286 protein-coding genes, 1 tRNA gene, 15 pseudogenes and 1 riboswitch are annotated in these 334912 nt (G+C 50.1%); of the genes and pseudogenes, 195 read left to right on the forward strand and 107 right to left on the reverse strand.

Going from position 1 to position 334912, the window contains the following annotated elements; genetic code table 11:
- Positions 1-307 precede the first annotated feature (307 nt).
- The 8 genes from AC0LWT_RS16065 to dnaA all read right to left on the reverse strand — a co-directional run bounded on the left by AC0LWT_RS16065 (position 308) and on the right by dnaA (position 10282).
- Complete coding sequence (locus tag AC0LWT_RS16065) at positions 308-1375, reverse strand: HD-GYP domain-containing protein (protein WP_474682280.1); 1068 nt, start codon at positions 1373-1375, stop codon at positions 308-310.
- A gap of 84 nt (positions 1376-1459) precedes the next feature.
- Positions 1460-3940 (reverse strand): DNA gyrase subunit A, encoded by a 2481-nt coding sequence (gene gyrA, locus AC0LWT_RS16070; protein WP_474682281.1) that lies wholly within the window; start codon positions 3938-3940, stop codon positions 1460-1462.
- Positions 3941-3992: 52 nt separating this feature from the next.
- Positions 3993-5909 carry a DNA topoisomerase (ATP-hydrolyzing) subunit B gene (gene gyrB, locus AC0LWT_RS16075; RefSeq protein WP_474682282.1) on the reverse strand — a complete coding sequence of 639 codons (1917 nt, stop codon included), beginning with the start codon at positions 5907-5909 and terminating at the stop codon, positions 3993-3995.
- A 36-nt stretch (positions 5910-5945) separates the two neighbouring features.
- Positions 5946-6194 carry an extracellular matrix regulator RemB gene (gene remB, locus AC0LWT_RS16080; RefSeq protein WP_474682283.1) on the reverse strand — a complete coding sequence of 83 codons (249 nt, stop codon included), beginning with the start codon at positions 6192-6194 and terminating at the stop codon, positions 5946-5948.
- Positions 6195-6199: 5 nt separating this feature from the next.
- The gene (gene recF, locus AC0LWT_RS16085) at positions 6200-7318 is read right to left on the reverse strand and encodes a DNA replication/repair protein RecF (protein WP_474682284.1); all 1119 of its coding nucleotides are present in this window, start codon (positions 7316-7318) and stop codon (positions 6200-6202) included.
- Between the two features lie 28 nt (positions 7319-7346).
- Positions 7347-7562 carry a S4 domain-containing protein YaaA gene (gene yaaA, locus AC0LWT_RS16090; RefSeq protein ID WP_474682285.1) on the reverse strand — a complete coding sequence of 72 codons (216 nt, stop codon included), beginning with the start codon at positions 7560-7562 and terminating at the stop codon, positions 7347-7349.
- Between the two features lie 12 nt (positions 7563-7574).
- Positions 7575-8717, reverse strand: coding sequence for a DNA polymerase III subunit beta (dnaN, locus tag AC0LWT_RS16095; protein WP_474682286.1), 1143 nt, complete (start codon positions 8715-8717; stop codon positions 7575-7577).
- A 197-nt stretch (positions 8718-8914) separates the two neighbouring features.
- A complete protein-coding gene (gene dnaA, locus AC0LWT_RS16100; protein ID WP_474682287.1) occupies positions 8915-10282 on the reverse strand; it encodes a chromosomal replication initiator protein DnaA in 1368 nt (455 codons plus the stop codon).
- Between the two features lie 626 nt (positions 10283-10908).
- Between dnaA and rpmH the strand changes: the two genes are divergently transcribed.
- The 12 genes from rpmH to AC0LWT_RS16160 all read left to right on the forward strand — a co-directional run bounded on the left by rpmH (position 10909) and on the right by AC0LWT_RS16160 (position 21708).
- Positions 10909-11043 carry a 50S ribosomal protein L34 gene (gene rpmH, locus AC0LWT_RS16105; protein ID WP_163947939.1) on the forward strand — a complete coding sequence of 45 codons (135 nt, stop codon included), beginning with the start codon at positions 10909-10911 and terminating at the stop codon, positions 11041-11043.
- Between the two features lie 139 nt (positions 11044-11182).
- The gene (rnpA, locus tag AC0LWT_RS16110; protein ID WP_474682288.1) at positions 11183-11542 is read left to right on the forward strand and encodes a ribonuclease P protein component; all 360 of its coding nucleotides are present in this window, start codon (positions 11183-11185) and stop codon (positions 11540-11542) included.
- 71 nt (positions 11543-11613) lie between these two features.
- Positions 11614-12369, forward strand: coding sequence for a membrane protein insertase YidC (gene yidC / locus AC0LWT_RS16115; protein ID WP_474682289.1), 756 nt, complete (start codon positions 11614-11616; stop codon positions 12367-12369).
- On the forward strand, positions 12366-12983 hold the full coding sequence (gene jag, locus AC0LWT_RS16120) for an RNA-binding cell elongation regulator Jag/EloR (protein WP_474682290.1): 618 nt from the start codon (positions 12366-12368) through the stop codon (positions 12981-12983). The genes yidC and jag overlap by 4 nt, the downstream gene beginning before the upstream one ends.
- Positions 12984-13057: 74 nt before the next feature.
- On the forward strand, positions 13058-14434 hold the full coding sequence (mnmE, locus tag AC0LWT_RS16125; protein ID WP_474682547.1) for a tRNA uridine-5-carboxymethylaminomethyl(34) synthesis GTPase MnmE: 1377 nt from the start codon (positions 13058-13060) through the stop codon (positions 14432-14434).
- Between the two features lie 56 nt (positions 14435-14490).
- Complete coding sequence (gene mnmG, locus AC0LWT_RS16130; protein ID WP_474682291.1) at positions 14491-16380, forward strand: tRNA uridine-5-carboxymethylaminomethyl(34) synthesis enzyme MnmG; 1890 nt, start codon at positions 14491-14493, stop codon at positions 16378-16380.
- Positions 16381-16383: 3 nt separating this feature from the next.
- Entirely contained in the window at positions 16384-17112 is a 729-nt protein-coding gene (rsmG, locus tag AC0LWT_RS16135) for a 16S rRNA (guanine(527)-N(7))-methyltransferase RsmG (protein WP_474682292.1), read from the forward strand.
- A 170-nt stretch (positions 17113-17282) separates the two neighbouring features.
- Entirely contained in the window at positions 17283-18098 is an 816-nt protein-coding gene (gene noc, locus AC0LWT_RS16140; RefSeq protein WP_474682293.1) for a nucleoid occlusion protein, read from the forward strand.
- Positions 18099-18328: 230 nt separating this feature from the next.
- Positions 18329-19087, forward strand: coding sequence for a ParA family protein (locus tag AC0LWT_RS16145; protein WP_474682294.1), 759 nt, complete (start codon positions 18329-18331; stop codon positions 19085-19087).
- Entirely contained in the window at positions 19084-19956 is an 873-nt protein-coding gene (locus AC0LWT_RS16150; RefSeq protein WP_474682295.1) for a ParB/RepB/Spo0J family partition protein, read from the forward strand. Before AC0LWT_RS16145 ends, AC0LWT_RS16150 begins: the two co-directional genes overlap by 4 nt.
- Positions 19957-20038: 82 nt before the next feature.
- Entirely contained in the window at positions 20039-21196 is a 1158-nt protein-coding gene (locus tag AC0LWT_RS16155) for an aminotransferase class V-fold PLP-dependent enzyme (RefSeq protein ID WP_474682296.1), read from the forward strand.
- Positions 21197-21216: 20 nt separating this feature from the next.
- Positions 21217-21708 (forward strand): DUF4446 family protein, encoded by a 492-nt coding sequence (locus AC0LWT_RS16160; protein WP_474682297.1) that lies wholly within the window; start codon positions 21217-21219, stop codon positions 21706-21708.
- On the opposite strand, the gene yyaC is transcribed toward AC0LWT_RS16160, so the two are convergent.
- Entirely contained in the window at positions 21683-22303 is a 621-nt protein-coding gene (yyaC, locus tag AC0LWT_RS16165; protein ID WP_474682298.1) for a spore protease YyaC, read from the reverse strand. The two genes, AC0LWT_RS16160 and yyaC, sit on opposite strands and share 26 nt — an antisense overlap.
- 98 nt (positions 22304-22401) lie before the next feature.
- Here yyaC and AC0LWT_RS16170 point away from each other — a divergent pair, with 98 nt between their 5' ends.
- The 4 genes from AC0LWT_RS16170 (at position 22402) to AC0LWT_RS16185 (ending at position 23926) form a co-directional block, all read left to right on the forward strand.
- A complete protein-coding gene (locus AC0LWT_RS16170; protein WP_474682548.1) occupies positions 22402-22638 on the forward strand; it encodes a putative Se/S carrier protein in 237 nt (78 codons plus the stop codon).
- 18 nt (positions 22639-22656) lie between these two features.
- Entirely contained in the window at positions 22657-23529 is an 873-nt protein-coding gene (locus AC0LWT_RS16175; protein WP_474682299.1) for a mechanosensitive ion channel family protein, read from the forward strand.
- A 2-nt stretch (positions 23530-23531) separates the two neighbouring features.
- Positions 23532-23756: a DUF951 domain-containing protein gene (locus AC0LWT_RS16180; protein WP_474682300.1), complete on the forward strand. Its 225-nt coding sequence runs from the start codon at positions 23532-23534 to the stop codon at positions 23754-23756.
- An 82-nt stretch (positions 23757-23838) separates the two neighbouring features.
- Positions 23839-23926, forward strand: a tRNA-Ser gene (locus AC0LWT_RS16185).
- Positions 23927-24304: 378 nt separating this feature from the next.
- Here AC0LWT_RS16185 and AC0LWT_RS16190 read toward each other — a convergent pair.
- The gene (locus AC0LWT_RS16190) at positions 24305-26020 is read right to left on the reverse strand and encodes a methyl-accepting chemotaxis protein (protein WP_474682301.1); all 1716 of its coding nucleotides are present in this window, start codon (positions 26018-26020) and stop codon (positions 24305-24307) included.
- A gap of 353 nt (positions 26021-26373) precedes the next feature.
- On the opposite strand from AC0LWT_RS16190, the gene AC0LWT_RS16195 reads away from it, so the two are divergent.
- On the forward strand, positions 26374-26793 hold the full coding sequence (locus AC0LWT_RS16195; protein WP_474682302.1) for a hypothetical protein: 420 nt from the start codon (positions 26374-26376) through the stop codon (positions 26791-26793).
- Between the two features lie 48 nt (positions 26794-26841).
- On the opposite strand, the gene AC0LWT_RS16200 is transcribed toward AC0LWT_RS16195, so the two are convergent.
- Both AC0LWT_RS16200 and AC0LWT_RS16205 read right to left on the reverse strand, forming a co-directional pair.
- Positions 26842-27105 (reverse strand): hypothetical protein, encoded by a 264-nt coding sequence (locus tag AC0LWT_RS16200; RefSeq protein WP_474682303.1) that lies wholly within the window; start codon positions 27103-27105, stop codon positions 26842-26844.
- Positions 27106-27133: 28 nt separating this feature from the next.
- Positions 27134-27322: a YjzC family protein gene (locus AC0LWT_RS16205; protein WP_474682304.1), complete on the reverse strand. Its 189-nt coding sequence runs from the start codon at positions 27320-27322 to the stop codon at positions 27134-27136.
- Positions 27323-27550: 228 nt separating this feature from the next.
- On the opposite strand from AC0LWT_RS16205, the gene rpsF reads away from it, so the two are divergent.
- Genes rpsF through rpsR form a run of 3 tightly spaced genes read left to right on the forward strand, consistent with a single transcriptional unit; the run spans position 27551 to position 28668 of the window.
- Positions 27551-27838 (forward strand): 30S ribosomal protein S6, encoded by a 288-nt coding sequence (gene rpsF / locus AC0LWT_RS16210; protein ID WP_474682305.1) that lies wholly within the window; start codon positions 27551-27553, stop codon positions 27836-27838.
- Between the two features lie 35 nt (positions 27839-27873).
- Positions 27874-28362: a single-stranded DNA-binding protein gene (ssb, locus tag AC0LWT_RS16215; protein ID WP_474682306.1), complete on the forward strand. Its 489-nt coding sequence runs from the start codon at positions 27874-27876 to the stop codon at positions 28360-28362.
- A gap of 21 nt (positions 28363-28383) precedes the next feature.
- Positions 28384-28668 carry a 30S ribosomal protein S18 gene (rpsR, locus tag AC0LWT_RS16220; RefSeq protein ID WP_188176009.1) on the forward strand — a complete coding sequence of 95 codons (285 nt, stop codon included), beginning with the start codon at positions 28384-28386 and terminating at the stop codon, positions 28666-28668.
- A gap of 117 nt (positions 28669-28785) precedes the next feature.
- On the opposite strand, the gene AC0LWT_RS16225 is transcribed toward rpsR, so the two are convergent.
- Together AC0LWT_RS16225 and AC0LWT_RS16230 are read right to left on the reverse strand one after the other, a co-directional pair.
- Positions 28786-29628, reverse strand: coding sequence for an aldo/keto reductase (locus AC0LWT_RS16225; protein ID WP_474682307.1), 843 nt, complete (start codon positions 29626-29628; stop codon positions 28786-28788).
- A 20-nt stretch (positions 29629-29648) separates the two neighbouring features.
- On the reverse strand, positions 29649-30878 hold the full coding sequence (locus AC0LWT_RS16230) for an MFS transporter (RefSeq protein WP_474682308.1): 1230 nt from the start codon (positions 30876-30878) through the stop codon (positions 29649-29651).
- Positions 30879-31016: 138 nt separating this feature from the next.
- On the opposite strand from AC0LWT_RS16230, the gene AC0LWT_RS16235 reads away from it, so the two are divergent.
- The 9 genes from AC0LWT_RS16235 to AC0LWT_RS16275 all read left to right on the forward strand — a co-directional run bounded on the left by AC0LWT_RS16235 (position 31017) and on the right by AC0LWT_RS16275 (position 41060).
- Positions 31017-31379 carry a winged helix-turn-helix transcriptional regulator gene (locus AC0LWT_RS16235; protein WP_474682309.1) on the forward strand — a complete coding sequence of 121 codons (363 nt, stop codon included), beginning with the start codon at positions 31017-31019 and terminating at the stop codon, positions 31377-31379.
- 358 nt (positions 31380-31737) lie between these two features.
- Positions 31738-33531 carry a sensor histidine kinase gene (locus tag AC0LWT_RS16240; protein WP_474682310.1) on the forward strand — a complete coding sequence of 598 codons (1794 nt, stop codon included), beginning with the start codon at positions 31738-31740 and terminating at the stop codon, positions 33529-33531.
- On the forward strand, positions 33509-34672 hold the full coding sequence (locus tag AC0LWT_RS16245) for a response regulator (RefSeq protein WP_474682311.1): 1164 nt from the start codon (positions 33509-33511) through the stop codon (positions 34670-34672). Before AC0LWT_RS16240 ends, AC0LWT_RS16245 begins: the two co-directional genes overlap by 23 nt.
- Complete coding sequence (locus AC0LWT_RS16250) at positions 34669-35970, forward strand: ABC transporter substrate-binding protein (RefSeq protein WP_474682312.1); 1302 nt, start codon at positions 34669-34671, stop codon at positions 35968-35970. Before AC0LWT_RS16245 ends, AC0LWT_RS16250 begins: the two co-directional genes overlap by 4 nt.
- Before the next feature lie 214 nt (positions 35971-36184).
- Positions 36185-37510, forward strand: a complete 1326-nt coding sequence (locus AC0LWT_RS16255) for an ABC transporter substrate-binding protein (RefSeq protein WP_474682313.1) — start codon at positions 36185-36187, stop codon at positions 37508-37510.
- 86 nt (positions 37511-37596) lie between these two features.
- A complete protein-coding gene (locus AC0LWT_RS16260; RefSeq protein WP_474682314.1) occupies positions 37597-38481 on the forward strand; it encodes a carbohydrate ABC transporter permease in 885 nt (294 codons plus the stop codon).
- Positions 38481-39317, forward strand: coding sequence for a carbohydrate ABC transporter permease (locus AC0LWT_RS16265; protein WP_474682315.1), 837 nt, complete (start codon positions 38481-38483; stop codon positions 39315-39317). Before AC0LWT_RS16260 ends, AC0LWT_RS16265 begins: the two co-directional genes overlap by 1 nt.
- 247 nt (positions 39318-39564) lie before the next feature.
- Complete coding sequence (locus AC0LWT_RS16270) at positions 39565-39903, forward strand: cupin domain-containing protein (protein ID WP_474682316.1); 339 nt, start codon at positions 39565-39567, stop codon at positions 39901-39903.
- Positions 39904-40187: 284 nt separating this feature from the next.
- On the forward strand, positions 40188-41060 hold the full coding sequence (locus AC0LWT_RS16275; protein WP_474682317.1) for a TIGR02452 family protein: 873 nt from the start codon (positions 40188-40190) through the stop codon (positions 41058-41060).
- A 910-nt stretch (positions 41061-41970) separates the two neighbouring features.
- Here AC0LWT_RS16275 and AC0LWT_RS16280 read toward each other — a convergent pair.
- A pseudogene (locus AC0LWT_RS16280) lies at positions 41971-42953 on the reverse strand (FecCD family ABC transporter permease).
- Between the two features lie 141 nt (positions 42954-43094).
- Positions 43095-43529, reverse strand: coding sequence for a MarR family winged helix-turn-helix transcriptional regulator (locus tag AC0LWT_RS16285; protein WP_474682318.1), 435 nt, complete (start codon positions 43527-43529; stop codon positions 43095-43097).
- Positions 43530-43650: 121 nt separating this feature from the next.
- Between AC0LWT_RS16285 and AC0LWT_RS16290 the strand changes: the two genes are divergently transcribed.
- The 8 genes and pseudogenes from AC0LWT_RS16290 to AC0LWT_RS16325 all read left to right on the forward strand — a co-directional run bounded on the left by AC0LWT_RS16290 (position 43651) and on the right by AC0LWT_RS16325 (position 51875).
- Positions 43651-44238, forward strand: coding sequence for an NAD(P)H-dependent oxidoreductase (locus AC0LWT_RS16290; RefSeq protein ID WP_474682319.1), 588 nt, complete (start codon positions 43651-43653; stop codon positions 44236-44238).
- A 278-nt stretch (positions 44239-44516) separates the two neighbouring features.
- Positions 44517-44597 (forward strand): annotated as a pseudogene (locus tag AC0LWT_RS16295) (MazG-like family protein); the annotation flags it as partial.
- 6 nt (positions 44598-44603) lie between these two features.
- Positions 44604-45518: a DUF2232 domain-containing protein gene (locus AC0LWT_RS16300; protein ID WP_474682320.1), complete on the forward strand. Its 915-nt coding sequence runs from the start codon at positions 44604-44606 to the stop codon at positions 45516-45518.
- A gap of 18 nt (positions 45519-45536) precedes the next feature.
- A complete protein-coding gene (locus AC0LWT_RS16305; RefSeq protein ID WP_474682321.1) occupies positions 45537-47498 on the forward strand; it encodes a DHH family phosphoesterase in 1962 nt (653 codons plus the stop codon).
- Positions 47495-47941, forward strand: coding sequence for a 50S ribosomal protein L9 (rplI, locus tag AC0LWT_RS16310; protein WP_474682322.1), 447 nt, complete (start codon positions 47495-47497; stop codon positions 47939-47941). Before AC0LWT_RS16305 ends, rplI begins: the two co-directional genes overlap by 4 nt.
- A gap of 50 nt (positions 47942-47991) precedes the next feature.
- A complete protein-coding gene (dnaB, locus tag AC0LWT_RS16315) occupies positions 47992-49359 on the forward strand; it encodes a replicative DNA helicase (protein ID WP_474682323.1) in 1368 nt (455 codons plus the stop codon).
- Between the two features lie 469 nt (positions 49360-49828).
- Positions 49829-51115 carry an adenylosuccinate synthase gene (locus AC0LWT_RS16320; protein ID WP_474682324.1) on the forward strand — a complete coding sequence of 429 codons (1287 nt, stop codon included), beginning with the start codon at positions 49829-49831 and terminating at the stop codon, positions 51113-51115.
- A gap of 130 nt (positions 51116-51245) precedes the next feature.
- Positions 51246-51875 (forward strand): hypothetical protein, encoded by a 630-nt coding sequence (locus AC0LWT_RS16325; protein ID WP_474682325.1) that lies wholly within the window; start codon positions 51246-51248, stop codon positions 51873-51875.
- On the opposite strand, the gene AC0LWT_RS16330 is transcribed toward AC0LWT_RS16325, so the two are convergent.
- Together AC0LWT_RS16330 and AC0LWT_RS16335 are read right to left on the reverse strand one after the other, a co-directional pair.
- Positions 51862-52140 (reverse strand): hypothetical protein, encoded by a 279-nt coding sequence (locus AC0LWT_RS16330; RefSeq protein WP_474682326.1) that lies wholly within the window; start codon positions 52138-52140, stop codon positions 51862-51864. The two genes, AC0LWT_RS16325 and AC0LWT_RS16330, sit on opposite strands and share 14 nt — an antisense overlap.
- A 176-nt stretch (positions 52141-52316) precedes the next feature.
- Positions 52317-52667 (reverse strand): hypothetical protein, encoded by a 351-nt coding sequence (locus AC0LWT_RS16335; protein ID WP_474682327.1) that lies wholly within the window; start codon positions 52665-52667, stop codon positions 52317-52319.
- 833 nt (positions 52668-53500) lie between these two features.
- Between AC0LWT_RS16335 and AC0LWT_RS16340 the strand changes: the two genes are divergently transcribed.
- The 6 genes from AC0LWT_RS16340 to AC0LWT_RS16365 all read left to right on the forward strand — a co-directional run bounded on the left by AC0LWT_RS16340 (position 53501) and on the right by AC0LWT_RS16365 (position 60692).
- A complete protein-coding gene (locus AC0LWT_RS16340) occupies positions 53501-55042 on the forward strand; it encodes a peptidoglycan DD-metalloendopeptidase family protein (protein WP_474682328.1) in 1542 nt (513 codons plus the stop codon).
- A gap of 131 nt (positions 55043-55173) precedes the next feature.
- On the forward strand, positions 55174-55893 hold the full coding sequence (gene yycF, locus AC0LWT_RS16345) for a response regulator YycF (protein ID WP_474682329.1): 720 nt from the start codon (positions 55174-55176) through the stop codon (positions 55891-55893).
- Positions 55894-55970: 77 nt separating this feature from the next.
- Positions 55971-57725: an ATP-binding protein gene (locus tag AC0LWT_RS16350; RefSeq protein ID WP_474682549.1), complete on the forward strand. Its 1755-nt coding sequence runs from the start codon at positions 55971-55973 to the stop codon at positions 57723-57725.
- Positions 57722-59008 (forward strand): YycH family regulatory protein, encoded by a 1287-nt coding sequence (locus AC0LWT_RS16355; protein WP_474682330.1) that lies wholly within the window; start codon positions 57722-57724, stop codon positions 59006-59008. The genes AC0LWT_RS16350 and AC0LWT_RS16355 overlap by 4 nt, the downstream gene beginning before the upstream one ends.
- A 36-nt stretch (positions 59009-59044) precedes the next feature.
- Complete coding sequence (gene yycI, locus AC0LWT_RS16360) at positions 59045-59860, forward strand: two-component system regulatory protein YycI (RefSeq protein ID WP_474682331.1); 816 nt, start codon at positions 59045-59047, stop codon at positions 59858-59860.
- A gap of 34 nt (positions 59861-59894) precedes the next feature.
- On the forward strand, positions 59895-60692 hold the full coding sequence (locus AC0LWT_RS16365; RefSeq protein WP_474682332.1) for an MBL fold metallo-hydrolase: 798 nt from the start codon (positions 59895-59897) through the stop codon (positions 60690-60692).
- Here the strand turns inward: AC0LWT_RS16365 and AC0LWT_RS16370 are convergent.
- On the reverse strand, positions 60661-60876 hold the full coding sequence (locus AC0LWT_RS16370; RefSeq protein ID WP_474682333.1) for a hypothetical protein: 216 nt from the start codon (positions 60874-60876) through the stop codon (positions 60661-60663). The two genes, AC0LWT_RS16365 and AC0LWT_RS16370, sit on opposite strands and share 32 nt — an antisense overlap.
- Positions 60877-61019: 143 nt before the next feature.
- Here AC0LWT_RS16370 and AC0LWT_RS16375 point away from each other — a divergent pair, with 143 nt between their 5' ends.
- The 8 genes from AC0LWT_RS16375 to AC0LWT_RS16410 all read left to right on the forward strand — a co-directional run bounded on the left by AC0LWT_RS16375 (position 61020) and on the right by AC0LWT_RS16410 (position 67194).
- A complete protein-coding gene (locus tag AC0LWT_RS16375) occupies positions 61020-62234 on the forward strand; it encodes a S1C family serine protease (RefSeq protein ID WP_474682334.1) in 1215 nt (404 codons plus the stop codon).
- Between the two features lie 300 nt (positions 62235-62534).
- Positions 62535-62702 carry a CxxH/CxxC protein gene (locus AC0LWT_RS16380; protein ID WP_474682335.1) on the forward strand — a complete coding sequence of 56 codons (168 nt, stop codon included), beginning with the start codon at positions 62535-62537 and terminating at the stop codon, positions 62700-62702.
- A 120-nt stretch (positions 62703-62822) separates the two neighbouring features.
- Positions 62823-63302 carry a 23S rRNA (pseudouridine(1915)-N(3))-methyltransferase RlmH gene (gene rlmH, locus AC0LWT_RS16385; RefSeq protein WP_474682336.1) on the forward strand — a complete coding sequence of 160 codons (480 nt, stop codon included), beginning with the start codon at positions 62823-62825 and terminating at the stop codon, positions 63300-63302.
- A gap of 475 nt (positions 63303-63777) precedes the next feature.
- The gene (locus tag AC0LWT_RS16390) at positions 63778-64164 is read left to right on the forward strand and encodes a hypothetical protein (RefSeq protein WP_474682337.1); all 387 of its coding nucleotides are present in this window, start codon (positions 63778-63780) and stop codon (positions 64162-64164) included.
- A 15-nt stretch (positions 64165-64179) separates the two neighbouring features.
- Complete coding sequence (locus AC0LWT_RS16395) at positions 64180-65361, forward strand: DUF6575 domain-containing protein (RefSeq protein WP_474682338.1); 1182 nt, start codon at positions 64180-64182, stop codon at positions 65359-65361.
- Between the two features lie 128 nt (positions 65362-65489).
- Positions 65490-66317 (forward strand): hypothetical protein, encoded by an 828-nt coding sequence (locus AC0LWT_RS16400; protein ID WP_474682339.1) that lies wholly within the window; start codon positions 65490-65492, stop codon positions 66315-66317.
- Between the two features lie 263 nt (positions 66318-66580).
- Positions 66581-66799 (forward strand): hypothetical protein, encoded by a 219-nt coding sequence (locus AC0LWT_RS16405; protein WP_474682340.1) that lies wholly within the window; start codon positions 66581-66583, stop codon positions 66797-66799.
- Positions 66800-66963: 164 nt separating this feature from the next.
- Entirely contained in the window at positions 66964-67194 is a 231-nt protein-coding gene (locus tag AC0LWT_RS16410) for a hypothetical protein (RefSeq protein WP_474682341.1), read from the forward strand.
- 104 nt (positions 67195-67298) lie between these two features.
- Here the strand turns inward: AC0LWT_RS16410 and AC0LWT_RS16415 are convergent, their stop codons facing one another.
- The 3 genes from AC0LWT_RS16415 to AC0LWT_RS16425 form a co-directional block, all read right to left on the reverse strand.
- Positions 67299-67943: a hypothetical protein gene (locus AC0LWT_RS16415; RefSeq protein WP_474682342.1), complete on the reverse strand. Its 645-nt coding sequence runs from the start codon at positions 67941-67943 to the stop codon at positions 67299-67301.
- Between the two features lie 576 nt (positions 67944-68519).
- Positions 68520-69236 carry a hypothetical protein gene (locus AC0LWT_RS16420; protein WP_474682343.1) on the reverse strand — a complete coding sequence of 239 codons (717 nt, stop codon included), beginning with the start codon at positions 69234-69236 and terminating at the stop codon, positions 68520-68522.
- Between the two features lie 17 nt (positions 69237-69253).
- Positions 69254-69838 carry an SH3 domain-containing protein gene (locus AC0LWT_RS16425; protein WP_474682344.1) on the reverse strand — a complete coding sequence of 195 codons (585 nt, stop codon included), beginning with the start codon at positions 69836-69838 and terminating at the stop codon, positions 69254-69256.
- A gap of 679 nt (positions 69839-70517) precedes the next feature.
- On the opposite strand from AC0LWT_RS16425, the gene AC0LWT_RS16430 reads away from it, so the two are divergent.
- From AC0LWT_RS16430 to AC0LWT_RS16445, 4 genes are all read left to right on the forward strand, one after another.
- Positions 70518-71117, forward strand: coding sequence for a matrixin family metalloprotease (locus tag AC0LWT_RS16430; protein ID WP_474682345.1), 600 nt, complete (start codon positions 70518-70520; stop codon positions 71115-71117).
- 24 nt (positions 71118-71141) lie between these two features.
- On the forward strand, positions 71142-71750 hold the full coding sequence (locus AC0LWT_RS16435; RefSeq protein WP_474682346.1) for a hypothetical protein: 609 nt from the start codon (positions 71142-71144) through the stop codon (positions 71748-71750).
- Between the two features lie 653 nt (positions 71751-72403).
- On the forward strand, positions 72404-73006 hold the full coding sequence (locus AC0LWT_RS16440; protein ID WP_474682347.1) for a class I SAM-dependent methyltransferase: 603 nt from the start codon (positions 72404-72406) through the stop codon (positions 73004-73006).
- 327 nt (positions 73007-73333) lie between these two features.
- Positions 73334-73927, forward strand: a complete 594-nt coding sequence (locus AC0LWT_RS16445; protein WP_474682348.1) for an imm11 family protein — start codon at positions 73334-73336, stop codon at positions 73925-73927.
- Between the two features lie 189 nt (positions 73928-74116).
- On the opposite strand, the gene AC0LWT_RS16450 is transcribed toward AC0LWT_RS16445, so the two are convergent.
- Complete coding sequence (locus tag AC0LWT_RS16450; protein ID WP_474682349.1) at positions 74117-74290, reverse strand: Arc family DNA-binding protein; 174 nt, start codon at positions 74288-74290, stop codon at positions 74117-74119.
- A gap of 149 nt (positions 74291-74439) precedes the next feature.
- On the opposite strand from AC0LWT_RS16450, the gene AC0LWT_RS16455 reads away from it, so the two are divergent.
- The 3 genes and pseudogenes from AC0LWT_RS16455 to AC0LWT_RS16465 form a co-directional block, all read left to right on the forward strand.
- The gene (locus AC0LWT_RS16455) at positions 74440-74697 is read left to right on the forward strand and encodes a hypothetical protein (protein WP_474682350.1); all 258 of its coding nucleotides are present in this window, start codon (positions 74440-74442) and stop codon (positions 74695-74697) included.
- A gap of 469 nt (positions 74698-75166) precedes the next feature.
- Positions 75167-75469 carry a hypothetical protein gene (locus AC0LWT_RS16460; protein WP_474682351.1) on the forward strand — a complete coding sequence of 101 codons (303 nt, stop codon included), beginning with the start codon at positions 75167-75169 and terminating at the stop codon, positions 75467-75469.
- A 51-nt stretch (positions 75470-75520) separates the two neighbouring features.
- Positions 75521-75676: pseudogene (locus AC0LWT_RS16465) on the forward strand (IS66 family transposase); the annotation flags it as partial.
- A gap of 331 nt (positions 75677-76007) precedes the next feature.
- Here the strand turns inward: AC0LWT_RS16465 and AC0LWT_RS16470 are convergent.
- Positions 76008-76340: a winged helix-turn-helix transcriptional regulator gene (locus tag AC0LWT_RS16470; protein ID WP_474682352.1), complete on the reverse strand. Its 333-nt coding sequence runs from the start codon at positions 76338-76340 to the stop codon at positions 76008-76010.
- Between the two features lie 146 nt (positions 76341-76486).
- Here AC0LWT_RS16470 and AC0LWT_RS16475 point away from each other — a divergent pair.
- From AC0LWT_RS16475 to AC0LWT_RS16490, 4 genes and pseudogenes are all read left to right on the forward strand, one after another.
- Positions 76487-76899 (forward strand): annotated as a pseudogene (locus AC0LWT_RS16475) (NADPH-dependent FMN reductase).
- 95 nt (positions 76900-76994) lie between these two features.
- Positions 76995-77954: a DsbA family oxidoreductase gene (locus tag AC0LWT_RS16480; protein ID WP_474682353.1), complete on the forward strand. Its 960-nt coding sequence runs from the start codon at positions 76995-76997 to the stop codon at positions 77952-77954.
- 168 nt (positions 77955-78122) lie between these two features.
- Complete coding sequence (locus AC0LWT_RS16485) at positions 78123-78548, forward strand: MarR family winged helix-turn-helix transcriptional regulator (RefSeq protein WP_474682354.1); 426 nt, start codon at positions 78123-78125, stop codon at positions 78546-78548.
- A gap of 47 nt (positions 78549-78595) precedes the next feature.
- Positions 78596-78934, forward strand: a complete 339-nt coding sequence (locus tag AC0LWT_RS16490) for a DoxX family protein (protein WP_474682355.1) — start codon at positions 78596-78598, stop codon at positions 78932-78934.
- A gap of 577 nt (positions 78935-79511) precedes the next feature.
- On the opposite strand, the gene AC0LWT_RS16495 is transcribed toward AC0LWT_RS16490, so the two are convergent.
- Positions 79512-79754 (reverse strand): hypothetical protein, encoded by a 243-nt coding sequence (locus tag AC0LWT_RS16495; RefSeq protein ID WP_474682356.1) that lies wholly within the window; start codon positions 79752-79754, stop codon positions 79512-79514.
- Positions 79755-80030: 276 nt separating this feature from the next.
- On the opposite strand from AC0LWT_RS16495, the gene AC0LWT_RS16500 reads away from it, so the two are divergent.
- From AC0LWT_RS16500 to AC0LWT_RS38970, 6 genes and pseudogenes are all read left to right on the forward strand, one after another.
- Positions 80031-83027: a sulfotransferase gene (locus AC0LWT_RS16500; protein WP_474682357.1), complete on the forward strand. Its 2997-nt coding sequence runs from the start codon at positions 80031-80033 to the stop codon at positions 83025-83027.
- A complete protein-coding gene (locus AC0LWT_RS16505; RefSeq protein WP_474682358.1) occupies positions 83024-84094 on the forward strand; it encodes a glycosyltransferase in 1071 nt (356 codons plus the stop codon). The genes AC0LWT_RS16500 and AC0LWT_RS16505 overlap by 4 nt, the downstream gene beginning before the upstream one ends.
- Before the next feature lie 42 nt (positions 84095-84136).
- The gene (locus AC0LWT_RS16510; protein ID WP_474682359.1) at positions 84137-85978 is read left to right on the forward strand and encodes an acyltransferase family protein; all 1842 of its coding nucleotides are present in this window, start codon (positions 84137-84139) and stop codon (positions 85976-85978) included.
- 25 nt (positions 85979-86003) lie between these two features.
- The gene (locus AC0LWT_RS16515) at positions 86004-87797 is read left to right on the forward strand and encodes an ATP-binding cassette domain-containing protein (RefSeq protein ID WP_474682360.1); all 1794 of its coding nucleotides are present in this window, start codon (positions 86004-86006) and stop codon (positions 87795-87797) included.
- A gap of 77 nt (positions 87798-87874) precedes the next feature.
- Entirely contained in the window at positions 87875-88978 is a 1104-nt protein-coding gene (locus AC0LWT_RS16520; protein ID WP_474682361.1) for a hypothetical protein, read from the forward strand.
- A 12-nt stretch (positions 88979-88990) separates the two neighbouring features.
- A pseudogene (locus tag AC0LWT_RS38970) lies at positions 88991-89150 on the forward strand (hypothetical protein); the annotation flags it as partial.
- On the opposite strand, the gene AC0LWT_RS16525 reads toward AC0LWT_RS38970, so the two are convergent.
- Positions 89121-89687, reverse strand: a complete 567-nt coding sequence (locus AC0LWT_RS16525; RefSeq protein ID WP_474682362.1) for a DUF4062 domain-containing protein — start codon at positions 89685-89687, stop codon at positions 89121-89123. The pseudogene AC0LWT_RS38970 and the gene AC0LWT_RS16525 sit on opposite strands and share 30 nt — an antisense overlap.
- 486 nt (positions 89688-90173) lie before the next feature.
- On the opposite strand from AC0LWT_RS16525, the pseudogene AC0LWT_RS16530 reads away from it, so the two are divergent.
- Positions 90174-90353 (forward strand): annotated as a pseudogene (locus tag AC0LWT_RS16530) (DNA-3-methyladenine glycosylase); the annotation flags it as partial.
- 415 nt (positions 90354-90768) lie between these two features.
- Here AC0LWT_RS16530 and AC0LWT_RS16535 read toward each other — a convergent pair.
- Positions 90769-91374, reverse strand: coding sequence for a TetR/AcrR family transcriptional regulator (locus tag AC0LWT_RS16535; protein ID WP_474682363.1), 606 nt, complete (start codon positions 91372-91374; stop codon positions 90769-90771).
- 195 nt (positions 91375-91569) lie between these two features.
- Between AC0LWT_RS16535 and AC0LWT_RS16540 the strand changes: the two genes are divergently transcribed.
- The 8 genes and pseudogenes from AC0LWT_RS16540 (at position 91570) to AC0LWT_RS16575 (ending at position 98371) form a co-directional block, all read left to right on the forward strand.
- On the forward strand, positions 91570-92349 hold the full coding sequence (locus AC0LWT_RS16540; protein ID WP_474682364.1) for a nuclear transport factor 2 family protein: 780 nt from the start codon (positions 91570-91572) through the stop codon (positions 92347-92349).
- A 408-nt stretch (positions 92350-92757) separates the two neighbouring features.
- Positions 92758-93087 (forward strand): ArsR/SmtB family transcription factor, encoded by a 330-nt coding sequence (locus AC0LWT_RS16545; RefSeq protein ID WP_474682365.1) that lies wholly within the window; start codon positions 92758-92760, stop codon positions 93085-93087.
- On the forward strand, positions 93084-93506 hold the full coding sequence (locus AC0LWT_RS16550) for an SRPBCC family protein (protein WP_474682366.1): 423 nt from the start codon (positions 93084-93086) through the stop codon (positions 93504-93506). Before AC0LWT_RS16545 ends, AC0LWT_RS16550 begins: the two co-directional genes overlap by 4 nt.
- Before the next feature lie 57 nt (positions 93507-93563).
- Positions 93564-94028: a phage tail protein gene (locus tag AC0LWT_RS16555; protein WP_474682367.1), complete on the forward strand. Its 465-nt coding sequence runs from the start codon at positions 93564-93566 to the stop codon at positions 94026-94028.
- A 275-nt stretch (positions 94029-94303) separates the two neighbouring features.
- Positions 94304-95239, forward strand: coding sequence for a LytTR family transcriptional regulator DNA-binding domain-containing protein (locus AC0LWT_RS16560; protein ID WP_474682368.1), 936 nt, complete (start codon positions 94304-94306; stop codon positions 95237-95239).
- 138 nt (positions 95240-95377) lie between these two features.
- Positions 95378-96223, forward strand: coding sequence for an ABC transporter ATP-binding protein (locus AC0LWT_RS16565; protein ID WP_474682369.1), 846 nt, complete (start codon positions 95378-95380; stop codon positions 96221-96223).
- Positions 96220-96936: an ABC transporter permease gene (locus AC0LWT_RS16570; protein WP_474682370.1), complete on the forward strand. Its 717-nt coding sequence runs from the start codon at positions 96220-96222 to the stop codon at positions 96934-96936. Before AC0LWT_RS16565 ends, AC0LWT_RS16570 begins: the two co-directional genes overlap by 4 nt.
- 78 nt (positions 96937-97014) lie before the next feature.
- Positions 97015-98371, forward strand: a pseudogene (locus AC0LWT_RS16575) (preprotein translocase subunit SecA).
- A gap of 172 nt (positions 98372-98543) precedes the next feature.
- On the opposite strand, the gene AC0LWT_RS16580 reads toward AC0LWT_RS16575, so the two are convergent.
- Positions 98544-99740, reverse strand: a complete 1197-nt coding sequence (locus tag AC0LWT_RS16580) for an MFS transporter (protein WP_474682371.1) — start codon at positions 99738-99740, stop codon at positions 98544-98546.
- Between the two features lie 158 nt (positions 99741-99898).
- Between AC0LWT_RS16580 and AC0LWT_RS16585 the strand changes: the two genes are divergently transcribed.
- The 11 genes from AC0LWT_RS16585 (at position 99899) to AC0LWT_RS16635 (ending at position 117850) form a co-directional block, all read left to right on the forward strand.
- Complete coding sequence (locus tag AC0LWT_RS16585) at positions 99899-100246, forward strand: winged helix-turn-helix transcriptional regulator (protein ID WP_474682372.1); 348 nt, start codon at positions 99899-99901, stop codon at positions 100244-100246.
- A gap of 610 nt (positions 100247-100856) precedes the next feature.
- Positions 100857-103373 (forward strand): winged helix-turn-helix domain-containing protein, encoded by a 2517-nt coding sequence (locus AC0LWT_RS16590; RefSeq protein WP_474682373.1) that lies wholly within the window; start codon positions 100857-100859, stop codon positions 103371-103373.
- Positions 103374-103795: 422 nt separating this feature from the next.
- Positions 103796-108070 (forward strand): S-layer homology domain-containing protein, encoded by a 4275-nt coding sequence (locus AC0LWT_RS16595; RefSeq protein ID WP_474682374.1) that lies wholly within the window; start codon positions 103796-103798, stop codon positions 108068-108070.
- 494 nt (positions 108071-108564) lie between these two features.
- Positions 108565-108993: a VOC family protein gene (locus tag AC0LWT_RS16600; protein WP_474682375.1), complete on the forward strand. Its 429-nt coding sequence runs from the start codon at positions 108565-108567 to the stop codon at positions 108991-108993.
- Positions 108994-109005: 12 nt separating this feature from the next.
- Complete coding sequence (locus tag AC0LWT_RS16605; RefSeq protein ID WP_474682376.1) at positions 109006-109785, forward strand: DNA alkylation repair protein; 780 nt, start codon at positions 109006-109008, stop codon at positions 109783-109785.
- 43 nt (positions 109786-109828) lie between these two features.
- A complete protein-coding gene (locus tag AC0LWT_RS16610) occupies positions 109829-110413 on the forward strand; it encodes a TetR/AcrR family transcriptional regulator (protein ID WP_474682377.1) in 585 nt (194 codons plus the stop codon).
- A gap of 350 nt (positions 110414-110763) precedes the next feature.
- A complete protein-coding gene (locus AC0LWT_RS16615) occupies positions 110764-111990 on the forward strand; it encodes a sensor histidine kinase (protein ID WP_474682378.1) in 1227 nt (408 codons plus the stop codon).
- A 5-nt stretch (positions 111991-111995) separates the two neighbouring features.
- Positions 111996-115031, forward strand: a complete 3036-nt coding sequence (locus tag AC0LWT_RS16620) for a winged helix-turn-helix domain-containing protein (RefSeq protein WP_474682379.1) — start codon at positions 111996-111998, stop codon at positions 115029-115031.
- A 236-nt stretch (positions 115032-115267) separates the two neighbouring features.
- Complete coding sequence (locus tag AC0LWT_RS16625; protein ID WP_474682380.1) at positions 115268-116287, forward strand: DJ-1/PfpI family protein; 1020 nt, start codon at positions 115268-115270, stop codon at positions 116285-116287.
- Between the two features lie 112 nt (positions 116288-116399).
- Complete coding sequence (locus tag AC0LWT_RS16630; protein WP_474682381.1) at positions 116400-117044, forward strand: NAD(P)-dependent oxidoreductase; 645 nt, start codon at positions 116400-116402, stop codon at positions 117042-117044.
- Positions 117041-117850: an SDR family NAD(P)-dependent oxidoreductase gene (locus tag AC0LWT_RS16635; protein ID WP_474682382.1), complete on the forward strand. Its 810-nt coding sequence runs from the start codon at positions 117041-117043 to the stop codon at positions 117848-117850. The genes AC0LWT_RS16630 and AC0LWT_RS16635 overlap by 4 nt, the downstream gene beginning before the upstream one ends.
- Positions 117851-117872: 22 nt before the next feature.
- Here AC0LWT_RS16635 and AC0LWT_RS16640 read toward each other — a convergent pair whose 3' ends face one another.
- Complete coding sequence (locus AC0LWT_RS16640; RefSeq protein ID WP_474682383.1) at positions 117873-117989, reverse strand: NAD(P)H-binding protein; 117 nt, start codon at positions 117987-117989, stop codon at positions 117873-117875.
- 72 nt (positions 117990-118061) lie between these two features.
- Complete coding sequence (locus AC0LWT_RS16645) at positions 118062-118652, reverse strand: DUF2306 domain-containing protein (RefSeq protein ID WP_474682384.1); 591 nt, start codon at positions 118650-118652, stop codon at positions 118062-118064.
- A 78-nt stretch (positions 118653-118730) separates the two neighbouring features.
- On the opposite strand from AC0LWT_RS16645, the gene AC0LWT_RS16650 reads away from it, so the two are divergent.
- Together AC0LWT_RS16650 and AC0LWT_RS16655 are read left to right on the forward strand one after the other, a co-directional pair.
- A complete protein-coding gene (locus tag AC0LWT_RS16650) occupies positions 118731-119324 on the forward strand; it encodes a TetR/AcrR family transcriptional regulator (RefSeq protein ID WP_474682385.1) in 594 nt (197 codons plus the stop codon).
- 191 nt (positions 119325-119515) lie between these two features.
- Entirely contained in the window at positions 119516-120157 is a 642-nt protein-coding gene (locus tag AC0LWT_RS16655; RefSeq protein ID WP_474682386.1) for a DJ-1/PfpI family protein, read from the forward strand.
- Positions 120158-120550: 393 nt separating this feature from the next.
- On the opposite strand, the gene AC0LWT_RS16660 is transcribed toward AC0LWT_RS16655, so the two are convergent.
- Positions 120551-121903, reverse strand: coding sequence for an MATE family efflux transporter (locus tag AC0LWT_RS16660; RefSeq protein WP_474682550.1), 1353 nt, complete (start codon positions 121901-121903; stop codon positions 120551-120553).
- A gap of 139 nt (positions 121904-122042) precedes the next feature.
- On the opposite strand from AC0LWT_RS16660, the gene AC0LWT_RS16665 reads away from it, so the two are divergent.
- The 3 genes from AC0LWT_RS16665 to AC0LWT_RS16675 all read left to right on the forward strand — a co-directional run bounded on the left by AC0LWT_RS16665 (position 122043) and on the right by AC0LWT_RS16675 (position 125663).
- Positions 122043-122723: a TetR/AcrR family transcriptional regulator gene (locus tag AC0LWT_RS16665; protein WP_474682387.1), complete on the forward strand. Its 681-nt coding sequence runs from the start codon at positions 122043-122045 to the stop codon at positions 122721-122723.
- A 325-nt stretch (positions 122724-123048) separates the two neighbouring features.
- Positions 123049-123507: a MarR family winged helix-turn-helix transcriptional regulator gene (locus AC0LWT_RS16670; protein WP_474682388.1), complete on the forward strand. Its 459-nt coding sequence runs from the start codon at positions 123049-123051 to the stop codon at positions 123505-123507.
- A gap of 311 nt (positions 123508-123818) precedes the next feature.
- The gene (locus AC0LWT_RS16675; RefSeq protein WP_474682389.1) at positions 123819-125663 is read left to right on the forward strand and encodes a stalk domain-containing protein; all 1845 of its coding nucleotides are present in this window, start codon (positions 123819-123821) and stop codon (positions 125661-125663) included.
- 260 nt (positions 125664-125923) lie between these two features.
- On the opposite strand, the pseudogene AC0LWT_RS16680 reads toward AC0LWT_RS16675, so the two are convergent.
- Together AC0LWT_RS16680 and AC0LWT_RS16685 are read right to left on the reverse strand one after the other, a co-directional pair.
- A pseudogene (locus AC0LWT_RS16680) lies at positions 125924-126141 on the reverse strand (zinc-binding alcohol dehydrogenase family protein); the annotation flags it as partial.
- A 68-nt stretch (positions 126142-126209) separates the two neighbouring features.
- A complete protein-coding gene (locus tag AC0LWT_RS16685) occupies positions 126210-126599 on the reverse strand; it encodes a hypothetical protein (RefSeq protein WP_474682390.1) in 390 nt (129 codons plus the stop codon).
- A 237-nt stretch (positions 126600-126836) separates the two neighbouring features.
- Between AC0LWT_RS16685 and AC0LWT_RS16690 the strand changes: the two genes are divergently transcribed.
- From AC0LWT_RS16690 to AC0LWT_RS16700, 3 genes and pseudogenes are all read left to right on the forward strand, one after another.
- Positions 126837-128687, forward strand: a complete 1851-nt coding sequence (locus AC0LWT_RS16690; protein WP_474682391.1) for a winged helix-turn-helix domain-containing protein — start codon at positions 126837-126839, stop codon at positions 128685-128687.
- A gap of 18 nt (positions 128688-128705) precedes the next feature.
- Positions 128706-129080, forward strand: a pseudogene (locus tag AC0LWT_RS16695) (tetratricopeptide repeat protein); the annotation flags it as partial.
- Between the two features lie 30 nt (positions 129081-129110).
- On the forward strand, positions 129111-129380 hold the full coding sequence (locus tag AC0LWT_RS16700; protein ID WP_474682551.1) for a response regulator transcription factor: 270 nt from the start codon (positions 129111-129113) through the stop codon (positions 129378-129380).
- A 113-nt stretch (positions 129381-129493) separates the two neighbouring features.
- On the opposite strand, the gene AC0LWT_RS16705 is transcribed toward AC0LWT_RS16700, so the two are convergent.
- Together AC0LWT_RS16705 and AC0LWT_RS16710 are read right to left on the reverse strand one after the other, a co-directional pair.
- A complete protein-coding gene (locus AC0LWT_RS16705; RefSeq protein WP_474682392.1) occupies positions 129494-130918 on the reverse strand; it encodes an MDR family MFS transporter in 1425 nt (474 codons plus the stop codon).
- A gap of 75 nt (positions 130919-130993) precedes the next feature.
- Positions 130994-131233: a hypothetical protein gene (locus AC0LWT_RS16710; RefSeq protein ID WP_474682393.1), complete on the reverse strand. Its 240-nt coding sequence runs from the start codon at positions 131231-131233 to the stop codon at positions 130994-130996.
- A 421-nt stretch (positions 131234-131654) separates the two neighbouring features.
- Here AC0LWT_RS16710 and AC0LWT_RS16715 point away from each other — a divergent pair.
- Positions 131655-131849: pseudogene (locus tag AC0LWT_RS16715) on the forward strand (YciI family protein); the annotation flags it as partial.
- A gap of 394 nt (positions 131850-132243) precedes the next feature.
- Here AC0LWT_RS16715 and nrdD read toward each other — a convergent pair.
- Both nrdD and AC0LWT_RS16725 read right to left on the reverse strand, forming a co-directional pair.
- Positions 132244-134178, reverse strand: coding sequence for an anaerobic ribonucleoside-triphosphate reductase (nrdD, locus tag AC0LWT_RS16720; protein WP_474682394.1), 1935 nt, complete (start codon positions 134176-134178; stop codon positions 132244-132246).
- A gap of 14 nt (positions 134179-134192) precedes the next feature.
- Entirely contained in the window at positions 134193-134870 is a 678-nt protein-coding gene (locus AC0LWT_RS16725; RefSeq protein ID WP_474682395.1) for a 4Fe-4S cluster-binding domain-containing protein, read from the reverse strand.
- Between the two features lie 288 nt (positions 134871-135158).
- Here AC0LWT_RS16725 and AC0LWT_RS16730 point away from each other — a divergent pair, with 288 nt between their 5' ends.
- Positions 135159-135845 (forward strand): ArsR/SmtB family transcription factor, encoded by a 687-nt coding sequence (locus AC0LWT_RS16730; protein ID WP_474682396.1) that lies wholly within the window; start codon positions 135159-135161, stop codon positions 135843-135845.
- Positions 135826-137124 (forward strand): MFS transporter, encoded by a 1299-nt coding sequence (locus AC0LWT_RS16735; protein ID WP_474682397.1) that lies wholly within the window; start codon positions 135826-135828, stop codon positions 137122-137124. Before AC0LWT_RS16730 ends, AC0LWT_RS16735 begins: the two co-directional genes overlap by 20 nt.
- Positions 137125-137250: 126 nt before the next feature.
- Here AC0LWT_RS16735 and AC0LWT_RS16740 read toward each other — a convergent pair whose 3' ends face one another.
- Positions 137251-137811, reverse strand: coding sequence for a hypothetical protein (locus AC0LWT_RS16740; protein WP_474682398.1), 561 nt, complete (start codon positions 137809-137811; stop codon positions 137251-137253).
- A 226-nt stretch (positions 137812-138037) separates the two neighbouring features.
- On the opposite strand from AC0LWT_RS16740, the gene AC0LWT_RS16745 reads away from it, so the two are divergent.
- Both AC0LWT_RS16745 and AC0LWT_RS16750 read left to right on the forward strand, forming a co-directional pair.
- The gene (locus tag AC0LWT_RS16745; protein WP_474682399.1) at positions 138038-140209 is read left to right on the forward strand and encodes a GAF domain-containing sensor histidine kinase; all 2172 of its coding nucleotides are present in this window, start codon (positions 138038-138040) and stop codon (positions 140207-140209) included.
- Positions 140210-140222: 13 nt separating this feature from the next.
- Positions 140223-140867 (forward strand): response regulator transcription factor, encoded by a 645-nt coding sequence (locus AC0LWT_RS16750; protein ID WP_474682400.1) that lies wholly within the window; start codon positions 140223-140225, stop codon positions 140865-140867.
- Between the two features lie 46 nt (positions 140868-140913).
- Here the strand turns inward: AC0LWT_RS16750 and AC0LWT_RS16755 are convergent, their stop codons facing one another.
- Positions 140914-141780, reverse strand: a complete 867-nt coding sequence (locus AC0LWT_RS16755) for an SDR family NAD(P)-dependent oxidoreductase (protein ID WP_474682401.1) — start codon at positions 141778-141780, stop codon at positions 140914-140916.
- A gap of 176 nt (positions 141781-141956) precedes the next feature.
- On the opposite strand from AC0LWT_RS16755, the gene AC0LWT_RS16760 reads away from it, so the two are divergent.
- The 3 genes from AC0LWT_RS16760 to AC0LWT_RS16770 all read left to right on the forward strand — a co-directional run bounded on the left by AC0LWT_RS16760 (position 141957) and on the right by AC0LWT_RS16770 (position 144495).
- Positions 141957-142472 (forward strand): MerR family transcriptional regulator, encoded by a 516-nt coding sequence (locus AC0LWT_RS16760; protein ID WP_474682402.1) that lies wholly within the window; start codon positions 141957-141959, stop codon positions 142470-142472.
- Positions 142473-142677: 205 nt separating this feature from the next.
- Positions 142678-143010 (forward strand): BlaI/MecI/CopY family transcriptional regulator, encoded by a 333-nt coding sequence (locus AC0LWT_RS16765; protein ID WP_474682552.1) that lies wholly within the window; start codon positions 142678-142680, stop codon positions 143008-143010.
- Between the two features lie 72 nt (positions 143011-143082).
- Positions 143083-144495: a M56 family metallopeptidase gene (locus AC0LWT_RS16770; protein ID WP_474682403.1), complete on the forward strand. Its 1413-nt coding sequence runs from the start codon at positions 143083-143085 to the stop codon at positions 144493-144495.
- Positions 144496-144577: 82 nt separating this feature from the next.
- On the opposite strand, the gene AC0LWT_RS16775 is transcribed toward AC0LWT_RS16770, so the two are convergent.
- Positions 144578-145459 (reverse strand): SDR family oxidoreductase, encoded by an 882-nt coding sequence (locus AC0LWT_RS16775; RefSeq protein ID WP_474682404.1) that lies wholly within the window; start codon positions 145457-145459, stop codon positions 144578-144580.
- A 102-nt stretch (positions 145460-145561) separates the two neighbouring features.
- Between AC0LWT_RS16775 and AC0LWT_RS16780 the strand changes: the two genes are divergently transcribed.
- Positions 145562-145936, forward strand: a complete 375-nt coding sequence (locus tag AC0LWT_RS16780; protein ID WP_474682405.1) for a MerR family transcriptional regulator — start codon at positions 145562-145564, stop codon at positions 145934-145936.
- A gap of 2 nt (positions 145937-145938) precedes the next feature.
- Positions 145939-146361 (forward strand): VOC family protein, encoded by a 423-nt coding sequence (locus tag AC0LWT_RS16785; protein ID WP_474682406.1) that lies wholly within the window; start codon positions 145939-145941, stop codon positions 146359-146361.
- A gap of 103 nt (positions 146362-146464) precedes the next feature.
- On the opposite strand, the gene AC0LWT_RS16790 is transcribed toward AC0LWT_RS16785, so the two are convergent.
- Positions 146465-147199, reverse strand: coding sequence for a TetR/AcrR family transcriptional regulator (locus tag AC0LWT_RS16790; RefSeq protein WP_474682407.1), 735 nt, complete (start codon positions 147197-147199; stop codon positions 146465-146467).
- Positions 147200-147326: 127 nt separating this feature from the next.
- On the opposite strand from AC0LWT_RS16790, the gene AC0LWT_RS16795 reads away from it, so the two are divergent.
- Positions 147327-148778 (forward strand): serine hydrolase domain-containing protein, encoded by a 1452-nt coding sequence (locus AC0LWT_RS16795; protein WP_474682408.1) that lies wholly within the window; start codon positions 147327-147329, stop codon positions 148776-148778.
- Positions 148779-148858: 80 nt separating this feature from the next.
- On the opposite strand, the gene AC0LWT_RS16800 is transcribed toward AC0LWT_RS16795, so the two are convergent.
- The gene (locus tag AC0LWT_RS16800; protein WP_474682409.1) at positions 148859-149254 is read right to left on the reverse strand and encodes a hypothetical protein; all 396 of its coding nucleotides are present in this window, start codon (positions 149252-149254) and stop codon (positions 148859-148861) included.
- Positions 149255-149304: 50 nt separating this feature from the next.
- Here AC0LWT_RS16800 and AC0LWT_RS16805 point away from each other — a divergent pair, with 50 nt between their 5' ends.
- Genes AC0LWT_RS16805 through AC0LWT_RS16815 form a run of 3 tightly spaced genes read left to right on the forward strand, consistent with a single transcriptional unit; the run spans position 149305 to position 150189 of the window.
- A complete protein-coding gene (locus AC0LWT_RS16805; RefSeq protein ID WP_474682410.1) occupies positions 149305-149496 on the forward strand; it encodes a hypothetical protein in 192 nt (63 codons plus the stop codon).
- Between the two features lie 46 nt (positions 149497-149542).
- Positions 149543-149791, forward strand: a complete 249-nt coding sequence (locus AC0LWT_RS16810) for a hypothetical protein (RefSeq protein WP_474682411.1) — start codon at positions 149543-149545, stop codon at positions 149789-149791.
- Positions 149788-150189: an aspartyl protease family protein gene (locus tag AC0LWT_RS16815; protein WP_474682412.1), complete on the forward strand. Its 402-nt coding sequence runs from the start codon at positions 149788-149790 to the stop codon at positions 150187-150189. Before AC0LWT_RS16810 ends, AC0LWT_RS16815 begins: the two co-directional genes overlap by 4 nt.
- Positions 150190-150328: 139 nt before the next feature.
- Here the strand turns inward: AC0LWT_RS16815 and AC0LWT_RS16820 are convergent, their stop codons facing one another.
- Positions 150329-151156 (reverse strand): peptidoglycan-binding domain-containing protein, encoded by an 828-nt coding sequence (locus tag AC0LWT_RS16820; RefSeq protein ID WP_474682413.1) that lies wholly within the window; start codon positions 151154-151156, stop codon positions 150329-150331.
- A 333-nt stretch (positions 151157-151489) separates the two neighbouring features.
- Between AC0LWT_RS16820 and AC0LWT_RS16825 the strand changes: the two genes are divergently transcribed.
- The 5 genes from AC0LWT_RS16825 (at position 151490) to AC0LWT_RS16845 (ending at position 156348) form a co-directional block, all read left to right on the forward strand.
- Positions 151490-152059 carry a cysteine hydrolase family protein gene (locus AC0LWT_RS16825; protein WP_474682414.1) on the forward strand — a complete coding sequence of 190 codons (570 nt, stop codon included), beginning with the start codon at positions 151490-151492 and terminating at the stop codon, positions 152057-152059.
- Positions 152060-152282: 223 nt separating this feature from the next.
- Positions 152283-153842: a malate:quinone oxidoreductase gene (locus AC0LWT_RS16830; protein WP_474682415.1), complete on the forward strand. Its 1560-nt coding sequence runs from the start codon at positions 152283-152285 to the stop codon at positions 153840-153842.
- Positions 153843-154018: 176 nt separating this feature from the next.
- Positions 154019-154492, forward strand: a complete 474-nt coding sequence (locus tag AC0LWT_RS16835; protein WP_474682416.1) for a MarR family transcriptional regulator — start codon at positions 154019-154021, stop codon at positions 154490-154492.
- Positions 154493-154648: 156 nt separating this feature from the next.
- Positions 154649-155890, forward strand: a complete 1242-nt coding sequence (locus AC0LWT_RS16840) for an MFS transporter (RefSeq protein WP_474682417.1) — start codon at positions 154649-154651, stop codon at positions 155888-155890.
- Between the two features lie 116 nt (positions 155891-156006).
- On the forward strand, positions 156007-156348 hold the full coding sequence (locus AC0LWT_RS16845; RefSeq protein ID WP_474682553.1) for a zinc ribbon domain-containing protein YjdM: 342 nt from the start codon (positions 156007-156009) through the stop codon (positions 156346-156348).
- Positions 156349-156486: 138 nt separating this feature from the next.
- On the opposite strand, the gene AC0LWT_RS16850 is transcribed toward AC0LWT_RS16845, so the two are convergent.
- From AC0LWT_RS16850 to AC0LWT_RS16875, 6 genes and pseudogenes are all read right to left on the reverse strand, one after another.
- Positions 156487-157689, reverse strand: coding sequence for an MFS transporter (locus AC0LWT_RS16850; RefSeq protein WP_474682418.1), 1203 nt, complete (start codon positions 157687-157689; stop codon positions 156487-156489).
- Between the two features lie 178 nt (positions 157690-157867).
- On the reverse strand, positions 157868-159805 hold the full coding sequence (locus AC0LWT_RS16855) for an ABC transporter permease (RefSeq protein ID WP_474682419.1): 1938 nt from the start codon (positions 159803-159805) through the stop codon (positions 157868-157870).
- A pseudogene (locus AC0LWT_RS16860) lies at positions 159759-160557 on the reverse strand (ABC transporter ATP-binding protein). The gene AC0LWT_RS16855 and the pseudogene AC0LWT_RS16860 overlap by 47 nt, the downstream one beginning before the upstream one ends.
- Positions 160558-160656: 99 nt before the next feature.
- Positions 160657-161661, reverse strand: coding sequence for a sensor histidine kinase (locus AC0LWT_RS16865; RefSeq protein ID WP_474682420.1), 1005 nt, complete (start codon positions 161659-161661; stop codon positions 160657-160659).
- The gene (locus AC0LWT_RS16870) at positions 161658-162350 is read right to left on the reverse strand and encodes a response regulator transcription factor (RefSeq protein ID WP_474682421.1); all 693 of its coding nucleotides are present in this window, start codon (positions 162348-162350) and stop codon (positions 161658-161660) included. The genes AC0LWT_RS16865 and AC0LWT_RS16870 overlap by 4 nt, the downstream gene beginning before the upstream one ends.
- A gap of 85 nt (positions 162351-162435) precedes the next feature.
- Positions 162436-163185, reverse strand: a complete 750-nt coding sequence (locus AC0LWT_RS16875) for an SDR family oxidoreductase (RefSeq protein ID WP_474682422.1) — start codon at positions 163183-163185, stop codon at positions 162436-162438.
- Between the two features lie 182 nt (positions 163186-163367).
- On the opposite strand from AC0LWT_RS16875, the gene AC0LWT_RS16880 reads away from it, so the two are divergent.
- On the forward strand, positions 163368-164192 hold the full coding sequence (locus tag AC0LWT_RS16880; protein ID WP_474682423.1) for a helix-turn-helix transcriptional regulator: 825 nt from the start codon (positions 163368-163370) through the stop codon (positions 164190-164192).
- Positions 164193-164881: 689 nt separating this feature from the next.
- Here AC0LWT_RS16880 and AC0LWT_RS16885 read toward each other — a convergent pair.
- Positions 164882-165619 carry an NADPH-dependent oxidoreductase gene (locus AC0LWT_RS16885; RefSeq protein WP_474682424.1) on the reverse strand — a complete coding sequence of 246 codons (738 nt, stop codon included), beginning with the start codon at positions 165617-165619 and terminating at the stop codon, positions 164882-164884.
- 100 nt (positions 165620-165719) lie between these two features.
- The gene (locus AC0LWT_RS16890; protein ID WP_474682425.1) at positions 165720-166178 is read right to left on the reverse strand and encodes a MarR family winged helix-turn-helix transcriptional regulator; all 459 of its coding nucleotides are present in this window, start codon (positions 166176-166178) and stop codon (positions 165720-165722) included.
- 426 nt (positions 166179-166604) lie between these two features.
- Here AC0LWT_RS16890 and AC0LWT_RS16895 point away from each other — a divergent pair, with 426 nt between their 5' ends.
- The 4 genes from AC0LWT_RS16895 to AC0LWT_RS16910 are packed head-to-tail and all read left to right on the forward strand — an operon-like array spanning position 166605 to position 170340.
- Positions 166605-167756 carry an SPFH domain-containing protein gene (locus AC0LWT_RS16895; protein WP_474682426.1) on the forward strand — a complete coding sequence of 384 codons (1152 nt, stop codon included), beginning with the start codon at positions 166605-166607 and terminating at the stop codon, positions 167754-167756.
- A 7-nt stretch (positions 167757-167763) separates the two neighbouring features.
- The gene (locus AC0LWT_RS16900) at positions 167764-168537 is read left to right on the forward strand and encodes a hypothetical protein (protein WP_474682427.1); all 774 of its coding nucleotides are present in this window, start codon (positions 167764-167766) and stop codon (positions 168535-168537) included.
- Between the two features lie 9 nt (positions 168538-168546).
- Entirely contained in the window at positions 168547-169173 is a 627-nt protein-coding gene (locus AC0LWT_RS16905) for a hypothetical protein (protein WP_474682428.1), read from the forward strand.
- A 15-nt stretch (positions 169174-169188) separates the two neighbouring features.
- Entirely contained in the window at positions 169189-170340 is a 1152-nt protein-coding gene (locus tag AC0LWT_RS16910; protein WP_474682429.1) for a hypothetical protein, read from the forward strand.
- 101 nt (positions 170341-170441) lie between these two features.
- On the opposite strand, the gene AC0LWT_RS16915 is transcribed toward AC0LWT_RS16910, so the two are convergent.
- On the reverse strand, positions 170442-171491 hold the full coding sequence (locus AC0LWT_RS16915) for an LLM class flavin-dependent oxidoreductase (protein WP_474682554.1): 1050 nt from the start codon (positions 171489-171491) through the stop codon (positions 170442-170444).
- A 279-nt stretch (positions 171492-171770) separates the two neighbouring features.
- Positions 171771-172091: a hypothetical protein gene (locus AC0LWT_RS16920; RefSeq protein ID WP_474682430.1), complete on the reverse strand. Its 321-nt coding sequence runs from the start codon at positions 172089-172091 to the stop codon at positions 171771-171773.
- A gap of 395 nt (positions 172092-172486) precedes the next feature.
- On the opposite strand from AC0LWT_RS16920, the gene AC0LWT_RS16925 reads away from it, so the two are divergent.
- The 9 genes from AC0LWT_RS16925 to AC0LWT_RS16965 all read left to right on the forward strand — a co-directional run bounded on the left by AC0LWT_RS16925 (position 172487) and on the right by AC0LWT_RS16965 (position 188233).
- Positions 172487-175276: an endo-beta-N-acetylglucosaminidase gene (locus tag AC0LWT_RS16925; RefSeq protein ID WP_474682431.1), complete on the forward strand. Its 2790-nt coding sequence runs from the start codon at positions 172487-172489 to the stop codon at positions 175274-175276.
- 134 nt (positions 175277-175410) lie between these two features.
- Positions 175411-177195: a sensor histidine kinase gene (locus AC0LWT_RS16930; protein WP_474682432.1), complete on the forward strand. Its 1785-nt coding sequence runs from the start codon at positions 175411-175413 to the stop codon at positions 177193-177195.
- Complete coding sequence (locus AC0LWT_RS16935; protein WP_474682433.1) at positions 177188-178708, forward strand: response regulator; 1521 nt, start codon at positions 177188-177190, stop codon at positions 178706-178708. The genes AC0LWT_RS16930 and AC0LWT_RS16935 overlap by 8 nt, the downstream gene beginning before the upstream one ends.
- 121 nt (positions 178709-178829) lie before the next feature.
- A complete protein-coding gene (locus tag AC0LWT_RS16940) occupies positions 178830-180350 on the forward strand; it encodes an ABC transporter substrate-binding protein (protein ID WP_474682434.1) in 1521 nt (506 codons plus the stop codon).
- A 112-nt stretch (positions 180351-180462) separates the two neighbouring features.
- Entirely contained in the window at positions 180463-181395 is a 933-nt protein-coding gene (locus AC0LWT_RS16945; protein ID WP_474682555.1) for an ABC transporter permease, read from the forward strand.
- A 29-nt stretch (positions 181396-181424) separates the two neighbouring features.
- Entirely contained in the window at positions 181425-182342 is a 918-nt protein-coding gene (locus tag AC0LWT_RS16950) for a carbohydrate ABC transporter permease (protein WP_474682435.1), read from the forward strand.
- Positions 182343-182376: 34 nt separating this feature from the next.
- Complete coding sequence (locus AC0LWT_RS16955) at positions 182377-185547, forward strand: alpha-mannosidase (protein WP_474682436.1); 3171 nt, start codon at positions 182377-182379, stop codon at positions 185545-185547.
- A 25-nt stretch (positions 185548-185572) separates the two neighbouring features.
- A complete protein-coding gene (locus tag AC0LWT_RS16960; RefSeq protein ID WP_474682437.1) occupies positions 185573-186892 on the forward strand; it encodes a glycoside hydrolase family 125 protein in 1320 nt (439 codons plus the stop codon).
- A gap of 582 nt (positions 186893-187474) precedes the next feature.
- Positions 187475-188233 carry a cyclase family protein gene (locus tag AC0LWT_RS16965; protein WP_474682556.1) on the forward strand — a complete coding sequence of 253 codons (759 nt, stop codon included), beginning with the start codon at positions 187475-187477 and terminating at the stop codon, positions 188231-188233.
- A 170-nt stretch (positions 188234-188403) separates the two neighbouring features.
- Here the strand turns inward: AC0LWT_RS16965 and AC0LWT_RS16970 are convergent, their stop codons facing one another.
- From AC0LWT_RS16970 to AC0LWT_RS16980, 3 genes are all read right to left on the reverse strand, one after another.
- On the reverse strand, positions 188404-189114 hold the full coding sequence (locus AC0LWT_RS16970) for a gamma-glutamyl-gamma-aminobutyrate hydrolase family protein (RefSeq protein WP_474682438.1): 711 nt from the start codon (positions 189112-189114) through the stop codon (positions 188404-188406).
- 185 nt (positions 189115-189299) lie between these two features.
- A complete protein-coding gene (locus AC0LWT_RS16975) occupies positions 189300-189704 on the reverse strand; it encodes a hypothetical protein (protein ID WP_474682439.1) in 405 nt (134 codons plus the stop codon).
- 22 nt (positions 189705-189726) lie between these two features.
- On the reverse strand, positions 189727-190266 hold the full coding sequence (locus tag AC0LWT_RS16980) for an NAD(P)H-dependent oxidoreductase (protein ID WP_474682440.1): 540 nt from the start codon (positions 190264-190266) through the stop codon (positions 189727-189729).
- A gap of 988 nt (positions 190267-191254) precedes the next feature.
- On the opposite strand from AC0LWT_RS16980, the gene AC0LWT_RS16985 reads away from it, so the two are divergent.
- The 10 genes from AC0LWT_RS16985 to AC0LWT_RS17030 all read left to right on the forward strand — a co-directional run bounded on the left by AC0LWT_RS16985 (position 191255) and on the right by AC0LWT_RS17030 (position 199508).
- Positions 191255-192295: an HD-GYP domain-containing protein gene (locus AC0LWT_RS16985; RefSeq protein WP_474682441.1), complete on the forward strand. Its 1041-nt coding sequence runs from the start codon at positions 191255-191257 to the stop codon at positions 192293-192295.
- Between the two features lie 20 nt (positions 192296-192315).
- Positions 192316-193641: an ATP-binding response regulator gene (locus tag AC0LWT_RS16990; protein WP_474682442.1), complete on the forward strand. Its 1326-nt coding sequence runs from the start codon at positions 192316-192318 to the stop codon at positions 193639-193641.
- A 23-nt stretch (positions 193642-193664) separates the two neighbouring features.
- A complete protein-coding gene (locus AC0LWT_RS16995) occupies positions 193665-194051 on the forward strand; it encodes a response regulator (protein ID WP_474682443.1) in 387 nt (128 codons plus the stop codon).
- Between the two features lie 108 nt (positions 194052-194159).
- Entirely contained in the window at positions 194160-194792 is a 633-nt protein-coding gene (locus AC0LWT_RS17000; RefSeq protein ID WP_474682444.1) for a hypothetical protein, read from the forward strand.
- 124 nt (positions 194793-194916) lie between these two features.
- Positions 194917-195360 (forward strand): MarR family winged helix-turn-helix transcriptional regulator, encoded by a 444-nt coding sequence (locus AC0LWT_RS17005; protein ID WP_474682445.1) that lies wholly within the window; start codon positions 194917-194919, stop codon positions 195358-195360.
- Between the two features lie 90 nt (positions 195361-195450).
- A complete protein-coding gene (locus AC0LWT_RS17010; protein WP_474682446.1) occupies positions 195451-196407 on the forward strand; it encodes a ring-cleaving dioxygenase in 957 nt (318 codons plus the stop codon).
- Positions 196404-197015 (forward strand): alpha/beta hydrolase, encoded by a 612-nt coding sequence (locus tag AC0LWT_RS17015; RefSeq protein WP_474682447.1) that lies wholly within the window; start codon positions 196404-196406, stop codon positions 197013-197015. Before AC0LWT_RS17010 ends, AC0LWT_RS17015 begins: the two co-directional genes overlap by 4 nt.
- Positions 197016-197135: 120 nt before the next feature.
- Positions 197136-198902 (forward strand): methyl-accepting chemotaxis protein, encoded by a 1767-nt coding sequence (locus AC0LWT_RS17020; RefSeq protein WP_474682448.1) that lies wholly within the window; start codon positions 197136-197138, stop codon positions 198900-198902.
- A gap of 116 nt (positions 198903-199018) precedes the next feature.
- Positions 199019-199171: a hypothetical protein gene (locus AC0LWT_RS17025; RefSeq protein WP_474682449.1), complete on the forward strand. Its 153-nt coding sequence runs from the start codon at positions 199019-199021 to the stop codon at positions 199169-199171.
- 7 nt (positions 199172-199178) lie between these two features.
- On the forward strand, positions 199179-199508 hold the full coding sequence (locus tag AC0LWT_RS17030) for a DUF6385 domain-containing protein (protein ID WP_474682450.1): 330 nt from the start codon (positions 199179-199181) through the stop codon (positions 199506-199508).
- A gap of 46 nt (positions 199509-199554) precedes the next feature.
- Here AC0LWT_RS17030 and AC0LWT_RS17035 read toward each other — a convergent pair whose 3' ends face one another.
- The 4 genes from AC0LWT_RS17035 to AC0LWT_RS17050 form a co-directional block, all read right to left on the reverse strand.
- Complete coding sequence (locus tag AC0LWT_RS17035; protein WP_474682451.1) at positions 199555-201420, reverse strand: glycosyltransferase; 1866 nt, start codon at positions 201418-201420, stop codon at positions 199555-199557.
- A 2-nt stretch (positions 201421-201422) separates the two neighbouring features.
- On the reverse strand, positions 201423-203291 hold the full coding sequence (locus tag AC0LWT_RS17040) for a tetratricopeptide repeat-containing glycosyltransferase family 2 protein (RefSeq protein ID WP_474682452.1): 1869 nt from the start codon (positions 203289-203291) through the stop codon (positions 201423-201425).
- Entirely contained in the window at positions 203284-204822 is a 1539-nt protein-coding gene (locus AC0LWT_RS17045; protein ID WP_474682453.1) for a tetratricopeptide repeat protein, read from the reverse strand. The genes AC0LWT_RS17040 and AC0LWT_RS17045 overlap by 8 nt, the downstream gene beginning before the upstream one ends.
- 81 nt (positions 204823-204903) lie before the next feature.
- The gene (locus AC0LWT_RS17050; protein ID WP_474682454.1) at positions 204904-206322 is read right to left on the reverse strand and encodes a DUF6385 domain-containing protein; all 1419 of its coding nucleotides are present in this window, start codon (positions 206320-206322) and stop codon (positions 204904-204906) included.
- Positions 206323-206578: 256 nt separating this feature from the next.
- Here AC0LWT_RS17050 and AC0LWT_RS17055 point away from each other — a divergent pair, with 256 nt between their 5' ends.
- The 5 genes from AC0LWT_RS17055 (at position 206579) to AC0LWT_RS17075 (ending at position 214217) form a co-directional block, all read left to right on the forward strand.
- A complete protein-coding gene (locus AC0LWT_RS17055) occupies positions 206579-208831 on the forward strand; it encodes a helix-turn-helix domain-containing protein (protein WP_474682455.1) in 2253 nt (750 codons plus the stop codon).
- 257 nt (positions 208832-209088) lie between these two features.
- Positions 209089-210669, forward strand: a complete 1581-nt coding sequence (locus AC0LWT_RS17060; RefSeq protein ID WP_474682456.1) for a glycoside hydrolase family 43 protein — start codon at positions 209089-209091, stop codon at positions 210667-210669.
- Positions 210670-210882: 213 nt separating this feature from the next.
- Positions 210883-211785 (forward strand): ABC transporter permease, encoded by a 903-nt coding sequence (locus AC0LWT_RS17065; RefSeq protein WP_474682557.1) that lies wholly within the window; start codon positions 210883-210885, stop codon positions 211783-211785.
- Positions 211786-211804: 19 nt separating this feature from the next.
- Positions 211805-212683 carry a carbohydrate ABC transporter permease gene (locus AC0LWT_RS17070; protein WP_474682457.1) on the forward strand — a complete coding sequence of 293 codons (879 nt, stop codon included), beginning with the start codon at positions 211805-211807 and terminating at the stop codon, positions 212681-212683.
- Between the two features lie 31 nt (positions 212684-212714).
- The gene (locus AC0LWT_RS17075; protein WP_474682458.1) at positions 212715-214217 is read left to right on the forward strand and encodes an extracellular solute-binding protein; all 1503 of its coding nucleotides are present in this window, start codon (positions 212715-212717) and stop codon (positions 214215-214217) included.
- A gap of 1152 nt (positions 214218-215369) precedes the next feature.
- On the opposite strand, the gene AC0LWT_RS17080 is transcribed toward AC0LWT_RS17075, so the two are convergent.
- Entirely contained in the window at positions 215370-218579 is a 3210-nt protein-coding gene (locus AC0LWT_RS17080) for an alpha-mannosidase (RefSeq protein ID WP_474682459.1), read from the reverse strand.
- Positions 218580-219117: 538 nt separating this feature from the next.
- Here AC0LWT_RS17080 and AC0LWT_RS17085 point away from each other — a divergent pair.
- From AC0LWT_RS17085 to AC0LWT_RS17105, 5 genes and pseudogenes are all read left to right on the forward strand, one after another.
- Positions 219118-219213 (forward strand): annotated as a pseudogene (locus tag AC0LWT_RS17085) (FAD-binding protein); the annotation flags it as partial.
- A 218-nt stretch (positions 219214-219431) separates the two neighbouring features.
- Complete coding sequence (gene desA, locus AC0LWT_RS17090; protein ID WP_474682460.1) at positions 219432-220442, forward strand: Delta(5) desaturase DesA; 1011 nt, start codon at positions 219432-219434, stop codon at positions 220440-220442.
- A 228-nt stretch (positions 220443-220670) separates the two neighbouring features.
- Complete coding sequence (locus AC0LWT_RS17095; protein ID WP_474682461.1) at positions 220671-223727, forward strand: ATP-binding protein; 3057 nt, start codon at positions 220671-220673, stop codon at positions 223725-223727.
- Positions 223702-224784 (forward strand): response regulator, encoded by a 1083-nt coding sequence (locus AC0LWT_RS17100; protein ID WP_474682462.1) that lies wholly within the window; start codon positions 223702-223704, stop codon positions 224782-224784. Before AC0LWT_RS17095 ends, AC0LWT_RS17100 begins: the two co-directional genes overlap by 26 nt.
- A 164-nt stretch (positions 224785-224948) precedes the next feature.
- Positions 224949-229280 carry an S-layer homology domain-containing protein gene (locus AC0LWT_RS17105; RefSeq protein WP_474682463.1) on the forward strand — a complete coding sequence of 1444 codons (4332 nt, stop codon included), beginning with the start codon at positions 224949-224951 and terminating at the stop codon, positions 229278-229280.
- A gap of 20 nt (positions 229281-229300) precedes the next feature.
- Here the strand turns inward: AC0LWT_RS17105 and AC0LWT_RS17110 are convergent, their stop codons facing one another.
- Together AC0LWT_RS17110 and AC0LWT_RS17115 are read right to left on the reverse strand one after the other, a co-directional pair.
- On the reverse strand, positions 229301-231064 hold the full coding sequence (locus AC0LWT_RS17110; RefSeq protein WP_474682464.1) for a glycosyltransferase 87 family protein: 1764 nt from the start codon (positions 231062-231064) through the stop codon (positions 229301-229303).
- A 189-nt stretch (positions 231065-231253) separates the two neighbouring features.
- Positions 231254-231634, reverse strand: coding sequence for a DoxX family protein (locus AC0LWT_RS17115; RefSeq protein WP_474682465.1), 381 nt, complete (start codon positions 231632-231634; stop codon positions 231254-231256).
- Between the two features lie 175 nt (positions 231635-231809).
- On the opposite strand from AC0LWT_RS17115, the gene catR reads away from it, so the two are divergent.
- On the forward strand, positions 231810-232124 hold the full coding sequence (catR, locus tag AC0LWT_RS17120) for a catDE operon transcriptional regulator CatR (protein WP_474682466.1): 315 nt from the start codon (positions 231810-231812) through the stop codon (positions 232122-232124).
- An 845-nt stretch (positions 232125-232969) separates the two neighbouring features.
- Here the strand turns inward: catR and AC0LWT_RS17125 are convergent.
- Positions 232970-233245 (reverse strand): annotated as a pseudogene (locus AC0LWT_RS17125) (LysR family transcriptional regulator); the annotation flags it as partial.
- A gap of 214 nt (positions 233246-233459) precedes the next feature.
- On the opposite strand from AC0LWT_RS17125, the gene AC0LWT_RS17130 reads away from it, so the two are divergent.
- Positions 233460-234452: an amidohydrolase family protein gene (locus AC0LWT_RS17130; protein ID WP_474682467.1), complete on the forward strand. Its 993-nt coding sequence runs from the start codon at positions 233460-233462 to the stop codon at positions 234450-234452.
- A gap of 372 nt (positions 234453-234824) precedes the next feature.
- Here the strand turns inward: AC0LWT_RS17130 and AC0LWT_RS17135 are convergent, their stop codons facing one another.
- From AC0LWT_RS17135 to AC0LWT_RS17155, 5 genes are all read right to left on the reverse strand, one after another.
- The gene (locus tag AC0LWT_RS17135) at positions 234825-235736 is read right to left on the reverse strand and encodes an N-acetylmuramoyl-L-alanine amidase family protein (protein WP_474682468.1); all 912 of its coding nucleotides are present in this window, start codon (positions 235734-235736) and stop codon (positions 234825-234827) included.
- Between the two features lie 776 nt (positions 235737-236512).
- The gene (locus tag AC0LWT_RS17140) at positions 236513-237403 is read right to left on the reverse strand and encodes a class I SAM-dependent methyltransferase (protein WP_474682558.1); all 891 of its coding nucleotides are present in this window, start codon (positions 237401-237403) and stop codon (positions 236513-236515) included.
- A gap of 57 nt (positions 237404-237460) precedes the next feature.
- A complete protein-coding gene (locus AC0LWT_RS17145) occupies positions 237461-238894 on the reverse strand; it encodes an MDR family MFS transporter (protein ID WP_474682469.1) in 1434 nt (477 codons plus the stop codon).
- Entirely contained in the window at positions 238891-239808 is a 918-nt protein-coding gene (locus AC0LWT_RS17150) for an NAD(P)/FAD-dependent oxidoreductase (RefSeq protein ID WP_474682470.1), read from the reverse strand. Before AC0LWT_RS17150 ends, AC0LWT_RS17145 begins: the two co-directional genes overlap by 4 nt.
- 57 nt (positions 239809-239865) lie before the next feature.
- Entirely contained in the window at positions 239866-240351 is a 486-nt protein-coding gene (locus tag AC0LWT_RS17155; protein ID WP_474682471.1) for an RrF2 family transcriptional regulator, read from the reverse strand.
- 237 nt (positions 240352-240588) lie between these two features.
- Between AC0LWT_RS17155 and AC0LWT_RS17160 the strand changes: the two are divergent.
- The 8 genes and pseudogenes from AC0LWT_RS17160 to AC0LWT_RS17195 all read left to right on the forward strand — a co-directional run bounded on the left by AC0LWT_RS17160 (position 240589) and on the right by AC0LWT_RS17195 (position 247536).
- Positions 240589-241393, forward strand: a pseudogene (locus tag AC0LWT_RS17160) (ABC transporter substrate-binding protein).
- Positions 241394-241718: 325 nt separating this feature from the next.
- Complete coding sequence (locus AC0LWT_RS17165; RefSeq protein ID WP_474682472.1) at positions 241719-242411, forward strand: YceI family protein; 693 nt, start codon at positions 241719-241721, stop codon at positions 242409-242411.
- Positions 242412-242600: 189 nt separating this feature from the next.
- Positions 242601-243092, forward strand: coding sequence for a hypothetical protein (locus tag AC0LWT_RS17170; RefSeq protein WP_474682473.1), 492 nt, complete (start codon positions 242601-242603; stop codon positions 243090-243092).
- Positions 243093-243297: 205 nt separating this feature from the next.
- Positions 243298-243963, forward strand: a complete 666-nt coding sequence (locus tag AC0LWT_RS17175) for a Crp/Fnr family transcriptional regulator (protein WP_474682474.1) — start codon at positions 243298-243300, stop codon at positions 243961-243963.
- Between the two features lie 26 nt (positions 243964-243989).
- Positions 243990-244829: an ABC transporter ATP-binding protein gene (locus AC0LWT_RS17180; RefSeq protein ID WP_474682475.1), complete on the forward strand. Its 840-nt coding sequence runs from the start codon at positions 243990-243992 to the stop codon at positions 244827-244829.
- Position 244830: 1 nt separating this feature from the next.
- A complete protein-coding gene (locus AC0LWT_RS17185) occupies positions 244831-245517 on the forward strand; it encodes an ABC transporter permease (protein WP_474682476.1) in 687 nt (228 codons plus the stop codon).
- Positions 245518-245539: 22 nt separating this feature from the next.
- Positions 245540-246580, forward strand: a complete 1041-nt coding sequence (locus AC0LWT_RS17190; protein WP_474682477.1) for an ABC transporter substrate-binding protein — start codon at positions 245540-245542, stop codon at positions 246578-246580.
- A 35-nt stretch (positions 246581-246615) separates the two neighbouring features.
- Positions 246616-247536, forward strand: coding sequence for an MBL fold metallo-hydrolase (locus AC0LWT_RS17195; protein WP_474682478.1), 921 nt, complete (start codon positions 246616-246618; stop codon positions 247534-247536).
- A gap of 132 nt (positions 247537-247668) precedes the next feature.
- On the opposite strand, the gene AC0LWT_RS17200 is transcribed toward AC0LWT_RS17195, so the two are convergent.
- Positions 247669-248055 (reverse strand): hypothetical protein, encoded by a 387-nt coding sequence (locus AC0LWT_RS17200; protein WP_474682479.1) that lies wholly within the window; start codon positions 248053-248055, stop codon positions 247669-247671.
- A 93-nt stretch (positions 248056-248148) separates the two neighbouring features.
- On the opposite strand from AC0LWT_RS17200, the gene AC0LWT_RS17205 reads away from it, so the two are divergent.
- Both AC0LWT_RS17205 and AC0LWT_RS17210 read left to right on the forward strand, forming a co-directional pair.
- Entirely contained in the window at positions 248149-248748 is a 600-nt protein-coding gene (locus tag AC0LWT_RS17205; RefSeq protein ID WP_474682480.1) for a hypothetical protein, read from the forward strand.
- Complete coding sequence (locus AC0LWT_RS17210) at positions 248735-248998, forward strand: hypothetical protein (protein WP_474682481.1); 264 nt, start codon at positions 248735-248737, stop codon at positions 248996-248998. Before AC0LWT_RS17205 ends, AC0LWT_RS17210 begins: the two co-directional genes overlap by 14 nt.
- 153 nt (positions 248999-249151) lie before the next feature.
- Here AC0LWT_RS17210 and AC0LWT_RS17215 read toward each other — a convergent pair whose 3' ends face one another.
- The 3 genes from AC0LWT_RS17215 to AC0LWT_RS17225 all read right to left on the reverse strand — a co-directional run bounded on the left by AC0LWT_RS17215 (position 249152) and on the right by AC0LWT_RS17225 (position 251755).
- Complete coding sequence (locus AC0LWT_RS17215; RefSeq protein WP_474682482.1) at positions 249152-250357, reverse strand: MFS transporter; 1206 nt, start codon at positions 250355-250357, stop codon at positions 249152-249154.
- 86 nt (positions 250358-250443) lie between these two features.
- Positions 250444-251043, reverse strand: a complete 600-nt coding sequence (locus AC0LWT_RS17220) for a TetR/AcrR family transcriptional regulator (RefSeq protein ID WP_474682483.1) — start codon at positions 251041-251043, stop codon at positions 250444-250446.
- A gap of 190 nt (positions 251044-251233) precedes the next feature.
- Positions 251234-251755 (reverse strand): C40 family peptidase, encoded by a 522-nt coding sequence (locus AC0LWT_RS17225; protein ID WP_474682484.1) that lies wholly within the window; start codon positions 251753-251755, stop codon positions 251234-251236.
- Between the two features lie 337 nt (positions 251756-252092).
- Between AC0LWT_RS17225 and AC0LWT_RS17230 the strand changes: the two genes are divergently transcribed.
- Positions 252093-254267: an ABC transporter transmembrane domain-containing protein gene (locus AC0LWT_RS17230; RefSeq protein WP_474682485.1), complete on the forward strand. Its 2175-nt coding sequence runs from the start codon at positions 252093-252095 to the stop codon at positions 254265-254267.
- Between the two features lie 15 nt (positions 254268-254282).
- Here the strand turns inward: AC0LWT_RS17230 and AC0LWT_RS17235 are convergent, their stop codons facing one another.
- The 5 genes from AC0LWT_RS17235 to AC0LWT_RS17255 all read right to left on the reverse strand — a co-directional run bounded on the left by AC0LWT_RS17235 (position 254283) and on the right by AC0LWT_RS17255 (position 259958).
- Positions 254283-255854: a tetratricopeptide repeat protein gene (locus AC0LWT_RS17235; protein ID WP_474682486.1), complete on the reverse strand. Its 1572-nt coding sequence runs from the start codon at positions 255852-255854 to the stop codon at positions 254283-254285.
- The gene (locus AC0LWT_RS17240) at positions 255854-256786 is read right to left on the reverse strand and encodes a hypothetical protein (RefSeq protein ID WP_474682487.1); all 933 of its coding nucleotides are present in this window, start codon (positions 256784-256786) and stop codon (positions 255854-255856) included. Before AC0LWT_RS17240 ends, AC0LWT_RS17235 begins: the two co-directional genes overlap by 1 nt.
- A 118-nt stretch (positions 256787-256904) precedes the next feature.
- Entirely contained in the window at positions 256905-257864 is a 960-nt protein-coding gene (locus tag AC0LWT_RS17245) for an SDR family NAD(P)-dependent oxidoreductase (protein ID WP_474682488.1), read from the reverse strand.
- A 62-nt stretch (positions 257865-257926) separates the two neighbouring features.
- Positions 257927-258445: a TetR/AcrR family transcriptional regulator gene (locus tag AC0LWT_RS17250; protein ID WP_474682489.1), complete on the reverse strand. Its 519-nt coding sequence runs from the start codon at positions 258443-258445 to the stop codon at positions 257927-257929.
- A 184-nt stretch (positions 258446-258629) separates the two neighbouring features.
- Positions 258630-259958, reverse strand: coding sequence for an aminotransferase-like domain-containing protein (locus AC0LWT_RS17255; protein WP_474682490.1), 1329 nt, complete (start codon positions 259956-259958; stop codon positions 258630-258632).
- A gap of 148 nt (positions 259959-260106) precedes the next feature.
- On the opposite strand from AC0LWT_RS17255, the gene AC0LWT_RS17260 reads away from it, so the two are divergent.
- From AC0LWT_RS17260 to AC0LWT_RS17285, 6 genes are all read left to right on the forward strand, one after another.
- The gene (locus tag AC0LWT_RS17260) at positions 260107-261060 is read left to right on the forward strand and encodes a DMT family transporter (RefSeq protein ID WP_474682491.1); all 954 of its coding nucleotides are present in this window, start codon (positions 260107-260109) and stop codon (positions 261058-261060) included.
- 931 nt (positions 261061-261991) lie between these two features.
- On the forward strand, positions 261992-262192 hold the full coding sequence (locus AC0LWT_RS17265; protein WP_054817005.1) for a cold-shock protein: 201 nt from the start codon (positions 261992-261994) through the stop codon (positions 262190-262192).
- A 64-nt stretch (positions 262193-262256) separates the two neighbouring features.
- On the forward strand, positions 262257-262490 hold the full coding sequence (locus AC0LWT_RS17270; protein WP_474682492.1) for a cold-shock protein: 234 nt from the start codon (positions 262257-262259) through the stop codon (positions 262488-262490).
- A 108-nt stretch (positions 262491-262598) separates the two neighbouring features.
- A complete protein-coding gene (locus AC0LWT_RS17275) occupies positions 262599-264059 on the forward strand; it encodes a M23 family metallopeptidase (RefSeq protein ID WP_474682493.1) in 1461 nt (486 codons plus the stop codon).
- Positions 264060-264286: 227 nt separating this feature from the next.
- Positions 264287-264784, forward strand: a complete 498-nt coding sequence (locus tag AC0LWT_RS17280; protein ID WP_474682494.1) for a hypothetical protein — start codon at positions 264287-264289, stop codon at positions 264782-264784.
- A 132-nt stretch (positions 264785-264916) separates the two neighbouring features.
- The gene (locus AC0LWT_RS17285; protein WP_474682495.1) at positions 264917-265129 is read left to right on the forward strand and encodes a hypothetical protein; all 213 of its coding nucleotides are present in this window, start codon (positions 264917-264919) and stop codon (positions 265127-265129) included.
- Here AC0LWT_RS17285 and AC0LWT_RS17290 read toward each other — a convergent pair.
- From AC0LWT_RS17290 to AC0LWT_RS17300, 3 genes are read right to left on the reverse strand one after another with little or no spacing between them, the layout of a single operon-like run.
- Positions 265090-266895, reverse strand: a complete 1806-nt coding sequence (locus AC0LWT_RS17290) for an ABC transporter ATP-binding protein (RefSeq protein ID WP_474682496.1) — start codon at positions 266893-266895, stop codon at positions 265090-265092. The genes AC0LWT_RS17285 and AC0LWT_RS17290 overlap by 40 nt on opposite strands.
- Positions 266888-268657, reverse strand: a complete 1770-nt coding sequence (locus tag AC0LWT_RS17295) for an ABC transporter ATP-binding protein (protein ID WP_474682497.1) — start codon at positions 268655-268657, stop codon at positions 266888-266890. The genes AC0LWT_RS17290 and AC0LWT_RS17295 overlap by 8 nt, the downstream gene beginning before the upstream one ends.
- Positions 268658-268695: 38 nt before the next feature.
- Positions 268696-269124 carry a MarR family winged helix-turn-helix transcriptional regulator gene (locus AC0LWT_RS17300; protein ID WP_474682498.1) on the reverse strand — a complete coding sequence of 143 codons (429 nt, stop codon included), beginning with the start codon at positions 269122-269124 and terminating at the stop codon, positions 268696-268698.
- A gap of 176 nt (positions 269125-269300) precedes the next feature.
- On the opposite strand from AC0LWT_RS17300, the gene AC0LWT_RS17305 reads away from it, so the two are divergent.
- Positions 269301-271613 carry a helicase C-terminal domain-containing protein gene (locus AC0LWT_RS17305; RefSeq protein WP_474682499.1) on the forward strand — a complete coding sequence of 771 codons (2313 nt, stop codon included), beginning with the start codon at positions 269301-269303 and terminating at the stop codon, positions 271611-271613.
- Between the two features lie 7 nt (positions 271614-271620).
- Here AC0LWT_RS17305 and AC0LWT_RS17310 read toward each other — a convergent pair whose 3' ends face one another.
- The 7 genes from AC0LWT_RS17310 to AC0LWT_RS17340 form a co-directional block, all read right to left on the reverse strand.
- Entirely contained in the window at positions 271621-271992 is a 372-nt protein-coding gene (locus AC0LWT_RS17310; protein WP_474682500.1) for a VOC family protein, read from the reverse strand.
- Between the two features lie 690 nt (positions 271993-272682).
- Positions 272683-273576, reverse strand: coding sequence for a carbohydrate ABC transporter permease (locus AC0LWT_RS17315; RefSeq protein WP_474682501.1), 894 nt, complete (start codon positions 273574-273576; stop codon positions 272683-272685).
- Positions 273577-273601: 25 nt separating this feature from the next.
- Entirely contained in the window at positions 273602-274459 is an 858-nt protein-coding gene (locus tag AC0LWT_RS17320) for an ABC transporter permease (RefSeq protein ID WP_474682559.1), read from the reverse strand.
- A 136-nt stretch (positions 274460-274595) separates the two neighbouring features.
- Positions 274596-276239: an ABC transporter substrate-binding protein gene (locus tag AC0LWT_RS17325; protein ID WP_474682560.1), complete on the reverse strand. Its 1644-nt coding sequence runs from the start codon at positions 276237-276239 to the stop codon at positions 274596-274598.
- A 722-nt stretch (positions 276240-276961) separates the two neighbouring features.
- A complete protein-coding gene (locus AC0LWT_RS17330; RefSeq protein WP_474682502.1) occupies positions 276962-279256 on the reverse strand; it encodes a helix-turn-helix domain-containing protein in 2295 nt (764 codons plus the stop codon).
- A 296-nt stretch (positions 279257-279552) separates the two neighbouring features.
- Complete coding sequence (locus AC0LWT_RS17335; protein WP_474682503.1) at positions 279553-280716, reverse strand: iron-containing alcohol dehydrogenase; 1164 nt, start codon at positions 280714-280716, stop codon at positions 279553-279555.
- 192 nt (positions 280717-280908) lie between these two features.
- On the reverse strand, positions 280909-281703 hold the full coding sequence (locus AC0LWT_RS17340; RefSeq protein WP_474682504.1) for a PaaX family transcriptional regulator C-terminal domain-containing protein: 795 nt from the start codon (positions 281701-281703) through the stop codon (positions 280909-280911).
- A 169-nt stretch (positions 281704-281872) separates the two neighbouring features.
- On the opposite strand from AC0LWT_RS17340, the gene AC0LWT_RS17345 reads away from it, so the two are divergent.
- Both AC0LWT_RS17345 and AC0LWT_RS17350 read left to right on the forward strand, forming a co-directional pair.
- Positions 281873-282820, forward strand: a complete 948-nt coding sequence (locus AC0LWT_RS17345) for a YbhB/YbcL family Raf kinase inhibitor-like protein (RefSeq protein ID WP_474682505.1) — start codon at positions 281873-281875, stop codon at positions 282818-282820.
- Positions 282821-283009: 189 nt separating this feature from the next.
- Positions 283010-283164, forward strand: a riboswitch (FMN riboswitch).
- 184 nt (positions 283165-283348) lie between these two features.
- Positions 283349-284293 carry a DMT family transporter gene (locus tag AC0LWT_RS17350; protein ID WP_474682506.1) on the forward strand — a complete coding sequence of 315 codons (945 nt, stop codon included), beginning with the start codon at positions 283349-283351 and terminating at the stop codon, positions 284291-284293.
- Positions 284294-284392: 99 nt separating this feature from the next.
- Here AC0LWT_RS17350 and AC0LWT_RS17355 read toward each other — a convergent pair whose 3' ends face one another.
- Together AC0LWT_RS17355 and AC0LWT_RS17360 are read right to left on the reverse strand one after the other, a co-directional pair.
- Positions 284393-284929, reverse strand: a complete 537-nt coding sequence (locus AC0LWT_RS17355) for an MOSC domain-containing protein (protein WP_474682507.1) — start codon at positions 284927-284929, stop codon at positions 284393-284395.
- A 1-nt stretch (position 284930) separates the two neighbouring features.
- Positions 284931-285398 carry a MarR family winged helix-turn-helix transcriptional regulator gene (locus AC0LWT_RS17360; protein WP_474682508.1) on the reverse strand — a complete coding sequence of 156 codons (468 nt, stop codon included), beginning with the start codon at positions 285396-285398 and terminating at the stop codon, positions 284931-284933.
- Positions 285399-285786: 388 nt separating this feature from the next.
- Between AC0LWT_RS17360 and AC0LWT_RS17365 the strand changes: the two genes are divergently transcribed.
- Positions 285787-287007, forward strand: coding sequence for a hypothetical protein (locus tag AC0LWT_RS17365; RefSeq protein WP_474682561.1), 1221 nt, complete (start codon positions 285787-285789; stop codon positions 287005-287007).
- A 29-nt stretch (positions 287008-287036) separates the two neighbouring features.
- Here AC0LWT_RS17365 and AC0LWT_RS17370 read toward each other — a convergent pair whose 3' ends face one another.
- Together AC0LWT_RS17370 and AC0LWT_RS17375 are read right to left on the reverse strand one after the other, a co-directional pair.
- Positions 287037-287546: a dihydrofolate reductase family protein gene (locus AC0LWT_RS17370; protein ID WP_474682509.1), complete on the reverse strand. Its 510-nt coding sequence runs from the start codon at positions 287544-287546 to the stop codon at positions 287037-287039.
- A gap of 17 nt (positions 287547-287563) precedes the next feature.
- A complete protein-coding gene (locus AC0LWT_RS17375; protein ID WP_474682510.1) occupies positions 287564-288436 on the reverse strand; it encodes an alpha/beta fold hydrolase in 873 nt (290 codons plus the stop codon).
- Positions 288437-288574: 138 nt separating this feature from the next.
- Between AC0LWT_RS17375 and AC0LWT_RS17380 the strand changes: the two genes are divergently transcribed.
- Positions 288575-288937, forward strand: a complete 363-nt coding sequence (locus AC0LWT_RS17380) for a winged helix-turn-helix transcriptional regulator (protein ID WP_474682511.1) — start codon at positions 288575-288577, stop codon at positions 288935-288937.
- Between the two features lie 255 nt (positions 288938-289192).
- Here the strand turns inward: AC0LWT_RS17380 and AC0LWT_RS17385 are convergent, their stop codons facing one another.
- The 4 genes from AC0LWT_RS17385 to AC0LWT_RS17400 are packed head-to-tail and all read right to left on the reverse strand — an operon-like array spanning position 289193 to position 292968.
- Positions 289193-290005 (reverse strand): ABC transporter ATP-binding protein, encoded by an 813-nt coding sequence (locus AC0LWT_RS17385; protein WP_474682512.1) that lies wholly within the window; start codon positions 290003-290005, stop codon positions 289193-289195.
- Positions 290005-291036 carry a FecCD family ABC transporter permease gene (locus AC0LWT_RS17390; RefSeq protein ID WP_474682513.1) on the reverse strand — a complete coding sequence of 344 codons (1032 nt, stop codon included), beginning with the start codon at positions 291034-291036 and terminating at the stop codon, positions 290005-290007. The genes AC0LWT_RS17385 and AC0LWT_RS17390 overlap by 1 nt, the downstream gene beginning before the upstream one ends.
- Positions 291033-292073, reverse strand: coding sequence for a FecCD family ABC transporter permease (locus AC0LWT_RS17395; protein WP_474682514.1), 1041 nt, complete (start codon positions 292071-292073; stop codon positions 291033-291035). The genes AC0LWT_RS17390 and AC0LWT_RS17395 overlap by 4 nt, the downstream gene beginning before the upstream one ends.
- On the reverse strand, positions 292066-292968 hold the full coding sequence (locus tag AC0LWT_RS17400) for an iron-siderophore ABC transporter substrate-binding protein (protein ID WP_474682515.1): 903 nt from the start codon (positions 292966-292968) through the stop codon (positions 292066-292068). Before AC0LWT_RS17400 ends, AC0LWT_RS17395 begins: the two co-directional genes overlap by 8 nt.
- Here AC0LWT_RS17400 and AC0LWT_RS17405 point away from each other — a divergent pair.
- The 3 genes and pseudogenes from AC0LWT_RS17405 (at position 292961) to AC0LWT_RS17410 (ending at position 294215) form a co-directional block, all read left to right on the forward strand.
- Positions 292961-293386 (forward strand): hypothetical protein, encoded by a 426-nt coding sequence (locus AC0LWT_RS17405; protein ID WP_474682516.1) that lies wholly within the window; start codon positions 292961-292963, stop codon positions 293384-293386. The two genes, AC0LWT_RS17400 and AC0LWT_RS17405, sit on opposite strands and share 8 nt — an antisense overlap.
- Before the next feature lie 372 nt (positions 293387-293758).
- Positions 293759-293851, forward strand: a pseudogene (locus tag AC0LWT_RS38975) (PH domain-containing protein); the annotation flags it as partial.
- A gap of 85 nt (positions 293852-293936) precedes the next feature.
- Entirely contained in the window at positions 293937-294215 is a 279-nt protein-coding gene (locus tag AC0LWT_RS17410) for a PH domain-containing protein (protein WP_474682517.1), read from the forward strand.
- 73 nt (positions 294216-294288) lie between these two features.
- On the opposite strand, the gene AC0LWT_RS17415 is transcribed toward AC0LWT_RS17410, so the two are convergent.
- Positions 294289-294645 carry a CopG family antitoxin gene (locus tag AC0LWT_RS17415; protein ID WP_474682518.1) on the reverse strand — a complete coding sequence of 119 codons (357 nt, stop codon included), beginning with the start codon at positions 294643-294645 and terminating at the stop codon, positions 294289-294291.
- 2 nt (positions 294646-294647) lie between these two features.
- Entirely contained in the window at positions 294648-294914 is a 267-nt protein-coding gene (locus AC0LWT_RS17420) for a BrnT family toxin (protein ID WP_474682519.1), read from the reverse strand.
- Positions 294915-295360: 446 nt separating this feature from the next.
- On the opposite strand from AC0LWT_RS17420, the gene AC0LWT_RS17425 reads away from it, so the two are divergent.
- Entirely contained in the window at positions 295361-296836 is a 1476-nt protein-coding gene (locus AC0LWT_RS17425) for a protein adenylyltransferase SelO (protein ID WP_474682520.1), read from the forward strand.
- A gap of 73 nt (positions 296837-296909) precedes the next feature.
- Here the strand turns inward: AC0LWT_RS17425 and AC0LWT_RS17430 are convergent, their stop codons facing one another.
- Positions 296910-297467, reverse strand: coding sequence for a PadR family transcriptional regulator (locus tag AC0LWT_RS17430; RefSeq protein ID WP_474682521.1), 558 nt, complete (start codon positions 297465-297467; stop codon positions 296910-296912).
- A 318-nt stretch (positions 297468-297785) separates the two neighbouring features.
- Here AC0LWT_RS17430 and AC0LWT_RS17435 point away from each other — a divergent pair, with 318 nt between their 5' ends.
- Positions 297786-299243: a SulP family inorganic anion transporter gene (locus tag AC0LWT_RS17435; RefSeq protein ID WP_474682522.1), complete on the forward strand. Its 1458-nt coding sequence runs from the start codon at positions 297786-297788 to the stop codon at positions 299241-299243.
- A 58-nt stretch (positions 299244-299301) separates the two neighbouring features.
- Here AC0LWT_RS17435 and AC0LWT_RS17440 read toward each other — a convergent pair whose 3' ends face one another.
- A complete protein-coding gene (locus AC0LWT_RS17440) occupies positions 299302-301005 on the reverse strand; it encodes a hypothetical protein (protein ID WP_474682523.1) in 1704 nt (567 codons plus the stop codon).
- A 251-nt stretch (positions 301006-301256) separates the two neighbouring features.
- Between AC0LWT_RS17440 and AC0LWT_RS17445 the strand changes: the two genes are divergently transcribed.
- From AC0LWT_RS17445 to AC0LWT_RS17460, 4 genes are all read left to right on the forward strand, one after another.
- Positions 301257-301790, forward strand: coding sequence for a GbsR/MarR family transcriptional regulator (locus AC0LWT_RS17445; protein ID WP_474682524.1), 534 nt, complete (start codon positions 301257-301259; stop codon positions 301788-301790).
- A 155-nt stretch (positions 301791-301945) separates the two neighbouring features.
- A complete protein-coding gene (locus AC0LWT_RS17450) occupies positions 301946-303733 on the forward strand; it encodes an ABC transporter ATP-binding protein (RefSeq protein ID WP_474682525.1) in 1788 nt (595 codons plus the stop codon).
- Positions 303734-303859: 126 nt separating this feature from the next.
- A complete protein-coding gene (locus tag AC0LWT_RS17455) occupies positions 303860-305470 on the forward strand; it encodes an ATP-binding protein (RefSeq protein ID WP_474682526.1) in 1611 nt (536 codons plus the stop codon).
- 253 nt (positions 305471-305723) lie between these two features.
- A complete protein-coding gene (locus tag AC0LWT_RS17460) occupies positions 305724-309914 on the forward strand; it encodes a LamG-like jellyroll fold domain-containing protein (RefSeq protein ID WP_474682527.1) in 4191 nt (1396 codons plus the stop codon).
- Positions 309915-310895: 981 nt separating this feature from the next.
- Here the strand turns inward: AC0LWT_RS17460 and AC0LWT_RS17465 are convergent.
- Positions 310896-311381, reverse strand: coding sequence for a hypothetical protein (locus AC0LWT_RS17465; protein WP_474682528.1), 486 nt, complete (start codon positions 311379-311381; stop codon positions 310896-310898).
- A 267-nt stretch (positions 311382-311648) separates the two neighbouring features.
- On the opposite strand from AC0LWT_RS17465, the gene AC0LWT_RS17470 reads away from it, so the two are divergent.
- Entirely contained in the window at positions 311649-312326 is a 678-nt protein-coding gene (locus AC0LWT_RS17470; RefSeq protein ID WP_474682529.1) for a response regulator transcription factor, read from the forward strand.
- 23 nt (positions 312327-312349) lie between these two features.
- Complete coding sequence (locus AC0LWT_RS17475; RefSeq protein ID WP_474682562.1) at positions 312350-313396, forward strand: sensor histidine kinase; 1047 nt, start codon at positions 312350-312352, stop codon at positions 313394-313396.
- Positions 313397-313816: 420 nt separating this feature from the next.
- On the opposite strand, the gene AC0LWT_RS17480 is transcribed toward AC0LWT_RS17475, so the two are convergent.
- Positions 313817-314716, reverse strand: a complete 900-nt coding sequence (locus tag AC0LWT_RS17480) for a helix-turn-helix domain-containing protein (protein WP_474682530.1) — start codon at positions 314714-314716, stop codon at positions 313817-313819.
- Between the two features lie 305 nt (positions 314717-315021).
- Here AC0LWT_RS17480 and AC0LWT_RS17485 point away from each other — a divergent pair, with 305 nt between their 5' ends.
- The 3 genes from AC0LWT_RS17485 to AC0LWT_RS17495 are packed head-to-tail and all read left to right on the forward strand — an operon-like array spanning position 315022 to position 318009.
- Complete coding sequence (locus tag AC0LWT_RS17485) at positions 315022-316053, forward strand: FecCD family ABC transporter permease (RefSeq protein WP_474682531.1); 1032 nt, start codon at positions 315022-315024, stop codon at positions 316051-316053.
- A gap of 4 nt (positions 316054-316057) precedes the next feature.
- Entirely contained in the window at positions 316058-317089 is a 1032-nt protein-coding gene (locus tag AC0LWT_RS17490) for a FecCD family ABC transporter permease (RefSeq protein WP_474682532.1), read from the forward strand.
- Positions 317090-317115: 26 nt separating this feature from the next.
- Positions 317116-318009, forward strand: a complete 894-nt coding sequence (locus tag AC0LWT_RS17495; RefSeq protein WP_474682533.1) for an ABC transporter ATP-binding protein — start codon at positions 317116-317118, stop codon at positions 318007-318009.
- A 177-nt stretch (positions 318010-318186) separates the two neighbouring features.
- On the opposite strand, the gene AC0LWT_RS17500 is transcribed toward AC0LWT_RS17495, so the two are convergent.
- The 3 genes from AC0LWT_RS17500 to AC0LWT_RS17510 form a co-directional block, all read right to left on the reverse strand.
- The gene (locus AC0LWT_RS17500) at positions 318187-318537 is read right to left on the reverse strand and encodes a DUF2500 domain-containing protein (RefSeq protein ID WP_474682534.1); all 351 of its coding nucleotides are present in this window, start codon (positions 318535-318537) and stop codon (positions 318187-318189) included.
- A 35-nt stretch (positions 318538-318572) separates the two neighbouring features.
- Positions 318573-319010 (reverse strand): GNAT family N-acetyltransferase, encoded by a 438-nt coding sequence (locus AC0LWT_RS17505; RefSeq protein ID WP_474682535.1) that lies wholly within the window; start codon positions 319008-319010, stop codon positions 318573-318575.
- 1097 nt (positions 319011-320107) lie between these two features.
- Positions 320108-321187 (reverse strand): M42 family metallopeptidase, encoded by a 1080-nt coding sequence (locus AC0LWT_RS17510; protein WP_474682536.1) that lies wholly within the window; start codon positions 321185-321187, stop codon positions 320108-320110.
- A 263-nt stretch (positions 321188-321450) separates the two neighbouring features.
- Here AC0LWT_RS17510 and AC0LWT_RS17515 point away from each other — a divergent pair, with 263 nt between their 5' ends.
- Together AC0LWT_RS17515 and AC0LWT_RS17520 are read left to right on the forward strand one after the other, a co-directional pair.
- Entirely contained in the window at positions 321451-322161 is a 711-nt protein-coding gene (locus tag AC0LWT_RS17515) for an MBL fold metallo-hydrolase (RefSeq protein ID WP_474682537.1), read from the forward strand.
- Positions 322162-322191: 30 nt separating this feature from the next.
- Complete coding sequence (locus AC0LWT_RS17520; RefSeq protein ID WP_474682538.1) at positions 322192-322758, forward strand: TetR/AcrR family transcriptional regulator; 567 nt, start codon at positions 322192-322194, stop codon at positions 322756-322758.
- A gap of 151 nt (positions 322759-322909) precedes the next feature.
- Here the strand turns inward: AC0LWT_RS17520 and AC0LWT_RS17525 are convergent, their stop codons facing one another.
- Positions 322910-323896 (reverse strand): cation diffusion facilitator family transporter, encoded by a 987-nt coding sequence (locus AC0LWT_RS17525; protein WP_474682539.1) that lies wholly within the window; start codon positions 323894-323896, stop codon positions 322910-322912.
- Between the two features lie 396 nt (positions 323897-324292).
- Between AC0LWT_RS17525 and AC0LWT_RS17530 the strand changes: the two genes are divergently transcribed.
- The 4 genes from AC0LWT_RS17530 (at position 324293) to AC0LWT_RS17545 (ending at position 328811) form a co-directional block, all read left to right on the forward strand.
- Positions 324293-324859, forward strand: coding sequence for a glycerol-3-phosphate responsive antiterminator (locus AC0LWT_RS17530; protein ID WP_474682540.1), 567 nt, complete (start codon positions 324293-324295; stop codon positions 324857-324859).
- A 65-nt stretch (positions 324860-324924) separates the two neighbouring features.
- Positions 324925-326418, forward strand: coding sequence for a glycerol kinase GlpK (gene glpK, locus AC0LWT_RS17535; RefSeq protein WP_474682541.1), 1494 nt, complete (start codon positions 324925-324927; stop codon positions 326416-326418).
- A 133-nt stretch (positions 326419-326551) separates the two neighbouring features.
- Complete coding sequence (locus tag AC0LWT_RS17540; protein WP_474682542.1) at positions 326552-328258, forward strand: glycerol-3-phosphate dehydrogenase/oxidase; 1707 nt, start codon at positions 326552-326554, stop codon at positions 328256-328258.
- 232 nt (positions 328259-328490) lie between these two features.
- The gene (locus AC0LWT_RS17545; RefSeq protein ID WP_474682543.1) at positions 328491-328811 is read left to right on the forward strand and encodes a hypothetical protein; all 321 of its coding nucleotides are present in this window, start codon (positions 328491-328493) and stop codon (positions 328809-328811) included.
- A gap of 349 nt (positions 328812-329160) precedes the next feature.
- Here AC0LWT_RS17545 and AC0LWT_RS17550 read toward each other — a convergent pair whose 3' ends face one another.
- Positions 329161-332571, reverse strand: a complete 3411-nt coding sequence (locus AC0LWT_RS17550; RefSeq protein WP_474682544.1) for an S-layer homology domain-containing protein — start codon at positions 332569-332571, stop codon at positions 329161-329163.
- A gap of 254 nt (positions 332572-332825) precedes the next feature.
- On the opposite strand from AC0LWT_RS17550, the gene AC0LWT_RS17555 reads away from it, so the two are divergent.
- Both AC0LWT_RS17555 and aguB read left to right on the forward strand, forming a co-directional pair.
- Positions 332826-333860 (forward strand): agmatine deiminase family protein, encoded by a 1035-nt coding sequence (locus tag AC0LWT_RS17555; RefSeq protein WP_474682545.1) that lies wholly within the window; start codon positions 332826-332828, stop codon positions 333858-333860.
- Between the two features lie 27 nt (positions 333861-333887).
- The gene (gene aguB / locus AC0LWT_RS17560) at positions 333888-334763 is read left to right on the forward strand and encodes an N-carbamoylputrescine amidase (RefSeq protein ID WP_474682546.1); all 876 of its coding nucleotides are present in this window, start codon (positions 333888-333890) and stop codon (positions 334761-334763) included.
- The last annotated feature ends 149 nt before the right edge of the window (positions 334764-334912 follow it).

Here is a 334912-nt window from a genome sequence, read left to right on the forward strand (position 1 = left end):
TGACGAGATTTTGCAATCTCTTGTTTTGGTTGATTGCTCAACCTTGCTTCTTCACTCGTTGTTCAGTTTTCAAAGAACAATTTCTTTCGTTCGCATCGCCGTCTTTCGAAGGCGACCTAATCAATATATCACATTCGCCTACTTGATTGCAAGTACTTTTTTTAAATTCTTTTTTTGCAATCTCGCGGTCTTAAAAGCGACAAGGAGTAATATATCAAAGATAGATTGCGAATGCAAGCTTTTTTTGAAAAATTGTTTTCTAATTGAAAAAAGCCCTATCAGCGATAAGGCTCTCACATCTATTATTTTATATTGCACCGAGTACGTCCTGAATAAACAGACTTCTTTCCGTAGCCAGGTTGACGATGGTGCCATTGATGTTCACCCATGGCCGGGTCGGATGGGCACGATCGGAAAACACGATTTCGCCCACACGATTGTCACTGAGCTTTACAAGCGTTCCGTTGCTAATTTGAGTGGACTTATTGATGAACACTTGAACAAGCGTCGGATCTACTTTGCCGAACGATTCAGTAAACAGCTGCTCCAAAACCAAATAGGGAGACAAGGCGATTTTGTAGAAGCGATCGTTTGTCATAGCGTGAAAAATGTCTGCGATAGCGACTATTTTGGCATAGATGTGAATTTTGTCGCCTTTGACGCCTAAGGGGTAGCCTGACCCGTCTTCACGTTCGTGGTGCTGAAGTGCGCTAAGCTTTACGCCCTCGTTGATGGCCGTCATATTTTTGAGCACATTATAGCCGATCAGCGTATGCTGCTTGATTTCGTCCATTTCGGAACGGCTCAAGGCTTGTCTTTTTTCTAAAATGGAATAATCGATTTTCGCGTTGCCGATATCGTGCAAAAGTCCGGCAAGGGCGACTTGCATCAATTCTTTTTGAGGTAAGCCGTGCCATTTGGCTAATGAGTACGAGGTTAAGCTGACCATAATGCTTTTATGGTACAAGTAGTCCTGAAGGTTGGGGGTTTTGGGCGCAAAAGTCAGCACCTTATAGGCATCGATATGTTGAATCAGAGCTTCCAGCCTTGTGCGGATATCAAGAATGGGAATCGTCTGCCCCCCGCTGACAAGATGAAATACGCGCCGCAGCAAAGCTAACATATTTCGATATTCGATAAAAAAAGGATGGGCGGTTGAACTTTCAACCGGTTTACCCTCTTCCGCAACCGGCTCTGGCTCGGCGCCCGCCTGAGGCTCGATCCACACCGATTGTATAAGGAACGCTTTTAAAATCTCTATGTCTTTCTCCGTAAGCACCTTACCTTTGTAAAAAAGGGTGTTGCCCAGCTTCGTTACAACGTTATCGCCAAGTTTTTCTCCATCTTTTAATTGAGTAACGGCTACTGTCGGCACAATATTCACTCACCTTACTAAAGTTGATCTACTTGATATTGTAAAGTAAAAGGGATGGGTTTGTAAGCCCCCATCCCAATAAAATTATTGTTGAGTTTCCGACGAATCGTTGTTATCTTCTTCGTCTTCATCGTTTTGTTCCTCATTTTTTTGAACGCGGGCAAGCGTTCCGACCTCATCGTCCTCGCGAATGTTGATCAAACGGACGCCCTGCGTGTAGCGGCCCATGATTGAAATGCCGGACATACTTGTCCGGATTACGGTGCCGGACGCGGTAATGATCATGAGGTCTTCATCGTCCTGAACGACTTTGAGCCCAACCACAGGGCCGTTTTTCTCCGTTACGTTCAAGGTTTTGATTCCTTTTCCGCCGCGTGTCTGAATTCGGTATTCGGCAACAGGCGTTCGCTTGCCGAACCCTTTGGAAGTTACGATTAAGACGCTGTTATTCTCATGGACGACGTCCATATCAATAACGGCATCGTCTTCATCCAAGTGAATGCCTTTCACGCCCGTAGCGGATCTGCCCATCGAACGAACGTCCTGCTCAGGGAAGTGAATGGACATGCCGAGTTTGGTCCCCATTATGATGCCCTGATTGCCGTCAGTCAATTTCACGCCAATCAAATCGTCGTCTTCGCGCAGGTTGATGGCGATTAGGCCGCCTTTGCGAATATTGGAGTAGTCGTTTATCGGCGTTTTCTTCACAATACCTTGCTTGGTTGCAAAGAAGATGTATTGATCCGTCTCAAAGCCTTCAACCGGGATTACGGCGTTGATCGTTTCGCCTTGCTCGATTTGAATCAAGTTGATGATCGGCGTTCCCCGCGCAGTTCTGCTGAGATCCGGGATCTCGTATGCTTTTAAACGATACACTTTGCCTTTGTCCGTGAAGAACATGAGGTAGTGGTGTGTATTTGTCACGAACAAATGTTCTACAAAATCATCGTCTTTGGTATCCATGCCGACGACTCCGCGGCCCCCGCGCTTCTGGCTGCGGTAGGTAGATACAGGCAGACGCTTGATGTAGCCGGTATGCGTAATCGTAATGACGACATCTTCACGGGGGATGAGGTCTTCATCTTCGATGCTTTCCTCGCCGATTGTAATTTCAGAACGACGATCGTCCGCATATTTATCTTTGATTTCATTCAATTCTTCGCTAATGATCGCAAGAATAAGCTGCTCATCTGCAAGAATAGCCTTGTACTCGGCGATCTTCTTCATGAGCTCGGCGTACTCCGCTTCGATCTTCTCACGCTCCAAGCCGGTCAAGCGCTGCAAGCGCATATCGAGAATGGCTTGAGCCTGTTCGTAGCTCAGATTGAACGTGTTGATCAGGCCTTCTCTTGCTTCTTCCGCCGTCTGAGACGCGCGAATCAACGCGATAACCTGATCCAGATGGTCAAGCGCAATCCGCAAACCTTCGAGAATATGAGCGCGCGCTTCCGCTTTTCTCAAATCATACTCGGTTCTGCGGCGAATCACTTCCTGCTGATGTTTGAGGTAGTAGTGAAGCATCTCGCGCAAATTCAGAACGCGAGGCTGACCATCCACCAACGCCAGCATAATAATACCGAAGTTGGACTGCATCGCCGTCTGCTTAAACAAATTGTTAAGCACAACGCTTGGATTCACGTCACGCCGGAGTTCGATGACAATCCGCATCCCGTTGCGATCGGATTCGTCGCGCAAATCGGTAATGCCGTCGATTTTTTTCTCGCGGACGAGCTCGGCGATTTTTTCAATCAATCTGGCTTTGTTCACCTGATACGGCAGCTCGTTCACGATAATTCTGGCCTTGTTGTTGTTCTCCTCGATCAGCGTTTTGGCGCGCATAGTTACAGAGCCGCGGCCTGTGGAGTACGCTTGCCTGATGCCTTCGCGGCCAAGAATATATCCGCCCGTAGGGAAGTCCGGCCCTTTGATTGCCGACATCAGCTCAAGCGGGCTGACGCTTGGATTGTCGATCATCATCTGAATGCCTTCGATAACCTCGCGCAGGTTGTGCGGCGGTATGTTCGTAGCCATACCGACGGCAATACCCGAGCTTCCGTTAACGAGCAAATTTGGAAAACGGGAAGGCAGAACCGCAGGCTCGCTCTCCTCGCCGTCATAGTTAGGCACAAAGTCGATCGTCTCTTTGTTGATGTCGCGGAGCAGTTCCATCGCGATTTTGGATAGACGCGCCTCCGTATAACGCATCGCCGCGGCAAAGTCTCCGTCAATGGAACCGAAGTTGCCGTGGCCGTCTACCAGCATGTAGCGAAGGGAGAAATCCTGGGCCATCCGCACCATCGTCTCGTACACAGCCGAATCCCCGTGAGGATGATATTTACCGATGACTTCGCCGACGATTCTGGCCGATTTTTTATAAGGCTTGTCGGGGGACATCCCCAGCTCGGACATCGCAAACAGGATACGGCGATGAACCGGCTTCAAACCGTCCCTGACGTCCGGCAGCGCGCGGCTGACAATAATGCTCATCGCATAATCCAGGAAGGATGTGCGCATTTCCGTACCGATATCGATTTCTTTGACTTGCGAATGTAATTCTTCGCTCATGAATGTTCCTCCTGAAAGCTTACATCATATGCAACGCCTAAGACGTCGAAAATTAGAAATCCAAGTTTTTTACGTATTTCGCATGCTCTTCGATAAAATCTCTTCGCGGCTCTACGTTGTCGCCCATCAGCGCATCGAAAATCGCATCCGCCTCAATCGCGTCGTCGATCGTCACCTGCAGCAGCGTGCGGCTTTCCGGGTCCATAGTCGTTTCCCACAGCTGCTCCGGATTCATTTCGCCCAAACCTTTGTAACGCTGTACGTTCACTTTCACGCTGTCGCCGAATTCCTGCATAATGGCTTCACGCTGCTTGTCGTTATAGGCATACCGCACCGTCTTGTTGCGTTCCAGCTTGTAAAGCGGTGGTTGGGCAATGTAAACATAGCCGTATTCGATCAATTTTTTCATGTATCTGTAAAAGAAGGTAAGGAGCAGTGTCCGAATGTGAGCGCCGTCGACATCGGCATCGGTCATAATAATGATTTTGTGGTAACGGGCTTTCGTAATTTCAAAATCATCGCTGATGCCCGTCCCGAATGCCGTAATCATCGCGCGAATTTCGGTATTGGACAAAATGCGGTCCAACCGCGCTTTTTCCACGTTCAAAATTTTTCCGCGCAGCGGAAGAATAGCCTGGAAGTGGCGGTCCCGCCCTTGCTTAGCCGAACCTCCCGCGGAGTCGCCTTCCACGATGTAAATTTCGCTGATGGAAGCATCCTTGGATGAGCAGTCGGCGAGTTTACCCGGGAGCGAACTGACTTCCAGGGCGCTTTTACGGCGTGTAAGCTCTCTGGCTTTACGCGCGGCTTCCCGGGCTCTGGCCGCCTGGATGCCTTTTTCCACAATTTTTTTGGCGACGGCAGGGTTCTCATCCATAAATTCCTGCAATTTCTCGGCAAACAAAGACTCGACAATACCGCGAACCTCGCTGTTTCCGAGCTTGGTCTTCGTCTGTCCTTCGAATTGCGGCTCCGGAATTTTCACGGAGATGATCGCTGCCAAACCTTCGCGCACATCGTCGCCGGAAAGATTGGAATCGCTCTCTTTGATGGAGTTGCTCTTGCGCGCATACTCATTCAAAATCCGGGTTAACGCGCTTTTAAAGCCGGATTCGTGAGTTCCGCCTTCGTGCGTGTTGATATTATTCGCAAACGAGTAAATATTCTCCGTATAGCTGTCGTTATACTGCAGCGCGATCTCGATCGAAATATTATCCTTCGCCCCTTCGACATAGATCGGCGTCTGGTTGACGGCCTCGCGGTTGCGGTTCAAATACTCGACAAAGGAGATAATGCCGCCCTCGTACATGAAAGTGTTGGTTGTGTCCGTACGCTCATCCAGAAGGTTGATTTCGATCCCTTTGTTCAAAAATGCAAGCTCGCGAATTCTCGATTGGAGAATGTCGTAATCGTATTCGGTCGTTTCCTTGAAAATTTCCGGGTCCGGCTGAAACGTAACCGTAGTTCCGGTTTCTTCCGTTTCGCCGACGATTTTAACATCGTATTGCGGCGTGCCGCGGCGGTACTCCTGCTGGTGAATTTTACCTTTAAGCTTAACCTGGACGATCAGTGATTCGGACAGCGCATTGACGACAGAGATACCTACTCCGTGCAGACCGCCTGACACTTTATATCCCGAATCCTCCCCGCCGAATTTACCGCCGGCGTGAAGAACGGTGAGCACGACTTCAAGCGTCGGTCTTTTCAGCTTGGCATTCTCGCCGACCGGAATTCCCCGCCCGTTATCGATAACGGTGATGCTGTTGTTTTTGTGAACGATGACGTCGATCTTCGTACAAAATCCGGCCAAAGCCTCGTCGATACTGTTATCGACAACCTCCCACACGAGATGATGAAGACCGCGGGAGCTGGTTGACCCGATATACATACCAGGCCGTTTGCGAACCGCCTCTAAGCCTTCCAGTACCTGAATCTGATTTTCATCATACGTATTTTGATTCACAGACATGTTATGCTTCACCTGCTTTTTTATAGTCAAAACCGGTTAGTTCGTTAACAACTGATGAGCTCGTTTCTTAAGAGTGGTGGATGAAATGGGAGAATAATAAACTTTGTTCTTCGTAACGACGAGCGATTTGCATTCTTCCTCGCCGATGTGCTCTATGTGTTTATTTTTGCTCGCCTGCTGAATAAACTGCTTCGATATTTTGGAAGACTTCTCGATTGAGATGTCAAAAATAGCTATCAGTTCGGAAGCTCTAATAATCTTCTCGCCACCCAGATGAATAAACAAACTTATCAGCTCCTGCCGCTTACATTTCCTTTCAAAACATGGAACACGGAAGCATGGTCCAGCTTATCCATATGAACGCTATCCAGACCTGTCGTCGTAATAAAGGTTTGCACTTTTTGTTGAAACGTCCGGATCAATTGGGTTTGCCTGTATTCATCCAGCTCGGAGAGCACATCGTCGAGCAGCAGCAGCGGATATTCGCCTACTTCCTCGTGAATGAGCTCAATCTCAGCCAGTTTAAGCGATAGCGCCGTCGTCCGCTGCTGCCCCTGGGAACCGTATGTCTGCGCTTCTTTGCCGTTGATGAAGAAAAGAAGATCGTCGCGATGAGGACCGACAAGGGTTACGCCTCTGCGGAATTCCTGTTCTTTGACCTGTGTTAACTTTATCATAAATTGTTCTAATAAAACAGTTTCATCTTCAAACTCGTGCATTTCGAACGATGGGGAATAGCGAATTCGCAGCTCCTCATTGTTGTCGGTAATTCCCCTGTGAATCGTTTCCGCCCATTGCTGCAGCTTCTTAATAAAGTTTTGACGCTTTTTCATAATTTTAACACCATACTGCGCTAATTGTTCGTTCCAGACGTCCAGCATGGCATCGGGGGCGCCTTTGGAAGGGCCTGTTTGCTTTAAATAATTGTTCCGCTGCAGCAGTATTTTTTGATATTGCGACAAATCGTACAAATAGGAGGGCTGAACCTGGCCGATCTCCATATCCAAAAAGCGCCTTCTGACGCCGGGCGTCCCCTTGACGATTTCCAGATCTTCCGGGGCGAACATGACGACATTCAGGGCTCCGATAAAATTGCTCAACTTTTTTTGTTCGAGCCCGTTGATCCTCGCTTTTTTACCTTTGCCCGAAATCGCGAGATCCAGCGTGCAATTCCCGTAGCGCTTGGTGATCTCGGCGTGCAAATGGGTATGATCCTGATTCCAGCCGATCAGTTCTTTGTCCTGATGGGTGCGGTGCGATTTGGTCATCGCAAGGACATAGATCGATTCAAGCAGATTCGTTTTACCCTGTGCGTTGGGGCCGACAAAGATATTGACGTTGCTGTCGGTCGTCAGTTCGACCTGTTCGTAATTCCGGTAGTGACTCACATGCAGCTTGGTTAAAAACATGGCACATCCTCCTGGGTGCTCGGCGCTGTCAGGAGCTTACCACTTCAAATTGTCCGAAGCCCTCTACAAACACCGTATCATGCGGTACCAGCTTGCGTCCTCTGCGGTTTTCAGCCTGCCCGTTCACTTCGATTTTCGTCTCCTGCACAAAAAATTTGGCTTGTCCACCTGTGGATATGCAGTCGGCCAGCTTTAAAAATTGCCCGAGCGTGATGTACTCGGTGCGAATCCCGATTTGTTTCATCCTGCATCTCCTTTAGTTGGTAGTACGGTAAGGCAGAATCAGTTGAAGAATATTCGATCCGTCTTCCGGCTTGATGATAATTGGCTGCATAGCGCCGGTAAATCCGATGTGGATAAACTCCGAGTCGAGCACTTTCAGCGCGTCCAGCATGTATTTGGAGTTAAACGAGATGCGCAGCAGCTCTCCGGTAATCCGCTGCAAATTAATTTGCTCGGTAACTTTGCCCAGCTCGGAGGAAGTCGATGAAATTTCGATCGTTTCGTCCTCGCGCATGATCATTTTCACAATATTCGATTTGTCTTCTCTGGAAAGCAGGTAGGCGCGGTCGATCGCTTCCGCAAGCCCTTTGGTCGGAACGACCATTTCCGTTTGAAAAGACTGGGGAATGAGCTTGGAAGTATCAGGATAAGTACCGTCCAAAATACGGGAATAAAAAAGAATCGAATGAATTTTGAATAAAACCTGATTGTCCGAAATAACAATATCGATAAGAGAGTTTTGATCAGGCAAAATTTTGCTTAATTCAACCAACGTTCTTCCGGAAATAACAATATTTTGAAGGTTTTGCGCCGTTTCATTGTCGATCGTTACTTCTCTGCTGGCCAATCGATGGCGGTCGCAGGCAATAAACTTCAGCTTGTCGCCGGTAATGCTCCACAATACGCCTGTAAGAATCGGCGTCGACTCGTTGGTGGATACGGCAAAAGAAGTTTGCTTGATCATCGTTTTCAACAGATCGCTTGGCAGGCGGATCATTTTGTTTTCTTCGATTTGCGGCAGCAGCGGATACTCTTCAGGATCCAGTCCCATTATCTGAATTTCGGAAGAGCCGGAGCGGATTGTCGTTTGGAAATGGTGGCCGACTTCGATTTCTATAATTTGCGAAGGCAGCTTGCGAATAATTTCCACGAAAAATTTGGCCGGCAGCACAACGCTCCCCGATCGGAACAGCTCGATAATTTTCATCGTGCCGTTCTCGGTAGGGGTAAAGCTTTGAATCGAAATGTCGGTATCGCTTGCGGTTAAGGTGACTCCGCTTGAATTGGCATCTATTTTGATTCCCGTAAGGATCGGAATGGTCGTTCTGCTTGAAATCGCCTTGGAAACGTGACCAATGGATTCGATCAATTGATCTTTGAGTATCGTTAATTTCATAAGTTCACTCCTGCGGTTCTTTTTTTCGATGCGAAGCATATTTATACATAATAACATTTTTTAAATATTTTTAGTAATAGCAGTAGGGCGCCTGAGTATGTGGATATGTGGATCAATCGTTCAAAAATCAAGCCTATCCACATGTGAATAGATTGTGCATAGGCTTAAGGCTATTGTTTATGATTTCGGAAAACTTGTTAGGAAGACGGATTTTTAATCTTCTCGGTCAAATTGTGAATGATTTTATATAATTCCTGATCGGCTTTCAGCGATTCGGTTATTTTCTCGTGCGCGTGGATGACTGTCGTATGGTCGCGGCCGCCGAAATTTTCGCCGATTTTCGGCAAAGAGAAGTCCGTCAGCTCCCTGGCCAAGTACATGGCGACCTGCCGCGGGAAGGCAACGGCCTTGGTCCGCTTCCGCGCTTTGAAATCCTCCAGCTTTAATCCGTAAAATTCGCCGACCCGCTGCTGAATGTCCTGAATCGTGATGACCTTAGGCCGGCTGGACGGAATAATATCCTTCAACGCTTCGGCCGCCAAATGAACGCTGATATCCTGATTGATCAAAGACGAATAGGCAACTACCCGAATCAATGCGCCTTCAAGCTCGCGAATGTTCGTATCGATCTGGTTGGCTATGTAATTCATGGCCTCGTTGGGAATTTCGAGATTTTCGGCTTTCGCTTTTTTGCGCAAAATAGCGATCCGCGTCTCCAGATCCGGCGGCTGAATGTCGGTGATCAGCCCCCATTCGAAGCGCGAGCGCAGCCGGTCCTCCAGCGTAGGAATTTCCTTGGGCGGACGGTCGCTGGAAATAATAATTTGTTTGCCTTCTTCGTGAAGGGCGTTGAATGTATGGAAAAATTCCTCCTGCGTTCCTTCTTTGCCGGCGAGGAATTGAATATCGTCAATGAGCAGCACGTCGATAGATCTGTATTTATTGCGGAAATCTTCCCCGCGGTTGTGAAGAATGACCGTATTGATGAATTCGTTCGTGAACTTCTCTGATGAAATATAAAGCACGCGCGCCTTCGGATTATGCTCCAATACATAGTGGCCGATCGCATGCATCAAATGCGTCTTGCCAAGTCCGACTCCCCCGTATAAAAAGAGGGGATTGTAAGCTTTGGCCGGCGCTTCGGCTACAGCGAGCGACGCCGCATGGGCGAAACGGTTCCCGGATCCGATGACGAACGTATCGAACGTATATCTGGCGTTCATCATATTCGTAAAAGTTTCTTCCTGCGAAGTGATCGCCGGGCCCTTGGGAGGTATGACAGTGGCGGCCGCTGCGGGCTGCGCTTTTTGCTCATCGGTTTCGATGACGAACTTGACTTCAACGCGCTTGCCGGTGAAATCGTAGATGGTCCCCTCAATCAGCTTGGTGTAGCGGCTTTCCAACCACTCTCTGGCAAAATTGTTGGGCGCGCAAACAACAACCGAAGCGTCATTGAACACGGTTGCTTTGGTTGATTTCAGCCAAGTGTCGAAACTTGGTTTACTCAGTTTTGTTTGTATAATAGACAAAACTTGCTGCCATAAATCGTTAGTATGGCCTTCCACAGTAATTCACTCCTTCTAAATTCAAACGTGGCATAAGGCCAGCAAGAGGAAATGGTGTCAGAAAAGGATAGGATTTGTCGTTTTATCCACAGTACTAAGAATCGGTTAAAATGACTTATTCTTTAAGAGGGAAAATTGTTCACAATTTTATCCACAGGTTGTTGATAAATCGGAGGGTAACTGGAGTATATCCACAACAGAAACATAACTATCTTATCAAAAGATGACCTGTTAATCAACGGATTGTTTGATATTATCCACAATTTCAAGAAGTTGTGCATAGCTTTTGTTCACAACACAAGATATTGTTGATACCTTGTTAATTTTCGACAAGCTTTGCTTTTTCCGCCCGGCAAATTATGCACAGGTTGTACTTTGGCGAAAAATTTTCGGAAACGGGAAGTCCGGCGGGAGCCCGCTGTGCCAGGAGTCTGTCCGATGAACCACGTAGAAGGTATATATGACGGTATTTATGCAGCCTGAGCGGCATATACAGTCATGTTCAGTGGGTATGCACAAAAGTAGCTCCGTCGGACAGACTCCCAGTTGACTTTTCCTGCTGAAAATGGTTTAATGGTTAGAGAAATTTTGTAGGATGGGATATCCTCATCAAGGAGGTGCTATAGATGGGTCCAACGTTTAACCCTAATACGAGAAAGCGCAAGAAAAACCATGGCTTCCGTAAAAGAATGAGCACGAAGAACGGCCGTAAAGTGCTGAGCGCTCGTCGTCTAAAAGGAAGAAAAGTTCTTAGCGCGTAAAGAGAGGCTCCGAAAGGGGCTTTTTTTTATGCTTGCAAAAAACGAACTGTTTTAATTTGCTTTTTTTCGTTAAGGCTATATGAATAGTGATTTGCAGATGCATAAACTTGGATGCTACCTGTCTGGAGTGTACTTATTTGTGGAAAAAAAATATAGATTGGCCAAAAGAGAAGACTTCGGCAAAGTGTACCGCTACGGGAAGTCGATGGCTAACCATCAGTTTGTTCTATATTATTTGGCGCAGCCGAAGCTGGAGGAGTTTCGCCTTGGCGTATCGGTCAGCAAAAAAGTGGGCAATGCGGTCGTCCGCAACCGTTTGCGCAGAATGATCAAGGAAATCGTAAGATTGAGAAAAGAGAGCATGGTGCCTCATTACGACTATGTTTTGATTGCCCGGAAGCCTGCGGCGGAGATGGATTATCACGAGATGGAGAAGAGTATCGCGCACGTAATCCGCAAAGCTTTTTCCAATAAAAGAAATGAGCCTGTAAAAAAGTAGTGTTTTATTTCCTTGCGGATGAAAGTTGTGGTATAGTTTAACTTGGAAAAGATATATAGGAGGATCTCATTTTGACTCGTCGAATCTATTTGCTTGCCGCAATGGCAGCTATGCTCGTTTTGCTTGCCGGTTGCGCGCCACATACTGCTGCTACAGCACCGATCGATCCTGCTACAGCCGGATTCTTTACCAAGTATTTCGTATATCCTTTATCTGAAACGCTTGACTGGTTCGCCGATCATTTATGGGGTCAATACGGTCTGTCCATCCTGGTTGTAACGATTATTATCCGACTTATTATTTTGCCGTTGACGCTTAAGCAATATAAAAGCTCCAAGCGGATGCAAGATTTGCAGCCTGAGATGAAAAAGCTGAAGGAAAAGTACAAGGACGACGCGAAAAAGCAGCAGGAAGAAACCATGAAGCTGTTCCAGCAAAATGGCGTGAATCCTTTGGCCGGATGCTTCCCGATCATTGTGCAAATGCCGATTCTGATAGCGCTGTATCAAGCGATTATGAGAAATGACCATATCCGTGAACATACCTTCTTATGGTTGAATTTGGGTTCGCCGGATCATCTGTATATACTTCCGTTAATTGCCGCGGCAACTACGTTCGTGCAGCAAAAATTTATGTCCTCGCAAATGAACCAGCAGATGAAAAGCTTGCTGTTTATTTTCCCGGTCATGATTTTCGTCATGTCGATGAACTTTGCGGCTGCGCTGCCGCTTTACTGGATATACGGCAACATCTTCACGATTGTTCAGTCTTACTTTATTTACGGTTCTCCTGGATCTCAAAAAAATAAGGGTGGCCTGTCCAAATGAAAAAAATCGTGGTGACTGGAAAAACCATCGAAGATGCGGTGAAAGCCGGACTCCGTCAATGGAATGTATCTGAAGATCGTGTGAATATTCATGTTTTGGAGCAGCCCTCAAAAGGGCTGTTCGGTTTCATTGGTTCGAAAGAAGGTAAAGTCGAGCTGGAATTGATCCCGGATGCGCTTGAAGAAGCGACCCTTTTTTTACAGGATATTTTCAAGACGATGCAAATTTCCATCACCATAGATCAGCAAAAAGATCGAGAAGGCACCATCTTGAATATGAGCGGACCTGAATTAGGTATATTGATCGGTAAAAGAGGGCAAACTTTGGACGCGCTGCAATATTTGATTAATATTGTGGCGAATCGCTATTCGACTTCGCACATTCGGATTGTTCTGGATGCGGAAAATTTCCGCGAGAGACGGAAGAAGACGCTGGAAGATCTGGCGGTCAGACTGGCTGGCCGCGTGTTGAAATCGAAGAAAGAAGTCATACTGGAGCCGATGAATGCGCAGGAACGCAAAATTATTCATTCCGAACTTCAAGATCATCCGTCCGTGAAAACTTACAGTAAAGGCGAAGAACCGAACCGAAGAGTGGTTATCGCCCTAAAATAACGATCATTGCAATGACTTGGTTCATGTCATTGCTTTTTCTTTAATTAAGAGGAATTCTTCCGAGGTGTATGATGATGTTGAAAGATACGATTGCCGCTATTTCTACTCCGCTTGGGGAAGGCGGTATTTCGGTGATTCGCGTAAGCGGCGAAGATGCTGTCCCGTTCGTGGAAAAGGTCTTTCGTTCGAAGACGAAATTGTCGGAAGCGCAAACCCATACGGTTCATTACGGTCATATCGTAGAGCCGGGCACAGCGGAGAAATTGGAGGAAGTTCTCGTTACGCTTATGAGAGCTCCCAGGTCGTTTACGATGGAAGATGTGGTCGAGGTTAACTGTCATGGCGGAATTGTCGCCGTGAAAAAAGTGCTCGACTTGCTGCTGCAGCAAGGAATACGGCTTGCCGAGCCGGGAGAGTTCACGAAGCGCGCTTTTCTGAACGGTCGTATAGATTTAACGCAGGCGGAAGCAGTGATCGATTTGATTCGCGCCAAGTCGGACCGGGCGTTCAAAGTTGCTTTGAAGCAAGTGGAAGGCAATTTGTCCAAGCAAATTAAGCTGCTGCGGCACCAGCTTGTTGAACTGATGGCGCATGTAGAAGTAAACATCGACTATCCGGAGCATGACGTCGAGGAAATGACGAATGCTTTTATCAAAACTAAATGTACGCTGGTCATGAGCGAGATTGAGAAGCTGCTTCATACCGCACAGCAGGGCAAAATTCTGCGTGAGGGTATTGAAACAGCTATTGTCGGTAGGCCGAATGTTGGAAAATCGTCGCTGCTTAACGAGCTGGCTCAGGAGAACCGGGCGATCGTTACGGACATTCCGGGTACGACGAGAGATGTGATCGAGGAATTTGTGAATGTGGGCGGTATTCCGCTGAAGCTTCTGGATACGGCGGGGATCCGCGAAACTACCGATATTGTGGAGCAAATCGGGGTGGAGCGTTCCAAGACCGCGCTCGCAGAGGCGGATCTTATTTTGCTGGTGCTGAACAGCAGCGAAGATTTGCAGGTGGATGAGCTGGCGCTTATGAAACAACTGGCGGAAAAACAGACGATTGTCATTTTGAATAAAATCGATCTGCCGAGAAAGATTGACTTGGATCAGGTTTATGCCTATTTCCCGGCAGAACGAGTGGTGGAGCTTTCGCTGTTCGAGAACCGGGGAATCGAAGACTTGGAAAAAGCGATTGCCGCCATTTTCTTTGAAGGGAAGCTGGAAGCAGGCGATTTGACATATGTCAGCAACATTCGGCATATTGCGCTGTTGAAACAGGCGAAAAGTTCCTTGCAGGATGCGCTTGACGCTAACGAGCAGTACGTGCCGATCGATATGATTCAAATCGATATTCGCGCGTCTTGGGAACAGTTAGGCGAAATTATCGGCGATTCGGTCGGGGAATCTTTGATCGATCAGATTTTTACGCAGTTTTGTTTGGGAAAATAATAAAATCAGGCTATTTTCATAATTCGTTTTCACAAAAGAGGGAGGGACATAACCCCATGGGATATCATGCTGGTGATTATGAAGTTATTGTGATCGGAGCCGGACACGCCGGCTGCGAAGCCGCGCTTGCTTCCGCTCGAATGGGCTGCAATACGCTGCTGCTTACGATTAATTTGGATATGGTTGCTTTTATGCCCTGCAACCCATCCATTGGTGGTCCTGCAAAGGGCCACGTTGTTCGGGAGATTGATGCGCTCGGCGGAGAAATGGGCAGAAACATCGATAAAACCTACATTCAAATGAGAATGTTGAATACGGGCAAAGGACCGGCTGTTCATGCGCTCCGCGCTCAAGCCGATAAGTTTTTGTACCAGCATAAGATGAAAGAAACGATCGAGGCGACGGACAACTTGACGCTGCGTCAAGGTATGGCCGAAGAACTTATCGTTGAAGACGGCGTGTGCAAAGGGGTTATTACAAAAACCGGCGCGGAATATTACGCCAAGGCGGTAGTTCTTACAACCGGAACTTATCTGCGGGGGAAAGTGATCATTGGGGAGTTGATGTATGAGAGCGGCCCTAACAACCAGCAGCCTTCTGTAAAACTGTCCGAGTCGCTGCGCGAGCTGGGCTTTGACTTGGTGCGCTTCAAAACGGGAACTCCGCCGCGCGTTCACAAAGATTCCATCGATTTTGATAAAACCGAAATTCAGCCGGGCGACGCGGAGCCGAAATTTTTCTCCTATGAAACGAAGGAGGGGGCAGGTGAGCAGATTCCTTGCTGGTTGACGTATACTTCGGAAGACACTCATAAAATCATTAACGATAACCTTCACCGCGCGCCAATGTTCTCCGGTGCGATCGAAGGAACCGGCCCGCGCTATTGCCCTTCGATTGAGGATAAAATAGTTCGCTTTAGCGATAAGCCGAAGCATCAAATTTTCTTGGAGCCGGAAGGCAGAAATACATCCGAGTATTATGTGCAAGGCCTTTCTACCAGCATGCCGGAGGATGTTCAGCTTGGCATTCTGCGCTCGATCCCCGGGCTTGAGAAAGTCGAAATGATGAGAACGGGCTACGCGATCGAGTATGATGCGGTAGTTCCTACACAACTGAAGCCGTCTTTGGAAACGAAGCTTGTGAGCGGTTTGTTTACGGCAGGTCAAATTAACGGGACTTCCGGATATGAAGAGGCGGCGGGCCAGGGAATCATGGCTGGCATTAACGCAGCGCGTAAAGTGCAGGAGAAGGATGCCGTTATTCTCGACCGTTCGGAAGGTTACATCGGCGTATTGATCGATGATTTGGTGACGAAAGGAACAAGCGAGCCTTACCGTCTGCTGACTTCCCGGGCTGAATACCGTCTGCTGCTTCGCCATGACAATGCTGACTTGCGTCTGACTCCAATCGGCCATGAGATCGGGCTGATCTCGGACGAACGCTACACAGCCTTTTTGCATAAAAAAGACTTGGTGGAGCAAGAAATCGGGCGTTTGAAAACGTCGAAGGTAAGGCCCGAATCCCATGTTCAAGCGATTTTGGAAAGCCTGAACAGCGTAGTTTTGAATAACGCGGTTGACGTGATTTCCTTGCTTCGCCGGCCTGAAGTGGAGTACCGTCACATTGAGCAGATGTCGCCGTCGCCGCTAGAACTTTCGGATGAAATGAAGGAGCAAGTGGAAATCCAGGTGAAATACGCAGGCTACATCGAGAAGCAGTTGGCCCAAGTAGATCGTCTGCGCAAAATGGAGAAGAAGAAAATCCCGGACGACATCGAATACAGTGAAATTCATGGCATCGCTACGGAAGCGAAGCAAAAGCTGGCGAAAATACGTCCGGTATCGATTGGTCAGGCATCGCGTATTTCCGGAGTTACACCTGCGGATATTTCCATTCTGCTTGTTTATTTGGAACACTATAACAAAGTCGTTGCTGCAAGAGGATAATCGATGGACGCTATTCAACAAAACTTTATTCGATTTTTAGAAGAGCATAACGTTGCTTTGACTTTCGCGCAGTTGGATCAGTTTGAGCTGTACTACAAAACGCTTGTCGAGTGGAATGAAAAGATGAACTTAACTGCAATTACGGAGAGAGAGCAAGTATATATGAAGCATTTTTACGATTCTCTCTCTCTTTCTTTTTATTTTCCTGTTGGACAAGTTTCCACGATTGCCGATATTGGCTCGGGGGCCGGGTTTCCGAGTATTCCTTTGAAAATAGCTTTTCCACATCTGCAAGTTACTATCGTAGACTCACTGAATAAGCGGATTACTTTTTTGCGGGAACTCGTTACGCTATTAGGACTTGAGCATGCGGAGTGCGTTCACGGCAGGGCGGAGGATGTTGCCAGACTTGCTCCTTATCGCGATCATTTTGATCTTGTGACGGCTCGTGCGGTTGCCAGATTGAGCGTACTGAATGAGTTTTGTCTTCCTTTTGTGAAAAAAGGCGGATCTTTTATAGCAATGAAAGGTTCCGATGTGGAAGAGGAATTTTCCGAAGCGAAATATAGTTTGTCAGAGTTAAAAGGCAAGCTAATCAAGGTTGATCGAATGGAGCTTCCGATAGAGCAATCTGTCCGCCATTTCGTGCAAATCGAGAAAATAGGCGCAACGCCAGCCAAATATCCCCGAAAAGCGGGAGTGCCTTTGAAAAGTCCGCTCGTTAAGGGTTAATATGATGTTCCACGTGAAACATTATTGAAACGTTCATAATTTGATTGGCAGGAACTTCATCATTTGTGGAGAATTAGTAAGTATATGAGATTTCTCGTCAACCTACGTCAGTTTAGCACTACTGCTGCTGGCAGTCATATTACGGGGAAGAGTTGGTGGTAAGTTTTCCTATGAAAGAACAAATATCAAAACTATTTGGCCTTGCGGATCGAACGAATACAGATGAGGTAAAGAATATACCTGTCAATAACATCACGCCTAGCCCGTATCAGCCGAGGACGGTTTTTGATGATGATCGTATAGACGAACTATGTCAAACAATCCGCACGCACGGTGTGATTCAGCCTATTGTTGTCAGGGTAAAAAATAATACGTTCGAACTGATCGCCGGTGAACGGCGCCTCCGTGCTGTGAAAAAGCTGGGTATGGATACAATCCCGGCAATCGTTCGGGATTTCAATGATTCCCAGGCAGCTTCAATTGCTTTAATTGAAAACCTTCAAAGGGAAGGTCTTACCGCCATTGAGGAAGCTGCTGCTTACCAGCAATTAATAGAAATGCATGACTTGACACAAGAGAGTCTCGCACAGCGTCTTGGTAAAAGCCAGTCCACGATTGCAAACAAAATTCGGCTGCTCCATTTAAGCGAACCTGTAAAAGCAGCTTTAATGGAACGGAAAATATCCGAACGTCATGCACGCGCTCTGCTGTCTCTTGATCAGGAAGAAATGCAGGTCAAAGTTCTTGAGGAAATTATTGCTAAAGAGCTGAATGTAAAGCAGACTGAAGCAAAAATTAACTTTCTGAAAGAAGCTGCGAAACTGAAGAAGTCTCGGCGGGTATCTTTTACGAAAGATGTACGGCTGGCCTTAAATACAATTCGTCAATCCGTAGAAATGGTAACGAGTTCCGGCCTCAACATTAATACATCTGAAAAAGATCATGAAGACCATTACGAAATTATAATTAAAATTCCTAAACGATAACGGGAAATTGTGGTGCTTAACTAAACGGCGCAAGCCGTTTTTTTGTTTCTTTTAAAAGATTTTGCCCTATGACTGCGCAGAGTTGGCGTTGCTTTTGCCGAATCTGTTATAATTAATTTTACCCGTTAAATTTTGCTTCATATTGATAAGGTATAAGTTCGGAAGATATGGTAAGATAGAAGTATTCTGTATTTGGCATCTGGAACATAAGCGATAGAGGTGAACAGGTTTTGTCTAAAATAATTGCAATAACGAACCAGAAGGGCGGGGTCGGCAAGACTACGACTTCCGTGAACCTGGGAGCCTCTCTGGCCTCATTGGGCAAGAGAGTGCTGTTGGTTGATATTGATCCGCAGGGAAATACAACAAGTGGAATTGGCATCAATAAAGCGGATGTCGTTAATTGTATATACGATGTGCTTATCAATGATGTTCATCCCAAAGACGCGACGGCTGATACGAATATTGAAAATCTCAAAATCATTCCGGCAACGATTCAGCTTGCGGGTGCGGAAATTGAGCTTGTTCCTACGATCTCCAGAGAAGTAAGGCTTAAGAAGTCTCTCCAACTTGTTAAGCATATGTATGACTACATTCTTATTGATTGTCCTCCTTCGTTAGGTTTGTTAACGATCAATTCCTTAACAGCCGCGGATTCAGTCATTATCCCAATTCAATGTGAATATTATGCGCTTGAGGGTCTTAGCCAGCTTTTGAATACGGTTCGTTTGGTCCAAAAGCATCTGAATACCGGTTTGCAAATAGAAGGCGTTCTATTAACTATGTTTGACGCAAGAACGAATCTTGGCATTCAAGTTATTGAGGAAGTAAAGAAGTATTTTCAGCAAAAAGTGTACCAAACTATTATTCCAAGAAATGTTCGCTTAAGTGAGGCGCCGAGTCACGGGCAATCGATTATCACTTATGATCCTCGTTCCAAAGGAGCGGAAGTATATTTGGAGCTAGCGAAGGAAGTGATCTCTGTATGAGCAAAGGCTTAGGTAAGGGATTAGGTAAAGGTTTGGATGCATTGCTGCCATCATTGCATATCGATGACAACGATAAGGTCATTCAAATTCCTCTCTCCCAACTTCGAGCGAATCCATATCAACCCAGAAAAAATTTCAATGAAGATGGCATAAAGGAATTAGCGGACTCTATTAAAGAACACGGTGTTATCCAACCGATTATCGTTCGTAAGGTTTTAAAAGGTTTTGAGATTATAGCCGGTGAGAGGCGCTATAGAGCTTCACAGATGTGCGGGCTGCCGACCATCCCGGCGGTAGAACGAACTTTTTCCGACCAGCAGGTCATGGAAATTGCGTTGATTGAAAATGTCCAGCGTGAGGATTTGAACGCTTTGGAGATCGCCACTGCGTATCAAGGCATCATTGATCAATTCAATCTTACTCAAGAAGAGCTCTCTGCTAAGGTAGGCAAAAGCCGGTCTCATATTGCAAACTTTTTGCGGCTGCTTCAACTGCCGGAATCAGTCAAACAATATGTTTCACGTGGAACATTATCGATGGGGCATGCAAGAGCGATTGTAGGCGTCAAAGATGACAAGGTGAAAAAAGAACTGGCGGAAACGACAATCAACAAACAGTGGAGCGTTCGTGATTTAGAAGAAGCAATCAAAATGCTCGAAGAACAAGCAGGTCAAGAAAAAGAAAAGAACAAGCAGAAGGTCAAACAAAGAGACCCATACATTCATCAGGCTGAAGACCAGCTTCGCGATTTATACCGGACAACGGTGAAAATCAAGCACCAGCAAGATAAAGGGAAAATCGAGCTTCTGTATTATTCGAAAGATGATCTGAATCGTCTTTTGGAACTGCTTCAAGGCAAAATCTCTTAAAATTAGATAGCATGCCGATGGTTTTCTTTCAAGCAGAAAGAACAAACTAAAGGTATGCTATTATTTGTGAGGTGATTGAAAGATGAAGGAAGTCATCTATTTTGATCAAGCAGCTTCTTCGTGGCCCAAGCCGCCGGCCGTATTAGAAGCGATGACGACATGTATGCACGAGTTCGCGGCAAATCCCGGAAGAGGCAGTCATCGAATGGCTGTGCAGGCAAGCAGGGTTTTGTTTGAAACACGGAGAAATTTGGCGAGGTTGTTCGGCATCAAAAATCCGAATGATATTTCATTTGCCTTGAATACGACTCATGCATTGAATCAGGCGATTAATGGTTTTGTACGCGCAGGGGATCATGTAATCTGCACCAGCATCGAACATAATTCCGTTAGAAGACCGCTTGAACATTTGAAGGAAAAGCTCGGAATTGAACTTACATATTTAAAAAACGATGAAGCAGGGGATTTGCGGCTGGAGCATTTGGAGAATGCGTTCCAATCAAACACTTCGCTTGTAGTCGTCAATCATAGCTCAAATCTGCTCGGCTCGATTATGCCTATTGCAGAGATCGGAGAGATGTGCCGGAAGAGAGGAGTCAGGACGCTCGTAGACGCCGCTCAGAGCGCTGGAGTGCTCCCTATTCATGTGGAGAATATGGGAATCGACATGTTGGCTTTTCCGGGCCATAAAGGGCTTCTGGGGCCCCAGGGAACAGGGGGGTTATACATCCATCCCGAATTGGATATTGAGCCTCTCATGTATGGGGGGACAGGCAGTCAATCGGAATCCATCGGCCAGCCAACGGTTAGACCCGACCGCTATGAAGCAGGTACGCAAAATACGGTCGGAATTGCGGGGCTGAATGAAGGCGTCAAATTTGTACTCTCGGAAACGGTAGAAAAGATACACGAAAAAGAGTGGCGGCAGACTCAGAAATTGATGGAGGGGCTGATGGGAATTAAAGGAGTAACGATTCTGGGACCTGCAATGGGGCAAAATAAAACAGGAATCGTATCCTTTAATGTTCAAGGGGCGGACTCCTCCGAAGTTGCTTTTATACTGGATCAATCATTTCAAATTGCGGTTCGGGCAGGTTATCATTGTTCGCCGTTAGCGCATGAAGCAGCAGGAACATTAGCAACAGGAGCAGTACGGGCGAGTATCGGGTATTTTACAAAGGACGAGGAAGTGGAAGCACTTATCGACGCTGTAAAAGAGATCGGCTCGCAGTACGCATAAGCAGAAAGAGGGATATTTTCGTGGGAGATTTGTTTGGAATTCAAGGTGGACTGTTTTTTGTCATTATCGCCGCATTGCTCATTATTTTATTCGTACTCTTGATCGTATTATGGACGAAATTGTCCGCGCTTAGAAAACAATATCTGCTCATGATGAACGGTTCGAAGGCGGAAAATATGGAAGACCTGCTGGTCGAGCTGCAACATAAATTGAACGATCAAAAGGCCGAATCGACAACGACTTCAGCCAAAGTTGAAGCTATTCTGGAAACATTGAAAACCATGAAATCGAAAGTAGGCATTCATCGGTACAACGCTTTTGCGGAAGGCGGAAGCGATATGAGCTTTACGATCGCCATTTTGAACGAATATCAGGACGGCGTCATCATCACAGGTATTCATAGCCGGGAGCAAACTTATTTGTATGCCAAACCGCTGCAGAGAGGGCAATCCGCCTATACGTTAAGCCCTGAGGAAAAAGAGGCCATTAGTCAAACTTTAAAACAGCAGTAGGAGAAGGCGTGTAAGGCTGAACGCGGCGCAGAGCGGCAGAAAGAGCATCGCCAATGACATTTGCCATATTCATGACCAGGCTAAGGCGTGTGTTCTGCAGCACGAAATATTCCATAAAGCCGCCGACATTAACGATACCGGTAACATGAATATCGCCGACCGGAGGCAGGTCCTTGTTGACTCCTGCGCCCGGTTTAAGCGGTCCGTCAGCAACCTGAATGCATCCGACGCTGGATACTTGCCCGAGGCATGCATCGACTGCTACGATGAAAGGGTTCTGAAACTGTTTGTGAATCCGCTCGACGGTTTCGGACAAATTCATTGCATGCACAGGTTCGTCAATAGTGCCAAATAGATGGAGAGGACGGAGCCCTCTTTTGCTCAGATGGGAACCGACGAGCGGCCCCAAGCAGTCGCCGGTGGAACGGTCCGTTCCGACACAAATAATAACGATAGGCTGATAGGCCGGCAAACCGCTGAAAATCGTTTGAAAATGTTTGGAAAGAAGGGCAGGGGTATCGGCGTCGGTATGCTGGATTTTTATAGGTTCTAGCGCTTTATCTTTTGAACCTTCAAAGCCAAATTGAAACTTCATAGGATCCCTCCAAGTCTTGGACTTATTTTTACTAGTATATGGAGAGATAGTCTAATTTATACGTAGGTAAAGGGGGAATATCCTTGGATGCATCGGTTATGCTGCTTGCCTTTGATTCTACGCAGCAAGCGCTCAGGGCGGAGATGCTGCTAGAGTATGCCGAGATAGAGATAGATATACGGCCGACGCCGAAGGAGGTAACGGCAGGTTGTGCGTTATCTATTGAATTTCCGGGCGAATCTTTGCCGCGAGTCAAAGAAATCATAGTTTCGGAAAAGGTAGAAATACGGGGGATTTATTTTAAAAAGAACGATAAATATGTTACCATGGAATGAAGCTGGGAGGGGCAATAAATGACCTTAACGTCAGGATTCATTCAATGGTTGAGGGATATGGTCAGCAAACCCGAATGGATCGAGAATGCATTTTGGATCGTTGTCAAAATTGTGCTGATCTACATCGCAGCGAGAATCGTCGTCAAAATCGCGGATAAAGCGATCTCGCATATGATGAAGGCGCGGGAGAAATCTCCGCTGAAATTTGACCTCAGAAGGACGACCACAATCGGCAAGCTCATACACAATTTAATTTCCTATACGATTAATTTCATAGCTTTGCTCTTGATACTAGGGCAAGTAGGAGTGAATTTGGGGCCTTTGCTGGCCGGGGCCGGCGTCCTGGGTCTTGCTATCGGGTTCGGCGCGCAAAGTTTGGTGAAGGATGTTATAACGGGATTTTTTATTATTTTTGAAGATCAATTCGGGGTGGGGGATGTTATCCAGATCGACCAGTTCAAAGGAACTGTAGAGGAGATCGGCATCAGAGTCACCCGGCTCAAAAGCTGGACCGGCGAGGTTCATATCATTCCGAACGGGAATATTAAGCAAGTCACGAACTTTTCCATGTACAATTCGTTAGCTGTCGTCGATGTGGCCATTTCCTATGAATCGGATATCGACAGGGCAGTTGAGATTTTGAAAGAAACGGTCCAAAAGATCCATCAACAATCGGAAGATATTGTGAAAGAACCGGAAGTGCTGGGCGTACAAATGATCGCTAATACGGAATTGAAATTGCGTATCATTGCCGAATGCAGGCCGAATACGCATCCGGTAGTAGCCCGATTGATGAATGCGGAAATCAAAAAGCAGCTGGATGCCAATGGAATCGAGATCCCGTATCCGAAGATGGTTACGTATTTAAGATCGGAGAAGGCGGCGGAATAACTATGGAAAAAAAGCAATATCAGCTCGGAGACATCGTGCAGATGAAAAAGCCGCATCCGTGCGGCACGAATGAGATGGAGATTATCCGCATGGGGATGGATATCCGCATTAAATGCGTAGGCTGCAAGCACAGCGTCCTGGTGCCAAGAACGAAGTTCGAAAGCAAGCTGAAAAAGGTGCTGCGATCTGCGGCGGAAGGCGAGACGAAGGACGATTCAAGCAGCTGATAAATTTGTGAAATTTGATTTGAAAAAAGTACTTGCGAGAGCGTGATTTTTTTGTTACAATAAATCCTGTTCTCGCTTTTGTGGAAAGGTACCCAAGAGGCCCAAGGGGGCTGACTCGAAATCAGCTAGGCGTCGCGAGGCGTGCGTGGGTTCGAATCCCACTCTTTCCGTACTGTAAAAAGCTAGGTGTATGAAAGTTTACACCTTCGTTAAACCTTCTACGCAAATCATGCGTAGAAGGTTTTTTTGTTGACGGAGGAGGGAGGGGGATTTTAGGAAGCAATGAACGGCTCTAGCCCGGGAATTAGGCCGTTTTAGAGCTTGATCGACATAACTAGCCATCAACGATCATAAGGCGCTAATTTCGGGCCTTATGTCCATACAATTGCCCTTGGTGTCAGGGACGCTGATATAAGGAAACAGGCTGTCGAGAATTTCTCGACAGCCTGAGATTATTACGTCAATCTATTCCTTTTCAGCACCTTGAGTGCGACCCCTTGACGTTGGAATAATTCGAGCGACTTCCAAATCATGGGGTCAACTAATCGTTAAGCCGTTTTCAGCTTGAATTTACCAATGAGCGTATGTAATTCTTCCGACATTTGAGAGAGCGAGGATGCAGATGCGCTGATTTCTTCCACGGAAGCTAATTGTTCTTGCATAACTGCGGATATGTTTTGCATTTCGGATGACGAAGTTTTCGTTATGCCTGATATGAAGTCTATAGAATGCACCATTTGTTCCGTACTGGCGGACATTTGCTGAGAAGCCGCCGAAACCTCCTGAATCTGTATGGAAACTTCGCCCGTGGAGCTTTGAATTTGCTCAAATGATTTTCCAGCCTCGTTTACTACGTTAATTCCAGTCGCCACTTCTTGCGTACTTACTTCCATGGACTCAGTTGTTTGAATGATTTCTTCTTGGATGGCGGCCACTAACTGAACGATATGCTCCGTAGAATGAGAGGATTGCTCAGCCAGTTTACGCACTTCACTTGCGACAACAGCAAATCCACGTCCATGCTCTCCGGCTCTTGCGGCCTCAATCGCAGCGTTCAAAGCGAGCAAATTGATTTGTGTCGCGATGCCTTTGATTACTCCAACGATTTGTTCAATCTCTTGCGAACGTGTCCCTAGCCCCTTCACGACATTTGAAAGTCCATTGACTGTACGGTTAATCAAGCCCATCTGATGGACGGCTGTTTGGATTGCCTGATCGCCTTCTACTGTCAGTTGAAAAGCTCGAGTTGTAACAGTTGTTACATTTTCTGAGTTAATTGCAATTTGCTGCGCCCCGATAGACATCTGTTTAACTGATATGGCGCTTTCATCCACACTCCGCGCCTGTTTTTCGGAACCGGCAGCCACTTCTTTTACCGAGAAAGCAACCTGCTCGAAAGCTTTGCCGATTTGTTCGGAGTTGGCGGACAATTCCTCGGCGGCAGCGGACACCTCTTCCGCTTTAAAGCTGACTTGGTGAATCAAGGTACGCAGATTTCCTACCATCTGATTAAAAGCGGCAGCCAAATCGCCAATTTCGTCCCGATTTTTCACTCGAATCTCGTCTGTAGTCAAATCGCCTTCCGCTATGCGTTTGGCATCCCTCACAATGGCCAGTATAGGTCTGGAAATCATTCTGCCAAAAACATATGCGATAGTCATTCCCAAAATGATCGCGATTATGCTTACAATCAGGATGGTCTGTTTTCCTGTTGTATAAGCTTGTACAGTTTCGTTCATCGATTTGTCTGACCCGTTCGCATTAAAGTCAATATCTTGTTTTAAAGCATTCAGCATTTGTTGATAGCTGTCAGCCATCTTTAGAGCAAGAGCGCTTGCTTTTTCGTTATCGTTAGCTCTTCCGAGTTTCCAGAGTTCAGGGAGATCGGCAAAGTACATATTTTTATTTTTTAGGTAGCTGTCATAGAAGGCTTGTTCTTCCGGCCCTGATATCATACCACCCGAGGTATAACTTTCTTCGTCTTTCTTTAAGTTATTCATTGACTGGTTGATTTGCTCTTGAATTTGTTCCATTTTCTTACCGTCTGTTTCCACTACCAGCCGCACTGACAGACGATCAATATTTATCAAATTAGCTTGCATGTCGGCAATGGTCTTAACTGATGGCATCCAGCCTGTTTGAACGTATTTCGCTTTGTTTCCCATAGTTGTCATATTGACAATACTTATGGTACCAATAATACACATCAGGATAAGAACCAGTAAAAACCCGCTAAACATTTTTTTACCGATTGTAAATTTCATTAATTATCTTCCTCTCCGAGTTTTTATTCGCCAAATAAATTCGATAAAAAATATGTACATTCCTACAAAATTCGACAAATAATAATTGGGTATAATTCCCAATTTGATAGATATGACGGTACCTGGCGATAATCCCAATATTTCCGCGGTGCAATCCGCAGCCCGATAAGGTCGTAAGAAAGACATACATAGGTTCCACGTGAAACAGAGCAGAAAATGTGACCCGAAATCTGATAGGCGACTCTATAAGGCGTGGGGTGGTTTCGGCAGGCTTCTGTTATTATCCACTTGGAATAAAATGGGCCGCAGATAAGCAAAATAGGGGCATGATCGGTTTAAGGAGGATTGGGAATATGAGGATAGTACTATTCGTCGCATTAGCGGTGCTGCTTGCGGCATCAGGATGTTCGAAAAAGGGAGGGGGAGGCACGCCCAGCCCAGGCGTTACGCCGACCGGCCAGCCTTCCGCGAGCGCTCCCGCTGCCACAGGCGGCACAGCGACAGCAACTCCAAGCGCCGGCGGGGGCACGGCTGCCGGCGGCCAGAACGAGGCGCCGCCACCGGGCATTACGAGAAAACAGTTTGACGCTATCAGCTTAACCAGCATCTATGATGATTTGGCTAAAACGGCGGGCTCCGGCGGCAAACTTGTCAAAGAGGAGAACGACAAGAAAACGTATGAGTTCGCCATAACGGACGAGCCAGGTCATTACGCTCAGGTCATTTACGGCAGCGACGGCAAAATATCCGAGAAAAAAGTATATAAGAAGTAAAATGAAACGCCACCATCCTGCTGTCGCTGCAAGGTAGTGGCGTTTTCGTTAATATTTGCTTTTACGGCGGTAGCCGGTGGCAAGGCGGTCGATGACGTAGCCTATAACTCCCCATGAGACGATCGTAAGCGCGTAGATCAAGAGCATTCCGGCCACGGATATGTCATAAATATTCGAAACGACAGGGGCGAACCACGCCGGTATGCTCAAGGCATAAAAAATCATGTAGACGCTATCGTAGTCATGGAACAAATAATGAACCAGACATAAGGCGGCACCGATGAAAGTAAAAAGCCAGGTATAGAATCTCATGGCGCTATTCTCCTTGCTTATCGCGAGTTTATTGCTTCATATCTTTGCGTTTCCATTTTCGGTTGTGATTGCTTGTCTCGGGAAAAGGATCGCCTTTTTTTAAGGTAACGATTTTCGGATTATTCACGCCCATGTGAAAAGCATTTTCGCCAATTTCGATGTATTGCCCGTCGTTTGGCGCATGGTCTCCCGGGTTGTAATGTGTCCATTCACCCATTGTGCTCACCTCTCTTTTCATATGTCACTCGCACTTAGATTACCCTTGGGAGGTAAAATCATGTGCATTCTGAACTGCCAGCTTCATCCTGAATGAAAAGCTTGTAATAAGTTGGCGAATTTGCTATAGTATTTAGGTGCGAGTTTTGAATAAGAATTCTCGCTCCTTGCTCCAATGAGCTTTTACAGCCGGATTTGGAGCCGCTTAGTCCAAAAGGAGGTGACATACATGCGCAAATATGAAGTGATGTACATCATTCGTACAGACATTGAACAAGAACAAGTTCAAGCTACTGTAGAGAAGTTCCAAGGCATCATCACCAACGGTGGTGGCGAAATTACCAAGCATGACCTGATGGGTAAACGCCGTCTTGCGTATGAGATCAACAAGTTCCGTGACGGGCACTACGTGCTTGTACATTTCAACGCAGAACCTGCAGTTGTAGCGGAACTCGATCGCGTATTTAAGATTACGGACGAAATTATTCGTCACTTAATCGTTAACGACGTAGCCTAAGTTTATGCCAGTATTTTCGTCAGGGGGGATTGACCATGTTGAATCGTGTCATTCTAATCGGCAGGTTGACCAGAGATCCGGAGCTTCGCTATACTCCAGCCGGAGTAGCCGTTACCCAATTTACACTGGCTGTAGACCGCCCTTTCACGAATTCGCAGACGAGAGAGCGGGAAGCCGACTTTATCAATATCGTGACGTGGAGGCAGTTGGCCGAGACGTGCGCGAATTATTTGCGTAAAGGACGCCTTGCAGCAGTGGAGGGCCGTATTCAGATTCGCAACTACGACAACAACGAGGGCAAGAAAGTGTACGTAACCGAGGTTGTTGCCGATAACGTGCGGTTTCTGGAATCCAGCAACGCTGGCGGCGGCAATCGTGAAGAGGGTGCAGCAGGTCCGAATGCAGGCTTTAGTGGCGGCGGCGGTGGTGGCAGCAACCGGTACGGTGGGTCGCGCGAACAGCAGGATCCTTTTATCGATGACGGAAAGCCGATCGACATTTCCGATGATGATTTGCCATTCTAAAGTAGAAAGGACTGAAGACGAATGAGTTTCAAAAGAAACGATGGCGGTGAAGACCGCGGCGATCGCAAATTTGCTCCTCGCGGCAAAGGCGGTAAAGGCAAACGCCGTAAAGTTTGTTACTTCACAGTTAACAAAATCAAGCACATTGACTATAAAGATATCGAGACTCTCAAAAAGTTCATCTCCGAGCGTGGAAAAATTCTTCCTCGCCGTGTAACCGGTACTTCCGCGAAGTATCAACGCGCTTTGACGATCGCGATCAAACGTGCTCGTACAATCGCTTTGCTTCCTTACACAACGGAATAAGCTTACGACAAAAACAGCCGGGAAACCGGCTGTTTTTTTGTACAATGAGGCAGGCTGTGGAGAACGTTCTCCGCAGCCTGTTTTTTGTTCAAGGAATAGCGCCTTTTGGTCGGTTGACTAAAAATCAAAGTTGTCCGGGTCCGGACCCACCCGTGCATTTTGATTCAATCCATCGATGCGGTCCATATCTGCCTGGGCTAACTCGAAATCGAAAACAGCGGAATTTTCGATAATACGATGCTCTTTTGTAGATTTCGGTATGGTTATAACACCATGCTGCAAGTCCCAACGCAAAATGATTTGAGCAACCGATTTTTCATACTTTGCGGCGATCTCCATTAGCACCGGATTGTTTAACAGCCCGCCTTGCATCAGTGGAGACCAAGCCTCCAACTGAATACCTTGCTCCTTGCTGTAGCGGAGCAGCTCCTTTTGAGTCAAAAGAGGGTGATACTCAACCTGGTTCACCGCCGGTTTAATTTCGGCGCCGCTCATCAGGTCTTCAAGGTGATGGATTTGAAAATTGCTTACACCTATGGCTCTGACGCGTCCTTTCCGATACAGGTCCTCCAAGGCTCCCCATGCTTCTTTATATTTGCCTTTTACAGGCCAATGAATAAGGAATAGGTCGAGATAAGCCAAACCAAGCTTCTCCAAACTTGCTTCATAAGCTGCCAAGGTCGATTCGTACCCCAAATCGGCGTTCCATACTTTTGAAGTTACGAAGAGGCTATCTCTGGGGATATTTGTCTCTTGTAAGGCTGCGCGGATTCCTTCCCCGACGCTTCTTTCATTCTCGTAAATGGCGGCGGTATCGATACTGCGATAACCATGCTTGACGGCGGAAGTTACGGCTTGTACCAGTGCGGGCCCTTCGTCGACTTTAAACACGCCAAGGCCGAGCCAGGGCATTTTTACACCGTTGTATAACGTTACTGTATCCTCTAAATGTTTCGCCATAATAAGGAAGCCTCCTGTTCTTAACATGATTTCATTGAGCCGCTTTCGATTGATTGTCCGGGTGTTTCGCTCATGCTTTTCTTTTCCAAAACTCTGGCCCAGCCTGTAAGGAATACGGCTCCCAAAACCATCAATGCTCCTACCCACGTTGTGTGAATCAGTCCCATCGTATCCGTAACTTCACCGCCCAAGAAGGCCCCGATTGCAATACCCGCGTTGAAAGCGGCAATATTGACGGCAGAGGCCACATCTTTCGCCTTCGGCGCAAACCGTTCCGCCAGCAATACCACGTATATTTGCAGACCGGGTACATTCATAAATGCGAACATGCCCATCATGAAAATGGTGATTAAACCGGCAATTTTGAACGGCGCAGTAAACGCCAACAGGAAAAGCACAACGGACTGTATAACAAACATATAAAACAAAGCAGTTACAGGCTTGCTGTTGGCAGCCTTGCCTCCGATTACATTGCCGATGGCAATGGCTATTCCGTACAGAAAAAGGATGATGGCCGCCGTTTTTTCGCTAAAACCGGATACGTCGTGAAGTAGAGGGGATAAATAAGTAAAGACGACAAACGTACCACCATAACCGAGAGCAGTAATGGAGAAAGCGAGCAGCAATCGTCCGTTAGTGACAAGTTTGAGCTGGTCGCGAAGCGGCGTTTGCGTGCCTTTGCGCAAATTGGCAGAAATAAGAACCATGTTGGCTATGAAAGCCAGGATGCCGACTGCAGCAATGGCGATAAAAGCAGCCCGCCAACCCATTTGCTGGCCGATCAAGGTCCCCAAAGGCACTCCGGTAACCGTCGCAACTGTAAGACCGGAGAACATAGTAGATATAGCGCTGGCTCTGCGGTCTTCCGGCACGAGATCGGCTGCGATGGTGGAACCAATCGACATGAATACACCGTGCGCCAACGCCGAGATAACGCGCGCAGCCAGCAGTACAACGATTCCATTCGCAGCCGCGGCAAGGGCATTGCCGGCGATGAAAACAACCATAATCCACAACAGCAATGATTTGCGCGGGACGCCGGCGGTCAAAGACGTTAAAACGGGTGCCCCAAAAGTTACTCCCAAAGCATATAAAGTAACGGTTAACCCGCTTGTTGTAATAGATATGTTCAGGTCCTCAGCAATAAGAGGCAGCAGCCCTACACTGATAAACTCGGTTGTACCAATCGCAAAAGCGCTAACGGCTAACGCCAACAGTGCCAAGGTGCTCCGCTTTTCCTCTAGTACCATTCCTTCCACTCCTACTGGTATTGTAAAATCCGGCCGGTAAATGTTATTATCAATGATTAGGATGAAAATGAATAGTACGTACTTTAAAGTAATATAGGTACCTACAAGTACCTGTAGAACAATTGGAGGCAAAAATCAGTGACAAATAAAAAATTCAACATATCAGTAGAAGCAACACTGGAAGTGATTGGCGGAAAATGGAAATGCGTTATTCTATGCCATTTAACTCACGGAAAAAAAAGGACGAGCGATTTGAAACGACTTATGCCCGCGATCACTCAAAAAATGCTGACACAGCAATTGAGAGAACTGGAGGAGGACGGTATCGTGAATCGAATTAGCTACAATCAGGTCCCTCCAAAAGTGGAATATGAGCTCAGCGAATACGGGTGGGGCTTGAAACCGATATTGGATTCTTTATGCGCTTGGGGAGAACAGCATATTATTAAAGAGTACGGAGATAAGTTTACTGTCTTGGAAGATAACGTGTTAAACCACTAGCCAGCGGACATAGCTGCAAAGATAAGGGCAATATGATTTAAGGCGATCTCATCAAGAAAATCGATTGCCATGCCAAATTCTTCTCTCTTAGGCATCGCCAAATCTCTTTATAGAGATATACTTCCAATAGATTCACATCCTCTATCTGCTTATCCCCGTATGATCAATTTACGACCTTTTTTCTATCAATTAGAGACGTTTTTCTTGAGGGTCATACTCTTTTATAATTATGAGATTGAATGGAACATTGGTGTTGAGTAGCATCTCGGTCACGAGGTGCTTTCTTGGCTTTGGAATCAATCGACAATAACATTTCCCCTCGCAATCATTTACAATAACAAGAGAAGGAGGGGGCATAATGAAAATGAAGAGTATACACAGCCGCCTATTATTATTGCTTGTGGCATTTATCATTGTCCCCTACTTTATTTCAGTCATTCTAATTTATTGGCAAACCAAAGCGAATGTCGAAAAGTTGGAATTGAATAACAGCAGGGTGCAATTGCAAAAAACGAGCGAAGATTTGATGAATTATGTTCAAGATATGGTCGATCTACCTTTAATTTTATATAGGAATCCCGATTTGTTCCGAGTGTTTGAAAGAGGTTTCGAGGATTCGATTTATTCCAATCAGTTTGAAATTGACAAGGGCATGAAGACGTTCTACCTGATGCGCAAAGAAATCCGTCAGGTGCGCGTGTATATCGCCAAGGGTGGAGATTCCTTTACGGTATACGATGCCATGGTAAGCGTTCGTAAGCAGATGCCGGAGATCATCGAAAAGCCTTTCATTCAAGCACTTTTAAATTCGAAGAACACTTATTTGATTGAACGGCCTCATCAAATCGAAAATTATAATCGAGTCCCCAATATACCGCAATCGGACAAAACCATGGTGCTTACCTTTCATCATAAGATCGTGGATGTGTTGGATAATCGCTTCCTTGGTCTGGTCACGGTGGATATCGATTTGGAACAGATTTCCCGAATTTGCAATCGCTTTATTCGAGAAGGAAATGAGTCCATAATGCTTACGGATGCGGAAGGTAATGTTGTTTACTCCTCCAACTCTGAGTGGATAGGGAAACCGCTTGCTTCTATTCAGAATTTAGAAGATGGTAAAAAGACAGGCGACATTCAATTCTCGGAAAAGCTCTCGGGGATATTGGATGGATGGAGCTTGGTCAAGACTTCGACCAGCGACTATTTGTTCAGCGGAGTTCGAAAAACCGCCTATATCAACATTGTTGTGGGTATTGGCGTCGTCATTCTCGGCTTACTCATGATCAATATCATTTCGTACAAGGTGACACGTCCGATAACGCTGCTTAGCCGCAAAGTACGGAAAATAGAAGGCGAGCATCTGCATATTCAATTTGATGATACGAGAGAAGATGAGATCGGACATCTGGAGAAGCATATTAAGGATATGATGAGCCGAATCAATCTTCATATCGAACGGGAATATCGCTTGGAACTTGAGAATAGAACGAATCAATTTCGTGCGCTCAAATCCCAAATCAATCCTCATTTTTTGAATAATGCCTTGCAGTCCGTTGGAGCGGTTGCTGTTCGTTCCGGCTCTCCGGAAGTGTACAAGCTTATCACCTCTTTGTCAAAAATGATGAGATACACGATCCGTCCGGATAATTGGGCAACCATACGCAGTGAAGTTGATTATGTAAATGCGTATTTAAATCTTCAGAAGGAACGCTTCCGTACAACGTTTAATTGCAACATCGATATAGAGGAGTCGGTCATGGATGTTTCGGTTCCTGCTATGATCCTGCAGCCATTGGTGGAAAACTATTTTAAGCATTGCTTTGAGGAAGGTTGGCACGAAACAACACTCGGCATCCGCGGCAGAGCGGACGGAGATCAAATGGTCATTGAGGTCGAGAACGATGGTCCCGGCTTATCAGTGGATGGGCTGGAAGCGCTTAGATGCAAAATTGTTCATTCGGACTATGAAAGCCGATCTTCCCATGATCATATCGGTTTGAAAAACATACATGAACGGCTAGTTCTCAATTACGGATTTGATGCAGGTCTCGAAATATATTCGGAGGGCGCCCGCGGCTTTAAAGTACGTTTGGTCATTCCCCGAAAAACCAAGGAGGAAGAAGAAATTGAACATCTTGCTCGTGGATGATGAAGCTAACGTTCGGGACATTATTCGCTATTTCGGGAGATGGGAAGAGCTCGGTATTAGGGATATAAGCGAAGCTGCTAACGGAGAAGAAGCAAAAGCATTAATCGCTCAACTGCCGCCAGAGATTTTAATTACCGACATTAAAATGCCGAAGGTTGACGGCATCAAGTTGTTGGAATGGTTGACTGAAATCGAATATTTGGGGAAAGTCATTATTCTCACTGGTCATGATGACTATGTTTACATGCGGAAAGCGATCCATTATGGCACATACGATTATCTAATGAAACCGGTTGAACCCGAAGCACTCAACACTGTTCTGGCGGGTGCGATCCAGGCTTGGAAAAACGAAAGTGAGATACGGGGTGACAAAGCGTCAGGGATCTACGATGAGGTAAAAAGAGAACGCTTAAACCGTAATTTTACCTCTGCATGCGAAGGCCAGCCTTTTGACCGGGACGAACTTGAGGCCAGCATTCCACAAGCGGAAGCTTATGATTTGACCTTATTGTATTTTTACCAGGCCCATCACCCGGACCGTTACATTAAGCTTCTATCGGATAATTTGATGGAACGCGGGTGGGGCAACGTCTTCTCCGTTCCGTCTGATCGCCATATCAGCGTAATGATTAGCACAAGAGGAAAACTCCAAGAAATCGAAAAATTAATAACGAATCTCTTTGACATTCCTGTACGTCTTGCCAGCGGATATGGGTTTAGTCAGCTGGAGGACTTGGCCTATTCGTTTGAAGAGGCAAAAAGAGCTTTTCAGTTCAATGATTTTAGAACGATACATCAGCTAAGCGAATCTGACGACAGCAGAAGAATGCAGGATATGATCGCTTATGTGAACAATCATTTCACCGAGGAAGTAGGACTTGACGTTCTGGCCCGGCGCTTTTTTCTTAGCCGCGAGCACATTTCCCGTCGGTTCAAGCAAGAAAGGGGAATGACTCTTTCTGATTATCTGATCCATTTAAGAGTGGAACAGGCGAAAAAATGGCTTTGCGAGACGGATGAGAACATGTTCTCCATTTCTACCAAGCTGGGTTATCAAGATCAAAAATACTTCTCGAAACTATTTAAGCGCATGGTAGGAGTAACTCCGATGGAGTATCGGAAGGGAGGATATAAGGCATGATCCGAAAGGGGCATGTTGTAATGTTATTGTTGGTAACCTTGCTATCCATTATGCTTACTTCTTGCATTAGTAGGAAAGATCCCTATGAAGATATTGAAGGAAGCAAATTACAAACATCCGGGAGAGATAAAGACATTGAACTCGAGATATTGAACCCCAAAGTGGAAATATCCTCTCAGTTGGAGCAAATGGTAAAAGAATTCATGAAGGAAAATCCGCATGTTCGAATGAAATTGCGAACGGTTGGAGGAGGGTCGGATGATCGAGCTGACCTGCGAGCCAGTTTTGCAGCCGGCAAAGGCCCTGACATTTTTGCTAACGGAGGTTATAGCGAGGCAAGGCTTTATAGAGCATATTTGGAGGATTTATCCGACCAACCCTGGGTTCAGAGTGCTAAGGCAGGCACATTGATGCCAATAACGATAGATGGTAAAATTTTCGGCATGCCCTTTAACATCGAAGGATACGGGTTCATATACAACAAGGGTTTATTTGCAAAAGCAGGGATCGAGAGATTGCCGAAGACCCTGTCCGAATTAACGGAAACGGTAAAAAAACTAAATTCAGCCGGGATCAAGCCGTTTGCTAATGCTTATGCGGAGAGATGGGTATTGGGTGTTCACCTGCTTAATATTGCATTCGCTCATCAGAAAGATCCTGATGCTTTTATTCAATCGCTGTATCAGAGTTCGCAAAGTATTGAGGGGAATCCGGTATTCCTCGATTTAATAAAACTGTTGGACTTAACTATTAAATATGGAGACGATAAACCACTGACAATCGACTACAATACGCAAATAACTGAATTCGCACAGGGGAAAGCTGCGATGATCCAACAGGGGAACTGGATTCAACCGATATTGGATCAAATCACGCCCGAGATGAATGTCGGCATCCTTCCCATCCCGATTAATGATGATCCGGGTAATGACGTTCTTGCAATTTCTGTTCCGAATTATTGGGTCATTAACAAGCAAAGTTCCAACGAAAAGAAAGAAGCGGCTAAAAGATTTTTAAACTGGATGGTCTCATCCGATACCGGAAAATATTACTTTGCCAAGCTTAAATTTATCCCGGCATTCGAAAATATCCCTTCCAATAACTTAGGACCACTGGCGGATGATATTCTTACTTATATGGGTAAAAATAGAACGTTAACATGGAATTGGTTTAAGTATCCGGCCGGCACTCAGGATGAATTCGGAGTTGCCATGCAAGCTTATGTCGGCAAGCAGCTGACTAAGGATCAATTGTTGCAAGAATTTCAAAAATCCTGGGTGAAGGCGATGAGGAAATAATCAAAAGTGCTCTGACCGTAGCATTCGGTCAGAGTTTTTTTATCAAGTTACGACTATTTTTCCGATCAATCCACGACGTTTTCTGAAATTAGGTCCCCTCCTATAATGAAGAAGCAGGGGATGTGAGCGCTCTCAACTCAAAGTGAAAGCATTTACACGCCGTTGCTGGCGCCAGAATTAGTCAAGTACAACAAACAACTTGGAGGGGTTTAGATTGAGAAAAACGTTAGTGTCTAGTCTTGCGGTATTACTTGCTGTCACGCTTGCGGCTTGCGGAGGAACAAAAACCAATCATTCTGCAACTGATTCACCGGCCGCGACGAAGAACAATACCACATCCGATTCAAAAGAAGAAAAAGTGACGGTCATCATGACGAACGGCAAGGGTGAAATCGCTTCTCAATGGGAGCAAGCGGCGAAAGACTTCATGGCAGCGAATCCGAACATAACTGTCAAAGCTTACTCGCAAGCAGTAGGTGACTCGCTCAGTGTGTTGGATAAACTGACGACGTCAGGCGAAGTCGTAACGATCGCTATGATGGGGCCTGACCAATTACTGGGCAAACACAAGGACTTTGGCATCGATCTGACGAACGAGAAATGGAGCGGGGAAACAAGCTATGGAATTAAAGACGAAAGTGGAAAAGTGGTTGGCTTTCCGTTCGCTATCGAAGGATTCGGTCTCGTCTATAACAAGAAAGTTGTTGAGAAAGCAGTAGGCGGTTCTTTCGATCCGTTCTCCATCAACACGCGGGACAAATTGAAGGACCTGTTGGATAAGATTAAAGCTTCCGGGGTCAAATACCCGGTAGCTTATCAAACGGAAGCCTGGTCTGTCGGTAATCACTACAGCTCCCAATTCCTGAACCAGGCAGCCGATCCGAACTCCGTCGTAGCACAATTGAAAGAGGGGAAGCTGGATCTGGCAAGCAATGCGGTTTGGAACGGTTATTACGACACGATGGATTTATTGATATCGAAAGAGTACAACAAATACGGAGATCGCCCTTTGGACAAGGTCTATGATGACTCGCATTTATCGGTAGGGAAAGGCGAGGCAGCCATCCTGTTCAATGGAAACTGGGCATTCGATTCGTTGAAGGCAACTGCCGGAGATTCTTTTGGATTCCTGCCGGTTCCAGTCGACAACAATCCTGACAATCCGTTAAACAATAAAATCCAAGCCGGCCCGACTCAAAGCCTGGTCATCAATAAAAAAGCGACTCCGGCCCAGCAGGAAGCGGCCAAAAAGTTTCTGAACTGGATCGTATACGATAAAGCAGGGCAAGACTTCGTGGTAAACAAATCTCAGATTATTTCCGCCTTCAAGAACAACCCGAATAAGGTGACCAATCCGCTTGGCTCGGCAATTGCGGATGCAATCAGACAAGGCAAAACATTGTCGTTCACCAACAACTATATCAACGGGGATGACTACTCCAAACTTATTGGACCGGAAGTTCAAAAGTATATCGTCAAAAAAGAAAGCCGCGCAGATCTTGTTAAGTTTATTCAAAACTACTACACAAGCAAGAAATAATCGAACACTTGAATGTTGATCAAATGGGTGAGGATCACGCTCACCCATTTGATCGTTAATTACATTTTGGGATGTGAAGAGAGCTTATGATGAAAGAAAAAAGTGCAATCAAACGATTCGGCAACCAGATATTTTTCACAGGCCCCACGATGATTGCGTTTTCCATTGCGTTATTGATTCCATTCGCTTATGGATTTTACCTCACCTTGATGCACATGGCGACTCCGGTAAGTCCTATGCAGTTTTCCGGAATCGATAATTACGTATTAGCCTTCAAAGATTCCCGGTTCTGGGCATCGCTGTGGCTCACTCTTAAGTTCGTAGCGGCAACGATCGTTTTTGTCAATGTGGCTGGGTTTGCTCTTGCCTATCTGGTTACTTCCGGAGTAAGAGGCCAAAATTTCTTTAGAACTTCGATCTTCACGCCGAACCTGATCGGAGGGTTGGTATTAGGGTACATCTGGAAATTCATCTTTGTTCAGTCGTTACCTATTATTGGGGAAAAATGGGGTATCGGGTTATTGCATTCAGGCTGGCTAGGCGATGAACATTTGGCTTTCTGGGCATTGGTTATTGTAACCATCTGGCAATCGGCCGGATACATGATGATAATTTTTATTGCAGGGTTAATCAGCGTACCGAAAGATATTATTGAAGCGTCCACGATAGATGGCGCTAATGCTTGGCAGCGATTAGTGAAAATGACTTTGCCGATGATGGTCCCTTCCTTCGTTGTTACTGTATTCCTGACATTGAAAAGCGCCTTTATGGTTTACGATATCAACTTCTCTTTAACGGAAGGCGGGCCTTTCAACAGCACGATGATGGTTTCCATGCAGGTCGTGCAAAAAGCGTTTATGGAAACTAATTACGGAGTTGGACAAGCGGAAGCGATTATTCTCTTTGTTGTTGTAACCGTTGTGACAGGGTTGCAGGTTTATTTCAGCAAGAAAATGGAGGTTGAGGCATAATGAACACTCGCAGAATCACTTCCATAACCTTGACTTATTTATTTCTGATCATAGCGTTTGTAGCCTTTGTTTTCCCCTTTTTTCTCGTTATCGTGAATTCGTTCAAAAATAATGGAGAGATTCTGGAAAATCCTTTTTCCTTACCGAATAGCTTGAATTTTGCTCATTTTGGCGAAGTCATCGAGAAAATGAATTTCCTGGTCTCATTTAAAAACACTTTATGGATTACAGCAGCAAGCGTTATTTTTATATTAATATTTTCAGCGATGGCGGCTTATTACATGGTGAGAAATGCTTCTAAATTCAATCAAACTTTGTTTGCGATAATGGTTGCTTCTATGATCATTCCGTTCCAATCCATCATGATTCCGCTGATGTATATCTATGGGGCCAAATTGAAGCTGATCCAAATGGCGCCGACAACCTTATTGATCATTTTGTACATCGGATTTGGTAGCGCGTTATCGGTATTCATTTATCATGGATTTATGAAGTCGATTCCCCTCGAATTGGAAGAAGCTTCATTCATCGACGGCTGCTCCCGCAGAAAAACGTTCTTCAAAGTCGTCCTGCCCATGCTCGCTCCGACTTCCATGACCATTGCCATATTGAATGTTTTATGGATCTGGAATGATTATTTGCTGCCGTCTCTCATTTTAACGGATGAAGAGCATTTTACGATGCCAGTCAAAATGAAGGTCTTTAACGGAACTTACATGAACAACTGGGAACTTCTGATTCCCGCAGTCCTGCTCACTATCTTGCCCATTCTGATTGCTTATTTGTTCGGACAACGGTATATCATCAAGGGAGTTATGCAAGGAGCGATCAAATAATATGATACATCCAACAAAGGTCGAAAAAGCAACTCGATCGAACAAGGAAGGGAAAGGACAGGAACCAATCAGGATACCAATCTAAAGCAGGTACAATGTCTGGCTATCAGCATAGATAGCATTACGTTTTATAAATGGTCGTTCAATCCGGTGATCGACAAGGCGCCTTGACTTTTATACTCTGCAGACGATGGAAGACGGTCACGGTATAGTCGGAGTTTTAATTTGATAAAAGGGAGCGATTGGAATGAAAGTAAACAAAGCCAATGCGGACCACTACATCTGGGGAGAAGCTTGCGATGGATGGTTCCTGGAGCAGGGTGCGGAACGCACCATTATTCAGGAGCGGATGCCGGCAGGAACAAGCGAAAAGAAGCATGTGCATCACAAGGCTAAACAATTCTTTTTCATGCTCAGTGGCGAAGCGGTGATGTGGATAGATGGGCAGGAGATAAAGCTGCAGAAGCATGACGGCTGCACGATAAACCCCGGTACGCCGCATCAAATCCGAAATGATTCACATGTGGATAACGAATTTATTGTGATATCCACACCTTCAACCAAAGGCGATCGTATGGAACTGTAGAGGTTTCTGGTTTCATCTCCAGAAGTTCCTATAAGGGTTGACTAAACCGGGCGTGGAATGCAGCAAGATAAATAGCTCTCTTAAAAGCTCGAGAAATCGGGCTTTTTTCGTTTCCACGTATTGACAGGGAAATTGAATGATATATAATAACGATTAGATATTAACAAAAAGATAATAACACATTGGAGATAACAGGTTGTAAGGATGACAGGCATCGTCCCTCAAAGCTTTATCGCTTTAACCCTAGTTGGGAGAACAATTAACTAAGTGAGGGTGGATTGAACATGGAAAAATTATACCGGACAGACAATAATAGAGAAATTAGATCGCAAATCGCCAAAGCAACGTTAGACATATTAGATAAAGGCTTCTATCTTGACGCAGATGAGAACAAAATCTCAATCAAACAAGAAGTAGAGGCAGCCATTCGAAACTCGAAGCTATATTCGCCTGACGGATTGCAGGAAATTAGGCAAGGGGCGGCATTAAGAATAGAACATGAACGGAGAGCACTTCCAAAGATCGAAGTGACGGATGAATCCACTTTAGCCGCCGCGAAGAGACTCGTGCAGATGGAAGGAATGCAAAACACGTTGTGTCTTAATTTTGCTTCCGCGAAGAACCCTGGCGGGGGGTTCCTCGGAGGTAGTCAAGCTCAGGAAGAAAGTCTGGCGCGATCCTCCGCATTGTACCCCTGCATCTCACAAATGGATGAGATGTACAGCTATAACCGGAATCTGAAAACGTGTCTCTATTCGGATTATATGGTTTATTCCCCTAATGTTCCCGTATTCCGAAACGACGATGGAAAACTGCTGAGTAGCCCTTATCTTGTTTCTATGATTACAGCACCGGCAGTTAATGCTGGAGTTGTGCGGGAGCGGGAACCGCAGCAAGTGAAAATGATCGAACCCATCATGCTGGAGAGAATACGGTATATCCTTTCTGTGGCGGCCAACCATAGAGAGAAAGCACTAATCCTAGGAGCTTTCGGATGCGGCGTTTTTAAAAATAACCCTAGCGATGTTGCCGGAATGTTTAAGCATGTACTGGTCGATGAAGGTTATGGGACATTATTTGATCATATTGTTTTTGCGGTTTTGGATAAGTCCAATGAAAAGAGAACCTTTAACCTATTCAAGAGAGAGATTTTATGAATTTGATTCGTAATAATTTGATTCTTGGAACAATCGGGGGTTGTTCCAGATCGGTTGCCGCAGCGATAGGTCACGTACTTCAGCTTGCTCCTGCAGTTGAACAATTGCGCGATTAACGCCGGAACGCCGCATCAAATCCGAAATGATTCACATGTGGATAACGAATTTATTGTTATATCCACACCTTTAACCAAAGGCGATCGTATGGAACTGTAGAGGTTTTCGTTTTGAAAACACGATCTTTTCGGAGGTGGGGGATATGACAGTTGTCAAAATCGATGTAAGACTTAGTTCCTAAACGAGCCGCTGGAAGAATTCCCAGACGTTGGAACAGGACATCGGAGAAGCGATTACATATATTGGAGAAGCGCATCTCTATAAACGTATAGAAAACTTGCAGAATCAGATTGTTGATAGAGCAACGGGTAGAGGAACTGGAGAGGGCGCACCCCAACCGCACCTCCTTTGCACGGGTTGGGGAGCTGAAGCGGGGGCGCAAGGCAGACTAATAGGGGAAAACCTGCGAAAGTGCAGGTTTTTTCCCTGGAAATGGTTCATTTTGATGAAAAGCCTGCGATAGTGCAGGAATTTTTGATGATAATGAACCTGAGCTCATGTTCGTGGCGAAAAGCCTGTACAATTGCAGGAATTTTTCGTTGCTAGCACATTAACGAGCAAAAAGATGTATTTTTGCAGGTTTTTTCGAGCAACCAGGCAGATTGTGCGACTAAGTCTGGTGCGTGGGTTTCTGGGCAGGCTTCGGAGAACGTTCCGCAGCCTGCTTTTGCAAAGAATAGCGCGTTTTTTTGGTCGCGATTGACTGCAAATCAAAGTGTCGGGCCCGGACGCCGCCCGTGTCCATATCGCTAAGCCGCACCATGCGCTGATATCCCGGAGCGCGGTGCGGCTTTTATGCCGTGCGCCGCTTTCGTTCCCTGCGCAGCAGGTAGATGAAGTAAGGGGTGCCGATGATCGCGGTCATGATGCCTACGGGAACTTCCTGCGGGATGATGATTATCCGGCCGAGACAATCGCCCAGCAGCATGAGATCCGCCCCGATCGCCGCGGCGAGCGGAAGGAGCCATTGATTGCGGCTTCCGACGAGGCTCCGTGCCATATGCGGAGCGAGGAGGCCGACGAACCCGATGGCTCCGACCGCCGACACGGAGACGCCGGCCAGCGTCACCGCGAGCAAGATCAGCCCAAAGCGCTCGCGCACTATTCGCAAGCCGAGAGAGGCGCCGATCTCGTCGCCGAGTTGGAACACGTTCAGCTTGGCGAAGTTTCCCCAAGCAAGAGCAAGCAGTACCGCCGCAGCCGGCAGAAGGTACTGCACCTGACCCCACCCGCGGCTCCACAAGCTGCCCGACAGCCACAGCAGCGCCATGTTGACGTTGGTCGGATTCGTCACGATCAAATATTGCGTGCCCGCCTGAAACAGAGCGCCGATGGCAACGCCGTCAGGGCAAGGGCGGACGCCGACAGCGACAGCCTGCGGCTCAATGCCAGCAGCGCGAAGAAGGTGGCGACAGCCCCGGCAAACGCGGCAAGCGGAAGCACGTACACGGGCGACTTCGGGAACAGGAAGATGACGGCCGCCGCAGCGAATCCGGCTCCCTTCGTAATGCCGATAACATCGGGGCTGGCCAGCGGATTGCGGATCAGGCTTTGCAGGATGGCCCCGGCCACGGCGAGTCCGAAGCCTGCCAAAATGCCGACGATCACCCTGGGCAGTCGAATCTCGTGAACGATGAAATAGGACGGGCTGGAGCTGTCCAGCAGGCCGCTTCCCACATCGCGCAATGGTACGGGGACAGCTCCGACGCTGATGGAGATCAGGGCCAGACCGAGCATCGCCAGGCAAGCCAGGAGGAGGATGACAGCTTTTTTCACTTCCTGGCACCCCCTTGCCGGCGGGACAAATAAATAAAGAACGGCGCGCCAATCGCCGATGTCACAATGCCTACGGGCGATCATGGCGGTTGCAGTCCTTTCTTCAGCCGTAAAGCCCGGTCTCTTCATGCGGCGCAGTGATTACTTGCTATGAAACACTTTGGCATGCAGCACATCCAGAGCACGCTCGATTTCGTTCAGCTCTTCTTCGGAATAATCCTTAATCCGCTGCCAAAAACGGGCTTCTATCCGTTGAAAAGCTTGGCCCATCAGGGCCTCGCCTTCTTCGGAAAGGCGGATATATTGCTTGCGCCGGTCTTCGGCATCGGCAAATTTTTCGCACAGATGCTTTTCGCTCAATTTTTTCAGCTCGCGGCTCGTATTCGGCATGGACATTTGCATGCAATCGCTGATTTGACTGAGCGTAACGGGCTGGCTGACCGCTATATATTCGAGAATACTATACTGAACGGGGGTAATGGCGTCGGATTTAACATCTTTTGTCATCTCATATGTCACTTGATGAACGGCTGTCGTAAAAGCTACGAATTTATGAAAAAAAGCTTTTTGGTCCACAGGGATCACCTCTTACTTGACACGATAACAAAATAATTATCAAAAAACAATTATCATTTGACAACTAAAAAACAAGTATGCTACGATTTACTTATCAAATGATAACTAAAGAGGTGGTTCGATGAAAACGCTCGTTATTTATACGCATCCTAATCATCAAAGCCTGAACTATGCATTTTTGCAAAAAGTCATTCAGGGGAGCAGCGAGAATCCTAATATAGAAGAAGTAAAAGTGCTGGATTTATATGAGGAGGGATTTAACCCGGTGCTTGTTTTCAACGAGCACAAACGCAGAAGGGATATGCACGCCGACCCCAATCTGGCCAAGTACCGGGAACAAATCATTTGGGCCGACAAAATTGTATTTGTGTATCCGATCTGGTGGGGGCGGCCTCCCGCGATGCTGCTCGGGTACATCGATCAAATGTTCGCTTCGGGCTTCGCCTACAAAGAGAAGGGCGGGCTTTTGCCGGAGGGGCTTTTGAAAGGGAAGTCGGTCGTGTGCATTTCCACGATGCAAGGGCCCGCCCATTATCCGTTGTTCTGGTTAAATAACGCTCACAAAGTATTAATGAAGAAGGCTCTGTTTCAATACGTGGGTATGAAGAACGTGAAGTTTTTCGAGTTTGGAAGTATGGAAAGTCCGAAAGGAAAGCATGCTGAGAAATTAAATAAAATTTATCGCTATTTCAAGGCGGTAGCCAGATAAAAGAAGCCTGCGAATGTTCTCCGCGCGGTTTTGACAAAACCGCCATTGATGCGAATCGTTTGCCCGGTCATCGACCGGGCTTTTCCGTCGTTGACTGCGGCTCATAGTCCGCTTTTTAGTTAGAAATTCATCAGCCGGGGGCGAATGTGGTAGGATATGAAGGAGAAGAATGTTCCGAGGGGAGAGAGCTCCGACCCGCTGTGACCGGATGGTCCGGGGGATTTTCTGTACTTGCCGCAATTTGTGATATAATGGAGTACATCATAGAAAAAATGTAAAAGCATCGGCAAGAGGGTCACCAGCTTGAAGATTGGTATGGGGACATCTCATCCTTGGAAGAACATTTACGTAAGAGGTGATCCCGGTTGGGAAAGCGAAGTTGGCAGGGTCTGCTATGGAGTGCGGTAACAGTCCTGTTCCTGTTGTCATTAATGACTCCTTTTATTATTTTTACGATTAGTTTTCTTATGATTCCCGTCGTGATGCTGTACGTGAAATTAAGCACCAGGCAGTTCGTTCTCGCGTATGCGGCAAGTTTGCTCGTCGTGTATTTGCTATCCGGCTGGCATGGGCTGTTTCTCATATCGGTATCCCTGTTCTTCCTGCCGCCGGTCCTAGTCATGGGCAGCTTGTACAAGCGCAAAGCGGCGGCGCGAACGGTGCTGACGGCGGGGACGGTCACGCTGCTGGCCGAAGGGCTTTTGAGCCTGGTCATCACTTACGCCTTCGGGATGAATCCCATTGCCAAGTTCAAGCAAATGATGGCCGAATATGTGACTACCATGCCGCCGGCTTTCCGGGGAATGCTCCCCAAAGACCAGGATTGGTACGTCAATCTGATGGTTCAGGTGATCCCGCTTGATTTGATTTTGTTTGCTTTGTTTTATGCATTTTTGACGCACGGTTTGAGCCGGCTGCTGCTGAACAAAACGGGAGAGGCGATTCCGGGGCTGCGCCCGCTGCGGGAGAGAATGCTGCCGAGATCGTTCGTATGGATCTACCTGCTTGCTTTTGTGATGGATTTGTTCGTGAGTCCGACTTCGAACTCGCTTATCGCCACGTTGCTGATGAATTTGCTGCCGCTTCTCGTGCTGGCGTTCGCCCTGCAGGCGCTGGGTTTTTTATTTTTCATCGCGCACGTAAAAAAATGGAGGTTTTTCACGCCGATCGCGGTCATTGTGCTGGTTTGTTTCATGTCTCCGCTTTTATTTGTATATAGCTTATTAGGGGTATTTGATGTTGCGTTTCCAATCCGAGAACAGTTTAAGAAAAATTTATAGGATTAGGAGATAGGACGAATGCCGAAATTCCTTTTAAAGCGGTGGCATGGTCTTCACATCGTATGGATTTTCGTTCTGCTGCTGGTGCTGACTACGATCGTATTTGCGTATCAGTGGATGCTGGGCGTCGTTTCGTTCATCGTCTGCGGCGTGCTGGCTTACTTTACGCTGCAAGCGGAAACGGCGTTTCGCAGAGACTTGAACGCTTATGTCGGAACGATTACGTACCGGGTGAAGAAAGCCGGCAACGAAGTCATGGGCGGCCTTCCGATAGGCGTCATTTTATATAATGAAGACAAGCGCATCGAATGGCACAATTCTTTTGTGGCGAAAATGCTGGACCAGGAATCCGTTATCGGAGAGTCGATATTCGAGCTGTTCCCGGATTTGAAGAACAGGAAGGACAAAAGCGACAGGATCGAACTGACGGTAGGGAAGAACGTTTATCAAGTGCTGATTCGTCCGGAGGAGCGGCTGCTCTTTTGGCGCGAAATTACCGAACATGCCAACCTTGTCAAAAAATACGAGGACGAGAAAATCGCCATCGGGATCGTCATGCTGGACAATCTGGATGAAGCGACGCAAGGCATGGACGACCAGACGCGAAGCATCATGCTTGCCAAGGTCACCGGCGAAATTACGGAATGGGCGCAAAAAAGCAGCCTGTATCTGCGTCGTACCGCCTCCGACCGTTTTCTGATTCTTATGGATCAAAGAGGGCTGCGCAATCTGGAGCAGACGCGTTTTGAGATTTTGGACGATGTTCGGGATTTGACTATCGAGAACAAGCTGCCGCTTACGCTGAGCATGGGGATTGCCTCCGGCGCGGAGCACTTGATCGAACTCGGCCAAATGGCGCAGATGAGCCTGGACATGTCGCTCGGCCGCGGCGGAGATCAGGTTACGGTCAAAATGGGACAGCGCCTGTCCTTCTACGGTGGCCGGACGAACGCCGTCGAGAAGCGGACCCGCGTGCGGGCTAGGGTCATTTCCCATGCGCTTCGCGATTTGATGAAAGAAAGCGATAAAGTGATTATTATGGGGCACCGCTTTCCCGACATGGATTCGATCGGCGCGGCCGTAGGGGTGCTCAAGGCGGTTCAGGTTATCGGCAAGGAAGGCTATATCGTGCTGGAAGGCAACAATCCGTCGATCCAACGGCTGATGGAAACGATCTCCGCGGACGAGCGTCTGAACCGCTGGTTCATTACGCCGGAGCAGGCGATGCAGATCACGACGCATCGCACGCTGGCCGTAGTGGTGGACACGCACAAGGCATCGATGGTTGCCGAGCCGAAGCTGCTGCAGCTGACCCACAGGGTCGTGGTCGTCGATCACCACCGCCGCAGCGAGGAGTTCATTCAAGATGCGACGCTCGTGTATATGGAGCCGTACGCTTCCTCCACCTGCGAGCTGGTGACGGAGCTGCTGCAATACATTCACGACAAACTGACGATGGAAGTGCTTGAGGCTACCGTACTGCTGGCGGGGATCGTCGTCGATACGAAAAGCTTCAGCCTGCGCACCGGGGCGAGAACGTTCGAGGCGGCTTCGTATTTGCGCCGGAATGGAGCCGATTCCGGCCTGATTCAACAGCTGCTCAAGGAAGACCTCGATTCGTACATCGATAAAGCGGAGATCATCAAGCATACGGAAATTATTTACGAGCATATCGCTTTGGCGATCGCCGAGCCCAAACGTAAATATTCTCAGTTGATGATTGCGCAGGTTGCTGATACATTGTTGAATATGACGAATATTATGGCTTCCTTCGTTATCAGCGAGCGGCCGGACGGTCTCATCGGCATCAGCGCGCGGTCGCTGGGCCAGATGAACGTCCAGGTCGTGATGGAGCGGCTCGGCGGGGGCGGGCATTTGACGAATGCCGCGACCCAGATCGAGTGCACCTTGGAGGAAGCGACGAAACGGCTCAAGCAAGTACTTCATGATATGGAAGAAGAGGAGGGACTTTTCGAATGAAGGTCGTATTGTTGAAAGACGTGAAAGGTCAAGGAAAAAAAGGTGAGATCAAGGAAGTTTCGGAAGGATACGCAAATAACTTCTTGATTGCCCAAGGATTGGCGGCGCCGGCTACGCAAGGCGCGGTCAAGCAGCTGGACAATCAGAAAAAAGCGGAGCAGCGCCGCAAGGATCAGGAAAAAGCGGACGCGCAGGAGCTTGGCGCGAAGCTGGACGAAATGACGGTGCAAATCAAGGCGAAAGCCGGCGAGGGCGGACGCCTGTTCGGCGCGATTACAAGCAAGCAAATCGCAGAGGCGCTCGAAAAGCATAAAATCGCCATCGACAAGCGCAAAATCGTGCTTGACGATCCGATTCGGACACTGGGCGTTACGAAAGTTCCCGTAAAGCTGCACAGCGAAGTAACCGCTACGCTGAGCGTACAGGTAACGGAAGAGCAGTAAGCGGTCAAGCAGCACCTGAGAGCGTTAAACCATAAGGAGATGTGAGTGCCATGAGCATGGGCGGGGAAAATATGTTTATGGATCGTGTGCCTCCACAAAATATAGAAGCCGAGCAGGCCGTGCTCGGCGCTATTTTGCTTAACGGCGATGCGCTGATTACCGCCATGGAGCGGGTAACGAGCGACGATTTCTACCGCGGCGCGCATCAGCGGATTTTTGAGGCGATCGTCGAGATCGCCGAGGATCAGGAGCCCGTCGACCTGATCACGCTGACTGCGCGGCTGCAGGACAAGCAGCAGCTCGAAGAAGTCGGCGGCGTGACGTACCTCTCCGAGCTCGCGAATGCGGTGCCGACGGCGGCGAACGTCGACTACTACGCGGCCATCGTCGAGGAGAAGTCGATGCTTCGCCGCCTCATCCGCGCGGCCACCCAGATCGTCTCGAACGGCTACGCCAATTCGGAGGACGTGGGGGCCCTGCTCAGCGAGGCGGAGGCGCGCATCCTCGAGATCTCGCAGCGCCGCACTTCCAGCGGCTTCGTCTCGATTCGCGACGTGCTCATGGAAGTGTTCGAGCGAGTCGAGCATCTCTACTCGAACAAGGGCGGATCCACGGGAATCCCTTCGGGCTTCGTGGATCTGGACAAAATGACGTCCGGCTTCCAGCGCTCGGACCTCATTATCCTGGCCGCCCGGCCTTCGGTCGGTAAAACCGCGTTCGCGCTGAACGTCGCGCAGAACGTCGGCGTCCGGGCGAAGGAAACCGTCGCCATCTTCTCGCTGGAGATGGGCGCGGCCCAGCTCGTGCAGCGGATGATCTGCGCGGAGGCCAACGTCGACGCGAACCGCATGCGCACGGGCTTTCTCGAAGGCGACGACTGGGAGAAGCTGACGATGGCGATCGGTTCGCTGTCGGAAGCGAACATTTTCATCGACGATACGCCGTCGATCACCGTCGCCGATATCCGCGCGAAGTGCCGCCGCCTGCAGCAGGAGAAGGGGCTCGGGATGATCCTGATCGACTACCTGCAGCTCATTGCCGGCCGCGGCAAGGGCGACAACCGTCAGCAGGAAGTTTCCGAGATCTCCCGTACGCTAAAGCAGATCGCGCGTGAGCTGAACGTGCCGGTCATCGCGCTCTCGCAGCTCAGCCGGGGCGTCGAGCAGCGGCAGGACAAGCGCCCGATGATGTCCGACCTTCGGGAATCGGGCTCCATCGAGCAGGACGCCGATATCGTAGCGTTCCTGTACCGGGACGATTACTATGACAAGGAATCCGAGAAGAAAAACATCATCGAAATCATCATCGCCAAGCAGCGTAACGGTCCTGTCGGAACGGTGGAGCTGGCGTTTCTCAAGCAATTTAATAAATTCGTAAATATGGATCGGACTCATCAAGAGGTGGCGGCCGGACATTAATTATTTTTGCCGCAGCATAGAGGTTAACTTCATAGATTTTGCAAATATCCGAACAATTATACAGGGCCCTGTGTAATTGTTCGTTTTTCATTGACTTTGCTTAGGGGGACTGCTACACTTAAGACGTTGAAAAAACCTTTATCGTCAATCTGCGGAAATCGGGCAGGCATTGGCTGGAGGTCTTTTCCGACTTTTCGGGGTTCCCCCCATACACATCAGGAATGTTCAAGGTCCCACTTCGTTGTGTGGGGTTATTGACATGCCGGGAGACAGGTTCCTCGAAGAGGCAGCCCGCGTTGTCTGCGCGGATCGGACGAAGTCGCGGTCTTGCGTGGGAGAATGCTGCATCGCCAGGCGGAAAGTTGCAATGGCGCTTTAGCGCTTTAATGAAGTCCAACTTTCCTGCGGGGCACAAAAAGCCTTAGCGGCTCATTATGGGTGACTTGTCACCGTACGGAGGTAAGTGCATATGTCAACGGTTGTTGTTGTCGGTACACAATGGGGAGATGAAGGTAAAGGGAAGATCACGGATTTTTTGGCGGAGTCGGCAGAGGTTGTTGCCCGTTATCAAGGCGGTAACAACGCAGGCCATACGATCCTGATCGGCGGCAAGAAGTATAAGCTGACCATGATTCCTTCCGGTATTTTTTACCAAAATAAAGCTTGTGTGATCGGCAACGGAATGGTTATTAATCCCGCCGCGCTTATTGAAGAAATCAATTATATTCACGATAACGGCTTTACTACGACAAATCTCAAAATCAGTGACCGCGCGCATGTCATTATGCCGTATCATATTGTTCTGGACGGTTTGGAAGAAGACCGCAAAGGCGACAGTAAAATCGGAACGACCCGCAAAGGGATCGGTCCTTGCTATATGGATAAAGCAGCCCGCAACGGCATCCGCATCGCCGACCTGATGGACGCGGAGGAGTTCGAGACGAAGCTTCGCCGCATTGTGGCCGAGAAGAACGTGCTCATCGAGCAGGTGTACGGCTCCAAAGGTCTGGATGTGGAACCGATTCTTAAAGAATACTTGGAATACGCCGAATTTATTCGCAAATATGTGACGGATACTTCGGTCGTATTGAACGAATATATCGATCAAGGCCGCCGAGTGCTGTTCGAAGGCGCGCAAGGCGTTATGCTGGATATCGACCAGGGCACTTACCCGTACGTGACTTCGTCCAATCCGACGGCAGGCGGCGTCTGCATCGGCTCGGGCGTAGGCCCGACGAAGATTCACAACATTATCGGCGTTGCCAAAGCGTATACGACCCGTGTCGGCGACGGTCCGTTTCCGACGGAATTGAACAACGAGATCGGGGACTGGATTCGTGAAAAAGGCTTTGAGTACGGAACGGTCACAGGCCGTCCGCGCCGCGTCGGCTGGTTCGACAGCGTTGTCGTGCGCCACGCAAGACGCGTGAGCGGCATCACGGGCTTGTCCTTGAACTCGATCGACGTGCTGACAGGGCTGGAAACGGTCAAGATTTGCACAGGCTACATGTACCGCGGCCAGTTGATCGAGCATTATCCGTCGAGCCTCAAGGCGATTTCGGAGTGCGAGGCTGTGTACGAGGAGCTTCCGGGCTGGACGGAAGATGTTTCGAATGCCCGTTCGCTAAGCGACCTGCCTGAAAATGCAAGACATTACGTAGAGCGCGTGTCCCAGTTGACCGGCATTCCGATCGCGATTTTCTCGGTTGGCCGTAACCGTGAGCAAACGAATCTGGTTCGCCCGATTTACTCCTAAAAACGCAAGCAAAATCCTCCCGGCCGTTTTTTCGGCTTGGAGGATTTCTTTTTTGAATGGGACTTAATGGAACGGAAACCGTCAATACTGAAAGGAGGTAATGAAAACGCGGCAGAGGTGAAGCAACGGCATGAAAATGTTGAAATGGCTTAGCAAACTGGTGATCGGCACGGTGCTGATTTCATCGATATCGATTTTTACGACGTGGTATATAGTGAACTTGTATGTAGAGGAAGTATTCCGGCAGTTGCAAATCCCCGCTTTGGGCAAAAAGGTGTCGCTATCGGACTTCGCCTCCAAATTGGCGGGAGACCTGAATTTGGGGAAGCCGAAGGACGGGGGGAGCGTCTCCCTTCCGCAGCCTGGTCCGAGCCCGTCCGCCGGCGGCGGCGCGACGCCTGGAACTGGTCAGCCGGATGCCGCCGCAAGCGGGAAGGGCGTACAGGGCGGCTCGAGCGCCAAGGACGACTCCGTAGCGGTCATGGGCCGTGGGCAAAGCGAGTCGGACTCGCTTAAAAAGGACCTCGTCCTGTCCACGGAAGAGTTCGCCAAGAAAAAGGAACAGATGTCCGGCGAAGACAAAATGAAGCTGTTCTCCCTCGTCATCGCCAAGCTCCCGCAGCCCGAGGTTCAGCGATTGTCCGGCATGCTGGAGGAAGGCATCACGGCTGAGGAGATGAAGGAGATCGACCGGATGCTCAAAACTTATTTGAACGACGACGAGTACAAGCAGCTTATGGCGATTATCAATAAGTACTAGGGGCTCCGTACAGCATGCCGCCGTGCTTGACGATGGTGTCTTCGGCTTGGCGGTAGCGGGATTTTTCGACGCTCACTTCCAGGGTATAAACGTGCGGGGACGGGTAAGCTTCCAGACTCTGTACCAAAGAGTTCGCCTGATACTCGACCTTGAGCGCGTGGCCATGGTCGAAGTTCAGATGCAGCACATCCTGGCGTCTGAGTTCGTCAACCGCATGTTCGAGGCTTTCCACGCTGTGAAATGTAGCGGTTAAATTTTTTTCCATAATGGACCCTCCTGAGCGCTTTCCGTGTGGAAAGCTTTTTTTGTCTAGCAACTGCCAAAGCGTAGCTTCTTGCTCGTTGATACGCCGGCAACGGAACATTCCCTGCAAAAACTCCACTACGCCGAGGACGTCACTCCATAGAATGAAAATAATTAAGGTCTGCTGCGTTCTCGAATTCATCGGCTCAGACTCATGTTCATCAAAAGTTCCTGCACAATCGCAGACCTTTCGCCAAAACCAACTAGATTCATGAAAAAGCCTGCACTTTCCAGGCTGCCCAGAAACCCACGATGCCAGAGTGGGCCATACAATCTGTCTGGTTGCGCGAAGAAAACCTGCAAAAGTACAGTTTTTGCTCGGTCGATACGCGGGAGACGCAAAATTCCTGCAAAAGTGCAGGCTTTTTGCCGTGAACATGGATTCAAGTTCAATTTCATCGAAAATTCCTGCACAATCGCAGGCTTTTCGCCGAAATGAACCACTTTTGCGAAAAAAGCCTGCACTTTTGCAGGTTTTCTCCCTGCCAAGCCACATCGTGCCCCCACCTCAGCTCCGCAACCCGTGCAGGAGAGGGAGAGACGTAGGGTGGAGAAGAGCGGCTATGCTCGTCGTCATGCAGCGCAACACCCTGCGTGCGGTGCGGCTTGCCAAGGCCGCTTCGTGAAAGGTTGCGCGCCCAAGTTAGCGCCTCTCCGGTCGCACGAACAAAGTGTCTGGACTTTCTCAATATCCTTATGCATGGTTTTCGATGAAAATGGCACGTTTCAGGTAAAAGCCTGCGATAGTACAGGAGTTATTGGTCATGGTGGGTTAGAGCCTGAATTCCAGTTGTAAATGCATAGATTTGCAGGAGTAATCGGAAACAAGCCCATTGCTTTCGATCATCCGGTTGGAAATATTGCCCAAACGACAACAATTTTTTTGCCCTTTGCAGAGCGCTAACACCATTCTGATCAGTGAATACACCTGCCTCCGAACGCAGTCGTTCATCATTGAACGACTATGATCAAGGTTTATTTCATTTTCCGGGAAATAATGTTCGCCGCAAGCGGCTCAAACTTGCAACCGCAATGCGCCAAAGCGCAGCTTGGAGCACGCTCTGAGTGAAGTTTTTGCGGTATGGTCACACGGCTAACCAGGCCCCCGAACAGCGCATAAAACGAGCCTTTGCGGCATGATTTCCCGGCCGTTTGCACGTCTCGACACGCATCTACGGGACGGATGTCGAGGTACGTGTTGAAATAGGCGGATAAAGTGTGGTAAATTTAACAAAAGGAAAGCACATCTTCATTGGATATTATGTCTAATCAAAGTTAATTTATGTATCTGCGGATGCAAAACCGTCTAAAGGGAGAAGATCATGACAGGTTTCAGGGGTATGCGCTTTGTCAAGGATCTCATCGAGAGATTCAAGGCTAAGCGAGAGAGCTTGACCGGAAATGAATCAGACAGACAGCAGGAAGACACGACGACGACAACTACGACGCTGGCGGTAATGAAGCGGCATAAATGGCCTTTTGTTCTTGGAGCGGGCACCATTGCTTTGGCAGGGGCAATCACAATTGTGGGACATCAATACGTACAGGCGGGCATGGTCGAGGTTTACCATGTTAAGCTGGACGGCGAAGAAATAGGAGTAGTAAGCAACAGCAAGCTTATTGATGATTATAAGAAGAACAGACCTGAGGAAGTACAGCAAAATTTTCCGAACGTACACGTTGTGTTAGATACGAGTGGGATCGTCCCGGAGCCTGAAAGTGCTTTCAGGGAAAAAACGGATGATGCCGGCGTTATCGCCAAATTGAACGAGCTTTTGATCCCGCAGCCGACGGGCGTCGAGCTGAAGGTGGATGACAAGACGGTCGCGATTGTGAAGGACCAGCAGACGGCCGATCAAATTTTGGAGCGGGTAAAAGCGCCTTTTGCCCCGAAAGCCAAAGATTCCGCGAAAGTGGCCGTGTTGTCCGCCAGTGCGGGCGAGGATATCACAACGGCGCCTTCGGAGCTTGAGAAGGTTGAATTTATTCAAAATGTCCAGCTCGCGGAAATTTCGATCGATCCGAAAGACCTGGCGAACCCGGACGATGTCGTCAAAAAACTGCAAACTGGCGATATGCAGCCTACGCAGTACACGGTCGTCGAAGGCGATTGCGTCGGGTGCATCGCCAAAAAATTCGGCATTACGAAGCAATTCATTTATGAGAAGAATCCATGGATTCACGACGATAAAATCAAGATCGGCGACAAGCTGGATCTGACGGTGCTGCAGCCTACGCTGTCGGTAAAAACGACGGAGAAAATCGTGCAGAACCAGGAAATTCAATACGATACGGAATACGTCAAGGACGATTCGATGCGCGCCGAAGTGACGGTGCCGATCTCGCCCGGCAAAAACGGGCTGAAGAAAGTGACGATTCAGGTCACGAAGGTGGACGGCAAGCTGCGGGAAGAGAAGCTGGTTGACGAAGAAATCATCGACAAGCCTGTGACGGCCAAAGTGCGCAAGGGGACGAAAGTTATTCAAGGCGAAGGGTCCGGCAAGTTCGCGTGGCCTGTCTTGTCGCCAAGCATCTCAAGCACGTTCGGCATGCGCTGGGGCAAATTACATAAAGGAATCGACATTACCGGCAACAAGAGCATTATGGCTGCGGATAACGGAAAGGTCGTTGAAACCGGCTATAAATCGGATTACGGCAATTATGTCATCATTAATCATTTGAATGGCTACGAGACGTTATACGGGCACATGAGCAAGGTTACCACCACGGAAGGAACGATTGTGGAGAAGGGCGACAAGATTGGCATCATGGGCAGCACAGGCGATTCTACAGGCGTGCATTTGCATTTCGAAATTCACAAAAGCGGCGAGCTGCAAAATCCATTGAAATATTTGAATCGCTAATAGATCAAGAGACGAGGTCAAACCGATTGAAACGGAGGCCTTGTCTCTTTTTGCATGAAGATATGGTAAAATGAATGAAAGCAGGCAAGACATGGGCTTGGGCTGATTTTCAAGAGTAGGCGGTGGTACGTTTGTTTGGCAAAATTCTCGTTGTAGATGACGAACAACCGATTGCAGATATTTTAAAATTCAATTTGGAAAAAGAGGGCTATCAGGTCATCTGCGCTTATGATGGCGGGAGCGCCGTGGAGCTGGCATTTTCGGAAAAGCCCGATCTTATTTTGCTCGATCTGATGCTGCCGGTGAAAGACGGCATGGATGTATGCCGGGAGGTCCGCACAAGGCTGAATACGCCTATCATTATGCTGACGGCCAAGGATACCGAGCTCGATAAAGTGCTTGGCCTGGAGATGGGGGCGGACGATTATGTGACGAAGCCTTTCGGCACGCGCGAGCTGCTGGCCCGGGTGAAGGCGCATCTGCGGCGGCAGACGAAAGCGCAAGCGGCTCCTCCGGAACTGGATACGCAGCGCAACGGGATGAAGATTCACGGGCTTTTTATCGACAACGACATGTATATGGTCTATAAGGATGGGGCTCCCCTGGATTTGACGCACCGGGAGTTTGAGCTTATTCAATATTTGGCGAAAAATTCGGGCAAAGTGATGACGCGCGAGCATTTGCTGCAGGCGGTCTGGGGCTTTGAATATTTCGGCGATGTGCGGACCGTCGATGTGACGATCAGACGTTTGCGCGAGAAGCTGGAGACGGACCCAAGCAGGCCGGAGTACATTATGACCCGCAGAGGGCTTGGATATATGATGCGGAGTCCGAAAGCCGGTGGCTTCTGAGCATGAAAGGCATCCGCTTCTTTCAATCGATTCAAATGAAGCTGATTATTATTTACGTCCTGCTGATTCTTATTGCGATGCAGCTGATCGGCGTGTATTTTTACAAGACGGTGGAGACGTATTTCAAAAATGATTTTCTGGCCTCCCGCAATAGTCAGGTCACTCTGTTGTCCGGCTTTGTGGGGCCTTATTTGTCAGGGGATCAGGAAAGCAAGGATGCGGAAGGCAAAAAAACGTACACGGATTTGAACGAATTCGTAAGCAATCTGTTCACGATCAGCAATGCGGAGATTCAAATTATTGACGCCAACGGTCAAGTCGTCGGTACGACGGTGCCGAGCCATTTGAAGCAAAAGAACACGCAGCCTGAGGTGATAAGGGCGCTTCAAGGGATCAAGGACAACCAGCGGATTTTTACCGATGAGGACGGCGTCCGCAAGGTCGTCATTGCCAAGCCCGTGGGCAGCGGGGTGCGGGTTCTGGGCGCGGTGTATATTATCGCTTCGATGGAAGAGGTATACAAGACGATCAGCTCGATCAACCGCATCCTCATTTCGGGAACTTTCATCGCGCTGGGCCTAACGGCTTTTCTCGGGGTTATACTGTCTAGTACGATCACGAATCCGATCAAGGAGATTACGAGGCAGGCTACGGCTGTCGCGGAAGGCAATTTCGATCAGCAGGTTCTCGTGCATGGCCATGATGAAATCGGCCAACTGGGGCATACGTTCAATTTCATGATGGACCGGCTCAAGGAAGCGCTATCCCTCAATGAAGAGGAGAAGGAGAAGCTGGCGTCCATTTTGACCAATATGAATGACGGCGTCATCGCGACGGACGATCTGGGCCGGATCATCGTCCTGAACCGCAGGGCGAAGCAGATTTTGCAGGTAGAGGAAGAAGCGACTCTCGGCAAGGAGATTTCCGATATTTTACACATCCCGATGGATACGATCAATGCATTTATCCGGGGCGAAGTGAATACGACGCTGCTCAATATCGAGCTTCCGGACGATGAGGAGCAGTTGTCTGTACGGATTACGTTTACTCCTATTCACCGCAGGGGCGAGAAGCTGAACGGAATCATCGCCGTGCTGCAGGATGTCACCGACCAGGAGAAGCTGGAGCAGGCCAGACGAGAGTTCGTCGCGAACGTCTCGCACGAGCTGCGCACGCCGCTGACGACGATCAAGAGCTACCTGGAAGCGCTGGATGACGGAGCGATCGAAGAGCCTCAGCTGGCTTCGCGTTTTATTAGCGTAACCCGCAGCGAAACGGAGCGGATGATCCGGCTGGTGACGGATTTGCTGCATTTATCCAGGCTAGATTCCAAGCAATCGATGATGAGCAAAGAGCCGACGATGGTGTCGGAGATGCTGGACGAGGTCGCCGACCGGTTCTCCTTTCAACTGCGCCAGCGCAAAATCCGCATCGCTATTCAGGTGGAGCCGGATGTTACCGGCCTGCTGCTGGACCGCGACAAGATTGACCAGGTGCTCGACAATCTGATGTCGAACGCGATCAAATATACGGGAGATGAAGGCGCGATTCGCTTAAGCGCAAGGCGGGCGAGTAAAGACGTGCTGGAAATTACGATTCAGGATACCGGGATCGGCATTCCGAAAAAGGATCTGGCCCGCATTTTCGAGCGGTTTTACCGCGTGGATAAAGCGAGGTCGCGCAATATGGGCGGCACCGGATTAGGGCTGTCGATTGCCCGGGAAATAATCAAAGCGCACGGAGGAACGATCAATCTCGAATCGGAGCTTGGACAAGGAACCAAAGTCGTGTTCACACTGCCGATTCAGCCGGAGGAGGGTGAAGCGGTATGATGGAAAGGGCAAAGTCGATCGTGCTCGTCGTGCTGATCGGGCTTAGCTTGTATCAAAGCTTTCTGCTTGCCTCTTACAATCCGCCGAAGATCGAGCCGATTCAGCAGAGCGATTACGTGCAAACGGAGACGCTCGGCAAGCAGGCGGAGCTTCAGGATATGCTGTTTCCGGACCAAATTATCGTTCACATGGGCAATCAGCAGCATTCAGTGCTATTTCCGAACAGCTATTACTATACGAAGCTGCTGGACAATATCAAGCAGCGGAGATTCAACGGATTCCGCAAAACAACGATGTACTTGGCGAACATCAATTGGGAGGACGTGCGTTCCAAGCAGCAGGGCGTCGAGATCCGTTTTAGAGACGGCATGCCCTTCAGTGTGCTGCAAACGATGCTTCGCATAGAGGGCGAAGTACCCGCCGAGAATGATTTGATCACGAAGATTTGGATTTTTTCCAAAGGCGCTAACGAGGAAGTGCGGGCTTTTTTCTTCACCGATTCCCCGAGTGTGGGATACGAGGTGGTCAGTGCCGATTTTACGAGCAAGGATATCGAAAATTTCACGGCTTACGGCGATCAGACGAACTTGTACAAAACGACCAACGGCGATTATTATCTCCCGGTCAAATCTTTGCGGGTGCCGAGCTACACGATGAATTACAGCCTGCTGACCGCGGAACAGCTGAAGCAAAGCTTCTTCGTCGACCCGGGCATTTCGCGGAACCTCAAGGAGCGGGACGGCTCGGAGATTTACACGGACAGCAAGCGGGGCTTCCAAATCAACCGCGATAAGCGCTGGATTACGTATTCGGACCCGATAGCTCCGGTGGAAAGCAAAAGCACGGTGCGCGAAGAGTTGCTCTCCGGCATCAAATTCGTCAACCAGCATATCGGCTGGGACGGCAAATATGTCGTGGCCCGCACGCCGCAGCTGCAGCCTTTTGACAACCAGACGTTTCTGTTTCGAGAGTATTACGAGGCTTTTCCCATCATTACAAGCAAGCAGGAAGGCTTCGGCCTGATGAAACTTCAGGTGCAAAAAGGGGTCGTATCCGGCTTCGAACGATCGATGATTGTGCCCGATCTGAAAACGGCTCAGCGCCGGGATGCGGAGCTGATCGCGGGAGACGCTTTGGAGGCCAAGCTTCAGTATTATCAACGCCGGACGAGCATCGTCTCTATTTTCCCGGCCTATCGGCCGACGGTTTTGGAAAAGACGCTCACGATTTCGCCGGTTTGGGTGCTTGAGCTGCGTGACGGGACGTACGATTTTATCGAATAGAAAGAACGGCGACGACAAGGGAAGGCAGGTGGAGCCATGGAATGGAGCCGGGCCAAAACCATATTGATACTCACTTTTTTGACGCTGAATATGATTCTCGGCTTCCAGCTGTGGGCAACCAATATTTACAAGCAGATTGAGACGGCCTCCGACGCCTCGGGAACGGTGGAAGAGCTGAACCGGGTGCTGCGCAGCAAAAATATTCGCCTGACGGAAAATCTTCCGACAGACGTTCCGCAGATCAGGGTCATCACGGTGAAATTCGATGAGAATATGAAGCCGAACGAGAAAAAGCCGGTCAAAACGCCTTTGACCAGAGCCAACATCCTCGGCAAAGGAATCACCAAGGAAGTTCAGGCGAGCTTAGGGATTCCGCATTTTGAGATGTACCAGCTCGATTCGGTCACGAGCAAGAACGGCGTGTACAGCTTCAATCAGACCTACGGGCAGCTGCCGATGTTCGACGTGAATGTGAAGCTGAACGAAGAAAATGGAGAAATTACCAGTTACCAACAAGCGTACGTTGAAGTAGAATCAGGGGTAGAACAAAAAGAGCAGAAGCTGATCTCGGCGCTGCAGGCCGTGCGCAGCCTGGTCGAGAACTATTTGAGCGAAGGCTCGATCATTACGGAAGTCCGGCTCGGCTACCACAGCCAGCCCTACAATTCGCAGACTCAGCCGATGTTCCCGCATTGGCGGGTGACGATCGATAATGGCGATATTTATTACTTGCAGGCGTTTAACGGCGCCGTAGAGCCTCCGCAAAAAGGCGCGGAAACGATGCCGTTCGGCCCGCAGGACGCGTCCGGCGGCAAGGATAGCAAGCAAGCCGGGGATAAGTCCGGGGAATAATTTTAACAAAGAGGTAATATAGAGGAGCAGAATCATGGGAGTAAGGTTTACGGTGCTGTCGAGCGGTTCGACGGGCAATGCGACGGTGGTGGATAACGGGGAAACCAAGCTGCTGATCGACGTAGGGTTCAGCGCCAAGAAGATGGAGCAGCTGATGAAAGAACGCGATTTGGCCGCGGGCGCAATCGATGCGATTCTCGTAACCCACGAGCATTCGGATCATATCAAAGGCTTGGGCGCGCTGGCCCGCAAATACGACCTGCCTATCTATGCCAACGAGAAAACTTGGGAAGAGCTGGACCGCCAAATCGGCGAAATCGCGGAAAACAACAAGCGGGTTATGGAGACGGGCGCCATGCTGGACTTTGGGACGCTGAAAGTGGAATCGTTCGGTATTTCCCACGATGCGGCCGAGCCGGTGGGCTACTGCTTCCATGAGGGCGAGCAGAAGCTGAGCGTGGTCACGGATTTGGGCTACATGAGCTCCAAGGTGAAGGAAAAGATTACGGATTCGGACGCGATGGTGCTGGAAACGAATCATGACGTGGAAATGCTGCGCATGGGCCACTATCCATGGAGCATCAAGCGGCGGATTCTTGGCGACAAAGGGCATTTATCCAACGAAGCCGCAGGGGAAGCGCTCTGTGACGTCATGTCGGGCAAAACCAAATCCGTATACATGGCGCACCTCAGCCGCGATCATAACTTAATGGATTTAGCCAGGCTGACGGTGAATAACATATTACAAGAGCGGGCTCCGGAGTCGCAGCTGCGGCTGATGGATACATATTTTGACCGGCCTACGAAATGGGAGTCCCTGGATTCGGAGTAGGCGCGAGCGCGGCGTCGAGCTCTATGGTTTTTTGCTGCAGTTCCTGCGCGGTAATGATGCCTTTGTCGATCAACACCTGAATAAGGGAGGAGAGCACGAGCGATTGGTGGTAATGGCTTTCCTTGAGATCAGCCAGCTTGCCGATCCAATTGATTTCATCTAAATGGGAATGAATTCGGTTCATGGGGCATTCTCCTTTTTCAGCTACTTTTTTCCCTAGCATTTGATTGAAAGATTTGATTTACTAATATTGTAGGCAGCATTTGATCGAAACATTCCTGTTTTTTGTAAAAAAGAGCATCGCCGTCAGCGGGGAGGGATCCGGTAATGAGTTTGTTTGATGATGATTTTTTTTCGACCAAAACCAAAAGGGAGCGCATCTCAAGGCCCAGGGGGTCGAATGTTTTTGCCGGGTTGACGGATCGAAAGCTGAATATCGTTCTCTTGGCCGGGCTGGGCGGTGCGCTGTTGATGCTTGTGGTGCTGTGGCTTGGAGGCTTTACTAGAGGCGAACAGGCGAGTCCGGCTGTGGCCGTCCCTGCGGCTGCGCAGGTAGAAACTCAACCTCAGGCGGTTAAGACCGAACCGGCGGTTGCGGCGATGGAAAAGGTGAAACCGGCTGTCGTCAGCGTAATCAGCATGAAGAAGGAAGACAAGGGTAGTACGGAAAGCGGTGTAGGGATCGGCTCGGGGGTTATTTTTGGACGGAACGGCGACAAGGTTCGCATTGTAACGAATCATCACGTCGTAGATAACGGCACGCAGTTCGAAATCGTCAACTCTCAGGGAGAGCACCGTAAAGCGACGCTGGTCGGCAAAGATCGAATCACCGATTTGGCTGTTCTGGAAGCGGATGGAAAGGATATCAAAGTCATTGCCGAATTCGGTGACTCTGATAAACTGCAGGCGGGAGAAACGGCGATTGCCGTCGGCAATCCGTTAGGGCTCGGTTTCTCGCCGACGGTGACGCAGGGCATTATTTCTTCCCCCAAACGGACGATTCCGGTATCGCTTTCGCGTGAAGGCGATTACGATTGGGAGATGGATGTCATCCAGACGGATGCGGCGATCAACCAGGGGAACAGCGGCGGCCCGCTCGTGAATATGGAAGGCAAAGTGATCGGCATCAACAGCATGAAGATCGCGGATATGGGTGTGGAAGGGCTCGGCTTCGCGATTCCGATCAACGCGGCGAAGCCGGTGCTGGACAGCTTGATTACCGAGCATAAGGTGAAGCGTCCGCTGCTGGGGGTTTCCACACAGGAGCTGCAGTCTTTTAGCGGAACGGATGTATTAAAGCTGCCGGCAGAGGTGAAAACTGGAGTTATCGTCTTCGAAGTGTCCGGACCTGCGAAGGATGCCGGGCTCAAAGCGCAGGATGTCATTGTGCAGCTGGACGACCGCAAAATTGACAGCACGATCACACTGCGCAAATATTTATATGGCGAGAAACACATTGGCGATAAAATCAACGTCACCTTTTACCGCGGCGGCAAGAAGCAGAACGTGACCCTCACGCTGGCTGAAGCGGGCGACAAATAGCAGGGAGCGGGCGCTGTCCGTGATGGGTAAAAGCAGTCGAAATTTCTGCGCGATTGCTGCAGGCTCCTGTGGTCGACTGACTGCTGTCATGCAGCACAACACCGAGCGCTGGGGGCTGCGCGCGGTTTCCTTGCGGGCCGGTTCGACAGCAACTGCACGAAATAAGAAGTTTGTCCGATAAAGAGAGTGGAAGACTAAAACAATCAGAATGACGGAGTCCCACGCAGAAGCCATCGTTGGCAGAAATGCGACGAAAGGCAGCTCCGCCCGACAGATTTCGAGGATGAAAGAGGTACTTGCATGTATGTAGTTTGTAAAGATCATTTGGAAATCGCGATCGATCAATTCGTGGATGAGTATGAAGAAGCGCCGGACATCGTCGACCTGCAGAAAACGCAATTCGCCAAGTGGGAGGCCCCGGAGCATTGCGAGCATTGCAAGGAAAAAGCGCGGTTTCTGGTTGTATGAGGAGGGCGAAAGCCCTCCTTTTTTCCATGATTGGCGCGGGAAGGCGGCCCCGGTTCCTGAGGGAACTGGAAATCCATTCAAAACCACGATTATGAAATACTATACGAGGGAGGAACGGCCATGCATATACAAGTACTTGCCGTAGGGAAGTTGAAAGAACGCTATCTCACGGACGGGATCGCGGAATACGTGAAGCGCCTTGGCCCTTATGCCAAGGTGCAGCTGGTGGAGGTGCCTGACGAGAAGGCACCGGAGAATATGAGCCCTGCTGAGGAACAGCAGGTGCGGGTGAAAGAGGGCGAGCGGCTGCTGGCCAAGCTCGGCCCGGATGTGTACGTCGTGGCGCTGGCCATCGACGGCGAGATGTGGACGAGCGAGCAGCTGGCAAGCTCGCTCGATAAGCTAGCCACCTACGGGCGCAGCCAGGTGGCCTTCGTCATCGGCGGCTCCCTCGGCCTCTCGGACGAGGTGATCCGCCGGGCGGACATGCGGCTATCCTTCGGCCGCATGACGCTCCCGCACCAGCTGATGCGGCTGGTGCTGGTGGAGCAGATTTATCGCGCCATGCGGATAAATCGGGGGGAGCCGTATCATAAATGACGGCGAAAAATGTTGTTTTTAATCAGCGTGATGAATGTCACCACAAGTCGGTGACCATTAACACCTCCCGGCGAAGGTCATAGGCGTCCTGCCGTGTGTTGATGGTTCGCATCTGTGTTCCTCCTAAACGAATTTGTTACTCCTTGATGTGAGCTAGATTTCAAAAGCCAGCTTACTTTGACTTCTTGGGAAGGTATTGCGGCATAACCCAAACGTTTGTACTTTCGAAGCTGTTAATGCCGTTTCTGTCGAAGGTTTTTTTGGAGTTTTGAAGAATTAGCTGATCTGCTGTTAGTTTATTACGGCTATTCGTTTATACGTCACTATGTCTACTTGGTAGTTTGATTTTAGAATTAGTTACAAAATACTGACATATTATAAAATAGTACCAATATACTATATTTATAATGTTTCCCATGGTAAAATATTGAAATGTTTCATGTTTAATATTTTACCCATCTGGAGGATACTGTTAATGTGGCCGGAACATTTCCCTGAAGGCTATCCAATTAATGCTGAAGAGAAGTCAGCAGAAGTTTTTCGTTTGGTTGACAATAATCCCCCTTTGGAAAGCGATTTTATCTCCTTATCTCAGCAAGGACGTAAAATAAGGGGCGACTTATGCCAGGCATGCGGGTTATCTATCTTTGAATTATATGACGATGCTGTCCAACAGAATGAAGTGCTGGCGGGTTCTATCTACTTTCAACGCAATAACCTTCCAAAGAAAAGAATAGCCGTCGGAAAAACTAATCCAGAGTATGGAAGGGTTAGAAATACACCAGTAGAGGAAAGAACATCGCACTTAACATATTGGATTTTTAAAGATAAAGACGTTACAAACCATTTTAGCGTAATCTAACAAGGGGGGAGCCATATGGAATCCTTCATTACACCTATTGGAGTTATGAATGTTATTGAATATTTTTTGTTTTATGATAGACCGTACATTTTTTTATGTGCTGATAAGACGAACTTGAAATATGTTGTTCACCTTGTGGATGATGATGAATTCAGTGAAAAATGGTTTCTTATACCCTCAACTGATTTACGAGTTGAGTTTGTACGAACTGGAAAAATTTCATTGAGAGATTCTTTATTATTAGCAGAGCAGGGGTGGATTTGGGAGATTACAACCCCGTTTGATGAATCAAAAGGTACAGCAGTAATACGTTATTGTCATGAGTTGGGTGAGAATGATTTACCAGCAAAGGACGTTGTATTGAGTCTTCCAGAAAGGCGTTTACCTGTCCTAGAGTTGGATGCAGCCAGAGATGCCGAACAAACCTTCAGGGATGTCTTTTTACTTTACTTAAATGATGGCCATCACTCTCAAACGCTTCCGGCGAATGACCTAGGTCTGATATTACTCCGCTCTCAAGGAGTATTAGAGACATTGGCTCATAAGGATGCTGCAACAAGAGGAAGAATCCCAGCATCTACAAAAGAAGAAGTTACCATGTACTATGCCGGTAATTTTGCAGCTTCTGTAGGGATAAGGTTGGAGGCAAAGCATAGTGGTTTAATTCCTACCTCAGTACATGATGCATTGAATATATTAATGGACTTAATAGAAGCGGGTGCTAAGAAAGAAGACCTGCTGGCTATACTAAAGAAGCTGCAAAGTAGAGCTATTGCAAGGTATCGTTTTTTTCTACAGGCGCTTGAGCAAGCGAATATTTCGTTCAAAGCAGAGTGGGGATCACCATTCAGAGAGAAAAGGATAGCAAGTTTGTCAGTTCAAGATATTCGTTCTGCTATATGCATTATGAATTTAGAGGGGGAGGATGCTGTTCAAAAATTGGAGTTGATGGGGGAGCTTCGCTTAATAGGTGTCAGTAAGAAGCGTTCCAGTTTTGAATTTGTATCAATTGAAGGGGAGACTTACAAAGGCACTTTATCTGATGATCTGTTAGATCATGTGGCCAGAGGCGTTTTCTTTAAAGTTCCCGCATATAATGTTCTTGCTGAGATTGAGGAAACCATTGAAATAAACCCAGCAACGAGTGAAGAAAAGATATTCTATTCGCTTTTAAATATAAAAGAAATAAAAAACTAGATTCTTTAAATGATGATCTAGTTTTTTTGGTTGTAGCTCTAAATCATGCCGTTACAGACAGCACGGATAACCGTACCATAAGTGACGGCGAAAAATTTGAGTGAGTATGAACCTAAGGGGTGTTGAAAATGCTTATAGTAAATAAGGGTACTAGTATTGGTTGGAGTGCAGAAGATCTAGAAGCTGATGATAGTGTGCTGGGGTTGTTTCTTGTAAGTGTCTTGGATTGTATACTTAGCCCTCTACAAGGGGATGTATACAGGTTACGTCCAAATTATCAAGGCCTGGTAAAAGAGGCAAGAACAGCAATGGTACACGATATTCATGGATTAGCAATTCTTAATGATATGATTCAGTTCACCTTTGAAAACCTTGGGGAATTACCTCATAAAGATTTCTTGTACGTTATGGAACTGATAGAAAAATACTTCACAAATCTCCGCTCTATATATGACTTCATGTCCAAGGTATTGAGGCTTGCAGTTGAAGAAGGACGGATAGGACAAATCCCCTTTGATTCGCTTAATGATTTAATAACGTACGCTGAAACGAATCCAAGGGCAGAAAGCTACTTCCCCGAAGATTTAATCAGTCTACTGAAGAACATTAAATCGGAGTTTCATTTAGTGAGAGAGATTCGAGACTTTATAATCCATAATGGAAAACAAATTTCATTGCTTTCTGATGACAGGGGATACAAACTAGGGCCATTTGATAGCAATGGTACTCTTGCCGATTATACCTCAGGAGGAGAAAGAAACCATGAAGAGCTCATGCCATATCTTGCCGAACGGACGAATCGTATGATTGAATTTGGCGAAATAGTTGGTATAATTATAAACCGCGAGTTTAGAAGGTTGCATGGTGATTTTCCATTATTCCTTTGTGCACTGGAAGGGGTTTGTATACCTTCTTTTGTAAAGTTTCTAGGTTTAAATAAGTCAAACAAAGATTGAGTATCACTCAAAAAATAAGCGTAATTTTTTGACTTAATAGAGGGCTTTTCCGGACAAAGGAAAAGCCCTTTTGTCATATGTCGATGGAAGCGACTCCGGCTAATGACCTATCCGCACCAACCAATGCTTGTGCTCTGCTGAAGCAGGTGATCGGGCGATTAGGTTGATTGGGGGAATAATGCCAGAAGTGACGGCGAAATTTTCATATCTACCACCCAAATTGTGGTAACATTACCGTATACATATTGAAAGGGGAAGATTAAATGTCTATCGCTTCACAGATTGTTGATGATATTCGCGACCATGTGCGGAATTATGAAATAAACAGAAGCCAAGCAGAAGATAAAGAAAACCTTGTGAACGGCTTTAGGAACGCACCACAAACAAAATCAGTTAAATACCAGCTACGGGATGCGCAAGAATACCTGACCATATACGAAACAAATGCGGCGAATAGTAGACAGGAAGCAATGAAATTATAGGAAATATAAAGAGCACTTTGATAGTGACGAACTAAGGGAAGCAGAAGAATTGATTGAAAAATTATAATCGTAGGCGTCGGGCTAACCCCCCGGCGCTTTTTTGCGTCACAAAATGAATTAGCCCCGCGACATAAGGCGTATCATATCGAAGGGGTTGACCCATATTGAATACGCATAAAGAAAACCTCAAATCGGTACTTGAACAGGGAGCTTTTGACTTTGGACGGGAAACCGATCTTGACGGCATCGGCTGCACGGTTCTGTATAAGGCGAAATTCGGCTTCCACGAAGAGATGTATTTTTGCAATTACAACGACGTTGATATGAAACTGAATTCGAACGTATGTTTGTTAATAGTTTACCAAGCGTGTGTTCGTATTTCAAGGATGGCCTGAGCTAACTTGAGAGCCATATAAATAAATTCGAGGAAGCATGCCCTCATACACGCTCCAGCAAGCCAAATCAAGGGAGGACGTCTATCACAGGCGTTCTCCTTTCATCATGCATGATCTTCCAGTGCCTCCTTCGCTTCCATCTGCGCATATGCCTCACCCAAGCCAATCGACTCATAATAAGCTCGTGTCACATCGTCCATAAGCCTCACAGCTGCCTCGCGCTGTTCCTCCGGGATAAACTCCAATAAGCATGCGATGATAGCTTTCTCTCTTGCTGCCTCATGTACCTTGATCTCCTCTAGGCCGTAGAGCGTGTGACCACCTGTACCGCCATTGAAAAGCTTGTGCTTCATCTCGATAGCTCTGATGGCTGTGACTGGACTGATCACTTCCATCATGTTCAGTGTCTTGAAGCCTTTTTGAATCACTTCGTCCAACAGCTCCAGGTCGTGCTTGATCTGCTTTGTGCTGACCTGCTCCATAGCTTCCATCATGATCTGCTTGGCCTTCGCCCGATCTTCAGCACGGTTGTCCTTGGTCTGCTCGCCGCCCTTCCGGGATGCATCCTCCAGAGCCTTTCTCAATGAATCCGCATCGTTCTTCGGGTTCAGCAGCTCCATCGTGAGGTCATTGACCACCGCTTCTCTACGCTGCTTCATATAAGTGTACATGGTGGGTAGGCTGATTGAGAAACCATTCTTGCTACACCACTCCACCAATTCCTTTGCAGGTGTACCGTCATCAATCATCTTGTCCAGAAGTGGTTATTCCATTTCGCCAGTGCCGCTACCTTGCTGGGCGTGAATTTACTCGTTCCGTCTTTGAGTCGTTCTTGTTTTCTTCTCATCATGTTCACCCCGTATCGTTAAGCTGTATAAACGTAATATTACGATACTAATACAGATTAGAGGTGTCTGAACTTTAACAGCCATTGCTTCATACGGGGAGTGTGAATGATGAGTTGCTTTCTATGTGCTTGTTCCCATAAAAAGAAAGCTCACCCTATTGGTTAAGGTGAGCATTACCTTTATCCATACTGAGCAGACGGACCAACTCTTAACGTACGATTTTTTCCGTTTCGCGAGGTGACCCCTGAACGTCAAGCAACTGTACCACAGATTCATCAACCCTCAAAATGCTATCCATGAAGATATCCAGCTTGCCTGACTTTATGGCACCGCCGCGATCCACGCAAGTGAAAGTATAGTTATTATTGTTTTAATGATAATTAGGAAGGTATAACGAAAAAATATAAGCCCGAATGATCCTTAACGAAGGAAAAACCGGGCTTTATATGTGAAAAATGTTTTAATGTTGGATAAAGTTTAATTACCCTTTTTAGTTGTTTCAGGTGCAACTGGTGCTGGAATTACTTTCGGTGAGATTTTTGATGTGTCAAAAACCTCGTCATTGTCACTCTCAATACTATATTCTTCTGTACTAACCAATTTCTCACTTCCATCAACTACTTGATATGATTCTTTCTTTTTTGGGAATGAATTTTTAGAATCTGTATAGACTTTCACTATATTAGTTTCATTCGTGTCCTTATTTACTTGCTTTTTAACAATTGCCTGTTCTTTAGTTTTTACACTTTCATCAAAAGTCCATGATTGTTGATCGAGTTCTTTTTTTATTTCATCCAACAAAGAGGCCTTTAATAATTCCTTATTTTCTTCAGCAATATCCTTTGGTAATGTCCAAGTATATGCTTCCTGTTTTCCATCAATCTTAGGGCCAACAACTGTTACCCTTTCCCCAGCCTTGTCCACAATGGTTTTCTTTATTAAAGAACCATCAGCCCCATATTCGATCGAAACTTCTCTCAATCCTTTAACATCTCTGTAATGATCCGTTTTACTAGATTTTGAAGTTGTTTTAATGTGTTCAACACCGCTTACCTTTAATGTATCAAGTGCTTTAGAAGCAATCTCATTAGCACTTGCTTCAACTTGTGTATTTCCACCAAAAAATCCGATATAAATTGCGCCTAATACGCAAACCGAAGCTATACTTGAAACAATTATATATTTTTTGTTCAATTTAGTGTCCTCCTTTATTAATAAGCATATGCATTCAAATGCCAACCATTCATGTGTACTTGAGGAAGACCATAATAACCCCAACCACGCACTACCCATGCATTAGGATTAGTATCTTCTGCAAATATCACATCCTGGTTTATCGAATAGACATCAGATCCATTTGGGACTATTGTTGAAGAAGGATCAACAAGGCTAGGGTTATAACCACCATAATCGCTTGGTGTTCCACCAGTTTTGCTTACTTTAGCAACATTGATTACTCTTAAGTACTCAACACTACCTTCTTTTCTAACTATCCAACCAGTCACAAGACTAGAATATGACCCTACACTTGAATCTGGATAATACACTTTTTCCATTCTAAATGAAACACCATTATAAGTAGTATCTACTTTACAACTACCATTGGAACTGTACTGGCAAGTCTCGACTACATCTGCCCCCTTATAAATGGATGCTATTTTGGTATAGTATGGACTAGGGCCAGTACGTACACTCAAACTATCTGCAGTTACGTCATAGACGTATATTTTAGCAAAGGCACTTGATACTGGTAGAGCAAGCAATAAAACAAATAAACAAATAAGAATCTTTTTCATACAAACCCTCCCAAAATTCACTAATTATCATTAGATATTTAATGTTATAGGTGAGACTAGAAAATGAAAGTCTTATCTATATTTAATTCTCCAGTCACAGGTAGAGAATATGTGGCTGGTTACTCTGGTCTTAATGTATTTAATTACTCAATTTACCACAACCCATCCTTATAATAAAATACTTAACAAGTACATTGAACCATAGTAGGATAAAAATGTAAATAATTTTTTTCCAAAAATTCACAACATAATTTGACACGATTTCATTAACTCTAGATTACACACCATTAGTGTGGTGAAAATCGGCTGTTTTTATATCCATTTTCCCTTAACGTTGTAAATCCGCGTAACAAATACAGGCCCTCATCTTAATAAAAAGGTGAGGGCTGTTTGAAATTAGCAGATCAATTCAATATACTGCCATTAAAATATCCAACATTAAGTTTTACTGAAGAATATTTCGCAAAATTACCATCACTAGTGTGTCCCCCTTGAAAATTTACCACTGAATACCACAAGCCCCAATACTACTCCATTGTCTTCTAAAAACGATACATTTGCACCAACTTCGGTATCTCTTGGAACTTGAAAAGCCCTACCTAATTTTGTATGTACATAGACTTTATGGCATGGTAGAATAATCCATGTGTTGAAAAAATTATATATGGAGGAGTATATTATGAAAGTAAAAAAAGGGAAGTATATTGCTACTATTACGACTTTATTAGGATTAACCCTGGCCTTTACACTTCCGGCAACAGCATTCGGGAAGTCTTATACAGGTGGTAGGTCCAGCGGAACTTTTAATGTTTACTATGATTCATCAGTATCTTCGTATGGCTACCAGACACATTTAGATTCTGGAAAGAATCAATGGAGTTCAACAAGTTCGAAAGTGAAAATAACTTATGTAAATAATACTTCTGGAAATCCAGATAAGGCCTACGTTGGACAATACCCGGCCGACCCAAACGTCGGTGGTTATGCACGACATTACAAAAGCATTTGGGCCGGTATTGCATTAGCAACTGAGAATGAAAGCTGGATTTATTCAACAGTCACCCTTGCTCAAGATAACATTACTAGCCATAATTTAACGTATAATGAGGTAGTTGCCGTAGCTTGCCACGAATTTGGTCATGCACTTGCACAGGGTCATTCCGATAGTGACACAACTAACTCTGTTATGAGTAGCACTTTAGAGATAGGTAGTGGCAGCAACATTTATAGCCCAACTTCATATGATGTGTCTAGTATCCGAGCAAAGTGGGGAAATTAAATAATTTAAGGAGAGATGAGACTTATGAAAATAAATTTTTTCAATAAAAAAAGCCTTGTTCTTACAAGTTGCCTTGCAGTTATTGTGGCAGTTTCCGCCACATGGTATGTAAAATATAATTCAGTAATCGGAACTGTTTCAATGGATGCTAGCTATATTAAAGAATACAATACTTCTCAGGAACTCCAAAAAGATTCAGATGCTGTGGTAATAGCTAAGGCGATCGTAAAAGGAACACCTGATAGGAATGTCGTGAAAAAATTCTCCGATGGTGAATTGGAGTATACTTACACAATAACAGATTTTAATATTGAAAAAGTTTTATCAGGATCACTCACAACTGGTTCTACAATCTCAGTTCTCGAGCCGTATGGTTACTACCAAACCGCTCTTGGAAAACAAAAGGTTACACTAGATGGATATCAAGAAGTGAAAGATGGTTCAAAGTATTTGTTATTCTTGAAAAAAAATAGCCAAGGACAATACACAATTTTAAACAATAACTTAGGAAAGCATAACATTGATAATACGGACAAAAATGATGATATTACTGATGCTAAAGATACTAAAAGAAATCAAGCAAAGAATAATATTAAGAAGCAAGTTCTAGATGAAGTAAAGAATTTAAAATAACCACTTTGTACCCTTAATTGGGCCCCGCCAACATTCGTTAATTATCTAAACTTGTATTTAGAAACCTCTTGATTGACAAGGGGTTGTACAGCGAAGACATGTAAACAACGTATTCGACTTGACAATGAGCCTCGCGGTATCGGATTCTAAACACGAGCGCCGATGCCCTTGGTGCACGGTTTACCTAGGGTGAAGCTAATAAAAAATAGCCAATCAAATCCGTTCTACAAGAGGGTGGATTTGATTGGCTATTTAAATGTAATGATACAATTGGGGGAAGCTGCCTTGAAAGACTCTGTTAGGCACCTTAGAAACAGTCTCGTATCGAGCTTGTACCTTGACCCGAAGTTCTTGGGGAATAATTGCTTTATGCTACCCATCTGCAATGATCGGAGCGGGATTTGTACCCTTACGTTTTTTTTGTAGACCAGTCTTGTTGCTTGTTAAAGCGTATCGGGCTATGGTGTTGCAAATGATAAATAACGTATTCGATATGGAAAAAGTTTAGCCCTTGGATAGGGTATTAAAAGGTTGGCAATTATGCGCCGCGGCGGATTTGTCGCCGATAGACACGTTAAACTGAACCGTATCATAAGTAACGGCAAGTCTTATTGTGCTCAACCTTTTTATTAAGACAGATTGGAGAGGTGAACATGGGAAATACGGATAAGTTTGAAATGATCGCTAATATTTACGACACTCCTGAAAGAATCCAAATCGCCAAGGTATCATCAGATGCCATTCGTGAATATTTAGTTGACGCTAAAAGTAAGAATGCTATCGATTTTGGGTGCGGAACCGGTCTTGTCGGCATGAACTTGTTAAACGACTTTCATTCCATGCTTTTTCTGGATACATCACCAAACATGATTAATCAAATCAAGCAAAAAATTTCGGATTTCAATATTCGGAATGCAAATACATTATGCTTTGATTTTGAAAAGGAAGGCTTATCGGATTTACGTGTCAACTATATTTTTATGGCTCAGGTTCTACTTCATATTGATGATTATGAATTCGTTTTATCAAGATTATTTGATGTTCTCAATGAAGGAGGACATTTGCTCATCGTAGATTTTAATAAAAATGAAAATATCGTGTCAGATATCGTTCATAACGGATTTCATCAAGATGAGCTATCCGACATGATGACGAAAATTGGGTATAAGAATATTCAATCCAAAACTTTTTATTACGGAAGTAAAATATTCATGGGACAAGACGCATCGATGTTTATTCTTGATGCTCAAAAGTAACTTGCCGTTACAGACAGCGCGGTGAAACGTATCATAAGTGACGGCAACGGTTTTAGAGAGAGTGCTCGATGTCAGGTACGTCGATCTCATTTCAGATTGGAGTCGATAAGCCTAAAATGGACATATGGACTTATTGCTACCTATTCAATTTAACTTAATAATCTATTAAGGAATAATTTGAATTTCTTTTTCTAATTCTAAACTTTTTAAAAGGAGGACGCCTAGTGCTAAACAAGAAGTTAGTTGTCTCGATCACAGGATTGTCTTGTCTTTACTTATCGGAAGCGGGACCGGAGTTTATGCCGGTACAGAGGGGAGATCAAAGTGATGAAATATCTTCTGCTTCGCCATGAATATCCAGACAGCGGCTATGTCGATGGCGACGTGGTATTTACTCCTTCGATGGAGACTTACTACCAAGTAGGAACACCTTTCAATGTGGAAGGCCGAGTCGTTTCGGTGACGATGGATAAAGCAGTTCGGAAGTTGGAGGCGGACTTCTTCTTAACGACCTCTGGAGCCTTTTTTGCATCGGAAGAATTGGCAACATTGCTGAAGCTTTATCAGAGTGATTTGCAGACGATTCCGGCAGATACACGCTACTTTAGCGGCAGAAATACTGAGAAAACGTACTGTCTCGTGCATGCGGAACGACGCCTGCCCTGCTTTGACTATCAGCTTTCGGAATACGCCGGCAAGGCATTGGTTCTGCAGCGGCTAGATCGAGGTGTGAGCCCCGACAGCTTTATGGTCAAAGGAGTTCAATCCGTAGTCATTGATGAGAGGTGCGCTGCGGAAGCCAATTTCTTCTTTCTTAAGAACGTTGTTCTGATTGACCCGGTAGTGTCGGAGACGCTTGCAAATGCTATGTGGGGTCACAACTTGAACGTAAGGCTGGATGCTCTCGTCGTATCGGCTTGAATATCGGTCTTTTATGTCCAGAAGGTAAGAAAATACTATTGCTCGAAGGCACCCATAAGAAAACAGGGTGTCCTTTTTTATATTGGGGGTTATAATCTAGCTGTTCTAGCGTGGAGCTTGGGTGCAAGTGTTTCCGAAGTTCGTCGAACCGATGTAAAAACTATAGTTTAGGATTCAATGAGGTTGATATTACTTTTCAATTTGAATAATCCCATTCTCACGTTCAAATTCATCGATGTGTTGCTCGATGAGATATTCAATTTGCATGGCAATGGAACGTTTGTTTTTATCCGCAATAATTTTGATTTTCTCAAAATTTTCTTCTTCTAATCGCAAGGTAAAGACCCGTTTATTTGTGGCCATAGAAACCAATACCCCTTCAAAGTGATGTCAATATTATACCAATATGAATGGGATGGATATACGCTCACATTGACATCTGAGTGACGTCACCTTACAATGATTAATATCAAGCATTCACTTTGATGTCACTTTTGAAGGGAAGTGTTGAGTTGATAAAGAGTCTTAGAACTTATTTGCGTGATTTTATTGCTATGAGAACAGAAGAAATTGGGAATAACGTTCTGAAGCAAGATGAGGGATATCAAGAATTATCTAAAGAACTTCAATCCTTATTGAAAGAGATTTTTAAGTATGTTCCAATAGACCAACACCCAATACTATTTTCTTATGAAGAGAAAGAACAAGCTCAATTGGCACTAGTCATTGAAATTATGTACAGGCAAGGATTGATAGATGGAGTAGCTTAAATCGAAGACTGTCAGTAGTGATGGAAAATGAGGATAAATTCTAAACACACATAAGAAGATTCTTGAAGGTTATTCGAAGAGGATATCGGTATCATATAAAAACCAAGCCGCGGCGGATTTTTCGCCGATAGACCCGTTGAGCTGACCCTTTTTTGATCAGTTCTGCTTGCGCTCCCAGCGAAAAACTTGTGGTAGGACCGTCTTTTACTCTCCGCAACATTTAACAAAGAAATTAAGTTCTGCAGTACCTGCACAGTTCCAATAAAGTCGTCATCTTTGTGGGTCAATTTTCAGCTTTGGCATAGACTTAGTCCAGAAATGACAGCTGAATCCGCCGATGGCTTGCTTCATCTCACGGGAAGAGAAGATTAACAAAAAATACCCCTTTGTAGGTATAGAAACAAGTGGACAATGGATTTATGATGATGCATGAATCTTAAATGTGACTTAGAGAGGGTGCGTTATAGGTATGATGATTAATTTACGCAATCAGGACGGTAATGTGAAAGAATGTAAAGTCGGATTTTCATGGACTACATTCTTTTTTTCGTTTTTTCCGGCAATTTTTAGAGGTGACTGGAAATGGGCGATTATTCAATTCATTGTAGCATGTTGCACTTTTGGTGTTTCCAGTTTGGTCTTTTGCTTTATTTATAACAAACTGTATATCACTGACTTATTGAAAAAAGGGTATAAGCCTTCTGATGAGAATTCAGGGAAGGTACTTGAAGCGAAGGGGATCATTGAAAATTACCGTACTTTAACAACATAACTTCAAGGTTTCAGACGTTAACCAGCCGGTGCTGGACGCTTACTATGCAAGGATACGCTGACCGCGTTCCTGAAGGACGGGCGGCTAGAGATCGATAACAATCGTAGTGAACAGTCGATCAGGCTATTTGCAATCGGGCGCAAAAATTGGTGGTTTGCGAATCCCCCACGGGGAGCAGCGGCAAGCGCGACTATTTACAGCGTAATCAGCTTGCAGATCTGAAGGTGACGCAAGCATTGGAGCCTAATAGGCCGTTGTCATCGTCACTACCAGACTCTTGCCATCTCACGTAACCTCCATCCATCATACACTCGCTCCCATCTGACTGCTAGGTGGGGGCTATTTTTTCAAGCACGGATACAACGTTAGCAAGGGACCCTTTTTTGATCAGTTCTGCTTGCGCTCCCAGCGAAAAACTTGTGGTAGGACCGTCTGAAGAAAAACGGTTTGTCTTCGATATTGGGAACATATGTGATGAATAGCTGTTCCCACGCGCAATACAAATTGCGGTCAGCTATTCGTAAACGAAATCGGTATCCTACTCCGTAACTATAATATTCTTCTGTCCCCAGGCAACAACAGATTCAATTAAAGGTACTAGCTCTTTCCCAGAAGTAGTGAGTGAGTATTCGACACGGGGAGGAACCTCGTTGTATTGTTCCCTATGAATGATCCCGTAATCACAGAGATCTTTTAGACAGTTGGTTAACGTCGTTCCTGTGATACCATGAAGACGTCTTTTTAATTCGTTGTATCTGATGCAGTCATTTTCGCTCAAAATCGCCAATATCGGTAAATTCCATTTTCCTCCGATCACCGAAAAGGCGAAGGTAGCTGGGCACAGCTGATCAAGTTTAAAATCGTATTTCATGATGATTCTCCTAATAGTATTTTTTTGATACTTAGTAAGAAAAATGATCGTACTTGTTCAAATTTATCTAAGTATTATAATAATACCATGTACAGGACATTAACAAATGTCTCTTATAAAAAATTTTTTTAGGGGAGTTGTTGGACGTGACGAAAATTGGAATTATTACAGGAAGTACAAGGCAAGGTAGAGTAAGTTTGCAAGTTGCTGAGTGGGTCAAGACAATTGCTGATCAAAGATCTTCGTTACTCCAGAATACAATCGTGGCATCACTTCTGCCTTGAAGAATGCAATCGATTATCTGAGTCAGGAGTTTCGCAATAAAGCTGCCGGTATTGTCAGCTACGGTTCAGCTGGAGGAACCACCGCAGCTCAGCAGCTTCGCCTGATCTTGTCTGTACCACAAGTCGCAACAGTAGCTACGCAACCTGCTCTTAACCTGTTCACTGATTTTGAAGAAATGAGAACCTTTAAACCTGGCCCACATCACAAGGGCACAATTGAAACTATGTTAGATCAAGTTGTTTCCTGGTCCAGTGCGCTTAAAACATTGCGATAACATGTAGTCTGTCTTGAGTCCGATGGATAGATCAAACCGTTAAGCAAGTGAAGCCATCCATCGGTAAAAATAAACTTCTGAAAGTGATGCAAATTATGAACAATCAAAATATGATGTGTGATCTTGAAACGGGTGTCTGTGGTGTTGTCGATGAAGATCCAATCCAAAAATTCGATCTGGATCAGCAAATTAAAAAAATAACGTTGTATTACGTAACAGATCCGATCTGTTCTCATTGTTGGGCACTCGAACCCGTATTAAATCGATTCACTCAGCAGTATGGCCAGTATTTCAATGTAAGTATTATTATGGGGGGATTATTGGCTAGCTGGCATGGGTTCGGGGATTCTTCAAACGGGATTCAAAAACCTTCTGATGTTGAACACCATTGGAAGGAAGTGGGCCAACACTCACGTATGCCAATCGACGGAACATTGTGGCGTACGAATCCAATAAGCTCTTCTTATCCGCCATCCAGAGTATATAAAGCCATTCAGAACAAGCATAAAGGGAAAGAGAATGGATTTTTGCGGAAAGCAAGAGAGGCTGTTTTTGCTTTTAATCAGAATATTGCTGAAGAGCAGGTACTCATTGAAATCGTCAACCAAATTGGGCTAGATGGAAAACAGGTTTTTGTAGAATCGGAACTCGAAGAGGCACAAGATTTGCTAGAACAAGACTTTGATTTAGTAGCTAGACTCGGTGTAAGAGGATTCCCAACCATCATTATGGTCGATGAAGAAGGTAAAGGGATCAAGATTGTCGGAGCGCGGACATTGGATACCTACGTGGACGCGCTTGAACAAATCATAAATCATCGAGTTAAACCTACAAAGGTACGACCTCTCGCGAAATTGATGGAGGAAAGCCATCTTTTGTTTTCTAAGGAAATTGAAGTGATATACGGAGTCGAGTCCAGTGAGGTTGAAAAATTTATCGCTTCAGAGCTTCGTGAAGATTCATATCATATCGAGCACATTTTAGGCGAATTGTACGTTGTAGCTCAAAAGAATAGGGATGTAAGTGACCTACCCGCAAACGGCTCTCAAGCTTAAATGCTTTGTAAGGCATCAGATAAAGTGCTTTTGTAAGTTAGGAGCGAATGCCGCGGCAGTTGCTCCTTTCTAAAATTTAGGAATGGTCAAATGGACCAACTTGACTTATTGAGTAATATCAGATAATTTATATGCTATGGCATATACTTTTATAAATGGGTGAAAATTATGGAATTGTACAATATAACGGGGTTTTTGATTCATCGTACGGATGTTAAAATGACCAATTACTTTACAAAGCAATTAAAGCCCTATGAGATGACGCCAGAGCAATGGGGTATTATCAGTGTTCTAGATGGAGATAGACCAACAACTCAAAAAGAGCTTGCAGAAGCAATCGACCGAGATCAGAGCACGGTTGTTCGAATGATCCACTCGCTCGAGAAGAAGGGGATCGTCAAACGGATTGTAAATGATACAGATAAACGATCTCATAACTTATACCTGAGCAATAAAGGAATAAAACTTAAATCAGAACTCCTGCCGATTGTCATCGAAGCACACAAGCACGTGACAAGGTACTTAAGTGACGATGAAATTCAGGAATTGAAAACTATACTTGAAAAACTGTATGCGAGTGTTAAGGAATTGTGAGATGTATGCTATAGCATGTAAAATACTACGAGAAATGAGGAATTATCTTGGTTATTATCATTTTGCAAGTTATTGTCGGCTTATTTTTTATGTTTACTGGGAGTAAAATTATTTCCGGTAAAATGGCAGATGAGTTCAACCGTTTCGGCATGCCTCCCATCTTTAATTTTTTAACAGGGTTTATTGAGATCACGTCCGCAATCGGTTTATTTGTAGGCATTTGGTTTCCAATAGCGGCTGTTATTGCAGGATTTTTACTAGCGGCTACAATGTTTGTCGCAACCTTTATTCTTCTCGTTATTGCTAAGGATCCTTTTCCAAAGGCAATACCGGCTATCGTACTTTGCCTGTTGTCTGTGGTCGTCAGTATGAATCATTTGATTTAGTCTGCAAGCTAGTGATGATAAAAATATTTCTAGCCGTACGTACATCAAATATCAGATGAAGGAGCTTCATCATGGGCCAAATATTTCACTATCTTCATGTTTTAAGTGCTGTACTCATGGGTTTCTAACTCGTGCTATCGTTTTTAGTGTTCAAGATCTCAGCTCAACCAGATGTGCAGGGTCAGAAAAAGCTCTTGCTGCTCAACCTTATTCCTAACCCGAAGTGAGCTGTTACGACAGCTCACTTTTGCATTTTTCGCCGATAGACCCGTTAAGCTGAGCCGTATCATAAATAGGGCGAATTTTTACGGTGACTAGAAAGTTGCCGGTTTAGAGCTCTATGAATAGCAGCTGCTACTCAAAAATTAGGAACTGGTCATTGGTGTGGCCGAAGAGAGCCGTTGCGAGTTCACTTAACTAGCCAAGCGTGATTCTGCAAATATGAAACAATGCGAATACGCCTATGAATTGATACGTCTTACACCAAGAAGAGAGTATCCCCAAAGTCATCAAAGATGACCGAGGGATACCTCTTTTTGCATTTACACAGTCCATGAACGATTGTTTAAGGGTTTGTTTAATCTAGCAGTGATATTGTGAAATGGCGAAGCAGAGCTTCTCCAGCTTTGATCTTGTTGGTTGCGTAAGCACCATTCAGATCACTGAAATTGCATTTCGTTATGTCTTTCGCCTCGCCGTTAAGGTTCACGATACGGGACAACATGATAGCCATTTCTTCACGTGTGGCGGGAATCATTATCGGTAAAGGGGATGGGAATTTGATCCCAATGGTAAATGCAACACGTGCAGCTTTACCCATGAACCATTCCTCAAGCCAATCAAGGTTACAATTGGTCTCCATTTCTTACGACAAAAGTCACGTAATTATCCTATTTTTCGACATGAATAAGTCACGGGTTAGAGGAGATTAAGGAATAATGTCGAAACAAGATATTAATAATTGTAAGCAATTTGGCTAATTCTTGATTATAATTGAACATTGGTTTTCGATACATTCACGTGGTATGGTTGCGGTTTGGGTGCGTATCGCCATGCATGGTTCATAATCAGGTATACATCTAGAAGAGGTGCAGCAATGTCAGCTAGACCAGTGGCAGTAATCGTCATAGGAATGCATCGAAGCGGAACATCGTTGTTGGCTCACACTATCAGATCACTGGGCGTTTATTTGGGAGATGAACATCAGATGGTTTCTCCCAGGGAGGACAATCCCGAAGGCTTCTGGGAACACGCCGAGATCGTAGCTGTTCATGATGAGCTGCTGAACCATTTCTCTTCATCATGGGACACCACGAGGCCGTTGCCTGAAAATTGGTGGTTGACTGAAGCGGGGAGGGCAAGTCGGGAGAGATTGATTCATATTGTCTCCAGAGACTTCACTCATTCTCCGTTGTGGGGATTCAAGGACCCTCGAACGTCCTTGCTGCTCCCATTGTGGCAATCCGTGTTCGAAGAACTGAATATAGACACTCGCTATATTCTTAGCCTGCGCAACCCGTTGAACGTAGCCGCTTCTCTGTATAAGAGAGATCAATTCCTTCATGACAAGTCTTTCGCAATATGGAATGTGTACGTCCTCTCCTGCCTCTATTACACGAGCCATGAGCGGCGAGTCGTAATTGACTACGACAAATTGATCGAACAGCCTGTCGAGACCTGCCGGAGAATCAGCGATTTTCTAAACGTTCCCTACACCGCTATGGACCAAGCGAGAGTCAGCGGGTTGTCGAAGCCAGCCTTGCGTCATAGCAGCTATTCCATACAGGATGTATGGGAGGATCGATCCATCCCAGTTATGGTACGACAAACGTATCAAACGGGATTGATCGTCGAGAGAGATCCTCATGAGCTGCATAAAGATGAACTGCGCGAAAGTGTACGAAATGCTTACGACCAGCTGGTACAAACCGGTCGGCTCTTGAGCCACGAAAAATCCTATCGAGTCCGGATCTATTGGGCTGGTGCCGACGGGCAGTTCAAGGAAGATAAATCGACCTACATTTCGGTTAACGCGACAGGGCGGAAAAGTTTTCATACTGTCGAGTTTCGTGAATCGCTGGGGTCGGTATTGCGGATCGACTTTTTTGCAGAGCCTGCATATGTCAAGTTATTCGAGATTTCCCTTATCCACGAAGGACAAGAGGCTGATCTTCTTCGCAATCATGCCAAAGAGTACGTACACTTTCTTGCCTTCACACGGGCCAATGAAGGAGAGAATTGCGTCTCCGGTATCGTTACGGGCAACAATCCGCAGCTGCTGATTCGGGATTTGCCTCCATATGGCGGGACAATATCCTTGCGCCTGGAGCTAAGCTGTTCGTTCGGAATAGAAGCTGAGGTCGTTCAGGAGCTCCAGCTTCAGCAACCTGCGGAAGTTGCGCTGTCCGCCGCGCTTCGTGATGCCAGCCTTCGAATTGAACGGCTGCTGACCGCGAATGCCGAGAAGGAGAAAACGCTCGAATTGGCCGCAGCGCAGATCGAGCAGCAGATTGATACGCTGGAGCTTCTATGCGAGGAAAGCAGGAGGCGCGAGGAGAAGCTCGCCGCTCTAAGCCGGGAGCTGCAAGAGGAGCGAGCCGAAGCGATCCGTCTAAACGCCGAGATCGAGAGAAGAGATCAGCAGGCGAAGAACGATCAAGCCTTATTCATTCGGCAGAAGAATTTGGAGATTGATAAATACCGGAGGGAAGTGGCCTTATATTCGGGATCGTTGTCCTGGAAGGTAACTTTGCCGCTCCGAATTGCGAGAGAGATTGAGCGCAGAGCCAAAAAGCTGCTCAAAGGATGGGCCAAGGGTTTGCTGAAGGGATATACGATTCGAAAGAACCGATATTCTCGTCGCACCGGCTTGGCCGGTAGGCTCCCTTATAAGCAATATGCGCTGATCTTCTCCCACACGAACTATTTGGAATCTATGGGCGGTACCGAGAAATACATTAATGAGCAAGCCTCATACCTGGCTCAAAATAACGTAGGAATCATTCAGATCTATCCAGGCCAAAGCTATTCCTTGTTGAATACAAAGGAAGATACATACTATGGAGTGATCGTGAGCGATCAATTCAGAGGTTTCTATTCGGTTAAAGAGATTACGGACTGGCTCTCCCGTATTCATAAGCGTCTTAGCGAAATTTATACCCATCATCTGTTGAACTGGCAGATCCGTGATTATACGACGCTGCTGAGGAACGTGGAAGAGACGGGACTTCTTCCCCATACGTTTTTCATGCATGATTTCTTCGCGGTCTGTTCCAGCTATCACATGATTTACCAGCCCAGGATTAGCCAGAGCATCAAGGAAGTGAAAGGAAAACATTCCTGCATTGCCGATGTCGTGGCCGCCTCGGGGGCAGACGCTGCCATCTGTCAGAGCTGTACGCACGGCATAATGCTTGAAGAGTGGCGTAAAGCCCTTCGGCCCGTGCTTCTTCAAGTCGATCGAATTGTAGTTCCTTCCAATTTTACCAAGGAGGCAGCGACTGCCGTCTATCCGGATTTTGCAGATAAAATGCTGGTCAGGGGACATCTGATCTTCGACAAGCAAATGATCGTCTACAAGGCGAAGCCTGAACATCGGAGAATCAGACTCGCTTACCTAGGGTATAAAATGGACAATAAAGGATGGCAGATATGGGAGCGCCTGTATAAAGATGAAGCACTCGGCCGCCTTTATGAATTTCATCATATAGGCTCTCAAGAGAGGTATGCGGATCAAGTGGCGGCACATCGCTATTCTTTCCTTCGAGAAGGGAGAATGGGAGCATCCAATCTGCTGATTGCGGAGGACATCGACCTCGTACTGCTATGGTCGATTGTTCCTGAGAGTTACTCCTACACGCTCCAAGAGTCAATTGCGGCAGGCGTTCCTGTCCTTACCTCGCCTCTGAGCGGCAATATCGCTGCGACTATTGATGCACATCCGGAGCTCGGCAAGGTGTTGAGCGGCGAGCATGAGCTTAAAGCATTTTTGTTCGATTCCGAGCACGTAAGAGCCTATGTGTCTGGGGATCGAGCGCGTTACATGTTGGAATGCAACCATCTGCCTGCTGGTGAAAGAGAGGCTCGTCCATGATCGTTACTACATCCATTTGCGCCAATTACTTGCCGAAAGCGATGGTGCTGGCGAAGTCACTGAAGGAAACCAATCCGAATGCGCAATTCATCGTATGCTTGCTGGAACGGGATATCCATCCTGCAGCGCGAAGCTGTGAGCATTTCGATGATGTTGTTCTTGCGAAGGACCTCGGTTTCGAGCAATTCGACAAGTTTATCTTTAAGCATTCAATCGTTGAAGCCTCAACGGCGGTCAAGGGACAGCTCTTCCGATATCTGTTCCGGGACTATGCTGCAGAAGACCACTTCGTCTATCTGGATCCGGATATTAAGGTCTATGGTGAACTGACAGAGTTGGTGGAGGCAATGAACCACCATCCGATCGTACTGACGCCGCATCTTTGCCATCCTGAGGACATCATGGATGCGGTGATGGACAATGAATTAAGCGCTCTGCAGCATGGCGTATTCAATCTTGGCTTCCTTGCGCTCTCCAGATCCGAAGAGGCTATGCGCTTCGCCGATTGGTGGGCAAGCCGGCTGGCGATGTTCTGTTATGACGATATCCCGAGAGGCATCTTCACCGATCAGAAGTGGATCGATCTGGCGCCCTGCTACTTCGATGTCCATATTCTGAAGCACCCTGGTTACAACGTCGCCCCGTGGAATCTATCCAAACGCAAGCTAACAGCGGACGATGGCCCTTGGGTAAACGGCCAGCCTTTGCGTTTTTTCCACTATTCCGGTTTCGATTCAGGCGCAAACGAAGGGATGATTAACAAGTATGTACCCGATCGCAGCAATGTGGTATACGCGTTGCGCGACGAGTACGTTCGGGAGCTGGAGCAGGCCGATCAGGCACATCTGGGCCGCGCCAAGTGGTCGTACGATTATTATACAAGCGACGAGCGGATCGAACGCGATGCCCGCTTCATCTATCGGGATACGCCGGAAATCCCCTACCGGGTGGACAACCCCTTTGCGCTCAGCAATGAATACTTCAAAAGATACATCAGCGTGGAGCAGATTGCCGGCAACGTGATCAGGCAAGGGAAGAAGCTGTTGAAACGTCTAATGAACCGTTAACTCGCAAGCGAAGCGGATATTTTATATTAGGGGAAAAATGATATGACAAGAGCAAGATGGATCTATGCGGACGTTCTTGGGGTCGCGGCGATGATCGGCGTGGTGCTCATCCACTTAACCGCTTCAGTCATCGACATTAGGAGCGAGGTTGGCGACATTCGCTTCTGGTGGATGGCCCATGTCATAAACGCCGCCTTCCGATGGAGCGTCCCCGTATTCATCATGATCAATGGGATGCTTCTGCTTACTCCGGGTCGAAGTGAATCGGCGTTGACATTCTATTTAAAAGGGTTCAGGAGCATTGCGCCACTTTTCGTCCTATGGAGCATGATTTATTATGTGTGGGATATTCGCAAGGAGCCGGATTCATTCGATTGGGGACGATTTGCCGAAGGGTTCATGAAAGGAACGCTTCATTACCATCTCGGGTACGTTTATATAATTGGTATTCTGTATTTGATTGCGCCCCTTCTTCGGGTGCTGGTGAGACGCGCCTCCTTGAGTGCTGTATTCTGCATCGGGGCGGCGGGGCTGGTCTTCTCCAATTTATTTCCGCTGGCACACTGGAATTGGAATAGCTGGGGCTTCGTCATTGATTTACCTAACTTGCCAGGCTATATCGGGTATTTCCTGATCGGTTACGTATTGTCGACGGCAGCGTTGAATAAGGGAGTCAGCTGGCTTCTATACGGGGCAGGGATCCTATCGTATATAGCGATCGTGGTTGGAACGAATTGGCTATTGACTGCACATCCTTCAGTGAAAATGTACTTTTATGAGGATACTTCAATTCCCGTCCTATTTACCGCTGCGGCGGTCTTCGTTGTTGTGCTTCGCACAACAGCTGCCGATGCGAGAAGCCCGCGGCTTCTATCCGTGTTAGGCTCCTCCGTGTTCCATGTTTATTTGAGCCATGTGTTCATTATGGAGTGGCTTTACGAGCGTCGTCCGTGGGACATTATCCATAGCAGCCCTTTGGAGTATATGCCAATTGTCGTCGTCCTCATCGTGCTTGCGTCTCTCCTTATCGACCGCGTTTGGCGCGGGGGTCTGTTTGCGTTGAAGGCAAGCTTTAAGCTGGCCGTACGGTTTCGCAACGAGTGGGATTCGATTCATCCGCTGAAGGAGATCTACCAATATCGGGAGATGCTCCGAAATATGGTTTTGAAGGATTTACGGACGCGCTACAAGGGCTCGGCGCTCGGGTTTCTGTGGACGTTTATGAACCCGCTTCTTATGCTCGGCATATACACGGCAGTGTTCTCGTTCATCATGAAGGCGGACATTCCGCATTTTCCATTGTTCATCCTTGTGGCGCTGCTGCCCTGGAATTTTTTCTCCCAGTCGATTACTGGCGGTGCCAGAAGCATGATCAATCATGCGGAGTTGATGAAGAAGGTTTATTTCCCGCGAGAGGTTATTCCGCTGTCGGTCATTGGAAGCAATCTGATCAACTACTTGCTTACGTTAGTCATTTTAATTCCGGCGCTCTGGCTTAGCGGGATTCCGCTTACGGTGACCTTGTCGGGTTTCCCGATCGTATTGCTCGCGCAGACGCTGCTTATATTGCCCACCGTGATGCTTGCTGCCCTGGCTACGGTTTATCTTCGGGACCTGGAGCATATCCTGAATGTCCTGATGATGGTTGGCTTCTATTTGACACCGGTATTATTCCCTATATCGCTTATCCCGAGTTCATATAGATGGCTGTTCGAATATAACCCGATGACAACGATTATCGAGGCTTATCGGGAGATCTTTTTGTACGGCCAATGGCCGGACTTTGGCGCTATCCTTCCTATGCTGCTCGTTCTCGTCATCATCAACGCGGCGGCGCTTGCTGTATTTGCGCTATTGCAGAAGCATGTGGTCGAGGAAGTATGAATGGTTTAAAGACAGGAGTGGGCGCATGAATAACGCAATCGAGCTGCATCAGGTGTCTAAAAAATTCAACAAGCAAGGCGGACAGCGAAATACGATTAAGGACCTCATGATGGCACCCACGCCTGCGGAATCGATGGATAAATGGGTGTTGCGTGATATTGAGTTGGAGCTCCCGAAGGGGGCGAGCCTGGCGCTGATCGGCAAGAACGGTTCCGGCAAGAGCACGCTGCTGAAGCTGATCAGCCGGATCTTGCATCCTACCTCCGGTACCGTTAAAGTCGACGGTAAAGTAGCGACGCTGTTGGAACTCGGAGCGGGGTTTCATGCCGACTTTACCGGAAGAGAAAATATATATTTTAACGGTTCCGTTCTTGGGTTTACGCGCAAGGAGATTCAGGAGAAGATGGACAGCATCATCGCGTTCTCCGAGCTTGGAGAAGACATTGACCAGTTGGTGCGGAGCTACTCGACTGGCATGTATATGAGACTGGGTTTCTCCGTAGCCATCCATATGACACCTGACATTTTGCTGATCGACGAGGTGCTGGCGGTCGGCGACCATGAATTTCGGAAGAAATGCATCAACGCCATCCTGCGGTTGAAGAGCGCGGGCACCACGATTCTATTTGTCAGTCATGCGGGAGAACAGACGAAAATCATTTGTGATCAGGCGATCTGGCTTGAGGAAGGCCGTATCAAGCTCAGCGGACCGACACGTGACGTGCTTATGGCCTATGAGCAGAGCGAGGCCGCCCATGATTATCTGGCGGAGTATTACTACCGTATGGGCTGCAGGAGCCAGCAACAGCAGGATTTCGAGCAGGCCTTGAAGTTTTTCGATCAATCGCTCGACAAGGGCTACAATGAGTTTTCTGTTAAAATCTTGCGCTCATCCGTGTATCTGGAATTAGGTATGCAAGAAGAGGCAAGCGAGGATGCCGTTCGGTGTTTGGAGATTGCGCCGCCAGGTACGGATATGGAGAGCGTTGTCCAGCACGTTCACTTCGTCAACAAACGCAAAGTGGAATGGGTACGATCTGCCCGAACCAAGCTCTATAACAACACTACGACGGAGCCTGCTTTTCTGATTATCGGGACGCAAAAAGGAGGTACTACCTCCCTGTACCATGACCTTGTGCAGCACCCTAGCATTCAATCGGCTGCCGTGAAGGAAGTTCATTTCTTCGATGAGCAATATCAACTCGGATTCGACTGGTACAAGAAGAACTTCCCGCCTGATCTGCCTGAAGGCCATATCACAGGGGAGGCGAGTCCCTATTATCTATTCCATCCCCAGACACCCGGCCGGGTGCGCGAGTGGCTCCCTAAGGTTAAGCTGATCGCCGTCCTGCGCAATCCCGTCCATCGAGCCTATTCCCATTATCAAATGATGGTGAGACGAGGCCTGGAGCCGATGTCGTTCCCGGAGGCGCTGCAGGCTGAGCGTTCAAGAGTAGAAGAGGAGTATAGTCGAATGGATAGGGACCCTCGCTTCTTAAGCCAGAATTGTTCGATTTATTCTTATTTGAAGCGGGGGTTATACGCGGAGCAGTTGGAGAGATGGTACCGGTATTTCCCCAAGGACCAGATTCTTGTGATGAGCAGCGAGGCATGGTTCCAGAACCCGGCTGCGAGCTATCGGAACGTGCTGGATTTTCTTGATATGCCGTTGTGGGAACCGGGCGAGTATGTGCTGCTAAATGAAGGCGAATACGACCAGCCTATTCCGCAAGATACGATGGAATGGCTGCGAAATTACTATGCGGAACCGAACCGGCGATTGTTTGAATTGATCGGAGAAACGTACGACTGGGACTGATAAGTGTTCAAGAGGGGAATAAAACAAAGTTTGGGACGAGCGGAGGGCATTATGATAGGCAAGAGGGGGAAACAGTATTGTTTTTCAGAAGCAACAAGCGAAAGAACAACATTCGTGAGATTATTATACACGCGGGAATGCATAAAACCGGTACGACAAGCATCCAAGAAACCTTATTTGCAAACGCGGAACGTTTAAAAAAACGGGGGTTTCTTTATCCGACATGCTGGCCTTCGAATCATTCCATACCGATTTTCGGCGCTTTTACAAGCAATCAGGCATACTTCGAGAATATTGTCGAGGGACGCAGCAAAAGTGAAATTAGAAAAACAAATAAGCATTTTTTGAAACTATTTGAAAAAGAAGCGGCTGAATCCGAGCAAGGCAAAATCATCATATCCGGCGAAAACATTTCCCTGCTTTCACGTAGCGAGTTAACGAACGTTCGAACGTTTCTGAAAAAAGCGATCGGCTATAAGGCTTCGATAAAGGTGTTGATTTCCGTAAGACATCCGGTGCCTTGGCTGGTGAGCGCTACGCAGCAAAGGCTAAAAGCAGGGCAAAAGCTTCAGCAGATTCTGGATGAAAAGATGAATGCAATCATACAAAATTTGTTCCAAGTGCGTATAGGAAATTTGGTTCAGGTTTTCGGCAGAGACGCTGTAGAGGTGTATCGGTTCGAGGATTCAGTAAAGCATGAATGCGGGCCAGTCGGATACTTTTTGGAGAAATTGGGTTATGAAAAAGAGGAAATAAAAACGTTTAATATGGTGAAGGCCAATGAAAGCATTTCGTTAATCGCGGCGGAATTATTGGCCTTTATTAATGAAAGATGCCCGATTATTCTCAATAATCGACGAAACGAGCAAAGAACCAGAGAAGATATAAATCCGCTTCTGGTCATACGCGGTCCGAAATTCGATATTTCGCATGTCTATAAAAAAGGTTTTTTGGCACTGGCGCAGGAAGACCTAAAATGGCTTAGGGAAAACTTTGGGATAGACTTCTCATACCAATTGCCACCACAGCTCAGTGATCCACAGCTTGATTTCAGCCCGGAAACCGTTGCGGATATTAATCATGCATACGATAACCTATCTGCTCCGCTACAGGAGTTGGTGACAGAGTATTTGCGGGTAAAGATAAAGGATTCAACAAATCTGTTCAATTTCGCTCTATAGATGGTACGCTGAGCCGTTGGGTTTAAGCTTTCTGAGGGGATGGAGGTCTGCGGAGTTAGGGAAGTTTAAGTTTGCCAGGCAGAAGTCTAAGCTGGCGGGGACTATTCGGGGAAGAAAGGGGCTGGTTGTGCCAGCCCCTCTTTCATTTCTTTTTCTCCAACTCCGCCTTTAATCTTGCATTCTCTTCCAACAGCTTTTGAACGTCCGGGACATCCTTGCCGGAAACCCAGCCATACAAATCGTCTCTTGCTGCATACTCCGGCAATTGATCACGAAGTACCATTTTAATATGCCGTACATCTTCAACATAATAGGTAGGGATTTGTTCCATGACCGATTGCTTAAACTCTTGAAACTTCTGATAGTATTCAATTGCTGCGAAGTCGTATGGCTTTTGTCTTAATGCTTCATCTGTGACAACAAAAGCAAATCTAGGTTTGCCCGCTTCTCCGGCATACTCATATTCCCAATGCGTATAGCTCTTGGATTCATCAGGAAGCGTTAAACCATAGAATCCTCCGAGAATCAGGATATATATATCGGACTCGTCGATCCATCTCTTCCTAATTTTCATTGGACTTTCCTTAAAATATTGCTCGATTCCAGCAGGGATATGACCGGCTTGAAGTACGGCTTCAACAGCGGTATGTCTTTCCTCAATAAGATCGTAGAAAGTAGACGATATGTAAATTTGCAATTTTTTTCTCATAGGCCCACCCAAATTAAAGAATTGTATAAATAGAATCTAGCACGCTCTCACTTTATTTGTCAAAACTGACTAAGGTTTTCATGCGGCAAGCTTGCACCAGACGGCAAATAGGAGGTTTAGTTCGTGCAAAAGGAATGGAAAAGAAAGGTTTGAGGGCAATTTCATAGCTCGCTTGGATTCTGACGCTGGCTTCCCAGGCTTCTTTGCTGTTCGTGCGGTCTCGAAACGCTTTCTCGTTCTCCCTCTGTCATCTGGCGTATCCAGTGGTGCAAAGCTTGCTCTGTCATAGGCGGCCGGCCTCCTAATCTTTATTTCACTTTATATTGGTCCTGTGCCCGGAAAAAGTTCATTTCTCGATCGCTTACTAATCCTGATTCCTGCTCTGCATTCTCATGTAAGCTTTTCATTAATTCATTTAAAAAGGAGTGAAACTTAATGAAAAATGAAAGTATATTAACCGAGGACTAAACAGGTAATTAACGAGCTTACACTCATTTGATACATACCCACTGTCTCTTGAACGTGGTGAGTGGGGGGATAGGTGATCCGGAAAGTGTTCTGATTCGGGCACTTGAACCTTGTGAAGGAATAGAATGGATGTACAGGCGCCGCGAAAGTGTAAAGAAGGAGCAGGAGCTGACGAACGGACCGGGTAAGTTGACGAAAGTGTGCGATACTCCCAGCGAGGCGGCATATTGCGGCACGAACGGTACAATGAGTCCATATACGAGCATATCGACGGAAATAGCGATGGTGACGACGGCAAGCGCAGCAATTCGTGAGCGCTCAACTTTTTGATTCAATCGCGTCGTCCCCCTTCTGCTGTTCCAGCAGTTGCTTCAATTGCGAGAGAAATTGCAACAGCAATTCAACCTGATCGTACATGTTCCTGAAGATAAGCTTGACATATTCCGGTAGATCTATGGCTTCGGATTTCGCTTGTTCCCCGCTTTTCAACTGGGCAAGCAAACTGCGTAGGGATTCCTGCTGTTCATTCAGTGCATGATAGATGCCGGAAACACACCTGCCCACAGGTCGGTTTGCGTTTTTTGCAGCGTAAGTTGAATTTCATAACCATATATTATTCCTCGACGGTGATGCCGGCAGCTTTCAAATGCCCGTAGGCAACGATTCTACTAAACTGAGATGAAACTTCATCTGCAGGAAGGGGGTTATCGTTTTTAATCCACCAGAGTACAATCCCCATGAAAGACGATATGAGGTATTCGAGCAGCAATTCCTTGGATATCGCTAAAGGGGAATTTCCCTGAGCAGGATTCCACCCCTCATTTAATTTATCTTTAATGATATTCTCCATTTTCGCTCGAAACTGATAGATTCTATTCTCTTCAATTAACATGGCATAGTAAAAGGTGGTGTTGCGCGAAATATGTTCCAGTACAGTTTGCATGACTGTCTCGAGTATAGAAATACTGAAAGGATTCATGCTGATGGGACAAAGAACGACTGTATCCTTTAATTCGCTCAACAATTCATTCATACATGTATCCAATAAATCAGGTTTATTTTGGTAGTGAAGATAAAAAGTGTTTCGATTGATCATAGCCTGATCGGCAATATCCTGGATCGTTATCGCTTCATATCCTTTTTCCTGAACAAGCTCATAAAACGCATTTCGAATCGATTGTTTCGTGCGCAGTATTCTAAGGTCCGTTTTCTTGTTCACTGTTTTCTTTCTCCCCTACATGAAATTTTAACCGTTAAGCGACAAAAGTTGTATGAGCTGTCTGTTATCCTTCAAAACGAAAAATATTGAATATTGAGCGTTATATTAACCTCCATTATAATGAGCGATAGATAAATAAACAACGCCATGTTCATTATTTATCTAATGCCCATAAACTTAAAGGAGGATAGTCGAATGACGGTAAACAATGAAAATGAGCTTGTCCGTAAGGCAATCGCCGTGTTGGAAAGTTTAGAGAGCGGCAACTCCGAAGCGATTATGGCTTATGTGAATCCAGATCAATATATTCAGCACAACCAGGCCTTACCCGATGGTCGTGAAGCCATTCTTGGTGCACTTGATCATTTAAAGGAAATGGGTACAAAGGTAAGCATTAAGCGTACTATAGTCGACGGAGATTATGTGGCACTTCATTCCGTATATGATTTTTTTGGCCCCAAAATCGGCATTGATATATTCCGTTTTGAGAATGGGCTGATCGTCGAACATTGGGATAATCTGCAAGAGATGACGGAAAAGACGACAAGCAATCATACGATGATTGACGGACCGGTCACCATTAGGGACATCAACAAGACGGATGCGAACAAAGTATTGGTCAATAGCTATGTTGAGAACATCTTGCTTGGGAAGAACCCGGACCTGCTTGCCTCTTACTTTGATGGCGATCACTACATTCAGCATAGTCCACATATTGCCGACGGTCTTTCCGGTCTTCATGCTGCTTTGCAGGCGCTGAAGGAGAAAAATATTGAATTTCAATATACTCATGTCCATCTGGTAATCGGACAAGGCGATTTTGTGCTTACGGTGAGTGAAGGTTTCTTCGACGGTCAGCCTACTGCTTTCTACGATTTGTTCCGCGTGGAGAATGGAAAGATCGCCGAGCATTGGGACGTCATCGAGGCCATACTGCCGGCAGAAAAACGAAAGAATTTGAACAGTAGATTTTGAGGTGGGTGCAGCGCAATTGTAGAAAAGACAGGGGAAAGCATATATCATGGTTGTCGCTTTAAACATTCACGTAACCAGAAACAGAAGAAAGAGGTTGAAATTGCACGTAACCCCTAATAAAATCATCTCTTTAGGCACCCTAACGGGTGCCTTTACATATTTCATGTGGAATTTAAAAATGTTGTTGACACGACACTAATTGGTGTCCTATAATCAAAGTGTCACCAAATGGTGTCCAATTACGGGTTTCATCTTATCCTTCCGCTTTCTTATGCTGCACTAAATATCGCCTCGTGGGCGCTTCGTCCGAAGAGCCGCAAACTGTAGAGGGAGGTGATGAAATTATCGGCTATTCCTTCGTACAACCGATAGATACTACTATAAAAATAATAATTGGGAGAGGGTGTTATGGACGAGAACAACCGGTTGCGGGATGTATTTGACGCGATTTCAGATCCAACTAGACGCCGACTGATTCGTCTGTTAGCAGAGGCGGACGAGATACCGCTTCATGAATTAACGCCACAGTTTCAAATGGGCCGAACGGCGGTATCCAAGCATTTGACCATCCTTAAAGAGGCCGGATTGGTGCTTGACCGAAAAGTCGGCAGAGAAACGCTATTGAGGCTAAACGCCTCTCCGCTCAGAGAAATTCAAGATTGGGTGGCTTACTACAGCAAGTTCTGGAGTACGAATATGTTGCGCTTGAACCAACTATTGGAGGAGGAAGAAGAATGAGTTTAACATTATCCTTGGATTATCAGTACGCGACATCGATCGAGAAGCTTTGGTCCGCCTTAACCGATTCAAGCAAGCTTGCCAAGTGGGTTGCCAACATTCACACCGGTCAGCCGATGGAGAACGATTTTCAACCTGTCGTCGGATACCGTTTTCAGTTCCGCACCCAGCCAAACGAATATTGGGATGGAATTATTGAAGGCGAAGTGCTGATCGTGGATGCACCCAACCGGGTATCCTATACTTGGGTCAGTGGAGGGGAGAAGCATACGGTCACCTGGACGTTGCAGGACTTAGGGAACGGGAAGGTTAACCTTCATCTCGAACAAACCGGAATCTCGAATGAACCAGCACTGGGTGGGGCGAAGTATGGCTGGGGTAAATGGTGCAGCGAGCTTGAAAAGGTGTTGGAACAATAATCGCATTCGATTACCTTCTTGTTGTTAGGAAACAAAGAGATAAGAGGAGAGATGGAAATGTCCTATATCGTTGATTTCAAAAATGTATCTACGGTTGGTTTAGAGTCTTCACCTGTAGCAGAAGCGCTTGCTGGTTTGCGTGCTAATGAAGCCCGTTATTTTATGAATAAATACAAGCATGAATTTATGGTTGTACCCGCTAGCGAAAGTCAGGAGAGCCTTGATTATGTGAACCGAATTTTGAAAGAAGAACGCAATATTGAGTTTGCGGCCAAACCTTTAGAAACGTCGCGTTTTCAAGTGGAAAATATCCAATTTACCTACGTCTTTTATGAGGATGGTCTTGGGCTCAATGTCATGTATACGGTTGATGACCCTAAGAAGCGGGCCGTTGGTTTTAAGCTTTCGGAGGGGATGGAGGTACCAAAGGAGTTAGAAGGGAAGTTTAAGTTTGCTAGGCAGAAGTCTAAACTAGCGGGAACGATTCGGGGCTCGTTTTTTGTAATTAAAGGACAATATTAAAGTAAGACCCGTTACGCTGAACCATACCATAAGTAATGGCGAAATTTTTCGTGGGGGAAGGGCGTAGAGGCGCTTAAAGAAGCTGGAGCGGGTAGGGTGGGAAATGGAAACGTCAAAACTAAACTTACGGAAACACAAAGAAAACAGAGGCGGAGCGTCCCGCCTCTGTTTTCTTACGTATGAATATCTGTGATTTGAAGCGTTACTGACAAAAAATTATCCCAACATTATAATTGTTATATATATCCTACAGCGGCACTAACCGGGAGGACGGTATGCAATTTCAACCAATGTATGATAATGGGGAATTATTTCTACCGAAGATCGAATTAAATATGACAACGAGCCAATCGATTGGCATTATAACGGACTTGAAGCGAAAGCAGCTTTTAATGAATCAATTAGTGAATCGTTCCCAATATTATTTATTTCGAGCTGGGCAAAGCGAGTATATGCGTTTAACGGTGGAAGAGCTAATCACTTTTCTAATCAAAGTAACGGAGAGGAATGAGCGTGTCGCTTTGTTACTGGATTATTTTGCTTTAAAGGAAGAACGGAAGGTAAGAATTAAGGATCTAAGCTCATCGAAAAGGATGTATGTGACATTACTGCGTGTCTTTTTTGCGCATCAGCCTACACTTGTACTGGAGGAACCTTATTTTTACTTAGAAGAGCAAGATCGTCGTCAATTTAAACGGATTCTTGATGACCTTTTGAAAGAAAAACAAGTATTAATTTTAACTTCAAATTTAGAGGATGCCATTATTTCCTGTGATGCCATCTATCGATTGAACGAACTCGGATTTCATCAATTGGATATTCGGGATTCGGAAGAGGATAAACAGGAAGTGCAGGAACAAGATCGGGCCAATATAACCTTACAGAAGATTTATACGAAAAGAAATGACAAAGTGATTTTATTTGATCCGCCTGAAGTAGATTACATAGAAAGTATTGAGGGTTCGGTCCTTGTTCATGTGGGTGGAGAAAATTATGTCTGTGCTCTGACGCTAACCGAGCTCGAGCAAAGATTGTTAAATTTCGGGTTTTTTAGGTGTCATCGATCCTACATCGTTAATCTGCAAAAAGTAAGAGAGATTATTACATGGACGAAGAATAGCTACAGCTTGCGATTACATACAGGTAAAGATGACGTGGTTCCGTTATCTCGTTCAAAATTGCATGAATTAAAAGTACTTCTTAATATTTAATTTCCGGTGTAATGTCGAACCAATCAAGCATTTCATGGTACCATTCAGGCGATAACAGCTACATTTCGGCGGTATTTGATGGCTGTATGCATGCAATCATTATATGCTTAGGGCACCAACGTTAAGGAAGTGGTGCTCGTGGATGTTATCCAAGTAGAACATATTCGAAAGAGATTTGGAAATAAGGATGCGTTATCAGACGTGTCCTTTTCCATTCCGAAAGGAGAAATTTTTGGTTTCCTAGGTCCGAGTGGTTCGGGAAAAACGACATTAATTAAGATTTTAACGGGGCAGTTAAATCCGACAAGCGGACAGGCAAATGTATTTAACCAGCCAGCGGAGATGATGCATCAGTCTACACAGAAGATGCGCTTTGGAATTTTGACGGATAACAGTGGTCTATATGAGAGATTAACTATTGAGGAAAATCTAGAGTTGTATCGCCAATTATATGATCTTCCTAAATCTTCGATCGATAAGGTACTGCAGTTTGTTAACTTAAACGGAGAGCGCAAAAAGAAAGTCAATCGCTTATCGAAAGGGATGCGTCAGCGAGTCATGTTGGCATGCGCGATTATCCATGAGCCGGAATTATTATTTTTAGATGAACCTACTTCGGCTTTAGATCCTGTAAACTCAGCACATATTTATAAAGGCTTACGCTACTTAAATGAGAAAGGGACAACGATTTTTTTAACTACGCATGATATGGCTGAGGCGGAATTGATGTGTAACCGTGTAGCGATTTTGTATCAAGGACAAATCCAAACCATCGGTTCACCCAAGGAACTTAAAAGACAGCATCGAGAAAACGTGGTTTGTGTTGACTTAATCAATGGGGAAGCCTACGAGCTCCCGATAGGTGAGGGAACGGCTAATCAAATAGCTGATTGGATGAAACGAGGGTTCATTGATCGATTAGAAACGAAAGAGCCAAGTCTAGGTGATATCTTTATTAAAATGACAGGAAGTGAGTTACTATGAGTATCTCATTAAAACGTGCTCGAGCGATATTTGTGAAGGATTACAAAGAGTTTTCACGCAATTATGCGCTCTCTATTATGTTGATTTTCCCAATTATCCTTGCACTTCTTCTTCGAGCTGCCGGCTCCGGCTCGTCTTTGCCTGGATCTTTCGCTACAGTTCTTAATCTTTCGTTTGTGTTCCTAACATGTTTCGCACAAGCATGCTTGATTGCGGAAGAAAAGGAGCGTAACACTTTACGATCATTAATGATGACTCCGGCCACGACCATGGATGTTTTAATCGGTAAAAGCACTTTAGTCTTTGTAATGTCTGCTGTTGTTCTGGCTATTGCTACGTATCTATTTGGCTATGAGCCAGCTAGTATATGGGCGTTTGTGGCAGCAATCATTCTTTCGATTATTCTATACACAGCAGTCGGCACGATATGCGGTTTATTCTCCAAGACGTTGCTTGATGCGTCATTATCTATAATTCCTGTGTCGATCGTATTCTCTGGGGCACCATGGGGAGCGTTTCTTGTGGATGATTATCCAATCTTCAAAGTGCTGGATTACGTACCAAGCAGTCAGCTTGTGCATTTGCTAGCTCCACGTAATATAGGCTTTACGATGGGAGACTTATTAAAACCCCTCCTCATTACTTTGGCATGGACGGTTGTATTAACGATTGTGTCTGTTGTTTTATATCAACGACGGTTAAAGGATGAGTAGGAAAAAAATCAGCCGCTATGGAATCGCGTATTTCTACCGAGGAGGGATCAAATGCCGATGAATTTAGCCGTTAAGTTGATGCAAAAATTCAAAGACCGCGATACCCGGAATAAGCTGAAAGTCTATCAAGACAAGGCGGATCTCATCAGGAAACGGAATTTGGAAACATGGGAGGATGGGCAGCTTCAAGCGGAATCCCTCCGGCTGCAAAAAGAAGCAAAATCGGGTACGCCTTTGGATGAGCTGCTTGTCGATGCTTATACGTTAGTCTGCGAGGCAGCGAAGAGAAAGCTTGGATTACAGCCTTACGATGTCCAGATCATGGCTGCCGTCGCTCTGCACGAGAGATTTGTGATCGAGCAGCATACCGGTGAAGGAAAAACGCTCTCTGCTGTTATGCCTGCTTATCTAAATGCGCTTACCGGCAAAGGCGTTCATGTGCTGACTTTTAACGATTATTTGGCAAATCGAGATGCGGAGTGGATGGGCCCGATCTATCGTTTCCTAGGGTTAACGGTAAACTCGGTTCAAGCGGGTATGAGCCTGTTTGAGAAACAGGAAGCTTACGCCAAGGATATAACCTATGTTACGGCTAAAGAGGCGGGATTCGATTATTTGCGCGACGCGATCGCACTAAACGAAGCCGATACCGTGCATCGTCCCCTCGCAAGCAGAAGTTGTTGCCATGCTGGGAGGATTGTACGTGATTGGTACGCATGTGAATGAAAGCGTGCGGATCGACGACCAACTGCGCGGGCGTTCTGGCCGCCAAGGCGACCCTGGAGCCTCCGTATTTTTCATAAGCTTGGAGGACGAGTTGTTGCTTCGGTTCGGCCTCAATAAAGCGATTCGCGCTCCCAGGCAGGATGAGGCTCTCGAAGAGCCGATGCTTCGCAGCAAAATCGCGCATATTCAGCGTGTTATTATGGGACAAAACTTCCACATATGCCAAGAATTGAACTGTTATTCGGATATGGTGGAGGATCAGAGGCGAATTCTATACGAGGAACGGCTCGGAATTTTGAAAGGCGAGAAGCCGATGAGCCCTTCGGAGCAGCGGGTGCGGCTTTATTATCTCGACGTGTTCTGGGCTGACCATCTTGCATACGTTTCTTACATTCGCGAAGGCATCCACTTGGAGAGCCTTGTCAGCGGCAATCCGATCGACGAATTCCATGCACAAATCACCCAAGCATACGAGCAAATTCCAGCTAAAATAAATAGCGAGTCGGCGAATATGCTTGTAAGGCTCGGAGGTTCGAATGATCCGTCGAAGTGGGAAGAGTTCGGTCTGAAGAGCCCTACCTCCACTCGGACTTATATAATAAACGATCAATACATCCAGAATAAGCGCAGCTCATGGACCGCAATGACTGTATTTGCTTTTTGGATTCGCAATATTTTGAGGCCGATATTCGGGTGGCAAAAATTTTGATTGGGACGAATTGCAGAACTTGTGGACTGGAAAACACAAGTTGCTTTTGAGGCCAGCAATGCCGCCGCGCTTCACACTTAGGCGGATTTTTCGCCGATAGACCCGTTGGGCTGAGCCGTACCACAAATGACGGCGAAAAAACTGGGATGTAGGAAGATGGCCGACAATAATGTCATTTGTCCCTATAAAACCGATAGCTGATAAAAGTAAGAATCGATGCAGCTAATGCCAGCACGCCCCCCATCCACCCGGTATGGAGCAGCCCGATATTGGTGGCAACCAGTCCTCCAATTGCAGATCCTGCAGCAATGCCTAAATTAACAGATACAGGAAACAAAGAAGCGGCGAACACCTTGGCTGAAGGAGAGTATTCCCCGGCCAAATCTATCAAGTACAGTTGGAATGTTACGTTAAATAAGTAAACGACAAGACCAATAATTAAGATATTTATCAATCCGAGAACGGCAAAATGTAATGTGAAATAAAGAGAGGCAAGAATAATGGCTTGAATGATAAAAACAAATCTTAATTTACTCAATCCGTTGCGAATAGCAATATTACCAGCTAGCAATGTACTGATTATAGAAGCGACCCCGTATATCAGCAAAATAAGGCTTGTATATCTGGCGGGGATAAGCAACACATTTTCCAATATAGGCGTGATATAAGTATACACGACATAAGTGGCGGCAATGGTTAGTGTTGGGACGAGAAAAGCCAATACTATTCGGGGATGTGTCAATAAATCGAATTGGCTTTTTAATGAGTTTTGGGCACCCTTCAGGTTTCTCGGAAGTGTAATCGAGAGCATCGCCAAGGCAACCACACCTAAAAAAGCTGTGAACCAGAAAGCCATGTTCCAGCCGCCTGCTTGCCCGATCCAGGTACCCAGCGGAACACCCAGCACACTTGCAATAGTAAATCCGGCAAATATGAGCGAAACGACCGTGCTTCTTTTCTCGGCAGGCAATGTCTCGCTGGCAACCGTCGTAGCTATCGTCTGCATCAGTCCGCATACAACGGCGGTAACCACCCTTGCCCCCATAAGCAAAGGATAAACCGAGGAAAGCGCACTGGTTACATTGCCCGCAATAAAAATTAACATGCATGTCAGCATTAGCGAATAAGCAGGATATCGGCTGACAAGAACAGTTACGATAGGCGTGCCGACGGCAACCGCAAAGGCAAACCCGGATACAAGCGCCCCAGCTGCAGAGATTGTTATTTCCAAATCGGATGCAACGTTGGACAGCAATCCGACAATAACAAATTCGCTTGTACCCGTGACGAATGTCAGTAAAACTAAAGAAAAAACCAGAAACTTCTGCTGTATGCTCAAAGGTACCCCGGTTGATTTTGCCATCTCCATAACTTACTCCCCCTGATTGAGATTCATGTCCTAACTTTGCCGCTTTCATTGGCTTGTGGTTGCTATTATGAATTAAAAATGTCAATAATAGAAGTACAGACTTTTTAGTGATATAGTTACCAAAAAGAAATAATTGTGCAAACAAAGGGGGGTGAGGAATGAGAACGTACTACTGTACTCTTGAAGTCGCGATGAGTATCATTGGCGGGAAATGGAAACCACTCATTGTTTATCATTTAACAAAGGAATCCAGAAGAACAAGCGAGCTAAAGCGGATGATTCAGGGGATAACACAGAAAATGCTGATCCAGCAATTAAGAGAACTTGAAGAAGACGGAATCATTATCCGAAAAATATACAATCAAGTCCCGCCAAAAGTGGAGTATTCGGTTACAGAATTTGGAATGTCAATGGCACCGATCTTGCTTGCACTGTGCGAATGGGGAGAAAATTATTTAGAGGAAACCTTCGACAAAGGCGAATACCAAATTTTGAATAAATATTAATTGAACCAGTAAGATGGACATAGCTCCGCATGTACGAACGGGCTTTCGAGCTGATGGGGACCGATGTGGCGTTTGAATTCGGCTTGGAAGCTGATTCTGCTGGGGATTGAACAGGTGATAAAGGAGCAGATCGGGCATTGAAAGGTTGGCAATTATGCGCCGCGGCAGCTCCTTTTGCATTTTTAGCCGATAGACTCGTTAAGCTGAACCATACCATAAGCTGTTTGACGGGGGCCGAGGGCAGTTGGGCGCCGACGCGTAATTGAAGAGCCAGTAACTTCCGGCGATGGATGCAATCCGTCGCCGGTTTCCTGTTGCTGCGAGTTTTTAACAGCCGGTCACTCGGGTGGAGAAGGGGATGCGGGAGAAATGTTGAACCACTACAATTGGACAAGTTGGCTCATGCTAAGGACTTAAAAATTACCACATGCAGCAAAAATAAAAAAGCCTGGGAAATAAATTGTCGTTAACAGTTTATCTCCCAGGCTTTTATCCCTTCGTGACACAACCTACTCAAATCATACACAGATCTCTTTATTTAGCCACCCTTGATCAGAAATCATATATAATAAAGAATAGAGTTTAACAGCCAAATTCGAGGTGCCGATCCATGATTCTGAGTACCAAACTTCATATCCCGCAAACGCGGCGCGATGACCTTGTTGAGCGAGCGGCGATCACCGAGCTATTAAATAAAGGATTAATGAGCAAACTTACATCCGTAACGGCCCCCGGGGGGTACGGCAAAACAACAGCTTTGAGCCAGTGGCTGCAGCAGTCCGCCATACCTGCCGTATGGATTTCCTTGGGCCCTCAAGATAATGATCTGATTGAGTTTTGGAACTATACGATCGCTGCCGTCAATAGTAAGCACCCTCAATTTGCGGAAGCGGTCACCCCGTATTTGCCATCCTTAAAATCGGGAGCGTTTGAACCCTTCATCTCAGCCGTGATTCGCGAGCTCGACGGCTGCTCGGATGAATTGGTCATCGTTTGGGACGATTATCACGTGATTGATCTTGCCGCCATTCACGCGTCGGTAGCGTATTTTCTAGCCTATTTGCCCGCTCACATCCACCTCTATGTAACAAGCCGGGCTGAAATGCCTTTTCCTTCGGCAAGGCTGCAAATAACAGGCCAAATGGTGAAAATCACGATTCAGGAGCTGCGCTTTCAACTTGCAGAGGGAATTCGTTACTTTCAGGATTGCATGGGATTGCCGCTGCCGGGGGAAAAGATAGCTCTGTTGGTCGACCGCACGGAGGGATGGATTAGCGGACTGTATCTGGCGGCCATTTCGCTGCAAAGAAGCGGCAATTATTCAGATTTTATCCGTGCCTTTAGCGGGGAGCACCGCAGCATATCCGATTATCTGTTTCAGGAGGTTTTTAGTCTCCAGCCGAGCGAGATTCAGTCCTTTCTATTGGAAACATCGATTGTAGACAGGATCAACGGCTCGTTGTGCGAAGCGGTTACCGGACAAGCGAATTGTCAGGAGCTGCTGGAAATGCTGGAACAGCGCAATTTGTTCATTGTTTCATTGGACGATCAGCGGGAATGGTATCGCTATCATCATTTGTTTTCCGAGTTTTTGCGGAGGCTTTTCCGGCAGAGATATGCGGGACAGTCGAAGGCGTTGCATGTCAAGGCAGCCCATTGGCTGGAGGCGCACGGATTTCTGGAAGAAGCGGTAGAGCAACTGTTTGTGGACGGGCATTACCACGAAGCAAGTGCCCTGATCGAAAAGCACCTGCAAAGTCTTCATGCGAAGAGAGGGGTGCTGTATCGATGGTTGCGTGCTCTGCCGGAAGCCTGTTTTACGGGAAAGCCGCGCATACAGTTTCTGTATGTCAAAGTGATGGTGGAGACCAATGAACTGGAGCTGGCACAAGCGAGACTTCGCCTGATGGAGGACAAGCTGTCAGACCCGGAATGGAAACCTTACGCAGGAAACGTTCATTTTTTGTCCGCGGCTGTTTCGTTTTACCGAAGAGACTTTCGACGAGCGAATGAATATTTTGAGATATTTGATCGGCATACGCCGGGGGGCAGCTACATTCAGATGATTGAAGCGAACTCCTATTCGATGTATTTCGACACATTATTGAGCTTCTTCGATGATTTGCATGATGCGGAAAGATTCTTTTATAAATGGATCAAAGTATGGGAAGATAGAGACAATTACCCCTACGCTGGCTTTTTCTACAATACGTACAGTTTGCTGTTATATGAATGGAACCGCTTGGAAGAGGCTGAAGTTTATGCGGAGAGGGTACTGAAGTCAACGTGCATGCAGCCCTATGCCCTTATTCTGTTAAGCGCTACTATCAATGCTGTGCGGATCTGTCAGGCCAAAGGAGATTCGGCCAAAGCGTTTGAATGGCTGGAGGGGGTTAAACCTAAGATCGATTCCGTGGATAAAAGAATGTTTATGAGGAGAATAGAAGCGGAGAAGGCAAATTTATCACTTGCGAACGGTGCTTTCGATGAGGGTTGGCTGCAAACATGCGGCATCAAGCATACCGATACGATCCCGCCCGGTCCAATCAAAGAATATCTGTATTTGGCAAGTGCGCTTATGGAACAGGGGGAAATTGATGAAGCTTTGCAACTGCTGGAACAATTGTACCGGCTTGCCGATCAGGCTGATCGGACCTGGGATAAGGTTAAGGTGGCTATCCTGCAAAGCATGGCTTTTTATCGAAAAGATGATATGACGAACGCTGTCATGAAGCTGGAGGCGGCACTCCAATTGGCGGAACCGGGGAAATACATCCGCAGTTTCGTGGATGAAGGGGCCAAGATGGCGGAGCTGTTGCGTGAATATATCGGGCAAAGGCAGATCAACGCTAACCGCAAGTCTACGAGCCTGCGCTACGCCAGGGAATTGCTTCTGCTGATGTCCGATTCTGGGCATGAGACTGGAAGCTCGGGAGCCCTGCTCACGAAACAGGAATTAAAAATACTTCGGATGATTGACATGGGGCTATCCAATAAACAGATCGCCGAGCAGCTTGAAATCACAGCCGAAACGGTCAAGAGCCATCTGAAAAGTATGTTTAGAAAACTTCATGTGAACAGCAGAGAACAGGCACTGAAGCAAGGAAAAGAATTCCAATGGCTGTAGCGAGCCAGTTATCGCAATTCAAGAAAAGCATGATTATACAATACATATTGGCACCGTGTATATCCCCCAATATTTTAACGTCTCTCCCCCATCAATGGGGGATTTTTTTGTTGGGACGAAAGTCATAGAATTGGGGAGAAAGTGGCATTAATCGACAAGCGGGGCCAGGAAAATATCGGTATTTGTCGGCCCAAGTAATCTTGTATCGCTACATCGTCGGTTGCAATCATAATGACAAATGAAGAGGTGTATACGAATTTATGAAGCTATCTACATCAGGACTCAAGATGTGGTTTTCCCGACCTGGGAGGATCGTTCTGGCATGTCTGCTCGCCTTCATGCTCATTCCATTCATGGGGGGAGGCAAGGCTGCCTATGCGAATTCGCCAACGTCGTCGACTTGGCCAGTGGTGGGACAAACTGTGCAACCGTCCAACGTGCAAACTTTGTTCAAAGTGGGCGGCACGGTGTATGCAGGGACGGGGAACTTCAACAATGATGTATGGCAGAACACGAATGGCACTTGGACGCAGATGGAAGGCTCACCGGCAGGTGTGCGAACCTTTCTTGTTGATGCGGACGGCACGTTGTATGCGGGTTCTTGGGGTGACGGCGTGTCGACGTACACGGCCAGTGACGGTTGGAAACAGATGAGCGGCTCGCCGGGCAATGTGTATTCCTTAATCGATGTAAACGGCACGCTATATGCGGGGGCTTCTAGTGGCATTAACAACAGTAAAGATGTATGGACTTACGACACTACTGCGACTACGCCTGCATGGACACAGATGACGACCAGCAATACGCCGACTGACGTGCAAGCCTTAATTCATGTAAATGGCACACTATATGCAGGGACGTTAAGCAATGGCATTTGGGCGTACAGTAACGGGGCATGGACGCCGATGAGCAGCACGCCAAGTGGGCCTAACACGTTAACAAATGTAGTTTCTTTAGTTGATGTCAACGGCACACTGTACGCGGCGACTTTCGGCGGAACCCACACTGTCTGGACGTACAGTGGCAGTACATGGACGCCTATTTCCAATTCGCCGCGTTATGCGCGAACCTTGCTCAATGTGGGCGGCACGTTGTATGTAGGGACTGGTTCCACCTCCGATGATATGTGGACATGTACGAGCACTTCATGTACGCAAATGTTCGGATCTCCGGGCAACATATATGCTATGCTTGATGACAACGGGACGTTGTATGCAGGGACGAAAAACGGAAACAAAGACGTGTGGACGTACAGGAATGGCGCGTGGACACAAATGGGTGTTTTGCCAGGCAATACGAACACTTTGCTGAATGTCAATGGCACGCTGTATGCAGGGACAAATGATGACACTAAAGCCGTGTGGGCGTACACGGCCAGTGGTGGATGGACACGGATGAGCGGCTCGCCGGGCTATGTGTATGCCTTGATCGATGTCAATGGTAAGCTATATGCAGGGACTTCTAATGATGACACTGACCATGACGTATGGATTTATGACACGACCGTGAATACGCCCGTATGGACGCAGATGACGAGCAGTCTTGCGCCGAGCAATGTGTATGCCTTGCTCAATGTGGGCGGTACGCTGTATGCGGGGACGAATAACGGCAGCAATGACATATGGACTTATGATACTACCGCGACTTCGCCCGAATGGACGCAGATGACGGCAGGCAGTGTACCAATGTTTGTAAATGCCTTGGTCAATGTGAATGGTACGTTGTATGCGGGAACAGGGGGCAGTGGGAACGACGTTTGGACGTATGACTTGAACGTGGCTACGCCCGAATGGACCCGTATGACGATCAGCCATACGCCGAAAAATGTGCATACTTTGCTTAATATGAACAGTAAGCTATATGCGGGAACTGCTAACGGTGAAGGCGATGACGTATGGATCTACGATACGACCTCGGCTACACCCGAATGGACCAGGGTGGCGGGCAGTAATAATGCGCCGAGTACTGTGAATGCCCTACTCGAGGTGAACGGTACGCTGTATGCCGGGACGGATAACGGCAATAACGACGTATGGTCGTACAGCAACGGCGAATGGGAACAGGTAAGTGGTTCGCCGAGTCAACTGAATTCTCTCCTGGAGGCAAACGGCAAGCTATATGCAGCGGGACTGTACGGTGTATATCAACTGACCTCTCCCGGAGCACCTGCGAATTTGCAATCCAGCAGCACGACAGCTACATCGACTACGCTATCCTGGGATGCCGTATCAGGAGCGACTGGCTATCACCTCTACAAGGATGGAGGCAATACGGCGATTGCCACTGTGACTGGCGCCACTTATACGGTGAGCGGGCTGGCACCGAACAGTTCCTATACGTTTGCGGTGAGCGCATTCAATGCGGCCGGTGAATCGGCGAAGAGCGATGCGGTACCTGTTCAGACATTGAGCACAGCGAGCACAGCCGCAACACTGACCTCGACGATAGGCACGGTAAGCACAGGCGGAACCGCGAATGAAAGTATCACGAACATTCCATACGGCACAACGTTAGCTACGCTCAAGGCAGCGATCACCCCGGCAGCGAATGCAACGTTTGAAGTATATGATGCAGATGGAACAACTGTAGCGACTACTTTGGCAACGAGCAAGAAGGTCATTGTTACCGCACAGGACGGGATCACGAAGGTAACTTATACGGTAACAGTGAACGTAAGCACAGCCGCAACACTGACCTCGACGATAGGCACGGTAAGCACAGGCGGAACAGCGAATGAAAGTATCACGAACATTCCATACGGCACAACGTTAGCTACGCTCAAGGCAGCGATCACCCCAGCAGCGAATGCAACGTTTGAAGTATATGATGCAGATGGAACAACTGTAGCGACTACTTTGGCAACGGGTAAGAAGGTCATTGTTACTGCACAGGACGGGACCACGAAGGTAACGTATACGGTAACGGTGGGCTTAAGCACAGCCGCAACGCTGACCTCGACGATAGGCACGGTAAGCACAGGCGGAACAGCGAATGAAAGTATCACGAACATTCCATACGGCACAACGTTAGCTACGCTCAAGGCAGCGATCACCCCGGCAGCGAATGCAACGTTTGAAGTATATGATGCAGATGGAACAACTGTAGCGACTACTTTGGCAACGGGTAAGAAGGTCATTGTTACTGCACAGGATGGAACAACGAAGGTAACGTATACGGTAACGGTGAGGACCGTAACGGAGATTCCTGCGTATACGGTGACGTATAACGGCAACGGCGCTATATCTGGCAACGCGCCAACTGATAGTGGCTCATATGCGCAAGGAGTTACCGTTTCGGTTTATGGGAACACCAGGAATTTGGTGAAGACGGGCTATACGTTCGCAGGCTGGAATACGGAAGCGGATGGACGCGGAACGAGCTATACCGAAGGGTCGTCTTTCATCATGGGCACGTCCAACGTGACACTATACACAACGTGGACGATCAACACGTATACTGTCAGCTTCAAAAGTAACGGCGGTTCAGCGGTGGGCAGCCAGCCAGCGAACTATAACAGTAAGGCGACAAAACCAACTGATCCTACGAGAAGCGGGTACACGTTCGGCGGGTGGTACAGCGACAGCGGGTTGACGGCACTGTTCAATTTCACCATTCCGATCACGGCAGATACGACCCTGTATGCAAAGTGGACGGCCAACAACACGGGCGGCTCTTCTAGCAATGGCGGCACTCCATCATTAACGTCCTCAAACAATACAGTGATCTCGACAGACGGTACGCTAACGCTTCCCATCGGTAAATCTGGTGAGGTTAGTCTGGGCGATGATGTCAAAATTATAATTCCTGCCGGTACGTCTGGAAAAGAATTGAAAATAACGATAGAAAAAGTGGCAGACACACAAAAGCTGCTTAAAAGCAAGGATGTTCTGGTCAGCCCGGTATTCGAAATTCTAAAAAACTTTCCGGAAAACTTCAATCAGGAAATCACAATGACTTTTACCTTCGATCCGAAAAGGTTAAAGGGCAATCAAAAACCTTCTGTATTTTTCTACGACGAAATAAAGAAGATATGGGTGGAAGTCGGCGGCGAGGTAAAAGGAAATACTATCACCATAAAAGTTAACCACTTTACGAAATATGCGGTATTCGCTGAAGATAAAGTTCCAACAGTGCCAACACCAGGAACGCAACCAACAATTAGCTTTAGCGACATCGCTGGACACTGGGCTGAGGCGAGCATCAAGAAAGCGATCAGCATTGGCATCGTTGGCGGCTACCCAGACGGTACATTCAAGCCTGATAAAACCGTAACGCGCGCGGAATTTGCGGTGATGCTGATGAATGCACTCAAACCGCAAGGAGAGGGAGCGGCGCTGGTGTTCACGGATAAGGCGAAGATTGGCGCGTGGGCGCAGAAAGCTGTCACGCAAGCGGTACAAGCGGGCATCATTACAGGCTATGAAGACAGCACTTTCCGACCGGACGCCGAAATTTCACGTTCGGAGATGGCAGTGATGATCGCAAAAGCGCTGGGACAGTCCGTTGAAGCTGCAACGGCAACAGGCTTTGCGGATGACAGAGACATTCCGGACTGGGCGAAAGGTGCAGTTGGGGCCATGAAAAAGCTGAGTATGATCGAAGGTAAAGGCGCGAATGCATTTGCTCCGGGCGATAAAACGACAAGAGCAGAGTCAGTAACGGTGCTGCTGAAAATGTTGGCGCAAAAGGGCAAGTAAAGGAAAATCAAACAAGGCTGCTTTGAAGTCAATTTCAAAGCAGCCTTGTTTTTGTGTAAAAGGGAAAAATATTGAGCGCCGCGGTGCAGAAAATCATAAAGCTGCTGTGAAGTTTGACCCGCCAGCAGATTTTACGCGTCCCGTGTGGGGTGCCGGCAGCTTCCGGTCCGAATTGGCTAAGCTGGAACAGCATTATTCCGTATTTTTGTTGGAGGAGGCTTGGGAATCCTATCAGGCGGCGGCTGAAAAAGTCTGCTCACAACTCGGGAATTACGCCCACTATGCTTCTAATCGATTAATTTTCCACACAAGAAGTTCATCGAATAATCCCTTCTCGGCATCCCGCTGTAATCGTTGCAGGGCTACCAAAGGTTCAGTTTGCATACAGAGAGTGAAACAGACGGGGCTAGCAAAGCAGTTAGACCGAGGCCACTTTACATACATACAGTATGTATGTTAAATTGGGTACTATCATAACCGAGAGGGGTATTATTATGAAAGTATCCAGTTGTTATCCCGTCATTTTAACAGATCAAGTTATTCCCACGGCAGCATTTTACAAGGATCACTTTGGATTCAATAAGATGTTTGAGGCGGACTGGTATATCAGCTTGAAAATGCCCGGCAATGACATACCGTACGAATTGGCTATTCTTGACGCCTCCCATCCGACCATTCCCGACGCATACCGGACAAAAGTAAGAGGGCTGATTCTTAACTTCGAAGTGGACGATGTTGATGCTGAATACGAACGTCTCATTAGGGGAGCCAAGCTACCACTGGAGCTCGATATCCGGAGCGAGGATTTTGGACAGCGGCATTTCATTACCTCCGATCCCAACGGGGTATTGATCGATATCATTACTGTCATCCCACCTTCAAACGATTTTAGTACCCAATATTCCGAAGAGATATGGAAATAAGGGAATACTTGCATGGGAGCACATGTACCTTTGAAGAACTATTTTGGAGGGGAGCTGGCTGTACGGCTAGCCAGTCTAATCAAGCCCTACTACTCGGGTTTCCCAGTCGACAGTTTTGTAAATGCAGTAGCGGAACAGACAGAACCACTTGAGTTGAAAGCAAGGGTCCGGTTGATCGCCGGGGAGCTGCATAGCGCATTACCGCTGGATTATCCTGATCAATTGGATATCTTATTAAAAATCCTTGGCCCGGAGAATGAAAGTGAGCAGGGGATGTTCACCGAGGGTTACTTCCTGATGCCGATCGCCTATTTCGTGGAACAATATGGTCTTAATCATTTCCGGATTTCCATGGACGCGTTGTACGAGATTACAAAACGCCATACCTCGGAATATGCCATCCGCCCATATCTGCTCCGCTATTCGGAGGAATGTCTTGAAACATTATCCACTTGGGCTTTCGATCCTAATTTTCATGTGCGTCGTTTAGTCAGTGAAGGGACTCGTCCTCGTCTTCCATGGGCAAAGCGAATGGAAGTGTTGAATGGTGATCCCGTGCGAAATCTTTCTTTACTTGAGCCATTGCTGGATGACGGTTCGGACTATGTCAGAAGGTCAGTAGCGAATCATTTGAATGATCTGACAAAGGATTACAAGCAGATCACAATAAATTGGATGGCTAACAAGCTGAGTGCCGGGTGGAAGCATGGCCAGAGCATGGTTGGCCACGCTTTAAGATCGTCAGCGAAGTCCGGAGATCCAGATGCGTTGGCTATGTTAGATGAGCTATAGGAAATTGGGATGCAAAGTAATGCGAATGGAGAACTAGTCGATTATGAAAAGAAATAAAGCAGCGACTGCGGAAACGATTCATAAGCTGCTCGATGTCGCCAGAACCCATTTTACCGAATACGGTTATGCGGATGCGGCACTGGAATCGATCGTTCATGAGGCGAATCTGACACGGGGAGCGGTCTATCATCATTTTCGCAGCAAGAAGGAATTGTTTCGAATCGTACTTGAAGATGTCCAGCGAGAGGTTGCCGAAAGGGTGGAGCAAGAGGCATCGGCAAGTGAAGATGTATGGCAGCAGCTCTACTTAGGTTGCCGCGCATTCATTATGGCTGCTGTTGAAGAGCGAAATAGGCGTATTATGCTAATCGACGGCCCTGCAATTCTTGGCTGGGAAGTATGGAGGGAGATGGATAAAAACCATTCCATGCGTTTATTGAGGGAGCAGCTTGGAATCATGCACGACCATGGATACTTTCGGATGGTTCCCCTTGATGCAATGACCCATTTTATTTCGGGTGGTTTGAATGAGACGGCGCTTTGGATTGCCAACGAGTCCTTGCAGCCTAATGCTCTGGATGAGACTATGAAGGTACTTGGCGTATTCTTGGAAGTACTAAAACAATGACGATTCACTCATCTGAAGCGATGAAGTTAGGGGGCGGTCATATTAATCGGGTTAGGAGCTTGTCGCGCCGCGGCAGCTCCTTTCGCATTTTTCGCCGATAGACCCGTTAGGCTGAACCGTATATGTTCATCCTCCTAGAGACGGGTTCTAGGGGGACTTTTGTGTGACAAAATACGACAATGTTTTCCATAATCGTGGTATGATTGTGGTAAGTGTTTCGCTGGAGGCAGGGCCGCATCGTGAGGGTGGGGCTGTAAGCACGAAGAAGTCGCAGGCGCAGATACTGTCCAGCAGCCCGTGGCTTGTTCGGAATGGCTTACATTAATTTGGACGAAGGTGATACAGTCATTATGAATTTGGAGATCATGAAGGATTTCTTGCTGCAGCTTGCGCTGATAACAACGTTAATATTCACCTTCGAAGTATTTTTGGCGGAAAAATCCAAATTACATCATTACGCAGCGATCATTCAGACGGTGTTGTGGGGATTGTCGATCCTATTGTGCATGTCCTTCCCTACCTATATACCCTCCGGTATTCGCATGGATATACGAATCGTTCCCTTGCTGCTTGGGACCTTGTATGGCGGCTGGAGAACGGGTGTCAGTTTATCCGCGCTAGTCATCCTGTACCGGATTTATATTGGAGTTGATTCCGGCGTTTATTCGACCATCCTGACTTTGCTCATTAGCATGACGGCAATCCTATACGCCCAACCCTTTTTTGCCGCGGCGGGGAAAAACAAAAGACTGCTCCTGGCGCTGATCCTGTCTTTTTGCTATTGCCTGGTCGGTGGCGTAACAAGGGTCTGGATGAACGGATTTTCGCTCCATTTTTTTCAGGCCCAGGTTATATATACGATCGTTTCCGTCGCATCTGTGCTGTTTTTCGTATATATCAAAGAAATGATAAAAGAAGTAACGGAAAAAAACCGGCAATTGCAGGCCGAGGCGAGAGATGCGGAAATCGCCTTTCTGCGTTCCCAGATTAAACCTCATTTCCTCTACAATACGCTGAATTCCATTGCTGTATTGTGTATCAAGGAACCTCGTAAGGCTGAGGAATTGACGCTTGAGTTTTCGCAATATTTGCGGAAAAGCTTCGACTTCAAACAACTGGATTCCCTGACCACGATAGAAAATGAACTGGAGCTCGTCAAAGCGTATCTCAATATCGAAAAGGTGCGTTTTGGCGCCAGATTGTTTGTCGAGTTCGATGTAACCGCCAATCCGGATACTCGGATTCCCCCGTTGATCTTGCAGCCGCTGGTGGAAAATGCCGTAAGGCATGGTCTGATGTCCAATTTGCGCGGGGGAACTGTTAAAATAGCGATGAAGACTGAAGCGGACGGCGCAGTCAGCTTTGTGATTGAGGACAATGGCTGCGGCATGAGTGAAAGACAGGTGGAGGATATTCTGTGCTCGAACGCGGGTAAGAAAGGCGTCGGGTTATGGAACATAAGTCAACGGCTCAAACTACTATATGGACAAAACATTCGAATTGAAAGTGCGGTAGGAACAGGCACAAAGGTGATTTTCGATATTCCTGCATACACGGCCAAGCAGAATGGAGGATGAAGCGGATGCTGCGAGCGATGATCGTGGATGATGAAGAATTAGCGGTGGAACGTCTGGAAATGGTATTATCCGAAATCGGCGGGATTGAAATTTGCCATACCTCGCTGAACCCGTGGGAAGCTTATGAATATGCGAAGGCCAATCCGCTGGATATCGCATTTCTGGATATTTCCATGCCGGAAATTAACGGGATGAGGTTATCGAGCCTTCTGTTTGAGCTTGACGCTTCCATAGATGTGGTCTTTGTAACCGGATATGACCATTATGCGGTTCAAGCTTTTGATATGAACGCATTGGACTACCTGATGAAACCCGTAACCGTCAAGCGAATGACACAAACGCTTGCCAAGGTCCGCAAAAAACAGCATATCGCCGTACATGTACCTCCCTTGAGAAAGCCGGGAAATGCCGCTTCGCGGGAAGAAGGTCATCTCCCTCGAATGATACCAGCGAAGCAGGAACGGAGTTCTGCAGAAGGAGTCCAGGCGATTCCAAGCACGAAGCTTCACGTCCCTCATGTGCGTAAAGCGCTGGTATCCCGGCCGCAGCTCATACGGAAGCTGAATGAAGGGATGGAGAGCAAGCTAACGCTGCTTTCCGCGCAGGCCGGTTACGGGAAAACGACAGCGTTAAGCGAATGGGTCAGACAAAGCGGGGCACTTACGGCCTGGCTCTCGCTGGATAAGAGTGATAATGATTATATTCAGTTTTGGAGCTGCATCACCGCTTCCATTCAGGAGAGGGTTCCGGGTTTTGGCCAAACGGTGATCCATGCTCTTGAGAAAGAATCTTCCGTGTATTTGGAGCATACAATCCCTGCATTGCTGAATGAGCTTCATCGTTTACCCAGCGAATTGGCTATTGTTATCGACGATTATCATTTCATTGAACTTCCTGAAATTCACCGTTCCTTATACGATCTGCTTGAACGCTTGCCGTCCTATATTCATCTTTATATCGCAAGCCGTACCGAATTGGCCATACCTACGTCCAGTCTTTTGGCAAAAGGCGAATGCAACCAGATTCTCGTGTACGATCTGCGGTTTCAATTGGATGAGGGGATTGTCTTTTTTCGCGATACGGCCGACTTATTGCTGACCAAAGAGCAGGTGACAGAGCTTTTTGATCAAACCGAAGGTTGGGTCAGCGGCTTGCAGCTAGCGGCAATCTCGCTAAAGCAGAGCGAGAACATAGCCGAGACGATTCATCGGTTTGGCGGCCAGCAGCGTCATATATCCGATTATTTGCTCGGAGAAGTGCTTCGTTATCAATCGGAGCCTGATCTTGCTTTTTTATTGCAAACGTCCGTCCTGAACCGTATGAACGACTCCTTATGTCAGGCTGTAACAGGTCAATCGAACAGCCAAGAGCAATTGGAACGATTAGAGAAGCTGAATTTGTTTATTATTCCGCTGGATGAGCATAGAAACTGGTATCGGTATCACCATTTGCTTGCCGACTTTTTGCAGCAGTTATTGTTCAAGAAAGACAGGCGAGAGTGGATGCAGGCGCATCATCGGGCGGCCGTATGGCTGGAGGACTACGGATTTGACGTAGAGGCGGTAGAGCATTATATAGAAGGAGAACAGTTTCCAGATGCCGTGCGGATCATTGAGAAAAATCTTCATACGTTAGTGCAATCAAAAAGCGTCGCACTCCATAGATGGGTCTCGAAGCTGCCGGAGAATGCCTTTGCGGACAAGCCGATGATTGAAATGTTCTATATATCGGTATTGCTGGGCGTTGGAGAATGGGAAGCCGCTTTCCGAAGAGTGGGTCAAGCGACAGTGCGTTTTCAAGGGATGCGGGATCAATGGGGCGACGCCGAATGGAACAAGGCGCTAGGAAATATTTACTTTTTCTGTTCGATTATCTCCTATCTTCAGAAGGACCTGGCGCGTACATCTGAATATTTCGAGCTGGCGGAACGCCATATGCCGGAAGGCAGCTTCTTTCAAACAATGGGGCGCAACAGGTATCAGGGATATGATTCGTTTGACGATCATTTGGCGTTTATCAACGATCTGCATGCGGGTTATGCCTTCCTGTCCAAATGGATTGCCGTATGGGAAAACAAAGAAAACTATCCTTTTGTCGGTCTTTTGTATGCTTCTTACAGCAAGCTGCTGTATGAGTGGAACCGGCTGGAAGAAGCGGATCGGTACGCGAGTCGGGCGATAGCGCGTCAGGATATTAAGCCCTTTGCGCGGATTATGATTCATAACGTGATCAGCGCTTCGCGGATTCAGCAGGCTCTGGGCAACCCGGGCCGGGCTTCGGAGCTGCTTGAGCAGTTGAAGGCGCAGATCGATTCTCCCGACTATGAATTATTTATGCGAAATATCGAAGCGGAACAAGCGTGTCTGTCTCTGCGCCAAGGATCTCATTCCTATGCGCTTGAGTGGCTGCAAAGATGCGGTTTGTCGCATACGGATGAAGTTTCGCTCTATCGGGTGCAAGAGCATCTCGTTGTGGCGAGAGTGCTTGCAGCGTGCGGGAGGCTGGAAGACGCGCTGTATTTACTGGAACGGTTGAATCAATTGTTAAGCAAGGAGGAGCGTCTCCGGGATCGCATCAAGGGGCTTATCCTGCAAAGCGTCATACTTCGGCGGTTAGACCGAATAGAGGCGGCGTTCGCTCAATTGGAGATGGCTTTGCAGCTCTCGGAACCGGAAGGGTACATCCGCAGCTTCATGGATGAAGGGACCGGCATGGAGGAGCTGCTGGCAGGCTACCTCAAGCTGCGGCAAGGAAGCGGGCTTAAACATCCCCGCCCGGTTTCTGCGGCTTATGTCAAGCAGCTTCTTCAAGCTCTGCGTGCCGTCCCTGATGCGGAACAACAACCGCACAACCTGACCTTGCAGGAAATAAGGATTATGCAGTTGATCAGCCAAGGCTTGTCGAACAAGGAAATTGCCCGTCGTCTTCACATTACAGGTGAAACCGTAAAGTCCCATATCAAAAATGTGTATAAAAAGATGGAGGTGGGCAACCGGGTGCAGGCGCTGCAGCGCGCTGCGGAATGGATGATACTCGGTTGATCTCCCTTTTTTTTCAGCTATTTCCCCCATTCGGGGGATTTTTTTATCCAGATATTGTTGTACACCGAAGAGAAGAGAACAAAAAGGCTGTTATTATCGTACTCCGTGTAGATGTTGAAAAGCAGTCATATTTTTAAAGGAAATTTGATGATTAGCATGTTATAATTAAAACGAACCGGACGGTCCGGTCCTAGTGATTCGGTTTGATTAAAAAAATTATTAAGAGAGGTGTAAAAATGAACATTCAAGTCGTTTTATTTGATGGGTTTGATTTATTAGATGTCGTTGCCCCCTATGAAGTATTTGTTACAGCGAGCCAATTAACTAAAGAGGAAATTAACGTTCGGTTTGTAAGTGTCGATGGCCACAATTTAATTCGAAGTGGGGTTAATAATTACCCTATGGAAGTTGAAGGAAAGTTAGATCTTTCAAAGAAGGGAATTATTTTATTGCCAGGTGCGGCAGGGTCGTTAATAGAGGGAGATCCCGATTCCATTCCAATGAAATTGAAAAATGCTTCTGAAACAGAGTTGGGAGAACTTATAAAAAAAGCCATAAACGACCCGGAAATTTTAGTGACATCGGTATGTGGCGGTTCTATGCTGATGGCAATGACAGGTGTACTAGAAGGCAGGAACGTTGTTACACATCATATGGGAATGGATTTACTATCCGCAAGTGGCGCAAATGCTGTCCATGCTAGAGTTGTGGACGATGGAGATTTAATTACTGGCGCAGGAGTAACATCTGGCTTAGATCTTGCAATTTATGTTGTTGAAAGAGAGTTTGGTCCAAGGATCGCTCATGAAGTGGAAAAATTATTCCAGTATGAGAAACGAGGAACTGTTTGGAAGAATTCGGGCGCCTTACCTGTTGATTATCATTCGAATGCAGGCGAGGATGAGGTGGAATCCAACCATCAGATGGGTGAGAGCAACAAGCATCAATCAGAAATTGATGGCATTTGGAAAGTTGAAATCTCGACTGCGATTGGTAAAATTCATGTGACCTATGATTTAAAGGTGAGAGACAATAAACTTCATGGCACGGCTACTGCAGACGATGATGAAACAGATGTTTCTATCTTAGAAGATACAGAGATTATCGGAAACAGATTGAAGTGGAAGCAACAAGTGAAGAAACCCATGAAATTAAACCTTAATTTTGATGTGACAATTAACGGTAATACCCTAGAAGGTAAAGCAAAGACAGGTATGATTTCTTCGAAATTGTCGGGTAAGCGAGTATCTCCATAAACAAGTATTCTTAGGTGGATGGGGCTTAGATTGTAAGCCTCTTCTAATCTAATGCGGTAGCAAAAGCAAATAAAAGCTACGATAACTTTTAAATAAGAAGGAGAAGATTCAAGTGAAACTATTAGTGGTAGGTGCAAACGGAGGCATAGGTAGGCTTATTGTTAACCAAGCCCTATCTGATAAACATGAAGTGACTGCTTTTGTACGAAGAACGAATGGGCTTGAACTAAGTCACTCCAATTTAAAGGTTGTAATCGGCAATATATTGGAAGAGCAACATAAATTACAGGATGCTATGAGGGGACATGATGCGGTTATTTCTGCGTTAGGAAACGGATTGGTTGTAAAGGGTAATGGAGGAAAGATTTTAAATCGTGCAATGAGTTCGGTCGTGCAAGCTATGAACGTTAATAATATAAAACGATTATCGCTGTTGATGAGCTATGGCGCAGGTGAATCATTAAGCTATGCAAACATTTTCATTAAATTACTAGGCTATACCTTTTTTCGTAAAGATTTTGCTGATTTGAGCGCAGCGGAAAAAGTTGTGGTCGAAAGTAATCTCGAGTGGACTATTGCATATTTTGGATCTTTAACTGATGAAACCGATAAAAATAAATATGTCGCTTCGTCTTCTCTAAAGACGCCTTCCAAATTGACGATCTCTCGTTCATGTGTTGCAGATTTTGTCCTCACCTCAGTTACTGATCGAAAGTTTATTAAGCAGCGTGCTGTCCTATGTGGGAGGAACGGATGACCTTATTAAAAGGAAAAATTATTGTTGTGACTGGTGCAAGTTCAGGCGTTGGTGCTGCTGCGGCTAGAAAATTATTTGAATGCGGAGCTCACGTTATACCGGTGGGGAGATCAATCCAACGAACGGAGAGGATAGCCAAGGAGTTAGGCGTCAAGCCATACACTGCTGACTTTACTGATCTAAACAGTGTAAGGAGTCTAGCCAATCAACTTCTAAATGATTTTTCAAGAATCGATGTATTGGCGAATAATGCAGGAGGAATTCCTACAGAGAGTGGATTAACCGTGGATGGCAATGAACCTATTTTTCAAGTGAATACATTGTCTCCATTTCTACTGACCCTGATGTTAACCCCACATTTGAAAAAAAATGGACGGGTCGTGAATACCTCCTCTCGTTCTCATAAAGGAGCGTCCATAAACAAGAGAGATTGGCAAAGGACGAATGGGTTGCGGTCTCATGCGATTTATGCTCGAAGCAAACTTATTACTGGGATGTTGTTCAGGGAGTACCACAGACGATATTCAATTGAGTTTGCGGACTTTCACCCTGGACTCATCAGCTCTGATTTTGGTCGATATATGGGTTTTTACGCGAAAATTTTAAAGATAGTCTTTTCGCCATTGCTTGCAACACCAGAAAAGGGAGCAGAAACATTAGTTTATTTGGCAGAAACGAGTACGAAACTTAATGGCGATTATTATGTACGGAAACAAAAAGCACAAGGGAACAGAATGCTTGACGATCCTACTTTATCAGCGTGGTTATGGGACGAGTGCAAGCAAAGGATAGGAAAACTTTTATGAATTACATGACTTATGCAGTTGACTAGTAGAAAGCTCCTTGCTTGCGAACGAACGTCGTCACCTGGTGGCCGTTCGCAAGCGCTTGCTGGACCATCTGTCTGCCGACCCCTCCGTTTGCGCCCACGATAAAGAGCCTCATAAGCGTTTAACCTCCTCTGTACGTTGCACATAGCGTTGTTTCGTCACCGGGACCGTCCGATCCGAAGGTCGGTCAAGTCAGCCACTTCTTGCGAAGCGCGATTTCGGCCAGCACTAAATTGAGCGACAAGCTGCCCCATACGGCGAGCGCATACGAAGCTTCGTGCGACAGATGGAGGCCGTGTTCGCCAAGCATCAGCAGAAGATGAATGATCAGATTCGCATAGGTGAGGAAAAAGCTGCGTGTGATCCAGCGCGTATGCTGCGTGACATTCTTTCGGCGAATATGGATGTAGCCGAGCCAGGTCGTTACCAGCCAGAGGCCGCTCAGCACGAGGAAACCTACCACCGTCAGACTTCCCGGGACAAACCAGGCCATGTACAACCCCGGAATCACATTAAGCAGAATCGAAAGGACATAAATACGTCCATTCCATCTGTGCCAGGCGATCGCTTTTTGCCTGATGGCACGAATGGCGCCGACCGGCCCCGTAATCAGCGCGATGACAGCCAGAACGATGTGCGCCCGGAGCATGAATGTCCAGAGCGGACGATCGGCCGTAAAAGCGTCTCTGGCGGCGAGCAATTGGTTGAAACCCGGATCCGATACGAAATTTTTGGTCACCGTATGAGCGACCCACATGAACGAAACGACAGCGAACACAATAGACAACTTTGGGCGATTTGTGACAATATATAAGGAACCCCCCGCCGCCGATCGCATGATGAAGGAGGAAGAAGCATGAGGAAACCAGACGAAATACGGGAAAAGATCATAGACCATGCCTTGCATTTGTTTAATACACGAGGGATCGCTCAAACATCGATTCAGGAAATTATGCAGGCAACCAGCTTGCCTAAAGGGGCGATTTATCGACGGTTTGAAACCAAGGAATCGATTGTACTGGCTGCCTTCGAGAGGGCTGGGCAGATTTTGCAGGAGTTCTTCGTGCAAGCGGAACGCGAGGGGAGGACGACCTTCGACAAACTCCTGAAAATCTCGGCGATTTATCAGGATGCCGTAGACAACCCTCCGATTCCTGGCGGTTGTCCGTTGCTGAATACGGCAGTGGAGAGCGACGGAACATTTCCCGAGCTTCAACAGAAGGTGGCTGTTGCCTACGGCGGCATGGTCCGGTTCGTGCAGTCCATCATCGAGCAGGGCATTCGAAATGGGGAGTTTCGTTCGGGCACGGATGCCGCCGACTTGGCTTCCTTCCTGATCGATTCGATGGAAGGAGCCATCATGGCGAGCCGGCTGACGGGCAGCAACGAACCCATTCAACGAAATATGAAATACATGGAGAGATTGTTGAGAAGCTATATGATTCAGTAAATGGATTTGAAGCGGGAGTTCTTATCAAAGCGATAAGCGGCATCCATAAAGGATGTTGCTTTTCCATTTTCATCGGTTCACAAAACATACACAGAAAGTGTATGGCGAAGGGAAAAAATCTAGGGTACAATTGGTTATGGGTACGGACCGGACGGTCCGGTCCTAATATTCGCAGTAAGGAGATGGAGACCTTGAAAATCCAAGTGGTATTGTTTGAAGGTTTCGATATGTTGGATGTGATCGCACCGTTTGAAGTGCTGGGAGGTGCTTCACTGCTGGCCACAGGAGAAGCTCCCGTCCAATTCGTATCGGCAGAAGGCAAAAGAAAAGTAAAAAGCGGGTTGTATGGGATGGAGCTTGAAGCTACGGCGCAACTGGATCCGAATGAAGCGGGCATTATCGTGGTACCGGGAGGCGCGGGAGATATGCAAGGGGACGGGCCCGGCTCTATCTTCGCGTGGCTGAAGCAAGCTTCCGAATCCGCACTTAAACCCTTGATGCAGCAAGCGATGGCCAACCCCGCCATGATCGTGGCGACGGTATGCGGCGGTTCGACGCTCCTTGGCATGATGGGTCTTCTGCAGGGCAGACACGCAGTCACGCACCATCTCGGAATGGATGCACTACCATCTTTGGGGGCCATCCCTGTTCGCGCTCGCGTCGTAGATGACGGAAATTTGGTGTCCAGCGGCGGAGTGACCTCGGGTATCGATCTTGCGATGTACTTGGCGGAACGGAATTGGGGTTCCCGAATCTCCACCGAATTGGAGAGCATTTTTGAGCACGAACGTCGAGGCACCGTTTGGAAGAAGGAGCAGTCAATAGCTGGTTAAGGGTTTAATATACACTGCATAAGCTCAAAACTGAGGTATGACTTCGAAGCTGAGATGGATTGATTTGCGTTCTATCCATGTGTTGCGTCCCGGCTCCGTGCGGATTTGAGCACTTTTTCCACTGTGTCGAGAAGTAACCTATCTGTTCCGCTACAGGAGTTGGTGACAGAGTATTTGCGGGTAAAGATAAAGGATTCAACAAATCTGTTCAATTTCGCTCTATAGATGGTACTCCTTGAGGCGTGTACTTGCGGCGAACCCGAACTCACTGTTTGGCCTGTTACTGAGAACTGTATCGCAAGTGCGGGTGAGTCCTATTCCCCGTCCACGTACCTAAAAAAGGCAGGATCGGGGGAGTGCTCTTATCCTGCCTTCTTGCGTGTTATATATATTCTACTGCACTAAATTATCCAATTCCGGCTGCAATTTGTTCCGCAGAATATACAGCATGATGGCTCCAACAAGGAACGCGACGGCATCCGCAATGACGAGCGACCAGACCACCCCGTAGAAGCCGTTCATTCGATTGGCGATATACAACACAGGAATTAGAGTAATTCCTTGAATAACAGACATAATAAACGCGGCGGTTCCTTGCGCTGTTGCTTGGAAAATCCCCGTAAACAACGTGGTCATTCCTGTAATGAACAAGGATAAGAACGTCACATGCAGAATGTAGCTGCCCATTTCAATTAATTGCGGGTCATTCGTAAATAAACCAATCAAGTGGTCGGAAATCAGATAGACGATGACGCCGAACACGACGGCTAACGCCACAATCACTTTGATCGTGAATCCAATGGTAATCTTCATGCGCAATTTATTCGCCGTAAAAGAGAAGGCAATGAGCGGCACGACTCCCTCGCATAAGCCCATCAGAATAAATTCAGGAAATTGCAATAAACGCGATGATATTCCGTAAGCCGCTACTGCCTGATCCCCATATTCGACCAGAAAACGGTTAAAGATGAGCGACATTGCACCCAAGAAGATACTCATAATAAAGACGGGAACTCCGATTTTGAATACATTGCTCAGAATGTCCTTGGTAGCCTTGAACCATTTTATGGAGACGGTTAAGAATTGGCTCTTATATCTCATATGGAAGGCGTAGAATATGCTCGCAACCAAGTTAGAAAGGACCGCAGCAGACGCAACCCCGATCACACCCCAATGGAAGACGAAGATAACTAGCGCATCGAGAATAATATTTACGACAACACTGAGAATCATACCGATCATCGACGTGATTGCTGCTCCCTCCGAGCGTACGATAATCTCCAGCGTGAAGAATAATACGACGAATGGTGAACCCATAAGCATAATCGTGACATAGTCCTTCGTAAATCCGAAGGAGTCAGGCGTTGCCCCCAGGCCATGGAGGATTGGATCGATCAACGGGAGGCCGACGGCCATCACAATAAGACCGAGAACTAAACTGCTGTAAAAAGCGAATGAAGACACATGCTTTACATCATCATATTTTTTCTCTCCCAGCAAACGGGAGATGAATGCACCGCTACCGATGCCAATCAAGTTGCCTAGCGCCATAATGACCGAAAATAACGGCATGGTGAGTGCGAGTGCGGTTAAGACGGCAGTATTGCCCAGTGTACCAAGGAAATAGGCATTCAAGATGGAATAGATGACACCCATTGACGAGCCTAGCATCATCGGTACAGCGAAGTGAGCTACGGCTTTTGCGACCGGTGCTTTTTCAAAGTAATGGAGGTTTTCTGCATCCATGCGGGTCACTACTTTCTTCATTTATTTTTGGCCTTCTGCCTAACGGTGTTAGATTGAACCTTACAGTGTAAGATGATATCATGAACTTATGAACCTGTAAAGCATAAACTTACACTGTTAGATAAAAGGGTGGATACCGATGAAAAAGCAGCAGCCTCAGATATCGGAGGATAAGATTCTTGAAGCCTCGTGGGAGCTTCTGGGGGAGGAGGGCATCGAGAAATTCAGCCTGAGACGATTGGCCGACCGGCTTGGGATTCAGGCTCCCTCTCTGTACTGGTACTTCAAGAGCAAGCAGAATCTCTACCAGCGTCTGGCCAACCAGGTATCGAAAATCATTCTGGAGGAGTTCCAATCCGAGGGGGACTGGAAGGAGCAATTGACGGGGCTTGCGGTAACGGTAAGGAGTGTGCTCAGCCGGTATCCCTGCTCCACGCAGCTCATGATGATGACGCTGCCCCACGAGCCGGATATCATCCGGTTCACCAACCGTATGCTGCTCTGTGTGGAATCGACGCCGCTTGAGCAAGAGCAGAAAATGCAAGTGGTTACTACGCTTGTGAACTATGTATTCTACTTCGTTCTAGACGATTATCAGCATGAGCGTAATGTCTCCGCTATCCTTAAGGACCAGGAAGCGCATCCGGGAGAGGAGATGATTCGCCTTCTGGATTCCATGAGCGAGACGGAAGCGGGGCTGTTCCGGAGGATGTTCACGAACGGGCTGTTCGAGCTGATGGGGACCGACAGGGCGTTTGAGTTCGGCTTGAAGCTGATTCTGTTGGGGATTGAGCAGGTGATAAAGGAGCAGGAGAAGTAGAATGTAAAAAACCGCTCATCCGGTTATTGGATGGGCGGCTTCGATGGGGCATGCTATGCAGGCTTGATCATAGCCCCCGGATCGGGCATTGAAAGGTTGGCAATTATGCACCGCGGCAGCTCCTCTTGCATTTTTCGCAGGAAGAGCATGGCGGCATATGTGCTTTAGCTAAACGGCTGCCAGTTAAATGGAGAACGCAGCCCATAGCGAATGGGGGGGCGCTCTTCATTTTTTTATGGAATGATCATGACGGGAAAGCTTGCGTTGACAAAATTAAAAACCGAAAATATAATGTAGACATCTACATGAATCCGAGGAGAAACCTATGCAAAGTATTTTCGACATGTACCCCTATAGTTTATACATTAAGCTTATCGCACAAAAGGTTCGGGAAATCATCGACCAACTTCTGGCGGATCATGGTTTGAATGCCTCGCAGGCGATTCTTTTGAGTCACATTCATCAATCCTTAGAAGAGCATATGGAGATCAACCGGAAGTATCTTGAAAAAACAATGGCTTTAAGCGGTCCGTCTGTGACAAACTTATTGAACGGTCTGGAGAAGGCCGGATTTATCACACGCAATAGCAACCCTGTCGACGGACGTAACCTCCGTATCGATGTAACGGCCAAAGCCAAACAATTTCTGAATGAGCGGAGTGATGCCTTCTCGAAATCTGAAGAACTGATCACTCAAGGGATGTCAGATGCCGAAAAAGCCATGTTTGTCTCTCTGCTGACCCGTGCTTTTGAAAACGTCGAACAGCACCTGTCAAAGCGATGAATTTGCTATGATTCGCTTATTTTTTTAAATAAATGAGTAGATGGCTACATGTAACGTGAAATACAATTTGCCGTGAATATTCCTAGTGCATTCCCGGCGCCATCCTAAAATAATCCCGCGCATTTCCTAATCATGACTCATGAACCCGGAGTACTGCCGCGATAAAATGAATGAGTAAGTAAATTGATGACACGGAGGTTATTGGAATAAGCAAAGTCCGCAATAAAAGCACAACTGGCGGTTGGCCCAAAACCGGAGGCGAAGCCGAAGGGATAATCTGTGCGAAGCATTTTTGAAAAAGGAGATATAAAATGATGAGATTCGGTAAAGGAAAACAAATTACGGGAATATCACTTCTTCTGGCAGGCTGTCTCGCGTTCACTGGGATTGCGGGCGCCTTCGGAGAAACGCCGCCTGAAGGCGTAAAGATTAAGGAATTCAGTCTGCTGGATACGGCTTCTGACGTAGTCGGTCCCGTGGATTTCACGCCGGAGGGAAAAAAGGATGGCCATTTCAGGCTGTTGCTTAGCCTCAATAAGAAAACAACGATTAATGCCGTGGTGCTGCGTTCCACCGATGACTATGGCAAGGATAATTATCAGGGTGTATGGAGAACAAATCGTGTGACCACCGGCTGGCTGCTGGGCATCGTACAGGAAAAGACGGTAACAACGGGAAGCGGCACCACCCATGAAAGCATGGTTGTGAATCCAGGCTTCCGGAAGGATGTAAAAGAACCTGTCGGGGAGTTTGAGGGCGACCTCACTTTCGACCTGTACGCGAGCGACAACGGTACGATCAAGGAAACGCAATCCTACGTGTTAGAAATCGAAACACCGCAAGGTACGGTTGCTTCCAAGCCAATCAAATATAAGAAACCGACGACGTCGGAAGGGACGCCAGCTCCTCTACCAAGTCCAACATCGTCACCCGCGCCTAACCCAACGCCGACGCCAGTGCCTGGCCCTGTTCAGACGCCGGTCCCTGCATCTTCGGATGGATCAAAAGATATTGCGATCCATGTATTCTTCAAAGGGAACGAACTCCATTTTGACGAGGCGCAGCCGACTGTGATAGACGGTCGAACGCTTGTCCCGTTCCGTCAGTTGTTTGAAACCTTAGGCTTTTCGGTAAAATGGGTGGAAGAAGGAACTGTCCGCAAAGCGATCGGAACAAAGGATGGGCATTCCATTGAATTGACGATCGGTAGCACAAATGCAATTGTAAATGGAAAAGGGGTTACTCTAGACGTACCCGCACAGATCATTGGCGGTCGCACAATGGTACCTTTACGCTTCGTATCGGAGAGCAGCGGATATCACGTGGCCTTCTCCAGCAGCGGCAGTGTGTGGACCATTCAGATCGAGGACGCCGCCCCAGGCACAACCGATCCGCAATCGGGGGAACCGTCCCCGGCTCCAACACCGACTCCGATACCGGAACCTGAACCTGAACCTGAACCGACCCCCGTACCATCCGCAGGGGAAGCTGAGCCTTATGTGGTTAAAGGCTTTTTACGTAACGCGCAAGGCAATCCAATACCTGGGGTTACAATTAATGCAGATAACCAATTGTTTTCTGATAGCAACTTGCAAGCTGTGACTGATGGGAATGGGTTTTATCGGATCGAATTGGCGCAGCTCCCCACGACTTGGATAATGTCTACATCTTTCTTGCGCGAATACAACGGCAAGGAACAAAGATTTTATTTAAGATCGGACGTCGATCAGCCATTTGCCGGAAGTTCAGGGGCTATTCGCAATTTTACCTTGAAAGACGTCGTAGGGCACATTGAAATCAATCCCGATTTTTGGTCGTTTGACGACAATTTGCCACAATTCAAAATGGAAGACTTGGAAGTTACGCTTACGCCTGTTGGACCATTATTTGACGGAAGTGTCGGCAAAATGATAACGACACGTGCAGACGCACTCCCAACAGGTGGTCACGGTGTGGATAAAATACCGCTCGGCCGATACAAAATATCTGCTATCTGGAAGCCGGATGGCCATGTTCCAATGCCTATGTTGTTACGGATTACAGGTAAAGGCAATTTTGCTCAGTCCCTTGAATTCGATTTTCATAATCCGCTTGGTGCGCCATCCATATTTCTAAACCAATTTGATGCCAAACTCGACAATCAAACGGGGAAATAGTCGCAGAATATGCGCAGTTGCGGTAAGAGGCAAAGCCCGACGCAATCTATCTCAAAATAGAGAGCGTTTTGCGAAACAAGCTAGCGAACTAGATATCGGAGAACGTTAACTGAATAAAGAGTTTAAGCTTGAATCATTGAAAATATTGTGTATTGAAATTTCTTAAAAAGTTTGGGGTGATTTCGTCTCGCCCGCACTATACAGTTGTATAACAAAAAGGCCCCGTATTGGCAAGGGGCCTTATTCTTGTCTATACACACAGTACTGATGACAGTCAAACCTGCAAATTTGGCAAGTTGAATGGCAATCGATCTTACTCCTCCAACTGCACCGATAATTAAGTATGCTTTTGTTTTCATTTGTGTTTAGGCTAATTCTTAAACGATCAAAAAGGGCCCTCCCATACAGTTATTGAAGTGAGCTGTAATGCGGCGGTGAATTCCAAACTTCTTGGCGTGTTTCCTACAATTCGTTCATCAAACCAACGTATTGGGCACACTTACGGAACACAAAGAAACAGAGGCGGAGCGTCCCGCCTCTGTTTTCTTACTTATGAATATCTGTGATTTGAAGCGTTCCGTCATTCATTATATAGATCGCCTTCTTGGAACCGGAGTTCGTAGCGTCACCTGGAATGACTGGAGCTGTGTCAAAGACTCCGTCTGTGGAGTAATTGAACTCATTCGTATCATCGTTATGCCAAAAAGTAATATATGAATTATCGTCTCGCTTGAATGTCATGTGGTGGTCATCGTAATAACCTGAACTGCTGCATTCCGGAATATCGCATCCTTCGTTGTGCTGTCCGTGCGTAAAATTAACGCTAGGCAGGATAGTTGATCCATAGGCTTGGATTACTTGGGCATCGGCTTCACATTCAGTGTTACTGAAATTGAATCGATACTTGGTCTGGTTGATAACAATAAACAGTTTCATAATATCCCTCCAATAATTTAATCTTGAAAATATTAACGAAAAATCCAAGAGGTGGATCCTGCTGACTTGCTCTTTATTTTAAAGCAATGTGGAATCGAATTGAACTACCCGCCAGGGTGGATCGAAGCTAAAAATCGGGTAGGTATCCTTTGACCCGCATGGAGGAAAAATGTCCCAACAAATCGAAATATTAACGAATATAGTATTTGTTTAATTCAGCTTGCGGAGGCCTTGATCATGATTAAAAGTACAAACCTGCTTATTCCCCCTACGCGAAAATCATTGGTGTCCCGACCACGACTGATGCGCAAGCTGGAGGAAGGAATGGAGGCCAAGCTGACTTTGCTATCCGCCCAAGCTGGCTACGGCAAAACGACAGCGTTAAGCGAATGGGCGAGGCAATGCCGCTCTCCGGTTGCCTGGATCTCGCTAGATAAGTACGATAACGATTGGAGCGCGTTCTGGAGCTGTGTTTTGGCATCCATACGAGAAAGGCTGCCGCGGTTCGGGGAAGCGATTGAATTTTTACTCGAGCAAGAGTCGGCGGGTTCCATTGATTCCGCCATTTCGGCGTTCTTGAATGAGCTAAGCTCGATTAGCGGCGATTTCGTTCTTATTCTGGACGACTACCATGTCATTGAGAATGCGCCTGTAAACGAATCGATACGATATATGCTTGATCATCTACCTCCGCATGTCCATCTCTATATAGCAAGTCGTACCGAATTACCCTTTCCTACGGCCAGACTGCTTGCCAAAGGGGAGATCAATGTCATTCGAATCGAAGATATGCGATTCGAACTGGAAGAGGGGTTTGTTTTCTTCCGAGAGACGACAGACTTATCGTTAACGGAGAAGCAAATAGTCGCGTTGTTCGAACAGACGGAAGGCTGGGTGAGCGGACTGCAGCTTGCGGCCATCTCACTGAAACGAAGCGGCAATATTGCCGATACGATTCGCCAGTTCAACGGCCGCCAGCGTCAAATCTCCGATTTTTTGTTGGAAGAGGTTTTTGCGCATTTATCGGACTCCTTGCGGGAATTCCTGCTGGCAACCTCCATTCTGAGCAGCCTGAACAGGGAGCTGTGCGCAGCGGTAACGGGACAAGCCGACAGCCAGGGCCAACTGGAACGGTTGGAGCAGCTGAATTTGTTCATTATTCCGCTGGACGATCAGCGCGATTGGTTCCGGTATCACCATCTGCTGTCCGAGTTCTTGCAGCAACTGAGCGCTAGAGAACATCCGGAGCTGTGGAGACGCTCCCATCATCGGGCCGCGGCTTGGCATGAGAATGAGGGGCTCTATGAAGAGGCGGTGGAGCATTATATCAAAGCGCAGCAGGCAGAGGATGCCGTCCGGCTCATCGACCGCATCATGCCGGATCTCATGCAATTGAAGGGCAATGTGCTCTTGAGATGGATTACTTCCCTGCCGGAGAGCAGCTACGAGCACAAGCCGACGTTCGAATTGTACTATATCTCCAAATTACTGATGGATGGAGAATGGGATCGAGGGTTGCGCAGGGCCGAGCAAGCGGAGAAGCGATTCGAAGCCATGAGGGCGTTCATCCCTGAGCCTGAATGGAATCAATTAATGGGCAATCTCTATTACTTATGCGGGATCTTCTCCTATTTGCAGCAGAACTTGTCGCTGACTTCGAAATATTTCGAGATGTTGGATCAATATTTGCCGGAAGGCAGCGGCTTCCAGAAGTCTTCAAGCAGACGGTATCAAGGGCACGAAGGATTTATGGATCTTCTCTCGTTAAACAACAACCTTCATGAGGTGGAACAATTTCTGCTGAAGTGGGTGAAGACGTGGGAGAAGAAAAAAAACTATCCATTCGTCGGATACCTTTATTTGTCTTATTGCTTACTTCTGTATGAGTGGAATCGGTTGGAAGAGGCGGAGTTGTATCTCGGACAAGCGATGAGTCGAGAGGACCTGCGGACCAACGTATGGATTTGGATTCATCTTGGTCTTGCTTCATCCTGGCTGCAAAATGCTCTGGGGAGAGAAAGTCATGCGATCGAATGGCTTAGCCAGCTCGGCTCAAACGTCGATTCGCCCGATCGGAAAGTCGTTTAGAAGAGGGTCAAGGCGGAGCAAGCTCAACTGTTCCTGAGTCAAGAGCAGCGTCAGAAGGCATACGATTGGTTGGAGCAAAGCGGGATGTCACATTTAGGTGAGGTTTCGCCCCGCCATTTCGAAGAGTACCTGGTTCTGGTAAGAGTTCTCGCGGCGAACAGCAGAATTGAGGACGCACTGCAATTGCTCGAGCAGTTGGAACGTTTGGCTGACAAGGAAAATCGTCTGCGAAGCCGGATTAAGCTGAAGATCGTGCAGAGTATGGTGCTTCGGCAATCCGATCATCCCCAAGAGGCATTTGCTCCCTTGAAGATCGCCTTAAGGCTCTCGGAACCGGTGGGCTATATTCGCAGCTTCCTGGATGAAGGTCTGCTGATGGTCGAGATGCTGGCCGAGCTTCTGAACGAACAGCAAGGAGCTGCGATGCCATTGGTGTCCTTGAAATATATCCATCTGCTTCTTGAAGCTGCAGGCAGTGGTCAGTCTAATAAGTCTTTGTCGAATGAGGCTTTGACCGGGAAGGAAGAGAAGGTGCTTGTCTTGCTCGCAGAGGGATTGATTTATAAGGAGATAGCCGCTCAAATGAATGTAACGCTGGACACGGTAAAGTTCCATATGAAGAACGTTTATCGCAAGTTAGGGGTACATAATCGGGCGCAAGCGATTCAACGAGTCAAGCAGCATCGGCATTAGGATTGAGACAGCGGTTCTACGGTACAACGAAATAAAAGGCCGACCCTTATGAGACAGCCCCTTGCTTCTTGCACAGTTGTAAACTTATGATTCAATCTATGCCTCGTAATGAATCAATCATGATCAGGTGACTTTTTTATAAACCAACCCAGCACCAAAATAAGTATTGCAAGAATAAATTCAATCCAAAAAACCGTTTGTAGACCGGTAACCATGCTTTGCGTCTTCTCATGCATCGTAGTGGGATCGAGCGAATGGTGAAGATAACGATTGGCTCCGGACGACATGATGCCGACGAATAATGCGATGCCAATTCCCCCTGCAACCTGTTGGAGCGCATTGTATATGGCTGTGCCATGGGGGACCAGGTGACGTGGAAGTTGATTCAATCCTGTCGTCTGAGCCGGCATGACGACGAACGACATGCCTAAGAATAAAAGGACATGATTGAACAGAACGGAGCCTTGTGTCGTATCACTGTCGATGCCGGCAAACAGCCACAATGATATGGCGATCAGGAATAATCCGGGCACAATTACGAATTTCGGCCCGAATTTATCTAATAATTTCCCCGACACCGGCATCATCATCCCGTTCAAAATGCAACCTGGCATCAGAAGTAAACCTGTCGCGAATGCTGTCAACTGCATCACATCCTGCATATAGATCGGTAGCAATATCGTTGTGGCGAATAGGACCATCATCAGGATTACAACCAATACCGCAACAAGAGAATACGTGGGATGCCGCCGGAATACGGAAAGATCGATCAACGGCTCTTTGATCGTGAGCTGCCGCCATACAAGCAAGATCAAGAAGAGGCTGCCTATGGCAATTGACCCGTAACCCTCAGGCTGGGCCCAGACATTTGTTTGGCTGAAGCCGTAGGTTACGCAGCCGAAACCGATGGTTGACATCACAATGGATAAAAGATCGACCCTTGGTTTGGTCAGTTCAGTCACATTCTTCAAGTATATGAATGCATAAATAATCGAAAACAGTGCGACAGGAATCACCATGTAGAACAACCATCGCCAGTGAAAGGTATCGATAATCAAACCAGACAAAGCCGGCCCGATGACGGGGGCGACCATGATGACCAGCCCCATAAGACCCATGGCGGCACCCCGGCGTTCCGGAGGATAGAGGGCGAGAATCGTATTCATCATCAACGGGATCAATAATCCTGTCCCGCAAGCCTGAACAACCCTGCCCATCAGCAAAATTCCGAATCCCGGGGATACTGCACACAAGCAGGTACCGGCCAAAAATAGCGCCATCGCAGACATAAACATCTGGCGAGTCGTGAACCATTGCTGCAGTAATGCGGTCACCGGCACCAGTACGCCGATCACGAGCATATAACCCGTCGATAACCATTGTATGGTCGAAGCAGCAACGTTAAAATCCCTCATCAATCCAGGAAACGCATTGGTAAGTAAATTTTCGTTAAGAAACGCGACAAATGTACCGATGAGTAGAGCGGTTAACATCGCCCCTGTTTTTATTGCTCTTACCTTTTGAACTCCTTTGTCCATCTGTTACCTCCCGATTGTTCACTAAGCCGAGTTTTCGTAGTGCCTTGATATCGAATTGCCAGCCTGTCGTGCAGATTATCCTACACCATCACTTTCTAACAAGGAATAAAAATGATCGCGGTCTTCGTCATCGAATTTGCCAAGCGTCCGTATCCTGACAAATTCATGTCCGCCATTCATGTCTATTTCCTCACCATACCTATTGTAGAGCGCGATCATATTGCCATCTTGACTCAACTCCATGTACCCGTAACATTGTGCTTCAGGCACTTCGTCGTAAAGGAGCATAAATCTGATTTTGTCCACTCTGTGCATACAGCTTCTCCTTCTGTCTTTAGTAATGACCTTGAATTCATTGCGCTCTGTCCTTTGTGTGCATATCCCTTTTCTCCCTTCGGCCTGAGGAAAATTTTACGTGAAACCGGATGAATTGGAAAAAGCGATATCGTTCTTCATACTCGGAAATTCATTCCTATTTCGAAAGCATAAGGGGGGATCCCTCGCTATGTCGCTCATTCGCACATTTTCTCTTGACGAGATGGGATTTGGGGATTATGATAACGTGCCGGTCAACTCTACAAGGTAAATCAATCCGAAAAGAAATAATCTAATATAAATAAATTCCGTTAGATGTGTCGAATTGTCTCGCATTCATTCGTTGTTTAAATACGGGTCTGCCAAAGCGGTTTGAATCGAACGAAAAATAGGGCCACTAAAAATTTGGAGGAGATTAAACATGAGGTTTATGATGATCGTGAAAGCGACAACGGATTCGGAAGCGGGCGTAATGCCCAGACAGGAACTGCTTGATGCCATGCTGAGGTATAACGAGGAATTGGCAAAGGCTGGGGTGCTACTTGCCGCAGATGGGCTGCAGCCAAGCTCCAGTGGCATTCGGATAGGGGTTTATGGCTCTATGAAAGTGGCTGATTTTAACCAAGGCACCGTTTTTGAAATTGTTCCATAATTCAAGGAGAACTGGCACGAGTTTCAGCGTGATGGTCAGTAGAACAGGCAAAAAGTTGGCGGTTAAACGCCGCGGCGATTAAAGGGCAGGATAATTCAATAACAATATCAAATTGAAGACCTTGTGAAAAGATTGTCGTGCAGGAAGGAGCAATCAAAAATGGTTATTCAGTCTACTATACTGGATCTCCGAAAAACTCGGATATATTATTTTGACAGGCATTTTAGATCCGAATCGTGCCCTTTGCATTAAACGCATTACCATTAAGATCAAAGGGCAAGGATACGGAAAAGAAGCAATGAGACTTATCATAAAATGGGTTTTTGAGAACACAGCCGCCGAGTATTTTTACGGCCTATTAGATCGAAATGTCACTTTCTTTGGCAAGTCGTTTTCGAGTGTTCCAATCAAATCGGCGCGCATTACTCCAAAAGTTGTGCTCCCCATTGTAATAACCATTTTTGTCAACTTGTAATTTTTTACGAGCGATCATTTTAACGTAACCGATAACTCGGCTAAAAGTGGCGATATCGTCGCTACAGCATACGGGGCATTCAACGATGTTCTTACCGTCTTCTGCAACAATGTGTTGACCGCAGCTAAGACAACTTGTCAATGTCGGAGTTAAGGTAATGTATTGGATCGGTTTGTCGAATATTTTTTTGATATATGCAGCCAAACGTTTGGGCTCGAGTTTGCTTTCAAGGAAGTGGTGCAAAATACTCCCTGAGGTAGCGTAACTCTGGAATTCAGCACTATTTTCAACTTGTCGGAGAAAATCATCTTCACTGAAAGGGAGCATACAACCAGATGTAAGATAGATGTCTTCTCCAACACCTTGTACAAAAATATCACGATGATTTTCTTTAGCCCACTTCATATCTTGTCTGGCAAGATTAATAGCTGCATTTTCCCCCGGAGCATATTCGATTCCGCAGGCGACTCGATCTCTAACGATAAAGCTATTGATTTTATCCGTCATAAATTGCATAATTCGGTGCGCCAGATCTTTTCCACTTTCGTTGTTCATTCCACCGGCATATCCAATGTTAATCAATCCTTCGTGCATGCCTGCAACGCCAAATACGTTAAAGTAATTCGCCAAATCCCTGTTCAGCGCAAAAAAAGTAGGATATAACTCTTTGTTTTGTTCGATCCAACTCCGTTTTGCCATATGGCCTTCTTGCATAATGTTCAAAAGCTCCTCTATGCGGGCAAACATAAGATTTTCATCGTGACCGAATTCCAGCAATACTCGGTTCATGTTCAAATTTAAAACCTGCACGGCACCCGTTGAGCCGGTTGAACTTCCAAAGATACCGCTGCCTACCTTAGATAGAACGGTCAAATCGATTTGCAGCCGGCAACATAAGCTGCGACTAGCCTCCGGATCACGCGGTTTCAGGTAGGGATTAAGCAGACGGTAATGCTTATCCATAAATGGGGTAGTTCGGAAATTCTCGAAATATACGCCGCCCCATTGATACATGCTATCCAGCATCTCAAGAAACAGTGGATTATCGTAATTGAAATAATCGTCAATCGGTACTGTGATCAATGGAAACGTAAAGGGCAGACCGGTTCCGGTTCCTTGTTTCATAACTTCAATAATTGCTCTATTGATTCGGTCAAAATATTCCGACGGAATATCCTGATAACGAATGTCGAATGCTGTGCCGCCGATCACGACGAAATCTTCTTTAATTTCTTCCGACGGCTTTCCAAATTCAAGCGTAATGTTCGTAAAGGCTGATTGGGAACCGCCTCGCAGGGGCATATTCAATTCCCAGATAAGGCTTTGGAACAACTGTTTGAGATCGTCATCTGTGAAGCGCCGCCCATGATACAATTCCTCAACATACAAATAAGACGCAGAAATAGTGGTCATTTGTGACAGCATAACGGCACCGGATACTTGTTGGGACATAAGTACGATGATATTGCTAAAATGGCGAAGCAATGTTTCCAGCTTGCGGGTCGGTTTCGAGGCCATCATATTTTTGGCCAACGTTGGAATTCCATTCAAAGCTATGTCCTTGCAAGATACGCTCAAACAATAGGGACTTAGCTGTTTGTCATGTATGTAAATAACACCTTCTTCATATAATTTGGTTAGCTTGGCCGGCAAAATGCGCTGCAAAAGATATTCTTCTTCTGCAAAGTTAGTCAGATTGTGTCTAAGCAACGGGAGCGAGTAAACAAAATTACTATTTTCTCGTTTTAAATAATCCGATTGCTTAGATTCTGAGTTTGATGTAAACGTATGGATAATGTCTTCTGTGTGACGGAACATGGGAGCGCCTCCATTTAATTTGTTTGTATGGTCTGATAAGGGGAAAGGTATGGATTAAGAAAATAAGGAACGTTACTGTTATATTTCGTTTTCAACAGATCAACATAAATTCGGATTTGATCAAAATACCCTTCACTTAACAAGGGATATTGTACAGTTCTAATCTGGCTTACTTTGCTATTATGACAAATAACGGTTTCTACTGATTCCAACATATTATCGCAAAATTGCTTCGACGGAATGACGCCTAGAATGGCTTTGTAGACCTCGTGATCGACCACTGGATCCATACAATGATAAGGTAGTTTCATGTCGACATGTGCGCCATCGATGAGTTTTCTAGCAAACAATTGTTGTAACTTGTGGGGGTAGGTTCCATTTGTAAATATCACCACCTTTCCATTGAAGTTCGAGCGCGCCCGTTCAAGGAAATTGATTATTTCGTCGAGTTCGTTAATTAAAAACTCGCCCCCGCTAAACAATAATGCATCGAACATTGTATGACTTTTTCGGATCCGGTCAATGACTTGATCACTGCTTAAATGCCCTATCGGTTTCTTTGCAATCAATTCATCAAAATTGTGACACCCATAACAGCGCATGTTGCAACCGTTCCAGGCATGAACCAGTAACGCAAGATGTCCGGGCAAGTCGTCGAAGGTGCGAATGAACTTGGGGTAGAAGACCAGCATAGCTAACTCCTTTCGAAAAATATACAATGAAATACTATATATACTGATATATTTTAATCGTACCACAATATATAGTATTAAAATGTGATGAAGGTCACTTGTAAGAGGGTAAACAGAATTGCTTCAAAGCATCTTCAGAAGGGAGAGAAGTTGTTAAACGAAGTTGGGGCCTGACGGAATTTGTAAGGAATCAGATGGTGTTTAATGATATACCTTGACACTGCAAAGGCATTACTTTATTATGATAACAGTTCAATAAAACAATTGAATTGTTGAGGTGTTTTGATTGTGAACTTAGAACGAAAATGGAAAGATCAACTATATCAGGAATTTGCTCGTATTGGTAAATGCCTATCCAGTCCAAAACGGTTGGAGCTGATTGACTTACTTGCCCAAGGTCCTAAATCTGTGGATCAGCTCGCAAAGATTACCGGAATGAGTGTTGCAAATGTATCGCAGCACCTGCAAACGCTGCATGAATCAAGGTTGGTTCGGTTCAACAAAAAAGGCAATTTTGTAATTTATGAAATCGCGGGGCTATCTGTCGCCGACTTCATGGTGTCTTTGCACCGACTTAGCGAAAAGCAATTAATAGAAATACAACGGCTAAAAACTGAAATTTTGCAACATCATGCAAGCATGGAACCAATTGTTCTGGAAGAGCTTATGGAACGGATGGAAAAAGGGGAAGTTTTGTTATTAGATGTGCGGCCAGAGGATGAATATGCTATGGGCCATATTCCAGGTGCTATATCTATGCCTATTGATGAACTAGAGAACCATCTGGCGTCTTTACCTATCGATAAAGAAATTGTAGCGTATTGCCGTGGCCCTTATTGTCTAATGTCTTTACAAGCGGTTGAAATTTTGAAAAGCAAAGGCATACAAGCCTCCCATTTAGAAGAAGGGGTGCACGAATGGAAGCGTTATGTAGAGAGAAAGGTGGTTCTAGGCGATGAAGCATGGACCCCATAATATTCGAGATTACGTAGATTCTCCGGGTATGCAGCAACAATTATTTAAGCGCTCTTTACTGATAGTAGTCATATCGCAAATATTTGGCGGTGCAGGCCTTGCTGCCGGGGTAACCGTGGGCGCGCTTCTTGCCCAGGACATGTTGGGAACGGAAAGTTTAACAGGTGTACCTGCCGCCTTGTTCACCCTTGGCTCGGCACTGGCAGCCTTTCTTGTGGGTCGTTTTTCACAACTTTACGGGCGCCGGTTGGGGCTTGCCGCCGGATTTTTGGCAGGTGGCATTGGGGCAATAGGGGTAATCTTTGCTGCAGTAAATAACAGTGTTATTCTTCTGTTCGCTTCTCTATTTATATACGGTGCAGGGACTGCAACAAACTTGCAGGCACGATATGCCGGTACAGACTTGGCTAAGCCTAACCAACGAGCAAAAGCAATTAGCACAGCAATGGTTTCGACTACGTTTGGTGCGGTTGCAGGCCCAAGCATGGTTGATGTAACGGGCCATTTTGCAACGTCAATCGGTGTCCCGGCCCTTGCAGGTCCATTTATTTTAGCTGCCGGAGCATACATTCTAGCCGGAGCAGTATTTATTATTTTCCTCCGTCCGGACCCTTTCGTTGTAGCGCAGGCTATATTTAGAGCACAATCGGAATTGAGTCAGTCAACAGCAGCACAAACGAATACACATAAAAAAAACAACAGAAGCTTAATTGTCGGGGCAACAGTAATGATCTTAACTCAAATCGTTATGATCGCAATTATGACAATGACGCCTATACACATGAAGCACCACGGACATAGTTTAGGGGATGTAGGATTAGTAATAGGCATCCATATTGGCGCAATGTATTTCCCTTCCCTCATTACAGGCATTCTTGTCGATAAGATCGGTCGCGCAGCGATGTCAATAGCATCGGGTGGGGTTCTGCTAGCTGCCGGCATTGTTGCGGCTCTAGCGCCTGTTGATTCTATGTTGGTCCTTATTATTGCTCTTGGTTTGTTGGGGCTCGGCTGGAACTTGGGCTTGATCAGTGGAACCGCACTTATAGTAGATGCAACTGATCCGGCAACTCGTGCAAAAACTCAAGGAACAATTGATGTGTTAATAGCGCTGGCAGGGGCTTTGGGGGGAGCATTATCCGGTATGGTTGCAGCACATTCCAGTTTCGCAACGCTTTCGCTTTCCGGTGGTGGACTCGCACTTTTACTAATTCCAGTAGTGATATGGTCCCGAAAAAAACAAAAATTAGCTGCGTCAGACAGAATCTCGATGAACTAACGGAGAAAGTTACTAAACTTAACGTATACGAGAGTTTAACGAAATAAGGAGCAGTTTGCCGCGGCAGGCTGCTCCTTTTTTAATTAAACGTTCCTGTCAGGGCTAAGAACATGTTATCCTTCCGGATCAACGAACCGCGTACCCTTTCGTCGAATTCAATTTGCCTGTCCAAATGACGTAACCCATCCCAACATACGTTAGCCCCCAGAAGAAAGCAAAATATTTGTTGTCTTCGACAGGCAGTACCATCGAGACCAGCATCAGTATTAGCAGTACCGCGATCCAGCGGGGAAACACATTCGCCCTGTACGTTAAAAACGTAAACACCAGCGTGCCTCCTGTAAAACCGAAAAGAGCAAATGAACGGGAAACGGCGAAAATGATTCCGTCTTGATTCATTTCCGGCTTGACGGACTCCATGGAAGACCAGACCAGGCAGGATGTCACGATATTGCCGATAATGATGGAAAGTATGGTAATAAATCCAATGACACCGGTTTCTCTCGATTGTACCATGTACGTGGCTATCGTGCCGACGGACATCAAAATACAGGCAACGAATCCGAAGATCAGTTCCGGCGCGCTATCCGTCCCCCAGATCAGAGAGCTTGGCGTCATCCCCATACGTACGATTCCCGCCAGTAAACAAATCATGCCCAACCATCGAATCACTTGTTTTTCACTCATATCCATACAGCCTCCTGTTTCATTGATCAAAACGTCGATGCGCTTAATTATAAGCCGCGGAACAGCACGGGAAACAGAGAGAGCCGTCACAATGTTCAGGGAAACCGGAACGGGACATTTTCGGGAAATCCGGGAAGTTGGCCGGGAAATTGCGCATTTCGCATATTCAAGCCGCAGGAGGATCGTTATAATAGAGGTAGATTTTAGTTAAAAGCGGAGGGGACTTATGCCGCAAACACCGGCACGGATCGCCGATCCGATGGATGAACCGGCAAACCGGCTGCCAACAAAATGGATCCTGCTTTGTTTGCAGCTTCTGGTGGCCGTATTTTGCCTGATAACTGTCGTGCTGTATATGACGGGAATACCCAAATATTACCAATGGCTTGTTTCGACATGTATGATGAACGGCTGCGGCACTTGGGTTCCGGCCATGCCCCTCGGAAACGAGGGAGCCACTCACATGAGCCTGGAGACGTACGCCGTCATCTTCGTATGCATTGACGTTATTTTTACCCTTGTTTATTATGGCGCTGCGCTGCTCATTTTTTGGAAGGGTTATCGCGAGCCGATGGCGGTTTTGGCCGCTTTGGCCATGGTCTCGTTCGGTACCTCGTTCCCTTCGCTTACCTCGGTCGCTTTTCAGGGCATCGTCCTGCAGGAGTGGTGGTTTACACTTGTGGCCACTTTCGGTTGGATCGGATTATCGCTGCTATTTCTGCTCTTTCCGAACGGTTCGTTCGTGCCTAGATGGACCGTGGCGGTTTTTATCGTCATAACGGTTGTTGATGTCGGCAGCTTCTTTAACCGCGGAAGCATTTGGAGAGAATTCAGCATTTCCGCTTACCTTGAGCTTTTGTGGTACACTTCCTCAACGCTGATTTTGATCTATTCGCAAATCTACCGGTTTCGCAAAGTATCCTCGCCGGCGCAGCGCCAGCAAACCAAATGGGTCGTGTATGGACTCGCTATCGGCATGATCGGATTTGTCGGGATGAGCATTTTGTTTAATCCGCGCCTGAATGATGGAAGCGCCTTAACCTACGTGTATCTTAACGCGTTTCTTAATCTAAGCTTGCTAGCGATCCCGTTTACGCTGACTTTGGCTGTGCTCAGGCATCGGCTGTGGGACATCGACCCGCTGGTTAACCGCACGCTGGTATACGGGGCATTATCCCTTTGTGTCGCCGCGATCTATATTTTCTCTGTCTTTTATTTAAGCCAGTTATTCGAGACCAGGGATAACTTGTTCGTCTCCTTGGCGGCTACGGCGGTGGTGGCGGTCGCCTTCGCGCCGCTGAAGGAAAAACTGCAAAGGCTCGTTAACCTGATGATGAAAGGACGGCACGACGACCCTTATGCCGTTTTGCTGGAACTGGGAAGCCAACTGGTCAGACCGCTTGCGCCGGAAGCGATGCTGGAGGCTCTCGCTGCTACCGTAAAGGAGTCGCTGCGCTTGCCGTATGCGGGTATTACGATCGGAGTGGGGGGACAGGATACGCTCGTCGCCGCGGTCGGGGAGCCGACCCACGAAGTGCTGCCTTTTCCTATTATTCACCGCGGGAAGCAGTTGGGTACGTTCATTTTGTCCAGGCGTTCTCCGGGCGAAGCTTTTTCATCGGAAGATAACAAGTTTCTGGATGTGCTGGTGCATCAGGCAGGGCCAATCGTCGAAATTGTGAATATGACGCTGGGGATGAAGCTTTTGGCTGAGGATTTGCAGGAATCCAGGGGAACACTGGTGCTGGCGCGGGAGGAGGAGCGTCGGCAAATCCGCAAAAATTTGCACGACGATCTCGCTCCCCGGCTTGCGGCGCTGGCGTTAAATGTTGCTACGGCGGAGAAATATGTCGTCAAGCAGCCTGAGATTGCGATCGAGATGCTGGCCGATCTCCGGAAGGTTATCCGCGCGACGGTGGAAGAAATTCGAACGCTCGTGCATGACTTGCGCCCGCCTTCCCTGGACGAGCTCGGTTTGATCACCGCGATTCAAGAGAGGATCAGCGAGTTGAATAAGCCGGTAAAGCTGCTCGCCGACGAACAGGGTACCGTGCCGATCCATATCCGCCTGATCGAGCCGCCGCCGCTGCCGGAATTGCCGGCAGCGGTGGAGGTTGCCGCCTACCGCATTGTCACGGAGTCTTTGGTCAATGTGCTCAAGCATAGTCAGGCGACCCTTTGCACTGTCAAACTGCATGTGTCGGCAGCGCAGCAATTGGTGGTGGAGGTGACGGATAACGGCAAGGGTCTGCCGCCGTCTCACGCGCAGCGGCTTTCCGGCAAGGGAGGCATCGGGCTCGTTTCCATGAGGGAGCGGGCCGCGGAGCTCGGCGGAAATTGCTTGATAGAACGGATAGAGAGCGGCGGTACACGCGTGCTGGCCGTGCTGCCGATTTGATACGAGGAGGGGAATGAAACTGAGAATTATCATTGCAGAAGACCATCCGTTATTTCGCAGCGGAGTACGGAATTTGCTGCGCACCACGGACGATCTGGAAATCGTCGGGGAAGCGGCATCCGGTGAAGAGGCACTCGAACTTGCAGCGCAGTTGCAGCCTGACCTTGTGCTTATGGATATTCGCATGCCCGGCATAAACGGTATCGAGGCGACGCGTCTGATCAAGGAAAGGCATCCGGCAATCGAGGTTTTGATTTTGACGATGTTTAGAGATGATCAATCGGTATTTACCGCTATGCGGTACGGAGCCAAAGGCTACATGCTGAAAGACGCCGATGAGGATGAACTGCTGCAATCCATACGGATGGTAGGCAGCGGCGGAGCTGTGTTCAGCTCGGATATCGCCGGTCGGATGATGCGCTACTTCTCTCAGGCCCAAACCGTACCTGCGGATGATCCAACCTTTGCGGAGCTCACCAAACGTGAGATTGAAATTTTGGAGCGGGTCGCGGAAGGCGACGCCAATGCCCAGATCGCAGCCCGGCTGCACATTAGCAATAAAACGGTGGCCAACTATGTGTCGAACATTTTAAATAAGCTTCAGGTCACGGACCGCAATGCTGCGAAACGTTTGGTTCAGAAGTCCCGAGAGGATTAAACTGAATTCGACCTTGCGGCCCTACTTCGTACACCTCTTCATTCGTTTAAAACGGATGGGAGGTGTCACCAAGAAATTCGTGTTTGTAAATCGCATGAATCCTCTCCAAAACGTTCCGCGCTTGATCTTTATATTTTAAATCTGCAACCTGACCTTTCAGCAAAAAAACGCCGGTCTCATCACGGTGTTCCCCGAGAGCACCCTCATACAGCTGGTTGGCGCCATGGGTAGGCGGAGGAAAAAACAGCTTCATAAGCGGTTTAACCAAAATCGGCAGCCCGGATTTTTTCCCTTTTCTTAGCGTATTGTTGCCGCCGGGGTCAACGCTGCGGATCTTGATGCCGTCCTTGGCGAGCTGCGGCGCGATGGCCTGGGTCCACAACGAAAGCGCCAGCTTTGAGGTGGCGTAAGGACCAATCAACTTGCGGAAGGTTTTGGGTCGCTCCAGGATTTCAAGGTTAAACTCTTTCGTAAATTTAAGCGCTGAAGATGAGGTATTGATCACCGTTTTTAAGCGGCCGTTTGTTAGGAGTTCCTTCAATTCCATCAGAATGATATACGGAACGACCGTCATTAGCTCATAATGGCTCTCGCGCCCTTGCTTCGAATAGCTCAGCTCGTGAAAGCTCCCACCGGCGTTGTTGAACAAAATATCGATCCGCTGTTCTTTACCTTTGATCTCTTCCAAAGTCCGTCTCAAGCCGGAATAATCGGCGAGATCCGCTATTTTATAAATACGAACCCATCCGCTCTTGACGGCTTTTTGGATTTTCATATCGTCCGCCGGAAAGTCTGAACGGTTCAAAGCGACCACCTGCCAGTCCTCCGACAGTAATTTCCGGGTTAATTCCAACCCGATCCCGGCGTTTGCACCCGTAATCAGTGCGATATTTTCGCGTTGGTTCGCGGTCATTGTACGTCTCCTCCTGAAGTTGGGATATTTTCCCCAATAGCGAACATTGTAGAACTTGGAGTCGGCTCCAAGTCAAGGCGCGAAACAAAGTTTTTGTCCAAAGGATAAGAGTCTTGACTTGAAGCCAGCTCCAAGATGTATAATGCACAAAAAAGCAATTTCCGGGAGGGAGCAGGGTGAAGGCAGAGCAAACTTTTACGATAAAGCAAACCGCCGAGCAAACCGGCATTTCCGAGGATACGATCCGTTATTACGAAAAGATCTCGCTTCTCCCCCGGGCGGACCGGAAGGACAACGGGCACCGCGTCTACCGGCAGGTGGACATCAATACGATCCGGTTGGTATCCTGCTTGAAAAAAACGGGATTGCCCCTGGAGGAAATGCGGCCGTTTTTGGCGGTTTCCGCCGACACCGATCCCGCGGATTATCCCGATTTGGTGGAGCGCTTAAGGAGCCACCGGGAAAATATCGTCAGTCAAATCGCCTCGCTGCAGCAGGTCGTCGATTTTATCGACATGAAGCTGGAGGAGGGGAGATACCGCCGGGACTGGTCGGATGAAAGCCAGAACGGCATGTCAAAGAAAACGATGGGAGAACCGAAATCAAGGCCCGTCTCTCCCGTTGAGATGAGTTATTTTTCCGTATCGGTCAAAGCGGACAAATCACCGGCTAGGAATATGTTCAGGACTTAAGAAGGAGCTGCCGCGGCAGCTCCTGTTGCTTTTTCACAAATTCAGGTACATATGTCGTTGCGGAACGCATGAGTGAGCACCCTAGCTTGACAAATGTGGATTACACATGTAATATCATGTTTGTATTACGATTGTAATCCAAAGCGGGACAGGAGGTGAGCATGTGAAAACCGTACCCCACATAACCGATGCAGAATGGGAAGTCATGAAGATACTATGGATCAAGTCGCCCCGCACGGCTAATGATGTGATTGAGGCGCTGCAGGATCGGACGGAGTGGAAGCCCAAAACGATTCGAACCTTGTTGAACCGATTAACCCAGAAGCAAGCGATATCGTTTTCGCAAGAAAACAGAGTCTATGCTTATTTCCCATTAGTTTCTGAGGGTGAATGTGTGAAATCCGAAACACAATCCTTTCTAAAAAGGGTTTATGGCGGTGCTTTGAAGCCGATGCTTGTTCATTATTTGAAGGAAGAGCAGCTATCGGCGGAAGACATTAAAGAACTGAAAAGCATCCTTGAAGATAAAACGAAATGATAAATATGCCGAGTCGGGTAGTTTACGTTTACTGGAGTACTCCATTTTGATTCATGAAAGGAAAGGGTGAAAGTGAACCGGATAGACGAACTCCTCGTGCATCTTTTTAATTGGATTTTGTCGGTATCTGCCATGGGTGCCGTCACGGTCGTGCTGATCCTGCTGACACAGCTTATCCTGAATAAACGAATAAAGCCCAGATGGCATTACTTGATGTGGCTGTTATTGGTTGTACGACTGCTTCTGCCTTGGGGCATTGAGAGCGAGTTAAGCATTTATAATTGGATATCCTACCCTCATACCATTCACGATAATCCAACGGCTCAGATAGTCACACACGGGGAAGCTGTAGTTGGGGAATTAGCAACTGCAAACATTTTTTATCGCTACGCTTTGTATATATGGCTTCTTGGGACCGGCATATTCGGGGCATATACGTTTGTGATCAACCGGAAATTTGCCTTAAAAATAACGAAAGAGACGACACCGTTAACTGATATCGGGGTCCTGCAGTTGTTCTCTCACTGCCAAACGCTAATGTCGGTTCGTAAACCTGTCACTCTAGTTGTATCGAACAAACTGACCTCGCCAACGTTGTTTGGATTTTGGAACACCCGATTGGTCATGCCGCAAGCCGTCCTGGACAGCTTACAGCAGGAGCAACTCCGGCACATCTTCCTGCATGAATTAGCACACTGTAAGCGCAATGATATCGGAATGAATTGGCTGATGCAGATCCTGTTGATTATTCATTGGTTTAACCCGATTCTTTGGTACGCTTATCATCGTATGCGCGAAGACCAGGAGATCGCAAGCGATGCTCTGGCTCTTACTTATCTCGAACCGGAAAAACGCTCCGATTACGGTTATACGCTCATTCAGTTGTTAGAAAAACATGCGCTTCCTGTAAGGGTGCCGGGCAATGTCAATGTATCAGGGGGCAAATCACAGCTGAAAAGGAGAATTATCATGATCAAATATTTTCAAAGTCATTCATATCGCTGGTCGTTCGTTGGTTTTGCTGCCATTCTACTCATAAGCGGATGTTCTTTGACGAATGCAAAAATAGATCAGTCCCCGGCGCAAATGTCGAATGCGTCGGCATCCGATCAAAAGACTGTGGCAACTTCCGACCCAAATTCGCCTAAACCGGATAAAACTCCGGCACCTGATGCAGCGGTTGGAACGAAGTCCAGCGCTTCCAGTGAGCCTGCGAGTTCAAAGTCGGAGTCCATAAACGCAGAGACAACACCGGCAGCAACTGCAGCTCCTGCACAAATACGTAAAACGCAAGAAACTACAGTTCCTGTATCAGAGCCTGCACCGGGAAACACTGCGGTTCAAGAACCAAAGCCTGTACCGCAAGAAGCTGTAGTTTCTGTATCAGAGCGTAGACCGCAAAATACTGCGGCTCAAGAACCAAAACCTGTACCGCAAGAAAGCGCGGTTACTGCACCTAAGCCTGTACCACAAGCTGCTCCATAAGCCACTGCAAATCCGCGAGCAAAGGAAAAGACGATCCCCCGGCAAGTACCGGAAAATCGCCCTGTATCACATTTTTGGTGGTTTAACTCTTGAAGTAGTGACCTTCTTCAAGGTCCGGAATCAGTGCGGGGTGCACCGGCTTCCAGCCCAGGAGTTGCTGTGTCTTTGCACTCGACGCAGGGTTGTCGGCCGACGCGAAGGCACCGAGCCAGCCGAAGTGGGCTTCTGCCTCTTCGCGGGAAATGCTGGCGACCGGCAGGTTCAGGTGGCGGCCGATGACGCCGGCGATGTCGCGGAATGGCACGCCCTCATCGCCGACACCGTGCAGCCGTGAGCCCGACGGGGCGGCTTCCAACGCCAGCCGGAACAGGCGCGCCGCATCGAGGCGATGCACAGCCGGCCAGCGGTTGGACCCGTCGCCGATGTAGGCGGAGACGCCCTTCTCGCGAGCAATGCCGATCAGCGCCGGGACAAAGCCATGATCGCCAAGACCGTGCACGGACGGTGCGAGACGGACGACCGAAGATCGCACCCTGCGTTCAACCAGCGCGATCGCGGCCTTCTCGGAGTGCCGCGGTGTATGGATCGGCGTGTCTTCTTCCGTCCCGAGACATCCCGGCGAGAGCATGAGCGTCCCCGAGGTGACGACGAATGGTTTGTCGGAGCCCTCAAGCGCTGCTCCGATGGCTTCGATCGCCTGCCTATCGGTCTCGGCGGCGGCCGCATAGTTCGAGAAGTCGTGAATGAAGGCAAGATGGATGACACCGTCCGCAGCGGCAGCGCCATTTTGCAGGCTGTCGAGGTCATCTAGGGCACCGCGATGCACCTCCGCTCCGGCGGCTTTCAATGCTGAGGCAGCCTTGTCGGAGCGGGCAAGCCCGACGACCTGATGCCCTGCAGCGAGGAGCCCGTCAACAACAGCAGATCCGATGAATCCGGTGGCTCCGGTGACAAAAACACGCATAATGAATACCTCCTAATATGAAATCATTACTTTCAAGTGAAATGATAAAGTATAGAGTGCACTCGATAGCAATACAGTTCGAATCAATGTTATAATAAAAATATGAAAAATAAATTTTCAAGCAAACAAGTTTCTGAAGAGACCGGATTAAGCATCCACACATTGCGATACTATGAGCAAATCGGTTTAATTAACGGTGTCGAACGGGACGAAAAAGGATATCGTCAGTATTCGGAGTCCGATATCGCATGGTTTCAAGTTATCAAATACTTTCGGGCAATGGGGATGCCCATTCGGGAGATGCAGCAGTTTGCCGCTTTGAACAATAGTGAAGTCTCCACCATAACAGCACGACGGGAATTCATGGAGACCTATCGCAGTAATGTTATAGATCAAATGAAGGAACTTGAAAACACGCTGGAGAAAATCGATCATAAAATCATTTTTTTCAAAAATCTAGAGAACTCAGAGGGTTAAAAATGATTCAATCCATTGTTCATATCGCTCTAGTTGTAAAAGATTATGATGAGGCAATTGAGTTTTACACAAAAAAGCTGAATTTTACATTAGTTGAAGATACATATCAGCCCGAGCAAGATAAACGATGGGTAGTAGTTTCACCCCCCGGTTCGGTTGGGACTACAATATTATTGGCAAAAGCATCGAAATCTGAACAGGAACCATTCATCGGGAATCAAACGGGTGGTAGGGTGTTCCTCTTTTTAAACACCGATGACTTTTGGAGAGATTATAATGAGATGGTTTCAAGGGGAATAGAATTTGTTAGAGAACCTAAAGAACAACCATATGGAATGGTTGCCGTATTTAAGGATTTATACGGGAATTTATGGGATTTGCTGGAGTTAAATGAAGATCATCCGATTTCTAAACGAATGAAGTAACGAAAAAAGGAGCAGTTTGCCGCGGCGGCAGGCTGCTCCTTTTTTTGATGAATCGGGCAGGGTAGCGGGACTGGTCAAGAGCGGATAAGCCTGTTCAACGCAGCTACTCCCGTACTTTTGAAGAGGGATTTTTTGCTTGTTTGGACGCCGCCATTGCCTCCACTCCTGCCAACAGGAGATCTGTACCGAACTTGAAGTGACGATCCGTATCGACGCAAGCCGCAATATCAGGGGCAACTTCAACGAGCCAAGGATATTGTTGTTGCGGAAGGCCTCCATAGAACTCCAGCAATTTAGCCCCCCATACCCGGCGCTCTTCTTCCGAGCCTTGTACGAAACCATCTCCCGTTACAACCAGAGACACCACTTGATTTAGCAAATGTTCAAAAATCAAGAATGCTTCTTGGGGCTCGAAGCCGGCGCTGCGGAGGATGCCAATCGAAGTATCGAAAATCTTGAGCCTGTTCGTAGAAGGCAGGGATCGCCTGGACAGCAAGCTTCTGCCCGATGGGTGCACGAGCAGCACCCGGCGCAGAGCGTAAAGCAACCCCCTCACCTGTTCCCGCCAATCCGCCTCATTTACTGCCGAGGTATCGAAAGAAGCCAGCATATGTTCGGTCATAGCGTCTAAAAGGTCATCCTTATTGCGCACATGCCGATAGATTGCCATGGGTGTTACGCCGAAATCGTGGGCTAACCGCCGAAAACTGACCGCTTCGATTCCTTCCGTATCCGCAATATTCAATGCCAGCCCCACGATAGCCTCTCGACTAAGGCGGACAGGGCCTTTCCGATTATGGGTACCTTCAGGTTTTTGATCATTGTTATTGTGGACCACAGTTCGACGCCCCCGAAAGAAAAAGTGTAACAATATTATAACACAGGAAAGTTGACAGGTATACGCCGTATACTTATAATACCATGTATACAGTGTATACATTGGAGTATGAGGAGTTGATCGCGAAATGAAATTCCGCAAAATTAGCCCACTGGCGATACTTTTTAGAAGTAAAAGAAAACGCAGATTTACTTTGCTGGCAATCGCGGCCGTTTTAACGCTGATCGTTAGCTCAGGGTTTGTGCTTTATCAGCCGTTGATGGTTGCTTCGGGTTATACCAGCAAAGAAGTTTGTTCCGGAACCTTTGTTTCGGGCATGGATTCCAACCAGGTTTACGCGGACATGGTCAAGCCTGAAGGGGCCATCAGTCTCATCAGCAGTTTGATTCACATCAACGTTGACCATGAAAAGCTGGATGTAACAACGACAATCGCAGGACTTTATAAAACACAGGCGGTGTACGGCGATGGGATGGGATGCATGTTGGTGCATACACCCGAGGACGTTACTCTGGCTGCAACTGCTGATTCTAGTTCCACAGCCGGCCCATCGGATTCGCTAGCTCCTGAAATAGCGGGACCCGCCGTGGTTGTGCCTAGGAACGAACAACTTGCCGCCGCGCTCGACCGAGCTTTTGCAGAGCGTGAGCAACCGCCTTATATTCGTACCCAAGCGATCGTTGTGGTCAAAGACGGAAAAATCGTGGCCGAGCGTTATGCTCCCGGCATAGACGTGGACACGCAATTATTGGGATTCTCGGCGACAAAATCCGTCACCAACGCGCTGATCGGCATTCTGGTCCGGCAGGGAAAACTGAATGTCGACCAACCCGCACCTATTGCAGCATGGCAAAATGACAACGATCCGCGTCACATGATCACAACAGATGAATTGTTGCGGCAAACAAGCGGACTCGCTCTTAAACAAACCAGTACAGGATTCGATCCTGCGTCCAGAATGGTATTTCTCGAGCGAGACATGGCGGGCTTCGCCGAGAAGGCCAAACTAGCTGCTGCGCCCGGAACCGAATGGGCTTATACCGACGGCAACTTTATACTTCTCTCGCGCATTATCCGCGACGCCGTCGGTGGCCAGGCCTCAAGTGTCAGACAGTTTGCACAGCGTGAGCTTTTCGGGCCGACCGGCATGAAACACGTGACGCTGGAGTTTGATGCGACTGGCACGCCGAACGGTGCTATGTCTATGTTAGCATCTGCGCGTGATTGGGCTCGTTTTGGGCTCTTGTATCTGAACGACGGCGTGGTAGGTACCGACCGCATCCTGCCGAAAGGGTGGGTTAAATACTCGTCCTCGCAGACGCTTGACACCGGCTATGGAGCTGGCTTTTGGATTAACCTTGCTGCGAGTGGCAAAGCGCCGTATGGTCTTCCATGGGGGATGCCCCATGTGCCCGATGATGCATTTTTCGCCATGGGCAATATGGGGCAGCATGTTGTAATCGTACCGTCCCAGCATCTGGTCGTGGTACGATTGGGCATGTCATCTCATCCGGATGGTCTTATCGCTGGAGCCGACCGGCTAGTTGCCGATGTGATCGCGGCGCTTCAACAACAATAAATATGATTTAACATACGAAAAAAAGCCAGGTCATCTAGCAGTCCACGGCCATGACCCAGCTTTTTTACCTCATAAGAATGTTAGCGAAAGGGCGATCCGATTCGTACTAAATTTTGTTGTAAGACATTATTGCCTGTCTGCAGTTTTACCCCGGTTTTGGATGATCTGCCCAATCCGAAACAATTAGTCACCAAATCAGTAGTTGTAGGCACAGTTATTCTAACTTCATATTGGGTTATCGAAGGTTTAATAGCCACAAGAACATTAACGGTTGTGTTTGGTGGAATTGTACGCCTTCTTTTTACAATAATAATTGGTTTGCCGCTAGTCCAGTCGATAACTTGTACAATTACAGTCCTGGTTCTTAATTTGTTTAAATTAGCTATAATTGTCGCAGCAGTGTCAGTGCCGCCATTTCTAAACAGAACCCCTGTCGATAAAACAGGATCTTTTTTGGGTTTCACATTATTTGACAATATAATCCCTCCTCCCTGTTATATGTTATGGGATGAGGACATTAAGCGTTATGGATATACAAACAGAAAAAAGCGGAACTTGTAAAATCGCCCTGGAAGATGGGTCGTTGCTGCAAAATCAAGCTCGTTACGGAGGCAAAAACTTGCTGTTGCAGACAGAACGTCGAACCGCAGGGGGGCTGGGAGAAAGAATAGTATTACGTTTGAGACAATCCGGCTTGAGCTTAAATATGGTAAAATGAAATCAACCATTGTTCGTCTGATGCAATGAATGAAGGAGGGGTTGCGATGCAATGGCAGGAAGTAAGAGAACTGTTTCCGAATCAATTTGTTTTGCTGTCCATTCTTGACTACCGAGAAGAAGACGGGAAGAAAATCGTAACGGAAATGGCTCCTGTTCGGGTCATACCAGAAAAGAATGCTAACAGGGAATTCTTTAATGTGAAGCCGCGACAGCTTGTTTATCATACTTCTAACGAGGAGTGCATCATCTATCTACGCAACGACCCGCTTGTGAGGATGAGGCGTAATATATGAAGATTCATTATGATGGAAATCTTCTAACGATTACGCTTTCTGTAACTTATCGTGGGAAAACGATGCAAATCGCAGATGTTATCGTGGATACGGGCTCATCCCACACTATATTCAGCCCCGATGTGCTGGAGCAGATCGGAGTCACCTACGAAAATGGAGACCCCGTTTACGAGGCTTACGGGATTGGCGGAACCGTACCGTTTTATACTAAAATCATGGACGAAATTATCATTGATACCCTGAAAATCAAGCAGATTGAAGTCGATGTAGGGATGCTGCCTAAATCTCATAAGGGTTTGCTTGGCTTGGATATTTTGAGGGTAAACGGTTTTGTGGTGGATATGGACAAGCTGGAACTGAGGTTACCTGAATCAGCGGAACAAGTTCAATCCTCATGACCCTTTATGCAACCCCCATTTTGCCGAGGCGGTGAGCTCTCTGAAACCGGAGCTTTTGAGCCTCCTAAGAATCGAATCAGCGGCAGTCATGGACGCGAAAATGAGGTCCTAGACTGCCGCTGTTTTATTGAACTGATGATTAGTTAACTGTGGATAGGTGGAAATGGTCGGCATGGTCGGCACGAACTTCAATTTTCGTGCTGGTCAAGCCATGGTTTTTATAGAAAAGCACCTTGGAAACGCTCGAGTTGGCAACAGCAATTTCGAGGAATTTCTTCTCTTCGGCAGCCGACATTCCCGAATTGCGTATGTCAACCGACTTTCCGTCCTGATGGCTGCTGTGCTCCGGTGTGTCTGCGCCGTCAATTAAGCTCGCGTCGTTAATTTCCAGCTTCTTGCTGTATACGTTGTAGAAGCTTAGTGCAACTTGATCGAGCGTCGTTTTCGCCGAACTCGTCACGTAGCTATGATCAAGCTTGTAGGTGCTGTCTCCGGAAAGACCGCTGGCGGTATCATTATAGTTAATATAGTAGGATGTATTGCCCACGCGTACATATCCTTTCGGCGAGGAGCCTATTGCGGCATGCATGGCATTTCGGCTTCCCGCGCCGTAGATGCCGTCGGCGCTCAAGCCTTTCACTCGCTGGAACACCATCAGGTTGTCCTTTGTGGTTTGGTCAAAGTAATTATCCGTGCTTGTAATTTTAGCAACGCCTGTGAAATGGCTTTCATTGCTGCCGAAGGCTCTCCATGCTTTCAGGTTGTTCTTCAATACACCGATTTGCGCGTGTGTTTGTCCGAACGAATAAGAGGACTGGTAGCTAACGCCATAGAAACTGTTGGAACTGGCTGTACCTACGGCTGCGACGTTCGAATGACCCGCTAACGCGAAGGCACTGGAAGCGAACGCTACAGCAGTCGTGCACGAAACCGCAAACGCTACGAATAATTTACTCTTCAATTTCATCAATATCACCCTCCCAAATTGTTGTGGCATTTCTCCGAATATACGGAAGTAGATTGGAAATCTTTCAATCTACTTCCATTATCATACTATAGAATGGTAATTTTTGTAGAAAAATAGATTCAATAATATGTAAATTTATTTTGAAGCACATTTTCAAGACATTCCGCCAATCCGGTATTATGAGGGCCAGAAAAGTCGCTTTTTTTGTTTGTTGACTATTTAGATAATTGGTACAATAGTGTTATAAAGCTATGACTGCGATGAATCCGGCAAGACATGATTTATTGAACCGGCAGCCGGACTTTAATCGTTATGAAAAGGAGTATACACACTATGCAAAATCCGCAGAGCAAAAGCGCGCTGTTGGTCATGGATATGCAAAACAGCGTCGTATCGCGTTTCGTAGAAAACGAGAACGCACTGCTTCCGTTCCAAAAGGCCATTGAAGCCGCACGCAGGCACGCCATCCCGGTTATTTACGTACGGGTCGCATTTCGCGCAGGTTATCCCGAGATTAGTCCTAGAAACAAAATGTTCGCGGGTATTTCCAAGCGGGCCGGAACAGCGGCCACGGAGACGCCGATACAAATTCACGAATCCGTGCAGCCCCGGCCGGACGAGCCGATTGTGACAAAGTTTCGAGTTAGCGCGTTCACCGGGAGTGACCTTGAGGTCATCCTTCGGTCCAGCCAAATCGACACGCTCATTCTCAGCGGTATCGCCACAAGCGGAGTCGTTCTATCGACTTTACGGGAAGCGGCGGATAAAGACTTTACCCTTACGGTGCTTTCCGACGCATGTATCGATGCCGACCCCGAGGTTCATCGCGTTCTAATCGAGAAGGTGTTCCCCCTTCAGGCCGATGTATTCACTGTCGACGCGTGGGTGGACTCTTTAAATTAGGGCAATTCCTGGTTTAGGGATTGTGACTTTTTTCACGATCCGGGCAGGGGTAAGGCCTTCAGCAACCTTCTTTTTGTCAATCGCTGAAATTTACCTGCTTTTAAATAGCATATAAGTATCATATAATAGTAGATATCTTAATCAATAATTAATAGTGTTACACTATAATCAGGTTATAATTAATGCAGAAAGGGTGCGTGACTAGGTCGCACCCTGCCTTGCTGTGGAGCCTAAGCAAGAACGCCTTCATCTTTTCTTCAAATATCAGCGTGTAAGGACGGTAAACATGAGCAACAGACAAACCAAAACAGACGTTATCTTAATTGGTGCCGGAATCATGAGTGCGACTTTAGGGTCACTGCTGAAAGAATTAGTGCCGGACTGGAAAATTACAGTGTTTGAGAGGCGCGCAACCGCAGGAGAGGAAAGCTCTAACGAATGGAATAATGCGGGAACGGGGCATTCTTCACTGTGCGAGCTCAACTACACCGTCGAAAAAACAGACGGATCCGTAGATATTAGCAAAGCTATAAAAGTGAATGAAGAGTATCAGGTTTCAAAGCAGTTTTGGTCTTATCTTGTAAACAACAAGCTGATACGTAATCCGCGGGACTTTATCGCGCCGGTGCCTCATATGAGTTTTGTACAAGGCGAAAATGATGTAACATTTTTGAAAAAACGGTTTGAAGCACTGTCTAACAATCCCCTGTTTCAAGGAATGGAATTTTCCGATGACCCGGAAAAACTGATGGAATGGATCCCGCTTATGATGAAAGACCGGACATTGAATTCACCTATAGCGGCAACAAGAATCGAGTCCGGGACGGATGTCAACTTTGGCGCTTTAACGCGCTTATTGTTTGATCACTTAAAGAGTAAAAGCGTCGATATAAAATTCAAACACAATGTCGATGATATTAAACGTACTAGCGACGGCTTGTGGGATTTGAAAATACGGAATGTCGATACCGGCACCGTCGAACGCCATACTGCAAAATTCGTCTTTATCGGCGGCGGGGGCGGAAGCCTCCATTTGCTGCAAAAATCCGATATTCCTGAAGGAAAGGGTATTGGAGGATTTCCGGTAAGCGGAGTATTTATGGTGTGTCAGAAACCGGATATTGTAGCGCGGCATCATGCCAAAGTATACGGCAAAGCTCCGGTCGGCGCTCCTCCAATGTCTGTTCCGCATCTTGACACAAGATTTATCGATAACAAAGAATCGTTGTTATTTGGGCCGTTTGCTGGCTTTTCGCCAAAGTTTTTGAAATTCGGTTCGATGTTCGATTTGATAACTTCCGTAAAACCGCATAATCTCGTAACGATGATGGCGGCAGGCGTAAAAAACATGTCATTAACAACATACCTGATCAAAGAAGTTATGTTATCGAAAGAAAAGCGGATGGAAGCTTTACGGGAATTCGTCCCGAACGCCAAAAGCGAGGATTGGGATTTGCTGGTAGCGGGCCAGCGTGTGCAAATTATCAAAGATACTGCTGACGGCAAAGGAACGCTTCAATTCGGTACGGAAGTGATTAGTGCCGCTGATGGCTCGATAGCCGCATTGCTCGGCGCTTCTCCGGGGGCTTCAACCGCCGTTTCCGTCATGCTTGAGGTCATAAATAAATGCTTCCCGCAGCATATAAAAGCGTGGGAACCGAAAATAAAAGAAATGATTCCTTCTTATGGCTTGTCATTGTTGAAAAACCCGGAGCTTATCAACGAAATTCATACTTCAACAGCGCGGAATCTCGGTCTAGTCAATGAACTGCAACCTGTCTAGTAAACAGTATAAAATATAACTTAGAAGCGTCCGGAAATCCGGGCGCTTTTATACCATACGTGGATGTGCACCCCTTTTCAGGCTTCCCGCCTACAGGTTTTTTATTCCTATGAATAGCATATACCGAGGAACAAGGTCAATTCCATTTTAAAAACCAACGGTTGGGAGGACAGGCCGTGAACAAAGAAGAGCAGGTCATAATGGGTTTCAGGGACTTATTAAACAAGATGGTTTACCTTAATAAGTTTAAGATGGAAGACAGTCTTAAGGGCTATAAGCCTTCTGAAGTACATTGTATCGAATACATTGGAAGAAATGCAGATTCCAACGTGACAAAACTTGCGGAGGCCTTTTATATGACTCGCGGTGCCATAAGTAAAATAACTAAGAAGCTCATAAAAAAAGGCCTTATCGAAAGCTACCAGAAGCCGGATAACAAGAAAGAAATCTATTTTAGGATTACTGAGCAAGGGGAAGTGATTTATAAAATCCATGAGGAACTGCACAAAGAGTTTCAAGAGCGGGATAAAGCCGTATTTGAGCAGATAACCGAGGAACAATTTGACAGTATGCTTAGCTTCATGGAAAAGTATAGCAGGCATTTGGATGCAGAAATAAAGAAACAGGGTATAGATATTAAGTCGGAATAAATTTGAATCATGAAAATGAAACCACAGGCAGCCGGGCTCTATTGAGAACAGGCTGCATTTTTATTGTTATTATTTTGTTGACAAGGAAACAAAGTCGCAATACAATAAATTTGTTTCCGAGGAATCAAAATCATAACTTTTGAGGGGAGAATTTAAATGTCCATATCTAGATCACACCATGAACAGAACACAGAACAGACCGTAGATAAACACGCTTTAATATTCGGTCTTATCTCTGTGTTTCTTTGCGGAATAGGCTTCAGTATCATAGCACCTGTCGTCCCATTCTTAGTGCAGCCTTATATAAGCAATCCGGGAGAACAAGCTATAGTTGTTACGCTGCTGACCTCTGTTTATGCAGTCTGCGTGTTTTTTGCGGCTCCTGTACTTGGAGCTTTGAGCGACAAATATGGCCGTCGTCCATTGCTCTTAGTATGCCTATTGGGTTCCGCAATCGGGTACTTCGTTTTTGGCATAGGAGGAGCGCTATGGGTACTATTTGCCGGGCGCATAATAGAAGGTATAACAGGCGGGAGCATAAGCACTATCTTCGCATATTTTGCAGACATCATTCCTCCGGAACAGAGAACCAAATACTTTGGATGGGTGAGTGCGGTTGTAGGTGTAGGCACCGTCATTGGCCCAACTCTAGGCGGATTACTTGCCAAGTTTGGTTATTCTGCGCCCATGTATTTCGGAGCAATCATAACTTTATTGAATGTCGTTTATGGAATCTTATATATGCCTGAGAGCCTTGACAAGAACAATAGACTGAAAGAGATAGCCTTTGTAAGACTGAATCCATTTACACAGCTTGCAAACGTACTTTCCATGAAAAACTTAAAAAGGCTGCTTGTCTCAGCGTTCTTACTTTGGATACCCAACGGATCTTTACAGGCGGTTTTTTCACAATTTACAATGGATACTTTCAGTTGGAAGCCTGCACTAATCGGACTTATGTTTTCAATTATGGGCTTCCAAGACATCATTTCACAAGGTTTCATAATGCCAAAGCTTTTGATAAAACTTAGTGATAAACAGATAGCAATTCTTGGCATGGTTTCGGAGATTATAGGCTACAGTCTTATTGCAGCATCGGCTTTGTTCTCATTCTATCCTCTTTTTATCGCTGGAATGTTTATATTTGGTTTTGGCGATTCGATCTTTGGGCCTTCATTCAATGGGATGCTCTCCAGGTCTGTCGGTTTTAGTGAACAAGGAAGGATTCAAGGAGGCAGCCAATCTATTCAGGCTTTAGCAAGAATGATTGGGCCTATCATTGGAGGTCAAATCTATGTATCACTTGGTCATGCCGCACCCGCTTTTATGGGGATGATCCTTATAGCAGCAGCAATACTGGTTTTGTATAAGGGTACGCAGGCATATGAGGATGGTTAGCAGTAGAGTGCAATAATAGTCAGCCGCCTTTTCAGCTACAAGCGGCGGCTTGACCGACTAAGGCGGACTGTGGCAGTATGTATAGAGATAAAACAACGAATGGAGAAGTCAATACGATGTCAAACTTGCCCAATTGCCCGAAATGCAATTCAGAATACACATACGAGGACGGAAGCTTGCTGGTATGCCCGGAGTGCGCCCATGAGTGGACCTTAGAATCCGGTTCCGAAAATAGCGAAGACGAAAAAATCGTTAAAGATGCCAATGGCAATGTTTTGCACGATGGCGATTCGGTTACCGTCATTAAAGACCTGAAAGTAAAAGGAACGTCGTTGGTCGTCAAAATAGGCACCAAAGTAAAAAATATTCGTCTGATTGACGGCGACCATGATATTGACTGCAAAATTGACGGGTTCGGAGCAATGAAATTAAAATCGGAGTTTGTAAAAAAGATATAGCTTCGACTTCTCGTTGAAGGGACTTCCTTAGGTTGCAGAACCTGGGAAAGTCCCTGCCCTCCACTTCAAAAACATGCTAGTCACAAAAAGCCCCTGCTTCTAAAAGCGAAGCCGGGGCTCTTTCATATAAAAAATCAATTACGCGCCAACAGCAGGCTTACGTTCTGAGATATAGCAGGCAATTCCTAAAATCAGCGCTAGCCCTACAAGCACGGCACCGACCCAAGGGAGGGAAGCGATGGACAGTTGGGTTATGACCGATCCTCCGATGAAAGCGCCTGTTGCATTTCCAAGGTTGCCGGCTGAATGACTGGCGGTAGAGGCTAATGCCGGCGCAGACTGGGCTAAGCTCATAATACGCACCTGCATCCCCGGGAATACGGCGAAGGAAGCGGCTCCCCAAAGGAAGATGGTCAATACCGCGGCAGCGGGGCTGTGAACGGTAAAAGTAAACATAGTAAGGAGGACGCATGTTATGAAGTAAATTCCAAGTATGGAAGGCATCAGTTTCCAGTCCGCCAGCTTGCCACCGATCATGTTACCGGCGGTCACTCCGCAGCCGAACAGGACCAGGATCCAGGTGACGTTATGTTCGGTAAAACCGGTAATTTGCACAAGCAGCGGGGTAATGTAAGTAAATACGGCAAATAGGCCGGCATTGCCTAATGCAGTGATCAGCAGGAATACAAGAAGCTTGGGATTCGCAAGGGCGGAAATCTGCTGAACAATACCGGCGGACTTGTCTTGCCGGATTTGCGGTATGAAGATTAGTATGCCGACCAATGTCACGGCACCCATAACGGCAATCGTCCCGAACGAGGCGCGCCATCCCAAATGCTGGCCGATAAATGTCCCCAACGGGACACCGATAATATTTGCAATGGTGAGACCGGCCATCATGATAGATACGGCTCCGGCCCTTTTGTCCGGGGCGACAAGGCCGGAGGCAATAACGGCCCCGACTCCGAAGAAAGTCCCGTGAGTCAATGCCGTGATCACACGAGCCCCCATCAGAACGGCGTAGTTCGGGGCGAGCACGGAGAGTACATTTCCGAGGATAAATAAAACCATCAATCGACATAATAGTTTCTTTTGCGGAATTTTGTGGGTAAGCACCGTCAGAATTGGGGCTCCTACGGCTACTCCAAGCGCATACATCGTAATGAGCTGTCCTGCGGCCGAGATACTGACATTCAAATCTTCGGCCACATTAGGTAAAAGACCCATGATGACAAATTCAGTCATTCCAATCGCAAAAGCTCCCATTGTTAAAGAGAGTAGCGAGATGGGGAACGATTTTTTAGCAGTTTGTTTCATGATATTGCTTTGGGATAATTCCATGATGTTATTTTCACCTTTCCGCTTTGTTGGCTGAAGCTTTAAACAGCCCGTACCATATTATTTAACTTTCAAAGCGAGTAATCAAGGTATTTTGTCGAAAGTTCCAAAAATCTTAACATGAACCGTGCATCCGTCTGCTTAAAAGAAAGGCCCTCCTTTATATAGGAAGGCCTTCAATTTATAACGATTCTTTAATGACGCGTTTGTAGAACAGCACCGACAAAAGCCCGAAGATGGAGTACAACGCCGTGTACAGCAGCATGACGATCACCATCGGCGTCCATAGCTCGGTACCGAAGAAGAACCAGCCGGATTTGACGGCAAAATAGCTGTGGAGTAATCCGACGATTAACGGTATGCCGAAGTTAAAGAGCTGCTTGATCTGAATGCCCCGGAGCAGATTTCCTTGGGTGAATCCGAGCTTCCGCAAGATGGTATAGTTCGGTTTCTCTTCTTCTCCTTCGTCCATTTGTTTGAAGTACAGAATACAGCCCGAGGTAATCAGGAAGGTCAGCCCCAGGAATCCGACGATGAACATGATCAGCCCCATGGTGCCCTTCTGACTTGCAACGATTTCCGGCTGGGAGTAATAGCCCTGTTTGTCGCCGAAACCCAGTTCGTTAAAGATTTTGCTTGCTTTGTCAAGCAACGACGGATCGGCAATGTCGATACCGAAATAGACGGAGCTTTTCTTTTGAATATCCGGCTTCAAATCCCCGGCTAACCGCTCATAGACCGTACGATCCACAATCGCTGCCGGCACGCCGCCCGAAAAATACAAAGATACGACAGCGTCTTTTTTTACACCGATTAGTTTCTGCTTGATGGTTTGCGACTTCCCTTTAAGTTCAACCTGCCCTGTTGTCTTGATCGCCATAAATTGCATCAATGCGTCGCTGGAACCGGCAAACAGCGTCTCTTCAGGAGTGACATCCGCGCCCGGAACCGTATCCTCGCTGACGACAGGGATGATCATCCTATCTCTGTCGGCTTCGGTCAGCTTCGATTCGGTGATCCGGGACATATCGGCGTTCACCTGAATAACGTCCCGCCGGGTTGTCTTATACGCGATACGCTCCTTGTCGAGCGCTTGGGTGAATTTCACGGCATCATCAGCGGAAAGGACGGAAAAATGGTTGGGCACGCTTTGCCGGGACAGCTTTTCCGCCGAATAGTAAGAAATAAAGCTGAGGGACAGCAATCCGATTGCAAGCGCAGAGACGGTTGTTATAATCGTCAGCAGCAGGGCGTTTGATTTCATTCGGAACATGATGGACGAAAGGGACAGCACATCGTTGAGCGATAAATAACCGCCTTTGCTTTTACGGATCGCATTGAATATAAAGCTGACGGAACCCTTATAAAACAAATACGTTCCGATGATGACGGATCCCAGAATCAAGATCATGGCAAGGAACAACTGGTTCATATTTACGAAATCGCCGCGGAATAATCTGGTGGATACATAATACCCCAGCAAAACAAAGCCAATCCCGAGCAGTCCGATGAGCATTTCGAACAGGGACATTTGCTTGATTTTGTTCTCGGTGGTGGATACGACGCGGAACAACGACAAAATACTCTGGTTCCTAATGAACATAAAATTCATCATCATAATAAGCAAATAGATGGCCGCGAATACGATGAGAGTCTGAATCATAGCGGAGGATGAAAAGTTTAGGGCTGCTTTGGCGTCCACGCCTATCACCTTGAATAAAATCATCAGGATGAGCCGCGAGGAGGAGAACCCGACGAAGATGCCGATCAGCATGGAACCAAAATACAGGATCAGGTTCTCGCTGCTCAGGATCCGGAATATTTTTCCCTTGGTCAATCCGATCAATTGAAACAGCCCGATCTCCTTGCTGCGCCGCTTGATGAAGATTTTGTTGGCATACAGCAGGAAAATGGCCACGATGGCAACAAGCAGCACCGACGCCGCGCCGAGAGCGGCAGCGCCTTTTATAGATCCCTTGTACTCGTCCATAGCCGGATCGTATTGCAGGGTGACAAAGGCGAAATAGAGCGCGACGCTAAAGATGAGCGCAAATACGTACAAATAATAATTTTTAAGATTCTTTTTCAAATTGCGGTAAATCAGGTCGGTAATGCTCATGCCTGGACACCGCCCAGTACGCCTTGCGTCTTGATAATGTCATTGAAGAAGGCTTGCCTGGATTCCTCGCCCTTGATCAACTGCGTGTAAATCTGCCCGTCTTTGATAAAAACGACTCTGCTGCAATAACTGGCCGCCACGGGATCATGCGTAACCATGACGATCGTTGCCGTGATCTTCCGATTGAGTTCGCTTAACTTGTGCAGCAGATCGGAAGCGGATTTCGAGTCCAGCGCACCTGTCGGTTCATCTGCAAAAATGATCCCGGGCTCATGAATAAAAGCGCGGGCGGCCGATGTCCGCTGCTTCTGCCCGCCGGATATTTCATTCGGGTATTTGTCCTTGAGTTCATAGATACCGAGCTCTGTCGCTACGATTTGAAATTTCTGATCGGCTTCTTTCCTGGATACGTTCCGGATCGACAATGGCAGCAGCACGTTTTCTTTCACCGTCAGCGTATCCAGAAGATTATATTCCTGAAAAATAAAGCCGAGATGCCGCTTGCGGAATTCGGCGAGTTCCTTCTCTTTCATTCCCGTGAATTCCTTGCCTTCGATTTTGATGCTCCCGCGGCTGACATGATCAATCGAAGAGAGCACGTTCAGGAGAGTCGTTTTCCCTGAGCCGGATGCGCCCATAATGCTGACGAACTCGCCTTTTTCCACGCTAATGTCGATGCCTTTCAGCACTTCCTGTTTATTGAATTTGTTGCCGTAGCTTTTATAAATTTTATTTGCTTCCAAAATCGCCACTTCTATCACTCCTTCAGCTCATGCTCTCATCATACTCGAACAGGCCCGCCCTTTTCCTTCGATTCGCCGAACAAAGCGCAAAAGCATGTGACAATTTTGTCACATGCTTCTTACGTCTATAAAATCATTTTTTTTCGGAAAAGTTAGCGTGAAGGCGGTGCCCGTTTGAGGCTTGGAGTCCACATCGATGCGGATTAACAGGGAGTCGGCAGCTTTGCGTGTCAAATAGAGTCCCATTCCGGTTGCCGCGCTGTCCGTATGCACAGCCGTCGACGTAAATCCTTTGTCAAAAAGCCGCGGCAGGTCCTTGGGGTCGATGCCGCGCCCGAAATCCTGAATGCGAAGCCTGACTTGCCCGTCCTTCATCTCGCTTTCAATGATAATGTCGGAAGCATCACTGTATTTCACGGCATTCGTCAGCAGCTGTCTGACGATAAAGCCCAGCCACTTCGCATCCGTGAGCACCTCCGGGACTTGCAGCGAGACGTCAAAGCCGATGCCTTTTTGCATACACCAGGACTGCAGCGCTTTGATTTCCTTGTAGATGATCGGTTCCAGCGCAGCCGTCTCGATGAATACATCATTTTTGATGAAAGGGATGCGTCTCTGATGCAGCTGCCGGTCAAGAAGAAGGTGAATGCGAAGCCATTCGTACATCAGTTGCGGCTTGAGCGTCTCGTCGTCCAGGCGCTCGATCATTAATTGCATCGTTGTGAGCGGCGTTTTCACTTCATGAATCCAGGATAGGAGCTCGTCCTTCTCTTGTTCAAGTTCGATCAGATGCAATGAGGATTCTTGCTTATACCGCTCGGTTTGCCGGGCGAGCATGTCCAGCGCCATATTTTCAAACGGACTTTCCGGATCGGCTATGGCGGCTAAATCGCAAGTTTCATCCCAAGATTCCAGGCTTTTATAAAACTTCGTTTCCTTATGGTACCTCACGAACAGAAACACCGTAAAAATAAGCGCCGAAAGGAAGACGATATAAAGGATCGGCAGGAACGGGAGGGACGTATCTACGGCGGCAATAAATAGAACGAGCAGTTGAAGAAACAGGAAGAGGACAATCCAGCTTAGCCGTTCCCTGACGTATTTTCCGATCATAAAAAAGCAGCCTCTTCCGCAGCCATATAGCCTTGTCCCACCTTCGTTTCGATAAAAGCGCCCAATCCGATGTTATCCAGCTTTTTGCGCAGACGGTTGACGTTCACGGTCAACGTATTGTCGCTGACAAAGTGCTCGTTGTCCCACAGGCTCTTAATGAGCTCTTCCCGGCTCACGATGCGATTTTTTTGTTCGATGAGTATTTTTAAAATGAGCATTTCATTCTTCGTCAATTCGAGCGAGCCGTTCTCATTGGCAATGGTGTTCTTGACGTATTCAACGGCAGCCCCGCGCCAGGTTCTAAGCTCAATCCGCTCTGTGTTGTAATTGTATACACGGCGGAGGGTAGCCTGGATTTTGGCGATCAGCACCTCAAAGTGAAACGGCTTCTGAATAAAATCGTCTGCACCGAGCTGCATGGACATCACCATATCGGTCGGATGATCGCGCGAGGACAGAAAGATGATTGGCACATTGGAATGGGAGCGGATCATTCTGCACCAATGGAAGCCGTCAAACTTGGGCAGCTGAATATCAATAATGACGAGATCGGGCTTAATTTCAGTAAACTCATGGATCACTTTGCTGAAATCCCGGACTCCGTATACGTCATAGGTCCACTTCAGGAGACGTTCTTTAACTTCATGAAACAGGGTTATATCGTCTTCAATCAGCATAATTTTGAACACTGGGAGTCACCACACTTTTTGTAATCGGCAGTTTATTCCCAGTGTATAGCAAAACTCAGGCAAGCGCTATCTTAGACCACAAATGTTACACCAGCGTCGAACCGCCGTCTACGACTACGATCTGTCCGGTGGAATATTTTTCGCGCATTAAGTACAGATACGCCTCGGCTGCGTCTTCCGGTTCTCCCACCCGGCCAACAGGGAGGGTTTTTCCGACGTTCTCATACATCGCGTTCCGGTCTTGTTCGGGAATGCCGTCCCACAGTTCCGTACGCATGAGCCCGAGACAAACGGCGTTGACACGCAGCGGGCCGAGCTCGACGGCCAGCGCCCTGGTCAGTGCCTCAATAGCGCCGCATATGCTGGCCGCGACCGTCAAGCCTTTTTGCGGCCTGGCTCCGGCGGCGCCGGAAGTCAAAGTGATGGAGCCGCCCTGTCTCATGTTCTTACTGCCGTACTTAGCGGCCATGAATGCCCCCCAGTACCGCAGGTTGAAACACCGGCGCGCCGCGTCCACATCCATTGCGCTGAGGCTTTCGACTTGCAAGGATTCGCCGGCCGTGAAAACCAAGTGGTCGAATTCGCCGATTTGGTCGAATAATACGCGAATCTGATCCTCATTCGCGAGATCGGCCGCATGTCCTTCCGCGCCGTGGGGAAGACGCGAGATGGCCGCGTCAACTCTTTCTTTTCGGCTGGATACTACGACTACGGACGCCCCTTCCCGCGCTGCGGCTTCGGCTGTCGCGAATCCGACTCCTGACGTTCCTCCAAGGAGGATAACACGCTTGCCTTTCAATGTGCTGCTGCGTTCGTTCCGGTCTGGTTTTATCATACAATCTCCCTCGTTATTCGTTATGTTTTTCAGCTTTAGGCTTCGGCTCCGTTCCTCCTTCACTACGGGCGACAAGTCGATTATAATTTGAGTTGTAACTGACAAACAGGTCTGCATTTATAGTATTATTCGGGATACTGCTATAAATTCTATTACGATGGGAGAGGTGAGGTGGCATCGTTATGAATAATGAAAGAAGACGAAAAGAACTGGCCGATTTCCTCCGAACCCGCCGCGAACGTTTATCTCCGCATGAGGCGGGACTGCAGGTTGGAGCCTCGCGTCGCCGTACGCCTGGCTTAAGGCGGGAGGAAGTGGCAAGCTTATCGGGCATTTCCTTGCCCTGGTACACCGCACTGGAGCAGGGGCGGGATATTCAAGTGTCGGAGCAAGTGCTGGAGAGTCTGGTCCGGGCACTCCGGCTCAGCAACGACGAACGCAACCATCTTTTCGTTCTGGCGAACCCTTCTCTGCTTCCGAATGCAGCGGCTGACGAATCCGTTCCTCCGGCTCTGCAGCAGATTCTCGACAGGTTGGGAACCTACCCGGCCTATGTCATCGACAAACGCTGGAACGTTTCCGCATGGAACCAAATGGCAAGCACTTTATGCGGGGACTTTCAACAACTAGAAGAAATCGAGAAAAATATGCTTTGGCGCGTCTTCGTGCTGGAGAAAAATAAAGCTCGCATCGCCAACTGGGATAATGTCGCAACCCTGCTGCTGGCCCATTTCAGAAGCCGGTATGCATTGCACATGAACGATCTGTGGTATCAGGAATTGGTTAGCAAGCTATGCGAGAGCAGCGAGGAATTCAGGGAGTGGTGGGGACGGCATGACGTTTCCGGGAATTCGGAAGGGGAACAAGTGATGCTTCATCCCGAAGCAGGCCGGCTGACATTTCGCTACAATACTTTTGCCGTCTCTGAAAGCGGCGACTTCGTGATGAGGGTATACACGCCAATCGAAAATACCGGAACTAACGAACAATTAGAAGGTTTATTGTAAAAATGAGGGGCTTTCCCGCCAAAAGGGGAAGCCCCTTCCGCATAGGTTCTCGGCGGAAGGGGCGATACTCGGTTAGGGCTATGGGAAACAGCGAGCCCCTAACTTGAGGGACAGCCGCTTTTTCTGGGCGCGCACCTATCCTTGTGAGGTCGCGGAACTGAACAAAATGAGCAGGAGACATCGCGGTAGGAAAAAAGCCTGCAAAAGTGCAGGGATTTTCTCTGGAATTGGCTTATTTTGGGGAAAAGCCTGCAAAAGTGCAGGAATTTTCGCTGAAAGTGAACCTGAGCCCATGTTCCCGCTGAAAAGCCTGCACAATTGCAGGAATTGTTCGTAGCCAGCGACCAAGGACGTAAATTCATGTATTTTTGCAGGTTTTCTTCGTTGCAGCCAGGCAGTTTGTGGTTATCGCCTTTGATGCGGGGGTTTTTGGGCAGCCTGATTTTTGCAGGCTTTTCGCCAAAATGAACCCTGCTAACGGAAAAAAACCTGCCCTTTATACGAAAATAGACTCAGTAGACCTGAATTATTTTCATTCCGTGGGGTGACGTCCACGGCGTCATGGGGGGCGCAGGTTTTCCCCATGCGCGTAGCTCCCAGTGCACGCTGTATGACCGCGGTCAGTCGACCGACCACACGCGGCCAAGTAAATGTATTCCGCTCAAGCGGCCGAGTTTTGCTTCCAAATTTTATTTGAAATCGTACCCTTGCTGCTCCAGCATCCGTTTCACATCCGGATAATAAATCCGGTTGTAGATGGAGGATACGGTTTGGCTCCAGTTTCTGGTTTCTTTTCCATTTGTTCGCTTCTCCATGTAAGCGGAAATCGTCTGATCATATTCATGAATCAGATCCTTCAAGTTCGTGTCGTACCGCTCTTTATGCCAGACTGCCGCTTGCGGCAGACGCGGTTTTTTGGCGGAATGATCGGCAGGGTGTCCGACGACAAGCCCGCTTACGGGGAAAACGTACTCGGGAAGCCCCAGCAGCTCGATCAGCTCCAGCGGCTGCCTTCTCACGCCTCCGATCGGCACAATGCCGAGGCCTAGCGATTCGGCGACGGCAATCGCATTGCCCATCGCCAGGCCAACATCCGTCGCTCCTACTAAAATGGATTCCACGCCTTCGGTAATAGCCAGTTGTTCGCCGTTCAATTCCGCCGCGATCTTGGCCCTGTAATAATCCGTGCAAAACACCAGGAACACAGGCGCTTGCGCGATCCAGGCTTGATTGCCGGCCAATTCGGCGATTTTTTCTTTTGTAGCCCGATCCTGGATGCTGATGACAGACACCTGCTGTCCGTTGATGGAGGACGGGGCTGCCTGCACGGAGTCTATAATGAGTTTTAAATCCTGCTCGCTGACCGGTTGATCGGTGTAACTGCGAATGGAGCGGTGATTCGTTAAGGTTTCGTATACGTTGTTCATTGGGTTATCTTCCTTTCAATTCAGTATTATCGATCATCAATAAATGACCGGATTTAATAATTGATTTTTGCAAATATTTGTTCGAGAGAACCTCTCCCAATCAGGAAGGAGGCTCCTTTAAGCTTTGGCCGCTGCGAATCGCATCGCTGAGCAGTTTCATCGTTTCGAAGGTCTGCTCATGTTTTTTTGCCGGTATGTGCTTGAAAAGATTTTGCAGACACGCTTCCACCGCCGCGGCGATTTGCTGCTGCTCCTGCTCGCCCTTAGGCGTCAAGGACAATACCACGTACCGCCGATCGTTCGAATCGGGTATCCGTGCGACCAGTTCCAGTTCCACTAGCTGCTGCACTTGTCTGCTGAGCGAACTGGTGTCCGTCGCAAGCAATTGGGCGAGATCGTTGAGCGAAATGTTGGGCCGTTTGCTTAACTCATACAAAATATGGCTATGAGCGACCGAAATGCCGCAGCCTTGCGCGCCGTCTTTTTGCAGGGACCCGAATGTGCGAACCAACTGCTGCAAAGTTTCTCTGACTTGGACATATGGAGAGCCAGCGTTCATCGTTATCACCCAAACACATGATATCATACAATAGTTGATATTTGCAATTAATTAAATTCAGCCAGTTCATACCAAATGGCCGTTCGCATTGCTCAAATCGCTTCGCATCATTGGTTGACTTGCGAGTACCCGCTTTGACAAAATCGGACTCGGGGTCCTCGATATTATATCCATAAATTTCGTCCCGGTATGCAAAGACGGCGTCCAAATCGTTCGAACCTTTTGCAGAACGGCCGATTTTGCCGTCCGGTCAACTAAGGATCGCGGGGTGTCGGCCGAATAAAGCCGGGGGATTACAAATTCTTTGTAATTTCGAGCTATTTCAACCCGGGATTCTATTTCCGCAATATGGTACTTTAGTAGTTATTATGATAGTATGAAATTGTTGCAATCTGTTAAATTTTGCTGATAATTGGAGTGATTAGCGTGGCGTTAATCGATAGAGTCAAGTACGACGGAGCGGCAGACGGAAACTGGTTGGCATACAAATATCCCAGTGAAGATTTGTCTCTTGGCGCGCAGCTTGTTGTCGGCGAGGGACAGCTTGCCATTTTCGTCAAAGAGGGCAAAGCTTTGGACGTATTCGGGCCCGGTACCCATACCTTGTCAACGGGAAATATCCCTTTGCTGGACAAGTTGATTAACTTGCCGTTCGGCAGCGAAACTCCTTTTACGGCCGAAGTTTATTATATTAATACAACATTGAATATGAACTTGAAGTGGGGAACCGAGTCGCCGATTCAGATCGTGGATCCGGTGTATCGAGTCAGGATTAATACAAGGGCGAACGGGCAGTACACGATAAGAGTGGATGACTACAGCATTCTGCTGACCCAGCTCATAGGTACGCAAAGAGGCGGAACGACTATTACCGTCCAGCATGTACTTTCCAGCTTCAAAGGCATCATCCTGAATAGTGTCGACACGATTCTGGCCCAATACATCATCGAGAAACAAGTATCCGTCCTGGATATCCGCACCAAACAAAGGGAAATCGCGCAGCTTTGCATGGAAGATATGAAAGAGGGATTTTCCACATTCGGCATAGAGTTGGTTAACTTTTTCGTCAACTCTATTAATTTTCCGGACGAAGACATGGAGGTTATCAACGGAATTCTCCAGCGCAAAGCGGAATTCGACATTCTTGGAGATGCCAGATATGCAACGGAAAAACAATTCGAGATCATGTACAATTTTGCTCAAAATGAAGGTACTTCGGCAATGGCGAATGCCGGTCTCGGATTAGGCCTTGGGCTTGGCATGATGGGGCAAGTCGGAAACGTGATGTCGGGTATATCGAACAACACGCTTCGGCAGCCGGTGCCTGCGCCTGCGGGAGGCGTTCCGTGCAAGCATTGCAGCGCCGTTAACGCGGCGGATGCCAAATTTTGCGCGGAATGCGGCCAAAAAACGCAATCGGCCAAGCAATGTCCGCAATGCAGCGCGGAGAACAAGGAGAACGCCAAATTTTGTTCGGAATGCGGTACCGCCATCGGCACCATTTCCTGCCCGCAGTGCAATCAGGAACTGAAGGCCGGGGCAAAATTTTGCCATGAATGCGGCACATCTCTAGGATAGGGAGTGGATGGACTTGAGTAAGGACCGGTATTTTAAAATACTTGCGAGCGCCGTTGCCGCCTGTGTGCTGCTTCTCATGTTGTTCCTTATTTTTGTCGCAGGGCTGACGCTCCATTCACTTGCCTCTTTTTGCGTACTGCTCGTTGTCATGTTGATAGGGGCCGCTGAAGTCGTCAGCATCTATCATGTTTTTATGTCGAAAAGGTCCTCCTCCGTTTTACTTCCCCATAAACTGGCGTTATTTACGGCAACCCAATTGTTTGCTGTCGTTGAGCTCGTCCTGATTGGAATATATATGAGATCCGCTCCGGCAGCGGGCCAAGCGGAGATAGGCGCCAGCTATATTTTGCAGACGTTGCTAGGGGTCGTCTTGTATATTGTGGTGTATGCATCGATCCTGTTTTGGGGCAATCTCGGCAAAAAAGATGCGGATAGCCAAGCGGAACAGAAGGCCGGCACCCGGAATGTCGCGGCAGCTTTGTCCGGTATTATCGTTTCGTATAACCAACTGGCCGGGCAGTATCAAAGTCTCGATTTCAGCAAAACCAAAATATTGTTCGATAAGCTGGCTGTCAAATCAAGGGCGCTCGGCGTTTTGGGGCGAAGCGGCCAGGCGGACGCAGAGTGGGACCTGGTTTATTCATGCGAGGAATTGAAGGGGCAGCTTGACCAATATCGGAATCAGGAAAACATTCAACAGGAACATGTAAATGAAATACATCGGAAGACTTCTCAAATCTTGCAAGCGATCCAGGCGTTGGACAGAGCCGGAATTCAGTAGGAGGCAGCTATGGCGAAAATTTTAGTGAATACGTGTCCCAACTGCGGGGCGAACCTGCCGGCGGATTTGAACCAGGTATGCGAATTTTGCGGTACCGCGTATATTCCCAAAACGCTTGCATCCTTGGCGAGGATGGACAGCCAGACCAAACACAAGTACATTACCTCTTACAAGCAAATTCTCGAGGATAACAAGGGGAATATCCCCGTCGCCGTTTCCCTGGCTATGTGCCATATCGATGCGCAAAATTACGAGTTTTCATTTGACATTTTGAAAAAACTGGCCGAGAACGACTGTACGGACCCCAATGTGTTCTATTATATGGCGCTCGCCATGCTTGAGGGGAAAAAACCGCGTGTACTCCGCATGGACCAAGTCCGCAAGGTGGAGTCGTATTTAAACAGCGCCCAAGTGATGTCCAGCGGCAACGGCTTGTACTACATTTTGCAGGCGGTCATCAAGAGAGATTATTACGAGTATTACTTGTTCAACATACATCAAGGGGATAGCAGCAAGCTGCTGCTTGAGAAAGCGAACAATTTCAAGCTGGATGCGGAAGAGGTACACCAGATTTTGAAAATCGTCAAGCTGGACGAAAGCGATAGAAATTACTTTGATTCCGTGTTGGCACTTTAGACGAAAGGTGATTCTATGAGCACATTGAAAAATTTGTCGGAGGTTTCTTTCGACGAGCTCCCTTTGACCGAAAAGCTGGCGTATTTGAAGCATGGTTTGACGACAGATGTCCCTGCATTCCATCAAACGGAACCCGTTTTGAAGAAAAACCGGCTTTTTGATAGTTTGGCCAACAGACCGGTTAGATGCTGGATACTGACAGCTTTGATCTTAAGCGTATTGATTTGGGCGCTCAAGTTGGTTAACAGCATTTCCGATATAGTCGCCATTCTTCTATGGGGCGTCGTGTTTCTGCTGCTGGTCGTCTATTTTATTTGCAAGAAAAAAGTCGACGGTTTGTTTATTCGCTGGAATGACAAGATTATGAAGAAATTCAATCTGGAGTATGAAAATAAGCTTGAAGCCTACCAAGCCGATCTTGCCAAGCATCAAGAAGAATTGGGCGAGTACAACGCCAGGGAGCTTACGTATGAGCAGGCTGCACGCACTGTAGAGCAGGCGATACATGCCCACGGCGTGAGATTTTGCCGGACGCTGCTGGGGGTCGACGAGACCGAACTAATCGCTCTTCATTACATCAAATCACCGAATCTTAAGAAAGCCTCGAGAAAATACGGCGATCATGAGGTGTATGCATCTTTTCAGGTACAGTACATTTGCATGACGGACACCGAGCTTTACGAGATGAATGGGGAAATCGAATTGTTTAGCGAAGAATTTACCGATTACAGCACATCGAGAATCCTGTATTCGAAAATCAAAAACTCGGATGAAAGACATAACAACTACAATTGTCTGAACTTTTTTGCCGTTACAACCAGCAATAACGATGGCAGCGAAAGTGACGTGATGTACATTCCTTCCGGCAACCTCAGACCCCAGGTTAACTACTATATTCAATCGGTCACTTGGGCCGCGTTGAGCAAAACCGCCCCGGGGTATAACCAAATTCAAACTGCACGAAGCACTGCTAGCCGTTATACCAAAACTCCGCTATCTTACGATCAGTTTGAAGAAGCGGTGAAAAATATGAAAAATCTCAAGTGCATCAACTACGAATCCAAAAAGGAAATGACGGAAACCGAGACCGACGTGGAAAATTTCAAAACCGTCAAACTGGTCGTAGAACGAGCCATCAACCGTAAAATGCGCGAGAGCACGATGTGATGAAAGTTGACAAAAGCGCCCTTTCTAAACGAGAAAGGGCGCTTTTGTTTGTATGACTGACACCGCGTCCATGATGGAGGCGGGGCAGGCTGTTTCCGCGGTTATTCCTTTGCCTCGATGCGCGCAAGCTCCTTGTGAACGATGGGCGCGACCCGGGTGCCGAGCAGTTCGATGGCGCGCAAAACTTCGCGGTGCGGCATCGTGCCGACGTTCACATGCAGGAAGAAGCGCGTGACGCCCAAGTTTTTGCGCAGCAGAACGATCTTTTCCGCGACGAATTCGGGATCGCCGACATAGAGGGCGCCCTGAAGGCTGCGAGCGGCGTCAAAAGCGGCGCGGGTATAAGGCGGCCAGCCCCGCTCGCGGCCGATGACGTTCATTTGGGCCTGCGTCGACGGGAAAAATATATCGGCGGCTTGCTCGGTTGTTTCGCCGACAAACCCGTGCGAGTGCGTCGCAATCGCCAGCGTGTCGGGATTGTGCCCGGCCCGCGCAGCCGCTTCCTTGTAGAGAGCGACTAGCGGAGCGAATCTCTCGGGCAATCCGCCGATGATGGCGAATGCGATCGGAAGACCCAGCATGCCTGCCCGGATCGCCGACTGCGGGTTCCCGCCGCTTGCAATCCATACCGGCAGCGGATTTTGAACCGAGCGCGGATAGACGCCGAGGTTATTGATGGCGGGACGATGCCCTCCGCGCCATGTGACCTTTTCCGAGGCTCTGATCGCCAGCAGCAGCTCCAGATTTTCTTCGAACAATTCATCGTAATCTTCCAGGCTGTATCCGAAAAGCGGAAAAGATTCAATGAATGACCCCCGGCCCGCCATAATTTCGGCCCGGCCATTCGAGATGCCGTCAAGGGTGGAAAAAGCTTGATAAACGCGAACCGGGTCGTCTGAGGACAACACGGTAACGGCGCTTGTGAGCCTGATCCGCTTGGTCATGGAAGCCGCTGCCGCCAATACGACTGCGGGCGAAGTGCCGGCGTAATCGGCTCGATGATGCTCCCCGATTCCATATACATCCAGGCCGACCTGATCGGCCAGGACGATCTCCTCAACCGCGTTGCGGAGCCGCTCCGCATGGCTGATCACTTTCCCAGTCACCGGGTCCGGCGTTGCCTCCAAAAATGTGCTGATCCCTATTTCCATATTCGTTGTCTGAACTGTCATTTCATTCTCCTCCTTCATTATTTCCAGTTTACTTATTTTTTTATCGTTTCTCAAGTTTAGTAAGCAAATATTGCTTCGATATTTTTCGACAACTTATTTTTACTGGTGGGATCCGTCTACATTCGCTCCGGGTTCATACGGCGCAAAATTAGCGGTTGAAGCAACGAAAAGAGCGTACTTTCTACAAATGTAGAACGTACGCTCTTTTTTCGATTTATATGTTTTTGGGTTTAGGGGAAGCGAAGCTTTCCCTCTTATTTACTTTGGCGGCAGCCGATCATGAAGCGGCCTGGCAGCGCGAAAAACCTGCGAAGCTGCAGGCTGTCCGGAAGTCCACACGCCAGAACCGGCCGCACAATCTGCCTGGCTATGGTGGCGCGAAAAAACCTGCAAAAGTACAGTTTTTGCTCGGTTGATGCGCTGACTTCGGCATATTCCTGCAAATGTGCAGGCTTTTTGCCGAGAACATAGGATCTGGTTCATTTTCATCGAAAATTCCTGCACAATCGCAGGCTTTTCGTCAAAATGAACCATGTTTACGAAGAAAACCTGCACAATCGCAGGTTTTTTCCATGCCAAGCCGCCTTGCCCCCACTTCAGCTCCGCAACCCGTGCAGGAGAGGCGTGGGTCGGGGAAGAGTGGCTGTGCTCGCCGTGGCATCCGACTTCACCTGCTCGTTGACCGCACCGTAAGGCGCAGCGAAAAAGGGAAGGGGACTGCCTAGTGGCCGCCATCAGGCTGAACCCGGCGATATCTTCTTTATTTTGGACATTGAATATTTAATTTCTACCGTTTTTGAAAAGGCTTACATCAATTATGGTTATTACAATCGCCGGATGGCAGAGGCTTTTCAGACGTGCAGGAGGGGAGTGACAATTATGAATGATGCCGTGAGGCTCTAACGCGGTCCGGGCGGTTGGAACAATCAGAACAGTCGAAACAGTCCTGATTCTCAAAAATGGGGAGTGAGAACATGAACAAGCGAACCGGGAAAAATGTTTTTGCCAAAATGGCTGCCGCGTTGGCCGCATGCATGCTGGTTGCCGCGGGCCTGCCATTAACCGCACATGCCGGAGATACGTGGCCTTTTACGGGAGAAAGCGCCCAAGGTGCGAACCAGCCGAGCGTGCATGGCTATACCGGCAGTCACATTGCGAACTGGAGTCCGATAACCGATCCGGGGGCGCAAATGCTGCGGTCCCGCGTGCCCTTGCAGCCCCGCAACGCACCGTTTGCGGCAACACAAGCCAATCCGGGGTTGAACCCGGATGCAAAGCTGATCACCGTAGCGGGCGATTACGGAAATGCATTTATCGAGAACGCGGCGTATACGAATAAATTTGCGCAGTACCATTTTAACTTCTGGCAATATGTCGATTATTATTCTTACTGGCACGGCACCGCCACCGCTTATACGCCTCCCGCCTACTACGACGACTTGGCCCAGTCGGATTGGCAGCAAAAATGGTTCGAGTTCGGCATCCTGAATATCCCGAATCCGACCTACACCGATGCGGCGCACAAGAACGGCGTGCTGTCTCTGGCCTGTATTTTCTTTTCGAATAATGACCGCGGCCAACAAACGTATAAACAAATGCTCGTCAAAGATGCAAGCGGCAAATTCCCGGTGGCGGAAAAGCTGATTGAGATGGCCCGGTATTTCGGGTACGACGGCTATTTTTTCAACCAGGAAGAGCAAGGTCCTAACGTCGCAGCCGCGGATATTCCGGACTATATCGCTTTCAAGAAAGTGCTGCAAAAAAGCGGGCTGTATGTGCAGTGGTACGATTCCTTGAGTACCAGCGACGGCGCCAATACGTTTGCCAGAACGTTCAACGATAACAATATTTCATTTTTATACGATAAAGCTAAAAAAGAGCGGGTTGCAAATTCGTTTTTCTTCGATTATGGCGTGGGCAGCACCCAGATTAATAGCGCTACAAGCTATTTGAACGCTTTGAACGGCGCTTACGGGACAAATTATACGATTTACGACACGGGCTTTGCCGGTATAGAGGCTGGGGGGAACAGGTGGAGCGCTGCGAACGGCGCGCAATTGAGCAGCAAGCTGAGCAACGGGGTGCCGCGTTTGAGCATCGCGACATTGGGGGCGGATTTTGTGCATGCCGGCCTTGACGAAGACATGGGCCTTGCATGGCCGAGCAGACACAGAGCGGAAAACGACTACCAGTGGATGACGACGGTGCGCGAACAGCTTTGGTGGTCCGGCCCTAACCTGAACCCCAAAAATACAACGAAACCTTCGGCGAATACAGTGAGCGACGTCTATGCCGACAACAGAAACTGGCCGGGGATCGCGTCGGTTATGGCCGAACGGTCCGTCATCGGCGGCACGAATTTTTACACGGATTTCAATACGGGTCACGGGCTGTCCTATTATGTAAACGGGGCGGTCTCCAGTGACAGCGAATGGTCGAACATGGGCCTGCAGGACATTCCGATTACATGGCAATGGTGGCAGGACACGGCGGGCGGCAGGCTTACCGTCGATTACGACTACGGTCCAAAATACAAGTTTGCCGGCGCCAACAATCGCTTCAAATATGGGCAAATCGGCGGGTTCAGGGGCGGCAGCTCGCTCGTAGTCAACGGCAGCCTGAACGCCGAAAATTTCCTGCGCTTGTACAAGACGAATTTGAACGTCAACGCAAATTCCAAACTGTCCGTCACGTATAGCAAACCGTCAGCCGACGATTCATCGGCCATGAAGGTCGGTTTGATTATGGCGGACAATCCGAACACTGTCGTCAAGATCGCTGTTCCGGATACGGGCAAGCATACGAACGGCTGGGTCACGAAGGAATTGGATCTGAGCCCGTATGCCGGCAAATCCATCGCCGCGTTCGGTCTGGTTTTCGATCCGGGGGCGGGAACGGTTGCGAACTATCAGATGAATATCGGGCACATCGGAATTTCCGACGGTTCCGCAGCGAAGCCGGCGGCGCCGACAGGCCTGGCGATCACCGGGCTGTTCGCGGACACGGGTGAAATGTATGTGAAATGGAACCTGGATACCGATTATGCCAAAGTCAAGCAGTACAATGTCTATGTAAACGACGTTTATGTCGGCGGGAAATACGACGAAGGTTTTTATATCAAAAAACTGCCCGCCAAGTCGGGAACGGTCAAGGTCGTCCCGGTCGGCGCAGACGGCAAGGAAGGCGCTGCCGCTACGGCAGCTTACGATCTGAACGCCGCTGTCTCCGGCATTCATGCGGACTCCAAGGCAAATGGCGAATTTGCCGTGTCCTGGACCAATCCCGCGGGGGCCGCCGGGGATATCCGGGTAAGCGTCAAATCGTTGAACTGGATTACGACTCCCGCGCCTGTGGCCAAACAAACGGTAGTCCCCGTAGGTTCGACTTCGGCGGTATTTGCCAATATGCCCGTGAACGGCGACGATTACGTGGTCACGATCACGGCGGGGAGCACCAATCCGATATCGCTCAGCGGCCGTTTTATCGATGTCATTGCCGAACCGTACGCCGAGGCCTGGTCGTGGAGCGGGAATACGCTCAAGCTGCCGATGCCTAACACGAGAGATTGGCGGTATTTGTACGTCTATGAGAACGGTATTGCAAAATCTTTTGCCACGACGTACAGCTCGGGCAGCAAGCCGATGATCGTCCGGGGCCGCTCGACCAAAGCAAGCCTGAGCTTTACTTCGACAGCCTCAAACGTCTACGTCGTATTGGAGGACTATGCCGGGAACAAATCGGCGCGGGTATATCTTAGGCAGTAGCTTGACCGGTTTAAAATAGCTGCAAAAGCATGCTCACCGTACTCAGGCGTCTGATCTTTGCTAATTTGGCGAAGCGCAGACGCCTGCTCTAACTTTCATGATATACTCATATCAGCAATAGGGGGCGATTGACGATGAAATGGACCCTTTACCATAGATATTTAAAAAACAACGCGTTTACGAAATTCATCCTTTTGTTCTCCGTCATCGCTATTGCAACGATCATTATGTGCTCTTATCTCGTATTTAAGCTCATTTCGCAATCGGCCGTCGAGCGGCAGCTGGAAGTGCAGAAACGGGCCGTTGAAAGCGTAAACAATTATATGGAGCAAAAGTACGAGTCCGTACAGGCGATCGTGCGAAATATATACAGAGATGACGGGCTGGCGGCAAACACCGCGTATTTGTTGGAGCATCCTTATCAGGACTATATCGGATACAGAATGGACCGGTTTTTCAACGAAAGCAAATCGGCCTCCGAGGCGGTCAAATATTTTCGAAATCAGATGGAAGACGACCCCGATATTATGAGCCTTGTGCTGTACAGCGCCAACGAGCAGGTCATGTACGTTTATCACAAGAACGGGCAATTCCGGATTATACCTGCAAGCGCGGCCCATTCGTATGTGCCCGACGCCATGTATTTGGGAGAAGGCGGTCAAGTATCGCTCCCTAACATCTGGGTGCGCAAAAGCATCGGCTTGCCCCAAAGTCCCATGTTCACCGTACGCACGCCGATCAACAACAAGTTCTCGCTGCGGAATGCCGGCCAACTGCTCGTTTTTTACGATTCCGGCGCAGTTTGGAACAGCATTGCTAATTACAAAGACGACTACAAGGGCGCCATCATGGTGCTTTCGGCGAACAGCGACGTCATGTTCGACACTTCCGGCGAGCGGTACGGACAAACGTATGCCCCAAGCGAGCGGGACGGCATGATGATTACCCCGCGGACCCACAGCCAGGGCGGCTTCACCGTCGTCAGTATCGTGCCCGGCACGGAACTGGCTGCGACATATCGGGGGGCGCGCAACGCGATTATCATGATCGGCTTGGCATGCATCTTGTTTGCAGTGCTGTTTCCATCCCTGTTTTTAAGCAGCTTTGCCAAACGGACGCATAACATTATTCGCTTTACAAGAAAGGTGAAGAACGGAGATTTTACAGCCAGAATCGCGGTTTCGAAGGAAGACGAGCTCGGACAAATTTCCCGGAGCTTCAACGATATGCTTGAGGAGTTGAATTCATACATCGATCGGGTGTACAAGGCTGAAATCAAGCAAAAACATACGGAAATTGCCGCGCTGGAAGCCAGAGTCAATCCTCATTTTCTTTACAACACACTGGAGGTCATCCGCATGCGGGCCATCTCCCAGGGAGCCGCGGATGTAGGCGAGATGATCTACAGCCTGTCCGCCCTGTTCAAAAGCTACGCCCGGCCCAAGCCCGTGTATACGTTAAAGGACGAACTGGAGGCATGCCGTCTGTACCTGGAGTTGTTTCGAATCCGCTACAGGGACAAATTTTCGTATAAGCTGCATTGCGGCAAGGAGCTGGAGAAGCGCAAGATGCTCAAGATGTCGCTGCAGCCGATTGTGGAGAACTACATTTTGCATGGCATGAACCCGGAGCGGACCGACAACCGCATTCAGATTTCGGTGACGAAGGAAGAGGGCCATATTCGCATCCTGATTGAAGACAACGGGCGGGGAATTTCGCCGGAGCGGATGGAGAGACTGGCGCAGGAGCTGGAAAATCCCGAAGGGATGACATCGTTCGGGCTGCGCAGCATTCACGAGCGGCTGAGGCTGCTGTACGGCAGCCCGCACGGCATTGAAGTACATAGCGAGTTGGGGGAAGGAACTGTCGTAACCGTATTGTTCCCGGATCCGGGTGAGGAGGCGCCAGACTATGTATAACGTATTTATTGTGGACGACGAGCCTTTCATTATTGAGGGGTTGTACGATATCATCGATTGGGACGAGGTTGGGCTGGCCATTGTCGGACAGGCGCAGAACGGACAAGAAGCGCTCAAGAAGCTGGAGAGCGTGCCCGTCGATCTTTTGATAACGGATATCTCGATGCCGATCATGAACGGTTTGGATCTGATCCGGTCCGCGCGCGGGCTGCTGCCTGAGCTTAAGGCGGTTGTTTTGAGCGGGTATGACGAATTTGCTTATGTGAAAGAAGGGCTGTCTCTCGGGATTGAGAACTATTTGCTGAAGCCGATTAATTTGCAGGAATTCCGGGATACGCTCGGTGCGGTCGTGGAAAAGCTGAATATTTCGCGGACGGAACATAAGCCGAGCCCGTACAGCGAGGAGATCATGAGGGACCATGTCGTACACCGCTGGCTAGGCAATCAGATCGGCCCGGAGGAGCTGGCTGAACGCGCAGAGCTGCTGAATCTGCCCATCGGCAAGGCGTTCGTGCAGGCGGCGGTTTTACGCCCGGAGCAGCCCGGCGGCGCTTGCCCGGAAACCGTCCGGGGATGGATGCGGGACCGCCATCGGCCGGTCATCTTTCAGGATTTGGACGGCGATATCGTGCTGCTGCAGGGTGGAGACAATGCCTCGGAATTAGCTGCCGCGACGGAAGAAACGCTGGGCCTGCTGATGCAGGCGCTGCCCCCGGCAAGCGGGCTGCGTCTGTCGGCAGGCAGCGTGGAGGAGGGCGCAGCCGGGGCATCGCACAGCTACAGGCAAGCGAAGCGGACGCAGGAATATTTCATGATGCACCCGGAACGCAGCATGCTTCGTTTCGCGGAACTGAAGCTCTATCAGAGCGATATGGAGTCTGATCTTTCTTTTGACTGGAACGAATTCGCCAAGCTTGTTATGACCAAAGACAAGGAAGGAATGCTGGCGGGCATCGAAGCGTTCGTGCGGAGGATGGGAGCGCGGCCCGGAATATCCCCCGACTCGCTGCGGGATGCGGCGGTGGAATGGATGATTTTGCTGAACTTGCAGGTGAAGGAAATCCGCCATACGGCCGAGCCGGAATTTTACAGGAAGTGCGCTGCGAAAATAAGAAAATCGGGATCGATCGGAGAACTGGCCGAAGCGATGAAAGAAGCGGCGGCAGCGGCAATTGACCTGCTGGAGCGCGACATCAAAAGCCCGGTAGTTCAGCAGGTGATGAATGTTGTTCATAAATCGTACAGCGAGGGCTTGTCGCTCAAAAAACTGGGAGCGTTGTACAACATACACCCGGTATATCTCGGCCGGTTATTCAACAAGGAGGTCAACGAGTCCTTCACGGAATACTTGAACCGCTACCGGATTGAGAAAGCGAAGGAGCAGCTGCGTTCGACGCATCTGAAAGTCCATGAGATCGCCCGGAATGCCGGGTATTGGGAGATCGGATATTTTTATAAACAATTCAAAAAATACGTAGGCGTATCCCCTACGGAATATAAGGAGCTCCTTTAGCGTCTTCCGCTGGGGCTTTTTTGTTTATTTTATACAACGACTTATTTAGTTTGACTTCTATTTGAAAAGGTTTTCATTTATTACAGTGGTAGTAGGCAATCAAAAGGGAGGGTACACAAATATGGCACAAAGAAGAAAACGCTTGTCGCTGCTGCTGACATCGCTGTTAACGCTTTCATTCACGCTTAGCGCTTGCAGTGGAAGTACTGGCGGCAGCGCAGCGAACAGTTCACCCGCGGGAAGCGCTTCGGCAGGCAAAAGCACGGCGGCGGCCGGCTCCGGCAAGCCGGTCAAGTTGATCTGGTACACCATCGGCGCGCCGCAGAAAGACCTGGATAAAGTGCTCGTGGAAGTCAACAAGTATACGCAGGAGAAAATAAATGCCACGATCGAGATGAAGATGATCGACTTCGGCGACTACTCGCAAAAAATGCAGGTGATGGTCGCCTCGGGTACGCCGATGGACATTTTGTTCACCTGCTCCTGGGCGTTCGATTACGTGCAAAATGCCCGCAAAGGAGCATTCATGAAGCTGGATGACCTTCTTGAGAAATACGGCCAGGGCATCAAGAAAGCGATTGACCCGGCCTTCCTTGAAGGCTCCAAGGTCGACGGGCACAACTACGCCGTACCGGCGAACAAGGAGCTTCCGGCACAGGAAGTGTGGCGGTTCAACAAGCAGCTGTTAGACAAGTACAGCCTCGACATTTCCAAGGTCGATTCGATGGCCAGTCTGGAGCCGCTGCTGAAAACGATCAAAGAGAAGGAGCCGAATATTACGCCTTACGCCATGGTCAAAGATTTTATGCCGCTTATGCCTTTCGATTACGTGATCGAAAAGATGCCGATGGCGGTCTATATGGATACCAAAGACTATAAAGTCGTTAACATTTTGGAAACGCCGGAGCTGAAATCGGCGCTGCAAACCGTGCGCAAGTTTTACCAGGCGGGCTATATGTCCCCGGAAGTCGCTACCGTCACCTCGGTAGACGATCTGTACAAATCCGGCAAATGGTTCACGGACCGCGCCGCTACGCAGCCGATGGCCGACAACCTGTGGTCGGCGAGCTACGGCTATCCGGTCGTATCGACGCCGGCGGGCAAGCCTTACATTTTCAACTGGTCGGTTATGGGCTCCATGCAGGCGATCTCCGCCAATTCGGAGCATCCGGAGAAGGCGATGGAATTTCTCAACCTGCTCAACACGGACCCGGTGCTGCGCAATATGATCGACTCGGGCATCGAAGGCGTGCACTATGCCAAAATCGGCGACAATCAGATCAAAAACTTGCCGGATGCCAAAAACTACGATATGCCGACTTTTTCGCTGGGCAACGTCATGATTACTTATCTGAATGAAGGCGATCCGAAGAACAAATGGGATGAATTCAAAAAGTTCAACGCCTCCGGAGTCAACGCTCCGCTGCTCGGCTTCAACTTCGACGCCTCTAAGGTGACGAATGAAATCGCCGCTGTGCAGAACGTCAAAGAGGAGTTCTGGTCCTCGCTGATGACCGGGTCCGTCGATCCGGACGAATATTTGCCGAAGGCGAACAAGAAGTTCAAGGATGCGGGACTCGATAAAATTATGGCGGAAGCGCAGTCGCAGGTTGACGCGTGGAAAGCGGCAAACAAGAAATAACGCGGTATAGCGGGCAATGAACCGGGCGGGCGAAGCGAGTGAAAAGCCTCCTGCCCGGTTCTTTTTCATAGAAGAGCGGAATTCCGCTCCCCAGGAGGGACAAAGTGTGGGAATGCTCGGCCTTTTTATCAGAAATGTGTACAAAAATAAAGTGTTGCTGCTCATGGTTTTGCCCGGCGCGCTGTGGTTCCTTATATTTTCCTACCTGCCGATGGTCGGTACGGTTATCGCTTTCAAGGAATACCGGTTCAGCAGGGACGGCTTCTGGGCCAGCATCGTCAACAGCAAATGGGTCGGTTTGGACAATTTCAAGTTTCTGTTCAGCACGAACGATTCTTATGTCATTACCCGCAATACGCTGCTCTACAACCTGGCGTTCATTGTAGCCGGTCTGCTATTGTCGGTGCTGATGGCGGTCGTGCTCTCCGAAATTGTCAACAAGCGACTGGCCAAGTTGTATCAAACGGGGATGTTTCTTCCTTATTTTTTGTCCTGGGTGGTCGTCGGCTATTTTGCGTTCAGCTTTCTCAGTTCGGAGCGGGGGCTGCTGAACCAGATTTTTAAGCTCTTCGGCATGGCGCCGGTCACTTGGTATTCGGAATCCGGCTATTGGCCGCTCATCCTGATTCTGGTTTATTTGTGGAAAGCCGTAGGCTACAACAGCGTCGTGTATTTGGCGGCCATCATGGGGATCGACAAGTCGCTTTACGAAGCGGCGATGATCGACGGAGCGGGCAAATTTCAGCAAATCCGCAGCATTACCCTGCCGCTGCTCGGTCCGATTATGACCATTATGACGCTGCTGGCGATCGGCAAAATTTTTTATGCGGACTTCGGGCTGTTCTACCAGGTGCCCAGAAACTCGGGGACGCTGTACAGTGTTACGAACGTTATCGATACGTATGTCTACCGCGGTCTTAAATCGACGGGCGAAATCGGCATGAGCACGGCGGCGGGGCTGTATCAGTCGGCAGTCGGCTTCATACTGGTCATAACGTCCAACTATATCGTGCGCAAATTTAACAAAGACAGCGCCTTGTTCTGATCCGGCTGCAACCGAAGGGAGTGAACGGGATGACCCCTGCTATGCTCAAAAAGCGCAATTTTCACCAGTTGTCTGCGCCCTGGAATTTCGTGTTTAACCTGATTGCCGTCTTGTTCGCGGTTATTTGCGTGTTTCCGTTTGTGTTTGTCGTGCTGCTTTCATTTACGGACGAAGGCGCGCTGGCGCGTGACGGTTACAAGCCGTTTCCGGCCAAGTGGAGTCTGGCGGCGTACAAATATGTGTTCCAATCGGGCGATATGCTGCTCCGGTCGTACGGAGTCACCATTTTCATTACGATTGTGGGCACCTTTGTCAGCCTACTGCTGATTTCGCTATACGCTTACGCGATTTCGCGCAAAAGCTTCAGATACCGCCGGTTCTTTTCGTTTTTCGCATTTTTTACGATGCTCTTTAACGGGGGGCTTGTCCCGACATACATTGTCGTCACGCAGTTTCTTGGACTCAAGGACAACGTGTGGTCCCTGATTCTGCCGCTGGCGGTGAACGCTTTTTACATTATGATTTTGCGGACTTTTTATATGACCAGCGTCCCGGATGCCATTATCGAATCCGGCAAAATCGACGGGGCGGGGGAGTTTCGCATTTTTCTCGGCCTGGTGCTGCCGCTGTCCGTTCCGGGTTTGGCGACAATCGCTTTGTTCAGCACGCTCGGTTATTGGAACGATTGGTTCAATGCGCTGCTTTATATCGATAACCCGAACCTGGTGCCGCTGCAATCGATGCTGATGCGGATCGAGACGAGCATGCAGTTCATTTTGCAAAATTCGCAGAACAGCTCGCTCAGCCTGGAGGCGCTGCGGTCCATGCCGCAGGACACTTCGCGGATGGCGATGGTCGTTCTGGCGACCGGACCGATCATTTTTGCCTATCCGTTCTTCCAGCGCTATTTTATTCAGGGTCTGACGGTAGGCGCCGTTAAAGAATAAGATTTTATTCACCGATGGGTACGGGGGGAAGAGCATGGAACGAATGAACCGGTTTATACGCGAGCTGTCCGAGTGTCAATGGAAAGACAGCCGCGAGCTGAACGAATGGAAAGTTACGGCTGCGGAATACCAATTGCCGGGACAATACAGCGGCATGCGGGAATTCGCGGGGAGCGAAAAGTTCGGATCGTTCCCGAGCGTACAGGGTACAACGTATTTTTTTCGCGCCGTGGCGGCGATTCCGGCCGAATGGCCGAACGGCGGAATCGGGCTCATTTTCGAGTCTGGCGGGGAGGGGCTGCTGCGCGTAGGCGGGGAATCGTGGCAGGGACTGGACCGCAACCACACGTTCGCAGCGCTTGATCCGGAGCGTACCGGGCGCAATCCCGAGCTCGAAATCGAGCTGTACGATCCGATTCCGGAGCCGGTTGATCCTTTGAATCGGCAGGCGGTTATCCAACCGCCGATCCGGTCGATCGTCAGCCGGCTTGTGCTCGCGAATCGGCCGGTGCAAAGCCTGATGTACACGGCGACGGTCATTCGCGATTCCGCCGCTCTGCTGCCGGCGCAGGATTTACGGCGCGTTTGGCTGATTGAAGCGCTGTATCGCGCGATGGACGGGTTCGTCGGGCTTGCAGCGGAAGAGATCAGACAAGGGGACGCGGTGTCCCGGCTTGAAGACCGTCTGAGAGAAAGCGCGGCGTCCGTCGGCGGCAATACCGAAGGATTTATCCATATGATCGGCCAATCCCACATCGACATCGCCTGGTTGTGGCCCGCGCGGGAGACAGTCCGCAAAACAAGCCGGACATTCGCCACAGTAAACGCTCTGATGCACGAATATCCGCAGTACCGCTACGCGCAAAGCCAGCCGCAGCTGTTTGCCTATTTGAAGGAAAACGATCCGGCTCTCTACGGGAAAGTGAAGGAGCGGATCAGGGAGGGGCGCTGGGAGCTGGTCGGCGGCATGTGGGTCGAGCCGGACTTGAACATCCCGAGCGGGGAGTCGCTGATGCGGCAAATGCTGTACGGCCAAAGCTTTTACCGGGAGGAGTTCGGCACCGTCTCCCGGATTGAATGGCTGCCGGATACTTTCGGCTATTGCGCTTCCCTGCCGCAAATTTTGAAGCACGGCGGCATTCGCTATTTCATGACGACCAAGCTGGGCTGGAATGACACGAATGCGTTCCCTTACGACCTGTTCCACTGGGTAGGCATCGACGGAACCCCGATCTTGTCCTATTTAAATCATGGCGTCAACGAAAATACGCTGCCCAAAGATGTGGACGACCATTGGCGGTCGTACCGTCAGAAAGCGAGCCATAATGAGCAGATGCTGCTGTACGGCCACGGTGATGGCGGCGGCGGGGTCACCCGCGAGATGCTGGAGTATATCGACCGGTCCCATCTGATGGTGGGACAGCCGTCTGCGGCTTACAGCACCGCGGCAGCTTTCTTCGCCGGGATTGAGCATTCGCGGCCGCAGCTTCCGCAGTGGCGGGGAGATCTTTATCTGGAGCTTCACCGCGGAACTTACACGACGCATGGGCGCAACAAGCTGAACAACCGCAAAGCTGAAATCCTGTACCGCGAAGCCGAGCTGTGGCAGGCGCTTTCAGCGCTGCTGGTAAGCCCGGAACAGCTGCAGGACAGCCGGCGCAAGCTGAGGGAAGGCTGGAAGCTGATTTTGCTGAACCAGTTCCACGATATTATTCCCGGCTCGGCGATTACGGAGGCTTATGCGACGTCGCAGAAGGAATACGACGAAATATTCCGGCTTGGAACGGAGGTTTTGGACCAGAGCCTGCAAGCACTGGCCGTCGAGGCGGCGGCGGAAGCGGAGGGCGGGGGCGCTGAGGCTGTCATCGTCTTCAACAGCTTGGGCTGGGCCCGGGATGCCATTGTCGAAGTCGCGGAAGAGCACTGGCCCCGGCGAGGAACCGGGGCCGACGCGGCTCCGGCTCCGGGGCCGGGGGCGTTCGACGAGCGGGGGCGCCCGCTTGACGCGGACATCGTACCGGCGGAGCACGGGCAGGGCTGCACAGTCCGGGTGATGGTGCCGCAGGTGCCGGCCTTCGGTTACAAAACCTTTTGGCTCGGCGGCAAGGACCCCGCTCCGGCGGCGGCGAACAGCCCGTGCCGCAAGGGCGGAACGGCGGATGAAGGCTGGGAGACGGAGTACTATCGAATCCGCTTTAATGCGCGGGGCGAAATCGTCAGCCTGTATGACAAGGAGGCGGGACGCGAAATCGTCAAGCCCGGCCACAGCGCCAACCGGTTTTATTTTTACCACGACCGTCCGACCTTGTGGGATGCCTGGGACATCGACAGCCGGTATGAAGAACAGCCTGCCGGGGAGGCGGAGCTGCTTGGAAAAGAATTGCTTGTTGCAGGCTCTGTCATGGATGTGCTGCGCTTTCGCTGGCGAATCGGACAATCGGAAATTACGCAGGAGCTGAGGCTGTACCGCCACGACCGGCGGATCGATTTTCAGACGCACGTCGTTTGGAACGAGGCCCATAAGCTGCTGAAGGTCGGCTTTCCGGTCGACGTCGTTGCGGAGAAGGCGACCTACGAAATCCCGTTCGGCGCGCTGGAGAGGACGACCCATCGCAATACGAGCTGGGATCGGGCGCAGTATGAGGTGTGCGGCCACCGCTTCGCGGACGTATCGGAGCGGGGGTATGGCGTCAGCCTGCTGAATGACAGCAAATACGGCTATGACATTCGGGACGGCGTCATCCGCCTGTCGCTGCTGCGCGCGCCGAAATGGCCGGATATGACGGCCGATCTCGGAGAGCACCGCTTCACCTATTCACTCTATCCGCACCAGGGCGACTGGCGCGAAGCGCTGACGCTGCGCAAGGCGGCGGAATTGAACCACGCGCCTGCCGCCATACCGTGCCTCCTGCCGAAGGCGGGAAGCCTGCCTTCGGCAGGGTCGCTCATCTCGTTTAACGGCACTCATGTCGTGCTGGATACGGTGAAACCGGCGGAAGACGGACAAGGGACGGTTCTTCGTCTGTACGAATCTTCAGGGGGCCGGGAGACGGTGGAGCTGGGATGGAAGCCCGGCTGGTCCGAAGCGTATTTGTCGAATGCGCTGGAGGAAGATTTGGAGCCGCTGCAGCCGCTGTCCGGCGCGGGTGGACGGGTAAAGCTTTCTTTTGCCCCTTTTGAGATCAAAACCGTCAAATTCAAATAACAAAAACAAGAAAGGCGTGATTGAATTGGAGCGTTTCAGACTTCCCCGCATCCTGCTGCCGAAGCTGCCGCTGCCGCAGTCCATTGTGGAGGCAATGGCCGAGGTGGAGGAAAAGCTGGCCCACCGGCCGAAGCTGGCGGAGCTGTTCAGAAATTGTTTTCCAAATACGCTGGAAACGGCAACGAAACTGATGGATGACGGCACGACCTTCGTCATTACCGGCGACATTCCGGCCTGCTGGCTGCGCGATTCCGTCGAGCAGGTCATTCACTATGTTCCCTACGCGAAGGAGGACCCCGATCTCCAGCGTATTATCGGCGGGTTGATCAAGCGCCACGTCAAGTACATCGGGATCGATCCGTATGCCAACGCTTTTAATGAGTCAGCTAACGACTGGCACTGGGATGCGAGCGATCGTCCCGAAATGTCGCCCTGGGTGTGGGAGCGGAAGTTTGAGATCGATTCATTGTGCTTCGTCGTCCGTCTGGCGTACGCTTACTGGAAGGAGACGGGCTTGACCGATATTTTCGACGCCGGTTTCAAAACCGCGCTGCGAACGATCGTCGATCTGTTCAAGCGGGAACAGCGGCACGCCGAGTTGTCTCCGTACCGCTTCACGCGGGGCGACGGCATTTTGGAGTCTTCGCTTCAAAATGGCGGCCTCGGCATGCCGGTCAACTACACCGGCATGATCTGGTCCGGCTTCCGTCCCAGCGACGACGCCTGCGATTTCCACTACAACATTCCGGGGAACATGTTTGCTGTCGTAGCCTTGCGCCACATGCAGGAGTTTGCCGAATGGATATTCCGCGATGCGGATTTTCTGGCCGAACTGCGGGAGCTTGAGCGCGTTGTCGACCGCGGCATCAAGTTGTACGGCATTTACCGCCATCCCGCATTCGGTCCAATCTACGCCTATGAGACGGACGGTTTCGGCAATTACTGCCTGATGGACGATGCGGGCACACCGGGGCTGCTCTCCATCCCGTATCTGGGCTATGTCTCCGCGGATGACCCCGTGTACCGGAATACAAGGAGGTTCGCGCTGAGCAAGGAAAATCCGTATTACTTCGAAGGCAAGGCGGCAAAGGGCATCGGCAGTCCGCACACGCCGCAAAACTACATTTGGCATATGGCGTTGTCCATGCAGGGCATAACGGCCGAGACGAAGGAAGAAAAGCTGGAAGCGATCGCCATGCTGGAAGCTACCGACGGAGGAACCGGATTCATGCACGAAGGTTTCCATGCCGATGATCCGAACGTGTTCACCCGCAGCTGGTTCGCCTGGTCCAACAGCTTGTTCGCCCAACTGATCTGCCGCTCGCTGCAAGAGGGCATCCTGTGAGTATTGATGGTATTACCGAATCATGCTAATTTAAGTGTGTGAGAGGTGATCAATCATGAAAAAACACAATTGTCCTTCTTGTAATACCTACAGTAGAGAATGTATACTCGTCATCCGGAATGCGCTGAACCCTTCGGAAGAGATTCTAAAATGCAGTATCTGTTCCTGGAGCGGAAAGTGGTCGGACATGAAAGTGCGGGAGATCCCGGACGGCGAACCGATCCCGGGCGTCGAACCGGTTACTGACTATGGTGTGCTTCATTCAGATACAGCTAGAATTACATATACGGGAGGTTGTTGCCCTCATTGTGGGGGAAGCGATCCTTTATGCTGGTGCATGACGATCGATTTTCCATGAGCCGCATGCCCGATTCCGTGGTTCCCTCCGGTCGTGCAAGCGGGCGCCTATTCACCGGACGATGACAATGGGAATGGAAGTGAATGCGGGTTGCGGAATCGAGCGATTGTAACTCCTGAAACATTGGGTTAAGCATGACGAAACCCATAACAAATACCACTGGTACAACATGGTATAATGGGCATGAATCGCAACACTTTAAACAAGAAACGAGGGTTAACGTGATGAAGTTCATCGATTTGAGCGTGCCGATAAGTCCCCGCATCCGCGAGCCGATAGCGGCGAAGATCGAGTATTCGAGCCATAGTGACGGCGCGCTGCAAGCGGCAGCGGTGCTCGGCCTAAGGCCGGACGATTTTCCGGAAAGCAAGGCTTGGGCGACGGAAACTGTGACGCTAAACACGCATTCCGGCACGCATATCGACGCACCTTGGCACTACTGGCCGACTTCGGAAGGCAAACCGGCCAAAACGATTGACGAGCTGCCGCTAGAGTGGTTTTATTCCGACGGCGTGCTGCTCGATTTCAGCTCAAAGCCGCCCGGCTATGAGATAACGTCGGACGATCTCGCCGCGGAGTTGAACCGCATCGGCTACAAACTGAAGCCGTTTGATATCGTGCTCATCCGAAGCGATGCGGATAAGCGGCTGTATCACGAACATTATGCGTTTCTTCACGCCGGCGTATCGGCCGAAGCCACGTTATGGCTGCTGGACCAAGGCATCAAGGTAGTCGGCACCGACGGCTGGGGCTGGGATATCCCGCTCAACCTTCAGGCGGAATCATATAAACAGAAGCCGAGGGACGGCGTTCTTTGGGCAGCGCACTATATCGGCAAGGATAGGGAGTATTGCCAAATTGAGAAGTTGGCCAATTTGGAGCTCATTCCGAAGCCGTTCGGCTTCAAGGTCTGCTGCTTTCCGGTCAAAGTAGAAAAAGCGAGCGCCGGCTGGGTTCGTCCCGTGGCAATCGTAGAGGAATAAGACAAAATATACGCTAAGACACATTTTGGAAATCAAAAGCTAGTATTTCCCATTAAGGGGAAAACTGGCTTTTTTCGTCCATTTGATTTTAGGGCTGACATCCAAGGCCGCTCCGTCCTTTTTGGACGAAAACCCTGGATGTCAGCCCTGCTTTAGGCTCACTGGTTATCTCACTGGCAGTGTTTTACGAACTCCTGAAAAATACTCAATGAAGCGGCATCCCGCTCATAAAGAAATTCCGGGTGCCATTGTACGCCAAACACAAACTTTTTGCCGGGCATAACGACCGATTCCACAAGGCCATCCTCGGATACCGCGCACGTTCTTAATTGGGGGGATACGTCTTTGATAGCCTGATGGTGCAGGCTGTTCACTTCCTGCGATTTTCTCTTCACAATGGTAAACAATGGCGTGTCCTCGATGATTTCGACCGAATGACAGGGCTCATTATAGGGGTGCCCTTGCTTATGTGTTGTTTGCTTCGATGACGGATGCTGCGTTTGAATGTCCTGATACAGCGTCCCTCCCAGCGATACGTTCATGAACTGCAAGCCTCTGCAAATTCCGAGAACCGGTTTATCCAGCTTCAACACTTCATGAAACAAGGCGGTTTCGAGCGCATCCCTTGCTGCCTGCGTTTCTCCGCAGTACGTTTGGACTTCTTCGCCATAAAGGCTGGGGTGAACGTCCTGTCCGCCGGTGAAAAGAAAGCCGTCGAATTTCGCAGCCAGGGAGACGATTTCATCCTGCTGAATATGTAAAGGCAGCATGACCGGAATGCCGCCGGCGCGCACGATGCCATCCAAATACCCAGGAAGCATCCAGAGGCTGTCCTTTTGGTTATCGAACAACGGGGTCACTGCAATGAAAGGCTTGCTCATTCTCGCCACCTCAATCCTCAATATGAACTGTCGCCAACGCAACATAGTTATTTCTAATATTAAAACATCCGCGGATGGAAATTCAATCGCCGGCGGCGGGATGGAACGACAAATAACCTCTGACCGGGCAGAGGGTATTTGGGCTATAGTGCCTTTATAACGGGCTGTGCTTGCGGTCAAGGCCGCTAGTCCTTCTCTTCTTGTCGCTGCGAAAAAGAGCGCAAGCCTTCGCGGTAGGCTTCGTCGGTATTTGGCGCCGCGGATTCTGCCGCGGCCGCTTGATCGGCAAGTTCGCCGGGTGTATCGTCAGGCGGCGCGTGCCCGGATAGCTTGAGCAAGGCTTGCCGGTAATCGCTGTCCGAGTGCTCGCCTGCGGATGCGGCTAGCGGCTTCGCAGGGGGGATTTTTTCATGCGGCGGCTCTATCCGTTCCTGTTTTTCAGCCGGGATATACTTTTCAGCGGTTTCCCGGGCTTTTGGAACGTCAGGTTGAACGTCAGGCTTGTTTTTCGCGCTTTTCGTTGCATTCATATTTAAGATGATCAACACAATCAAGGCGGCGATCATGAGGATGAAAAAAACAATGTACATCGCTGTCCCCCCTGTCGTTCGATCATTGTGTGAATTTTCGGGCGATCGTCGCTACGCGGTTGCCGAGCGCTCTTCCCAGGGCCAAATCATTGTCAGAAGGCAAATTGGGCGGGTCTGCAAGGGACGTTTCCACCGGGCATGTGACTCCCACGCCATAATAAGAGCCGTACAGCGCGTTTTCTTTTATATTTCCAGGCAAGCCCACGATGATCATTCCTTGATGCAGCATGGTCGTAATCAAATTAATCATCGTAGATTCGATCCCCCCGTGCACGGTGGCTGTAGTGCAGAAGACCGCTCCGATTTTGCCGATTAATTTGCCCTGCGCCCACAAATAACCCAGCTTGTCGATCCACGTTTTCAATCCTGCGCTGATCGTTCCGAAATGGCCCGGGCATCCCCAAATAATGGCATCCATATGCTCCAAATCCTCAACGTTCGCGTCATTCACATGATAGATGAACACTTCGGCAGCTTCCACCTGGCGGGCTCCTTCGGAAATGGAGCGGGCCAAAGCTTCGGTATGGCCGTTTTCGCTGTCGTAGACAATATATATTTTCATCCGCGGATCTCCTTTAAAGTTCTTTGTTTTATTTGTTCCCAAATGGAGGAGAAATAACACGCTTCGGGCCAACCGAGCTTCGGCTGAACCTGTCGGAAAACCCGCCCGCGTCCGACGGAGCCGGGCATTAGTGGCAGCGCGCAGAAACCTGCGAAAGTTCCCGAAAGTGCTTGGAAGTGCCCGAAAGTGCAGGGTTTTTCCGTGAAAATGGCTCGTTTGGCGAAAAGCCTGCGACTGTGCATAAACGGGCCGAAGCGCGAATGTGAGCGGAAAAACCCCCGCGTCGCGAGGCGATAACAACCGCAATCGCCGCCCGGCTGCACGAAAAAAACCTGCAAAAATACATGAATTTGCGCCCGTAATCGCTGGCCGCGAACAATTCCTGCAAAAGTGCAGGCTTTTCACCGAACACATGGGCTCAGAGTCACTTTCAGCAAAAATTCCTGCACTTTTGCAGGTTTTTCGCAAAAACAAGCCTATTCCATAGGAAAAACCTGCACTTTCGCAGGTTTTCTCCCAGCCAAGCTGCCTTCTGCCCAATTGCACGGGGTTCCACGACCGACACCGGGAGAGTGCCCCAATTCTCGGCCCTACTGGTCCCCCTATCCCTAACAAAAGTGTCGCGACTTTCTCGTACGATTTGACATTGGCAGGAATATTTCGCCGCCGGCGTACCAACGAGCAAAGAGCTGCATTTTCGCTCACTTTATACGAAAATAGACGCAGTCATTCTATGGGGTGACGTCTGCGTCGTCATGGGGGTTTTCGCAGGTTTTGCGAGCTGCCAAGCCGCAGTAACAAACGGCACCGCCGGCTTTGGCGGCAAGCGTTCGCCGGCTTTTAACAGGATTCCCGACTATTCGATTTTTTGATAGTTTCTTTGCCATAAATGTATGTCAAAAACCCTGCTTATCACCTATAATCAGTGTGTGAGAGTATGAATTCCAATTATCAGTCAACTGCGCACGAATGGGGACGGAGTACATATATGGACGAAATATGGATGAAAAGCGCCAATTTTCTGATTATCGACGATCAGGAGTTTAATATCAGTCTCTTGGAGCGGATACTGGGCCGTGCAGGCTTCACCAATTTGCACTGTACGACAGATCCCAAGCAAATGGAGATTTTATATAACAATATCAAACCGGATATTATTTTATTGGATTTGCATATGCCGGAAATGGACGGGTTCGAGGTGCTCAGGCGTCTAAAGGAAATCACCCATGAGGTCAATTATTTGCCCAAAGTGGTGCTTACCGCCGATGTGACCCAGGAGGCCCGGCAGGAAGCGCTGCATCTGGGTGCGAACGATTTTCTTACAAAGCCGCTCGACAAGGCGGAAGTCGTTCTACGCATTAACAACTTGCTGAAAACGCGGTACTACCACTTGCAAATGCATGCCCAGAACCAACTGCTCGAGCAGCGGGTTCAGGAGCGGACCCTGGAGCTGGACCAAGCTAAGGTGGAAATCCTCCAACTTCTGGGACGAACTTCCGAATTTCGCGACGATCAGACCGGACAGCATACGCAGCGAGTCGGCAAAATGGCCAAGGACATTGCCGCGGTTCTCGGTTTGCCCGAATACGAGGTCTGGCTCATTGAGCGGGCTACTCCTCTGCACGATTTGGGGAAAATCGGGATTCCCGATGAAGTATTGTTGAAGCCGGGCAAATTCACTCCCGAAGAGTTCGAGCAGATGAAAACCCATACAACGATCGGAGCGAGCATTCTGGAAGGAAGCCAATTTCCCGTCCTGCAGCTGGCCCGGACGATCGCCTTGTCGCATCATGAAAAGTGGGACGGCACTGGGTATCCGTACGGGCTGAGCGGAGAAAATATTCCGCTGGCCGGGCGCATTGTGGCGATTGCCGATTTTTACGATGCGCTCACCCATGAACGCCCTTATAAGCGGGCCTGGACGGAGGAGGAAGCTTTGGCGGAGATTCGGAAGCAGCGGGGGTTTCATTTTGACCCGCAAGTCGTGGACGCATTTTTGAGCGTTATTAGTAGATCCGGTTTATCTTGACGAAAGCGGAAGTGAAATAGATGGAGGAAATTGAAGTTCTTCGCAGGCAGTTGGAACGGGAAAAGACGGCGCGCAAAGAAGCGGAACGGATTGCCGAGCAAAAAACGCGAGAAATCTACAAAGTGAACCAAGAACTGCGGTCATTGAACGATCAGTTGGAGGAATTGGTCAAAGAGCGGACGGCGGAACTGTCCAAAGCCCGCGATGAAGCGATTGAGGCGAACTTGATCAAAAGCCAGTTTCTGGCCAATATGAGCCACGAGCTGCGCACTCCGCTCAATGCTATTATCGGGTACAGCGAAATGCTGAAAGAAGACGCCGAAGATTTGGGCGAGCAGGCTTTTGCGGATGATTTGAACAAAATCCATCAATCAGGCAAACATCTATTGGCGCTCATTAACGATATTTTGGATCTTTCCAAGATTGAGGCGGGCAAAACGGATCTCTATGTGGAGGTATGCGATATTCCGACGCTGATCCGCGAAGTGGTGACTACGATCAATCCGCTGGTGGAGGCTAGGGGCAACCGGCTGGAAGTCGATTTTCCCCAGGGAGAGATGAGGACTGACGTTACGAAACTGAGGCAGATTTTGTTTAATCTGCTGAGCAACGCCGCCAAATTTACGAAAAATGGCACAATCCGGCTGGCTGTCCGCCATGAAATCGGGAACGGCCGTCCGGGATATGCGTTCAGCATCGAGGATACGGGGATCGGCATGACTCCGGACCAGATGAAAGGCTTGTTCCAAGCCTTTAAGCAGGCCGATTCGTCGACGACCCGGAAATACGGAGGCACCGGGCTGGGGCTGGCGATCAGCCAGAAGCTGAGCCAAATGATGGGCGGCCGCATTGCCGTCGAAAGCGAGTTCGGCCAAGGCACCGCCTTCACCGCCTGGCTGCCCGCATTGGAGCGGCAAGAGGACGGCATGGGCGAGCCGTTGTCCGACTTGAGCCCTCTGCCGCGGGAGGACGGCAAAACCGTATTGGTCATTGATGACGACCCGGCTATGCTCCAACTGATGGGGCGCGTGCTCGGCAAAGAGGGCTACAGGGCGGCCCTCGCCCATAACGGGCGGGAAGGATTGCGCCTGGCCAAGGAGCTGCGTCCTGCGCTCATCTCTCTGGATGTGGTGATGCCGGGAATGGATGGCTGGTCCGTATTGACCATGCTCAAAAACGATCCCGAATTGTCCGGCATCCCTGTCATCGTGATGTCCATGACCGATGACAAGAATCTCGGCTACGCGCTCGGCGCATCGGAATTTTTGATTAAGCCGGTCAATAGGGACAAGTTCATTTCCGTACTGGACAAGCATATCCCGGAGCGCCGGGCGGCAAGCGGCTAAACCAAGCGAAAAGGAAGCGGACGATGCATAAAATTTTGTTAGTCGAAGATAATGAGTTGAACCGGGACATGTTGTCCCGCCGGTTATCGCGCAAAGGCTATGACGTTGTTATAGCGGTGGACGGGCAGCAGGGCATTGACGCGGCGAGGACGGAGTCTCCGGATCTTATTCTTATGGATTTGAGCCTGCCCGTAGTGGACGGCTGGAATGCGATCCGGCTGTTGAAGGAGTCCCCGGAAACGAAAGGCATCCCGATCATTGCGCTAACCGCTCATGCGATGGCCAGCGATCGGGAACGGGCTTTCGAGGCGGGCTGCGACGACTTCGATACGAAGCCTGTGGAATGGAGCCGGCTGCTGGAGAAGATGCAGGTGTTTTTAAAGAACGATGGCCGGGGCGGGGGTCAGTAGGCGGGTTGTCCGGCGTTCTCTCAGTGAACTTTCAGTTTGCACTCATAAAATACTCAGGCAGCGATGATAGTATAGGGAAAAAGCAAATTGAAGAGAGAGGGAACCCAAATGACACGCAGCAAAACTGCAGCTATTCCGGCTGTTATTGTGATCATTGCAAGCTTGATTTTGATCGCCTATTCGTTTTATGCCATGTCCCACAGTTCTCACCCGGCCCCGCCTGACGGAGGAGGAGGAGGAATGCCCCCGAGAGGCGGACGGAAAGAAGAACTGGAACCTTTTAAACTGATGGGCACTATCGCCGTTATTTGCGGGGCTGTCAGTTTTTCGTGGCTGCGTTTTAAAAAGAAGCTGACTTCTTCCTCTATTCCCGTCAAAAAGCTGGGGAAACTCCTGTACAACGTACATAAGTTTGTGGGATGGACCGCCCTGGTGCTTGTCGTCGTGCATGGCGTCTATTATTTAATTACCAAGCTGCAGGATGACAAAATTTATACCGGCCTGGCTTCGTTCCTCATACTTCTGGCGCTGGCAGGGTACGGATGGATGATCAGAAAAGCCCGCAACCCGCTGATGCGCAAGGTGCATTTGCTCCTGAGCATCGTCTGGATTCCGGCACTGCTCCTGCATGCAGGAGGCACGATGATAACGACGGTTGCTGTCACGATCGCCGCGTGGATTTTGGTCTGGCTGCTGGAGAGGTTTACCCGAGCCGGAGCGGCAAATCCGAAGGGAATATAAGCGAAAACCCCGGCTGCTTGCAAAAGCAGCTTTTTGGGTGTTGACAATTAGCTGAAAATAAAGTATCTTAAATTTAAGATATTTTATATGAAGATAAATGAATGGCAAGGAAGTGACGATCCGAATGCTGAATGCGAAAGAGGATTCGCTAAATCTATATATTGCGCTCGCCAGAGCGAGCCAATGGGTCAACGCACACGCGGACCGGGATATTCGGAAGAACGGCCTCACCCGCACCGAATTCGGGGTGCTTGAGATGCTGTACCACAAGGGGGCGCAGCCTCTGCAGCAAATCGGGAGCAAAGTGCTCATGAGCAGCGGCAACATTACTTATGTCGTCGATAAGCTCGAGAAGAAGCAGTTCGTGAAACGCAAGGCTTCGACCGATGACCGGCGGCTGATTTATGCCGAAATTACCGATGAAGGCTGCGCTTTTATCGAAGAAGTATTTCCGAAGCATGCCGATGTCATTGACAAGGCTGTTGACGGACTTACTCAGGAAGAGAAGAAGGTCGCCGGACAACTGCTCAAGAAGCTGGGGAAGTACGCGGAGACAACGTATAAGTAGCTGGTTTTCATCTTTTGAATGCGGCTGCTTCCTTTTTCACCCCCCATATCTTAATATTAAGATTCTTAAACATTTAGGAGGATATTTCAAATGAACTCAATTCAGCAAACTACAGGTATCCATCACATTACCGCTTTTGTCAAAGACGCGCAGGGAACCGTCGATTTTTATTCCGGGGTGTTGGGACTCCGGCTGGTCAAAAAAACGATCAACTTCGATGCGCCGGAAGTTTATCATCTGTATTTCGGCAACGAGTCCGGCAGTCCGGGCACGGCGATTACGTTTTTCCCGTGGGCGACGTCCCGCAAGGGGCGCATCGGAGCCGGCCAGGTCGGGATCACCTCGTACGCGGTGCCGGCGGGTTCGCTCGCTTTTTGGGAGGAGCGCCTGGCGAAATTCAACATCAGCGTTGACAAAACGGTGAGATTCGGCGAGACTTCCCTGCAGTTCAGCGACAGCGAGGGCTTGCAGCTTGAAATTGTTGAGCGCGAGGAAGGGCCGCAGAGTGGGTGGGCGTTCGGAGGCATCCCCGTGGACAAAGCGATCAAAGGTTTCGGAGGAGCAGTCCTTTACAGTACGGAACCGGAAAAAACGGCGAATCTGCTCGTCCATGTTATGGGTCTTGTAAAAGTGGGGCAAGAAGGCGCCTACGCCCGTTTTAAAGCCGCCGGGGATTTGGGCAACGTCATCGACGTGAACGTCACCGCAATGGCGCTTGGCGCGGGCGGGTCCGGCACGGTCCATCACATCGCATGGCGGGCGAAAGACGATGCGGATCAACTGCTGTGGAGAAGCCATGTGGAACAAAGCGGATTTCATCCGACACCGGTCATCGACCGGCAGTATTTCAACGCGATCTATTTCCGCGAGGAAGGCGGGGTGCTTTTCGAAATCGCCACTGACCCGCCGGGATTCACGCGCGACGAGCAGCCTGAGGCGCTGGGCGAAAAGCTGATGCTGCCCGAATGGTTCGAAGCGAACCGCGCTCAAATCGAGAAAAACTTGCCGCCCATTCAGGTGCGGGTGCTGAAGGAGGACCAATCATGAGGCATATTTTTCAAAAAGGGGCGGATCCGGCCGCCCCGGTGCTAGTGCTGCTGCATGGAACCGGGGGCACGGAGCGCGATTTGCTGCCGCTTGCCGCACAGATTGCGCCGGCTTCTCCGGTGCTGAGTGTTCGGGGCAATGTTCTGGAAAATGGCATGCCGCGTTTCTTTAAGCGGCTTGCCGAGGGGGTTTTTGACGAGGAGGATCTGCTGCTCCGGACGAAGGAACTGCACGATTTTCTCGACCAGGCTGCCGAGGAGTACGGGTTTTCCCGCGACAACCTCGTAGCGGTCGGTTATTCCAACGGCGCGAATATTGCCGGGAGCCTTTTGTTCCACTGCGAGCGTTCGTTCAGGGGCGCGATATTGCATCATCCGATGGTGCCGCGGCGCGGCGTCCGGCTGCCGGATTTGACGGGAATCCCCTGCTTCATCGGAGCGGGGCTGAACGACCCGATCTGCTCCCCTCAGGAAACCGAGGAGCTGAAAAACATATTGGAGAAAGCCGGAGCAGCCGTAGACGTGAAGTGGGAGCAGCAGGGGCACCGGCTGACACATGCCGAGGTCGAAGCGGCGGCAGCCTGGTACCGGCTTCATTTCGCCGGATGAATAGTATTGCAAGACCGGATGGGCCTGGAGCCCGTCCGGTTTTTTTGGCTTGAATAACGCAGGGAAAGCGCGGTGAAATGTCGAAATACATCGAAAATTAAAAAAGGATGAGGTCGGGTTATGTTTCGCTCTGTGAGATGGATTCGGGAACGATTGATTTGGCGTATTGTTTTGGCGGTGATAACCGTCATCTGTGCAGTTTCGGCCGGTTACATGATTATGGAGGTAAGCAATGCGGAAAAAGCCGCGACGGAAGCTATCTCCAGCTACGGGATACGGATGTCGGACAGCTACGCCCGGCAGATCGATACGGACAGGCTTGGACAATTTTTGAAGAACCCGCAGGAAAACGAGCTGTATTGGTCGATCCGTCAGGAATTAGACCGGTACCGCACGCAAATCGGAGCGTTGTATGTATATTTGGCGCGCATCGACGAAAAGGGTCAGCCGCTGATCCTGATCGACGGCCAACCGAAGGATTCCGACAGCGCTTCACCGATCAATGAGGTGACGGATATACCGGAGAATGCGGTGAAAGCGCTGCAGCAAGGGACAACCGCCAGCTCGCCGCTGATCGATAACCCGAAATACGGCAAATACATTTCGACCTATGCGCCGGTCAAACGCGCCGACGGAACTGTCATTGCGGTGCTGGGCATCGATACGGATGCGAAAGTCACGGAAAGCATCGCCGGCAGCGTTATCAAAAGCAATCTGTTTCTCTATGCGCTTATGCTAATGTTGACTCTGCTTGGACTTGGCTGGATCGTTTTTTTCGTATCGCGCGCATTGCGCCCCTTGCGCCAAATCGTTGCGGGGGCGGAGCGCATGGCCGTAGGTGAGCTGGCCGAAGCAAACAGGTTGCTGTCGGAGCATTCCGTCCGGTCTGTCGATGAGATTGGAGCCGTGTATCAGGCTGTTTTCAAAATGTCGAACAATATGAATGAAATACTGGGCGGTATTGTTTCCAAAGTTGCGCATACCTCTGACCGGTTCGCGGAGTCGACCGAGCGGTTTGCCCGGGAAGCTCGTCACATGCTTGGTTTGAACACCCATGTCAATGAGCTGGTGCAGGCCGTTGCGGAAGGCGCCGGCGCGCAGCAAGCAAGCACGGATGAACAAGCGCGATCCATGGAAGAAATGACGGCCGCCATTCAGCGAATATCGGAGGCGTCGCTCACGGCATCCGATGCTTCGGCACAGGCTTTGCAGGACGCGGAAGCCGGCAAGTCGATCGTTCAAGGCATCCATCGGCAAATGCGAACCATCGCTTCCGCAACGGAAGAAGCGATCGACCGTGTGTCCGTATTGAAAGGGCATTCCCAGGAAATCGGCATCGCGCTTTCGTCCATCGCGGACATTGCGGAACAGACCAAGCTGCTGGCGCTGAACGCCTCGATTGAAGCGGCCAGAGCGGGAGAGCACGGGGCCGGGTTTGCGGTCGTCGCCGGCGAAGTGCGCAAGCTGGCGGATAATGCCGCCGGATCGGCTCAGGCGATCGGCAGCTTGCTGCAAAACATATATCTGGAATCGCAGCGGATTGGGATATCGATGGATCAGGGGATGAAAGAAATCCAGTCAGGGACGGCACAGTCCGGCGAAGCCGATGCTTTTTTTGCCGGCATTCTGGAAGGATTCCGCCATATCGCCGGGCAAATCTACGATATCTCGGCATCGACAGAGCAAATATCGGCAGGAGGCGAGGAAGTGACGGCCGGCATGACAGGCATCGCGGATATTGCAAGGTCTTCCTCGGACCGTTCGGAGCAAATCAGCGAACTTGCGAACGAGCAGTTGAAGACGGCGCGGGACATTGCCGATTTTGCCGCCGAGCTAAGCGGGTTGACGCGCGAAATGCGGGAGTCGATTCGGCAAATCAAAGTGTAGCCTATTCTTTGGCCCGCCCCGGTAAAAAGCCGTTGCGGCATATGCCCGCCCCGAATATGTTGGGAATTATCCGGTAAGAACGGAGGGCCCGGGATGTCTGTGCCAAACAAGTCCGCTTGCTGCAAAAAGCCGCCCTGCTGCTGCTGCCGATGCAAAATAAAAACGGCAAAACGCCGTCACTGCTGCAAGAAACGGATTCCTTGCTGTTCCAAATGCGGCAAACTGAAGTTGTCCGGGCGGCGCAAACGATGCTGTACCCGGAACGTTAAGATTCAAGTGCAGTCGAAGAAGTTTATCGATCAGAAACGTCTTCATGTCAAGACGGGGAATGAGTGGAAGCCCTCGCTATCGGTCAATTCTTCCCTGCTGGGCATTTATTCGTACGCGGTTGTGAACCGCGGGCATCATCCGAGCGAAGTAAAGGTCGAGATCAGTCCGAACGGATCGGACTTTATGCTGGATTCGCAGATGACCGTTGCGCCCGGCTCCACGCTGGCCGTCGTGCCGATCCGGTATCTGAAATATACGCGCTTCAGCGTCAAATCGAAGGAACCGGACCAGCCGACGACGCTGGATATATATTTTCAGGCGCAGACGGCCGGTTAGTTAACCGGTCCTCTGGCGCCGGGCTGTCCTGCCGCAGATGCTGGAATCACAGGTCGGCCCCAAAAAGGAATGGCGCCCATTCGTCCGAGCCGGCGTACAAGCCGTATAAGCCGATGCGGGGTTCGAGGCGCTGCGGCAGGTCCCGCTTCAACTGTTCGAAGAGACGTTTGCATGCTTCCTTGTTGCCGAGCGAATAGGCCAACTGAGCGGCAAACAAGCGCTGGCCGTGCCGGTCTTCGCCGATGCGGGAGGCCCATTTGTGCCAGACGGCGGCGCGCACCGGCGCCGGGGAGCGGTACACGGCCGGACGCCAGGCTCGTGGAACGTCGTCGGCCCGGGCATGCTGCCAGACGAGCAGAAAGCCGGACCAGGCCCCCATCGTCAGCATCGCATAGGCGGCCTGCTCCGCCAGCGGTTCGAGGGCCTCCGGCACAGGCTCCCCGCGAAGCAGCAGATCGGCGAACGCGGCAAACCCGGGCTCGGTGTCGGGGAAGCCGTACAGCAGGTTCAGCTGAACCTGCGATTCCGCTCCGATATTGTGCAGCGCCCATAAATAGAGAATGACATGCCTTTCCGGCTTGTCGCGGATAAGCTGCTGGAGGATGCCGTCCGCGGCCTCCGTCTCGCCCGTCTGTGCCATCATGACGGCACGAAGAAACGAGAGCTCCCTGGAGCCGGCGGCTTCCTCCGCCCGCTCCGCCGATTCAAGCAAGGGCAGCAGATCGCCCCCAAGCCCCCACTTCACCGCATAGCGCCCCAGAGCGGCAAGGACGTCGGCAGTCTTGACGCCGTGCAGCGCCGCTTCAAGTTTGGACAACACCTCCGCGATCGGGTGGACGAGCAGGGCAAGATCCAGCCACCGGGGCAGCGCCTGCTCCCGGTACAAGCCGCTGTGCAGGCAGCGTTCCAAGCAGGCTGCCGCTTCCCGCCAATTGCCCAGTTGGGCGTGAACGAGCCCCTGCCAGTAATGCAGCCGGCCGCGCTGCCGGTCATCGGAAAAGGAAGCCGCTGCGGCGAAACGGGCCAAGCGGTGGCGGGCCTCTTCGGGGCGTCCGCTTTCCAGCAGCAGGACGCCGTGCAGCTCCTGCAGATCCGCCTGCAGCGGATCGCGGACGATTCCCATCTCCGCTGCCCGGAGCGCCGCTTCAGTCTGGCCCGACCGCCAATACGCGTAGGCCAGCTTATATGCAAGGTCCGCGGCGTATCCGGCGGACGGGGGAACGAGCGGCAGAAGCGGGGCCAGCTCTCTGGCCGCTTCGGGGTACTGCTCTTGCAAGAACGATTCCACACCGGTCGCATACCGGTAGTAATAAGGATCGTTCTCTTCGCGAACGGCCCGCTCCAACAGCTTGCGGTTGCGGGCCGCTTTGTCTTTGGCTTGCGCAACCCGGCGCAAGTAGCCGTAGTGCGAGACGACCAGCTCCGAGCGGACGATGGCCAGCTGCGGATAGCGGGAGGACAGCGCCATGCCGATATCTTCATGTACGCGGCCTCTGTAGGCGAGGCCGGAAAGGTTGCGGAACAGCCGGCATACGGAGTCCGTCTCGTAATCGTCAGGGAGGTCGGAACGGTGATGCCGTATCGTCACCAGATAGCCGCCGACGGCTTCATCGGCGATGCAGCGCCTGAACAGTTCGAGATCGGCTGGATGCAGGCGCTCGTCGGCATCGAGCACCAGAATCCAGCCGCCGGATGCCCGCTTCATCGCATAGTTGCGCGCTTCGGCGAAGTGGTCGTTCCACTTCATCCGGTACAGCTTGGCGCCGTGCTGCTCCGCGATGGCGGGGGTCCGGTCCTGCGACCCGGTATCGACGACGATCATTTCATCGGCATACGGTTGTGCCGCAGCCAGACACGCTCCGATGTGCTCCTCTTCGTTGCGGACAATCATGCACAATGACACGGTTGGCATCGTCAATTCACCTCCTCCATGAGCAAATCGTCAATCAGCGTCAGCAGCCGGGGCCTGACATCGTTCCAAAGGGCGGCATAGGGATGGCCGGCGTTGTCATTTTGAATAATATGGTAAATTCTTACATGCACCGTTTTGACCAGCTCGTAACGGCCTTTTAAACGCTGGACAGGGTCCGGCAGAACGGCCAGCAGCCGCCGCCAGTAGGCCTGAACGCGCTGCTGCAGGGCAAATAGATGCTCTTTGGCCGCCAGCATATACAGAAAATACAACTCGCTCCATAAAGCACTGTATGCGGCCGCTTCCAAATGCAGCGGAATGTCGGTCTGCCCCTGCTCGTGCAGCAGATAGGCGTGGAGGTTCAGCATAAGCTCTCGCGTCTGATTGGGCGAGGAGTCCGTCTGGGCCGAACTTCGCTCCGGCCCCGCCTTCATACGATCCAGCCAATTCGCGGCGGATTGGTCGTCGTTGCGGGCAAGCGCCGTATAGAATGATTTTCGGGCCGCAAGCTTGCGGTGGACGGCCGCTTCGGCTTCTTTTTGCCCGCGATTGCGGTCGGCGACGAGCAGCTGGCAGCGCAGCAGCAGCAGCTGGCGCTCCTCCTTTTTGTCCAAAGGCAGCGTCTTGCCCTTCAAAATGCGCGCCGCCTGCGCGTACAAGCCAAGCTGGTAATAGGCCAGCGCGATGCTCCACCATGTTTTCGGCGTAGCCATTTGAAACAGCCGATCCATTTTGTCCGCGAGGCCGTCCGCATCGTGCAGTCGGGCCAGCAGGCTGATCAGCCGCAAAAATGGCGAAATCAGGCCGGAGTTCAGCCTTAACGCATTCGCGTACCACTCTATGGCACCGTCGTAGTCTTCCAGCTGTTCCAAAGTTTTGCCCAGATGGAAACTGGCATTGTACGTTCCTGCGCCGCTGGCGGACGTATAGTTCGGCGGAGCCTCGCCGATGTCGATCGCTTTGCGGAAAGCTCCCGCCGCAGATTCCCACTGGCGCTGCTGATAGTGAATTCTGCCGAGCGTCAGGAACAAATCGGGAAAATCGCGCAAAACGTCCCCCGCTTTGCTCAGCAATGCAACCGCCTCTTCCCAGCGGCCGAGAGCTTGCAGACAGTTCGCCTCGCGAAGCACGACGACATGCCCGAAGCTGGAGATGCGCCAGTCCACGACCGTTCGGGACAAGGTGAATTGCTCCAAAGCCCGCGCATAATCGCCTGCCCGCATATATTCGACACCGAGATTGTAGCGGTGAAAGCTCTCGTTGTCGGTGCCCTCCAATTCCTGCAGCAGCAGATCCATATTGCGTTGAACTTTGTTTTTCTTTTGCACCACCTCGGGCAGGTAGCCACCGTGATTCACCTGAATATCGGAGTAGATGAGCTGTGCCGCCGGATTCGCGTTCAGAATCGGCTGCACGATCTGCTCGTGTATGCGCCCCTCGTAACGATAACCGGGCTTATTGCGAAACAAACGGAGCGAAGCGGATACTGAAGATCCCGCGTGCTTGGCCTCCGTACCGATAAAATTGACGATCCGCACAAAAAATCCGTCCGCATGAGGCGAATTCGCGACCATGTGGCGCAGCAGCTTCCCGTGCTGCTCTTCCAGCACTTCATCGGCGTCAAGCATCAAAATCCATTCCCCGGCGGCAAGTTCGATCGATTCATTGCGGGCATAGGCAAAATCCCGCCGCCACTCGCGAATATGGACGGCGGCCCCGCTGTTTCGCGCGATTTCCACCGTACGGTCCGTCGACCCGGTATCGATCACGATCACTTCGTCTGCCGCATCCCGGGCGCTCTCCAGGCAGCGGGCGATGACATCCTCCTCGTTTTTGACGATCATGCAGAGGGAAATCAGCGGCTTATTCATGGAAATTCGCCCTTTCCGCCCATCTCCAGCGGGTGATGGCTGCGCTTTGCTCCATTTTTCGTATGCCTGCTGCAACTTTATCCGCTTCCTCCCGCAAAAAGACGGAAGACGGAAAAATCGACATCGATTCGCTCAGCAGCGCCTCGCTTTGCCGCAAGCAGGCCAGAGCCAAAGCCGTTCGCAGCGATGCGTCATCGGGCTTTTGGGCGAGCAAATACTCGAACATCCCCGACGCCTGCTCATAGGCCCCCCGGTAATACAAAATTTCCGCCAAACAGCGGTATCCCGCCGGGTCAAGGGCATTGTCTTTCAAAGCTTGCAGAAAATAAGCGGCAGCCCGCATGACGTAGCCGTAGTCGAACAGGGCGAAGGCGAGCGATAGCGGGTTCGCGAGAAAGGGCCGCAGCTGCTCGGCGCGCTCGAACAGGCGCAGCTCGACCGTGCGCTCCAGCAGCGTTTGGAGCTCATGTGGCGCGAGGGCATCGGCGAGCATGGTCATGGCGGCTTTGTCATCGGCGAGCAGCAGCTTGCACATCAGGTCGTCCTGCGGGAACGCCCTGCGGTAGCCGTCATCCATGCCGCGGATTAGCAGGACGGCTTCGGACAATCGCCCGGCCCGGATCAAGCACGCAAAGCGGATATGGATAAGCGGAGGGGCCGTGTTTTTCGCGGATTCGAGCATTTTCAAAGCTTTTTCATACCTGCCGATCTTATGCAAAAGAAAAATGAGCCGCTCCTTTTTATCCGGATCATGCTCCAGCCACTGTTCGATGGGGGCGGTCGCTTCATCGCCGGTCCAACCTTGCCGCATGCGCTCATCGGCCCAGCCATACAGCGGCTCCATGCTGCGCCGTTCGGCATCGGACATGCGGAAGGCGGCGGCAGCTTCTTCGTGGAGGCCGCATTGCGCTGTATGCAGGCCGTGCGCCAGCCACAGCCTTGCGGTATCGCAGCCCTGTTCCGCCGGGGCGGGGCCTGCGGCATTCAGGGACAAAGCCTTCCGGCTAGTCGCATAGGCTTCTTCGATGCGGTTTGTTTTGTCGTACAAGCAGGAGAGGGCAAACAGACGGCCTGCGTCTTCGTCGTCTTTTTCTAGTTTATTTTCCAATTTGATCCAATTATTGGCATCAAAATAATAGAGCAGCCGGGCATCCGCCCATCCATGCTCGCCGTCGCGGATTTCCCGTGTCTCGATATGAAGATCGGGCAGGGCAAGGAGCGGGGAAAGCGGGATGCAGGCCAGCGGGGAGGCCGATGCGATAAGATCACCGGCGTCGTATAACCGGCGGTATTGGCGGGAGGGCCATTCGATATATGTCCAGCCGTGCTGCGGAATGGCAATGGTTTCATTGGAAAATTGGACGAAAATTTTTGCCGCGCCCGATCGGGCGATTTGCTCTTTTACCTTTTGCCATGTATGGCCATGATCCGGATCAAAAGCAATTACCGGCGGCCGCCCGTCCGGGTCCGGGGTAGCAGCCGGCTTTTCGCTGTCAACGTGCAGCAGCACAATGGCAAGTTCGGTCACCATGCAACAACTCCATTTTCAACTTTTTCGCGTACAAAAAAAGAAGAGGATAACAGTCGTCATCCTCCATTTTATGAATTCGATTTATACTTGTGCATCGAGATAAACGTCTACAGTAGCGGAACCGACTGCCTCTGTTGCCAGAGATATCCGGGTATATTTAGCAAATCGAATTGGCGTCAGAATGCCTCCTGTCAACAAGCCGGTAATAGTTGAGTCGACAAGCCAACGCGATCCGTCAGAACTGATTTCAACACGGGCATCGACGGTAACGGCGCCTGCATTGTTATAAACCAAGTAAGAGTAGACTTTGTATGGGTACGTGTTTTGCATAAGCGAGGCTGCGGGAACTGGCGTGTAGGAAGTTGAGCTGACCGTAAAGCCCAGTGCGTTGAATTGGTTGAAGTTGTTTTGAGATATGGTTGTGATGGTTCCGCCCAAGAGAGTAGCGGAAATCGTACCGCCGACGATAGTAACGGCTTCGACTGCGCTGAGCGTTCCGCCAACGATGGTAACGGCTTCGACCGCGCTGAGCGTACCGCCGACGATAGTAACGGCTTCGACCGCGCTGAGCGTACCGCCAACGATGGTAACGGCTTCGACCGCGCTGAGCGTACCGCCAACGATAGTAACAGCTTCGACCGCGCTAAGCGTGCCGCCGACGATGGTAACAGCTTCGACCGCGCTGAGCGTCCCGCCAACGATAGTAACGGCTTCGACCGCGCTAAGCGTACCGCCGACGATAGTAACAGCTTCGACCGCGCTGAGCGTCCCGCCAACGATAGTAACAGCTTCGACCGCGCTAAGCGTGCCGCCGACGATGGTAACAGCTTCGACCGCGCTGAGCGTCCCGCCAACGATAGTAACGGCTTCGACCGCGCTAAGCGTGCCGCCGACGATGGTAGCAGCTTGCACAGCGTTGAGCGTGCCGCCGACAATGGTAGCAGCCGATATAGCGTCAAGCGTGCCGCCAAGGACTGTGGCCGAGACAGTGCCGCCAAGGATCGTAGCGGAAACAGTCCCGCCGACGATAGTAACAGCTTCGACCGCACTCAGCGTGCCGCCAACGATAGTAACAGCTTCGACCGCACTGAGCGTGCCGCCAAGGATTGTAGCCGAGACAGTGCCGCCAAGGATCGTAGCGGAAACAGTCCCACCGACGATAGTAACGGCTTCGACTGCGCTAAGCGTACCGCCAACGATAGTAACGGCTTCGACTGCGCTAAGCGTACCGCCAACGATAGTAACGGCTTCAACCGCGCTAAGCGTACCGCCAACGACGGTAACAGCTTCAACAGCGCTAAGCGTCCCGCCAACGATAGTAGCCGAAACGGTCCCGCCGGTGATAGTAGCTCCCAGCACAGCAGTTACCGTATTCACAGCACCTATGTTAATGCGGCCGGTACTATCCGTATTGATTGCAAGGGTATTGGTCCCGTCGCTTCCGAAAATCAAGGTTTGCAATTGATTGGGGTCCAGATTATATGCTGCAAAGTTAGGCATGAATTTTCCCTCCTTTCTTCTATATATTTTATACTTGCTCTCGTATCCTTGATATGGATAGCAACCATCATAGACTTGCCTTAAAACAGCCCTTTTTAAAGCGCTCTGCGGGGATAATCTGCCCTGATGATTATAGACGTTCATCATTAGCAACAGTAATCTTGAACGTACGGGCTTCATTTGAAAGCCCGGTTCCGGTTCTATATAATGAGGATTACTCCGCGGATGGATGCCACTTGCAAAGTGAGGGACTGTCATGTTGAAATCGAAGTATTTACGCAGACTGATCGTTTTCAGTATGATTCTGGTTACGATCCCGGTCGTTTCTCTGGGCTGCCTGTCTTATTGGAAGGCGGGGGGAATTATTCAGGAAAAGGTCATTCACGGAAACATGCAGGTGCTTGCGCAGACACAGCTTCAAGTGGAACAGCTTCTGCAAACTATCGACCGGTCGATCCTTCAATTTATCAATAGCCCGTTATTGAATCAATCGATAGGAATGCAGCTGATGGCAAAAGATTTCCAGAAAGTGAACGACCTGAACGAAGGTCTCCACAAGCTCCAGTCCTATGACGCAGGCATACAAGATATACGGATGGCCAGCTTCGCCGGAAGATGGTATTTGGACAATAACGGCTTTATGGAATCACTGCCTGAAGAGGATTTGCAACCGCTGTCAAAATTGGCGGAGATGCCCGTGCTGTCCCGCTGGATGACGGACGAGGCGTCGGCCAGCATTCAGCTCGTGAAAAAATTGCCGATCAATACATTAACGAACCCGTTAGGCGTCATCGCCGTGACGATACCGGAAAGCAGGCTGAAAAAGCTGCTCCCCGAAAGCAACGAGGAAGCCGAGACGATCATTTTGGATGCGGATTACCGCATTTTGACCGAAGCGGCCAACCCTACGTTTACGCCCGAACTGATGGGCCGGATTGTGAAACATTTGCAGGACGTTCGCGCAACGGATGGCTTCGAAACGATTCGGATCGAACATCAATCCATCGGGGTTACATACCGGACTTCCACCTATAACGATTGGATTTATGTTTCGGTTGTTTCCATTGCTCAAATTACGAAGGAATCCCGGGCTATCGGCTGGTACACGGTGCTGGTGTGTTCGGCCGTTTTTGCCCTCCTGCTGGCGGTGTCACTGATGGGCTCCCGAAAGATGTACAGGCCGATTCGCATGATGTTCGAGGCGGCCGGCAGCGGAGGCAGCGAAGGCAGAGCGAAGTCGACGGATGAGCTGCAGGTCATCGGCGACCATATACGTTCGCTGAAGACGTCGCAGTCGAAGCTGCTGGAGCAGATTCAAGGGCAAACGAAGCAGTTGAAGGAGTTTTTTGTAAGGAAACTGTTGATGGGAGAGCTTGGTTCCAAGGAGATTCAGGACAGAGCCGAGGCGTTTCAGTATGATTTGGGCGCAGGTGCTTTTTGCATTGTCACTGTGCAGATCGACTCGCTCGCCGGCACGCGATTCCGCGATACCGACCGCGATTTATTGATGTTTGCCGTCAACAATATCGTATCCGAGTTGATTCCGGCGGATACTCGCCTGGATCCGGTCGTGTTAAGCGGGAATCAGGTGACGCTGCTGAAAAACAGGGCGGACTCGCCGGAAGCGGCGAAAAACGGGGTGTACGTCTGGGCGGAGACGATCCAGTCTACGGTGAAGACGATTTTGCAGTTGAGCGTCAGCATCGGCATCAGCCGGTTTCATCCCAGCCTGACGTATTGTGCGCAAGCCTACCGGGAAAGTCTGGAAGCGCTGAAATACCGGATTCGCTTTGGCGAGGGAGCGATTTTGCATGTGGAGGATGTGCTGCCGGATCAGCGTATTCATGCGATGTTCCCCGAATGGATCGAGAAGCAGATGATCGACGCCCTGATGGTGCCGGACTTGGAAAAGGCGCGCCAACTGCTCCGCGAGTTTTTGACAATGACGATTCGCGAAAATATTCGCCACCAGGAATATCAAATGATCCTTTTCCGCCTGCTCGTCGACCTGATCCGCGAAATTCAAAGCTCGGGCGAGACGCTCAAGCTGTCCTTGAACGACGACCGGCAGCTGTTCGAGCAGCTGAACGATTTGAAAACCGTTCCCGAAACGGAACAATGGTTTATGAGCACGGTCATGGAGCCGATGGTGACGCTGATGAGCAGAAAATGGAATACGCGGAACAAAAACATTTCCGATCAGATGAAGGACATTATCCACCGCGAATTCGAATCCGAGCTTACGCTGGACGTTTGCGCGTCGCGCCTGAATTACCATCCGAACTATTTGAAAACGGTGTTCCGCAAGGAGTCCGGCGTCAATTTCAGCGATTATTTGTCCCAGTACCGGCTGAATCAGTCCAAACAATGGCTGCTGGAAACGGATATGAAAATTGCCGAAATCGCAGAAAGGCTGCGGTACCAGAATCCGCAAAATTTCATCCGGTACTTTAAAAAAATAGAAGGTACGACTCCCGGCGAATACCGGAAAAATTACCGCCCTTTATAACCCGAGCCCTTTCGGGTTTTTTTGGCGCGGGCGCAAGGGGAACAGGAGGAATGGCTGGAAGCCGGAGAGACATTTTCCCGCCCGAAAAGTTCTGCTTTGCGGAGCACCCGGCCTGCCTTGGGGATTATCCGGCAAGTAAGGCAGCGAACCTTCTGCCGGAAGGATTATAGAAGGGGAGCCGCTTTTATGGCTATATGGTATTAAGCGGGAGACGACGATTGCGATTCTCCCTAGTTACGATTGCGAGGAGCGAAGCTATGAAAACGACCGAACCCCCGTTCGAGCAGGTTTGGAAAGCGGATTTGCAGGACGGCACATACCGCAATCCGATTTTGTACGCGGATTATGCCGATCCTGACGTGATTCGAGTCGGCCGCGATTTTTATATGGTATCTTCGAGTTTTTCGCATGTACCCGGCCTTCCCGTGCTGCATTCGCGGGATTTGATCCATTGGAGCATCCTCGGCCATGTGCTGGAACGGCTGGACTTGCCCGGTTACGATCTGCCGCAGCATGGCGCAGGCGTCTGGGCGCCGAGCATCCGGTACCGGGAGGGCCGATTTTGGGTCTACTACGCCACGCCCGACGAGGGCATTTTCATGTGCACGGCAGAGCATCCGCAAGGCCCCTGGACGGCTCCGCATTTGGTGTACGGGGTAAAAGGCTGGATTGACCCGTGCCCGTTCTGGGATGAGGACGGCCGCGCCTATCTCGTGCATGCGTTTGCCCACAGCCGCTGCGGCATCAAGGATCAACTGCAGCTGATCGAAATGGCGCCGGACGGCCGCAGCTTGCTGGGCGGGAGGCGGATCATTTTCGACGGCAGGGAGCGTCATCCGACCATTGAAGGTCCGAAGCTGTACAAGCGCAACGGCTACTATTACATCTTCGCACCTGCCGGAGGCGTGAAACCCGGTTGGCAGACGGTTCTCCGCTCGACCTCCATATGGGGGCCTTATGAGGATCGAATCGTTCTCCACCAAGGGACGACGGATGTGAACGGACCCCATCAAGGGGGCTGGATCGAGCTGGAGTCGGGCGAGTCGTGGTTTCTTCATTTTCAGGATCGCGGCGCATACGGCCGCATCCTGCATTTGCAGCCCATGCGCTGGACGGACGATTGGCCGGTAATGGGAGCGGGCGAGGGAGAGATCGGCGAGCCCGTGGCGCAATGGACGAAGCCGGATGTGGGCGGAGTCCATCCGCCGCAGGCGCCGGCCGCCTCGGACGATTTTGCCGGGCCGAGGCTGGGCCTGCAGTGGCAGTGGCAGGCCAACCCCGGGCCTGGCTGGCATTCGCTGGCGGCCCGGCGAGGCCATCTGCGTCTTTACGCAGCGCCGCTGCCCGCAGGGAAGCGGACGCTCTACGATGCGCCGCAGCTGCTGCTGCAGAAATTCCCGGCGCCGTCTTTTGCCGCCACGGCGAAGCTGGAGCTCGCCGCTGCCGGGCCGGCCGACAGAGCCGGGCTGATCGTCTTCGGCATCGCATACGCTTGCCTGGCCGTAGAAGCCGGCGAGGACGGCGTCCGCTTGTCCCTCATGCAAGGGCACGGCGCTCCCGCAGCCGAGCAGGAGGTGTGGGCTGCCGGGCTGGAGCGCTTCCCCGCCTCCGGTTTGTATTTGCGGGTAACGGTCAGCGGCCCGGCCGGCGGCGAACCGGAATGCGCCTACAGCTACAGCCAGGACGGCAAAAGCTACCTGCAAGCGGGAGCGCCGGTTCCGGCCAGTCCGGGCAAATGGGTCGGCGCCAAGGTCGGCATTTTCTGCGTGAATCGGGAAGGTGCCGCAATCGGAGGCCATGCGGACTTCGACTGGTTCCGGGTCGATGAGCTTCCTTGATGATTATCGGATATTCCGTACGGATTATTCGCGGCGCGTGCGCAAGGGGATTGCCCGGGCCGGCAGTGTCTTGCGGCCAATATGTGCCTCGGGGATTGTAGACGGCAATGCGGCGCGATTTTAAAGTGAATATATCCGCTAGCCGATAAGGAGGGATGCGACGTGCAGACTGTTTCAACGGAAACCTACTCGCCCTCGCAAACGAAGAAGAAAATGTTATACTCGCGCCTGCTGAAAAGATACTATTGGTTTTATCTCATGCTGCTGCCGGGCTTGCTTTATTTTATCGTATATAAGTATGTGCCGATGTGGGGGATATTGATTTCCTTCCAGGATTATCAGCCTTTTCTCGGGTTTGCCAAAAGCAACTGGGTCGGCTTCAAGCACTTCCGGACGTTTTTCGGCGACGATGCGTTCTGGATGCTGTTCCGCAATACGTTCGTTTTGGCGGTATATAACATTGTGTTCTTTTTTCCGCTGCCGATCATTATCGCGTTGATGCTTAACGAACTCAGGCTCGCCGTGGTAAAACGCGTGATTCAAACGTTGATTTATATTCCCCACTTCGTATCTTGGGTCGTTGTCGTCGGCATCAGTTTTTTGTTCTTCTCGTCGCAGGGCGGAATCGTCAACAATTTTCTGGCGAGCGCCGGGCATGAGCCGGTGAATTTCCTGATGAGCAAGGACTGGTTTCGAACCGTCATCACTTCGCAAGTGATTTGGAAAGAAACAGGCTGGGGCACGATTATTTTTCTGGCGGCGCTGGCCGGCGTCGATCCGGGACTATATGAGGCGGCTCGCATAGACGGGGCCGGCAGATGGAGGTCGATGTGGCACATCACGCTGCCTGCGATTCGCGGCACGATTATTATTTTGCTGATTTTGCGGCTGGGGCATTTTATGGATTCGGGCTTCGAGCAAATTTTCCTGATGATCAACCCGCTCAATCGCGAAGTCGGCGAGGTTTTCGATACGTATGTGTACGATATGGGGATTTCGCAAGGGAAATTCAGCTACAGTACCGCGGTCGGCGTATTCAAATCGGCGGTTGGGCTGGTGCTCGTCGTGGGTGCGAACTATGTAAGCAAAAAGTTTGGCGAGGAAGGTATTTACTAACGGGAAAGGGGAGATTGTAATGGCGGGCAAATCGATTTCAGGCAAAATCGCCGACGGCATCAATACGGTCATTCTGCTGATTGTGGCGGCCGTCTGCGTCCTGCCGTTCCTATATATTTTGGCAGCCTCGCTGACCGCCCCGGAAGAGCTGATCAGCAGCGGGTTCGTGCTGTTTCCGACGAAGTTCTCTCTGGACGGCTACCGGTACATTTTGTCCACCAACCTGATTTTGTCGAGCTTGGGCGTATCGATCTTCATTACGATTGCCGGTACGCTAACGAATCTGCTGTTTACGGCTTTGATGGCCTACCCGCTCGCCCAGAGGGGGCTGCCCGGCGGCAAGCTGGTGATGAAGCTGGTCGTGTTCTCGATGCTGTTCAGCGGAGGGATGATTCCGACCTATCTGATCGTCAAGTGGACCGGGCTGCTCGACAGCGTCGCGTCCTTGATTATTCCCGGCTTGATCAGCGCTTTTAACCTGATTATTATGCGCACTTTTTTCCAGCAGCTTCCCGATGGGCTGGAGGAGGCGGCCAGAATTGACGGCTGCAGCGATCCGGGCATTTTGTTCAAAATCGTGCTTCCTTTATCCGCACCGGTTCTCGCCTCGCTCGCCCTGTTTTATGCGGTAGGGCACTGGAACGCTTATTTTAACGCGGTATTGTATATTAACGATAATTCGCTGTGGCCGATTCAGGTCTGGCTCCGGCAAATCGTTATTTTGTCGCAGGGGGGAATCGGCGATTCCACGCAGTTCAGCGGCGATTATGTGCCGCCTCCGGCGGAAACGATTAAAATGGCCGTCATTATCCTGTCCACGCTGCCGATCTTGATCGTGTACCCGTTTTTGCAAAAGCATTTTGCCAAAGGCGCATTGCTCGGGTCGGTGAAGGAATAAATAACTACTTTCAATTCAGGAGGGTATTCTTATGAAATTAACGGAAACCGGAAAATCCCGCAAGCTGATATCGGTTCTCTGTCTGACCTGTATGACGGCTTCTATGCTCGCTGCTTGCAGCTCCAAGCCGGAATCTCCGGCGGCAAGCTCGACGGCCGCTGCGTCGCAAGAGCCGCTGAAGCTGAGCGTGATGATGATTCAGCAGCTGGCGGAGCCGCCGAAAAAAGATTCGCCGGCCATTAAAAAAATCGAAGAGTACACGAACACGAAGCTGGATATTACCTGGGTCCCGGCCACGACCTACGACGACAAAGTCAGCGCGACGATCGCCTCGGGCAACATGCCGGATTTGATGCTGCTTCGCCGGGTCAAAGAGTCCGCGCAGCTGAACGCCCAGATGTCCGGCGTGTTCTGGGAGCTCACTCCGTTTATCAAAGATACGAAATCGTTAAGCAAAATGAGCGAGGTGGCCAAGCGGAACGCCAGCGTCAACGGCCAACTGTTCGGGATTCCGCGGGAGCGGGTGCTGGCGCGCTACGGGATGATTTTCCGGAAAGACTGGCTGGACAACTTGGGGCTGCAGACACCGAAGACGGTGGACGATATTTACAACGCAGCTAAAGCGTTTACACAGGGCGACCCGGACAAAAACGGCAAAAACGATACGTTCGGCATCCAGGAAGACAGCACGATGGAACTTCTCAAGCAGCTGACGATATATGCGGGCGGGCCTAACGGATGGGGGCTGCTGGACGGCAAGGTTACGCCGGATTTTCTGTTCCCCGAATACCAGACCGCTTTGAACACGTACAAGAAAATGGTTTCCGAAAAGCTGATCAGCCCTGACTTCCCGATTGCCAAGAAATACGACTACTTTAATCAGGAAAAAGCCGGCATCTACTTCTCGGTTCTGGATGACGCCTCAACCCGCCACCTTGATATGATGAAGAAAAATCCGAAAGTCGCCGTCGACGTGGCGCAAAATTTTGACGGCCCCAAGGGACAGCGGGTCAGAGCGACGCTCGGTTACGATTCGATGCTGGTCATCCCGAAAAAGAAAGAAACGACCGAAGCGAAAGTCAAACAGATTGTCGCTTTCCTCGATAAGCTGGGCGACGAGCAGATGCAAACGCTGCTGAAATGGGGCATCGAAGGCACCGATTATACGGTCGATAACGGCAAGGGCGTGAAAACCGCAGGTTCAGCCGGAATCGGCGATGTGCTCAACTTCAAATGGGATACGCCGGGAACCGGCCTGGCCGGGACGAAAACGCCGCTTGAAGAAAAAATCGACAAAACCATGGCGGACAACAAAGGCATCGCCGTCGTCGATCTGAGCGCTTCCCTGCTGTCGGAAACGAACAATCAGAAGGGCAGGGATTTGACCAAAAGCATCACGGATGCTGTAACCAAATACGCGCTCGGCGAACTGGACGACAAGGGCTGGAAAGATGCGATCGACAAATGGCGGAAAGACGGCGGAGACAAACTGATCGAAGAGTATACCGCCGATTACAACAAGCAACAAAAATAAGCTCCCGCGCGCAGCTCCCAGTGCGCCGCGCGGAGTTGCGCTGCAGTCAGAGTGACGGCAAACCGCGGCGCAGGGCCGGAGGACGAAAGCGTCACCTTCGGCACCTGTAGTGGTACCGTGTGGAGCGCCGCGAACCGCACTGGCCCGGGCCGGGCTGGGAGCGCTAAAGCGTGTGTTTAGAAGAAAAAGGACTGACCTTCCATAGCAGCTTTTAGCTGCGAGGGGTCAGCCCTTTTTTGTCCGCGTGTCACGCGTGGGTGGAAATGCCGTCAGGGGGTCGGTCGCGAACGGTATTTTGTATCGTGTATCGTGTCGGGCGAGAATGTCAGCATGTTTGGCGAACGTAGCAGTTACGAACGATGTCTTGGTGACCGTCGGAAAACTCACTTGCTGGAACTGGCGGTGCCGCGCTTGGCAATTCCTGCACAATTGCAGGCTTTTGAAAAACCCCTCCGCGTCAGAGGCGATAACTACAATCTGCCCGGCTGAACGAAGAAAACCTGCAAAAATACATGAATTTGCGTCCTTGATCGCTGACCACGAATAATTCCTGCAATTGTGCAGGCTTTTCAGCGGGGACATGGGCTCAGGTGCACATTCAGCGAAAATTCCTGCACTTTTGCAGGTTTTTCGCCAAAATAGGCCAATTTCAGAGAAAAAACCTGTACTTTTGCAGGTTTTCCCTACCACGATGTCTCATTGCCCATTTTGTTCAGTTCCGCGACCTCACAAGGAGAGGTGCGTGCCCAGAAAAAGCGACTGTCCCTCAAATTAGGGCCCCACTGTTTCCCATAGCCCTGACTGAGTGTCGCGATTTTATCGGGCAGCCTGCACAATTGCAGGCTTTGCTGGCGTCGGAGCTGCCCGGGGCACGAAAATTATGCTGCTGCGGGGCTTTTCGGCGGTTTCCAAAACGCCGCAGCATACGTCAGCGCCCCTGGAGGTGCGCTCGTCTCCCGCATCCGAACGAACGATCGGGAGTTGATCGCAGCCATGCGGCGGCGCTGAATTAGCATCGCCTCAGACGCCCCGACTGACTGGTTCGTTTGCCGCACTGCGGGCCGGAGCGCACGAACCCCGGCCGCAAGGCAAGTCCGCCTGCAACTGCGCTACATGCGCCGCATTGTTCCCGGCTGCACAATGCGCCAGTTGCTACCGTTCAAGGAAACGAATCCGAAACGTTCGGATTTCGTAAGGCGAGAGCGCAAAGCGCAGTTCGCCGCCCTCCCGGGATTCCCCGACCGGGCGTTCCAGCAGGTCGGTTTCCTGCCACTCGGCGATCGGCCAGTCCGAGGCGAGCCCCACTTCGCCGCGTGCGCCGGCGTATTCGTGCAGCCGGAGGATGACGTCCCGGCTGTCCTCGCCTTTTTTCACGGCGTCGATCATGACGCGCTCGGGCGCCGACAGCCGGAAGCAAGCGAACGACGCTCCTTGCTTCGGCGCGCCGGGGTAGGCGCTGAGCGGGGCGTTCAGCGCCCAGGCCTCTTGCACCGTGCCGCCGTCGCGCCAATCGCCGGCATGCGGCAGGAGCGAATACGTGAACGCATGCGTTCCTTGATCGGCTTGATCGTCCGGCACAAGGGCCGATTTGATCAGGGACAGGCGCATCACGTTGTCCTTGATGTCGTAGCCGTACTTGCAGTCGTTCAGCAGACTGACGCCGTATCCGGCTTCCGCCAAATCGGCCCATTGATGGCCGACCGTTTCGAAACGAGCATAATCCCAGCTCGTGTTCCAGTGCGTCGGCCGCTTCACGTTGCCGAATTGAATGTCGTAAGTCGCTTCGGTCGCGCGTATATCGACGGGAAATGCCGCCTTCAGCAGCTGCCGCTGCTCGTGCCAGTCCGCTTCGGTCACAAAATCAAGACGGCGGCTGTGGGCATACGCAATCAGGCGCTGGCGGATCGTCGAATCCATGTAGGTCCATTCGAATTCGACGATCGCTTGCAGCGAGCCGATATGAACGACGCGGACGGCCCGCAGTTCCGTAACGGTGCGCTGTTTTTGCATATAGTACAGATCGATGTCCCACGCTTCATGCCGGCTTTTGGGCTTATCCTCGAACACCTGCAGCACATTGGCCGCCGTCCCCGCCGGAAACACCTCGCGGCCCGCTATTTTGTCATGCAAGCGCGTCAATTGTCCGAATGCGTTCCAATCCAACGTATAAAAGGGAGTTTCCAGCTGATTCCCATTCGCCGCAAAAGGGACAAAGGCCGGAGGCTGAACCTCGCCCGGCTCGCTCAGACCCGAATCCGAACCTGGGCCCGGACCGTCCGGCTCAAACCGGATCAGCGCCAGCCCCATAGGAGGCACTTCCCGGACGAGAACGTGCCAGTCCGTGCCGATCCGCTCGGCGGCAAGCGCGCATCCGGCCGCGTCTATCCAGCGTCCCGCCTCCATCCCGGCAAGAGCCGGAATGACGGCCAGATCCGTGCGCGGCCAGGAGGAACCGTTGCACACGGTCCATTCCCCGCCGCCGCCCTTTTGCCCGGGCCCCGCTGCCGTCAAGCTGTCGATCGCCCTCTGCCGGGCGTCGACGCCAAGCTGCCAGGCTTGCGCATATTCCTCCCGCGCATCCTCGTACACCTCGCGGATCGACGAGCCGGGGATAATATCGTGAAACTGATTGCGCAAAATGATTTTCCAACCCTCATACAGCTCCTCCGCGGGATACGATCCCCATCCGGCCTGCAGAGCCCCCAGCACACTCAGCCATTCGGCTTCCCGGTACAGCAGCTCCAGCTTGCGGTTCATTCGTTTGATGAACGCCTGACTCGTATACGTGCCCCTGTGCAGCTCAAGGTACAGTTCGCCGTCCCATGTGTGCACGTAGCTGTCCGAAGCGGCCACCCTCTCCGCCAAGTCGCGGAAATAAGCGTCCGCCCGGCCTGTCGTAACATGAGGCAGCCCCGGCATGTCGGCCAAGCGCCTGCGCATCTCCAGCATTTCGCGGTTGACGCCTCCGCCGCCGTCTCCATAGCCGTAAGCGAGCAGCAGCTCGCGGTTCAGCTCTTTATCCCGGTAGGCGTCCCATATGCCCTGCACAGTTTTGGGCGTAATTGCGCCGTTGTACGTATAGTAAAAGGCTCCAAGCCCGTCACTGTCGCCCGGATTCGGCGTTGTGATGAAATGGGTGAGAATTTCGCTGCCATCGATCCCTCTCCAGTAAAAAGTGTCGTTGGGCATCCGATTGTACTGGTTCCAGCTGATTTTGGTCGTCATAAAAGCTTCAATACCGGCTTTGCGCAAAATTTGCGGCAGCGCCCAACTGTACCCGAAAACGTCGGGCAGCCAGAGGTATTTGCACTCGGTCCCGAACTCTTTCCGGAAAAAGCGCTCGCCATAGAGCAGGTGCCGAACCAGGGATTCCCCGTTCGTGAGATTGCAGTCGGCCTCAAGCCACATGGCGCCGCCCGGTTCCCAGCGGCCTTCTGCCGCCCTGGTGCGAATCTCGGCATACAGCTCGGGATAATCCGCTTGGATATATTCGTAAAGCTGCGGCTGCGTTTGCAAAAAAACGTACTCCGGATACCGCTCCATAAGCCGCAGAACCGTGGAAAAAGAACGCGCGGCCTTCTCACGCGTATGCCGCAGCCGCCACAGCCACGCCACGTCGATGTGGGTGTGGCCGATGCAGCGGACCGTAACCGCGTGGCGCTTCGGCTTATCGGCCAGCCCGCTGCGCAGCTGTGCCGCGGCCTCCGCCAGCGAGGCGTAAAACCCGCCGCTCCCCGGACGCGACCAGTCGATCCGCAGGAACGCCCGATCGACGAGGCGGAGCAGATCGTGCCGTTCCGGCTCGCTGCCCGTCAGCTGCATCGCCGTTTCGAGAGCGGCTTTGGCGGTGTAGTACAGGTCGTCGGCCGATTCATCGAGCCAGGCCAGCGCCGCCTGCTGCAGCCGATGCTCCTGAATCTCGGCGCTCCGGTACCCGCCGAGTCCCGACCAGAGGCGCAGCCGCAGCCGGACCGTGCGCCCGGGAGCATCGTCCGGCAAAAAAGCCTCGCGGTGGTTGTTGTCCACCCCCTGGTACGGCCGGCCGTCCACAAACAGCAGCGCTTCGAAGCCGCTGTTCCCGTTCCCTCCGCTTTGGCCGAGATCCAGCAGCGCGACGACCAGCTTGCCTGACCAGGCCGCGGGAACGGCGGCGTCTGCGGCGAGCCAGCGGTATTCGTCGCGCCCTTGCCACCGGAAGCCAAGCCGCACTTCCTCCCACTCCCCGCCGTCGTCGGGGTAGGTTCCGACGGCCCCGTCGGCGTCGGTTTTCATTTTCAACGGCTCGATGGCAAAAGCATCGCGATAGCGAAACGGTTCCAGATCCCGGATTCGCGCATGGAGCTTTTCAACAGTCCAAAACATAGGATTGCCTCCTGTTTTACCGAAATTTACGTTCATCATACTGGAAGCCCTTCGGCCGAACAACCCCAATCCCCAACTTGCTTCCTTAAGGAGCAAGGAACATTCCGTACGGATTAATGCCGCAGCGTACTATGCGCCCTAATGATTATGCCAGGCACGCTCCGGCCCCCTGGTCAACGTCGAGAGGCGCATAGCCGCGAACGTGCCGGCCGGAATCCGCGAAACGCGGGGAAAAACCTGCGAAAGTGCAGGTTTTTTCTCCGAAATTGGCCTGTTTTGGCGAAAAGCCTGCAAAAGTGCAGGAATTTTCGTTGAAAGTGAACCTGAGCCCCTATCCCCGCTGAAAAGCCTGCACTTTTGCAGGAATTCTTCGTGCAGGAGATTAGCCGATCTACCCTTGACTTATTCACAGCCGCTTGCTAAAATTACAGACAAATTGAGTCTTTAATTAATGGTGTTTAAAGCAATAAGCAAATTTTTTTGTTTGTATTAAGGATTTCAAATATCTTTTATATCCAAAATAAAAGGAGAGAACGCTATGTCAATCGATTGTGCTATTATTGGTGGAGGTCCGGCAGGCTTGAATGCTGCTCTTGTATTGGGCAGAGCAAGGAGAAATGTGATTTTGTTCGATATTGCGGCAGCGGAAGGAAGCAAAGCCGCCATCGGGGTGAATTCCGATTTCATTTTGAATAGTTTCGCTTAATCAAACCTTAATTTGGTGTTTGTATTTTTGAAACCATTTCAGTTAATCTTACGTATAGACGGAGATGGGCATGAATCTACTTCACTCGATTCGGAATCCATTAGCTGCAAAAATTATGGATACGAAGAGAGGAAGAAGACAACAAGATGAACCACCAGGAACAGGATCATTGGCGGAAAGACATTGCTCCTTACGAAAGACCGCATTTCAAATCTAGCGTTTGGCAGATTTTAAATACCATTGCGCCCTTTTTTTTGCTTTGGTATGCTGCCTACTGGAGTCTATCAATCTCCTATTGGCTTACTTTGGTTTTTACTATTCCGGCCAGCGGTTTTTTGATACGGATATTTATTATTTTTCATGACTGCTGTCACAGGTCGTTCTTTAAAAGCAGGATGGCCAATGAAATTGTCGGTACGCTAACCGGTATTTTGACCTGTTGCCCCTATCATCAATGGAAACACACGCATTCCGTTCATCATGCGACCAGCAGCAACTTGAATAAGCGGGGGACGGGGGATATTTGGACGTTGACGGTGGAAGAATATGTCGCACTGTCACCGCTGCGGAGGCTTTTCTATCGGCTTTACCGCAACCCTTTATTTATGTTCGGTCTGGGTCCCGTTTATATTTTTTTGATAGACTACAGATTTAACCGCAAACGCGCCGGGCTGAAAGAACGGATCAACACCTACGTGACCAACATCGGCATAGCGGGAATAGCAGGCTTGCTTTGCTGGTTGATTGGCTGGCAAAATTTCCTGCTCGTACAAGGACCGATCTTTTTGATCTCGGGCACTGCCGGCATCTGGCTGTTTTACGTGCAGCATCAGTTTGAGGATACGTATTTTGAAAAAGAAGAAGATTGGGACTACGTCAAAGCGGCCCTGCAGGGAAGCTCATTCTACAAGCTGCCGAAGATCCTTCACTGGATTACAGGCAATATCGGTTTTCATCACATCCACCATCTGAGCCCCCGGGTTCCTAACTATTATCTGGAAAAAGCTCACAACAGCAATCCCGTTCTGCAAGATGTTCAGACGATTACATTATGGACCAGCTTGCGCTCTCTCCGGTTCCGCGTCTGGAGCGAGCAAAGGAAACGGTTCATCGGATTCAGAGATATCGGACGTTCGACGTCCGCGCCAGGCAAATAAGCAAGAACGGCCATCTCGCGATAGCGGGAAGAGGCCGTTTTTTTGTTGTTTAGGAAATTATGATTTGCGTTGGCTGTGGACAAAGTGTGCATAAAATTGTGGATAAGTGTTATGGGCGAGCATTGAGGCGACCGATAGCATATTTCTACTAATTGACCGCAAATGCTGTATAATTCAGAATGAACGCAAGTAAACGGTTTTATTAGGGGGTTGCGGAGGGATCGATAGATGAGAAACGTCAGCATGATCAGTATAATCGGTATCTTTTTTATCGCAACGTGCTTCTTTCTTTACGACTGGCTCAACCCGGCGGACAAGCACTATCCCGTAGCTCATGGCGGTGTGTTGGACGCGAGAACGTGGGATTTCGACGTCCATGGTATTATTCCCCTGAACGGGGAGTGGGAGTTTTATGAGGGGAAACTGTTGGCTCCGCACGATTTTTACGTCAATCCGCTGCTTGCGACCGAGCGTCAGATGGTGCGGGTGCCGGGCAGTTGGAAAGGTATTGTCGACTCCGGAGGCCAAGACGGGTATGGAGCCGGTACCTACCGATTGATCGTGCAGGTGGACAAGAAGGATTTGTACGGCTTTCGCGGGAAGAAGATCCGCATGTCCAGCCGGGTTTTTCTGAACGGAACCGATATAGGCGGCAACGGCCGAACGACGGCAACCGAGCACGGGTTCGTGCCAAGCAATCTGCCATTCTTGGGAATGGCGCAAGCTGAGGCCGGCGCAGTTGAAATCGTCGTCCAAGTGTCCAGCTTCAAGTACCTTGAAGGCGGGCTCGTGCAGGCGCCGGAATTCGGACCGGCGAAAGACGTAATCGCCCGTCAGGACCATTTCAGGCTTGTCGACATGATTTTGATTACGGCCATGTTCGTGTTTGGGCTTTATTACATAAGTATGTTCAAGCAGTGGCGCAAGGAGCCGCATCTGGTGCATTTTGGCATCTTCTGCTTGACGGCGGGCTTGTTTTTCAGTTTCGACGACGAAATTTTGGCGGCGGCGGTCGTCCCCTCTCTCTCTTTTTTATGGCTGCAAAGAATGATTGTCCTGCTGCCGCTGACTTCATTTTACTTTTTCTATCTTTATGTGCACCGATTCTTGGGGGGACGGAACAACGGCGTATTCCGCGCGTTGCGCTGGATATTCATCGCTGTCTTTGCCGTTTTCCTATTCACGCCGAACGAATATTTGCGGGAACTTCTATGGACGACCATTGTGCTTGAAACTCTCTTCCTTCTGTTCGTTTTTTACGCAATTTTTAGCGGCCGCAATCGGGGGGGCCAGGGGACCGGCTCTATTTTGCTCGGGGTATTTTTCCTTCTCTTCACATGGATCTACGCCCATCTTCGTTATCAGCTAGCGATGGATAACCCGAACTATATGATCGTTACGCCGCTCTTGCTGCTGTACTCGCAGGCGTCCTTAATGTCAAACCGGATTCAGGAGGCTTTCCGCAAAAGCGAACGCCTCTCCCGGCAGTTGCTCGTTTACGATCGCCAGAAGGACGAATTTCTGGCCAAGACGTCGCACGAATTGCGAACGCCCCTGCACGGCATCATCAACTTGTCCCAATCGCTACTGGAAGACCCCGAGCGGCCGCTTCACCCGGAGCATCGGGAGAACGTGAGGCTGCTGCACTTGGTGGGGCGGCGATTGGCGGGGCTTGTGCATGATATTCTCGACATGAACCGAATCAAGCTTGGACAGCTGCATATTCAAACGACGCATGTGGATGTCCATATGTCGGTTCGTTTCGTACTGGAGACGTTGGCGATTACGCCGATCAACCGCGAGGTTCGCTTGATCAACGAGCTTCCTTCAACGCTTCCCTTGGTTGAGGCGGACGAAAATCGGCTGCGGCAAATTTTGCACAACTTGTTGGAGAACGCGCTGAAATATACGGAAAGCGGAACGGTGCGTATTTCAGCAGAAGCGTTAGGCGCGGGGCTGGCCATCACGATAGCGGATACGGGGCCGGGGATTCCGCCGGACAGACTGGCAAGTATTTTTGAGCCTTTTGTGCAGCAGGAAGAGATGGAACACCGTTCCCAAGGAGGCATCGGACTCGGCCTGAGCATATCGAAACAGTTGGTCGAGCTGCAAGGCGGCAGACTGGAAGTCGAGTCCGAGGTTGGCCGCGGTTCAAGATTCACGTTCACGTTGCCGATTGCCGTCCAAGAGCGGGAAGCCGCTGCGTCCGGAGTATATGTGCAACCGCAAGTGGCGGAGAAGGTAACGTTAAACATGCGCGTTCAAGACGAGACCGCCGAATATGAAGTTCTGATCGTGGATGACGAGCCTTCCAATTTGAAAGTGCTAATCGATGCCGTGATGTCACTCCGTTATGCGTATACCGCGGTCGGAAGCGGACAGGATGCGCTTGCGCAACTCAAGGGACGGAGGCTGCCGGATTTGGTGCTGCTGGATTTGATGATGCCCGGCCTGTCCGGGCTGGACGTATGCAGGGAAATTCGCAGCTTGCACGGCTTGGCGGAGCTCCCCGTGCTGATGCTGACCGCATCCGGCCAGACGAGCGACATGACGGCTGCTTTCGAGGCGGGCGCCAACGATATTTTGCAGAAGCCGTTTGAGCTTGTGGAGCTAAAGGCACGGATGCAGTCGCTGCTGTCGATGAAGCGTTCGTCCGAGCAGGCGGTTAAGCGGGAAATGGACTTCTTGCAAACGCAAATTACTCCGCATTTTCTTTACAACAGTTTGAACACTCTTGTGGCACTCAGCTATAAGGATGTCGACAGGCTGCGGGAAACGATCAATGATTTAGCCACGTATTTAAGGGCAAAATTCACGTTCGTCTTTCAGGCCGATCGGATTTCGCTCGAGCAAGAATTGGAACTGGTGCGCTCATATTTGGCAATTGAACAGCTTCGTTTCGGCAGCAGATTACAGGTCAAATACCGGATAGAAGCTGATCTTTCCTTCTGGCTTCCTCCACTTATGATGCAGCCGCTCGTAGAAAACGCAGTGCGGCACGGCATCGGACCGAAACCGTTGGGAGGCACCGTGGAAATTATGGTGAGTCGAAGCGGCGGCGGGGTTCTAGTGACGGTGAAGGACGACGGCGTGGGCATGGAAGAGGCGAAACGGCTGCAGCTGGAACAAGAAAAATCACACGGAGTAGGGATCGTCAATGTCAGCCGCCGCCTGCAAATGATCTACGGACATAAGCTGGAAATCGTCAGCGTACCGGATCGGGGCACACAAATCAACCTTTATCTGCCGGAGGAACCCTATGCTCAGAGCAATTTTGATCGATGACGAGGTTATGGCGTTGGACGTGCTGGAAATCGTGCTGGAACAAGTCGGCGGTGTACAGGTGGTCGGCAAATTCGAGCATATCGCCGAAGCGATCGGACAAGTATCCGGGTTGAGGCCGGACCTCGTTTTCCTGGACATCGAAATGCCGGGGATGAGCGGCTTGAATGCCGCCGAGCAGCTGCTAGGACGTTATGGGGAGATGGATATCATTTTCGTTACCGCTCATCAGGAGTTCGCTGTCGATGCGTTTGAGACAGGAGCTTTCGGCTATTTGTTGAAGCCGGTTTCGAAAGACAAGCTGTCGAAGACGTTGGACCGGTATACGCTCCGTCCCGTACGCGGCGTCGCGAGCCGCGCGGTTCGGCAGATTACGGGAGATTATTCAAGTGGGCCGGCACAGAGTGACAAGCTGATTTTGAAAGCGCTTGGCAGCATGGAGCTGTACGGCTTGGACCGGCAGATGGCGAGCTGGAGAACGAAGAAAACGAAGGAGCTGTTCGCCTATCTTTGGCATCAAGGTGGAACCCCTGCCTACCGGTATCGACTGCTCGACGATTTGTGGCCGGACTGCGAACTCGGGCGTTCCCAGAAGCTGCTCCATACGACGATGTATTATTTGCGGAATGCGTTGAAGAACGCCGGATTTCCGGACATGGTTGCATTCGCCGACGAACGGTATTGGCTGAAGACCGAGATGGTCGACAGCGATACAGCGAGATTGGAGGAGCTTATGAGGTATGGGGGCCGGCCGGGCGATATCGGCGAACTGCTCTCGCTTTACCGCGGCGCTTATTTCGAGACGGAGCAATATGGCTGGGCGGAAAATAAAAGGTACGAGCTCCATTCCTCGTATATGCAGCGTCTCGAACAGTGGTTGGCGGAAGCTGCGGAGACGGACAAGGAGCCGCTGCTGAGAAAGTTGATCGAGATTGAGCCTTATCGCGAACACTATTACGACCTCTTGCTGGAGCATCTGGAGAAGATGGGCGACGCTGTGGCAGCGGCTAAGCTGCGGGAGCTAAGGCGGTATAGGTTTGAAGACGAGCTCGGTCTATAGAAATGGGAAACCGCGGACGACAGAATCCGCGGTTCTTTTTTGTTGAGTTTTTGTTTATCGCCATCGTTGTAGAATGGACTCGATTATTGTCGAAGAAGGGTCTAGCAAAAGCTTCAACAATTTTTGAGGAATGGGGAACATGTATGCGTAAAGAGGAAAGATCAATGCAAGGAATTTTACGGGCATTTCTCGTAAAAGGCATGAAAATAAGCAGATCATGCAGCCGAAAATCGCCAGGTCTTATTTTAGCGGTTATTCTCATGATGCTAGCGATCATGCAAGGCAACACTGCTTTTGCAGCACCCAATTGGGCGTCGGTAGACGGCGGTGGCACGAACGGTCTGAATGTCACTTCGGCGAAAAGCGGAGCTAACCCCAATCTGGCTGTATTCAACAACGCCTTATATGCAGCGTGGAGTGAATCGAACGGAATCGCCAATCTAATTCGAGTTAAGAAGTACGACGGTGTGAGCTGGACCAGTGCAGATGGCGGCTTTCTGAATGTGGATTCGATGAAAGACGCATCCTATCCAAATCTGACTGTATTCAACAACGCCTTATATGCATCGTGGCATGAAACGAACGGAACCGTAACTCAAATTCGAGTCAAGAAGTACAACGGCACGAGTTGGACAAGCGTAGACGGCGGCGGTCTGAATATCAATTCGGCGAAATACGCAAGCAATCCCAATCTGGCTGTATTCAACAACGCCTTATATGCAGCGTGGCATGAATGGGGCGGTACCACCGGTAATGTTAATCAAATTCGAGTCAAGAAGTACAACGGCACGAATTGGACAAGTGTAGACGGCGGCAGCATGAACGGTCTGAATGTGGATTCGACGAAAGGCGCAACGTATCCCAATCTGGTTGCATCCGACAACGCCTTATATGCAGCATGGATGGAAACGAGTGGAAGCGCCACTCAAATTCGAGTCAAGAAGTACGACGGCACAGGCTGGACAAGTGCAGATGGCAGCGGTACGAACGGTCTGAATGTCGATACGACTCAACCGGCATTCAATCCCAATCTGGCTGTATTCAACAACGCCTTATATGCAGAATGGTATGAAAAGAACGGATGGACTTATCAAGTTCGAGTCAAGACATACGACGGCACGAGTTGGGTAAGTGCAGACGGCGGCGGCCTGAATGCGGATTTGATGAAAGTCGCAGGAAGTCCATCAAATCTGACTGTATTCAACAACGCCTTATATGCTGCGTGGTCTGAAACGAACGGAATCGCTAATCAGATTCGAGTCAAGGCGTACGAAGGCGCGAGTTGGACAAGTGCAGACGGTGGCGGTACGAGCGGTCTGAATGTGAATTCGACAAAAAGCGGAGGTTTTCCCAATTTGGCTGTATTCAACAACGTCTTATACGCAGTGTGGACTGAATGGGACGGAACCGCCAATCAAGTTCGGGCGGCTAGTTTTTCGGGGATAATGACAGCCCCTGAACTGACAGCAGACAGCACGGACAACGATACGGCCCACGCCATCGATCTGACCTTTACGGATAATGCGGCGTGGCGCGGAGCGATTACCGCTATAAAAGACGGCAGTACGACGCTGCAGGGTACGGATTATACGATAAGCGCCGGAAAAATCAGCATTAATGCCGGAGTATTAAATGCAAGTACTCATTCCATTACCGTAGTTGCAACGGGGTATTCGGATGCTGCCGTAACGCAGACCATTACAACTGCTCTTGTAGCTCCAACAATCACAAGTCAACCGGGCAACCAGACGGTGACAGTGGGACAACCGGCTTCATTTAGCGTAACAGCGAGTGGTGACATGCCATTGACCTACCAGTGGAAGAAAGATGGCACAGATATTAGCGGAGCAACGTCCGCTAACTTAACGATTACCTCTGCACAGGCAGCAGATGCAGGAAGCTACACGGTGGTAGTGACCAATGGTGCGGGAACAGTGACAAGTACTGCCGCAACCCTGACGGTGAGCCCGGCAGACACGTTGAGCGGGTTGGCATTGTCAAGCGGTACGCTGAGTCCGGTGTTTTCTCAAGGCACAACGAACTACACGGTCAGCGCGGAGAACGCCGTAAGCAGTATTACCGTAACGCCGACCGTATCCGATGCCAATGCGACAGTAACAGCAAGCGTGTACGACGGCAACGGTACGCTGGTGAGCGGACCGTTCACGCTAACGAACGGCACGGCGTCTCCATCGCTACCGCTGAACGTAGGGAGCAACCGAATCCAGGTTACGGTGACGGCGCAAGATGGAACGACCACAAAGACGTACACGGTAACAGTAACGCGAGAAGCGGCCCCACTTACCTATTCTATAGCAGCAATTGCGAATCAAACGACTACAGACCTGATTCAAGGCTATATGCCGGGAACACAAGCAACTAAAACGATAAGCGTAATAAATACCGGAACAGGCAATTTGACAAGTCTGTCCGCATCGCTGAGTGGCACAAATGCCAACGAGTTTGTAATCACTCCGCTGGATACAACACTTAATAGCGGTTCCTCAACAACCTTTACAGTGAAAGCAAAAGACGGTTTAACCGCAGGTACGTATTCTGCAATGGTGACGGTATCGGCAGCGAACATGACAAATGCGACATTTACGGTGACGCAAGTGGTGAACTTGCCGAATGCCCCTGCAAATCCGCAGAATCTGGTAGCTTCTGGGGGAGATCGCCAGGTTACATTAAATTGGAGTTCGGTAACGGGAGCTACTTATTACAATCTGTATTTGTCAACTGTTTCGGGTCAATTTAACAATACATCCGTTACTACCGTGACGAACTCAACCTACAATGTACAAAACCTGACAAACGGAACGACCTATTATTTTACGGTGAAAGCAGGCAACCCGTGGGGCTTGAGTGCGGCATCCAACCAGGCAAGCGCGACTTCTGCAGCTATTCTGGCAGCGCCGACGAATGTTTCAGCAGTTGCCGGAGACGGACAAGCTACCATTACTTTTACGGCTCCAACCGACAATGGCGGAAGTGCGATCACGGGGTATGAGGTGACAGCATCACCGGGAAACGTGGTCATGACCGGAAATGCAAGCCCGATTACCGTTACAGGATTAACTAACGGAACGAGCTACACCTTTACGGTGAAGGCGATCAATGGTGTGGGAAGCAGCGCATCTTCCGCCCTATCCAATGACGTTATGCCGAGATCATCATCCGGCGGTAGCAGCAGTAGCAATACGTCATCCGGACCGGCAGCTTCAACGGCCCCGGAGACCGCCAATACCGGTGTGAATATACTCGTTAACGGTAAAGTGGAGAATGCGGGAACAGCAACGACAACGAAACGAAATGACCAAACCGTAACTACTGTATCCGTTGATCCCAAGAAGCTGGATGACAAGCTTGCATCGGAAGGACAACGTGCGGTTGTAACGATTCTGGTCAACACGAAGTCCGATGTCGTCGTTGGCGAATTAAACGGTCAAATGGTTAAAAACATGGAAACCAAACAGGCGGTTTTGGAAATCAAGACGGAGAAAGCATCGTACACACTTCCTGCCCAGCAAATCAACATCAGCGCCATATCCGACAAACTCGGGAAGTCAGTGGCATTGCAAGATATCAAGGTACAGATTGAGATCGCAGCGCCGTCAGCGGATACGGTAAAAATAGTGGAGAATGCAGCAGGGAAAGGTACGTTCTCGCTTGTAGTGCCGCCGGTAAACTTTACGGTCAGAGCTGCGCACGAAGGCACAACAGTTGAAATATCGAAGTTTAATGCCTATGTGGGACGCACCATTGCAATTCCAGAGGGTGTTGATCCGAGCAAGATTACAACTGGCGTTGTCGTTGAGCCGGACGGGACGGTTCGCCATGTGCCGACAAAGGTCACTTTGGTCGATGGCAAATATTATGCTGTCATCAGCAGCCTTACCAACAGTACGTACTCGGTCGTATGGCATCCAAGTGAATTCAAGGATGTTGCGAATCATTGGTCGAAAAAGGCAGTCATTGATATGGGTTCGCGAATGGTTATCGAAGGAATCGGTAACGGCTTATTCAGTCCCGACACAGATATTACCCGGGCTGAATTTGCAGCCATTATCGTTCGTGGACTTGGACTGAAATTAGAAAGTGGAGCAACACCGTTCTCGGATGTAAAGGCATCGGAGTGGTATAGCAGCGTGATTGACACGGCATACGCGTACCAACTGATCAATGGATTTGAAGACGGCACTTTCCGTCCGAGTGACCGAATTACCCGAGAACAAGCGATGGCGATTATCGCCAAAGCGATGAAGATCACGGAGCTGAAAGCCAAGCTCCCTGTCCAAGCGACAGAGGCAAATCTTCGTCCGTTTGCAGATGTGGCAGATGTATCCGTTTGGGCGCAGAGCAGCATAGCCGACAGTGTTCAAGCCGGTATCGTCTCGGGAAGGAGCAATAACCTTCTTGCACCAAAGGCGTACATTACAAGAGCCGAGGTTGCTGCGATTGTACAGCGACTGCTTCAAAAGTCTGACTTAATTTAATATCACTGTACCTAAGAGGGTTATTCCGATAACAAGGGACGTTTTCGGGATGACCCTCTTTTGGGTTGCCTGGATCGGGAGAAGTTTTTGCGCCGGAAACCGTATCCCCAAACTGTCTTCGCCAAATAGCCGAACAACAGGACGTTGAGGAGCGAAGTGGCGCATAAGGTAACGCTGTAGGCCGCTCCGTTTTGAGCAGAGCTGTACAAGATGTCGTACGTGTTCAAAAAGATCGTCAGACTGAATCCGCCAGCCAGCCACAGCAACCTTTTGTCCTGCAGGTAAATGTAAGCCAGCAGAGCGAGCCCCGCCGTAGGGAACAAGTATCTCTCATGCATGCTGGACGAAAAAGTGAACACACCGGCGATCAGGAGCAGTGCCGCGGCTGAAGCGAACCGGGGATTGCGGCTTTTGGCGTACGTCCACCATGCAAAAAGCGTCACAAGAACAATGAATATCATCCCCCAGGTATGGTAGCTGAACAGGAACAGCGTGGATGAGTCCTTCTTGTAGTTCGCACCGAGCAGGGCGAAGAAATTATAGCCGTTCACCGACGCGTAAGGATATTCGTTTACCGTAGCGCTGTAGAGTTTGATCAGCCATGACGGATTTTGGTTCAAAGAGAAGGGAAGGACGACGAGCAGCACGGTTGCGATGCCCGAAGCGGCTGCAGTGAGCCAGGCCTTCAATCGTTTGGACCGCCACAGAACGAAGAACAATACGGGCAAATAAATGATGCCCTGCGGCTTCATCAGCACGGCGGCAGTCAATAAAGCTGTCGACCAGCCCAGCTTGTTTTCCGTGAGCAGCACGAGCGCCGCTACGACGAGCAGGGTGAAGAAGGAGTCCACCTGTCCCCAGAACGTGGAATTGATGAACACCGCCGGATTAAAGGTGTAAAAAGCCGCAATCAACAGGCTGATTTCAAAAGACATCCGCTTGCTCGCCACCCTGTACAGCAGATAGGCGGTCGCAACGTCAGCCAAAATCGACGGCAGTTTGATCAGCAAAGTGAAATAAGAGTTCATGGCAGCCGTGCTTGCGAGCTTCCCGACCACATACAGCACGTAGACGTAAAATGGCGGGTAATCGCTGGAGCCGTTCGTATAAAATCCGGTCAGGCTGTTCGCCGCTGACGAGGCCCAGTTTTTGAACAGGTTGATGTCAAAAGGATGCCCCGAAATCCACGGAGCGGCCGCAATCCGCAGGAACAGGCCGATTCCGAGCAGCATCCAGACAAGCGCAGCCTTGTTGGTCTCCCGGATTTGCCTGCCTGTGCGCGCCACTTTGTAGAACGCTGCGGCCGTCAGGCCGAAGATCACCGCGGCGAATACCGCAAGGCCGGTGGCGTACGCGGACGACGATTCGGACGAGCGTCCGAATGAGCCGCCTCCCGGACCCGACATGCGCCGGCTGCCGTTATCGGAAGAGGGGCCACCTCCGGCTCCGCCTTCGCTTCCGCTTCCGGTTCCGCCTCCGGCTCCGCCTTCGCTTCCGCTTCCGGTTCCGCCTCCGGCTCCGCCTTCGCTTCCGCTTCCGGTTCCGCCTCCGGCTCCGGCTCCAGGAGAATCCATCCCGCCGGGACGGTTTGAAAAGTGCATGCCCTGCTGCCCGCCTTGGGGCATGAAGCCGCCGCCTTGCCTGAAGCCCTGCTGCGGCATGAGCGCGCCCCCGGAAGATGAGCTGGCCGGAACGTGCCAGATCGAATAGACGCTCAGGGCGACCGATACGAGCAGCAGCGCGGCCATAACGATTTTGAGCGCGTGTTGTTTTGGAAACGACATCCCGTGCAACCTCCCTCCGTATGTTGTGATCTCGTTTCCACTTATTATGACCCGCCTTCCTGAAAATCGCCTTAAAGCAGCCTGATGGTTCGCTTAGGATTGCAAAGCGGCGGTTTCGGCGCAAAAAAATGCCGCCCGGGGCAGATGATCCGTTAAGATCCCCCGAGCGGCACATTTGGTTGTTGATGGTTAAGCTGTTTTGTTAGCCCCGGCCAGTCTGGAATTCGGACGGTACCCGAAGACGACGACCAGAACGAGCACCAGCAGGACAAGCGGCGTCATTGCAACGCCCATCCCTTGGCCGGCCTGCAGATGAGTGAATATCGCCCCGATCATCACGACCGCCAGCAGCGACGCGGACAAAAAGGCCAGCCGAGCTTTTCTGAAACCGACGATCAAGCCAATCGCCCCCAAAATTTCCAGCAATCCTACCGCATACATGGTCCAAAGCGGATACCCGTAGCTGCCGAATGCCCCTACCTGCATCGCGCTGCCCGACACCTTCATCCATCCAAAAAATAGAAAGGCTAGTCCCAGTAAACCTTGAAGAATCCATACTACTACTTTCATTATTTCGTCTCCTTTTCAAATTTGCCAGTAATTATATTACTTGAAATCAATTACTTACTTTATGTAACAAAGTATATATAAGAAAACTAGTATCGTCAAGTAATAAATTAAATCATACGCAAAACGCTCTTTTTCACGCGGTTTGTGATACACTAAAGGTAGATGAGGTGATCGTATGAACAAGTCTGCCATGTGCCCCCGTTTTGAAAAAGCTTTGGAAACGTTAAGCAAGCGCTGGGTATCCTTGATTGTGTATCAACTGCTCTCCGGACCGCAGCGGTTTAGCGAGATCGAAACGGCGCTGCCGAATCTGAGCGGAAAAGTATTGTCTGAACGGTTAAAGGAGCTTGAGCTGGAGGGTATTGTCAAAAGAGAAGTATTCCCGGAGACTCCGGTGCGGATCGAATACTCGTTAACGGAGAAGGGCCATGCGTTGGCCCCGATTTTCAGCGAAATCGCAAAGTGGTCGTCGAACTGGATTACGCTTTAGCCCGTGCCGGCCGGACAAACGGTTGCAAGAAAAAACGCTTATTGTAGTATAAAAATAAGAGGACAATATGTTCAGTATAAGAGCATATATCCTCTTTTGCAGGTGTTTGCAGTTTTCCTTCGTAGGACGCTTGGCATATTTGATGACGAAGACGTTGACATATGAATATTTGTCTGAACATCTTGACTGCCAGCAGCTACTTCTGAACCCGTAACAACAGGGTTAAGAGCAGAATAAATCAACTCAATATTAGTACCCATGCTAATCCTTTGACCCAACTCATAGCTATCTAAGTATGCTTGTGCTTGTCCAATAATCTCTGTTAGGTTCTTTTCGATAATAGCAGAGATTGTTGTATAATATGAATCTCCCTTAGTATGAAATTTCCTCTTCTGGAACTATAATGTCCTCGGGAGTAAATATAAGCCAAAAGTAAAATGAATTAATAGCCACTAATCTTAATATACACCAGTCAAGCTTCCCCCCCTTGAAATTGTATCCTACAACATCTTGTAGTTGCCGGAGGAAGCTCCACTAGCTCAGTTTTATCTTTTGATATAGTGGCTAGCTTTGTTGGGGGTATAATTTCCAATCTTATGGAAAACACATCATCTGAAATTACAGGATCTGCACCAAAAAACTTCTTTGCTTTCTCTGAATATCTCATTTCATAATTAACTCTTTTAATTATGCCATCAGGCTATATGTGTTCTTTTGTAAGCTTATTTGGACTTCCACTGAGCGGATTGAGTTGAAGTTTGACGTAACAGCTAAAAGAATGCTTGAAGCCCACGAAACACTCCTCCTTCAGTTCCGAAATCGATACACTGACCCGATCGGCCAAATGTTCTGCTCTCCGGACTAGATAAGTTGCGGATCTCCTGCCTCCCCTGCTCCAATTCAAAGAGAGCTTTGTCCACACGCTTCAAGAATGCGCGGCCAAACTTGTTTAATCGAAGCGCACGACCACTCCGGTCAAACAGAGGAACACTCAGGTCTTCTTCCAGACGTTGGATGGTCCTGCTTAATGAGGACTGCGTAACATGTAGACTTTCCGCGGCTGCGGTCATATGTTCCAGTCTGGCGACTATTTGAAAATAGTGCATTTGAAGAAGCTCCACTCTGCTACACCAGCCATTCCTTATAATCAATGTATTAATGATTATAAATGCATTGGACTGCAATATAAAATCGATTTACGATGGATTCAAGCTATTTGAGGAGGTTCATGGATGGAACAAACTCGTGAATGGCGGAGCCATCGTGAGTATATGCTTTTAGCAAGAAAGTCACGTACTTGATCCTTAATCTATCTTCTCAAAGAGGAGGAATAACATGTCCAATAAACCGGGTTTCATCGCAATTGAAGAGCACTGGACAACACTCGAACTGACTGCAGTACTTAAAGGGCTGCCGGAGGAGCGCCGTGATGAGAGTATCACGTTCAACGAGATGGGCGACCATCTCACCAGACTGGAGGACATCGGTGACGCGCGGATTGCAGCCATGGACGAACAGGGCATCGACATGCACATCATCTCACTGACTCCGCCTGCGACTTGCCCCCTTATTTCCACTGAGGCGGTCACCCTTAGCCGGGAGACAAATGACATCGCAGCAGCAGCGGTCCGCCGTCATCCCTCGCGGCTTCGTGCCATGTCCACGCTGCCGATGGCCGAGCCGAACGCCGTCGCGGGCGAGCTCGAACGCGCAGCCAGACTCGGTTGTGTCGGGGCGATGGTCTATGGGCGCACGGGCGAGACACCACTCGACGATCCCTGCTACGATGACCTGTTCGCGGCTGCGGCCGCACTCGGCCAGCCGATCTTCATCCACCCCCAACTCCCCTCGAAAACCATACGTCAAGTGGCGTATTCGGGAATCAGTCCAATGGTAGACCTGGCGCTTTCCACCTTCTCATGGGGATGGCATCTTGAAGCAGCGGTCGCCGCTCTGCGCCTGATCGCTCGAGGCACCTTCGATCGACACCCTGGCCTTCAGATCATTCTCGGTCACTGGGGCGAGCTGCTCCTGTTCTGGCAGGATCGGACCGACAGCTTGTCTCGCATCGCTGGACTGGAGCGGAAGGTGTCGGAGTATATGCGCTCGAATGTCTTCATCACAAGCTCTGGCATGTTCAACCCGGCGCTGCTCCAGCATGCTCTCGCGGCAACCACGATCGACCAGTTGCTGTTCTCGACGGACTATCCCTTCCAACGACCGACCGCCAACGAGCTTCAGCAGTTCATATCCAATTTCGACAACGACGAAGACCGCAACAAGTTCTGCAGCGGCAATGCCCTCCGCCTCTTCGGTCTCGACCTGTAATCCGAATGGCCCGATACTACATACTGCCCGGGAAGAGACAAACCCGCTTTATGATATGCTCCCTTAAAGTAAATAGGGTGAAATAATAAACTCATGATGCAGACTGAAGGGATACAAGCTATCGAACCCAGGACCCCCGATTCTCGTCATCAGGGGTCCTGTTTTTTAGTTGTCGATTGAAATTTGCGTCATTTGTGATAAGGTTCAGCGGAATTAATATTCAACTATACCGCCCTTAGCTCAATCCTCAAGCCGCCCTGAATGTGCGCACATCGGCGGCGATCTGTCCTCGCCCTGCCATTTTGAAGAGGATGCTGCCGCTTCTGGAACAAAGGGCATTTAAGATTTTATGCCGCCAGTAGAAAATAGTAGCTACATAAAATAATCTTCCAGTCCGGCTGCGATCGCTTCCGCCGCTTTCTTCTGGTAAGCGCTTGTCCGGACGACTGCTTCATCCTTCGGATTGGATAGAAAACCTAGCTCCACTAAAGTTGAGGGCCTGCCGTTCTCACGAAGCACATGGTAATTACCGTGTGAGACGCCGCTGCTCTTCAAGTCGGTTATTTGTCGAAGGCGGCTTTCGATTTTTCTTGACAGCGTCAAATCCTTCGATTGAGAATAATAAAACGTTAATGTGCCGGAGTTCGACTTTAAGGACGAGTTGTAATGAACACTGACGAACGCATCCGCGCGGTTCTTCTCGCTAACGGCAACTCGTTGGGAGAGCTCAGGCTTATCCTTGTCGTCATTCCTTGTCATGATAACCTTCGCCCCGGCTTGACGCAGCATATCGGCCAAGTAACGGGAGGTCGACAAATTAAGCGTCTTCTCCATACTGCCGTACTTCTTGCCGATAACTCCATTGTCGTTCCCGCCATGCCCCGGATCAATGACGATCACTTTCCCCTTTAGACCGGACTGAACGGATGGTTGCTTCGTAGTCTCTGCCTTGCCGGCTTGATTGCTGCGCGGGGCTGCATTCGACTGCTTGTCCGTTGACCCGGCACTCAATCTCTGCAAATATTGCCCCGCTACCCACCCGGTCGTACGTCCGGATGTGACCTTTGCCCAACCGAACGACTCCTGGGAGATCGAAACAACGTCATTCCGCTTCAAAGAACCGATGACAGAAGATTGAGCATCCGCTTTACTGCGCACATTCAACGATTGGACCGCTACTTTTGCGCTTTTGGTATCTGCCGCTTGCACTTTGTCCGAATAGGGCCACATCATGGCGAACAGCATCGTACAAATGATGGCTGCTTTTATACGGTTTCGTTTCATTGGCCCCCCTCATCAACGCGAAAGATGTCATTATACGAATACTTTAACATGATAAATTAGGCAATAAAAGTTTATATTTTCCTATTTTTCTCTCTCGGGCGTCATTTTCCGATGTCACAGATCAGAGCCTCTCATCGTTATATATGCAAAACGTAAAAGGAGCTGAAGGAAAAATGAATCGATGAAGTGATGCTCCCGAAAAATTTGTTTACAAAAAACACAACAAAGGAAGGTTGATTCCACATGATAGGTACGGAGAGTAAGTAACAAGAAATTTTAAAAGCTTACCAGTTCAGATATGCTTTTGGCCAGACAAGGCATGAGGCATGATTCGGCTCACGTGATCAAAATGATGAAAGACATTCATCATATGCCTGAAGAAGTTGTGCAGCATCTTTCCGGTCACTATAAATCGTTCATTGAAACAGAACTCGAAGATAATGATCGTCTCATATTTGAATGGGCAAGCAGACAAACATATATAGCATTGGGAAACATGATGACGGCCGCGTCTGTGTAGAGGTTCGGCATGCATCCGCAATGAGGGCAATGAGAAGGTGGAGAGTTTGTCTCCACCTGAATGAGAATATCGTGTTCATCTCTAAAATATTAAGAACCGATAAGCGCGGAAAGTTAAGAATACCCATATGGCTACCTTTATTGGGAGAGCTGTGTCGAGCAGGCCCATTTAGAAAACAGGCAACCGCTTTTCGGTACTCGATCGCTTAGTGATCTCTGGTTTTTCTGGAATGAGTACGTAACCCGCCTTGTCAGACTCAAGTCTCTCTCGTATACATGCTCTGATCCTGCAATCGAATCAGCACTTTGCCAAAACGTCCTCCCTCCTGGATGACTACTTTGCCGGAAGGATATGCTTGCTCCAAATAGTCGGCAATTATGTTTCGATTCTGCTCATCTACAGGCAGACGGTGATGGCGGAGCCAAGTCATCGCTTCTTGCAACGCCGCTTCTGTGGTGACTTCCGTCGTTTTCGTTTCCCGCGTGATTAGCGATTCGTAAGCATAACCTTTAAGATACAGCAGATGCAGCAAATATCCCATTTCCATATGTTTCGGATGGAAGGGCTGACCGGTGATGAGCGGCCAGATTTCATTCACTAGGCTGTGCTCCGCAGGACTTGCCGGCATACTGATATAACAGAACTTCCGAGCGCAAAGGAGTATCTTTTCCACGCTATCCCAATCGTGAATGACCGGGCTCATCGAGACGAAGACGAGATCGAAGGCCTGGTTCCAGCCTCTGGCCTGCACGTCAATATCTTCAAACTTCTCGGGTACAATCTTTACCTGGTCTTCAGCGAACTTCGAGATGTTTTCTTCCAACAATTCGATCAGCGGCGGAGAGGTCTCTACGGCCGTTACCCGGGTCCCTCGCTCCGCAAACGGCACTGAGAACACTCCCGAGGCGGCGCCAATATCCAAAACAGAGGCATTTTCGAATCGAATTCCTTGCTCTTCAAGCCAGTTCATGATTCGTTTGGTTCGTTTTCTTCCCTCTTCGTTAAACGATTGTTCGTTGAAAGACCTAGCTTTATGGTCAAAAGATCTGGAGGGATCGATTCCGGCCCTTCTCATCTTGTTTGCGGCGGTATCGGAATCGTCTTTCCACGCTTTTTCCCAAATGGCTGCATTGAAAAAATCGTTCATGTTCATTCCTCACTCTTTCCTTTTGGTTTATGGATTCCCCTAAACGGACGGTCAGTCTCATGCTGCCGCCTGTTCATGCTCCGGCGATTTCCCTTTACGGAGGAAGAGACCGAGCACTAACGCAACGAGTGCGATGAAGACGCCGATCCAGAATGCGTTGTTGATACCAGCTGCCAAACCCTTGGCTATTTCCACCGGAGACTCTGGATCGCTCACTTTGCTCAAGTACTGTTTCTGTCCGCCCGACATAATACTGATGTACAGGGCAGTACCGATTGCGCCGGACACCTGCTGGAGCGTGTTCAAGATCGCTGTCCCATGTGGGTGCAGATGGCGTGGAAGCTGGTTAAGCCCAGCTGTCTGTGCGGGCATCATGACTAGCGCGATGCCAATCATCAGCGCGATGTGCACGGCGATGAGGAAGCCGTTGGTCGTCGCTTCGTCGAATCGGGTGAATAGCCACAACGAGGTGACGGCAACTGCAAGTCCGGGGATGACAAGAACGCGAGGCCCAAACTTGTCGAACAACTTGCCTGAGATTGGAGCCATGAGCCCGTTTACAATCCCCCCGGGAAGCAGGATCAAACCGGACTTGAATGCCGTCATCATCAGCACGCCCTGCATAAACATGGGAAGCATGATCGCCGACGAGAAGAAAGTCATCAAAAGCACGAATAGCAACACCGCAACAAGCGCGAATATGGGATACCGGAATGCCCGTACATCCATGACAGGCTCTTTAAGCAGCAGCTGCCGCCAGACGAACAATGCCAAGGCGACGCCTCCCGCCGTAATTGTCCAAATCACCTCCGGCACCGCCCAACCGAGTTCGCCGGCCTTGCTGAACCCAAAGACAATTCCGCCGAAGCCAATTGTTGACAGTCCGATGGATAAGAAGTCTACCCGCGGTTTCGTGACCTCTGACACGTTTTTCAGGACAGCAATCCCAACGATAATCGAGAGCAACGCAAAGGGCAGCACAAGGTAGAACAGCCAGCGCCATGAAAGCCCGTCAACAATCAAACCCGAAATGGTCGGACCGATCGCCGGCGCGAACATGACGACGAGCCCTAACATCCCCATTGCGCCTCCCCGCTTTTCCGGCGGATAAATGGTCATGATTACGTTCATTGTAAGCGGCAGCAGCATGCCGGTCCCTATCGCCTGAACAATCCGCCCTACCAGCAGCATGCCGAATTCCGGCGACACCGCCGAGACGGCCGTACCGACGAAGAACAGACTCATCGCCGACAGAAACATTTGCCGGGTCGTGAACCATTGCTGCAATACCGCCGTCACCGGAACGAGCACGCCAACAATGAGCAAATAGGCGGTGGAAAGCCACTGGACCGTCGTCGCAGACACGCCGAACGATTTCATCAATTCGGGGAGGGCATTGCCCATTAGCGTCTCATTCAAAGCGGCGACGAACATTCCGACGATCAGTGCGACCATGATCGGACCGCGCTTAATATTATTTAAATCGATCATAAGTTTCTCCTCCAAGCTGTTGTATTTAGTTCATTGTTGATGACCGCGGCGGTAAATGCGCCCATCGAAGCCGCAGCTATGGCCTGATGCAGTCGCGATGCTGCATCCCCGGCGCTATAGACGCCTGGAATGTTCGTTTTTCCGAAGTCATCGACAACGACCGCCCCAGCTTCCGTGATCTGGCATCCGATAGTTCGCGGCAATTCCGATCCCGTAACCAGTTCCGGTTTGAAAAAGATTCCCCTGCATGGAACGCTTGTTCCGTCTTCAAGAACGACTTGCCGCACAATTCCGTCATAAGAGTCAATGTGCCGGATCGGCAAGTCGAACAGCGGTACTTGATTTTGCTGGAGTTCCGCGCGCTCGGCATCCGTCAGTTCATCAGGGCCATTCGTGCAGACGGTAAAACGGTTCGTCCATCCGGATATGAGTGGAGCGAAATGCATAAGCTCAGCCCCCTTCGTAATGATGACAAGCGGCTGATCCCTTAACTCCCAGCCGTCGCAATACGGGCAGACGAAGGCGCTTTTTCCGTATACCTCCGCAAGTCCCGGAATGTTGAGCGGCTGATCCTTCATGCCGACGGCAAACAATATTTTTGTGCTTGCTAAAGTTTGTCCTTGCTCTGTCTCAATTTGAAACTGTCCGTCGGTTCCCGCGATCGACACCGCTGTATCCGCCACGAATGATACGGAGGGATAGGCGCTGATCTCTTCCTTCGCAATTCGCCGAAACTCGCCCGGACTGATCCCGTCGCGGGTAAGAAACCCATGGACCTCGCGAGTCACAGTGTTGCGGGGACAACCTTCATCGATCACCACCACCTTTTTCCTTGCCCGCCCAAGCACCAGGGCGGCGTTCAACCCAGCCGGTCCTCCGCCAATAATTGCCACATCAAAAAGTTGTTTTTCCATCGCTAATATACACCTCTATAGACCTATGATATCCATAATAAAGGCGCAAGAAGTGTATTACTTCTTGTTTGCCTCATGGTTGCAACGCTTGAATGCCTTATCCAATACCGACTGAATCGTATGTTCCCGCAAGTATTGGTACAGATGCTGTTCCGCGCCGTTCATCACTTTCTCAACCAAACATTCGTTTTTTTCCAGACGTTTCTGATCCCGCTGTGCAGCCCCCTCTTCCGCTAACAACCGATGCTGCCGCGAACTCGAATTCGAGCATTCGAATAGCTGCTGCCTTCCTTCAATCACTTGAATCACATCAAGAAACGTAATCTGATCCGCCGGCCGTGCAAGCTCGTAACCACCGTTCACTCCCGGAACAGCACGTACGATTCCATCCTGCCTCAGCTTGGACATGATTTTGGATAAATAGCTTTCGGAAACACCAAGTGTCCCAGATAATTCCTTGATCCCGACGTTGTTGCATCGCTCCGAGTGTCCCAGATGAATTAAGGCGTGTAGGGCATAATCTGTACTTTTGGAGAACTGCATGTTCCCCCCCCCTCCTTCTCAAGGTTATTATTAACATAGATCTATGTTATCCATAATAAATGATTCAATTCCAATTTGCAATGATATAATATGTGAATCCCTAGCGGCTTCTTGGCATGGTTCCATTAGGGTTAACATTGTTTATAGTCCGAAGCTTGCCAAACTGGGACGCAGCGTGTAAAATTTTGATGATAATGATTATCATTATTAATCAAGATTTTAGGGGGATTTGCTTTGATCAAGCATCGATTAAACAAGGTTCGGTTGCTGGCTGGAGCCATGCTGCTTTTGCTTGCAGGACTTTTATCCGCGTGCGGGGGCGCTGCGATGAACTCCGCTTCCGGGAATAAGCCGTCCGAAGCCCCGGCATCCGCTCAAACCGCAGAGAGCGACGGCGAAACCATTACTTATTCGGCTGCGAACGGAGAAATCAAAGTTCCGAAGCATCCGAAGCGCGTCGTTATTTTGGCGACCAGCTATGTGGGCGATTTTTTGGCGCTCGGCATCAAGCCTGTGGGTATTCCGCAATTGGCGATTGCAGCTTCTGGAATTCGGCAAAATGACGGGCAACGAAGACAAAGCGAAAGAATGGATTGCCTCCTGGGATAAAAAAATTGCCGAAAGCAAGCCCAAAGTGGAGGCGGCTGTCGGGGATAAAACCGTTTCGATCCTGAATCCTTATGCGAAAGGCATTTACGTGTTCGGGCATAATTTCGGACGGGGCGGCGAGATCCTTTACGGCGAATTCAAGCTGAAGGCGCCTCAAGCGGTGCAGAAAGAAGCCATTGACAGCGGAACGGGATGGGCGTCCATTTCGCTCGAGAAGCTTCCCGAATATGCGGGCGATTATATTTTCACAAGCCCATGGTCGGGCGATACGGCCGATCCGAATATTGTGTATGGCAACGCCATCTGGAAAGAGCTTCCGGCTGTGAAAAACAACCGCGTGTTCAATATGGACCCCAAGGGCTCTTATTCCAATGACCCGATCTCGCAGGAAGCGGAACTTCAATTTATTGTAGAAAAGCTTACGCAAAAGTAAGCCGGCTGTGGAGGCAGGGGAGCGATTCCCCGCCGCAATATTCTTTTGGTAATTGTTATGATTGTAAATCATTGTATTTTCATGTTATATTAAGGTTATTCTAATCTGAATTTCAGGTAATGCTGCTAGAATGTCCTGAGTATAGTTATTTGGCGATCTCCTGCACTACATATTGTAGTGTTGACGACTGGGCATTGTGTGCAAGATGCAAGTGAATATTTTTTTGCAAATATGCACTACGTTGTGTAGTTTTCGGGGAGGGGATACTCCAAAACAGCCGATTCAGTCCAAAAACGTACATGAGATAAAAATAGGAGGAATGAAGATGAAACTAAAAGTGGCGGGAGTTGTAGCAGGAGCGATTATCGTATTGGGAGGAGCTTATTACGCTTATGATTATTATGCCGGCAATCATGTGACGATTCAGGAGGCGGTTCCTGCTAGCGCGGCGGCTTCCCAGGGCGGCGCGGCTTCGGCGGCGGTAGATGCGGGAAAATTAAACGGCGACTGGACCATTCAGCAGAACTCGAAGGTATACTTTTCCGTAACTACATCGAAGGAAACGGTAAATTTTGAAAACGGCACGGTCAAAGGGAACTGGGTTATCAACACCACCGATCCGTCGAAAATGAGCGCGGAAGCCGCCGTAGGCATCGATGCCCTGCAGTCCGGCAATTCGCAACGGGACGGCCATATCAAAGGAGCGGACTACTTGAATGCGCAGTCGTTCCCTGAGGCCAAGTTCACGCTCAAGTCGATCGACAATTTCCCGAAGGAATGGAAAGAAGGGGAGAAGGTTTCTTTTGACATGAAGGGAACCCTTACGGTTAAAGATAAAACCAAAGACGTCACGTTCAAGACCGATGCCGTTTACAACCAAGGGGTTATTAACCTGGGAGGCAGTACGGTCGTGACGTTCGCCGATTTTGGCATGAAGAACCCTCATACCGTCGTTTTGGATACGCAGAACGATATAAAAATTACGCTGAGCTTGATCATGGGGCAAGGCAAGGCATAATCTCTATACAGGCAGCAAGCCGAAGGAAGGACACCGAGGGTGTCCTTTTTGGCGTTGTGGGTATCTGTTCCATATTCGTCATGGCGGACCGGATTGGCTGACGGCGGGGTATTCGGTTTTGCGGAATAGCATCCGGGATATGGGAGAGCATAACATTAATGACTCCAGCAGGAAAGGGTTGTTCGATGCATGGCGGCTAACATCGTGTTATGGTCTTGTCTGATTGTTCCGTGGCTCTCCCTGTTTTTTCTGGATGGGAAAGTGATTCGCAGGTATGTGCCAGCGGCTTTGTTTGTGACCGTCATCAATACGATTCTCAGTCAGCTCGCCTGGACATATCATTGGTGGACGATTGACAAGCCGCTTTTTACGTGGTCCAAGGTGATTGATTTTCCTGTCGTTTATTGCGCTATTCTGGTGGGAACGATATGGATTTTTACGTATACGTTCCGTCGATTTTGGCTGTATGCGCTTGTGAAAGTGATCGTCGACGCCGTTTTTGTGTATGACCTGGGCGTGTTCATTGAAAACATGCGGCTGATGTCGCTGGGAACGATGAGCAAATTGCAGTTGTACTTGCTGATGCTTGGCGTATCGGTTCTCGTTTACCTGTTTCAAATGTGGTACGAGGGCGATGACGTGGAAATCACGCTGGGAACGGTGAAAAGAGTGAGAATTTAACCCGGCCCCTGCGGCTGAGGTTATGTAACAGGCTGTCCTATCGGGTCGTTGACCTGCTGGGCGGCCTTATTTGCGTTGAATTTCGCGAAAATTTGTCGGGTATCCGACATTTTTAGGTTCGTTTTTATGATAATATATTAATAACATATCGGAATACTCGTATTTAAAAGATGGCAGATCAAACATGCATGAGGTGATTCATCCTATGGACCAGTATAACGACATTGCGGATTTTCAGGAAAAGGATGCTGCCAAGGAAGCGATCGTCGAAGTTTTTCGGAAATACGGGACTCCCCAGGCCTACAGGAAAAATGAGTTTGTATTCCAGGAGAACGACTCCCCGAACGGCGCTTATTATGTCGACTCGGGGTTAATCAAAATTTCCCAATCCTCCGAGGAGGGGCAAGGGATTACTTTGTTTTTGCGGTACGAGGGGGACATTTTCGGCAATGCGGAGATTTTGACCGGTCTGAAGCGCAAACGGTACGCCAGGTGTTTGACCGGCAGCCGGATCATAACGCTCGATTCGCGCAAGTTCGTAGAACTGGCCAAGGAGAATGCGGAATTCTCCTACTCGTTGGCCGTCCTCGGGGCGCGCAGGCTGCTGCAAACGCAAAAAATGGTTGAAACGCTCATCTGCCGCCCTGTGGCGTGGAGGCTCGCCTGGTTTTTGCTGCAGCTCGGCAAGCCGGCGGACGAAAAGCTGGAGGTGCAAGTGCACCTCAGCCACGAGGAAATCTCGTACGTCATCGGGTGCAGCAGACAAACCGTAACGGAGACGCTGAATAAATGGCGGGAACGAGGGCTTATCGACTATGCGAAAAAGAAGATCGTCATCTTTCGTCCGAGCCGGTTCTTTTCCGACATCTAATATGAATTCTCTGGGGAGGCGGCGGCATGATTACCGTTGATAATGTGAGCAAAGTTTTTGCGCAGCGCAAAGGCAAGCCGTATACGGCATTGGACCGGATTTCGTTAACGATTGAAAAAGGCGAGTTCGTTGCCATTGTAGGGCCTTCAGGCTGCGGAAAGTCAACTTTGTTGAACTTGATAGCCGGCTTTGAAGCCGCCGATGCCGGAACGATTACGGCAAACGGGGAAAAGGTCGGCGAGCCGGGCCCGGGCCGCATCGTCGTATTTCAGGAGCACGGCTTATTCCCGTGGCTGACCGTGCTCGATAATGTGGCATTCGGCTTGAAGCAAAAGGGAATGGCCAAAAAAGAGCGGTACGCGCTCGCTATGGAACAAATCCGAGCCGTGCATTTGAGCAAATTTGCGGATCGTTATCCGCATGAGCTTTCCGGCGGCATGAAGCAAAGGGTAGCCATCGCCAGAGCTTTGGTCATGGACCCGGACATTTTGCTAATGGATGAGCCGTTTGCCGCGCTGGACGAACAGACCCGGTTCATTTTGCTGCAGGATTTGGAAGAAATTTGGCTGAAAACGCGCAAAACGATTCTTTTTATTACGCACAACATTCGCGAAGCCGTCACTTTGGCCGACCGGGTGATCGTGATGTCGACACAGCCCGGCACGATTAAAAAGCAATTTCTCGTGCAAGCGGCGAGACCGCACCAAAGCGGGGACCCGCTCATTCATTTCCTGGAAAATAAAATTATGGAGGCTCTAACCGATGAGCTGGAGAAGGTCGTCAGAGAGGAGCTTGGAGATGAGTACAGCATTAAGAAGGATACTGTTCCTGATACTTCTGCTGACAGCATGGGAGTTGGCATTTAGGATGTTTCAGTGGGGGTGGAAGTTTCCTTCTCCAATGCAGACGTTCCAAGCTTTTTATGACGGATTTACGCAGGGGCATTTGCTCGGCGCTGTGCTTGCCAGTCTTGGACGCCTGCTGATCTCGTTCCTGATTTCGATCGTGCTGGGGACGACGCTCGGGTTTTTGTTTGCGCGTTACCGGTATGTGGATGAGACATTCGGCTTCCTGGTCGTAGCGCTGCAAACCGTTCCGAGCATTGCCTGGCTGCCTTTTGCCATCATTTGGTTCGGTCTTACCGATACTTCCGTTATTTTCATCACGGCGATAGGGGCGACCTGGACGATGTCCATGGCGAGCCGAACGGGCATCCTGAATATTTCCCCGATTCATCTGCGGGCCGCTCGGATGCTGGGGGCGGGCAACGGGTTCCGCATGTTTTTTCAGGTCATGCTGCCTGCGGCGTTTCCCCACTGGATAACCGGCATCCGCGTCGCTTGGGCATTTGCGTGGAGAGCGCTGGTCGCGGGAGAGCTGATCGCCAAAGGTTTGGGTCTGGGCCAAATGCTGCAGGACAGCCGCGGGCTGGGGGATACGGCAACCATTTTGTGCATTGTGATTCTGATTGCGGTCATCGGGACGATATCCGATCATTTTTGCTTCAAACAGCTGGAAGACCGGATTGTGCTGCGGTTTCAGCTCAAACAATAAGTCATTCAGAGGGGGATTACGGATGAAACAAAGAATTCGGCTTATAGGTCTGGCGCTGCTCATATCGCTGGCCGTTTCGGCTTGCGGACAAAGCAAAGAGGCGGCTCAGGCTCCGGCAGCGGCGGCTAATACGACCGTCAAAATCGGCATTTTAAAAAATGTGACTCACGCTCCCGGATTTATTGCGCTGCAAAACAACTATTTTCAACAAAGCTTCGGCAAAGATGTCAAAATTGAAGTTACCGGCTTCGACAACGGCGCCGATTTCGCCACCGCGATCGCTACCGGCCAAATCGACCTGGGATATGTCGGTCCGGGACCCGTCATTAATCAATATTTGAAAAGCAAAAATATCCGCGTCATTTCCGGCGTCAACAACGGAGGGGCGGTGCTGGTGGCGCGCAAAGACGCGGGCATCCGCTCGGTCAAAGACTTGGCGGGCAAAACGGTGGCGGTTCCGGCCAAAGGCGGCACGCCCGACCTCTCGCTCCGCTTGCTGCTCAAGCAGGAAGGCTTGAAAGTGACCGCCGATTCGTCCGGCGTACAGGTGGTGACGCGGGCTCCGGCAGATACTCTGGTGGCGATGCGCCAGAAAGAAGTGGATGCGACATTGACGCCGGAGCCGTGGGGCACGCAAATGATCCGGGAAGGAACCGGCGAGATCATCGTGAATTGGGATAAAATCCCGCCGAAAAACGGGAATTACCCGCTAACGATTCTCGTAGCCAGCGACAAATTTATTGGCGAGCACCGGGATTTGGCCAAAAAAGCTGTAAAAGCCAACTTGGAGAGCATTCGTTTCATTGAGCAGAACCCGGACAAATCCTATGCGCTGATCAGCGACGAGCTGAAACAGCTGACTGGCAAAGGGATGGAAACCGGACTTATCAAGGCGGCGCTTGATCATTTGAAATTAACCGAAGAGATCGCCTTGGAGGACATCAATGAGCAGGCCAGAACTTCGTTCGATGCGGGCTATATCAAAGGCGTGAAGGCGGAGGAGCTGGATTTCGGCAAATTTCTCGATTTGTCCCTGCTGGATGAAGTGAAAAAAGAAAAGTAATCGAGTCCAAAAAGTACTGATGGAGGTCGTTCATTTTGCAAATTCAACCGCAAGAAAACTTACTGCCGGGTTATCACGATCATCTGAAAATCGTCATTTTGGGCACGGGTACGCCCCGCGCCTTTTACGGAAGAGCCAAAGCGGGCGTTGCCGTTCTGGCCGGAGACCAAACTTTTCTGGTCGATTGCGGAGGCGCGACGGTAGACCAGCTCATCAGGGCGGGCATCATGCCGCAACGAATTTCCGACGTTCTTTTTACCCACCATCACAGCGACCATAATTCCGGATTTTTTGATGTGTTCATTACGAGCTGGCGTACCCATGTGACCGCGGATCGGGTGTTCGAGGGGCGGAAAGGGCCGATGAACGTGTATGGGCCGACGACCACGAAAGCCATTATCGGCAAAATGAGAGAGTCGTTCGATTTTGACGCGAATCTGCGGGTCAGTTACAACGTCTCGTCCGGCGCCGGGGCTGACATTCGTTATTTTGAAAGCAACGAAGGCGTCGTCTATGACCGGGAGGGCATCAAGATTACTGCCTTCGAAGTCGATCACCGGCCGGTCTACCCGGCAGTGGCTTATAAGTTCGAGTACAAGGGCAAAGCCGTCGTCATTTCCGGAGATACGATCCCCGTAGCAAATATGGTCAAATACAGCAAAGGCGTCGACCTGCTTGTGCACGAGTCGTACAACAAGTCATGGCTGGATGCGCTCATCGCCAAATTCCCGGAGCAGGCTGTCGGCCTCTCCAACCCGGCCAAATACCACTCGACTACGCTGGAAGTCGCCGAAATCGCCAGGGATGCAGGGGCTCGGCACCTTGTCCTCACCCACCACATTCCCGCGCCGGCCGCCACAGAAGAGGCGGAAGCCGAATACACGCAAGGGATGCGGGAAATTTACGAAGGCCCGATCACCATGGCGAGGGATTTAATGGCATTTGAGCTTGTCTAACGGATGTGTCCGCAGGACAGCGCAGCTTGGCTCAAGTAGCCATCCAATAACCCTCCAATTCATTTCGATTTGGATGGTTTTACCAATATCATTATGATAAACAGTACGGATTACCAGGAGAATGGATTAAAATTAAAAATATGGTATTAAAAGGGAGATTAAAGTTGCTGTAGGAGCAAGGGCAGTCGCGGTCGTTTGTTTTAGCTGCTTGGCAAAGCGGAGAAGGCCCGCAAAGCACGGGAGAAAGTCTGCAAAGTACGAAGAAAGTCTGCGAAACGTGGAGAAAACCTGCAAAAGTGCAGTTTTTTGCTCGCTAATATGTCTGTAGCGAAAAATTCCTGCAAAAGTGCAGGCTTTACCACCCAAACTCGCGCTCAAGCCTACCGTGGCCGGAAATTCCTGCACAATTGCAGGCTTTTCCGCCAAACAAGCCGTTTCCAACGAAAAAGCCTGCACTTTTGCAGTTTTTTCGGCTTGCCAAGCCGCTTCAAGAACGGATTGCGCGGTCTTTGGCGGCAAAACGAAGCATGTGAGCACCACCCGTGCTTTTATTCTCGTTCTTGCCTCTCCCGGCGTGCGTCGCGGCGCTGCACGCCGGGGTGGTCAGACCCCATGCCGGTGGAAACTGATCTGGAAAACCCAGGAATGCCCGCTTCCAAATTGTGCTATAGCGTAGGTAATATGCGATTTGACTGGAAGTGTGGGAATGGAAATGCCAAAAATGAGAGCGATTACAATCGGTGCGGCGCTTTCAGTCGCCGTCGCCGCCGCCATCTGAATTTGGCGGCCGCAGGGAGTGAGGAGGGCCGAACGAATTCGGCCGGCACCCTGCCCGAGCAAACGTCCAGCCCAGCGCCCGTGCAACCGGCCAGCAAATCGCCGATGCAAGCGGCTGCCACCTCGTCCGGCACCCCGACAGCGCAAGCGCCCGGCGCCCCACCCGTACAGGCGGGAGCCCAGCAAGCGCCAGCCGCGAAAAAAAGCCTGGACGAGCTCGTCCGGCAGTATGGTGCCCTGCGGCTGGCCGATGTGCACAATCATGATGCCGGCGGAAGGAACTACGCCCATATGGCGGACACATGGAAGCGGACTTCGGTGGATCGGGTCGTCCTGTTCGGGGACCACAGCGTTGAACCCGGAGAGCGCGAACAAGCTGGAAGATTTCGTGCCCGTCATGAAGCAGTTCCCGGATCGCTTCATGCTGAGCACTGATTCCGGGTTTGGGCTGGCCGGCGAGGAGGCGGCGATTGAGGCGATGTATCAATTGATCGACCGGTTAGGCGATCAGGAGCTAGCGCGGAAAGTCGCTTACGACAATCTGGATGCGATCATCCGGAATGAGCCTGCAACTAGGACGCAGAAGGAGGCAATTGCCCAAAAAGATCCGGCCCGCGACGTATCCGGGGTATCCAAGCTTGAGGCCGGCAAACTGCTTTGGGGCGCGGAAGCCGCCAGACAATAAAACGTGCCCCTGCAAACCGCATATTTCTGGTTTTCCAAAGAATCGTATTTTAAAAAAGCGCTCTGCCGATAATCCGACAAGGAGCGGAACCATGGAAACAACAGATTCGACGCTTGGAAAAGAACGCATTGAAATTGTCGATGTCTCCGCCGCTCAAACTTCAAGTTTCGAAGCAGCTCTGCCGCCCCTGCTTGCTCTTATGGATAAAAGGAAACATAGCATTAGAACAATGGAAGCCGATAAATACGGATAATTCAAGTCGACATCAAAAAGAATTCCCGCAGCAATCGGTCCGGCTATATTCCCCAGGCTGGTGTAAGCCGAGTTCAGGCCTGCCACGTAACCTTGCTGCTCCTGGGCCATATGAGACATCTGCGTGCTGATGGCCGGCCGCAAAATGTCGATAGACAAAAATACGATAAAAGTAACCGCGATGATCGTCCAGTAACTGTTCACCCAAAGCGTCAGCAGCACGGACAGGGCGGCTACGATCAAACAGAAGGAAATCACTTTACCGGATCCGAACCGGTTCAAAATCCAGCCGAATGCGGTTGCTTGCACAACGGCGCCGGCTACGGAGCCGAATGTAATAATAAAGGCGATGTCTTTTGGCGTAAAAGCGAACTTGCGGTCTACAAAAAGCCCGAAAACCGTCTCATAATTCGCCAGCCCGAAAGAAGTGACGAACACGATGATTAAGCTCAAAAAGTAGGGTGCCCGGAATGAATGCAGCAATTGCGTCATCAGGCTCTGTTTCTTCACTTGCATAGGTTCGGGCTCTGCGGACCGTCCTGCCGGCAGCGATTCGGACAAAACGATCGCCGTGATGATTGCCGCAACAGCGCCGGCCGCCGCCGCTGCGTAAAAGGGCACGCGGATTCCAAATTCAGCGATGAATCCCCCGATCCCGGGGCCAATGATAAAACCGGTCGTTATCGCCGCAGTAATGAATCCCATTCCTTTGGCCCTCTCCTCCGGGGAAGTAACATCGGCCGTATAGGCCATGACCGCAGGCATGATGAGCGCGGCGCCGATCCCTCCCAGCATTCTCGACGCATAAAGAAGAAAAGACGAACTGGCGATTCCGAATATCAGTTCGGAGATGGCGAAAATGACCATGCCGGCGACAATAATCTTTTTCCGGCCTAAAGTATCGGATAGCCTACCGGCCATAGGGGAAAATAACAGCTGAGTCAGCGAAAAAGCTGCAACCAGCAAGCCGACTGTACTTCCGTCGATATGAAGTTCGTCAATAAAAGTGGGCATAATTGGAATGACGAGACCGATTCCCGTAAAAATCAGGAACAGGTTGATCATTAGCAGCAGTAGGGCTCCCTTGTTTTTTATTAATAATGACATGAAAAAAACCTCCAAATATACTGAACATTCGTTTTATATTAATCTTAAAAATTTATTCGCACTAATAACTTACAAATACATCCAAATCATCCGGGATCCTTCGCAATCCCGTATAGAAACACTTTAATCGCCGAATGATAAAGAGCCAGCGCGTCCTCCCTGCTTTGTTTTCGAGACATCTGACTGAGCCCGAAAACCAAACTTTCGAGTATAACGGCAAGGCTCTCCGCTTGGTTCTCTTTGAACTCGCCGGCATCGATGCCTTGCTGCAGCAGTTTTTGATTAAACTTAACATGCCCTGCCACCATATCGGCAATTCGTTCTTCCACTTCATTTGTCTTCGCTTCATTGTTGAAAAACTCATCCGCCGCTTTGGTGAGAGGATGATTTAAATCTTCAAGCACCATTTGCTCGGCCATCTTGTACAGCTTCTCTGTTGTCGTTTTGTAGAGCGGCTCTTTCTGCGCCCATTTTCGCTCCCACTCCTTGTCCCACTCGTCTATCAAATAAAGAAACAGACCTTCCTTGCTTTTGAAATGATAGTAGATATTCCCCTTGCTGCTGCCCGTCGCTTCGACAATATCTTCGATGGAAGTAGCCGTGTAACCCTTTTGCACAAAAAGAGCTCTTGCAGCATCGGCAACCCGCTTTTTGGTTTGCTCGCTTTGCAGTTGTTTTTTGTTCACTGGCTTCACTCCGATTCAATGGATGATAGATTAGGCTAATCGCGCCAAAAAAATACTGAACGTTCATTCTGTATGATAACGAACGCAATAAATATTTGCAAGTTCAGCTCCCAAACTGGGAAGAAATCAAAAAAACGGCGCTTGTCCACACCGCTGGTGTGCAAGAGCCGTTTTTCTTGATTCAGCCGTCTTACAGATGGCGGCCTGTAATAAATCTGGTTTTCCAATAGCCGGAGTTCAGGTCGGAAATGGAGACACCGGAGCCGGGAGTATTGCTGATGAACTTGCCGTTTCCAATGTAGATGCCGACGTGGTTAATTTTGCCCGGCGTGTGTACGCTGAACATGACCAGGTCGCCTTTTTTCAGATTGGCTTTGTTAGTAACAGGTGTTCCCACTGAGGTTTGCGCTCTCGATCCCCATGGAATCGAAATTCCGTTTTGCTTGAAAACCATTTGCGTAAAAGAGGAACAGTCCAAAATCAGATGTTGGGTATCTCTGACACCAAATTTGTATTTTACTTTTCCGATATACGATTCTGCCGTATTGACAATTCGATCCGCTTGAGTGCTGGCGGAAGTTGAAGCGGCTTTCACGGTTGCGGCATGAGCGGATTGCGGATTCATCAGCAGACTTCCCGAAGCAAGCAAGGAAAGGCTGAGGCTTATCCCCACTAACGATTTGCCAAGGCGGTTGTTCTTCATTAATTGCATGACTGGACGTCCTCCTTCTGGATCGTGGTGTTAGGTTATTACCTGATATCACCATAGCACAGATGGGATGTCCTAATATTTACTAAGGAAAGAGGGAAGTCAAGCCCAGTCTAGCATAATCAGCCATTCTTAGAATTTGATGAGAAATTGCTGAGTGCCAAAACCTTGACACCGGACGAGTTATTTTGTATTATGCACGATTTCACAGCCGTAAAATAAAAAATACCCCTTTTCAGGTATGGAACTCTAAGACACATTCGTTTAATCTATTGTAGAATCGGCTTCGATGACAAAGGCGGGAATGAATGTCCGGTTCGAATATCGGCTGGAGGCATAAATGAATATGGCAGCGCTCGGCAACTATTTTTTATCGCAATATTGGAAGTACAAGGCTTATAGCGGCGGCATTTTGTGCTGTATGTTGGCGGCAATGGCCTTCAATTCTTTTTTTTCGTTAAGCTTGAAGTATTTTATTGACCAGATCATTCATGAGAAAAAATACGATGCTTTGGCTGTGTTATTTTTGTCGCTGCTTTTCGGTTATGCAGTTTACTTGATTTGTCAGTTTTTGTATGAATACTGGATGTCCAAAATTTCGGTATCGATGCAAAGCGACATTCGCCAAGACATGTTCGGGCATCTCCAGCAGCTCCCGGTATCATTTTACGATAGGGTCAGCAAAGGCAGTTTGATCGGGAGATTTACGACGGATTTGAATGCTGTGCATGCCGCTTTTTTGTCCGTAGTGCCGGCGTGTTACGCTTTGCTGTCCATTCTGGTATACACGGGATTGACTGCCTGGCTCCTCCACTGGAGTCTTGCCATCCTATCATTATTTGGCACGCTGCTGTCGCTTATTCTCCCTATTTATTTCGGCAGAAAGGGTGTCCTGCTAAATGACATGTTAAAATCCAGGCAGACTATCCTGCTTGAGCATATTCATGAGCATTTGGCCGTCCATAGAACGGTTCGCGCTTATAATTTGAAAGGCTGGGAAAAAGACCGGCTGAAACAGGCCGCGGACGCGCTGCGCCCATTGGCTATACGAACACTGCTCACCAATAAGGCGGCTCCCCTTTCCGTATCGCTTTCTTTGCTGTTTTTTAATATCGCGGCGGTGATGGCCGGGTCTTATTTGGCTATGCGGGATTACATCTCGGTCGGCGAGCTGATTGCGTTTCAAAGCCTGTTTCTCGCCACCAGCCAACAAGTCAAAGAGTTGATCAAAAATTTGCCTTCGCTAACTTTGGCGGCTGCAAGCTACATGCGGATTGAAAGTTTGCTGAACGAACCGCGGGAAAAAGCGGCGCTTCCCCGGGAAGCGGCGGTTCCACTGCATAAGGTCGAACAGGGAATCGCTTTTCACGGTGTAAGCTTTAGTTATTCGTCCGAACAAACGGCTGTCGAAGAGGTTCATCTCGAAGTGCCGGCAGGCAGCTATGCGGCGATTATCGGGAGAAACGGATCGGGCAAAAGTACGCTTGTCCATTTATTGATGGGATTTTACGAGCCGACTGAAGGAAAAATGGAGTTCGATGGCAAAGATGCCAGCCTCTTATCGGCTGATTCTGTGCGGAACACCATCGGTTATGTTTCGCAGGATGCGGAATTAATGAATTTGTCCATTCTCGATAATATTAAATTGGGAAAACCCGGAGCTTCGGATGCGGAAGTGATCGAGGCGGCCAAAGCGGCGGGGATTCACGAATGGATAACCGGCTTGCCGGCAGGTTACCTGACGAACTGCGGAGAGAACGGCCATGCCTTATCCGGGGGACAAAAGCAGCGGATCGCAATTACCCGCTCATTGGTTCGCGATCCGAGCATTATCCTGTTGGATGAGGCGACTTCCGCGTTGGATCCGGAGAGCGAAATGTTTATCAATCGGACGATCAGCGCTTTGTCAGGCTCGAAGACGGTTATTCAGGTGACGCACCGGTTAGCTGCGGTCGCAGATGCCGATATCATCTATCTGATGGATGGCGGAAGGCTTGTCCAAGGCGGAACGCATGAGGAACTGCTTGCGGACTGCGAGTTGTACCGCATGTTGTGGAACAAGCAAAGCGGCTTCTTTGTAAGCAGCGACGGACGGAACGCCAAAATCGATGTGGATCGGTTGAAAAAAATTCCGCTGTTTGACGGAATGGACGATGCATTTCTCGAATATGTATGCAATTACTTGGGCACGGAATTTATGCAGGCCGGAGAGACGGTAGTTAAATACGGTATCGAAGGAGATAAATTTTACATCGTCGTTCGCGGGCAAATCGAGGTGCTCAAGCCGAGGATGGATACCGGGGATGAGGAACGGGTCGCCGTTCTGGAGGATGGAGACCATTTTGGAGAAGTCTCGCTTATGCTTTCACAACCCAGAAACGCTACGATCCGAACGATGACGCCGTGTACGTTCTTGACCATTCACCGCAGTATGTTCCAGACAATTCTGGATAAGGCGGCGCCGGAGCTGAGATGGCGTCTGGAGCAATCGTGCCGCGAGCGAATGACGTATTGAATAAAAGCCGGGCCTTTAACCCCACTCCGCAAGCATCCTCATCGCATACGCGTTGGACGGATCGAGCTCCAGTGCCTCTTTCAGATGTTCTCTCGCCTGACCTCGTCGTCCCAACATCTTGCAGCAGGCAGCCATATTGTACATCGTCTCCGTATGTTTGCCATAGAGACGAACCGAATGTTCGAAGTAGATCAAAGCCATTTCGTATTCGTCCATGGCGTATAGCAAACCGGCGATCGCATACGCCAAGTCCAGCTTTTCGCCGATGGGATAATACAGCTTCCACACCTGTTCGATCGCGTCGAGTACGCGTCGGCGCAGGACCGGTCCGAAGGTCGGCGCAAGCTCGGTCAAACGGGGCAAAAAGCGGCTGAACGCCGGACTGTCGCAACCGCTCCAATGCACAAAGTCGAGTATCTCCTCCGCGGATTTCTCGGCGGTTTGAGAGTGGAGCTGTTTAACGATGCTCCAAAAGTCGTCCGGACCGAAATCGGATATGTGTCTGCGGTAGGCATCGATGGTCTCGCGATGTTCGCAGGCCTGGGGTAGCATCAGGAATGCGGACACATGAATGCCGGCAGGTTGGCGATCCGGGCATAACGCGGCTCCTCCGATCCGTTCGCAATAGGCTTGGAAGGCATGGAAATTGACGTTTAGCGAAAAGCTGCCGTGCCGCACGATTGCAGGAGGCGGATTGCCTTGTATATCGGCAAGCCGATGATGTCCTTTATCGCCGGATATCAGCATCAATCCCCGACGGGATAAAGCGTTCAGCCGCTGCAAGCACCGCAGTGCTTCCGCCGGAAACAATAAGTGCGTATTCTCCGCCAAGCTGCGCCGGTAGTCGTCCATCATCGCCAGAAAATCCGGCTCCGCATAGGCGGGCTCATGGATCGGATCTCCATAGTCATAGCGATGCTTAAGCTTTCTGAGAATTTGGCCCGCATCGAATTGCTCCGGTATTTCGTTTAGAGCGAGCGAGAGCAGACATTCCGACCACTTGCCTTGGTTGAGGCGATACAGGTCCTGGCGTACGCTGTCCCACACGTAATTCGCGATCACGACCAAGGGGCGGGCAAGCGAACCGGGCACGATCGTCCTGCCGCCGAACTGCAAGCGCAGCGTATCGGACTTGCGAACGTCGAACAGCGCCATATCCAGCGCGCCTTGTTCCACGAACGGTTGAAATCGCGGGTGATCGCGCCAAAACTCCAGGTTTCGCCGCGCAAAATCAGTCAGGACGTATCGGAACGAGTCCAGCGAGACACCGGATTGTGAGCAAAGAAGCTGCAGCCGGTTCAGAAAATAATGTGCGAAGCGACCCGTTCCGGCACCCAATTCGCAAATGTACAGCGGTTCCCCGTTCGCCGGATCGTCTGCATTCATCCTTTGTCGGTCCGCCCAGAAGGCGAATACGGTTTCCGCATAGCTGTTCGCGATCGCCGCGTTATTCGTAATATAATGCGGCACCTCGTTCCGGCGCCACGCTTCTATGCCTTTCATGCGGAAATAATGCTGCTGTAAATCCCAAAGCAACGATTGCGAGAACGGCTGCTTGCGTTCGATCCACACTTTTTTTCGATCCACTAAAAGAGCCCTCCATTTTGCTCATACCAATTCTTGGAGGTCCCCCAAATATCTTTGTAATTTTGCTCCCCGGCGTGACCACGGTTACAGCTGGAATGTGCAAAGACGCTGCCCCTCATGTTATACAGGTAATTCATGTCCGGTCCGTCTAGCTCGTCTATATCATCCTCGGTTAACTGCTTTGCCTTGAGATAGACCGCCAATCGTTCTTTCCAGGGGGGCGAATGGTCCATATCGATATCGTCGCCTTTCTTGATCGTTTTATTGCAAATATGACACACGTATTCGCCATTCTTATTTTTCAGCGTATCCGTTTTCATGTAACCTTTCGCCGCAGCATTAAAACTTAATCCCTTGCGTACAGCGGACGAATCCACATCTTCCGGAAGCAAAGGCTCATTGGCTTCTGCGGCAGGATCCCATTCGTCGTCGTCCGTATCCATGTCCTCCGAGTCTCCGAGTTCGATTCGATCTATAAATTCGGCGATGCTGATTTCTTCATCTTCGTTTTCGTTTTCTGTATCGAGCTCGGCTTGCAATTCTTCTTCGGACATGCCGGTAATCCTGTGTTTATCCATGTATTCGAGAACGTCGTTTATATCAGCCTCATTCTTATCGTCCACCATTACCTTGCGTTGAATCGCGCCGGAAGGAGCATGCGACGAACGAATGTCGTCGTTCGGCAGCCGCTTGGCTTGCAGCGCCGGTTTCGAATTGCCTTGTTGCTGTCGTGCTATCATGAATTGCGCGGTGGCCCGATTGCCCTGCGTTTTTTGCAAATGCATAATATGGGCGTAGTTGATTGGCGCTCCGGGATTGGACAAACCTCCGCTTATGGGTGCAAGGCCATCTGCAGAGGGAGAGGCGGATTCAGGGTACCTGAGAGCGGTCTCTTCGCTTTTGGACGAGCGTCTCTGACCTGGGAGTTTCATGATGACACCTGCTTTTTCGGATAATTTGGAATAATATTCATCCTCGTATCCATTTCGACAAATTTAGCAGGATTCCTCTCCTTCGACACATACAGGGTCGAAAAAGGAAAAACCGGAATTAACGCGGATCGCGCTTCATCAAGCTGTGAATGGTTTCTGCGATAGCCTGTTCATGAGGTGTCCAAGCGATAGGCCCGATCGTGCGCTCATATTTTTCCCCGCTCAGAATAAAGGGCTCCTCGGTGAGGTAGAGCATTTCCACAATCTCTTTCATGACGGGATTGAACAGCCCGATCAAAGAAAGACTGACGCGTCCTAGCGGCATGACCGCCTTGCGTTGTCCGCTCGCTTCCTGCGCGATGCGCACTATTTCGCGCCCCGAGATGACGCTTGGACCGGGGATATGCCAATTTTGCCGGTAGGATTCGGGACGCCCGGCGATTTCCACAATCATGCGTGCGGCGTCAGGCAGGTAGACATACTCGCGCGGAATCGTCATATTCCCGATGAAGGCAGCCGGTTTGCTCGCGGCGATCGCTTCCATCGTTACGTTGAGATACGACGCCTGCGCTGACGGCCCGTAGTAATCCGGGAGGCGTACAATGAGCGGCTGCGCTCTGCGCCAGCGCGGACTGAATATGAGTTCTTCATAGGCCAGGCGCGTTTTCCCCTTGCGGGTATGCGGGCGCTTGGGATGTTCCTCGGTCGCCTTATCCATAGTTCTTCTGCCATACGGATAGATGCCGTCCACGACGACGACCTTCGCGCCCATGCTTTCGGCAGCCTTCATCACGGATTCCCCTAGCGGCAAAAGCCGGGACTCCATTTCGTTATACGGCACGTTAGCGCTTTGGAAAATGACATCCGCCCCGCCGGCAGCTTTCACGATTGAGTCCGGATTGAAGGCATCTCCGGTTTCAAGCTTCAGCAGCGCCGGATTTCCCAATTCCTCGGCCAGCTCTTTCAATTTGTCCGCGGACCGTCCAAACGCTACCGTTTCAATCCCCCGTTTCACCAATTCTGCCGTCAACGGATTGCCAACTCCACCTGTCGCACCCAAAACAATTGCTTTTTTCATACTCTTCCTCCCTCAAAATTTTGTTATTGATTGATCAATTACAATATATTAAAAAAATTTTGCTATCTCTTTATCATCAATTCCGGCATATCCAACGCCATCGACACGTTGCACAGCATTCCTCTTGCCAAAAAATCCGACGTTCTAGCAGGCGCATCCGGGATGCCGGCCTGCTCAAAAGCGCTCTGTACCAGCTGTTTCACCTGATTTATCCACTCCCGCATCACATCGCGGACAGGCGTTTCACGCATGGCCTGCGCTTGCATTTGCAGCAGAATCTCATCGCGGTGTGAGCTCATGACATCCTCGTAGGCTCTGATTAAGCCTTCTTCCAACTGCTCCGGCGCAGTGGAATCGATCACGCGTTGAAACGCTAGCATAATTCGCTGCCAAGATACTTCCAGCGCTTCCACCAGCAGCGATTCCTTAGTGAAGAAGCGGTAAACGTAAGGCTGCGAGATGGCCGCGCGCTCCGCCACCTGGGCTGTCGTAGCCCGGTAATAGCCGATTTCGGCGAACACTTCGATTGCGGCGGCGACAATCTCGGCGCGGCGGCTAACCGATGTGGCTCCTTTGACCATATGATAGGCACTCCTTTGCGTCTTAGTAAGTTGTTATTGATTGACCAATCACAAAATCAAGTTTACAGCAATTTCCTGAACTTTGCAACCCCCGAGAAGATTCCCGGCAAATGTCGACATCTGGTCGACGACCTCTGCCATGCTGCGCGACACCGCGCGCTGCGAGCGGTGCGACATCTGCGGATTACCGCCTCAAAGCCTCCGCTATAATGGCGATGCCCGGCTTGATATCTTCCTCCTTGACGTTGGATACGTTGAGCTTCAACATGTTCTCCTTGCGAAAAGAGGACAAATAATGCTTGTCGGCAGGTTCCAGGACGACGCCTTTTTTACTCATCGACCGGATGAGTCCCGGTATCGATACCCGCTCATCCAGTACGATGTGCGTATGTATGCACGGCTGCGCCGACGGGCGGAAGCAGCGTTCCAGCACGTCCTGCTCCTGCAGGGCCGAAGAGAGCAGCCGGGCCCGGCGCGCGTAGGAGGCGCGGATTTTTTGCCGGTGGCGCTCGAACATGCCGCTTTTCAAATAGATTTCCAGCGCGCCCTGAGACAGCATCGAACTGTCGATATCGATTAGTTTTTTGTAGCGGGCAAACGCTTCGGCCAGCGCATCCGGCACGACAGCCACACCGATGCGAAGGCCGGGAAAAATGATTTTCGCGTAGCTTTTCAAATAAATAACCCGCGAAGCGGTGTCGTAAGCATACAGCGGATCGGCTTTGCTGTCCTGCTCCAGATCGGCCAAATAATCATCTTCGACGAGGTAAACGTCGTATTTTTGCGCCAATTCCACAATTCGCTTCTTATCCTGCTTGCTGTAGGAAGTGCCCAAAGGGCTGTGAAACCGGGGCATGCTGTAAAAAAATTTCACATCGCCGGCCTTGAAAATCCGCTCCAGCTCATCCAGATCAATGCCTTCCGCCGTTCTCCGGATGCCGACGACCTCATGCCGGTACAGCTCCAAATGCTCGATATATAGATGATAGCCGGGCTGTTCGATGACAATTTTGGTTTTTCCGCCGGGAAAAGGGACGCTGCTCAGCAAAGACAACGCCTGCTGCACGCCGGATACGATAACGATGTTGCGTTCTTTGGCAAAAACCTGATAGTCCGTTAACTGTTTTTGAACGATGGCGATGAGCGATGAGAGGCCGCGGGATGTGCCGTATATGAACAGGTCTTTCCTGTATGTGTCAATGGCTTTGTTGATGCAATGCTGAAAATCCAGATACGGAAATACATCGGGATCGGGCGCAGAGGCGGCGAAATCGATCAAGCCGGAGGACGGTTCGCCGGCCGCGGCGCCTTTGACGACATAAAATCCGCTCTTGGGCACCGCGTAGATGCGATGCTGCCGCTCCAATTCGCCGAGTGCCCGAATGATCGTGCTGTGGCTGCAGCCGTACTGCCCCGCCAGCTCGCGGATCGACGGCAGCTTTTGCCCGTCCTGGTACGAACGTTCGGCAATGAGAGCTTCCAGATCGTTCAGCAGCCGCATGTATTTGTGCATACACAATCACTCCCCATCCTTTTATCTGTATCGGTACAGATGCTCTTTTCTTGCATTGTAACACACAAGGCTGAGAGTTACTATGAAGTCATCCCGACCGGAACCGCAGCGATTCGATTTCTTAAGTTACGAAAAGGAGAGAAATGGTATGGAGACTAAAACCAAAACAAAAGCTTACCTCGCCGCTGTTTCATTTAGCGTTATCATAGGCTTATCATTTTTATTTCTGAAAATGGCGTTAACCGCGGCCGACCCGCTCAATGCGCTGGCGCATCGGTTCACGGTCGGCTTCATAGCCGCTTCCGTTCCTGTGGCATTGGGATGGGTGCGCTTGAACATCAAGCTCAGGGATGTGCTCGCGATACTGCCGTTAGCCCTGTTTTACCCGGCCGCGTACTTTACGCTGCAAGTGTTCGGCCTCGTATATTCGACTTCTTCGGAAGCGGGAATTATTCAGGCCACCGTGCCGATTTTCACGATGATTCTCGCTGCGTTTCTGATAAAGGAGCAGACCTCTGCGCTGCAAAAGCTGTCCGTCGTCGTTTCCGTCGCGGGAGTCGTATTTATTTTTGCCATGAAAGGTGTGAATTTGCACTCGACGAACGCTATCGGTTCCATTCTGCTGCTGATATCCGCACTATCCCTGGCAGGCTATAACGTGCTGGGCAAAAAGCTGCTCCGGCAATTCGGCTATAAGGAAATTACCTATGTAATGATCGCCTTTGCCTTTGTTTTTTTCAACGCCGTTTCCGTCGTCCAGCATATATCGGCAGGAACGATCACGCAATATTTCACGCCTTTTGCAAGTCCTGTGTTCGTCTTGTCGATTCTGTATCTGGGTCTTCTGTCCTCCATCGTCACTTCACTGTTATCGAATTATGCGCTGTCCCATCTGGAAGCTTCCAAAATGAGCGTATTTTCGCATTTATCGACGCTGGTGTCGGTATCGGCCGGTGTAATCTTTTTGCACGAACAGCTGGCTTACTTTCATCTCGTAGGCGCTGTGCTTATTATTGCCGGAATTGTCGGCACCAATCTGGGCAAACGGAAAATTCCGAGCACAGGAAGGGTGCTCCCGGCCAAGCAAGGGAAGCGGGTATAAGCGGCGCTGTCCCCCACCTGGGGGGCAAGCGGTCTGCGTCGACCGCGCGCGCTGGGAGTTCGCGCGGTGCAATTTTTGTCGCGCCGGAGCGCGAAGAGCGGCGCACGAGGAGCGCTGGGCGCCAAAGTCGGTTGGGATGAGGCGCGAAAGGCGTTCGCGGACTCCCGGCAGCTGTGAAACCTGCGAAAATGCAGGTTTTTTCAGTGGAGCCGCCCCGTTTTAGGGAAAAGCCTGCAAATGTGCAGGAATTTATCCCTGAAGTGGGGGTTGAGCGCGAAGAGCGGGCAGACCCGTCTCGATAGACGTACACGGGCCCTGGGCAGCGTAAAAAACCTGCGAAAATACAGTTTTTTTCGGTGGAGCCACCCCGTTTCAGGGAAAAGCCTGCAAATGTGCAGGAATTTATCTCTAAAGTGAGGGTTGAGCGTGCAGTGTAGGTGGAATTCCTGCAGATTTGCAGGAATTATCCGAATCATGCGTATTACGGTGGCAAAAAGATGTATTTCTGCAGGCTTTTTGCGCGTAGGCAGGGAAATGCGGCTCCAGGGGGCGAGTTTTTCGAGCTAACGTATGCGAATCTCGGGCGGCGTAGCTGCATGGCGGCGGTCGACCCCCATCCCCTTGCAGGGGTAAAGGAGCGGCCACCCTTTTTTTCGTCGCGTCGGAGGGCTTGATGAACGAGGATAAGCCTGCCTTTGTACGGGGGCGCTCAGGTTGATCTCGCTGTTTCAAAAAAATTGTACGAAAGTTTTTTCCAGGCAATTGTATTTCCAAACATGATGTGGTATGATTAAATACAATTAGGTGTAAATAGGATTCACATATTGCAAAGGGATAACATTTGTGAGATGGAGCCTTTTGCAATGTGTGAATTTTTTATTTCTCTTGGAGAATTAAAATAACATGTTAATTTAATTTTGGAGGTATGACCATGCAAACAGGTACAGTAAAATGGTTTAACGCAGAAAAAGGATTCGGTTTCATCGAAGTAGAAGGCGGCAACGACGTATTCGTACACTTCAGCGCGATTCAAGGCGACGGCTTCAAAACTTTGGATGAAGGCCAACGCGTAGAGTTCAACGTTGTTCAAGGCAACCGCGGACCACAAGCTGAGAACGTAGTAAAGCTGTAAGCTGAAATTAAACTGCCCTTAACACCGTGTAAGGGCGGTTTTTTCATTTTAGGGGGGCGATATCATGTATTCCAGGAAAAGATCGTTAGAAGATTTGCCTGTAGAAAATACGCCGGTATGGTCTTGTGAAAAAGAAGGCTGTAAAGGTTGGATGCGCGATAACTTTACATTTGAGTCCGTGCCGACCTGTCCCCTTTGTCATTCCGTTATGGTTCGCAGCGAGAGGCTGCTTCCTTTGCTTACGAATATGAATACGAGCATGTATCAAAAATCTCTCAAAAAAGGCGCGCAGACCTAGAAGTCTGACCGCTGAGGAATTTAACGGCCCGGGGACGCGAATGTCTCCGGGTTTTGTGTTATCATTAGCACATAACAGACAGGAAGCCGATAAGGGAAGGATGCCGAAATGACTCCACCACGCAATGCGCGCCCGGAGCGCCGCACTTCATTGTTGAAATCACCGAAATATTGGCTGATTCTGACCGGTGTCAGCCTTATCGCGGCGTGCGCCGTCATTTACTTTGGCGGTGGCATGATGATGGAAGCGCCTTTTTGGAAACAGGAGACGCATTCGCAGAGTGCGGAGCCTTCGGCATCGCCGACTCCGCCTCCGCGGGAGGCAGTCAGTTTTCATATGGCAGACTTCGATCGCGGATGGCTGAAGTACGCCGATGGAACGATGACGACAGCGGATGGCGGGGTCCACTGGCAGGAGGCCGCGGCTGACGTGCCGGCGGAAGAAGCGCAGCCGGAAGCGGAGAACGCGGGGACACAAGCGCCGGATTCTCTGCTTGACGAGCTGATGCAGACGGGAGCGGACGGGAAGCTGATTTCGCCCCAACCGCCGGTGACGATTACGCTGGGGGCCAAGACTTATTCCGTCAAGCAGTCGCAATTTTTGACGGCGAAGATCGGGTGGGCTCTCCTGACGGATGCCAAGGATTTTCAGCCGCCTCTGCTGGTGACGACGGATGGCGGGCAGACCTGGCACAGCGAAGTTACGGCGGATATTCGCGCGGTTATGCAGGAAGAACGGAGCCGCATGAGCAAGCTCAAGCAGGAAAGCGTGCTCTACGCCTCGGCGAATACGGCCAAGGCTGCCATGAGCCCGCTATGGGCCTTGCTTCCGAACACGGCGTCGCCAGGCGATGTCGTGTTGGTTCGGCATAGCGGACCGGGGCAGGTCGAGTGGCTGGGCAAAACGTACAAGCTGCAAGCCTACGGAGCGGGCTATTTCACGTACCTGCCGATCACGATGCAGGCCAAACCGGGCACATACCCGATCGGCGACCAGACGCTTACGGTTCAGGCGAAGAAGTTCGAAACCCAGTATCTTCAAGTAACGAAGCAGATGGAGAGCATGAAACAGGATACGCAGCGCATCCAGGCGGATCAGAAAAAGATTGATCTGGCGCGCAGCCAGTCGTCCGCGGAGTTTTTGTTTTCGTCCGATTTCATTCAGCCGATCGAAGGGATTTTGACGACGCCGTACGGTTACACCCGCTATGTGAACGGCAAATACGATAGTTCGCATCTCGCGATCGACCTGGCGGCCAAAGAAGGGACGCCGATCAAGGCCACGAACGACGGCGTGGTAGCGCTGGCTGACAGCCTGTATCTTACAGGCAATTCCATCTATATCGATCATGGGATGGGGCTGTTCTCGCAGTACGCCCACCTCTCCGAGCTGCGCGTGAAGACGGGGGACAAGGTGAAGCGGGGCGACATCATCGGGCTCGTCGGAACGACGGGATTTTCGACGGGGCCGCATTTGCATTTTACGTTCTGGGCGCATAATGTACAGGTGAACCCGAACCTTTTTTTCAATACGAACCCGTTCCACTGGTTGAAAACAAAGGAGAACTAGCCATAAACTGGACAATGCCTGAGCCGCTTGGAGCGAGTTCGGGCTTTTTTGTTATATTTTTTGGGTAAATGTCTGTTTCCAGTCACCAAAAGGATGACCTAGACGTCTCTCTCAGATCGGTTTAAATCGGTGCCCCTGCATTTAATAAGAATCATTGGACTTTCTTCTCAACAGCCTGGAAAGTGTAGGCTTTTCGGGCGGGATCGATCGTTTGGAGGAAGGAGGAAATGCCCCAACTGTACAGGAATTTCCAATTATTGCAGGCCAAGTCAAACCCTCAAATCTGGAAAAAACCGCAAATTTGCAGGGATGACTCGTGGGCAAGGGCATCAGGGGCAAAAACACGTTGCCCGGAAACCCACACGCCAGAGCTGCTCCAACAACCTGCCGTACTGCGTCAAGTCTTAGATGATGGTAATCGTTCGATAGTTTTCAGAGTTTTAAGTATGCACGGCTTACTGATAATCCACCGTGATAGGTATGGTTGCATACTAATGGCGGGAGAAAACCTGCAAAAGTACAGTTTTTGCTCGGCTGAAACGCTGGCCACGAAAAATTCCTGCAATTGTGCAGGAATTTTCGCCGCGAACACGGGCTTAGGTTCATTTAAGCCGAAAATTCCTGCACAATCGCAGGCTTTTCGCCAAAATGGACTATTTTTACGGAAGAAGCCTGCACTTTTGCAGGTTTTTTCCTTGTCGAATCGCCTTGTGCTCCCCATTTAAGGGCTGCAGAGGCGTGGATTGGGTAAGGGCGGCTGCGTCCCCTACGGTTCCTCTAACCCGTTCCTTCACACCGGGCGGAGACAGTGGTCGGAGAACCCGGGAGGAGATGCTGGTCGGAGAACCCGGGAGGAGATGCCGGTCGGAGAAGCCGGGAGGAGATACTGGTCGGAGAACCCGGGAGGAGATACGGGGCGGGAGAACCCGGGAGGAGATACGGGGCGGGAGAAACCGGGAGGAGATACTGGCGGGGACAGCGGGGCGATGGCGGGCAAAAGCGCCCGGGTGGGCGGCGGCACGTGGCCGCCTTATCCAACCTGCTGGAACTGGTTCGCGTACAGTTCGTAGTAGTGGCCCCGGAGCTCCAGGAGCTCCTCGTGGGTGCCGCGCTCGACGATTTCGCCGCCGCGGATGACCAGGATAGCACTCGCGTCGCGGATCGTGCTCAGGCGGTGGGCGATCACGAAGCTCGTGCGCCCCTGCATCAGATGGGCCATCGCTTCCTGGATGGCCATCTCCGTGCGCGTATCGACGCTGCTGGTCGCTTCGTCGAGGACGAGGATCGCGGGGTTGGCGAGAATCGCCCGCGCGATCGTGAGCAGCTGCCGCTGGCCTTGACTCAGGTTGCCGCCTTCGGCGGTCAGCCTGAAGTCATAGCCCTGCGGCAGCTTGCGGATAAAGCCGTCCGCGTTCGCCTGGCGCGCGGCGGCCTCGACTTCTTCGTCCGTCGCGTCCAGACGGCCGAAGCGGATATTTTCTCGGATCGAATCCGAGAAAAGGTACACGTCCTGCAGCACGATGCCGAGCTGGCTGCGCAGGTTGTTTTTGTCCAACTGGCGGATGTCATGGCCGTCGATGCGGATCGAACCCTGATCAATCTCGTAGAAGCGGGTCAGCAGATTGATGATCGTCGTTTTGCCGGCGCCGGTCGGCCCGACGAGCGCGATCGTATCGCCCGGCTTCGCCGTTAGCGAGATGCCGTTCAAAGTCGGCAGCTCCTTTTTGTAGCCGAAAAAGACGTCCTCGAAAACGACTTCGCCCTCCAAGCGGGCGAGCTTCATGCTGCCGGATCCGGCTTCGTATTCCGTCTCCGTGTCAATAACTTCAAAGACGCGCTCCGCGCCGGCTATGCCGGACTGAATCATATTGTACTGGTTGGCCAGATCGTTGACAGGTCTGCTGAACTGCCTGGAATAATTGAGAAAGCTAACCACGATGCCGATCGTCGTCCAGCCTTTCAGCGCCATCCAGCCCCCGACGGCAGCCAGCAAAATAAAAGCGCAATGGTTGATCAAGTTCATGCGCGGGCCCATCAAGCCGGACAAAGTCTGGGCGGCGGTGCCCGCTTTTTTGAGCTTGGCGTTAATTTCCTCCAGCTGGCGGATGGAGGCGGCTTCGCGCCGGAACGTTTTGACGACCTTTTGCCCGGAGATAGTTTCCTCGATCAAACCGTTCAATTCCCCGAGTTTTTGCTGTTGTTCCTTGAACAGCTTTTGCGTGCGCTTCGTGATTTGTTTCGTCGTGTACAAGGCTATCGGCACAGTAACCAGGCTGAGCAGGGTCAGCCACGGGTTTAGCGCGAGCATCATGGCAAAAGAGCCGATGATGGTGATGACGCTTGTGATGACTTGCGTCAGGTTTTGGCTGAGCGCGGTGGACACGTTCTCCACGTCGTTGGTCGTGCGGCTCATCAGCTCGCCATGCGTCGTCTGGTCGAAGAACCGGATCGGCAGCTTTTGCAAATGCGCGAACAAATCCTGGCGCAATTCCCATACGGTGCGTTGGGATACTCCGGCCATGGCGAAGGCTTGAACCCACGACATCATGCCGCTGCAGGCATATATGGCGAGCAGCAGGAGGCAGAGCCCCAGCAAGCCGTCATAGTCCCGTGGAATGATGTAGCGGTCGATTGCCCGTCCGATAAAATAGGGGCCTAACAGCCCCAGGCCGCTGCTCAGTACTGTCACGATAAAAACCGTGATGAGACTGGCGCGCTGGCGCTTCAAGTACTGCCACAATCTGCGGATTGCGGCCTCGGCGTTTTGTGCCCGCGCTTTTGGCGGCTTGTCCGGGTTGCCGTTCCTGCCATTCTTGCCATTCCTGCCGTTAGCCATGCATGGCGGCCTCCTTTCCTTGCTGCGAGCGGTAGATGTCCTGGTACACCGGACTGCTTGCCAGCAGCTCATGATGTGTGCCCGCAGCCGCGACGCGGCCCTGCTCGAACACGATGATCTGGTCCGCATGCATGACCGACGAAATGCGCTGGGCGATGACGATGCATGTGCTTTGCTTCATCAGAGCCTGCAGCGAGCGCTGGATGCGCTTCTCGGTAGTGAGATCGATCGCGCTTGTGCTGTCGTCGAGCACCAGAATAGGGGGCCTCATCAGCAGCGCGCGGGCGATGGAGATGCGCTGCTTCTGGCCGCCGGACAAGTTCACGCCGCGCTGTCCGAGCTTGGCGTCGTAGCCGTCCGGCAGCTTGCGGATGAACTCGTGCGCTTCGGCGGCTCTGGCTGCGGCTTCCACCTCCGGCTCGGCCGCTTCAGGCTTGCCGAAGCGAATGTTGTCGCGGATCGTGCCGCTGAAAAGAATCGACTGCTGCAGCACCATGGCGATCTTGCTGCGGAGGCGCTCCACGGGCATGTCGCGGACATCGGCGCCGTCGATGAGAATGCGGCCCGACGTGACATCATACAGCCGCGGAATCAGGCTGACGAGGGTCGATTTGCCCGAGCCGGTGGCTCCGAGAATGCCGACGGTCTGGCCCGGCTCGGCGGTGAAGCTGATCTGCTCCAGCACCAACTTGTCGGGATTCGACCCATAGGCGAATGAGACATGGTCGAAAACGATCCGACCCGACGGTTTGGCGTCTACGGCGCCCGACTCGGCGCTGTTGTGCTTTTCGCCGCCGTCAGCCGCGGACTCGTGCATATCCGGTTCCGTATCCAGCACCTCGCGGATGCGGTCGGCGGACACTTTTGCCCGGGAGACGGTCATCAGCGTGTTGCTGATCGATACTAGGGAGAACAGCACCTGAGTCATATAAATCAGAAAAGCGGCCAAATCCCCGATCGCCATCGCGCCGCTCCAAGTTTGCCCGGCTCCGTACCAAATGACGCCGACGACACTGACGTTCAAAATCAACGTCATTAACGGCGGAGTCGAGGCGACGATGCGCGCCGCTCTCAGCCCCCGGTCCAAATAGTCGTTGTTGGCTTTGCCGAACCGGGCCCGCTCGAAGGCGTCGCGGACAAAAGCTTTGATCACGCGCATGCCCGTAGTATTTTCCTGCAGAACCGTATTGACTTTATCCAGTCTCTGCTGCATAGCCTTGAACAGCGGTGTCGAGCGCCGCATCAGCACGAGCAGGATCACGAATTGCACGGGGATGACGAAGGCCAAAATCAGCGACAGCCGCGGGCTTACGATAACCGCCATGATCGTGCTGCCTATCACCAGGGAGAACTCCCGCACGAACTGGCGAAGCAGTACTTGCAGCAGCCCCAGCATCTGTACGACGTCCCCGGTCAGGCGGGTGATGAGCGATCCGGTTTGAAACTTGTCGAGCTGGCGAAAAGAAAGCGACTGTACTTTCGCATACAGGCTCATGCGCAAGTCTGCGCCGAAGTTTTGCGACGCCCGGCTTGAAAAGAAGGTGCAGCCCACGCCTCCGAGCAGCCCGATCAAAGCGATGCCGAACATCTGAAGTCCGGTCGTCCAGACCAGATGAAGATCACCCTTGCTCACGCCGTCATTGACGATGGCCGCCATCAGCCGCGGTTGGGTCAAGTCCATCCATACCTCCACGATCATGAGCAGAGGAGCGAGCAGTGCCGCAGCCCAGTAGGGCTTAATATAAGAACGCAGCTTCCACATAAACATCACCTCGTTTTGTTCGTCGGCTAATTAATTGTTCAGTCGGATTTGTGCAAGTTGTCGTGCATTTGCAGCAGCAGGCGGCGGAGCAGCAGTTTTTCCTCGGGCAAAAACCGCTCGAAGCACTTTTCATCGACAGCCTGAATCGCAGCTATGACGGCTTCCGTCGCCCGGCGTCCTTTGTCCGTCAAATAGACGCGGGATACCCGCTGGTCATTCGGATCGGGTCTGCGCTCGACAAGGGCGGTTTTCTCCATGCGGTCCACCATGACGGTCAGCGTCGCCGGCGTAATGCGCATGCTCGAAGCCAGATCGCTTTGACTTTGGCCGTCCTGTTCGGATAGGCGGATGAGCAGCGGAGGCTGGCCGGAGTATACATCGTGTTCGTGAATCATCTGATCGACCGTGTGCCGGTGCATTTTAACGGCATGGGACATCAAATGAATGATGGAATTGGAACGATCCATGGAACGGGTCTCCTTATTAATTAGTCGGCTAATAAATAGCTTAGAGCGCCTGGATTTTATTGTCAATATGTAAATACACAAAATTCCAAATTTCCTATCAGAGCGCGATGGGCAAAATGAGTCCGGCTATGCTACAATAAGGAACAAATGTTCTTCTGAAACGGAGCAAAACGCACATGCCGGATAAGGTCAAAATTTCCGTACGTTCCATGGTCGAATACGCGTTTCGCAGCGGGAGCATAGACTCCGGATTCCGGACGAGCGCCGCTTTGACCGAGGGTACGAAGGCGCACCAAACCATACAGCAAACGTACGGCGAACAAGACCGGCGGGAAGTCTACGTGTCGGCCGAGATTGCTTTTGAAAATCTTGTCTTTGTCGTGGACGGGCGCTGCGACGGGCTGCTTTTTGACGGGGAGACGGTCACCGTGGACGAGATCAAATCGACTTCCGGCGATATCGGGCTGATGGAGTCGGAGGGGTATCCCGTGCATTGGGCGCAGGCCAAATTTTATGCCTATATGTACGCCAGGGAGCACGGGTTAAGCCGAATGCGCGTGCAGTTGACGTATGTTCAGATCGGCTCGGAAGCCAAGAGGCAGTTCGCCGTGGAGGCTGCGCTGGAAGAACTCGAACAGTTCGTTCTCGATGTGGTGGCGCGGTATTATCCTTACGCGGAGGCGAAGGCGCGGCATGAACGGAATAGAAACCGCAGCATCAAGGAGCTCGCGTTTCCGTTTGAGACGTACCGCGAAGGGCAGCGCAAGTTGGCCGGTGCCGTGTACCAAACGATAGCGAACGGACATAAGTTGTTTGCCAAGGCGCCTACCGGGACGGGCAAGACGATCTCGACGATTTTTCCTTCCGTCAAAGCGATCGGGGAAGGCTTGCTGCAGCGCATTTTTTATTTGACGGCCAAGACGCTGACGCGAACGGCGGCTGAGGAAGCTTTTGCGATTATGCGGGAGAAAGGGCTGGAGCTTCAGGCCGTGACGATTACGGCGAAGGAGAAGGTTTGCTTCCAGGAGGAAGTGCGCTGCTCGAAGGAGCATTGCGAGTATGCGGACGGCTATTACGACCGGATTAACGAGGCGGTGCTGGATTTATGGGCCAACGAAACTTTGGTCGGCCGCCAGATGTTCGAGCAGTACGCGCGCAAGCACCGGGTATGCCCGTTCGAGTTTTCGCTGGATGCCGCTTATGCGGCGGATGCGGTTATTTGCGACTATAATTATGTGTTCGATCCGCGGGTGAATTTGAAGCGGATGTTCGAGGAGCTGAAAAAGCAGACCGTGCTGCTGATCGATGAGGCGCACAACATGGTGGACCGGGCGAGGGAGATGTATTCGGCTGCGCTGAACAAATCGGATTTTCTCGGCGTGCAGCGGGAGTTCAAAGGCGTCAATGCGGCCGTGTACGCGGCTGCGAAAGCCGTCAACGATTTCCTGATCGCCGTGCGCAAGCAGGTCGGCGAGCGGGCCAGCCGCGTAGAAGAGCATTTGCCGGAAGCGCTTGTTGCGCTGGCGGAAGCTTTTGCCGAGGCGGCGGAAAAGGAACTGGCGGGCGCGCGTCCGGGGCAGGCGCCTGCGCTGCTGCTTGACACCTATTTTGGCGCGCAGAACTTCGTCCGCATCGCCAAGCTGTGCGACGAGCGCTATGTGGCGTACACGGAATGCGCCAAAAGCGAGGTGAGCGTGCGGCTGTTCTGCCTGGACCCGTCGCATCTGCTGCGGCAGATGGGCAAGGGGTACCGGTCGCACGTGTTTTTCTCGGCGACGCTGTCTCCGCTGTCCTACTTCATGGACTTGCTGGGCGGCGGGGAGGACGACTACTCGGTATCGGTGCCGTCTCCGTTCGCCAAGGAGCAGCTTGACGTGCTCATCCAGCCGCAGTCCACGCGCTATCAGGACCGGGAGCGGAGCCGCGAACCGATCGCGCGTACGCTGCGGCAGTTAGCCGAGGATAGGCCCGGCAACTACCTGGTGTTTTTTCCTTCTTATGAGTACATGAACAGTGTGTATGAAATGTTTGCCGCGGATGGCGATGGAGCCGGCTTGCAGGTGAAGACGATGGTGCAGCAGCCGTCGATGAGCGAAGAGGAGCGGGAAAGTTTTCTCGCAGCTTTTCAGGCGGGAAATCCGGGAACATTGATCGGGTTTGCCGTAATGGGCGGCGTTTTTTCCGAAGGCGTCGATTTGGTCGGCGACCGGCTGACCGGCGTTGTCGTCGTAGGCGTCGGCCTGCCGCAGCTTGGACTGGAGCGGAACATCATCAAAGACTACATGGACCGGACAGGCAAAAACGGCTACGAATACGCCTACGTGTACCCCGGCATGAATAAAGTGCTCCAGGCCGGCGGGAGGCTCATCCGCTCCGAGACGGACCGCGGCACGCTGCTGCTCGTGGACGACCGGTATTTGCAGCCGCTTTACCAGCGGCTGCTGCCTGAAGAGTGGAGGGAGTATCGGGTCATTCGGCCGCCGCAATAGCCGCGCGCTATCTCCTCCACTCCAGAAGCTCGATCCGGTTCCCGAACGGATCGTCGATGTAAATGCGCTCCGCGCCTTCGAGCGCATCGTCGTCCTGGACCTTCACGCCGCGCGACTCCAGGCGAGTCCGAAGCGCAGCCAGGCCGCGGACTTCGAAAGCGGGGTGCGCTTTTCGCGCGGGGGCGAAATCCTGCTGCACGCCAATGTGCACCTGGTGGGCGCCGCATTGAAACCAGACCCCGCCTCTGGCCTTCAGCTTGTCGGGCTTGGGAATTTCACACATGCCCAGCGCGCCGTGATAAAAATCCCGGGCCGCATCCTCGCAGCCTGCCGGCGCGGCTAATTGAACATGGTCGATTCCAACAAAATCGCAGGTCATAGAAGCACCACCTTGATTGTTTTGTTAGATGAAACTTAATTTCATTATATGGCACAATGCGAAATTTGCAAATGGGCTTTCCTCACAAAGCCTTCCTTATGTAGCGGTAATGCAAAATGTCGTTTCGTGCCAAGGAGCGGCTGGTACAAGCGTGGCTGTATGAGCGTTGTCAAAGTGTCCATCGGATTACGCGTCTGCTAGAACTGCCGCCTCACCACTAGTGCGCTCAGAAAACTGCAGCAGTCAGGCTGTTGAGAGGGAGCTGTGTGCTCAGAAGGGAGCCTCAATTTGGCTGTGAACAGTCTGAGGGCCCTTCGATTTGGTCGCAGCCATCCGCGCAGCGGCTCGGCAAGCCGAAAAGCCTGCGAAAATACAGGCTTTTTCCGCGGAAGTGGCCCGTTTTTGGGAAAAGCCTGCGATTGTGCAGGAATTTTTGCTCAAAATGGGTTTGAGCCTATGTATTCGCCGGAAAGCCTGCACATTTGCAGGAATATTCCACCGCGGGCGCCTCAACGGGCAAAAACCTGCACATTTGCAGGTTTTCCAGGCTGGCAAGCCGCTTCGCGAGTCCTGGGCGCGTGTTGTGTCGCCGACGCATGGCGGCGGTCGAACGGCCCTTCGACTGGCCCCGCGACCGGCCCGCGAATCGCCCGCCCGAGGGGCAACCTTCCGGTCCCCCCGCACGCACGCTCACCCTTTTATAGAGCCGATCAATACGCCTTTTTCAAAGTATTTTTGGATGAAAGGATAAAGGACTAGGATCGGCAGCGTTGAAACGATGATCACGCCGTATTTGATTTGGTCGGCATATCTTTGCGCGTAGCCTCCCGCGTCGCCGCCAACGCCTGCGCCATTGGCAAAAACCTGATTCGACAGAAGGATATCTCTCAAAATGATTTGCAGCGGCTGCAGCTCGTTATTTCTTATGTAAATCAAACCCGTGAAAAAATCGTTCCAGTGCGCGACCAAGTAGTACAGGCCGATAACCGATATAAGCGCTTTGGACAAAGGCAGAGCCACCTGTGCAAAAAACTTGAAGTGAGAACAACCATCCATCGCCGCCGCTTCGTACAATTCCGATGGCAAGGAAGTTTCAAAAAACGTTCGCGCAATAATGAGATTGAACACGTTCACGGCAAAAGGAAAAATGAAAACCCACATCGTGTTGGTCAAGTGCAGTCCTTTTATCAACAAGTAAGTCGGAATTAAGCCTCCGTTAAAAAACAACGTAATGACGAAGATCAACATTAAAACGCGCCTGGCCGCGAATTCCTTCCTTGAGAGCACGTAGGCTGCCGGTAAAGTGAACAGCAAATTTACGAAAGTGCCCAGCAATGTGTAAACGATGGTATTTCGATATCCGACCCAAATTCTCGAGTCTTTAAAAATTTCCTGGTATCCGAAAAAGCTGACGCCCTTCGGCAGAAACAAGACTTGGCCGGTTGACACCAGGGTGGAATCGCTAACGGATGCAATAACGATAAAGTACAACGGGTAGGCAATGATCAGAAAGATCGAGACGCATAACACGAACAAAACAAGACGGAATGCGATGTCATTGCCATGCTTGCTTAATAAACCCAAGTCGGCTCCCTCCTCCGCCATCCGATTACCACAGGCTCATATTTGAAAATCTTTTTGAAATGCTGTTCACAGCAATCAGGAATATAAAATTGATGACTGTGTTGAACAAGCCTATTGCCGCCGAGTAGCTGAATTGATTGGACACAATGCCGATCTTATATACATAAGTGGCGATGACCTCGGAAACCGGGAGGTTTAACGAATTTTGCATTAAAAAGATTTTTTCAAAGCCGGTGCCGAGTATATTCCCCATGCTGAGAATAAACAAAATAATCATCGTAGGCACAATTGCCGGTATATCCACGTAACGGATCGTTTGCCATCTGCCGGCCCCGTCTATTTTGGCGGAATCGTACAGCTGGGGGTCGATCGTAGACAACGCAGCTAGATAAATAATGCTGTTCCACCCGCAATGCTGCCAAATATCGGAGAGCACGTAGACCGGCATGAATGCTTTGGTAGAGGCCAGCAAATTTACATCGCTCATTCCGGCGGATTTCATCAAGTACCCGACAATGCCGGTTTCCGGCGATAGCAGGACATTCAGCATTCCGACCAGTACAATGGTGGAAATAAAATGAGGCAAATACACCGTCGTTTGCAAAATTTGCTTCGCTTTTTTCCTTCTGATTTGATTCAGGATCAACGCCAAAATAATCGGGGCGGGAAATCCGAGCACAATCGACGCCAAGCTGATGGTAAACGTATTTTTCATTAAATCGGCAAACAAATAGCTGTTAATAAATTGCTTGAAATAGTAAAGTCCGCGCCATTCCCCTCCCGTGAGCCCTTTGGAAAAATCGTAGTCCCGGAAAGCGAGCTGGATGCCGTACATCGGAACGTAATTAAAAAGCAGGATGACGGCGATTGCCGGAAAAATCATGATCCACAGTTGATGGTCGCGTTTGAATGTGCTTACAATTGTCGGTTTTCTGGCTAAGCGGATACCGGCAGCGATTTTGTCGGCTTCGCGTATTTGAGCGCTCATCACGGCATTCTCCCTTTTGGATGGATGCGATTTATTTGTTTTTGCTCATGAAGCTGTCGTAGTATTTTTGCATAATTTCAATGTTTTGCTGCAATCCGGCTTTTTGGCATTCTTTCACATAAGCGTCCCATTGGGCATCAATGCCGCCTTTCGTAACCCACTGGGCAAATTTTGGATTGGCCAAATTCATGAGATTCGTGTTGTTCAAGCTGAGGATGTTATTGTCCGCGGTCGAATATTTGATAAACATGGCCGGGAATACATCCGTCTTGGTGTTCACACTCAAAGCGCTCTTCAGCGATTCGGATTGTGTGAGCACTTCGCTCATATCTTTGCCGAGATTCAATTTCAAGGAATCCGGAATGTACAAAGGTCCGTTATCCGCTATGGTCGACGTCCATTTCCATGTTCCGGGATCCATTTTCGGATCGGTTGGCGGCAGGACGCTATAGCTTCCATCTCCATTATCTTTAATATTCGGGCCTAACGAACCGAACAAAACCTGCATGCTGACTTTAGGGTCATACAGCTGATTGATGAATTTCATCGCCGCGTCTTTATTTTTCGTTTTCGCCGACATGACAATCATGTTGCTTCCGAAGTTCAGGGAATTGTAGTCGTAGCTCCAGGTTATTTTGGAGGTCGAATCGGCTGACATCTTGAGCGGGGGCATCGATGTATACTGCGGAGCCACCTGGTCTCCGAACCTGTCCGATCCGACCCAGCCCCACGTGAAGCCGACTTTCGCCGTATCCCCGGTACCACGGGCAATCGACTGGAATTTCGTGTAATCGTGAGTAAACACTTCGGGATTGATCAGCCCGGCAGCATAGCATTTGTTCAAAAATACGACCAGGTTTTTGAAACGTTCGTCGATCAGGAAGTTTTTCACTTTCCCGTCTTCCACGTAATATCCTTGGGGACTTCCGTCGGATAAAGTAATGCCCTCGCTGCCCAAGAGGACCGCAGGATTGAAATATCCGCCGATCCCGCCCGGCCAGTCCATAGGAATCTCGTCATTCGGATCGCCGTTGCCGTTCGCGTCTTTTTGCTTGAACGCCACCAGCACGTTATATAACTCATCCCACGTCGTCGGCATTTTTAGACCGAGATTGTCCAACCACTTTTGATTGATAAATTGTCTTGTAGCGGAAGCGGGCCAAAAGCGCTGGTACCTGGGTAAGCCGTATATTTTCCCGTCAGGCTGCGTGGCGATGATTTTGGTCTCGGGCTTTTCATTAAACATCATTTGAACGTTCGGAGCGTCTTTGCCAACCAAATCGGACAAATCCTGGAACAAGCCCTGAAATTGCGCAAAATCGGCGTCAGTAATGACATTGGGACCGACAAATAAGTCCGGAACGTCGCCGCTGGCCAGCATGGTGCCCTTCTTTTGCCCCCAGTCCGCCGTAATTTCCTGCCATTTGATTTCAACGCCTGCCGCTTCTTGCGCCTTTTTCAGCCATTCCATTTCGGCCAGCGGTCTGGTAAGCGGGTGCTTGACCATTATGGCCGTTAATTGTACCTTCGCGCCGCTGCCGCCTGCATTTCCCGAACCGGAGTCGCTTTTTCCCCCGCTTTCGCCCCCGGAAGTAGAACCGGAATCGCTGCACCCCGTCATTACAACGGCGGAAACCATAAAAAGCGAGAGCACAACTGCTTTGCGCATTGCCATCATCCCCTCATTGAAGTATTGGTTGTGTACCAAATCCTTGCCGATTCCATCTAACTGTAATCTTTCGTTCGAGGAGGCGTAAACGATCAGTTTTTGATGAATCCCCATTTTTTGAAAACGCTTAACATCGCAGCCAGAAAACGACGCAGAAGCGCCTTGCAGACGGATTTCAAAAACTGCATATTTTCAAAAACTGCGCCTTTACAACAAACTGACGAGAAACTTGCACACATGCTGGAAACAAAGCAAATTTACCTGGAAATGCGGAGAAAACCTGCAAAGTGCAGGCTTTTCACCGCGGACGTGCGCTCGGACCCTCTGTAATCGAAAAATTCCTGTGCAATCGCAGGCTTCTCGCCAAAATAGGCCGATTTCGAAGGGAAAACCTGCACTATCGCAGGTTTTTTTCTGCCAAGCCGCCTTGTCCCCCCATTTAAGCTGCGCAACCCGTCCAGGAGAGGCATGGGGTGGGGAGAAGGGAGAAGCAGCTGTGCCGGCTCTGGCGTGGGAGTTTTTCAACAAGTATTGCTTTCTTTTCAGTCTGCTTGCAGGCGATATCGTGTTCAAAGCAGCGATCTTATGACGATAAGCGCTGCTTGAACCGGAAGGACGAGAGTGATAACGGAGGCTCACCGTGAGGAGGAAATGAACAAATCGGGAGGAGGGATGATGCAAGCAGGAAGTACCGGGGCGGCAAAACGACCGGAACGGAGGCCGGACCTTCAGGAGTCGGCCGTAAATTCAGCCGGTTCCTGATTTTTGATGGAATCCCGGTACTGGCCGGGGGTGATGCCGACCATCTTTTTGAAGGACCGAATAAAACTCGACGTATTCGAATAGCCGACCTGCTGCGCGATCAACTCCAGCGTTTCATCCGTACTCCGCAGCAAGGCGATGGATTTTTGAATGCGCAGCCGGTCGATATATTCCTTGAAATTTTGCCCCATCGTCTTCTTGAAATGATAGCTGAAGTTGGAAATCGACATGCTGAAATGGTCGGCAATGAGCTGCAGCGAAAAATCGGGATACATGCCTTTTCCTTCTATGAAAGTCAGAATGTCTGTTTGCGACGCCGTACGGGCCGGCGGCTGCGAGCTGCGAATGAGATCGCAAAGCTTGCGGCTGCTTTCACGCATAATGCCGATCATCTGCTCGATCGTATATCGATGAAGGTGGGAGACGCCGGTCAATTGCAGCAGGCTCTGGTCGCTCTGCCCAAAACGGTGCAATCCGTTGAATATGACGATGACCGTGTTCAAATAAACGGCCCTGACCATATGCGGCGGCGTCCCGTCTTGCCCGATATAGGCGACGATGCGCTCCATGACCGATTCGACTGCGGCGACGTCGTTTTTTAAGATGAACAGCTCAAGCGACTGCAGCTGCTCCGTAAAATAGGAGACCGCGCTCGTCTGCTGGACCTCGATTTCGTCAAAAACAAGAACCGAGTACTGGTTCCGGACCCGAAGATGCTCGGCGGCGCGGATAGCCTGCAAATACGACGGGTGAGCCCCGCCCGGGGACTGCCCCGGCGTTCCGATTCCGATCAGCGTGCGGATGCCGGTTCCCTCAAGCAGCTGCTGTTGAAAACCGCTGAGATACGTCTTCAAACGAAAGCACGGGTCGTGGGAACAAACAAAGACGATCTCTTGATTGTAAATGCTTTTGAAAAAATACCCCTGAAGCCCTTCAGGCAGTTTGTTCTCCTCCGTCCGGCAATATTCCGCCGCCACTTCGATGCCGCCTTCGCTCGTTTCGCAGGACAGGACTGCAGCCGCAATATGAGCGTAGTCGAAGACGACTCCGTACGGAGCGGCCTCCTTTTGAAACGCTTCCCATGACGGGTAACGGTCGCAAATCAGCTCGAACAACAAATTATCGCGCATAACCGGCATCGTGCTTTTCACCCTCTCGTCCAGCCTGCTGTTGGCGGAGGAAAGCTGATCCAGCGCATACCGGATCGTATCGAATTCGTTCATGGTCCGCGGCTCTCTCGGCGTAAACAAGTTTTTGGCGAAATGAACCAAACCTTTGATCGGATGATAGTTTTTGCGGATGGACACATAAATGACGATCACTTCGAGCAATAAAATCAATATAAAAAGAATGACCGTATTGCGCTGAATCGTTCGGATATCCTGCAGCGTTTCGGATACGGCCACCAAAGTGACGTAATTCCAGCCGTTTTTATCCGACACTTCGTGCGAGACGATAAAAGATTTGCCGTCGATCCGGTAAATACCCGACCCTGAACGGTTTTCGCTCAAGCCGGACACCAGGTTCCGGAAATCGCTCGAATCGGTGTAGGAGGTCTCGTTGGAAGCGACCAGCCGGTTTCCTTTTTGGTCAAAAATAAAAAAATCGCCATTGTACGATTCGGAAACCGACTTCATCAGCCGGATAATCGTTTCCTCTCTCACCATGATGAGCACCGTACCGGGGGAATTGAGACCGCCTAACGGCAGCGGCGATAAGAACGTCAGCATGCGCATCCGGTTATTGCCGGGTACGATGACGTTTTCCGCCGGACGGACCGCCGGTGCAGTCAAATTGTTCAGTTCCTCGAACATGGCTTGATGCGGCCAGTTTTCGTAGTAATATCCGACGCCGGGATTTTCGAAGTCGCGAATGGTGTAGGCGCTGCCTGTTTTGGCAAACAGAAAACCGATGTTTTTGACATACAAAAAGGTGTTGTCGATGAACGCATCCGTCGCATTGTATTTCCGCATTTCATTCGCAATGACAATTCTTTGGTAATCGTCGTCCCCGGCCAGGTACAGCTTGATTTCCTTATTGTTCACCAGTTCGGACGGAAGGTTGTACACATAACGGGTGAAAATATCCATCGAATTCATGACCTGCTCGGTGACATGGGCGTTCCAGTCCATTTCCTTTTGCTTCACAACTTCCGTCGAATACGGGTAATAGTAGACCAAAATAACGATGACGGGAAACATCAGCACCAATATATAGGAAATCAGCATTTTGGCCAGCAGGTTGACCCTGGTTTTTTTCATGAATAGCCCCCTTCCCGAAATAGGTCTCGCAACAAAGCGCCCTGAAGTAAGCGGTTGCAATGCGAGGTGAACGAATACTGGCGAAATCACCGGCTTCCCGCAAGTCTGTGCATCCTTTGTTTTGAATTATAATAAAAAATGGAAATATGTAAAGGACGGTAACTATCATTTAATCCAACTATATTACGATATTGAAGATGTATGCCAGAGGCTGCCGATTTGCACAATATGGGTCTTTAAAAAAAGGGACTATCCCGTCGGCAGCCAAAGCCGCTTATGGGATAGCCCTTTGCGTTTTACAGCGACATGCGGTAGATGTTCAGCACATCGTCGCGGTTCAACTTCTTGAAATAGCCGAACTCTCCGTACACCATGGCTTTGTCGGCCATGAGCTCGATCGTCGAGTCGTCGATATCGTAATCGGCCAGACGGCTTGGCGCGCCGATCGAGTTAAAGAACTGCCGCAGCGCCGCGATGCCCTCTTCGGCTATTTGCCGGTCGGTTTTGCCGGCGGCATCTACGCCAAAGACGCGCTCCGCGAACTGTTTGTACTTCGCTACATTGGCGTCAAGCGTATAAGTCATCCAGTTCGGGAACAAAATCGCGAGCCCTCCCCCGTGAGGGATATCGTGCACGGCGGACACGGCGTGCTCCAGATTGTGGGTCGCCCAGTCGCCGCGAACGCCCATGCTCAAAACTCCGTTCAGCGCCATAGTTCCGGAGTAAAGAATCGTCGACCGGTCCTCGTAGCTGTTCAGATCCTTCAACAGCCTTGGCGCCGTCTCAATGACGGTGCGCAAAATGGCCTCGCAAAATCCGTCCTGGACGGGAGTATTGGCATCATGATGGAAATATTGCTCGATTACGTGCGACATGATATCGACCATGCCGTAGACGGTTTGATTCGCCGGGAGGGATTGCGTATGTACCGGATCGAGAATGGAGAACTGCGGGAACGAATAAGGGCTTCCCCAGCCGAGCTTCTCTTTCGTCTCCCAGTTGGTGATGACCGAACCTGAGTTCATCTCGGAGCCTGTCGCGGCAATCGTCAGTACGGTGCCGAGCGGCAGCGCGCCTGTCGCGGCGGCTTTGCGGGTGACGATATCCCAGAAATCGCCTTCGTATTTCGCCCCGACGGCGATTCCTTTGGCGCAATCGATGACACTGCCTCCGCCGACGGCGAGAATCAAATCGATCTGATGGCTGCGGCACAGTTCCACGCCTTTATGTACCGTTGTCAGCCGCGGATTCGGCTCTACGCCGCTTAATTCGGTGACTGCAGCTCCAACCTCGGCAAGCAGCTTGATCACGCGGTCATAAATGCCGTTCTGCTTAATGCTTCCGCCGCCATAGACGAGAAGTACGTTTTTTCCGTATTTTGGCACCTCTTTCGTCAATTGCTCCAACTGGTCGCGTCCGAAATATAGTGTCGTAGGATTATGAAAGACAAAGCTGTTCATGAGAACATCCTCCTTTGTTAAATTCAGCTACCTCTTTCATTGTAGCCAACTTGCGGCAAAAAACAAAATGCGGCAGGCCGGCGGGAGGGGGGAACCTGCGAGTTTGACGATCTTGGCTGAGCAGGGGGGAGCTGGCAGGCCTGACCTGGCAAACCAGACAGATCCCGCGGCCCGCGGTGGCACCCGCCACCCTCAACTCCTGACGAATTGGGCGTACACCGAGCCGGCCGATACGGCTTTAGCAAGTTTGTCCAAATGAGTTTGAAAAGACTGAAGGATCGCGTAACCTTGCCAATCTTCAGGCAAAAGCTCAGCAGGCAGCATCGGGTCGGCCAGATACAATTCGCTGATGACTTCGCCCATATGCAAATAGCAAATAAATACCTCCAGAGGCTCCGAACGTTTGTCCAATGCTTGCTGCATAACCGGTTCAAATTGCGATGAGAACCACTGCAGCTTCTCCCGGTATTTCTCGGCCACCGGCTCCAACTGCCATATCGATATAGCGTCTTCAGAGGTAAGAGTCCGGTATTGCATAGAGCCCTGGAATAAGGTAACCTGCCCGTTCAGGCCATATTTTTGTATAAGCTGTTCAACTTCGCTTTTATACGGCCATGGGGAAATATAGACGCTGTTATACAGCAGTCCGAAGCCGGTTTGCAAAATGTCGGAGCGGAACTGATCCCGCTTTTTGCGTTCCGTTTCCGGGATTTCCAGCATGACCAGGTGCCAGCATTGATCCCATTTTTTTCGGTACAGCTGCGGTTTTTGATTGATAAATTGGACCATGGATCGCCCCGTGTCCGTAATTTGATAACTGGAGCGGGACGGAGTGACGGCGTAGCCTTCTTTTTTGAGCCGGGATAGGCTGTTGCGGATGTAGGGAGCCGAATAGCCGCGATTTTCATAAATGCGAACGAATTCCTGCGCCTCCAGACGATCCGCGCGCGACATTAAGTAGAGCAGCTGTTTTTCGATGGATAGCAAAATTAACCTCACGTCCCTTATTGACATAGGCCATAATTTTTTGTAACATAAATTCAAACGAACGTTATGAAAATAGTTATAAAACGACGGCGTTTTATCTGTTCCTTGCTATTGTACCGCAAAAAGGAGCGGAATAGGCGCAAAAAAATGATGAATGGGAGTGGGGAAAATGAGAAAGACATTTCAAGCAAGACGGATGATCCTGATCGGGGCTATGGTGGCAGCGTGTGCTGCACCTGTTCAAGCAAATGCCGAAACGGCGGTCAAGAAAGACGTTATGAGCAATGTCAGCAGTTACTTGCAGTGGAATACACCGGTTTCCATTAAACTGGAAGACAAGGCGCTTCCGGTGCAGGGGGCGATGATCAACACGGAAATTCTGGTGCCATTGCGAGCTGTATTCGAAGCCAACGGCTGGAGCGTTTCATGGGACGAAGCGGGTCAAACCGCTCATGTTACCGGCGGCTCCACCGACGTCGCGATACAGCTGGGGGAGAAGAAAGCGGTCGTAAACGGAGTGAGCTATGAGCTTGATCACGAAGCGGTCATCATGGACGGCGCGATGATGGTATCGGAGCGGATTCTTCCTTTGGCGCTAAACGTATCGCTGCATTGGGAATCCGGCAGCCGTACGCTTTCTGTGTCCGCTCAGCGTGGAGCGGGCGGGCTGCAGGCGCAGACGGACGCTTTTCAGGAGTACGGGAACATTCCGGTCAAATATGCCCATGGAGGCGTAACGGGCGGGCAAAATATAAGCTTGCCGGTAAGCTGGAGCCATGTGCCGGCAGGTACGAAATCTTTTGCCGTTGTGGTGTATGATCTGCATCCGATTGCGGACAATTTCATTCACTGGAGCGTGCTCAATATTCCGGCGTCCGTGCAAAAACTGGAAGATGGGGCAGCGGGCTCTCTGAAAGAAGGGAAAGAGCTTAACAGCTACTACGGCATGGAGCCTCCGCGGTATTCAGGAGACCATTTGTACAGACTGGTTGTTTATGCGCTGGATACGGACAACCTTGAGGTGGGCAAGCAGCCGGTCTTTTTTGAAGAGCTGGAGCCGGTCCTTAAGGAACATATGACGGGCTATGCGGAAGTAGACGGCTTTTTCAAACAGTAACTGACCGCTCCGTACCGTGTTCAATCCGCATTCCGGACGATATACTGGACTTGGAGCATGCCGGCGAAATCGTGGAAATCCGGATATTTGCGGCGACGGCAGTTCGGACTGCCTCGCTTCAGAGGAGCTTTTTTTCCGATGACCCTTGTCGGATTAAGTCATTATGTTGTATAATCCACCTAATAGAATACGGACCTTCGGGGCAGGGTGAAATTCCCGACCGGCGGTAAAGGTTCACCGTTTGAACCTGAGCCCGCGACTCGCTTATTGCTTCAAGTGCAGCAAGCGACTGACTTGGTGAAATTCCAAGGCCGACGGTACAGTCCGGATGGGAGAAGGTTATAAGCAGGCAGGGCGCCGTTCATTTTTGCAAAAAAATGATCAGGTCCCAGCCTCTTTAAGATGCCCCGTTATCGATTTTTGATAACGGGGTGTTCTTCTTTCGAAGCGTCCTATTCAAAACCCAATTCTCAGCTTGCGAGGGCAGACCTGACTTTCCTTCGCATATTTCACAGGAGGTTTTGAACGATGGAAAAAGGAATCACGATTGGACGGCCCGTGACGCTGGAACATGCGGGCAGCAGCACGCGCAGCGGCATATGGCTGGTGGCTGTGGGAGCGGCGCTATGGGGGATTGACCCGCTGTTCCGCATTCTGCTGCTGAAATACTTTACTTCCTCGCAGATTGTGCTCTTCGAGCATTTGCTGCTTATGCTTTATGCTGTGCCGGTCTTATGGCTGCATCGCAGCGAACTGCGTGGCCTCAAGGCGAGCCATGTGCTGGCCTTGCTGTTCATTTCATGGGGCGGGTCGGCGATCGCCACCATTATGTTTACTTCGGCATTCGCCCACGGCAATCCGAATGCAGTGCTGCTGCTGCAAAAGCTGCAGCCGCTGTTCGCCATTCTGATGGCGCGAATGATTTTGAAAGAGTCGCTGCCGGCGCGGTTTGCGCTGCTGCTGGTCATGGCGCTGGCCGGCACGTATTTGCTGACCTTCGGCTTGGCCAGCCCGCTTGCCAGCCTGTCCGGCGTGGCCGCAACGGCCGGCCTGCTGTCGATTGGCGCCGCCGCCTTATGGGGCGGCTCGACGGTGATGGGCCGACTGCTGCTGGGCAAAATGCAGTTCGAGACCGTCACCGCGCTGCGCTTCGCGTGCGCGCTGCCGCTGCTCGCCGCCATCACTTCGCTGGATGGCAGCAGGCTCCAGCCGCTCGCCGAGGCGGGCGACTGGGGGCCGGTGCTGGGGAACTTGCTGCTGCAAGCGTTCCTCCCGGGCCTGCTCAGCCTGCTTCTATATTACCGCGGCTTAGCCGGAACCAAAGCTTCCTACGCTACGCTTGCGGAGCTGTTTTTCCCCGCAGTCGGCCTGCTGATCAACTGGGTGGTGTTCCACCAGCCTGTGACCGCCGCGCAGATCGCCGGGTTCGTGCTAATCTGGATCGTGCTCATTCAATTATCGAAACAGCGGTAGGCGGCACTGCCTGCCGGTAATAAAAAGCCGTGGCCTAATGAAACGTGAGAAAACGCGCTTCATTAGGCCACGGCTTTTTGCTGTGTCGAGCTCAGCGTGTTAAAGAAATACAATCGTATCGCCTTCCGAAATCCGGCCTTCCCTTTCCACGGAACAAACGATACCTCTCAACTTTTTAGCGGCAGGCACAAATTTCTGACTAAGTCCGCTTTGATTATACATTTGTTCAATCACCCTTCCGGGTCCAATGCAGGGCAGGTTTTCCCCTTCACAAATCAATCCCGTACCATCCGGAAAAATCAACCTAACCCCTTGCTGCAGTTCTGTAAGCTTCTCAAATCCGCTAATGATAATGTTGGCCCCCAGCCATTCCGGCTTTATCTCAGGGAGATCCAACCGATTGGCGATGCGTTCACATTCCTCTTTCGAAACGATGCTGATTTGACGTCTGTTCGCAGTCAGTACACCGCGAGGATAAATTTTTTGCCTGGAATCCGCAGGACGCAACAAGCCATAATGACGATCTCCCGGAATCCCTCCTAATTCAATCTGAATATATGAAACGGGGCGAGTAACGAATGTTGCCGGGTCTTCAGCCACCATTACTCTTTCAACTGCAGCACCACTTTCCCCCATTTTAATCTCCCTCCTTTTCCTGCGAAGATTGCAGCTCTTTATAGATCAAGCCAAAAGAACGTATCAGAAACTCCACTTCCTCATCGGATAAAGAGTCCGCAAAATACTGCTTGATCCCCCTTGCATATATAGGCCAAGCTTTCCGCAGCTGTCTTTCCCCTTCATCCGTGAGAACAGCATATGCTCCCCGTCGGTCCTCTTCGCTTTTTTCTCTTTGAATCAATCCTTCGCGCTCCAGCCGGTCGATCATCCTTGTTAAGCCGCTTTTACTCAAGACCACCTTCCGATTTAATGCTGAAAAGCGAAGCCTGCGATCGGGTGCCTCAAACAAAGCGATCAAAACGTCGTACGTGGTTAGCGGGACTTTCTTCTGTGCTGCCAAATCCCGCTCAATGCATTCTATGATTTTGGCATGTGTTTTAATAAACAACCGCCAAGCAGTCAACTCTTTTTCCGATAACCTTGCCATCGTCCATCCTCCATTCGCTAAAAACAATATAAATCAATTTAGTTGCGCGATCAACAAATTTTTGTTGACTGAGCAACTAAACGGCGCTGCATTTTTGCGGATTCAGAGAAGCCTGGAGACGAACCGAACCTCATAGGTACAAAAAAACGTGCTGATCCCTTCACAAGGTAGGGAATCATCACGTTTTTATTGTTGTTTAAAAAAGAGACCCGTGAACGCGAACTTTAGTTCATTTGGCAGTTGATTCAGGTCAAATTGATGTTCTAACATATGGATGATACCTCTTCTGTGTGGTAGCGTGTGACTTCGACCCACTCACTTTACCGAACGAAGCGGTGTTTTGTGTTTGGCAAGCTTGCAAGACGACTATGAAGAAAGGATGATAGAAATGCCAAATAATAATCAGGCTTGTCCTCCTGTTGGTACTATTAGAGGAGATGGCCGTTATCCTATCGACCTGACGGGTTCTCGCAGTCACACGCTTGTCATTGAGCCCGGTGTGGGCAGCCTCTCCATTGGACCGTCGCAATTGGGCAAAAAGGCAGACCTTCACGTCCCGCCTGATGCGCAAGTCGATTGGACCGTATTCAATGCCTTTGCCACGCCGGCCGGCTCGCCCTGGCCGCGATTTCTGCGCTACACGGGCAGCGACGCGGGCTTTTTTGACTGGGCGCAGAAACGCCCCATTGAAGAAATGGCATGGGTTCCGATCCTGTCTGCAGACACGGTGGCGGACGCCGGCCAGTCCATTTTGCATGGCTTGTATATCGAACTGGACCAGTCCGGTAGCCGTTTGCACCTGAAGCTTCCGAAGCGGCAGGTCTTTGAATATTTCCGCCTGAGTGTGGCCGGCGATCTATCACGCTTCTCGGCAACTGGCGATTTGCCATATTCTCTGACACTGGCGCCGAGCACCGGCCGACGCAAGAGTGATGCCCCCTTCTTGCTGCCCGACATGGGTGAATTGCACCAGGTCACGAGCCTGACGCTCCGGAACGCGCCGCTGGGACAGCCTATCTCGCTGGAGTGTCTGAACCGGTTCCCAAACCTTAGCTCCCTGAGTTTGTGGGGGAACTTCTGCGACTTGGACTTGCTGGCCCATCATGCCCGGTTAACGTATCTGGAGCTGCGCTTTATGCCCGATCTGGGTGACTTGCCGCCCTTGAGCGCGTGGCCGCTGCTTGAAGGCTTTATCGCCTACAACGTGGAAGAGACCGCGGGCAAGCGCCTAAAGCAGCAAATGAAAGCACGAGCTAGTACCCGCTCGTGGACCGGTCATGCTTCAGTGAGTCAATTGCGAAAGCCTGAGTGGTGGACGACCGAGTTTGGCCGTCCGTTCTCGTCCTGGCCTAAACGTCTGGCCAAGCTGGCTAACGAAGCTTACGACGTTGCACAGGCAGCCTTGGCCCAGGCCCGCAGCTTTGCCGATGCCGAGGCAGCCATTACCGCCTTCACCGTACGCTTCAATACCCTCAAAGGCATCGAAACTACCGAACGTGAAGACCTTGGTGAAGCGGTATGGCAACTAAGCCGGTCTGACCACCTGATCGGCCAGCCTATACCAGAGGAGATGGCTCAACGCTGGTTCGATGCAGCGCGTGATTACTGATGGGTTTGTTTAATGAAGGTTTAAGCCATTTACCGATCAATTGAATAGCGTAATTGAACGACTCCACCGCCGAGGAGTTTACAGTCTAGCAATTGCACATGCCTATATTGGTAGTTATCTTTGTCGATTAAAAGATTTAACCCTTTACCTTCCAATACAGGCGCAACATTGAAAATCACTTCGTCTACAAGCCCTTGACCTAGAAACGAGTTGTGGAGATCCGCACCGCCGCTAATGAGAGCGGTTTGATGACCGATTTGCTGCAGGTAGTCCAAGGCCGCCTGCGGCGAGCTTACAACCGTTACGCCCGGGATTTCTGAGGCGTTCTGCGAAACGACGACGATATCGATTTCGGCAAAGGGACCCCCGCCGCCATTTCCGCGCATAGCTTCGAAAGTACGACGCCCGACAATGAAATTTCCTGCAGCTTTGGCCTGTGTCGCGAAGTCGTCCAACGCTTCTTTTCTCGGTGGGTTCTCGGGGCCGGATTGCGCATAATTGCCGTTAGCGGTTAAAGTTGCCCATAAAATAGTTTTCATAATAATAATATTCCTCCTCATGTTCTATTCCGTATGTTTCGGATTGATGCTGCTACCCGATCCGGACGATCCTCTTGCACATAGTGTGAGGCATCTTCAAGGATTTCGGTTTCGTTCATTGGCAAATATGTTTGCCATTTGGCCATCTGTTCGAGCGGGAAGCCGGCACTGTCTTTCGTTCCCCACAAAATTTGCGCAGGCAAATCGGACAAATTCGGCAATTTCGATTCAATGTCGGCGAGCCATGTTCGCGCCCTGCGGATCTGCCTGGGAAATATCCATGTCGGTATTCTGGATTTCGGGGTCGGGAACGGGTCGGTATAAGCTTTGCGCAAGCTATCCGTGACTTTTTCGGCATGATATATCCCGTGAGGAACAATGACTTTGGCGAAAAAATTGAGCCTAGTCTGAAGCCAATACCCGATTGGCCAGCCCCCCATGGCGAGCGAGAACAATTTCATCGGCAAAATTTCCGCAGGCCAGGCCCACGTATTCATGATGACGATGCCGCGCAAATTGTCTCGATGCCGTACTGCGTAGTTCAAGCCGATCGGACCTCCCCAATCCTGAACTACTAATATAAAATCCTTTAGATTCAAACGGCGAATCAGTTCGTGAACGGCTTCCGATTGCTCTTGTGGCGTAAAGCGGTAGCCGCTGGGTGCCTTCGACATACCGAATCCGGGGTAATCCGGAACGATAAGACGGAATTCTTCTCGAAGCTCTTTGATAACGTTCCGATAAAGATATGACCACGTAGGGTTCCCATGTAGGAGAAGAACCGTCGGGCCCTTCCCTTCATCGAGGTAATGGATGTAACCGTCACGGTAAGGCAGCCAGCGATCAGTGAACGGATACTCCATCAGATCTAATTCAAACGGTCTATCCAAAGATGGTTCCTCCTCTCTGCGACTCTTTAGTAATTTTCTCTTCCCCTTGATTTACATAGTAAATGAACTGTGGTACATTTGAAAAGTAGTTACATTAAAGTGCAATAGTTTCAAAAAATGAACTATGGAGTGATAGTGATGATGGATCGGTCCTGTCCTGGTATCGTTGAACCTATCTTGGAGATCTTGGATGGCAAATGGATGCTTCTTCTCTTGTTCGAACTGTTTAACGGGACCCGACGTTTCGGGGAATTACGCCGCAAGCTGCATCCCATTAGTCCGAAAACTTTGACAGACCGCTTGAGGCTGTTAGAAGAGAAAGGAATCGTTTCTCGCACTCTTTACCCTGGCATACCGCTGCATGTCGAATACGAACTTACCGAGTCCGGGCAGGCTCTGCAGCCTATTTTTGCCGCCATGTGGACGTGGACCCAGGAATATGGGGGATATCTACGGAAAGAGACGAACGAGATGGGGCAAGAAAGAGAAGAAGTGATGTGATTGGATAAAGAAGTTATATTTTGTACAAAGAAAGGGCCATCCCAACAAGGATGGCCTTAAAACTTGCCGCTATAGACAACTCGCTGGACTGTGAGTGTTGATGGGGCGATGCTAAAGCGAAAAGTTGCCCCCGAGGGGGATTGGGATCGGTCAACCTTGGGGAAAATCACTGTGCAGGCAAGCCCAAACGGGCTTTATCTACGTGTGTCTGTGACGCTGGCTCCTCAAGCGTCTGCGGCTTCTTCCTGGACGGTGTCAGCGGCTAAGGTTATTGACATGATGCCGGCCTTTTGGCACCACCAAAGGAGAGCCCGAAATGGGGTCCTTGATCACCGTGCAATCAAGCCCGAAAATGTCTTTGACCAATGTGCTTGTAATAACCTTCGATGGCTCGCCCTCGGCAACAAGCTTTCCTTTGTAAAGCGCGAAAATATGGTCCGCATAACGCGCGGACAAGTTAATATCATGAAGCACCATCATAATCGTAGTTCCGTGTTTGCGGTTAAGGTCTGTGAGCAGGTCAAAAATTTCGACTTGATAGGTGATATCTAAAAAGGTCGTCGGTTCATCGAGAAATAAAATGTCGGTTTGTTGTGCTAGAGCCATTGCAATCCAGACACGCTGTCTTTGACCGCCCGAAAGCTCGTCGATATTATGATTGGCAAACTCCGTTATATCCATAATTCTCATAGCTTCGGCAACTGCCTCATAATCCTTTTTTGTCCATCCGCTGAGCAAGGACTGGTGTGGAAACCTTCCTCGTCCAACCAAATCCGCCACGGAAATTCCTTCCGGAACAATGGGGGATTGCGGCAGCAGTCCTATAACTCGGGCCAACTGTTTGGGCGGTATTTTGCCGATTGGCCTTCCGTCAATAGCGATTTTTCCGGATATAGGCTTTATAAGCCTTGCCAGTGTTTTAAGCAGCGTAGACTTTCCGCAGCCGTTTGCTCCAATAATAACGCTGATTTTATTACTAGGGATAACAAGGTCTACGCCTTGGATAACCGTTTTTTGATCATAGCCGGCTACTAGTTGTTCGGCTTGAAAAAGATGTGTCGGTTTCATTATAATTCTCCCTTTCGATTCATTCGGATTAGCAGGAAGATCAGATACGGCGCTCCGAGCAATCCGGTTATGATACCCACAGGGAATCTGACCTCGAAAGCAAATTGTCCGATTAGATCTGCCGCCAAAACCAAATTAACGCCAACAAGACCCGCCGGAATTACGTTTGAGAAGCCAACTCCGACTAGTCTTTTTGCAATCGGTCCCGAAAGGAAGGAGACAAAGGCTATTGGACCCGTGGTAGCGGTAGCAAGAGCAATCATGCAGACGGAACTCAAAATTAGCGCAATTCTTGTCTTGTCCGTGTCCACCCCGAGAGAAGAAGCCGATTGTTCTCCAAGCTCCAATAGACTTAGATGTTTGCCCAGCACGATAACGATAGGCGCAAAGATTAAAACCGTTATAACAAGAGGCGGAAGCTCGTTCATTTGAGAGCCGTTGAGGCTGCCGCCGAGCCATCTGAGCGCTGCGGGAATATCTTGTTGTGCGCCAACCAGCAGAAGATAGGATATTACCGCGTCCAGCATGGCCTGTATGCCTATTCCGATAAGGATTAATCGCCCGATCGAAAATGACTTTCCCCTGGATAATATATACATGATTATCCCTGTAGTAAGACCAGCGACTACTGAAGCAACGGAAACAACGGCTCTGCTTGTATGAAGTATGGTTATACAAAAAACAGCCGCCGCGCTCGAACCGGAGGTAATACCGATGACATTCGGGTTCGCAAGGGGGTTACGCAGCATGGTCTGGAAGGTGTATCCGGCAAGACCGAAAGCAAATCCGGCGAAAAGACCTGCCAGCATTCTCGGCAGACGTATGGTATTAACCGCAAAAGACACACCTTTGATTTGCTCTCCCGAAAGCGCCCGGATGACATCTTTAACCGGATAAATGGCGCTCCCCAGCAAAAGCATGGCGCAGCAAAGAATGCATGCAAGTACTGCAAGGCAGCCGGTGACTAGTATCCATCGGCGGCGTCTTTGACGTCTGCCCGCTATAATCAATTTTACAGATTCATTATTCATAATGAACGCACTTTCGATCTCATAGCTAGAAATATTAGTAACGGAGCTCCTATAAACGCTGTAACTACGCCGACTTCAAGCTCGCCGGGGCTGCCGATAAGCCTGCCGCTTACATCTGATATCGTCAAAATGATTGCTCCCGAAATCGCTGACATGGGTATAACAAAACGCAAGTCGGGGCCGAGAATAAGGCGCATGACGTGAGTGGATAAAAGCCCGACAAAACCAATAGGCCCTGCCAGCGCAGTAGCCGCGCCGCACAAAATAACACCTGCAAGAGCCGAGACCAGCCTCAGCACTCCTGTTCGAACGCCCATTCCGGTCGCAACATCGTCTCCCAGTACCAGTGCATTTAATGCCGGGGCAGCACTAATAGCGATCAGTATGCCGACGATCAGAAACGGGATGAAAGTGGCAATAGCGCTCCAGGTTGCCGATCCGACGCTTCCCACTTGCCAAAACCTGAATTGATCCATGACATAAGAGCGTGGAATCATGATGGCGGTGACCAGAGAAGAGAGGGCGGCGCTTGTAGCGGCTCCCGCCAAAACAAGCTTAATGGGCGTAGCGCCGCCACGCCCCATAGAACCGATTCCGAATACAAAAACTGCAGTAATCGCAGCCCCGGCTAAAGCCAGCCATATGTAATGATTTGCGGTGCTTATGTTCAAAAACGCAATCCCGCAAACCACAAACAAGGATGCGCCTGTGTTAACTCCCAGTATACTCGGGTCTGCAATCGGGTTGCGAGTGACCGATTGCATAAGCGCTCCGGAAACTCCGAGTGCCGCACCGCAAAATAAACCGAACACGGTTCGGGAAAACCTTTTGCGAACCACGTTTGCCCCGTAAGAGTCTATGTCATGGTGAAATATACCGTCTATCAGTTCATGAAACCTCACCAGCCGAGAGCCTAAGACGAGAGACGCAATCACGCACACGCCGAGCAAGACAATACAAATTACCAGAACTTTCGTAAAGTTTTTCGGCATATGCGAGCTTAGCTGTTTGTTTTTTGAAACCGAAGAACTATTCATTGATCTTATTAATAGCTCCTCCGATTAATTTCAGGTACTCATCAATGGTATAAGCTATCGAAAGCGGATTCGGGGTTCCGGCAGCTACTAAAGGCGTATCGCTATCAATAAACACGACAGATCCTCTCTTGATCGCAGGAATTTTGCCTAGCAGGGAATCGGCTTTAACGGCTTGATACAATTCGGCATTGCCATATCCAATTAATAAATCTGCATCATAAAGGGCCTCGGCATTCTCAGCGCTTAATTTCAAGGAGTAGCTGGTAGGGTCCGTAATCTGTTTCGTAACCCTTTCAGGATAAACCATTCCCAGCTCATGCAGGAAAGAGACGCGAGAGTCTACAGGTGTATAAATATGCAGTTGAGACATATCTTTAGCCGAGAAGTTGACCCAAACGACTTTCTTGCCTTTAATCTGAGGATATTCGCTTAGCTTTGCTTTAACCATGTTCTCGGTGTCCTTAATAAGTTGTTCGCCTTCCGCTTTCATGCCCATACCGGTTGCGTTCAAAATGACTTGCTCACGCCACGTGGTTGACCAAGGAGCGGTCGGATATGCCACAACCGGAGCGATTTTACTAAGAATACCGTAGTCTTCCTTAGTGATACCGGAGTAAGCTGCAAGAATGACATCCGGGTTTGCATTTGAAATAGCCTCAAAATCAAGGCCGTCCGTATCCTGGAAAACATTCGGGTCCTTTACGCCGAGTTCCTTGAGCTTTTTAGCTGTCCAAGGCAAAAGTCCGCTGCCGTCCTGAACGCCGAAATTCGCCGCCGAGAAGCCTACAGGTACGACTCCGAGAGCGAGAACAACATCATGATTAGCCCATTGAATTGTAACAACTCGTTTAGGCTTGCTTGCAATTACAGTTTCGCCAAAAGCATGCTTGATCACGATCGGATATTTAGAATTTGCATCTTGGGGAGCGGGCGTTTCTGTTTTAGGCGTTTCGGTACTTGCCGAAGCATTCACAGTCGGAGCAGGTGCAGGTGTTGAGCTTGATTGCTGGCTTGAGCAACTAACTAGGGGTATCATAAGCACAGCCGAAATTATGAATGTTCTTAATGAGAATTTTCGTTTTGCAATCATTTACGTACCCTTTCTTAGCATGATCTGTAAAGTCGAGACCTTGCCCGATGATTTTCTCGAGATTGTCTTCCGGCACGTCTTCGACGCCCTTCAGCTTCCCGGTGAAACGCTCGAGGGTTTTTCCCTCAGCTCTGATCGCGACAATGAGGAACAGCAGCAAGGGGATGCGCTTTTAACTTTTGGGCCTTTTATCATAAATGATAATGATTATCATCGTCACTAATATAAATCCTCTTTGACGGGTTGTCAATGAAAAAATACGGTTCAGTTACAAATCACGTTCAGTTCCAAACGGGCCTTGAGGGAAGTTTTTATGTTCCCATTTTAAAAATCGCTGGTAAAGAAGCTCATGAGTCACGGATGAAGATTCAATCTGAGTTGGTTTCGAGCTAAAGAACGTTTGGGGCTAGGCCGTTATCTTCCGTTGACATTTTAGTACGATGGTACTCTCTATTTGGCGGCTGTCCGCAATCCGCTTCAGAAGAAAGGATGATGAGAATGAAGCGAATCGACCGAGAGCGGTTCACGGAGAACGGAGGGATGGATAACGGCTGCGGTATGTCTCGCCGTTGTCGCCGCACTTGGAGTTTTGACCGTGCGTTTTGACTGGCCGAGATGGATTTTCACACTGACGGTGGTGCTTGCAGCAGCGATCGCGGTACTGGAGCTAGCGGTGCTCCCGGGGCTGAAATACCGTTCGTGGCGGTATGCGGTCGCCGAAAAGGATGTCGAGTTTCATCACGGGATTTGGGTGCGCAAGCGGACGCTTTTTCATGGATTGCGGCTTCAGGCTGGAGGCACAGGGCGACACGCTGACGATCAAGCGGGGCTTGCTGGAAAAGAAACAGGCTATCATTACGGCCCGGCGCATTCGAGCGGTGCGCGTGACGGAAAATTCGCTGCACAGGCTGTTCGGCATGGCCAGCGTCCGGATCGTCGTTGTGGGCAGCTCAGAAAAAGACAAAATTAATTTGGGTAAAATTTACAATTTACGTACTCATGCTCTCATTTGCCTTCTGTCAAAAGAAAGACAAGGCCCGTCAAGTGAGTAAAGCAAAAGAACGAGGTAAGGAATACTACATCCCTAACCTCGTTCGAAAGATACTATGTGCACAACATCTTTTTTTATTCGGCTTTAGCTACTGCGATCTCTTTCAGAGCATCATTAAAATCTAAACTACTCCTTTCTAAAAGGGAAATTTTTTTTTCCTCTTCATACGTCCGTTCAATTAAAAATTCTTTAATAAGCGTCTGATAGCCCTTTTTTCTTAGCCTAGCTAAAGTACGAATGCGTAGGAGTAAATCCTCGTCGATACGAATAGAAATAGTTGCAGATTTCCTTTTTGGCAAGTCGTGATCCTCTTCTTCTACAATTGAAGCTTCCAATAACTCCTCACTCATTGTATGGTTCGACCAAAATTCCGCTGCTTCCGAATCACTCATATTTTCTGGTATTTGGTCTCTTGAAGTAATTATTTTCATAATTATCGATTCCTCCTTTTGTATGTTTTGGCCTCAGATTCAGTAGCATCACGTGCTGTTATTACTCTTATTTTTCCCTTTACCTTCTTTACGTAAATCACGACTAAACGTCTTCCATCCTCTGTAGCACCAATAATGCCTAAGTTACCACTATGTGCAGAAAATTTCACCCTCTGCGGATCCATTAAAGCATCTTCTGCTTCAAACGGTTCAACGTTATGACGAGCAATGTGTTCTATGTTTTCTTCATCCCATATAAATGATGACACTAATGCTTCCCCTCAATCATGTATATTCCTATGTATATACAATTGTAACACATTTTATTCGTTGTAAGATCGTTTCAAGAAAATAATTTATTACCCGAAATGAGCTCTGTCTCATTCGGCTTTTATGTCAACTTGCCGTTACAGACAGCACGGTGAACCGTATCATATGTACGAACTATGAGCGGCAGTCATATAGAGATGACCTTCGGCCTCCTCTGTAAGCATCAGAATATCCGTTGAAGCATGCATGCTCAAAGCTTTTTCAATTTTGAAGCAGGAGCTTTTTGAACAATCGGTGTGTTCATCTCGGGCGGCTTGAGCGGCGGCTTAAAATTTTTAATAGCACCAATCGGGTGTAAAGAAAGGTATAATAAAGCGGAGGAAGAAAATCCTAAAGGGGATTACCTTGTATAAGTTCAAGAAATCAAACGAAAAAAGGTGCTGCGATGACAGAAAAAATAGCAGTCATAGATGCCGGATGGAACTTCGATAACAGTTATGCCCGTCTGCCGGAGTTGTTTTTTTTCGGGTCGAACCCAACCCCTGTGCGCTCGCCGAAGTTGATCATCCTTAACAACCCTTTGGCAGCGTCGTTAGGGTTAAACGTTCAAGCGCTGCAAAGCAGAGAAGGCGTAGCGGTGCTTTCCGGCAACAGAGTTCCTGAAGGGGCGTCGCCGCTTGCCCAAGCTTACGCCGGGCATCAATTCGGGCATTTTACGATGCTGGGAGACGGCCGGGCTCTGCTGCTTGGCGAACAAATCACTCCGCGGGGCGAACGGTTTGACATTCAGCTTAAGGGTTCGGGTCGAACGCCATACTCCCGGCGAGGCGACGGGCGAGCGGCGCTGGGGCCGATGCTGCGCGAATACGTGATCAGCGAAGCCATGCATGCGCTCGGTATTGCTACCACCCGCAGTCTGGCTGTGGTGACGACCGGAGAGTCCATCATCCGCGAAACTGAACTGCCTGGTGCGATTTTGACCCGCGTGGCTGCCAGTCATCTGCGCGTCGGGACCTTTCAATACGTTTCAGCACGGGGGACTATCCAGGATCTCCGGACTCTGGCCGATTACACATTGCAAAGACATTTTCCTGAGGTTGATCCTGGTGAGAACCGTTATCTTGCCCTTCTCCAGGAAGTGATTAAGCGTCAGGCCGCGCTGATTGCCAAATGGCAGCTTGTGGGTTTTATTCACGGGGTGATGAACACCGATAATATGGCCATTAGCGGGGAAACCATCGATTATGGCCCGTGCGCCTTCATGGATACCTATGACCCGGCAACGGTATTCAGTTCCATTGATATGCACGGCCGATATGCTTATGGCAATCAACCGTATATCGCCGCATGGAATCTTGCGAGAATTGCCGAAGCTCTGCTGCCGCTGCTTCATGACAATGAAGAGCAGGCTATCAAACTGGCCGAGGACGCGATTTCCGGTTTTACCGGGTTGTTTCAAAGCCATTGGCTCGCGGGAATGAGGGCGAAGCTGGGGATCTTTGGCGAAGAGCCGCAGGATGAGGCCCTTATCAAAGATCTCCTTAACATGATGCAGAAGTATCGTGCGGACTACACCAATACCTTCCGCGCATTTACGATGGATCAGTTGGAGGATACGGAGCTATTCGGTACCCCGGAATTTGCTTCGTGGCGGGAGCTGTGGCAGGCGAGACTAGGCAGGCGGCAGGAATCAAAAGCCGACTCGCACCAGTTGATGCGCAGCAGCAACCCCGCGGTAATCCCGCGCAACCATCGGGTCGAAGAGGCGCTGGAAGCCGCGGTGACAGAGGGGGATTACAGCGTGATGGAGCGGCTTCTTGATGTGCTTTCGAGCCCTTACGCGTACTCTGCCGAACAGGCCGAGTACTCCACATTGCCTGAGCCATCCGACTGTCCTTACCAAACCTTTTGCGGGACATAACAACAAACGCACAGTAATGAAGAGGGGCGTGCAGCCCCTCTTTTTGCGTATATCCGGGCGTCTAACGATCTTATCAAGATTTTAAGACTTCAATGCTTTCGTCGCACCAATGAATTAAACTGCGGAATTGGCTTTTCCCATAATTAATGGTGATAAGCCAGTATTTATAGTTTTGATCTTCCGATTGCTCGTTGCGAAGCCAATTTTCGAGTTCTTCAAAAATATGCAGGCTTTCTTCCAACTTGCTTTTATGTTCCCGGACATGTTGAATGATAGCTTCAGGCGGGGCGTTGCTGCCAAAAAACACCCTTAATAGCAGTTCATTCTTTTTTAGCATCACCATATGCTCCATCGGTTGAGACAACCAGTCGGATAGTGTAAGTTTTCCCTGTTCTGTAATGCTATACACTTTTTTATCCGGCTTTCCTTTTTGTCGTTTCACATCCACGGTAATATCTTTGCGTTTCAGCAGCTCGGCAAGGCTGGGATAAATTTGACCATAGTTTTCATTCCAAAAATAACTGGTGCTCTTCTCCATATGCTGTTTAATATCGTAACCCGTATGGGGACCTAAAGTTAGAATGCCAAGTACTGCAAACATAGTGTTGGTTTTCCCGGTCTGCTGGGCCATTTGGTTTACCTCCTAAAATCGTGCAAGACATCTCGGATTCATCGCGAAAATCGGATTGAGATCATTATAAAACATTTCAGTTTCGATCACATATATTAACCTTGACGTTAATTGTGACCTTCAATTATCCGGGAAAATATACGTAGTAGAAAAAAGACGATAATCGTAGAATCATTGAGAAATTCATTAATATAAGCGCTTACATGAGCTTATCTATCACTGAAAATGTTTAGACCTGCAAGTATAATCGAAGACAGCGAATATCGGACCCGACAATCCTGAGAGTGGAGCGTCAACGACAACATCATATAGGGAGAGATGATCTTGCTGCAGTGGTTTCGACAAGGTTTCTTCGGCAACGTTCGCCAAGATCTGTTGTCCGGGTTAACCGTCGCTTTTGCGTTAATTCCGGAAGCGATCGCGTTTTCGATTATGGCGGGGGTTGACCCCATGGTCGGGCTTTACGCGTCTTTTATTATCGCGGTTACCATTTCTTTCGTCGGGGGCCGGCCGGGGATGATTTCTGCGGCGACGGGAGCGATGGCTTCATTAATGGGCCCTCTTGTGGCCCGGTACGGGATTGAGTATTTATATGCCGCCAGCATTTTGACCGGTGTACTGCAATGGGCGATGGGCGCCGCCAAGTTCGGAAGATTTATTACGTTTGTGCCGCATTCGGTCATTATCGGTTTTGTGAACGCGCTGGCCATTATTATTTTTATGGCCCAACTGCCTAACTTTGCCGGAGAGTCGTGGCCGATGTATACACTCGTAGCGGGTACGCTGCTCATTATTTACGGGCTGCCGCGGTTGACGAAAGCCGTACCTTCGGCGCTCGTTGCCATCATTGTCATGACGATAATCGCCGTAGTATTTCATATCGATGTACGTACTGTAGGCGATATGGGGACGATCAAGCAGGCGCTGCCCATGTTGCATCTTCCGCAAATCGAGGTTTCATGGGGGATGTTCCTGCATATTTTGCCATATTCGCTGGCGCTTGCCGTAGTCGGGATGACCGAGTCGCTGCTTACGGCTACCATCGTGGACGAAATGACGGAAACCAAGAGCGACAAGAACAGGGAGGTCAGAGGGCAGGGCATCGCCAACGTGCTGACCGGATTTTTCGGCGGGATGGCCGGCTGTGCAATGATCGGGCAGACGGTCATTAACGTCAAGTTAGGCGGACGGACGCGACTTTCGACTTTTGTAGCAGGGGTGTTTCTGCTTTTCCTGATCCTAGTGCTGGCGCCGGTCGTCCGGCAAATTCCGATGGCGGCTCTGGTCGGCGTCATGTTCATGGTTTCGCAGGGCACTTTTGACTGGAATTCGCTCCGCACTTTGCACAAAATCCCCCGCGGCGACGCCGTCGTCATGGTGCTTACGGTGATCATCGTCGTAGTGACATCCGACCTTGCGATTGGCGTCGTAAGTGGCGTGATCCTCAGCGCGCTGAATTTTGGTTGGAAAATGGCGAGGCTTCGGGCGGTTTCTCATTATAATAGTAGAGAACATAAAGTTTATGAAATTTCGGGGCAGCTGTTTTTCGGTACGATGAGCCATTTTGTCGATTTGTTCGATGCGCACGGGGATCCTCAGCATGTGATCATCGATTTGCGCGCTTCCCACGTATGGGATCAATCGGCCGTGACGGCGATTTCGAAGGTGATACAGAAGTACGAGCAACTTGGCAAAACTGTCGCGATTACCGGCTTAAATCCGGAAAGCCAACAGTTGGTCAATCAGGCGGGGCTGTCATCCAACCAGCCCAATTAAAAAAGCGGCCTTATCCGGCAGTATGTAACTGCTGGGCAAGGCCGCTTTTTCTAAAGGTTTACTTTTGCACTTGATAACCAGGGGTGCTGATGGCGTCCGCGATCTTCGAAGCGGCTTCAGCGTAGTACTTGTCGGCATCGGTTTGGGAAGCGCGGTTCTGGGACACTTCGTATTGAAGATCCTGTTTCGCGAGATCCGTCAGCTTCTCATACAGTTTGCCGGGCTCCAAGGCGGCTGAAGCTTCGAGGGATTTGCCCCCGCGCAAGTCGCTTAATACGTCTGCCAAATCTTTATCGGCAAAATTGGCCGTGTCAATAATCACTTTGCCGATGCGGTTAGTGACGATTTTTTCCAGATCGGAAGGAGCGGGCTTGGCAGCTTCCTCAGGTTGGTATCCCGGGGTGCTGATAATGTCCGAAATTTTCGCGGCGGCTTCGGCATAATACTTGTCGGCATCGGCTTGAGAAGCGTGGTTCTGGGACACTTCGTATTGAAAATCCTGTTTCGCAAGATCCGTCAGCTTTTCATACAGCTTGCCGGACTCCAGGGCAGCCGAGGCTACGAGAGATTTGCCTGAACGCAAGTCGTTTATAACGTCTTTTTCATCTTTATCGGCAAAATTGGCGGTGTCCGTAATAATTCTACTGATACGGTTTGTCACAATTTGCTCCAGGTCGGAAGAAGCAGCCTTGGCTTCTTCGGGCTGATACCCTGGCGTACTGATAATGTCCGAAATTTCCGCAGCGCCTTTGGCGTAATATTTATCGGCATCGGCTTGGGAAGCGCGATTTTGCGACACTTCAAACTGAAGATCCTGCTTCAACAAGTCCAGCAGTTTTTCGGACAGTTTGCCGGGCTCCAAAGAAGCAGCCGAGGCTACTAGGGACTTTCCTGAGCGCAGATCGTTCAGTACATCGGTATCATCTTTATCCGCGAAAGATGCGGTAGCCGAAATAATGTTACTAATCCGGTTCGCTACAATTTGTTCCAGATTGCTGGAAGCAGGTTTGGCAGCTTCGGGTTGGTAGCCTGGCGTGTTGATGATGTTCGAAATTTTTTCGGAAGCCACAGCGTAGTACTTGAGTGCATCGGCTTGGGTGGCGACGTTCGCAGAAACCTGGTATTGGATTTCTTGATAAACGGCATCCAACAATTTTTTGCTCAGTTCGCCCGGGTCCAAAGGTGAAGAGGCAACCAGTGATTTGCCTGAGCTCAGATCGTTCCGGACGTCTTTTTCATCTTTATCCGAAAGCACAGCGGAATCCAGAATAATGCGATCCAAACGATTCAAAACGATATGGGCCAGAACGGCCTGGCCGTCAGTGGATGCGACCTGATATCCTTGCGTATCGACAACTTGGCTTAATTTTTTGCTTGCGGCTGTTTCCCCGGCTTGTAATTGGTCTTTCGGAATGATTCCGAAGCCCACAGCTTCCTGCAGATCGGCGTTAACGATATCGCTCAATCTTTTCAAAATGTCGGAGCTGCTAAGACCGGATGCCTGAGTCAAGCTTTGTCCGCTCGCAAGGGAGGAATAGATGTCGCTCTCTTTTTTTCCGGAAACGTAAGCCGTATCCCCTACCAAAGTGGAAAGTCTGTAGCTAATAAGCTGGCTGGCGAAGGAATCCGCTTGAAGGGTTGAAGCGGAAGCAGAAGCAGTGGTTTCGGCGGCAAAAGCTTTACCGGCGGATGCGGCAGTTCCCGACAATAACAGAACAGCGGCAAGAGTGCTGGATGTTAAAATTTTTAGTGATTTTCTCATAAAAGGCTCTCTCCTTTTTCTCTGTGAAATGAAGCTTAAGTAGTCGATAATGTATTTATCGTTAACTACGTTGTTAACGTGAATAATAATACTAAATTTATCCTGCGTCAATTCCTAAAAATGGAATGTCGCAAAATGTTCACAAATTGAAAATACAATAAAATATTTTTCTCATGGTTGACTGGCATGTTGCTTTTGTCTATGATAGTGGCAAACATACTCGAAAAATGCGAACAGTAGGAGCGTAAAGAATGGATACTCATGATCACTCTTTCTGCGAATGGAAGCAAAATATAAGTGATTTTTTGTCGTTAAGCTACGAACGCAAGGGGTATAGTCCGCTGGTTGGGAAAATATTTACCCAGCTTTTGTTCGCTACGGAACCGCTCAGTTTACAGGATTTGGTTGAAGAAACGGGTGTTACCAAAGCTGCGGTAAGCATTCAGATCCGCCATATGGAAAGACTCGGCATGTGCCGGAAGATGCCCTCAAGCAATGACCGAAGAGATTATTACTATATGTCGGAGACTTATATTTTGAAACACGCCCAGCGCATTATTTACGATCTGGAAATGTTCCAGACTTGGGCCGACAAAACGGTCAATGAAATATCTTCGGTTGCAACCTCCGATCCGGATCAACAGAACGAGCTTCTGCGCTTTAAACAACGATTCTCGCCAATTGCCGCTATGTACAACAAATTGCTCCCGGTTATCAAAGAAGTCGAGGAAGAGTTCAGGAAGAGAGCGGCGGATTCCCGCAAAAATATTGAAAACCATACTTGAAAGCCTGGTATCGTTCCGTTCGCGCGGTTGTATCAGGCTGCTTCGCATTTCCCTGGAAAATGTATGCAGGGCTCCCAACTTTCATTCGTTTATATTCAGTTAATAAAACGCTTATATACTCCATCTTGTAAATCACGCAAAAGGGAGTAGAGAGTATGAAAACAAAACAGGCGAATTCAACCGCTCGTACCGATTGGAGAGCGTTCTTTCGGCTTCTGATGCAGACGAATCCTCCGAAGCTTGTGCTCGGCATAGCATTAGGCTTAAGCGTCATTTCCACACTTGTGGGGCTTGTCATTCCGCTGTTTACCAAAAATGTGGTCGACAGCTTCTCCGTCAGTTCGCTCAGCCAGGGGCAGATTCTCGGGATGGCGGGAGCTTTTGTCGCGCAGGCTTTGGCCTCCGGGGTTTCGGTCTACTTGCTGGCTTATGCGGGGAACCGTGTTGTCGCGGGGATTCGGGACCGTCTGTGGAAAAAGCTGCTCGTCCTGCCGGTTCACTTTTACGACAGCCGCCAGACCGGGGACACGATCAGCCGGATGACGAACGATACGTCTGTTATTAAGGGCCTTATTACCGAACATATGACAGGTTTCGTCACAGGCATCATTTCGATTGTCGGCTCTATTGTCGTGCTGCTTTACATGGATTGGAAAATGACGCTGATCATGTTCAGCGTGTTCCCGATCGCGTTCGTTATCCTGTTTCCGCTCGGCAGACAAATGTACAAAGTGTCCAAAGACATGCAGGCCGAAACGGCAAGCTTCACATCCGTTTTGAATCGGGTGCTGTCGGAAATTCGTCTCGTGAAAGCGGCGAACGCCGAGCCGGGCGAGTACCGGGAAGGGGCTTCCGGCATCCGGAAGCTGTTCCAATACGGGCTGAAAGAGGGCAAAATTCAAGCGCTGATGGCGCCGCTCGTCTCTTTCGTCATGTTGATGCTGCTTGTCGTGCTCTTCGGGTACGGGGGAATGCGGGTATCCTCGGGAGCTATTTCCGCGGGGCAGTTAGTCGCTTTCATGCTGTATTTGTTCCAGATCGTGATGCCGATTACGCAGATTACGCAATTTTTCAATCAGGCGCAGAAGTCGCTGGGAGCTACGGACACGATTCTGCAAGTGTTAGACCACGAGGAAGAGGACCTGTATTCCGGCGATCCGGTGACGGACCCGGCACAGCCGATCCGGTTGGAGCATGTAACGTTCAACTACAAGAATGAGGAGCCTGTGCTCAAAAATGTAAGCTTTACGATGGAGTCGGGCAAGGCGACCGCCATCGTCGGTCCGAGCGGTAGCGGTAAAACGACGCTGTTCTCGCTTCTGGAGCGGTTCTACACCCCGCAGGCCGGAAACATCACGATCGGCGGTGACTCCATCGAGCGGTTCTCCCTGCATTCATGGAGGAGCCAGATCGGTTATGTGTCGCAGGAAAGCCCGCTGATTGCCGGTACGATCCGCGACAACATTTGCTACGGAATGGAACGGGAGGTCACGCTCGAAGAGCTCGAACGCGCATCCCGGATGGCGTACGCCGATGCGTTCATTGACGAGCTGCCGATGAAATACGAGACGGAAGTCGGGGAGCGCGGCATCAAGCTGTCCGGCGGGCAGCGCCAGCGGATCGCGATTGCCCGGGCGCTGCTGCGGAATCCGAAAATTTTGATGCTCGACGAAGCGACCTCAAGCCTGGACAGCAAATCCGAAGTCGTGGTGCAGCAGGCGCTGAACAACCTTATGCAGGGCCGGACGACGCTGGTCATCGCCCATCGTTTATCCACGGTCGTTGACGCCGATCGCATCATTTTTTTGGAGAAAGGCGTTATTACCGGCAGCGGTACCCATCAGCAGCTGCTTGAGTCGCATGAGCTGTACCGCGAGTTCGCCGAGCAGCAGCTCCAGCATCCGGCGAGTCCGCAGCTGCAAACGGAAGCCGAATTTCACTAAGCTAGGAAAAGGCATCTCTGCCCAGCGCCATTTTGGGGGAGATGCCTTTTTTGTGCAGCGCAGGAGGAAACCGTTCGATGTCGAATACTTATTTTTGAAAGTATGGGTGGAGGTGGAAATTTTATCGTGCAAGTACAAGCAAACAGGGAACTCTTGATAAGCTGTGTGGGCCTGTCGGCCGTGATGGCGCTGATGATCGGTTTGTACGGCTCAAGGAAGGAACCGCACATCGTTGCCGTTCTGACTGTATTCATTTGGCTGGCAGCCATCGGCATGCTGTATGTCATCTATCGGCGGTTGTCGATCAAGCTGGCTCACAAACAAAATACGATTGCCTGGATGATCGGCCAAATTCCCGGGGGCTTTCTGTCTGTCGACAGCCGCAATAGGGTGGATTTTGCGAGCGAAGGCGCCCTTGAGCTTATCCGGTCATTGACAAACCGGGATCAAACGGCGATCGGGGTTGATGTCAGCGAACTGTTTGCGCAGGCGGGCATTCAGGAAGAAATCCGCGGTATTCTCGGGATGATCCGCAGCGGGGAGAACTGCAGCAAAAAGCGGATTACTGTACAGGAAAAGGCGCTATTGTTCAACGCCGCTCCCATTATCGACCCGCATACAAGGCAAATTGCCGGTGCCATGATGCACATGCAGGATGTATCGGCTGCCGCGGCTGCGGCCAATCAAGCCAAGGAGTTTAATGACAGCGTGCTCGGAGATGCCGTTCATCTTCAGACGCTGCTTGATCTTCTGCCGCTTATGGTACTCGCTGTGGACAAGGATGAGCGGATTACGATCGTGAACGAAGCGTTCCTGGGCTATTTTCCGTGCTGCAGCCGGGGCAGTTTGATCGGAACGTGCTTCCGGAGTTTTGTCGCGCGGCAGGGAGGCAATTTTGAAGAAATGGCTCTAATCCAAGCGCTGCAAGGATACCGGACGGTTGCGCAGGAAATTGAGCTGAACGGGAGAATCTTTTTGAGCTATGCTTACCCGGTGACGGAGAATGGGCATGTAATCGGCGCAGTGGGCGTCTTTCAGGAGATTACGGAGGTCGAAATGCTGAAGCATGAGCGAAGCCAAATGGAAAGGCTCAGTCTTGTCGGACAAATGGCGGCCAGCATCACTCATGAAATCCGTAACCCGATGGCGGTGATCAGAGGATTTATTCAACTGATCAAGGAGCGCACAAGTCCCGATCTTCAGGAATATTTCGCCATTATTCTTGAGGAATTGGACCGGACCAACGAGATCATCAACGACTTTTTATCGTTGGCCAAAAACCGGGTCGTACTGATGGAATCGGATAATATGAACAGAGTCATCAGATCTTTGTATCCGATGATTGTGGCGGACGCCAACTTGCGGGGGATCGAAGTCGATATGCGGCTGGACCATGATGTGCCGGATATGCTGCTGAACGAGAAGGAGATTAAACAGCTGATTCTCAATTTGGTGCGCAACGGTTTGGAAGCTATGGACGGCAAGGGTGTCATTAAGCTTGAAACGCATGTGGCGGACGAGCAGGTGGAAGTAGCCATTACGGATACCGGATCGGGTATTTCCGAAGAGAAGCTGCAGCGGATTTTCGAACCTTTTTACACATCCAAGGAAAATGGGACCGGCCTGGGCCTCCCGGTATGTCTGAGCATTGTCGAGCGTCACAAAGGAAAGATGAATGCGTTTTCCACCGAAGGCAAGGGCACTGCCTTTATCATGACATTTCCGCTGCACACTTGAGATTGGAAGGGGGGGGATAAGGTTGGACGGGGAATAGCCTCTTTGTTGGAGGGGTTATTCTTTTATTTTACAAAATTTTGAAAAGATTCGTATTGACAGCGCATACATATCTCTTTATATTATAGTTAAATCTCTATTATTTCATATTTTTATAAAATAAAACGAAGGGGGTGGTCGGCGGCCAAGAGGCGAAGCCGATTTTTGAAAGCGATTTCGAAAAAACGCTTTATAACAGCCGAAAAGGAGGATTCAGTTGAAGAAATTTTGCATTCGCATGCTTTGCTTATTTATCGTTCTTGGGACAGTGCTGCCTAACCTCGCTTTTGCCGATGCCGTGCCGCCGGGAGCCGGTCCGGTTGCGGATTATCCCTTCGATCGGGATTTTACAACGGTTACGGGCACTACATACGTCATCGCGGACAGCACTGTAAACCACAACGACGCGGCAGCTCATGGAGGCGTGACATGGGACGCAGCCGGGAAAATGGGCGGTGCCGCGGTATTAAACGGAACGGACGGATACATCGAGCTTCCCGGCAATGTGACCCGTTCGGCCGATTTTACGTTTGCGGCATGGGTCAAATGGGACGGAACCGGCGGCGGCTGGACCCGCATTTTTGACTTCGGGGGGCCTGGCGGCTTTATGTATCTGACTCCCAGAGGCGCAGGCGACAAGCTTTATTTCAGTATTTACCAGGGTACGGATCAGACCTTGACGGGCGCTGCATTTCCGGTGAACGAGTGGACTCATGTTGCGGTAACGTTGGAAGGCGATGTCGGCAAGCTGTATGTGAACGGAGAATTGCAAGCGACCAACAATGCCATGACCTACAATCCGGACGCTTTGAACGCGGATGCGAACTGGTTGGGCAAGAGCCGTTTCGCTCCGGCGGATTCGAATTTCAGCGGCAGCATCGATGAGGTGTATATAGCGAACCGGGCCTGGAGCGAGAATGAAATTATAGGCGCATTGATCAGGAATGCTCCCGCGCCTGCGGCGAATAAGCTTCCCAAAATGGATCTGGGCATCGTACAAGACGAGAACAAGTGGACGAGCAACAATACCCATGACGCCGAGCTTATCAAAGTGAACGGCACTTATTACGCATTTTCGACAGACTTTCTGTTTACGGGAGCCGATAAAAAATATTACCCCGACGGCGTCGTGAAGCCGGGCATCCAAATTCGCAAATCGCCGGATCTCGTGCATTGGCAATTTGCGGGTCGCGTCTTTGACCGCGTATCGGACGAAGCGCGGCTCTGGTCCGGAAATACGGAATTTTGGGCGCCTGAAGTTGTGCAGATGAACGGCAAATTTTATTTGTATTATTCCGTTTCCGGTTTCGGTACGCGGAATTCTTATATCGGGCTGGCGACAAGCGAGACGATCGAAGGGCCGTGGCATGATGAAGGGGCGGTTTTCAAGACCAAAAGCGCTGATGACCAGCAAGTGAACGCCATTGATCCGAACATTGTATTCGATGCGGACGGCAGCCCCTGGATGGCGTTCGGCTCGTTTTTCGGCGGCATTTACATCGCCAAGATCGACCCGCAGACCGGCAAACTGGTCCAACCGGGCAATAGAGGCAAGCTGATTGCCAAGCGTCAGGGCGATACCGGAATCCCCGGTCCTGGCATCGAAGGCCCCAACATCATTTACAATCCGGATACGGGGTACTACTATTTGACGGTCAGTTATGAATCGCTGGGCGATACGTACAACGTTCGTGTGGCAAGATCCCGGTCCGTCGACGGCCCTTACGTCGATTATAACGGACATGACATGATCGATACGACAGGATCGAAGGAAACCGGCACGAAAATCATCAACTCCTACGCGTTCGAAGGGGACGCCGGGTGGGCCGGTACAGGCCACGATGCGTGGCTGAAGGACGGGAACAACTACTACATTGCGCATAATGCGCGTGTCGGCGAAGAGCCGCTCTGGTCCGAGCTGTATATACGCAAAGTTTTATGGACGGACGACGGCTGGCCTGCAGCATCCCCGGAGCGCTACGCGGGGGAACAGGAACAAGCCGTATATAAAGCGCAGATTGCAGGCGAATGGGAGCAAATCGTTCTCGACCGCAACGACGACGGCAAGCGCAAATCGTCCGTCATCACGCTGCTGGCCGGTGGCGCGATCGGCTCGCGCGACAGCCGCAATTTTTGGCAGCTAAGCGGCGGTAATACGCTTACGCTTCACTGGTACGCGCCGGATGCGGCCCCGGGCGGTTACTGGATCGACACGGTGAAAATCGCTCCGGCCTGGGATTGGGTCAAGTGGGCTCCGACCCTTGTATTCACAGGCCTGAACCAGTCCGGTACTGCGGTCTGGGGCAAAAAGCTCGGCGAGCTGTCGGATGAAGGCAGCGTGGCATCGGCCAAAGAAAACTTGTCCATCGGAGACGTGACAGCGGTGAAAGGCGACCTGGCACTGCCGGTTACAGGCGTCCGCAATACGAGCATCCGCTGGAATTCGAGCAATCCGGATGTCGTCGCGGCGAGCGGCAAAGTGAATCACCCGCCTTTTGGCTCCGGCAATGTCCAAGTGACGCTTACGGCCACGATTGTCAAAGGCGCGGCGAGCGCTGTCAAAACGTTTCAAGTCACAGTGCTGCCGGCGCCGCATGAAGTCATTGCCAAGTATTCATTTAACGATAGCGGGAATCTGCTGGCTGACAGTTCTGTGAACCATGAGAATCCGACGGCGTTCGGCGGCGTTACCTATGACGCTTATGGCAAAGCCGGCGGCGCGGTCAAGCTGAATGGGACGGACGGATACCTCAAGCTGCCGAACAGTGTCACCGATACCGCGGATTTTACGTTCATGGCTTGGGTCAAATGGGGCGGAGGCGGCGCGTGGCAGCGGATTTTTGATTTTGGCGGCACAGGCGGTTTCATGTTTCTGACTCCTTCCAAAGGCGGGGAAGAGAAGCTGTACTACACGATTTACAAAGGCACGGATCAGACTTTGATGGGGGGCTCCGCGCTTCCCAAAGATACATGGACGCATGTCGCCGTTACGATTGAGGATCACACCGGTACGTTGTATGTAGACGGACAGGCGGTTGCCGTGAATCCGAATATGACGATCAATCCGCAGGAACTGCTCGCGGATTCCAACTTTATAGGGAAGAGCCGGTTCCCCGATCCGACTTTTAACGGTTCTCTGGACGATGTGGAAATTTTAAGAAAAGCGCTGACCGCGCAGGAAATTCAGGAGCGGATGAATCATCCGGTACAGCCCGCGATGGATAACGGAAGCGGCAGTGGCAGCAGCAGTGGTACGGGCGGTACTTCCGGCGGTGGGGCAGACGGCAGTTCAAGCGGCATCGCGGAAGAACAGGCCGTAGTGAGCGAAGCCTCGTTTATCAAAGGCGCAGATGGCGCGGTTTCCGTAAGCATCGCTAAAGTGGCCAAGCAGGTGTCGATTCCGGTGAACGTCCTGCGCAGCTTGTCGGGGTCGTCTTTGGAACTGAAAAAAGACGGCGTTTCCGTCCGGCTGCCGAAAACGTTGATGGACAAGTGGCTCAGTCAGATAGCCGATGCCGACAAGCCGAAGACGAACATCCTCGTCGGCATGGAGCAAGTCACCGGAGCCTCGGCGGAGCTGTTGAAAAAGCCGGCGGGCACTGAAGTGCGGCCAGCCGGCGCCATCGTCGAACTCCGTCTGCAAATCGCCATCGGCGATAGTCGGCCTGTGACGATCAGCCGGTTTGCCGAAGGAGTTGTGCTGAAGCTGAAAGCCGGCGTCAGCGGAAGCGGCGGGCGGCATTTGCAAAACGTCTATGCTATCGCTGACGACGGAGCTTTGGAGTACGTGCCGGGTCAGTACGCTGACGGTTATTTTACCGCCGCGGTCTGGAATGCCGGCCGATATGCCGTGTTGGAATACGACAAATCGTTCTCCGACGTCCCGGATAGCCACTGGGCTTCGCTAACGATCAAAAGGATTGCGGCGAAGCAAATTGCCGAAGGCGTCACTGGGTCGGTCTTTGAGCCCGAAAGAGACGTAACCCGCGGGCAGTTCGCGGCTTTCCTGGCCCGTACGCTTGGATGGACGGCTCCAAAAGACGCTAATTTCGCAGACGTCGAAGCAGGAAGCGGGTATGCCGGTTCTATAGCGGCGCTGACCGAGGCCGGCATCATTAGCGGCCGGTCGGATACCCGGTTCGCGCCGACGGAGCCGGTCACGCGCGAGGAAGCGGCGGCAATGACAGTCCGCGCATACGAAAAGTCGAAGGGGGCCGCTACTCCACGTCCCGCGGCTGCGGACTTGAGCAACGCCGCCGAAGCAAGCGCATGGGCCGAGGCATATGTCGCAGCCGCCGTGCAGGAAGGCCTTCTGCAAGGCCGGGAAAACCACAGGCTTGCGCCTCGGGAAAACATCACCCGCGCCGAAAGCATGCAATTGCTGTTGAACCTGCTGTCCAAGCAATAACGCCATGTGTGTGGGGATCGCTCTCTGTGCGAGCAGCTGCTTTTGGGCTGTTCGCCGGGGGGCGATTTTTTCGCCACTCCAAAGGCGGATGGCGCAGCCGTTTGCGAAGCGGGCGGCAAGCCCGCCAAAGAAGCGCAGGCGTTGTCCGAACATGTAACGCAGCATCGCAGGCCTGGGTTTCGCGCGTGCTGAAAAAAGCCTGCGAAAGTGCAGGCTTTTTCTACGAAAGTGGCTCGTTTTGGCGAAAAACCTGCGATTGTGCAGGAATTTTCGGATAAAATGAGCCAGAGCCCATGTGTTCGCTGAAATTACTGCACATTTGCAGGAATTTCCTGCTGCCGGCGCATCGACGAGTAAAAGCCTGCACTTTTGCAGGCTTTCTTCACACAGCCAAGTATATGTGCCCGCCTAACGGTCTGGGTGCGCCCCACGGGGCGTTTATCGCCCAGATGATATTTCGACGGAGATGGGATAATCGTCACCGAGTCGGAGCCGGTGATTATCAGCGAAGCGATTCTCGGCGCATGTTCCGGCTTCAGGCGACGCCGGTAGGCTGAGCAGCGGGGCTTTAGCCCGCCGCCGAATATGAACAAGCATCAAGGAGCCACGCAGGTGGCGCTTGATGCTTCTTGTATCAACCACCAGTTAGACTAGGGGAATTCGGGAAAGCTTGTTTTTGGGGCAGCTAAGAGCTGAAGTGAGAGCGAGAGAATGACTTGGCACTTGGCAGCACAACGAAAAAGCCTGCAAAAGTGCAGGCTTTTTCCACGAAAGTAGCTCATTTTGGCGAAAAGCCTGCGATTGTGCAGGAATTTTCGGATAAAGTGGGCTAGAGCCCATGCGTTCGCTGAAATTACTGCACATTTGCAGGAATTTTCTGTTACCGACGCATCAACCAGTAAAAGCCTGCACTTTTGCAGGCTTTCTTCGCGCTTTGCTGTGCCTGCCCAACGGCCTGACAGCGCCCGGGCCGGCTGTGCTCTATCCACCGGTGTCCTGTATGAGGGTTTGAATTTTTTGCAGCCGGATGTACTCCGACTTTTCCAGCCGCGGGCGGAAGTATGCATATAAATAAGCCGCATCGGCAAAAGTAAGCCCCGGATAGCAGACGACCTCCTGCACCGCTTGGGGGTTGTCGAGAATGACCTGCCACTCGCCCGACCGGCCCGAGTGCGGGATCGTTTGCAGCACGTGCTTCTTGTAAGCGGCAATGCTGTGAAGCTCCTGCCAGATCCGCTCCCAGGAAGGGCTGAACCGGACCGGTTCGGGAAACATGCGCTCGGCCTTCGCAAGCAGCCCCTCGATGCGGCCCATGTCCTCGTCCGAGGCGGATTTTAATTGCTCCGTAAAGCGGTCCAGCAGCAGGCGAAAGCAGGAAAAGCCCCGCTCTGTCACACTGTCACGAAACGCCGTGATTTCTTCCGTCGAGGCTGTTTTTTCAAATTCCTCAAATAGGGTCGTTAGCATCGCTTCATTAACCACCTTGATCTGTAAATTGAAGGCAAATGAAAATTCTCATCCAAAATGTAACACAATTTACAATTGAAAAAAAGCGGTTTCACCCGATCCATGCCCCTGCGCGGTTTATATTCAGTTTATAAAAACGGTTTATGCTGATTTCGTCGGGATTTCTCCAAATTTTCTCCGGGTTTCCTCCGGAATTCGTCCGGACGGGTATTCTGAGGTATGCTGGTAGAGACACTACCGAATTATAGAGAAATGAGGCTGGCTGACATGGCCCATATTATGATCGTTGACGACGATCCTTTTATCCGCGAACTGGTTCGCGTGTTTATGCAAAAAGAGGGCTTCGACGTCGTCGAAGCTTCCGACGGCAGAGAGGCGCTGGCCCTTTTGGAGACCGTGCAGGTCGATATGGTCATATTGGACATCATGATGCCCAATATGGACGGCTGGGAGCTGTGCAAAGAGCTGAGGAATCATTACGATTTCCCTCTTCTGATGCTCACCGCCAAAGGCGAAACTTCGCAGAAGGTCAAAGGCTTCGAGCTGGGCACCGACGATTATCTCGTCAAGCCGTTCGAGCCGATGGAGCTCGCCATGCGGGTGAAGGCGCTGCTCAAACGATACAAAATCGCGGCTTCGCAGACCGTCCAGGCCGGCAACCTGACGATCAACCGCAAAACGTTCGAAGTGACGGCCGATTCCGAGAGCGTGACGCTTCCGCTGAAGGAATTCGAGCTGCTCTACAAGCTGGCGAGCTATCCCGGCAAAACCTTTTCGCGCGACCAACTGATCGAGCAGATCTGGGGCTTCGATTACGAGGGCAACGAGCGGACGGTCGACGTCCACATCAACCGGCTGCGCGAAAGGTTTCCCGAGGAGCGGTACGCCTTCCGGATCAGCACGATCCGCGGGCTCGGCTACCGCATGGAGGTGCTTCGTCCGTGAAAAAAAGAAGCAAGGCGGAGCGGATGCAGCGCCTCCGCGGCTTCCTTTTTCCCACAGCCATTTTTGCCGTCATAGTGATCTACTGGACAGGGCTTTATTTTGGAACAGCCTGGTTGTACGGTTACCTGGGGACGCAGCCTCGGGAACTGTTCCGGCAATTGATCAACTCTATCGGGGGCATGGTGCTCTGGGGCTTCACGATGTTGCTGATAAGCAGGTACTTCCATTCACAGCAAATGCAGTTTTTCCAGGCTATGATCGGGGCGATCCGCCGAATATCTAAAGGCGATTTTAACGTATCCATTGAGCAGGACCCAAACGACGGGCGATTCGTCGAGTTTGTCGAGCTGGTGGACAGCATCAATGACATGGCGGTCGAGCTCGGCCAAATGGAGCAGATGCGGCAGGAGTTCATCTCGAACGTTTCCCATGAAATCCAGTCGCCGCTAACGTCGATCAGCGGATTCTCCCGCGCTCTGCAAAGCGGCGACACGACACCGGAAGAGCGCCGGCATTATCTGGAGATCATCGAGGCGGAGAGCAGGCGTCTGTCCAAGCTGAGCGACAACCTGATGAAGCTGACTTCCCTGGAATCGCAGCATCACCCTTTCGAACCGAAAAGCTTCCGGCTCGACAAGCAGCTGCGGAGCGTCATATTAGCCTGCGAACCGCAGTGGCAGGAGAAAGAGATCGAGCTGGATATCGAACTGGCAACGGGTCATATAACGGCCGATGAGGAGCTGCTGAGCCAGGCGTGGAGCAACCTCGTTTATAATGCGATCAAATTTACTCCCGTTGGCGGAACGATCGGAATCCGGCTCGAATACCGGGACGACCGGGCACTAGTCCGGATCAGCGATACAGGCATCGGCATCGCCGAGGAGGACCAAGCGCACATTTTCGAGCGTTTTTACAAGGCCGATAAATCGCGGAATCGCGTTGCAGGAGGGAGCGGGCTGGGACTCTCCATCGTCAAAAAAATTATAGACATGCATCACGGAAGCATCGCCGTTGCAAGCAAGCTGGGCGAAGGCGCCGAATTCACGATTACGCTGCCCTTGACGAAATAACGATACGCACGGCAAATAGGGATCCCGCTTATCCATGATAACCGGAATCCCTATATTTCACTTATCGTATTCAATTGTAAAAAGACACGCTCCTATCAACCGACTCGCATTGCACATTCCAAACATTCAACTGCTGGTTCACGACCTTTACCGCTTTTCCACATCCCTGAGATCCCGCATGCCCCATGAATCAAGAAAAGTAAGAGAAAGCCTCGCACCTCTTTCCTTCATGGATTTTTAAAAGGGAGGGCATGCTTCGCTAACCGGCTTCATTGGACTATCCCCTTTCATTGAATCTACTATCATATTAGCCTATTATTAAAATATTGTAAATATTCAGATAACTAATTGATCGTTTGGAACTAGACAAAAGCGACCAAATTACCAACATTGCTGCCCGCGGTTAGTAGAATCGTCGGATTACCTGCTCGCCTTAAGAAATTTGTACCTATGGGGAGACACGCCCTCGACTTTTTTGAAAATACGGCTGAAATAGCTCGCATCGGCATAACCTACGAGCGCGGCCACCTCCCTCATGGAGCAGTTGGAAAAGGCCATCAGCTCCTTGGCGCGGTTGATTCGAACCCGGATTAAATAGTCGATCGGGCTGTAGCCGGTCTGGGTTTTGAACAGCTGGGACAAATAACCGGTGCTGTAGCCCACATATGCGGCAAGCGAATCGGCGGTCAGAGGTTCCATGAACCGGTCGTTCATGTATTGTATCGCACGCGTGACGGCGTCTTCGGTTTTCGCAGCGCGCAGCTGCTCCTGAAGCTGGCGGAACATGTGATAAATAAGCTCGTAAAACAGCTTCTTGGTATGTAGCTTTTCCGGTATGCCGGGGGATACCCAGGCCTGCAGCATTTGCTCGAACGTCCCGCGCAGGATCGCTTCCGAGCTGAGCATCAAATCATAATGCATCTCGGAAGGGGAATCCGCGGGATGCTGCCAGGCGAACTCGCTTTGCGCCGCTTCCGGCAGTTCGGCATGGTACATGACGAAGAAGTATTCCAAAGGCGCTTCCTCGACCGCAACATGGAGAATCATATCCTTGCCGACATGAATAATTTTGTGAGGCACCGCCGTGTAAGGAGCGCCATTGCAGATGAATGTGCCGGCGCCCTTGGTAACCATGACAAACCCGGCCGCGGGGGTCCGGTAATTGCGCACGGCTTCGCCCTCTTGCATGCTTCCGTAGAACACACCGGCGACGGAGATAGAGGCATGGCTCGAATACTCCAGATGCCTGTGCACTTTGCGGAGATTGGAGCCGGGGCAATCCGCAGGCAAATTTGAACTTGCAGCAAAGCTATGTTTCACGCTGTCGCACACCTCGCATGGGAAAAAATATCGCTTTTAAGCTGAATTTTATTGATAATGATTATCATTATCGCAAAATAACAGGCGCCGGTCAACATGAAACTCTTCAAACTACTGGGCTGCCTGCAGCATAGAAGCTGCGAGACCGAGAAAGCAGTGAGAAAAGTAGTTGACAAAGCAGTCCGCAGACTCTATCATTGAATAAAAAATGAAACTGATAATCATTATCACCATTTGAGGTGTTGACTTCATTTCGTCCCCGTTGACATCCTTGCATACTTGTTTTTTGGAGGCTATGGCTAGTTATGCTGGCAGGACAAAAGGAAGAGTTATCCCTAAGTACACGCCCGTACGTCGCTACTTTGATTTTAATCGGAGGAACGGCGGCTTTGTTGTTAGGATTGGCGCTTTCCATTTCCGTAGGTGCGGCGGATATTTCGCTGTCGACGGTGTGGACTGCCGTGTTTCGTTTCAACCCGGATTTGACCTCGCACCAGATTATTCAGGAGCTTCGCCTGCCCCGCGCGCTTGCCGGCGCTATGGTCGGCGCCTGCTTTTCGGTAGCGGGGGCGCTCATGCAGGGAATGACCCGCAACCCGCTGGCCGATCCCGGTCTGCTCGGCATCAATGCCGGTGCGGGATTCGTGCTGGCGGCGTGCTTTGCATTTTTCCCCGGCATGCCGTTCCATTATTTAATCTTGTTCTCGTTTCTGGGGGCTGCGGTTGGTACGGCGCTCGTATACGGCATTGGCTCTATGGCCAAGGGAGGTCTTACTCCCGTAAGGCTGGTACTGGCCGGGGCGGCCGTCAGCGCGCTGCTGGTAGCGCTTAGCGAAGGAATCGCCCTGTACTTCCGCATCGGGCAGGATATTGCGTTCTGGTACGCCGGAGGCGTCGCCGGGACCAAATGGCTGCAGATCAAAATCATGTTCCCCTGGATCTTGGGCGGACTGATCGGCGCCATGGCGATCTCCCGTTCCATTACTTTGCTCAGCCTGGGTGAAGAAGTTGCGGCCGGACTCGGGCAGCGCATCGGCCTTGTGAAGCTGGCCGGCGCGATTCTCGTGCTGGTTCTTGCCGGCGCGGCGGTATCCGCAGTCGGTGTGATCGGCTTTGCCGGACTGATCATCCCGCATGTCGCCCGGTATTTGGTCGGAGTGGATTACAAATGGGTCATCCCATGTTCGGCCATTTTGGGCAGCTTGCTGATGGTCATAGCCGATATCTGCGCCAGAATGATCAATCCGCCGTATGAAGTGCCCATCGGAGCGATTATCGCGCTGATCGGGGTTCCGTTCTTCCTCTATCTGGCACGCAAAAACAGAAGGGAGATGTAGCGGAATGCACACGCAGGTGGAAAGCTTGAACCGGAGAAAAGCGCTTCGCGCTGTTGGCGTAACGGTCTTGCTGGGAATATTTATTATACTTGCCTTTATCATAAGCATGAATATTGGTTACACACGGCTTTCGCCGATCGAGGTGTTCACAACCTTATTTGGTGCCGGGACGCAAAAGCAGGCGCTGATCCTGTTCGAATTCAGACTCCCCCGCATCATCATATCGGTGCTGGTGGGCGGCGGTTTGGCCATCTCGGGAGCTGTTCTGCAAGGCATATCGCGCAACGCGCTGGCCGACCCCGGGATACTTGGAATCAATGCAGGGGCAGGGCTCGCTGTCGTGCTGTTCGTATCCTTTTACAAAGTGAATGCGGCTGCTCCCGTGTTCATTATGCCTTTTCTGGCTCTGGTCGGCGCAGGGCTGGCCGCAGCGGTCATTTACTTGCTGGCTTACAAGAAAAAAGAGGGTCTTTCGCCCACGAGGCTCGTTTTGGTCGGAATAGCCGTCGCTGCGGCCATTCACGCAGGGATGATTGTATTGACCATTCGGATGGACCCGAATGATTTTCAGTTCGTATCGGTCTGGCTGGCGGGCAGCATTTGGGGAACCAACTGGAAATTCGTTCTGGCGCTGCTGCCGTGGATGCTTGTACTTGTACCCTTTGTGCTCTACAAAGCAAGAGCGCTGAACGCGCTGAATCTCGGTGACCCCGTTGCTATCGGCATCGGCACTTCCGTTGAAAGAGAAAGACTTGTTTTGCTCGGCGCAGCCGTCGCCTTAGCGGGATCTTGCGTTGCCGTCGGCGGAGGCATCTCCTTCGTCGGACTGATTGGACCGCATCTGGCGCGGAAATTGGTCGGGGCGAAACATCAATACCTGCTTCCGGCAGCCGGACTTGCAGGCGGGCTGCTGCTCATTGTCGCGGATACAGTTGGCAGATGGATTTTGCAGCCTTCGGAAATCCCGACCGGTATCGTTGTTGCCGTCATCGGAGCACCCTACTTCTTATACTTATTGGCAAAAGCTAAAGCATAAAAAACCGGAAGTGAAGGAGAGTTTATATGGACCGTTTAATGACCAAACAACTGGATATCGCGTACGAGGACCGCTTAATTGTCAAAGATTTGAACGTATCGATTCCGTCAGGCAAAATCACAGCGCTGGTAGGCGCGAACGGATCGGGAAAATCAACCATCTTGAAGACGATGGCGCGGATTATGAAGCCGAAGGGCGGGGGCGTATATTTGGACGGCCAGTCCATCCACCGGCAATCTACGAAGGAAGTGGCCAAACAGCTCGCCATTTTGCCGCAAAATCCGATAGCCCCGGAAGGCTTGACCGTGTCGGAACTGGTCGGCTATGGCCGCTTTCCGCATCAAAAAGGGTTCGGTTCGTTAACGAAAGAAGATAAAGACATTATCCAATGGGCGATTCAAGTAACGGGAATGACCCCGTTCTACGACCGTCCTGTCGACCAATTGTCAGGCGGCCAAAGACAGCGCGCGTGGATCGCGATGGCGCTTGCGCAGCAGACGGACATTTTGTTCCTCGACGAGCCGACGACGTTCCTGGATATGGCGCATCAACTGGAAGTATTGAAGCTGTTGGAGAAGCTGAATGAGGAAGAAGGCCGCACCGTCATCATGGTCGTGCATGACCTCAACCACGCGACACGTTACGCTCAACACATGGTCGCAATTAAAAGCGGAACCGTAGTCAGCGAAGGAACGCCTGTAGAAGTAATGACCAAAGAGGTGCTGCGCGAAGTGTTCGGCATCGAGGCCGATCTGGTCGCCGACCCGCGTACCGGCGTGCCCCTTTGTCTGCCCTACGAGCTTGCCGCAGAGCCTTACAGCAATGCCGCCGATAAGCGTACCGACAAAGCGGCGGATAAACAGCAGGCGCGAGCCCGGCAGCAAGCCGAGGTGCGCGACGAAACGCTGCAGCCTGTATAGGGGCGGCATAAAAAAGCACCCGTCTGTCGCTATCTGAGCGGCAGCGGGTGCTTTTTTGCGTTTCAATCGGGAGCGGGTCCTTCCGGACGCCGGGGATTTGCCGGTGGCAGGAAACTGCAAACGCGCGTTTAAGTCGCGCCTGCCAGCAGTCAGGCAATGAAGCAGACTAACCTCAGGCTAAATGTGCCTGACAAAGTTTTTAAACCTTGTGCCCTGATGCGTCAAGGTCCCCCGATCTCCTTCCACGATAAGGCCGTAAACTTTGGCGCTTACATGCAGTTCCAGACGGCTGCGGTCCTCGAATTCAAACGTAACGTAATAATTCGTACTCGCGCTTGAGTCGCCGGAACCGCCCCACACTTGGGTTCTTTTGCTTACTGCGGTATAGCTGCGATTTTCGATGGGGGACGCGTTGTTGGATGCCCATGTTGCGAGTCCTTTGACGATTGTGAAGATCATGATGGCCGCCACCATTCCGCCAAAAACGAGCATGCCTGTCGGCGGGCCCCCCATAAGACCAATCTGCATACTCCGTACCTCCCTACATGCCAAAACGCCGCATGCTACAAAAATTTTTTTACAAAACGGTAACCCGTCTCTTCAAATCCCAACTGTTTGTAAAAATTGTGGGCTTCCTCGGCCCTTTGAAAACCGGAAACGAGCCACAAGCCCACGCAGTTATGCTCGACGGCGAGCTGCTCCGCGTAATCCATCAAAATCCGGCCGAAACCTCTGTTCCTCGCCTCCTCGTTCACGACAATCACCGAAACCTCGCCGTATCTGGAGACATCCTCGATATTCTCGCGAATTCGAAAGCCGAGAGTCCCCCGAATCCGGCCGTCCTCCAAACAAACATACAAGGAGTCGAACGGGCTGGTCCGAATAAAGTGGAGCCGGTTTTCAATGTGGAGCGGGGAGATGACCTTGCCGGTCAACTGAGACATCAGCATGCTTAATTCCTGGGAATCTTCCGAAGCGGCATTGCGAATAACATAATCCATTAGTGTCCTTCTTTCTTCTCTGAAATGGCGATGTGCCTATACTAAGGTTACCATAAAATGGAACATTAGTTCTACATTTCATATTGAAAAAAAGAAAATTCCGCCCCGAAAGACGGAACGAAGCCGCCCAGCCCCCACACGCCGGAGCCCGGTCGAACAAACTATCTGGAAATGCGGAGAAAACCTGCAAAAGAAACCTGCAAAAGCCCCCATGACGCCGTGGACGTCACCCCACAGAATGAAAATAATCAGGTCTACTGCGTTCTATTTTCGTATAAAGTGCAGTTTTTGCTCAATGGATATGCCTGCAACAAAATATGCCTGCAATTGTTAAAAAGTTACGGGTTGGGGGGAACCAGAGGGGAGTTAATTTGAGGTGCAGCTGATCTTTCCCTATACGCCTCTCCAGCGCAGGTTATAGCGTTGTAAAGTGAGGGGGGATGAGGCGGTTTAATTGGAGAAAAAGCCTGCGAAAGTGCAGGTTTTCTCTGTGAAAAAGGCCCATTTTGGCGAAAAACCTGCAAAAGTGCAGGAATTTTCACGGAAAGTGGATCTGAGTCCATGTGTTCGGTGAAAAGCCTGCACAATTGCAGGAATTCTTCGCAGCCAGCGATCAAGGACGCAAAATTCATGTATTTTTGCAGGTTTTTTCGCGTAGCCAGGGAGATTGTGGCTATCGCTTATGACGCAGGGGGGTTCAACAGCCTGCAATTGTCAGGCTTTTCGCCAAAATGAACTATTTTCACGAAAAAAACTTTCCAGGCTGTTGAGAAACCCCCTTTTTTCCTGGATGCTCAAAAAAAGCACCAAAGGTATAAGCCAAACACTCCTCTCAGATCGTTTTAAATCAATTTTTTCTCTTCGAGATGAGTGGCCCCCACATAAAAATTGATCTGAGAGGAAACCCGTTAGACTTTCTCGACAGCCTGACTTTCGCAGGTTTTCCCCTACTAAGCTGCTTTGTGCCCCTCTGCTTCAGCAATCCGCAATCCCTACAGGTGAGGCGGTAGGGAGGAAAAGCGGCGGTTCCTCTACCCCGTCGCTCTGTCAGCAATCCGACTCCGCCTCCAAGGGCGGAACGCTACCACCTGAGCGGATCAGGCTTGGGCGTGGATTGTGTTCAGCGTCGTGCGGTCGCTTTTTTGCACGAGCTTGATGAGCAGCTCCTTGGCGGCGGCATAATCGTCGACGTGCAAAATGGAGCCGGCCGTATGAATATAGCGCGCGCAGACGCCAATCACGGCAGAGGGGATGCCTCGGCCCTGCAGATGCACTTGTCCGGCGTCCGTGCCGCCGGCTGAGATATAGTACTGATACGGGATTTTGTGAGTCTCCGCCGTATCGAGAATGAACTCGACCATCCCCCGGTGGGTGAGCATGGTGGGGTCATAGACGCGCAGCAGCGCGCCGCGGCCGAGCTGGCCGAAGGCCTGCCGGTCGCCGGACGAATCGCCGGCGGCGCTCACATCCAGCGCGTAGAACAAGTCGGGCTGGATGAGGTTCGCGGCGGTCCGCGCGCCGCGGGCGCCAAGCTCCTCCTGTACGGTCGCGCCGGCGTACAGGACGTTCGGGAGCTTCGCATCCGCTGCGCGAAGCTCCTTGAGCAGCTCAATCGCCAGGCCGACGCCGTAGCGATTGTCCCAGGCTTTAGCCAATATCCGCTTCGGATTGGCTAAAGGGGTGAACGGGCAGACCGGCACGACCTGCTGCCCGATAGCTACGCCGATGGCCTCGGCATCTGCACGGTTGTCGGCGCCGATGTCAATGTACATCGACTTGATGTCTACGGGCTTGGCGCGCGCGGCCTCGTCCAGCAAGTGCACGGGCGTCGAGCCGATCACGCCGAGGATCGGCCCTCGCCCGGTCATAATCTGCACGCGCTGGGCGGGCAGCACTTGACTGAACCAGCCGCCGAGCGGCTGGAACTTCACCGTGCCATGCTCGGTGATGCCGTTCACGAGAAAGCCGACCTCGTCAAGATGGCCGGCAACCATGATGCGCGGGCCGTTTTCGTCGCCGCGCATCACGCCGAAAATGCTGCCCAGCCCGTCAAGCACGATTTCATTCGTGTAAGCTTCCAGCTGACTTCGTACATATTTGCGAATCTCGCGCTCGAAACCGGGCGCGGCCGGCATTTCGGTCAAAGTTCGGAATAATGCCAGTGTATCTGCATTCATGGTGGAATCCCTCTTTTCAAAAATATATGGACAAAAACGTTCAAGCACGAGCTTCATTTTATCATACGGAATCGCTGAATGCTTGTATGTGGGGGAGATCGGGGAGAACGATGTAAGAGAGCGGGGAGCCGTATTTCCGGCGAATCGGGGGTAAGGGTGGTAAGTGCGCGGGGCACGGAAGAGGAGGACAAAGCCCCTCTTGACTAAACTAATATAATTAGTTATTATACTAATATAATTAGTTTTTGGGAGGCGTTTATTTTATGGAAATAACGAAAAACGGTTTTTTGTATCAGTTGGCCTTTCTGCCGAGGATTTTTCCGGTCAATTGCTATTTGGTCGAGGAAGAGAAGGAGCTGACGCTGGTCGATGCGGCGCTGCCTTACAGCGTCAAGGGGATTTTGCAGGCCGCCGAACGTATCGGGAAGCCGATTACGAACATCGTGCTCACCCATGCCCATGGAGATCACGTCGGGGCTCTGGATGCCTTGAAGCGGGCGCTGCCGCAGGCCAAGGTCTCGATCTCCCGCCGCGACGCGAAGCTGCTGGCAGGCAGCACCGATCTGGAGGAAGGCGAACCGGATCAGCCGATCAAAGGCGACGTGCCGAAATCGGTCCAAACGAAGCCTGACGCGCTTTTGGAGGAAGGCGACCGGATCGGCTCGCTCCAGGCGGTCTCCGCTCCGGGCCATACGCCGGGTTTGATGGCCTTTTTGGATTTGCGCAGCCGCGCTTTGATCGCGGGGGACGCTTTCCAGCTGCGCGGTGGCATGGCCGTGTCCGGTGTGTTGAAGCCATGGTTTCCGTTTCCGGCGATGGCGACCTGGAGCAAGCAGACTTCGTTGGCAAGCGCAAGAAAGCTTGCGGAGCTGAAGCCCGCTTTGCTCGCCGTCGGGCACGGACGCATGCTTGCGAACCCGCATGCTGCGATGGAGCAGGCTTTGGAAGCTGCGGCAAAAAGATTTATACTGTAAAGAAATGGATGAAGAGATGGGGAATATGGAATGGCTTATCGACAAGGATTGGATACAGACGCCGTTTTACAGGCTGCAATTGAAATTGCGGACCGCGAAGGGATCGAGCAGGTGACATTGGCTGCGCTGGCCGGCAAGCTGAATGTGAAGACGCCTTCTTTATACAACCATATCAAAGGCCTGCCCGGCTTGAAAAAGCAGTTGTCCCTGCTGGGCCTGATCCGCATCAAAGAGGCGCTGATCGAGTCGATCCTCGGCAAGTCCGGGGATGATGCGCTGCTGGCCGCAGGCTTCGCTTATGTCAATTTTGCGAGGAAGCAGCCGGGGCTGTACGACGCGATTACCGCGTCGCAGGATTTGATGGACCCTGAACTCAGCGAAGCGGGCGGCCAAGTTGTTGGGATTATTCTCCGCATACTGGAGGATTACAATTTCGGCAAGGAAAAAGCGCTGCACGTTGTACGGGGCTTCCGCAGTATGGTCCACGGGTTCGCTTCGCTGGAACTCAGAAACGGCTTCCAGATGGACATTGACCGCGATATGAGCTTAAATCTGCTGCTGACTACGTACCTGTGCGGCTTGCGCGCCGCACTTTGAGCTGCAAGCCGCGCAGATAAAGGGCGGGGTCTCTTCATGCTCCGAATCTGCAGATTCGCGGCTCCGGTCGGCCTTTTTTTTGTTGCATATACTATCGAAAAGAGACCGTCCCCACAAGCGAAAAATCTGCTTCGGGACGGCCTCTCCGTCTTTATCTATGTTCAACCGGAATCCAGTCGCGGACCCCGTTATCTTCTATAATTCCAAGCGTAACGTCGGTAATGTCCGGGTCTTGCAGCAATCTGTCACGAATTTTGAACTTGATGTCGTCCGCATCGGCGAGCGATAAGCCCCGGCTTAGCTCAATCAAACCGTCAACATGGTAATAGCGGCCTTCCTGAAGCACGCGCATTTGGTAAATGTCCATCACATTTGTTTCGGAAAGGATGATTTTGGCGACTTTGTCCTCGATATCGGGAGGGGCGGCCACGCCGATCAGACCTACCATATTGTCATAACCGACTCTGAATGCGACAGCGACCATCAAAAGACCGATCATAATCGTGACAACGCCGTCCAAAACGGCAAAGTCCACCAAAGCGGTAACGGCGACTCCGACCAGAGCCAGGAGCGCGCCTGATGTGGCGACCAGATCCTCATAAAAAACGAGGCGTGTCGGCGGGGCGGCACGTTTGACATTGCGGAATGCGGCCATGACGACGGCGAAACCTTTGGCGTCGACACGGGATTCGCGAACGACTTCCTTCATGGCTTTGATCAATACGTACCCATCGACCGCGATGGAGAGCAGAAGCACGAGAAGATTCAGTATAAAACCGGAAGTTTGCACAGGGTGCAGAATTAAGTGATAGCCTTCTTTGATCGTCTCGTAAGCCATAACCGTTACAACGATAACGGCGATCATACAAAAAATGTTAATGACTCGGCCAAATCCGGCCGGGAAACGGCGCGTGGGCTTTTTTTCCGAAAGCACGCTGCCCACAAATACGAAAGCCTGATTCACCGCGTCCGCCACGGAGTGCATGGTCGATGCGAACATTGCACCGTTACCGGTTACTGCGGCGGCGACTCCTTTGGCGATTGCGATTAACGTGTTGCCTATTGCTGCTGTTGCTGAAGACATGTTGCCTTTCTTGAGTAAACTCCAAAACTCGCTTCGTTCCGGGTCAGGGTCCATTGTTGAATAATTCCTCCTAAAAAGGTTTATAATAAATGCCCGTATTTTCTTACGTGCCGGGGAGTTAAAAGTTCCAGGTTTTTTGGACTAATTATCCAGAGGGCACAGATTGACACACGGAAGCAACGCCGTTAAAATAAAAAACAAGTTCATACAAGTGACGGAGAACAGGAGACTCACATCGGTTGCTCATCTTAAAACGGTGCGGCAGTGTATGTGAGTTTTTATGTTTTCGAAAAAACGGAGCCGAGTATGAAGCAAAAGAGCCGCACGGAAAGAATGAATTTGTAAGCGTATTCATATTGTTTTAAAATAAGAATGTGAATAACGTTCTGCATATGATAACGTTGATCTTGAGAAATAGCATGTTAAACTAACCGGAACGGAGCGCGTTCGATGTCGTTTCAACAGCAAACGATTTTGCCGGCTGTACGCAGGATGAAAGACCTGGAGAAGCTGCTGAAATCCCCGTATTCCTACCTGGTTTTGCTCGATAATCATATCGGACAGCTCAAGAGCGTCGTAGACTTGGCCAAAGCGCACGGCAAGCAGTTGCTGCTTCATGCCGATTTGATCGAAGGGTTGAAAAACGACGAGTATGCGGCTGAATTTTTATGCCAAAATATTCGCCCGGCCGGGCTGATCTCGACGCGGGCCAGCGTAATTGCGAAAACGAAGCAGAACGGCCTGCTGGCCATTCAACGGCTATTTTTGCTCGACAGCAGCGCTCTTGAAAAGAGCTACGCGCTTCTGGAGCGGACGCAGCCGGACTTTATCGAGGTTCTGCCGGGCGTGATACCGCACGTGATCGCAGAGGTGAAGGAGCGCACGGGCATTCCGATTTTTGCCGGCGGGCTGATCCGCTCGGTTCGCGATGTCGAGCAGGCGATTGAAGCCGGCGCCGCCGCCGTCACGACATCACAACACGAGTTGTGGAAGCATTTTGCAGCACCGGCACAGTAGGCAGGCAAAAGGCAGCGAGCCCTTGGGGGCCGCGCACGTATTTAAATGACATGGAGGCTGTATAAGTGGATACAACCTATATATTGTCCCTGGATCAGGGGACGACGAGTTCAAGAGCGATTTTATTTGATAAGCAAGGAAATATAGCGCATTCCGCGCAGTTGGAGTTTCGGCAATATTTCCCGCAGCCGGGCTGGGTGGAGCATGATGCGAACGAAATATGGCTGTCCGTTCTGGGCGTCATTGCGACGGTGCTCGCCGAGTCGGGCGTCCGGCCGGAGCAGATTGCCGGAATCGGCATTACGAATCAGCGGGAAACGGCCGTCGTATGGGAGCGCCAAACCGGCATGCCGGTGTACCGGGCGATTGTCTGGCAATCGCGCCAAACGGCGGCCATTTGCGACGAGCTGAAAGCGCAGGGGCTGGAGGACATGATCAAGGAGCGGACAGGGCTGCTGGTGGACGCTTATTTTTCCGCGACCAAGATCAAATGGATTCTAGATCATGTGGAAGGAGCAAGAGCGGCTGCGGAGCGCGGCGATCTGCTGTTCGGCACGATCGATACATGGCTGATTTGGCGGCTTACGGGAGGAAAGGTTCATGTCACGGACTATTCCAACGCTTCCCGGACGATGCTGTTCAACATTAGCGAGCTGAAGTGGGATGAGGAACTGCTCGCTCTGCTCGACATTCCGGCGGCGCTTCTGCCGGAGGTGCGCTCTTCCTCCGAAGTGTACGGATATACGGAGGAGAGCCACTTTTTCGGCGCTTCGATACCGATAGCAGGCGCGGCGGGCGATCAGCAGGCGGCTTTGTTCGGGCAGGCTTGCTTTGAGCAGGGGATGGCCAAAAACACTTACGGCACGGGCTGCTTCATGCTGATGAATACGGGCGCGCGGCGGATTCCGTCGCGCAGCGGGCTGCTGACGACCATCGCCTGGGGCTTGAACGGCAAAGTGGAGTATGCGCTGGAAGGCAGCATTTTTGTGGCCGGCTCGGCGATTCAATGGCTGCGGGACGGTCTGCGGCTGATCGAGTCGGCGAAAGATACGGAGGAGTATGCGACACGCGTCGCTTCGACCGAGGGCGTCTACGTGGTGCCGGCTTTTGTCGGGTTGGGCACTCCATATTGGGATAGCGAGGTGCGCGGGGCCGTATTCGGCCTTACGAGAGGCACTTCGAAAGAGCATTTTGTGCGGGCGACGCTGGAATCGCTTGCTTTTCAGAGCAAAGATGTGCTGAAAGCGATGGAAAGCGATTCGGGAATTGCCCTGACCAAGCTGCGCGTCGACGGAGGGGCCGTGGCCAACAGCTTCCTCATGCAGTTCCAAAGCGATCTGCTGGGCGTTGCCGTCGAGAGGCCGCGCATCCGTGAAACGACCGCCCTCGGCGCGGCTTATTTGGCCGGTCTGGCCGTCGGCTACTGGCGGGATCAGGCCGAAATCGCCGCTCAGTGGCAGGTGGACCGGACATTTGAACAGCAGATGGAGCCGGCAGTCCGGGAGAAGCTGTACGGGGGATGGAAAAAAGCGGTGCAGGCGGCAATCGCTTTTAAATAATCGCGAAACGTGGTATAGTAATGACAAGTTAATAAACGGTTGGAGACCAGGAGAAACCACAGCAGCCTGTACGTGTATGCGTAACAGGTATGTTGTGGTTTTTTTGCTTGGGGACCTTGGGAGGGAGACCATCATGACAATGGGTACGGAGAGGATTAAACTTACCGGCGAATTTTCGGGTTTGGAAAGACTCGGCGTTTTGAACGCCATGGCGGAGCGGGAATTTGATTTGATCGTCATCGGAGGAGGCATAACCGGCGCGGGCATCGCTTTGGACGCGCAAAGCCGCGGACTGCGGACGGCGCTGGTCGAGATGCAGGACTTCGCCGCGGGCACGTCGAGCCGCTCTACGAAGCTGGTGCATGGCGGTCTGCGCTATCTGAAGCAGTTTGATGTAAAGGTGGTTGCGGAGGTAGGCAAAGAGCGGGCTATCGTGTACGAGAACGGGCCGCATGTGACGACGCCGGAGTGGATGCTGCTGCCGCTTTATCAGGGAGGGACATTCGGCAAATTCTCGACCTCGTTAGGGCTGCGCGTCTACGATTATCTCGCAGGGGTCAAGCGGAGCGAACGGCGGCGGATGCTTGGCAGGGAGGAGACGCTTGCTCACGAGCCGCTGCTGGGCAAAAAAGGGCTCAAGGGCGGCGGCTACTACGTCGAATACCGCACGGACGATGCGCGGCTGACGATCGAGGTGCTGAAAAAAGCCGTGGAACTCGGAGCTTTAGCGGTAAATTACGCGAAAGTGGAAGAACTGATCGTCCGCGACGGCAAGGTGGCCGGCGTGCGCGTCGTCGATCAGGCGGCAGGCGGCGCGCAGAACGGCTCCTACCGGATCTATGCGGCAAAAGTCATCAATGCCGCCGGCCCGTGGGTCGATGAGCTGAGAGAGATGGACGGATCGAAAAAAGGCAAGACGCTGCACCTGACCAAAGGGGTGCATCTGGTGTTCGACCAGCGCCGCTTTCCGCTGCGGCAGGCGGTTTATTTTGATACGCCGGACGGGCGGATGGTGTTTGCCATCCCGCGGGACGGCAAAACCTACGTCGGGACGACGGATACGAACTACAGCGGGGATACGGCCCATCCCCGCATGACGGCGGCCGACCGCAGCTATTTGCTGCAGGCGGTCGGCGGGATGTTCCCGTCCCTCGGTTTGACGGTGGAAGACGTCGAATCGAGCTGGACCGGGCTGCGCCCTCTGATCCACCAAGAGGGCAAAGACCCTTCGGAGATTTCGCGCCGCGACGAAATCTTCGTCTCGGACTCCGGCCTCATCTCGATGGCCGGAGGCAAGCTGACCGGCTACCGCAAGATGGCGGAGACGGTCATGGACCGCGTCGCCGCCATGCTGGCGACGGAAGGGCGCACGGCGGCCGTGCCGCCGAGCCGCACCCGCACGCTGCCGATCTCCGGCGGTGATGTGGGCGGCCCGGCGCAGCTGGCGCCGTTTGTTACGGCCTCGGTCAGCCAGGGCATGCGCCTGGGGCTGACCGAGGCCGAGGCCGCGCTGCTCGCGCGCCGATACGGCTCCAATGTGGACGCCGTATTCGGGCTGCTGGAGCAGCACAAGGCCGAAGCGGCGGAGCGGGGCATGCCCGCCGCGGTGCTCGCTGCGCTCGTGTACGCGATCGAGCGCGAGATGGCGGTGACGCCGGCGGACTTTTTCGTCCGCCGCACGGGCGCCCTCTTCTTCGACATCGCGTGGGCAAAGCAGTGGAAGGCGCCGGTCATCGCCTTCATGGCGGAGCGCTTCGGCTGGAGCGAAGCGCTGACAGAGGCCCGCACCGCGGAGCTGGAGCGGCTGCTCCATGACGCCGTGCAGCCGCTGGAGGAATAAAAGCAAAAGCTTCCTTTAACGCCGGGAAACCGGCGAAGGAAGCTTTTTTTACCCTATCGTCGGCGTAACCGAGAGAGGTTCCGCCTTATGTATGCTTTTCGCTGAAGCCACCCGAAGACTCGATGGTCCCGTCTTGTACGGGGTGAGAGCGAGAAAGCCTGCGAAAGTACAGGCTTTTTTGGCGAAAATGGCTCATTTTGGTGAAAAGCCTGCGATTGTGCAGGAATTTTAGATGAATGTGAACCTGAGCCCGTTTTCGGTTAAAAAAGCCTGTATAATTGCAGGAATTTTTTGTTTCCAACGTATCAACGAGCAAAAAACTGCATTTTTGCAGGTTTTCTCTGGCGGTGAGCAGATCGTGCCCATCGATTCTGACTTATGCAGGTTTTCTCCGGCAGTCAGCAGATTGTGCGTTTCGGCTATGACTTTTGCAGGTTTTCTGCCCTTTTGCTTACGAGGGGGCGGCTCGGCAGGCCGATTTTGCGTGTTTTTTCCGTATCGGCCTCCAAGCCGACCCTTTACGAGCAAGCTTTTAGGGCTGCCGTTTGCCTGATTCCCGGTCTTGCTCCGAACGTCAGGCTTACAAGTGATTGAGGCGGCCGGGCGATCCCCTTTTTCACCAGGTTGGATAGTGCATTGCCATTCGGATTAGCGAATCAAATTGCCGCTGAACCTGGCGTTTATTTTTGGGAGAGGGGTATCTTCCAATTGTGAAGATGCGGCCGCTTGCATTGCGCCCACGCAATGGGCTAGCGTATCAAGGCGCTTTGCGGCGACCGCAGCGGCTTGCACCGCGCGCAGCTCCCGGTGCGCGGTGTTGCTCTGCATGACGGCGGTCGGTCGATCACTTGAAACTATTTTTCGCCGCCAGGATGGTTTCGGGCCAAAAGGTTTTGCTCCATTTATTGCTTCACACTTAGCAACGTGAGGTATATAACGTCAACGTTATTTACCGTTCCTTTCAAAGTGTACTTCAATCCCGCGGCATAATAGGTTGTGTATGGGATATTGGAAGGAAAGGTTGTTTTTAGTAAAGATATTTTCAAAAATGTTTGTCCTTCGATACTTAAGACTTCAAATGCCGTTCCCCCTCTAGTGCTGCCGATTTGTAGATTGGAATAGTCCAATTGTCCGATTAAAGGCGAATTGGATGTTCCGGCGGCATTATCCTGGTCCTTGAACGTAACCAAAACGGAATCCGCATTCTGAGCCGCGGGAGGCAATTCGTAGTAGTGATCTCCGCTATTCATGGTTAATGGCGCATAGACTTGCTTGGACACGGAATCGTAAGGTGTCACACTGTTTATTTCCAGGGTGATTGGTACCGTATATGTCAACGATACAGGGGCTGAGCATCCCGCGTCATTGCAAACTTCCACGGCAAAGGTATAGGCCTGTCCCGGTTGAACAGAATCAATGGAAAATCCAGACGAAGCGACGTTGTCGGCAATTAACTCATTGTTTTTATAAACTTTGAATGCCGATATGCCCCATGGCGAGTTGGTGTGCCAGCTCAGATAGACGGTTTTCGTCTCCGCATAGTAGATCGGAGTGTTAAACGTTACCGGATCAGGAGTGGTATATACCTGGATTGGATTCACCCGGTACGGCTCGCCCGAAGCTATCGCAAAATTGGAGGACGTTGCCGTGCTATAATCGGGTTTGGTTGCTGTAACCGAATAAGTCACGCCGGGATCAACGTTATCAAAGCGAAAATTGCCTTGTGAATCGGTCGTTGCGGTCCTGTTACCTCCGTTTAAGGTTACGGTAGCGCCGGAGACCGGTTTGCCCCAATAATCGAGAACGGTTCCGAGCACAGAGCCCTTGACCATCACGCCGGGAATAGGAATGGCCGCTTCTGTACAGACGGTTTCATTGCAAAGTGAAGCCGTGCTTCCCGTAAAGGATGCTTCGGTCGGCTCGGATTTATAAGTCAGTTTATAAACGGTACCGGCCTGCTGCGGATTAACGGTCAATATAACCCAATTCGGAAATTGCGGGTAATGGGTTGTGCCTGCTACAGTCAAGCCGTTGTCAAACTTGAACTGTTCCGCAGAAGGGTTGGCAACATCTGTGTCGAATTCGGCTAATACCAAATCGGACCGCAAAGGCCTCAGCGCGGCCACATGTCCGACCTGCTGCTTGACTGTCACGGTAAACGTTTTTTTAATGATAATGGTTCCATGGTAGTAAACATTGGCTGTAAGGGTAACTTCTTTATCCCCAGCTCCTGAAGCGGGACGATGCATCCACCAGAGTGAAAGAATGCCGGAATCGCTGGTACTCCAAGCGATTGTCGCATCTTTTAAATCAAGTGAAGGAAAAGTAATGTGCTTTGTTACTGAAGAAGCGGAGTCTCCGTCCGCGAATGTCAATTGAAAATCGGCTAAAGCTTGTCGCAACGCGTATGTCGAGCTTTTGAATTCATTGAATAATGCGATACCGCCGCCGAGCTCCGTGTCAGTCACTCCCCATTTCTTGGCCATATCAATGGATCGTTGAATCGTATCGACTTGGCTGTCGATCTCGGAAAGGTCATTTAAATTCGCGTACATGGAATTGACTAAATAATTGAAATAGCCGAGAGCGCTCTCTTTCAACTCGGGCATTTTGGATGGGTCCAGCGTCACTTCTCCGCTGCCTCCGGTCAAGACTCTGACAATCGCGTCAGTATCTCCGGTAATGTTCACATCGGTATCGGCTTGCAGCGATGTAAGACTGGTGGCAAACGACAGCTGTACGGAAGAGCCCGTCGAGACAGGGGCGAGGATTAATTTTTTGACGTTTGTCGGCATGGTGTTGCCTAGCGTAGGCGTCTCAAGCCGGATTAAAGAGTTCGGGGCTTCGACCGTCACTTCACTGGCGATAGTGCCTCTCAGCACGATGGTTTTCCCCGCTGCGGCGGTAATGAGCTTGATGGCGCCAAAGCTGCCTGTAGCGGAAGATGACTCCAGAATCGCCTGTGAGCCGATTTCCGTGTTATCGACGATACCGCCGTCTTTGGCTTCGATGCGTACATGGCGGCCTTCATTGTTGATGGCGTTGATTTTCAGCTTTTTCACATGGCTATTCAGCAGCTTAATCGAATTTACACTTCCGGATTGAATCTCCAGCTGCTCGGGATCAATGTTCTGCAGAGTGACTTCGCCGTCTTTTCCCGGGTTAACAATCAGATTTTGAACGGTTGTTCTGGAACCGCTTGCGGGCCCGTAAATTCCGGAAGCATCTACAGTTACAGTGCCAACCGCGCCGCCGCTGGCCAGCAATGCTGCAGGAGTTTGAGGGACGGCAGGCACCACGGCTCCACCACCGCCACCACCGAAACCACCACCGAAACCACCACCACCGCCGCCAAACATACTGGATGTTCCGACCACCGTTTTACCGCTGATTTTGCCGTTGAAGGTTAAGGCGTAAGTTTTGCCTGATTGCTGGGAAGTTGTGGTGAGAACGACAACTTTGCTATCGCCCGGTTTCAAGGAAGCGGCTGTTACTTTCAAATCGTTGTCAAAAGCAAAGTCGTCTTTATTGGCATTTTTAAGTTCTTGGCTGAACGTAACCTCAATGGTGGTGTTGTTCGTGGCGCTTAAGCCGACGACGGTTAAGGCTGCCGTTTGAGGGGGCTGTCCTGCCAGTTGTTGGACTTTGGTCGTATAAATCGTTTTATTCGTTTTCAATTCATAAGCCAGCTTAGCCAGAGCTTGTCGATCCGCATATTGCTCAGGATGAAAGCTGACTGTGCCGTCCGGATTGTCTGTTCCTTGCACCAGACCGATTTGTGAAGCAAGCGAGACATAAGGTCTTGCCCAATCAGCCGTTTTCGAAAGGTCAGTGAGTTTCTTATCCGTAGGGATTTTGTCCGCTTCTTTTTCCAATCCCATAGCCCTTACAAAAAAGACGACCAATTGCTCCCTTGTCACCTCCGCGTCCGGGGAAAATGCGTTTTCGGATGTGCCTTGTGTAATCCCGGATGATACCAAAGCGCCAACATATCCCCGATACCAGCTTGTTGGCGCAACATCGGCGAATGGAGCGGCTTTTGTCGGATCTTCGGAAAGTCCTAAAGAAAGCACAAGCACTTTGGCCAGCTCTGCCCGGCTCATTTTTTGCCCAGGCTTGAATGTTCCGTCTTCATATCCGGATAGGATTCCTTGTTTCACCAAGGCAGTGATTTCTTGCTTTGCGTATGATTCTCCGGTGTCTGTGAAAGTTTCAGGCGTTTCTCCATAAACAGCGAAAGGCAGTATGCCGGCCAACAGGAAGGTGGCCGCTGCAGCTGTGGAGAGGATCTCGCGGGTTCTGGCAAACAACATGATGAGTGCTTCCTCCAAACTAAAGATGTTATAGATAATAGTCCGATAAAACTACGTGGCATAGGCTCAAATAATTATACGTTGACTATGCTTTGTCTGTAAAATAAAAATTAGGAAAATTTCGGGATTCCCTAGCTACGAATCGAATGCCAAGCTTCCCCGCCTCATTGAGACGGAGAAGCTTTTGTTATATGATGAATGACAGTGTGGTATGCGTCCTATACAAAATTTTATGATAAAGCGAGTTGGCTGGAATGAACCCAAAAGAACTTAGTTATACGATGCCTGCGGAATGGGTTAACCATGAGCGGACGTTTATTTCGTGGCCGGTGGAGGCGTCGATGGTTTATCCGGAAGACTACGCTGCCGTGAGTGAAGGTTATGCGGAATTGGTACGGGCGATTGCCGAATTTGAGCCGGTTACGGTTATTGTGAACCCCGCAGAAGCCGAACGGGTCAAGGAGCTGTTTGATAATTCCCGGATCGAGTTTCTTGCCATCGAACATAACGATGCCTGGTTCAGGGATAACGGACCGACGTTCGTTCTCAACGATAAGCAGGAAATTGCCGGTGTGAACTGGCGTTTTAATGCGTGGGGGGGCAAATATTCTCCATGGGATTTGGACGACGCGGTCGCTCCGCAAATTCTTGAGCATTACCGGGTGAAGCGCTTCGACGCGCCTTTGGTGCTGGAGGGCGGTTCGATTCATGTGGACGGTGAAGGCACGGTTCTGACGACGGAGGAATGCCTGCTGAACGAGAACCGCAATCCCGATCTCGGCAGAGAGCAGATTGAGGCTTACTTAACCGATTTTATCGCCGCTGAAAAAGTCATCTGGCTGAAAAACGGGCTAAGCGGCGACGAGACGGACGGTCATGTGGATAATGTCGCATGTTTTGCGGCGCCGGGCAAAATCATTATGCAGGTGTGCCACGATCCCGCGGATGAGAACTACGAGATTACGCAGGAGAATTTGCGCATTTTGAGCGAGGCTGTAGATGCCAAAGGCCGCAAGCTGGAAGTGATTCCGATTGAGCAGCCTCCGAAAGCCGTATTCGGGGACAGCAGGCTGACGCTGAGTTATTTGAACTTCTATTTTGTCAACGGCGGCATTATTTTGCCGATATTCGGCGGCGCTGCGGAAGAAACGGACCGCAAGGCTGTTCAAGTGCTGAGCCAAACGTTCCCGGACCGGAAAATTCGCACGATCAACGGCATGGCGATTATTAAAGAGGGCGGCAATGTGCATTGCACCACGCAGCAGATGCCTGCAAGCAGCAGAATGTAATTGTGGAAAACGAAAGAGGTGACTCCCATGAGAAAAGTGACGGTAGCGGCGACACAAATGAGCTGCTCCTGGAATATCGATGACAATATCCGCAAAGCGGAAGCACTGGTCAGACAAGCCGCGGCGCAAGGCGCGCAAATTATTTTGATTCAGGAGCTTTTTGAAACGCCGTACTTCTGCCAAAAGGAGAAGTCCGATTATTACCGCTACGCGACCGAGCTTGAGGAGAATAAAGCGGTCAATCATTTCAAGGCGATCGCCAAGGAGCTTCAGGTGGTCCTGCCGATCAGCTTTTACGAGAAAAAGAATAATGCAAGGTACAATTCGCTTGCCGTTATCGATGCGGACGGCGAAGTGCTGGGCCTGTACCGCAAAAGCCACATTCCGGACGGTCCCGGATATGAAGAAAAATTTTATTTTAACCCGGGGGATACCGGTTTTAAAGTGTGGAAAACGCGCTATGCCAAAATTGGCGTAGGCGTATGCTGGGATCAGTGGTATCCGGAAGCGGCGAGATGCATGGCGCTGATGGGCGCGGAGCTGCTGTTCTACCCGACGGCGATCGGATCGGAACCGCAGGATGGCTCGATCGACTCCAAGGACCACTGGCAGATGTGCATGCGGGGTCACGCCGCGTCCAATCTGGTTCCGGTCATTGCCTCGAATCGGGTCGGTCTGGAAGAGGACGATGATTCCAGCATCACGTTCTACGGCTCGTCCTTTATTGCCGGTAATGCCGGCAACATGGTCGCCGAGGCGGGCCGTGCGGAAGAGACGGTGCTCGTGGCCGAATTCGACCTCGATCTGCTGGAAGTGCAGCGCATCGAGTGGGGCATTTTCCGCGACAGGCGTCCGGATCTGTACAAAACAATCGCCACATACGATGGCGAGCAAGTACTTTAAAGCGCGGGTCGTCCCTTTCGAGGGACGGCCTTTTTTTGGGGGAAGGGGCCGCCCGCCAAACCAGCGATCTACCTGCTCGCTGCCCTCCATCGGCCCGCCAAACCAGCGATCTACCTGCTCGCTGCCCTCCATCGGCCCGCCAAACCAGC

It is taken from the genome of Paenibacillus sp. sgz302164, assembly GCF_056120505.1.

Excerpts from the sequence above, each read along its gene's own strand:
- AC0LWT_RS16375 (WP_474682334.1), top strand. The coding sequence starts at position 61,020 with ATGAGTTTGTTTGATGATGATTTTTTTTCGACCAAAACCAAAAGGGAG.
- AC0LWT_RS16965 (WP_474682556.1), top strand. The coding sequence starts at position 187,475 with ATGAAGTTCATCGATTTGAGCGTGCCGATAAGTCCCCGCATCCGCGAG.
- AC0LWT_RS16240 (WP_474682310.1), top strand. The coding sequence starts at position 31,738 with ATGAAAATGAAGAGTATACACAGCCGCCTATTATTATTGCTTGTGGCA.
- AC0LWT_RS16330 (WP_474682326.1), bottom strand. The coding sequence starts at position 52,140 with ATGGAAAAAAATTTAACCGCTACATTTCACAGCGTGGAAAGCCTCGAA.
- AC0LWT_RS16610 (WP_474682377.1), top strand. The coding sequence starts at position 109,829 with ATGAAAAGAAATAAAGCAGCGACTGCGGAAACGATTCATAAGCTGCTC.
- AC0LWT_RS16545 (WP_474682365.1), top strand. The coding sequence starts at position 92,758 with ATGGACGAGAACAACCGGTTGCGGGATGTATTTGACGCGATTTCAGAT.
- AC0LWT_RS17170 (WP_474682473.1), top strand. The coding sequence starts at position 242,601 with ATGGCGGCTAACATCGTGTTATGGTCTTGTCTGATTGTTCCGTGGCTC.
- AC0LWT_RS17115 (WP_474682465.1), bottom strand. The coding sequence starts at position 231,634 with ATGAAAGTAGTAGTATGGATTCTTCAAGGTTTACTGGGACTAGCCTTT.
- AC0LWT_RS17290 (WP_474682496.1), bottom strand. The coding sequence starts at position 266,895 with ATGGCTAACGGCAGGAATGGCAAGAATGGCAGGAACGGCAACCCGGAC.
- rsmG (WP_474682292.1), top strand. The coding sequence starts at position 16,384 with ATGGACGCTATTCAACAAAACTTTATTCGATTTTTAGAAGAGCATAAC.
- desA (WP_474682460.1), top strand. The coding sequence starts at position 219,432 with ATGAACCACCAGGAACAGGATCATTGGCGGAAAGACATTGCTCCTTAC.
- AC0LWT_RS16985 (WP_474682441.1), top strand. The coding sequence starts at position 191,255 with ATGGACGAAATATGGATGAAAAGCGCCAATTTTCTGATTATCGACGAT.
- rplI (WP_474682322.1), top strand. The coding sequence starts at position 47,495 with ATGAAGGTCGTATTGTTGAAAGACGTGAAAGGTCAAGGAAAAAAAGGT.
- mnmE (WP_474682547.1), top strand. The coding sequence starts at position 13,058 with ATGTTGAAAGATACGATTGCCGCTATTTCTACTCCGCTTGGGGAAGGC.
- AC0LWT_RS17330 (WP_474682502.1), bottom strand. The coding sequence starts at position 279,256 with ATGAAAAAAACCAGGGTCAACCTGCTGGCCAAAATGCTGATTTCCTAT.
- nrdD (WP_474682394.1), bottom strand. The coding sequence starts at position 134,178 with ATGTTCCGTCACACAGAAGACATTATCCATACGTTTACATCAAACTCA.
- AC0LWT_RS17360 (WP_474682508.1), bottom strand. The coding sequence starts at position 285,398 with ATGGCAAGGTTATCGGAAAAAGAGTTGACTGCTTGGCGGTTGTTTATT.
- AC0LWT_RS16175 (WP_474682299.1), top strand. The coding sequence starts at position 22,657 with ATGACCTTAACGTCAGGATTCATTCAATGGTTGAGGGATATGGTCAGC.
- AC0LWT_RS16505 (WP_474682358.1), top strand. The coding sequence starts at position 83,024 with ATGATCGTTACTACATCCATTTGCGCCAATTACTTGCCGAAAGCGATG.
- AC0LWT_RS16450 (WP_474682349.1), bottom strand. The coding sequence starts at position 74,290 with ATGGCCACAAATAAACGGGTCTTTACCTTGCGATTAGAAGAAGAAAAT.
- rpmH (WP_163947939.1), top strand. The coding sequence starts at position 10,909 with ATGGGTCCAACGTTTAACCCTAATACGAGAAAGCGCAAGAAAAACCAT.
- AC0LWT_RS17000 (WP_474682444.1), top strand. The coding sequence starts at position 194,160 with ATGACACGCAGCAAAACTGCAGCTATTCCGGCTGTTATTGTGATCATT.
- AC0LWT_RS16980 (WP_474682440.1), bottom strand. The coding sequence starts at position 190,266 with ATGAAAATATATATTGTCTACGACAGCGAAAACGGCCATACCGAAGCT.
- AC0LWT_RS16785 (WP_474682406.1), top strand. The coding sequence starts at position 145,939 with ATGATTCAATCCATTGTTCATATCGCTCTAGTTGTAAAAGATTATGAT.
- AC0LWT_RS17110 (WP_474682464.1), bottom strand. The coding sequence starts at position 231,064 with ATGTCGTTTCCAAAACAACACGCGCTCAAAATCGTTATGGCCGCGCTG.
- AC0LWT_RS16755 (WP_474682401.1), bottom strand. The coding sequence starts at position 141,780 with ATGACCGCGAACCAACGCGAAAATATCGCACTGATTACGGGTGCAAAC.
- AC0LWT_RS16685 (WP_474682390.1), bottom strand. The coding sequence starts at position 126,599 with ATGAAACTGTTTATTGTTATCAACCAGACCAAGTATCGATTCAATTTC.
- AC0LWT_RS17525 (WP_474682539.1), bottom strand. The coding sequence starts at position 323,896 with ATGGACCCTGACCCGGAACGAAGCGAGTTTTGGAGTTTACTCAAGAAA.
- AC0LWT_RS16700 (WP_474682551.1), top strand. The coding sequence starts at position 129,111 with ATGCCATTGGTGTCCTTGAAATATATCCATCTGCTTCTTGAAGCTGCA.
- AC0LWT_RS16555 (WP_474682367.1), top strand. The coding sequence starts at position 93,564 with ATGTCCTATATCGTTGATTTCAAAAATGTATCTACGGTTGGTTTAGAG.
- AC0LWT_RS17485 (WP_474682531.1), top strand. The coding sequence starts at position 315,022 with ATGCTGGCAGGACAAAAGGAAGAGTTATCCCTAAGTACACGCCCGTAC.
- AC0LWT_RS16955 (WP_474682436.1), top strand. The coding sequence starts at position 182,377 with ATGGAACGAATGAACCGGTTTATACGCGAGCTGTCCGAGTGTCAATGG.
- AC0LWT_RS16890 (WP_474682425.1), bottom strand. The coding sequence starts at position 166,178 with ATGAACGCTGGCTCTCCATATGTCCAAGTCAGAGAAACTTTGCAGCAG.
- AC0LWT_RS16660 (WP_474682550.1), bottom strand. The coding sequence starts at position 121,903 with ATGGATGCAGAAAACCTCCATTACTTTGAAAAAGCACCGGTCGCAAAA.
- gyrB (WP_474682282.1), bottom strand. The coding sequence starts at position 5,909 with ATGTCTGTGAATCAAAATACGTATGATGAAAATCAGATTCAGGTACTG.
- AC0LWT_RS16170 (WP_474682548.1), top strand. The coding sequence starts at position 22,402 with ATGCTGCTTGCCTTTGATTCTACGCAGCAAGCGCTCAGGGCGGAGATG.
- AC0LWT_RS17440 (WP_474682523.1), bottom strand. The coding sequence starts at position 301,005 with ATGAGAAAATCACTAAAAATTTTAACATCCAGCACTCTTGCCGCTGTT.
- AC0LWT_RS16395 (WP_474682338.1), top strand. The coding sequence starts at position 64,180 with ATGGAATCCTTCATTACACCTATTGGAGTTATGAATGTTATTGAATAT.
- catR (WP_474682466.1), top strand. The coding sequence starts at position 231,810 with ATGAACAAGTCTGCCATGTGCCCCCGTTTTGAAAAAGCTTTGGAAACG.
- AC0LWT_RS17165 (WP_474682472.1), top strand. The coding sequence starts at position 241,719 with ATGAAACTAAAAGTGGCGGGAGTTGTAGCAGGAGCGATTATCGTATTG.
- AC0LWT_RS17380 (WP_474682511.1), top strand. The coding sequence starts at position 288,575 with ATGATGGATCGGTCCTGTCCTGGTATCGTTGAACCTATCTTGGAGATC.
- AC0LWT_RS16585 (WP_474682372.1), top strand. The coding sequence starts at position 99,899 with ATGAGAACGTACTACTGTACTCTTGAAGTCGCGATGAGTATCATTGGC.
- AC0LWT_RS16600 (WP_474682375.1), top strand. The coding sequence starts at position 108,565 with ATGAAAGTATCCAGTTGTTATCCCGTCATTTTAACAGATCAAGTTATT.
- AC0LWT_RS16745 (WP_474682399.1), top strand. The coding sequence starts at position 138,038 with ATGCCGCAAACACCGGCACGGATCGCCGATCCGATGGATGAACCGGCA.
- AC0LWT_RS17055 (WP_474682455.1), top strand. The coding sequence starts at position 206,579 with ATGTTGAAATCGAAGTATTTACGCAGACTGATCGTTTTCAGTATGATT.
- noc (WP_474682293.1), top strand. The coding sequence starts at position 17,283 with ATGAAAGAACAAATATCAAAACTATTTGGCCTTGCGGATCGAACGAAT.
- AC0LWT_RS17265 (WP_054817005.1), top strand. The coding sequence starts at position 261,992 with ATGCAAACAGGTACAGTAAAATGGTTTAACGCAGAAAAAGGATTCGGT.
- AC0LWT_RS16845 (WP_474682553.1), top strand. The coding sequence starts at position 156,007 with ATGTCAAACTTGCCCAATTGCCCGAAATGCAATTCAGAATACACATAC.
- AC0LWT_RS16305 (WP_474682321.1), top strand. The coding sequence starts at position 45,537 with ATGCCGAAATTCCTTTTAAAGCGGTGGCATGGTCTTCACATCGTATGG.
- AC0LWT_RS17205 (WP_474682480.1), top strand. The coding sequence starts at position 248,149 with ATGCCGGTGGAAACTGATCTGGAAAACCCAGGAATGCCCGCTTCCAAA.
- AC0LWT_RS16935 (WP_474682433.1), top strand. The coding sequence starts at position 177,188 with ATGTATAACGTATTTATTGTGGACGACGAGCCTTTCATTATTGAGGGG.
- AC0LWT_RS16635 (WP_474682382.1), top strand. The coding sequence starts at position 117,041 with ATGACCTTATTAAAAGGAAAAATTATTGTTGTGACTGGTGCAAGTTCA.
- AC0LWT_RS17285 (WP_474682495.1), top strand. The coding sequence starts at position 264,917 with ATGCCGGTCGGAGAAGCCGGGAGGAGATACTGGTCGGAGAACCCGGGA.
- AC0LWT_RS16350 (WP_474682549.1), top strand. The coding sequence starts at position 55,971 with ATGCAGCTGATCGGCGTGTATTTTTACAAGACGGTGGAGACGTATTTC.
- AC0LWT_RS17300 (WP_474682498.1), bottom strand. The coding sequence starts at position 269,124 with ATGGATCGTTCCAATTCCATCATTCATTTGATGTCCCATGCCGTTAAA.
- AC0LWT_RS16775 (WP_474682404.1), bottom strand. The coding sequence starts at position 145,459 with ATGCGTGTTTTTGTCACCGGAGCCACCGGATTCATCGGATCTGCTGTT.
- AC0LWT_RS16580 (WP_474682371.1), bottom strand. The coding sequence starts at position 99,740 with ATGGAGATGGCAAAATCAACCGGGGTACCTTTGAGCATACAGCAGAAG.
- AC0LWT_RS16975 (WP_474682439.1), bottom strand. The coding sequence starts at position 189,704 with ATGTACATTGTTTTTTTCATCCTCATGATCGCCGCCTTGATTGTGTTG.
- AC0LWT_RS16550 (WP_474682366.1), top strand. The coding sequence starts at position 93,084 with ATGAGTTTAACATTATCCTTGGATTATCAGTACGCGACATCGATCGAG.
- AC0LWT_RS17320 (WP_474682559.1), bottom strand. The coding sequence starts at position 274,459 with ATGATTTTTCCGGCAATCGCCGTCATCCTGCTTTTTAATTACGTTCCG.
- AC0LWT_RS16690 (WP_474682391.1), top strand. The coding sequence starts at position 126,837 with ATGATTAAAAGTACAAACCTGCTTATTCCCCCTACGCGAAAATCATTG.
- AC0LWT_RS17325 (WP_474682560.1), bottom strand. The coding sequence starts at position 276,239 with ATGGCAATGCGCAAAGCAGTTGTGCTCTCGCTTTTTATGGTTTCCGCC.
- AC0LWT_RS17385 (WP_474682512.1), bottom strand. The coding sequence starts at position 290,005 with ATGAAACCGACACATCTTTTTCAAGCCGAACAACTAGTAGCCGGCTAT.
- AC0LWT_RS17475 (WP_474682562.1), top strand. The coding sequence starts at position 312,350 with ATGCAGCGCCTCCGCGGCTTCCTTTTTCCCACAGCCATTTTTGCCGTC.
- AC0LWT_RS16340 (WP_474682328.1), top strand. The coding sequence starts at position 53,501 with ATGACAGGTTTCAGGGGTATGCGCTTTGTCAAGGATCTCATCGAGAGA.
- AC0LWT_RS17190 (WP_474682477.1), top strand. The coding sequence starts at position 245,540 with ATGAAACAAAGAATTCGGCTTATAGGTCTGGCGCTGCTCATATCGCTG.
- AC0LWT_RS17395 (WP_474682514.1), bottom strand. The coding sequence starts at position 292,073 with ATGAATAGTTCTTCGGTTTCAAAAAACAAACAGCTAAGCTCGCATATG.
- AC0LWT_RS17230 (WP_474682485.1), top strand. The coding sequence starts at position 252,093 with ATGAATATGGCAGCGCTCGGCAACTATTTTTTATCGCAATATTGGAAG.
- AC0LWT_RS17415 (WP_474682518.1), bottom strand. The coding sequence starts at position 294,645 with ATGAAAATAATTACTTCAAGAGACCAAATACCAGAAAATATGAGTGAT.
- yaaA (WP_474682285.1), bottom strand. The coding sequence starts at position 7,562 with ATGAAACAAATCGGGATTCGCACCGAGTACATCACGCTCGGGCAATTT.
- AC0LWT_RS17310 (WP_474682500.1), bottom strand. The coding sequence starts at position 271,992 with ATGACCTGCGATTTTGTTGGAATCGACCATGTTCAATTAGCCGCGCCG.
- AC0LWT_RS17365 (WP_474682561.1), top strand. The coding sequence starts at position 285,787 with ATGCCAAATAATAATCAGGCTTGTCCTCCTGTTGGTACTATTAGAGGA.
- AC0LWT_RS16390 (WP_474682337.1), top strand. The coding sequence starts at position 63,778 with ATGTGGCCGGAACATTTCCCTGAAGGCTATCCAATTAATGCTGAAGAG.
- AC0LWT_RS16195 (WP_474682302.1), top strand. The coding sequence starts at position 26,374 with ATGAGGATAGTACTATTCGTCGCATTAGCGGTGCTGCTTGCGGCATCA.
- AC0LWT_RS17005 (WP_474682445.1), top strand. The coding sequence starts at position 194,917 with ATGCTGAATGCGAAAGAGGATTCGCTAAATCTATATATTGCGCTCGCC.
- AC0LWT_RS17545 (WP_474682543.1), top strand. The coding sequence starts at position 328,491 with ATGAATGTGAACCTGAGCCCGTTTTCGGTTAAAAAAGCCTGTATAATT.
- AC0LWT_RS17240 (WP_474682487.1), bottom strand. The coding sequence starts at position 256,786 with ATGAAACTCCCAGGTCAGAGACGCTCGTCCAAAAGCGAAGAGACCGCT.
- AC0LWT_RS17540 (WP_474682542.1), top strand. The coding sequence starts at position 326,552 with ATGACAATGGGTACGGAGAGGATTAAACTTACCGGCGAATTTTCGGGT.
- AC0LWT_RS17520 (WP_474682538.1), top strand. The coding sequence starts at position 322,192 with ATGGCTTATCGACAAGGATTGGATACAGACGCCGTTTTACAGGCTGCA.
- AC0LWT_RS17185 (WP_474682476.1), top strand. The coding sequence starts at position 244,831 with ATGTTTCAGTGGGGGTGGAAGTTTCCTTCTCCAATGCAGACGTTCCAA.
- AC0LWT_RS17445 (WP_474682524.1), top strand. The coding sequence starts at position 301,257 with ATGGATACTCATGATCACTCTTTCTGCGAATGGAAGCAAAATATAAGT.
- AC0LWT_RS17210 (WP_474682481.1), top strand. The coding sequence starts at position 248,735 with ATGCTGAGCACTGATTCCGGGTTTGGGCTGGCCGGCGAGGAGGCGGCG.
- AC0LWT_RS16470 (WP_474682352.1), bottom strand. The coding sequence starts at position 76,340 with ATGAAATACGATTTTAAACTTGATCAGCTGTGCCCAGCTACCTTCGCC.
- AC0LWT_RS16500 (WP_474682357.1), top strand. The coding sequence starts at position 80,031 with ATGTCAGCTAGACCAGTGGCAGTAATCGTCATAGGAATGCATCGAAGC.
- AC0LWT_RS16150 (WP_474682295.1), top strand. The coding sequence starts at position 19,084 with ATGAGCAAAGGCTTAGGTAAGGGATTAGGTAAAGGTTTGGATGCATTG.
- AC0LWT_RS16930 (WP_474682432.1), top strand. The coding sequence starts at position 175,411 with ATGAAATGGACCCTTTACCATAGATATTTAAAAAACAACGCGTTTACG.
- AC0LWT_RS16510 (WP_474682359.1), top strand. The coding sequence starts at position 84,137 with ATGACAAGAGCAAGATGGATCTATGCGGACGTTCTTGGGGTCGCGGCG.
- AC0LWT_RS17145 (WP_474682469.1), bottom strand. The coding sequence starts at position 238,894 with ATGATCGATTTAAATAATATTAAGCGCGGTCCGATCATGGTCGCACTG.
- AC0LWT_RS17225 (WP_474682484.1), bottom strand. The coding sequence starts at position 251,755 with ATGCAATTAATGAAGAACAACCGCCTTGGCAAATCGTTAGTGGGGATA.
- AC0LWT_RS16270 (WP_474682316.1), top strand. The coding sequence starts at position 39,565 with ATGAAAGTAAACAAAGCCAATGCGGACCACTACATCTGGGGAGAAGCT.
- AC0LWT_RS16180 (WP_474682300.1), top strand. The coding sequence starts at position 23,532 with ATGGAAAAAAAGCAATATCAGCTCGGAGACATCGTGCAGATGAAAAAG.
- AC0LWT_RS16915 (WP_474682554.1), bottom strand. The coding sequence starts at position 171,491 with ATGGAAATAGGGATCAGCACATTTTTGGAGGCAACGCCGGACCCGGTG.
- AC0LWT_RS16590 (WP_474682373.1), top strand. The coding sequence starts at position 100,857 with ATGATTCTGAGTACCAAACTTCATATCCCGCAAACGCGGCGCGATGAC.
- AC0LWT_RS17095 (WP_474682461.1), top strand. The coding sequence starts at position 220,671 with ATGAGAAACGTCAGCATGATCAGTATAATCGGTATCTTTTTTATCGCA.
- AC0LWT_RS16380 (WP_474682335.1), top strand. The coding sequence starts at position 62,535 with ATGTATGTAGTTTGTAAAGATCATTTGGAAATCGCGATCGATCAATTC.
- jag (WP_474682290.1), top strand. The coding sequence starts at position 12,366 with ATGAAAAAAATCGTGGTGACTGGAAAAACCATCGAAGATGCGGTGAAA.
- AC0LWT_RS17345 (WP_474682505.1), top strand. The coding sequence starts at position 281,873 with ATGAGAAAGACATTTCAAGCAAGACGGATGATCCTGATCGGGGCTATG.
- AC0LWT_RS16445 (WP_474682348.1), top strand. The coding sequence starts at position 73,334 with ATGAAATATCTTCTGCTTCGCCATGAATATCCAGACAGCGGCTATGTC.
- AC0LWT_RS17550 (WP_474682544.1), bottom strand. The coding sequence starts at position 332,571 with ATGTTGTTTGCCAGAACCCGCGAGATCCTCTCCACAGCTGCAGCGGCC.
- AC0LWT_RS17510 (WP_474682536.1), bottom strand. The coding sequence starts at position 321,187 with ATGAATGCAGATACACTGGCATTATTCCGAACTTTGACCGAAATGCCG.
- AC0LWT_RS16370 (WP_474682333.1), bottom strand. The coding sequence starts at position 60,876 with ATGAACCGAATTCATTCCCATTTAGATGAAATCAATTGGATCGGCAAG.
- AC0LWT_RS17175 (WP_474682474.1), top strand. The coding sequence starts at position 243,298 with ATGGACCAGTATAACGACATTGCGGATTTTCAGGAAAAGGATGCTGCC.
- recF (WP_474682284.1), bottom strand. The coding sequence starts at position 7,318 with ATGTTTTTAACCAAGCTGCATGTGAGTCACTACCGGAATTACGAACAG.
- AC0LWT_RS17180 (WP_474682475.1), top strand. The coding sequence starts at position 243,990 with ATGATTACCGTTGATAATGTGAGCAAAGTTTTTGCGCAGCGCAAAGGC.
- AC0LWT_RS16705 (WP_474682392.1), bottom strand. The coding sequence starts at position 130,918 with ATGGACAAAGGAGTTCAAAAGGTAAGAGCAATAAAAACAGGGGCGATG.
- AC0LWT_RS17515 (WP_474682537.1), top strand. The coding sequence starts at position 321,451 with ATGGAAATAACGAAAAACGGTTTTTTGTATCAGTTGGCCTTTCTGCCG.
- AC0LWT_RS17100 (WP_474682462.1), top strand. The coding sequence starts at position 223,702 with ATGCTCAGAGCAATTTTGATCGATGACGAGGTTATGGCGTTGGACGTG.
- AC0LWT_RS17530 (WP_474682540.1), top strand. The coding sequence starts at position 324,293 with ATGTCGTTTCAACAGCAAACGATTTTGCCGGCTGTACGCAGGATGAAA.
- AC0LWT_RS17270 (WP_474682492.1), top strand. The coding sequence starts at position 262,257 with ATGTATTCCAGGAAAAGATCGTTAGAAGATTTGCCTGTAGAAAATACG.
- AC0LWT_RS16910 (WP_474682429.1), top strand. The coding sequence starts at position 169,189 with ATGAGCACATTGAAAAATTTGTCGGAGGTTTCTTTCGACGAGCTCCCT.
- AC0LWT_RS17390 (WP_474682513.1), bottom strand. The coding sequence starts at position 291,036 with ATGAATAATGAATCTGTAAAATTGATTATAGCGGGCAGACGTCAAAGA.
- rlmH (WP_474682336.1), top strand. The coding sequence starts at position 62,823 with ATGCATATACAAGTACTTGCCGTAGGGAAGTTGAAAGAACGCTATCTC.
- AC0LWT_RS17135 (WP_474682468.1), bottom strand. The coding sequence starts at position 235,736 with ATGAAACGAAACCGTATAAAAGCAGCCATCATTTGTACGATGCTGTTC.
- AC0LWT_RS17490 (WP_474682532.1), top strand. The coding sequence starts at position 316,058 with ATGCACACGCAGGTGGAAAGCTTGAACCGGAGAAAAGCGCTTCGCGCT.
- AC0LWT_RS16735 (WP_474682397.1), top strand. The coding sequence starts at position 135,826 with ATGAAGCATGGACCCCATAATATTCGAGATTACGTAGATTCTCCGGGT.
- AC0LWT_RS17505 (WP_474682535.1), bottom strand. The coding sequence starts at position 319,010 with ATGGATTATGTTATTCGCAATGCCGCTTCGGAAGATTCCCAGGAATTA.
- AC0LWT_RS16190 (WP_474682301.1), bottom strand. The coding sequence starts at position 26,020 with ATGAAATTTACAATCGGTAAAAAAATGTTTAGCGGGTTTTTACTGGTT.
- AC0LWT_RS16650 (WP_474682385.1), top strand. The coding sequence starts at position 118,731 with ATGAGGAAACCAGACGAAATACGGGAAAAGATCATAGACCATGCCTTG.
- AC0LWT_RS16795 (WP_474682408.1), top strand. The coding sequence starts at position 147,327 with ATGAAATTCCGCAAAATTAGCCCACTGGCGATACTTTTTAGAAGTAAA.
- AC0LWT_RS16205 (WP_474682304.1), bottom strand. The coding sequence starts at position 27,322 with ATGGGTGAATGGACACATTACAACCCGGGAGACCATGCGCCAAACGAC.
- AC0LWT_RS17370 (WP_474682509.1), bottom strand. The coding sequence starts at position 287,546 with ATGAAAACTATTTTATGGGCAACTTTAACCGCTAACGGCAATTATGCG.
- AC0LWT_RS16275 (WP_474682317.1), top strand. The coding sequence starts at position 40,188 with ATGGAAAAATTATACCGGACAGACAATAATAGAGAAATTAGATCGCAA.
- AC0LWT_RS16750 (WP_474682400.1), top strand. The coding sequence starts at position 140,223 with ATGAAACTGAGAATTATCATTGCAGAAGACCATCCGTTATTTCGCAGC.
- AC0LWT_RS16495 (WP_474682356.1), bottom strand. The coding sequence starts at position 79,754 with ATGGGTAAAGCTGCACGTGTTGCATTTACCATTGGGATCAAATTCCCA.
- AC0LWT_RS16840 (WP_474682417.1), top strand. The coding sequence starts at position 154,649 with ATGTCCATATCTAGATCACACCATGAACAGAACACAGAACAGACCGTA.
- AC0LWT_RS16260 (WP_474682314.1), top strand. The coding sequence starts at position 37,597 with ATGATGAAAGAAAAAAGTGCAATCAAACGATTCGGCAACCAGATATTT.
- AC0LWT_RS16805 (WP_474682410.1), top strand. The coding sequence starts at position 149,305 with ATGGATATACAAACAGAAAAAAGCGGAACTTGTAAAATCGCCCTGGAA.
- ssb (WP_474682306.1), top strand. The coding sequence starts at position 27,874 with ATGTTGAATCGTGTCATTCTAATCGGCAGGTTGACCAGAGATCCGGAG.
- AC0LWT_RS16425 (WP_474682344.1), bottom strand. The coding sequence starts at position 69,838 with ATGAAAAAGATTCTTATTTGTTTATTTGTTTTATTGCTTGCTCTACCA.
- AC0LWT_RS17280 (WP_474682494.1), top strand. The coding sequence starts at position 264,287 with ATGCCCCAACTGTACAGGAATTTCCAATTATTGCAGGCCAAGTCAAAC.
- AC0LWT_RS17015 (WP_474682447.1), top strand. The coding sequence starts at position 196,404 with ATGAGGCATATTTTTCAAAAAGGGGCGGATCCGGCCGCCCCGGTGCTA.
- AC0LWT_RS17105 (WP_474682463.1), top strand. The coding sequence starts at position 224,949 with ATGCAAGGAATTTTACGGGCATTTCTCGTAAAAGGCATGAAAATAAGC.
- AC0LWT_RS17430 (WP_474682521.1), bottom strand. The coding sequence starts at position 297,467 with ATGGCCCAGCAGACCGGGAAAACCAACACTATGTTTGCAGTACTTGGC.
- AC0LWT_RS16620 (WP_474682379.1), top strand. The coding sequence starts at position 111,996 with ATGCTGCGAGCGATGATCGTGGATGATGAAGAATTAGCGGTGGAACGT.
- yyaC (WP_474682298.1), bottom strand. The coding sequence starts at position 22,303 with ATGAAGTTTCAATTTGGCTTTGAAGGTTCAAAAGATAAAGCGCTAGAA.
- AC0LWT_RS17260 (WP_474682491.1), top strand. The coding sequence starts at position 260,107 with ATGGAGACTAAAACCAAAACAAAAGCTTACCTCGCCGCTGTTTCATTT.
- AC0LWT_RS16865 (WP_474682420.1), bottom strand. The coding sequence starts at position 161,661 with ATGATCGGAAAATACGTCAGGGAACGGCTAAGCTGGATTGTCCTCTTC.
- AC0LWT_RS16665 (WP_474682387.1), top strand. The coding sequence starts at position 122,043 with ATGAAAAAGCAGCAGCCTCAGATATCGGAGGATAAGATTCTTGAAGCC.
- AC0LWT_RS17305 (WP_474682499.1), top strand. The coding sequence starts at position 269,301 with ATGCCGGATAAGGTCAAAATTTCCGTACGTTCCATGGTCGAATACGCG.
- AC0LWT_RS16625 (WP_474682380.1), top strand. The coding sequence starts at position 115,268 with ATGAACATTCAAGTCGTTTTATTTGATGGGTTTGATTTATTAGATGTC.
- AC0LWT_RS17080 (WP_474682459.1), bottom strand. The coding sequence starts at position 218,579 with ATGTTTTGGACTGTTGAAAAGCTCCATGCGCGAATCCGGGATCTGGAA.
- AC0LWT_RS17070 (WP_474682457.1), top strand. The coding sequence starts at position 211,805 with ATGGCGGGCAAATCGATTTCAGGCAAAATCGCCGACGGCATCAATACG.
- AC0LWT_RS16485 (WP_474682354.1), top strand. The coding sequence starts at position 78,123 with ATGGAATTGTACAATATAACGGGGTTTTTGATTCATCGTACGGATGTT.
- AC0LWT_RS17555 (WP_474682545.1), top strand. The coding sequence starts at position 332,826 with ATGAACCCAAAAGAACTTAGTTATACGATGCCTGCGGAATGGGTTAAC.
- AC0LWT_RS16460 (WP_474682351.1), top strand. The coding sequence starts at position 75,167 with ATGATGATTAATTTACGCAATCAGGACGGTAATGTGAAAGAATGTAAA.
- AC0LWT_RS16900 (WP_474682427.1), top strand. The coding sequence starts at position 167,764 with ATGGACTTGAGTAAGGACCGGTATTTTAAAATACTTGCGAGCGCCGTT.
- AC0LWT_RS16945 (WP_474682555.1), top strand. The coding sequence starts at position 180,463 with ATGCTCGGCCTTTTTATCAGAAATGTGTACAAAAATAAAGTGTTGCTG.
- AC0LWT_RS16970 (WP_474682438.1), bottom strand. The coding sequence starts at position 189,114 with ATGAGCAAGCCTTTCATTGCAGTGACCCCGTTGTTCGATAACCAAAAG.
- AC0LWT_RS17050 (WP_474682454.1), bottom strand. The coding sequence starts at position 206,322 with ATGCCTAACTTTGCAGCATATAATCTGGACCCCAATCAATTGCAAACC.
- AC0LWT_RS17150 (WP_474682470.1), bottom strand. The coding sequence starts at position 239,808 with ATGGAAAAACAACTTTTTGATGTGGCAATTATTGGCGGAGGACCGGCT.
- aguB (WP_474682546.1), top strand. The coding sequence starts at position 333,888 with ATGAGAAAAGTGACGGTAGCGGCGACACAAATGAGCTGCTCCTGGAAT.
- AC0LWT_RS16480 (WP_474682353.1), top strand. The coding sequence starts at position 76,995 with ATGAACAATCAAAATATGATGTGTGATCTTGAAACGGGTGTCTGTGGT.
- AC0LWT_RS16560 (WP_474682368.1), top strand. The coding sequence starts at position 94,304 with ATGCAATTTCAACCAATGTATGATAATGGGGAATTATTTCTACCGAAG.
- AC0LWT_RS16675 (WP_474682389.1), top strand. The coding sequence starts at position 123,819 with ATGATGAGATTCGGTAAAGGAAAACAAATTACGGGAATATCACTTCTT.
- rpsF (WP_474682305.1), top strand. The coding sequence starts at position 27,551 with ATGCGCAAATATGAAGTGATGTACATCATTCGTACAGACATTGAACAA.
- AC0LWT_RS16710 (WP_474682393.1), bottom strand. The coding sequence starts at position 131,233 with ATGCACAGAGTGGACAAAATCAGATTTATGCTCCTTTACGACGAAGTG.
- AC0LWT_RS16670 (WP_474682388.1), top strand. The coding sequence starts at position 123,049 with ATGCAAAGTATTTTCGACATGTACCCCTATAGTTTATACATTAAGCTT.
- AC0LWT_RS17155 (WP_474682471.1), bottom strand. The coding sequence starts at position 240,351 with ATGCAGTTCTCCAAAAGTACAGATTATGCCCTACACGCCTTAATTCAT.
- gyrA (WP_474682281.1), bottom strand. The coding sequence starts at position 3,940 with ATGAGCGAAGAATTACATTCGCAAGTCAAAGAAATCGATATCGGTACG.
- AC0LWT_RS17465 (WP_474682528.1), bottom strand. The coding sequence starts at position 311,381 with ATGCTAACGACCCTATTTGAGGAATTTGAAAAAACAGCCTCGACGGAA.
- yycI (WP_474682331.1), top strand. The coding sequence starts at position 59,045 with ATGGAATGGAGCCGGGCCAAAACCATATTGATACTCACTTTTTTGACG.
- AC0LWT_RS16905 (WP_474682428.1), top strand. The coding sequence starts at position 168,547 with ATGGCGAAAATTTTAGTGAATACGTGTCCCAACTGCGGGGCGAACCTG.
- AC0LWT_RS16365 (WP_474682332.1), top strand. The coding sequence starts at position 59,895 with ATGGGAGTAAGGTTTACGGTGCTGTCGAGCGGTTCGACGGGCAATGCG.
- AC0LWT_RS17425 (WP_474682520.1), top strand. The coding sequence starts at position 295,361 with ATGACAGAAAAAATAGCAGTCATAGATGCCGGATGGAACTTCGATAAC.
- AC0LWT_RS16605 (WP_474682376.1), top strand. The coding sequence starts at position 109,006 with ATGGGAGCACATGTACCTTTGAAGAACTATTTTGGAGGGGAGCTGGCT.
- AC0LWT_RS16725 (WP_474682395.1), bottom strand. The coding sequence starts at position 134,870 with ATGCTGGTCTTCTACCCCAAGTTCATTCGCACCTTCGACGACTTGCCC.
- AC0LWT_RS16200 (WP_474682303.1), bottom strand. The coding sequence starts at position 27,105 with ATGAGATTCTATACCTGGCTTTTTACTTTCATCGGTGCCGCCTTATGT.
- mnmG (WP_474682291.1), top strand. The coding sequence starts at position 14,491 with ATGGGATATCATGCTGGTGATTATGAAGTTATTGTGATCGGAGCCGGA.
- AC0LWT_RS16440 (WP_474682347.1), top strand. The coding sequence starts at position 72,404 with ATGGGAAATACGGATAAGTTTGAAATGATCGCTAATATTTACGACACT.
- AC0LWT_RS16765 (WP_474682552.1), top strand. The coding sequence starts at position 142,678 with ATGAAGATACTATGGATCAAGTCGCCCCGCACGGCTAATGATGTGATT.
- AC0LWT_RS16990 (WP_474682442.1), top strand. The coding sequence starts at position 192,316 with ATGGAGGAAATTGAAGTTCTTCGCAGGCAGTTGGAACGGGAAAAGACG.
- AC0LWT_RS17245 (WP_474682488.1), bottom strand. The coding sequence starts at position 257,864 with ATGAAAAAAGCAATTGTTTTGGGTGCGACAGGTGGAGTTGGCAATCCG.
- AC0LWT_RS16825 (WP_474682414.1), top strand. The coding sequence starts at position 151,490 with ATGCAAAATCCGCAGAGCAAAAGCGCGCTGTTGGTCATGGATATGCAA.
- dnaN (WP_474682286.1), bottom strand. The coding sequence starts at position 8,717 with ATGAAATTAACGATACTCAAAGATCAATTGATCGAATCCATTGGTCAC.
- AC0LWT_RS16250 (WP_474682312.1), top strand. The coding sequence starts at position 34,669 with ATGATCCGAAAGGGGCATGTTGTAATGTTATTGTTGGTAACCTTGCTA.
- AC0LWT_RS17215 (WP_474682482.1), bottom strand. The coding sequence starts at position 250,357 with ATGTCATTATTAATAAAAAACAAGGGAGCCCTACTGCTGCTAATGATC.
- AC0LWT_RS16265 (WP_474682315.1), top strand. The coding sequence starts at position 38,481 with ATGAACACTCGCAGAATCACTTCCATAACCTTGACTTATTTATTTCTG.
- AC0LWT_RS17470 (WP_474682529.1), top strand. The coding sequence starts at position 311,649 with ATGGCCCATATTATGATCGTTGACGACGATCCTTTTATCCGCGAACTG.
- AC0LWT_RS16525 (WP_474682362.1), bottom strand. The coding sequence starts at position 89,687 with ATGAGAAAAAAATTGCAAATTTACATATCGTCTACTTTCTACGATCTT.
- AC0LWT_RS17500 (WP_474682534.1), bottom strand. The coding sequence starts at position 318,537 with ATGCAGATTGGTCTTATGGGGGGCCCGCCGACAGGCATGCTCGTTTTT.
- AC0LWT_RS17250 (WP_474682489.1), bottom strand. The coding sequence starts at position 258,445 with ATGGTCAAAGGAGCCACATCGGTTAGCCGCCGCGCCGAGATTGTCGCC.
- AC0LWT_RS16230 (WP_474682308.1), bottom strand. The coding sequence starts at position 30,878 with ATGGTACTAGAGGAAAAGCGGAGCACCTTGGCACTGTTGGCGTTAGCC.
- AC0LWT_RS17295 (WP_474682497.1), bottom strand. The coding sequence starts at position 268,657 with ATGTGGAAGCTGCGTTCTTATATTAAGCCCTACTGGGCTGCGGCACTG.
- dnaB (WP_474682323.1), top strand. The coding sequence starts at position 47,992 with ATGAGCATGGGCGGGGAAAATATGTTTATGGATCGTGTGCCTCCACAA.
- AC0LWT_RS17435 (WP_474682522.1), top strand. The coding sequence starts at position 297,786 with ATGATCTTGCTGCAGTGGTTTCGACAAGGTTTCTTCGGCAACGTTCGC.
- AC0LWT_RS17450 (WP_474682525.1), top strand. The coding sequence starts at position 301,946 with ATGAAAACAAAACAGGCGAATTCAACCGCTCGTACCGATTGGAGAGCG.
- AC0LWT_RS16815 (WP_474682412.1), top strand. The coding sequence starts at position 149,788 with ATGAAGATTCATTATGATGGAAATCTTCTAACGATTACGCTTTCTGTA.
- AC0LWT_RS17130 (WP_474682467.1), top strand. The coding sequence starts at position 233,460 with ATGTCCAATAAACCGGGTTTCATCGCAATTGAAGAGCACTGGACAACA.
- AC0LWT_RS16540 (WP_474682364.1), top strand. The coding sequence starts at position 91,570 with ATGACGGTAAACAATGAAAATGAGCTTGTCCGTAAGGCAATCGCCGTG.
- AC0LWT_RS16415 (WP_474682342.1), bottom strand. The coding sequence starts at position 67,943 with ATGATTGATGACGGTACACCTGCAAAGGAATTGGTGGAGTGGTGTAGC.
- AC0LWT_RS16320 (WP_474682324.1), top strand. The coding sequence starts at position 49,829 with ATGTCAACGGTTGTTGTTGTCGGTACACAATGGGGAGATGAAGGTAAA.
- AC0LWT_RS16820 (WP_474682413.1), bottom strand. The coding sequence starts at position 151,156 with ATGAAATTGAAGAGTAAATTATTCGTAGCGTTTGCGGTTTCGTGCACG.
- AC0LWT_RS17350 (WP_474682506.1), top strand. The coding sequence starts at position 283,349 with ATGGAAAAAGGAATCACGATTGGACGGCCCGTGACGCTGGAACATGCG.
- AC0LWT_RS17495 (WP_474682533.1), top strand. The coding sequence starts at position 317,116 with ATGGACCGTTTAATGACCAAACAACTGGATATCGCGTACGAGGACCGC.
- AC0LWT_RS17065 (WP_474682557.1), top strand. The coding sequence starts at position 210,883 with ATGTTATACTCGCGCCTGCTGAAAAGATACTATTGGTTTTATCTCATG.
- AC0LWT_RS17275 (WP_474682493.1), top strand. The coding sequence starts at position 262,599 with ATGACTCCACCACGCAATGCGCGCCCGGAGCGCCGCACTTCATTGTTG.
- AC0LWT_RS17335 (WP_474682503.1), bottom strand. The coding sequence starts at position 280,716 with ATGAACAGCTTTGTCTTTCATAATCCTACGACACTATATTTCGGACGC.
- AC0LWT_RS16780 (WP_474682405.1), top strand. The coding sequence starts at position 145,562 with ATGAAAAATAAATTTTCAAGCAAACAAGTTTCTGAAGAGACCGGATTA.
- AC0LWT_RS16225 (WP_474682307.1), bottom strand. The coding sequence starts at position 29,628 with ATGGCGAAACATTTAGAGGATACAGTAACGTTATACAACGGTGTAAAA.
- AC0LWT_RS16875 (WP_474682422.1), bottom strand. The coding sequence starts at position 163,185 with ATGATAAAACCAGACCGGAACGAACGCAGCAGCACATTGAAAGGCAAG.
- AC0LWT_RS16740 (WP_474682398.1), bottom strand. The coding sequence starts at position 137,811 with ATGAGTGAAAAACAAGTGATTCGATGGTTGGGCATGATTTGTTTACTG.
- AC0LWT_RS17060 (WP_474682456.1), top strand. The coding sequence starts at position 209,089 with ATGAAAACGACCGAACCCCCGTTCGAGCAGGTTTGGAAAGCGGATTTG.
- AC0LWT_RS17020 (WP_474682448.1), top strand. The coding sequence starts at position 197,136 with ATGTTTCGCTCTGTGAGATGGATTCGGGAACGATTGATTTGGCGTATT.
- AC0LWT_RS16855 (WP_474682419.1), bottom strand. The coding sequence starts at position 159,805 with ATGAGCATTACCGACCTGATTTACCGCAATTTGAAAAAGAATCTTAAA.
- AC0LWT_RS17355 (WP_474682507.1), bottom strand. The coding sequence starts at position 284,929 with ATGGGGGAAAGTGGTGCTGCAGTTGAAAGAGTAATGGTGGCTGAAGAC.
- AC0LWT_RS16430 (WP_474682345.1), top strand. The coding sequence starts at position 70,518 with ATGAAAGTAAAAAAAGGGAAGTATATTGCTACTATTACGACTTTATTA.
- AC0LWT_RS16155 (WP_474682296.1), top strand. The coding sequence starts at position 20,039 with ATGAAGGAAGTCATCTATTTTGATCAAGCAGCTTCTTCGTGGCCCAAG.
- rpsR (WP_188176009.1), top strand. The coding sequence starts at position 28,384 with ATGAGTTTCAAAAGAAACGATGGCGGTGAAGACCGCGGCGATCGCAAA.
- AC0LWT_RS17410 (WP_474682517.1), top strand. The coding sequence starts at position 293,937 with ATGGATTGCGGCTTCAGGCTGGAGGCACAGGGCGACACGCTGACGATC.
- AC0LWT_RS16325 (WP_474682325.1), top strand. The coding sequence starts at position 51,246 with ATGAAAATGTTGAAATGGCTTAGCAAACTGGTGATCGGCACGGTGCTG.
- AC0LWT_RS16950 (WP_474682435.1), top strand. The coding sequence starts at position 181,425 with ATGACCCCTGCTATGCTCAAAAAGCGCAATTTTCACCAGTTGTCTGCG.
- AC0LWT_RS16435 (WP_474682346.1), top strand. The coding sequence starts at position 71,142 with ATGAAAATAAATTTTTTCAATAAAAAAAGCCTTGTTCTTACAAGTTGC.
- AC0LWT_RS16925 (WP_474682431.1), top strand. The coding sequence starts at position 172,487 with ATGAACAAGCGAACCGGGAAAAATGTTTTTGCCAAAATGGCTGCCGCG.
- AC0LWT_RS17140 (WP_474682558.1), bottom strand. The coding sequence starts at position 237,403 with ATGAACGATTTTTTCAATGCAGCCATTTGGGAAAAAGCGTGGAAAGAC.
- AC0LWT_RS16400 (WP_474682339.1), top strand. The coding sequence starts at position 65,490 with ATGCTTATAGTAAATAAGGGTACTAGTATTGGTTGGAGTGCAGAAGAT.
- AC0LWT_RS16355 (WP_474682330.1), top strand. The coding sequence starts at position 57,722 with ATGATGGAAAGGGCAAAGTCGATCGTGCTCGTCGTGCTGATCGGGCTT.
- AC0LWT_RS16615 (WP_474682378.1), top strand. The coding sequence starts at position 110,764 with ATGAATTTGGAGATCATGAAGGATTTCTTGCTGCAGCTTGCGCTGATA.
- AC0LWT_RS17045 (WP_474682453.1), bottom strand. The coding sequence starts at position 204,822 with ATGGTGACCGAACTTGCCATTGTGCTGCTGCACGTTGACAGCGAAAAG.
- AC0LWT_RS16995 (WP_474682443.1), top strand. The coding sequence starts at position 193,665 with ATGCATAAAATTTTGTTAGTCGAAGATAATGAGTTGAACCGGGACATG.
- AC0LWT_RS16640 (WP_474682383.1), bottom strand. The coding sequence starts at position 117,989 with ATGAGGCTCTTTATCGTGGGCGCAAACGGAGGGGTCGGCAGACAGATG.
- AC0LWT_RS17040 (WP_474682452.1), bottom strand. The coding sequence starts at position 203,291 with ATGAATAAGCCGCTGATTTCCCTCTGCATGATCGTCAAAAACGAGGAG.
- AC0LWT_RS16290 (WP_474682319.1), top strand. The coding sequence starts at position 43,651 with ATGAAAACGCTCGTTATTTATACGCATCCTAATCATCAAAGCCTGAAC.
- AC0LWT_RS17255 (WP_474682490.1), bottom strand. The coding sequence starts at position 259,958 with ATGCACAAATACATGCGGCTGCTGAACGATCTGGAAGCTCTCATTGCC.
- AC0LWT_RS16885 (WP_474682424.1), bottom strand. The coding sequence starts at position 165,619 with ATGAACAACGTATACGAAACCTTAACGAATCACCGCTCCATTCGCAGT.
- AC0LWT_RS16880 (WP_474682423.1), top strand. The coding sequence starts at position 163,368 with ATGAATAATGAAAGAAGACGAAAAGAACTGGCCGATTTCCTCCGAACC.
- AC0LWT_RS16850 (WP_474682418.1), bottom strand. The coding sequence starts at position 157,689 with ATGGAATTATCCCAAAGCAATATCATGAAACAAACTGCTAAAAAATCG.
- AC0LWT_RS16515 (WP_474682360.1), top strand. The coding sequence starts at position 86,004 with ATGAATAACGCAATCGAGCTGCATCAGGTGTCTAAAAAATTCAACAAG.
- AC0LWT_RS17010 (WP_474682446.1), top strand. The coding sequence starts at position 195,451 with ATGAACTCAATTCAGCAAACTACAGGTATCCATCACATTACCGCTTTT.
- AC0LWT_RS16810 (WP_474682411.1), top strand. The coding sequence starts at position 149,543 with ATGCAATGGCAGGAAGTAAGAGAACTGTTTCCGAATCAATTTGTTTTG.
- AC0LWT_RS17035 (WP_474682451.1), bottom strand. The coding sequence starts at position 201,420 with ATGCCAACCGTGTCATTGTGCATGATTGTCCGCAACGAAGAGGAGCAC.
- AC0LWT_RS16570 (WP_474682370.1), top strand. The coding sequence starts at position 96,220 with ATGAGTATCTCATTAAAACGTGCTCGAGCGATATTTGTGAAGGATTAC.
- AC0LWT_RS17075 (WP_474682458.1), top strand. The coding sequence starts at position 212,715 with ATGAAATTAACGGAAACCGGAAAATCCCGCAAGCTGATATCGGTTCTC.
- AC0LWT_RS16405 (WP_474682340.1), top strand. The coding sequence starts at position 66,581 with ATGTCTATCGCTTCACAGATTGTTGATGATATTCGCGACCATGTGCGG.
- AC0LWT_RS16940 (WP_474682434.1), top strand. The coding sequence starts at position 178,830 with ATGGCACAAAGAAGAAAACGCTTGTCGCTGCTGCTGACATCGCTGTTA.